Source organism: Streptomyces sp. NPDC107575, assembly GCF_055657265.1.
Genome location: NZ_JBVKBG010000001.1, coordinates 1,119,511 through 1,478,453 on the forward strand (window position 1 = coordinate 1,119,511; position 358,943 = coordinate 1,478,453).

A 358,943-nucleotide genomic window follows, 5' to 3' on the forward strand; every position below is an offset into this window, starting at 1 on the left:
TGGAGCTCCAAGCAGTGGCGCAGCGAGATCGAGCAGGCCCGCACCTTCGTCAAGTCCTGGCGCACCCACACCGGCTGGCACGACCAGCCGGCCCTGCCCTTCGACTACGACAAGGAACTCGTCGGCGGCCGCACGCCCTGTCTGCTCGGCCAGGAGAACCTGCTGCCCGTGGCCCGCGAGCTCGGCTGGCGCTACGACGCCTCCTCGCCGGGCGGACTGCAGCGCTGGCCCGACAAGCGGCACGGCATCTGGGACCTGCCGCTGCAGGGCATCCCGTTCCCCGGACACAGCTTCGAAGTCCTGTCGATGGACTACAACATCCTCGCCAACCAGTCGAAGAACTCCACCCGCGCCCCGTCCTACAACTATCCGGGCTGGCGCACCCAGGCCACGCAGGCTTATCTCACCGGATTCCAGCGCGCCTACGAGAGCAACCGGGCGCCGTTCTTCATCGGCAACCACTTCGAGGAGTGGAACGGCGGCATCTACATGGACGCCGTCGAGGACGCCCTCAAGCGGATCGCCGACAAGGCGGGGAGCGGCGACGTCCGACTGGTGTCCTTCCGGCAGTTCGTCGACTGGCTCGACGCGCAGGACCCGGCCGTCCTCGCCAAGCTGCGCGAGCTGCAGGTGGGGGAGCGCCCGGCGGGCGGCTGGAACCGGTATCTGCGACCGTCGAAGAACGCGGCGGTGCCCGGCGCGGCGAGCGGCGCCGGTACGAAGAGTAAAACCGGCGCACCCGGACAGACAGCTCACTAGACGAGACCGGACAGACCGAGACCGGACGGAAGAGGAGGCGGTGCGATGACCCGGCCCATCACCGCGGGAGTGGACGGATCCCCCGAGAGCGCGGCGGCGGCAGCCTGGGCGGCGCGCGAGGCGGTGCGGCGCGGACTGCCGCTGCGCCTGGTGCACGTGGGCGAGCCCGCCCCCGACAGTCTGGTGCTCGCCGCGGACGAGTCCGCGCTCACGCAGTGGGCGGGCGATCTGCTCTCCGACACCGAGCACGAGATCGCGGAGCACCATCCCGGGCTCGCGGTCACCACCGATGTGCTCGACGGGGACGGGGCCGCGGAGGCCCTCCTGGCGGCCGCCCGCGACGGGGACTCCCTGGTGCTCGGCTCGCGCGGGCACGGCGTGATCGTCGGGTTCATCGTCGGCTCGGTCGGCCAGCAGGTGATCGCCAAGGCGGAGCGGCCCATCGTGCTCGTCCGCGCCGACGACGCGGCCCCGGCCGAGGCGAGCGGGCGGGACGTGATCGTCGGACAGGAGGGCGAACCGGAGGACAGCGCCGCGGCGATGGAGTTCGCCTTCACCACGGCGCAGGCCCGCGGCGTCGCCGTGCGGGCGGTGCGCGCGTGGAGCCTGCCGCCGGTGTTCTCCTACAGCCCCAGCTCCTTCGCCCTGCTCGACGACGCCGGCGGCATGGAGCCGTACGAGCAGAAGGCACTCGGCGCCGCGCTCGCCCCCTGGCGCGAGCGCTTCCCTGACGTGCCGGTGCGCGAGCACGTCGAGATCGGCAGCGCGGGACAGGTACTGCTCTCGGTCGCGGCCGACGCCCAATTGCTCGTCGTCGGCCGCCGCGCGCGCCGCACCGCGATCGGCTCCCGCATCGGCTCGGTCGCCCACGCGGTGCTGCACCACGCGCCCTGCCCGGTGGCGGTGATCCCGAACCTCGGCTGACCGGTGCGCGGATATCCGGATGCATGATCGACGAGCGGCTTTGTAAGGTCCACGCTGTGGAACCACTCAGCGACAAACAGATCCGCTCGTCCTTCGTGAACTGCACCAAGGGCGAGGCGACCCGCATGCGGCTGCCCCTCGACTTCGCCGAGCTGCCCTGGCAGGACCTGGACTTCCTCGGCTGGGTGGACCCGGGCGCGCCGCTGCGCGCCCACCTCGTGCGCCCCACGGACGACGGTCCGGTCGGCATCACCCTGCGCGTGCCGCAGGCCGGGCGCACCAGCGCGATGAAGTCGAGCCTGTGCCAGATCTGCCTCACCGGACACGCCTCGTCGGGCGTCTCCCTGTTCGCCGCGCCGCTGGCCGGGGCCCGCGGCCGCGACGGCAACACGGTCGGCCTGTACGTCTGCGCCGACCTGGCCTGCTCCCTGTACCTGCGCGGCAAGAAGCAGCCGAAGCTGCGCGCGGGCCGCTACGAGGAGTCGCTCACGCTGGACGAGCGCGTGGACCGGGCGCTCGGCAACCTCGACGCGTTCGTCGCCAGGGTCACCGGCTGACCCGACCGGTCGTGATCAGGCCTTGAGCGCGACCACGGCCTCGTCCGTGTAGGGCAGGAACGTCAGGGTCTGGTGGAAGTACAGCTCGATGCCGCGCGCGTCGTGCGCGCTGTAGCCGATCGCCAGATCCTGCCCGAGCCGCAGCTCGAAGTCGCCGCCGCGCTTCGACAGCACGAACGCCCCGTTCAGCGCGGGCGCCCAGATCAGCTCGCCGTCGAGGATCCGGCCGAGGTGGTTGGCGATGGGATAGCCGTGGTCGGAGGTCTCGCTGACCGCCGTGTACGCGTCGGCCCCCAGCAGCAGCGCGTACGGGCCCGCCACACCGGCGAGCCGCAGCGCGGTGAGCGCCCGGCTGATCGTGTCCGGGTAGTCGCGGGCCTCGGCCGGCAGGCTCAGGACCGGGTTCGAGGTGCGCTCGCGCAGCCCCTCGATGCCCGCCGCCGCGTACCCGTCGAAGATCGCCTGGTCCTCGGCGTAGGCCATGGCGCGCGCCGCGTCCTTCACCGGCTGCCAGTCGGAGTCCTTGGAGCCGCGCTCCACGTCGTCCACGGCCTCCCGGCTCACCGTGAACGGCACTCGCAGTTCGACCAGCGGCTGCACGCCGCGCAGGCGCGCGGTGACGCCCGGAGCGGGCGGCGCGATCTCGGCGAGGTGCCCGGTCCCGACGGCCGAGAGGTCGGCGCCGTCCGGACCCGTGACGTCCACGACGCGGCGGCCCGCGACATGGCGCTGGAAGGTGCGCGACGCCTCCTCCTCGATCTCGGCCCAGGCGGCGGGCGTGATCGGGGCGAGCTCGCGGTGCAGATTGTTGCTCGGGGTGGGGTTCGGGTCGCTGCTCATGGTCTTCAGGCTCCTTTGAGGCTGCCGATGCCGAGTGATCCGACGGCGGGGTCGCTCGTGGTGGCGGCGTCGGCCGGCGGCTCGGGCAGGTCGTCGAGGAAGTCGGCGTTCGGCACGTGGAAGAGGCATCCGGTGACCGCGGTCGAGAAGTCGAGGATCCGGTCGTGGGTGCCCGGCGGGTCGCCGAGGAACATGTTGCGCAGCATCCGCTCGGTGACGTCCGGGGTGCGCGCGTAACCGATGAAGTACGTGCCGAACTCGCCCTGGCCGACGCTGCCGAACGGCATGTTCTCGCGCAGGATCTGCCGCTCCGTGCCGTCCTCGTCGACGATGGTGTTGAGCGCGACGTGCGAGTTCGCGGGCTTCACGTCGTCGTCCAGCTCGATGTTCGCGGTCTTCGTGCGGCCGATGACCTTCTCCTGCTCCGTGGCGGGCAGCGCCTCCCAGGCGGCCATGTCGTGCACGTACTTCTGGACCACGACGTAACTGCCGCCCTGGAAGTCCGGGTCCTCGTCGCCTACGAACACCGAGGCGGAGGCGGCCCGCCCGGTCGGGTTCTCGCTGCCGTCCACGAAGCCGAGCAGATCGCGGTCGTCGAAGTACTTGAAGCCGTGCACCTCGTCGACGACCGTGACGGCGGCGCCGAGCCGGCCGATGAGGACGCGGGCCAGCTCGAAGCAGAGGTCCATGCGGCGCGCACGCAGGTGGAAGAGGAGATCGCCGGGGGTCGCGGGGGCCAGATGCCTCGGTCCCGCGAGTGCCTGGAACGGGTGCAGCTCGCGCGGCCGCGGACCGCTGAACAGGCGGTCCCACGCGGTCGAGCCGATGCCGACGATGCAGCTGAGGGCGGCGTCGCGGTCGCGGAAGCCGACGGAGCGGCTCAGCCCCGACACCTCCTCGAGCGTGTCGCGGACGGCGCTCTCGCCGCCCGGGGCGATCGTGGCCACCAGAAAGACAGCGGCCTTCGCGGGCGGGGTGAGGAGGACGGGCTGGGGTTCGGCCACGAGTGCTCCGATGGCGAGGGAGGGCGTCAGTTGGCTGTTGTCACCATATGGGCTGCGGCGTCCCGTGGCACTCGCGTCCGAAATGCTCGATCTAAAACCCAGATGAACTGTTGTGTCCGACCTCACGTCCGGCCGGTGTCGATCCGGCGTCGTGCACCGGCCGAATGCTGTTAAACTTTGAACCAGGCCCCGACCGTTCTCCCCCGTACGGTCGGGGTCCTTTTTTGTGCGCGGGCGTGCGCGCGGTGGGTGCCTGGGGTTGCATGGGGTGGCGGGGGTCAGCCACGAAGGAGCCCGAACATGAAGGCACTCCAGTACCGGTCCGTGGGGGACGCCCCCGAGGTCGTCACCGTTCCCGATCCCGAGCCCGGCCCCGGACAGGTCCTGCTGAAGGTCACCGCCGCCGGTGTGTGCCACTCCGACATCGCCGTGATGAGCTGGCCGGCCGAGGGCTTCCCCTACGAGCTCCCGCTGACCCTCGGGCACGAGGGCGTCGGCACCGTCGCCGCCCTCGGCGCCGGGGTGACCGGCTTCGTGGAGGGCGACTCGGTCGCCGTGTACGGCCCCTGGGGCTGCGGTGCCTGCGCCAAGTGCGCGGAGGGCAAGGAGAACTACTGCCTGCGCGCCGAGGAGCTCGGCATCCGCCCGCCCGGGCTCGGCGCCCCCGGTTCGATGGCCGAGTACATGATCGTCGACGACGCCCGGCACCTCACGCCGATCGAGGGCCTCGACCCGGTCGCGGCGGTGCCGCTCACCGACGCGGGCCTCACGCCGTACCACGCCATCAAGCGCTCGCTGCCCAAGCTGGTGCCCGGCTCGACCGCCGTCGTCATCGGCACCGGAGGCCTCGGCCACGTCGCCATCCAGCTGCTTCGCGCGATGACCGCCTCCCGCGTCATCGCCCTCGACGTCTCCGAGGACAAGCTCGCCCTCGCCCGACAGGTCGGCGCCCATCAGGCGGTCCTGTCGGACGCGGCGGCGGCCGGGAAGGTCAAGGAGCTGACCGGCGGGCGCGGCGCCGAGGCCGTCTTCGACTTCGTCGGCGTCCAGCCCACCGTCGAGACCGCGGGCGCCGTCGCGGCCGTCGAGGGCGACGTCACGATCGTCGGCATCGGCGGTGGCACCCTGCCCGTCGGCTTCGGCGCCACCAACTTCGAGGTCAACGTCACCGCCCCGTACTGGGGCAGCCGCGCCGAACTCATCGAGGTCCTCGACCTGGCGCGGGCCGGAGCCGTCTCCGTGCACACCGAGACCTTCTCGCTCGACGATGCTCCGAAGGCGTACCAGCTGCTGCACGACGGCAAGATCAGTGGACGCGCGGTGATCCTGCCGAACGGCTGACCCGGGGTGGGGTGTACGGGCTGACGGGCGGTCAATAGTCTGAGGGCTACCGCCCGTTCCCCCCCCCCCCCCACACAGGGAGCCCCATGTCCACCGCGCAGGTCCCCGACATCCTCTCGCCGGAGTTTGCAGCGAACCCGTATCCCGCCTACCGTGCGATGCGCGAGAGCGCCCCGCTGCTGTGGCACGAGGCGACGCAGAGCTGGATCGTGTCGCGGTACGCCGACGTGGAGCGCGTCTTCAAGGACAAGGAGGCGACGTTCACCACCGACAACTACGACTGGCAGCTCGAACCCGTGCACGGCAGGACCATCCTGCAGATGAGCGGCCGCGAGCACGCCGTGCGCCGCGCGCTCGTCGCGCCCGCCTTCCGCGGCAGCGAACTGCAGGACAAGTTCCTGCCGGTCATCGAGCGCAACTCCCGTGAACTCATAGACAAGTTCAGGGACCGGGGCGAGGCGGACATCGTCGCCGACTACGCCACCCGGCTCCCGGTCAACGTCATCGCCGACATGCTCGGCCTCGACAAGGCCGACCACGCCCGCTTCCACGGCTGGTACACCGCCGTCATCGACTTCCTCGGCAACCTGGCGGGCGACCCGGACGTCGCCGCGGCGGGGGAGCGGACCCGCGTCGAGTTCGCCGAGTACATGATCCCGGTCATCCAGGAGCGCCGCGAGAACCCCGGCGAGGACCTGCTCTCCGCGCTGTGCGCCGCCGAGGTCGACGGGGTGCGGATGAGCGACGAGGACATCAAGGCGTTCTGCAGCCTGCTGCTCGCGGCGGGCGGCGAGACCACCGACAAGGCGATCGCCAGCATCTTCGCCAACCTGCTCGCGCACCCCGAGCAGCTGGCCGCCGTGCGCGCCGACCGGTCCCTGATCCCGCGGTCCTTCGCCGAGACGCTGCGCGTGACACCGCCGGTCCACATGATCATGCGCCAGTCCGCCGTCGACGTGGAACTGACCGGCGGCACCGTTCCGGCCGGGGCCACCGTCACCTGCCTCATCGGCGCGGCCAACCGCGACGGGAGCCGGTACAAGGACCCGGACCGCTTCGACCTGTTCCGCGAGGACCTGACCACCACGACCGCGTTCTCGGCCGCCGCGGACCACCTCGCCTTCGCGCTCGGCCGGCACTTCTGCGTCGGCGCGCTGCTCGCCAAGGCGGAGGTGGAGACCGGCGTGAACCAGCTCCTCGACGCGATGCCCGACGTGCGGCTCGCCGACGGCTTCGACCCGGTCGAGCAGGGCGTCTTCACCCGCGGTCCGCAGGCGCTTCCGGTGCGGTTCACGCCCGTGGGGGCCTGACCCGGACCGCCCGTCAGGTGTACGATTGCGTTATGCATCGATCTTCGTGCCTGAACTGGTGGCGCCTCACTTAGAGGCGGCCGCACACTCGAGCACGTACAAGGGCCGTCCCCGGACGGCCCTTTTCCCATGCCCTCCCACCGGAGGTCACGCCGTCCCGAGGACGCCCGTGACCCAGGGAGAGACACCATGAGCAGCACCACCGACGCCCTCGGCACCTCCGCCGCGCAGGACCGCAGCGCCGATCTTGAACAGCTGATCCGCAAGGATCCCGGGCAGTTCCGCATCCTCACCGGCGACCGACCCACCGGGCGCCTGCATCTCGGGCACTACTTCGGCACCCTGCACAACCGCGTCCGGCTCCAGGATCTCGGCGTCGAGACCTTCGTCCTGATCGCCGACTACCAGGTCCTCACCGACCGCGACATCGCCGAGAACCTCACGGAGCACGTCGAGGAACTGGTCCTCGACCACCTCGCCATCGGCATCGACCCCGAGCGCTCCACGATCTTCACGCACAGCGCCCTGCCCGCCCTGAACCAGCTGCTCCTGCCGTTCCTCAGCCTCGTCTCCGTCGCCGAGCTCCAGCGCAACCCCACCGTCAAGGACGAGATCGCCCACTCGCGGCAGTCCGCGGTCAGCGGCCTGATGTTCACCTATCCCGTGCACCAGGCCGCCGACATCCTCTTCTGCAGGGCGAACCTCGTCCCCGTCGGCCAGGACCAGCTGCCGCACCTGGAGGTCACCCGCACCGTCGCCCGCCGCTTCAACGACCGCTACGGCCACGGCACTCCGCTCTTCCCGCAGCCCGAGGCCCTGCTGTCCACGGCGCCGCTGCTGCTCGGCACCGACGGCACCAAGATGAGCAAGTCCCGCGGCAACGCCATCGCCCTGTCGGCGACGCCCGACGAGACCGCGCGCCTCATCCGCGGCGCCAAGACCGACGCCCAACGCCACATCACGTACGAGCCGCAGGCCCGCCCCGAGGTCTCCTCGCTCGTCCTGCTCGCCGCGCTGTGCGAGGGCGTGGACCCGACCACGGTGGCGCAGGAGATCGGGGACGGGGGAGGCGCGGCGCTCAAGCGCCGCGTCACGGAGTCCGTGAACGAGTACCTCGCGCCGATCCGGGCCCGCCGCGAGCGCTACGCGCAGGACCGCGGCCTGGTCAGGGACGTGCTGCGGGCCGGGAACGAGCGGGCCGGCGCGATCGCCGACGCGACGCTCAAGGAGGTGCGGGCGGCCATGAACGCCGACTACTGAAAGGGGCGCGGAAAGCCGCCGGACGATTCTGCCTACGGCATGCATGCCCGGCCCGATCCCGGGCAGCAGGAGAACAGACGCTCAAGCAGCCCACCCCCCCGGGCGCTCGAGCCTGTGGCCCTGTCGCCCCCTCTCCCCCCTGGGAGGCGACAGGGCCACCTTTTTGCTCCTGCCGCCGGCCCCCGGCGAACTAGCCCTGGTAGTGCTGCTGTTGCTGCTGGGGCGCCCCCGCCTGCTGCCCGGCGGCCTGCGCGAGCATCCCGTCGACGTGCTCCTTGGGAACCTGGTGCGCGGCGCCGCAGAACGTGCACTGTGCCTGGAACTTGGTCGAGACCGGGAACAGCGGGACGAAGAACAGCGTGAACTTCGTGACGAACTTGCGCAGCGTGTGCGCCGCGGGATTGCCGCAGTTGCCGCAGACGAAGGTGAGGATCGCGAGCTGGTACGCGTAGCCCCGCGTGCCGAAGATGATCATTGGTTCCCTCCCGTGGTGTGGCCGCCGCAGAGCGTTCGGCGTCCGGCCTCATCGTATGCGGCCCACCCCTGAGCGTCACAAGCCGTAGCGGCGCGTGGAGTGCTCCTCTTGGGCGAGGTGGCGCAGGGCGAGCAGCAAGGGGTCGTAGAGGACCGTCGACGCGACGGCCAGCTCGGCCTTCTCGGAGTCGTCGTAGGCGTCGACCTGGTCCAGGTCCAGCTGGGCCACCTCCTCCATGAGGCGCGCGTACTGCATGAGGGCATCGGGCCCGCGCGAGAAGCCGAGGCGGGTCATCGTGACGATCGTGCTGACCAGAGTGCGGTACGTGGGGGAGAGGGCGCCGATCTCGCGTGCGTTGTGCCAGCCCATGTCGCCGAGGAAGCGGTCGACCGCCGCGGTCACCTCCACCGTCAGCGGGTCGTCCGCGGGCGCCTCCGGCGGCTGCGGCATCGCCCACAGCGCGGCGCCGAGCCGGAAGGTCGTCCCGAGGGACTCGTCGTCGATGTGCGCGAGGACCTCCCGCACGGTGGCGACGGGGATCCGCCCGACCTGGATCATCGCCCTGATCAGGCCGAGCCGCCGTAGATGCGCCTCGTCGTACGCGGCCTGGGTGGCGCTGATCCGCTCGCCCTGCCGCAGCAGCCCCTCGCGCAGGTAGTACTTGATCGTGCCGACCGGCACCCCGCTGCGCTCGCTCAACTCTGCCAGTCGCATCCCTTGTGCCCCTTCTTGGAAAGTGCCACTATCCAAACACGAGTCAGGGGATCGGGGGACCCCTGACTCCCCACCAACGACCGACGAAACCGGGGGAGTTGTTGTGTTCACGAAGCTGGAGATGGGACGGGTGACCGCGGCCGCCGACGGCGACGTCGTGCTCTTCGTCATCGGCATGCGGATCAACCGGTTCTGGGCGGTCCACCGCTGGCTGCCGGTGATGTACGCGATGCCCATGATGCTGCGGGAACTCGGCAAGGATCGCACGGTCGGCCTGCTCCACCACGTGCTGGGCACCTCCGACCCGCGCAACTACTACGTCATCCAGTACTGGGAGTCGAAGGAGAAGCTGCTGGCCTACGCGGCCGCCCCCGACGGGCGGCACAAGCCCTGGTGGGCCCGCCTCAACCGCTACCTCCGCAAGGGCAAGGGGCACGTCGGGGTCTGGCACGAGACCTACATCGTGCCGGCGGGCGCGTACGAGACCATCTACGGCGACATGCCCGCGCACGGCCTCGGCCGGGCCCACGGGGTGCGGCCGCTGGGCGAAGGTGTGCAGGCGCGGGACCGGCTCGCGGCCTGAATGATCGCGCCCCGCAACGGATGTGTCACGCAGCGTGCGAATGGCGTACGAAAACGGCCATCCCGACGGGCCGAATCGGCAATCCGGGCTCCGTGATGAAAGGATTGCGTCCATGGCAATCAAGACCTACTTCGACATCACGATCAACGACGAGCCCGCCGGGCGGATCACGTTCAACCTCTTCGACGACGTCGTCCCGAAGACCGCGGAGAACTTCCGTGCTCTGTGCACGGGCGAGAAGGGCTTCGGCTACGCCGGCTCGTCCTTCCACCGCGTCATCCCGGAGTTCATGCTGCAGGGCGGCGACTTCACCGCCGGGAACGGCACCGGCGGCAAGAGCATCTACGGCGAGAAGTTCGCCGACGAGAACTTCCAGCTCAAGCACACCAAGCCGGGCCAGCTCTCGATGGCCAACGCCGGCCCGAACACCAACGGCTCGCAGTTCTTCATCACCACCATCGTCACCGGCTGGCTGGACGGCAAGCACGTCGTCTTCGGCGAGGTCGAGGACGGCATGGACCTCGTGAAGAAGATCGAGTCCCTCGGCTCGCGCAGCGGCGCCACCTCCGCCAAGATCACGATCGCCGAGTCCGGCCAGCTCTGATCCAGGCCGAAAACCGGCGCGAGGAGCCGGGACCCCGTCAACCGGGGTCCCGGCTCCTCGTATTTCGGCGCGAGCCCAACTCCCGGGCACACGGAGCGGGTTAAGGTCTCGGTCGGTGGATCACCGATCCGCCGCACCGTTTCCTCGACCCAGGGAGGCACCCGTGCGCCTGCGCGCCATACCCACGCTGCTGCTGTCCGCCACCCTCACGGCGGGCGCCCTCGCCGCCACCGCGGCACCGGCCACCGCCGCGCCCGCCTCGTTCGAAGACCAACTGCGGGCCCTGCCCGGGGTGCGCGTCACCGGCGTCACCGACAAGGAGGGCTTCCCGCTCTACTCCTTGTCGATCACGCAGCCGGTCGACCACGCAAGACCCGGCGCCGGCACCTTCGAGCAGCGCTTCACGCTCTGGCACAAGTCCACGGCCAAGCCCGTCGTCGTCTACACCGGCGGCTACGGCCTGTCCTCCTCGACCCGCGAGCCCACCACGCTGCTCGACGCCAACCAACTCAGCGTCGAGCACCGCTTCTTCGAGGCGTCCGTGCCGTCCGGCGGCACCCCCTGGAACAAGATGACGGTGCAGCAGGAGGCCGCCGACGAGCACGGCATCGTGCAGGCGGTGCGCCCGCTGTACGAGAAGACCTCCAAGTGGCTCGCGACCGGCGGCTCCAAGGGCGGCATGACGGCCACGTATCACTACCGCTTCTACCCCAAGGACTACGACGGCGTCGTCGCCTACGTCGCCCCGAACGACGCCAACAACGCCGACGACAGCGGCTACGAGGACTTCTTCAAGCGGGTCGGCACCCAGGAGTGCCGCGACGCGCTCGCGGCCGTGCAGCGGGAGATGCTCGCGCGCCGCGACACCCTGCTGCCCAAGTTCGAGCAGACCGCCAAGGACGAGGGCTACACCTTCACCAACACCCTCGGAACGACCGACCGGGCCTACGAGTTCGCGGTCCTCGACCAGGTGTGGAACTTCTGGCAGTCCGGCTCCGTCGACAACTGCCCGACCGTGCCCGACGCGAAGACCGTCTCCGACGACGACCTGTACAAGTGGTCCCTCGACCACGGCCTGTCCATCTACGAGGACTCCACCCTCGGCGCCAACAGCTCCGGCCCCTACTACCGGCAGGCCGCCGCCCAACTCGGCTGGGCCGACCTGAAGTTCAAGAACCTCAAGGGTGTCCGCCACTACCCGGACATCTACCAGCCGAACTCCGTGCTCCCCGCCGACATGCGCACCACCTACGACGGCACCGTCATCAAGGGCGTCGACAAGTGGGTGCGCACCAAGTCGCAGCGCATGCTGTTCGTCTACGGGCAGAACGACCCGTGGAGCGCCGAGCAGTTCACCCCCAGCAAGAACGACTCGTACAAGTACGTCGTGCCGAAGTCCAACCACGGCGCACGGATCTCCGCGCTGCCCGCGAACGAGCGGGACGCCGCCACCGCCACGATCAAGCGGTGGGCGGGAGTGCGCTAGCCGTCACCCGAAGCGTTCGATACGGATGCGGTCCACCGGCTGACCGAGGCCGACAAGCAGCTGCGAGGCGTGCTCGGCAAAGGAGTTGGAACCGCACACGTACGCCTCCCACTCGGGCGCCCCTTCGCCGAAGCACGGCGCCAGATGGTCCGCGGCCAGGCGCCGGCGCTCGCCCTCCCGGGTGAGCACCGGCGTCGTCTCGGCCCCGTACTCATCGGCGTAGATCAGGTCCGCACGCGTGCGTGCCGACACGAACAGCTTCAGCGGCAGGTCGAGTCGGTGTTGCCGGTGGTGGCGGATCATCGACATCAGCGGTACGACACCGGAACCGGCGCCGAGCAGCAGTGCAGGGCGGTCGCCCGGCCAGGCGAAGAAGCCGCTCAGCGGGCCCCGCACCTCCACCTCGTCGCCGACGCGCGCCCCGGTGTGCAGGAAGCCCGACACCTCACCGTCCACGACATGGTCGAGGGTCAGCTCGATGTGCCCCGAGTCGTCGGGCGCGGAGGCCAGCGAGTAGTGCCGCTGGGCAGTGTACCCGTCCTCGGCGGTCAGCCGCAGCATCAGGTGCTGGCCCGGCAGATGCCCCTGCCAGCCGGGCACCGCGAAGCGGAACGTCGACGCGTTCGCCGTCTCCCGGCGGATCTCCGCGATGATGGCACGCTGCCAGAGCGCGGCGCCCTGGCCCGCCGCGATGCGGCCGGGCACGGCGAACCGGGTCGGCGGCGTGAAGGCAGTGGTCTGCGGCACGGTCTCAGTCACCTGCGTATCGCTGTTCTTCCCAGGGGTTGCCCCGCGCGTGATACCCGTTCTGCTCCCAGAAACCGGGCTCGTCATGGTCGAGGAGCCGAAGGCCGGCCACCCACTTCACGCTCTTCCAGAAGTAGAGGTGCGGCACCAACAGGCGGGCGGGCCCGCCGTGTTCGGTCGGCAGCGGCTCGTCCTCGTAGGTGAACGCGAGCCACGCCCTGCCGCCCGTCACATCGGCGAGCGGAAGGTTCGCCGAGTAGCCGGTGTGCGAGTACGCCATGATGTGCGTCGCGGTGGGGGAGGGGCGCACGGCGTCGAGGAACGTGTCGAGGGAGACACCACCGAAGCGCACCCCGAACTTCGACCAGGTCGTCACGCAGTGGATGTCACCGCTGTACGACGCCGGGGGCAGCGCCCGCGCCTCGTCCCACGTCCAGGTGCGGTCCTCCGCGACCAGGCCGTCGATCGTGAACGTCCAGTCCTCGCGGGCGAGTTGCGGTGTCACCTCGGCGGACAGCACCGGCCAGTCGTCGCCCGCGTCGTACTGGCCCGGCGGCAGGCCGGGGTTGTGGACGCGGGGGCGGCCGACGAAGCCGCGGGTCGCGTGGCCGGTCATGCGAGGGCCTCCAGATCGGCGAGGACCGCGCCCTCGTCGAGGGTCGTGAGCGTACGGTCGCGCATCAACACCCTGCCGTCGACGACGGTGTCCCGCACGTCGGAGGCCTGCGCGGCGTACGCGAGCATCGCGTACGGGTCGTGGCGCGGCGTGAGGTGCGGACGGTTCAGGTCGAGGACGGCCAGGTCGGCGCGCTTGCCGACCTCGATCGAGCCCAGCTCGTCGCCGAGGCCCAGCGCGCGGGCGCCCTCGATGGTCGCCATCCGCACGGCCTGCTCGGCGCCGACGGCCGTCGGGTCCCCGTCCGCCTTGTGCACGAGCGCCGCCTGCCGCACGGCGCCGAGGACGTCGAGCGTGTTCGAGCTGACGGCGCCGTCCGTGCCGAGGCCGACGGTGACACCCGCGCTCAGCAGCCGGGGCACCGGCGCGATGCCGCAGCCCAGCTTCAGGTTCGACACCGGGCAGTGGGCCACCGAGGCGCCCGCGCGGGCGATCGCCGCGATCTCGCCGCCGGTCAGGTCGACGGCGTGCGCCAGCACCACGTCCGGGCCCAGCAGGCCGAGGGAGTCCAGGAGCTCGACGGGGCGACGGCCGTGCGCCACCTCCACGTTCGCCACCTCGGCGGCGTTCTCCGCCGCGTGCAGATGGATCAGCGCACCGAACTCACGGGCCAGCGCGAAGCACTCGACGAGCTGCTCGGGGGAGAGGGTGTACGTGGAGTGCGCGAAGACGACGGGGCGGCCGCTTCCGGCGCGCGCTTCGAGATCCCGGCGCGCCCACTCCATGCGCTCCTTGTACGGCCGTCCGTCCGGGGGCTCCGGGACGTCCATGAACAGCGGTCCGGTGTGCAGCCGCCAGCCCGCCGCGCGCGCGGCCTCCTCGGCGGCCTCGTGGAACCAGTACATGTCGAGCGCCGAGGTCACCCCGGCGCGCACGCTCTCCGCGACGGCCACGCGGACGGCGGAGGCGACGGTGCCCGGGTCGAGGAGACGCGCCTCGGCGGGGACGACACGGCCCAGGAACTCCTGGAGCGTCACGTCGTCGGCGGTGCCGCGCAGCAGCGTCATCGCGAGGTGGGTGTGCGTGTTGATCAGGCCGGGGACGACGAGTCCGCCGGAGGCGTCGAGGGTCTCGGCGGCGGTGTGCCGGGCGCGCAGCTCGTCGGCCGGGCCGACCGCCACGATCGCGCCGTCGCGCACGGCGACCGCGCCGTCGGCGAGCACCGTCGACGCGTCGTCGACGGTGAGGACGGTGCCGCCGTGCACCAGCAGGTCGACGGACTCGGTCACAGTTGCTCCTCGGTCAGAATGCGCAGGGCCTCCAGGGCCACGACGCTGCCGCGCCGCACGCCCTGCGCGACGACGTCACGGTGGGGGTCGTAGCCACCGGTGCTTTCCTGGTCCACCAGCTCGTCCGCGTTCACACCGTCGACGACGAGCACCGCACCCGCGACGAGGCCGCGCAGCGACGCCATGACGAACAGCGCGGACACCTCCATCTCGATGGCCGCGAGGCCCGCCCCGTCGTACTGGTTCAACGGGATAAGACCTGGTTGGAACGCCGCGCGCGTCCACACGATTCCCCGGTGGTGCGGCGCTTCCGCCTCGCGCGCCGCGCGCGTCAGGGCGAACACGGCCTCGGGAGAGGACACCGCCGGGTACTCGGCGGGCACCAGCTGGCCGGTCACGCCGTCGTCGCGCACCGCGGCCTCGGCCACGACCAGATCGCCGTCGCCGATCCCCGGCCGCATCGCACCCGCCGTACCGAACCGCACGAAGGTCCGCACGCCCGCTTCGGCCAGCTCCTGGAACAGCAGGATCGCCCCGGGCCCGCCGACGCCGTGCGAGGCGACGACGACCGGCACCCCGCGCCACGTACCGGTGAACGTCCGGTACTCGCGGCTGTGCGCCACCTCCACGGCGTCGTCGAGCAGCGCGGCGACGGCCGCCGCGCGGGCCGGGTCGCCCACGACGACGGCGCGCGGCGGCAGCCCCGTGCGCGGAACCCGGCTCAGCGGGAACAAGGCGTGGGGATCGGGTGCGGGGGCACTCACGAGGTGGCTCCAGTCATGGGGCGGCGCGACAACGGATTCGCAGGGGATCCTCGGATCGTATCCCCAGGTCAGAGTGGGTCGGAAGGCAGGACCGCGCTATGTGCGCGGTCCCACAGGGACACCGAGGGGACGGGCCAGACCGGAGATCCCCTCGTCGAGCCGCTGAAGGTGACGCAGCACACGGAACGTCACCGTGTTCGCGGCCGGCACGCCCAGGCCGTCCGTCTCCAGCATCGCCGCGATGCTCGCACCGGACTCGACGGCGCCGGTCAGGTCCTCGTCGTTCACCTGCGCCACCAGCACGTCGATGTTGTGCGCGATGCGCCGCGCCGCCCTGCCGAGCCGCGGATCGGCGGCCACATGCTTGCTGTACGGGACGAGCTCGGCCGTCGCCGCGAGGGAACGCGCGTGGTACGCGGACGTCTCCAGGAGCGCCACCAGATAGCGCACGGTCTGCCGCCGCTCGCGCTGCGGGGCGATCGCGTGGGTCAGCGGCTTGGTGGACGCGCGCAGGTCGTCCAGTGCGGTGTCCAGATCGCGCGCCCGGTCGAGCAGGTCCGCAGCCGGGCCGCCGCTGAGCTGCTCCACCGCGCCCGCCACGACATCGCCCAGCCGCTCCAGGACCGTGGCGAGCAGCTCGTCGGTGCGACTGTCGGTGCGCACCGGAAGCACCAGCATCGCGGCGATGATGCCGCAGGCCGCGCCGAGCGCGGTCTCCTCGATGCGCAGCACCAGCACGTCGAAGCTGTAGGTGTTCAAGAGCGTGTACAGCAGGCCCAGCATCGCCGTCACGAAGAAGGACATCAGCGCGTACGACAACGGGGCGGTGAAGAACGCGGCGAACACGCACAGCAGGACCAGCACGAACGCCACCCACGTGTGGTTCCCGACGGCCCCCGCGAGCAGCACACCGGCGAGCACACCGAGCACCGTGCCGAGCACGCGTCGGTAGCCCTTGATGACGATCTCGCCCGTGGAGCCGGTGTTGAGGAAGACGACCCAGCAGGTCAGGACGGCCCAGTACCAGCGCTGGCTGGACAGGAACTCGCCGCCGACGATCGCGAGGCCGGAGCCGACGGCGACCTGGAAGGCGGCGCGCGTGGTGGGCCGGTCCAGACCCGAGCGGTCGTCCTCCTCCGCGTCGGCCTCCTTGTCCGTGCCGGTCAGGGCGACGGTGCCGGTGATGGACATGTCCTCCGCCTCCAGCTCCTCGCGCGAACGCGTGGTGGCGGGGGAGTCGTCCGACTCGTCCTGCGGCCCGTCGAGCGCGATCCGCAGACCCATCACCGCGCGGGCCGCCTCACCGATGCCGCGGAACACGTCCTGCACGGCGAGCGTGGCGCCCGGAGGCATCCGCTCCTCGTCGCGGTAGCCGAGCAGACGGTTGCGGATCTGGGCGACGGCCGCGCCCCGGTTGGCCTCGGCGGGGCGCGTCACCATCAGGTGCAGGGCGCCCAGATCGCGGCGCAGGGTGGCCGTCGACTCGTCCTCGTGCCGCAGCAGCTTGCCCGCGGCGGGCGCGGGCGCGTGCGGAAGATGCAGGGTGAGCGTGTCGGCGCGCTCGGCGCTGCGCGCGTTCAGCAGCAGCATGCCGAGCCGCTCGGCGGAGACCTCCGCGTCGGCGATGCGGCGCTGGATCAGCGAGGCGGTCGCCGCGTCCCTGGCGCCGTCCTCGAGCCTGCCCTGGATCATCAGGGCCGTCTCGTGCAGCCGCGAGGTGTGGTGCCGCAGATCGTCCAGTACGTCGTCCAGGTCCTCCGGCGCGGCGTCGAGCAGCCGGGTCTGCGCGGTCACCAGCTGCGCGAGCCGGGCCCGGAACGCCCCGCGCAGCCGGTCCAGGACGCGCTGCGGCGTCTCCGGCACCAGCGCGAATCGGGCCACCGCGCTGCAGGCGAACGCCACCGCCAACGTGCCCGCGAGAACGGGAAGTTGATCGGTGGTCGCGTTCACGAACAGCGACACGAAGTAGACCTGGAAACCCATCAGGCCGAGGGCCGTGCCCCGGTCCCCGAACCGGCGGAAGTACACCGCGCCGAAGATCAGCGCGATGAAGAAGAGGTCCCCGGCGATGACCCTGCTGTGCAGCAGCGCGCCGAGGGACACGGCGGCGAGCGCCACGGGGAACCCCCACGCGAGCGTGATCGCCTGCCCCCGCAGGTTCTTCTCCCGGATCGCGAACGTGCTCACCATCGCGGCCATCGCGCCCGCGACCATGTGGGTCACGTCGGTGCCGAGGAGCGCGAGCACGGCGAGCGTCAGGCCGATGGCCGCGACGATCCGCAGCCCGGCCGTCAGGCGCAGCAGCCCCGGATCGGATGCCATGAAGCGGTCCCAGGTGTCCCTCGGCCGTCGCGCCACCAGTGCTCACTCCAAGATCAGTCCGTCGGCGTCGTCCCCGAGCATACGAGGAGGTGGGCGGGCTCTTGACACGAGTATCGACAGGTGGACGGCCACCGGGTTGGGCACAAGGTGACTTCTGGGGGATTTCCCCCAACGAGAGGTGGAGGGCAGCCGGATGGTGTGCCGGGCCCCGGCCCGCGAATCTTGAGCCATGGACGATCACGGCAGGATTTCGACGGTAAGGCCGGCCCGGCGGGGCGTACTCGCGGCCGGAGCGGCGCTGTTGGCCCTGGGCGCGGCGCCGGGGGTGGCGGACGCGCCGCGGCGGGTGCGGCTGCGGTTACCGGAGCCGAGCGGCCCGTACCCGGTGGGCAGAGTGGCACGGCGACTGGTGGACCGCTCCCGGCGTGATCCGTGGACGGCGGCTCCCGCGCGGGAGTTGATGGTGGACGTGCGCTACCCGGCGCGCACGGTGGCCGGGCACGGACGGGCGCCGCAGATGACGGCACGGGAGGCGGCGGGCTTCGACCGGCTCAACAACTTCGCGGGCCTGCCCCCGGGCCGTGTCGACTGGGCGGCCACGCGCACCTTCGCCCACACCGGGGCGCCGCTCGACCGCCGCGCGGCGCACCCCGTGGTGCTGTACTCGCCGGGAGTGGTGGACCCCCGCTCCCTGGGCACGACGCTCACGGACGACCTGGCGTCCCGCGGCTATGTCGTGATCGCCGTCGACCACACCTACGACGCGTCGGCGGTGGAGTTCCCCGGCGGGCGCGTGGCGGCCTCCCGGCTCCCTCAGGAGTTCGAGAAGGCGCAGCAGGCGGGTCCTGAGGCGATCACGGCGCTGCTGAAGAAGTCGGCGGCCGTGCGCGTCGCCGACGCCCGATTCGTTCTGGACGTGGTGCGGCGGGCCTTCGACACGGATCGGCTGCGCAGGGCGCCGATCGGCATGTTCGGGCAGTCCGCGGGCGGCTTCGCCGCACTGCAGACCCTGCACGACGACGAGGGGCTCGCCGCGGCCGCGAACCTCGACGGCGTGCTCGCGTACGTCCAGGACGACCACGACGAGGGCGGCCTGTCCACCGTCGCGGCGGAGGGCGTGGACCGGCCGGTGCTCCTGATGGGCAGCGAGGGCAACGACCGCAGAAGCGTCCCTTCGTGGCGGGAGCTGTGGCGGCACAGCAGCGGCTGGCGGCGGAACCTGACGCTGCGCGGCTCCCGGCACGCCACGTACACGGACGCGACGACCCTGCTGCCGCAGATCGCCGACCGCCTCGACGTGCCGCGCGAAACGCTGGAGGAGTGGGTGGGCACGGTGCCGACCCACCGGGCGGTCGCGGCGCAACGGGCGTATCTCGCGGCCTTCTTCGACCGCTGGCTGCGCGGCGGGGACGGCGCGCTCCTGGACGCGCCGTCCCCGCGATACCCGGAGATCGCATTCATATGAGGTGGGCTGCCCGGTTCAGGTGAAGGCGATCTCCGCGGCGAGGTGTCAGCGCATTCCGAGCGCGCCCATGGTGGCGTCGGCCATCGCCGTCTCGCCCAGCGCGTTCGGGTGCACGGGGACGAAGTTGGTGCCGAAGAGCGCCGGTTCGACCCAGCGGGTGCCGATCGGCTTGCAGGCGTCGTGGCCCTCGGAGGACTGCGAGAAGTCCACAAAGGTCGCGCCGGTCTCGCTCGCCGCGCGCTGCACCGCGTTGTTGAGGTGGGTCTGGATGTCGCGCACGTACGGCACGTCGCCGGACGCGATCGGCATCTTGACGAAGCAGCCCTTCTGCGCGGTGGGCGGCATGATCCACGGATAGCCGAGGACGGCGACCTTCGCGTTCGGTGCCTTGTTCTTGACGGCCTGGAGGGCGGACTTCACCGCCGGGTACGTCTTGGCGTCGATGTCGTCGCTGAACTTGTCGCCGTACAGGGTCTTGCACGGGTGGCCCTGGCCCGCGGAGGCGAGCCCGGCGGTGGCGCAGGACAGGATCGTGTTGATGAAGGTGCTGTTGTCGTTGCCGCCGATGGTGAGGGTCACCAGGTCGGTGTCCCGGGCGAGCGCGTCGAGCTGCGGCGCTACGCCCGGGTACTGGGATCCTGCGAAGTCCTTCGTCTGCGCGGCCCCGCACGTCACGTCCTTGAGGGCGGCGCCGGTGCGCTTCGCGATGACGTGCGGATAGTTGGCCGTGGAGCGGGCGCACAGCGGGCTGGCCTTCGGATCGAGCGGGAGCACGCCGGATGCGGCGCTGTAGCTGTCGCCCAGGGCGACGTAGGAGAGGGGCTCGGGGGCCGCGTGGGCCGGCGCGGCGAGGGTGACGAGGGTGGCGCCGGTCGTAGCCGCGAGGGCGGTGAGTCTGCCGCTGAACGCGCGTTTCGCCATCTGATGCTCCTTCGAAGCCTTGGGGACCGGTGGAACGGGGCCGTGGGCATGGCCAAGTTCCGGTTGAGGCAAGGGGGTTCAGCGCGCTGGTAGTTGAAGCTACCGACGAGTTTGAATTTGAGTCAATAGGCGTGCACAGGGTCGTGACCTGGGGAGAGTCGTGCAACACCGGGTTGTCAGTGGTGCTCGATAGCCTCACAGACGGATGGCAGAGCCGTCGGCAGGCCACCCCGGCGTGTTCACCGATTGCGGTGGCGGGGGCGGCGTGGACGGCGACAATCGAACACACCGATTCGAGACTGGCGACGCCGCGGATTCCCGGCGGCGGCCGCGGACACCCGATGGAGACATGATGAGCAAGGTCGCGAGGACGGGGACCCCGTCGTCAACGTCGCACCCCGCCGACAGCCACGACCTGATCCGCGTGCACGGCGCGCGGGAGAACAACCTCAAGGACGTCAGCATCGAGCTGCCCAAGCGGCGCCTGACGGTGTTCACCGGGGTCTCCGGGTCGGGCAAGAGCTCGCTGGTGTTCGACACGATCGCCGCCGAGTCGCAGCGGATGATCAACGAGACGTACAGCACCTTCGTCCAGGGCTTCATGCCGACGCTCGCGCGGCCCGAGGTCGACGTGCTGGACGGGCTGACCACCGCGATCACCGTCGATCAGCAGCGGATGGGCTCCGACCCGCGCTCCACGGTCGGCACCGCCACGGACGCGAGCGCGATGCTGCGCATCCTCTACAGCCGGCTCGCCAAGCCGCACATCGGCGGGCCGGGCGCCTACTCCTTCAACGTCGCGTCGGTCTCGGCGCAGGGCGGGCTCACGGTCGACCGGGGTGCCGACAAGACGAAGACGGAGAAGGTGTCCTTCAGTCGCACCGGCGGCATGTGCACCCACTGCGAGGGGCGGGGCACGGTCTCCGACATCGATCTGGCCCAGCTCTTCGACGACACCAAGTCGCTGAACGAGGACCCGTTCAGCATCCCCACGTACACCGGGGACGGCTGGGTGGTGCGGGTCATCCGTGACTCCGGCTTCTTCGACCCGGACAAGCCGATCCGCAAGTACACCAAGAAGGAGCGGCAGGACTTCCTCTACCGCGAACCCGTCAAGGTCAAGATCAACGGAGTGAACCTCACCTACGAGGGGCTCATCCCGAAGATCCAGAAGACCTTCCTGGCCAAGGACCGGGAGTCGATGCAGCCGCACATCCGGGCCTTCGTGGACCGCGCGGTCACCTTCCAGACCTGTCCCGACTGCGGGGGCACCCGGCTCAGCGAGCTGGCCCGCTCCTCGAAGATCAAGCGCAAGAGCATCGCCGACCTGTGCGCCATGGAGATCAGGGACCTCGCGGAGTGGGTGCGCGCTCTGAAGGAGCCCTCGGTCGCCCCGCTGCTCGCCAAGCTGCGGCACACCCTGGAGTCGTTCGAGGAGATTGGCCTCGGCTATCTCTCACTCGACCGGGCGGCGGGCACGCTCTCCGGCGGTGAGGCGCAGCGCGTCAAGATGATCCGCCACCTCGGCTCCTCGCTCACCGACGTCACGTACGTCTTCGACGAGCCCACGATCGGCCTGCATCCGCACGACATCCAGCGGATGAACAAGCTGCTCCTGCGCCTGCGCGACCAGGGCAACACCGTGCTGGTCGTGGAGCACAAGCCGGAGGCCATCGCCATCGCGGACCACGTCGTGGACCTCGGCCCCGGCGCGGGCACGGGCGGCGGCAGCGTCTGCTTCGAGGGCACCGTCGAGGAGCTGCGCGCCAGTGACACCATCACCGGGCGCCACCTCGACGACCGGGCCGCGGTCAAGGACACCGTGCGCGAATCCACCGGAAAGCTCGCGATCCGCGGGGCGAACGCGCACAACCTGAGGGACGTCGACGTGGACATCCCGCTCGGTGTGCTCACGGTCGTCACCGGCGTCGCCGGTTCCGGCAAGAGCTCGCTGGTGCACGCCTCCATCCCCGCCGACGACGCGGTGGTGGCGGTCGACCAGACCCCGATCCGCGGCTCGCGGCGCAGCAATCCGGCCACGTACACCGGGCTGCTCGAGCCGATCCGCAAGGCGTTCGCGAAGGCCAACGGCGTGAAGCCCGCGCTCTTCAGCGCCAACTCGGAGGGCGCCTGCCCGACGTGCAACGGCGCGGGGGTCGTCTACACCGACCTCGGGATCATGGCGAGCGCGGCCGCCACCTGCGAGGAGTGCGACGGCAAGCGGTTCGAGGCCTCGGTGCTCGACTACCACCTCGGGGGCAAGGACATCAGCGAGGTGCTCGAGATGCCCGTGACCGAGGCGGTGGAGTTCTTCGGCGCGGGGGAGGCGCGCACCCCGGCCGCGCACAAGATCCTGGAGCGGCTCGAGGACGTCGGGCTCGGCTATCTGACCCTGGGCCAGCCGCTGACCACGCTCTCCGGCGGCGAGCGGCAGCGGCTCAAGCTCGCCGTGCACATGGCCGACAAGGGCGGTGTCTACGTCCTGGACGAGCCGACCACGGGTCTGCATCTGGCGGACGTCGAGCAGCTTCTCGGGCTGCTGGACCGGCTCGTGGACTCCGGCAAGTCGGTCATCGTCATCGAGCACCACCAGGCCGTGATGGCGCACGCCGACTGGATCATCGACCTGGGCCCCGGCGCGGGGCACGAAGGCGGCAAGGTCGTCTTCGAGGGCACCCCCGCCGACCTCGTCGCCGACCGCTCCACCCTCACCGGGAAGCACCTGGCGCAGTACGTGGGCGCCTGAGCCCGACCGGTTGCCGTCGGCCCGTGGGGGAGGGCCGCGGCGGACGGAGCGGTGCGGGAGGGCCGGCCGCTGTCGCGGTCAGCCCTCCTGCGGGGGAGTGGAGTGCTGCGGGGCCTGAAGGGCCTGCGGGAAGTGCGGGGCCTGCTGGCCCTGCTGGTTCTGGGACGCCTGCTGGTCCTGGGGCGCGTGCTGACCCTGGGGAGCCTGCGGGATCTGCGGCGTCTGGTGGCCCTGCGGGGCCTGCGCCTGCATGGGGTCGGAGGCCTGGGGGGCCTGCGGGGTCTGCTGGTCCTGGAGGGACGCAGGGGCCTGGGGAGCCTGCGGTTCCTGAGCGGCTCCCCCGTGCCCGAAGTCGAGCACACCTTCCGCGGTGCGCTCGGCCTTGTGCGCGGCCTCGCGCGCGTCGGCGAGCACATCACCGTGCTCGTCGACGAGTCGGTCGTAGATGGGCGCCGGGGCAGTGGACGGTGCGGGCACGGGAAGAGCTCCTGGTCGTCGAGGTCTTGATGTCACCCTGCGGGTGAACAAAAGGGGACCCTACGTCGATCAGGTGACGTGGGTACATCCGGGGTGGGGTTGAGGAGCCCGAAACTGTAACTACTAGTATGTACGACAACGGTGTCGAGCCGCGCCGCGTTCCACGCCCACGACGGAGGGGTCCACCCGTGCCGCTTGTCCGCATAGATGCTCTGAAGGCCGACAGTGACCGCCTGCGTGCGCTGGGGCGCGCCGTGCACGACGCCCTCGGTGAGACGCTCGGCTTCCCGGCCGACGACCTGTTCCAGGTGCTCACCAGTCACGACGGAGTGAGCGGCACCCTCCGCTACGACGGCTACCTCGGAGTGCGGCGCGACGACGACGTGGTGTTCGTCGGGATCACCCTGCGGGCCGGGCGTCCCGACGAGCAGAAGCGGGCGCTGTACCGGCGGATCGCCGAGCTCGCGCACGAGTACGCGGGAACCGAGCCGCGCAATGTGCTCGTCACGATCACCGAGAACCAGTCGATCGACTGGTCCTTCGGGCACGGTGTCGCGCAGTACGCGCCGGCCGCCGTGGACGGCCGGCGCTGAGACGTCGTGTCCCGTGGTGTGCTCAGTACTGCTCGGACTGGCCGCCGTCGATCGCGACGACCGTGGCGTTGATGAACGACGCCTCGTCGGAGAGCAGGAAGGCCACCAGGTTCGCGACCTCCTCGGGGCGGCCGAAGCGCTTCATCGGGTTGCTGCTGACGAACTGGCGGCCGGCCTCCTCCCAGTTCACCGGGTCGAGCTGCTTGAGCGAGCCCTCGACCATCGGCGTCATGATCGCGCCGGGCGCGATGGCCTTCACCGTGATGCCGAAGCGGCCGTACTCCACACCCGAATTGCGGGTCAGGCCGACGACGCCGTGCTTGGCGGCGGCGTAACCGGACTGGTTGCCTACGCCGCGGATGCCGCCCACGGACGCGGTGTTCACGACGGTGCCGCTGCCCTGCTCGCGCATGACGGCGAGGACGTGCTTGAGGCCGAGGAAGACGCCCCGCAGGTTGATGTCGACGACGCGCTGGAACTCGTCGCTGCCGAACTCCTCCGTGAGGTTCTGCTTGCCCTCGATGCCCGCGTTGTTGAAGAAGGCGTCGATGCGGCCGTAGGCCCGCGTGGTCTCGGCCACGTAGCGCGCGACCTCCGCCTCGTCGCTGACGTCGGCGGTGAGCGTCAGCACCTCGGCGCCCGGCGTCGCCTTCTCGATCTCGGCGGCGCTCTGTGCGAGCCCCTCCGCGTTCACGTCGACGAGCGCCAGCTTCGCGCCCTCGGCCGCGACCCGCAGCGCGGCGGACCGGCCCAGACCGGAGCCGCCACCGGTGATGAGGACGACCTTGTCGTCGAACCTGTTGTTCATTGCGGACCTCCTGATTGATCTGTGTCGCGGTCCGCCGTCGCCCGACGGGCCTGTCACTATTCTTAGACGATACGTACTGTCTAGAAATTCCCGTACGCGGAGATCGGAGCGAGGCATGGAGGAGTCGAAGGCTCCCCGCCCCAGGCGCGGGCGCCACCGGGACCCGCAGGCGCACGCGGCGGTGCTGCGGGCCGCGCGGGAACTCGTCGCCGAGCTCGGCTATCACAAGGTCACGATGGAGCGGATCGCCGCCCGGGCCGGCGTCGCCAAGATGACCCTCTACCGCTGGTGGCCGAACAAGGCCGCAGTGATCACCGAGGCCGTCACCGACCAGCTGGCACCGGGCCCGCAGCCCGACACCGGCTCCGTGCGCGAGGACGCGCTGGCCCACGTCACCGATCTCGTCCGCACGCTGACGCTGCTCGGCGACCCGAGCGTCGTGGCCGGCGCGCTCGTCGAGCGCGGCGAGGCGGGCCGCGCGGAGCTGCGCGACCTCCTCGTCGCCTGGAGCGAACCGGGGGCCGCGCTGCTGCGGCGCGGCATCGAACGGGGCGAGCTGCCGGCGGGCCTCGACGTCGGGTCGGTGATCGACAGCTGGCTCGGCTACGCCCTGTACCGCGTGGTCTTCCTCGAGAGCGCGCCCGCCGAGGCGGATCTCGCAGGGCTGGTGGACGCGCTTCCGTACACGCACCGCGAGGCGTGACAACCCAACTGCATTGCATGATCGGTTAGTTGACCGGCAGCGGATACGCTCGCCGACGTATGGACCGGGCGTATACACCCGGCGTATACACCAAGACATGACCGTTCCTCTGGCGCTCCTCGGGCTCCTCGAACGCGAGTCGAGCCACGGCTACGACCTCAAGCGGAACTACGACACCTACTTCGGCCGCGGCAAGCCGCTGCCCTACGGACAGGTCTATTCGACGCTGCGCCGCCTCGCCCGGGACGGGAAGGTGGCGGTCGGCGACTCCGAGCCGGGGGAGGGCCCGGACCGCAAGCGATATGTGATCACCGACAGTGGTGTCACGCAGGTGGAGGCCTGGCTCACCGAGCCGGTGGCCCCCGAACAGCACCTGCAGACCACGCTGTTCACCAAGGTCGTCCTGGCGCTGCTCCTGGAGCGGGACGCCCAGGAGTACCTCGACACCCAGCGGGCCGCCCACATGCAGCGGATGCGCGAACTGACCGAGCTGCGCCGCACCGGGGAACTCGTCGACCGGATGCTCGCCGACCACGGTCTCTTCCACCTGGAGGCCGATCTGCGCTGGATCGACATGACCGTGGCGCGGCTCGGCGCGCTGGCGGCGGAGGTGCGTCCATGAGTCTGGTCGAGGCACGTGACGTGGTCCTCTCCTTCGGCAGCACCCCCGCGTTACGGGGCGCCGAACTGTCCGTGGCGCAGGGCGAGATCGTCGCCGTGACGGGCCCGAGCGGCTCCGGCAAGTCGACGCTGCTGCACTGCCTCGCGGGGATCCTGGTGCCCGACGAGGGCGAGATCCATTACGCGGGGCGGCGCATCGACGCCCTGCGGGAGGCCGAGCGCAGCGCGCTGCGCCGCGACCGCTTCGGCTTCGTCTTCCAGTTCGGCCAGCTCGTACCGGAGTTGACGGCGGAGGAGAACGTGGCGCTGCCGCTGCTCCTCGCGCGCGGTCGCCGGGCCTCCGCGCTGCGCGAGGCCCGGTCCTGGTTCGAGCGGCTCGGCCTGGCCGGCCTGGAGGGCCGCAGGTCAGGCGAGTTGTCGGGTGGGCAGGCCCAGCGGGTCGCGCTGGCGCGGGCGTTGGTCGCCCAACCGCGGGTGCTCTTCGCCGACGAGCCCACCGGGGCCCTCGACTCGCTCACCGGCGAGCAGGTGATGGACCTGCTGGTCGGTTCGGCCCGCGAGCAGGGCACGACCGTCGTCCTGGTCACCCATGAGCCGCGCGTCGCCGCGTTCGCCGACCGGGAGGTCATCGTCCGCGACGGCAGGGTGACCCCGCTCTCCGTCGAACGGGCCGCGTCGTGATCCGGCTCGCGCTCCGCCTCACCGTCGCGGGTGGCCGCGAGGCCCTGGTGCGCCTGACCGTGATCGCCGCCGCGGTCGCGGTGGGGGTCGCGCTGCTGCTGTCCACGCTCGCCGCCGTCCAGGCCACCCGCACCCAGAACGACCGCAACGCCTGGCTCAACACCGGCGCCGAGTTCACCCGGAGCAAGACCGCGCGGGACGCGGACGCCGACCCGTTGTGGTGGCTGCTGCGGGCCGATCACCACGACGGCGCGCTCATCGGCCGCGTCGACGTGGCGGCCACAGGACCGGACGCGCCGGTGCCCCCGGGCCTGCCACGCCTTCCGGGACCTGGCGAGTACTACGTCTCCCCGGCCCTCGCCGACCTGCTGCGCGCCACGCCCGCCGCTGAGTTGGGGGACCGCTACCCGGGTCGCCGGGCGGGCACGATCGGCAGTGCGGCGCTGCCGGGGCCCGACTCCCTGATCGTCGTGGTGGGGCACCGCCCCGGTGAACTGGCGGGGAAGGAGGGCGCCCGGCGCGTCACCACCATCGAGACGCACTCGCCCAGCAGCTGCAGCGGCCCGAACTGCGACGTCGCCGTCGGCATCAACGCCGAAGGGATGGCGCTCATCCTCTCCGTGGTCGCCGTGGCGCTGATCTTCCCCGTGTTGATCCTGACCGGCACGGCGAGCCGCCTCGCCGCCGCCCGCCGCGAGCAGCGCTTCGCCGCGATGCGGCTGGTCGGCGCGACACCGGCGCAGGTCTCACTGATCTCGACGATCGAGTCCGCGGTCGCCGCCGTCGCCGGCACGGCGGTGGGCTTCGCTCTCTGGTTCGCGCTGCGGCCCCTGGTGGCACGCGCCGACCTGACCGGCACCCCGTTCTTCACGGGAGACATGTCGCTCGGCGCCGCCGAAGTGCTGGGAACGGCCGTGGGCGTGCCGGTGGCCGCGGCGGTCGCGGCCCGCGTCGCGCTGCGCCGTGTACGGGTCTCACCGCTCGGCGTCACCCGCAGGACCACGCCCCGCCCGCCGCGCGCCTGGCGGCTGATCCCGCCGGCCCTCGGCATCGGGCAGTTGTGGTGGGTCATCGGGCGCGTCCCCGAGGGCAGTTCGGGCCAGATACTCGCCTTCGTCCCCGGCATCCTGCTGATCCTCGTCGGCGTCGTGCTCGCGGGACCGTGGCTGACCATGGCCGCGGCGCGGCTGCTCGTCCGCTTCACCCGCAGGCCGGCGCTGCTCGTCGCGGGGCGGCGCCTCGCCGACGACCCGAGGGCCGGATTCCGGGCGGTCAGCGGACTGGTGCTGGCACTCTGCGTCACCAGCACCGCGGTCGGCATCATCACCGCGGTCGTCGCGGAGAGCGGGGTGCCGAAGGACGACGCGTCGTTCGGCAGCTCGGTGGTCGCCGATTACGACCGGCAGTTCGCAGCCAAGAGCGCCGAGCCGCCGCCCACGCTGTCTGCCGAGACCCGCTCCGACCTGGAGTCCGTGCCCGGCGTCCGGGGCGTGCTGATCGTCCGTACGAACCCGCTGCGCATCCCCGACCCCGTCGAGCCCCGACCCCCGAAGGGAGAGCCGCCGATCCTGGCGGGCCTGGTCTCCTGCGCCGAACTGGCGCGGATGCCCGCGCACAACGACTGCCGCCCGGGAGCGGATGCGGCCGCCATCACGCCGGACTTCGCGCGCTTCGGCATGCAGGAGGACCGGGCCTGGCCGGCCGTGTGGCCCGCGGCGGACATCAGCCCACAACGCCTGCGCACGCTGCCGGTGAGCGAGATCGTGGTGACGACGGACGGCACCACCGCGGCCGTCGAGCGCGTCCGCACGCTCCTCGCCGCCGCGTACCCCTATGAACTGCCGCCGTACACCGTCGCGGAGGATTCCGCGCGGCGCTGGAGCGGCATCGAGGGCTACCAGCAGCTGGCCACCGTCGTCATCGTGATCAGCTTCCCGATCGCCGGATGCAGCCTCGCGGTCGCCCTGGCCGGCGGACTGAACGAGCGCAAGCGCCCCTTCGCCCTGCTGCGGCTGACCGGAGTGCCCCTGCGCACCCTGCGCCGCGTGGTCCTGCTGGAGAGCGCGGCGCCGCTGCTGATCGTCGCGGCGCTCGCCATCGGCATGGGCTTCCTGACCGCGCAGCTCTTCCTCCAGGCGCAGTACGGCTACTCGATCCGGCCCCCGGGCGTCGGCTACTACGCGCTGACCCTCGCCGGGATCGTCGTCTCGCTCGCGGTCATCGCCTCCACGCTGCCGCTGCTGCGCCGCATCACCGGACCGGAGACGGCGCGCAACGACTGACACCGCGGCGCCTGTCCCGGCGGGCGGGCGCCGCGTCTCACGTCTCCGTCGCGTCGACCAGCGTCTCCCGCATGAAGTCCACCAGCCAGTGCTGCGCGGGAGTGCGGGCGTGCGCGTGCCGGGCGTAGACCGCGACCTGCGCCGGTTCGATGTCGATCGGCAGCTCGAGCAGCCGCACCCGGTGGTCGGCGGCGAACATGCGGGCCACAAGGCGGGGCGCCACCGCCACGAGTTCGCTGTCCTGGATGAGATACGGCAGTCCGGCGAACCGGGTCACGTCCAGCAGGACGCGGTGCAGCAGCCCGTGCGCCTCCAGGGCGCGGCGCGGCCCCTCGTGCCCGGCGGGCCCCGACACCGTCACATGCTGTTCGGCGCCGAGCGCGGCCAGGTCCACGCGGGGGCCCCGCAGCCGCGGGTGGTCGCGGGCCACCACGGCGACGTACCTCTCGGAGAACAGCGGGATCCGCGCCACCCGCGGCGAGCCGAGCGGCGTCGAGGCGATGAAGGCGTCGATCTCCCCGCGGCCCAACTGGTCTGCGGCGCCACTGATGTCGAGCGGCCGCACCGTGAGCGTGGTGCCCGGCGCCGCGCGCGGCAGCGCGGCCATCAGCCGGGGCAGCAGCGCGACCTCGCCCAGGTCCGACAGGCACACCGTGAACGCGGCGCGGGCCGTGGCCGGGTCGAAGGTGTGCGCGCCGCTCACCGTCGTCTCGATCTCCGCCAGGGCGCCGTGCAGCGGCTCGTACAGGGCCCGAGCCGTGGTCGTCGGGGCGAGGCCCGCGCCCGTGCGGCGGAACAGCTCGTCGTCGAAGCGGCGGCGCAGCTTCTGCAGCCCGTAGCTGACCGTCGGCTGGGTGACGTGCAGGGCCTCGGCGGTCGCCGTCACGCTCCGGGTCTCGTAGAGCAGCACGAAGGTGCGCACGAGATTGAGGTCGAAGTCCCGCATGGTCCGTCCACTCTACGAGGGGTGTTATCGATGTTGCCTATGAAGCAGGTAGGCAACATTGATTGGAGCACGGTCGGCTTTATTTCTAGGCTCAACCACATCACCGCCGGTCAAGGAGGACTCTGCGCATGCCGACCGCACGCCGGATCGCCCACGCGTTCCTCGAGCGCCAGGGCCTGACCACGATCTTCGGGAACCCGGGATCGAACGAACTGCCCTTCCTCGCCGGACTTCCGGAGTCCTTCCGGTACGTCCTCGGCCTGCACGAGGGCGTCGTCGTCGGCATGGCCGACGGATACGCCCAGGTCACCGGCCGCCCCGCCCTCGTGAACCTGCACGCCGCCGCCGGTTCGGGCAACGCGATGGGCGCGCTCACGAACGCCGTGTACGCCCGCACGCCGCTGGTGCTCACGGCGGGCCAGCAGGTGCGCTCCGCCATCGGCCTGGAGGCGATGCTCGCCAACGTCGACGCGCCGCAGCTGATGCGCCCGCTCGTCGGCCACGCCGCCGAACCGGCCTGCGCCGCCGACGTCCCGCGCTCGCTGGCCCAGACCGTCTTCGAGGCCGAGCTGCAGCGCCGCCCGAGCTACCTCTCCGTGCCCTACGACGACTGGGACGCCGAACTCGACCCGCAGGCCGGCGAGGTCCTGGAGCGGCGGGTGCGGCGCGGGCTCGCCCCGGACGAGGAGCAACTCGACGAACTCGTACGGGAGGTGGGCGCTGCCCGCAATCCGGTGCTCGTCCTCGGCGGTGACATCGACGCCGCCGGACACTTCGAGCGGGCCGTGGCCTGCGCCGAACACCTCGACCTGCCGGTGTGGGTGGCACCGTCGCCGCACCGCCTCCCGTTCCCCAACCGGCATCCGCTGCTGCGCGGTGTGCTGCCCGCAGGCATCGGCGCCGTGTCCTCCGCGCTCGCCGGGCACGACTTGGTGCTCGTCGTCGGCGCCCCCGTCTTCCGCTACCACCAGCATGTGCCGGGCCCCTATCTGCCCGATGGCGCCCGGCTGATCCAGGTCACCGACGACGCGGGCGCCGCCGCCCGCGCGCCGATGGGGGAGGCGCTCGTCGCGGACCCGGGGCCGGTGCTGACCGCGCTGCTGACGCGACTGCCGCAACGCGCGAGCGGGCCAAGGGAGTTCACGCCCCCGCCCGAGCCCGCCACCGCCCCCGGCACCGCCCTCCACCCCGAGGAGGTATTCGCCGCCCTCCGCGACACCCAGCCACCCGACACCCGCTACGTCGTCGAGTCCACCTCCACCAACGGCGCCTGGTGGCGGCAGATGGATCTGCGCCGCCCCGGCTCCTACTTCTTCCCGGCCTCCGGCGGACTCGGCTTCGGCCTGCCCGCCGCCGTCGGCGCGGCGATGGGCGACCCGGACCGCCCGGTCGTCGCGGTCGTCGGCGACGGCTCCGCCAACTACGGGATCACCGCGCTGTGGAGCGCCGCCCACTACCGGGTCCCGGTCACCTTCCTCATCCTGCGCAACGGCACGTACGGCGCGCTGCGCTGGTTCGGGACGCTGCTCGACACCCCGGACGTGCCGGGCACCGAGATCCCCGGCCTCGACTTCACCGCGCTCGCCGCGGGCTACGGGGTGCCCGCCACCGCCGTGACCGAACTCGCCGAATTGCGCGAACAGTTGAAGAAGCCCCCGACCGATGGGCCCCGCCTCATCCAGGTCGACACCCACCCCACCTCACCGGAGTGACCATGACTCTCCTCGAAGATCCCGTATGGCACGAGCGCATCCACCTCGACGGCTGGACGGCGGGAAGCGGGGGCACGTCAGCCGTCGTCGAACCCGCCACCGGGCAGACGCTCGGTGCCATCGGCAGTGCCACCGCCGACGACGTCGCGCGCGCCGCGGCCCGCGCCGCGAAGGCGCAGCGGGAGTGGGCGCGCACCTCGCCCGCCGAGCGGGCCGCCGTGCTGCGCAGGGCCGGTGACCTGTTCGCCGAGCACGCCGAGGAGATCAAGGACTGGATCGTCCGCGAGGCCGGTTCGACCCGCGCCAAGGCGACCGTCGAGACCGACTTCGCCGCCGCCGAGTGCTACGAGGACGCGGCGCTGCCCGCGCACCCGCTCGGCGACGTGCTCAGCAGCGGCGAGCCCCGCTGGTCGTTCGCGCGCCGCGTGCCCGCGGGCGTCGTCTCGGTGATCGCGCCGTTCAACTTCCCGCTGATCCTCGGCATCCGCTCGGTGGCGCCCGCGCTCGCCCTCGGCAACGCCGTGCTCCTCAAGCCGGACCCGCGCACCGCGGTGTGCGGTGGTGTCACCATCGTCCGCGTCTTCGAGGAGGCCGGGCTGCCCGAGGGGCTCCTTCACCTGCTGCCCGGCGACGCGAGCGTCGGTGCCGCCGTCGTCGAGGCGCCCGAGGTGTCCGTCGTCTCCTTCACCGGCTCGACCGCCGCCGGGCGCAAGGTCGGTGAGGCCGCCGCCCGGAACCTGAAGAAGGTGCACCTCGAACTCGGCGGCAACAACGCCCTCGTCGTCCTCCCCGGCGCCGACATCCCGGCCGCCGCCTCGGCAGGAGCCTTCGGCTCGTACCTCCACCAGGGCCAGATCTGCATGGCCACCGGCCGCCACCTCGTGCACGAGTCACAGGCCGATGAGTACGTGGCGCTGCTCGCCGAGAAGGCCGCGAACCTGCCCGTCGGCGACCCCGCCCAGGGCGACGTCGCCCTCGGCCCGATCATCGACGGCCGGCAGCTCGCGCACATCGACAAGGTGGTGACCGACAGTGTCGCCGCGGGCGCGAAGCTCGCCGCGGGCGGCAAGGCCGACGCCCCGTACTACCCGGCGACCGTCCTCACCGGCCTCGACGACGACAGCCCCGCCTGGCGCGAGGAGATCTTCGGTCCCGTCGCGCCCGTGCGCACCTACCGCGACCTCGACGAGGCGGCCTGCATCGTCGACGCCTCGCCGTACGGACTGTCCGTCGGCATCCTCGGCGACGTCGGCACCGCGATGACCCTCGCCGACCGGATCCGCTCCGGCAAGGTGCACATCAACGAACAGACCGTCATGGACGAGCCCGCCGCGCCCTTCGGCGGCGTCGGCGACTCCGGCAACGGATCCCGGTTCGGCGGTGCGCAGGCCAACATCGAGGCGTTCACCGAGACGCAGTGGGTGACCGTGCGCCCGCAGATCGCGCCGTACCCCTTCTGATCCCCGCGGAGGGGCCGGCCCGATCCCCGTAAGAGGGCCGGCCCCATCCGAATCCCCCCGTCCCCCAGGAGCAGCGCGGCCCCGTCCCCATCCGCTCATCCGGCAAGGAGCACGCCAATGACGACGTCTCCCACGCGGGCAGCCAGCACGGCGGTGCTGTGCTGGCTGACCGTCCTGCTCGAGGGATACGACCTGGTGGCACTCGGCGCCACCATTCCCACCCTGCTCAAGACGCACCACCTCGGATTCACCGCAGCCGATGCCACCGCGGTCGCCACCGTGTCCCTCGTCGGGGTCGCGGTCGGCGCCGCGGGGCTCGGTCCGCTCACCGACCGGTTCGGGCGGCGTGGCATGCTCATCGGCTCGGTGCTGCTGTTCTCGGTGTTCACCCTGGTGACACCGCTCGCCCCGAACGTCGCCGTGTTCGGTGTGCTGCGCTTCCTCGCCGGGCTCGGCCTCGGCGCCTGCATGCCGGTCGCCCTGACCGTCATGTCGGAGAACCTGCCCGAACACCGCCGCGCGAGCGCCAGCACCTTCACCATGACCGGCTACCACGTCGGCGCGGTGCTCACCTCGCTGCTCGCGCTCGCGGTCGCCGGTGACTGGCACTGGCTGTTCTACGGTGGGGGAGTCGCGGGCCTGCTCGTCGTCCCGCTGATGTGGTGGAAGCTGCCGGAGTCCGCCGCCTACCTCGCCGCCAAGCAGCAGCCCGAGGCCGACCGCATCGGCATGCGCGACCTCCTCGGCCCGCGCATCCGCCGCACCACCCTCGCCGTGTGGGGCGGCTCGTTCATGGGCCTGCTGCTCGTCTACGGGCTCAACACCTGGCTGCCCCAACTGATGCGCAGCGCCGGTTACCCGATCTCCCGCTCCATCGCGCTGCTGCTCGTCCTCAACATCGGCGCCGTCATCGGGCTCGTCGTCGCGGGTGTCGTCGCCGACAAGTACGGCATCCGGCGCGTCGCCCGGATCTGGTTCGCGGCGGGCGCCGTACTGCTCGCCGTCCTGAGCCTGCGCATCGAGTCCAGCCTGCTCCTGAACGCGCTGGTCCTGCTCACCGGCGTCTTCGTGTTCTCCGCGCAGGTCCTCATCTACGGGTACGTGGCCCATGTCTTCCCGGCCCGCACCCGCGGCACCGCGCTCGGCCTCGCCTCCGCGGTCGGCCGGCTCGGCTCGATCACCGGACCCTTCGTCACCGGCGCCCTGGTCACGGCGGGCATCGCCCACCCCTGGGGCTTCTGGTTCTTCGCGGGCGTCGCGGCGCTCGGACTCGGCGCGATGCTGCTCCTGGCCGCGCCGACATCCGACGACCGGGCCAGGACACCGAGCGCGGCGTTCACCAGCTGAGCAGCCGCGACAGGACGGCCGGACCCCGTGCCAGACTCGCTCCCATGAAGATCAGAGACATCCGGGACGGTGACTGGGAGCGCATCTGGCCGTTCTGGCGGCGGATCGTGCGCGCGGGCGAGACCTACGCCTGGGCCCCCGACACCAGCGAGCCAGAGGCCCGCGCCCTGTGGACCGAGGGCGCGGGCAAGCGCGTCCTCGTCATGGAGGACGACGCGGGTGACATCGTCGCCACCGCGTACGTGAAGCCCAACTATGGCGGTCCCGCCCGGGACATCGCCAACGCCGGGTTCATGGTCGACCCCGACCAGGGCGGTCACGGCTACGGCCGCGCCCTCGCCGTACACGTCCTGGAGACGGCCAAGGCCGACGGCTACCGGGCGATGGTCTTCAACGCCGTCGTCGAGACCAACCCGGCCGTACGGCTGTGGACTTCGCTCGGATTCACGATCCTGGGCACGGTGCCCGAGGCGTACGAGCACCCGAGGGACGGCAGGGTCGGGCTCCACATCATGCATCGCGCCCTGTAGGTCCTGAAGGCCCTGGTGGGGTGGGGCGGACGCGGGCCATCCGTTGAGTTAGGGTTACCTAACCAGCGGGGTGGCCCCCGGTCCCCGTGTCCCTGCCTGCCTTCAAGGAGCCCGCATGACGGCGACGCCCGCCGCCGAGCAGCCGACCGCCCCCGCACCTGCCAGGACCCGGGACCCACGGCGCTGGCTCATCCTCGGCGTGATCTGCCTCGCCCAACTCGTCGTCATCCTCGACAACACGATCCTCAACGTCGCCGTCCCCACCCTCACCGACGATCTCGGCGCAGGCACCGCCGACGTCCAGTGGATCATCAACGCGTACGTCCTCGTGCAGGCCGGACTGCTGCTCGCGGCCGGGGCCGCCGCCGACCGCTACGGCCGCAAGAAGCTGCTCCTGACGGGACTCGTGCTGTTCGGCGCGGGCTCACTCGCCGCCGCGCTCGCCCACAGCACAGGACAGTTGATCGCCGCGCGCGCCGGCATGGGCGTCGGCGGAGCCCTGCTGCTGACCACCACCCTCGCGGTGGCCGTGCAGGTCTTCGACGACGACGAACGGGTCCGCGCCATCGGCGTCTGGGCCGCCGTCAACGCCCTCGGCTTCGCGGCGGGACCGCTGGTCGGCGGCGTTCTCCTCGCCCACTTCTGGTGGGGTTCCCTGTTCATCGTCAACGTCCCCGTCGTGCTGCTCGGCCTGTGCGCCGTGAGCATCCTGGTGCCGGAGAGCAGGGTCGAACAGAGCCACCGCCCCGACCTGCTCGGCGCGCTCCTGTCGACGGTCGCGATGGCATCCCTCGTCTACGCCGTCGTCTCGGGACCCGACCACGGCTGGTCCTCCCCGTACGTGCTCGCGGGCGCGGGGCTCGGGGTGTGTGCGCTGACCGGGTTCGTGCTGTGGGAGCGGCGCGTTGAGGACCCCATGCTCGACATGAGCTTCTTCCGCAACCGGACGTTCACCGGCGCCGTGATCGGGGCCGTGCTGATCACCTTCGGCAGCGGGGGAGCGCTCTTCCTGCTCACGCAGCAGCTCCAGTTCGTCCTCGGTTACGGGCCGTTGGAGGCCGGGCTGCGCACCGCGCCGTTCGCGCTCACCGTCGTGCTGCTCAACTTCACGGGAGTGTCAGCCCGGTTGAGCAAGCGGCTCGGCATCCCGGGCTCCGTGGCCGTCGGCATGACGCTGCTCGCCTCCGGGCTGGCCGCGGTCGCGCTCGCCGGGCGGGTCGTGGACGGGTACGGGGGACTGCTCGTCGGTCTCGTCCTCATGGGTGTCGGCTGCGCGTTCGCCAACCCGGCGATGGCCGTCGCCGTGATGGGCGCGATCCCCCGCGAGAAGGCGGGAGCGGGCGCCGGCATCCAGGGCACGGTCACCGAGTTCGGCAGCGGTCTCGGCGTCGCCGTCCTCGGCGCCGTGCTCAGCGCCCGCTTCTCCGCCCTCGTGCCGGTCGCCGCGGCCTCGCTGCCCGCGGCCCTCGCCGCGACCGACTCGGCGACCGAACGCCGCACGGTGACGCGGGCGTTCGGCTCCGCCCTGGAGACCGGCCAACTCGTCGGCGCGGCGGCCGTGTTGACGGGTGGGCTTGTGGCGGCCACGCTGCTGCGCCGCGCGGAACACGTGGCGCAGCCGGAGGCCGAGGCCGGTACGGGCGCGGCGGTCATAGATCCAGCGTGAGCCGCTCGCCCTTGGCCCGCGAGACACACACCATCATCGTCTCGTTGGTCTCCCGCTCCGCCGCCGTGAGCACGCTGTCGCGGTGGTCGACCTCCCCGGCGAGCACATCGGTCTCGCAGGTTCCGCACGTGCCCTCGGTGCAGGAGTAAAGCACCTGGATCCCGGCCTCCTGCAGCGTGGCAAGGATCGTCCGGTCGGCCGGGACCTTCAACGTCCGTCCGCAGGAGGCGAGTTCGACCTCGAAGGCCGTGTCGCCGCTGGTGTCGGTCTCGGCCGGGGTGAAGCGCTCCGTGCGCAGCGCCTCGGCCGGCACCAGCTCCTCGACCGCGGCGAGCAGCGGCTCGGGGCCGCAGGCGTAGACGAGTTCACCGGGCCGCAGCTCCGCGAGGACCTCGGGAAGGTCCAGCAGGCCCTCGACGAGCTCGATCCGACCGCCGGGGTGCCGGGCGGTCAGCTCCTCGGCGAACGCCATCGTCGACCGCGAGCGGCCCCCGTAGTGCAGGGACCACGCGGCGCCCTGCTCGGCCGCCGCGGACAGCATCGGCACGATCGGCGTGATGCCGATGCCGCCCGCGACGAACCGGTACGCGGGTGCCGGTTCGAGCCGGAAGTGGTTGCGCGGCCCGCGGGCCCGCACCGCCGCGCCTTCCTGCAGCTCTCCGTGCACATGCGCCGAACCGCCCCGCCCGTCCCGCTCGCGCAGCACCGCGATCCGCCAGGAGCGCGCGTCGCCGCCGCACAGCGAGTACTGCCGCTCCATGCCCTCGGCCTCGGACAGGATCAGGTCGATGTGGGCGCCCGCCTCCCACGCGGGCAGCGGCGCGCCGTCCGGGCGGCGCAGCAGCAGGGAGACGACGCCGTCGGTCTCCTGGCGGCGTTCGGCGACGACGAGGTCGTACGTGTCGAGAGGGTCGAGCGGCTCGCTCACGGGGTGCGGTCCTTCGGTTCGGGTGTCTGCGGATGGTCGGGGTGGGCGAGCATCCACTCCCACATGGCGACCGGGTCCTCGCTGGTGTGCCGCTCGCCGCAGTGGCAGTGGCCGTCGAGGAGGTCGGTGCCGGGGAGCCATTCGATGCGGAAGACGGGCCGAGTCATCCGGCGGCCAGCTTCGTGAGGATGCGGCGCGCGGCGAGGCCGCCCGTGTCGATGTTGATGCTGAGCTCCTGGTACCCCTCGGGCTCGGTGTCCAGGGTGCGCTGCAGCAGATTGAGCGCGTCCACGTCCTGCATGACGACGGTGTGGTTGAAGTCCCGCAGGAACGTGGTGACTTCCTCGTCCTCGGTCGCGAAGTTCCGCGACACCGCCCAGAAGTCGTACACCTTGCCCGGCGAGGACGGGGTGATCGCGTACGTGATCTCCGTGCGGAACGCGGGGGTCTCCTGCCCCGACGGGCTGATCGTGCTGTGCAGCAGATACAGGCACGGCGCGTGGTACTCGATGTCCTGGCGCCGGTCGATGCGGCCCTCGATGCCGGTGGAACGGGCGTAGAACGGCGGGCACTCGGCGTCCTTCATGTGCCGCGACACCCGCACGATCCCGGCGTCCTCGTCGACCTCCGTGGCGATGGGCGTCTCGGCCACCTCCGGTGTGCCGATGTAGCCGCCGTGCAGATATGTCTCGTGGGAGAGGTCCATGAGGTTGTCGACGAGCAGCATGAAGTCGGCGTCGATGGGTTCCATGCCCTCCACGGTCACGAAGCCGTCCGCGACCAGGTGCGGGGCGCGCGGAATCACACTCGTGTCGGCCAGTTCGGGGTCACCGACCCACACCCACACCATCCCGTCGACCTCCGCGACCGGGTACGAACTCACCCGCGCGGTCCGCGGCACCCGCTTCTGGCCCGGCACGAACACACAGGTGCCCGTGGTGTCGTAGGTGAACCCGTGGTATCCGCACACCACCCGGTCCCCGTCGAGCCCGCTCGCCGACAGCGGGTAGCGGCGGTGCACGCAGCGGTCCGCGAGGGCGACCGGCTCCCCGGCCTCGGTGCGGTAGAAGGCGATCGGCTCACCGAGGATCGTGCGGCCGAGCAGCTCCCTGCCGACCTCCTTCGACCACGCGGCGACGTACCACTGGTTGCGGGCGAAGGCCGAATAGGCGGTCATGACGGGCGTCCCTCCTGTCACGGCGCGGCTCCGTCGCCGCGCGTCACGGAACACCCTGGTGACCTGAGCCACACCCCCACAACGCCACTTCCGTCAGACGGAAGCCGGGGGCGCGGTCGAGACGGGTTGCCAGCCCAGAGCGCGCGATATGCCGCGTCCGGCCAGCTGTACCGCCGGAATCAGCGCAGGCGTCCGCGCGCCCTCGACCGGTACGACGACGGAGACCGCGGCGACGACATCGCCGCGCGGTCCGCGCACCGGGGCCGCCACCGACAGTGCGTCGTCGGTGATCTGACGGTCACTCACTGCGACGCCGCTGCGACGTACTTCGGCCAGCATGCGACGCAGCCGACCCGCGTCGGTGACGGTGTGCGGCGTGAACGCGTCGAGCCCGCCCTCGGGGTAGCGGTCCTGGAGATCGAGGCCGCCGTGCGCGAGCAGAACCAGCCCGACGCCCGTAGCGTGCAGCGGCCAGCGCGCGCCCACCCGCGAGTGCACGCCCACCGCCGATCGGCCCGAAAGACGCTCGATGTAGACGACCTCCCGGCCGTCGCGCACGGCGAGGTGCACGTTCTCGTGCGTCGACTCGTACAGGTCCTCGAGGAACGGCAGCGCCGCCTGCCGCAGGCCGAGACCGCGCGGGGCCAGCGCCGCGATCTCCCAGAGCCGCAGCCCCACGTGGTAGTTGCCCGCCTCGTCGCGCTCCAGGGCGCCCCAGCGTGAGAGCGCGCCGACGAGCCGGTGCGCGGTGGGCAGCGGAAGGTCGGCGCGGTGCGCGAGCTGGGTCAGGGTGAGCGAGGGATGGTCCTGGTCGAAGGCGCCGAGCGCGTCGAGCAGCCGGTCGCTCGCGGAACGGGTCACGACCGCGCCCCTACCCGGTCGGACAGCGGTCGCGGAGGAACTCCAGGAGCACGGCGTTGAACAGCTCGGGCTGCTCCACGCCCGGCAGGTGCCCGGCGCCGTCGATCACGCGCAGCACCGAGTCCGGTACCAGCTTCACGATCTCCTCGGCGTCCGAGACCGGTGTGTACGCGTCGTCCGCGCCGACCACGACGAGCGCAGGAACCCGCGCCGCCGCGAGGCTGTCGCGGTAGTCGGGGCGCTCGGCCCGCCCGCGCAGCGCCGCCGCGGCGCCGCGCGGGTCGGTGACCTGCATCATGCCGAGGACATGGGCGGCGACCTCCGGCAGCGCGGCCACGTTGTAGCGCGCGAGCATCTTGTCGATGACCTCGTCCGCGTACCCGCTCATGCCCTCGGCGAGGAGCCGCACCGCGAGCCGGTTGCGGTAGACCTTGCCCTCCGGCGACTCGGGCGGCGCCGAGGTGTCGGACAGGACGAGGGCGCGGGTGCGCTTCGGGTGCCGCAGCTGGAACTCCATGGCGATCTGGCCGCCCATCGACACACCACCGACCACGGCGGAGTCGATCCCCAGCTCGTCCAGGAGCGCGGCGGCATCGTCCGCGAACCGCGCGAGCAGCACCTGCCCCGGAGTGACATCGCTCTCCCCGTACCCGCGCAGATCGGGCGTGAGCACCCGGTACCCGGCCGCCGCGAGCGCCTCCGCCTGCGGGGCCCACAGGGTCCGGTTGAACGGATGCCCGTGGATCAGCACGACCACGACCCCGTCCGCCGGGCCGAACTCGTCGTACCGCAAAACGGTGCCATCCAGCGTGAATCGGGGCATTGCCTGCTCCTGGTTGGGTTGGTCCCGCGCGGGGTGTGCCGGAACCGTACGGCGCGGGCGTGGGCATGATCAAGAGTGGTGCCCGCCCGGAGCGGGGGCGGCGGGGGAGCCCCGGAGGGCGGGAAAGCCCTGGGTAAGCCCCCTCCATACACTGGTGCCATTACGCCGCGGGGCCGTGCCGCGGCGCCCGGCACACCCGCACCACCGAACCAGGAACCACCGTGAACGTCCAGCACCACCGGCCGACCGCCGCCACCCCGCCCGACATCCGCCTGGTCGTCACCGACATGGACGGCACGCTCCTGGACGGCGACGGAAACATCCCGGACTCGCTCTGGCCGCTCCTGTCCGAACTGGGCGACCGCGGCATCGCCTTCTGCCCCGCCAGCGGCCGGCAGTACGCCACCCTCGCCGCCCAGTTCGGCGCCGTGGACGACGGCGGCATGGTCTACGTCGCGGAGAACGGCGCGTACGTCGTGCGCGGCGGCGCCGAGCTCAGCTCCGACCCGCTGGAGCCGTCCGTCGTCGAGTGGATCGTGAAGTCGATGCGTGAGCTCGTCCACGAGGGCGGCGTCGACGCGGGCGTCGTCGTCTGCGGGAAGCGCTCCGCCTACGTGGAGCGCTCCGACGAGGCGTTCATGGCGCAGGTCCGCACGTACTACGCCGCCCACGAGATCGTCGAGGACGCCACCGCCGTCGAGGACGAGTTCGTCAAGGTCGCGCTCTTCGACTTCGGCAGCGCGCAGGACACCACCGCCCCGCTCCTGGCCCCGCTCGCGGACACGCACCAGGTGGTCGTCTCCAGCCACCACTGGATCGACGTCATGAACCCGGCCGCGAACAAGGGCGCCGCCGTCCGCAGGCTCCAGGACGCCCTCGGCATCACGCCCGCGCAGACCATGGTCTTCGGCGACTACCGCAACGACCTGGAGATGCTGGACACCGCCGACTGGTCCTACGCCATGGCCAACGCCCACCCCGACGTCCTCGCCCGGGCCCGCCTGCGCGCCCCGGCCAACACCGAGAACGGCGTCGTGCGCACGGTCCGCGACGTCCTGCGGCTCGGCGACGCGGCGGCGTGACCCGGCCGCCGCACGGCCGGCCGCCGCACGGGCGGCCTCATCTTCGAGCGGTCCGCGGCAGCTCCGCCCACAGGTCCGGCGGGCCGACGACGGCCCGGGCGTCGGTGAGGCGCAGCCCCGCGCAGGCGCAGGCGTGCGCGACGGGGTTGAGGTGGTACAGGTAGGCGCTGAGCACGTCCGCGTAGCTGTCGCAGACGTACGGGCCGCCACCGGGGTGCAGGTCCCAGGCCTCGCCCGCTCCGTCGCGGTAGACGGTGCCCTGGTCGCCGCTCTTCGGGTTCCCGTAGTACCCGTAGCCGAAGGTCCCCGCGGACAGCCGGGTCAGTACCTCGTCCATCTGCGGCTCATAGCCCCACGGCTGTGTGACGACGCAGCCGCCGGGCACGGTCGTCAGGCCCACGATCCGCGCGCTGTTGCCGAGGTCGTAGGCGCCGGGACCACCGTCGATCTCGTCGAGTCGGTCCCCGGTCAGCTCGGTCGCGCCCAGGCGGCGCAGCGCCTCCTCGGCGTCGATGTCCGCCACGCACGCCAGGCCCGTGCCGTCGGGGTTGAGGGGGCCGAGCGCGGCGATGAGCCGCCGGGCTTCGCGCCCGGCCGCTTCTTCGCTCTCGCTCAGCCCCGCCTCGCCCTCGGGCAGCGCAAACAGCTCCGGCGTCGGCCCGGCCAGCGCGAGGCGCCCCGCCGACCAGCCGCCCCACTGCACCCGCCACGGGTCGGCGCCCGCGGCAGCGAGGACCCGCGCGACCTCCGGGCGGTTCGCCAGCACGGCATCCCACAGCGCCGTGGTCCCCTCCTCCAGTGCGTCCACGTCCGCCACCCGCCGGGCCAGCTCGGCCACCACCTCCGGCGTCCCGAACTGCACCGCCCGGTGCAGGGGCCGCCCGTCCTCTCCCCACACATCCGGATCGGCGCCCGCGTCGAGGCACCGCACGATGGTGCCGAGATCCTGCCAGTCCCGCCAACCGATCCGCGCCCAGCCGCTGTTGCCCGCCATGCCGTCCCCCTCGGCTCGATCGGCCCGACGGATGCGCCGGACCCACGACCCACACTCAAGCAGACGGCACTGACAACGCCCGGAACGCGGATGCTCGGCGGCAGGTGGAGGCCGGTGCGGCGGTCGCTGCAGCAGGTGCAGGCTTAAATTACTGAAACGTAACCTTCCTGGTGCTACCCGCGGTAACTCCGATCTGGATACGGTCCGCCAAGGCGCGTGGTGGCGGTGGGACGACCGCCTCGAACGCGTCGTCGGCCTGCCCGAAGTTCCGGCCGACAGCCGCCCAGGCGGGGGTGAACCCCCGCCCGTAGACCGGAGGTTCGCCATGCCCGCCGCCCCCACCCGCCTGCTGGCCGCCGCCGTCACGGTCGCCGCGTGTGTCGGTGCCCAGGCCGTACCCGCAGCGGCCGCCACCGGGTCCGACGCCTCGGGCGACACGGTCTCGCGCGGTGTCACCATCCCCGCGTTCTACAACCCGCCCGCCGAACTGCCCGGCGACAACGGAACGTTGATCCGCAGCGAGGGCCTCCCGCTCGCCCTCAGCCTGCCCGGCCTCAACGGGCCGCTGCCCGGCAAGGCGACCCGCATCATGTACAAGACCACCGACTCCAACGGGAAGCCCGCCGCGTCCACGGGCGCGTACATCGAGCCCAGCGCGAAGTGGCGCGGCCCGGGCGCCCGCCCGCTCGTGGCGCTCGCCCCCGGCACGCAGGGGCAGGGCGACCAGTGCGCCGCGTCGATGGGTCTGGAGCACCCGATCGTGTTCAACGGGCAGACGCTGGTGGCCGGTTACGAGGACCTGGCGATCTACCGGCTCCTCGCCAAGGGCGTCGCCGTCGTCGTCACCGACTACATCGGCCTGGGCACCACCGACCGGCTGCACACCTACGTCAACCGGCTCGACGAGGCCCACGCGGTGCTCGACGCCGTGCGCGCGACCCGCGCCCTCAAGGACGCCAGTGTCACCACCGGTTCGCGCGTCGGCCTCTTCGGCTACAGCCAGGGCGGCGGCGCCACCGCCGCGGCCGCCGAACTCCAGCCCACCTACGCGCCCGACGTCACCCTCTCCGGTACCTACGCGGGTGCGCCGCCCGCCGACCTGACCGCGACGACCAAGGCCATCGACGGCACCGACCTCGTCGGCGCGCTCGGCTGGTCGCTCAACGGCTTCCTGCAGTCCGACCCGGAGCTTCGGGCGATCGCCGACAAGCACCTGAACGACAAGGGCAGGGCCGCCCTGAAGGACCTCTCCACGGCGTGCGTCGGCGACGCCATCCTCGGCTACTCGTCCAAGAAGAGCTCGACCTGGACGAAGGACGGCAAGAGCCTCGAGGACATCATCAAGGCCGAACCGCGCCTCCAGGAGTTCCTCGCCCAGCAGCGCATCGGCGCCATCGAGCCGCAGAGCCCGGTCCGCGTCGCCACGGGCGTGAGCGACAACCTCGTCCCGCACGGCCAGGCACGCCAGCTGGCCGTCGACTGGTGCGGCCGCGGCGCCCAGGTCACGTACAAGCCGGTGAACATCCCCAATGTCGGCCGCGCGCTGATCAACCACTTCGCGCCGCTGCTCACCGACCAGGGACCAGCGATCAACTGGCTCACCGACCGCCTGTCGGGCGAACCGGCAGGCTCCACGTGTGCCGAGCTCCCGTCGCAGAAATGACCGCGCGGGCGGGTGCGGGCCCGTGGCACGATGACGCACCACCGCACCCGTCCGAAGGGAACCCCGTGCCCCGCGCAGTCACCCTGATCCGTTCCGAGGCCCTCTCCGATGTCGCGGAGTACGCCTACGCGGCCACCGCGCCGGCCGAGGCGCGGCTTGTCTTCCTCGCCGGTTCCTGCCCGTTGGCGAAGGACGGGTCGACCGTCGCCGTTGGTGACTACGCGGGTCAGGCGGCGCAGTGTGTCGCGAACCTGCGCGTCGCCCTCGACGCGGCCGGCGCGGTCCTCGAGGACGTCATCAGCACCCGCGTCCTCGTGGCGTCGACGCGGCAGGAGGACCTGGTCACGGCCTGGCAGGTGGTGCGTGACGCCTTCGGCGACCACGACGTGCCGAGCACCTTGATGGGTGTCACCGTGCTCGGCTACACGGACCAGCTCGTCGAGGTCGAGGCGGTCGCCGCGGTGGTCGACTGACACACACGAAGGCCCCGACTCCCGTGCCGAACACGGGAGTCGGGGCCGATGCGTCTCGATCCGATCAGGCCGATGTCACCTTCACCGGCTCCGTCTCCGCCGAACTGTGCCGTTCCGCCCAGTTCTCCAGGGCCGTGCGGCACGCGTGGTCCAGGTGGTGGACTCCGGTCAGGTTCAGTTCCACGGGCCGGTTCTGCGGGAGTGCCTCCAGGCTGTCGAGGATCTTCGGCAGCTTCAGGAAGGTGGCATTGCCCGTCAGATGGGCCTGGATCGGGCCCGCGCCCTTGTCTATGACCTCCAGCTTCACGTGCGAGGCGTCCCAGGCGGTCTTGATCACCGACAGGGCGAGGCCGATGAGCACGCCCTCGAACATGCTGACCGCCACGATCGACACCGCGGTGACGACCAGGATCAGCGCCTCACCGCGATGCTCGCGCCACAGCCGCGCCAGTGCCCGTACGGGAACCAGCTTCGCCCCGGCGTGCACGAGCACACCCGCGAGCGCCGGGATCGGGATGTAGGCGAGCAGCGCGGGCAGTAGCGCCGCGAACAGCAGCAGCCACACGCCGTGCATGACGCGAGACGCCTTGGTCCTGGCGCCCGCCTGCACATTGGCCGAACTGCGCACGATCACCGCGGTCATCGGCAGCGCGCCGAGCACACCGCACACCGCGTTGCCCGCACCCTGCGCGAGCAGTTCCTTGTCGTACTGGGTGCGCGGACCGTCGTGCATCCGGTCCACGGCCGCCGCGCTGAACAGGGACTCGGCGGACGCGATGAGCGTGAACGCCACGATCGTGCCGAGCACACCGACGGCAGCGAGTTCACCGAACGCGTCGAGGGGCGGCGGCTGGATCGAGCCGAGCAGGCCGTTGACCTCGACCATGGCGACAGGCGCGTCGAACACGAACGCCGCCAGCATCGCGAGACCCACCGCGGTGAGCGGGCCAGGAACGACGCGGGCCTTGCGCGGCATGTACTTCCAGCACACCAGGATCGCGACGGTCCCGGCGCCCAGGGCGAGCGAGGCCAGCGCGCGGGTGCTGCCGAGGGCGTCGAAGAACGCCTCCGGAAGGCCCGCGATCTTGCCGAGCCCCGACTCCGGGGCCTTGGCGTCGAGCACCGAGTACATCTGACCGGCGATCAGGACCAGGCCGATGCCCGCGAGCATGCCCTCGACGACCGACACCGAGATGGCCCGGAAGTAGCGGCCCACCTTCAGCGCGCCCATGAGGATCTGCAGCAGGCCGGTGGCCAGCACGATGACACCGAGTATGGGAAGGCCGAACTCGCGCACCGCTTCGTACACGAGCACGGTGAGACCGGCGGCCGGTCCTGACACCTGGAGACTGCTGCCGCGCATCAGTCCCGTGACGATTCCGCCGACGATGCCGGTGATCAGGCCGAGTTCGGCGGGCACGCCGGAGGCGACGGCGACACCGACGCACAGCGGCAGTGCCACCAGGAACACGACGAGCGAGGCGGTGAAGTCCGCCTTGAGGTGGGGGAACTTGGAGGTGGACGGGGGTGTGGGGGTGTGGGGGGTGGTGTCGGTCATGGCGGCGCTCACAGAGTCTCGAACGCGTCGGTGTCGACGCGGTGTTCGCGGACGGCGCCGGTGTGCACCTCGTAGTACCAGCCGCGCAGGGTGAGGCGGCCGTCGGCGAGCCGGCGCTCCACGCACGGGTAGGAGCGCAGCCGCAGCAGCTGGGCGAGGACGTGCTGTTGGACGGCCGTGGAGACCGTGACATCGGCCGGGTCGCACGCTCCCGGTTCGTCCGCGGCGTGCGCGAGCCAGTCGCGGACGGCGGGCACGGCCGCGAGGTCGTCGCCGCGCACCAGCGCGCCGATCGCCCCGCAGTGCGAGTGACCGCACACGACGATGTCCTGGACGCCGAGGACTTCCACGGCGTACTCGATGGTGGCGGTCTCCCCGCTGGGGCTGCCGCTGGTGTACGGGGGCACGATGTTGCCCGCGGTGCGGAGCTCGAACAGCTCACCGGGGCGCGCGCCCGTGATCAGGGCCGGCACGACGCGAGAGTCGGAGCAGGTGATGAAGAGCACCTGCGGGGACTGGCCGTCGGCGTGACTGGCGAACTCCTCAGGGCGCGAGCCGAAGGTACGGGCGTTGTCGATGAGGGGCTGCATGTGTGGTGATTCCTCCTGGCGCGCCGGCATGGCGCGTCGGACGGGCAGGACAGGTCGGAACAGCTGGGCCTGTCAGCAGCGGAACACCTGGAGCGACGCCGCTGACAGTTCGTCGATGGATCTGTCCGGGCGGGTGTGGGAGGCGCGGGAGGAGGTGTGCGCGTGCGCGGAGGGGCCTTCGGGCGCCGGTGACTGGGCGCACAGGTACGGGAGTTGGCCCGTGCGTGCTGCCGCCCGGTGCCGGTCGCGGCCGCGGATCACCTCGGCCGGTCCCTGGGGCGCCGACACCTCGCCGTTGCACGCCCGCACCTCGGCCGGTGTCACGACCGGGGTGTGTGCGGGAGCGAACGCCTGTGCGGACGCGGGCAGGGGAAGCGCGAGCAGTAGGGCGACCAGAAGGGCCACCACTGCGCGCTTCTTCCCACCTCGGGACATGTTCCCCCCTCACGCCTCTCTCGCCAAGAACTCGTCAACGTCAGGTCAACTGATGGTCAATAGACAGGTTAACTCTGCAAAGGTGGCTCGTGGGTTAACTGGGTGTTTCGTCTCGAAGGATGGGTGAAAGATGAGGGTGTTATGGCGCGAATGACACCCCTACACTCGCGATCATGACTCACACGGCGACAGACACCGAGACACCCCAAATCCCTGACGACACAACCCTGTTCGGCACCATGTCCACGATGCGCGCCATGCGTCGGCTGCGCCCGGAACCGGTTCCCGACGAAATACTGGAAAGGCTGATTCAAGCGGCTGTGTGGGGGCCCAGTGGCGGCAATATGCAGCGCTACGAATACGTCGTGGTCACCGATCCGGCAGTCATGGCGGAATTGGAACCGTTGTGGAGGCGCTGTGTGGACGCCTACTTGGCGACCACCGGCAAGCACGCGCCCGAGGGCATGGACGAGGCCGCGTACGCGCGGATGGTCGCCGCCATCGAGTACCAGCGCGACCACTTCGCCGAGACACCGGCGCTCGTCATCCCCTGCTACCAGTTCCCGCCGCCGCGCGTCGACGAGGAGGGACTCCTCGCCTCCGTCACCGCGCTCGGCCCCGAGGCGGCCGCCACCATGGCGAGCACGCAGGAGCGCTTCGCCGCGCTCGCGGAGGGCTCCTGCGTCTACCCCGGCGTACAGAACCTGCTGCTCGCCGCACGCGGCCTCGGCCTCGCCGCCAACATCACCATCTGGCACCTGATGCTGGAGGACGAGTGGAAGGCCGCGCTCGGCATCCCCGACGACATGCGGACGTTCGCCGCCATCCCGATCGGATGGCCGCTGGGCCGGTTCGGCCCGGTGCGCCGCAGGCCCGTCGCGGACGTGGTGCACCGCAACCGCTGGTAGACCCGCGCGGTCACCCGTCGCCCGCGCCCGCTTCGAGGCGGATCTCGCGGCCCTTCCAGCGCTCGCGCAGCCAGCGGTCGTGGCAGGCGACGACGACGGCGCCGGGGCCCGCGCCCAACGCGTCCTCCAACTCGTCGCACAGCGTGGGGGACAGGTGGTTCGTCGGCTCGTCGAGCAGCAGCAGCTCCGGCGGGTTCGCCACGAGCAGCGCGAGCGCGAGCCGGCGCCGCTGGCCGACCGAAAGGCGCCCCACGGGTTTGCCGAGGTCGGCCGGGCCCAGCAGACCGAGGTCCGCCAGCGGCACCGCCTCGGCCCGCGCGAACCCGAGCTCCCGGGTGTACGTGTCCCGGGCCGTCAGCTCGGGCCGCTCGAACACGGAGTCCTGGGTGAGCATCCCCACCGACAGTCCGGTACGCCGCCGTGTCTCGCCCCGCGCGGGCAACCGCCCGGCCAGGACCGCCAACAGGGTCGACTTCCCACTGCCGTTGGCGCCGGTGACCAGGAGCCGGTCCTCGGGTGTCACGTCGAGCCGGTCCAGTGCCAGCCGTCCGGGTACCCGGACCGCCCGCAGGGACACGAGCGGCCCGTCGTCGGTGTCGTCGGAAGACATGTCGGCGAGCCGGTCGGGCCGGAAGCGCAGCGGCGGCGGGGGCGCCGCGACCTGGGTGCGCTCCAGCTCCTCCAGGCGCCGGGTGGCATTGCGGACCCGGCGGGAGATCTGGCTCTGCACCCGGTTGGCGCGGACGCCGTAGCCCATCTTCTCGTTGTCGCGCGGACCCCGGTCCGGGGCGACACGGCGCGCCGACACACCCGCCGCGTGCCGCAGCGCCACCAACTCCTCCTGCTCCTCGGCGAACCGCCGCTCCCACCGCTCCCGCTCGGCCCGCTTCTGCGCGAGGTAGCCGCTGTAGGTGCCGCCGAACCGCACGGGACCGTCCACCGCCGGATCGAGGTCGACGAGATCCGTGCAGACGGCCTCGAGGAACGCCCGGTCGTGGCTGGCGAGCACCACCACGCCGGGCAGCGCCCGCACCTGTTCCTCCACGAACAGCGCCGCGTCGTCGTCGAGATGGTTCGTCGGCTCGTCGAGCAGCAGTGCGGCGGGGCGGCGTACGAGAAGCGCGGCGAGCGCGAGGCGCCCGCGCTGGCCGCCGGAGAGCGAGCCGAGGGTCCGGGTGTGCGCGAGCGCCCCGAGGCCGAGACCGGCCAGCGTGATCTCGGCGCGCCGGTCCGCGTCCCATGCCTCGTGCTCCCGCGCGCTCTCCAGCAACTGGCCGTAGGCGTCGAGCAGTTCGGTGTGGGTGTCGGAGTCCTCCGGTGTGTCGGCGAGCCGTTCGCCGAGCCGGTCGAGCTCGGCGAGTTCGGCGCGGGTCTCGCGCAGCGCGTCGTCCAGCACGTCCGCGATCGTGGTCGCGGCGTCGTAGGGCGCCTCCTGTTGCAGGAAGCCGAGGTCGGGCGGCCGTACGACGCTGCCGGAGTCGGGGGTGTCGACCCCGGCGAGCAGGCGCAGCAGGGTCGATTTGCCGACCCCGTTCTCGCCGATCAGGCCGATGCGGCGGCCGGGCGCCGCGGTGAGCGACACACCGTCGAGGACGCGGCGGCTGTCGAGGGTGCGGGTCAGGTCGTGGGCGATGAGGGCGGGCTGGGGCATGAGGTGTGTTCCGTTCGACGTGAGGAGCCGTGGGGCCCGCCGGGCGTACGCCTCGGAGCGGGCCATGTCGTCACGCCGGGGGATCACATCTCGGGCGCCCCCACCTCGGTCAGCTCGCCGCCCGCGAGCCGCAGCCCGCGCTCCACCCCGATCCGTGCCAGGAACCGCTCGTCGTGGCTGACCACCATGAACGCGCCCTCGTACGAGGCGAGCGCGCTCTCCAGCTGGCCGACGCCGACCAGGTCGAGGTTGTTCGTCGGCTCGTCGAGGAGCAGCAGCTGCGGAGCCGGCTCCGCGCACAGCACGCAGGCCAGGGTGGCCCGCAGCAGTTCCCCGCCGGACAGGACGCCGACCGGCAGATGGGCGCGCGGGCCGCGGAACAGGAACCGGGCCAGCAGATTCATCCGCTCCGCCTCGGGGCGCGCCGGTGCGAACGCGGCGAAGTTCTCCGCGACGGTGCGCTCGGGGTCGAGCAGGTCCAGGCGCTGCGACAGATAGGCGATCCGTCCTTCGGCCCGCTTCACGCTGCCGCCGCTCGGCTGGAGATCACCGCTCACGAGCCGCAACAGGGTGGTCTTTCCCGCCCCGTTGGGACCCGTCAGCGCGATCCGCTCGGGGCCGCGCACCGCGAAGTCGATGCCGTCGGCGGCGAACAGATCCTGCTCGCCCCGGCGGACCTGGGCGTGCTCGGCGAGGACGAGGGTGCGTCCCGCGGGCACCTTGGTGTCGGGCAGGTCGAGGACGAGGCGCGGATCGTCGCGCACCGCGCGCTCCGCCTCGTCGAGCCGCGCCTTCGCGTCGCCGACACGGGCCGCGTGCGTCTGCCCGGCGCGGCCCGCGGACTCCTGGGCGCCCCGCTTCATGGTCCCGGCGAAAATCTTGGGCAGGCCGGCGCTCTTCAGGTTGCGCGCGGCGTTGCTCGCGCGGCGTTCGGCGCGCTCGCGGGCCTGCTGCATCTCCCGCTTCTCGCGCTTCACCTCCTGCTCGGCGTTGCGGACGTTCTTCTCGGCGACCTCCTGCTCCGCGCTCACCGCCTCCTCGTACGCGGTGAAGTTGCCTCCGTACCAGCGCAGTTCACCGTGGTGCAGCTCGGCGATCCGCTCCATGCGGTCCAGGAGCGCGCGGTCGTGGCTGACCAGGAGCAGGCAGCCGTTCCAGCGCTCCAGCACGTCGTACAGGTGGCGCCGGGCGTCGAGGTCGAGGTTGTTGGTGGGCTCGTCGAGGAGCAGTACGTCGGGGCGGCGCAGCAGCTGCGCGGCAAGGCCGAGCGAGACGATCTGGCCGCCGCTGAGCGTGTCGAGGCGGCGGTCGAGATCCAGGGCGCCGAGCCCCAGGGAGTCGAGCTCGGCGCGGGTGCGCTCCTCGATGTCCCAGTCGTCGCCGATGACGGTGAAGTGCTCCTCGCTCACGTCGCCCGACTCGACGGCGTCGAGGGCCCGGACGATCTCGGCGACGCCGAGCACCTCGGCCACGGTGAGCGAGCCGGCCAGCGGCAGGTTCTGGGGGAGATGGCCGAGCACACCGTGCACGGTCACCGAGCCGCCGGTGGGCCTCAGCTCACCGGCGATCAGCTTGAGCAGCGTGCTCTTGCCCGCGCCGTTAGGAGCCACGAGCCCGGTGCGGCCGGACGGCACGGAGAAGGACAGGCCGTCGAACACCGGGGTGTCGTCGGGCCAGGAGAAGGACAGGTTCGAGCAGACGACGGAAGCGTCGGACACGGAAGAGACCTCGCGTGGGATACGGGCACGCCGACACGGCAGCCCGGAACAGGAAAGGGGGACGACTGTGAGGCCACACCGGCGATGCATCCGCGCATCGGCCGCTGGCCTGTCAGAGCCGGGTGATCACCCGGAGATGTCGTCGTCCACCGCCATGTTCATTCTCCTCAAGACGCGAAAGGTCCAAGAACACTAACAGCTGCCGACGCCCGCTCACCAGCTCAATGGGTATCGGACCGGGTGTCCGCCGATCCTGGCCGGCAGCAGCCCGATCAGGACCAGCAGCGCGGTGCCGAGCGCGAGCAGGGAGAGGAAGGGCACCGGGTGCGGGGCCTGCAGCACGACGATCACGGCCGTGGCGGCCGCGGGGGAGTGGGAGAGATGGGTGAGCATCATCGCGCCCAGCGAGAGGCCCGCGGCGACCGCCGCACCCCATCCGTTGCTCCCCGTCACCGCGAGCGTCGCGAAGCCGATGGCCGCCGAGATCAGCTGGCCCCCGACGAGGTTGCGCGGCTGCGAGATCGGCAGCCCGGGCGCGCCGTGCACCAGGGCCGCGCTCGCGGCGAGCGGGGGTATCAGGAGCGGCTGCCGCAGCAGCACACCGACACCGACGAGCACGAGCAGGGCGCCGATCGCGAAGACGGTGGCCCGCAGCGCGTGCAGGGGGTGAGGGCGGGGGACGGCGGACGGGGGCGTGGACATGCGATCTCCGGGCAGGGGGAGCGGGGACCCGGTGATCATAAACAAAATGTTGAAGCCCTGGCATTTCGCTTGCCTCTCGGGCAAAGAGGCCCGGGCCCGCTACTGCCGCCGGTTGTCCTCCGCGATCCGTGTCGCCCGGGAGCGCACGTCGGCCTCGGACAGTCCCGCGTCGCACACGATCGTCATCACACTGCCGTCGTCCAGCGACACCTGTCGCATCTCGACGCCCAACTTCCGTGTGCGCTGCGGCTCTTCGTCGGACATGAGGGCTCCTCACGGCCGACGCGGCGCTGTGCCGCGTCGGCTCAACAATTGACGAACTCCCACGGTAGGCACACGCGGTGGCGCGCACGGCGCACCGGCGGGGCGCAGTCACACGATCGGGTCCGTGGACCTCACCGTACGGCCTGGTGTGCCGCCTCCGTCTCGGTGTCGGCGTCACCGGTGCGCAGGGCGCCGCCCGCCGTCTCCAGGTGGGCGCGGACGAACCACTGGAACTTCTCCAGCTCCCGCAGCTGTCCGATCAGCAGGTCCTGGGTGGCCAGGTCGATGGCGCCGGTCTGGTCGACCGCCTTGCGGACGTCCTCGACGAGGCCGGTGTAGACGACGTCCAGCGCGCCGAGGTGGGCGATGGCGTCCGCCCGGCCGACGCTGTAGTCCTCCCAGGTCCGCGCGGCGACGAGCACTCCGGGCGTGCCGTGGCTGACGCCGCCGAGCGCCGCCGCGCGCTCCGCGACCTCGTCCGCCATCGCACGGACCTTCTCGACCTGCGGGTCGATCATCTCGTGCACGGCGATGAAGTGCGGTCCCACGACGTTCCAGTGGATGTGCTTGAGCGTGAGGTGCAGATCGTTGAGGGCGTGCAGGCGCAGCTGCAGGATGTCGATGAGCTCGCCCGCCTCGGATACGTCGAGGCCGGGGACGGTGTACTTCGGGTTGCTCCGCAGAGCCATGGTGCGTGTCTCCCTTCGGGCTGCGAGCGGTTGAGCTGCACTGTCGGACTACCCCGCATGCGAGATCCATTCCTGATCGGCGCCGAGCAGGGGACGGCCCCGGGGTTCCCCGAAAGGTAAGGTTAGGCTAACCTTCGGCTCGTGAGATCTGGTGAACGCGCAGGTAGCGCCCCTCGTCCGCGCGGTCACGAACTGTCGGCGGAGCACGTGACCGTGTCGTACGACGGAGTCGACGTCGTGCACGACGCGGCCCTCGTCCTCAAGCCCGGCGAAGTGACCGCCCTCGTCGGTCCCAACGGCAGCGGCAAGTCGACGCTGCTGCGGACCGTCGCCCGGCTGCAGAAGCCCCGGCACGGCACGCTGAGCCTCGACGCGGGCACGGCCGACGCCGCCGACGGCTTCGACCTCACCGCCCGTCAGTTCGCCCGCCGGGTCGCGCTGTTGACCCAGAGCAGGCCCACCCCGGGCGGGCTCACTGTGCGCGACGTCGTCGAGTTCGGCCGCTATCCCTACCGGGGACGGTGGGGACAGGCCGATGCCGACGGCGCCGAGGTCGTCGCCCGGGTCCTGGCCATGACCGGCGTCGAGGCGCTCGCCGACCGCGGCGTCGACCAGCTCTCCGGCGGACAGCTGCAGCGCGTGTGGCTGGCGAGCTGCCTCGCCCAGCAGACCGGCGTGCTCCTCCTCGACGAGCCGACCACCTACCTCGACCTGCGCTACCAGATCGAACTCCTCGACCTCATGCGGGACCTGGCGGACGACGGCGGGATCGCCGTCGGCGTCGTCCTGCACGACCTCGACCAGGCCGCCGCCGTCGCCGACCGGATCGCGCTGCTCAGCGAGGGCCGCGTCATCGCCGACGGCGCCCCCGAGGACGTCCTGCGCTCCGAGCGCCTCACCGAGACGTACGGCATCCGCGTCGACGTCGACACCGACCCCTTCACCGGACGGCTGCGCACCCGCGCGATGGGCCGTCACCACAGCAGAAGCGAAAGGCTCCAGAGCACCTCATGAGACGCCCCATGATCATCGCGGCAGGCGCTGCCGCCGCGGCCCTCGTCCTGTCCGCCTGCGGCAGCTCCGAGCCCGCGCAGACCGACCCCGACCGCAAGGCCGCGCCGATCACCCTGACCGGCGCCAACGGCTCCAAGGTCACCCTCGACGGGCCGGCCACCAAGGTCGTCGGCACCGAGTGGAACGTCGTCGAGTCCCTCGTCACACTCGGCGTCGACCCCGCGGGCGTCGCCGACGTCAAGGGCTACAAGGCCTGGGACACCGCCGCGCCGCTCACCAACGCGCCCAAGGACATCGGCACCCGGGGCGAGCCCAGCATGGACAGCATCGCGGGCCTCACCCCCGACCTGATCGTCGCGACCACCGACCTGTCGGCGTCCGCGGTCAAGCAGATGAAGAAGATCGCCCCGGTCCTCCAGGTGAAGTCGGCCGACGGCGCCGACCAGGTCGGCACGATGTTCGACACCCTCGACACCCTCGCGAAGGCCACCGGCAAGGAGGACGAGGCGAAGGACGCCAAGAAGGCGTACGAGGCCAAGCTCGCCGAGGGCAAGAAGGCCCTGAAGGACGCGGGCGCGGACGGCTCGAAGATAGCGACCGCCGACGGCTACTCCGCCTCCAACCAGGTCTCCGTGCGCGCCTTCACCGGCAACTCCCTGCTCGGCGCCGTCAACGAGGACCTCGGCCTGAAGAACGCCTGGAAGGTCAAGGGCGACAAGGACTACGGCCTCGCCACCACCGACGTCGAGGGCCTCACCGGGCTCGGCGACGACGTGCGGTTCACGTACATCGGCAACAAGAAGGCCGGCGGCTCCGACGTCTTCACCAAGGACCTCGCCGACAACTCCGTGTGGAAGTCGCTGCCCTTCGTGAAGTCCGGCGACGTGCACCGACTGCCCGACGGCACCTGGCTGTTCGGCGGGCCGAAGTCGATGGAGCAGTACATCGACGGCGTCGTCGCCGCCCTGACGAAGAAGTAGGCACGTGGCCGTCACCGCACCTCCTCGCACCCTGGCGGCGCCGTCCGTCGGCGCCGTCGGGGTGACGGCCGGGCTCGCGCTGCTCGTCGCCGTGCTCGCCGTCGTCGACATCACCTACGGCACGGCCGACGTCGGCGCCCGCCAGGTGTGGCAGGCCCTCACCGGGCAGGCCGAGGCGGGCGACGCCTCCGTCGTCGTCGCCTCCCGGCTGCCGCGCATGGTGGCCGGGCTGCTCGTCGGCGTGGCGCTCGGCGCGGCGGGTGCCGTGCTGCAGGCGGTCAGCCGCAACGTGCTCGCCTCGCCCGACACCCTCGCCGTCAACGCCGGTTCGTACCTCGCGCTCGGGGTGCTCGCGGCCACCGGCGCGACCGCCTCCGTGTTCGCGTCCTCCGCGGTCGCCTTCGTCGGCGGACTCGCCGCGGCCGCCGTCGTGCTCGGGCTCGCCGGACGCGCCGCCACCACGGTCCGCCTGGTGCTCGCGGGCAGCGCCCTCGCCCTCGGCCTCAACGCCGTCACCGAGTCGCTGATCCTGCTCTTCCCCGAACAGACCGAGGGCCTCTACCAGTGGAACCAGGGCAGCATCGCCCACAACGGTTTCGCCGGAGTGGCCCGCATGGCGCCCGTCGTGGTCGCCGCGCTCATCGGCCTCGTGCTGCTCGCCCGCCGCGTCGACGGGCTGACCCTCGGGGACGACGCGGCGCGCGGCCTCGGCATCCCGGTGCGCGGCACCCGCGTCACCGCCGTCGTGCTCGCGGCGCTGCTCTCGGCGGCCGCGGTCACCCTGTGCGGGCCGATCGGCTTCGTCGGCCTGTGCGCCCCCGCGCTGGTCAGGCCGGTGGCCCGCCGCGTGCGTTCGCTCGTACGGCACCGGCTGCGCATCCCCGTCGCGGGCCTCGTCGGCGCCGCGCTCGTGCTCGGTTCCGACCTGTTGCTGCGCGCCGTGACCTCCGCCCAGGTGGCGGTCACGGTGCCGACGGGCGTGGTCACCAGCGTCGTCGGCGCGGTGTTCCTCGTCGTGATGGCGCTGCGGCTTCGGGACGGGGACGCCGCCGCGCCGCCTGACCGGATGCGCATCCCGAGCCGCAAGGTCTTCGCGGTCACCGTGGCGGCCCTGGCGGCGGTGCTGATCGGCACGGCCGTCGCGGGGGTCCTCCTCGGCGACAGCACGCTGCTCCTCGGCGACGTCGCCAACTGGGCGGGCGGGCAGGCCGGTCAGGCCATCACGTTCGTCCTGGACACCCGGGTGCCGCGCGTCCTCGCCGCTCTGTGCGCGGGCGCGGCGCTCGCCCTGTCCGGCACGCTCGTGCAGTCCGTGACCCGCAACCCGCTGGCCGAACCCGGTGTGCTCGGGGTCTCCGGCGGCGCCGCGCTCGGCGCCGTGCTGCTGGTCACCACGGTGCCCGGCGCGGGCTCGTGGAGCATCGCCGGCGCGGCGTTCGCGGGCGCCGCCGTCACCTCCGCCGTCGTGTTCGGACTCGCGGCCAAGGGCGGATTCCAGCAGAGCCGGCTCGTCCTGGTCGGCGTCGGCACCGCGTCGGGGACGGCGGCCCTGATCAGCCTCCTGATCGTGCTCACCGACCGGTTCAGCGCGACCAAGGCCCTGGTGTGGCTCTCCGGTTCGACCTACGGGCGCAGTTTCCCGGACGTGCTGCCGGTCGCGGCCGTGCTCGTCGTCGCCGCCGTCATCGCGGTCGCCCGGCGCAAGGAGCTCGACCTCGTCTCCCTCGACGCGGACACGCCCCGCCTCCTCGGCCTCGACCTGGCACGCGGACGCCTCGGCTTCCTGGTGCTCAGCGTGCTGCTCAGCGCCACGGCGGTCGCCGCCGCGGGCACGATCGGGTTCGTCGGTCTCGTGGCGCCGCACGCGGCCCGCGCCCTGGTGGGGCGCAAGCACGTGCGGGTCGTACCGGTCGCGATGCTCCTGGGCGCGGCCCTCGTCTGCGTCGCGGACCTGCTGGGCCGTGCCGTCATCGCCCCGGCCCAGCTGGGCGCGGGCCTGATGACGGCCGTCGTCGGCACGCCGTACTTCGTGTATCTGCTGGTGCGCGGACGGCGGTAGGGCGGCCTCAGCCCGCCTTCGTACGCAGCACCTCGAGGGCCCGGTCCGCATGCGCGCTCATCCTGAACTCGCTGCGGACCACCTCGAGCACCTGCCGGTCGGTGCCGATCACGAACGTGGCGCGCTTGGTATGCAGCGGCCCGAAACCGCGCGCCACCCCGAAGCGGCCGCGCACCTCGCCCTCCGGGTCCGAAAGCAGCGGAAACCCGAGGGTGTGCCGCTGAGTGAACTCCCGCTGGCGTTCGACGGCGTCGGAGCTGATCCCCACCGGGCGAGCGCCGACCGCCGCGAACTCGGCCGCCAGATCCCGGAAGTGGCAGGCCTCCGCGGTGCAGCCGGGGGTGAGCGCGGCCGGGTAGAAGAAGAGCACGACCGGCCCCTCGGCGAGCAGGGACGACAGCGTGGTGGGCGCCCCCGTCTCGTCGGGCAGCGTGAAGTCCTCGACGACGGATCCGGCTTGGATCCGGGCGGACGTGGGCATGGGGCCTCCCAGGGCTCGACAGTGGACGCGCGATCGTGGACGCGTGCGCCGTTCACGTATACCGGACGGTAAGTCGTACCGAACAGAATGTGCCCCAGGGATGTTGAGCCGTGACGGGCTGGGTAGGGGCGGCTCATGGACGTGTCGCATGACCAGAACGTGGAGACGGCAGTGGCCGCTGCCGCCTTCCTCTCCGGGCAGCAGGTCACCGAGAAGCAGTGCGGTGGCTGCGGGACCGTGGTGGCGGGCATCAACGGTCGTTACGCGTGCGGCGCATGTGGCTGGATCAACCACTGGTCGGACGGGGACACCCATCTGCCCGGGGCGGAGGACGACGTCTGAGCGGCGTCGCGGGGGAGCGGCGCAGTCGAACGTTTCTGCGATGTGAGCCCCTCGCGTCGAACTGGTTGTGAAGGCCGTTGGGCCATTCGCGCATATGCCACTCGGTGTATGCCCCTTGGCCTACGGTTTGGAATGTCGCCCTTGTCGGGCGATGGCATGACAGCACAGTCCGGCGGGAGTGGTGATGGGCCGGGCGACCCCACGTACCGGGCGGTGCCGCCGGGAGCGGGGCAAGGAGTGACGAGAACTCCCGCACAGGTGCGACAGCAGGGATGAGGTGGGTCAGGGTGAGCCCTGACGAACGGCACACGTACGGGCGCCTGGAGGCGCTGGCTGCGGGAGTTCTCGCCTACCCGGACGGCGAACGACTCGCGTGCGAGGTCGAGTTGCGGTACTGCGCGGACGACCCCCTGGTCGTCCGTGTCGTCCTGCCCGGAGGGCATGCGCGCGGCGGGAGTTGGGCGCTGTCCCGCGACCTGCTCTCGGCCGGGCTCACCGGCACGGCGGGCATCGGTGACGTCACGGTGCGGCCCGTGGCGCACGAGGGCGAGCCGCTGAGCGTGGAGATCGAGGTCCGCGGCGCGCGAGCCGGGGAACTGGTCCGCTTCGTGATGGGGCACCGTGCGCTGCTCACGTACCTGGAGCGCAGTCATGCCCTCGTGCCGTTCGGGACGGAGGCCGACCAGGGCGCGATGGACCGGGAGTTGGAGCTCTTCCTCGACGAGGGAGGCCCGGCGGAGGAGGCCGGAAATGCGTGATAAGCCGCGCATTGCGCCCTTCGTGTGATCCTGCGGTCCTTCCGCAACCGGCGCGCGGCCTCGATCGCTCTCTGCCTTCGAGACAACGGCGTACGCCACGAAGGAGGCCGGCATGCACACCATCGCGACCGGGCTGGACGAAGAGCAGATCCGCGCCATCGACTGGGCCGACGACTGGCTGCTGGCCCCGCCGAACCCGGCGGACCGCCTGCCCTCCCGGGTGGACCCCAAGGACATGCGGCGCCTCGAACTGCACGCGGTGCTCACCGCGTCGGGCGTCGCGCCCTCGCCGGGCGACACGGAGGCGATCGAGCAGCTCAGCTCGCTCCCGGACGCCGTGCACGCCACCCTGCGCCGCTGGCTGGGGTGTTGCGGGCAGTGCGGCTGCGCCGCCTGAGCCCCGACACCCTCGCGAAACCGGCCCCTCCGCACCTGGTGCGGAGGGGCTCTGGTGTGTCGTCACAGGCGGCGTGACACGTCCTGGGCCGCCTGCCGCACCGCCGGGGCGAACCCGGCCAGCTGCTCCTCGGTGACGAGGAAGGTCAGCGAGGAGACCGAGACGGCGCCGACCGGTGTGCCGTCCGCGTCGAGGACCGGGGCGGCGATCGAGCAGATCGACGCGTCCGCCTCCTCGTAGTCGGTGGCGTACCCGGCGTCCCGGATCGCGGCCAACTCCTTGACGAGGGCCGCCCGGTCGGTGTGCGTGTGCGGGGTGCGGGCGGGCAGACCGGTGCGGTCCAGGGTGGCGGCGGCCTCCTCGGCCGGCAGATGGGCCAGCAGCGCCTTGCCCGCGGCGGTCGCGTGCAGCGGCAACGGCGCCCCGACGTCCGTGGCGATCCGGTAGGCGTGGCCCGGGTCGACCTTGTGCGTGTACGTCGCGTGGTCCCCGCTCGGCACCGCCAGGTGCACCGCCTGCCCGAGCCGCTGTTGCAGCGCGCGCAGCACGGCGTCGATGCCCACCGCGTCGTCCGCGAGCACCTGCGCGGCCATCGCGCGCAGTTGATTGCCGCAGCCGTATCGGCCCTCGCCGTCGGCGGCCGCGTACCCCTCCTCGACGAGCGTGGCGAGGACCCGGTGCGTGCTGGCCTTGGAGACGCCGGAGCGCTCCGCGATGTCGCCGAGCCGGTGCGGCCCGTCCGCACGCGCCACCGCGTGCAGCACTCGAAGTGCCTTGACGACGGAATTCGCGGGCTTGCTCGCTTCCATTGACCCTCCGAGGAGACGCGGGCTATGTTTCCACTCGATCCGCCGAGCGGAACGCCATTCTACTCCACGGAACGTTCTCGGATCTTCAACTCGGGTGTCCAGCAGCGGCGGCGCGCCAGCCGCGCCCGTCGCCGTACGCACCACTTTCATGCCGGGGAAAGGTCGCCGTCCATGGCTGTGCACGCAGCTCCTTCCGCAGGTCCGCAACGATTCGATCTCGTCGTCTCGGGCGGGCTGTTGGCCGACCCGCTGAGCGCGGAGCCCTACGCCGGTGACCTCGCTGTACAGGGCGGCCGGATCGTCGCCGCGGGGGAGCCCGGCACGCTGGTCGCGGACGAGCGCGTCGACGCCACCGGCCTGCTCGTGGCGCCCGGCCTGATCGACCTGCACACCCACGTCTACGCGCCCCGCACCTCGCTCGGCGTACCGGCCGACAGGGTCGGTGTCGCGCAGGGTGTCACCACCGTGGTGGACGCGGGCAGCTGCGGCAGCGACCACTGGGACGACTTCGCGGGCAACGTTGTCAACGCCGCCGCGACCCGCGTCCTGAGCTGGCTCAACATCTCCCGGCACGGACTCGTCCACGGCCGCACCGAACTCGCGGGCGGCCCCGGCGACATCGACGAGGCCGCCACCGAGAAGCTGCTGCGCGAGCACCCCGACTGCGTGCGCGGCATCAAGGTGCGGATGAGCTCCTCGGTTCTCGGTGACAGCGGACTCGCACCCCTGAAGGCCGCCAAGCGGGTCGCCGCGCGGGTGGGGCGGCCGGTGATGGTGCACGTCGGCAACGAGCCGCCGCGCCTCGCCGACGTACTGGACCTGCTCGGCGAGGGCGATGTCGTCACACACGCCTTCCACGGCAAGCCCGGCGGCCTCTTCGGCAGCGAGGACGCCGCACGGCGGGCCGTCGCGCGCGGAGTGCGCCTCGACATCGGGCACGGCAGCGCCAGCCTGAGCCTCGCCACCGCCGAACGGGCCCTCGCGGCCGGGTTCACCCCGCACACCATCAGCACCGATGTGCACGTGGGCAATGTCGAGGGTCCGGTGCACTCCCTTGTCACCACCCTCAACAAGCTGCTCGCGCTCGGCCTCACGCCGCACGAGGTGATCCGGTGCGCGACCCTGCACCCCGCACAAGTCCTCGGACTGGAGGACGAGTTGGGGACCTTGCGCGTCGGCGGCGCCGCCGACCTGACACTGCTCAGGCTCGCCGAAGGACCGCTCGACCTGACCGACGCCGAGGGCCACACACGTACCACCCACACCCACCTGGAGGCGGTCGCGGCGGTGCGCGCCGGACGCCCGCACACCCTCAAGGCCGCCGGCGGCTGAGCCCCACCCACCGACCGCTCCACCGAACCACCGAGAGGCCCGTGAATGAGCACGCCCCTGATCGAACGGCTCGCGACGGCCGTCCAGGACACCTCGCAGCCCGTCACCGACGAGGACCGGGCCGACCTGGCGGAGTTCCTGCCGATCGCCCGGGCCCACGCGCAGATCGCCGGGATCGACTTCGACGAGACACGGGTGCTCGCCCTCGCCGTGCACGCCCTCGCCTTCGTCCGCCGGGTGCGCACCGCGGAACACCTCGACCCGCTCGACCCGGAGCTCGCCTCCGAACTGCCCGCCGGGCGCATGGAGTCGGCCCGCACCCTCATCGACACCTACTGCGCCCCGCGCGAGTTCCTCGCCGGGGACACCGAAGTCCTGCTGCTCGCCCTGCACTTCGAGGCGGCGGCACAGCTCCAGCACCAGACCACCCCTCAGGTTTGACCCACACACCAGGGAGCACCGCCATGACAGTCAAGATCGTGATCGGACACCGGCTCGGCAAGGGCCAGGCGGTCGCCGACGGCGTACGCGCCGCGGGCGGCGAGCCGGTCCTCATCCCCGGGCCCGGCGCCGACATGAAGGTCGGCGACGTGATGGACGCGGAGGGCGCCGCGCTCGGCATCTCCTTCTGCGGCAGCGGCGGCGCGGGAGCAGTCACCGCCAAGGCCAAGTACGGCCACGAGATCGAGTTCGGCATGCGCTCGGCGCAGGCCGGGGTGACCGCCGTCGAGCAGGGCCGCACCGTCCTCGGCTTCGGCTTCCTCGACAGCGAGGAACTGGGCTTCAAGGTCACCGAGGCGCTCCTCAAGAAGCTGGGGAAGGACGCCTCGTGAAGCAGCACCGCCACACCCTGCGGCTCACCGGCTCCGGGCCCACCAGGGACAAGGCGTTCGCCACCGCCATCGGGCAGGTCCAGTCGTCGGTCGACAAGCTCACCGACGGTGTGTGCTTCCGCGTCGAGCCCCTCGAGCTCGAGGTCGTCTCGGCCGTGGAGCACCGCTGGACGGAACGCTTCCTCGGCCTCCTCTTCCCCCGCACCCGACAGCGCTTCGAACTCACCCTGCGCGTCGAGGTGCAGGTGTCCTCCCTCGACCTCGAATCCGTCGACTTCACGGTGCGCGAGGAGCGGCTCTCGCCGGTCCAGCACGCCCTGCACATGAGGTGACCCGATGAACGAGACCCTCACCGTCCTGCTGGAGTCCCTCGTCATCGGCGGACTCATCGGCTTCGGTGCCTCCGCGGGCGTGGCCCGCATGTTCCACGCGCCGAAGGTCCAGGGCATGGGTGCCTTCCGCACCCTCGGCGAGCTGAACGCCTGTCAGAACGACCCGGTCGCGCACTTCTCGTTCGGCCTGGGATTCCTCTTCAACGCCTGGTCGAGCGCGGTCGGCACCGGTGCACTCACCTCCGACGTGGACCACCGCATCGTGCCGCACTGGACCGCATCGGTCGCGATGATCAAGAACCGCAGGCTCGCCGAGACCCTGCACAACCCCCGGCGCATGGCCATCACCGGCACCGGCGTCGGTATGGTCCTCGTCACCCTGCTCAACACCACCGCCGCCTCGATCCCGCACTCGCTGCAGGAGGTCGCCGCCAAGGTGCTCGGGCCCGCGTCCGAGTGGCTGATCAACCCCGTGATGCCGATCATCTTCTGGATGGCCGCCGTCGACGCGGGCCGGCGCGCCGGAGCCTGGGGCACCGTCCTCGGCGGCCTCGGCCACCTCGTGATGGGCAACGCCGTCCCCGGCATCGTGCTCGGCATCGTCATCGGCAAGGGCGTCGACGACCTCGGCTGGACCAAGGTCACCAAGTCCCTCGCGGGCGTGGTGATCGCGCTGTTCGCGGCCAGTACCGTCCTGCGCGGCGCCGACATCACCCTGCTCGAGCAGCTGAACGTGCACATCCCGCACTGGCTCGCGCACTTCCACGACGTGACCGGCACGAAGCCCGAGTGAGGCAGGCAGCGACATGACCGAGACATCCACCGCCGCCTCGGGCGGCATACCGGCGCAGAACTCCGGATCGGACGAGCAGCCCTCCAAGGGCGGCTTCCTGAGCAAGGTCCCGGGAGAGGGCAGCTTCTGGCTCGCCGAATGGGCCTTCCCCGTCTTCGTGGCCTGCCTGGCCGCCGGCATCTTCACCGGTACACACCTGTACTACGTCTACCACACCGGTGTGTTCAGCGACGTCGCCGTCGCCTCCATGCTCAAGGCCGGGATGGAGAACGGCAGTTACGGCGCCGCGGCCGCCTTCGGCGCGGGCTTCCTCTTCGCCCGTGTCATCGAGGGGCCCATGGTCGGCATCCTCGACATCGGCGGCTCCCTGCAGACCGGCGTCGGCATCGGCATCCCCGCCATGCTGCTCGGCGCCGGATTCACCGCGCCACTCGAACACTTCTGGCTCGCCATCCCGGTGGGCGCCCTCCTCGGCGCGCTGATCGGCGGCGCCATCCTCGCCATCCGGCGCGCCACCGTGAACTCGACGGGCGGCACCTCCACCTTCGGCGCCGACGTGATGATGGGCGCGGGCAACTCCGCAGGACGCTATCTGGGCCCGCTCGTCATCATCTCCGCCGCCACCGCGTCCCTGCCGGTCGGCATCGGCTCGACCATCGGCGCCGCCCTCTTCTACAAGTGGCAGAAGCCGCTGACCGGCGGAGCCATCATCGGCGCGATGATCGCGGGCCTCTTCTTCCCGATCCCCGGCAAGTGACAGCCTCCCCTTGGCCTTAGGACACACCGTGCACTCTCTCCACCACGACCTCGGCACACCGCCCGCCATCAACGCCAGCGGCAAGATGACGGCGCTGGGCGGCAGTGTCCTCAGCGACGGCGTCGTCGCCGCGATGGGCGAGGCCGCCAGGCACCACGTCGTCATGGACGACCTGATGGTTGCCGTCGGCCGCGAGATCGCCCGCGCCACCGGCACCGAGGACGGCTGCCCCACCACAGGCGCGGCGTCCGGCGTCGCCATCGCGGTCGCCGCCGTCATCGCGGGCTCCGATCTGTCCCGCATCGAGGCCCTGCCCGATGCGGGCGACGCCCCCTGCGAGGTGATCCTGCCGCGCGGCCACTCCGTCCACTTCGGCGCGCCCGTACGGCAGATGGTCGCGCTCGGCGGCGGTCGCCCCGTCGAGGTCGGCTCCGCGAACAAGGTGAGCGCGGACCACCTGGCGGGCGCGATCGGCCCGCGCACCGCGGCCCTGCTGTACGTCCAGTCCCACCACGCCGTGCAGAAGGGCATGGTGTCCCTCGCCGAGACCGTCGAGGTGGCCCGCGCCCACGGCCTCCCGGTCATCGTCGACGCCGCCGCCGAGGGCGAACTGCGCCGCTGGCCCGCCACCGGAGCCGACCTGGTCGTCTACAGCGGCGGCAAGGCCGTCGGCGGCCCCACCTCCGGGATGATCTGCGGCAGCGCCGCGCGCATGGCGGCGTGCCGGGCCCAGTACGGCGGCATCGCCCGCCCGATGAAGGTCGGCAAGGAGACCCTCTTCGGCCTCGTCCAGGCGCTGCGCGAGTACGGCACCACCCAGAGCGGCGGACACCGGCCCCGCATGGAGAAGCTCGCCGCGCGCCTCGCGGACCTGCCGGGCCTCACCACCCGGGTCGTCAGCGACGAGGCGGGCCGCGACATCCACCGCACCGAGCTCACCGTCGACCCTGACACGGCGGGCCGCGACGCGGCCGGTCTCGCCGCCGAACTCGCCGCGAGCGGCGTGTACCTGAGGGACCATCACGCCGTCACGGGACGCCTCGCCATCGACCCGCGCCCCATGAACCCCGACGAAGAGGACCAGCTGGTGGACCGGCTGACCGCACTGCTGGACGGAGAGAACAACCGATGACCGTCGTCGAACGCCGCCTCGTGGTGACCGAGGAGGCCGGCCTGCACGCCCGCCCCGCCACCGCCTTCGCCCAGATCGCCGCCCGCGCCGCGGCCGACGTCACCGTCGCACGGGACGACGGTCACGAGGTCCCCGCCCGCAGCGTCCTTTCCCTGATGACACTCAACATCCGCTGCGGCGACGCCATCGTGCTGCGCGCCCGCGGGGCCGACGCCGAGTCGACCCTGGACGCCCTCGCCGAGATCGCGGCCCCCGCGTGACCCAGGCCCGTACCCGACCGGAGACACCCATGCACGCCGAAGTCATCGACGCCCTGCGCGCCGCGCGCGTCACCCCGACCGTGCGCGAGGCCGACGCGGACACCGCCGACGCGGTGGCCCGCACCCTCGTCGAATGCGGCCTCACGGCCTTCGAGTTCACCGCCACCACCCCCGGGTGGGAGGGGCTCGTCGCCGCCTGGTCGAAGGAGTTCCCCGAGGTGACACTCGGCCTCGGCACCGTCACCTCGCCGGACATCGCCGAACGCGCCCTGGCGGCCGGTGCGAACTTCCTGGTGAGTCCGTTCCAGGTGCCCGAGGTACGTCCCGTCGCCGACGCCGCGGGCCGGCTCCTGGTCGAGGGCGGCCTCACCCCGAGCGAGCTGCGCATCGCGGCGGACCGGGGTGTCGCCAAGCTGTTCCCGGCCCATGTCGGAGGCGTCGCCTACCTGAAGTCGGTGCTGTCCGTGCTGCCCGGCGCCCGGATCATGGCGACCGGCGGTGTGAGCGCGGACGACGCCGCCACGTGGCTCGCCGCGGGAGCCTTCACGGTGAGCATCGGCAGCGACCTCACCCGAGGCGACGTGGCGGCCAATGCGGCGCGGCTGAAGGAACACATCGCGCGCTGACGAACGCTCCGAAGTGCGACGCCGATGTCGCATGGCTGTAACAGGGTGATCATGGCACTGGATACCGGGCAACGGCATCCGTTGTAGTGGCCCCATGACACGCGAGCCGGCCACACCACCCCGAGGCGGATCGCGGTGGCGACCGGGCATCGGTCTCCTCGCCACCGCGCTGCTCCTGGGCACCGCCACCGGCGCCCACCACCGGGAGGGATATCCGCCCCTCCCGGACAGCGCCTGCGAGGCGTCGGCGGAGACCGCGAAGAACTCGGGCAGACCCGCCCCCGACCTCGACGGCGACCGCCGCCCGGACCTGGCGCTCGGTGTCCCGGCAAGCAATGGCGACGTCTACCAGACCGGCAGGATCGCCCTGCTGCACGGCGCGCGGGCCGACGACCGCACGGTGTTCACACCCAAGGACCTCGACCTGCCCGAGCACGACGCCATGACCGACGGAGAGTCCCCTCCGGTCCTCGCCGACCTGGACGGCGACGGCCACCTGGACCTCGTGGCGGGCGGCAGCGCCCATGTCCAGTGGGGCGGCACACACGGCCCGGACCCCGGCCACAAAGCCGCCCGTATCGCGCTGCCGTACGTGGGGGAGGGGCAGCCCGTACGGATCAGCAAGGGCAACGACGTCTACGAGGACCCGCCGGTGGCCGGCGACTTCGACGGCGACGGCCACACCGACCTGGCCACCTACCGCAGCGGCCTGCACAAGCGTCACCTCGTGGTCCTGAACGGCCCGTTCGACCGGACGGGCAGGCCCGCGCGGATCACCGAACGCCCCGACCCGTACACGGACGCGGCCGACGCCGTCGTCGGCCTGCGGCTCCTCGCGGCGGACATGACCGGCGACCGGGCCACCGATCTCCTGGTGTACGACGTGGGGGAACCGGAACACCCCAAACTGCTGGCCGGGGGATCCGACACCGCGAGCGGCCTGGCCGCGCAGGCCGAGCGGCTGCCGACGGGCGAGAACGTGACCGTCGGCGACTTCGACGGCGACGGCAGGCCCGACATCGCGCTCGGCGACAGCGGCGTCCCGATGGACGACGAGTTCGCACCGCGCGACCGCAAGGGCAAGGTGACGATCCGTTACGGCAAGGCGCCCGAGGCCCCGGTCGTCTTCGACGGAGGGACCCGCAAGGGCGGCTTCGGCATCGGCCTGATGGCCGCGGACGTCAACGGCGACGGCTGCGACGACCTCGCCGTGCGCAGCGACGACGACCGGGTCGGCGGCCATGACCGCGTCGACGTGCTGCGCGGCGGATCGGCGGGTCTCGGCTCCCGGCCGTGGCACCGGCTGCCGGGGGCGGGCCGCCTGGAGACCGCGGCCGACCTCGACGGCGACGGCCGCGACGAACTGATCCTGGCGCAGGACGACATCTGGCGGGTCGTCGACGGCACGGGGAAGCGGGCGGTGTCGTTCGACGTCCGCGAAGTGGCGCGACGGCCCGGCTAGGCAGCCGGTGTGCACCCGTGGTGCTCGGGGCGGGGACCCGTCCTCGCGCTCCACTCGCGGCGCGTCGGGTACAGGCTGTACGCCGCGAGGGGACGTACCTCGACCGAACACACCACGTCGGCACCCGAGCCAGCGCCCACGCGCTCCAGGAGCAGCGCCAGGATCCGCTGCGAAAGGCGCGTCATGGTCCGCTCGCTGCGCCCCGGGAGCAGCGCCACCTCCACGTGCACGACCGGCACGTCGTCGTGCTCGCTGCCGACGACATACGTCTCCGTGGCGGCGCGGAAGAACGTCTTGCAGGTGCCGCGCGAGCCGGACCCCTCGACGACGAGGGCGTGCAACTCCGTGGCGAGGGCGCGCCGGTCGAGCGTGTCGGAGAGTCGGGGCGAGTAGTCGACGGTGATCTGAGGCACGGCGCCTCCGCGGCGGACAAGGTGAGTGGGTTTTACATCTACCTGAACGCCACTTTATCCCTTCGCCCGCCGTGCCTCGAACCCGCGGGTACGCGTGAGGACCTCGGGTACGTGTGAGGGCCCCGGCCGGGCTCGGCCGGGGCCCTCACACGTGATGTCACGCCTCGCTGGCGTCGAGCATCTCCTCGCGCTCCACGAGCTTCACGCGCTCGCGGCCCTGGGGCTCGCCGAGCGCCTTCTCGGCGGCGTCGAGCTTGTACCAGCCGTCCCAGGTCGTGTACCGGATGCCGCGCTCGCCGAGGAACTCCTCGACGGACTCCGGGGCGGGCGAGACCGGCGTCTGCAGGCGGCCCTCCGCGTGGTCGGCGAGCAGATTCGCGACCGTCTCGTTGGCGTCGCCCTTGGTGTGCCCGATGAGGCCCACGGGGCCGCGCCGGATCCAGCCGGTCACGTACGTCGACTGGAGGTGCTCGCCGTTCTCCTGGATGACCCGGCCGCCCTCGTCCGGGACGGTGCCGGACTTGATGTCCCAGGGGAGCTTCGGCAGTTCGTCGGAGAGGTAGCCGACCGCGCGGTAGACGGCGCCGAGGTCCCAGTCCGTGAAGTTGCCGGTGCCCTTGACGTTGCCGGTGCCGTCCAGCTCCGTGCGCTCGGTGCGCAGGCCGACGACCTTGCCGTCCTCGCCGAGGATCTCGGTCGGCGACTCGAAGAAGTGCAGGAACAGCTTGTGCGGGCGGTCGCCCTCGTCGCGGATCGCCCAGTTCTCCAGCGTCTTGGCGACCATGTCGGTCTGCTTCTCGCTGCGGCGGGCGGCGATGGAGCCCTCGTCGTAGTCGATGTCCTCGGGGTTCACGATGACCTCGATGGACGGGGAGTGGTCGAGCTCGCGCAGCTCCATCGGGCTGAACTTCGCCTGCGCGGGGCCGCGGCGGCCGAAGACGTGGACCTCGAGGGCCTTGTTCGCCTTCAGGCCCTCGTACACATTGGCCGGGATCTCGGTCGGCAGCAGCTCGTCCGCCGTCTTCGCGAGCACGCGCGCGACGTCGAGCGCCACGTTGCCGACGCCGAGGACGGCGACCTTCTCGGCCTCCAGCGGCCAGGTGCGCGGGACGTCGGGGTGGCCGTCGTACCAGGAGACGAAGTCCGCGGCGCCGTAGGAGCCCTCGAGCTCGATGCCCGGGATGTCGAGCGCCCGGTCCGCCGTGGCGCCGGTGGAGAAGACGATCGCGTCGTAGAAGGCACGCAGGTCGTCGAGGTCGATGTCGCGCGGGTAGTCGACGTTGCCGAACAGCCGGATCTGCGGCTTGTCGAGGACCTGGTGCAGGGCCTTCACGATGCCCTTGATGCGCGGGTGGTCGGGCGCGACGCCGTAGCGGATCAGGCCGAACGGGGCCGGCATGCGCTCGAAGAGGTCGATGGACACCCCCGGCTCGGAGGCCGCTTCGGACTTGAGCAGGGCGTCGGCGGCGTAGATGCCGGCGGGGCCGGCTCCGACGATGGCGACCCTCAGGGGGCGAGGCATGGTTCAGGTTCCCTTCGAGTGGTTCCCGTGGTCCGTACGTGCTGGTCGGGCCACGAGTGCTTGAGGGGAAGCCTAAAGTAAGGCAAGCCTTAGAAAGTAGGCGGGTCCGGTCTATGGGCACATAAGGCTGCCTTATGGGGGGCGATAGCTTCGCTTTAGGGGGTCGGCCTAAGCTGGAAGATCTGTGGGTCGCGGTCTGTTGGACCTGTTGGATCTGCTCGTCGTGTCATCAGGTAGCGCAGGGAGTGACGTATGTCGGAGGTAACAGAAAAGGCCGTGCTCGCGGGCGGCTGCTTCTGGGGAATGCAGGACTTGATCCGCAAGCGGCCGGGTGTGCTGTCGACGCGGGTGGGCTACTCCGGCGGCGACACCCCGAACGCCACGTACCGCAACCACGGCGACCACGCCGAGGCCATCGAGATCGTCTATGACCCCTCGGTGATCACGTACCGGGACCTGCTGGAGTTCTTCTTCCAGGTCCACGACCCGACCACGAAGGACCGCCAGGGCAACGACCTGGGGCGCAGCTACCGCTCCGCGATCTACTTCGCGGACGACGTGCAGCGCCAGGTCGCCGTCGACACCATCGCGGACGTCGAGGCGAGCGGCCTGTGGCCGGGCAAGGTCGTCACCGAGGTCGAGCCGGTCGGCGACTTCTGGGAGGCCGAGCCGGAGCACCAGGACTATCTGGAGCGCTACCCCGAGGGCTACACCTGCCACTTCCCGCGGCCGAACTGGAAGCTGCCGAAGCGGGCCGCCTGAGCTTCGCCGTGCGGGCGTCATTCCCCGCGGGGAGTGACGCCCGCAGGCATCTTGTTTCCGTGTACACGTAAATACATGATGGCTGCATGCATAAGCGGGAGTCGAAGACCACGAGCCCCTTCAAGCAGCCCAAGGCCGTCTGGGCCGTCGCGTTCGCCTGCGTCATCTCCTTCATGGGCATCGGCCTCGTGGACCCGATCCTGCCCGCCCTGGCCGACAGCCTGCACGCCACGCCCAGCCAGGTGTCCCTGCTGTTCAGCAGCTATCTCATCGTCACCGCGTGCGCGATGCTCGTCGTCGGCTGGTTCTCCAGCCGGTTCGGCGCCAAGCGCACCCTCGTCATCGGCCTGAGCGTCATCGTCGTCTTCTCGGCGCTCGCCGGGGCCACCGGCTCCATCAACGGCATCGTCGGCTTCCGCGCCGGCTGGGGTCTCGGCAACGCGCTGTTCATCGCCACGTCCCTCGCCGTCATCGTCGCCTCCGCGAGCGGCGGATTCGGCGGCGCGATCATCCTCTACGAGACCGCGCTCGGCCTCGGCATCGCCGTCGGGCCGCTGCTCGGCGGCGAGTTGGGCGCGATCAGCTGGCGCGGACCGTTCTTCGGCGTCGCCGTCCTGATGGCGATCGCGCTGGTCGCCACCATCGCCTTCGTCCCCGATCTGCCCAGGCCCAAGAGGATCACGTCACCGATCGCCCCGCTCAAGGCGCTGCGCCACCGCGGCCTTCTGACCATGGGCATCATGGCGCTGCTCTACAACTGGGGCTTCTTCACGATGCTCGGGTACGCGCCGTACCCCATGGAACTCGACGCCCACGAACTCGGCCTCGTCTTCACCGGCTGGGGACTCCTCGTCGCCCTCTTCAGCGTGTACTTCGCACCGCGCCTCCAGGCCCGCTACGGCACCGCGGCCGTCCTCTACGCGAATCTGTTCTGCCTCGGCGTCGTGATGGCGGTCATCGCGGCCGGGGTCTCGACGCCGACCGTGGTGATCGTCGCAGTCATCGTCAGCGGCGCCTTCATCGGCATCAACAACACGCTCACCACCCAGGCCGTCATGCTGGTCTCGCCGGTGGAACGTCCCGTCGCCTCGTCCGCGTACGGCTTCCTGCGCTTCATCGGCGGCGGCCTCGCACCGTACGTCGCGGGCAAGCTGGCCGACGCCATGGACCTGAGCGTGCCCTTCTACCTGGCCGCGCTCACCTTCCTCCTCGCCATCCCGGTCCTCGCCAGCGGACACCGGCTGCTCGGGCGGGCCGAGGCGGACCTGGGCGGCGGCGAGCCCGTGCAGCCCTCGCTCACGCCCGTGGGAGCCGTGGCCCCGAGCGGTGACCCGCGTGTCGTCGTCGCCGTCGGGGACCACGACCGGGCGCCCGCCATCGTCGACGCGGCCGCGCGCCTCGCCCGGGACACCGGCAGCCCGCTGGAGGTCGTGCACGTCCGGCAGACCGCCGTGGTCGACGACCAGGCCGCCGACGCCGAGGACCTGGCCCAGGCGCGCGCCGCTGTGCAGGACCACCTCGACCGGCTCGCGGGGCAGGGCGTGGTCGCGACCGGGCAGGTGCTGGACAGCGTCGGCGACCACGCCGCCGCCGGGCGCGCGCTGGCCCGGCACGCGGCGGAGGCCGGCGCGCGCGTCGTGGCCGTCGGGCACTCGCCGCGCGGCCCGCTCGCCCAGTTCGCCGACGGCAGCTTCACCACCGCGCTCACCCACGCCTGCGCCTGCACGGTCGTCCTCGTCGGCACCGGCACGGACGCCCCGCCGCGCCGGCTCAACGCGGCGGCACTGGCCGAACTTCGCGGCGCCGGGGCCTGAACCCCACGTTTGATCCGACGCGATTCGGTGAGGCGAGGGATCAGTTGACAACGGGGAGGTACGGGGATGTTCGGTCCCGCCAGCGGCCAATGGGTGCGCACACGCACCGAGGAAGACACGAAGGCCTTCATCAAGGAGAAGGAGCTCGAGCAGGAGCTGCGCAGGGAACCGGGGAGGGGCACCGCGATCCTCACCGGAATCGTGGCGCTGTTCCTCCTCGGCTGGCTCATCTACGCGCTCGTGCGCTGAGCCCGTCCTTCAGAGCCCGCGGATCGCGTGTACGCCGTCGATGAGGGCGCTCACCCCGCGCTCGACCTTCGAGCGCGGGCAGCCCACATTGAGCCGCACATGTCCGGCCGCGCCGTACGCCGTGCCCGGCATGATCGCCACCCGCTGCCGCTCGACCAGCTCGCGCTGGAGCGCCTCCTCGTCGATGCCGAGGGGGCTCAGGTCGATCCAGGCCAGATAGCCGGCCTCGGGCGGCGTCCAGGCGAGCTCGGGGAACGCCTCGGTCAGGCGCTCGGCCACGTAGGACAGGTTGCCGCGCAGGTACGCGCCCAGCGCGTCCAGCCAGGCGCCGCCCTCCCGGTAGGCCGCGATGTGTCCGACCACCGACAGCACGGCGGGGGACGACAGGCCGTCCGCCTCCTTGAGCCGGTGCAGGTACGCGTCCCGGGAGGCGGCGTCCCCCACGATGCCGTAACTGCCGGTCAGCGCGGGGATGTTGAAGGACTTCGACGCGGACGTGACGACCGCCCACCGCGTGCCGGGGCCCGCGTGCAGCGCCCACGGCCGGTGCACGGCCGGCGGGTGCGCGAAGTCCGAGTGGATCTCGTCGCTGATGACCGCCACATCGTGGCGCGCGCACAGCTGGGCCATGCGGTCCAGCTCCTCGGCCGTCCACACGTGACCGGTGGGATTGTGCGGCGAGCACAGCAGCAGGACCGAGGTGTCGGGCAGCGCCAGCAGCCGCTCCAGCTCCTCCCAGTCGCCCAGCGGGCAGGTGAGCAGTCGCCGCTCATGCGCGGCGACCGTCTTGGGGAAGGCGTCGTACGTCGGTGCGTGCGTCACGACACCGTCGCCGGGCCGCGACCACAGGCGCAGCAGCTGCCCGACCTGGTAGATGACGGACGGGCCGTAGACGATCGAGTCCGGGTTCACGGGGGTGTGGTGCCGGGTCTCGTACCAGTGGACGATCGCGGACAGGAAGTCCTCGTGGCGCCAGCGGGAGTAGCCGAGGACGCCGTGGTCGAGGCGGGCGCGCAGCGCCGCCAGGACCTCGGGGGCCGTCTCGAAGTCCATGTCGGAGATCGTGAACGGCAGCAGGTCCGGGACGCCGAAGCGGTCCTCGACGTAGTCCCACTGCGTGCACCAGGTGCCGTGCCGGTCGACGACGGTGTCGAAGTCGTAGTCGGGGGAGTCGGGGGAGGGGTCTCGCACGGCTCAGCCCACCGGGACCATCGTGGCGATGGCGTCCTTCACGGACTGCACCTGCGGGCCGATGACCACCTGCACGGTGTGCGCGTCGAGCTTCACGACGCCGACGGCGCCCAGCTTCTTCAGGCGCGGCTCGTCCACGCGCTCCGCGTCCTCGACGGTCAGCCGCAGCCGGGTGATGCAGTTGTCGAGCGAGGTGATGTTGTCCGCGCCGCCGATCGCGTCGAGGATCGCCACGGCGTCGTACTTCCCGGCGACCAGCTCACGGGGCGCCCCGGACGCGTCCGCGTCCTCCGCGGGCTCCTCCGCCGTCTCCTCCTCGCGGCCGGGCGTCTTGAGGTCGAAGCGCACGATCGCCCAGCGGAACAGGAAGTAGTAGACCGCGAACCACACCGCGGCGATCACCGGCACCAGGTACCACTTGGTGGTCGTCCCTTGCAGGACACCGAAGACGAGCCAGTCGATGACATTGCCGTCCGTGTTGCCGATGAACACCCCGAGGACGGCGGCGGCGAGGAAGCCGAGGCCGACGAGAACGGCGTGCAGGAAGTACAGCCACGGCGCGATGAACAGGAACAGGAACTCGAGCGGCTCGGTGATGCCGCCGACGACGCACGCCACGACACCGGAGACCAGGAGCGCCTTGATCTCGGGGCGCATGCTCTTGCGGGCGCAGTGGTACATCGCGAGCGCGGCGCCCGGCAGACCGCCGAGGTAGGCCGCCATCTTGCCCTGCGACAGGAAGTGCGTGGCGTCGGTGACCGCGGCCGTGGGCGGCTTGGAGCAGTTCAGCTGCGCGTAGAACATGTTCAGCGCGCCGGAGACCTGGTCCCCGCACACCGCGCCGGACCCGCCGACGTCCGTGAAGCGGAACATGGCGACGAGGATGTGGTGCAGGCCCACCGGGCGCAGCAGCACCTCGCCCATGCCGAAGAAGAACGGTCCGAAGACCCCGGCGTGACCGATCGCGCGGCCCAGATCGGTGATCCAGCCGTTGAACGTCGGCCACACCAGCGGGATGAGCAGGCCGAGCACGCTCAGCGTGAGCGCCGAGATGATCGGCACGAAGCGAAGACCGCCGAAGAAGGCCAGCGCGTCGGGCATCCGCTGCGTACGGAACCGCTGGTGAAGCAGGCTGACAACGATGCCAACGGCGACCGCGCCGAGGAGTCCCGTGTCGATGGACTGGATGCCGATGACATCGGCGATGCCGTAGTGGGCGATCGCCTTCGCGTCGTCGAGGTCGACGCCCTTGGCGGTGAGGAAGAAGTTCACCGCGAGGTTCATCGCGGCATAGCCGACGAAGCCGGAGAAGGCGGCCACGCCCTTGTCCTCGCGGGCGAGCCCGAGGGGAATGGCCATCGCGAACATCACGGGCAGGAACTGGAAGGCGACCTGGCCGGTGTTGGCCATCCACGTGAAGACCAGGTGGAAGCCCTGGCCCTGAAGGAAGGTCAGATTGCCGGTGACGGCGTCGCTGGAGAGCGAGGAGCCGATGCCCAGCATGATGCCGCAGAACGCGAGCAGTGCCACGGGGAGCATGAACGTCTTGCCGAGGCTCTGGAGGAACTCCCAGAGGGCGGCCTTGGTCTTCTGCATGGAGATGTGTTGTCTTTCGGACCTGTGCGGGAGGCGTGCGGGAGCCGGCCCACAGGGGTCACGAGCCGACGCGAGCGGTCGGTCACATGCCACACACAGGGATCGCCCGTCGAGCAGCGTCGAGGGTGTCCGATCCGCTGGAACGGATGAGATCACAGCAGGTCGGGCCCTGTCTATGGCATACGGCCCGGCCCCTTCGCCGATCCGTCACGAGGCCCCTGGTCCGTGAATGTCACCTCCGAGGCCGCCACGATGTGCGCGCTCATGTTGCGCCGCATCATCTCCAGCGCGGCGCTCGCGAGCTCGGGGTGGATGGCGGCCACCGCGTCGTGCGGCACCGTGGTCCGCAGATGACGGATGTGCGCGTCCAGCGCCGAGTACAGCACACACTGCTCGGTGACCTGGCCGCACAGCACGATGTGCCCGACGCCCAGCTCCCACAGCAGATACGCGAGCGGTGTCTCGTAGAAGATCGAGTGGCGGGCCTTGACGACGAACAGGGAATCGCCGTCCGGGCGCAGCGGCTCCACCAGCTCCGCGTGCGGGCCGGCAAGGGCGGCCTCCACCAGTTCGCCGTGGTGCGAGCGCCACTCGCCGAAGTTGTCGTTGACGTAGATGACGGGAACCCCGGCCGCGCGGGCCCGGTCGAGCAGGTCCACGACGGCCGGGACGACGGCGCGGGACGCGGGCAGCAGCAGCTCGGCGTCGTCGTGGTCGTAGGTGTTGATCATGTCGATCACGACGAGCGCCGAGCCCTCGGCCGGCGGGGCGGGCGTGCGCTCGGTCATCGCCGGCTCATCCGAAGGCCTCGCGCAGGGCCGGCAGCAGCCTCTCCTCGGACCACTGGAGGAAGCCGCGCTGCTGGTCGCCGCCGATCTGGACCAGCGCGAGACCGGTGAACCCGGCGTCGGCGAAGGGGCGCGCCGCCTTCACGAACTCCTCGACGTCGGCGCCGCAGGGGATCGACTCGGCCACGTCCTCGGGCCGCACGAACTGCGTCGCGCCCTCGAACGAATCGGGGTGCGGCAGCTCGGCGTTGACCTTCCAGCCGCCCGCGAACCAGCGGAACTGGTCGTGCGCGCGGGCGACCGCGGCCCCGCGATCGGGGTCGTAGCAGACGGGCAGCTGGCCGATGCGCGGCTTGCCCTCGCCGCCGTGCCGGTCGAAGGCGGCCAGGAGGTCCGCCTTGGGCTCGGTGGCGATGAGCAGGTCGGCGAGGCGGCCCGCCAGCGCGCAGGACTGCTCGCCCGACACGGCGATGCCGATCGGCGGGGCGGTCTCGGGCAGATCCCACAGCCGGGCCGAGTCGACGTCGTAGTGCCTGCCGTGGTGGGTGACATGGCCGCCCTCGAACAGGGCGCGGATGATCGTGACGGCCTCCTCGAACATCTCGTGCCGCACGTCCACCGCGGGCCAGCCGCGACCCACCACGTGTTCGTTGAGGTTCTCCCCGGAGCCGAGCCCGAGGCGGAAGCGGCCCTGCGACAGCAGCTGCAGCGTCGCCGCCTTCTGCGCCACCACCGCCGGGTGGTAGCGGAAGGTCGGGCAGGTCACGTACGTCATGAGCGGCAGCCGCGACGTCGCCTGCGCGACCGCCCCGAGCACACTCCAGGCGTACGGGGAGTGCCCCTGGGAACGCAGCCAGGGGAAGTAGTGGTCGCTGGTCACCGAGAAGTCGAACCCCGTCTCCTCGGCCCCGACCGCGTGGCCCACCAGCTCGCGCGGGCCCGCCTGCTCGGTCATCAAGGTGTATCCGATGTCCATGGAGATCGCGTTCCCGATCGGAGCGATATCTAACAGTTTGCGTATTTCTGTTCGGCGGCAGCGGCCACCGAACACGGCGCGTGACCGCCCGCGGCTCTCCTGTGCGGGCCGGGTCGCATGTGCGCCCCGGTGTCGGGTAGGCGCATCGGCGCCGGAACGGTTGTATCTGTCACCGAGTCGAACTCGCCGTGGGGGAGAGCGCGCATGCCGGACATCGGGATCGTGGGAACCGGGGTGGCGGGCCTGCATCTGGGGCTGCTCCTTCGCGCACAGGACATCGACGTCACCCTGTACACCGACCGGCCGCCCGAGGCCGCCGCGTCCGGGCGGCTCCCGGCCACCGTCGCCCACCACGCGCCGACCCTGCTGCGCGAGGCCGCGCTCGGCGTGCAGCGGTGGCCCGGTGACACCTACGGCTACGGCTGTCACCACCACTACGTGGGCGCGCCGAGTCCGCTGATCTTCCGCGGCGACTTCGTCGCGCCCTCGCGGGCGGTCGACCACCGGCTCTACCTTCCCGCGCTCGCCGCGGACCTCCAGGAGCGCGGTGGCGAGCTGGTGGTGAGGCAGGTGACGCCCGCCGATCTGGAGCAGGTGGCGGCCCGCCACGACCTGCTGGTCGTGGCCTCGGGGCGCGGCGCCCTCGCGGGCCTGTTCCCGACCGTCGCCGACCCGGCGACCGTGGACGCGCCCCGCCGCCTGCTGTGCGCGGGCCTCTACCACGGTGTGGCACCCACCGACCCGAAGGGCGTGACGCTGTCGATCGCGCCGGGCCGCGGCGAGGTCATCGAGATCCCGCTCTACTCCGCCGCAGGACACGTCACCGCCCTGCTCTTCGAATGCGTGCCGGGCGGCGGCGCCGACGCACTGTGCGCTGCGGATGCCGGGGAGGACGAGGGACGGTTCCTGCGCGCGGTGCTCGACGAGCTGGCGAACCACCACCCGACCGTCTTCGAGCGCATCGACCCCACCGCGTTCGCGCCGACCGGCCCCCTCGACGTGGTGCGCACCGCGATCGTGCCCACCGTGCGCGCCGACTGCACGCCGCTGCCCGGCGGGCGGTACGCGCTCGCGGTCGGCGACGCGCACACCACCGTCGACCCGATCGTCGGACAGGGCGCCAATACGGCCTCGCACTCGGCCCAGGTCGTCGCCGACGCGATCGCCGAGGACCTGGCCTTCGACGAGCTGTTCTGCCGACGCGTCGCCCGGCGCCGCGCCGAGGTCGTCCTCGGCGCCGCCCGCTGGTCCGAACTCATGACCAGGCCGCCCGCCGAGCACATCCTTCGGCTGCTCGGCGCGATGAGCACCCACAAGAGCGCGGCCGACGAGTTCACCGACAACTTCGGCCACCCGGACCGGCAGTGGCGCATCGTCGCGACCCCGGAGCGCACCCACGCGTTCCTGCGCGGGCACGGAGCCGCATAGCGGAACACGAGTAGCCGGGGCCGCCTCCCGGACGGCACGGGAAGTTTTCCATCACTGATTGAAAAGTGTGCCGCGCCGTGCTTTCCTGCGCGCATGCCCACCGACACCACGCGGGCGGCACTGCTCGATGCCGCCGAACGGCTCTTCCTCGCCAAGGGGTACGAGCAGGTGTCGGTCCGCGCGGTCAACGCGGAAGCGGGCATGAACCCGGCCGCCGTCCACTACCACTTCGGCACCAAGGAAGACCTGGTCGCCGCCCTGCTGCAGAGCCGGCTCGGCCCGCTGTGGGCGCGTCCGCTCGCGGACGTGGAGCGCAGGGCGGCCGACGGCAGGGCGCCGCGTGTCGCGGAGTTCGTCGAGGTCCTGGTCCGGCCGCTCGACGAGCTGACCCGGACCCCGCACGGCCGCATGCTGCTGCACCTGCTCGCCCGCGTCGTGCTGCGCCGCCGTGAACTCCCCTTCGACGAGCGGTGGTTCGGACACGGCCCGTGGCGCGAGCTGCTGTGCGCCGCACGGCCCGAGCTCTCCAAGGCGGAGGCCGGACACCGCCTGCGCATGACGTTCGACCTGCTGCTCCAGCTCTACGGGGAGCCGCAGCTGGCCACCGCCGAACTGGGCGGCACACCGCGCCCTCCGGCGGACACGGTCATCGCCTTCGTCACGGCGGGCCTCGACGCCCGCCCGTAAGCCGACAGCTGAGGAGTTGCACAGCCATGAGCACAGCCGACTCCACCCGCGACACCACAGGACCCGCCCCCGATCTGCTCGCCCCCGCGCGCCTCGGGCCCCTCACCCTGCGCAACCGCGTCATCAAGGCGGCCACCTTCGAAGGTGTCACGCGCGACGCCCTCGTCAGCGACGAACTCATCGAGTACCACCGGCGCCCCTCGGCCGGCGGCGTCGGCATGACCACGGTCGCGTACTGCGCCGTCGCCCCTGAGGGCCGCACCGAACGCGACCAGATCCACATGCGGCCCGAGGCCGTCCCGGGACTGCGCCGGCTCACCGAGGCCGTACACGCGGAGGGCGCCGCGATCTCGGCGCAGATCGGCCACGCGGGACCCGTCGCCGACCCCGTCTCCAACGGCCTGCCCGCGCTCGCGCCCAGCCGCTTCCTGAACCTGCAGTCCTTCCGCTTCGCCCGCCCGGCCACCCGCGACGACATCGCGCGCGTCACCCGTGCCCACGCCCGCGCGGCCCGCACCGCCGTCGAGGCCGGATTCGACGCGGTGGAGATCCACCTCGGCCACAACTACTTCGCCAGCTCCTTCCTCAGCCCGAGGCTCAACAAGCGGAAGGACGAGTACGGCGGCAGCCTCGCCAACCGGGCCAAGGTCGCCCGGGGTGTGGCCCGCGCCGTCCGCGACGAGGTCGGCGACGAGATCGCGATCACCGCCAAGCTCAACATGGACGACGGTGTCTCCGGCGGCATCTGGCTCGACGAGAGCCTGCGCACCGCCGCCTGGCTGGAGGCCGACGGCAGCGTCGACGCCCTCGAACTCACCGCCGGCAGCTCCCTGCTCAACCCCATGTACCTGTTCCGCGGGGGCGCGCCCGTGCGCCAGTTCGCGGCGACGTTCCCCCAGCCCCAGCGGTTCGGCATCGAGCGCGTCGGCAAGAGGTTCATCCGCGCCTACCCCTACGAGGAGGCGTTCCTGCTGCCCTCCGCGCGCCAGTTCCGGGCCGCGCTGAAACTGCCGCTGATCCTGCTCGGCGGCATCGCGGACCGCGAGACCGCCGAAGCCGCCATGACCGAGGGCTTCGAGTTCGTGGCGATGGGCCGCGCCCTGCTGCGCGAACCTGGCCTTATCAACCGCTTCGCCGAGGACCGTGCCGCGGACCGGCCCACGCACTCGCTGTGCATCCACTGCAACCGCTGCATGCCCACCATCTACACGGGCACGCGCTGCGTCCTGATCGAGCCGGAACCCTTCCACGCGCGGGGCCACTGACATGTGACCGGCCGCGCGCCGGGCGTCACTTCCGCCAGAACAGGTGGTGGCGCACCGCGCCCGACGGGCTCGGCACGACATCGAGGTGGAAGCGGTCCAGCAGGTCGTCCGGGGAGTCCCAGAGCTTGGAGCCGGAGCCCAGCGTGACACCGTCCGCGACCGCCACGTGCAGCGTGTCGACGAGGTCCGCCTCGAGGAACTCGCGGACGGTGGTGGCCCCGCCGCCGAGCCGGATGTCCTTGCCCTCGGCGGCGACCCTGGCCTGCTTGAGGACGGTGCCTGGGTCGGCGTCGACGAAGTGGAACGTGGTGTCCGACAGGGTGATCGACGGGCGCGTGTGGTGGGTCATGACGAACACCGGCGTGTGGAACGGCGGCTCCTCGCCCCACCACCCGCGCCACTCGTGGTCCTGCCAGGGCCCGCGCTGGGGCCCGAACTTTCCGCGCCCCATGATCTCGGCGCCGATGTTGTGGGAGAAGTCCCGCGTCAGATAGTCGTCGAGACCGCGGGAGCCTCCCGGATCCGTGCGATTGGGCCAGCTCGCCGTGGCCCCGGCCCAGGCGAACATCTGCCCAGGGTCGGCGTGGCCGAACGGCCGCTCCAGGCTCTGGCCCTGACCTGCGCCGAACCCGTCCGCGGACACGTTGAAATTCTGGACCTTCAGCAGTTGCTGTTTCACGGGGCTCCTCCTGCGTGATCGACAACTGTGAGACTGCCACGGCGAACGAAACTCATCGTGCAGGCGCAGGGCGGGGTGTCACGCGGCGCCGCCCTTCGCCCCGGCCTTGCTCTCCACCGCCTTGTCCGCTCCGGCCTTGGTGTCCGTACCGGTCTTGGTGTCGGCGGCGGCCTTCGCGGGCTTGCCGGCGCCGGGCGAGGCGACGTAGAACACCGAACGCTGCTGCCGGGTGCGCTCGGCACGGGCCTTGGCGACCAGGGCCTCCAGCGTGTTGCGGACGACCTTGGTGCTGAACTCCCGCTTGGGGTGCGCCTTCTGCAGCGTCGACGTGATCTCGGCGGCCGAGCGCGGGCTGGTCTCGGAGTCCAGCTGGGACACGATCAGCTCGACCAGCGTGGAACCCTGCGGCGCGGTCTTCTCGGCGGCGGGCGCGCTGGGCTTGGTGGCCGACGCCGCCTTGGCGGGCTTCGCGGGCTTGGCCGCCTTGGCGGGTGCCGCGGCCGCCTTCTTGGCCTGCGCGGGCTTCGGCGACGTCGTGTCCCGCGACTTCTGACGCGGCACCTTGGCCGCCGCCTTGCCTGCCGCCTTCTCGGGGGCGGGCACCGGCAGGGGCGGCAGTTCGCCGCTGCCGAGGGACTTCAGCATGCTCTCCAGGAGCGTGCGGTTCTCTTCGAGGGTGCCCAACTCGGCCTGCAGCGCGGTGATTTCCTCGCTGATCCGCTTCAACTCGCTCTCGTTGTGGGCGATGTCGTCGCGGATCCGGTCGGCGTAGCGGGACTTGAGCTCGGTCTGGGGCGTGGTGTCCGACATGGTGGCTCGCTTTCGTGGCAAGGAGTGATCTGTCGGTGTGTGTACGTGTGTGCTGTAGGGCCGGATGGTACTCACCCGGGTGCCCATCGCGTGGCACGTCAGCACAGATCGGTCACCTTTTACGGTAGGGGAGTTGGCGTGTTGACGCCCACTAGGGCTTGCGGCCGATGCCACCGAAGCTGCTGACGGGCTCCGGGAGTTCACCCGCGCCGCCCTCGGAACGCCACTGAGAAACCGAGGTCAGACCCGGTTCGACGAGCTCAAGTCCCGTGAAGAACCGGCCGATCTGCTCGGGTGTGCGATTGGTCCGCGGGTTGTCACTGGTGCTGTTCCACTGCTCGACCATCGCACGGGTGGCCTCGGGGTGGTACACCTCGGTGCTGTCGCACAGGACCAGGTGACTGCCGCCGGGCAGCGCGCTCTTGAGCTCCTCGACGATCGTGTAGGCGTGGTCGTCGGTGACATGGGCGACGACCCCGAGCAGCATCAGGGCGACCGGACGGCTGAAGTCCAGCGTGTCCGCGGCCTGCCGGAGGATGTCGGCCGGGTCGGTCAGATCGGCCTCGATGTAGTCGGTGGCTCCCTGCGGAGTGCTGGTCAGCAGGGCCTCCGCGTGCCGCAGCACCACCGGGTCGTGGTCGACGTAGACGATGCGCGCCGTCGGGTCGTGGCGCTGCGCCACGTCGTGGGTGTTGTCGATGGTGGGCAGCCCGGTGCCGATGTCGAGGAACTGGTCGATGCCCACGTCCCGTACGAGGTGGGAGACGGTCCGGGCGAGGAAGGCGCGCTGGGCGCGGGCCACGTGCACGATTTCCGCGTTGACCTGCTGAATGGCGTCGCCGACCTGGCGGTCGACCTCGTAGCAGTCCTTGCCGCCGAGCCAGTAGTTCCAGATGCGGGCCGAATGCGGTGCGTCACTGTCGATCAGCGGACGGTCCTGGGGCACGAGTCGCTCCGAAGTGTCGAGGGGTCGCCGTGAATCACGTGTCAACCAGGGTATTCCATGCGGCAGTTGAGGCCCCTGGGCGGTGTGGGGCGAAGAGGTGGGTGGGGCCGCGGGTGTGCGGGTGGGTGTCACCCGGGCGGACCGGCGTTGCCGCCCGTCGTCGCCGCTCCACCGCAGGTCAGACGTTTGTGCAGGTCGGAGGGGGTGGCGTAACACCCGCGAAACACGGAAGGGCGTACGGTCTGCCGTCACACGCACCACGAGGAAGGGACGGGCATGGAAGACCGTGACGGATCCCGGGCCGACCGGGCACGCCGCGTCGCCGACGTGCTGCGGCAGGGGATCGTCGACGGGGCGTACGAGGGTGTGCTGCCCGACGAGCGGAGCCTCGGCCACTCGCTCGGAGCCACCCGCAACGCCGTGCGCGAGGCGCTGAACATGCTGCGGGACGAGGGTGTCGTGACGCGGCGGCGCGGCATCGGCACGCTCGTGACCGGCCACAAGGCCGGACACGGCCTGTCCCGACTGGTGGGCCTCGCCGAGGAGTTGACCGCATACGGCACGGTCACCAACGAGGTGCGCGAGGCACGCGTCGTGCCGCACGCCCCGCCCGCGATCACACGGCGCCTCGGCCTCCCGGAGCGCTCCGAGGCGGTCTACATCGAGCGCCTGAGATCACTCGACGCGGAACCGCTCTCCCTGGACTCCACCTGGCTCGCCCCCGACATCGGCCGCCCGCTGCTCGACCGCCACCTGGCGGGGCGCGATCTGTTCGCGCTCATCGAGGAGACCAGCGGCACCCGGCTCGGCAGCGCCGAGGTGACCGTGCACGCCGTCACCGCCGACCCGGACACCGCGCGCCTCCTGGACGTGGCGGAGGGCGCCGCGCTCTTCACCATCGACCGGCTGACCAGGCTCGCGGACGGCCGCCCTGTCGACGCCGAGTCACTGCGGGTGCGCGCCGACCGGTTCGCCCTGCGAGCCGTCCTGCCGAGGGACTGAAGGAGCCGCACGTGCCCAGCGAACGACGAAGAGACCGGCAGCGCGGACGGGAGCGCACATGACCCTCGACACGACACACCTCGTTCTCCTGGCGGTGGCCGGTCTGGTCGGCGGCATCGGGATCACCGCCATCGGGCCCGGCGGAGTACTGCCCACCATCGGCCTCTTCCTGTTCTCCGGCCTCACGCCCTCCGGCGTGGCCGGCACCGCGATCGTCACCCATGTCGCCACGGGCCTGCTCGGCACGGCGGCGTACGCCCGCTCGGGACAGCTCCGCGACGCCGGAACCCGGCGCTGCGCCGCCGTGCTCGCCGGCGCCGCCCTCGTGGGGGCGCCGCTGGGCGTGCTGTGCAACACCATGGTCGAGGGGCGCGGCTTCGGGATCCTGCTGGCCTGCGCGGTCGTCGTCACCGGCATCCTCGTGTGGGTGCGCGACCGGCGGGCCCCCGAGGGCGCCGAGCGTGCGCACATCCCGCTGGGGCGCACGGCACTGATCGGTTTCGTGGTCGCGGTCGTCGCGGGCCTCTTCGGACTCGGCGGCCCCATGCTGAGCGTGCCGCTGCTCGTGGTGGCCGGACTGCCGGTCCTGTCGTCGCTGGCCGCAGCCCAGGCCCAGTCGATCGTGATCGCGAGCGTGGGCACGGTGGCGTACGTGGTGCACGGAGCCGTCGACTGGCGGCTCGCGGCCCTGGTGGGCGTGCCGGAGCTGGTCGGCGTGCTCATCGGCTGGCGCATCGCGCACGCCCTCCCGGCCCGCCGCCTCAAGTACGCGATGGTGGCCTTCCTCCTCGCGTCGGCGCCGTTCCTGGCCCTGCACTGAGCGTCGGTTCCACGGAGTTCTCGGCCAACTGCCCTGTTAACGTTGCCGCGTTGACCGAGGGGTGGAGGGGCGGATGACATCGAGCACGTTTCGCATCGGCGGGGACCTGGGCGTACGGCGGCTCGGGTTCGGGGCCATGCACCTGCCGACCGAGCCGGGGCCCGCCCGGGAGAACTCCGTTGCGGTCGCCCGGCGGGCCGTCGAACTGGGCGTGACGCTGATCGACACCGCGCACATGTACGGCGGGGGAGCCAACGAGGAACTCCTCGCCGAGGCACTGCATCCGTACCCGGAGGAGCTGCTCGTCACCACGAAGGTCGGCATCGCACGGACGAGCCCCGAGGAGGAATGGCGGCTCGACGCGCGCCCGGCCGTGCTGCGCGACCAGGTGGAGCAGGCGCTGCGCCGGCTGCGCGTCGAGCGGATCGAGCTGCTCCAACTGCACCGGATCGACCCGGAGACGCCGCTCGCCGACCAGCTCGGCACGCTGCGGGACCTGCGGAGCGAGGGAAAGATCGGCCGGATCGGGCTCTCCGAGGTCACCGTCGGCGAACTCGAAGAGGCCCGGCGGATCGTCGACATCGCGAGCGTCCAGAACCGCTACAACCTGCTCGACCGCGAACACGAACCCGTGCTCACCGCCTGCGAGGCGGCGGGCATCGCGTTCCTGCCGTGGCGCCCCGTCGCGTGGGGGAAGTCGGGAGCGCAGGCCGACATCGCCGCCGTCGCGAAGGCCCTCGACGCCACGTCCACACAGGTCGCGCTCGCCTGGCTGCTCGGGCACTCACCGGCCGTCCTCCCGATCCCCGGCACCGCCCGGATCGCGCACCTGGAGGAGAACCTCGCCGCCGAAGGCCTGCGGCTGGCCCCCGAGCACCGCGACCTCCTCGACCGGCTGGCCGTTCCGGGTGCGCCTCCCGCGTCCTGACGGCTCCTCAGAGTTCCCGGAGCGTCACCTCGCCGTCGCCCTCCTCGATCCTCGCCGAGCCGCTCGCACCGGCGCGCACCACGCGGTACGTCGCGGCGACACCACCGTGGAGGTCGGGCACCGTCACCGTGACATTCTCCGCGCCCGGGGCGACGAGCAGCGTGAGGCCGCTGAGCCAGTCGCCGTCCGGGCGTGAGGTGTCCGCGCCCATCGGGAGGACCGCGCCCGGCCGTACGTACAGCGGCAGGCTGTCGAAGCCGTGCCGTTCGCGCCGCCAGGCCGGGCCCTCGACCCGCTCGCCGCTGAGGAGATGGGTCCAGGTGCCCTCGGGCAGGTAGAACTCGACGTCGCCGTCCTCGGAGAACACCGGGGCCACCAGGAGGTCGGGGCCGAGCATGTACTGGCGGTCGAGGGCGCGCGCCGTGGGGTCGCCGGGGAACTCGAGCAGCATCGGGCGCATCAGCGGCACGCCCGTCGTGTGCGCCTCGGCCGCGGCCCCGTACAGGTACGGCATCAGACGGTGCTTGAGGCGCGTGAACCGCCGTGCCACGTCGACCGCTTCGTCGCCGAACTCCCACGGCACCCGGTACGAGGACGAGCCGTGCAGGCGGCTGTGCGAGGACAGGAGACCGAAGGCCAGCCAGCGCTTGAAGACCGCGGCGTCGGGGGTGCCCTCGAAGCCGCCGATGTCGTGCGACCAGAAGCCGAAGCCGGACAGGGACAGGGACAGGCCGCCGCGCAGCGACTCCGCCATCGCGCCGAACGAGGAGAAGCAGTCGCCGCCCCAGTGCACCGGGAACTGCTGTCCGCCGGCGGTGGCCGAGCGGGCGAACAGGACGGACTCGCCGCGGCCCCGCTCCTTCTCCAGGAGGTCGAAGACGACCTGGTTGTACAGGTGCGTGTAGTAGTTGTGCATGCGCTCCGGGTCGGAACCGTCGTGCCAGACGACATCCGTGGGGATGCGCTCGCCGAAGTCCGTCTTGAAGCAGTCGACGCCCTGGTCGAGCAGCACCTTGAGCTTGGCGCGGAACCAGGTGCGGGCCTCCGGGTTCGTGAAGTCCACGAGCGCCATGCCCGCCTGCCACAGGTCCCACTGCCAGATGTCGCCATTGGCCCGCTTCACCAGGTAGCCGTGCGCCGCGGCCTCCTCGAACAGGGCCGACTTCTGGGCGATGTACGGATTGATCCACACCGAGATGCGCAGGCCGCGCTCCTTGAGGCGGGCCAGCATGCCCTCCGGGTCGGGGAAGACCGCGGGGTCCCACTCGAAGTCCGACCACTGGTACTCGCGCATCCAGAAACAGTCGAAGTGGAAGACGCTCAGCGGGATGTCACGCTCCGCCATGCCGTCGACGAACGACGTCACCGTCTCCTCGTCGTACTGCGTGGTGAACGACGTCGTCAGCCAGAGGCCGAAGGACCACGCGGGCGGCAGCGCCGGGCGGCCGGTGAGCGCGGTGTAGCGGCGCAGCACGTCCTTCGGGGTGGGGCCCGCGACGACGTAGTACTCGAGCGACTGGTCCTCGACGCTGAACTGCATCTGGCCGACCGACTCCGAGCCGATCTCATAGCTGACCTGTCCGGGGTGCGCGACGAACACGCCGTAGGCGCCCGCGGGGGAGACGTGCAGGCTGAACGGGACGTTCTTGTACGCCTGTTCGCTGCTCGTGCCGCCGTCGGCCTGCCACATGTCGACGACCTGGCCGTTCCTGACGAACGGGGTGAAGCGCTCGCCGAGACCGTAGACCTGCTCGCCGACCCCGAGGGCCAGCTGCGCGGCCATGTGGTGCGCGCCGTCGCCGGTCCGGAAGAAGGCGGTGCCCTTGCGGCCCGACGAGGTGACCTCGCGGCCGTCGGCGTCGCGGAAGGACAGCTGCCAGGGGGCGGCCTCGTCGAGACACACGGACAGTGCGCCGCTGGACAGTTCGACCAGGGTGCCGTCCCGGCGCACCGCGCCCGTGCCGGCGTCCTCGCCGGGCAGCCGGAAGTCGGGCCCCGGTTGCCGCTTGCCCGCGTGGTGCGTGACGCGGACCCCGATGACGCCCTCGGCGGGAGTGAAGCAGTCGACGGTCAGCAAGGGGGAGTTGAGCGTGTCGCCGCGCCGCTCGATCCGCTTGACCGCGGCGAACGCCGTGAATCGGTCGGCGTCGACGCGGAGGTCGCGGACCTCGGTGGCGTACGAGGCCTGGACCCCGTCGCGCATCAGCCAGAAGCCGTCGGTGAACTTCATCATCTTCCTCGGGGTGGGCGGCGGGCGTGGACGGAGCGCCCGTAGTCCGCATTTGAGCCCATGCCCATCGAAAGATCAAGAGGTCCGACGGGAGAATCGTCGAAGCGCTTCGATTCGCTCCTCCACGGTGCGTAGCAGGACGTGTACGAGCCGGGAAAGTCGCACCCGAGGGGTGGTGTCGAAGCGCTTGATGGCGTATTAGTCATGGCGGAAAACAAATGCGCTGCGCGTGTGCGGCGCAGGCCGGAGCCGCAGCGAGCCACGCGAAGACCCCGCCGGGACACGGGAGTTCCGCCGGGGCCGGCCACACCCACCAGGCAAGGGCATCCACCGTGACAGCAGCACTTCCACCCGACGAGCCGCGCCCCCGCGCCGGCCGCCGCGGCCGAAGGACCACCGCGGCACTCGCCGCCTGTTCCGCGCTCGTCGCGGGCGCGGCACTCAGCGGCTGCGCCGCCCAGCGCGACCCCGCCGTGTTCACCGTCCTCAACTCCTCGACCGACGCCTCGTACCACGGCTGGGACGCCGCCACGCTGAAGCGGTGCAGCACAAAGCTGGGCCTCACCATCGAGCAGCAGAGCGTGCCCGCCGCGCAGGTCATGCAGAAGTCGCTGCGCATGGCGTCGTCGAAGTCGCTCCCGGACGTCATCCAGTTCGACGCCTCCGAGATGCCGACGTTCGCGGAGGCGGGCGGCCTCGTCGACCTGCGCTCCCTGGGCCTGTCCACGAAGGACATCCCGAAGGGCATCGTCGACTTCGGCTCGTACAAGGGGACGTACTACGGGGCCGCGCGCACAGTGAACACCCTCGCCCTCTTCTACAACAAGGACATCCTGAAGAAGGCCGGGCTCGACGTGCCCACCACCTGGGACGAGATGCGCGAGAGCGCCGAGAAGCTCACCCGGGGCGGCCAGTACGGCATCGCGCTGAGCGCGGGCGGCGCGGAGGACGGCGTCTTCCAGTTCGCACCGTTCATGTGGTCCAACGGCGGCGACGAGACGAACCTCGCCGGGCCGAAGGTCGCGGGCGCCCTCGACTACTGGAAGGGCCTCATCAAGGACGGCTCGCTGTCGAAGTCGACCGTGAACTGGACGCAGGCCGACGTCAACGACCAGTTCATGGCCGGCAACGCCGCGATGATGATCAACGGCCCGTGGCAGGTGGAGACGCTGAACACCAAGAAGAGCCTGCACTGGGGCATCGCGCAGATCCCGGTCCCGAACCGCGGCGCGAAGTCCGTCGGCCCGCTCGGCGGCGCCGTCCTCACCGTCCCGAAGACCGAGGACACCGCGCGCCAGAAGACCGCAGCGAAGATCATCCGCTGTATGGCCTCCGAGCGCGAGCAGATCACCTACGCCCGCAACAGCTGGATGGTCCCCGCCAACGAGAAGGCCGCCGCGACCTGGCGCAAGGAAGTGCCGGAACTCGACGCGCTCGCCGACCAGGTGGCCACCGCCCGCTCCCGCACCGCGAAGGTCGGGGCGCGCTGGTCGTCCGTGTCGCTTGCCCTGCAGAGCGCCTTCCAGTCGGCGCTGACCGGGCAGTCCAGCGAGGCCGCGCTGAAGAAGGCGCAGACCCGCGCCACGAGCGGGAACTGAGGGGGACTCACACCATGTCGACCACCACGGCCACCGCACCCGCCGTCCAGCGCCCGGCAGTTGAGAAGAAGACCGACCCGGCACGCGCCCGGCGCCGCCGCAGGCTGAGCCAGTGGGGGTTCATCGCCCCCGCCGTCGTCTTCATGCTGCTGTTCTTCGGCTACCCGCTCGTCCGCAACGTCGTGATGAGCTTCCAGGACTTCTCGCCGTCCACGTTCTTCGACGGCAAGTCCCCCTTCAACGGCGCCGACAACTGGAGCAAGGTCTTCCACGACGACCTCTTCGGCAAGGCGCTGTGGCACACCATCGTCTTCACGATCGGCTCGCTGATCGGCCAGTTCGGCATCGGCCTCGCGCTCGCCGTCTTCTTCACCAAGCGATTTCCGCTGAACGGGTTCCTGCGCTCCCTGATCCTGCTGCCCTGGCTCGTCCCGATGGTCGTCTCCGGGATCGTGTGGCGCCGCATCCTCGACCAGGACACCGGTGTGCTGAACTCCTTCGCCGAGCTCATCGGCCTCGGCGGACACACCCCCTGGCTGACCAGCCCCGGCATGGCCCTCTTCTCCGTGATCATGGTGAACATCTGGATCGGCATCCCGTTCAACATGGTCATCCTCTACGGCGGCCTCCAGGAGATCCCCAAGGAGCTGTACGAGGCCTCGTCCCTCGACGGCGCCTCCGCCTGGCGGACCTTCCGCTCGATCACGCTGCCGCTGCTCAAGCCCGTCATCACGGTCGTGCTCGTCCTGGGCTTCATGTCGACGGTCAAGATCCTCGACCTGATCCTCGCCCTCACCGACGGCGGCCCCGCCGACGCCACCCAGACGCTCGGCACCCTCACGTACCAGAACTCCTTCGTCCAGCTCGACTTCGGCGCGGGCGCCGTCGTCGGCAATGTCCTCATCCTCATCTCCGCCGTCTTCGCGGTGTTCTACCTGCGGGCCAACCGCTCCGAGGGGAAGTGACCGGCATGGCGAACGCCACCACCACGTCCGGGCGCCGCTGGGGTGCCACCGCCGCCGGGATCGTCATCCTCGGCGTGATGCTGTTCCCGCTGTACTGGATGATCAACACGGCGCTGCAGCCGGAGTCCGGACTGCTCGAAGTCTCTCCCGTTCCCGGATCGTTGGACCTGTCCGGCTTCACCTCCGCGATCACCGAGCAGGGCGGCCATCTGCTCACCTCGCTCGCCGTGGCGCTCGGCGCCGTCGCCATCTGTCTGGCCATCGCCGCGCCCGCCGCGTACGGACTGGCCCAGTTCCGGCTGCGCGGCAGCCGCACCATCGTCTTCGGCACCCTCATCACCCAGATGGTGCCGGGCATCGTCATCGCCAACGCCCTCTACAGCGCGTACGTCGATCTGGGCCTGGTCAACTCCTACTTCGGCCTGATGCTCGCCGACGCCTCGCTCGGCATCCCCTTCGCCATCGTCCTCATGCGCTCCTTCATGGTGGCGATCCCCAAGGAGGTCATCGAGGCGGCCGAGGCCGACGGCGCGGGCAGGCTGCGCACCTTCGTCCAGGTCGTCCTGCCGATGAGCCGCAACTCCCTGATCACGGCGGGCCTCTTCTCCTTCCTGTACGCGTGGAGCGACTTCATGTTCGCGCTCACGCTGAACACGACGGACGACGTCAAGCCGGTGACCCTGGGCATCTACCAGTACATCGGCGCGCACGTCGGCGACTGGGGCTCGGTCATGGCCGCGTCCGTCCTGTCGGCGATCCCGGCCGCCGTGCTGCTCGTCCTCGCCCAGAAGTACATCGCCGCCGGGATCACCGGCGGCTCCATCAAGTAAGGCTGTTCATGAACGACCTGCCCGTGTTCCCGGAAGGCTTCGTCTTCGGCGCGGCCACCGCCTCGTACCAGATCGAGGGCGCCGCGAAGGAGGACGGCCGCGGCCCCTCCATCTGGGACACCTACAGTCACACGCCCGGCCGCACGCACGAAGGCGACACCGGGGACGTGGCCTGCGACCACTACCACCGTTACCCCGAGGACGTGGCTCTCCTCCGCGACCTCGGCGTCGACTCGTACCGCTTCTCGATCGCCTGGCCGCGGATCCAGCCGACGGGGTCCGGGCCGGCCAACCAGAAGGGCCTCGACTTCTACTCACGGCTCGTCGACGAACTGCTGGCGGCGGGCATCGAGCCGGCCGCCACGCTCTACCACTGGGACCTCCCGCAGGCCCTGGAGGACCGGGGTGGCTGGCGGGTCCGCGAGACCGCCGAACGGTTCGGCGAGTACGCGGGGATCGTCGCCGAGCACCTCGCCGACCGCGTGCCGCGCTGGATCACCCTCAACGAGCCCTGGTGCAGCGCCTTCCTCGGCTACTCGGTGGGCCGCCACGCGCCCGGAGCCCAGGAAGGCACCGGAGCGCTGGCAGCAGCCCACCACCTTCTCGTCGGCCACGGCCTGGCGATGAAGGCGCTGCGGGCGGCGGGCGTACGCGAGGCGGGCATCACCCTCAACCTCGACCGCAACGTCCCGGCCACGGACACGCCCGCCGACCGTGCGGCCGTCGCCCGCGCCGACACCCAGCACAACCTCGTCTGGACGGAACCGCTCCTCGCCGGCCGCTACCCGACGACGGAGCAGGACACCTGGGGCGAACTGATCGCCGCCGAGGACTTCCGCCGCGAGGGCGACCTCGAACTCATCGGCGCGCCCCTCGACTTCCTCGGCGTCAACTACTACCGCCCCATCGTGGTCGCCGACGCCCCGCACCGCGAACCGGACCCGGCACACCGCGTCGCGACCGACAACCGGTACGAGGAGCGCCCCTACCCCGACGTGCGCCGCACGGCGATGGGCTGGCCGGTCGTCCCCGAGTCCTTCACCGACCTGCTGACCGCCCTGAAGGACCGCTACGGCGACGCCCTCCCGCCGATCCACATCACCGAGAACGGCACCGCCGAACACGACACACCGGCCGCCGACGGCGCGGTCCACGACCCCGACCGCATCGCCTACCTGCACAGCCACCTCACGGCGCTGCGCGCGGCGATGGACGCGGGCGTCGACGTGCGCGGCTACTACGTGTGGTCCCTGCTCGACAACTTCGAGTGGGCCCTCGGCTACGCGAAGCGGTTCGGTATCGTACGGGTCGACTACGACACCCAGGAACGGACGCCGAAGGACAGCTACCACTGGTACCGGAGGCTGATCGCGGCGCACCGGGGGCTGACCGGCTAGGCGGTGATGTCCTCCAGGCTCCGGTCCCGCGTCGAGGTACCGAAGACGGCGACCGCCACGACCGCGACCACGATCACGGCGCACAGCAGCAGGAAGACGCCGACGAACGTGAGCGAGGTGTAGGCGGCGCCGAGGATGATCGGGGCCAGGGCCGCGCCCACGCGGCTGAAGACCGCGGACGCGCCGACGCCCGTGCCGCGGATCCACGTCGGGTAGACCTCGGGCGTGTACGTGTACAGGGGTGCGTAGGCGCCGTTGAGGAAGAACGCGAGCGCCACGCTGCAGACGATCACCACCGCGTCGCTGTGGGCCGTCGCGGCACCGAGCGCGGCCAGCGCACCGGCCAGCAGGAAGATGACGATGCTCCACTTCCGGTCGAGGCGCTCGGACAGCACCGCCGCCGGGTAGTAGCCGACGACCTGGGCGACCTCGATGAGGATGGAGTAGCCGAAGCTCTCACTGATGGAGAAGCCCCGGTCGACCAGGAGCGTCGGCAGGAAGACCAGAAAGCCGTAGTAGACGAAGCTGAAGCAGAACCAGAGCACCCAGACGAGTCCGGTCTGGCGCAGCAGCGGCGGTCGCCACAGGGCCAGGAACCGTTGCAGGCCGCGCGGTTGATCCGCGGCCGGGGCGCCGGCCGCCGCCCCGGGGCCTGCGGGCGCGGGCTCGGGCAGCGGCGCGCCGGTGGCCTTGCGGACCTTGTCCTCCAGGCGCTCCACTTCGGCCAGCGCCTCGTCCACGCGACCTCGCGAGACCAGATAGCGCGGCGACTCGGGCAGGCTGCGCCGCCAGAACACCGCCAGGATGATCGGGAGACCGACCACGATCTGCGCGACGCGCCAGCCGCCGTCGAAGGCCTGGATGATGAAGTAGCCGATCAGCGCGGCCAGTACATAGCCGAACGCGAAGAACCCGGCGAGCGAGCCGACGAAGTGACCGCGCCGGGACGGCGGCGAGAACTCCGCCAGGTACGGCATCACGATGTTGGCGTTGATGCCGATGGCGACGCCGCCGACGATCCGGGTGGCGACGAGCACGAAGGCGTCGGGGGAGAACGCGCCGAGGATCATTGCCGCGCTGTAGCAGGTCATCGACCAGACGAGGAGATTGCGCCGGCCGGTGCGGTCGCCGATGAAACCGACGAGCAGCGCGCCGATCACGGCGCCGATCAGGGAGGAACTGCCGAGCAGCCCCTGTTCCAGGCCGGAGAGCGCGAAGACGCCGGCCACGATGGGCAGCAGGAACGACACGATCCCGTTGTCCATGCCGTCGAAGGTGGTGCTCAGGCCGCCCTTGAGGAGGATGCCGCGCTGGACGCGGGTGAACGGCAGCCGGTCGAGCCGGGCCGCCACCTCACGGGCGGCGCCGGTCAGTTGCTGGGGTGGGGTGGAGGTCTGTGGGGTCACGGTGACCGCCCTTCGGGACCGCGCCGGACATGTGCGGCACGGGATGGGGAGGAGTGGGGGCTGTCTCCTTGCGGTGGTGCGGGTAGTGCGGGTGGAGCTCGTGGTGCTTGTGGCGCACGGGGGATGTCAGGCCGGCTTGAGTACCTGGCGGTAGAAGCGGAGCCAGTTGCCGCCCATGATCTTGGCGACCTCGTCCTCGTCGAACCCGGCGTGCTCGGAGAGGCACTGGGCCAGGGCCGGGAAGTCGGCGGTGGACTCCATCCAGGTGATCGCGGGTGCCTTGCCGGGAGCGCCGGACAGGGCGGCGCCGCGCTGCTCGGTGCGCGTCCAGCGGCCCTTGCGCATCCACTGGAGCTCCGGCTCGCCGCTCTTGCGGCTGAGATCCGTGCCGATGCCGACGTGGTCGATGCCGATCAGGTCGACGGTGCGGCGCACCATGTCGCACCATTCCTCGCGGCTGTTCGCCCACGGCCCGCTGATGTTGCGGTACGTGGCGAGGCCGAGCATGCCGCCGCCTGCCGCGAGCGCCTTGAGCAGTTCGTCGCCCTTGTTGCGCGGGTGGTCGTACAGGGAGCGGGGGTTGGCATGGGTGACGGCGACCGGTCGCTCGGAGACCCGGACGGCGTCGAGCCCGGTGCGCTCGCCGACGTGGGAGAGGTCCACGACCATGCCGAGCCGGTTCATCTCCTGGACGACCTCGCGCCCGAACCGGGACAGGCCGCTGTCCTCGGGCTCGTAGCAGGAACCGCCGATGGCGTTCTGGTTGTTGTACGTGAGCTGCATGACCCGCAGGCCCATGTCGTGGAAGAGCTCCAGGAAGCGGATGCGGTCCTCGATCGGCGAGGAGTTCTGGGTGCCGAGGAGGACGGCGGTGCGGCCGTCGCGGTGGGCCTGTTCGATGTCGTCGGAGGTGCGGGCGATGCGGATCAGGTCGGCGTTCTCGCGCTCGAGGTCGCGCCAGCGGCCGATCTCGTCCATCGTCTCCGTCGCGTTCTCCCAGAACGCCAACGTGGGTGTCACGCAGGCCAGTTGGCCCGCTCGAAGTTCCTGGAAGACCTCGCGGTCGTAGCGGCTGCATTCGAGGCCGTCGATGTAGAGCACGTCGTCACCTTCCGTCGCTGGGTATGGGGGCCGTCGCCTCGTGCGCCGGCTCGTCGGCCCAGTCCTCGCCGACCTCGCCGACGATCCGGCCGCTCTCGTCGAACACCGAACGTCCGGTGTGCTGCCGTGACAGGTCCGAGTCCGGGGTCAGTGCCTCGTTGCCGAGGTGGAACAGGCTCCACCACAGGTCGGCGGAGACGTCGAGGCCGTGGCGCAGCACATGGTCCAGGGACGACTCGGAGACCGGCGCCGGGTCCTGCAGCGGGGCGCAGTCCAGCACTTGGCCGCCACGGCCGACCGAGAGCGCCACACCGAACTCGGCCGCCTGCACGGGCAGTACGTCCAGCAGCTCGGGCCGGGCGACGTCCGTCACGGTGATGCGGGCCTTCACATGGCGGTGGGTCAGTGCTGCGGCCAGGTCGAGGAGGTCGGGCGAGGCGACGAGCGCGTGGCGCCCGCGGGCGTCGACGACGGTGTCGGGGCCCTCGGTGCGGCGGCGGCTCCGCAGTCCCGCCGTCGCACGCAGGGTGTCCGCGTCGTCGTACAGCCGGCGGAGCGCGTCGAGGCCGAGGGACTCGGCGACGACGACCGTGTCGCGGGCGGCGGGAACCGCGCCGCGCGGCACACCCAGCGCCCGCAGCACACGTGCGGTCACCAGACGGCACTCGCGCAGGGAGACATTGACGGTCGAAGTGGCCGTACCGGCGGGGGGAGTTGAGGTCACGATCAGTCACGCTCCTCGGGGCGGCGGGGGTAGATCCAGTCGAAGGCGCGTCCCTCCGCCAGGTCCGCGCGGGTCGGAGCGCCGTGGAAGAGGAGGCCGAGCACGCTGCGGCCGAACGCGTCCACGGTCTTGTCCAGGCCGTGGAACGCGGCGTTCATCAGCCGCACGATGTGCACCGGGACGAAGTCCTTCGCCAGCATGTTCATGTGCGGCGAGTGGTGGTGGCGCCCCGCGAGACCCTGCGCGCGGGTCACCGTCCAGCGCTCCTCGGGGCGGTCGGCGAGGAACTCTCCGACGAGGGTGTCACCGGGCACCTCATCGAGGGCGGCGGCGAGCCGCTGGATGTCGCCGGGCAGGTCGAGCGCCCACTCGAAGCCGCCGGGCACCTCCTCGACCGGGCCGCGGCGCGGCTCCTCGGCGTCCCGCGACTTGTACCAGCGGAAGTACCGCTGGTCGGGGTCGGCCAGGTCGTGGGCGAGCGCCCAGGCGTATTCGCGGGCGAGCAGGTCCCGCAGTTGCGTGACGGTCTCCTGCGGACGGTGGCGCAGTGTCTCGTCCGCGGGCTGGTGGCGCAGCAGGGTGTCGGTGTGCTCCGGGCGCAGCTCCAGGAGGACGGCGTCGAACACCTCGACGGCCTCCTGGCACACCCGGTCGTCCGGAAGCCCGACGAGGAGATCGCCGAAGACGGCGTCGGGCCCGGCGCCCGCAAGCCGCTCCGTGAGCACGCGCAGCCCGTCGGCGACCACGGACGAGGCCGTGAAGTCGTGGTAGGTGAGCGGGTCCTGGTCGTGGAAGTCGACCGCGCGCGCCAGGAGTTCGGCGGCCCGGTCCGCCTCCGCCGAGCCCGGCACCACCGGGATGCGGCGGGCCTCCGCCACGGCCGTGCGGCGCAGGGTGAGCCAGCGGTCGAGCAGCACCGGATGGTTGTTCGCGAAGAACACGAGGCCGAGTGCGGAGCCGTTGCCGAGGCCCAGGAAGCGCCGCAGCTCCGGGTCGAGCCGCGCGGCGCGCGGGTCGCGGCAGCGCGCGAGGTGCTCGACCAGGTCCACGGAGAACTCGCGCATGAGATACGCGGCGAGCATCTGCGCGTGGTACGGCAGGCGCAACGGGTGGTCCTCCTCCAGCGCCCCGTACGAGCGGGTGCCGAAGGTGCCGTTGCCGTCCAGGCCCGTGTTGCGCATCAGATAGCCGACCGGCCACAGCTCGGAGACGCGCGGCTGGCGGCCTGCCGCGAGGTGCTCGATGACATGGTCGAACAGGCGCAGACTGCGGTTGGAGCGGCACCACACGAGGGAGCCGGGCGTGGCCCGCCCCGCGTACAGCTTCGGCATCTCCTCGCGGGTGACCCGCAGGTCCTCGTCGGACGTCTCGCCCTCGACGAGCGCGCCCATCATGTCCCAGTCGGTGCCGATGATGCGTCCGGTGCGGCCCTCGAGCTTCGGCTCGAAGGAGAACACCATGAAGTCGAAGACGGCACTGGGCGTGCGCACGCGGTACACCGCCTCGCCGCGGGCGCGCTCGTCGATGTCGAAGCGGACGAGGTCGACCGTCCAGCGCTCCCGCGTCATCAGGTGCATGAGCGAGCGGCTGGCGCTGAGCCTGCTCGGGGCGAGGGTGGCGAGCCGCTCGGGGCGCATGAAGGCAGTGGCGGGTTCGGGGTGGTCCTCGGAGGGCCGGAGTTCGCTCCGGGTGGTCATGTGACTCCCTTCGGAGAGGGGGCTGCGCGAGCGCAGTGGGGGTGGGTCAGGCCGTCCAGGAGGTGTGGCCCTCGCCGAGGCCGGCGGTGAGCCGGGCCAGGTCGGCGGCGGCCTCGGCGAGCACGTCCTTGGCGGACAGCGGGTCGAAGCGGGTCTGGGGGCCGACCGCGCAGAGTGTCACGGTCGGGCGGCCGGTGCGGCCGACCAGGGGGAAGGCGATGGCGGCGAGGCCCTCGTCGGCGTACTCGGGGATCAGCGCGTAACCCGCCTCCCGGATCTCGACGAGTTCCTCGTCGTCCGGCAGCGGGACGCCGCGTTCGCGCAGCGCCGCCAGCGTGGCGTCGTCGGCGTGGGCGATGAGTGCCCGCCCCGTCGCGCCGCCCCGCAGGGACATCCGGCGGCCGAGCGCGAGCGTGACGTGGGCCGTGGTGCCGGGCTCCGCGCGCTTGACCACGCGGGTCGCGTCGTCGTCGAGGACCGCGAGACACACCGACTGGCCGATGCGCTCGGCGAGGTCGGCGAGGACGCGGGAGACTCGCTCGCCGAATCCGGCGTGCTGCAGTGCGGCGTTGCCCAAGTGGGCTGCCTTCACGGTGAGTTGATAGGCGCCGTCGGGGAGCTGCTCCATCCAGCCGGCGGCCACCAGGGTGACCAGCTGGCGGTGCACCTCGGAACGCGTGGCACCGACGGCTCGGGCCAGCTCCGCCACTCGCACCGGATCGGTGGTCTCACCCACCACGTCGAGGAGACGCAGCAGCTTGAGGGCGGAGCTCATGGGCTTGGTCGTGTTGTTCGCTTCATTGGTCGTCATAAAATGTAGGACACCATCCCGTATTTCGTGACGCCAATTATGAAGACCACGGCCCGAGTTGAGTCAAGAGGCGAACAGCGGCCAAATGTTCAGCAGTGGTTGGCGCGTCGTCGCACGTCAACGCATGTGTGACACGAACGCCTTCATGAACGCGCCGGCCGACTGTCCGACCCCGCTGCACGTCGCCGCCGACGGGCCGCCCGGGCCGTCGGGGCAGGCGCGGTCGCGGGTCGCCGACCACAGGGAGATCCAGGCCATGCCCTTGGACTTGGCGAACGCGCCGAGTTCGGCGGCGTCGGACAGGGTGAAGACCTCGTCGTCGATGTCGTTGACGCCGATCATCGGGGTGACGGCGACGCGGTTCCAGACCGCGCGGTCGGAGCCGCCGAGGATGGCCTTGAGCTGGGCGTGCGTGGCCTCGGCCGTGTCGATGGCGTACGCGCCCATGCGGCCGCGCGGGTGCGGCGCGGGGGAGGAGCCGAAGTTCATGGCCATGGCGTTGACGGTGTCGATGTCGACGCCATGCTGCTTTGCGTTGCGCAGCAGGGTGAGACCGTCCGTCGTGATGCCGCGGGGGAGCGCCGGAAGGGTGAACGACACGTCGAGGGAGGGGTGTTGGCGCTGCAGTGCCGCGACGGCCCGGTTGCGGCGGTCCACGCTCGCGCGGTCGGTCAGCGCGTCGCCCTCGATGTCGAAGTCGACCTTGGCCAGCTTGTAGTGGTCGATCACCTCCTCGTACGCGGAGGTGAGACGGGACACCGAGGTGCAGGTGCGGGCGAGTTCGTTGCCGCTCTGGCCGCCGAAGGAGACGCGTGCGTCGCCGCCCGCGGAGCGCAGTGCGCCGAGCTTGGCGGCGACCGGGTTGCCGTCGAGCGTCGACCTGCCCCACTGCGGCGTGCAGTCGCCCTTGGGTTTCACGAAGGCGAGGGTGTAGGCCTTCACGCCCGTGTCACGGGCGGCCCGGGGCAGGTCGAAGGCGGGGGAGAGGGAGGTGTCGACGTACGGGGCGAACGAGACCGGCTCGGGCGGCGCGGTCGAGCGGCTCGGCTCGGGCTTCGGCCTGTGCTTCTTCGGCGGGGAGTGCGAGGGCTTCGGGGGCGGCGAGGTGCTCCTGGAGGGGACCGCGCCGATCGTGCACGGTGTGCCGTCGACGGAGCAGTGCGTGGGGTGCGCGCCGGACGTCGAGCGGGCCTTGAGGGTGAGGGTGACCGACTTCCCGGGCGCGAGCGGGGAGTCGCCCGGTCGGGCTTCGGCCGTGATGTGCCGGCCCTGCACCGCGTAGTGCGCCGGTGACAGCGACGAGAGCGTGGCGCCCTTCGGCAGCGTGAAGGACAGCTTCCAGTCGGGGGCCGCGGACCCGCCGCCGTTGTGGATCACGTAGCGGCCGGTGAAGGCGCCCTGCGAGGTGGCCGTGCCCTGGTAGCGCGCGGTCAGTGCCGCGGGGTCGTCGCCGCCGGTGGCCAGCAAGGTTCCGCCGACCGTGCCCGCGACCAGCACGGCGCCGCCCGCCACGAACGCGCCGGTGCGGCGGCCGACCAGCGCGGCCCCGGCGGACGCGCGCGCGGACAGCCACCCGGCCGGTGTGGTGCGCGGCTTGCGCCGCTTTCCGGCGGGGCCTCGGGACGGGGGCGCCATGCGGGTCCTTCACGATCGGGTGCGGGGCACGGCGGCACATCGTAGGCGCTGTGCCCGGTGTGTGTCCGCCCGGTGTGTGCCCGCACACAACTCCCCGCGTGTTACGGGGAGTTACCGCATCCCGTATGGGTGATGTGTCGGGTCACTCGGTGCGAACCGGAGCGTCTGCGCGCGACACGGGCATGTCCGGCGTTTCGATGCGCCAGGCGATGGGGCGCCGGTCCTGGACCAGACAGCGATACCCGTACAGACCCACGGAGATGAGGAGGATGGCGACACCGACCAGTGTGTCGCCGATCCCGCCGTATCCCGCGAGCGAGGGATGTGTCACACCGATGACGACCACGACGACGTTCAGGACGAGCAGCCCCCACGCCACCGGGATCCAGGCGCGCCCCCGGCGGATCGGCCGCGTCCAGTTCGGGCGGTCCCGGCGCAGCAGCAGGAACGCGGCGACGGCGAGCGTTACGGCCGTCAGGTAGCCGAAGTTGCTGGCCAGCAGGATGCTCAGGGGCTCGCCGAGCAGCAGCACGATCGCCGCGTTGACCACGGCGTCCAGGGTGAGCGCCCGCCCCGGCACACCCCAGCGGTTGAGCCGGTCGAGCTGGCGCAGCGTCATGCCCTCACGGGCGAGCCCGTACAGCGCGCGGCAGCCGTCCGCCGTGGTCGACACCATGCCGAGGAACATCGAGACGACGAGGACGGCCACGCCGAGCGGGGCCATGCCGCCGAGCGCCTTCTCGAAGGCGAGCGCGAAGGCACCCACCGCGTCGGCCGCGATGGCCTGCTCGCCGACCGAACCCGTCATCGCGAGCGGCACGACGAGGAACAGCCCCAGGGACACCAGCGACGTGGCGCGCAGCGCCTTGGCGGTGTCGCGCACCGTGTCGCGGTACTCCGGCGCGAAGGACGCGCAGATCTCCGTCCCGTACGTCGTCCAGCACGTCACGTAGTACCAGACGACGATGGTCATCCAGGACCCGCCGTGGAACCAGGTGAGCCGGTCGACGTCCCAGTCCGTCGAGCGCACGAGCGGCGCCGCGACCACCACGACGAGGCCGCACAGCACCACCGCGCTGACCACCTTGCTGGTGGCGGCGGTCAGGCGCGCCCCGAAGTAGTTGCAGGCCCAGCCCGCCGCGATGGCCAGGACCGCGATCATCTCGGTGCCGCCGATCTCGTGGCCGAGCAGCGGGAACGACGGCAGGCCGGGCAGCCACTGCGTGGTGACGAGGGTGCCGATCGCCGCGCCGTTCACGGCGATGCTGAACGACCAGCCGATCCAGTAGCCGAAGGAGGCCACGGCGCCCAGCGGCGCGAAGTAGCGCTTCCAGCCCTCGATCGCGTACCGGCTGACGCCGCCGGACATGCCGGGGAACATCGCGGCGGTCTCGGAGAACAGCATGTTCTGCAGCAGGCCGACGAGCGCGCCGCCCACCCAGATCGCGATCGCCGTCCAGGCGCCGATGGCCCCGATCGCGTAACCGACGGTCAGGAGCAGGCCGTTGGGGATGACGAGAGCGATCGCGAAACCGTCGCGCCAGGTCAGCGTCTTGCGCAGTGACTCGGGGCCGCCGGTCCCGGTGTCGTGTCCGTCGTTGCGTCCTGCGTTGTGCCCGTCCAAGAGGACCACCTCTGAGGGAAGTTGGGGAGGTGTGGACTGTGCGGCAGCTCACAATAATGCGTTATTATTCTCTGGCAAGGTGGAGGACGCAGAGACATTCGTCAATGCCGGGGAGGGTCTGTGGTCGACCGTGAGGATGTGCTGCGGGCAGCCGCGCTCGTGCTGGCCGAGCGCGGCCTGGACGCCGCCCGGCTGCGGGACGTGGCCCGTGCCGCCGGAGTCTCCATCGGCGCGCTGCAGCACCACTTCGACACACGTGACGAGCTGTTCCGCGAGGCCTTCGAGTGGTCCATCGAGCAGCTGATCGCCCGCTGGCGGGCCTCGGCGGCCGACGAGCCGGACCCCTGGCACCGCTTCGAACTGCTCGTCCAAGCCCTCACCGGAGACCCGGAGTTGGAGCGCCGGTGCGCGACCTGGACGGAGTTCTGCGCGAGCGCCGCCCGCCACCCCGGGCTGCGCGACGGGGTGCGGTCCGTGCACGAGGAGTGGCTCACGCTGCTGACCGGCATCGTCGAGGACGGCATCGCCCAGGGGGACTTCGTGCCCGTGATCCCCGTGGACACGGCCATCGCGTCCGTCGCCGTCCTGGTCGACGGCTGCGACATGGCGGTGGCGGCCAGGGGTGGGATGACATCGGAGCGGTATGCGGAACTGCTGCTCGGTACGGCCCGCGCGATGTTCGGGGTCCGGACGCGGTGACATGTGAACAGGGCTGACCCGCAAGTCGACGTGAACGGGGTCGACACGCAAGTGATCGCGAACAGGGCTGACACGCAAGGCAGTTGAAGCGCAGACCGCAGGCGCCGTCGTGCGCCGGGACGGAGAGGCCGCATGGAAGCACAGCCGCAGTCGCAGTTCCCGCATCTGTTCAGCCCGCTGCGGATCGGAGGTGTGAGCGTGAAGAACCGTGTCGTGTCGTCCGGGCACGACACGGTCCTGGTGCGCGACGGCCAGGTCACCGACGAGCTCGTCGCCTACCACGCGGCGCGCGCCGAGGGAGGCGTCGGCCTGATCGTCGTCCAGGTCGGTGGTGTGCACGCGAGCGCCCACTACACCTCGCACGTCCTCATGGCCGACGACGACTCCTGCGTCGAGGGCTACGCGCGCCTCGCCGAGGCCGCGCACCGGCACGGCGCCACCGTCTTCGGCCAGATCTTCCACCCCGGCCGCGAGATCCTGGAGTCACCCGACGGCAGCGCCCCCGTCGCCTGGGCGCCCTCCGCCGTGCCCAGCGAGCGCTTCCACGTGATGCCGCGCGCGATGACCGACGTAGAGATCGACGAGGTGATCGCGGGCTACGGAGAGGCGGCACGCCGGCTGCGCGCCGCCGGCCTCGACGGCGTCGAAGTGGTCGCGAGCCACGGCTACTTGCCCGCCCAGTTCCTCAACCCGCAGGTCAACCGGCGCACCGACGGCTACGGCGGCAGCGCGGACGCCCGGCTGCGCTTCCTGCGCGAATCCCTCGCGGCCGCACGCGAGCACGCCACCGACGACTTCGTCGTCGGCCTGCGCATCTCCGGCGACGAACTGGCCCACGACGGGCTGAGCCCGGAGCTGGTGTGCGACGTCGCCGCCCGACTCGACGCGGAAGGGCTCGTCGACTACGTGTCGGTGTGCGCCGGAAGCTCCGCCACCCTGTCCGCGGCCCAGCACATCGCACCCCCGATGGCCCACCCGGCCGGCTACACCGCGCCGATGGCCGCGCGCGTACGCGAGGTGGTGGGCGTCCCCGTCATGGTCGCGGGCCGCATCAACCAGCCCCAGGAAGCGGACACCATCATCGCCAAGGGGCAGGCCGACGCCTGTGCCATGACCCGCGCCCTGATCTGCGACCCCGACATGCCCGGCAAGGCCGAACGCGGCGACACCGAGGAGATCCGCGCCTGCATCGGCTGCAACCAGGCGTGCATCGGCCACTTCCAGTCGGGCCACCCCATCTCCTGCATCCAACACCCGCAGACCGGACGCGAGTTGCGCTTCGGCACCCTGCCGCTGATCACACGGCGCAAGCGCGTCGTGGTCGTCGGCGGCGGACCCGCGGGCCTGAAGGCCGCGGCCGTCGCGGCGGGCCGCGGACACGACGTGACCCTGTACGAGGCAGGCCGACGCCCCGGCGGCCAGGTCCTGCTCGCCCAGGAGCTGCCGGGCCGGGCGGAGTTCGGGGGAGCGGCCACCAACCTGGAGGGCGAGGCACGGCGCGCCGGCGTCCGCATCGTCACCGACACCCGCGTCGACCACGCGCTGCTCGTTGACGCCGCGCCCGACGCGGTGATCCTGGCGACCGGAGCGAAGCCGTTGCGCCCCGAACTGGAGCGCCTGGACGACCCGGTGGTCCTCGACGCCTGGCAGGTCATCCAGGGCGCGCGCACGCCGCGCGGCCGCATCCTCGTCGCGGACTGGCGTGGCGACTGGGTCGGACTGGGCGTCGCACTCCTCCTGGCCCAGCAGGGCCGTCGCGTCACCCTGGGCGTCACGGGGTTCGCCGCCGGGGAGCACCTGCAGCAGTACGTGCGCGCGGCCATGCTCACGGCCGCCGTGCGCGCGAAGATCGAGGTCCTGCCCAACGTCCGCCTCTACGGCGCCGACAACGACACGGCCTACCTCCAGCACACCCTCACGGAGGAGCCCGTGGTCCTCGACGACATCGCGGCGGTCGTCCTGGCCCAGGGCCACACCCCCGTCACCGACCTCACGGACCACCCGGGCGCCGTGGCGATCGGCGACTGCGTGAGCCCCCGGTCGGTGGAGGAGGCGGTGCTCGAAGGGCTGCGGGCGGGGGCTTCGGTGTGAGAGGCGCGCGGCTAGGCCCCGATCGTGGGTCAGATCGCCGTGTAGCCGCCGTCGACGACGAGTTCGGTGCCGGTGACGAAGCGGGACTCGTCGCCCGCCAGGAACACCACGGCGTTGGCGATGTCCGAGGGAGAGCCGCGGTGTCCCATCGGGGTGTTGTCGAGCATGCGCTGCGCGTACGCCGCCGCTTCCGGCGAGGGGTCCGCCGACAGCGACCTGCTCAACTCGGTCTCGATGGAACCCGGATGAACGGAATTCACGCGAATTCCGGACTTCGCGTATGTCGCGGCATCGGCCTTCGTCATCAGCCGAACCGCTCCCTTTGCCGCGTGATAGAGCGGAATACGCGCGCCGCCCACGAGGCCGTAGATCGACGACATGTTGACGATCGATCCGCCGCCGGTCTCCAGCATGTGGCGCACCGCGTGCTTCGTGGCGAGCCACACCCCTTTGACGTCGACGGAGAAGACGAGGTCGAACTCCTTTTCCTCGACCTCGTGCGACGGCTTGATCGGACCGGGCACGCCCGCGTTGTTGACCAGGACGTCGATGCGCCCGTAGGTCTCGGACACGCAGTCGAAGGCCGCGCGCACGGATTCCTCGTGCGTCACGTCGACCTGTCGATACGCGGCCTTGCCCCGGTAGGCGTCGGCCGGGGCCAGGTCCGCGACGACGACGGTGGCGCCCTGCGCGGCGAGCGCGTCGCCGACGGCGGCGCCGATACCGCGCGCGCCTCCCGTGACCACGGCGACCTTGCCCTGCACACGTCCCTCGCCCATCGTCACTTCTCCCGTTCCTTCAATTCGATCGACTCCGCCGAATTGGTCGAGCCGTGCGGGACGCTAAACGGGAGGGAATTCCTCGGTAACCCCGTTTTCCATTGAGTGGAATTCCGGTGGAGCCGGTCGGCAGCCTCTCCGAGACTCGGAGCGCCCCCTTTCGCCCCAAGCCTTCGGAGAGCCCATGCCCACGGTCGTGATCACCGGCGCCGCCTCGGGCCTCGGCAGGGCGCTCGCGGCCCGTGCCGCGGCCGACGGCTGGAGCGTCGCCCTGCTCGACCGCGACACGGACGCCGTGTCCGCCGCCGCACGGGACCTCGGCGCCTTCGCCGTCACCGCCGACGTGACCCGCCCCGACGAACTCGCCGCCGCCTTCGCCGCCGTGGCCCGGCGGCTCGGGCCCGTCCACGGCCTGGTCAACAGCGCAGGTCTCACCCGCCCCGGCTCCTCGCGCACCCTGCCCCCCGACGACTGGCGCACCGTCGTCGACGTCGACCTCGACGGCACCTTCTTCGCCTGTCAGGCCGCGTACGGGCACTTCGCCGCCGCCCCCGCCATCGTGAACGTCGCCTCCATCGCCGCCGCCCGCGGCCTGCCCGGACGCACCGCCTACAGCGCCGCGAAGGCCGGCGTCGTCGGACTCACCCGCGCCTTGGCCGCCGAGTGGGCAGGCGCGGGCGTGCGGGTCAACGCCGTCGGGCCCGCCTGGGTCGACACCCCGCTGATCCGCGACATGGTCGAACGCGGCGCCCTCGACCTCGACGCGATGGTCCGGCAGGTCCCGCTGGGCCGGCTGTGCACGGTCGAGGACGTGGCGCAGGCCGTCCTCTTCCTGCTGGACGGCGAACGCTCCGGCTTCATCACCGGCCAGACGCTGTACATCGACGGCGGGTACACCACTGCCGGATGATCGACCCTGCCCGCCCACCATCAAGGCCGTCCACCACGTACCGGAGACCATCTGATGCCTGTCTACGCAGTCACGTACACGTACACCGACGTCACCGCCGGCCGCGACACCCACCGCCCCGCCCACAAGGAGTTCCTCGGCGCCCTCGCCGATGAGGGGGTCAACCTCTGCTCCGGGCCCTTCGCTGCGGGCGAGGACCCCGGCGCGCTGCTGCTGATACGCGCCGCGGACAAGGCGGCCGCGCTCGCCGCCACCGCACAGGACCCCTTCCGCGTCCAGGGCCTCGTCTCGGCCGTCGAGGCACGCGAGTGGACGCCCGTGCTCGGACCGCTCGCCGCGCGGCTCGGCTGACACCTCTCGTCGTCCGGGCCTTGGCAGACCGGGCCCGGACACCGAGGATGACCCTCATGGCAAGATCGGATTCCGGCGAGTCGGTGCTGACCCGCGCGATGCGCATCCTGCGCCTGTTCACCGCCGCCACCCCCGTGCTCACCGTCTCGGAGATCTCCCGGCGCGCCGACCTGCCGGTGGCGACCGCGCACCGGCTCGTCGGGGAACTCGTCGACCTGGGCGCCCTGGACCGCACCGACGGGAAGGGTGTGCGCATGGGCGTCCAGATGTGGGAGCTGGCCTCCCGTTCCTCGCGCACCCTCGATCTGCGCCAGGCCGCCATGCCGTTCATGGAGGACCTGCACTCCGTCGTCCGCCACCACACACAGATCGGCGTCCTCGAAGGCACCGACGTCCTCGTCCTGGAACGCCTCTCCGCGCGCAGCTCCGTCTCCAACGTCGCCCGCATCGCCGGCCGCCTCCCCGTGCACGCGATCTCCACCGGCCTCGTCCTCCTCGCCCACAGCCCACCCGAGGTGTGGGAGCAGGCCCTCGCGGGCTCCCTGGAGCGACACACGCCCGGCACCGTCACCGACCCCGCGGAACTGCGCCGCCTGCTCGCACAGATCCGCCGCGAGGGACACGTGGTCGCGCCCGAAATGATCACCGTCGGCTCCACCGGCGTCGCCGCCCCCGTGCGGGACGAGAGCGGACATGTCATCGCGGCGCTCTCCGTCGTGCTCCCCAGCGACGAACCCCACCCGCGCGCCTGTGTGCCCGCGCTGCTCGCCGCCGCCCGCGGCATCTCCCGCACCCTCGGCGCCCCGACGCCGGGCGAACGCCCGGTGCGCACCCGCGGTGCCTCCCGGCTTTCCATTGAATGAAAGCGTCATTGTTCCCAACTCCCGTATGTCAGCAGGGTGTTCACGGCGCCTCAAGCGCCAGGGCCGCACCTCGGAGAGGGAACACCATGGGCAACACCACATTCACGTACGACGTGCTGATCATCGGCTCCGGAGCCGCAGGCATCTGCGCCGCGCTCAGGGCGCGGCGTGAGGGGCTCGACGTACTCGTCATCGACAAGGACCGCCATCTGGGCGGCACGTCGGCCATCTCCGGCGGCTGGGGCTGGCTGCCCGGCAACCGGCAGGGCATCGCCGAGGGGGACACCCGGGAGGAGGCGGAGACCTACATCAAGGCGCTCGCCGGGCCCTCCCACGCCCCCCGAGGCCGTCGCCGCGTTCCTCGACGAAGTGCCGCGCGCCATGGACTTCCTCGAGAACGAGGCCGGCATCGAGTTCCACTATCCGCAGATGGCCCCCGACTACCAGATGGACACCCCCGGTGCCCGCAAGTCGGGGCGCGCCGTCACCGTCGCCGCGACCAACGGCCGGATCCTGGGCCGCAACCGGCTGCGCGTGCAGCCCTATCTGTACCCGTACACCGTCTTCGGCTACATGCCGGAGATCGGCCCCGACATCGCCACCTTCATCAAGGCCAACCGATCCGTGAAGGCCTTCGCCCACGTCACCCGCAAACTGACCCGCACGTGGGCCGAAAGCCTGCTGTTCCGCCGCTCGTTGGTGCGCACCAACGGCAACGCCCTGATGACCCGGCTGATCGCCGCCGCCACCGACGCCGGAATCCCGATGTGGACCCGGACCCGGGCCACCCGCGTCCTCAAGGACGACAACGGGGTCGTCACCGGCGCCGAGATCGAGGGCGCCCGCACCGGCACGGTGCACGCCCGGCTCGGCGTCGTGATCGCCGCGGGCGGCTTCTCCGGCGACCGCGAACTGCGGCGCAGCCACTTCGCCCACGACCCGCGCGGCGACAATCACACCACGCCCACCGTCGGCCACGAGGGCGACGGCTACCGGCTGGCCCACGCCGTCGGCGGCGTCATGAACTCCCACCCCCACCAGCCCGCCTCCTGGGGACCGGTGACGGTCTGGAAGAACCTGCGCGGACAGGACCGCATCTTCCCCCACCTGCGCGCCTTCGGACTGCCCGGCCTGATCGCCGTCAACCGCCGCGGCGAGCGCTTCGCCAACGAGTCGTACTCGTACCACGACTTCGGCGTCGAAATGATCAAGGAGGACGCGGGGGAGCGCGACACCCACGGCTGGATCATCGCCGACCGCAAGGCCATGCACACCTACGGCATCGGCTACGCCAAGCCCTGGCCGCTGCCCACCTGGTACTTCAAGAAGGTCGGCTACCTGGTCCAGGGCCGCACGGTCGCCGAACTCGCCGCCCGCATCGGCGTCCCCGCCGACGCCCTCGCCCGCACCCTGGAGGAGTTCAACGAGGGCGCGGCGCGCGGCGAGGATCCCGCGTTCCGGCGCGGCTCCAACTGGTTCCACCACTTCAAGGGCGACATGGAGCACAAGCCCAACCCGAACCTCGCGCCCATCGACAAGGGCCCCTTCTACGCCGTGCGGATCCAGATGGGCGACCTCGGCACGTACGCGGGCCTGTCGGTCAACACCCGCAGCGAGGTCCTGACGGAGACCGGGCAGGCGGTTCCCGGCCTGTACGCGGTGGGCACCTCCGCCGTCTCCGTGTTCGGCGGCGGCTATCCCGGTTACGGCGCCAACATCGGCCCGGCGATGGTCTTCGGCCACCAGGTCGGCCGTGACATCGCGGACCACGCGCGGGAGCGGTCGCAGGGGCGCCAGGGGTGATCGCCTAGAGCCCCGGTTCGTGCGTGGCGCCCGCCCTGTACACCGAAGGCGGCACCCCGAACCGTTCCCGGAAGGCCCGGCTGAAGTGAAAGGGGCTCGCGAAGCCCGAGGCCCGGGCCACCTGGCCGATGTCCAGGTCGGTGGCGTCCAGGAGGCGTTGGGCGTGGCCGAGCCGCGCGGCACGCACGGCCTGCATCGGCGTACGGCCGGTCTCCTCGGCGTAGAGATGCGCGAACCGCGAGGGGGACAGGGCGACCTCGCGTGCCAGGGAGCGGACCGTGTGCGGGCCGCCCGGGTCCGCGGCGACGATCGCGTCGGCCCGCACCACGCGCGGATCGCGCAGCGCCGTGGCGGCCCGGCCCGCGGCGGCGGTGGACCCGGTGGCCAGCAGCAATACCTCCTCGATGGCGCCGAGCGCCAGTTCCCTGCCGGGCCCGGCGGAGGCGATCGCGATGCCAGTCGGGTCCTGCGCGGGCGGCGCCTCCCCGCCGGCCCAGCGCGCGTCGGCGTGCAGCCTGCGAAAGGCCGCGTCGACCCGGCCGCGCGCCGCGCCGGGCACCCCCGCGACGCAGTACACCCCGCCGTCCCGTGCGTGGTCGCGCAGCCATGCGGGCCAGGCCGCGCGCGGCTGGAAGTGCACCCACCAGCCGCCCCAGGAACGTACGGAAGGGTCGGTGCGGTAGGCGTGCCCGCGGTGGGCGGGGAGCACCGCGAGGTCACCCGGCCGCTGCGCGATCCAGGAGCCGCTTCCCCGCACCTGGCCACGCCCCTCGGCGGTCCACATGAGCAGCCAGTTGGCGGCGCCCGCGGCACGCGTCACCCGGTAGTCGGCGGGCTGCGAGAAGCGGGAGGCGACGAGCAGTCGGGCCGGCGGCGACGGTGTGTCCGCAGCAGTTTCAGGCATGTGCGCGCCGGTGCCCGTCATTCGGTGTCCACCGCCCCGGCCGTAGGTTCGGATCGGTCCGCCGGTGCGCGGACCACGAGTGCGCAGCAGTCCAGCACACGGTTCCCGCGTGCTCAAGAGACGTCCGACGGCCGAGAGGAACACCCCCGTGCAGACAGACGAGTTCGACGTCCGTGACACCGTCGCCTTCCAAGAGCGGTTCCGTACCCGGGGTTTCGCGATCGCCCGCGGCCTCCTCGATCCCGCCGAGACCCGTGAACTGACCGAGGAATTCATGGGGTTGCAGGCCTCCGGCCCCGTGCCCGGCCACTTCGAGCCCACGCCGCAACCGGCAGACGGCGAACCCGACCCCCTTCTCGCGTACCCCCGCGTGATGCAGCCGCACCGCTTCAACGACCTCGCGCGGCGCCGCCTCCTCGACCCGCGCCTCGCGGGCATCCTGGAGGGGCTCCTCGGCGAGGAAGCGCTCGCCGCGCAGAGCATGTTCTACTTCAAGCCGCCCGGTGCCCGAGGTCAGGCCCTGCACCAGGACAACTTCTACCTGCGGGTCGAACCCGGCACCTGCGTCGCCGCCTGGGTCGCCCTCGACCACATCGACCGGGACAACGGCGGGCTCGAAGTGGTCCCGGGCACGCACCTGATGGACCTGTTCTGCCCGGAGGAGGCGGACGCGAGCCTGTCCTTCGCCCGCGAGTACGTGCCGCCGCCCCCGGGCCTCGTCCCCGAGCCCGTCGACATGGCACCCGGCGACGTCCTGTTCTTCAACGGCACCCTGGTCCACGGCTCGGGACCCAACCGCACGGCGGACCGCTTCCGCCGCTCCTTCATCTGCCACTACGTCGGCCGCTCCACCGAACGCATCGCCGGTTATTACGGCTTGCTGACCATGGACGGGCAGGTGGTGGAGGCGCAGGAGAGCACCGGCGGCGGCCCCTGCGGAACGGAGTTCGCACCGGCACCGCACTGACGACCTCACACGCCTCACAGACCTGACCCACCTGACACCCCTCACGCCGTGTCAGGTCCCGACCTTCCGTTGATCTTGTCGATGGCCTGGCGTGCCTGCTCGCCCGGGGCGTGCCCGTTCGGTGCCAGGGCCGGCAGCGCCGCGGCACTCGCCTGGGGCGGCTTCGCATGGGAGGCGGTGGGCGGACGGGAGCGCAGCCGGTGGCTCACCGCCTCGTCCAGCGTCACGGCCCGCTGCGCCCGGGCGGCGAGCCTGCTGGCCTCCTGCCCGATCGCGGCGACGTCCTCCCACGTCAGCCGCAATACGACGGCGAGTTCCGCCTCACCGTCCGGCAGTGCGTTCAGCGATGGTTGGCCGGATTCCGACATCTCCACGGTCCTCCTCCACGCCTCGCGGCGCGTAGTGAGCAGTGCGTCGCACAGAGATACGCGCGTCCCGGCGGGCGCGTTCAGACTCGGCGGGCGCGGCGGTTGCCCGCCCGGGAAACGGAAGCGGGGCGGCAGAATGCTCTGCCGCCCCGCTCCGTATCGCTGCCGTCAGTCCCTCAGGACTGGGGACGGCTGCCGTGGTTGGCGCCGTTCTTGCGGCGGGCCTTCTTCTTACGGCGTCGCTTCGAGGACATCGATACCTCCCAGGGTGTGGTGTTTCTTGTGGTTCTCCCTGGATCTGTCCAGGCAGCGCCCGGGCTCATACCCGTGATCATGCATGCTTAATGTGTGTCCTGCGTCACACCCGTTTCAGGCTCCGGTGGGCGGAACGGACGGGCCTCGACGTGCGCGCGGACGAGCCCGGCGAAGGCGTCCGCCGCCGCGCTCCGGTAGCCGTCCTCGCGCCGCAGGAGCGCGGCCGTCCGCGTGGGCAGGGGAGGGTCGACCGGGAGCGGCGTCAGGTGGGGATGCCCGTGCGTGACCGGGTCCGGGAGCACGGTGGCAAGGCCGGTGCGCTGCACGATGTCGATCAGCGTCTGCAGGGAGTTGGCCTCCACCGCGATCAGGGGCCGCACCCGGTGCTCGGCGAAGTACGCGTCGATCCGGCCGCGGGTGGCGAAGTCCTGGCTGAGCAGCGCGAGACGCAGCCGGTCGAGGTCGGCCGCCGTCCACGGACCGTCCGCCGCGCGGTCGGCATCGGCCCCGTCGCCCACGACCAGGCTCAGGTTCTCCGTGAACAGCGGCTCCACCGCGATCCCCGGCAGTTCCCCGCCCTGAAACGCGATCCCCAGATCGCACGCGTCGGCGAGCAGTTCGGCCTCCAGCAGATCCTGCGTCAGTTCCCGCACGGTGATCGTGATGCCCGGATGGTGCTCCCGCAGCGCGGCGATCAGCGGCCCGACCAGGTACGCGGTGAACGTCGGCGTCACCCCCAGGCGCAGATGCCCGCGCGACAGGTCCCGTACGTCATGGAGGGCACGCTCCCCGGCGGCCAGGTCCCGCAGCGCCCGCCGCGCGTGATCCAGATACGCGCGCCCCGCGTCGGTCGGCCGCACGGTGCGCCCGCTGCGGTCGAGCAGTTGCACGCCCAGATTTCGCTCCAACTGTCTGACCTGCTGGGACAGGGTCGGCTGGGAGATCCGCAGCGCCTCGGCGGCACGGGTGAACCCCGCGTGCTCGACCACGGCCATGAAGTAGCGCACCTGACGCAGTTCGACGGACATCCCTCCAGCGTAGAAGCAGGTATAGAGAACACCAATACAACCCATGCCCAGCGAGTCTTTGACGCTATAGATCCAGTTGATGCACGGTGAATCCATCGGCCCGCTCCTCGGGGAGCGCCCGAGCAGGAACGGCACGAGAAGGAGCTCGCCATGGACGTCAAGGACTTCGCACAGCGCACCATCGACATCGCCCGCGCCAATGTCGCCGACGGAGGGCGCCCCTTCGCCACCGTCATCGTCCAGGGCGGCGAGATCATCGCGGAGAGCCCCAACCAGGTCGCGCAGACCAACGACCCGACCGCCCACGCCGAGATCCTCGCCATCCGCGAGGCCTGCACGAAGCTGGGCACCGAGCACCTCACCGACGCCACGATCTACGTCCTCGCCCACCCGTGCCCGATGTGCCTCGCCGCGCTCTACTACTGCAGCCCCGCGGAGGTCGTCTTCGTCACGACCCGCGACGCCTACGCCCCGCACTACGTGGACGACCGCAAGTACTTCGAACTCGACACCTTCTACGGCGAGTTCGCCAAGGACTGGGACGAGCGCCGGCTGCCCATGACCTACGAGCCGCACGCCGACGCCGTCGAGGTCTACCGCGAGTGGCAGCGGCGCAACGGCGGCGACCGCCGCGTCCCCGGCGCCCCCACCAGCGCCTGAAGCCCCGCCGGGGTGCGAAGATCACCCCGCCCTCTTCGGAACCGGACACCCACGGACCACCACACAACATGACACAGGACTGCGCCGCCGCCGCGGCCACCGCCGCACCGGCCCCGCCCGCCCCGCCCCGCCGCTGGTGGGGCCTGGCGGTGCTCGGGCTCGCCCAGCTGATGATCCTGCTGGACGCGACCATCGTGAACGTCGCGCTGCCCTCCATGCAGCGCGACCTCGGCATGAGCGACGCGGCCCGCCCCTGGGCCATCACCTCGTACACCCTCGCCTTCGGCGGGCTGCTCCTGCTGGCGGGCCGGATCGCCGACCTCGTCGGCCGCAAGCGGGTCTTCCTCACCGGCCTGGCCGGCTTCGCCGTCGCCTCCGCGGCCGGTGGCATGGCCCCGGGGTCCGGGACACTGTTCGCGGCGCGCGCCCTGCAAGGTGTGTTCGCGGCCCTGCTCGCCGCGAGCGCCCTCGCCCTCATCACGACGACCTTCCCGGACCTGCGCGAACGCCGCCGCGCCATCGCGATCTTCGGCGCGCTCGGCGGCGCGGGCGGCGCCCTCGGTGTCACCCTCGGCGGCGTCCTCACGGAGACCGCGGGCTGGCGCTGGTGCCTCTACGTCAATGTCCTGTTCGCCGGGGCGGCCCTCGCGGGCAGTGTGCTCATGCCGCCCGACACGGCGCCGCGCACCCGTGGCCGCCTCGACGTGCCCGGCGCGTTGCTGGCCTGCGGCGGACTGACCCTGCTGGTCTACGGGTTCAGCGCGGCGGAGAACAGCGGCTGGACGGGCCGGCCCGTGGTGGCGGCGCTGTCGGTGGGCCTGGTGCTGCTCCTCCTCTTCGCGCTCTGGCTGCGCAAGGCCCGCACCCCGCTGCTCCCGCCGCGGCTGCTGCGCGACCGGGCGCGGGTGGCGGCCCTCGTGGCGGGGGCCTGCCTGATGGCGGCGCAGTTGTCCCTGTCGCTCTTCCTCACCTTCCATCTGCAGACCGTCCTCGGCTGGTCGGCGGCCCGCACCGGTCTCGGCTTCCTGCCGCTGAGCGTGATCACCACGCTGACCGCGACGCAGCTCGGCACCCGCCTGCTGCCCCGGCTCGGCGCCCGCGTGATGATGGTGAGCGGCCTGTGCGTCGCCGCGTCGGGCCTGTGGTGGCTCAGCCGCCTGACGGTGCACGCCGACTACGCGACCGGCATCCTGCCCGGACTCGCCCTGTTCGGCATGGGCATGGGCGCCACCTTCCTCGCCCTGATGACGACCGCCACGGCGAACCTCCCGCCCGAGGACTCCGGCATCGCCTCGGCCGCCCTCAATTCGGCCCAGCAGGTCGGCGGCTCGATCGGCTCCGCGGTCTTCAACACCGTGGCGGCGGGCGCGGCCGCCGGTTTCGCGGCCCCGCACCGCACCGCGCTGCTGCACGGCTTCACCACGGCGGTCCGCTGGCCGCTGGTCGGTCTGCTGCTGGCCGCGTTCGGCGCGGCGGTGCTCGCCCGGCCCCGGGACTCGGCGAAATAGCGCGGGCAGAGGGACGGGCGGGTACCGCTCACGCGGGCCGTTGACGTGCGACCGGCCCGCGCCCCGGGCACAGTGGGGGAAAATCTCCTGGAACGGGGCGAACGATGTTCCGCAGCGAGTCCCTCGAGGACGGTCAGGAACTGCTGACCAAGCTGGGTGCGCTCACCGCCCGGGCGCGGGAGCTGGCGCAGTTGCAGCGCTCACGGGTCGAACTGGCGGTGGCGCTGCAGCGGGGCATGCTGCCCCGTGACTTACCCCGCCCCGACGGCGTCCGCCTCGCGGTGGGCTACATGCCCGCCAACCACGGCCTCAACGTCGGCGGAGACTGGTACGACGCCTTCACCATGGCCGACGGCTGCATCGGCCTGTCCATCGGCGACGTCCAGGGGCACAACATCCAGGCGGCCGCGTACATGGGGCAGGTCCGCGTCGTGCTGCGCGCGCTGGCGTCCGTCACCGGGGACCCGGGCGAACTGCTCGGCCGCACCAACGACCTCCTCGTCTCCCTGGACACCGACCTCTTCGCCACCTGCACCTTCCTCCGCCTCGACCCGGCGAGCGGCACCCTGGAGACCGCCAGGGCCGGTCACATCCCTCACATCTGGGCCACCGCCGACGGCCGGTCCGGCATCGACGACACGGAGGGCGGGCCCCCGCTCGGTGTGCTGGAGGGCGCCACGTTCCCCGTCGCGTGCCACCGCCTCACCACCGGTGGTGTCTTCGTCCTGCCCACCGACGGTGTGGTCGAGGGCCCCTCGCTCGACCTCGACGACGGCCTCGGCCAGGTCCGGCGGCTCGCGGAGGTGACCGCCGCGGCCGGTCTCGGCGTCGACACCCTCGCCGGAGGAGTGATGAAACTGGCGGACTCGGTGGGCCACGAGGACGACGCCGCCGTCCTCGTCGTGGGCCACGACGTCGGCTCCGCGGGGCGGCGCCCGCCGACCGGCTGAGCGGTGCGCGCGGCCACACGGCCGGAGGGCTTCGCGTGGCCGAGGAGACCCGGTCGGTGTCTGATGGCTGCTGTGGTGGTTTCTCGGCGGTTCCGACCGGCCATGGAGATGGCCCTGAAGGCACTTGCCGTGGCTGCCTGCTACTACGCGGCAGGGCGCCTCGGCCTGCTCGGGCAGGTCGGCGTCGAGGGCGTCGTGGTCACCCCGATCTGGCCGCCCACCGGCCTCGCGGTCGCCGCCCTGCTGGTGTTCGGCGTGTGGGTCTGGCCCGGCATCGCGCTGGGCTCCTTCCTCGTGATCACCTCCCTCACCACCCCGGACCTCATCTCGATCGTCACGGTCGCGGGCAACACCGCGGGGCCGCTGTGCGCCTTTCTGATGCTTCGGGGGGTCGGCTTCCGGCCCGACGTGTCACGGCTGCGGGACGGGACCAGCCTGGTCTTCCTCGGCGGGCTCGGCGCCATGCTGATCAGCGCGACGGCCGGCGTCGCGCCACAGGTGTGGACGGGGTCGCTGGCCCCGGGGGACTTCCTGCCGGTGTGGCTCGCCTGGTGGGTGGGCGACGCCATGGGGGTGCTGCTCGTGACCCCGATGCTGCTCGTGCTGGCCCGGGGCACACTCCTGCCCCGCCGCGAGAGGGTGGGGCGCATACCCGTCCGGCGCTGGGTGGAGGCCGGGTGTCTGGGGATCGCGACCCTGCTGATCGTCCCGTACGCCGTGTTCAGCTCGCCCAGCATGCTCTTCCTGATCTTTCCGCTGCTGATCTGGGCGGCGCTGCGGTTCGAGCTGGCCGGAAGCATGCTCTGCGCGCTGTTCGCGTCCGTGCTCACCACGTTCGCGGCGCACCAGGACCGCGGCACGTTCTTCGACCTGTCCAACATCGAGGTCATGACCAAGCTCCAGGCCTTCAACGGAGCCGCCGCGCTGACGGCGCTCCTGCTGTCCGCGCTCGTCACGGAACAGCGCGCCACCCGGCACTCGGTGCAGCACGCCTGCAACGAGCTCGCCGAACTCCTGGAGCACCTCGCCGCGGGCGAGGACCCGACGGAGTCCTCGGGCCGCCGCGCGCCCGAGACCCCCGACGGGTCCTCCGAGGTCAGGGACGACGGGCGGTGAGCAGCTCGAAGGGCGGATTGGCCGCGTAGTCGTCCCAGAACCCGGCGGGGAACGCGGCGCGGCCCTCGGCCGAGACGGCAAGCGGCGACCAGGCGACGTCGGTGAAACCGGCCCGGGTCAGGGCCTCGGCGTAGACCTCCCGGCGCGGCAGGCTGGCGACGAAGGAGACGGGCTGGGGGTCGAGGAACGCGGTGACACGCACCCGCGGACCCACCTCGACACGGCTGCCCTCCAGCTCGCAGTGGAAGCCGTACGGGCGGGGACTCGGCCCGTCGAAGTCGTAGTCGGGGCTCTGGTTGAGGGCGTAGAGGGTGCCGCCGGGACGCACCGCGGCGTGGATGGTGCGGCACATGGCCGTCATCGCGTCGACCGTCTCGGAGTAGTTGAGCAGGTTGACGGCGGTGGCGATGTCGTACTGGTCGCCGCCGAGCACGTCGGTCGCGGCGACGTCGCCGACGGCGTAGCGCACACCGAGCGGTTCCGCGGCCTCGATGCGGCGGGCCACGTCGACCATCTCGCCGGAGACGTCGACGCCGCACACGTCGGTGGCGCCGCGCCGCTTGAACAGGCGGCTGTAGAAGCCGGTGCCGCACGCGAGGTCGACGACGGACCTGCCGGTCACATCGCCGACCAGGTCCAGGAAACTGGGCACCTCCACGTAGCGGGCCAGATGGAGGGCCTTGAAGCCCTCGAAGGCCTCGCCGATTCTGTCGTACTGCTGCTCCGCGCTCGTGCTCACGCTGCCTCCCGTACGGGCTCGGTCATGTCAGCGAGCAGTCTTCTCGCGGAACACCGCCGGGGCCGACTGGCAGGATCAACAAAGATCGCGCCGCAGGATGGGGCGCGTGCACAAGGCCCGCGCGGCGCACGGGGTGGGTCAGGCGGGGTGTTCGGAGGCGCGGCGGCAGTCGGCGCACCGGCCCCACCAGGTGACCTCGGCCTCGTCCACCGTGAAGCCGCTGTCCTCGACCGGGTCGAGGCAGGGTGCCGCGCCCACGGCGCAGTCCACGTCCTCGATCCGGCCGCAGGAGCGGCAGACCAGATGGTGGTGGTTGTCGCCCACGCGCAGCTCGAAGCGGGCGGGGGAGCCCGCCGGCTCGATGCAGCGCACGAGGTGAACCCGGGTGAGGTCCTCCAGGACGTTGTACAGCCCCTGGCGCGACAGGCCACCGGCTGGTGTCCCGGGCCCGGCCGCCGTCCTGATCCGCTCCTCCAGGTCGGCCGCGGACGCGTGCGGCCGGCCCTGGAGCGCGGTCAGCACGGCGCGCCGCTGCGCCGTGCTGCGCAGGCCCCTGCGCCTGAGGAGCTCGCCCGCGTCCTGGCCGGGCACTACGCGGCCTCGGCGGCCAGGCAGGTGCGGCAGACGACGCGCCGCCCGGCGAGGCGGCTGGTCGAGCGGCTCATGCCGTTGGCCCGCTGGACGTGGGTGGCGACCACGCGCGCGTGGTCGTGACAGGTGGCCAGGCCGCAGCGGGTGCAGATGCCGATTCCGGTCGAGTCGGGACGCTGTTCCTGGATGCAGTCGTAGCAAGTCATGTGGGGGCCTCCGTGGTGGTGTGTTACCGGAGGTGGCAGACGTCACTGGCTGCGCTGATATGTACCTCGGTTTCCTTTACAGTACGTCCCAGTTTGGATCGAGTCCAATCTAGGTCCGCTTCACGTACAGGCGGTTGCCCTGCGGCCCTGTCCACTCCAGGCGTACGACACCGGCCACCGCGGCGTCGCCGGACCGGGACGGATCGGCCCAGTAGCCGAAGGCGGGATTGCGGAAGAACGTCGCCCACAGGCCGCCGCGGTGGTCCTCGAAGAAGTTGTTGTGCCCGGCGCCGACTCCCGCGGTCCAGCGCTCGGAGTACGGGCCCTCGAAACGGTCGGCGACGGCGACGACCGCGTCGTACTGGTACTGCGTGCGGCCGGTGCCCGGCGGGTCGTAGGCGTGGCGCGTGCTGCCGTCCGCGTTGGTGGACGCCCGGTCCCACGCGGCGTGCACCAGGAAGTACTTGCCGCCGTACTTGAAGACGTACGCGCCCTCCAGGTAGGGCTCGGGCGAGTAGGGGGTCTGCCGGAACGCCGGGAGGTTCGTCGTCGGGACGATGTCCTCCATGTCGTCGCGGAACTTCGCGTAGACGTGGTTGTGCAGCACCAGCCACGCGTCGTCGCCCTCGGTGTAGAGGCCGCCGTCGATGTGGTGGTACGCGCCGGGCCTGATGAACGCGGGCCCACCGGGCACCACGTCGCCGAACGGCTTGTCGAGGTTGCCGTCGACGAGCCGGTAGGGGCCCTCGACCCCGCCGTCGCTCACCAGCATGAACGAGCCGACCAGTTGGGAGTGGTCGCCCATGCACGCGACGATGTACCACTTGCCGCGGAAGCGGTGCAGCTCCGGGGCCCAGGCGTTGGCCCGCTTGCCGAACTGCTCGTCGTGCCAGTACTCCTGCCACGGCGCGACGACCGTGCGGCCCGGCCGGTTCTCGTCCACGAACTCCGGCGACCACACCTTCCCGCGCTCGGCGCCGGGCCGGATGCCGGTGGTGTCGGCGAGGCGCCACGGGCCGTGCAGCGACGGGGCGGTCCACACGAAGATGCCGTCGTTCCAGGGCCCCGCCGCCGCGAGGCCGGGCGCGCGGGTGGTGCCGGTGGCCACGTACAGCGGGCGGCCGTCGACGACGAAGCAGTTCACGTACGTGTCGCGCATCCAGACACGGCCCAACTCCTCGTCGCGCGGCCGCAGTTCCAGCGGCAGGACGAAGGAGTTGTCCTCGCGCGGCCAGAGGTCCTGGCGGGTGTCCGCGAGTCCGTACGGTTCGAGGGCCGGCCAGTTGGGCGGGTACGGCCTTCCCTTGGCGGGGTGGGCGGGGGCCGCGAGTGCTGAGCCCGCGGGGAGTGCCACCGCCCCCATGGTTCCGGCGATGCCGGCCAGCACTCCGCGGCGGCCGATGTGCGCAGCGTTCGAATCTTCCCGGGTCATCAGACGGGGCTCCTCGGCTGGTCGGTCCGGTGTGTGCGCAGCATGCTTCAGCGTGCCCATGAATTAAGTCAAGAGCACCTACATAAATGAACGCGGGAGTGGCGGCCGGGCGGCTGGGAGGGTGCTGGTCAGCGACGAATGTTGCAGTCGTATGGCGTTCTCCGAACGTGGCCCGGCACGGCCCTGTGCGGGGCGCCTCCACATCGCCGCAGGTCAAGTCCGGTTCGGCGGAGTGTTGTTGCGCAAGAAGGCGTCGCGAGTATTTCGGTCCGACTCATTGACGAAAATCGTCGGCCCTCACATGCTGTCCGGCATGCACGAACACGACGGCCCGCTGACGCGGCTCCGGCGCGGCCACGAGCAGTCCGTTCTCGAGCTGCTGCGCAAACAAGGCCCCTTGAGCCGAGCCGAGTTGGGCATCCGCAGCGGGCTCTCCCGCACCACGCTCCACGACATCGTCGCCGACCTGCTTGCCAGCGGCGCGGTGGTCGCCGCCCCCGCCCAGGTCGAGACACGCAAACGCGGCCGCCCGGTGGAGAAGCTCAGCCTCAACCCGGCCGCCGGCGAGGCGGTCGGCATCGACTTCGCGCGCCGCGCCGTGCACGTCGCCGCCGTCAACTTCGCCCATGAGGTGGTCGGTTCGGCGAGCGAGTCGCACGCCCCGGACCTCTCCTGGCCCGAACGCGTCGACCTCGCGGAACGGCTCCTCGACGCCCTGGCCACCGACCCGCCCGCTGCCGATCCGGGCGAGGCCGGTGGTCAGGGCCACTCCCGCGGCGTACACCTCGACGCGCTCACCGCCATCGGTGTCGGCGTGGTCGGGCCGATCGCCGACCCCGGCAGCGAACACGCCCACGCCCAGGGCATCGACGGCCTGCCCGACCTGCTGCGCAAACGGTTCGGGGTGCCGGTCCTGCTCGACAACAACACCCGGCTCGCCGCCCTCGCCGAAGCCGTCTGGGGCGCGGCGGCCGACAGCAGCGACGTCCTCTACCTGCGGCTCTCGCACGGCGTCGGCGGCGGCCTCGTCGTCGGCGGCGCGCTGCACCGCGGCCGGTACGGACTGTCCGGCGAGTTCGGACACATCACCGTGGACCCGATGGGCCGTACCTGCGAGTGCGGCGGAACCGGGTGCCTGGAGACCCGCGCCTCGCTCGACGCCGTGCTGTGCCGCTACCGCGAATCCGGCGGCCGCGCCCAGGACCTCACCGGATTCCTCGACGCGGTCACCGCCGCCGAGCCGACGGCCCTGGAGGTGCTGGAGCGCGTCGGCGGCGACGTCGGCACCGTGCTCGCCTCGGTCTGTCACGTCGTCGGCGCGGGCGTCATCGTCGTCGGCGGCGAACTCGCCGAGGCGGGAGCCGCCCTCCTCGAACCGGTCGAACGCACCCTGCGCCGGCACCTGATGCCGATGGCCCACCCCCATGTGGACCTGCGCCGCGCCACGCTCGGCGAGGCCGGCAGCGCACTCGGCGGCATCGCCCTGGTACTCCACGAATCCCCCCTGCTCACCCACTACCCGCCGCCCGTCTCCGAGGAGCACGCGTGAAGCCATCAGCGAGGACACCATGGCTGTGATCACCCCCGCTCAGAAGACCACCACCGAGGCCCGGCGGCAGCCACCGCGCCGGGGCCGCGGCCGACCCCTGATCCTGAACGTCGTCGCCGTGGTGGCCGGCATCGCCGTATGGGCCGTCGTCGCCGCCCTCGGCTGGGTCGAGAACCTGCCCACACCGGCCGCCGTCGCCGAGAAGGCCGGCACCATGATCTCCGACGGCACACTGGCCGACGACACCCTCGCCAGCCTGCGCCGCGTCCTGTTCGGCTACGCCCTCGGCGTGCTCGCCGCGGTACCGGTCGGCTTCCTCATGGGCTGGTACCCGACGGTCCGCGCCCTGGTCGAGCCGTACATCCAGTTCTTCCGCACCATCCCGCCGCTCGCCCTGATCCCGCTGGCCGTGGTGCTGCTCGGCATCGGCGAGGTGCCAAAGATCGCCGTCATCTTCCTGGCGTCGTTCATGGCCTGCGTCGTCTCCTCCTTCCAGGGAGTCGTCGACGTCGACAAGACACTCATCAACGCCGCCCGGGTGCTCGGGGCGTCCGACCGCACCATCTTCGCCAAGGTGGTCGTCCCCGCCTCCACCCCGTTCATCCTCGTCGGCATGCGCATCGGTCTCGGCGCGTCCTGGGCGACCGTGGTCGCGGCCGAACTCATCGGCGCCCAGGAAGGGTTGGGCTACCGGATGCAGAAGGCGTCCACCTGGTTCGAAATGGACACGATCTTCGTGTCCCTGATCTCCATCGGTGTGCTCGGGCTCGTCATGGACCGGCTGTTGCTGCTGGCCGAGCGGCGGCTCACCGGCTGGCAGGAGCGTCGATGAACAGCAAGACAGCGCAGGACGGGAAGACGATGACGGACAGCAAGATCAGCTTTCGGGACGTGGTGAAGACCTTCCCGCTGAAGGGGACCACCTTCACCGCACTGGACGGCATCCGTCTCGACATCGCCGACCAGGAGTTCGTCACGGTCGTCGGCCCCTCGGGCTGCGGCAAGTCCACCCTGATGAGCATGGCCGCCGGGCTCCAGGAACCCGACTCCGGCGCCGTCCTGGTCGACGGCACGCCCGTGTCGGGGCCGGGACCCGACCGGGGCGTGATCTTCCAGCAGTACGCGCTGTTCCCGTGGCTGACGGTTCGCCAGAACGTGGAGTTCGGGCTCAAGTTGGCCTCCGTACCCGCTGCGGAGCGCCGCCGCCGCGCCGAGGCCGCCATCGCCCTCGTCGGCCTCGACGAGTTCGCCGACGCCCTGCCCAAGACGCTGTCCGGCGGAATGAAACAGCGCTGCGCCATCGCCCGCGCCTACGCGGTGGACCCCCAAGTCCTGCTGATGGACGAGCCGTTCGGCGCCCTCGACGCCCTGACCCGGGTGCAGCTGCAGGACCAGCTGCTCGCGACCTGGAGCCAGGAGAAGCGCACCGTCCTGTTCATCACCCACGACGTGGACGAGGCCGTCTACCTCGCCAGCCGCGTCGTGGTGATGGCCGCGCGGCCCGGCCGCATCCACCGCATCGTCGAGGTCGACCTGCCCTACCCGCGCACCGAACAGATCCGCCTCTCACCGGAGTTCCGGCGCATCCGCAACGAGGTGTGGACCTCGGTCTATCACCAGGACGCGCCGCCCAACGCCGCCTGACCCCCGCTCGCACCTTCCCGCGAACCACCCCGAGAGGACCTCCAGCATGTCCAGAAGCAGGATCAGGCGCACCACCCTCACGGCGCTGCCCGCCGCCCTGATGCTCACGCTCTCCGTCACCGCCTGCTCCGGCGGCGGCTCGCAGGACGACAACTCCGTCCGCTTCGGCTACATCGCCGACTACAACGGCGCCAGCCTCCTCGCGATCGCCGAGAAGCAGGGCCTGTGGAAGAAGGCCGACCTCACCGCGAAGGTGAAGGCGTTCAACAACGGCCCGGTGCAGATCCAGGCCCTGAGCGCCGACAGCCTCGACTACGGCTACATCGGTCCCGGCGCCATGTGGCTGCCCGCCTCCGGCAAGTCGAAGGTCATCGCCATCGACACCCTCACGTACGCGGACCGTGTCATCGGGCAGCCCGGCATGAAGTCCATGAAGGACCTCAAGGGCAAGCGCGTCGGCGTCCCCGAAGGCACCTCCGGGGACATGATCCTCAACATCGCCCTGGCGAAGGCCGGGATGACGACGAAGGACATCACCAAGGTCAACATGGACCCGTCCACCATCGTCTCCGCCTTCTCCTCCGGGAAGATCGACGGCGCCGGCTTCTTCTACCCCGCCATCGACACCATCAAGAAGAAGGTCCCCGGCCTTCACGAGATAGCGAGCACCAAGGACACCAAGGACTCCTTCCCCACCGCCTTCGTCGCCGGCAACAAGGTGCCCGAGGCCAAGAACAAGAAGGTCATCAAGGTGCTCCAGCAGGCCAACGACTGGCGCCAGGAACACCCCGAGGAGACCATCGCGCTCACCGCCAAGATGCTCCAGGTCACCGAGGCCCAGGCCAAGGCCGATGCCTCCCACGTCGAGACGCTCTCCACCAAGGACCTCGTCACCAAGACCAAGAGCGGCGAGGTGGACACGTGGCTGAAGAAGCTCGGCGACTTCTTCGTCCGTAACAAGCAACTGGACGACAACACCGACCCGGGAAAGTATTACGTGGCCGATCTGTACTCGGAGACGTACGCCAAGTAGGGGAGCACAGGCCCATGACACCCGTTCAAGCACTCCAGGTCACCTCGCTGTCGACCACCGCCATCAAGGGACTCGGAGTCGTGCCGCGCGACGAGGTCGAGCTGACGCGAACGGGGGTTGCGGGCGACCGCGCCTTCCTCATGGTGGACGCGGAGGGCAACCTGCTGTCCATGACCCGCACGGGAGCCTGGGCCGGACACACCGCCCACTACGCGGCGGAGTCCGGGACCCTGACCGTGACAGGCCCGGACGGCTCCGAGGTCACCGACGAGGTGTGCCTCGGCGACGCGCTGGAGGTCGACTTCTTCCGGCACCACACGGTGCCCGGGCGCGTCGTCGAGGGACCGTGGGCCGAGCTCCTCTCGGACCGCGTGGGCCAACCGGTGCGGCTGGTGCGCCCCGACGCGGACAACGGCGGCGTGGACCTGCGACCCGTCACCCTCCTCGGCGACGCCTCCGTCGACGAACTGGCCCGCAGGTCCGACCTCGAAGCGGTCGACAAGCGCCGCTTCCGCATGACACTCGGCTTCGGCGGCGCCGAAGCCCACGCCGAGGACACCTGGGAGGGCCGGACGGTGCGCGTCGGCGGGGCGGAGCTGCGCGTCGAGGGGCCGGTGAAGCGGTGCGGCGCGGTGAACCGCGACCCGGTCGACGGCTCCGGGGGAGTGCGCGCGCTGTCCCTGATCAAGGGCTACCGGGGCCTGGGCCTGAGCACCTTGGGCCGCGGCGTCCTGTTCGGTGTGTACGCGGACGTGGTGACACCCGGCCGGATCAAGGTCGGCGACACGCTGGAACTGGACGCGGCACCGGCGGCGTCGAGCCACTGACCTCAAGGCACCCGCGGCGCAGCCGTCGACGCGCGGAGCACCGGCGCCGCGGGCACCCGCGACGTCACTGTGCGCCGCTGCCCGCCGACCAGTTCGTGGAGCCGGGTGACGGCGAGCGTGCCCACCTCCCGCAACGGCACGTCCAGCGCCGTCACCGGCGGAGTCGTCGCGCCCAGCGTGCTCAGGTCGTCGGCCGCCGCCAGGCTGATGTCCTCGGGCACGCGCCGCCCCGTCGTCCCCAGCCCGTGCAGCAGGCCAAGGGCGAGATAGCTGTTGTACGCGAGGACGGCCGTTGCGACGCCGGGCAGGGAGTGCGAGGCCTCGATGCCCGCGTCGAACGTGGGCGGCAGCGGGCCGAGCACATGGATGCGGGCGCCCGCCTCCGCGGCCTGCGCGGTGAGCGAGGCCCGCCGCTGCTCGTCCGCCCAGGAGCCCGCGGGCCCGGACACGTAGGCGATCTCGCGGTGGCCGAGGTCCAGCAGGTGGCCGAGGAGTTCGGCAAGCCCCGCCGCCGTGTCGGCGACGACGGCCGGGAGGCGGCCGACCTGGCGGTCGACGAGCACCAGCGGTTGGCGCTTGAAGCGCTCGCGCAGCGCCGCGTCCGTGCCCACCGGAGTCACCATGATCAGGCCGTCGGCCTGCTCGGACAGCCGGTCGGCGAGGGCGGCCTCGCGCTCCGCGTCGTACTCGGACACCGCGATCAGCAGATGGCTCTCGGTGTCCTCGGCGGCCTGCTGCGCGCCGATGACCAGGGGAGCGAAGAAGGGGTTCGAGAGCGTCGGCACGATCAGGCCGACCAGGCCCGTACGGCCCGTGGTCAGGGCGCGCGCCGCGGCGTTGAGCTGGAAGCCGAGCCGGTCCGCCGCCTCCCGCACCCGCAGCCGGGTGCCCTCCGCGACCATGTCGGGGCGGTGCAGCGCCCGCGAGGCGGTGGCCTTCGAGACCCCCGCCGCCTGCGCCACGTCCATGAGCGTCGCCACTGCTGCCCCCTGCTGCCCGTGCCGTGTCTGTGGTCCGGCCCGAGTCGCCGGCTGTTCCAAGGAACTGCCCGGGCCGCTGTTCACTTTCCCTTTATGCCGTGTCATGATACCTGCAACCGGTCTCTGCAACCGGTTGCAGAGACCGGTTGCAGAGACCGTACCCAAGCCGGGTGCCCGCACGCCCCGCGCCTCCTCGCGCCGACGTCGCCGCAGAGTTCCCTGCCCACCCCTCATCCCGCCGAGGTCCCCATGTCCACCACCGCTCCGCCCTCCGGCGAGCAGGCCGACGCCGCCGCCGAGCCCGCATCGCTCGTCGAGCGGCTCTTCCGCGTCCGCGGTCGCGGCAGCACGCCCCGCACGGAACTCGTCGCCGGCGCCTCGATGTTCATGGCCGCCGCCTACGCGGTCGTCGTGGTCCCCGGCCAACTGGCGGGCGCGGGCGTGCCGCACGGCGCAGCGACCACCGCCGTCATCATCGCCATCGCGCTGGCGACCCTGGCCATGGGCCTCATCGCCAACCTGCCGTTCGTCGTCGCCCCGGGCCTCGGCGGCGTGGCACTGATCGCCTTCACCATCGTCGGCCAGGACCACGTCCCCTGGGACACCGCGCTCGGCATGGTGTTTTGGTCCGGCGTCGCCTTCCTGGTCCTCACCCTGCTCGGCATCCGTGACCTCGTCACACGCCTGATGCCGATGAACCTCAAGTACGCCATCAGCGGCGGCCTCGGCCTCTACATCGCGCTCATCGGCTTCCGCGACGCCGACCTCGTCGTCGGCAACGCCGACAAGGCGGCCCTCGCCGTCGGCGACCTGTCGAAGCCCGCCGGGCTGCTCGCCCTGGGCGGCCTGCTGCTGCTCACGGCGCTCGCCGCGCGCAAGGTGCCCGGCGCGTTCCTCATCACCATCGCGGCCGTCACGGTCGTCGGCATCCCGCTCGGTGTCACGGACGTCCCCGACAGCCTCTTCTCCGCCCCCGACTCACCCGGGCCGCTGCTCTTCCACATCGACATCCTCGGCGCGCTCAAGCCGGAGTACTTCCCGTACATCTTCGCCTTCTTCGTGTCCGAGTTCTTCTCCATGACCGGCACCCTCCTCGCCGTCTCGGGGCGCGCCGGACTGCTCGACAAGGACGGCAACATCCCCGGCTCGCGGCGCCCCTTCCTCGTCGACTCGGTGTCCGTGATGGGCGGTTCGGCCGTCGGTGCCCCGTCGATGACGGCCTACCTGGAGTCGTCCGCCGCGGCCGACGCGGGCGGCAAGACCGGCCTCGCCTCCGTGTGGGCGGCGTGCGGCTTCGGACTGCTGCTGCTCGTCACCCCGTTCGCGACGCTGATCCCCTCCGCCGCCACCGCGCCCGTGCTGATCTACATCGGCCTGAACATGCTCGGCGCCCTCAAGAACGTCGACTTCAAGGACCCGACCAACGCGATCCCGGCGGCCCTCACCGTCGCGACCACGCTGTTCTTCGGCAACTTCGGCACCGGCATCGCGGTCGGGCTCGCCGCCCATGTCCTCGTCAAGACCGTCAGCGGCCGGATCCGCGAGGTGCCCTGGCCGCTGTGGATCGTCATGGTCCCGCTGGGCTACTACTTCTACACACTCGTCCCCTGACGGCGCCCCGCCCCGAGTGACGACCCCCCTTTCTGAAGGAGCACGACCCCATGAGTGAGCAGCACGACCTCCGGATCAGCGGCGGGCGCGTGGTGTCCACCTTCACCGGCGAGGAGTTCGCCGCCGACGTCCTCGTACGCGGGGAGACGATCAGCGGGGTGCTGCCCCCGGGCACCCCCGCCGACGCCCGCGAGGAGATCGACGCGAGGGGCATGCTGGTCGTCCCCGGCTTCGTCGACGCGCACATGCACATCGAGAGCGCGTTCCTGACGCCGCAGGAGTTCGCCGCGGTGACCCTCGCGCGCGGCACGACGTCCGTGCTCGCCGACCCGCACGAGATCGTCAACGTCGCCGGGCGCGACGCCATGCGCTGGATGATCGACGCCGGCCGGGAGACCGCCCAGACCCAGCTGTGGGGCGTCCCGTCGTGCGTGCCCGCCCTGGAGGGCCTGGAGCACGCCGGTGCCGCGCTGTCCGCCGACGACATCGCGGAGATGCTGCGCTGGCCCGGAGTGATCGCGCTCGGCGAGGTCATGGACTACCGGGCCGTCGTCGCGGGCGACCGCCGCATGCACGAGGTCACCGCCGCCGCCCGCGCGCAGGACGTCGTCCTCGACGGCCACTGCCCGAACCTGACCGGCGCCGAACTCAGCGCCTACCTCGCCACCGGTGTGGACTCCGACCACACCAAGAACCGCACCGAGGTGGTCCTGGAGAAGGCCCGCCTCGGCATGACGATGATGCTGCAGGAGAAGTGCCTGAACGAGGAGGTGGCCCAGGCCCTCCTCGCCCTGTCGCAGCTCCCGCCGCTGTGCCTGGTGACCGACGACCTCGCCGCCGACCACATCGTCGACAAGGGCCACCTCGACCACATCGCACGGGTGGCCGTGGCCGCGGGCTTCCCCGCGCACGTCGTCCTCAAGGCCCTGACCTGGACGCCGGCCCAGCGCCTTCGCCTGCACGACCGCGGCGTCGTCTCGCCGGGCAAGCGCGCCGACCTGGTGCTGCTGCGCGGCGAACTCGCCGCGTTCGACCCGGCGTTGGTGCTGTCCGGCGGCCGGGTGGTGGGCCGCGACGGCGCACCCGCGCGCTCGGACGCGGGCGCCGAGGCACCGGCCGTCGAGCCGCTCGGCAGTCGCCTCGACGTCGAACCGCAGGACGCCGACACGTTCCGCTGGACCGTCGACCTGCCCGACGGTGTGCACACCTTCCGCGCCATGCGGGTCAACGAGCGGGACACCTACACCGAGGCGGCGGAGATCCAACTCCCGGTCCAGGACGGCGAGGTGCAGTGGGAGGGGCGTGCCACCGTCGTCCGGGTCCGCAATCGCTACGGACGTGACGGCGCGGTCTTCGCCCCGCTGCTCGGCCGCGAACTGACCGACGGCGCGGTGGCCTCGACGTACGCCCACGACAGCCACAACCTCCTGACCATCGGCACCTCCCGGGCCGCGATGGCCGCGGCCGCGACGACCGTCGTCGGGGACGGGGGAGGCGTCGCGGTGGTCGCCGGACCCGAGGGCGAGTCGATCGCGGCCCGGATGCCGCTGCCCGTGGGCGGCGTGCTGTCCGCCCTCCCGGCCGGGGACGTCGCCGACCAGGCGGCCGCGGTGCGGGGCGCGTTGGAGCACTGGGGCTGGCGCCACCTCAACCCGTTCATGAGTGTGTCGACCCTGACCCTCGCCGTCTCACCCGCCCTCAAGATCACCGACCGGTCCCTCGTCGACGTCGTACGCCGCGAGGCCGTGGGCCCGACGATGGTGAATTAACACCCTTTCGAAGGCGCGCAACTGCCCGCAGTTGCGCGCCTTTTGTCCTTTTCGAAGTCGCAATTGACCATGTGTTCAGAGGGGGTGGGGTGCGCGAGCTGCACGTATGGCCTAAAGTGACGACTCGACTACGCTGAGAGGCGATACGGGAATGGGGGCGGAAGCAGTGCGTCACGACCAGGCTTCACGGTGGGACCGGGCGGCATGCCGCACGACGGACCCCGACGACTTGTTCGTCGAGGGGGCCGCGCAGAGCAGCGCCAAGCGCATCTGCGGGGGATGCGTGATCAAGACCGAATGCCTGGCCCACGCGCTGGATCAGCGTATCCAGCACGGGGTCTGGGGCGGCATGACCGAGCGCGAGCGGCGCGCGCTGCTGCGCCGTCGGCCCACCGTCACCTCCTGGCGGCGACTGCTCGAGGCCGCCCGCGCCGAGCACGAGCGGCCTGTCCGAGCGGACCACGCGGGGGTGTCGTGAGGGGCGCCCTCAGGGACTGACCCGAACGACGGGCTCTAGCCCCACGCCCCGAGCGTGAACTCGGCGATGACCACCGAGAGCAGGAACGACGCGGTGATGGCGACGAGCCCGACCGGGACGATCTTCCATCCGATGCGGCGCAGCAGCGGCAGATCCTTGCCGAGGGAGAGCCCCGCCAGCGTCAGCATGATGGTCGCGATGGACAGGAAGTCCACCGACGACACAAGGCGGTTCAGCGTGTCCGAGGCGAAGAACCACGGGCTGGACACGTACGCGCCGACGGTGGTGATCCATACGATCGCCGAGATCTTCCGGCTGGCCTTGGCCAGCACGAGCCCGACGAGGACCAGGCCGAGCAGCACGGCGTATCCGCCGACGATGTCCAGGCTCACGTGCCCCGCCGCGACCGAGGCGGTGCCGAGACCGAGGATCGTCAGCACGCCGAGCGACAGCCAGAGCGGAAGCTTGATCTCGCCCCCGGCCGCCGCCACCTGCTCACGGAAGGCGCGGTTCTCCGCCGCGCTCTGTTCCGTCACACCCGCTTCGGTGGGCGCGCTCTCCGCCGCCTCGGTGCGCCCACGGCGCGTCAGGAACCGGTAGAAGCGGTCCGCCAGCGGCAGCGCCACGTAGATCCCGACGTACACACCGAGGATCGTCGTGATCAGGTTGGAGACCGCCGCCATGCCCAGGATGGCCTGTTCGTCGCCCGGATAGGCGGCCACGATGCTGGCGGAGGACGCCGCCATCATCGACCCCGAACCGACACCGGCGCCCATCGCCAGGGCCAGCGGGTCGAAGATGTTCCAGTTCGACACCAGCGAGGTCAGGAGCGTGATGAAGACCGCTCCGAACATCGTGCCGAACACATACATGGCGAGCACGCCGCGGTACTGGTCCGAGTCGGGACCGTACTTCTCCGAGACCATCGCGAACGACGGCTCGCGGTCGAGCGAGAACGTCGCGCCCACCGTGGCCTTGCCCATTCGCAGCAGCACCGCGAGCGGCAGCGCGATGGCGACCGTGCCGAGCAGATGCCCGATCTCCTGGAGCAGCAGGGCGGGACCGGCGTCGGCGAGCGTCGGCAGGCTGGGGCCGATGTTGAACGCCAGTCGGGCCACCAGGATCATCACGGCGACGCCGACGAGCGCGGCCGCCACCTTCTGCAGATCGATGCCGAGCGGCCGGAACTTCTGGATCGACACCAGCAGGCCCAGCAACAGACCCCACACCATCGGGAAGATGATGATGGAGCCGATGCCCAGGTCGATGTCGAGCTCACCGATGAACTGCACGACCAGCGCGATCACCAGCGCGAGCCCGGCGATCGGCAGCGTCTGACGGGTCCGCGTACCGCGGTCGGCCGGCTTGAGGAGGGTGGACATGTCGTCACCCGGCCCTTCTGGTGTCACGGTGGAAGGCGGCCTCGACGAACCGGGCACGCTGCTCGGGATCGCCCGCCGCGTCGACGACGGTCCACGCGAGCGCGCGGGCCGCTTCGAGCATCAGCTCGTACGCCGCGTCGGTGTCGGCGACATCGGCGAATCCGTGGGAGTGGATGGGTACTTCGGCCCCGGGGATGCTCAGCCAGGGGTGCAGGCTCGGGATGATCTGGCTGACATTGCCCATGTCGGTCGAGCCGCCGCCGAGCCGGCCGCCGGACGTGGTGTCACGACCGAACGACTCCATCGCGGCCGTCCAGTACCCGGCCAGCGCGTCGTCCTGGACGAGCGGCTCGTACAGCGGCTCGGTCGCCTCGATGGTCACCTCGGTGCCGCTCGCCATGGCGGCCCCCTCGAAGCAGCGCCGTACGCGGGCGAGGAGTGCCTCGTACTCGGACAGGGTGAATGCCCGGCACTCGAAGTCGACGACCGCGCGCTCAGGAATGATGTTCGTGGCCACACCGGCCTCGGACACGAACAGGGCCACGCGATGGTCCCCGGGGATCTGCTGGCGCAGCAGACCGATGGCGACCTGGGCGATGGTGGCACCGTCGGCGGCGTTGACACCCTGGTGGGGCGCGGCCGCGGCGTGCGCGGCACGGCCGGTGAACACGGCACGGTAGCGGCCGACCGCCTGCGCGGTGGTCCCCGCCGGGTTGTACGAGACACCGTCCTGCACCGGATGCACCATGAGGGCCAGGCCCACCCCGTCGAACGCGCCGGCCTCCAGCATGAGTGTCTTGCCGCCGCCGTGCTCCTCGGCCGGAGTGCCGATGGCCTTGAGTGTGATGCCCAGTTCGTCGGCGTGCGGGGCCAGGGCGAGAGCCGCGGCGACCGACGCGCCCGCGATGAGGTTGTGTCCGCAGGCGTGCCCGACCTCGGGCAGCGCGTCGTACTCGACACACAGCGCCACCGTCAGCTCGCCGCTGCCGGCGGTCGCCGTGAACGCGGTGGGCAGGCCGCCGGTGCCGTGCTCGACGGTGAGCCCGCCCTCGGCGAGCAGCTCGGTGATCGCCGCCGCGGACGCGGTCTCCTCGAAGGAGAGCTCGGGACGGGCGTGCAGGCCGCGGGCGAGCGACAGCACCTTTCCTTCCCATGCGGTGACACCGGCCGAGGTGTCCTTCTTGAGTCGGTCGCCTTCGGCGACGGTGTGTGTCTGGCTCATCGAGGACTCCTCAGTAGCTCAGCGACGGGAACGGGGAACCGGCGGCGCGCGTGGGGGTCCACACGGCCTTGGTCTGGGTGTACTCGTCCAGCACGCCGGGGCCGGAGGACCGGCCGTGCCCGGAGTCGCCGAAGCCACCGAAGGGCACGGCCACGTGGATCGTCTTGTACGAGTTGATCCAGAAGGTACCTGCCTTCACCGCGCGGGCCACATGGTGGGCCCGTGCGACGTCCTGGGTCCACACCGCTCCGGCCAGGCCGAAGGTGGTGGCGTTGGCCCGCTCGATGGCCTCGGCCTCGGTGAAGAAGGAGTCGACGCCGACGACCGGCCCGAACACCTCGGTGGTCTCCAGCACATTGGCGGGGTTGACCCCGTCCAGGACGGTGGGCAGCACCCAACGCCCGTCCGCGAGCGGGGAGTTGGTGACCTGGGTGGGCAGGTCGGCCGCCGTCGCGCGGCGGGCGCCGCCCTCGATGCCGGCCGCGACGAGCGAGGTGACCGTGGCGTACTGCGCCTCGGTGATGATCGGGCCGACCTCGGTCCCGGGGTCGAGCGGGTCGCCGATCCGCAGCCGGGCCGCGCGCTCCGCGACCCGTGCCACGAACTCGGCGTGCACCGACCGCTCCACCAGCAGCCGGGACCCGGCGACACACGACTGCCCGGCGCCCGAGAAGATCGCGGACACGGCGCCGTCGGCCGCGCGGTCCAGGTCCGCGTCGGCGAACACGATGTTGGCGCTCTTGCCGCCGAGCTCCAGAACCGTCGGAATGCCCGCGCCCGCCGCGGCGACGGCCACCCGCCGCCCGGTGCCGACCGAGCCGATGAAGGACACCTTGCCCACACGGGCGTCGGTGGTGAGGGTGGCACCGACGGTCGAGCCGAGGCCCGTGGCGACGTTGAACACGCCGTCCGGCAGGCCCGCCCGGTGTGCCAGCTGCGCCAGGCGCACGGTCGACGCGGGCGTGAACTCACTGGGCTTGACGACGACCGCGTTGCCCGCGGCGAGCGGCGCCGCCGAGTTCCAGCCGCCGGTGAACAGCGGTGCGTTCCACGGCGTGATGGCGACGACGACACCCCACGGGACCCGCTCGGTGTACGTGTGCCAGTTGCCCGGCACCGGGATGGTGTGTCCGAGCAGCTTGTCCGCCCAGCCCGCGTAGTACCCGAACATCTCGGCGACCTTCGCGGCCTCGCCGCGGGTGTCACGGATCGGCTTGCCGGTGGTGGCGGACTCCAGGGCGGCGAGTTCCTCGACGTGCTCGGCGACGGTGCGGGAGACCTCGCGCAGGATCGCCGCGCGCTCGAAGGGATCGGTCGCGGCCCACACCTCGGCGCCGCGGGCGGCGCTCGCCAGGACGGCGTCGGCGCCCTCCGTGCCGGCGTCGGCGTAGTCGGCCACCCACTCCGAGGTGGCGGCGGAGGTGAGGCGGACGGCCTCGCCGCGGCCGGGGACGACATGTCCGTCGACGAACGAGCCGAGTCCCTGCGGGAAGTGGGCGTCCAGGGCGGCGCGGGCCGTGGCGGCACCGGAGGTCGCGGAGCCGATCGAGAAGGTCGTGCTGTTCATGGTGCGTCGGTCCTTAACGCGTGAGGGTCGGGGCGACGGTGCGGGCTATCTCGGAGAAGTCGGCGGCCGGGCCCAGTTCCGCCAGGGCCTCCTGCCACCGCTCGCTCGCGGCGGCCAGCAACTGCGGTGTCTCGCCGCGCTGCTTCGCGGTCTCGACGGCCAGGGCGGCGTCGCGCGCCATCAGGCCGAGCGAGAACCCGGAGTCGTACGTGCCGCTGAGCACCCAGTCCGGATACATCGCGGCGGACGCCCTGCTGGCGCCGGACGCGCCACTGATGCCGGCGGCGGAGGCGGCCGGGTCGACGCCGTAGGACTTCGCGACGGCGAGGGCCTCGCCGACCGCCACCAGGTTGACCGCGGCCAGCATGTTGTTGAGCAGCTTCACCACGTTGCCCGAGCCGGGACCGCCGAGGTGCCGGAACTGGCCGCCGGTGAGGGCGTCGAGCACGGGCCGCGCCGCGTCGAGCGCGTCCGGTTCCGCGCCGACGAACGCGGTCAGGCGACCGGCCACCGCGCCGGTGCGACCGCCGGACACGGGCGCGTCCACGAAGGACACACCATGACGCGCCGCGAGCACCGCGCACGCGGCCGAGGTGTCCGGCTGCGAGGTCGTGGTGTCGACGATGGCCACCGTGCCCGGGCGGTCCAGCAGGGCGGGCAGGCTCGCCTCGACGACCTGGGCCGACGGCAGGGACAACACCACGTACGGGGTGCCGGCGAGCTGCTCGAGCGTGTCGACGGCGTCCACACCGGCCTCCCGGGCGGCGGACCGCGCCGCCGCGGAGGGGTCGAACCCGCGCACCTGCCAGCCGGCGCCGACCAGCGCGGTGGCCATGGCGCCGCCCATCGACCCGAGGCCGACGACGGCGATGTGCTTGCTCATCTGTGCTCCTTGCGGGAGGGAGGCGGCGGGAGGCGCGGAGCCCCCGCCGCCCGGGGGTGTCAGTCGAGGTAGATGTCCAGGTCGCGCCAGAGCTGCTGGGTGCGGCGGATCGCGGCGCGGCTGCGCTCCGGCTGTGCCTCCTGCATGCCGGCGAGCAGCCCGTAGACGACCGACGTGGCGGCGGTGACGGACTGGAAGAACGAGATGCCTTCGGACGGCACGACGAGGAGGTGCTCGGCGATGGACGTGGCGAGCCGCCCACGGCGCATGTCGGTGATCGCGACGACGGTGGCCCCGGCCTCGTGCGCGGCCTCCGCCGCGGCGATGACCTGCTTCGTGGAGCGCCACATGTTGACGACCAGCAGCACATCGCCCGGCCCGACGCTGTTCACGGCCGAGGCCAGGTGCACGCCCGCCCGGTTCTCCAGCGTGATCGGATAGCCCATGGTGGAGCCGAGGTGTGCCATCACGGTGGCCGGTCCCGCGAAGGAACCGACGCCGACGACGAGGATCGACCGGGCCCCGGCCAGCGCCGCGATGGCCGCCTCGGCCTCCGCCGCGGAGTTGCTCTCCAGGGTCTGGCGCAGATTCTCCAGGTCGTGCGTGAGGGCGTCGTGCAGCGGGCTGCGGTGCTCGCCGTGCTCGGTGAGCGTGTCCTCGGTCGAGATCTGCACCAGGTACCGCGCCCGCAGCTCCCGCTGCAGGTCGGGCCAGCCCTGGTAGCCCAGGGTCTGCGCGGCGCGGACGACGGTGGAGCTGTTCACGTCCGCCCGCTCGGCGATCTGCGCGATTTCGGCGTACGAGGCGAGCTGCGGGTTGCGCACGATGACATCGACGACGCGGGCCTGGGCCTTGGACAGGGGCACGTCGGGCAGGGCGTCGCCCAGCCAGTCGGCCTGGCCGGGGTTGCTGGGGGTGCGAGGTGAAGGCACGGGCGTTGCTTTCTGGGAGAACGAGCAATCTGCAAGTGCGATTGCATAAACGTACCTCGCAATTTCAATTGCGGGAACCCCCGTGTTCGGCCCGTCGTACACGGCGTCACGGTCCGTGTCGTGGGTGATGTCGCGGGTGATAGAGATGGTCCTGCCGTGATCTTCACCGGAAGGAACCACCGTTGAGCTCCGACGCCGCCCCCGTGCTGCGGGACGTCGAGGGACGCGCCGCGCACCTCACCCTGAACCGGCCCCGGGCCCTGAACTCCCTCACCCACGCGATGCTGACGTCGATCGCCGATGCCCTCGACACCTGGGCGGACGACCCGGACGTCGGGACCGTCGTGCTCCGCGGCGCGGGGGAGCGGGCCCTGTGCGCCGGGGCCGACATCCGGCTCTTCCACGACGACGCACGCAGCGGCGACCACAGCGCGTCGCAGGCCTTCCTGCGCGACGAGTACCGCCTCAACTCCCGTATCGCGCACTACCCGAAGCCCTACGTCGCCGTCATGGACGGCATCGTCATGGGCGGCGGCGTCGGCCTGTCGGCGCACGGCGGCATCCGCATCGTCACCGAACGCTCGAAGGTCGCGATGCCCGAGGTCGGCATCGGCCTGGTCCCGGACGTCGGCGGCACCTACCTGTTCACGCGCGCGCCCGGACACCTCGGCACCCACCTCGCGCTCACGGGCACGGCGATCGGCGCGGCCGACGCCCTCCTGTGCGGCCTCGCCGACCACTACGTACCGTCCGAGGCGCTGCCCGGACTCCTGGGCGAGCTGGCCGGGGCCGAGGCGGACGAGGTCGTCGCACGGCACGCCCGGCAGGCGCCGCCCGGAGTCCTCGCCGGGCAGCGTGCCTGGATCGACGCGTGCTACGCCGCGGACACGGTCGAGGAGATCGTGGAACGCCTCTTCGCCACCGGCGACGTCGCGGCCAAGGAGGCTGCCGACCTCATCCTGTCCCGGTCACCCATGGCCGTGAAGGCGACGTTCGAGACCCTGCGCCGCGCGGCCCGCCTCGACACCCTGGAGCAGGCGCTCGACCAGGAGTACCGGGTGATCTGCGCGGCCCTGGACACCCACGACCTGCCCGAGGGCATCCGCGCCCAGATCATCGACAAGGACCGCGACCCCAAGTGGTCCCCGGCGACCCTGGCCGAGGTCGGGGCCGCCGACGTGGAGCGCTACTTCGCGCCGCTGGGGGAGCGGGAACTGGGCCTGGGCTGACCGGTGCGGCCAGGGGGGCCTCAGGCCCCCTGCGCCAGCCGCCGGTGCAGCTCCTTCACGGCCGGCACCAGCTCGTCCACCGGTCCCTCGACCTTCACCGACGGGGCGACCTCCTGGATGGGCAGGGCGTTCACCGGACCCTGGGGCCTGCCCCACGCGGCCAGCCACTCGGAGAGCTGCGCCGAGGACGCCACGTACACGATCCGGTCGAGGCCGACCCAGGCGTGCGCCGCCGAGCACATGGGGCAGTGCTCACCGGACGTGTACACCGTGGCGGTGGCCCGCTCCTCGGGTGTGAGGTGCTCGGCCGCCCAGCGGGCGAGCTCGAACTCCGGGTGCCGGGTCGAGTCACCATCGGCGATCCGATTGCGGTCCTCGGCCCGGACCTTCCCCGCGCCGTCCACCAGGACGGAGCCGAACGGCTCGTCACCGGCGTCCAACGCCTCGGCGGCCAGCTCCACACACCGGCGCAGATGGTCCAGTTCACGCTCTTCCACGACGGCCTCTTTCGCTTGCGGGTACCGGCCTTGCCGGGGCCATCCTGTCAGGGCGCCACGAGGTTCACGGAACGCGGGCGACACCCACGTAGAAGCCGCTCGGCTCCCCGGCGGGAGCGGGCCCGGACCGGTACCACCGGGTCGCGGTGACGAGTCCCGGTGACACCAGGTCGAGGCCCTCGAAGAACGGCTCGACCTCGGCCCGCGTACGCATCCGCAGCGGGATCTCGCCCTTGCGGTAGGTGGTGGTCACCGACCTCACCAGGTGCGGATGCTCATCGGTGGTGCCGTGCGAGAGCACCAGGAAGCTGCCGGAGGGCAGGGCGTCGACGAGGGTCCGCGTCAGGCCGTACGGATCCTCGTCGTCGCCGATGAAGTGCATCAGCGCGATCATCGACAGGGCGACGGGACGCGAGAAGTCCAGGAACGTGCGGGCGTGGTCGAGGATGCGCCTGGGCCGGCGGACATCCGCCTCGATGTAGTCGGTGGCCCCCGCCGGGTGGCTCACCAGCAGGGCCTCCGCGTGCCGCAGCACGATCGGATCGTTGTCGGCGTACGCGACCCGTGCGGACGGCAGGATGTCCTGCACGATCCGGTGGAGGTTGGGCTCGGTCGGGATGCCCGTGCCGATGTCGAGGTACTGGTCGACGCCGCTGTCGGCGAGCCATGCGGCGGCGCGGTGCATGAACGCCCGATTGCGCAGGGCGTTGTGGCGAGCCTCGGGCGGCAGCTGCTCGGCCACCGCCCGGTCGACGGGGTAGTGGTCCTTGCCGCCCAGCAGCCAGTCGTAGACACGGGCCGGGTGCGGTCTGCTCGTGTCGATGCGGTTCTCGGAGGCCCGTGCCGTCATGCCGTCAGTATGGCAGCGGGCGTGGCCGTACGAGGTGACGTCGCCTCAACTCACGTGCGGGCGCGATGCGTTGGTCGCCGTCGGAACCTCACCCGTGATCGGCGGGACCTCCGCCTGCGAGGCCCGCACGAGCCGCGGCCCGTCCGGCCCGTACACCGCGCGCGGCTCGGGGAACAGGAACAGCAGGGCGAGGTACACGACCGCCGCGAGGGCCAGGCCGACCGGGAGGGAAATGTCCGTGCCGCCCGCGAGATCGCCGAGCGGGCCGACGAACTGGCCCGGCAGATTCGTGAACAGCAGGGCAAGGCAGGCCGAGACCAGCCACGCCGACAGACCGCGCCAGTTCCAGCCGTGCGTGAACCAGTAACGCCCGCCCCGCTGGCGCCGGTTGAAGACCTGGAGGGCCTCCGGGTCGTACCAGCCGCGCCGGGTCACGTAGCCGAGGGCCATGACGACCATCCACGGCGCGGTGCACGTGATGATGAGCGTGGCGAACGTGGAGATCGACTGCGCGAGGTTCAGGACGAACCGGCCGACGAAGATGAACGCGATCGACAGCGACCCGATGAAGACGGTCGCCTGCACCCGGCCGAAGCGGGGAAACACCGACGAGAAGTCGAGCCCCGTCCCGTACAGCGCGGTCGTGCCCGTCGCCATTCCGCCGATCAGCGCGATCAGGCACAGCGGGAGGAAGTACCAGCCGGGGGAGATGGCGAGCAGCCCGCCCACGTAGTTCGGGGCCGCAGGATCGAGGTACTTCTCCGCCTTCGCGGCGATCACCGACGCCGTGCCGAGCCCGAACAGGAACGGCAGCAGCGTCGCGATCTGCGAGAGGAACGCCGCGCCCATCACCCGCCCGCGCGGCGTGGCCGCCGGAATGTACCGCGACCAGTCACCGAGGAACGCGCCGAAGGACACCGGGTTGGAGAGCACGATCAGCGCCGAGCCGATGAACGACGGCCAGAACATCGGCGTCGACGTGGACGCGAACGCGCCGGTGTACCCGGGGTCGAAGTCCCCGGCGAAGGCGAACACACCGAGCACGAACAGCGCCGACGCGGCCAGCACCGCGATCTTGTTCACGAACAGCATGAACCGGAAGCCGTACACGCACACCGTCAGGACGAGCCCCGCGAACACCGCGTACGCGACCCCGTACGAGACGTCCGACTCGGGCAGGCCCGCAAGCCGGTGCGCCGCGCCGATCAGCGCGTCGCCCGACGACCACACGGAGATCGAGAAGAACGCGATGGCCGTGAGCAGCGACAGGAACGAGCCGACGACCCGGCCGTGCACGCCCAGGTGTGCCGACGAGGACACCGCGTTGTTCGTCCCGTTGGCCGGGCCGAACACCGACATCGGCGCCAGCAGCAGCGCGCCCGCCACCAGACCGAGGACCGTCGCGGCGAGCCCCTGCCAGAAGGACAGACCGAACAGGATCGGGAACGCGCCGAGCACACACGTGGCGAAGGTATTGGCCCCACCGAAGGCGAGCCGGAACAGATCGAGGGGCCCCGCCGACCGGTCCGCGTCGGGAATCCGCTCGACACCGTGGGTCTCAACTTCGGTGACGCCGGGAGTGTTTGTGGCGCCGTGTGCCGCGTCGGCCATGCGTAACCGCCTTATTGATCTTGCGGGACTTCAACGGGGCGACGGTACCCGTGCCGGTTCCGCGGCGCGTGGCCCGGGCCCCGGGTCCGCGGTCCCCAGCACCAGGACCTGAATCGCCAGCACGGCGCCGCCGCGCGCCCAGTCGTGGAAGTCCGAGACCTTGGTCTCCAGGTTGACCGGGTCGGCCCGTGGGTGGCGGTTCGCGCGGATCGCCTCCTCGATCACGGGCGCGGCGACGTCGACGAGGCCGACCCCCTCGCCGGCGAGCAGGATCTTCTGCGGCATCGCGAAGTTGGCGATCTGCGCGACGAGTGTGCCGAGCGCGCGGGCCGCCTCGTCGACCACCCGGGCCGTGATCGGCTCGCCCTCGACGGCGCGGGCCAGGATCTCCTCGTACGTGGCGTCCTCGCCCGTGGCGGCCCGCACCTGGTAGCGGATGCTGGGGATGGTGAGGAGGGAGATCGCGCTGCCGCGCCGGCCGTCGGGGGTCAGCGGCCCGTACGGGTCGACGATCCAGAAGCGGCCCACGCCGAGCCCGTCCTCGGCGGTCTCCACCCGGCGGCCGCCGCTGACCAGGCCGTAGCCGAGCCCCGCGCCGATCGTGAGGACGGCGAACCGGTCCAGGCCCCGGCCCGCCCCGAACCAGCTCTCCGCCTCGACGAGCGCGCTCACGTCGTTCTCGACGACCGCGGGCAGACCGGTGCGCTCCCGCACGAGGTGCGCGAGCGGCACGTCCCGCCACCCCAGGAACGCCGACTCGTCGACGACCGCGCGGTCCTGCGAGCGCCCCCCGAGCCCGATCCCGATGCCGGACAGCGAGGGGAACTCCTGGGCGAAGATGTCGGTCAACTCGCCGATCGCCGTGACGACATCGTCCGGCTCGCGGCTCGCGAGCGGCGTGTCCCGGGAGGCCACGATGTCGCTCCTGAGCGTGGTGACGACCCCGTAGACCGTGTCTCCGGTGACCTTGAAACCCGCGAAGGTGCGGGACTCGGCGACGATGTCCAGGGGGCGTGAGGGCCTGCCCTGCCGCGTCTCCGCCCGCGCCGGGGTCTCCGGGGCCTCGACCAGCAGCCCCGACTCGATCAGCGGCTTGGTCAGCCGGGTCAGGCTGCCCGCGGACAGATCGAGGCGCCGCGCGAGTTCGCTGCGCGACATCGGCCCGCGGGTGAGCACCTCCAGAGCCACGGCGCGCTCGCCCGCACTGAGCGGCACCCAGGTGTCGGCCTCCGCAGTCATCGCCCACTCCTCTCCTCATTCCTTCTGGTGCGAAAGGAATGACGTCACCCTAAGTCGCAGCAACCCCTTTCAGGTAGTCGCTGCACGCATCTTGACGGTCCAAAAGTTCTGCCGCGAAAGTAACCACGCCGAGGACGAGGCCGAACCCCAGACGAGGGAGTCCGCGATGACCGTCGCCTCCACCAGCCCGCCGAGACACCTGCCGCTCGCCGGCAGCGCCCCGCGCCAGAAGCGCAAACGCCCCCTCTCCGACGGGGCGGTCGCCGCACTCTTCATCGCCCCGGCCATGCTCGGCTTCGCCGTCTTCCTGCTGTGGCCCACGCTGCGCGGCATCTGGCTGAGCTTCACCCGCTTCAACCTCCTCACCCCACCGGAGTGGGTCGGCCTCGCCAACTACGAGCGGATGCTCAACGACCCCGTCTTCTGGGACTCGTTGAAGGTCACCGTCGAGTACGTCGTCGTCAACATCGGCGTACAGACGGTGTCCGCACTTGCCATCGCCGTACTGCTCCACCGGCTCACCCAGTCCTCCCTCCTGCGCGGCATCGTCCTGACGCCGTATCTGATGTCCAACGTCGTCGCCGGCATCGTCTGGCTGTGGATGCTCGACACCCAACTCGGCATCGGCAACGAGATCATCGCCGCCGTCGGCCTCGACCGCATCCCGTTCCTCGCCGACGAGACCTGGGCCATCCCCACCATCGCGCTGATCAACGTGTGGCGGCACGTCGGCTACACCGCGCTGCTGCTGTTCGCCGGGCTCCAGGCGATACCCCACGACATGTACGAGGCCGCGCGCGTCGACGGCGCGAGCGAGTGGCGGATGTTCACCCGCATCACCATGCCGCTGCTGCGACCCGTCCTCGCGGTCGTCCTCATCATGACGGTGATCGGCTCCTTCCAGGTCTTCGACACCGTCGCCGTCACCACGGCCGGCGGGCCCGCCAACGCCACCAACGTCCTGCAGTTCTACATCTACGGCTCGGCGTTCGGCCGCTTCCAGTTCGGCTACGCCTCCGCGATGTCCGTCGCCCTGCTCCTCGTGCTCGGCGCGATCACCATCGTCCAGTACCGGATCACCCGGGCCGGACAGACCGACCTCGGCTGAAGGAAGGAGCACCGCCATGGCCACCACCGCACTCGCCCAGCCCGTACGGCCCACTAGGCGCCGGCTCTCCTTCGGGCGGGCCGCCGCCTGGACCGCGATGGGCGCGATCGTCCTCGTCACGCTGCTGCCGTTCTACTGGGTGCTGCGCACCGCGCTGTCCTCGAACGCGGGCGTCGCCGCCGACCCGACCTCCGTGCTCCCCGTCGACCCGACCGGCGGCGGCTTCGAGCGGGCGCTCGGGCTGCAGTCCACGAAGGAGGCCGTCGCCCAGGGCGGCGCGGGCGGCGGGCTCGACTTCTGGCGCTATCTGCTCAACTCGATCCTCGTCTCGACGCTGATCACCGTCTGCCAGATCCTGTTCTCCGCCATGGCCGCCTACGCCTTCGCGCGGCTCAACTGGCGCGGCCGGAACACCGTGTTCGCGCTGTTCCTCGGCGGACTCATGGTGCCGACCATCTTCACGCTGCTGCCCAACTTCGTCCTCGTGAAGGAACTCGGGCTCATCGACTCCCTCCTCGGGATCGCGCTGCCCACGATGTTCATGACGCCGTTCGCGGTCTTCTTCCTCCGCCAGTTCTTCATGAACATCCCGCGCGAGGTCGAGGAGGCGGCGCTCCTGGACGGCGCGGGGCGCGTCCGGATCTTCTTCCGGGTGCTGCTGCCCATGGCGTCCACCCCCGTCATCACCCTCGCCGTCCTCACCTACATCACCTCCTGGAACGACTACTTCTGGCCGCTGATGGTGTCGTACAGCGACAGCTCCCGCGTCCTCACCGTCGCCCTCGCGATGTTCCGCGCGCAGACCCCGCAGTCCGGCTTCGACTGGTCCGGGCTGATGGCGGCGACCCTCATCGCGGCGCTCCCGATGCTGCTGCTCTTCGGGGTGTTCGCCCGCCGCATCGTCAGCTCCATCAGCTTCACCGGACTCAAGTAGGAGGCACCGGATGCGATTTCGTACGCTCGTCGCGCTGACCGGGGCGCTGGCGCTGTCGCTCACCGGATGCGCGGGAGGCGACCCGGGAGCCCGCTCGTCGAGAACCGTCACGTACTGGCTGTGGGACGCCAACCAGCTGCCCGCCTACGAGGCCTGCGCCAAGGACTTCGAAAAGAAGAACCCGGGCCTGGACGTGCGCTTCACCCAGATCGGCTGGGAGGACTACTGGACCAAGCTCACGGCGAGCTTCATCTCCGGCACCGAACCGGACGTCTTCACCAACCACATCCAGAAGTTCGGCCAGTTCGCCGACCTGGAGGTCCTCGAACCCCTCGACGACCTCGGCATCAAGGACGCCGACTACCAGCCGGGCCTCGCCGCGAACTGGGTCGCGCAGGACGGCCACCGCTACGGCGCGCCGAAGGACTGGGACACCGTCTCGCTCTTCTACAACAAGAAGATGCTCGCCGACGCCGATCTCTCCGCGAAGGACCTCGACTCCCTGAACTGGAACCCCAAGGACGGCGGCACCTTCGAGAAGACCATCGCCCACCTCACCGTCGACAGGAACGGCAAGCGCGGCGACGAACCCGGCTTCGACAAACACCACGTCAAGACGTACGGGCTCGCCACCAACGGGGGAGGGGACGGCGACGGACAGACCACCTGGAGTCCGTTCACCGGCTCGGCCGGCTGGTCCTACACGGACAAGAAGCGCTGGGGCGAGACGTACCGGTACGGCGACAAGACCTTCCAGTCCGTCGTCGAGTGGTACTTCGGTCTCGCGAAGAAGGGGTATCTGGCGCCCTTCACCGACTGGAACGCCGGACTCAACCAGCCCAACGCCCAGTTCGCGGCCGGCCGCGCCGCCACCGCCTTCGACGGCGCCTGGATGCTCTCCACCTACGCCGGATTCAAGGGCACCGACTTCGGGACGGTCCGCAACCCCACCGGCCCGACCGGCAAGCGCGCCACCATGATGAACGGCCTCGCCGACTCCGTCACCAAGGGCGCACGCAACAAGGCCGGCGCCAAGAAGTGGGTGTCCTACCTGGCCTCCGCCGACTGCCAGAGGACGGTCGGCACGTACGGAATCGTCTTCCCCGCGACACGCTCCGGCACCGACACCGCAGTCGCCGCCTACAAGAAGAAGGGCATCGACACCTCGGCCTTCACCACCCCGGTCGACGACCGCGGGCACTACCGCACCTTCTCCTTCCCGATCACCAACTACGCCGCCGACGTGTACGGCCTCATGCACCCCGCCATGCAGGACATCTACGGCAACGGGGCCCCCGCGAGCGGCCTCGACGAGACCAACGACCAGATCAACCTCCTGCTCGACCAGTGAGACCTGTGACCCCGCAGCACGTACCGAAAGGCATGCGCACATGACGTTCACCCTCGGCATCGTCGGCGCCGGACAGTTCGCCGGCGGCTTCGCCAAACTGTTTCTCGCCCATCCCGGCGTCGACGCCGTCCATGTCACCGACCTGCTGCCGGAGCGGGCGGAGCAACTCGCCGCCAAGGAGGGCCTCGCCGGTACCTTCCCCTCGTACGAGGCGATGCTGGAGTCGCCCGACATCGACGCCGTCGCCGTCTTCACGCAGCGCTGGACCCACGGCCCGCTCGTCCTGCAGGGACTCGACGCCGGTAAGCACGTCTACTCGGCCGTCCCGATGGCCATCACGCGCGACGAGATCGCCGCCATCATCGACGCCGTTCGCCGCACCGGGCTCACCTACATGATGGGCGAGACCAGCGAGTACAACCCGGCCACCGTGCACGCCCGCAACCAGATCGCCGACGGGGCCTTCGGGCGGCTCTTCTACGCGGAGGGCGACTACGTCCACGACATGGACCTCGGCTTCTACGAGGCGTACCAGTACAGCGGAGGGGAGCGGTGGAAGGAGACCGCGAGCTACCCGCCGCTGCTCTACCCGACGCACGCCGTCGGCGGTGTGCTCGGCGCGTGGCGGACGCACGCCGTCAGTGTCTCGGCGATCGGTGTGAAGGACGAGCGCGGTGACGGTGTCTTCGACACCGAGGTCAGCCAGTTCGGCAATGACATCTCCAACGCCACCGCGCTGTTCGAGGTCGCCGGCGGCGGCTCGTTCCGTACGAACGAGTTCCGGCGGGTCGGCTACCCCTCGCACATCAGGGAGTCGCGCTTCCGGTTCTTCGGCACCGACGCCAGCATGGAGCAGCTCGCCACGGTCAGCTTCTGGCAGGACAAGAAGGGGGTGCGGGACATCACCGAACTCCTCGAACCCAAGCCCTCGTTGAGCCCGGACGACCCGTCGCTCGAGAAGATCGCGCCCGCCCTGCGCGCCGCGTTCACCTCGGGCTCGGCCCCCGTCCACGACCGCTCCCGGCTGCCGCGCGTCTACGACAACATGCCCAACGGGCACGAGGGCAGCCACCACTTCCTGGTGGACGACTTCGTGACCGCGGTCAACACCCGCACGCTGCCCTCGGTGAACGCGTGGGTGGCCGCGCGTTACACACTGCCGGGCATCGTCGCCCACGACTCGGCGCGCCAGGGCGGGACGCGCCTGGAGATCCCGGACTTCGGGGACGCGCCGGAGGTGTGAGGGCGGGACGGTCAGCCGCGCCCGAGGACGCAGAAGTCGTGGCCCTCGGGGTCGGTGAGACACGTCCACGGGACGTCGCCCTGACCCAGGTCGATGTCGGTGGCGCCAAGGGCCCTCAGGCGGTCGACCTCCGCCTCCTTGTCGTCACCGGCGTACGGCAGCAGATCGATGTGCACGCGGTCCTCCACGGTCTTGCCGTCGGCCGAACGCAGAAACTCGAGATACGGTCCGACGCCCGTGGAGGACCGCAACACCGCCTGCTCGTCGGTCACTTGGTGCACGGTCCAGTCCGTCGCCGCACCCCAGAACCGGGCCATGGCCCGCGGGTCGTCGCAGTCGACCACCACGGCCGCGATCGTCCCGGTGTCCCGGTAGACCTCCCGGGGCTCCAGCACACAGAACTCGTTGCCCTCGGGATCGGCGAGCACGGTCCACGGCACGTCGCCCTGGCCGATGTCGAGGGGCGTCGCCCCGAGCTCCGTCAGCCGTGCGACCGTCTCCGCCTGGTGAGCGACGGAGACGGTCGCCAGGTCGATGTGCACACGGTTCTTCGTCGCCGTCTTGGCGTGCGGGACGGTGACCACGTCGATGCACAAGGCACTCGCATCCGGCCACACGAAGCCGCCCCCGGGCTCCACATTGGTCACCCCGGGCGCCTCACTGGACACACCCCAGCCGAGCGCGTCCGCCCAGAACCGCCCCACGAGCGCGTCGTCGAGAGCCTTGATGTTCACCTGAACCGGTCGAAGAGCCATGGCGGAGACCCTACGCACAGTGGGGTCCCCATCGTTGTCGACGGCTCTGGCGGGGCTGGGCGCGGCGAAGGCGGCTGCGGCCCCGATCTCGGTTGGCCCAGGACGGGTATCCAGCTCGGCCGATCCTGGCCGCGGCACCTGGGCGGCACAAGGGTCTACACCAGTCGCGCCCCGCTCGAACCGCACCGCGGACGCCCTGATCAGCGGGAACGCGCCGGTGGCCGCGACCGCGGTGCGCGCGAAAGCGCGTCCGCGGGGGCATGATGGGGCCGGTGTGCCGGGGGAGCGGCGCAGGGCCGGACTTCGGTATGCGTGGAGTGACGGGGAGGGGGTAGGTGCGCCGCCGGGGCGCTGCGAGGGGAAAAGGCGCCTCGTCGGCTGAAGGGACGGTTATGGGGCAGGCTCGGGTTCGGTTCCCTGTGCGGTGGGAGGACGGAGGTGTCCTGGTCGTACAGGTCGTGGGCCGGTTCGATGCCGATGCCGCGGCGGAGCTGGGCGCGCTGATGGGACGCCTGGACGTCACGGGCCAGTCCGGCCTGGTGGTGGACTTCCAGGACGCCGAACACTGCGACGCCGACGGGGCGACGGAGTTCGTCGAGGCGGGCCTGGCCATGGCGGCGGGCGGCGGCGCGCTGGCGGTCGTCGCGGACGCCGCCGAACAGACCGTGCTGCGTGCGGCGGGGGCGGACCGGCTGCCGCTCGGCGTGCACGATGACGTCGCCGCCGCCCTCGAAGAGGTCGCACGCTGGTCGGCCGACACGTTGGGCGACCGGGACGCGGACGCGGGCTCGGGTTCCGCGCTGCGGTGACCGCCGCGACGCCCTCGCGCCTTGGAGGGCCCCGGGCCGCAGGGGCGTGCAGCACAGTGGTGCCATGACGAACTCCGACACCCGGTTCATCCCGGGCATCGAGCTGTCCAGGGCCCTGTACGAGGAGGCGGTGCGCCCGGGTCGGGACCCGTACAGGACCGGCGTGAACTCGTCCTGACGGAGGCGAGTGCGGCGGGGCACCATGGTGTCCTGGTCGGACCGGGAGGGCCGTCGTGGGCGCGAGGGTGCGTGACGTGGTGCGGGACGTGGTCGCCGAGGTGGCGCCGGACGAGGTCCTGTTGCTCGACAAACTGGCGAACCTGGACGAAGGCCGGGTGACCCGTCTGTTCGAGCGGCGCGTCGAGGACGGGGCGGCGCTCGAATGCGGCCACGTGGATGTCACCGCGCCCGTCACCCCGGTGGTGTGGCTGGCGCTGGACGAAGCGGCCCGCGGGACCACCGCCCGCCACAAGCCGCTCCTGAGCCAGTTGTTCCGCCGCCCGCCCCAGGCCCCTCCCGAGCTCCGCTGCCGCTCCGCGGCGCAACTCGACGCCGTACGTGACCTGGTGCGTGCCCACGCACACGCGGCGCGGCTCGGGGAGGATGCCGCGAAGGCGCTCGCGGACTCGGTGGCCTCGCGCCTGGCGCTGGAACTGACGGACGCCGGCTGAGACAAGGGCAGCGTCCTAGGTCGCTCTGTGTGTGTTCGACCTCATGTGCCCTGCCCCCGCTGGGTGCGTTGAGGACCGTCTCGCGGAGATCCCGTGAAGCCCAGGAATGCCCCCGCCGCTTCCGGGCACGTGCGTCCTACACATAACTGGGTGGCCGGGGCGACCCGGCGGCCGCACAGGGAAGGACGCACGCCGTCTTGTCGTCTCAAGCCGCGCACACAGCCGAGAAGTTGCCCCGCCCCCAAGGCGGCGGCCGAGACCACCGCCGCTTCCTGTGGCGGCTGACCGCGGCCACCGGCGGAGGCATGTTCATCGACGGGTTCGTGTTCGCCTCCGTCGCCTCCGCGCTGGCCGGCAGCGCGATGTCCCGCGAAATCGGTGTCACCCTCACCTGGGCCACGCTCATCTCGTCCTCGACGCTCGTCGGCACCTTCTTCGGCGGCCTCTTCCTCGGCTATCTGACCGACCGGGTCGGCCGCCGCCCGATGTTCACGATCGACCTGTCGGTGTTCCTCGCCAGCGCCGTGCTCATGTTCTTCGTGACCGCCCCCTGGCAGGTCATGGTCCTCGGCCTGGTGATGGGCCTCGCGGTGGGCGCCGACTACTCGATCGGCTCCCCGCTGCTCGCCGAATTCGCGCCACGCGCACGACGCGGCAACTACCTCGGCGTCCTCGAGATCCTGTGGAACGTCGGCTACGTCGTGGCGTACCTCATCGGCTACCTGATCAACACCCAGTGGCCTTCCGCCTGGAACATCACGCTCGCCGCCAGCGCCGTACCCGCGGTCATCTGTCTGATGCTGCGGCACGGACTGCCGGAGTCCCCGCGCTGGCTGATGTCGAAGGGGCGCCGCGAGGAGGCGCTCGCGGTCCTGAACCAGTCCTTCGGCGCACCGCGACCGCCAGCCGCGGAAGGCCCGCATGAACTCGACGCCGACACCGCCGACATCCACGCCGAACAGGCCGAGGACACCCGCTACTCGATGCTCTTCTCCCGGGACTACATCCTGCGCACCGTCTTCGTGTGCACGTTCTGGATATGCATCGTGCTGCCCTACTTCGCCCTGACGTTCTTCCAGCCGACCGTCCTCACCGCCATCGGCATGGGCGAGTCGGCGCTGGCCGGGGCACTGCTCGGCACGATCATCGCGCTCGTCGGCGCCGTCACCGGCTGGTACCTGGTCGACAAGGTGGGCCGGCGCAAGATCCTGATCTGGCCCATGTTCGGCTGTGCGCTCGCGCTCTTCCTGGTCGCCCTCGGCCACCGGCTGCCGCTGTGGGCGGGCACGGCCTGCTTCTTCGGGTACCTCTTCTCGTACGGGATCATGAGCATCCTGCCGGGCGTCTATCCCGAAGAGGTCTTCCCGACCGCGATCCGCACCTCGGGCGTGGGTCTCGCCTCCGCCGCGAGCCGGATCGGCGCGGCCATCGGCACCTTCCTCCTCCCGCTCGGCCTGGAACACCTCGGCCTCGGCTGGTGCATGGCCGCCATGGGCGTGGTCTCCCTCATCGGGGGTGTGACCGCGTACGCCTGGGCGCCGGAGACGAACGGCCGCCTGCTCACGGACACCGGGCACCGCGCCCAGCGCGGCCGCCACCTGGTCGCGCCCGCGCAGGGGTAGACGCTTCAGCGGGGTGTCAGGACCGGGTGAGGGTGTAGGACAGCTGGTAGTTGGCGCCGTCCTTCGTGAAGTTGAGGATGCCGCTGCCTTCCTCGGTCAGTGTGTGCGAGCCGAGGAGGTCGTCGCCGTCGCCCGGAAGGCCGTCGGCCTCGTGGAGCGTGATCGTGACCTCGCCGTCGAAGGCGTGGTACTCGTCGATGGCGTACTTCTGGCCCCCGCTCATGCTCGGGAGCAGGATGTTCTGGCCGTTCACGGCGAGTTGGGGGTCGTCGTGGCCGACCCAGTCCTCTGTCTCGACGCACTTGAGTGTCTTCAAGTGGAGGTTGGCCATGGTGTCGCTCCCCGTTCTCGCGTTCCGTCGTGCGCCGGCTGGTCGGCCGTACCTCGGCAGGTAAGCATCGTGAGCTGCGGGCCCTCGGGGCAGGCGCGGGTTCGATACGCAATCTTCACGGGTGGGACACGAGCCCTGGGGGTGGTGGACCGGTGCGGCAGCCTTGCTGCTGCCGGGACTTGGGCGTGGGCGCGGTCGTGTGTTCGTATGTGGCGGTGATTGAGAACGGCCCTCCCCAAGACACCACGGCCCACATCCCGGGCACCCGCTCCTCCGACGACCAGGCTGCACCTCCTGATGACTCAGGCGCCCCCTCGGACCGCAAGGCCCGCAGGGCCCGTCGGCGCGAGGCGCGCAGAGTGCTCCGTTCGCCCGCCCGTACGGCGGTGAAGGTGACGGCGTCCTTGGTCGTGGTGCTGGCGTTCCTCGCGCTGGGGGACCGCTGGGCGGTGCTCTACGCGGAGAACGTGGCGGCCAAGAAGGTGCAGGAATCGCTGAAGCTGCACGCCGAGCCCGAGGTGCACATCGACAGCTTCCCGTTCCTGGGTCAGGTCGTCATGGGCAATATCGACCACGTCGAGGTCAACGTGCCCCACGTGCCCGCGGGGCCCGTCTCGGTCGCGCAGGTGAAGGGTTCGGTCGACGACATCCGGATCGTCGGCAGCCTTCCCTCGTCCGTCAAGGGCGCGGTCCTGAGCAAGGTGCGCGGCGACGTGTTCCTGTCCTTCGACGACCTCAACCGCGAAGTCGGCGCGTCCCAGGTGACGTTGGCCCCGGGGAAGCGGCACAACACGGTGCAGGCCAAGGGCGACCTGCCGGTGGCCGGGAAGCAGGCCAAGATCCGGGGCCGCGCCCATCTGGTGCGGACCGGGGACCGGGGCCTGGCGCTGTCCGTCGAGGACACCCGGATCGTCGTGCCGGGCCTGCTCACCTACACCCCGGGCAAGGGCGGCGGCCTGCAACTGGCCGGGCCCACCGTCGACAAGATGGACGAGCGCGGGACCGAACAGGCCACGGGGCAGCGGCTCCTGCCCGGCAAGCTCATGAAGGGCGGCGCCCTGGACGCGCTGGCCGATCACCCCGAGCTGCTGAAGCCCGCGGGCATCGACCCGTCGCTGATCGAGGGCCTGCAGAAGCTGCAGGAGCCGAAGGTCGCACAGAAGATGGAGTTCTCGGCGCAGCTGCCCAAGGACATGCCCGGCGACCTGCGCCTGCGCGACATCACCGTCACGAACGACGGTATCCGCGCCCAACTGGCAGGCAAGGAAGTGCCCTTGGGGGTCTGATCCCTGGTGACGCCTCCGTCGCGGCACTGACGGTCAAGGGTGTGCGTTCCATCGGGGTGCGGTGCGGGCCCAGTCCGTGTCCCACTGCGCGAGGTTGTGGCGGTGGACGAGCCGGGTGACGGTGGCGTGGACCGCGAGGCCGGTGAGCGGGACGGTGAGGAAGGCGAGGAGTGCCCAGCCCATGGTGTGGTTGCGGATCTGGTCCGTGGTCAGCGGGGGCCGGGTGATCCTGCCCTCCGGGTCGGTCCAGACCAGGACGGTGCGGCCTGCCGGCAGCCCTGGTTGGACATCGGTGGTCCCGGTCCGTGCCTGCCCTCGCGGGTCGGTGTAACGGACGGGGACCGGGTAGCGGGCCTCCTTCGCTTCGTCCGATCCCGGTTCTGGATGGCGCGGGGCGTCGTGGGTGAGCGTGGCGGGGTGCTGGGTTCGGGTGAGTGCCTCGTGCTGGGCGGTGCTGCGGTAATGGCGCTGGGCGCTGTCACCCGCCGCGAACATGGCGGCGGGTGCGGTGGTCAGCACGGCGACTGCGAGGGCGAGCGTGACCCACGCCTGCAGCCGGTCGCTGGGCCGGCGCAGCGGATTGCGCCGCCACCGCCACAGGCGTACGGGACCGGGGTCGGGCGGTGGCTGGTCCTGAGGGACCTCGCCGGACATGATGCCTCCTTCCTGGTGGCGGGAGTCGAGACGCGTGCCGCGCTAGCGCGGCGGATCCCGTCGCTCTCGCCGGTCGGAGTGCGTCGCGCCGAGCTTGGTGTGCGCGGCCTCCAGGAGTTTCGCCGCGCCGCGGACGGCGGCGGTGTGCGGCGCGGGCACGGTACGGAGCGGCACGTGCAGCTGGTCGGCGAGGCGGTGGGTGATCTCGGGGTGCAGCGCACCGCCGCCCGCGAGCAGCGGGCCCCGGGTCAGTGCGTCGAGCGTGAGCGACGTGCTGTCCTGGCGGAGCATCGAGGCCGTCATGTCGGCGAGGGCCTCGCCGATGCGTGAGGCGGGCGCGGTCTGGTTGCGCATGTCCTCGGTGCCCAGCGCGGTGCGGCGCGCGTCGTGGACGGCGCCGTCGGACAGCAGGACCACCTCGGTGAGGTGCGCGCCGATGTCGATCACGAGCAGGGGCCGGGACGTGTCGGCGCCCGCCGCGTGCGCGATGGCGCGCGCCGTGGGGATCGTCGACACACCGCCCGGACGCAGTGCCTGGACGGCGGTGTGCGCCTGCGCGCGGTAGGCGAACCCGTCCAGGACCGGCGCGGCCACCATGACGAGCGGGCGGGCGAAGCGGGGCAGCCGGTGTGCGAGGAGCCGCTCCAGCATGCGGGCTGCGCCGGGGACGTCGACGATGGTGCCGCGCTGGACGGGATGGATGGCGCCCGTGCCGGGGAAGGTCACGGTCGGCACGTCGAGGACCAGCCCCCGCCCGGTGATCCACGCGCGCGTGCGGGCGCTGCCCATGTCGAGGGCGATGCCGCTGCGCTGCCGGAACCGGGCCCGGTGCCGCAGCGGTGTCATCGGCCGGCCTCCGGGGCCTGCTGGCAGCGGGCGCAGTAGCGGGCCTGCGGCACGATCACGAGGCGGTCGCGCTCGATGGGCCGCTCGCAGCGGTGGCAGTGGCCGTAGCGCCCCTCGGCGATGCGGTCGAGGGCCGCATCCACGTCGTTGAGGACCATCCGGGCACAGTCCGCGAGCGTGTCGTCGACCTGGGTGTGTGCGGGGGAGTGCCGCTGCGTCGGCCGCCCGTTGCGGGCAGTGGCCGCTGTGAGCCGGCGGAGCTGGTCCTCGCGGAAACGCCGCTGTTCGTGGAGGTCGTCCCGGAGGGCCGTGAGGTCCTGGAGCGACATACGTGTGCCGGGATCGCCGACGGTTTGGTGGTTCACCACTTCACCCCTTGGGGCAGGGCGGGAGGGACAGGAACTGATGGGGAGCGCGGCCGCGCTCAGGTGGCGGTGCGGCGCCGGCAGCCGACGCAGTACCGGGTGTAGGGAAGGATTTCGAGCCGCTCCTCGGGGACGGGGGTGCGGCAGTTCTGGCACGTGCCGTAGGTGCCGTCCTCGATGCGGGCGAAGGCGGCGTCGATCTCCTGGAGGGTCTGCTCGACCGCGGTCTTCTGCGCGGACGTCAGCTGCTCGTCCGTGTGGCCGTCGTCGGTCAGGGTCTGGAGTTGCGTGAGGCTGGTGCGGCGGGCGTGTTCGAGGCGCCGCCGGGACTCGTCGGCGGTGGGGTGCTCGGGGTGGGGTCGGGTGCTGGCGGCGTCGAGCGACACGGTGGTGGCCCCTCTTCTCTGGGTGGATGTGCCGGATGCCGGGCCGTCGCCGGTCCGGTCACCGTCCACCCTGGCCGGGGCGACGGGGGAAACCCATCGGGCGCGGGCCCCATTTCGCCGGGGCAGGGGATCCATGAGGCCGTGAGCCCGGGGCGGGGGCGAGCTGCATGTAAGGCTCATGTATATTCTTTCCATATGCATCTATCTCCGGGGTCCGTCGGCACCGCCGACGCCCAGCGCATCGAGGACGCCGCCCGAGGGCTCCTGCGGGGGATCGCCCAGCTCGGTCAATCCCTGTTCAGGGAAGGCGAGTTCGGGCTCACGCGGAGCCAGATCGCCCTGCTCGACGCGCTGGACGGCGGGCCGTGCCGGGTGACCGGACTCGCCGCCCGCACCGGTATGGCGCAGCCGCGCGTCACCGTGCTCCTCCAGAAGCTGGGGGAGGCCGGGCTCGTCGAGCGGCGGCGCTGCGAGGACGACCGGCGCGCCGTCGAGACCTCGCTGACCCCCGAGGGGCGCGCCTTGCTCGAGGCGGGACGGCAGCGGATGGCCGCCGCCCTGCTGAGCGCGCTCGAGGGCGGCGCCGTCGACGACCCGGAGCGCGCGGTGTCCACCGCGCGGGACGCACTGAACATCTTGTTGAACGCCATGGAATCGGAGGCCAGTTGACCACCCCGGGCACCCTGCCGGACCAGCACACCGCCACGAGCGACGCCCCACCGGGGGCCGACCTCGCACCCCATCGGGTCGCAGGACCCCGCAGATGGTGGGACTGGGTCCTCGCGGCCGACCCCGGACTCGGACAGCTGCAGACCGGCTGGCGCACCCTCGTCGCCATGGTCACCGCGCTCACCGTCGGCTACGCGATGGCCGAGGCGCTCGGCATCCCCGACATGATCGGCATGATGGTCGCCGGGATGATGGGCCTGATGAGCGCCTTCGCGGTCGCCGAGAACACCTGGGACCGCCTCGCCCGCGCCATCCTGTGGATGCCGTTCCCGTACACCGCCGCACTGTGGCTGTGCGCGACCATGAACGGCAAGCGCGTACCCCAGATGGTGCTGATGGTCGCGGCCCTCGCCGTCACCTTCCTGCTCGCCAGGTTCGGGGCGATTCCGCTGGTCACCGGCATGATGCTGTTCAACGGCATGATGGTCGGCATGCTCGCGGGCATCCCTGTCGCGCTCGTCGGCAAGGCGTTCGCCGTCGCGCTCGTGTCCGCCGCGGCCGTGCTCGTGACGCGGTTGATCCTCTGCTACCCGATGCCCCGCGAGGACCTGCTGCGCACCCAGCGCGCCTTCGTCGTCGAGGCGCGGCGCGTCGCCGACGCCGCCGTGGACGCCGTCGACCCCGACGCCGACCAGGAGCGGGCCGTGCGCCGCATGAGCCGCTCGCTGCGCCGTCTCAACATCACCACCGTGACCATCGACGGCCGCCTCGCCCAGCCCGAGGTCGCCGCCGACCCGGACGCCGCCGAACTCCTGCACCGGCACCTCTTCGACGCCGAGCTCGCGCTGCGCGGCATCGGCCAGGCCGTCCAGGAGCTGACCCGGCTGCCCGTCCCCGAGCAGCTGCGCGAGGCGCTCGCCGTCGGCCTCGTGCTGGCCCGCGACACCCCGATACGGGAGGCCGAGGGCCTGCAGCCGGCGGCCGCCCACATCCAGGAGCGGGCCGAGGCGGTCCTCGCCGACCCGGACGCCTCCACCGAGGACGTGGAGGCCGCGGTGCTCGCGCGCCGCGTCGGCCACCTCCTCGACTCCCTCGCCCGCGCCCTGCACAACTGGCTCACGCTCGGCGCGAGCGCCGTCGCGGGCAAGGCCGAGGTGCCGTTCAAGCCGACCGTCGCCCTGGAGAACAACAAGCTGCCCGGCTCGGCGGGCCCCACCCGCCGCGTCCTCGCCGGGGCCACCGAGTCCGGCTGGCGCCGCGCCATCCCGTACATCCGGGTCCCCGCGCACGCCGCGGTGGCCGCCGCGATCGTCGTCCCGATCTCCGACGCCATCGACCCGCACCGCTTCTACTGGGGCCTGGTCGGCGTGATGATCACGCTGTTCGGCACCAACACCACGCACGAGCGGCTGCGCAAGTTCGGCCACCGCATGGTCGGCACCGTCGTCGGCGCCGTCCTCGGCATCCTCCTGGTCCACCTCATCGGGCAGGGGCACGTCTACTGGACGCTCACGGTGATCGTCGCCGGGCTCACCTTCGGCGCCTGGGGCATGGCCCGCGCCTACGCCTGCTGGGTCGTCGGCCTCGTCGTCGCCCTGTGCCAGCTGTACGCCATGACCACGCCCGAGAGCGGCATGGACCACCTCCTCGGGGAACGGCTCCTGGACAACGGCATCGGCGTCCTCGTCGCCACCGCCTGCGCCGCCCTGATCTTCCCGCTGGCCCGCCGCACCGTCGTCCAGGAGGCCGAGCGCGGCTACGTCGACGTACTCGCCCAGGTCGTCGCGCAGGTCGAGCAGCGCTGGACGCAGCCCGACAACCCGGTCCGGCTGCGCGGCGCCGCCCGCGCCGTGGACGCCGCACTGCTCCAGGTCCAGGCCGTCGCCAAGCCGCTCGTCCGGATGCCGGTCGGCGTCAGCGGCCCGGCCGCCGAGCACCGCGTCGCCCTGCTGACCTCCGCGACGGGCCACGCCCGCGCCCTGGCCTCGGCCGCCGACATAGACGTGGACCTGCCGCCGCGGCTCGTCGAGCGCGCCCGCCTCGTCACCGCCACGGTCACCGCGTCGCTCAAGGAACTCGACCGGTTCTTCGCGACCGGCGAGCCCGAGGGCACGTACCGCAGGGTGAGCCCGCTGCTGCGGGAGCTGCGCGCCGAACTCGCCCCCGCCAGGTCGGGGCAGCGCGCCCAGCGCCTGCACACCGCGCTGCGCGAGCTCGACGCCCTCGACGAGACCCTGGCCGCGTACGCCGAGCAGGCGGGCCTGCCCGTCGCCACCGGCAACGGCGCCGCACAGCGGCCCGCCTCGCCCATGCAGCGCCGCACCCGTGCCGTGATGGCCGCCTGGGGCGAACCGCGTCCTGAGCCGCAGGCGCAACCCCGGACGGTTCCCGAGCCCCGGCCGAAGCCGCAGGCTCCCCGCGCGCCGCAGCAGCAGCGTCGCGAACCGGCTCCCGCGAGCCGGGCCCGCCTCACCGGCCGGGTGGAGTGCGCCGAGCACCCCGAGGGCTGCCCCGCCTGGATCACCGTGATCAGCGCCCGCGGCAAGCGGCTCGCCAAGGCCGCGGTGAACCAGGGGAGTTACACGGTGGAGGGGCTGCCCACGGGCACCCACACCCTCGTGATCTCCGCCTCCCGGCACACCCCGCGCGCCGAACTGATCAGCGTGGAGGACCCGTTGGGCGCCGTACAGCACGACATCCGACTGTCGCACTGACGGCTCGCTGCCGCGTTCGCTGCTGCATTCGAGGGAACCGGGGACGCGCGGGCGCGCGTGTCCCCGCTTCCCGCGCCGTCGTCCGCTAGTCGTGGTCGTGTCCTGTACACCGGCCAAGGAAGCGACTACCTGATGACGTCCCTGGAGAGCGCGGCGGCGAGCGCCGAGGCACCGGATTCGGAGACCGCGCACGCGCGGCAGCCCGGTGCGGTGGTGGTGAAGTGGCTCACCACCACCGACCACAAGACCATCGGCTCGCTGTATCTCATCACTTCGTTCGCGTTCTTCTGCGTCGGCGGCATCATGGCGCTCTTCATGCGCGCCGAACTGGCCCGCCCCGGCATGCAGATCCTGTCGAACGAACAGTTCAACCAGGCCTTCACCATGCACGGCCTGATCATGCTCCTGATGTTCGCGACGCCTCTCTTCTCCGGCTTCGCGAACTGGATCATGCCCCTGCAGATCGGCGCCCCCGACGTCGCGTTCCCGCGGCTGAACATGTTCGCCTACTGGCTGTACCTGTTCGGCTCGCTGATCGCGGCCGGCGCGCTGCTCACCCCGCAGGGCGGCCCGGACTTCGGCTGGTTCATGTACGCGCCGCTGTCGGACGCGATCCACACCACGAGCATCGGCGCCGACCTCGGCATCATGGGCCTGGCCTTCTCCGGCTTCGGCACCATCCTCGGCTCGGTCAACTTCATCACCACCATCATCTGCATGCGCATGCCCGGCATGACGATGTTCCGGATGCCGATCTTCACGTGGAACGTGCTGCTGACCGGTGTGCTGGTCCTGCTGGCCTTCCCGGTTCTGGCCGCCGCGCTGTTCGCCCTGGAGGCGGACCGCAAGTTCGGAGCGCACGTCTTCGACGCGGCCAACGGCGGCGCGCTGCTGTGGCAGCACCTCTTCTGGTTCTTCGGCCACCCGGAGGTGTACATCATCGCCCTGCCGTTCTTCGGCATCGTCTCCGAGGTCATCCCGGTCTTCTCGCGCAAGCCGATCTTCGGCTACTCGGGCCTGGTGGGCGCCACCATCGCGATCGCCGGTCTGTCCATCACGGTGTGGGCGCACCACATGTACGTCACCGGCGGGGTACTGCTCCCGTTCTTCTCCTTCATGACGTTCCTGATCGCCGTGCCAACGGGCGTGAAGTTCTTCAACTGGATCGGAACGATGTGGAAGGGGTCGCTGTCCTTCGAGACACCGATGCTGTGGTCGGTGGGCTTCCTCGTGACCTTCCTGTTCGGCGGCCTGACCGGTGTCATCCTGGCCGCGCCGCCGCTCGACTTCCACATCTCGGACTCGTACTTCGTGGTGGCGCACTTCCACTACGTGGTGTTCGGCACCGTGGTCTTCGCGATGTTCGCCGGCTTCCACTTCTGGTGGCCGAAGATGACCGGCAAGATGCTCGACGAACGGCTCGGCAAGATCACCTTCTGGACGCTGTTCGTGGGCTTCCACGGCACGTTCCTGGTGCAGCACTGGCTGGGCGTCGAGGGCATGCCGCGCCGCTACGCGGACTACCTCGCGGCCGACGGCTTCACCGCGCTCAACACCATCTCGTCGATCTCCGCGTTCCTGCTCGGCCTGTCGATGCTGCCGTTCTTCTACAACGTCTGGAAGACCGGCAAGTACGGCAAGAAGATCGAGGTCGACGACCCGTGGGGCTACGGCCGCTCCCTGGAGTGGGCCACCTCGTGCCCGCCGCCGCGGCACAACTTCCTCACGCTGCCCCGCGTCCGCTCCGAGTCCCCGGCGTTCGACCTGCACCACCCCGGCGTCGCCGCCCTCGACCACGCCGAGAACCGGCACGAGGACGCATCCGCATGAGCAGCACCGAGCACGACGTGAGCGCGGGAATCCAGCAGATGGAGGGCTATCTGCTGTGGAACTCGAAGGTCACCGAGGCCCATGCGCAGGCCGAGGCGTTCACCGACCGGCTCGACTGGCTCACCGGGGCGCAGCGCGAGGAGGTGCGGCGCGTCTTCGTCGAGGAGCGCCTCGTCTTCCACAAGGCCGCCCTCGGGCAGATCGTGGCGCGGGCCGCGGAGCTGCGCACCGAGTACGAGACGCGCTACGAACGCCTGAAGGCGCGCTGCGTCGGCCTGTGCGGCGGCGTCCTCGTCGGCCTGATGGGCCTGGCGTCGCTGGTCGCGCTCAAGTGACGTACGCGCATGTGCTCAGGTGACGCGGCCGCACGTGCTCACGTGAAGTACGTCGTCGGCCGCGTGCCCAGCGCGCGGCGGAACATCGCCGTGAACGCGCTGGGCGTCGCGTAGCCGACCGCGCCCGAGACCGTCGTGACGGGCACGCCCCGGGCGAGCAGCGTCACCGCGTGGATGAGCCTGGCCTGCTGAACCCAGCGGGCCAGGCTCATTCCCGTCGCGGCGGCGAACCGGCGCTGCAGACTGCGCCTGCTGAGGTGCGCGTACGCGGCCGCCTGCCCCGTCGTCCAGCGCTCGTCCGGGCGCTCCCGGATCGCCGCGCACAGCACGTCCAGGTGCGGGTCCTTCGGCGTCGGCAGATGCAGCGCGGGCACCGGGTGCGGGGCGAGTTCGTGCAGCAGCAGGTTCATCAGGACGCCGTCGCGGCCCGCGCGGTCGTACTCCACCGGGATCCGGGTCGCCTCGTCGATCAGCTCACGGAGCAGCGGGGAGACCGAGACGACGGTGGGCTCGCGGGGCAGGTTCACTGCGGCGTCGGTCGCGATGTAGAGCGTGCGCATCGCCACTGCTCCCGCGCAGGTCATCGCGTGCGTGAGCCCGCCCGGGATCCAAGCCCCGCGGGTGGCGGGCACGACCCAGGAGCCGTGCCCGGTGGTGACGGTGATGGCGCCCGTGGTGCCGTAGATCAACTGCGCGCGGCGGTGGTGGTGCGGCGGGATGTGGTGCCCGTCGGCCAGGTCACGGGCCATCGCCGCCAGGGGCCGCGGCACGTCCTGGTAGTCCTCGCGGTCCTCGCTCTTTCCGTACATGGCGCACTCTCGACAGATATTGGCTTGACCACGAAAGTGTGCCATCGACCGGCGGCCTAACGTCGCGGTATGTGAACGCCGTACCTCCCAGAACTCAAGCCCCGACGGCCCTTCTCGCGGTCACCTGCGCCGTCACCGCCGCGAACGTCTATCTCTGCCAGCCGATCCTCGGCCCGGTCGCCGACTCGCTCGGCACGTCCCCCGACGCGCTGGGCGCGGTGCCGACCGCCACCCAGCTCGGCTACGCGCTCGGCATCCTGCTGGTCGTCCCGGCCGGCGACAGCCACGACAGGCGCCGCATCGTCCTCGCCCTCGGCACGGCCTGCGCCGTCGCCCTCGCGGCCTGCGCGCTCGCCCCGTCGGCGGCCTTCCTCGTGGTGGCGAGCTTCGTCGTCGGGCTGTGCTCACCGGTGCCGCAACTGATCACGCCGCTCGCCGTCGCCCTCGCCGACGGCGGGCCGGGCCGCGGGCGCACCGTCGGCGCGGTGCAGGGCGGACTGCTCGTCGGGGTGCTCGCCTCGCGCGCGTACGCGGGCGCCCTCGCCGAGCCGGCCGGGTGGCGGACCGTGTACGTCGCGTCCTGCCTGCTCACGCTGGCGCTCATGGGCGTGCTCGCCCGCAGGCTGCCCAGGGTGCCGGGACGCGCCACCGGCTCGTACAGGGCGGTGCTCCGCTCGCTGCCCGGCCTCGCCCGGCAGCCGCTCGTGGCGCGCGTCGTGCTGTCCGGGGCGCTGGTCGGGATCGCGTTCGGCGCGTTCTGGACGACGCTGACCTTCCTGGTCACGGACACGTACGGGCTCGGCTCCACGGCCGCCGGGATGTTCGGCCTCGTCGCCGCCGTGAGCGCGCTCGCCTCGCCGTACGCGGGCCGGAGCGCGGAACGGCTCGGCAGGCGCGGGGCGATCGCCCTGCTGACCGCGCTCGTGCTGGTCGGCTGGCTGGTGCTGCTGCCCGCCGGGGGCGGCTCGCTGCCGGCGCTCGTCGTCGGCGTGATCGTCCTCGACGTCGGCGTGTGGGGCGGCCAGGCCGTCTGCCAGACCGTCCTGTTCACCCTCGACCCGGCCGTGCACAGCCGCCTCAACACCGTGTACTTCACGCTGCGCTTTCTCGGCATCGGCCTCGGCTCGCTGGTCGGCACCGTGGCGTGGAGTGCGGGCGGCTGGCCGGGTGTCGTCGCCACCGGCGCGCTCGCGGCGGCCGCCGGGCTCGTCGTCGGGGTGCTGCCGCTGCCCGCACGGGTGAAGGAGCCGGAGGCGGTCAGCCCACCGCGAACGAGGGGCTGAAGCCGCGTGCCGCGCCGTCGCGGCTCTGCAGCTCGATCGCGTAGCCGTCGCCGGACGGCACGTTCGGCAGGACGGTGGACGTCTCGCTGCGTGGCGCCGCGGTCAGCCTCGACGCGAGCTGCGCGACGCGGGAGGCGTCGCCCCGCACGAGCCACATGTCCAGCTTCTGGCCGGTGGGGTTGTTCCAGGTGACGAACATGCTGGCGCCCGCGCTGTGCACGGAGTCCGCCGCGGGCTCCGTGACGGTCAGTGCCTGGGCCGGCTGGGCCAGGGGCGCGAAGGCCAGGAGCGGGGCGGCGGCGAGAGAGAGGAATCCGGTGCGGCGCATGCGACGACCTCGTTCCGTCGGATCGGTGGGACAGGTGGTGGATGGACGCGGATGGTGACCATTCGCGGACCGAGAGTGATGAACCCGGACAAAGGGTCTCTTCCCGTCATTGCCGCCGGGCTCGAGCATTCGGCCGTCATCCCCGCCCCATGGGGGACGGTTCTGTCCCCGAACCGGTGGTGTCGGCGCGACAGCTCCGGCGTGCGGGCGCATCCTCGCGCACGCGCGCGTGGCTCCCCGAAGCGGCCGGGCGGCGCGGACTGGTGCACGCTGGAGGTGTGACACGGAGCACGGAGGCGAGGTGACGCGGCATGACCGAGCGCAGCGACGACTCGGCCATGGGCGACGAGGTGTATCAGCCCTCGGGCCCTGACGTGCGCGACGACGAGGGCATCCTCGAGGTCGAGGACACCCTCAACGATCGCGGCGTGGACCCGTACGACGAGGGATGGTCGCCGCCCGAGCGCCCACTGGCCGTCGAGCACAGCGGCAACACGGCGGCGGAGCGACTGGCGGGCGAGACGCTCGACGAGCGCCTCGCGGAGGAGCGCCCCGACCCCGTCGTCGACGCCTACGAGGCGCTGGAGTCCGGTGAGGAGGACGGCGACGGCGTGGGCGATCTGCGCGAGGGCGAGGGCGAACCACTGGACTCGGAGGTGGGAGCGCGACGCGCGGGCCGCCTGATCGCACCGGACGAGGGTGCCCACGAGGACGCCGAGAAGGACATGCTGGCCCGGGACGCGGGCTACGGCGGGGGAGCGGCATCGGCGGAGGAGGCCGCGATGCACGTGGTGGACGACGAGACCTGAGGTCCCCTACGGGCCCGGGCGCGGGCCCCGGTCACTGGCCGAGGGCCGTCGCCGTCAGCATCAGCGCGGCCGCGGCGAACGCCGTCACCAGCGCCAGGATCGGCGGGCCGAGGGCGACGTTCCCCGTCACCATCCGCCGCGCCGTGATGCCTATGCAGACCACGCCGATCCCGCCGAGGATCATCGCCACGTAGATCAGCACCGCAGACCCCTCCTCCTCACGAGCACCGCTTGTGTGTTCGGATCACATCCTCGCCCGGCGAGCCGCACGTCGCACGTGGGACAGGCTCTGGTCCGTACCCCGTAGCCTGGGACGTCTCGCACTTTCGCCCCAGGGGGACCGGTATGGACAGCACCGCGTGGATCGTTCTCGTCACGGTCGCGGCGGTCGCGATGCTGGTGGCCGCCGCGGTGCTCCTGGTCCGGGTGTTCAAGGCGCGCCGCCTGCTCGTCGACGCCGGCATCCCGCTGCACAACAAGGCGCTGTTCTGGGCCGCGGTCGCCTACACGATCTCCCCGGTCGACCTGCTGCCCGACCCGATCTACCTCGACGACATCGGGGTGCTCCTGGTGGCCCTCAAGATGCTGCACGGCGCCGCGCACAAGGCGGGCATCGGCACAGGAGAGCGCCGGACCCCCACTCCGTGAGGCCCGGCGCCGGCGGCGGACGCGGTCAGACCGCCGCGCCCGGAGCCTCCTTGAGCGGGGCGCTGTCGGTGCCGCGCTCGCCCAGCTGCGCGGTCGGCACCTTCGCCGTCTCGCGCGCCGTGAGGCCCACCACCACCGGCAGCACGCACAGCGCCGCCGTGAACAGGCCCACCGCGCCCCAGTTGTCGCCGCCCGGGCCCGCGATCTGTGCCGCGAACGTCACCGCGAAGCCGGAGATGGCGAAGCCGATCTGGGTGCCGATCGCCATGCCCGAGAGCCGCACGCGGGTCGGGAACATCTCGCCGTAGAAGGCGGGCCACACCGCGTTGGCCGCGCTGTAGACGACACCGAACGCCAGGATGCCGAGCACGAACGTCAGCACGTACGAGCCCGTGGAGATCGCCCACAGGTAGCCGAACATCAGCAGCGCGCTGCCCGCCGCACCCGTCAGGAACACGGGCCGCCGTCCGATGCGGTCGGCGAGGCGCGCCCACAGGGGGATCGCGGCGAGCGCCACGAGGTTGGCGAGTGCGCCGACCCACAGCATCGCGGAGCGGTCCATGCCGACCGAGTCGCTCGTCGCGTACGACAGGGCCCACACGGTGAAGATCGTGCTCACGGAGGCGACGAGAGCGCCGCCGATGACGCGCAGCACGTCCGCCCAGTGGTCGCGGAAGAGCACCGCGAGCGGCATCTTGGCGACCTCGCCGGACTCCGCCTTGCGGGCGAACTCGGGCGTCTCGTCGAGCGAGCGCCGGATGACGTAGCCCGCGACGGCGACGCCGAGGCTCAGCCAGAACGGGATGCGCCAGCCCCAGGAAAGGAGCTGGTCCTCGGGCAGCGCCGCGATCGGCAGGAAGACGATGGTGGCGAGGAGTTGCCCGGCCTGGGTTCCGTTGAGGGTGAAACTTGTGAAGTAGGCGCGCCGGTCCTCCGGCGCGTGTTCCAAGGTCATCGAGCCGGCGCTCGACTGCTCGCCGGCGGCCGAGATGCCCTGCAGGATGCGGCACAGCACGAGCAGCAACGGCGCGAATCCGCCGACCTGTTCGCGGGTGGGCAGACAGCCGATGAGGAACGTCGACAGGCCCATCAGGACGACCGTGAACACCATGATCTTGCGGCGGCCCAGGCGGTCGCCGATGTGGCCGAGGAAGAACGCGCCGACGGGCCGCGCGGCGTACGCGACACCGAACGTGGCGAGCGAGAGCAGGGTGGCGTCGGCCGGATCGGACTCGTCGAAGAACACCTTCGGGAAGACGAGTGCCGCGGCGCTGCCGTAGATGAAGAAGTCGTAGTACTCGAGGGCGCTGCCGCTCCAGGCGGCGAATGCCGCCTTGCGGGGCTGGCCCTGTGGTGCGCGCGGTGATGCTGCGGGGACGGACACGCGGGCTCCTTGAGGGCTGGGCGGACCAACCCGGCGGACCGGAGTCGGCCGGGTTAATTAACCCACTGGATAGTTAGTAGCTGATGGCCAGCGATGTTGCGCCCGTGTTTCCCGCCTGTCAAGAGGTTGCGACGAGGACGTATGTGCCGATCAGCGCTTGTCGCCGCTCCCCGTCAGGTACGCGATCACCATGTCGCCCAGCATCGTGCGGTAGTGCTCGCGGCGGTCCTGGGCCGTCAGGTCGCGGCCGAACAGGGCGCCGAACGTGGAGCGGTTGGAGACCCGGAAGAAGCAGAACGAGCTGATCATCGCGTGCAGATCCACCGCGTCCACGTCCGCCGTGAAGACGCCCTCCGCCCGGCCCGCTTCGAGAATCCGGGAGATCACGTCGATCGCCGGCGAGTTGAGCGAGCCGATCGTCTCCGACGCCGTGATGTGCTCGGCGTCGTGAATGTTCTCGATGCTCACCAGGCGGATGAAGTCCGGGTGCTGCTCGTGGTGGTCGAAGGTCAGCTCGGCGAGCCGGCGGATCGCGGCGACCGGGTCGAGGTCCTCGACGTCCAGGTCCCGCTCCGCGTGCCGGATCACCGCGTAGCTGCGCTCCAGGACGGCCGTGAAGAGCTGCTCCTTGCCGCCGAAGTAGTAGTAGATCATCCGCTTCGTGGTGCGGGTGCGGGCCGCGATCTCGTCGACGCGGGCGCCCGTGTACCCGGCGCGGGCGAACTCCTCCGTGGCGACCTTGAGGATCTCGGCCTTGGTGCGGGCCGCGTCGCGGATGCGTCCCTGGCGGGGGGCCGGCTCTTCGACAGTGGTCATCCGGCGATTGTAGGAGCCGCGCCGGAGCCGGTTCCGATCAGTCCCTTCCCAGGAGGGCCTCGGACTTGATATGAGTAACGAACCAGTTCGTACATTAGCTCGCCGCTCGGCCAGGAGGACCCCCGTGCCACAGGACCTTCCCCAGGACTCTTATCTCGTCGGTCTGATCGGCGAGGGCATCGGCCCCTCGCTCTCCCCGGCCCTGCACGAGCGGGAGGCCGACCGGCAGGGCCTGCGGTATCTGTACCGGCGGCTCGACATCGGCGAACTCGGCATCCGGCCCGAGAACGTGGGGGAGCTGCTGCGCGCCGCCCGCACCGTCGGATTCGACGGCCTGAACGTCACGCACCCCTGCAAGCAGCTCGTCATCGAGCACCTCGACGAACTGTCGCCGCAGGCCGCGGCGCTCGGCGCGGTCAACACCGTGGTCTTCGACGGCGGCCGTGCCATCGGCCACAACACCGACGTCACCGGCTTCGCCGCCTCCTTCGCCCGGGGGCTGCCCGAGGCCCGCATGGAGCGCGTCGTCCAGCTCGGCGCCGGGGGAGCGGGCGCAGCCGTCGCGCACGCGGTCCTCACCCTGGGCGCCGGCCGCATCGTGCTCGTCGACGCGCTGCCCGAGCGGGCCGCCGCCCTCGCCGCCGCCCTGAACCGGCACTTCGGCGAGGGCCGCGCGGTGCCCGCCGGGCCCGACGCGCTCGCCGCGCACCTCGCCGAGGCCGACGGCATCGTGCACGCCACCCCCACCGGCATGGCCGCCCACCCCGGCCTCCCGTTCCCCGCCGAGCTGCTGCACCCCGGCCTGTGGGTCGCCGAGGTCGTCTACCGGCCCCTGGAGACCGAACTCGTCCGCACCGCCCGCGACCTCGGCTGCGCCGTCCTCGACGGCGGCGGCATGGCCGTCTTCCAGGCCGTCGACGCGTTCCGCCTCTTCACCGGCCGCGAGCCGGACGCGCCCCGCATGCTCACCCACTTCGCCGAACTGGCGGGCGCGGAGGCGGCGCCGCGAGCAGCTGTATCAAGCCTCCGCGCCGATTGAGCAAATCAAGCCCCTGCGGCGATTGAGCAGCGGGGTACGGGGCAGAGCCCCGATCTTTTAAACCCCCCGCCGCCGCCCCACCCCGCCAACCCGCCCCCCCTCCGGAAGGAGCCCCGTGCGGAACTCCATCGCCACCGTCTCGCTCAGCGGATCGCTCACCGAGAAGCTCACCGCCGCCGCCCGCGCGGGCTTCGACGGCGTCGAGATCTTCGAGAACGACCTGCTTGCCAGCCCCCTCACCCCTGAGGACGTCCGCGACCGCTGCGCCGACCTCGGCCTGAGCATCGACCTGTACCAGCCGATGCGCGACATGGAGGCCGTGCCCGAGGACGTGTTCGCGCAGAACCTGCGGCGCGCCGAGCACAAGTTCCGGGTCATGCAGCGCCTCGGCACCGACACGGTCCTGGTGTGCTCCAGCGTCTCGCCGCTCTCCGTCGGTGACGACGCGCTCGCCGCCGACCAGCTGCGCCGGCTCGCCGAGCGGGCGGACGACTTCGGGGTCCGCGTCGCCTACGAGGCGCTCGCCTGGGGCCGCCACGTCAACACGTACGACCACGCCTGGCGCATCGTCGAGGCCGCCGACCACCCGGCGCTCGGCACCTGTCTCGACAGCTTCCACATCCTCGCCCGCGGCACCGAGGGCAAGGACCTCGAAGGCATCGAGGACATCCCCGGCGACAAGATCTTCTTCCTGCAGCTCGCCGACGCCCCGCTGCTCGACATGGACGTGCTGCGCTGGAGCCGCCACTACCGCTGCTTCCCCGGCCAGGGCGACCTCGACGTCGCGGGCCTGCTGCGGCACGTGCTGCGCGCCGGGTACCGGGGACCGCTGTCCCTGGAGATCTTCAACGATGTGTTCCGGCAGGCAGAGGCGGGGCCCGCCGCCGTGGACGCGCTGCGCTCGCTGCTCGCCCTCCAGGAAGCCGTGGGTGTGCAGGACGTCGTGGGACAGGGCGAGTTGCCCGCTCCGGTCGTGCCCACCGGCGTCGCCTTCACGGAGCTCGTCACCCCCGACGTCGCCCCGGCCGCCGACCTCCTCGCCGCCCTCGGCTTCACCCGCACCGGACGCCACCGCGGCAAGCCGGTCGATCTGTGGGAGCAGGGCGAGGCCCGCGTGCTGCTCAACACCGGGCCCGCCGCCCGCCGCGACGGTACCGTCCTCGCCGCCGTCGGCCTGGAGTCCCCCGACCCGGCCGCCGCCGCCCGCCGCGCCGAGGCGCTGCTCGCCCCTGTGCTGCCGCGCCGCCGCGGCACCGGCGACGTACTCCTCGACGCGGTCGCCGCGCCCGACGGCACCGAACTCTTCTTCTGCGCCACCGACCGCCCCGAACTGCCCAGCTGGATCCGGGACTTCGAGCCCACGGGCGAGCGGCCCGCCGAGACCGACGTCACCGGCGTCGACCACCTCCAGCTCACCCAGCCCTGGCACCAGTTCGACGAGGCCGCCCTGTTCCACCGCAGCGTGCTCGGCCTCGAACCACGGGCCAGCGTCGACGTCGCCGACCCGTACGGGCTGCTGCGCAGCCGCGCCGTCGCCACCGCCGACGGCGCCGTCCGCATCGCCCTCGGCGCGGGCCCGGGACCCGGCGAGGACCAGGACCGCGCCCAGCACATCGCCCTCGCCACCAGCGACGTCGTCGCGGCCGCCCGCCGCTTCCGCGAAGCGGGCGGGGACCTGCTGCCGATGCCGGGCAACTACTACGACGACCTGGCCGCGCGCTTCGAGTTCGCCCCCGGCGAGCTGGAGACCTACCAGGAACTCGGCATCCTCTACGACCGCGACGACCGTGGCACCTTCCGACACTGCTACACCCGCACGGTGGGCCGGGTCTTCTTCGAACTGGCCCAGCGCGAGGACGGCTACGAGGGCTACGGGGCGCAGAACGCACCGGTCCGGCTCGCGGCGCAGCACGCTAGCTCTTGAAGCGTGCCGCGATCTCCTCCAGGCGCGCGTGGTGCCGCTCCCAGTCCAGCGGGGGCAGGCTGTCGTTGTCCTGGCGGTAGCCGACCAGGCCGTCGAGGCCCTCGCGGAGGATGTCGGCCTGCCCCGCGTGGCGCTGCGTGTCGGACAGGACCCGGACGAGGGCGTGGTGGAGCGTGACCTGGCCCCGCTCCTTCGGCCACCACGGGACGGTGCCGACGGTGTCCAGGGACAGCTCCCGGACCGAGGCGTCCGCGAGCGCCCAGGCGCGCCGGTAGCGCTCGACGATCTCCTCGCGGGACTCGTCGGCGGTCGCGTACATGTCGGCGTTCTCGTCCGCGGCGTCCGTGAGGTCGGGCAGCGGCTCGTCGTGCGCCCGGCCGAAGGTGTCGCAGAGGTAGCCGAGCTCCACCCCGGCCAGATGCTTGAGCAGGCCCAGCAGATTCGTGCCCGTCGGGGTGAGCGGGCGCCGCACGTCGTACTCGGACAGGCCGTCGAGCTTCCACAGCAGGGCGTCGCGGGCGTCCTGGAGGTAGCGCAGGAGATCGTTCTTGCGATCGGTGTCGGTCATGCGCTCACTCTGCTGCCTCGGCCGGACGGGAAACAGCGGTTTTCGACAGGCAGCGCGGCACCTGATGGGCTTCGATGGACGGGATGGGACACGAGCCGGAAGCCTCCGTACACGATCCGCTGACCGCACTCCTCGACGGCGTGCGGCTGCGGCTGCGCGATCTGAACGACGGCGAGCCCGCCTCGTACATCCCGGAGCTGGGCCGCGTCGACCCGCGCCTGTTCGGCCTCAGCCTGTGCACCCTCGACGGGCGGGTCTACGGGAGCGGGGACACGGACGTCCGCTTCACCGCGCAGTCCGTGTCGAAGCCCTTCGTGTTCGCGCTCGCGCTCGCCGACCACGGCCTGGAGAACGTCCTGGCCCGGGTCGGCGCCGAGCCGAGCGGCGAGGCCTTCAACTCGATCCGCCTCGAACCCGGCACAGGACGGCCGCCGAACCCGATGGTCAACGCCGGTGCCATCGTGACCAGTTCGCTCGTCTCGGGCGACACCCCGAAGGCCCGCTTCGACCGCATCCTCGACGGGCTCAGCGCCTTCGCGGGGCGACCCCTCACCGTCGACGAGGCCGTGTACGCCTCCGAATGCGCCACCGGCGACCGCAACCGCGCCCTCGCCTACCTCATGCACAACGCCGGTTCGCTCACCGGCGACGTGGAGGCGGAGCTCGCCGTCTACTTCCGCCAGTGCTCCGTCCTCGTCACCTGCGACGACCTCGCCGTGATGCACGCGACGCTCGCGGGCGGCGGCATCAACCCGGTCACCGGTGAACGTGTCGTCGCGAGCCGGCACGCCCAGCACGTCCTCGCCGTCATGGCCACCTGCGGCATGTACGACGCGTCGGGCCAGTGGATGCTGCGCGTCGGCATGCCCGCCAAGAGCGGGGTGTCCGGCGGGATCGGGGTCGCGCTGCCGAGCCAGTTCGGCATCGGTGTGTTCAGTCCGCCGCTGGAGGAGAAGGGCAACAGCGTGCGCGGCATCGCCGCCTGCCACCTGATCTCCGACCAGTTCGGGCTGCACCTTATGCGGGCCACGGCCCCCGAGCGCAGGCCGCTGCCGCCCCGCTCCCTGCACCCCACCCCGCTGCGCTCCCTGCGGCACCGCACCCGCGCCCAGCGCGCCGCGCTCGACGCCCGCGCCGAGCGGATCCGCGTCCACGTCCTCCAGGGCGACCTCGACTTCGCCACCGCCGAACAGACCCTGCGGGCCGCCCTCGACCTCCCGGACGCGGTCGGCTGGTTCGTGCTCGACCTCACCCGCGTCGGCCGCATCGAACCGGTCGCCGCCGACCTGCTGCGCGGACTCGGCGAGGAGCTGCGCGCCCGCGACCTGCGGATGGTCCTCGCCGACCCGGACGAGCGGCAGGCCATGAGCCGGACCACGGACGAGTTCCCCGACCTCGGCCGGGCCCTGGAGGCCTGCGAGGACGAGCTGCTCACCGGGATCGGGCTCGACCCGGAGATCCCGGTGCCGCTCGCCGACTGCGACCTGTTCGGCGCGGCCGACACCGGCCTTCGCGCAGCCCTGGCGGAGGCCTTCGACACCCTCGATCTCGCGGCGGGCGAGTCCGTCGCGCCGCCGCAGGCCGCGCCGCTCGACCGGATCGTCCTCTGGTACGTCGAGTCCGGGCGCCTCGCCGTGTGCGCCGACGCCGCCGACACCGTGACGACGCGCCGCACCTGGTCGGCGGGTCCCGGCGCGGCCCTCACCCCCGCCGACTTCCCGCCCCGCCGCACCCGCAAGGTCCTCGCCGAACGCGACACCCGCTGCCGCACCCTCACCGCCGCCGGCTTCCGGCGCCTGCGCGAGCGCGAGCCCGACGCGGTGGCCTTCCTGGAGCGGGCGCCGCTGGAGGGCGCGGAGACGGTGGACCGCGGAGACGTCACCTGACCCCATAATGGGCCGCATGACCGACGCGGAGACCCGGCCCAACTCGACGCTGTCGCAACGGAGTTCGGTGGTGATCATCGGCGCGGGGCCCGCCGGACTCACCGTCGGGAACATCCTGCGGGCCGCGGGCGTCGACTGCGTGGTCCTGGAGTGCGAGACCCGTACCTTCATCGAGCGGCGGCCACGGGCCGGTGTCATCGAGGAGTGGGCGGTTCGCGCCCTCGACCGGCGCGGCCTCGCCACGCGGCTGCTCGAGCACGCGGAGCGGCACACGGCCTGCGAGTTCCGCTTCGCCGCTGAGCGGCACCGCTTCGGCTACACCGACCTGACCGGACACCACCACTTCGTGTACCCCCAGCCGCTGCTCGTGACCGACCTCGTGCGCGAGTACGCCGACGTGCGCGGCGGGGACATCCGCTTCGGCGTCCGCGACATCCGCCTGCACGACCTGGAGGGAGAGCGCCCCTCCGTCTCGTACACATGCGGCGACACCGGCCAACGGCGCGTACTGCACTGCGAGTTCGTCGCCGGGTGCGACGGTGCCCGCGGGGCGACGCGCGAGGCGATCCCCGCCGACCGGGTGCGTGTCGCGCGGCACGACTACGGCATCGGCTGGCTGGCGCTGCTCGCCCAGGCGCCGCCGTCCGCGGACCGCGTGCTGTTCGGCATGCACGCGGAGGGCTTCGCCGGCCAGATGCCGCGCAGTCCCGAGGTCACCCGCTACTACCTGCAGTGCTCGCCCGGCGACGACCCCGACGGCTGGTCGCACGAACGGGTGTGGACGCAGCTGCGCCGGCGCCTCGCCGCGGACGGCGCAAAGCCCTTGACCGAGGGCGAGTTGATCGAGAAGCGCGTCCTCGACATGCACGACTACGTCACCGAACCCATGACGTACGGGCGGCTCTTCCTGGCCGGGGACGCCGCCCACCTCGTCGCCCCCATCGCGGCCAAGGGCCTCAACCTCGCCCTGCACGACGCGTTCCTCCTCGCGGACGCGATCGTGGCGCACGCGTCGGGCGACGGCAGTGGCCTCGACGGATACAGCGAGGCATGTCTGCGGCGCGTCTGGGACTACCAGGAGTTCTCGCAGTGGCTGTCCGAGGTCTACCACGGCGCGTCGTTCGGCGACCCGTTCCGCACCGGCACGACGCTGGCCCGGCTGCGGCGCCTGTTCACCTCGCGGGCGGCGGCGACGGCGTTCGCGGAGCAGTACCTGGGATCGGCGGAGGGGTACTGACCCGGTGCGCGGGGTACGGGGGCGACGCCCGTACCCCGCGCAGTGCTCAGCCGGCCCGCAGCGCGCCGTCGAGGAGCGGCAGCAGCCGGTCCCAGTGACGCGCGAGGGCCTCCGCGGAGAAGGCGGAGGTGTCGGCCATGGTGAAGCCGTGCACACTGCCGGGGTAGAGCTCGATGGAGTGCTCGACACCGGCGGCCTCGAAGGCCTTGTTGAGCTCGTCGACCGCCTCGGGGCCCAGGTCGCCCTCGGCGAGGCCCAGGTGCACGCGGGCGGCGACCTTGTCGGCCGAGAGGTGCGCGCTGTCGGGGGCGTCGGTGACGAGCATGCCGGGGTGGAACCCGGCGACGGCGCCGACCTTGTCGGGGTGGGCCGCCGCGGTGCGCAGCGCGAGGGCGGCGCCCATGCAGTAGCCGGTGGTGCCGATGGGCCCTTCGGTGACCTCGGGCTGGGCCGAGAGGAACTCGACGTAGGCCTCGGCGTCGCGCAGGACGCGCTCGGCGGAGTGCTCCTGGAGCAGCGGCATCAGCTTGCCGAAGATCTCAGGCCGGTTCTCCTCGCTGATGTGCTCGGGAAGCTCGACGACGGGCGAGGCACCGTGCCGGTAGTAGACGTTGGGCACGAGCACGTAGTAGCCGTGCCCGGCCAGCTCGCGGGCCAGCTCCTCGATCACGGGCCGCACGCCGAAGGCGTCCATGTAGAGCAGGACGCCCGGGTGCCGCGCGCCGTCGTCGGGGAAGGCGACGAATGCGTCGGCCCGGCCGTCCGCGGTGGGAATCTGCACTGTCTTGCTGGTGGCGATGGCGGATCATCCTCCCTGGAACAACTGATATCTGTGCACAGTACAGTTGTCCGTCTCCGTGGCTCACCGCGCGGGTGCCCAGGGGCGGGTGCTCAGTGGCTGTGCCGCTTGCTCGCCCAGAAGACGGCGCGCGCCGCCCTTATCCGCTCGGCCTGCCGGCCGGGGTCGAGGGCGGACTTGAGGGCGGTGCGCAGGAGCTCGGGGTCGACCAGCCTGCCGCTGCCGTCCGGCGGGGTGCGCCACAGGAACGAGTGGTGGCGCACGCCCGTGATGCCGTCGGCGTCGGGGGAGGGCATCGACAGGTCCTCGCCCGCGGTGAGCATCCGGACGTCCTCCGTCTCGGGCCAGGCCGAAGCGCCCGCCTCGGGGTGCGTGAGGATGTAGAACACCGGCCGTGGCTTGGCGTGCTCCTCGAGCACCGGTACGGCGTCCGCCTCCTCGCCCAGCTCCCACAGCACCGTCAGTCCGAGCGGCTGCTGCACGCGCAGGGCGTCCCAGCCGTGTCCCGCCGGGAGCCTCGCCAGAAACGGCGACTGCTCCCACGCGGCATATGCCTCGCTCGGCTTCCGGTGACAGGAGGCCAACCACTGCGCTCCGTCCATTGGGTGACCATACGTCAACTGCCCTGTCTGGTCAGCGGATTCATCAATCCGGAGAACTCGCTCCGTGAAGATCTGGCCATGGCTGCCGCGCCGGGGACGGACCTCGCTGCTGGCACATGCCAGGACGCGTGGGCGGGAACGGTGGGCCGCACTCCACGTCAAGTGTGCTGTTTTATGTGGATAATTCCGCCATGCCGGAAACTCTCGACACAGTGGACGAACCCGTCCCCGAACGCCACGCCTCTTGGCTGGAACTGTTCTTCGACCTGATCGTCGTCGCGGGGGTGGGGCAGCTGGCCCATCTGCTGCACACCGGGCCGACGTGGTCGGAGCTCGGCGAGTACGGCCTGCTGTTCCTGGCGTTCTGGTTCACGTGGGTGATGTTCACGATGTACGGGAACGTGGCCCAGGACCGGGCGCGCACCCTCGTCGTCATCGTCGCCATGTTCGGGATGGCCGTGATGGCCGCGGCCGTGCCGGGGGTGCGGGAGTCGGACGAGAAGGCGTTCGCGTTCGCCCTCGCCTACGTGGTGGTGCGCCTCATCGCCTCGCGTGCGGCGAACCAGCCGGGGAAGGTCGTCGCCGATCTGCCGATCCTGCAGCTCGGCGCGGGCCTCGTGCCGTGGATCGTGTCGCTGTGGGTCGGCGGGGACGCCCGTCTGTGGCTGTGGGCGCTGGGCCTCGCCGTCGACGTGTTCGTGATGGTGCGGGTCTCGCGGAGTGTGATGCAGGAGGCGGTCGACGAGCGCTGGGCCCAGGGCAAGGAACGCGTGCGGCGCCGCCTTGAACAGGAGGAACGCAGGAGTGACGCCGGACGTCCCGCCCGCGGCATCGGCGAGCGCGGCCGTCGGGCCCTGATGAAGCCCGAGCTGGTGACCGCGGACCTCACGCATCTCTCGGAACGCCTCGGCCTGTTCGTGCTCATCGTTCTCGGCGAGGGGCTCGTCCAGTCGGTCGACGCGGCCGGGGAGGCGGAGTGGAACGGGTCGGTGCGGATCGTCGCCGTCGGCGCCTTCGCCATCCTGGTCCTCGTGTGGGCGCTGGCGCTGCTCGGCGGCGCGCACGGGCTGCCGCTGCTGGTCCCGGAGGCGCTCGCGGTGCATCTGGTGCTGCCACTGCACTGTCTGTTCGCGGGGTCAGTGGCGGCGCTCGCGGCCGTGCTCGGCAGGGCGGTGGCCGACGCGGACGGCGCCCTGCCGGGGCCGGCGCGGATGCTGCTCGGCGTCGTCGTCGCGCTGATCCTGCTCACCGCGGCGGTGTGCGCCCTGGCCTCCGGCCGGGGGTGGCGGTGGACGGCGGGAGCGGTGGCGCCGGCCCTCGTGGTGGCGGGCCTGCTGGTCGTGGGCCAGGGCCCGTCGGTGTCCGAGGGCCTCGGGACCGGGCAGGCGGTCGTGCTCGCGGTGGTCGCGGTCGGCTGGCCGGTGGTGTGGCGGGCCCGGGGCGGGGTCGCCGTGCCCGCCACGACCGGCTGAGTCAGGTCCGGTCGTGGCCGGGCACGGCGGCGCCGCAGGCGGTCAGGCCGGGGACACCAGCCACGCCGCGGTGTCCCGCGGCAGTGCGCCCGCCGAGAGCGGGCCGCTCGTGAGGAGCGGAGGGCCGGTCAGGCCGAGGGTGGAGAGGTGGAGCGGCTCCTCGGCAAGGTTCACCACGCACACCACGTTCCCGCGGCGGAACGCGAGGTGGGGTGACCCGGGCGCGGAGAGCCACTGCGGGGGCGCCGCGGGATCCGGTGCCGGATGGATACGGCGCAGCCGCAGCGCCCGCCGGTACAGGGCGAGCGTCGAGCCCGGGTCCGCCTGCTGCGCGGCCACCGTGAGCGGCGCCCAGTCGTCGGGCTGGGGCAGCCAGGTCGCCTCGGCGGTCGCGCCGCTGAATCCGTAGGGCGCCGCCGTGCCGGACCAGGGGAGCGGGACGCGCGCGCCGTCGCGGCCGCGCTCGGTGTGCCCGGAGCGTTCCCACAGCGGGTCGAGGATCCGGTCGTCCGGCACGAACGCCTGGGGGAGGCCCAGTTCCTCGCCCTGGTAGAGGTACGCGGATCCGGGCAGCGCCAGCATCAGGAGCGCGGCCGCCCGGGCGCGGGCCGAGGAGCCGTACCGCGTCACCGGCCGGGGTGCGTCATGGCTGGAGAGCAGCCAGGTCACCGCGGAGCCGGGCACCGCGAACGAACCGTCGATGACCTCGCGCAGTTCCTTCGCATCCCAGGCGGCCTCCAGGAAGGCGAAGTTGAAGGCCTGGTGCATCTCGTCGGGGCGGATGTAGCGGGCGAGCCGTGCCGGGTCGAAGACCGCCGACTCCGCGACCATCACCCGGTCCTCGGGCTCGACCGCGCCCGGCGGCGCGGGGTGGGTGTCGAGGAGGGTGCGCCACTCGCGGTAGAGCGGGTGCAGTTCCTCCTGGTCGTAATAGGGCATGAGGTGGTTGCGCAGCGGGTCGGCGTGCTGGCCCGGGCCCGCGTCGGGCAGGCCTTCCGCCTTGAACAGGGCGTGCGCCACGTCCACCCGGAAGCCGTCCACGCCCCGGTCCAGCCAGTGGCGCAGCACGTCCGCGAAGGCGTCGCGCACCTTCGGGTTGCGCCAGTCGAGGTCCGGCTGCTCGGCGGCGTGCAGGTGGCAGTACCACTCGCCGTCCGCGACCCGCGTCCAGGCGGGGCCGCCGAACGCCGACTGCCAGTCGTTGGGCGGCAGTTCACCGTCCGCGCCCCGGCCGTCCCTGAACAGGTACATCTCCCGCTCGACGGACCCAGGCCCTGCCGCCAGCGCGTCCAGGAACCAGGGGTGCCGGTCGGAGGTGTGGTTCGGGACGAGGTCCACGATGAACTTCAGGCCCAGCGCGTGAGCCCGGGCGGTCAGCTCGTCGACGTCGGCGGTCGTGCCCAGGTCCGGGGCGACCCCCATGTAGTCGGCGATGTCGTAGCCGCCGTCGGCCAGCGGCGACGGATAGAACGGCGTGCACCACACCGCGTCCGCGCCCAGATCCTTGATGTGTTCGAGGCGTTCGGTCAGTCCGGGCAGGTCCCCGATGCCGTCGCCGTTCGAGTCGGCGAAGGCCCGCGGGTACACCTCGTAGCAGACCATGTCCTGCCACCAGCTCATGCGAAGGACCCTTCCGAAGCCCACCGGGAGGTGGGGAGGACCGGCTGTTCGCGGCCCGTCGCGGCGGCGACCGTGGCCGCCTCGGCGACCGCCACCGCGCCGAAGCCACTGAGGGCGTCCGCCGCCGGCGGGGTGCCCTCGCGCACCGCCCGTACGAGGTCGGCCATCGCGGCGCGCACGCTCTGCGCGTACACGTACGGCTTGCGGGCCTCGCCGCCGAGGTCGACGACGGCGTGCACATGGTGCGGCGCGGTGCGCTCCTCGCCGCGCCCGCGGGCGGGTGCGCAGGGCCCCGCGTCGCGTTCGACGTGGACCGTGAGCTGCTCGTCGCCGTGCGGCACGAAACCGTCGACCGACAACAACGGCTCGATCTGGAGCGGCAGTTGCTCCCAGCGGCGGGCGCCCGCCTCGTCGGTCCACGCCGAGATCTCCGCGTACGCCGGGATCCAGCCGGTGATCCGCGTCTCCTCGAACCCGTGGTCCAGGCGCATGAGTTGCCGCTCCGCGCGGTGCGCGTGGGTGAAGGAGTGCAGGTGCGAGGCGAGGACGCCGCCGGGGTGCACGACATCCGCGCTCACCATGTCGACCGGTCCGCCGGGCCGCGCCACCGCCGTGGCCCGCACGCTCACCGGGTCCGAGCCGAGCAGCTCCCGCGCCGCGTCGAAGAAGTGCACGCCGTGCTCGACGAAGATGCCACCAGAGTGCGCCGAGTCCCAGAACCAGTGGTCGGGCCCGAGGTCCTCGTCGGCGGCGTCGTTCTCGAACAGGAACCGGCGGACCGGCGAGAGCAGGCCCCGGTCCGTCAGCCGCCGCACGGCCCGCAGCAGCGGGTTGTAGCGCAGCACGTGGTCCACGACCAGGACGCGGCCGGCGCGGCGCGCCTCGTCGGCGACGGACGCCGCGTCCTCGGTCGTGGTCGCGAGGGGCTTCTCGCAGAAGACATGGCGCCCCGCACGCAGCGCCTCGGTGGCCATCGCGGCATGGGTGGCGGGCGGCGTCGCGATCAGCACGGCCGCCACGTCGTCCCTCTCCAACAGCTCGTCCAGGGAGCCGAGCGCCGGGACACCGTGCCGCCCGGCGAGCGCGGCGGCGCGCTCGCGCGAGGGGTCGGCGACCGCCGCCAGGCGCAGGCCCGGCAGGCCGGCGACCGCGTCCAGGACGAACTCCGCGAAGCCGCCGCAGCCCACCAGACCGATACCGAGCGGGGCGCCGGCGGTCATGCGGTGCGCTCCAGGAGGGCCACGCCGATGTGCGCGTCGGCCATGCCGTAGAAGACGTACAGCTCGCCGTCGATCTCCTCGATCGCCGTCGGGAAGACGACGTTCGGCACCGTGCCGGAGATCTCCTCCTCGGTCTCGGGCGCCATCAGGGGGGTGTCGGAGCGGGCGAGGATCTTCGACGGGTCGGCCGGGTTGAGGATCATCGCGCCGGCCGCGTACGACACCTTCTGGTTCTGCGCCCACGGGTCCTCGATGGAGCCGGAGACACCGTGGTGGATGAGGAGCCAGCCCTCGGGCACCCGGATCGGCGCCGGACCGCCGCCGATCTTCAGCGACTCCCACTCGTACTCCGACAGGGCCACGAGCGTGTGCTGCCGGGGGCGGACGAGGGCGCGGATGTCGGCTTCGACCTCCTTCACCGGCACGTAGCTGATCCAGATGCCGGGCCGCTCGTCGGTGACACCGGCCGGCAGGTGCACGCCCTCGCCCTCGCGGAACCAGCCGAGGTCCCACATCGGGCGGTGCAGCATCGCGTACGACAGCTCGCCGTCGGGGGCCGGGACCGGCTCGGGGAAGTGGACGACGTCCTTGTTCGGGAAGAGGTTGAGGTCGGTGTCCAGGTCGGCCTGGTACGCGAACTGGATGGGGCCGAGGCGCGTCCAGTCGGTGAGGTTCTCGGAGACGGCGAGGGCGGGCTTCGGGCCGAGCGGGCCGTAGGCGACGTAGGACATGACGTGCTTGCCGAGCGAGGGGACCCAGGTGATGCGGGGGTCTTCGACGCCGGCGTTGTTCTTGCCGCGCTCCCAGCCCTCGTCGGGGGCCAGGACGACGCCGCGGCGCTCGACGCCGTTCGGGACGCCGCTGTCGTCGAAGGTGACCTCGGCGAGGCCGACGCGGGAGACGTTGCCCTCCGCGACGAGGCGCGGCAGGAGGTGCAGCTTGCCGTCGGGGGTGCGGCCGGCGGCCGGGTTCAGGACGCCCTCGACCTCGTTCACCTCTCCGGCCAGCGGGGACATGACGACGCCCTTGCGGACCATGCGGTACGGGATGGTGACGGTGTCGTTGGTGGTGCTCATGTGTCGGTTCAGCCCTTGGTAGCGGAGTCGATGTCGGTGGAGGTGAAGTGGCGCTGGAACACGAGGAACAGGACCACCGCGGGGACGGCCAGGACGCAGGCCCCGGCCAGCAGGGCGCCGGCCGGGTTGGCGACCGTGCCCTGAAGGTTGGAGAGGAAGCTCGCCAGGGAGACGGCGAGGGGCTGCATGTCGGCGTTCTTGGTGACGAGGAACGGCCACAGGAACTCGTTCCACGGCCCGATGAACGTCAGGAGCAGCGCGGTCAGGATGGCCGGCTTGGCCATCGGCAGCGCGATCCGCCACAGGATCCGCAGCTCGCTCGCGCCGTCGATGCGCGCCGCCTCGAAGAGCGACTGCGGCATCTGCGAGAAGAACTGCCGGAACAGGAAGACGGCCGTGGAGTTGATCGCGAACGGCAGGATCATGCCGAGGTAGTTGTCGCCGAGCCCGTAGTCGCGGACCACGAGTACGTACAGCGGCAGCGTGAGCAGCTGGAACGGGATCATCTGCACCAGCAGCAGCGCGCCGAACACCGCGCCCTTGCCGCGGAATCTCAGCACGGCGAGCGCGTACCCGGCGAGCACCCCGAACACCAGGGTGCAGACGAGGACGCCGATCGTCATGATCCCGGAGTTCAGCAGCGAACGGCCCAGCGAGATCGTGCTGTTGATGGCCGCGTAGTTGGCGCCGGTGAGGCCGGAGGGGACGGCCGCCGACAGATCGCCGGCCGTGACCTTCCGGAGCGAGCCGACGACCATGTAGTAGAAGGGGAAGAGGAAGACGACCGCGCCGAGCGACAGCAGTACGTAGCGCAGGGCCTTGCCACCGGTGAGCCTCATGTCAGTTGCCCCTCTCGGTGAGCTTGCGGGCGGCGAGCGAGACGACCATGACGAAGGCGATGAGGACCACGCCGAGCGCGGCCGCGACATCGGGATGCCCCTGCTCGATGCCCTTCTGGTACATCAGCAGCACCGGCGACGTGGACGCGTGGTCCGGGCCGCCGCCCCCGGTCAGCAGGTAGGGCTCGCTGAACATGTTGGCGCCGGTGATGATCGCGTAGATGACGACCAGAGTCGTGGCGGGCCGCACGCCCGGCACGGTCACCGAGAAGAACTGCCGCACCTTGCCCGCGCCGTCCATGGCGGACGCCTCGTACAGCTCCTTGCCGACGTTCTGCAGCGCGGCCAGGTAGAGCATCACGAAGAAGCCGAGCTGCTTCCAGGTCACGAAGACGGCGATCATCGGCATCGCGAGATGCGAGTTGACCAGCCACGACGGGTCCGGGGCGTGCGAGCCGAGCAGATGGTTGACGAAGCCGTCCTGGCCGAAGAGGAACTGCCACACGGCGACGAGCGCGACGCTCGCGGTCACGTACGGGAGGTAGAACGCGGCGCGGAAGAACGCCCGCCCGCGCATCTTCGCGTTGAGCGCGGAGGCCAGGACCAGCGAGAGGCCCACGGTCAGCGGCACGTTGATGACCAGGAAGATCAGGATGTTCAGGAACGCCTGGCCGACCACCGGGTCGGTGAACACGTCCTTGTAGTTGGACAGCCCCACCCACGGCGCGTCCACGTCCGTGCCGGGAGCCGTGAAGTAGAAGCGGTGGAAGGACATCCACACCGTGTAGACCAGCGGGATCGCGAAGACCACGAGCAGGAACAGCACGTACGGCGACACGAACAGCGCTCCGACGCGTGCCCGCAGGTGGGCCTTGGGGGCGCTCATGACCGGTCTCCGTACTCGTGCAGCAGGTCGGTGATCTCGGAGGAGGCGTTGCGCAGGCCGGTGTCCGTGGACTCGCGGCCGAAGACGACCGACTTCGTCCACTCGTCGCGGAAGGCCTGCCAGATGTCCACCGAACCGGGCACGTTCGGCACCTCGACGACACGCTCCGCCTGGTCGGCGAACGCCTTGTACGTGGGGTGCTTCGTGAAGTAGTCCGCGTAGCGCGTGGTCAGGTCCTCGCGCATCGGCATCTGGCCGGTCGTCTCCAGGAACTTCCCGTCCTGCGCGCTCGACGTCGCGAACCTCAGCAGGTCCCAGGCCGTGCCCCGGTTCTCGCACGCGCTGAACATCGACACCGACTTCTCGTCGCTGAACGAGTGCTTGCCCGAGCCGCCCTCGGCGGTCGGCACCGGCGCGACACCGATGTCCACGCTGTTCTTGTACGCGGAGATCGCCCACGGTCCGACGGTGGCCATCGCGGCCTTCCCGTCGTTGAGCGCGTCGCCCGGATACGCCTCCTGCGGGGCCAGCTTCTGCGCGTAGAGCTTGCGCCAGAACGCGGCGACCTGGCGGCCCGCCGCCGAGTCGAACGTCGGCCTGCCGTCCTCGATCAGCTGCTTGCCGCCGGTCTGCGCGGCGAACGCGGGATAGAAGTCGTACCAGGGCTGGAAGAAGTCACTGGACGGCGACGGCCAGATCGCCGCCTTCGCGGCGCCGCTGCGCACCAGCGTCCGGGAGGTCTCCAGGAACTCCTCGTACGTGGCGAGCTTCGGGTGCTCCGGGTCGAGGCCCGCCTTCTTGAACAGCTTCTTGTTGTAGAGGATCATCACCGGGTTGCTCTTCCAGGGCAGCTGGTAGAACTTCCCGTCCGGCGAGGCGTACTGCTCGGCGAGGCCGCCGCTGCGCTTGGTCACGTACGACCTGCCGCCGGGGAAGTCGTCGAGCGGCACGAGCCCGTTCTGCTTCTGGAAGGTCGGCACCGCGGCAGGCGAGGTGTTGAAGGCCAGACAGGCGCTCGTGCCCGCGATGATCGAGGCGCTGATCGCCTCCTCGGACGTCTTGCCCGCGGGGATCTGCTGGGCCGTGACGTGCTGATCGGGATGGCGTTCGTTCCACGCCGCCACCATCTGCCTGCCCCACCGCACCTCTTGGGCGTTGTTGGACAGCCAGACCGTGATGGGGCCGTGCGCGTCGGCGGCGACGGTCGCGTCGGGGGCGGCCCGGCCGCAGGCTGTCGCCGTACCCGCGAGAGCGAGCACGAGCAGCGCGGACGCCGTTCTCCTCAGCATGATGATCTCCGAACTGTTCACGCGCGGCCTCGTCGCCGTGCGCAATTGCCGGTCCGCGCCGGGCGCGGCCGAAGTCTGGTGGAGCCCCGGTGGCTCAGTCGCGCGGCGCGGGGCCGATGGACGCGCGCGGGACGAACTCGGCGGGCGGCAGTGCCACGTGCGCCGCCCCCTCGTCCCCGGCGAGCACCGCGTCCAGGGCACGGGCCGCGGCCTCGCCCCAGCCGCGGGCGTCGGCCCGGGCCGAGGAGAGCGGCGGATAGCTGTAGCGGGTCAGGGGCGCGTCGTCGTAACCGACCACCGAGAGGCGCTCGGGCACGGGGACGCCCAGCTCCTGGGCGACCGAGAGCCCGGCCATCGCGGCCAGGTCGTTGCCGTAGACGATCGCGGTCGGCGGGGTGTCGAGCGCGAGCAGCTCGCGGGTGGCCCGCGCGCCGCCCTCGGCGCTGAACCCGCCGGGCAGCACCGGTCCCTCGGGCAGGCCGAGGTCGCGCAGCGCCTGCTCCCAGGCGAGGCGGCGCCGGTGCGCGTGCCGGAACTCGTGGGGGCCCTCGACGTGCGCGATGCGACGGTGGCCGAGCTCGGCGAGGCGGCGGACCGCGGCGGAGTAGGCGGGCTCGTCGTCGAGGCTCACCGTGGGCAGGCCGCCGCCCCACTCGGGCTGGCCCACCACCACGGCGGGCAGTCCGAGCCGGCGCATCAGCGGGGGGCGCGGGTCGTCGTGCCGCAGGTCGGTCAGGAGCACCCCGTCCACCTGGCGTTCGGCCGCGAGCCGTTCGTACACGCCCTGCTCCTGCTCTGGCGTGGTCACGTGCACCATCAGGCCGTCGCCGCGCTGCCCGATGACGGCCTCGACGCCGGCGATGAACGCCGGGAAGAAGAGGTCCGCCCCGATCTGCTCCGGATCGCGGGTCAGAACGAGGCCGAACGCCCCCGCCTTGCCGAGCGAGAGGGCGCGGGCCTGGCGGCTCGGGGTCCACCCCAGGTCGGCGGCCGCCGCGAGCACGCGGGCCTTGGTGTCCTCCGCGATGCCCGGGCGGTCGTTGAGGGCGAAGGAGACCGTGGCGCGGGAGACCCCGGCGTGGCGTGCGACGTCCGCGATGGTGGGCTTGCGGGCCATGGCGTACAGGGCTCCTCGGGGGTGGCCTCCGGATGGATGTTCAAACCGGTTTGAACGGCCGAACGGCGTTGACTAAACCGGTTTGAACGTGGAGGCGTCAAGAGGTTGCCCGATGTGATCTGCGTCGCTGTGCCGCCGCGCGCCGGGGGTGTGTCGGCGGCTTCGCTCAACGCCCGCCGTGCGAGCGGCGGTTGAGAACGGCGACCGTCGCCAACAGGGCGAGGATCGCCACGGCGAACCAGGTCATCGCCGAGGTCGCCGTGAGCCGGAGCGTGGCGAGGCCGAGGGCGACGGCCGGTCCGCTCAGCCCCAGATAGGCGACCAGGAACAGGCCCGCGAGCGCCTCGCCGCGCCGGGCGGGCGCCGCCATCGCGACCACGGCCCCGACCGCCGCCTTGAACAGCAGCCCCGCCCCGACGCCCGCGACCGCGCCGCCCACCAGGAACGTCGCGAGGTCGGCCGTGTGCATCCCGGCCACGAGCGTGAGGAAGCCCGCGCCCTGCGCGACGAGCCCCAGCATCGACTTCGTGCGCGGCGCGAGGCGGTTGGTGAGGATCTGCGCGAGGGCCGCGCCCCCGAACACCAGGAACGAGATCGCCCCGGCCAGCAGGTGCGAGGGGCGGTGCAGGGAATGCGCCACGAACCCGGCGGCGATCGACGAGAACAGGCCGAACACCGCGAACGACGCGAACGCGGCGGCGGCCGCCGCCACATACCCGGCCCGGTCGCCGTGGTCGGCGCTCACCCGCTGCGGCCGGTACTTCGGCCTGACCGGCAGCTCGCGCACCGTCTCCGGGGTGCGGGACACGGCCACCGCCACGGCCACGAGGAGGACGGTGAACACGAGATACGGCAGCCGCAGCGGACCCGTCACGTACTGCGCGAGAAGGCCGGACACCAGCGGGCCGAGGCCGAGCCCGCCGATGTTGGCGGCCGTCGCCACCGTCTCGAAGCGCTGCGGGGACGCGCCGGGACGGTGCGCGGCGTGCAGTTCGGCGAGGTGGGCGGTGGCCGTCGCGCTGAGCATGCCGATGCCAAGCCCGCTCACGAACCGGGCGACGAGCAGCACCGGCAGCGCCGGGCTCGACAGGAACAGCAGGGCGGCGACGAACTCTAGGCCGAGCGCCGGCAGCAGGATCCTCTTGCGCCCCACCCAGTCCGACACGTGACCGGCCAGCATCAGGCTGACCATCACGCCCACCGCGTACACGGCGAAGACGACGGTCACCATGAAGGTCGAGAAGCCGTCCCGCTCCTGGTACAGCGGGTACAGCGGGGTGGGCACCGTCGAGAACGCCATCGACGTGAGGAAGGCGAGCGCCACGGTCCAGAAGCCGATGCCGTGGCGGCGACCCGGGGCGGGCCGGGTGGTGGGGGAGGGCGGCGAGGTGCGGACGCGCGTCGGCGTGGCCATGCGGCAGGGTCCGTTCGGCTGGAGGGGGTGCGGGCGGGCACGTCCCACTCTCCGCCCGCGCAGCCATCACGTCCAACGAATCTTCCAGCTCGCAACGATCGCGATCACAGATGATTGATGCGATGGTCGACGAGTGGAACTACGGCATCTCGAGTACTTCGTGGCGGTCGCCGAGGAGCAGAACTTCACCCGCGCGGCGGCCCGTTTGCACATCGTCCAGTCCGCGGTCTCCGCGGCGGTCAAAACGCTGGAGCGCGAACTGGACGCGCGCCTCCTCGACCGCAACTCCAAGCGGGTGCTGCTCACCGACGAGGGCCGGGCACTGCTGCCGCGCGCCCGGATCGTCCTCGACGCCGCGCGCGACGCCGCCGACGCCGTGGCCGAGGTGCGGGGCGCGCTGCGCGGCACCCTGCGGCTCGGCACGCTCACCTCGATCCGGCTCATCGACCTGCCGGGCCTGCTGGGCGAGTTCCACCGCAGGCACCCCGGCGTCCAGGTGCAGATCACCGTCGCGCCGACCGGCTCCCAGGGGCATCTCACGGCGCTCGCCGAGCGCCGCCTCGACCTGGCCCTCGTCTCCCTGCCCGGGGCAAGCCCCGCCGAGGTCGAGCTGACGCCCCTGGCCGGCTCGACGCTCGACCTCGTGGTGCCGGCCGGGCATCCGCTCGCCGGGCGGGACAGCGTGGCGATCCGGGAACTGGCCGGGCTGCGGTTCATCGACTGCCCGGTGGGGTACGGCAACCGGTCCGTCGCCGACCGTGCCTTCGCCGCGGCGGGCGTCCCGCGGCACGTCACCATCGAGATCACCGACCTCGCGACCAGCGCCGATTACGTCAGGGCGGGCCTGGGCGTGGCCCTGGTGCCGCGCTTCCTCGCCGACACCGCACACGGCCTGACCGTGCTTCCGGTGACGGACGCGGACCTCGGCTGGACGCTGTACCTCGCGACCCCGGCCGACCGTCCGCCGAGCGCCGCGGCCCGCGCGCTCACGGACCTGCTGCGGGTTTCGGCCGCCGGGTCCGGGTGACGACGCAAAGATGGTCTTGAGACGCCACTGGCATGTGCCATACGTTTGGATGCGCCGAAGGGGGTTACCCTCTTCAACGCCCCTGGTCCCCGGGCAACTTGACTGTAGACGCCACAGTCGCATCGCCGACAACGCGACTGTGGTACTCCGTCCGAAGTGTGCCGACCGGGGCTTCCTCCCGCGGTCCCGCGGCGTCGTCGGACGGAACGGGCGAGGAAGCGCGTGAAGGGGAGCCGTGCTTTCTCGTGGGTGACCCCCGCCGATGTTCGCACCCGATTTCCGGCGGGGGTCACCGTTGCCCTTATCGCGACGGCCGGGCGGGCGGTCAGTGGCCGAACGCCTCCTGCAGCCACCAAGCGCCCTCGTCACGCGTCGTCTTGGCGTCGATCACCATCGGCCGGTCAGGGGCGGCGAGCCAGTCGGCGAGCGGGGCCAGATCCTCGGGCGCCGTCACCGTCAGGGCCGCGCAGCCGTGTCCGCGGGCGAGCGCCGCGATGTCGGTGTCGGGGAACGTGACCGTGGACAGGTCCGCCGCCTCTCCGGGGTGGCCGAAGTGGTGGACCTCCGCCCCGTACATGGCGTCGTTGTAGACCACCACCAGGAGGGGCAGGCCGAGGCGCACGGCCGTCTCCAACTCCGAGACGCCCATGAGGAATCCGCCGTCGCCGCACGCCGCCACCGGAAGGCGATCGGGCCGGGCGAGCGCCGCCCCGATCGCCGTGGACAGGCCGAGGCCGATCGACTGGAACGCCTGCGTGAAGCACAGTCCGTACTGGTCGGGCACGTCGAGGTACATGCTCGGGTAGCCCATGAAGTTGCCCGAGTCGACGGCGACCGTGCGCTCGGCCGGAAGCATGCCGCCCAGCTCCAGCGTGAGCGTACGGGGATCGATGCGGCCGTCGCCCGAACCGTCCTCGAACGGGACCCGGGGCCAACTCCCCTCCACGGCCAGGCGCTTGGCGACGTCCGGCGTGCGGTAGCCGGTCGTGGCCGGACCGTCCGTAAGGAGCGCGGCGACGTCGAGCGCCGTCTCCGTGACACCGGCCCACAGGCCCAGGTCGATGTCGCGGGTGCGGCCGAGGGCGTCGCGGTCGACGTCCACCTGGACCACCGTGGCGGTGTCCGAGATGAGGCGCCCGTGCCGCATGGTCCACATGTTCAGCGCGCAGCCCCAGCCCACGATCAGGTCCGCGCCCGAGATGAGCTCGGCGGCCAGCGGCGTGGAGAAGCCGCCCGCAACATCCAGGCACCACTCCTCGCCCGGCTGCCCGTTGAACAGCCCGCGCGCCACCGCCGACGTCGCGAGCAGCGCGCCCGTACGGTCGGCCAGCGCCGCGATCGCCTCTCCGGCCTCGCCGGAACGGGCACCGCGACCGGCCACGAACACCGGGCGTTCGGCGCGCCGCAGCAGCTCGGCGAAGGCCTCCGTATCGGCGGCGGCCGGGCGCGGCAGGCCGGGCGCCGGGCGACGCCGAGGCGCCACCGCGTCCTCCGGCAGCACTTCGTCCTGTACGTCGATGGGAACGTTGAGGACCACCGTGCGGCGCTCCTCGGCGCACAGCCGGAACGCCCGGGTCACGTCGTCGAGCGCCGTGCGTGGGGAGCGGACCCGCGCCGACACCGCCCCGACCCCCTCGGCGACGGCCGGCTGGTCGACGTGGAAGTTCGAGGTCCGCTCCGTCGCCTCCGCCGTGACGACCAGCAGCGGAGTGCGGCTCTTCGCGGCCTCGGCCACCCCGGTCAGGGAGTTGGTGTAGCCGCAGCCCTGGTGCACCGTGAGGACGGTGACCTCGCCACTGGTGCGGGCATGGGCGTCCGCCATGACCGCCGCGCCGCCCTCGTGCCGCGCCGCGACGAAGCGCGCGCCCGCGGCCACGAGCGCGCCCGTGACATGAAAATTCCCGCTGCCCACCACGCCGAACGCGGTGCGCACACCGAGCCGGTGGAGCTCACGGCCGATGGCTTCCCGTACGAGCATGCTCACTTGCCTTCCGCGGCGGGCACGAGCGCCAGGACTCGCGTGGGGCTGCCGGAGCCGCCGACGATGCGCAGCGGAGCGACCACGAGCACCGCGCCGACCGGCGGCAGCTCCCCGACGCCCCGCAACTGCGTCACGCCGTACTTACCGTTGCCGAGCATGAAGTGGTGCACGGGGAAAGGTGGTTCGAAGCGGAACGCCTGACCCGCGTCCGTGCCGACGGTCTCCACGCCGATCCCCACGATGCCGGTCTCCTCGGCCAGGTAACGGGCGCACTCCGCGGTCAGGCCCGGCGTGTGCGGGCCGTTCTCGTCGGCGTTGAGGAAGGCGGCCTGGTCGTCGGAGCGGGTGTCCCAGCCGGTCCGGTACACCAGCCAGCCGCCCTCGGGCAGCGCGCCGTGCTCCCGCTCCCACGCCTTGAGCTCGTCGAGCCTGAGCAGATGGTCCGGGTCCTTGGCACACTCGGCCGACCTGTCCACGACCGCGGCGGGCCCGACGAGCCGCGCCGCCGGCACACTGCCCACGTCCTCCAGGTCACGGCCGGACGACCAGTGCACCGGGGCGTCGAAGTGGGTGCCCACGTGCTCGCCGGTGTGGATGTGGTTCTGGAAGGAGATCTCGCCCGGGTCGTCCCAGTCGTTGAGCTTCTCCAGCTCGAAGCGGGGTATCGGGTGCATCGGCTCGGGCAGCGGCAGGATCGGCGTCCCGGACGACAGCGGTGCGGTGAGATCGACCACCCGGAGCGAACCGTCGGCGAGCGAGGCGATCAGGTCGGTGGAGGCGGAGGTGTGCGGACGTGATGTCATGGCGGACATCATCGATCCTCCGGGTACCGGAGCGATACCTCCCCCACACGGAAGTACGGAGTGCAGGAATGAGCAACGAGCCCGCGAGCGCACAGGACTCAGCGGCCACCCCCGTCTCGCGGGCCCTGCTGCTCGAGGAGTTCGGTGTGCCGCCGCGGCTCGTGGAACGGCCCGTCCCCGCGCCGGCCCCCGGACACACCCTCGTCCGGATGAAGGCGGCGACCGTCGCACACCTGGACCTGAACGTGCTCGACGGGCAGTTCGGCATCCTGCCCGAGCTGCCCGCCGCCCCCGGCACCGAGGGCAGTGGCGTCGTCCTCGCCTCCGCCGTGCACCCCGAGGGCGCCCTCGTCCGGGTGCGCGGCGAAGGGCTCGGCCTCAGCCGCGAGGGCGCCTGGGCGCAGCACGTCCTCGTGCCCGACGGCGCCGTCGAGGTCATGCCCGAGGGCATCGACGCCACGCTCGCGTGCAGCTACTTCTCGCCCGTCGGCACCGCGTGGTCCGCCGTGCACCCCGTGGGCCGGATCGAGGCGGGCGAGCGGGTCCTCGTCACCGGGGCCTCCGGCGCCGTCGGCGCCATGGCGGTGCAGCTCGCCGAGCGCGCAGGGGCCGAGGTGATCGGCGTCGTCGGCCGGGAGGCCAAGCTCGCCCATGTCCCCGGCGCCGCGAAGGCGGTCCTCGCCGCCGACCTCTCGCCGGAGACCGTCGGCGGCACGGTCGACGTGCTGATCGACACCGTCGGCGGCGCCGTCCTGCGTGACGCCCTCGCCCTCGTCCGCCCCGGCGGACGCGCCGCCCTCATCGGCTACACGGCGGGCCGCGAACTCACCGTCGACCTCGCGGACTTCCTCCTCGCGGACGTCGCCCTGCTGCCCGTCAACATGATCCACCGCGGCCCCGAGGTGGCCGCCGAGGTCGACCGCCTCCTCCCGGACCTCGCGTCCGGCGCGCTGACCCTCCCGTACGAGCGGTACGGGATGGATCAACTCGCCGAGGCGGTACGACGGTTGCGCGCCGGAGAGGTCGTCGGGAGGGCGGTGCTCGACCTCGGCTGAGCCCGCGCTCAGCCCATGCTCTTCGAGCCGTCCAGGGACTCGCGGATGATGTCGGCGTGGCCCGCGTGCTGCGCGGTCTCCGCGACGATGTGCATCAGTACGCGACGCACGGACCACTCCGCGCCCGGCTCGTTCCAGGGAGCCTTGGGCAGCGGCCACCTGCGGTCCAGATCGGGCAGGGTCGTCACCAGCTCGTCGGTCCTGGCGGCGGCCTTCTCGTACTCGGCCAGCACACCGGCCAGCGTCTCGTCGGGCAGCAATTGGAAGTCGGCCTCCCGGGCGGCCCAGTCCTCCTCGGTCATCGCTGTGAAGTCCGGCATGGCGGAAGGGCCTTCGAGCATGAAGCCGACCCAGCCCCGCTCCACGCCGGTGACGTGCTTGATCAGACCTCCGAGACACAGCTCGCTCGCCGTCGTCCGCTGCCGCGCCTGGTCGTCCGTCAGGTCCCGCGTGGTGAAGGTCAGGAAGTACCGCTGCTTGGCCAGCGCCTCCAGAAGGTCGGCGCGCTCGCCGGTGACGGTGGGGGCGTTGCTGGTCGACTCGTTGCTGGTCATGGTGTCCGCCTCTCACGCGGGAGTGCCCGCTTGCTGTTCGGTGCCGTCACAGTAATCAGCAAATAGGTCGGATCGTGTCCTACTTGCTCCCGCTCGGCTCGACACGTTCGTCGACGGCCGTCCGGCACGCCAGATGCAGGGCCAGACGCTCGTCCGGATCCGCGAGATCCACGCTCAGGAGCTGCTGTACGCGGGCGATGCGGGCCGCGACCGTATTGCGGTGCACACCGAGGACCGCGGCCGTCTCGGCCGTGGAGGACTCCGCGTCGAGATACGCCGTGAGGGTGCGCACCAGGTCGCCGGGCTCGCCGGAGAGCGGTTCGAGCAGGGAGCGGGCCGCGGGCTGGAAGGTGTCCGTGCGGGTCCAGGCGAGGAGCAGCTGGGCGAGGCCGAGACGGTCGACGTGGAAGAAGCGTCCGCTGGTCTCCCGGCCCTGCGCCAGACGCGCCGCGTCGGCCGCCTCGCCCAGGCTGCGGGCGATGCCTGCCGGACCCGGATGGGCGCGGCCCACCCCCACGTACGCGTGCACCACCTCCGGCAGGCGGCGCTGCACGCGGCGCACGGCGGCGGCGTGCCGCTCGATGTCGCTGGTCGACGGCTCCTGGTCGGCGCTGGTCCAGGCGGACCAGCCGTCGCCCTGCTCGACGACCTGCGCGGCGAGCCGCTCCGCCGCGAACGCGTCGGTGACCTCGGTGCGCAGGCCCGCCACGTCCACGTCAGGCCCCGTGCCGATGCGGATGCCGGTGTGCCAGCCGTCGAGGCGCCAGCCGAACTCGACCGCGTGGCGGCGCACCGCGTCCGGGATCTCGCCGCCCGCCGGGCGCAGCAACTCGCCGAGCAGGGAGGTGCGGTGACGGGCGCTGCGCTCCAGGTCGAGCCGGCGCAGCGCAAGCCGTTCCCGCACGGCGCCCGACGCCACCTCCAGGGCGGCCGCCACCGCGTCCGCCTCGGGGGCCAGTCGGGCGGGCAGGCGCACGGCGAGCCGGGGCCGGGTGCGTCCGGTGCCGACGGGGTGGGTGAGGAGGCGGGCGCCGCCGGGGAGGTCGAGCGGGCGGGGGAGTGGCGGCCCGGTCAACTGGTGGGCCACGGTGTCCTGTTCGGCGGGGTCCACGGTCGCCGGGTCGCCCGCCAGATGTCGGGCGTCCGCGGTGAGCAGGGCGACCGGGCGGTGCAGCAGCGTGCCCAGGTCGGTGAGCAGCGCGTCCACCGACTCGTCCGCGCGGGCGCACACCTGCGCGGTGCGCAGCGCCGATTCGGCGCGCAGCAGCCCCGGTTCGGCGGTCATGCGCTCCAGGGCGAGGTACGCGGCGAGCGGGTCGGGCGAGCCGAGGACGGGCAGCCGCAGCCGCTCGGCGAGCAGCGCCGACGACATGCGCAGCGCCGACACTCCCGGCACAAGGAGCGCCGCGACACCCGCGCCGTGCGCACGCCGCAGCAGCGCGTCCAGCCGCCAGTCACCGCGGTCGGCCCCACCGAGCAGCACCAGCAGCCGGTCGGCGGACTCCTCGGGGAGCGGGTGCGCCAAGTCCTTTGCTGCTACGGGGTGGTGGACGACGCGGGCGTCCTCGGGGCCCGCGAGGAGGGCGACGTCGTGCCACGAGGGGTGGGCCAGCATCGCGGACAGGGGGACACCGGCGGAGGAGCCGCTTCGGCCGGTACCGGTCATGGCCTGGCCGCCTCGAAGCCGACGACCTCCGAGTCCAGGCCGAACGCGCGGGGCGACACATACGGCTCCGTGTCGGGCCGCCGCCAGAACCCCGGGCCCGGGAGCGTCGCCGCGACGACCTCCTGGCCGGGACGGACCCGGTCGATGGCGAGGGGCAGCGCCGTGCGGCGGTCCAGAAGGCAGATGACGTCGGGAACGGTCGCCGCGACCTCGCCGTCGCGCAGGGCCAGCAGGATCTCGTTCTCGGTCTCCAGGCGGACGACCGCGCCGGACGCGGCATCGGTGACCGTGACGCTGCCGCGGCCGAAGCCGGGGCCGCCCTCACTGCGCGCGACCTCCCGGATCCGGCCCGCCGCGAGCACCCTGCAGCCGAGCGCGGTCTCCACGGTGTCCGTGTCCGGGCGGTGCGGGAGTGCGGCGTGCGCGCGGCCCAGGGCGAGGGCGCGGGTGAGGGAGCCGTCCACGCAGGCATCGCGCACCTCGCTCAGCCGCACCGGGGCGAGCGCGAGCGCGGCCCAGCCGCCCGCCGCCGCCAGGAAGCCGCGGACCGTGCGTTCCAGGCCGCGGGCGTCCGTACGGTCCACCACCAGGATCTGGCCGCCCGGTTCGGCCAGCGCGCACGGGGTGACCGGGAGGCCGCGCACCGCCCAGCTGAGTTGGTCGAGCCGGGGCAGGGCGCGGCCCATCAGGTCGACGTCGACGACGGGGAGGCCGAGGTCGAGCGCGGCAAGCAGCACCGTGAGGGCGTTGGGGCCGCCGGCCTCCACGGCCATCAGGGCGTCGGGGGCGGGGCTGCCGGTCCAGCGGGTGACCGCGGTGATCGCCTCGCGGAACTCCTGGCCGTTCGGGAGCTTCTCGCTCAGGACGTTCACCGCGCCCACGACGCCGACCGGGACGGTCACGGGGTCGTGGGGGTCAGGTTCGTGCCAGGTCACCGTGCCGGTTTCGCCCAGGGCGCGGCGCAGCATCGACGCGAAGGCCGCGGCGTCGCCGCCTCCGCCGCAGCCGAGGACGTTCACGCCGGTGACCAGGGGGTCGACGTCGGCGGAGGTGATCGTTTGTGGCACGTCGACGATTGTCGCAGCGTGGGCCGGTCCCTGCGTCTCGGGGCTCTGCCCCGGACCCCGCTGCTCAATCGCCGCAGGGGCTTGTTATGCCCACTCGCCGCAGACGGCCATCAGCAGGACGCTGGCAGTATCTCCTCCACCGGGTGGAACTCGTACGGGAGGCCGAAGCAGGAGGGCCCGAAGACCTCCAGGGCCTCCGGTGTCCGCATGATGTCGGGGGCCGCGATGCCGATCACCGTGACCCGCTGGCCGTAGCGGAGCGCCTCCGTCGTGATGGGTTCGCCCGTGTCCGCCTCCAGGACGCACACCAGGTCCGGGACCACGCAGATCGGCTCGCCGTCGCGCAGCGCCGCCAAGTGCTCGTTCTGGAAACGGAGTTCGAGCGCCGAGTCGCCCTCGAACGCCGCGAACGTGGCGCGGCCCCGCGCGAAACCGCCCTCCGTGCGCCGCTCCACGTCGGTCACCTTGCCGCGGAACAGCACCCGCAGGTGACCGTAGATCGCGCCCTCCACCGCCTCGCCGAGCGCCTCCACCGGGTCGCGGTGCGCCTCGCGCGCCTCACGGACCGCCCGGCCGAGCGCCAGCGCGAGGGAGAGCGTGCGCGGGACCGCGGTGCGCTTGAGCTGCTCCCCGGTCATCGAGTACTCGGCGATCGCGGCGCCGCCGCCGAGCCCGACCGTGACGCGGCGCGCCAGGTCCTCCAGGCGCTTGGTGTCCTCGCCGGTGTCGAACACGCAGGTCTCGCCGTGTTCGCCGGCCATCGCGAGCGGCGAGGCCGGGATCCCGTAGACGTGGAAGGTCTCCATCTGGAGTTCGGGGAAGGCGCGGCCCATGCCGTCCGCGTCGACGACCGGGAGTCCGGTGCGGGCCGCGACGATCAGCGGGATCAGCGAGTTGCTGCCGCCGCACTCGATGGGCATCGTCGCGTCGGCCTTGCGTCCGGTGAACGTCTCCAGGGCGCGCAGCGCGGCCACCGGCTCGTCGGCGCCCGGCAGCTTCTCGACCATCACGGTCGGCGCGCCCATGTTCGCGACCGGGACGACGAACGCCTCGTCGGCGACCTCGTCCGGGTCGAGGACGGTCACGGGACCGTGCTCGCGCATCGCCTCGCGCACCAGCAGGCGGCCGATGGTGGGATCGCCGCCGCCTCCGGTGCCGAGGATGGCGGCGCCGCGCGCCAGGTCGTCCAGCTGCTCGGGGCCCAGGGTCCAGCTCATGTGCTCGTGCTCTCCTTACGTGGGTGGGGGCGGGGCTCAGCCGACCTGTTGCAGGTCGCCCACGGCCTTGCAGCGGATGCGGGTGGCGTTGCCGGGCAGGTAGGGGACGGGGACCTCGTCGAACTCGACGATCCGCACCCCGGAGGGGTTCGCACCGGCCGCCACGGCCCGGTCGACCGCCTCCTGGCGCGCCTCGTCGAGCACGCTCTCGCGGCGCCCCGCGTCGATCGCGTAGACCCGGTCGACCTCGCCGCCCACCTGCGCGATGGCCGCGCCGATCGCGTTCGCGACCGCGAAATGGTCGGGGCGGTGCACCGTGCCGGAGCCGGGGAGGGTGTCGGGGAGCAGGACGGAACCGCCGCCCACCGCGACCACCGGCAGCGGCTCGGGCGAGGTCCGCATCGACTCGACAGCGCGCGCCACGTCGGCGGCGATCGTGTCCAGCGCCTCCTTGACCATGCGCGCGTCCAGGTGGGCGACGGCCGAGCGGTCGCCGATGTCGGTGAGCCCCGCCGCGACCGCGACGTCGGTGGCGGTGAGCGTGGAGCCGCCGAACACCAGGGCGTCGTCGGTGAGCCGGTAGCCGACCGAACGCGGTCCCACCGTGACCCGGCCGCCGTCCTCGACGACCAGGGAACCGCCGCCGATGCCGATGCTGTGCACGTCGGGCATCCGGAAGTTGGTGCGCACCCCCGCCACGTCCACGGCCGTCCCCGCCTCGCGCGGGAAGCCCTGCGTGAGCACGCCGACATCGCTCGTCGTGCCGCCGACGTCGACGACCGCGCAGGTGTCGAGGCCGGACAGCACCGCGGCGCCGCGCATCGAGTTCGTCGGGCCCGAGGCGAAGGTGGCGACCGGGTAGCGGCGCGCGTACTCCAGGTCCATCAGCGTGCCGTCGTTCTGGCTCAGGTAGAGCGGAGCGGTGATGCCGAACCCGGCGACGGCACCGGCGAGGCCGTCGACGATCCCCGCGGCCAGCTCGCGCAGCGCCGCGTTCACGGCGGTCGCGTTCTCCCGCTCCAGGAGGCCGATGCGGCCGATCTCGTGGGACAGGGACAGGGCCACGTCCGGGCCCAGCTCGGCTTGCAGGATCTCCGCCGCACGCACCTCGAACTCGTCGCTGACCGGCGAGAACACCGAGGAGATCGCCACGGACCTGACGCCGTGCGCGGCCATGTCGGCGGCGTGCCGGCGCAGCTCGTCCTCGTCCAGGTCGGCGATCTTCCGCCCGTCGAACTCGTGCCCGCCGTGCGCCAGGTACGGCCGTCCGGCCACCGCCCGCGTCAGGCGCTCCGGCCAGTCCACGAACGGGGGCAGCGCGGACGTCGCGGGCAGGCCGAGACGGAGCGCCGCCGTCGGGGCGAGTCCCCGGGCCTCGACGAGCGCGTTCAGGAAGTGGGTGGTGCCGATCATCACGGCGCCGACCGCCGCCGGGTCGAAGGCGTGCTGCGCGCGCAGCGCCTCCAGCGCGGACACGATGCCCGACGTGACGTCCTGGCTGGTCGCGGACTTGGTGGTGGCGAGCACCCGCGGTCCTTCGAGCAAGACGGCGTCGGTGTTGGTGCCGCCGACATCGATTCCGATACGCACGGAACTGGCTCCTTAGCGGGAGGCGCCGCTGGAGGCGGCGGAGACGTGAGGGGTCTGGGAGGCGGGAGAGTCGTCCTCGGTCGCTTCGCCCCGCTCCCCATCGGACACCGGCGCACCGGCTCCCATGTCGCGGGACACACCGACACCGCGGACCAGGCCGAGCCGGCCCAGGACGACGTAGGCGACGAACGCGAAGACGACCGAGTTGATGCTGGGCAGGCCCCAGTCGACGAACTCGCCGACGCAGAAGGCGAGCACCCACACGACGATCGTCGCCGGGACCCAGGTCGGCGCCGTCGCGGGCAGCGTGCCCGCGGCCCGCGAGGCCTCCAGGTCGCCGCGCCACCGCTTGACCACGAAATACTCGGCGATCATCACGCCGGCGATGGGCGGGAAGGCGACGCCGAGCAGCGTCAGGAAGTCGGCGAACCGGTCGAGGATGCCGGCGGCCGCGAGCAGGCTGCCGACGACACCGAGGAGGACGGTGACGGTCGCGCGGTTCACCTTGCGGCCGAAGACGGACTCGATGAAGTTCACGACGCCGAGCCCCGAGCTGTACAGGTTCCAGTCGTTGATCTTCAGCGCGCCCATGATGACGACGAGCGTGCCGACCCAGCCGACCGAGGACACGGCGATGGCGGTCACGTCGGCGGAGCGGGTGGCGTGCGCGAGCAGCACACCGGCGAGCCCGACCACGTACTCACCGAGCGAGATACCCACCACGGTCTGCTTGACGACGTCGCCGGTGGTGCGGTTGAAGCGGGTCATGTCGGGCGTGATGATGGCGCCCGCGATGGCACCTCCCGCGACGAGCGTCGTGCCCTGGACCAGGGAGAGCTGCGGGCCGGGCGGCGCGGAGGCGACGAGGTGCCCGATGTCGTACCGCATCAGCTCGTGCACCGTGGACCAGCCGACGAGCAGCAGGAACGCGGGCACGGTGACGTACGCCGCCCAGTTCATGGAGCCGAAGCCCCACAGCACGACGGCCGTCACACCGAGCCCGAACAGGACCGACCACACGGGCGCGGGGAACACCCCGATCAGCCCGGCGAGCGCGTCGGCCGATATCGCGGACTGGATGCCGAACCAGCCGATGAGGCTGAGCGCGATGGCGAGCCCGATCAGCGAGGACCCGATGCGCCCGAACCCGGTCCAGCGCGCGAGCACGGACGTCGGAAGCCCTTCCCTTACGCCGATGATCCCCACGAAGATCGAGAGCACCTCGACGATCACCGAACCGAGCGTGAGCGCCCAGAACGCCGTCCAGAAGTCCATCCCGAAACCCAGCGTCGCGCCGAGCACGAACTGGCTGAGCCCGGAGATCTGCCCGAAACGCTGCAGGGCTACGGACCACCAGCTGTAGCGGGCGGTGCTGGGCACTCTGGTCAGGGCGTGATCGTCCACCCCGACGGCGCGTGCGGCGGCCATCGAACCTCCAAGCGACTGCGGTTGCCCGCACGCTACGGCGGCCGCCGCACGGGCGGGGTGGGCGCAGTGCCCGGTGGGACGCGGGTGGCTGTGCAGAGTGCACGGTGAGGTTTCGGGGTGTGCCAGAGGCGCATGCCTCGCGGCCCAGGGGGTGGTTCAGGGGCGGCGCCCCGTGCGGCCCACGATGCGGTCGATCAGCGGCGCGTCGGCGGGTGTCTCGACCGGCGCTCCCCACGCCGGCGGCGCCGCCTCGGTCAGGAACCCCGAGACGTGGTCGTGGCAGGCGCGCAGCGTCTCCTCGGGCAGGTCGAAGGCCTGGCCGGTGGCCCGGGCGAGGTCCCAGCCGTGCACCACCATCTCGGTGAGCGCGACCTTGCCCCACTCCTCGTTCGTCAGCGTGATCCCCGGTCCCTCCGACTCGCCGTGCCAGGCGGCCGGGTCGTCCCAGGCGTCGCCGAGCGCCCGCACGCTCTTCAGCGCGCTCTCCCGCCGGTCGCCCGGCTCCGCGGGCACGGGCGCCTCCTTGCGGGCGAAGCCGGTGAAGGCCCGCGCCGCGTCGTCGACGTGGGCGATCAGCTCACGCACCGTGTAATCGGGGCAGGGGGTGGACCCGGACAGCTGCTCGTCGGTCACGCCGGTCAGTACCTCGGTCATCCGGCCGCAGGCCGGCTTCAGGTCGATCACGGAAAGTCCTCCTCGGGTGGCACGCGGTGGCGATGCGGTGGTGATACTGATGCAGACCGCGCGCGGAGCCCGAACTCATCGGCGCACCCGGCGTGTTGTGTGTGAAGCTGAGGCCATGGATCACACGCATGGCGAACTCCGCGACAGGCTGCAGACCGACCGACCGCACTCCGCCCGGGTGTGGAACTACCTGCTGGGCGGCAAGGACAACTACCCCGTCGACAGCGAGGTCGGCGAGGCCATCCTCGCCACGTTCCCCGAGTTCGCCACCGTCGCGCGACTGCAGCGGCAGTTCCTCGTGCGCGCCGTGCGGTTCCTGGCGGGCGAGGCGGGCGTCCGGCAGTTCCTCGACATCGGCACAGGACTGCCCACGGCCGACAACACGCACGAGGTCGCACAGCGCATCGCCCCGGACAGCCGGATCGTGTACGTCGACAACGACCCGCTGGTGCTGACCCACGCGCGGGCCCTGCTCACCAGCACGCCCGAGGGGGCCTGCGCCTATCTGGACGCCGATGTGCGGGATCCGGAGCGGATCCTGGCCCAGGCGCGCGAGACCCTGGACTTCGACCGGCCGATCGGGCTGACCCTGCTCAGCATCATGGGGCAGCTGTCCGACGAGGACCGCCCCGCGGAGGTGGTGGCCGCGCTGCTCGACGCGCTTCCGTCCGGCAGCTACGTCGCCCTGACCGACGGCACGAACACCAACGACGCGCTGAACAGGGCCGTCGCCGGCTACAACGAGCAGTCGGTGCACACCTATCACCTGCGGTCACCGGAGCGGATCGCCGCGTTCTTCGACGGCCTCGACCTCGTGGAGCCGGGAGTCGTGCACACCTCGGCCTGGCGCCCGGACCCGGACGCGCCGCGGCCGGAGGACGCGGCGGTCGAGGCGGCGATGTGCGGGGTGGGACGCAAGGTGTGACCCCGCGGCGTTACTTCCGCTCGACCTCCACGAACGCCAGCGGGGCCTGCCCCGCGTTGACGACCTCGTGCTCGCTGCCCGCCGACCGCGCGTAGGAGCGCCCCGAGACCAGCTCGTTGCGCGTGACCGTGCCGTCCGGGGTGATGACATCGGTCTGGCCGTCCGTCACCGGGACCACCACGTAGTCGTACTCGTGGACGTGGCGGCCGGTGCTCTGCCCCGGCTCGAAGTCCCAGCGGGTGACCCGCGTGCGCTCGTCCTCGTGCTGCACGGTGGCGCGGGCGGTGGTGCTCATGTGTCACGGCTCTTTCGTCGGGCGGAAAGGGGGGGCGAAGGGTATCGCCGCAGGTGGCAGGCTAACCGCCTCACACAGCGAACAGCTGCTCAAGGTCGGCGAAGGCCTTGAACTCCAGGGCGTTGCCCGCCGGGTCGAGGAAGAACATTGTCCACTGCTCGCCCGGCTCGCCCTGGAACCGTACGTAGGGCTCGATCACGAAGTCCGTGCCGGCGGCGGTGAGCCGGTCCGCGAGGCGCTGGAACTCCGGCACCGGCAGCACCAGGCCGAAGTGCGGCACCGGTACCTCGTGCCCGTCGACCGGGTTGGTGCCCGCGCGCCGCTCGCGCGGTGTTCCGTCGCCGACCTGATGGGTGACCACTTGGTGGCCCCCGAAGTTCCAGTCGATCCACCGGGTGTCCGAGCGGCCCTCGGCGAAGCCGAGCACCTTGCCGTAGAAGTCGCGGGCGGCCGCGAGATCGTCGACCGGAATGGCGAGATGGAAGGGCGCGAGCGGCATCGGGAACTCCTTGTGCGGTCGAGGGGCAGGGGCCGAGGGATCCCTGTCCCGGTGGGCGCGCCGGTATGCCTCCCGCGAGAGGCCTGCGGGCGCCGCACCGGGAGATCCGCGGCTGTCAGCGCACGGCCGCCGCCTCCTCGTCCGGGGTGTCCGGCGCGCTCGGCCGGGGCGCGGGCACCGACACCAGCGGCGGCTCGGTGACACACGGCCGGGACGTGACGAGAGCGCTGAGGCCTAAGGTGAGGACCGCGTTCAACACCACCGTCAGCAGGCCCGCGTTGACCCCGCCGAGGTCGGGTTCCACCACGTACAGCACCAGGGACGCGGCGACACCCGCGATCATGCCGGTCGCCACCGCCCACGCCCGCACCCGACGGAAGAACAGCAGGGCGAACCAGCCGGGGATCAGCTGACCCAGCAGGTAGTACGTCAGGTTGAGCACGGTCAGCATCAGCGACGACGCGGTCAGCGTCAGCACGGCGGCCGCGACGAGGAACACCGCGACGGCCAGCGTCGTCCACCGGCGCTGGGCCTCCGGGCGCAGGTTCGGCGCCAGATTGCGGGAGACGATGCCGCCGATCGACAGCGCCGTCACCGCGAGCACCAGGACCCCGGACAGGCCCGCGCCGCCCGCGACCACACCCACCAGCCAGTTCGGCAGCACATCTCGGACGACGTCCATGAACACCGTGTTGGGATCGGCGACATGCTTGCCGGCCGTGTACGCGAAGTAGGCCGTGGCCACCAGGAACGGGTACATCAGCATGTACGACGGCATCCACACCGTCGAGGACTTGATGGCCCGCTCGGAGCGCGCGGTGAAGATGTAGCCCGCGGAGAAGCCCAGATAGAAGGTGACCGCCTGGAAGACGATGGTGGTCAGCGCGAACACCATCGGGCTGCCCGCCATCGTGACCTGCGCGCGCGGCACGGCCGCCGGATCGGTGACCGCCTCGACGCCGCCGCCCGCCACGAGCGCGGCGACCCCCGCCGCCACCACGCCCAGCACCATGAGCCCGTCCTTGAGGATGGACACGAACGCCGGGGACCGCACCCCGGACACGGCGACGTACAGGAACGCCATCACGCCCGCGAGGATCACCGCCTGCACCGGCGTGATCGGCAGCCCAAGTGCCGTCAGCACCACCTGCATGCCGATGAACTGGTACTGGCCCCACGGCACAAGCGCCACCAACAGGGCGAACGCCGTGATGAGTTCGAGGCCGCGGCTGCGGAAGTGGCGGCCGAAGACGTCCGGGATGGTCATCGCGTCGTAGCGGACACCGGCCCGCCAGATCAGCGGCGCCACGTAGTAGCCGAGCGGATAGGCCAGCAGGATGTAGCCGAGGAACCAGACGCCGTAGCTGGCGCCCTTGGCGTAGATGCCGGCCGGGAAGCCGATCATCGTGCCGATGCTGTAGACCTCGCCGACCGCGAGGAAGTACAGCAGCCACGGCGGGAACGAGCGGCCGCCGACCAGGTACTCGCTGATGGACACCTTGCGGATGCCACGCCGTGCGCTGAACGCCACGAGGACCGACAGCACCATGATGACGAAGAAGACGCCTGCGATCATCGGGACACCTCTTCCGAGGGGTTCGGTGTGTCCTCGGGGTAGTGCTTCTGATCCATCCGCCACGCCAGGTACAGGCACAGGCTGGTCAGAGGGAAGCAGGCGAACACCCACAGGAACAGCAGCGGGACGCCCGCCACGTACACGTCCGTGTTCGCGAGCAGCGGCATGACGACGAGGAGTGCGAACGAGGGGACGCCGAGGCCCAGCCACAGGCTGCGCGGCAGTCGGCGGGGTTCGGTCGGCGGTGAACTCATCGCGTGCCTCCGGGAGTTCGCTCCCAGACGACGTCGCCGCCGATGACCGTCGCCTCGACCGTCAGATCGCGCAGGCTGCGCTCGCCACCGGCCGTCGGGTCCTCGGACAGGACCGTGACATCGGCCAGCTTGCCCGGCTCCAGGGTGCCCTTGCGGTCCTCCTCGAAGGCCAGCTTCGCGGCCTCGCTGGTGTAGGCCCGCAGCGCCGTCTCCGCGTCGACCCGCTGCTCGGGCCCCAGTTGATGGCCATCGCGGGTCATCCGGTCGACCGCGCACCACATGCCCTCCAGCGGCGGCACCGGCACCACGGGCGTGTCCGAGTGCAGGCCGAAGGTGACACCGTGGCGGCGGGCCGAGGCCAACGGGTTGATACGGGAGGCCCGTTCGGCGCCGAGGAAGCGGTCGCGGTGCCGGTCGCCCCAGTAGTAGACGTGCTTGACGAAGAACGAGGCGTGCACCCCTGCCCGCGCCATGTCCGCCAACTGCCGCTCGCCCGCCATCTGGCAGTGCTCGATACGGTGACGCCGGTCCGCGGACTCCGGGTCCAGGCCCAACTTCTCGTACGCGTCCAGGATGGCCTGGATCGCGCCGTCGCCGTTGCCGTGCACGGCGACCTGCCAGCCCGCCTCGTGCAGCGTCGCGATCCGCCGGGACAGGTCGTCCGGCGGGAAGATCAGCAGCCCGTGCTTGTCCGGGGCGCACGCGTAGCCGTCCGAGACGCACCCGGTCAGGCCCTGGATCGAGCCGTCCGCCCACATCTTGACGCCGGCCACCCGGAACGCGTCGTCGCCGAGCCCCGCGACGGCGGACTCGACCGGACTGAGGCGGCCCTCGGCCAGCTCCGGGAACAGGTCCTGTACGAGGTACGCCTGGACGCGGTTGCGGAAGCGGCCGGTGAGCCGGGCCCTGCGGTAGGCGTCCAGTTCGCCGGGGCCGCCCATCAGACCGAGCCCGGTGTCGTGCACGGTGGTGACACCCGCCGCGAGGTACGCGTCGCCGGCCCGGCCGAGCGCGTCGGCGAGGTCGTCGATGCCCGGGTGTGGCATGCCCGCGTACGCGGCGAACGCGGCGGTCTCCGCGAGCACGCCGGTCGGCTCGCCCTTCGCGTCGCGCACGATGGCGCCGCCGACCGGGTCGGGGGTGTCCCGGCTGATGCCCAGGCGCCCGAGGGCCGCCGAGTTGAGCACGCAGAAGTGGCCCGAGATGTGCTGCAGACACACCGGATGATCCGGCGAGACCGGGTCCAGGTCGGTGCGGGTGGGATGCCGGTCGTCGGCCAGGAGCGTGTCGTCGTAGCGGTAGCCGCGGATCCACTCGCCCCGCTCGGTGTGCCCGGCGGCCTGCTCGACGCGGGCCACGATGTCGGCGATCCGGTCGTTCGGCGGACTGCCCGCGTCGACCTCGGCGGCGAGGGTCAGACCGAAGAACGTGGGGTGGTTGTGGGTCTCGATGAACCCGGGCACCGCGCACTGGCCCCGCAGATCGCGCAGCGCGGTCGCGGGCCCGGCGAGGGTCAGGATGTCGGCGTCCGAGCCGACGGCGAGCACCTTGCCGTCGCGGGCCGCGAGGGCCGTGCCGGTGTGCCCGGCGCGGTCCAGGGTGCGCACGGTGCCGCCGTACAGGATCGTGTCGGCGGCGTGCAGGGGATCGGCGGGGCGGGGGAGCGGGCTCGGCACGGATATCACCACCAGGGGAGAGGGACGGGGGACGGGGGACGGGGCGCCCGCACCGACCGCGGGCGCCCCGGACGTGCTCGTACAGCGATCGGACGTAGTCCTGCACCGGTCAGACATAGTCCTGGTACTTGTGCAGGTGCCTGACCGGCTTCGACAGGGCGTCGCGGCGGAACGGGTCGCCCAGCTCACGGGTGGTCATGACCTCGATGACCGTGGTGCGCCCCTCGTCCATCTGCGCCGCGACCGCCTTGCTCAGCGCGGGGCCGACGTCCTCGAGCCGGTCGACGATCACACCGTCGGCGCCCATCGCGCGGGCGATCCCGGCGAAGGACTCGCTCTCCAGCTCGCCCGCGACGAACCGGCGGTCGTAGAAGTCGACCTGGTTCTTCTTCTCGGCGCCCCACTGCCGGTTGTGGAACACCACGGCGGTGACCGGGATGTCGTGGCGCACCGCCGTCATGATCTCGCCCATGCTCATGCCCCACGCGCCGTCGCCCGCGTAGGCGACCGCCGGGCGCTCGGGCGCGGCCAGCTTGGCGCCGATGATCGTCGGCAGCGCGTAGCCGCAGTTGCCGAAGGACATCGGGGCGAAGAACGAGCGCGGTTCCTCGAAGCGGAGATAGCTGTGGGCGATCGAGTTGATGTTCCCGATGTCGGTCGAGACCATCACCCGCTCGGGCAGCGCCTTCTCCAGCTCGCGCAGCACCTGGCGCGGGTGCAGCCACGAACCGTCCTCGCCGTCCTGCTCGGCGATCATGTCGAGGCTGTACGGGTCCGTCTCGTGGATCCAGCCGTCCAGCTCCTTCTCCCAAGCGTCCTTCTCCGCCCGGATGGTCGCCGAACGCCGGGCGCGGGTCTGCTCGCAGACGAGGTCACGCCCGTCGAGCCGCTGCACGAGCGACTGCGCGGCGGCGCCCGCGTCGCCGCAGATCCCGACCTCGATCTTCTTGACGAGGCCCAGCATGCGGTGGTCCGCGTCGATCTGGATGATCTTGGCGTCCTTGGGCCAGTACTCCATCCCGTACTGCGGCAGCGTGCCGAACGGGCCGAGCCGGGTGCCGAGGGCGACCACCACATCGGCCTGCGCGAGCAGCTTCATGCCCGCCTTGGAACCCTGATAGCCGAGCGGCCCGCACCACAGCGGGTGGCTCGCGGGGAACGAGTCGTTGTGCTGGTACGAGTTGACGACCGGCGCACCGAGCCGCTCGGCCAGCGCCTTCGCCTGCTCGACCGCGTCGCCCATGACCACGCCGCCACCGGAGATGATGACCGGGAACTCGGCCTCGGCCAGCAGTCGCGCCGCCTCCTCCAGGCTGCGCTCGCCGCCGGGGCCCCGGTCGAGCCGTGACGGGCGCGGGATCTCGGCCTCGATGTCCCCGTAGAAGTGGTCGCGCGGGATGTTGAGCTGCGTCGGGCCCATCTCGCTCATCGCGCGGTCGAAGGCGCGGCCCGTCAGCTCCGCCATCCGGCGCGGATTGTTCACGTGCGCCTGGTACTTGGTGAACTCCTCGAACATCGGCAGCTGGTTGGTCTCCTGGAAGCCGCCGAGGCCCATGCCCATCGTGCCCGCCTCGGGCGTGACGATGACGACGGGGGAGTGCGCCCAGTAGGCGGCCGCGATGGCCGTGACGCAGTTCGAGATGCCCGGCCCGTTCTGGCCGATCACCACGCCGTGCCGGCCGCTGGCCCGCGCGTAGCCGTCCGCCATGTGGCCCGCGCCCTGCTCGTGCACGACCGGGATCAGCTGGATGCCGGCCGGCGCGAAGATGTCCATCGCGTCCATGAAGGCCGAGCCCATGATGCCGAAGATGTCCTTGACGCCGTGCGAGACCAGGGTCTCCACGAAGGACTCGGACGGGGTCATCCGTTGCACGCCGGCGGCCACCTGACGGCCGTCCTCGGTCGTGAACTGCGGTTGGGGCGCACTGCTGGTCATGGAGTTTCCACCCTTCGACGTGCTGTCGGTGCCTGTGCGGGGTGGCGCATGTTCGGTGGGGGAGAGCGGGTTCCGGGATCCGGTACGCGGTGTTCCCAAAAGCGGGACACGTCGAGGACCGTAGAGCGGGCGTCTCGGCAGCGTCAACCGTGCGTACCGAAATCCGGGACGTGCTGCTACGTTCAGGGGCTCAGCAACTCGCAGCCACCGCAGGAGAGTTGAGGATGGTGCACATGGAGGACGGAACCCCGGCCCTGCGCCTGTTCGCCCTGCTGGAACACATCGCCCGCACCGACCGCCTGGTCACCCTGACCGAACTGGTCGCCGAGACCGGCCTGCCCAAGCCGACCGTGCACCGGATGCTGCAGCAGCTGGAGGGCGCGGGCCTCCTCGACCGGCAGGGTGACGGCCGCCGCTACGGCGCGGGCGGCCGCCTTCGCGCGTTCGCCGAGGACCTGCTCACCCACGGCACCCACCACGCGGCGCGGCACGCGGTGCTGCGCCACCTCGTCGACGAGATCGGCGAGACCTGCAATCTGACCGCGCCGGCCGGTCCTGAGGTCGTCTACCTCGACCGCGTCGAGACCCCGGAACCGCTGCGGTTCGCCCTGCGGCCCGGCTCCCGCGTCCCGGTGCACTGCAGCGCCAGCGGCAAGCTGATCCTCGCGTTCCTGCCCGCCGCCCAGCGCCGCAAGATCCTCACCGCGGCCCCGCTCAAGGCGTTCACCGCGCGCACCCGCACCGACCCCGACGCCCTGGAGGCCGAGCTGGAGCAGGTGCGCAGGGACGGATTCGCCCTGGACGACGAGGAGTTCCTGCCCGGCCTGGTGTGTGCCGCCGTGCCCGTGCCCCGCCGCCCGGGCGACGACCCGTCCGTGTCCCGGGTGCGCCAGTGCGTGGCCCTCCAGGCGCCCGCGGTGCGGGTCGACGTGGAGCGGGCCGTGCAGCTGGTGCCGGTGCTGCGGCGGGCGGCCGAGCGGATCGCGCGCATCGAGGCGGAGTGAGGCGGGCGGGCCGGGTCCTACTGCGGCGGCAGCAACTCCCGGACCACATCGCCCAGGATCGCGATCCCCGGCTCGATGACATCGGCCCGCGGCGCCGCGAACCCGACCCGGAAGTGCCGCAGCGCATCCCGGTCCGGGCCCTGAAGGAAGAAGATGTCACCGCGCTCGATCAGCACACCCCGCTCGCGCGCACGCCGCACCAGCTCCCGGCAGTCGAGCCCCTCGGGCCCCGACATCCACAGGCTCACCCCGCCCGGCGCCGGTGAACTCGGCCACGGCAGCGACGCGTTCACCGCGTCCCGCATGAGCCGCCACTTCCTCCCGAGCCGCGCCCGGCTGCGCCGCACCGCCCACTGGTAGTCGCCCGACTCGATCATGAGGCCGAGCGCCCGCTGGAGATGCCCGGACGGGTGGCGCACCGAATAGCGGCGCAACTCCCGCAGGTGTGCGACGAGTTCGGCGGACCCGACGAGATAGCCCAGCCTGAGGCCGGGCGCCAGGAACTTGGAGAACGTGCCCAGGTACACCACCTGCCCCGTGGTGTCCTGCGACTTGAGCGCGGGCGTCGGACTGCCCGCGTAGCGGAACTCGCTGTCGTAGTCGTCCTCCACGACGACGGTGCCCGCCTCCCTGGCAGCCGCCAGCAGCGCACTCCGTCGCTTCGGGCCCAACGTCACATTCGTCGGGTGGTGGTGACTCGGTGTCACGTGAAGCAGGTCGACGCCGCGCAGGGTGCCCGGCGGGCGCAGCCCGTCCGCGTCGACCGGCAGCGGGTGCAGCCGCGCCCCGGCGCGCAGGAAGATGTGCCGCGCGTCCAGATACCCGGGGTCCTCCACGGCGGCCACCGAGTCGGGCCCGAGCAGCGCCCGCCCCAGCAGATCGAGGCCCTGCTGCGAGCCGATGGTGATCAGTACCTCGTCCGCCCCCACCGCCACACCGCGTGCGGGCAGCAGATGCGAACGGACCATCTCCACCAGCAAGGGATCGTCGTCCGCCACGCAGTCCTGCAACGACCAGGCGGCGTGCGGCCGGTCGAGCGCCCGGTTCAGGGCACGCGCCCAGGCACGCGCCGGGAAGGCCCGCGTGTCGACCTGCCCGGCCGGAAAGGGGTACGGGTAGCGCGCCCAGTCATGGTGCTTCTCGATGTGCGGAAGCCGGTCCCCTTCCCGCCCGCGCAGCCGCCCCGACCAGTCGAAGCCGTGCTCGTGCGGAGGTTCGGGGTCCGGCTCGGGGCGCTGCGGCATCCGCGGGTTGACGAAAAGGCCGGACCGGGCCCGGCTCTCCACGAACCCCTCGGCCACCAGCTCCTCGTACGCGGCGGTGACCGTGTTCCGGGACACCCCCAGCTCCTGGGCCAGCAGCCGCGAGGACGGCAGCCGGCCGCCCGCGTCGAGGCGCCCCGACGCGATGCCGTGCTCGATGGCCTGCCGCACCTGCCGGTACAGCGGCTCCCCGCGGCCCCGCTCGATCTCGATCAACGTACGTGGCATGTACCGCCTCCGTCTCGCCGTCGGCCTGGCACCCTCAGCGTGCACGCAACTGGACCTGTTGCGGTCGCCGCCTCGTTCGGCACGGTAGCCGTGGTGGCCCCGGCGCACGAGAGTGCCCGACAGGCGCCACCCACTCAGCAGGCTCTGCCCAGATGTCGCAGCCTCCACCCCAACTCGTGTCGAGCGCGCAAGATCACGCCTGTCGCACCGCGTCCGCGCCGCCGTCGGCGCCGGACCAGAGGGGAGTCGAACCGTGAGGATCGGTATTCCGCGGGAAGTCAAGAACAACGAGTTCCGCGTCGCCCTGACCCCGGCGGGGGTCCACGAACTGACCGCACACGGCCACACCGTCACCGTCGAAGCGGACGCGGGAGCCGGTTCCGCGCTGCCCGACGCCGACTACGCGGAGGCCGGCGCCCGCGTCCTGCCGCGGGCCGACGACGTATGGGCCGACGCCGACCTGGTCCTCAAGGTGAAGGAGCCGGTGGCCGAGGAGTACCACCGGCTCCGCCCCGACCAGGTCCTCTTCACCTACCTGCACCTCGCCGCGTCCCGTGCCTGCACCCGGGCGCTGCTCGACGCGGGCACCACGGGCGTCGCCTACGAGACGGTGCAGGCGGTGGACGGCTCGCTGCCGCTGCTCTTCCCGATGTCCGAGGTCGCGGGCCGGCTCGCGCCGCAGGTCGGTTCCTACCACCTGATGCGGGGCGGCGGCGGGCGCGGCGTCCTGACCGGTGGTGTCTCCGGCACCCGCCCGGCCCGCGTCGTCGTCATCGGCGCCGGCGTCGCGGGCATGAACGCGGTCGCCGTCGCCACCGGCATGTGGGCGGACGTCGTGCTGCTCGACACCGACCTGAACAAACTGCGCGCCGCCGACCGGATGTACCAGGGCCGCATCACGACCCTCGCCTCGAACCGGCTCGCCCTCGAACAGGCCGTGCTCGAGGCCGACCTGGTGATCGGCGCCGTCCTCGTCCCCGGCGCCAAGGCACCCCGCCTCGTGAGCAATGACCTCGTCGCCCGTATGAAGCCCGGCGCCGTGCTCGTCGACATCTCCGTCGACCAGGGCGGCTGCTTCGAGGACACCCGGCCCACCACCCACGCCGACCCCGTGTACCGCGTCCACGACACCCTCTTCTACTGCGTGGCGAACATGCCCGGCGCCGTGCCGCACACCTCGACCCACGCCCTCACCAACGCCACGCTGCCGTACGTCCAGGCCGTCGCCGACCACGGGCTGCGCGCCGCGGCGGCGACCGACCCCGCGCTGAAGCGGGGCATCAACACGCTCGGCGGACGGCTCACCTACCGGCCGGTGGCCGAGGCCCACGACATGAAGCACGTCGACGTAGATCAAGCCCTGCTGTGACCGCGAACGTGACTGCGAAGGAGCGCACCGTGCCCCAGGACCCCACCCTGCGTGCCAAGGCCCAGCGCCACCTCGGCCCGCACTTCACCCGCAAGGACAGCTGGTACGACACCCCGCCGCCGGTCTACGTCCGTGGCGAGGGCTGCCACCTCTACGACGACGAGGGCAGGCGCCACCTCGACGGCCTCTCCGGCCTGTTCTGCGTGAACATCGGCCACGGCCGCGGCGACGTGGTGGCCGCCGGTGCCAAGCAGATGGAGACCCTCGCGTACTCCACCAACTGGGGAGCGGCCCACCCGCCGGCCATCGAGGCGGCGAGCCTGATCGCCGAACTCGCCCCCGGGGACCTGGACGTGACGTACTTCGTCAACTCCGGTTCGGAGGCGGTCGAGACGGCGATCAAGTTCGCCCGCCAGTACCACCGCTCGCAGGGACAGCCGCAACGCACGAAGATCATCAGCCGCTCGATGGCGTACCACGGTGTCACCCTCGGCGCCCTGTCCGTGACCGGCCTGGCCAAGATCCGCGACCCCTTCGGCCCGCTGCTCCCGGGCATCCGGCATGTCCCCAACACCCTTGGATTCACCGGGGATTGCGGCCCGGCGGCGGAACTCGACTGCGTCCGCGCGATCGAGCAGGCCATCGCCGAGGAGGGCCCGGAGACGATCGCCGCGGTCTTCGCCGAACCCGTGCAGAACGGCCGCGGCGCCCTCGTCCCACCCGAGGGCTACTGGCGCGAACTGCGCCGCATCTGCGACGAGCACGGCATCCTGCTCGTCGCCGACGAGGTCATCTGCTCCTTCGGCCGGCTCGGCCACTGGTTCGGCAGCGCCGCCGAGGGCGTCGTCCCCGACCTGATCACCTTCGCCAAGGGGGCCACCTCGGGGTACGCCCCGCTCGGCGGCGCCATCGTCCGCGAACCCCTGGTGCGCGGCCTGTACGACTCGCCGCTCGGCGGCACCTTCACGCACGGCGCGACCTGGGGCGGACACCCGGTGTCCACGGCCGTCGCCGTCGCCAACATCGGCGCCATGCGCGACGAGGACATCCCCGGCAACGTACGGGACCTCGGCCCCACGCTCCGGGCCGGACTCGACGAGATCGCCGCGCGCCACCCGGTCGTCGCCGACGTCCGCGGCACCGGCTTCTTCTACGCGGTCGAGTTCACCGCCGACCGGGACAGCGGCCGTGAGCTGACCGAGGAGCAGTCGACGCGGATCCTGCGCGAGGTCCTCCCGGACGCGATGCGCCGCACCGGGGTGATCCTGCGGCCCGACGACCGCGGCGCCACGATGCTGATGGTCGCTCCGCCGCTGGTCGCGGACCGGGCGGTGCTCGACGAACTCCTCGAAGGCGTCGACGAGATGGTGGCCTCGGTCGCCCGTGCCGTGACCTGAGACGTTGTTCGTTTCGACCGTGTGAACGGTTCGTTGAACACACCCGACCGGGCCTTCGGGTGTGCCAAGACTGTCCGTCGGCGCCGCATGATCATCACGTCGCGGCGCCGCCGGGCGGGCCCACGCCAGACGTAGGAAAGAGGCGGACGTGACGGACACCAGCGACAGAACCCTGCGGGGCGACGACGGCACGACCGAGCCCTCCGGCGGCCCCGGACTGCGCAGCGCCCTCAAACAGCGCCACATGACCCTGATCGCGATCGGCGGTGTCATCGGCGCCGGACTCTTCGTCGGCAGCCGCGTCGTCATCCAGGACACCGGGCCCGCCGCTGTGATCTCCTTCGCGCTCGCCGGCGGCCTGGTCATCCTCGTGATGCGGATGCTCGGCGAGATGGCGGTGGCCCGCCCCGCCGTCGGCTCCTTCCACGCCTACGCCCGCCTGGCCCTCGGCCCCATGGGCAGCTTCACCATCGGCTGGCTGTACTGGTACTTCTGGGTCAACGTCGTGGCCCTCGAAGCGGTCGCGGGCGCCGAACTCGTCCGCGCCTGGCTCCCCGGCCTCCCGCTCTGGACGATCAGCCTCGCCCTGATGCTGATCCTGACCGCGGTCAACATGCTGTCGGTGAAGACCTTCGGCGAGTTCGAGTACTGGTTCTCGTCGATCAAGGTCGCCGCGATCACGGTGTTCCTGGTCGTGGGCCTCGTCTTCGTCGTCGGCCTGTGGCCCGGCGCGCACGACGCGGGCGGCGTCGACAACCTGACCGCGCACGGCGGCTTCCTGCCGATGGGCCTGGGACCGGTACTGACCTCGGTCATCCCGGCGGTCGGCTTCTTCACCGGAGCCGAGATCGCCGCCCTCGCCGCGGCCGAGTCCGCCGAACCCGGCCGCAACGTCGCCCGCGCCACCCGCTCCGTCGTCCTGCGCGTCCTGCTCTTCTACGTGGGCTCGATCTTCCTGGTCGTCGCGATCGTCCCGTGGAGCTCGGACAAGCTGAACGGCGGCCCGTACATCGCGGCCCTCCAGGAAATCGGTATCCCGGGCGCGGACACCCTGATGCGCATCCTGATCCTGATCGCGGTCCTCTCCTCGCTCAACGCCGGCCTGTACTCGGCGTCCCGGATCGTCTTCGCGCTCACCCGTGAGGGCGAGGCACCCCGCGGCCTCACCAAGCTGAGCCGCAGCGGGGTCCCGCGCCGCGCCATCCTCCTCGCCACGGTCCTCGGCTATGTGGCCGTGGTCTTCGCGTACGTCTCCCCGGACACGGTCTTCTCCTTCATCGTGCACTCGTACGGAGCGGTCGCCCTCTTCGTCTACCTCCTGGTCGCCCTCTCCCAACTCCGCCTCCGCAAGCGTTTGGAGCGCGAGGACCCCGATTCCCTGACCCTGAAGATGTGGGGCTACCCGTACCTGAGCTGGTTCACGATCGGCGCGATGGTCGTCGTCATCGCCGCGATGGCGATCCTCCCGGCGACCCGCGCGGACTTCGCCGCCAGCCTGCTGACGGTCGTGGTCGTCCTGGCGTCCTACGCGGCCCTGCGCAGGCGCCGCCGCGCACGGGCGGAATCGGGGCTTGACCTCAAGTCCGATTGAGCTTCTAGGTTCGCCCCATGAAGACACTCGTACTGGGAAGGACGCCCGCCAGGGTGACCGAGGTGCTGTCCACGCTGCACGCCGACGGCTTCGAGGCGGAGGGGGTGAGCACGGACGGCGAGGCGCGGGACCTCTTGGCGACCGGGGCCTTCGGCGTCCTGATCATCGGTGGGGGAGTGGAGCCCGAATCCCGCGTGGCGCTCAAGAAGTTCGCGGCGGAGCACGGTGTGGACCGGGTCATCGACGGCGCCCTGTCGGCGCCGTTCGACGCGTACGTGCGGCGGGTGTTCGAGCCGCTGATCCGGGAGGTCGCTGCCTCGTCGTGACGGTCGGCCCCCTCACCCGGTCCGCCGAGCAATCCTGCGCACGCGCTGGCGCGTTGCGAGTAAGCGTGCTCAACTATGCGCACGTTCTTGCAAGTTGGTGAGCGAGTCTGCGCGGACCGGGGGAGTGGCCCGGCCGGTGCGGCTCGTGGTGCGCTTCAAGGAGGCCGGGTGAGCAGCCGCCGTGTTCTGCGGGAGACCCGCACCATCGACCCCGCGTCGATCACGGAGCAGTATCTGGACCGTGTCCTCGCCCTCCCGGAGGGCGTCGGCACGCTCCGGGTCGAGTTGGACTTCGAGAAGGTCACCGACTGCTTCCAGCTCTACGCGGCCGCCCTCGACCCCGCCGGGTTCCTGCGCGGACACGTGCAGTGCCCCGGCGACCCCGGGCCCCGCCGGCTGTCCTTCGAAGTGGGGGAGCGGCACGCCGACCTCGGGTGCCATGAAGGGCCGCTGCCCGCCGGGGAGTGGACCATCCGCATCGACCTCGACCGGTTCACGCAGGGCGGGAGTTACGAGCTGCGGGTGTACGTGGGGGACGAGGGCTCTCCTGTCCCAGCACGCCCCAGCCGCCGACGGGTCGAGACGACGGCGCCGGTCCCGCAGGCGCCTCCCACCTGGCTCCGCGGCGAGCTCCACTCGCACTCCCTGCACAGCGACGGCTCCGCCGAGCTTCCCGCCCTCCTGGAGGCCGCCCGCGCCGCAGGGCTCGACTTCCTCGCCGTCAGCGACCACTTTACGTCGAGTCACTGGGCGGAACTCGCGCGCCTGGAGGAGCAAGGTGCCGCCGACGGCCTCGTCCTCCTCCGCTCCATCGAGCTGACCTCCCACTTCGGCCACGCCAACCTGCACGGCCTGTCCCGCTGGCCCGGTACCTACGTCGACGCCGACGGCTGGGACTTCGCCGACGCCGCCCGCGAGGTGCATGCCCAGGACGGGCTCGTGGGGGTCAACCACCCCTTCAGCGGCCGCCAGGCGTGGCGCAGGGACGACCACACCTGGGACGACGTCGACCTCCTGGAGATCGACAACTTCGGGCAGGGCGCCAACAACGACGCGGCCGTCGGCCTGTGGGACCGGCTCCTCGCCTCGGGGCACCGCATCACCGGCGTCGCAGGCACCGACTGCCACCACCCCCAGAAGCCCGAACATCGGCTCGGCCAGGTCACCACCGTCGTGCGGGCCGAGCGCAGCCGCGAGGGCATCCTCGGCGGGCTGCGGGCGGGGGAGGCGTACGTGTCGCGCGGGGCCGGGCTGCGGCTCTCCGCCCGGACCGACGCGGGGGAGTGCGGGATGGGCGGGACCGTGTCCGTACCCCCGGGCGGGGCCGTCCACCTCGACGTGGAGATCGACACACCTCGCCCCGCCGTGCTGTTCATCCTGCGCGGCGGACTGCTCTGGCACATGGAACCGGTGCCGGCCGAGGGGCCCGCGCGCATCCGCGTCAGCGACCCGCGCCCGCTGCCCGGCCCCTACCGCGCCGAACTGCACGCCTCCAGCGACGACCCGTACTTCTGGGCCTCGTGCAATCGCTCGCACGCTTCATCGCTCGCCGTCTCCAACCCGGTCTGGGTCAGCCCGGTTCCGGCGCAGGGCGCAGCTGCCGCAGCCACCGCTCCGTCCGGGTGAGGTGCGCGCCCGCCGCCGCTGCCGCCGCTGTGGGGTCGTGGGCGGCCAGTGCGTCGATGAGCGCCTCGTGGCCCTGGTCGCTGGCGGCGCGGACGGCGGCACCCTGCGCGGAGCCGTACACGTTGTAGTGTCGGCCCCGGGAGCGCAGGACGCCGGCGAGCGCGGCCAGGGTCTCGTTTCCTGAGGCCGCGCAGATCGTGGTGTGGAACTCGTGGTCCAGGTCGTGGAGTTCCTGCTCGTCCTCGGTCGCGCTCAGCCGCGCCTGCAGCTCGCGCAGCCGCGCGATCACCCGCCCGTCGGCGCGGGCCGCTGCCAGTGCGGCCGCCTGGCACTCCACCGCGCGGCGCGTGTCGAAGAGTTCCAGGATGCCGTCGAGGGGCAGGACGTCGACCATCGCGGCGAAGCCCGCCAGCATGTGCGCGGGACGGAGCGCGGAGACGAACGTGCCCGCGCCGTGCCGGGGTTCGAGCATCCCGAGCGCCGCGAGCGAGCGCACCGCCTCGCGCAACGAGCCGCGTGACACCCCGAGCCGGGCGCACAGGTCGGGCTCAGGCGGCAGCTGCGCGCCCGGCGCCAGCTCCCCGCTCGCGATCATCGCCCGCAGCCCGGCTGCGGCGGTGTCGGTGGCCGTCATCGTCCTGTCCCTTGTCCTTGCGTCGTCCGAGGATTCACGCAACGCGGAGTCATCGGATGAATCCGCCATCAGCTCACGCGGAAGATTTCCACGATTCACAACTGCCCCTGTTCAGCGAGCAATTTACCGCCTACGGTCCTGCGGGTACCACTCGATCGGACACAGTCATCGGATGACTCGCGGAGTGACATGTCTTCTCACCCCCTCGACGCCTGGGCGCTCGACCCCGACGTCCGCCACCTCAACCACGGCTCCTTCGGCGCCGTGCCCCGTGTCACCCTCGACGAGCTGCGGGCGCTGCGCACGGAGATGGAGACCAACCCGTGCCGGTGGTTCCGCGGACTCCCGGAGCGCGTGGCACGGGCCCGCACCGAGATCGCCCGGTACCTGCGCGTCGCCCCGGACACCGTGGCACTCGTGCCCAACGCGAGCGCCGGGATCAGCACGGTCCTGGGGTCCCTCGAACTCGCCGCGGGCAGCGAGGTGCTGCTGACGGACCACTCCTACGGCGCCGTCACCATGGGGGTGACACGGGCCGCCGAGCGGGCGGGCGCGCACGTACGCACCCTGCACATCCCGCTCGACGCGACACCCGCTCAGATCGCCGCGCTCTTCGCCGACGCCCTCGGGGGCACCGGCGCGCCGACCTCCCTCGTGGTCGTCGACCAGATCACCTCGGCCACCGCCCGCCTCTTCCCGGTCGCCGAGATTGCCGCGCACGCCCATGCGGCGGGTGCCCTGGTCCTGGTCGACGGGGCGCACGCGCCGGGCATGCTCGCCGACCCCCTCGCCGACGCGGGCGAGGCCGACTTCTGGGTGGGCAACCTGCACAAGTGGCCCTGCGCGCCCCGCGGCACGGCGGCCCTCGTGGCCCGCGGCGACCGGGCGCAACGGCTGCACCCGCTGACCGACTCCTGGGGCGCGCCCTACCCCTTCCCCGAGCGCTTCGACCAGCAGGGCACGGTGGACCTCGCCCCGTGGCTCGCGGCGCCACGCTCCCTGAACTTCATCGAGGAGGAGTTCGGCTGGGACGCGGCGCGCCACCACATGACCGAACTGTCATTGGAAGCCCAACACTTGCTCGCGGAGGCCCTGGACGTGGACACGGCCCCGGTCGGCGGCAGCCCGGCCCCCGCCATGCGACTCGTCCCGCTGCCCGAGGGTGTGGCGGCCGACCAGGACGGGGCCCACGCGCTGGGCCGCCACCTCGCCGACACGATCGGCTGCGAAACGGCGGTCACGACCTGGAACGGCCGAGGATTCCTCCGCCTGTCCGCCCACCTCTACAACGACCGCAAGGACTACGCCCACCTGGCCGACCACCTGCCACAGGCACTGGCGGCGGCTGCCGCGTAATCCACGTCCCGATCCCGAAGGGTCAGTCTGCGTGCGCACCAAATCCATCGAGGCGACCCTTCGGGACGCCGAACGACCCACCACCCGTCTCGCCCGTTCCCTGGGGCCGCTCCAGCTCACCATGATGGGCATCGGTGTCACCATCGGCGCGGGCATCTTCGTGCTCACCGGCACCGCGGCCGCCAACTACGCGGGTCCCGCCATCGCCCTGTCCTACCTGCTCGGAGCGCTCGCCTCCGCCCTGGTGGCGCTCTGCTACATGGAGTTCGCCTCCACCGTGCCGGTCGCCGCAGCGCGTACACCTTCGCGTACGTCTCGCTCGGCGAGCTGGTGGCGTGGCTGATCGGCTGGGACCTGATCCTCGACATGACGATGGGCGCGGGGGCGGTGGCGAGTGGATGGGCGCAGTATGTCGCCGACTTCCTTGCCACGTTCGGTGTGCATCTGCCGTCGTCGATCGTCGGGCCCGACGCGGTGGTCAACGTACCGGCCGTCCTGATCATCCTCGCGCTCACCGCGATCCTGGCCTCCGGCGTCCGCACGACCGCCCGCGTCAACACCGTCATGACGCTGGTCAAGCTGGCCGCGATCGTCGTATTCCTGTGCGTCGGCGTGTTCCACATCGACGTCGCCAACTGGTCGCCGTTCATCCCCGATTCGCGCCCGCCGGGCGGTGACGGCGACTTCTGGGAGCAGCCGCTGCTCGGCTGGGCCGGCATCAGCACCAACGCCACGTTCGGCTTCGCCGGCATCCTCACCGGCGGGGCGATCGTCTTCGGCGCGTACTCCGGATTCGACATCATGGCCAGCAACGCGGAAGAGGCCAAGCGGCCCCAACGCACGCTCCCCATCGCCCTGATGGCGACCGTGGCGGTGTGTGCCACCCTCTACGTCGCCGTGTCGCTCGTCATCACCGGTATGCGCGACTACCCGCACCTGAACACGGGCGCCCCCGTGACCGCGGCGCTCGCCTCCGTCGGCGCGGACTGGGCGGTGCGGGTTGTCGGCATCGGTGCCATCTGCGGGCTCACCACCGTCGTCATGATCATGCTGCTCGGGCAGAGCCGGGTCTTCCTCGCGATGAGCCGCGACCGGCTTCTGCCCGAGTGGTTCTCCCACGTCCATCCGGTCACGCGCAGCCCGCGCCGCATCACCTGGACGCTCGGCCTGCTGGTCGCGTTCATGACGGCGGTCCTGCCCATCCAGGACCTCGCCGAACTCGGCAACATCGGCATGCTGACGTCCTTCGTGGTCGTCTGTGTCGGCGTGATGTACCTGCGCCGCACCCGCCCCGACCTGCCGCGCGGCTTCCGCACACCGTGGGTCCCGGTCGTCCCCGTCGTCGCACTGCTGCTGTGTCTGCTCCTCGTCGGCAGCCTGCCGCTGATCACCTGGGTGCGGTTCCTGGCGTGGATGGCGGTGGGCCTGGTGATCTACGGAGTGTGGGGACGCCGCAACAGTCGCGTCGCCTCGGGGGAGTTGTCGGACGGCGCGGAGGTGCGGGCCGGGCCGCCCGCTCCCCGTGATTCCGCGCCGGAACCCCACGTCACACCCCCACCCAAAGATTCGCCCCGCCGCGCCCATTGACGCCCCCGACATCCAAGCGCCATGCTCCCGGCATCGCGTGTTATCGATAACACGATCTTGCCCGCCTGAGGGAGCCGCCCCATGACAGGCCGTCAAACGTTTTTCGGTCCCGACCGTCGTCCAGCCGCGCAGCCCGGTCGGCGTGCCGTGCTGCGGGCGGGGGCCGCCGGTGTCGTCGCCGCCGCGTCGGCGCCGTTGCTCACGGGGTGCGGGACCGCCGCCGGGCAGCCTCCCGGGAAGGTGGCGCTGCACGGGGACAACCCGACGTGGGCGCCGCCGATCAAGGCGGCGGGCGAGGCCATGCGCAAGGTCGACGGCATCCGGCTCGTGCCCGAGGTCATCCCGTCCCTGGAGTCCTTCGAGCAGGTCGTCAAGTCCTCGCTGCGCACCAACAAGACGCCGGACATGCTCAAGTACTGGTCCGGCTACCGGCTCCAGGACCTCGCCCGCACCGGAGGCATCGAGGACCTCTCCGACCACTGGGCGGGCGCCGTCCGCAGGGGCTGGGCCGACCCGGCGCTGCGGTCCGCGCTCAGCTACCGCGGCCGTGTCTACGGACTGCCGATGAACCTCGCGTACTACGTGTTCTTCTACAACCCGGAGGTCTTCCGGGCCAACGGCCTGAAGAAGCCGGAGACCTGGGACGAGTTCCTGCACGCCGCCGACCGCCTCAAGCGCGCGGGCATCACACCGCTGCACGCGACGACGGCCGGCCGCTGGCCCGCGTTCATCTGGTTCCAGGAGATCCTCACCCGGCAGAACCCGCGGTTCTACGAGGACCTGCTCAACGGCCGCGCCCGCTACACCGACGAGCCCGCCCAGCAGGCCATGCGCACCATCGGATCGTTCGCCGACAAGCACTGGTTCACGTCCCTGGACATGGAGCACTCCATGGCCGCCGCGCGCGTGGTGCACGGCAAGGTCGGCATGGTGGCCTGCGGCTCCTGGCTCCTCGGCACCTTCGCGGGCGTCGGCGGCAAGCCCGGCAAGAACGTCGACGCGTTCGTGCTGCCGATGCAGAACACCCGTGTCCGCCCCGCCGTCGTCTTCGAGACCAGCGCCCTCGTGTGCACCGTCCGCGGGCCCGACCGTGCGGAGGCGCTGCGTGCCGCGGGCGCCTGGACCCACCCCCAGGTCATGAAGGCCTTCTCGCACGCCCTCCAGGACGGCTGCCCCAACCCGGCCGTCCCGCCCGCGAACGTGACCATCGACGGTGTCACCCGCACCGTGCGCGAGACGAAGGCCCGCAAGCTCAACCGCTTCTGGGAGCTGGGCCCGCCCGAACTCGTCGAGTCCACCGTCGACGACCTCGCCGCAGCCCTCATCAACCCGTCCTCGTACCGGTCGGTGCTGCGCACCATGCAGGGCCGCGCCGACGAGGCATGGCCGGTGTGGCGGGAGGCGGAGGCGGCATGACCGAGACCGTGCGCACGACGACCGCACCCGTCGAAGCCACCAAGGTGGCACCGCCCCGCCGCCGGATCCCCATCCGCACACCCCATCAGGCGGGCGGCGGCCGGAAGCACACCGGCCGGCTCGGCGGGCCGCTCTCCGGGATCCCGTGGGCCCTGCCCGCCCTGCTGTTCGTGGGCGTGCTCCTCGTCTATCCGTTCCTGCGCAGCATCTACGGCAGCTTCTTCGAGGACAACGGCTTCACCAGCCACTTCACAGGCCTCGACAACTTCACGCGGCTCGCCGACGACCCCATCTTCGGCCGCTCGCTGCTCAACACCCTGATGTGGGTGGTGGGCACTCTGCTCCTCCCGGTGCTCGCCGGACTCGCCATCGCCGTGGCCACGCACCGGATGCGCTTCGGGCTGATCGCGCAGACCGTCGTCGTGCTGCCGTACGCGGTCTCCGGCGCCGCGACCGCCGTGCTGTGGAAGTTCATCCTCACCTCGGAGGGCTCCCTCAACCAGGTCCTCGATGCCATCGGCCTCGGTTCCCTCGCCCAGCCCTGGCTCCTGGAGTGGCCGCAGAACACCCTCTCCATGATCGTGGCCAGCACCTGGCAGGCCACGGGGCTCAACGTCGTCCTCTTCGCCATCGGCCTGCGCGCCATCCCGCGCGAGACCGTCGAGGCCGCCGAGCTCGACGGGGCGCGCGGCTGGCGGATGTTCCGGCACATCACCCTGCCCCAACTGCGGTCCGTGACCGTCGTGGTGGTCGGCATGGCCATCGTCAACAGTCTCAAGGCCTTCGACATGATCTGGGTCCTCACCCAGGGCGGCCCGGCCCGCTCCTCCGAGACCCTCGCGCTGACCATGTACCGCGAGGCCTTCCGGCTCTTCCACATCGGCTACGGCTCCGCGATCGCCCTCGTCCTGTCCGTCATCGTCGTCGCGTCCTCGTGGCTGTATCTGCGCCGCCAGATGCCCGAGACGTCCCCGCGCTGACCCGAGCCGTCCGACAAGGAGTGACACCCGTGGGAAAGACCTTCCGCAATCTCTTCGTCGCCGGCTGCGTCCTGCTCTGGCTGGTCCCGCTGTATCTGCTGGTCGTGAACGCGCTGACCCCCGTGGCCTCGTACACCGGCAACGCGCAGTGGACGCCGAACGGCTTCGCGCTGTGGGACAACCTCGTGACCGCCTGGAGCGAGGCCGGCATCGGCGCGAGCTTCGCGGGCTCCCTCATGTACGCGGTGGTGTGCGGCGCGGCCGCCGTCCTCGTCGCCGCCATGGCCGCCTTCGCCGTGGTGGTACTGCCCATCCCGAGGCCCGCGTTCTGGTTCTGGCTCATCTACTCGGGGACCCTCTTCCCGCTGCAGATGTTCCTCGCCCCGCTGTTCGGCATGTACGCCGACGGCAACCTCTACGACACCCGGCTCGGCCTCATGCTGATCTACGTGGCGTGGTCGATCCCCTTCGCCTTCTTCCTTATCCGCAACCAGATGACCACGATGCCGCCCGAGGTCACCGAGGCCGCGATGCTCGACGGCGCCTCGTTCCGGCGGATCTTCTGGCGCATCCATGTGCCGCTGATGGGCTCGAGCCTCGCGGCCGCGTTCATCTTCCAGTTCACCGCCGTCTGGAACGACCTGCTGTTCGGCATCACGCTGAGCCGCACCCCCGACGTCCAGCCGGTGATGGCCGCCCTCACCAGCCTCAACAACGCCTACGCCTCGTCCGGGCCGCCCGTCATCCTGGCCGGCGCGCTCATCGTCTCGCTGCCCACCCTCGTCGTCTTCCTGACGTTCCGCGGCCTGTTCCTGCGCGGTGTCACCGCCGCCACCCGCTGAACCCCCGCACCCGCACCCAGAGTTGGAGAAGTCCGCATGACCACACGGGCCCTCGTCCGCACCACCGACTGGGACAACGACCGCATCCGGGAGAGCCTGCGCGGCTCCGTCGTGAGCGCCGAAGGCAGCCTGTCCGGCAGCCCCTTGAGGCTCACTGTCGAGCCGCTGATGCGCCGCGCGGAGGGCGGCGGACTGCTGCAGTCGCTGCGCGTGGAGGCGGTGAACGGCGGCGCGATCCCGGCCGAACTGGCCGTACGCACCGAGACCGGGGCGGCCCTGCCCGCCGAGCGCATCGCGGGGCCCAACGGCTCCGTGCGCCTGCTGCTGCCCGCCGTCGACACCGCGCAGCGGATCACCGTGGTGTCGACGGGTGAGGACGGCATCGACGTCACCCTCACCCCGCAGCGCGAGTGGACCATCCACCTCGTCCACCACTCGCACCTCGACATCGGCTACACCGACCCGCAGGGCCGCGTCCTCGCCGAACACCTCTCGTTCCTCGACTCCTGCCTGGAACTGACGCAGGCCACCGACGACTGGGAACCCGAGTCCCGGTTCCGCTGGTGTGTCGAGTCGCTGCTCTCCTTCCAGCAGTGGGCCGAGGCCCGCCCCGCCGAGCAGGTCAAGGAGTTCGTGCGGCGGGTGCAGGAGGGCCGCATCGAGCTGACCGCCCTGCCGTTCAACCTGCACAGCGAGACCTGCTCCACCGACGAGCTGCACGAACTGCTGCGCCTCGCCCACCAGGTCCGCGACGAGCACGGCGTCGAGTTCACCTCGGCCATGCAGACCGATGTGCCCGGCCACGTCGTCGGCATGGTCGACGCGCTCAGCGCAGCAGGTGTCAAGTACCTGTCCGTGGCGCACAACTGGGCCGGCCGCTCAGTGCCCCACCTCGTCGGCGGCGAGAAGCTGCCGCGCCTGTTCCGCTGGCAGGCGCCCAGCGGCAACAGCGTGCTCGTCTGGATGACCGACACCCCGCACGGCCTCGCCTACATGGAGGGCCCGCTGCTCGGCTTCGACACCGACTACTCCTCGGTGGACGACCTGCTGCCCGCCTACCTCACCTCGCTCGCCTCCCACCCCTACCCGTACCGCGGTGGTGTCTTCGGCTGGGCCATGGACGAGAAGGAGATCAAGCGCGAGCCCTACCCGTGGGACGTCCTGCACCTGCGCGTGCAGGGCAAGTTCGGCGACAACGCGCCGCCCCGCCGCGTCATCGCCGACACCGTGCGCCGCTGGAACGAGACCTGGGCCTACCCGCAGCTGCGCCTGTCCCGCAACGAGGACTTCTTCACCGACGCGGAGGCCCGGCTCGGCGACGAGATCCAGACCTTCGAGGGCGACTGGACGGACTGGTGGGTCGACGGCGTCGGCTCCGGCGCCCACCCGCTGTCGATGGCCCGCACCGCCCAGTCCGTCGTCGCCGACGCGCAGACACTTGGCACCTTCGCGGGCGTCCTCGGCGCCCAGGGCGCGGCCGACGACACACGTGACTCGGCTGGTGTGTACGAGGCCGTGTCCCTCTTCGACGAGCACACCTGGGGCGCGGGCGACCCCTGGACCCACGGCCACGACCACGGACACTCCGGCGAGCAGCAGTGGCACTGGAAGTACGGCCAGGCCGTGCGCGCCCGCGACGACGGCCAGTCCCTCCTCAACCGCGCGAACGCCCGCCTCGGCCAGCGCCTCGCCCGGCCCGCCGGCACCCCGGCCGCGTACCACGTGGTGAACACCTGCTCCTGGCCGCGCACCGAGGTCGCCGAGATCTTCCTCCCGGAGTCCAGCGTCCCGCTCGAACAGGCCGTGACCGTCCACGACGCCCGCACCGGCGCCCAGTTGACGCACGAGGAGCGGGCGCAGGTCAACGAGGAGCACCGCGACGCGGGCCGCTTCCTGCTCGTCCGCGTCGACGACGTGCCCGCCGCCGGGTCCGTACGCGTCGACGTCCGCGCCGCCGACACCTCGGCGGACACCGGGCAGGAGGCGACCTCCGTGAAGGCCGCCACCGGCTGGAACCCCACCGGCGGCAGCGAGCGCGAGAATCCGGCCGACACCGCCGCCGCGGCCCACGCCCACCCGCACCCGCTGGTCCTGGAGAACGAGCACCTCGCCGTCCGCGTCGACCTGGCCCGCGCCTGCATCGCCTCCGTCGTCGAGAAGTCGACCGGCCGCGAACTCGTCCGCGCCGACGCCATCACCGGCTTCAACGCCTACATCCACGACAGCTACACCACGTCCGGAGGCTTCAACCACAACTCGAGCCGCACCACCGCCTCCGACCGCCTGGAACACCTCGGCAACCGCTCCGTGGCCCCACCCGCCGCGCTCATCGCCCGACGCACCACGGCCACCGCCGAGACCCTCACGTACGAGACCCGCCCGCCGGGCGCCAACCGGGTGCGCACCACGCTCACCCTGCCGCACGGCATCGGCCGCCTCGACATCGAGAACCAGGTCGACAAGGACGCCACCCTCGGCAAGGAGAGCGCCTACTTCGCGTTCCCCTTCGCCTTCGAGACACCCACCGTGCGGATGGAGGCCTCGGGCGGCGCCACCGGCACCGACCTCCCTGTGGTCCCCGGCTCCGCCCTGCACATGCGGGCCGTGCGCCGCTGGGTGACGCTCCAGGAGGACGATCTCGCCGTCGGCTGGGCCACGCAGGACGCGCCGCTCGTCCAGTTCGGCAACATCGCCCTGCCGTACGCACCGTTCCCGAAGACGATGGACCACGACGAACCCGCCACCATCCACTCGTGGATCCACAACAACCTGTGGGACACCAACTTCCCCAGCGAGCAGGCCTTCGAGTTCACCTTCCGGTACTCGCTGTCCTGCGCCACAGGCGCCGACGTCGCGGGGCTCGGCCCGCGCACCGCCGCGGGTACCGCGCGACCGCTGCACGCGGTGCGGGCCCGCGGCGCCGTCAGCGCGGACGCCGCCGACCAGCTCGCCTTCGCGACCGTCGGCGACCCGCGCGTACGACTCGTCGGCGCCACCACCCCGGACGCCGAAGGAGCCGTGCTGCTGCGCCTGCAGTCCTTCGCCGAGGAACCCGTCGCCTGCCCGGTGCGCGCACTGTTCCCCGTCACCTCGGCGCGGGTGGCCGACTACCACGGGCGGGCGGGGGAGGAGCTGGCGACGGCGGACGGCGAGGTGACGGTCGACATCCCCGCGTTCGGCACCGTCGCCGTGCTGTTCCGGCGCTGACGACGGCGACACCGCGCACCTCTGCGTAAAGGAGACTCTGTGTACCGGCACGACCCGCGTTACGCCCCCGCTCCCGACGCCGTCCTCGCCGCCGGCTGGGAGCGGGTGGCGGCTCAACTCCCGTCGGCACCCGCCGTATTGGCGATCGACGGAGCGCCGTCCGCCGACTGGGACGCGCTCGCCGCACACCTGTCGGGCGCCATCCTCGTCGACGTACGGAACCACTACGCGCCACCCGCGCGGATCCGCGCCCGCGTCGGCCACCCGGAAGGCGCGGACGACCCCTACTTCCGCAGGCTCGCCGAGAACCCGCTCGACGACCTCTTCGAGGCGCTGCCCACACTCCAAGTCCCCACCGAGGGAGTTCTCGTCGTCTACGGGCCGGGCGCCGCGCTCGTCGACCACGACCTGCTCTGGTACGCCGACGTGCCCAAGCGGTACGCGGAGGCGGCCGCGGTCGCGGGCACCCCCGGCACGAACCTCGGCCTCCCGCACGAGAAGCCGGACCTGCGGCGGCTGTTCTACACCGACTGGCCCATGCTCGACCGGCACCGCGACACCCTCGCCCCCCGCGTCGACGGCTGGCTCGACCTCCAGGACCCCGGCAACCCGACCTGGCTCGACGGCCCCGGCCTGCGCGCGACCTGCGCGGCACTCGCCCGACAGCCCGTGCGCACCCGCCCGTTCTTCAACTCGACGCCGTGGGGCGGTCATTGGGCGCAGCGTGAACTCGGTTTCAACCCCGAGGCCCGCAACACGGCGCTCGGCTACGAACTCATCGCACCCGAGGCGGGCATCCTCGTCGGAACGGGCCCGCAGGCACAGGTCGAGGTGCCGTTCCAGCTGATGTGCGCACTGGAGCCGGACCGTGTCCTCGGCGCGGGGGTCCACGCCCGCTTCGGCACCTCGTTCCCGATCCGCTTCGACTACCTCGACACCGTCGGCGGCGGCAATCTCTCCCTGCACTGCCACCCCCAAGAGACGTACATGCGGGAGAAGTTCGGCTGGCACTACACCCAGCACGAGACCTACTACATGACCCTCGGCAGCCCCGACACCAAGGTGTTCCTCGGTCTGCGCGAGGACATCGACATCGACGCCTTCCGCAAGCAGGTCGAGGCGGCGGTCGCCCAGGGCACACCCATGGACATCGAGGACCACGTCCACGCCTTCCCCGCCGAACAGGGCCAGCTGTTCCTCATCCCCGCCGGCACCCCGCACGCCAGCGGCGCAGGCAACCTCGTCCTGGAGATCAGCGCCACCCCGTACCTGTACAGCCTGCGCTTCTACGACTGGCTGAGGCCCGACTCGGACGGCAACCCCCGCCCCCTCCCGTACGAACACGGCTTCGCCAACCTCGACACCACCCGGCGCGGCGAGGCCGTGGCTCGCGACCTCGTGCAGCGGCCGCGCACCTTGCGCGAGGGCGACGGCTGGCGCGAGGAGGTGCTCGGCGCGCTCGACGAGATGTTCTACGAGGTCAGGAGGTACACGCTCGACCCGGCCGCCGAAGCCGATGACGACACCGCGGGGCGCTTCCACGTACTGAACGTGGTGGAGGGCGACGGCGTGACCCTGCACACCGAGGCCGGTGACACCCACGAACTGGCCCACGCGGAGACACTCACCGTGCCCGCCGCCGTCGGCCGCTACCGCCTCCGTGCGGCCGACGGAGGTCCCGTACGGGTCGTGAAGGCGCTCGTCCGGTGATCCCGGTCATCGAGGTCGGCGGCACCCATGTCACCGCCGGCCTCGTCGACCCGGCAGGCGGCGGGGTCGAGCGGCGCACCCACCGGCCGCTCGACCCGGGCGCCCGCGCCGAGGACATCCTCGGCGCGGTGTGCCGCTGCGCCGACGCACTGCACGCCCCTGCGGGAACCACCTGGGGCATGGCCCTGCCCGGCCCCTTCGACTACGCGCGCGGCATCGGACTCTTCGCGGGCGTCGGCAAGTTCGAGGCCCTGTACGGGGTGGACGTGCGGGCCGCGCTGCTCGACGGCATGGCACGGCGACCCGGCGGCATCGCCTTCCTCAACGACGCGCACGCGTTCCTGCTGGGGGAGTGCTCCGCGGGGGCCGCCGCTGGGCACTCCCGCGTCGTGGGCATCACCCTCGGCACCGGGGTCGGCTCGGCCTTCCTCGCGGACGGCCGCATCCTCGACCACGGCCCCGGAGTGCCGCCCGAGGGGCGCATGGACCTGACCACCGTCGACGGCGGACCGCTGGAGGAATCGGTGTCCCGCCGTGCCCTCGTCGCCCGGTACGGCGAACAGGGTGTCGACGTGCGCGACATCGCGGACCGGGCCCGCGCCGGGGAACGGCATGCCCGCCGCGTCCTGGACAAGGCGTTCGGGACCCTGGGCGCCGTCCTCGGCCCGCGCCTCGCCGCGTTCGATGCGACCGCCCTCGTCGTCGGCGGCTCCATGGCGGGCTCCTGGGACCTGGTCGCACCGGCGCTGCACACGGGTCTCGCCAAGGGCGGCTGGACGCCCGACGCGGCCGACGTGAGCGGGCGGCCTCCCACGCGGCATACTCGTGCGATGCGCCCCGCCGCCCTCGCCGGTGACGCGGCGCTGCTGGGCGCGGCGCGCGCGGTCGCGGCCCGGCACACGAACCGAACAGGGCCGGGGTGGTAGCGGCCACCCAGACGGGCAAGGGGGAGACATTGGGCACGTCCGGCGCCGCCAAGGATCCGCGTCCCACGGTGCGGGACGTCGCACAGCGGGCGCGGGTCAGCGCCATGACGGTCTCGCGTGTGCTGCGCGACGACCCCAAGGTGCTGCCCGCCACCGCCGAGCGGGTGCGCACGGCGGCCGCCGAACTCGGCTACCGGCGCAACGAGATGGCGCGCAGCCTGCGCCTGGGCAGCGGCACCGGACTCGTCGGACTCGTCGTCACCAACCTCGCCAACCCCTTCTACTCACGGCTCGCCCTCGGCGTCGACGCCGTCGTCGGCGGGCACGGCCTCAAGACCGTCATCGGCAACACGGGACACGACGTCGACAGCGAACGCGAGCTCGTCGAGGACCTCGTGGCCCGCCGCGTCGACGGCATCATTGTGGTGCCCGCCGACGACGACCAGCGCCATCTCGCCGCCGCCGCGGCCGGTGGCGTGCCCGTCGTCGTCGCGAGCCGCCCCCCGAACGGCTTCGACGCCGACTGCGTCCTCGTCGACGACCACGGCGGGGCACGTACCGTCACCCGGGAACTCCTCGGCGCGGGACACCGCCGCATCGGCTTCCTGGGCTCCCCGCCCGCCGTCTACACGGGCGGGGAACGACTGCGCGGCTTCACCGACGCGCTCGCCGAGGCGGGCATCGAGCCCGAGCCGCAGCACGTACGCCTCGGTCAGCAGCAGACCGCCGAGGCGACGCGCGCCGCCGCCGAGCTGCTGGCGCTTCCCGAGCCGCCGACCGCGCTGTTCTGCTCCAACAACCGCAACACGATCGGCGCCTTTCGCGCCATCAGAGCCGCCGGGGCCCCTACAGCGCTCGCGGGTTTCGACGACTTCGAACTCGCCGACGTCCTCGGCCTGCCGCTGACCATCGCCGCGTACGACAGCGACGAACTCGGCAAGGAGGCGGGCCGGTTGCTCGTCTCACGCCTCGGCGAGCGCGCCGAGGCAGGCGGCAAGCAGGGCGGCACACCCGCCGCCGCGCGACGCGCCGTGGTGCCGACGACCCTCGTGCACTACGGCTAGGGTCGAAGGCCCGCCCCACCACGCAGGAGCCCGCCACCCATGCCCGACACCCAGCCCGCCCCCGTCATCCACGGCAACGTGCCCGGCTCCTTCGCCCGCAGCGTCCTCGCCGAGCGGCACCCCGCGCTCATCGAGAAGGTGCGTGCCGCCTTCCCGTACGGACCCGAGCAGCACCGCGCCCTGGACGCGCTGCTGCGGAACACGGCGGGCGGCGTGATCGAGCCGCTGGGCGAGGGGGCGCACGACCGCGAGCGCTGGGACGCGTGGGGGAGCGAATGGTTCGGGGCGTCGTGGTTCGACGCGCCGTTCCTGTGGGCGGAGAGCTACTTCTACCGCCAACTCCTCGACGCCGTCGGCTACTTCGGGCAAGGGTCGTGGCGGGGCGTCGATCCCTTCCAGCCGTTCAAGCGGGCCGAGCTCGACAGCCCCGAGGCCGATGCCGAGCTGGGCGCCGTGGACTGGCTCGCCTCGGTGTCCCTGGCCGAGCAGGAGCGCGGGCTGCTGCTCGGGTCGCTCTGGGGCAACCGCGCCGACCTCGGCTTCCGCGTCACCGCCGACGGCGCCGAACCGGGCGCGGACACCCAGCTCGTCGCCGACGACTCCGAGGCGTTCTGGGCCGCGCTGCCGCGGGGCGGCGACGCCACGCTGAGCCTCGTCGCCGACAACGCGGGACGTGAACTCCTCGCCGACCTGCTGCTCGTCGACCACCTCCTCGCACACGGGCGCGTGGCGCGCGTGACCGTGCAGCTCAAGCCGTACCCGTACTACGTCTCGGACGCCATGACGGCCGATGTCGTCGACTGCGTGCGGCGGCTGTACCGGGCCGGCGGCGCGGCGGCCGAGGCCGGCGGGCGGATCTGGGCCGCGCTGGGGGACGGCCGGATCGCCCTGCGCGCACACCCCTTCTCCTGCGCGCCGCTGCCCTACGCGGACATGCCCGACGACCTGCGCGCCGAGTTCGCGGAGACGACGCTCACCGTGCTCAAGGGAGACCTCAACTACCGGCGCCTGGTGGGCGACCGCATGTGGGAGCCCACCACGCCGTTCGCCGACCGCACCACGTACTGGCCGACCCCCGTGGTCGCGCTGCGCACGCTCAAGTGCGACGTGATCACGGGCATCACAGCAGCCACCCAGGACGCGCTGGACGCCGCCGAACCGCACCAGAAGTGGCGGGTCAGCGGCGCCCACGCCCTCGTACAAGCCCGGATGTGAACGCTCAGGCGGCCGCGCGCTCCAGCGTCTCCAGGGACTGGCCCGCCGTCTCCCGGACGAACGCCGCCGTGAACGCGAACGCGAGGACGCAGATCCCCGCGAAGAGCGCGAAGGCGGCGCCCGCCCCGGCCGTGAGCAGCACGGGGAAGACCAGCGAGACGGCGAAGTTCGCGGCCCAGTTGGTGCCCGAGCCGACACTCACACCGACGCTGCGCACCCGCAGCGGGAACAGCTCCGGCAGCATCACCCACAGCAGCGGCGCCCAGCTCAGCGAGTAGGCCACCTTGAAGACGGCGAGGCTCGCGACGGCCGCGACCTGCCCGAGCGTCTGGTGCAGCAGCCCGAGCGAGAACACCGCGCACAGCGTGCTCATGCTGACGATCATCAGGACGAGCCCCGTGAGCAGCAGCGGCTTGCGGCCCACCCGGTCGACGAGACGTCCGGTCACGAACGTCGTGACGATCGAGAGGACGCCGAGCCCCACGCTGTTCAGCAGCGCGGCGGAGTCTCCGAAACCGGCCGCCTTCAGGATCGTCGGCGCGTAGAAGACGATCGTGTTGGAGCCGATGACCTGTTGGATCACCGCCATCGCGACGGCGATGCAGAGGCCGCGCCGCACCCGGCGGTCGGCGAACAACTCCCGCAGGCGGCCCCGGCGCTCGTGCGATCCGTGCGCGGCGGCGCGGATGTCCGCGAGCTCGGCGTCGGCCTCCTCCTCGGTGTGCAGGCGAAGGAGCACGGTGCGGGCCTCGTCCTCGCGGCCGTGCGCGACGAGCCAGCGCGGCGTCTCCGGCTGCGTCCACATCCCTGCGAACAGCACGGCGGCCGGGACGAGCGCGAGCCCCAGCATCCAGCGCCAGGCGCCCGCGTCGGACAGCAGATAGGAGATGAGGTACGACACGAAGATGCCGACCGCGATCATCATCTGGTTGAGCGTCGACACCCGGCCGCGGATGGCGGTCGGCGCCAGCTCGGAGAGATAGCTGGGGATCACGGACGAGGACAGCCCGACGGCCACACCCGTGACGACCCGAAAGGCGATGAGGATCCACGGACCCGTGGCCACTGCCATGCCCAGCGCGCCCGCGCCGAAGACCACGGCCGTGCCGAGCATGACCGGACGACGCCCCCAGCGGTCGGTCGCCGGGCCCGCCGCGAAGCACCCGGCGATGGCGCCGATCATCAGCGAGCTGACGAACGCCCCCTGCATCCAGGCGCTCAGCCCCAGGTCGCGGGTGAGGAACAGCTGGGCACCCGCCACGATCCCCATGTCGTACCCGGACAGCAGACCGCCGAAGGCGCCGCAGAGATAGAGCAGAAGCGTGCGGCGCGATCGGACGTCCGCGCTCGGTGCATCAGACACCGAGGTCCTGGTGACGGCAGGCATGACGAGCTCCCTTGCTGGTCGGCTCCGCATCATTAGCGTCAACACTCCGACGAAAATCAAGGGGTAACGACCAGCGGTTTTGATTTCTGTCGTGAGTCTTGACGTAAATGCGCGGGGCGGGGGAGTATCCGACCCATGGCAGTGGTCAAGAACCCCACCGTGCTGCGCCAGTTGCGGTACGGGAACGTGGAGCGCGTCCTCCAGGTGCTGCGCAGGCAGGGCCCCAGCAGCAGGGCCGACGTGGCCACCGCCACGGGGCTCTCGCGCACGACGCTCTCCGGCATCGTCGGGCAGCTGCTCGCCGACGGCGTCGTCACGGAGGAGCCCGCGGGCCCGCCCTCGGGCCGCGGCCGCCCGGTGCACCGGCTCACGCTCAACCCGCGCTCCGCCCAGGCGGTCGGCATCGAGGTGGGCCGCGAGCGCATCACGGTCGCGATCGCCAACGCGGCGCACGAGGTGACCGCCTTCGCCGGCACCCATCACGCGCAGCGCTCCGGAGCCCGCGACCAGGCGGCCGCCGCCCTCGACCTGCTGCGCGAGCTCGCCGCCCACGAGGGCATCGACCTCGCCGGACTCGGCGGCGTCGGCATCGGCACACCGGGCCCCGGAGACACCACGGACCGCCGGCAGACGGTCGCCGACGCGGTCTCCGATGCCCTTGAGGTGCCGGTCCTCGCCGACAACAACACGCGGCTCGCCGCACTCGGCGAGGCCATCTGGGGCGCGGCCCGCGGATCCGGCGACGCCCTGCACCTCACGCTGTCGTACGGCATCGGCGGCGGGCTCGTCGCCGGAGGCCTGCTGTTCCGGGGCGCGCAGGGCGCCGCCGGCGAGATCGGGCACATCAGCGTCGACGCCGAAGGGCCGCACTGCTGGTGCGGCGGACACGGCTGTCTGGAGCAGGTCGCCGCCGTGCCCGCGCTGCTGCGGGCGGCCGGGCGGCGCAGCTGGGAGCGGTTCACGGAGGCGTTCGCGGCCGGGTCCGACACCGAGCGCGCGGTCGTCGAACGCGCCGCGCTCGCCGTCGGACGCGCGCTCGCCGCCGCCTCCAGCACCGCCAACCCGCGCCGCATCGTGCTCGGCGGCGAGGTCGCCGACCTCGGCCCCGGCTTCCTCCGTCCCGTCGAGGACGCTTTCCGCCGCTACACCGCGACCCGCGTCCACCGTGGAGTGGAACTCGTGCAGGGCGTGCTCGGCGAGCGCTCCGGCGCCCTCGGCGCCCTCGCCCTGGTCTTCCACGAGTCACCGCTGCTCGCGGGGTACGCGACGGCGGACACGGCGGCCCCCGACGAGGCCGCCGCCACCCGCGCCTCGTAGCACCTGTCCTGACCCGAAACACCCCCTCGTACGATCCGAAAGGCACCGCCGTGCGCCACAACATGCTCTTCCTGATGACCGACCAGCACCGGGTCGACACCCTCGGTGCCTACGGCAACCCGCACGTGCGCACTCCGAACCTCGACCGGATCGCCGCCGAGGGCACCCGCTTCGACAGCTGCTACACACCCACCGCGATCTGCACCCCGGCCCGCGCCAGCCTCCTGACCGGCGCGGCACCCTTCCGGCACAAGCTGCTCGCCAACTACGAGCGCAATGTCGGGTACTTGGAGGATCTCTCCGACGGCCAGTTCACCTTCGCCGAGCAGCTCAAGGGAGACGGCTACAACCTCGGCCTGATGGGCAAGTGGCACGGCGGTGTGCAGCGCACCGCCGCCGACTACGGCTTCGAGGGGCCGAACCTGGAGGGCTGGCACAACCCGGTCGACCACCCCGACTACCTGGCGTACCTCAAGGAGCGCGGCCTTCCCGAGTACGCGATCAGCGACCGGATGCGCGGCACCACCCCCAACGGCAGCCCCGGCAACCTCCTCGCCGCCCGCCTCCACCAGCCCGTCGAGGCCACCTTCGAGTACTACCTCGCCACCCGCACCATCGAGATGCTGCGCCGGTTCGCCGAGGACGAGCGCGGCGGCGAGGGCAACCCGTTCTTCCTCGCCACCCACTTCTTCGGCCCGCACCTGCCGTACATCCTGCCGAACGAGTACTTCGACATGTACGACCCGGAACTCGTCGAACTGCCCGCGTCCATGGCCGAGACGTTCGCCAACAAGCCGCCGGTGCAGAGCAACTACAGCCAGCTGTGGGCCTTCGACACGATGCCCCTCGAGGACAGCCGCAAGCTGATAGCCGCCTATTGGGGCTATGTCACCCTCATCGACGAGCAGATCGGCCGCATCATGGCGGCCGTGCGCGACCTCGGCCTCGACGGGCGCACCGCCGTCTGCTTCACCGCCGACCACGGCGAGTTCACCGGCGCCCACCGCCTGCACGACAAGGGCCCCGCCATGTACGAGGACATCTACCGGATCCCCGGTCTGCTCCGCGTCCCCGGCGGCGCGGCGGGGCAGGTCCGCGACGAGTTCGTCTCCCTCACCGACTACACGGCGACCATCCTGGAACTGGCCGGCGCCGACGCCGCTCCGGCCGTCGACAGCCGCAGCCTGCTCCCGATCGCCCGCGGCGAGCACCCCGAATGGGACGAGCACCACCTCGCCGAGTACCACGGCCACCACTTCCCGTACCCTCAGCGCATGCTGCGCACCCGCCGCTACAAGCTCGTCGTGAACCCCGAGTCCCACAACGAGCTGTACGACCTCCAGGCCGACCCGGACGAGCTGCAGAACCGGTACGAGCACCCCGAACTGCGCGAGGTGCGCACGCAGTTGATGCACCGCCTTTACCACCTGCTGCGCGACCGCGGCGACAACTTCTACCACTGGATGACACCGATGTACGACGTGCCGACCGACTACGACACGACGCTGTCCGCGTTCGAGTCGGAGGGCGTGGCGTGAAGAGCTGCTGCTCGCCCTCGCGTGAAGGCGGCCCCGAGGTCACGGCCGGGGGGCCGGTCGCCCTCGCCCTCACGCCCCGCGACGAACCGGCCTACGACACCCGTATCGACCTGCCCGGCGGCACCTTCCGCATGGGCAGCGAGGACGCGGACGCCAACCCCGGGGACGCCGAAGGGCCGGTGCGTTCCGTGCGCGTGAAGGCCTTCGCCATCGACGCCTACGCCGTCACCACCGCCCGCTTCGCCGCGTTCGTCGAGGCCACCGGACACCGCACCGAGGCTGAACGCTTCGGCTGGAGCTACGTCTTCGCCAAGTTCCTGCCCGGCCACCTGCGCAAGATCTCGCCGCGCCCCGACGCCACCCCGTGGTGGTGCGGCGTGGAGGGCGCGACCTGGCGCACCCCGGAGGGCCCCGGCAGCGACCTCGAAGGCCGCTGGGACCACCCCGTCACACACGTCGGCTGGGCGGACGCCGTCGCCTTCGCGACGTGGGCGGGCGGCCGGCTGCCCACCGAGGCCGAGTGGGAGTACGCCGCGCGCGGCGGCCTCGACCAGGCCCGCTACGCCTGGGGCGACGAACTCACCCCGGGCGGCGAGCACATGTGCAACATCTGGCAGGGCACCTTCCCCACCAAGAACACCGCCGAGGACGGCTACCAGGGCACGGCCCCCGTCCACGCGTTCCAGGCGAACGGGTACGGCCTGTACAACGTCGCGGGCAATGTGTGGGAGTGGAACGCCGATCTGTGGGAGGCGGGCGGCGACCCGAACACCCGGGTCATGCGCGGCGGCTCGTACCTGTGCCACCACTCGTACTGCAACCGCTACCGCGTGGCCGCCCGCACCTCCAACACGGCGGACAGCACGTCGGGCAACACGGGGTTCCGTGTGGTCTATTCGGGCTGACCCACGTAGTCGACGGTGACCTGCTCCGCATGCGGCGCGAGCAGGTCGCGCAGCTCCTCGGCCGCCGCCTTCAACAAGTGTCCGTCGCGGTCCGCGCGCACGGTCTCCATCAGGAACGCCACCCGCGTCGAGTCCTCGGTGACACAGGTGCGCTGGGCGTCGCGGTGGTTCCAGTGCCGGGTCAGCACGCCGGTCGTGTCGGCGTAGATGACCTCGCCGGGCTTGGGGTGCTCGACGGTGTCGGGCTCGCCGAGTGGGGTGAACTCCTCGGTGCCGTCCGCGTAACGGATCTCCACCACGTCGCCGGTGACATGGTCGAGGTCGAAGGCTCCGGCGGGCAGACCGTGGCGCACGGAGACGGCGTTGTACGAGTCGACCGCCGGGTTGATGCGCGGCAGTGCGCCCTTCTTCGCCATGCGGCGGCCGAGGGCGTCGACGCTGGGCCGGATGCGGCGCGGGTTGGTGCCGAAGGAGCGGTACGCGGTGTGCCACGCCTCGATGCGGGGATCGGACTCGTCCGCGGGCTGCCAGGACCCGTCGGCCAGCTCGCGCTCCAGGTTCGTGACGGCCGTGACGGTCGCGGGCCATGGCTCGTGGCCGCGCAGGCCGGTGGCGGTCACCACGGCGATCCGGGTGCCGGGGAAGGCCTCGGCGACGGCGGGGGTGAGATGGAAGGCGGGCATCGGGACTCCGTATCTGTTCTTGCGTGAGAGGGGTCAGGTGAGGGCGAGGAGGCTGACGGCGACGGCGGCCGTGCCGAGACCCACCAGCTGCCCCCGGTGGATCCGTTCCGCCAGTACGCCGCGCGCGAGCAGCACCGTACCGGCCGGGTAGAGGGCGGTGATCACGGCGACGACCGCGAGGTCTCCGCTGCGCGCCGCCAGCAGGAACAGCAGATTGGCGATCGAGTCGAGCACCCCGGCCGCCGCCGAGATCCCGTACGCGGGCTTCTCCGCGCCGAGCCGCTTGTACAGGACGCCTGCCGCGCCCAGCGTGACGAGCGACGACACCGCCCTGCCGACGATCAGCGGTGCCACGCCACTGTCCGAAGGGGCCTGGTGCAGACAGACCAGCTGCAGCGCGATGGCCGCGCCCGCCCCGAAGGCGAGCAGCAGCGCCGTGCGCGAGGGGCGGGAGGCGCCGGTGCCGCTCCCGGCGCTGACCAGGACCACGGCGACGAGCGCGAGCGGCAGCCCGACGAGCCCCGCCGTGGCGAGGTGCTCGCCCTGCAGCAGCCCCACGGAGACCGGCAGCGCGGCGGACACCAGCGCCGTCACGGGGGACAGCACGTTCATCGGCCCGATGGCGAGGGTCTTGTACAGCAGCGCGAACGCGGCGGCCGAGGCGACACCGGAGGCCACGCCCCAGCCCACGGCGGCCGAGCTGAACGAGGCGCCGAGGAACGGCCACAGCAGCAGCTCGACGGCGAGGCTGGCGGGCGCCGCGACCATCACGGTGCGCAGCACATGGGCCTTCCGGGCGCCGAGGCCGCCGAGGAAGTCGGCGCACCCGTAGGCGAGAGAGCTGCCCAGGGCCAGCAGCAGAGCGATCACGAAATTCTTCCTTGCCCTCTTCATGCTTCAGTGGAACGACCAAACCGTACAGTGAACCGACCGTGATGTGTCAACCGAACGACCGCGCGGTACATTCCACTGGCCAGTCGGTGGTGAAGCGGAAGGTGGTCAGGTGACCGAGACAGAGGCAGCCCTGCGCACGCTCGCGCACAACGTCAGGACGGCCCGCTCGCGCGCGGGCCTCTCCCTGGACGAGCTCGGCCGCCGCGCCAAGGTCAGCAAGGGTGCCCTGGTCGGCCTGGAGAAGGCGCAGGGCAATCCGAATTTCGCCACCCTCGTCCGGCTCGCCGACACCCTTGGTGTCTCGGTGTCGGCCCTGCTTGAGGGGCCGGCCGAGGGGCGCGTGCGGGTCGTGTCGTCCGACGACGTCATGCCGCTGTGGGCGGGGGAGCGGGGCGGCGAGGCCCGGCTCATGCTGACGACCACGGGCGCCTCCCCGGTCGAGGTCTGGCGCTGGCGCCTCGAACCGGGCGAGGAGTATCCCAGCCACCCCCACCAGGCCGGCGTCATCGAGACGGTGAGTGTCACCGGCGGGTGCATGACCCTCGTCGTCGACGGCGCGGAGCACTCCGTGGCGGCCGGACAGACCGCCACCTTCGACGGGGACGCCGCGCACACCTACCGGGGCGCGGGCGAGGGAACCTGCCACCTGATCATGACGGTGCAGCTGCCACCGGGGTCATAGGCGCCACCTATCCGGGGCATCGATTTTTGGTCGTGGATCTCCGCGCACGCAAACCGCTTCACTGGCGCGGTAGTTGGGGCGGCGCCGGACGGGCCCGGCGCCGCGGATCCCAGCCGTGCCCGGATGGAGGTTGCAATGACGCATGCCCCGGACGCCGCCCAAGGCGCCACCCCAGTGGTGAAGGCCACACCGTGGTACCGGCAGCTCTATGTGCAGGTGCTGGCGGCGATCGTCGTCGGCATCGTGATCGGCTGGCGGTGGCCCGACCTGGGCACGGCGATGGAACCGGTCGGCACGACCTTCGTCGCGGCGATGAAGATGCTGATCGGGCCGATCGTCTTCCTGACCATCATCGGCGGCATCGCGGGCGTGGCCGACCTCAAGAAGGTGGGCCGCACGGGCGTCAAGGCGCTCGTCTACTTCCAGGTCGGCACGATCGTGGCGCTCGGCTTCGGCCTCCTCGCCATCAACCTGTTCCCGCTCGGTGAGGGCGTGCACGCGGATGTCGGCGGCCTGCACACCTCGGGCGACGCGAGCCAGTACGTCCAGCAGGGCGAGCAGCAGCACTGGTGGGAGTTCCTCACCAACCTGGTCCCCGACAGCTTCTTCGGCGCGTTCGTCGAAGGAGACATCCTCCAGGTCATCTTCCTCGCCGTGATCTTCGGGATCGCGCTGAAGATGGTCGGCCCGGTCGGCGAGCCGATCATCGCGTCCGTCAACCGTCTCACCGAGGTGGTCTTCAAGGTCCTGTCGTTCGTGATGAAGGCGGCCCCGGTGGGTGCCTTCGGCGCGATGGCCTTCGCGATCGGCAAGTTCGGCCTGTCCACGCTGACCAGCCTCGGCTCGCTGATCCTGCTGTTCTACGTCACGTCCATCGTGTTCGTCGTCGTGGTCCTCGGCGCCGTCCTGTCGCTGTACGTGAAGCTGAACCTCTTCCAACTCCTGCGCCACTTCAAGGAGGAGCTGCTCCTCGTCCTCGGCACCTCCACGGCCGAGCCCGCGCTGCCGGGGCTGATGCGCAAGCTGCAGTTCATGGGCGTCGACCGGCCGACGGTCGGCCTGGTGGTGCCGACCGGCTACAGCTTCAACCTCGACGGCGCCGCGGTCTATCTGTCCCTCGCCACCCTCTACATCGCCCAGGCCACCGACACCACGCTCTCCCTCGGCCAGCAACTCGGCCTGCTGGCCGTCATGCTGCTGACCTCCAAGGGTGCCGCCGGAGTCGCCGGTGGTGGGTTCATCGCGCTGACCGCGACCCTGTCGACCGTCGGGCATGTGCCCGCCGCGGGCATCATGCTGATCTTCGGCATCGACAAGTTCATGTCCGAGTGCCGGGCCCTGGTCAACTTCTGCGGAAACGCCGTGGCCACCCTCGTCGTCGCCCGCTGGGAGAACGCCCTCGACCTGGAGCGGGCCCGCCGCGTCCTCGCGGGGGAGCGGGTCGAGGCGCTGCCCGAGGCCGCCCCGGCCGAGGCGACGACGGTGCCCGTTCAGAAGCCGGTGCCCGCGCCCGCCCCACCGGCGGTCTGAGTCCCCGGCCGCGCGCACTCCCCGCGAGGGCGACCTGTCGACCTGTCGATAGGTTGCCCTTATGGCAGCAGGCGGAGGAGGCAGAATGGACGCGCGGCAACTGCAGTACTTTCTCGCCATCGTGGAGCACGGTGGCTTCAGCAGGGCCGCCGCCGCGCTCCACGTGGCGCAGCCGTCGTTGTCCCAGGCGATGGCCAACCTGGAGGCGGACCTCGGTGTCTCGCTCTTCCACCGGATGGGCCGCGGCGTCGTCCTCAGCGAGGCGGGCGCCGAACTCTTGGAACCGAGCCGCCGCGTGCTGCGCGACCTGGCCGCCGTACGCGAACGGGCCGCCGCCCTCACCGGCCTCGGCAGCGGCACCGTGGAAGTGGCCACCATGCCCTCACCGGGCATCGAACCGATGGCCACGCTGATCCACCGCTTCGCCCAACTGCACCCCGACGTCACCATCAGCACCCGCGCCGCCTTCACCCCGGAAGAGGCCGTCGAACTCGTCCGCAGCGGCGCCTGCGAGCTGGGGCTGCTCGGCGCCGACAAACCGGTGACCGCGCCCGGCATCGACATGCTGCCCGTGGAGGAGCAGCCCTTCGTCGTCGTGGGCGCGGCCGACGGGCCCTTCGCCGACGGCGCCGTGCTGCACCCCCAGGACCTCGCAGGCCACAAGCTGATCGCGTCCCGCCCCGGCAGCCTCATGCGCGGCATCGTCGACGACATCACCGCCCGCGGCGGGGACACCGAGATCGTCGCCGTCGTCGACCACCGCACCTCCATCCTCCCGCTCGTGCTCACCGGCGTGGGCGTCGCCGTGCTGCCCGCCGCCTGGACCCGCCTCGCCCGCCGCTGCGGCCTCGCGGTCGCCTCGCTCGTCCCGACCGCCCATCTGCACGTCGCGATGATCAGCCTGCCCGCGCATCTGACGCCCGGGGCACGCGCCTTCCTGGAACTGACCCGCTCGCTCGCGGAACGCCGGGCGCGGACCCCGTCGACGTAACAGCTCCTCGACCGGGCGCGGCACCCATCAGCCGCGCCTATGTGTCGCATCGGAAGCATGTCTTGGACGCCCCGCGAACCGGCCGGTTGACTCGGGAACACACCAACCGCCGCCCGGCCAGGCGCTCTTGAGCACGGGCGTTCCCGCACTTCCTGGAGGCCCTCGTGTCCGAGACCCGCACCTTCCGTATCGCCGCCATCCCCGCCGACGGTGTCGGCTCCGAGGTCGTGGCGGCGGGCCGCGCCGTCCTGGACGCCCTCGCCGCCGGCTCCGACGGGTCCTTCGCCTTCGACTGGCAGGAGTTCGACTGGGGCTGCGAGTACTACGCCCGCACCGGCAAGATGATGGCCGACGACGGCCTCGACCAGCTCAAGGACTTCGATGCCATCTACTTCGGCGCGGTCGGCTGGCCCTCCGTGCCCGACGACGTCAGCCTGTGGGGCCTGCGCCTGAAGATCTGCCAGAACTTCGACCAGTGGGCGAACGTCCGCCCCGTGCACTTCCTGCCCGGCGTGCTCAGTCCGCTGCGCAAGGCCGACGACACCGAGCTCGACTGGGTCGTCGTCCGCGAGAACAGCGAGGGCGAGTACGCGGGCCTCGGCGGCCGCAATCTGTCCGGGCGCGGCCCCGGCGGTGAAGTGGCCGTCCAGTCCTCGCTGTTCACCGAGGTGGGCTGCGAGCGCATCATCCGCTTCGCCTTCGACCTGGCCCGCACCCGCACGCGCCGCAAGGTCTCCTCGGTCACCAAGTCCAACGCCCAGCAGTACGGGATGGTGCTGTGGGACGACGTGTTCAAGCGGGTGGCCGCCGAGTACCCGGACGTGGAGACGGAGAGCGTGCTGGTCGACGCCATGTCGGCGAAGTTCGTGCTCAAGCCCGAGGACCTGTCCGTCGTCGTCGCCTCCAACCTCAACGCCGACATCCTCTCCGACTTGGGCAGCGCGCTCGCGGGCAGCCTCGGCCTCGCGGCCAGCGCCAACCTCAACCCCGAGCGGCGCTTCCCGAGCATGTTCGAGCCGGTCCACGGCTCGGCCCCGGACATCGCCGGGCAGGGCCTCGCCAACCCGATCGGCGCGGTCGGCAGCGCCGCGCTGATGCTGGAGCACTTCGGCCTGCCCGACCAGGCGGCCCGCCTCAACAAGGCCATCGAGACCGTCACCGGCGCCGGGACCCTCACCCGCGACGTCGGCGGCACCGCCACCACCGAGGACGTCACCAAGGCGCTGATCGACGCGCTGGCCAACTGACCCTCGTACGGGGGACACGAGCCTCCCGGCTGGTCCTCGGGTCGCGCCGACAGGCCGGGACGGCCGCTCCGAAGCGGCCACTTCAGTGCCGGGCCCTCCTCGTGGGGCCCGGCACTCGCCGTTGCCTACCAACTGAGCCCCGCCGCCACCGGCCGGTGGTCGCTGCCCGTCGCGGGCAGCACCCAGGAGCGGTCCGCCGTGACGCCCCGGACCAGGATCTGGTCGATGCGCACCACCGGGAAGTCCGCCGGATAACTGAAGCCGAAGCCGTCGCCCGCCTCCTCCTGGGCCGAGTGCAACCGCGAGGTGAGGCCGTCCAGGGCCCGGTCGTCCGTGGAGCCGTTGAGGTCGCCGAGCAGCACCACCCGCCTGCTGTCCTCGGCCGCGATCGCCTCGGCAAGAGCCCGCGCGTTGCGGTCCCGGCTGTCCGTCCAGAAGCCACCCCGCGGCATCACGCGCACCGAGCCAAGGTGGGCCACGTACACCGCCACCGGCCCGTCGTCCGTGGTCACGGTCGCCCGCAGCGCCCGGTTGGAGGGCAGCTTCTCGGCGGCCGACTTGGTGGCGCCCAGCGGCCCGACGTCCTGCTGGAGGTCGACCGGCCCGGTGTCCGACAGCGGCAGCCTGCTCCACAGCCCGACCGTCCCCTGCACCGTGTGGTGCGGATACGCCTCGGCCAACGCCTTCTCGTACGTGCCCCGGGCCTGCTCCGTGATCTCCTCGAGCGCGAGCACATCGGCCCCGGAGGCCGCCAGGTCGCGGGCCGTGCCCGCCGGATCGCGGTTGTCGGCCCCGACGTTGTGACTGACGACGGTGAGGTCACTGTCGGAGGCCTGCGCCTTGTCGCCGAGGACACCGCCGAAGAGGCCCGTCCACACCACGGCCGGCAGCACCACGGCCACCACCGCAGACGCCGACCGCCGCCACAGCGCTCCTATCAGCAGCACCGGCACCAACAGCCCGAACCACGGCAGGAAGGTGTCCACCAGACTGCCGAGGCCCCCGCGGTCCGTGATCCGCGCGTGCAGCAGCAGAAGCAGCCCGAGCAGCAGGGCGAGGGCGGCGAGCAGCCTCCCGCGCCTCCAGGGGCCGGGCCGGGAGAGGGCACGGAGCGACCGGGGCATTCGTACGCGCTTGTTGTCGGTCACTTCTGCATCCTCGGGTCCTCGGTGGGGTCGGCGTAGGGGGCCGGGCAGCCGTGATCGGCGGCCTGGGGCCGGAGTTCGTAGTGCCAGGGCTCGTTGCCGTAGATCTGGCAGAGCCCGTACGGGGCGCCGTGCTCGGACAGCCACGCCGTCGCCTCGGAGCGGCCGAGGTCGACCGCGTCGCCGGACACGTGCGGTGAGGTGTCGGCGGTGGCCACCCATTGGGCGGCCTCGGCCTCGGAGCCGTACTTCGACACCGCCTCGTCGAGCAGCCGGTTCTGGTACTCGGGGGAGCGCCAGCCGCTGTTGACGTAGAACGTGACGCCGTCGTCGGAGGCGTCCGTCGCCGCCCGGCGCAGGGTCTTGAGCAGGTCCGGGTCGAGCCTGCCGACGGCCGGGGTCGTGTCGTCGAAGACCGTCACGCCGTCGGGAACCACGCCGTCGGCCTCGCCCACCGCGTTCTGCCCGCCGCGCTCGCGCGATGCCATCGGTGAGGGCACCGAGGCGGACGAGGGCGTCGGGGGAGCCTTCGTCGGCGGCGAGGCCGACGAGATCCTGGGCGACCGAATACCGAGGACCGTGGCGATCACTGCCGCGGCGACGACGAGGCCGATGAGGAGGAGCAGCGGACGCGTCCGACGCGTCATGGGTGTGCGTGTCATGCCGCCAGTCAAGGCGGGGCGATGTTGCCACAACGTCTGCGTTTTTCGATATGCCGCCGATACACGCCGACTCGTAGCGTGAAGGGCATGCGAGTGCTGATTGTGGAGGACGAGCGGTATCTGGCGGAGGCCGTGCGCGACGGGCTGCGCCTGGAGGCGATCGCCGCCGACATCGCGGGGGACGGGGACACCGCCTGGGACCTGCTGAGCGTCAATACGTACGACATCGCCGTCCTCGACCGCGACATCCCCGGGCCGACCGGAGACGAGATCGCGGGCCGCATCGTGGCCTCGGGCAGTGGGATGCCGATCCTCATGCTGACCGCGGCCGACCGCATCGACGACAAAGCCTCGGGGTTCGAACTCGGCGCAGACGACTACCTGACGAAGCCGTTCGAGCTCCAGGAACTCGTGCTCAGGCTCCGGGCCCTCGACCGCAGACGCGGCCACAGCCGGCCGCCCGTGCGGGAGATCGCGGGCGTGCGCCTCGACCCGTTCCGCAGGGAGGTCTACCGCGACGGCCGGTTCGTCGCCCTGACCAGGAAGCAGTTCGCGGTACTCGAAGTCCTCGTGGCCGCGGAGGGCGGGGTGGTCAGCGCGGAGGAACTTCTGGAGCGCGCGTGGGACGCGCACGCCGACCCGTTCACCAACGCCGTCCGTATCACCGTCTCCGCGCTGCGCAAGCGGCTCGGCGAGCCGTGGATCATCGCCACCGTGCCGGGCGTGGGCTACCGCATCGATGTGCGCCCGCAGGACGAGGGCCAAGGCCGTGCCTAGGAAGCGCGGGCCGAGCGCCCGCCTCAAGCTCACCCTGAGCTACGCCGGATTCCTCATGCTCGCCGGTGGCCTGCTGCTCGCCGCCGTGGGGTTCTTCTTCGTCCGAGAGGGGTGGCTGCAGACCAATGAGCAGGGAGCCTGGCGAGCGACTCCGGGCACCACCTTCGTGCGCGGGTTCGCCCCGCTGGCCGCCGGGGTCATGGTGTTCCTCCTGGTGTTCGGCCTCCTGGGAGGATGGCTCCTCGCCGGCCGCATGCTCGCCCCCTTGAACCGCATCACCGACGCCACCCGCACGGCCGCGACCGGGGCGCTCTCCCACCGCATCCGGCTGCCCGGCCGTCAGGACGAGTTCCGTGAACTCGCCGACGCCTTCGACACCATGCTCACGCGGCTCGAAGCGCACGTCGCCGAGCAGCGCCGCTTCGCCGCCAACGCCTCCCACGAGCTGCGCACCCCGCTCGCCGTCTCGAAGTCGCTCCTCGACGTGGCCCGCGCAGACCCCGACCGCGACACCGAGGAACTCGTCGACCGGCTCAGCGCCGTCAACACCCGGGCGATCGACCTCACCGAGGCGCTGCTCCTGCTCAGCCGCGCCGAACAGCGCGCCTTCACCCGCGAGGACGTCGACCTCTCCCTCCTGGCGGAGGAGGCCGTCGAAACGCTCCTCCCGCTGGCGGAGAAGAGCGGCGTCACCCTCGAAACCCGCGGCGACATCGCCCGCGCGTCCGGATCACAGCCCCTCCTGCTGCAACTGGCCACGAACCTCGTGCACAACGCGATCGTCCACAACCTGCCCGAGCGGGGCACCGTGCGGATCACCACCGGCGTCCGCCCCGGCACGGCGGTGCTCACGGTCGAGAACACGGGCGACACGCTGTCCCCGGACCTGGTCGCCACCCTCACCGAACCCTTCCAGCGCGGCACCGAGCGGGTCCGCGCCGACCACCAGGGTGTCGGCCTGGGCCTCGCCATCGTCCAGTCCATCACCCGTGCCCACGACGGCACCCTCACCCTCTCTCCGCGCCCCTCCGGCGGGCTGCGCGTCACCGTGGAACTCCCGGTCACCGGCATGTGAGGTCGGCCACCGAAGGCCCTTCGAGGGCAGAGAAGTGCAGGTCACCGTGTCATCATGCGATGACATCGCTTGATGACATGAACGGGAAGACCTTGCAGCCCTCCGTATCAGTGCCCGCGCCCAGCACCGCTCCGCCGCTCCGCCACCCCCGCGCGCTCGTGCCGGTCCTGGTCAGCCTCGGGATGCTGGTGGCCGTCGTCAGCAGCCTCGGCGCGCCGCTGATCCCCACCATCGCCGCCGAGGACCATGTCGCCGTCTCCACCGCGCAGTGGGCACTGACGGTCACGATGCTGGTCGGCGCCATCGCGACCCCCGTCATGGGACGCCTCGGCGACGGTCCGCACCGAAAGCGCGTCATCCTCGGCGGGCTCGCCGCCGTCTTTGTCGGCAGCCTGCTCGCGGCGCTGCCGGTCGGATTCGCCTGCCTCCTGGTCGGCCGGGCGCTGCAGGGCGTCGGCATGGGCCTGGTCCCGCTGGCCATCGCCACCGCGCGCGACGCGCTGCCGCCCCACAAGGCACGCGGCGCGGTGACGACGCTGTCGCTGACCACCGCGGCGGGCATCGGCCTCGGCTACCCGATCACCGGGCTCTTCGCCGAGTACCTCGGCATGTACGCCGGATTCTGGTTCGCGCTCGGCACGGCGGCCGCCGCGTTCCTCGCCGCGCTGATCGTGGTGCCCAAGCCCCCGCACCGGCCGAGCACCCCGATGGACGTGCCCGGCGCGCTGCTGCTCGCGGGCGGCATGGCGGCCCTGCTCCTCGCGCTCGCCGAGGGGGAGCGGTGGGGCTGGCTCTCCGCACGCCTGCTGGCCCTCGCGGTCGCGGCGGTGGTGCTCCTCGCCGGATGGATCGCCCACTCGCTGCGCTCCACGCACCCCCTCGTACGCGTCCGCCTCGTCAAGGACCGCGGCGTCCTGGTCGCCAACCTGACCACCATGGTCGGCGGCGTCGGCACGTATCTGCTGATTTCCCTGGTGACCCGGTACGTGCAGACCCCCGAGTCCGGCGGCTACGGCTTCGGCGCCTCCATCGTCGTGACCGGCCTGCTGCTCGTGCCGTTCTCCGCGGCCAGCCTCGTCACAGGGCGCCTGGTACGGGCGATGGGCCGCGCCGCGACGCCCGCCCGGATGCTGCCGCTCGGCTGCCTGCTCTCGCTCGGCTCGCTCGTCTGCTTCCTGCTCGCCCGCTCCAGCCTGTGGGGCATCGGCGCGATGATGGCGCTCGCCGGACTCGGTGTCGGTGTCACGTTCGCCGTCACGCCCGGCCTCATCGTCGGCGGCGTGCCCGCGGCGGAGACCGGCAGCGCGATGAGTTTCAATCAGGTCGTGAAGTACATCGGCTACTCGACCGGCAGCGCGCTCAGCGCCGTCGTCCTCCAGGCCTCCACCCCGCTCGGCGCGGCCCTCCCCACCGACGACGGCTACCGCAACGCGGGACTCGTCGGCTGCGCCGCGTTCCTCGCGACGGGCGTCATCGCCGTCGCCCTCACCCGGGGCGGCGCCCGCCCGCGTCCCTCGCTCGTCGCGGCGGGCGGTCCCGCCGAGGCCCGCACCGAACCGAGCCGCACATGACCGGCGAGGCCCCCGACCGGCGCCGCAACAGCGCCCGCAGCCGCGAGGCGCTGCTGCGGGCGGCGACCGAACTGTTCTCCGAGCGCGGCTACGACCGCACCACCATCCGCGAGATCGGCGAACGCGCCGGCGTCGACGCCGCCCTCATCTCCCGCTACTTCGGCAGCAAGGCCCTGCTCTACGTGGAGGTGCTGCACGCCGAACACGGCGACACCGTGCCGGACGACCTCCTCACCGGGCCCCGCCTGCGCGAGGTCGCCGCACGCGCGGAGCGGCGCGGCCCCGTGCCACTGCTGCGTGTCGCCGTGCAGTCCTCCAGCGACCAGGCCGCGCAGGACGCCGCCCGCGCCGCCCTCCAGGCCCGGCTCGTCGAACCCCTGCGCGCCCGCTTCACCCGCGAGGGCCGCGACCGGCCCGGGCTGCGCGCCGACGTCCTGGTCGCCTCGGTCGCCGGCGTGCTCCTCGCCCGGCACTCCGGCGCCTTCGACGACCTGGCGGACGCCGACCTCGACGCCGTCGTCGACGTACTCCTGGAGGCGTGGGGCAGCGACTGACCCGCACCTTTCACCCGTACGGCGGTATTCAAACCGCCTCGCTCTGCGCCGACCGGCAAGGTACGTGAGCCTCGCAAGTAACTGACCGTACTTTCGAGGTGGTGGAGATGCAGGAGATGCAGACGAGAGCTCTCGTTTCGGAATTCCTCGGCACGTTGCTGCTGGTGTTCTTCGCCGTCGGATCAGCGGTCCTGGGAGCCCAGTTCATCGGCACCCTCGGCATCGCCCTCGCCTTCGGCTTCACGCTGCTCGCCCTGGCGTACGCCCTCGGCCCGATCTCCGGCTGCCACGTCAACCCGGCCGTGACGCTGGGCATGCTCTGCGCCCGCCGCATCGACGTGGCGACCGCCGTCCGCTACTGGATCGCCCAGTTCGTCGGCGGCATCGTCGGCGCCGCCCTGCTGTTCCTGCTCGCCAAGCAGGTGCCGGGTCTCCAGACGAAGGGGGCGTTCGGCTCCAACGGCTATGGCGACCGCTCCGACGTGCACATCAACGTCGGCGGCGCGTTCCTCGCCGAGGTCGTCCTCACCTTCCTTCTCGTGTTCGTGGTGCTCGCCGTGACCCACCGCGTGGCCGTGGTCGGCTTCGACGGACTGCCCATCGGCATCGCCCTCGCCGTGATCCACCTGGTCGGCATCCCGCTCACGGGCACGTCGGTCAACCCGGCGCGCAGCCTCGGCCCGGCGATCTTCGCCGGCGGCGACGCGCTGTCCCAGCTCTGGCTGTTCATCGTGGCGCCCCTGGTCGGCGGCGTCATCGCCGCACTGGTCCACCAGCTCACCCACCCCTCCGGCGAGGAGCGCACCATCGCCGACGAGGCGTCCGCGGCCTGAACGGCCACGGCGGCCGTGTGCCCGTGACGATCACGGGTACCCGGCCGCCCCGGAACAGGAACGGCCCCGACCGAAGGGAGCGGCCGTGAGCGGGAAGGACCGGCTGAGCACCTATCGCGGCAAACGGAACTTCGACGCGACCGAAGAGCCGTCCGGCGAACAGGGCACGGACAGGGACAACGACGAACCGGTGTTCGTGGTCCAGATCCACGACGCGAGCACCATGCACTTCGACTTCCGCCTCGAGGTCGACGGCGTCCTCAAGTCCTGGTCGATCCCGAAGGGGCCCTCCACCGATCCCCACGACAAACGGCTCGCCCTCCCCACCGAGGACCACCCCCTCGACTACCGCGACTTCGAGGGGGTGATCCCGCACGACGAGTACGGCGGCGGCACCGTCATCGTCTGGGACCAGGGCACCTACAGCCCGGCCGCTCACGACAGGAAGAAGCGGCCCGTGCCGTTCGACGAGGCGCTGGAGAACGGTCACGCCACGTTCGACCTGCACGGCGAGAAGCTGCGCGGCCGCTACGCGCTCACCCGCTTCAAGGGCCGCGAGGACAAACCCACCTGGCTCCTCGTCCGCGAGGGATCCGGCGGCAGCGGCGGCACCCCCGACCCCCGCCGCGCCCGCTCGGCCCGCAGCGGCCGCACCCTGCGCCAGGTCGCCGAGGAGGCCGAGGGCGGCGACGACACATGACAGGACTCCTCGACACCCTCCCGCCCGAACTGGAGAAACGCGTCCGCGACGCGGCGCCTGGCGTGGAACTCGCCGCCTCCCCGATGCTGGCGACGCTCAGCGACCGCCGCGAGTTCGCGAAGGGCTGGATCTTCGAACGGAAGCTGGACGGCATCCGCGTCCTCGCCGTCCGCGAGAACGGCCGCACCACGATCCGCTCCCGCTCCGGGCGCCGCCTCGACGCCACGTACCCCGAGATCGTCGAGGCCCTCGACGCGCAGGACGCCGCGGACTTCACCGTCGACGGCGAGATCGTCGCGTACGCGCACGGCCGCACCGACTTCTCCCGCCTCCAGCAGCGCATGGGACTGACCAGACCCCGGGACGTCGCGGCCAGCGACGTAGCGGTGAAGTACTACGTCTTCGACCTGCTGCGCGTCGACGGCACGGATGTCCGCCGCCTTCCCCTGCGCACCCGCAAGTCCCTGCTCCGCAAGGCGCTCACCTTCACCGACCCCCTCCGCTTCAGCACCCACCGCAACGAGGGCGGCGCCGAACTCCTCGCCGACGCCTGCAAGCGCGGCTGGGAGGGACTCATCGCCAAGCGGGCCGACAGCACGTACCAGCCGCGCCGCTCCGGCGACTGGCTGAAGCTGAAGTGCGCCCACGGCCAGGAGTTCGTCGTCGGCGGCTTCACCGAGCCCACCGGCAGCAGAGAGGGCATCGGGGCGCTACTGATCGGCTACTACGAGGGCGACCGGCTGCGCTACGCGGGCAAGGTCGGCACCGGCTTCGACCGCCGCACCCTCCTCGCCCTGCGCGAACAGCTCGACGAACTCCAGCAGCCCCGCTCGCCGTTCACCGACCGCGTCGCCGAACGCACCGCGCACTGGGCGCGGCCACGCCTCGTCGCACAGATCGAGTTCTCCGAATGGACCCGTGACGGCATGCTGCGCCACCCCCGCTACCAGGGACTGCGGGACGACAAGGACCCGACCGACGTCGTCAGGGAGCACACGTAACCATGGCAAGCGACCAGAAGGTGCTGCGCGAACTCCTCGCCACCGAGGGCAGGACCTACGCGGCCGAGGCGGGCATCCGCCTCAAGAACACCCCAAAACCCCTCTACCGCACACTCGTCCTCGCGAGCCTGCTCAGCGCCCGCATCCGCGCCTCGGTCGCGGTGGCCACGACCCGCGCCCTGTACGACGCGGGCCTGCGCGACCCGCGCCGCATGGCCGACGCGACCTGGCAGCAGCGCGTCGACGCACTGGGGGAGGGCGGCTACCGGCGCTACGACGAACGCACCGCCACCCAACTCGGCGAGGGCGCAGAACTGCTGCTGGACCGCTGGGGCGGAGACCTGCGCACGATGCGCGAGGAGGCCGACGGCGACGAGAAGAGGATCCGCGCCCTCCTGCGCGAAACCCCCGGCCTCGGCCCCACCGGAGCGAGCATCTTCCTGCGCGAGGTCCAGGACATCTGGCCGGAGTACGCCCCGGTGCTCGACGCCAAGACCCTCCAGGGCGCGGAACGCCTCGGCCTCCCGAAGAACCCCACCACCCTGACCCGCCTCGCGGGCGACACCCCGCGGGCCGAACTGTCGGCGGCGCTGGTGCGGGCGGCGCTCGACAAGCATGTGGTGGAGGACTGCCTGGAGCGGGCGGCCTGAATCAGGGGAGCGGGGGGCATAGATACAAGCTTGTATCTATGCCTGCTAGGGTCCAGGCATGCCCCGGACCCAGCCACACCAGACGAAACCGACGTCGGCGGCCACCACGGTCTACGCCGTCACCAAGGAGCTGATCCTCACCGGTGAGCTGCCCGGTGGCAGTCTCATCAGCGAGGGGGAGATCGCCGAGCGCGTGCAGGTGAGCCGGACCCCCGTGCGGGAGGCGTTCCTGCGGCTCGAGTCCGAGGAGCTGCTGACGCTGCATCCCAAGCGCGGCGCCGTCGTCGTGCCCGTACCGCCGGGGGAAGCGGCGGACGTGCTGGAGATGCGGCAGGCCGTCGAGCAGTCCGCCGCCGAACGCATCGCGCGCGCCGGGCTCGCCGCCGAGGACGAGGAGCGGCTGCGTGAACTGATCGGTCGGCAGCGGGAGTTGGCGACCGAAGGAGACGTACGTGCCTTCGCCGTCGCCGACGAGGCCTTTCACCGGGGCGTCGTCGAGGCCTCGGGGAACGCGATCGCCGCCCGCTTCTACGAGACCCTCGGCGACCGGCAGCGCCGCATGAGCGTCTCCGCGCTCGGCCACCGCCCCGAGCGGCTGCCCGGCCTCGCCGACGAGCACGAGGCGCTGCTCGACCACCTCGGAGCCCGGGACGGCGCCGCGTTCGCGGAAGCCCTGCGCGCCCACCTCGCCGCGACGCACGGCCCCCAGCACTGAACAACCCCCACCCCTGAAAGTGCCCTGCCCTCACGATGCTCGACACGCACACCACCAAGCAGCCCGCCGACCCGGCGGCCGCTCTCGTCCGGCCCGGCCAGTGGCGGACCGTCGCCGCGGCGATGTTCGTCTGCGGCTGGGGCGGCAACCAGTTCACGCCGCTCCTGCTCATGTACCGCGAGCTGGGCGGCTATTCGACGCTCAGCGTCGACGCCTTCCTCGGCGCCTACGTCGTCGGCCTGGTCCCCGGCCTGCTGCTCGCCGGGCCGATATCCGACCGGCGCGGACGACGACCGGTGATGATCGCCGGGACCGTCGCCTCCATCCTCGCGAGCCTCGTCCTGTGCTTCGGCGAACACAGCGCCTGGCCCATCTACGTGGGCCGTCTGATGACCGGCGTCGCCGTCGGCATCGCCATGGCGGTCGGCAGCAGCTGGGTCAAGGAACTCTCGACCGGGGCGGACGCCGGCGCCGCCGCACGCCGCGCCTCCCTGTGCCAGACCGCCGGCTTCGGCCTCGGTGCGGGCGTCGCCGGCGCCCTGGCCCAGTGGGGCCCCTGGCCGATGATCACGCCGTACGTCGTCCACATCGCGCTCACCGCCGCGGTCCCCGTGCTCCTGCTGCGCATCCCCGAGACACGGAGCGCGGTGCGCGGCGCGGCGGGCTCGCTCCGGGAGCTGCTCCGCGCACTCGCCGCGGACCTGCGGATCCCCGCGCCCGCCCGGCGCCGCTTCCGCTGGGTGGTCCTCCCGATGGCGCCGTGGGTGTTCGGCGCCGCCGGACTCGCCTACGCGGTCATGCCCCAACTCGTCGACAACAAGGTCGGGCACTGGGGCCTCGCCTACGCGACCGCGCTCACGGTGCTGACCCTGGGCACCGGCGCCGCCGTGCAGCCACTGGCCAAGTGGCTCGACGGCCGCAAGGGTTCGAGCGGCGGGCGGGCGCCGGTCGCGGCCATGTCCGTCATGCTGCTCGGCACGGTGCTGTGCGCCGTCAACGCCGCCGTCCTGTCGCCCTGGCTGGCGGGGGCCGCCGCCGTCGCGCTCGGCGCCGGATACGGCATCGCCGTCGTCTCCGGACTCCTGGAGATCCAGCGGATGGCGGGCCCCGACGACCTCGCGGGCCTGACCGGCATCTACTACACGCTCGCCTACGCCGGGTTCCTGCTGCCCACCGTCCTCGCGACGCTGTCGGCCTGGCTGCCCTACTCGGTGATGCTCGCCGGGATCGCCCTCGTCGCCCTCGGCTGCCTCGTGCTGGTCACCGTCGGCGGGCACACCACGCGGGAGGTCAGCGCCCCGGCTCGTACGTGAGCTGCTTGACCTGGCGCACGAACAGGGCGCTCTCCACGGACCGCACGCCGGAGAGCGCTCCGATGCCCTCGCTCACGTACGTGTACAGCTCGCGGGTGTCGCGGTGCACCGTCGCGGCGAACACCCCGGCCGTCCCGGTCACCGCCGCCGCGAACCGCACCTCCGGGTGCCCGGCGAGCGACTCGCCCACGGAGGCGAGCGCGGAGGGGGTGACGGTGAGCCACAGCGCCGCCATGACCGAGCGGCCGAGCAGTTCGTGGGTGTGCTGCACGTCGAAGTAGAGGACGCCGCTCGCCCGCAGCCGGTCCAGGCGGCGCTTGACGACCGACTCCGACTGGCCGGTGGCCGCCTGGAGCTCGGTGAGCGCCACCCGGCCGTCCCGGCGGAGCAGCGCGAGGAGCGTCTCGTCGACCTCGTCGGGGACCGGCGGGGGAGCCGACGGTTCGGCGGCCGGCGCCCGCAGCGCCGCCTCCTGCTCCGCGTCCAGCGCGTTGATCTTGTTGAGCCAGCCGACCGGACCGCCGTAGAAGGGGTGCAGCACGCACTGCGCGGTCGCGGAGGTGACGAGGGGCGTGCGCTGGAGCCGGGCCAGGAGCAGCTCGTCCTCCTGGCCGCCGCGCGGCTTGATCGAGCACAGCACTTCCGTGCCGCCGGAGAGCAGCCCCACGTACGACGTGTCGGGCCGCCGCGCGAGCGCCCCCGCCAGCTGCTCCGCGCCGTCCGGGGCGCAGCGCAGCCGGACCAGCCAGCTGCTGCGCCCGAGCAGCGCCTCGTCGGTGACACCGATGACCCGCAGGCCCACGCTCTGGCGCAGCCGGCGAAAGCGCCGGGCGACGGTCTGGTCGGAGACGCCGAGGACGGCCGCGATCCGGCTGAACGGGGCCCGCCCGTCGAGCTGCAGCGCCTGCAGCAACTGCAGGTCGAGTGCGTCGAGCACGTGCGGCTCCGGTGGGCGGTGTCGTGACGTATGGGCCTACGCGTGATCGTAAAGGAGCTGGGAGGGGAGGCGGGCGGCGGCACCTTCCCGAGATCCGCGACACCTGCGCGAACGCAGCCGCACCCTCGCGAAACGCGTGAGCCCGGGACCGCCTCCTGACGCGGTCCCGGGCTCGTCGCCCTTGCCTTCCCTCAGCCCTGCGGGTGTGCCAGGTCCAGGTCGAGGGCCTCCACCGCCCGGCCGTTCACGGACACCGTCCGCGTCGAGGCCGGGTAGCCGCTGGCGACCAGCGAGTACTCGCCCGCGTCCAGATCACCGAAGGCGTACGCGCCGTCCGAGCCGGTGGTCGAGGTACCCACCACGTTCCCGGCCGCGTCCAGGAGCGTCACGCGCGCGTCCGACAGCGGCCGCAGCTCCGCCTTCGTACGGATCCGGCCTTCGAGGCGGACGCCGGGCCGCAGCGCGATGTCCGGCTGGACGGTGGCGGACGCGGAGGCCCGCGCGGCGATCGCGGTGGGCCGGAACCCTTCGGCGGTCACGGAGATCGTGATCTCGCCCTCGGTGATGTCCCCGAAGACGTAGCTCCCCGAGGCGTCGGTGACGCCGGTGGCCAGGACGTCGCCGCGGGCGTCCGTCACCGTGACGACGGCGTGCGCGACGGGGAGGTCGTCGTCCGCGCCGACGACCTTGCCGGTCATGCTGCCCGCGCCGGAGAGCACGATGTCGTGCTCGGTCGGCCGGTCGGCGAGGACGAGGTTCGTCGCGTGCGGGTGGTGGCCGTCCGCCGTCGTGATCAGCACGTGGGCGCCGGGACCGGGAACGCCCAGGCGGTAGTGCCCTTCCGCTCCGGCGACGGCGCGCGCGAGCTGCCGGCCCGTGGGCGAGATGAGGGTGAGCACGGCACCCGCGAGGCCGGCGCCCGCGGCGTCGCGGACGGTGCCGGACAGGGCGGGCCCAGCGGTGTCCACCGCTTCGACCGGCTCAGGAGCGGGGGCCGCAGGCTTCGGGCGCCGCAGGAACACCGCGCCGACAAGGGCCGCGAGCACCGCCAGCGAACCGGCCACGATCAGGCACAGCTGCATCCCGTCGAGGAACGACTCGGACAGCGCGCCGAGCGCCCGCCCCCGCTGCGCCCCGAGGTCCAGCTGGGCGACCGCCCCGAGCCCCTGCGCCTCGGCCGCACCGACGATCCGCTCCGCCGCGGACCCGGTGACCCCGGCGTCGGCCAGGTGCTCGCCCAGCGCCCCCGTCGACTTCGACGTGAGGAGCGCGCCGAGGATCGCGGGACCGAGCGCGCCGCCCACCTGCCGCAGCGCGTTGTTGCCCGCCGCGGCCATGCCCGCCAGGTGGTGCGGCACGGACGACACGGCCGTCGCCGTCATCGGGGTGACGACGAGCCCCATGCCGAGCCCCAGCAGGGCGAGGCGCCAGGCCATCGGGCCGAACGAGGTGTCGGCGGTCAGCGACGTCAGCGAGAACAGCGCGCCCGCCGCGCACAGCAGACCGACGCTGATCAGCACGCGCGGAGAGATCCGGTGCATCACACGCCCGGCCAGCGGCCCGACGAAGAAGCACACCCCGGTCACCATCAGCAGCCGGTACCCGGCGTCGAGGGTGTCGAGCTGCTGCACCATCCCGAAGTAGAGGCTCAGCACGAAGAAGAAGCCGATGAGCCCCATGAAGGTGATCATCGCGATCAGGCTCGTCGCGCTGAACCCCGCGCTGCGGAAGAGCTTCAGGTCGAGCATCGGACTGGCGCTGCGCCGCTCGAAGACAACGAAGGCGATCAGGCCGACCACGGCGAGCCCGAGAGCCACCAGCACACGGGTGTCCGTGAAGGACCCGGCGCCGCCCTCGATCACCCCGTACACGAGCGCCGTGATCGCGACCGTGGCGGTGATCTGCCCCGGCCAGTCGAGCGCCCGGGCGTGCGGGGCGCGGGAGTCCGTCACCAGGCGGGCGGCGACCGCCATGGCGAGCAGCGCCACGGGTATGGACGGCAGATAGATCCAGCGCCACTCCTGGTGCGCCAGGATCACGCCCGAGATCAGCGGGCCGACCGCGAGCGCGCCCATCAGGGACGAGGCCCACAGGCCGACGAACTTGCCGCGTTCACGCGGGTCCGGCACCGCCTGGCTGATCATCGCCAGCGTCGTCGGCAGCAGGGCCGCCGCGCCGATCCCGGCCAGCGCCTGGCCGATCCACACCACCTCGACCGACTGCGCGCACAGCGCCGTCGCGGCGCCGACGGCGGTGAACGCCAGGCCCGCCTGGAACACCTTCTTGCGCCCGTGCACATCGCCGAACACGCCCGCCGTCAGGATGAGCGCCGCCATCGGCAGGACGAACGCGTCGGACACCCAGGACAGCTCGGACGTCGACGCGCCCAGCGCGCGCTGGATCGCCGGCAGACTCACCGACACGGAGGTCACCGGCAGATAGGCGACGAACACCCCGACACAGGCCATGACGAGGGTGACGGCCCGCCGCTCCTGTGTTCCGTTCGCCGTTGTCGCCACGTTCACGAAGACCCTCTCCTGCGACGCAGTGCGCCGCGCTCGACTTTCCGACCTGGAGCACCCTCCGTCCTCGGGCGGCATCGAGGCCAGCCAGGGTCGCCGAACCCCGGAAAACCGATGCGGGGGTGCCCGGATTCACGGATTTCCGACAGGCGGCCGGGCATGCACGCGTACACGAGGAGGGCCCCGGCGACACGTCGCCGGGGCCCTCCTCGCATGTGGTGCTGCGGTCAGCCCGCCACCGCGTCCGGCTCGGCCGCCGCCTGCACGGCCCCGCCGGTGAGCCGGTTGACGGCGTCCTGCATGTGCGCGTCGAGGAGCGTGAGGAGGCGCTCCTCGTCCTCCGCGCGCATCGCCTCGATCAGCTCCGCGTGCTCCTCGACCAGCGCGTCCGGGTCGGGGTGGTCGTCGGTGAGGACCGACAGGCACATCCGCGTCTCCACGAACAGGGTCTGCGCGATGCGCTGCAGGCGCGGGCTGCCGGACTCCGCGACGAGCACCTGGTGGAAGTCCATGTCGGCGGCGCTCAGCGCCGCGTCGTTGCCACGCCGCGCCGCCGACTCCATCCGCCGGTGCGCCTTCTCCAGATGGTCCGCCGTGGCCTGCGGGTCCTGCTGCAGCACGAGGCGGCAGGCCGCGGACTCCATGGCCGTGCGCGCCAGATAGATGTCGCGCACGTCGTCCTCGTCGAGCCGGGTCACGAAGACGCCGCGATGCGGTGCGCTGACGGCGATGCCCTGCTGCACGAGGCGTTGCAGCGCCTCGCGCAGCGGGCCCCGGCTCACGCCGAGCTGGCCGGCCAGCTCGGCCTCGCCCAGCTGGGTACCGGGCGCCAGGGTGCCGTCCATGATCGCTTCGGTGAGCTGGGCGGCGATGACGGTCGCCGCGGGTTCACGCTTGACCGGTCGCAGTGTCTTCGCAGTGGCCATATTCAGTTCGGTCCTCTGATCGGCGCGGCCGCCGCCTCAGGCGGTCGCGGGTGTCGGGGAATGGGGAGTACGGGAGAGCCGGAACAGCGAGCCGAGACCCTCGCGGGGCGTCTCGTCGCCCGCGAGCCGCAGGCCCTCCCAGGCGGTGACCTGGTTGGCCGTCAGGACGGGCTTGCCGACGGCCTCCTCCAGGTCGTCGAGCCAGGCGGCGCTGTGCAGCGCCGTGTCCGGCAGCAGGATCGCCTCGGCGTCCGGGTGGTCGTTCTCCCGCGCCAGCTCGATGACCTGCTCGCGGCCCAGCGTGCCGACCTCGGCGGCGGTGATGATGCCCTGCCCCGACACCGAGACGACCTCGGCGCCGTGGTGCTCGAGGAACCGGACGAAGTAGCCCGCCACGTCGTCCGGGTACGTCGCGGCGATCGCCAGGCGGCGCACCCCGAGCGCCTGGACGGCGTGCGCGAACGCGAAGGACGTCGAGGAGGCCCGCTCGACCGGAAGGCCCGCCGCCTCCGCGAGCTCGGCGACCTGCTTGCGGGCGCCCTCGGGGCCGAAGATGAAGCTGGCGCTGGTGCACGCCCAGATCACCACGTCCTGCGGCTGGGCGAGCAGCTCACCGAGCGCCGCCTTGAGACGGTGCGTGGACCCCATCTCGAGGAGGTCGTCCACCCGGTGCGCGTCCACGCCGATGTCCGTGTGGACGAGCGTGAGCCGGGCGCCGCCGCCGATCATCCGCTCGAGGCGCGGGTAGTCGTCCTCTGCGGAGTAACCGGGGTACAGGAACCCGACTCGGGTGGTCATCTCGCTCATACGTCTGACGTCCTTTCGTGCAGGCAGTGTACCGGGGATCCGGTCAAATGTAGATTGTTGACAGTGTGAAGAGCGGGAGCGCCACGGTGTGGCGCTGCTCAGGGGCCTGCTCAGCCGAGGTCGAGGTCCGCGGCCGGTTCGTCCGGGGGAGCGGCCGCGGTCGCCTCGGGCGCGGCGATCTGCTCCCAGTCGGCGGCCTCCCGCACGACGGCCGCCGCGGCGGCGGACGGCGGGGGAGCGATGCCCCGCCCTTGATAGGGCGCGAGCGCCGCGCGGGCCGCCGGGTCGATCAGCGACTGGTAGTCACCCGCCGCGCGGGCGCCCGCGTGCCGCAGCGCGGACCACATCGTGACCTGGTTCGCGGAGATCACCGGGATCCTCAGCTCCGCCTCCAGCTGCGGGATCACGTCGTACGTGGCCAGGTTGGTGCAGCTGATGAAGAGGCAGTCCGCGTGCGTCAGATCGGCCGAGCGGGCCAGTTCCACGACGTTGCGGTAGCCGACCTTCCAGATCTCCCCGGTCAGGCCCATGTACTGGCGCCCGACCACGTCCACGTCCGCCTCGCCCAGGAAGTCGGCGAGCGAGTCCGTCAGGGACGCCGTGTACGGCGTGATGACGCTGACCCGGCGCGCGCCCAGCTCGCCGAGGGCCTCGAGCAGCGCCCCGGACGTGGTCACGGACGGCACGCCGCGGCCGGCTCCGCTCATGGAGACGCACATCGCGCGTTCGTGCGCGGTGCCGCCGACGAAGCTGCCGGATGTGCAGGCGTACGCGAAGGACGCGGGGCGTACCGCGTCGAGCGCCATGACGGCGTTGTGCAGGGTCTCGTGCTCGCTGATCAAGCGAGCCATGTCCACGCTGACCTCCACGGGAACGTACGGGGTGCGGGTCAGGTGGAGGGAGATCTCCTCGGGGGTCCAGCGCCACAGCTCGCGATCGAGCGCGAAGTCGAACGGGGCGACTACGCCGATGCCGAGCTGCGGGACGGGTCCGCCGAAGGTCGTGATGTCCAATGCAGGGCCCCTTCGTGGCTGCACGCGTACGAGCCGCGGTCCGTACGCCTGAGGTGGACGTGTGATGGCAGGTGGTGCGGAGGGGAGTTGTTTTGCCGAGCGACCCTTGGGTAGCAGAGTAGGCCCGCGGTTCGCCTGTAGATTGTTGACAACGTAAAGATCGGCTGCTTAGCGTGTCAATCCCCTACGCGGGGCGGCTCGTTCGTCGTGGTGAAAGCCTCGGTAAAGAGCCGGGGAAATCAGCCCAGGGGATGGCCCTTCCCCAGCCCTCGCGGGGCTTCGTCCCTCCATGGTCAACCCTCGTACCGCACCTCGCATACCGTCCGCTCCAACCGTCGCCGAATTTCTCGCGCGACCCGAAGGACCGCCGTGCCGAAGACCGAGAAATCCCGCGTTCTGGTGCTCGCCGACCACCGGCCGAACGGCCTGGAGGAGGTGGCCGCCCACGCCGAGCTCGTCTGCATCCCCGAGGACCGGCTCGCCGCCGAACTCCCGCACGCCGACGCGCTGTTGGTGTGGGAGTTCGGCACCGAGGCGCTGCCCGGCGCCTGGCCCGAACGGGGCGGCCCGCGCTGGGTGCACACCGCGAGCGCCGGAGTCGACCGGCTGATGTTCCCCGCCCTGCGCGACTCCGAAGCGATCCTGACGAACTCGCGCGGCGTCTTCGAACAGCCCATCGCCGAGTACGTCGCGGGCCAGATCATCGCCCTCGCGAAGGACTTCGCCGGCACCTACGACCGCCAGCGCGACCACGTCTGGCGGCACCGCGTCACCCAGCGCGTCTGGGGAACGCGCGCCGTCGTGCTCGGCGGCGGACCCATCGGCCGCGCCGTCGTCCGCACCCTGCGCGCCCTCGGCATCGACACCGAGCTGGTCGGACGCACCCGCAGGGAGGGCGACCCCGAGGTCGGCACGGTGCACGCCTTCGACGAGCTCGACGCCCTGCTCGCCCGCGCCGACTGGGTGGTCTGCGCGGCGCCGCTCACCGAGCAGACGCAGGACCTGTTCGACGAGGCCACCTTCGCCCGCATGAAGCGCGGCGCCCGCTTCATCAACGTGGGGCGCGGCCCGATGGTCGTCGAGAAGGACCTCCTCGCCGCCCTGGAGGAGGGCCAACTGGGTGGCGCGGCGCTCGACGTGTTCCGCGAGGAGCCGCTGCCCGCCGACAACCCGCTGTGGGACGCCCCGAACCTGCTGGTCTCCCCGCACATGTCGGCCGACACCGACACCTGGCTCGACGACCTCGCCGAGGTCTTCGCCGACAACTTCGCGCGGTGGCGGGCGGGCCGCCCGTTGCGCAACGTCGTGGACAAGGAACTGGGTTACGTACCGGTCGCGGACGCCCCGCGGGCCGCAGCAGAGGAGGGCTCCCGATGACCAGCACCACCGACGCGACCGCCACGCCCGACGCGAGCACCCCGGCTCCCCAGGAGCCCTACGCGCTGACCGCCACCGAACTCCTCGCAGCCTACGAGAGCGGCGACCTGTCCCCGGTCGAGGCCACGCTCTCCGTGCTCGACCGCATCGAGGCCGTCGACGGCGGGCTCAACGCGTTCTGCCTGGTCGACCGGGACGAGGCGCTCTCGCAGGCGAGGGCGAGCGAGGAGCGGCGGCGGCGCGGCGAGCCCCTCGGCCTCCTCGACGGCGTGCCGACGTCCATCAAGGACCTGATGCTGACCAAGGGCCACCCCACGCTGCGCGGCTCACTGACCATCCCGGCCGACCGCGACTGGGACGAGGACGCGCCGTGCGTCGCCCGGATGCGGGAACACGGCGCCGTGTTCGTCGGCAAGACGACGACGCCGGAGTTCGGCTGGAAGGGCGTCACCGACAACCCGCTGACCGGTGTCACCCGCAACCCGTGGGACCCGTCGACCACCGCGGGCGGCTCGTCCGGCGGCAGCGCGTCGGCCGTCGCGGCGGGCATGGCCCCGCTGTCCATCGGCACGGACGGCGGCGGCTCGGTGCGGATCCCCGCCGCGTTCTGCGGCATCTTCGGCATGAAGCCCACGTACGGGCGGATCCCGCTCTACCCGGCCAGCCCCTTCGGCACGCTCGCCCACGCGGGCCCCATGACCCGCACCGTGGAGGACGCGGCCCTCCTCATGGACGCCGTCACCGGCTTCGACAGCCGCGACTGGTCGGCCCTCGACGCGCCGCTGCGCGGCTACCGCGGAGCCGTCACCGAGGCCCTCGCCGACGGCTCCCTGCGCGGACTGCGCATCGCCTACGCCCCGACCCTCGCGGGCGCCCCCGTGGACCCGCAGGTCGCCGAGCGCGTCGCCGCCGTCGCCCGGCTCCTGGCCGACCTCGGGGCGGACGTCGAGGAGGCCGACCCCGGTTTCAGCGACCCCGTGGAGGCGTACCACACGCTGTGGTTCTCCGGGGCCGCGAAGGTCGTCGAACACCTGGGCGCCGAGCAGTTCGCCCAGCTGGACGCCGGGCTCCAGGAGGCGTGCCGCGAGGGCGCCGCGAAGAGCGCGCTCGACTACCTGAGCGCCGTCGACACGCGCATGGCGCTCGGCGTGCGCATGGGGCGCTTCCACGAGACGTACGACCTGCTGCTGACGCCGGCGGTGCCCATCCCGGCGTTCGAGGCGGGCGTCGAGGTGCCGGCCGGCAGCGGCCACAAGCGCTGGACGGGCTGGACCCCGTTCACGTACCCCTTCAACCTCACGCAGCAGCCCGCCTCCACGGTGCCCTGTGGCGTCACCAGCGCGGGCCTGCCCGTGGGCGCGCAGCTGGTCGCCGCGCGCCACGGCGACGAGCTGGTGCTGCGCGCGTCGGCGGTCCTGCACGCCGCGCTGCGCGGCTCCGGGGTGGTGGGCACGGCGCCGGTCGGCTGAGGGGGAGCGCGACACCACCTGGCCGGCCTTTGTGTTCGTCACGACGGAGGCCGGGTCCGGGTGGGTGCCGGAGCGGTACCTGGACGAGAACCGCCCGACGGCGGCGGTTCTGCACGCCTACAACGCGCAAGAGCTGTCCGTGACCGCCGGCGACGAACTGGCCGTGGTCGAGGACGATCCCGCGTCGGGGTGGAGCTGGTGCGAGAACGCCGAGGGGCGTGCGGGGTGGGTGCCCCACAGGGCACTTGCCGGTCCTGCCGAGGGTCGCCGTAATGTTGCCCCGTGATCCCGCCCACGATCCGCGACCCCCGGTTCATCACGCTGCGCCGCGGCGGGACGCTCACCGACGACGACCATCACCTTCTGGCCCTGTGGGCGGCCGACTGCGCCGAGCACGTGCTGCCGCTGTTCGAGGCGGTGGAGCCGGCCGATCCGCGTCCCCGTGAGGCCATCGAGCAGGTCCGGGTGTGGACGCGCGGCGAGATCAGGATGTCCGACTCCCGTGCGGCGGGCGGCCACGCGATGGCGGCGGCGCGGGTGCTCACGGGACCGGCCCGGCACGCGGCGTTCGCGGCGGGGCAGGCCGCCGTGGTCGCGCACGTCGCCGCGCACGAGCTGGGCGCCGCGGCGTACGCGATCAGGGCGGTCCGGGAGGCGGCGCCGAAGGCCGAGGCAGAGGCCGCCGGCCGGGACGAGTGCCGCTGGCAGCGGGACCGGCTGCCCCGCGCCATTCGCGCACTCGTCCTGGACGATCAGCGGCTGCGCAACGACATCTGCTGGTCGGTCTTCGACTGCTGACGGCGCATCAGCAGCAGCCGTGCACCGCGTGCTCCGGCCGGTGCCACCAGTACCGCTCGAGAACGGGGCTCTGTGGCACGTCCTCGGCGGAGGCACTCCGCGGCGCCGCCGACGGGGTCGCCGAAGCCTCCGCCGCGACCAGGTCGGACACGTCGTGCACCACGCCCCCGGTGACCACCGAGCGGACCGCCGCCGCGGCCGTGACGTCCTTCAGCGGATCGCCCTCCACCAGCACCAGGTCGGCCAACTTGCCCGCCTCGATCGTGCCCAGATGCTCCGTCACCCCGAGCGTGCGGGCGCCCTCCGCGGTCGCCGAACGCAGCGCGTCGGCCGGGGAGACCCCGTACCGGACCATGGCCTGTACATTGAGGTGGTAGTAGACCGCCGGGGGCACCAGGGGACTGTCCGTGCCGACATGGACGTGCGCCCCGCCCTCGATCAGACGCCGCACGGTCTCACCGTGCCGGGCGACGAACCCGAGTTCGGCCGTGGGCTCCTCGGCCTGCGCGGCCCGTACGCCGTCGCGGAACTCGTCGTACGACGCCGAGGGCAGCAGCGCCTTCAGGCGCGGGTCGTCCAGGGCCCACCCCGCGAACCGGTACAGCGCCGCCCGCACGCTCGACAGGCCGAGCCCGGAGAGGCCGAGCGTCGGGGTGATCGGCATGCCGGACGCGATCAGCGGGGCCGTGACGTCGTCGTAGGAGTGTCCGAGGTGGGTCTCCTTCTGGCGGCGGCCGTAGCGGCTGGTGCCTCCCAAGTGCTCGACGCCGTCGGCCCCGAGCGCCAGCGGGCCGAACAGGTAGTGCGAGGTGGCGGGCAGGCCGATCCGGTGGGCGCCCGCGACGGCCTCCGCCTGCAGGGCGTAGGGCAGCCTGACGTACGTCTTCACCAGGTCGTGCCCGAGCACCTCGTGCTTGTCCAGCTCGCGCCGCAGCTGCTCGCGGTCGGTCACGGGCCGGGCGGAGGAGTAGTACACCCGCGATCCGTCGATCAGTTCACCGGCGGTGAAGACGCGCGGCCCCACCCGCCGCCCGGACTCCACGGCCTCCTTCGCCTCCACCAGGTGGTAGTGGCCGCTGCCCGGCGAGCGCAGCGAGGTGATGCCGAACGCCAGCCACAGCCGGGACGTCGCGTCGAGCTGCCACGGCCCGTGCTCGTGCGCGGCGATCATGCCGGGAATCGCGGTCAGCCCGCCGGCCTTCACGACCTTGTCCCCGGCGCGCACCGCCGTCGTGCCGGACTTCTCGATCGCGGCGATGCGGTCCCCGTCGAGGACGATCTCGACGTCGTGGCGGAGCCGGGAGCCGGTGCCGTCCCACAGCGCGCCGACGCGCACCACCGTGCGCCCGGTCGGCCTCGCCGGACGCCACGTCAGGTCCAGGGGCACCGCGGCGCCGCGTCCGCCGCGCGCGTCCGCGATCCGCAGTCGGCCCGCGGACAGGTACAGCAGCGCACGCGAATCGCCGCTGAAGGACGGGAAGTCGGCGCTCTCGCCGTTCACCGTGCGGGCCTTGCCCGCGGGCAGCCCGGCCGCGTCCACCGGCACCACGCGCAGCGTGCCGTCGACGACGCAGGCCAGGTGCTTTCCGTCCCGGGAGTACACCGGGCCCGCGTACTCCCGGTTGGCCAGCGAGGAACCGGGCACCGGGTCGCTGTACCGCGCCTCGCCGGTGGCCAGTTCGACGGTGAGGACCCGGTTGTAGCCCTCGCGGAAGCGCGCGGTGACCGGCGCGAGCGCCGCCACCGACACCCGGCTGCCGTCGGCGGTGAAGGAGGGGCGGCCGGGCGAGTTGAGCGGCCCGACGACCTTGCGGACGGCGCCGCTCTTCACGTCGAGGGTGTGCACGCTCGCGTCGGCGACGAAGGCGACGGCCGCACCGTCGTGGCTGACCGCAGGCAGGGTCGCGCCGCCCACGTCGGTCAGGCGGCGGGTGGCACCGTCGGCGAGGGTGCACCGCCACAGCTCCTGGGTACCGGAGCGGTCGCTGACGTACACGACGGAGTCGCCGTCGGGCGACCAGGTGGGCGAGGTGTTGTGGCGTCCGTCGGAGACCACGGCCTCGGGCCGGCCGCCGCGCCGCATCACCCAGATGTCGCCGAGCGCGGCGAACACCACGCGCTTGCCGTCCGGGGAGAGTTCGGGCCCCACGACACCGCGCACGGGCCGGGCGGCGGTGGAGTCGAAGTCCCTGGGCGCGGGGCGCTCCTCGACGGCGGGCACTTGCACGGAGGCCGTGAACGGGATGTCCTTCGGCCCCTTCGTGCCGAGCGCGCGGCGGCGGATCCTCCCGTCCGCGGTGTAGAGCAGCTCGTCCGCGCCGATCCAGCGGACCGGCAGCGGGAAGACGTCCTCGTCCGAGCGCGACACCACGTCGCCGTCCACGACCACGGCGGTTCCGTCGCTGGTCAGATGCACGTAGGCGAGCCGCTTGCCGTCGGGGGAGAGGGAAGGACCGGCGACGAAGCCGGAGTCCACCTTCGCGAGGACCTTGCGGGCGCCGTCGGACCCGACCCGCTCGATCGACTGCGGCGCGCTGCCGGTGCCGGAGGTGAACACGATGGCCTCGCCGTCGGGCGCCCACGCCGGCTGCGCCTCCTGCGCGTTGCTCTCCGTCCACACCCGGCGCTCGCCACCGTCGGCGGACAGTACGTGCACGGCGTAGCGGCTGCCGGTCTCGACGGCGCAGGCGATCCGCGTGCCGTCGGGGGACCAACGGGGTTCGCGGTGGTCGTCGTCGCCGTCGGTGAGTCGGCGCAGCCCGCGGCCGTCGGAGCCGACGACCCACAGCTGGAAGGTGCCGCCGGTGTAGGCGGAGAACACGATGTGCCGGCCATCGGGCGAGTAGTCCGGCTCGACGGCCTCCAGCGCGTCACTGATGAGCCGCTCGGCGTCACCGCCCTCGGCCGGCACCGTCCACAACGTATTGAGCAGGTCGAACACGACGGTGCGGCCGTCGGGCGAGAGCGCGGCGGAGCCATTGGTCATCCCGGTCACCGTGACCGCCGCGCGCCTCCCCGCGGCCGCCGCACCCGGCGCTGCCACGACCGAGCCGCCCGCCCCGGCGAACGCGGTCCCGGCGGCGACGAGGCCGCTCCGCTTGACGAAAGTACGGCGTGTGAGAGCCACGGTCGACCAACCTCCCGAAGATCAGCAACAGTTGACGGGAGGCTACGTACACCGCGCGTCACCGCATCCGCACAGGCAGTGGATGTGACGTGAAAGTAATGCGCTGGCACGCCGGACCGACCCACCGGCGGGCCCGGCCCCGAAAACCCTTCCGCCGGGCGGAAGTCCGGCTGCTCCGCCGGGACGACTGCGGCACAATACGGCGCCATGCACGAACGAGGGGCGGGCCGGAGAACCGGCCCGCCCCTCGTCGCTCAACCTACTGGTTCACTCCGCCCGCTTGAACTGCAGCGACTCGCCGACAGCCCCCGCCCGCCACAGGTCCTGGCAGGCCTCCGCGAGACGGTCGAGGCCCTCGGTGATCGTGCCCCAGACGATGCCGGGGACCCAGCCCTGGTCGCCGTTGATCAGAAGGTTGTTGCGCTCGTAGAAGAGGGCGAGGTCGACGACGATGTCGCGCTCCGCGTGCGCCGCCTGGTTGCCCTGCTGTTCGGCAGCGGCCTCGTAGCCGTAGGAGGCCGTGCTCATCTGGGTGTTGGAGAACGTGAAGTAGCACAGGTCGCCGGGGATCGGTGTGATCGTCGGATTCTCCAGCGGGGGCTCCTGCGGGGCGAAGGCGGGCACGAGCGTGTAGATCTCGTTGCGCGCGTACTTCGCGTGGTAGACGTCGCTGCCCAGCGGCAGGGCGTTCCAGATCGCCTCGCAGGTGATCGGGGCGCGGTCGTCGAGCAGCTTCGCGGTGGCGGTGACGCCGCGCTTGGGCAGGGAGACCTCGATGAAACGGTCCATGGGTGTCGTCGCTCCGGTCTGATCGGTGATCAACGTATGTGGACGGTAGGTCGGTTGGTGCCCGCCTGTCAGCCGAGCGGCATCGCCAGGTAGCGCGTCTCCAGGAATTCGTCGATGCCGACCCGGCCGCCCTCACGGCCGAGGCCCGAGGCCTTCACGCCGCCGAAGGGGGCCGCGGGGTTGGAGACGACGCCCTTGTTGAGGCCGACCATGCCGGTCTCCAGGCGCTCGGACAGCCGGAACGCGCGCTCCAGGTTCTCCGTGAACAGGTAGGAGACCAGGCCGTACTCCGTGTCGTTGGCCGCGGCGACGACCTCGTCCTCGTCCGTGAAGGTCAGGATCGGGGCGACCGGGCCGAAGATCTCCTGGCTCATCAGGGCGGAGTCGGGGGAGACGCCGGTGAGGACGGTCGGGGTGTAGAAGTAGCCCTCGCCCTCCGCGCGCTCGCCGCCGGTGAGGACCTTCGCTCCGCGCTCGACGGCGTCGGCGACCAGCTCCTCGACCTTGCCGCGGCCGTCCTCGTCGATCAGCGGGCCGACCGTGACGCCGTCCTCGGTGCCGCGGCCGACCGCGAGCGCGGCCATCCGGGCGGAGAGCTTCTCGGCGAACTCGGCGGCCACCGACTCGTGCACGTACAGGCGGTTCGCGGCCGTGCACGCCTCGCCGATGTTGCGCATCTTCGCGGCCATCGCGCCCTCGACGGCCTTGTCCAGGTCGGCGTCCTCGCACACGATGAACGGCGCGTTGCCACCCAGCTCCAGCGACACCCGCAGCACGTGCTGAGCGCTCTGCTCGATGAGCAGGCGGCCCACCGCCGTCGACCCCGTGAACGACAGCTTGCGGATGGTCCCGCCGCGCAGCAGCGGCTCGACGACCTCGCCGGGGCGGGACGTCGTGAGCACGTTCAGGACACCCGCGGGCACGCCCGCCTCGGTCATGATCTCGGCGAGCTTCAGCATCGTCAGCGGCGTCTGCTCGGCGGGCTTGATGATCATGGTGCAGCCGGCCGCGATCGCCGGGCCGATCTTGCGGGTGCCCATGGCGAGCGGGAAGTTCCACGGCGTGATCAGCAGGACCGGTCCCACCGGGCGCTTCATCACGACGAAGCGGTCCTTGCCGTCGGGGGAGGCCTGGTAGCCGCCCTCGATCCGGACGGCCTCCTCGGCGAACCAGCGGAAGAACTCGGCGGCGTACGCCACCTCGCCGCGCGCCTCCGCGAGCGGCTTGCCCATTTCGAGGGTCATCAGGAGGGCCAGCTCGTCCTGGCGCTGCATGATCAGCTCGAACGCGCGGCGCAGGATCTCACTGCGCTCACGGGGTGCGGTGGCCGCCCAGGACTCCTGCGCGGCGCCCGCCGCCTCGGCCGCGGCGCGCGCGTCCTCGGCGCCTGCGTCGGCCACGGTGCGCAGCTCACGGGCGACCGAGGGGTCCTCGACGCCGAAGGTCGCGCCGGAGGCCGCCGGGCGCCAGCTGCCGCCGATGAACAGTCCGTCGGGCACGGACGCGACGACGGCCCGCTCGCGGTCTGTCTGCTGTTCGGTCACTGCACTCACTTCGACTCCCGTGGTTTTGGAACTCCCGGCCCGGCTCACTCGTGGACAGCCGCGGAATTGCATGCTTGCATGAGTGTAGGTTGTTGACAATCCTACGACGCAGCCCGATGTTGATCTCCGTAGAAGATCCGTGAAGTACTACGGTCACCGAGCGAGGAGCCGTCCATGAGTGCCTTGTCCCCCGTCCTCAAGCAGGCCACCCCCGTCCTGGCCGAACGCGGCGAGGGTGTCCGTCTCTACGACGAGTCCGGCCGCGCCCACCTGGACTTCACCGCCGGCATCGGCGTCACGTCCACCGGGCACTGCCACCCGAAGGTCGTGGCCGCCGCGCAGGAGCAGGTCGGCAAGCTCATCCACGGCCAGTACACGACGGTGATGCACAAGCCGCTGCGCACGCTCAGCGCGCGCCTGGGCGAGGTGCTGCCGAACGGACTGGACTCGCTCTTCTTCGTCAACTCTGGTTCCGAGGCCGTCGAGGCCGCGATGCGCCTCGCCAAGCAGGCCACCGGTCGGCCCAACATCGTCGCCTTCCAGGGTGGCTTCCACGGCCGTACGCTCGCCGCCGCGTCGATGACCACGTCGGCCACCAAGTTCCGCTCCGGCTACGGCCCGCTGATGTCGGGCGTCGCGCTCGCGCCGTTCCCCAACTGCTTCTACTACGGCTGGGACGAGGAGACCGCGACCAAGTTCGCGCTGCGCGAGCTGGACCAGCTGCTCGCCACCGTCACCACGCCCGCCGACACCGCCGCGTTCATCGTGGAGCCGGTCCTCGGCGAGGGCGGCTACGTTCCCGCGAACACGGCCTTCCTGCGCGGCCTGCGCGAGCGCGCCGACCGGCACGGCATCCTGCTGATCATCGACGAGGTGCAGACCGGGTTCGGCCGCACCGGCAGGTTCTGGGGCCACGACCACTTCGACGGCAAGCCCGACATCATCGTCACCGCCAAGGGCCTGGCCAGCGGCTTCCCGCTGTCCGCGATCGCCGCGTCCAAGGACCTCATGGCCAAGGCCTGGCCCGGCTCGCAGGGCGGCACGTACGGCGGCAACGCCGTGGCGTGCGCCGCCGCCATCGCCACGCTCGACGTCATCCAGGAGGAGAAGCTCGTCGAGAACGCCGCGGAGCGCGGGGCGCAGCTCTTCGCCGGCCTGCGCGAGGTCGCCGAGTCCTACCCGGTGGGCGGCCAGGGAGGCATCGGCGACGTGCGGGGCCTCGGCCTGATGGCGGGCATCGAGTTCGTCACCGCCGACGGCGAGCCGGACGGCGCCACCGCCGCCCGCGTGCACGCCGCCGCGTCCGAGCGCGGACTGCTGCTGCTCACCTGCGGGACGCAGGGCCAGGTCGTCCGGATGATCCCGCCGCTCGTCGTGAACGGCGAGGACATCGACGAGGGCCTGCGGCTGTGGCGCGAGTCCGTCGCGGCGGTCCTCGGCTGACACCTCCGGTGGGAACCGGGGCGGCGTTCCGACGCGGCCCCGGGTGCCGTCGTCGCCCCGGCCGGCCCCGCCGCGCCGGGGCGACGTGCTTCCCCGGCGCGGCGGCCGGCCCGTGAGCGACCGGGCGGCCGCCGTCGCTGCGGGCACTTGGGCCGCCCACCTTGGCCGGAACGGGAGGGCAGAGGGCGGCACCCGGCGCGGGCAGCACCCGCCCCAAGGCCCGCATGGCCCCGCGATGCCGCAATTCCGCCACCCCGCCGCAGCGATCTTGAGACGCTCACCTCCAGCAGCAGCACCACCCCGCCCGCCCGAAGGAGCCACCATGTCCGCCCCCGTCGCCACCACCGGATCCGCCGCGCCCCGCCCCGACGCGCCCGACCCGGCGAAGCTGGAGCGCGCGCTGCGGGAGGCCGTGCCGCACGGCGAGGTCGCCTTCGGGAAGCGGCGGCGCGCCGAGTACGCACAGGACGCCTCCGTGTACCGGCAGGTGCCCGCGGCCGTCGTACTGCCCGCCGACACGGACGAGTTGGCGGCGGCGCTCGCCGCCTGCCACGGACTCGACGTCGCCGTCACCCTGCGCGGCGCGGGCACCTCCATCGCGGGACAGGCCGTCGGCGACGGAGTCGTCATCGACACGTCCCGGTCACTGAACCGCATCCTCGACATCGACGCCGAGGCACACACCGCCCGCGTCGAACCCGGCGTCGTCCTCGACCGCCTCCAGGACGCCTGCAAACCGCACGGCCTGCGCTTCGGCCCCGACCCCTCCACGCACGCCCGCTGCACCATCGGCGGCATGATCGGCAACAACGCCTGCGGCACCCACTCGGTGGCCTGGGGCCGCACCGCCGACAACATCGTCGAACTCGAGGTCCTCACCTACGACGGCGAACGCATCCGGCTGCGCTCCCTCGACGCCGACGAGTTGCAGCAGGTCATAGACGAGGGCGGGCGCACCGGCGAGATCCACGCCCGCCTGCGGGACCTGCGCGACCGGCATCTGGCCATGCTGCGCACGGAGTTCGGCCGCTTCCGCCGCCAGGTCTCCGGCTACAGCCTCGAACACCTCCTCCCGGAGAAGGGCTTCGACCTCGCGGCGGCGCTGGTCGGCACCGAAGGCACCTGCGCCGTCGTCGTGTCGGCGACCATCAAGCTCGTCGACCTCCCGGCCCGCCGCACCCTCGTGGCCCTCGGCTTCTCCGACCTGCCCGCCGCGGGCGACGCCGCACGCCACGTCCTGCGCCACGAACCCATCGCCTGCGAGGGCCTCGGCGGCGACCAGGTCGCGGCGCTGCGCCGCAACGTCCCCGACGCCCGCCCCGAGGAGATGCTCCCCGAGGGCGCGGGCTGGCTGCTGTGCGAGTTCGGCCACGCGGACACGACGCCCGACCCGGAGGCCGAACGGGCCCGCGCCGAGGCCCTGTTGAAGGACACCGGCGCCGTCGACGTACGCCTCGTCCAGGACCCCAAGGAACAGGCGGCCCTCTGGCGCATCCGCGAGGACAGCTCGGGCCTCGCCACCCGCGCCCCCGACGGCTCCGAGGCCTGGCCCGGCTGGGAGGACTCCGCCGTGCCCGTCGAACACCTCGGCGACTATCTGCGCGACCTGGCCGCTCTGCTGGAGTCGCACGGCCTCCAGGGCACCCCGTACGGCCACTTCGGCGAGGGCTGCGTGCACATCCGCATCGACTTCGACCACGCGACGGCCGAAGGAGTGCGGATCTTCCGTACGTTCATGAAGGACGCCGCCGAACTCGTCGCCCGCCACGGCGGCACGCTCTCCGGCGAACACGGCGACGGGCAGGCCCGCGCCGAGTTCCTGCCGCTGGTCTACAGCGAGGAGGCGATGGAGGCGTTCGGCGAGTTCAAGGCGGTCTGGGACCCGGAGAACCGGCTCAACCCCGGCATCCTCGTCCACCCGCGCCCCGCCGACGAACGCCTGCGCATCACCGCGGGCCACCGCCCCACGCTCCAGCTCACCACGACGCTCGCGCTCGCCGAGGACGACGGCGACCTCACCAAGGCGCTGCGCCGCTGCGTCGGCATCGCCAAGTGCCGTACGGCGTCCGGCGGCGTGATGTGTCCGAGCTACCGCGCCACCGGGGACGAGAAGGACTCCACGCGCGGGCGCGCACGCGTGCTCTACGAAATGGTCCAGGGCGACGTCATCACCGACGGCTGGCAGTCCGAGGAGGCCGCCGAGGCCCTCGACCTGTGCCTGTCCTGCAAGGGCTGCAAGAGCGACTGCCCGGTGGGCGTCGACATGGCCTCCTACAAGGCGGAGTTCCTGTACCACCACTACAAGGGCAAGCGCCGCCCCGCCTCCCACTACGCACTCGGCTGGCTGCCCGTCTGGTCCCACCTAGCGGGCCTCGCACCCGGCCTCGTCAACGCGGTGACCCGCAACAAGAAGGCGGTGTCCCTCCTCAAGAAGGCGGGCGGCATCGCTCCCGAGCGCCCGGTCCCGCCCTTCGCGGGACGCCGCTTCCGCACGAGCTACAAGAAGCGCCGGAACGTGCCGTCCCCCGGCAGCCGCGGCAAGGTCCTCCTCTGGCCCGACACCTTCACCGAGTTCATGTCGCCCGAGGTCGGCCGCGCGGCGGTCCTCGTCCTCGAACACGCGGGCTTCGAAGTGGTGCTGCCGCCCGACCGCCTGTGCTGCGGACTGACCTGGCACACCACGGGCCAGCTCGACATGGCCAAGAAGGTCCTGGAACGCACCCTCAAGGCCGTCGACCCGTACCTCCAGGAGGGCATGCCGCTCATCGGCCTGGAGCCCAGCTGCACGTCCCTGTTCCGTACGGACGCCACGGAGCTGTTCCCGGACGACCCGCGCGCGAAGCGGCTCGCCGACCAGACCATGACCCTCGCCGAACTCCTCGACCAGCGCGCCCCCGACGTCGACTTCGGCCGGCTCGACGACGTCACCGCCCTGACCCAGACCCACTGCCACCAGCACGCCACCCTCGGCAGCAAGGCGGACGACCGGGTGCTCGCCCGCGTCGGCGTGGACAGCGGGCGCCTCGACTCCGGCTGCTGCGGCCTGGCCGGCAACTTCGGGTTCGAGGAAGGCCACTACGACGTGTCGGTCGCGGTCGGCGAACAGGCGCTCCTCCCGGCCCTGCGCGAGGCCGCCGACGACACGGTGGTCCTCGCCGACGGCTACAGCTGCCGCACCCAGATCACCCAACTCTCCGACCGCCGCCCGCGCCATCTCGCGGAACTCCTGAGGGACGCGCTGAGGGCGCGCCGCGCCGACTGACCGGTCCCGGTCGGCGACATGACTGTGGGGCCGCCCTCGGCGGCCCCACAGCTTTCCCCCGTACGCCGGGGGCGGCGTTCACGACCGGACCGGGACCCCCGCCTCCGCAGGCACCTCGGCGCGCAGCGACCGGCCCGCCGTCTCCGGCATCCGGATCAGCGGCACCAGGACCAGCAGCGCGGCCGCCGCCATGTAGTAGCCCGGCACCAGATGGTCCCCGGTCGATGCGATCAGCGCCGTGATGGCCAGCGGCGCCGTGCCGCCGAACAGGGACGTGGCGCAGTTGTAGCCGATCGCGAAGGCGCTGTAGCGGACATGGGCCGGGAAGAGCGCGGGCAGCGTGGAGGCCACCGAGGCCTGCAGCATGACCAGGAGCAGCCCGAGCACCGCGACTCCCGCCACGGTGGCGGCGGTCGAGCCCTGGCCGATCAACCACACCGCAGGCACGGACAGGACGAGCGAGCCCACGCAGGACGTGAGCACGACCGGCTTGCGGCCGACCCGGTCGGTGAGCGCGCCGATCGGCAGGATGACCACCATCATCGCCACCATCACGGTCATCGGCACGACATCGCTCGCCAGGTCACCGATGCCGAGGACCGACTTCAAGTACGTGGGCATGTAGGTGAGAAGCGCGTAGTCGGTCACGTTCAGGAGCAGCGTGAAGGCCATCAGGATGCCGATCATGCGCCAGTGCCGCAGCGTCTCGCGGCGCGGCACCTTCGACGTCGCCTCGCGCTCGGCCATCTCCTGGAACACCGGGGTGTCCTCGAGCCGCATCCGCAGATACAGGCCGATCGCGCCCAGCGGCAACGCCACCAGGAACGGCACCCGCCAGGCCCACGCGTCGACCGTCGCCGGATCGACCGCGGTGGACACGAACGTGGCGAGCGCGGCGCCCGACGTCAGACCGATCAGCGTGCCGAACTCCAGGAACGCGCCGAAGAATCCGCGCCGCCGGTCGGGCGCGTACTCCGCCATGAACGTGGCGGCGCCCCCGTACTCGCCACCGGTGGAGAAGCCCTGCACCATCCGGCACAGCACGAGCAGGAGCGGCGCCGCCACCCCGGCTGTCGCGTACGTGGGCAGCACGCCGATCGCGAAGGTGGCCAGCGACATCAGGGACAGCGTCAGGACCAGCACCCGCTGCCGGCCGATGCGGTCGCCGAGCGGCCCGAACACCATCCCGCCGAAGGGCCGCACCGCGAACGACACCGCGAGCACACCGAACGTGGAGAGCATCTGCGACAGCGAGTCGCCGGAGGGGAAGAACGCGCGGCCGACGTGGACCGCGAGATAGCCGTAGATCCCGTAGTCGAACCACTCGATGGCGTTGCCCATGGCGGCGGCGGCCACGACGCGGCGAAGGGTCCTCGGCGGGACCGGCGGACGCCCGCCGCCGCCGTCGCCGTCGGACGGTTGGTGCGAGAGAGGAGCCATGGCGGTGCGCCTTCCGCTGATCGCAAGTTGTCTATTGTCAACAACTGGACTGTTGGCAATCGCTGAGCATGAGATCAGGTGCGCGGAATGTTTGGCAAGGGCTCAACGGAACTCAGTTGACGTGCGTTTCCTGCCGCTCGCCGAGCTCGGCCGTCGGCACCCGGAACGTCTCCCGCAGCCCCCACGCGCACAGCGCCAGGACGAGCGCGGCCGCCGCGGAGTAGAGCCCGACGCCGATGGGGTTCCCGTCGAAGGCGATCAGCAGCGCGGTCGCCGTCGTCGCGGCCGTGCCGCCGCCGAGCGCCGCGCCGACCTGGTACGTGGCGGAGATCGACGAGTAGCGGGTGGCGGCGGAGAACTGCTCGCCGAGGAATGCCGGGATGCAGCCCTGGGGCGCCGCCATCAGCACGTTCACCACCACGTACGCGAGCGTGGCCAGCAGCAGCACGTGCCCGTCCACCATCGGGAAGTACGCGAAGAAGAAGGCGCCGTACGCGAGGGTCCCGAGGATCACCACGGGCTTGCGGCCGAACCGGTCGGAGACCAGCGCCATGACGGGCACCGCGACCATGAAGGCGACGGACCCGGCGACCTGGAGAAGCAGCGACTGGGTGTGGCTGTAGCCGCGTTCCTCCGCGTACGTGACGGTGAAGATCGAGCCGATGTAGGCGAGGGTGTTGTAGCCGAAGGCGACGCCGATGGCGAGCAGCATCTGACGCGGGTGCCGCTTCACGGCGTCCAGGATCGGTACGCGCGGCGCGTGCTCGGTGCGGCGCTCCTCCTGCGGCATCCGGGAGCGGGCCACGACACCGACGAGGACCAGAAGACCGCCCAGCCAGAACGGCACCCGCCAGGCCCAACTCTCCAGCGCCTGCTGGGGGAGCAGGGTCACCAGCGTGAAGACACCGGTCCCGAAGAGGCTGCCGATGCCGATGCCCGCGCTGGTGAAACTGCCCCACAGCCCGCGGCGGTGTTCGGGCGCGTTCTCGATGCCGAACAGGGAGGCCCCGCCCCACTCGCCTCCTGCGGCGAAGCCCTGGACGAGGCGGAGGGCGACGAGTAGGACCGGCGCGGCGACGCCGAGGGTGCCGTACGTGGGCAGGCAGCCGATGAGGAACGTACTGGAACCCATCACCAGCAGGGTGAGCACGAGCATCGCCTTGCGGCCGATCCGGTCGCCGAAGTGCCCGATGACGATGCCCCCGAGCGGGCGCGCGACGAAGCCGCTGCCGAACGCCGCGAACGCGACGAGGGTGCCCACCGTGGGATCGAAGCTGGGGAAGAACACCTTGGGGAAGACGAGGGCTGCGGCGAGCCCGTAGATGATGAAGTCGTAGAACTCGAGCGCGGTGCCGAAGCCGGAGATGAAGAACGTACGGGTCACGCTCAGGGAGTCGGCCCGCTGTGGCGAGCGCGGTCTGACGGTCTGTGTCATCGCTGATCCTTGGAGGGCGGCGGGGGAGCGGGCGGTGTCAGAAGCGGCTGAAGCCCTGAGCGGCGGCGGTGGCCGGGGTGCCGACCGCGTAGTCGAGCGCGCCGCCCGCGACGTCGAGACCGACGGTGAAGAGGGTGCCCCACTGCTCGTGGAGGGGCTTCGCGGCGTCCGGCCGCATGCACACGACGGCGCCCGCGCCCTCGCTCCCGCACAGCGCCGAGGCCCGCTCGGCGGGCGTCAGGCCCGGCAGCGCGGCGCGGACCGCCCGCAGATGGGCGAACCGCTCGGCCGTCGACGAGTCACCGGGGCACACATCACCGTCCGCCAGTTCCGGGTCGAGGAAGTGGTTGGTGTGCAGCAGCCAGCCGTCCTCGCCCGGTCGCACCACGGCGAGGCCGCGCGGGGACAGTTCGAGGCTCGCGGCCCCCTCGGCGGTGACGACGGTGAGCGAGGTGGAGGCGGTCACCCGCGCCGAACGGGCGATCTCCACGGCCTGGTCGAGGGTGTCGGCCTCGTCGAGGATCCGGCGCGCGACCGCGTGCACGGGGACACCGCCGCCCTCGCCGTCGGCGCGGTGGAAGAGGATGTTGAAGTGCACGCCGAGGCCCGCGCCGTTCACCCCGATCTTGGCCGGGGCGCCGAACTCGGTGAACAGCTTCACCGTGCGGCCGGCCGCAGGCGTCAGCTCGTGCAACAGGGCGTCGGGGACGAGGAGTTCGTGCCAGTCCCACGTCTGCACGGTCTGCGGGGCCGTGCCCCCGGGCGCGTACACGGCCGTCGAGCACTCGCCCTCGCCGGCCGGCGGACACACCGCGAGGATCTCCGTGCGGGCACCGACGGCGGCGACCTGCCAGCGCTCGACGCCCGCCGCGTCGGCGCACGCGTCCGACTCCTCGGCGAGCCCCGGAGCCCACTGGCGCAGCGCCTCGTGGCTGCGCTCGGCGAGCTCGCGCACGCGCTCCGCGGGCAGGCCGAGCGCGGCGAAGTGGTCCAGGTACAGCGCGCTCACGCGGCGTGTCTCGTCGCCGAACCGGCCGCCGAGCAGCGCGCCGCGCTCGCGCGGGTCGACCGTGTCGGTGGTCAGGGTGTGCAGATCCACGGGTGTTCCTTCCGGGCCCACAGGGCCATGTGTCGGTGCGGCGCCGCTCACGGTAGGAAGGTAAAACGTTTTATACAATGCCTGGTCGGAACGATTGACCAGAGGGATACGGAGGGGCGGCGGAGTGGCGCGCACCCAGGGCATCACCATCAAGGACGTGGCGCGCAGGGCCGGTGTGTCCATCACCGCCGTCTCGCACGCCCTCAACGGCAAGGGCACGCTCAGCGCCGCCACCCGCGAGCACATCCGCGAGGTCGCCGACGAGATGGGCTACGCGGCGGACGCCCTCGCCCGCGGCATGCGCAGCTCCACGATGGGCGCGGTCGGCCTCGTGCTCCGCTCCCTCGACGCGCTCGGCGACTACAAGCCCGAGGGTGTCGACGTCTTCGAGAAGTTCGTCGGCGCCGCCGCCTCCCAGGCCCTGGCCCGCGGTCTGAGCCTGATGCTCGTACCCGACCTGACGCGGGCGCCGGTCCCACCGCTGACGTTCTCCATGGACGGCTACATCGTCACCAACCCGCACCGCGACGACCCGGTCATCGCCCTGCTCGACAGGCGCGGCATCCCCTACGTCACCTACGGCAGCGCGCCCGGACGCCCCGACTTCCCGTACTGGGCGTCGGAGGACGACGCGGCCTCGGCGCGCCTGGTCCTCGACCACCTGGCGGCCAGGGGCGCGCGCAGTATCGCCCTCGTCCGCGGCACCGACGCGAACGCCTGGAACGACGAGCACGAAGAGGCCTATGCGTCATGGTGTGCGGAGCGGAACACGCCCGCCCGCCTCTACGAACTCGCTGAGCGCGCGGGCGTCGAGGGCGGAGTCGAACTCGCCCGCCGGATCGCGGCAGACGGCCTGCCCGACGCCGTCTTCTGCCTGACGGGCCGGCACGCGGCGGGCGTCCAGGAGGGCCTCATCGCCCAGGGCGTCGAGGTCCCCGGCCGGGTGATGGTGGCCGCCGGTTCCGACTCCGAGCACTCCCGCAACGCGCGTCCCACCATCTCCGCGCTCGAACTGGACCCCGTCGGCAGCTCGGGCGCGCTTCTGGACATCCTTCAGGCCCTGATCGCGGGCGCGGAGCCGGTCGCCCCGCGCATCACACGGGCGCATTTGAGGGAGCGCGAGTCGACGCGGAGGTGACCGGCCGACCGATTCGTGTCAGCGACCCGCCGTATACCGATGAGTTCTGCCACATCCGCCGGTCCATGGGTGTTAGTTGGTGCAAGAGCCGACCGGTGACGAGTGAAGAACCAGGGAGATCCGACATGCGTACGCTGATCAGCACGGCCTTCGTGTCCCTCGACGGAGTCATGGAGGCGCCGGGCGGAGAGTCCGGGTACCGCAACTCCGGGTGGACGTTCAAGGGTGTCGACTTCGTGCCCGAGGCGTTCGAGATCAAGGGCCGGGAACAGACCGAGGCCACCGCGATGCTGCTCGGCCGGGTCAGCTACGAGGCGTTCAGCCCCGTGTGGCCGGGCATGGAGGAGTTCGCCGAGTACAAGCCGATGCCCAAGTACGTCGTGTCCACCACCCTCAAGTCCGGCGACCTGGTGTCCGACTGGGGCGAGACGACCATCCTGCGCTCGCTCGACGAGGTCGCCGCGCTGAAGGAGACCGAGGGCGGCCCGATCATCATGCACGGCAGCGCCACCCTCAATCAGAACCTGTCGGACGCGGGCCTCATCGACCGCTACCACCTGCTGGTCTTCCCGTTGCTGCTCGGGGCGGGCAAGCGACTGTTCAGCGCCACAGACAAGGACACCCAGCACCTGAAGCTCGTCGAGCACGAGGCGTACGCGAACGGGCTGCAGAAGAACGTCTTCGACGTCGTGCGCTGAGGTCCCGCGACGTAGGTCGTCAGGCGTCGAAGTCGGTGGACCGGGCGAGCTTCTCCCAGGTGGCCAACTCGGCGCGCGAACCGTCCAGTTGGGCGGTGATTCCGTCGACGGCGTCGTTGCCGAGCGGCAGGCGCAGCGGGGCCTCGTCGGCGTCCACGGCGGTCAGGATCGCGGCCGCGGCCTTCGCCGGATCGCCCGGCTCCCGGCCGCTGCCGCCCGGCAGCGCGGACAGGACGGGGCCCACGGTGTCCTGGTACGCGTCCAGCGTCGACACGGGCGTGAGATCGGCGGAACCGGCGAAGCCCGTGCGGAACGCGCCGGGTTCGACGATCAGCACCCGGATGCCGAGCGGCGCGACCTCGGCGGCCAGCGCCTCGGAGAGCCCCTCCAGGGCGAACTTGGTGGCGCAGTACGCGCCGACCCCGGCGAACGCGAACCGGCCGCCCATGCTGGTGAGTTGGACGATGGTTCCCGAGCCGCGACGGCGCATGTGCGGCAGTACGGCACGGGTGAGTGCGGCCGGCCCGAAGAAGTGCAGGTCCATCAGGTCCCGCAGCTCCGCGTCGGTGGCCTCCTCGACCGCCCCGACCATGCCGCGGCCCGCGTTGTTGACCAGCACGTCGATCCGGCCGTGCCGGGCGGCCACGCCGTCGACCGCGGCCTGCACGTCGTCGATCGCGGTGACATCGAGGGCCAGCGTCTCGACCTGGTCCGGGTGCGCGGCGACCAGATCGTCGAGCGGCGCGGTACGCCGGGCGGCGGCCACCACGACATCGCCCGCGGCCACCGCCGCCTCGGTGATCGCCCGGCCGAAACCGCTGCTCGCACCCGTGACCAGCCAAACCCTGTTCATGGTGTTCCCCTCCGCCCTGCGGGCCGCCGCTGTCGGCGGCCCGTTCGCGAACCACCTTGCTGGGCAATCCAGTTGCCCGTCCAAGATCTGCCGTGATAGCCGATGGTTATGGACGTTCATGGGCGGGACCTGAGGTACTTCACCGCGGTGGCCGAGGAGCTCCACTTCACGCGTGCGGCCGAGCGGCTGTACGTCTCGCAGCCCGCGCTGAGCAAGCAGATCAGGATGCTGGAGAAGCAGGTGGGGGCCGCGCTGTTCGAGCGCGACCGACGTGCCGTCCGGCTGACCGAGGTCGGTGCCGCGCTGCTGCCGCACGCCCGCCGGCTGGTCGCCGAGTGGGAGGCCGCCCGGGAGACGGTCGCCAAGGTGATGGCCGAGCGGGCGACGGCCCTCGTGGTGGGGATGAGCACGAGCCCGGGTCGTGGTGGAATGCTGCCCGCGATCCGCTCCCGGTTCACCGCCGAGCATCCCGGCACCCGGCTGAGGGTCCGGCAGGTGACCTGGGACGACTCGACCGCGGGTCTCGCCGACGGCACGAGCGACGTCGCGTTCGTCTGGCTGCCGCTGCCCGAGCAGGAGCGCTACCGGTGGGTGCCGGTCGCCGAGGAACCCCGCCTGGTCGCCATGGCCGAGACGCACCCGCTGGCCGCACGCGAGAGCGTCGACTTCGCCGACCTCCTCGACGAGCCGTTCCTCGCGCTGCCCGAAAGCGCCGGACCGCTGCGGGACTACTGGCTCGCCACCGAGGCCCGCGGCGGGAAACCCGCGGTCGTCGGCGCGGAGGTGGCCAGCACCGAGGAGACGTACGAGGCGCTCGCCGCGGAACTGGGTGTCGTGCTGCTCGCGGCGGGCAACGCGCCGCTGGTCACCCTCGGCGGCGTCGTCACCCGCCCCGTCCACGGCGTCTCGCCCAGCCGCTTCGTCCTGGCCCGGCGCGCCGACGACCGCCGCCCACTGGTGCACGCGTACGCGCGCGCCGCCGAGTCGCTCAGTTCCGGAAGCCGTACTCCGCCCACTTCTCGACGACACTCCGCCGCACATCCTCGGGGTACGAATTCCGGAACGACGCCGTGATCCCCGGTGCGGCACCCGCCAGTTGGGAGGGGAGCAGGCAACTGATGACGGCCTTGCCGCCGCGGCCCGCGCGGGCCTCCTCCGGGGTGAGGTACGGGACCATCGGAATGCCCGGTGCCTCCGGGTAGACGTACTCGCCGGTGCCGGGGTGGTAGCGCGTCGCCATCGCCCACACCAGCTGGTCGATGTCGGTGACGTCGATGTCGTCGGCGACCAGGATCACCTTCGGGACCAGCCAGCCGGTGTGCGAGCCGAACAGCACCTCGGCGACGGCGTCGGCCAGCCGGCGCTCGCTCATCGCCATTCCTGCCAGCCGCTCGATGTCGACCGCGACGGCGATCCAGCACGTCGCGGCCTCGTACGAGCACCAGGCCATGGAGACGGGAAGCCCGCTGGAGCGCAGCAGGTCCAGGCTGGTCGCCGAGATCATCGTGCCCCAGATGGTGTGGTTCTCCTCCGGCGGCAGACCCGCCACGCACACCGGCAGGATCGGGTCGTCGCGGTGGGTGACGGTCTCCACGTGGAAGACGGGCTGCTGCTTGCTCGCAGCGAACGAGTAGCCGTGGTACTCGCCCATCGGCCCCTCGGGGGCGGTCTCGTCCGGGCTGATCCAACCTTCGAGCACGATCTCGGAGTTGGCGGGCACGTGCAGGTCGTGCAGCTCGGTGCGGACGACGTCGACGGGGCTGCCGGCGAGGGCGCCCACGTATCCGTCCTCGTTCACCTCGGCGGGCAGCGGCATGCCCGCGGCCGCGAGCGCGGCGGGCGGCGCCCCGAGGACCATGGCCCAGGGGGTGGGCTCGCCCCGCTCGCGCCACATCTGGTGGATCATTCCGAGGTGCTGCTGCGGCATCGCGGGGCCGACGAGTGTGCGCGGACCGTGCAGCATGGTGCGGCTGACGGACCAACTGGTCCACCTCCCGTCCGGTGTGCGCACGACATGGAAGCCGTACGTCCCGAAGTACCGCCCGCCGTCCTCGGCGTGCAGGAGCGGGACGGGGAAGCGGGTGAGGTCGACGTCCTCGCCCGTCAGCAGGTTCTCCTTGCAGGGGCCGTCGGCCACGACGCGCGGGGCGAGGGGATCGGCGTGCATCGCGGAGATGAGCCGCTCCAGCAGTTCGCGCGGCGTCGTCTCGCGGGGCAGTCCGAAGTGCGCGGCGAGCCGGCCGTACGCACCGTCCGCACGGCCGGTGAGACCGGCCGGAGCGCCGAGGACGCGGTGCCCGGGCGCACCCTCGGTGAGGTTGCTGAACAAGGGGGCGGGGCCGCGCGTCTCGTACACGCGCCGCGTGATGGCGCCGACCTCAAGGGTGGGGCTGACCGGTTGACGGATGTCGACCGCGTCGCCCGTCTCGATCAACTCCTCCACGAAGTCACGGAAGTTGAGCGCGCTGCCGCGTTGCGTCATGACAGACCCCTTGCTTCATCACACACAGTTATTACGTACACGTCCTACCTTCCTCACGGTAAAGTACGTGTACGTCCTAATCAAGGGAGGGTCCCCACCGATGCCCCGTCCGTCGTCCCGCGAGAGCGCGCACGCCGAGGCCCTCGAAGCAGCACTCGACGGGCTCGGGCCGCTCGCCCGCCAGCTCAACCAGCTGCACACGCGGCTCTGGTACGAGCAGGTCCACCAGGACCTCACCGGACCGCAGTTCACCGTCCTGAGCCTGCTCGACCTGCACGGCGACATGGATCAGGGCACGCTCGGCACCCTGGCCCACCTCGACAAGTCGACGGCCGCCCCGCTCCTGGAGCGACTGCGCGGCAGGGGCCTGCTGGAGCTCGAGAAGGACGAACGCGACCGCCGCCGCAAACTCGTCCGCATCACGGAGAGCGGCCGTCGCCTGGTGACGCGCCTGGCGCCCGGCGTCACGGACGTGAGCGACCAGCTGCTCGACGTGCTCACGGCGGAGGAGCGGGAGGAGTTCCTGCGGATGCTGCGACGGGTGACGACGCGTCAGCTGCGGCCTTGAGGTGTGACACCGGCACGCGTCACTTGGACGCGGAGGAGTTCGCCGTCGAGGAGTTCGCCGGGTTCTCCCGCTGACCGTGCACGACCGAGGATGGGATGGGTCGGTCGTTCTTGAGCGCGTCCCAGACCTGGCCCGTGTCCGGCTCCTTGGGGGCGACACGGTTGGGGTCGCTGGGGGCGGTCTCGGTGGGCAGGGTCACCTGGGTGACGTCGTCGGCCCCGATACCGGTCAGGCTCTTGCCGAGGCCCAGGAGGGAGCTCACGGAGTCCAGACCGGTGTCCGTGGTCAGGGACTTCGTCAGATCGGACGCGAGGTCGTAGGCCTTCTTCGGGTGCGCGACCAGGTCGAGGCCCTTCACCTGGTCGATCACGGCGGTCGCCATCTGCTGTTCCAGGGTGATGCGGTCCAGGTCCGAGCCGTCGCCGACCCCGTGCCGGGTGCGCACGAAGGCGAGGGCCTCGTCGCCGTCGAGGTGATGGGTGCCGGCCGGCTCGTCGAAGCCGCTGTCCGGGTCGTCGATGTCCTCGGTCGTGGTGACGGTGACACCGCCGATGTCGTCGATGAACTGCACGAACCCGGAGAAGTCGAGCTCCACATAGTGGTTCAGCTCGAGACCCGACATGTGCTCCACGGTCTTCACCGTGCACTCCGGGCCGCCCTCGCTGTACGCCGAGTTGAACATGGCGTCCTGCCGCGCGGGCACCGCGTCCCCGTCGCCGTCGGTGCACGCGGGGATGTCGACGAGGGTGTCGCGCGGGATCCACACGGTCTCGGCCTCGGTGTGGTCCTCGTTGATGTGCACGACGGCCGTGGTGTCCGAGCGTGAGGTGCCACCGGTGTCACCACCGGCGTGGTCGCCGTTGTCGCCGGAGCGGGAGTCCGAACCGATGACGAGGATGTTCATCTCGCCGGAGTCGTCGGCGTCGGTCAGCACCTGGGACAGGTCGATGCCGGACACGTTGTGGTCCAGGCGCCAGTACGCGCAGCCGGCCGCGCCGAGGCAGACGACCAGGAGGAGCGCGACGGCCCAGAGGGCCCGGCGGCCGATGCGCTGCTTACGGGTGCGTTCGGCCCTGCGGCGAGGCTTGTCCGGGTTCCGTCCGGGCAGTGGGAGCCGTCGTCCTTCGCGCGTGGCCATCGGTGAGGAACCTTTCCGTGGAGGGGCCGGCCCGGACCGGTGGCGGTGCGTGCGGCGGGCTGCTGGGGGAGGCGGGTGCGCGCTGCGGTGCACACGGGCATTCCTCTCCCGACCTCATACCGTCGCCCAGGCGGCCGGGCCGCCGACAGGGGCGAAGGGCCCGACCCCGCCGGGGCTTGGGGCCCCATCGCGGCGCGGTGAGAGGATCGGGCCATGGCGACGACGACCGTGACCGGGGACTTCGACCTGACCATGGACGAGCTGCGCGCGGTCGCACGGTTCGCTGTGGAGAGCGCCGAGCAGGTGCTCCCCGTGTTCGAGGCGGCGGCGCCGGACGACCCGCGGCCCCGCGCGGCCGTCGACGCCGCGTGGGAGTTCGTGAACGGCGCGAACCGGTCCCGGTCGCAGCGGGTGACCGCGCTCGACGCGCACCGGGCCGCCGCGGAGGCGGAGACCGAAGCCGTGCGCCTCGCCGCGCGTGCCGCCGGTGACGCCGCCTCCGCCGCGTATCTGCACCCGATCGCGAAGGCCACGCAGGTCGGCCACATCCTGCGGGCCACCGCCTGCGCGGCCCGCGTGGCCGAGCTGGCCGAGGGCGGTGACCCGGACGTGGGGGAGCGGGCCATTGAGCAGGCCGGGCGGCGCGCCACCCCGGTCGTCATCGACGTGCTGAGCCGGTACCCCGAGGCGCCGCGAGGAAAGGCGCGCGTGGCACACCTGATGAGCACCCTCGACGCGGCCTTGCGCGGTACGCACCAGGTGTAGTGGGGGACCGGCCGGTGGCCGGACTCAGCCGCCGAACCGGGGGTCCGTCTCCACGAGCCGGGCGAGGTTCTCCAGCGCCATCCGCGTGCCCGTCTCGTTCTGGTCGGCGGGCACGACGTCGGGGATCCCCTCGTGCAGCATCCGCACCTCGGTCCCACCGTCCGCGTCAGTGAGCGTGGTGGTCATCGTCATCGTCGTGCGCAGCGCGGGGTCGGCGGACTCGAAGGCGAGCACCTCGACCACCTGCTCGTCGGGCACGAGCCGCGCGAAATGGCCGTGGTACGTGTCGGTGTGCGAGGCCGACTTGCCGGTCTCGGTCGGCGCGTCGTAGGTGAGCGAGACGCGGAACCTGCCGCCCTCGCGGGCGTCGAACTCGTGCACCTGGCTGGTCATGCCGACGGGCACCCGCCAGTGCGCGACGGCGTCCGCGTCGATGAGCGCCCGGTAGACGGCGGCACGGGGCGCGTTCACGTGCCGGGAGAGCTCGGTCGAGTACATCGGCCGAGCGTAGCGTCCGCGGCATTGCCCGGCCTGCGAGGACGTTTCGGCGGGTCCCGAAGCGTTCCGCGCCTAGCGTCGGTGGCATGAACCGAACCGTGCATGAGATCGCCCGCTACGAGGACGTGCGTGCGGCGCTGGCCGACCCGGACCTGGTACCGGAGCCGCCCGCGGCCCCCGAGGGGAAGGAGGGCGCGTCCATGGCCTGGCTGCGGGCCTCGGTGCCCCGGTTCGACTCGGGGGCGCGGCACGCGCGGCGCCGCGCGCTCGTGGAGACCGAACTGGCCCGCCTCGACGTGGCGCGGCTGCGGGCGGCGGCCGCCCGGTGGCCCGAGTCCGAGGCCGCGGCCCCGCACGTGGTGAGAACCCTCGCCGAGGCCCTGGGCTACCGCGAGCCCGACGCCGTGGCGAAGGCGGTCGGAGCGGTGGCGCCCGTCTACTTCGGCGGCGAGGACCCGGAGGCCGACGCGGCGGTGGCGCAGTTGGTGGAGCTGTTGACCCCGCCGGCGCATGAGCAGGAGGAGAGCCGAGGTCGCCCGCACCTCGAATGTGCCCCGGACACCGCAGAGTTCGCTGCCGCCCGCATCTGTCTCCTCGTCCAGGCGCGTGACGCGACCGCCGCCCTGGTGCGGCACGCCGACGCCGCCCCCGCCGACGCCCGTCCCGTCGAGCGGCTGCTCCGCGACACGCTGCGCGACGACCCGCCCGTCCGCGTCCTGCGCCGCGTCGCCGCCCGCGACACCCGCGTCGCCGGTCGGGACATCGCCGCCGGGGACCTCGTCCTCCTCGACGCCACGGCCGCCGCCCCCACGGACACCGACGAGCCGCTCGCCTTCGGGGCGCCGCCGCGCGTCTGTCCCGGCCGGGACCACGCCATGGCGCTGGCCGCGGGCGCCCTCGCGCACCGCCGCCCCACCCGCTTCGCCGACCTGCACCGGGGAGCCACCCCGCTGCTGCTGCCGAACGCCTGGGACCGCGCCTCCGCCGCCGCGCTCGCGGGCGAGGGCTTCGAGGCCGTCGGAACCACCAGCCTCGGCGTGGCCGCCGCGGCCGGGCTCCCGGACGGCGCGGGTGCCACCGCCGACGCGACCCTCGCCCTGGCCCGCGCCCTCGGACGCACCTCGCTCCTGTTCACCGTCGACATGGAGGGCGGGTTCAGCGACGATCCGGAGGAAGTCGCCGGCCTCGCACGCCAGTTGAGTGCCGCGGGCGCCGTCGGGATCAACCTGGAGGACGGGCGCGCGGACGGCACCCTCAGCCCGGTCGACCGGCATGCCGCGAAGATCGCGGCGGTCAAGGCGGCCGTCCCGGATCTGTTCGTCAACGCCCGCACCGACACGTACTGGCTGGGCGGGCACACCGGCGACGAGGAGACGGTGCGGCGCCTCACCGCGTACCAACAGGCAGGCGCCGACGGCCTGTTCGTGCCCGGCCTCGCCGAGCCCGACCGGATCCGCGCCCTCGCCTCCCGCTTCGAGCTGCCCCTCAACATCCTCTACTCGCCGACCGGGCCGACCCTCGACGAACTCGCCGCGCTCGGCGTCCGCCGCGTCAGCCTCGGCTCGCTGCTCTACCGGCGGGCGCTCGGCGAGGCCGTGGCCACCGCGCGGGCCGTTCGCGACGGACGGCGGCCCACCGGCGACACACTCTCGTACGCGCAAGTGCAGGGACTGTAGCGGCGGTCAGTGCTCCGGCGCGGGGTTCGCGAGCGCCGTCGTCGTGCAGTAGCCGATCGGGCCCGCCGCGTCGTACAGCGTGCAGTGCCCGACGGCGATGCCGTCCTCGGCCGTGTGCCCCGTGGCCTCCAGGCCGATCTCGTCGCTGAGCGGGAGCCGGCTCAGGGACAGGGTGTAGTCGGCGTTGATGTAGCGCAGACCGGCGTCGCCCGCGTGCGCGAGGGGGCTCGCCGTGTCGGCGGCCAGCGCGGCGCGGACCAGCGGCGACAGGGCCTCCCCGCCCACCAGCGGCCGGGCATCGCGCATCCAGGAGCGCCGCCGCTGATCGCCGCTCCACTCCCGTACGGGCCGCAGCTCCTCGTCGAACCGCAGGAACTGGGTGCGCCCGTGCGGCGCCAGCAGCTCCTGGGCCGGCGGCGCGTCCCACTGGCCGGTCGCGGGAATGTGCCCGGGCGGCGGTGCGGCGGTGCGCAGCAGGACGGCACTGGCCCGCGCCAGCGGCCTGCCGTCGGCGCCGTGCGCGATGGCGTCGGCGACGCGGATCCGCCGCCCGTCGCGGACCCGCTGCGTCGTGACACCGACCGGGGCGAACGGCGCGGTGCGGAACAGATCGACGGTGAGCCGCGCGAAGTGCAGCCCCTCCTCGGCGTGTTCGCGCTCGAGGGAGCGCGCGAGGAGTCCGCCCAGGAGCCGGCCGTGCACCGTGCCGGGCGCCCACCAGCCGCGCGCGTGCGACTCGGGCACGAAGGTCTCCGCGGAGCCCGCGGCATCGGCCGTGTCCTCGTTCCGCGTGAAGTAGGGCGCCTCGTCCTCGGTCTGTGCCACGTGTGTTCCTTTCAGTGCGTCGTACGTCGGTGCATACGGGGGTCGGCGATCCGGAGCGGATCGATGTGCAGCGGGTCCAGCCTGCGGATGAGGGCGAGCGTGGCGTGACAGATCGCGTCCGCGTCCCGCTTGCGCGCACACGTGCCGATCTCCCGGCCCGCCTCCCCGATGACGGACGTGAGGACGCCGACCACGAGCCGGTCCACCGGTTCGCTGCCCGCTTCGAGCAGCACCGAGTTCTGCCGGATCCACTCACGGCCCCGCGCCCGGCGCATCAACTCGAAGCCTGGCGGCCCGTCGCCGTCCATCCACAGCTCGATCAGGTCGCGCCGCCGCCAGCAGCCCTCCAGGAAGCTGCGGGTGCCGACGAGGAACAGCTCCAGCGGATCGCTCTCGCCCGCCGCCCGCGCCGCGGCCACCGCCTCGGCCGCCTCGCGCTCGCGCGAGTCCTCGTAGTCCTCCCACAGCGCCACGAACAGCTCCGTCTTGCCACCGAAGTGGTGGTAGAGACTGCCGACGCTGGAGCCGGCCCTGCGCACCACCGCGACGATCGCCGTATCGGTGAACCCCTGCTCGCAGAAGACCTCGCGGGCGGCGTCGAGGAGGTTCCGGCGGGTCTGCTCCGTGCGGCTCCACTGCCAGGCGTTGTCCTTGGCCGCGATCCGCTCCGCCTTGCGTGTCATCCGGTCGTCACCCCCTGCGCACCCGTTGTCGATCCCGCTCCCGTACCGAACCGAATTTTAGAATCAGCCAATTCTCCGCGCCAGAAGCCCGGTTGAACTCGTTCCGACCTCTTGACCGACCGGCGGGCCACGGGCAACTTGAACACATTCCTAGATTCCCGTTCCAGGATTCCCGGGCTTCCCGTTCACGGATTGAGGGGGCACTTCCATGGTCGACTTCTCGCTGTCCACCGAGGAACGTCAGATCAGGGACACCGTCCGCGCGTTCATCACCAAGGAGGTGATGCCGCTGGAGCAGGACGTGTTGCGCAACGAACGGGCCGGTCAGCGGGGTGTCGAACCCGAAGTCGTCGCCGAGCTCCGCGCCAAGGCCCGCAGGTCGGGCTTCTGGGGTGTGAACACCCCGGAGGAGTACGGCGGGATGAACCTCGGCGCCGTCATGTCCGCGATCATCGCGATGGAGATGGGCCGCACCTTTGTCCCGTTCAGCTTCGGCGGCAGCGCCGACAACATCCTCTACGCCTGCGACGAGGAGCAGAAGCGGCAGTACCTGCTGCCCACCATCGAGGGTGAGCGCCGCTCCTGCTTTGCCATCACCGAACCCGGCGCGGGCTCCGACGCCCGCAACATCCGCAGCCGCGCCGTCCGCGACGGCGACGACTGGCTGATCACCGGCGAGAAGACCTTCATCACCGGTGGCAACGAGGCCGACTTCGTGATGGTGTTCGCGGTCACCGACCCGGACAAGGGCGCCGACGGCGGGGTCACCTGCTTCCTCGTCGACCGTGACATGGGCTGGAAGTCCGAACCGATCGAGACCATGGGCGAGTGGGGCCCGGCCGCGCTCGTCTTCGACGAGGTGCGCGTCCCCGGCCGCAACGTCCTCGGCGAGGTCGGTAGGGGTTTCCAGCTCGCCATGCAGTGGATCGGCCAGGGCCGCTACCTCATCCCCGCCCGGGCCATCGGCTCCGCCGAGCGCATGCTCCAGATGGGCGTCGACTACGCCCGCCAGCGGCACTCGATGGGCCGGCCCATCGCCGACTACCAGGCCATTCAGTGGCACATCGCCGACTCCCAGGTCGAGATCGAGTCCGCGAAGTGGCTCACCCTGTACGCGGCCTGGCGCGCCCAGCAGGGCATGGACGCCCGGCACGCCTCCTCCATCGCCAAGCTCAACGGCGCGGTGATGGCCAACCAGGTCGTCGACCGCGTCCTGCAGATCCACGGCGGCATGGGCTACACCAAGGAACTGCCCATCGAGCGCTGGTACCGCGAGCTGCGCCTGCTGCGCATCTTCGAGGGCACCGACGAGATCCAGAAGCGCACCATCGCCCGCAACCTCATCAAGGGGCACGTACGACTCGGCGGGATCGGCGAGTGACCGGGCGGCGCCCGCGCATCCGGCTCTTCCAGGTGCGCGAGCTCGACGAGTACCCGGACTCCCGACAGCGGATGCGCATCCTGTCGATGGCGGTCCTCGCCGTCCTCATCGCCTCCTACGAGGGCCAGATCGCACCCGTGGTGCCCCTGCTCCTCGACGACCTGGACATCTCGCTGACCACCTACGGCGGTGTCTCCGCCCTCGCGCTCGTCGCCGGTGCCATCGCGTCGATGGTCGGCGGGCGGCTCACCGACACCGTGGGCCGGGTGCGGCTCATCGTGCCGCTGTTGATGCTCACCGCGGGCTGCTGCTTCCTGATGACGACGGTCCACTCGGCCGGACAGCTCCTCGCCGTCCGCGCCGTGTTGTCGGTCGTCGACGGCATGGCCATGGCGGGCACCGCGCCGCTCGTGCGGGACTTCTCGCCGCGGATGGGCCGCGCCCAGGCCTTCGGCTTCTGGACCTGGGGCCCGGTCGGGGCGAGCTTCCTGGCCGCGGCGGTCGCCAGCACCACGCTGCCGCTGTTCGACGACTCGTGGCGCTCCCAGTTCGTCATCATGGGCTCGGTGTCCCTCGTGCTGTCGGTGGTGATCGCCTTCAACATCGCGGACCTCTCGCCCGAACTGCGCGCCCGTATCGTGCAGTCCGAGCGCGAGACCCTCGGGCGGGCGGACCACACCAAGCCCGCCCGCGCCCGGGACCTGTTCGCGCACCGGAACATCTGGGCCCATGTCGTCGGCATCGCGTGCTGGCTGGTGCTGTACGTGACCCTTGTCGTGTACGGGCAGACCATGCTCGCCGAGAGCTTCCACCTCGACGCCGCGACCGCCTCGAAGATCATGGCGGCGTTCTGGACGCTGAACATCCTCACGCTCGTCGTCTCCGGACGGCTCTCCGACCGGCTGCAACTGCGCAAGCCGTTCTGCGTGGGAGGCACGGTGGTGAGCGTGCTCCTCACCGCGTACCTGGCGGGCCTCGTCGGCCGCGAGGACGTCTCGCACCTGCACATCGCCGTCACCGGGGCGCTCCTCGGCGGGGTGATGGGCTGCGCCTACGGGCCGTGGATGGCGAACTTCTCGGAGAACGCCGAGGACGTCGACCCGCGCCTGCAGGGCACCGCCTGGGGTGTGTTCACCTTCCTCACCAAGGCGATGGGAGTGGTGGTGCTCCTCGTCGTGCCCCGCGTCGTCGAATCCGACGGCTGGCGCGCCTGGCTGGTCGTCTGCGCGTGCTGCATGGCCGTGTTCGTCCCGGCGTCGCTGCTCTTCCGCGGCCCGTGGCGCCGGGCGAAGGCGGCACCGGCGGCGTCCCCGCGGGACACCCCGGCCGCCGCCCCCGCGAGCGACTGACCCGGGTCAGCCGCGGGCCACCGCGATCGCCCCGGCGAGCCGCTCCCCGGCCTCGTACACCATGTACGGCACCCCGCTCCGGGTGCCGAACGAGGGGGCGGCCGCCCGGCCGTTCTCCGGGGCGGCGGCCCCCGAGTCGTAGAAGACGCCGAGGTGCTTGCGGAGCGAGAAGTCGGCGCCGACCTCCGTGATCATGAGGTCGCCGCCGCTCTCCTTGTCCTTGTTGTAGACGACGAAGGCGGAGCCGCCGCGCGTGAGCAGGTGCGGGCCGCCCACATTGACCGCATCGACGTCCGAGTGCCGCACGAGCGGTGTCTGGTCGAACGTCCAGCCTCGGCCGTCGGCCGACCAACCCCAGCAGATGTCACGGTGGTTGGTCGTGTTGTTCAGCATGAACAGCATCACGTAGTGGGCGCCGCGCGCCGGAAGCTCATGTGCGAAGACCCGGGCGTACGAGGTCTCGGTCGTGCCCGTCGGCATCATCGACGTCGACAGGACCACCTTGTCGTACGTGAAGTGGATGCCGTCCTTCGAGCGGGCGAGCCGCGTCGTGGTGTTCTCGCCGTGGAAGTAGAGCCAGAACTCCCGGTGCTGGGGCATCCAGATCACGTGCGGCGAGGAGACATGGCTGACCGAGTAGTGCGGCGACCAGTCGTTCGACACGATCGGGTTGTCCGGGTACTCGGTGAACGGGCCCTCCAGCGAGTCCCCGTACGCGAGGCAGATCCCGCCGGGCGCGTCGTGCGGGGCGTAGTAGAGGTAGTAACGGCCGAGCGGCGAAGCCAACTTGTCGTACACGCCGCGCACGGTCGGGAAGATGATCTCGCCCGTCGGGTTGTACTTCAGATCGGCGGGGGAGAGCAGCGTGCGCACGTACGTGTAGTCGGGGAAGCCGCCCGGCGCGGCCGCGGCAGGAAGGGCCGGGAGCCCGCCGAGGGCCACGGCGGGGCCCGTGACGGCAGCGGCGCGCAGGAACGTACGACGGTGCATGGTCAGCTCCTCAAGTTGCGTTGATGTCAGAGGTAGGTCGCGGCCGTGACGCACAGTCCGCCGAGCGCCACCGCCCACACGTACGGCAGAGTGCGCACCATCACCTGCTGCGGTGAGACCCCCGCGTACTGGGCGCTCCACACCGTCTGGGTGCTGGTCGGGTCGGCGACGCCGAAGACCTGGTTGTACGAAGTGGTCATGCCGAGGACGGCGACGGCCGGGTAGACACCCGTGGCGATGAGGACGCCCGCGATGCCGGCGCCGAGGCCGAACACATTGAGCGGCCCGCGGTACAGGCACAGCGGCACGAGCACGGTGAAGACGAGCACGAACAGCACCGCGTTCTGCGGGCTGACGGCCTTCACCAGCGGTTCGAGCGCGTCGACCGCGCCGGGCAGATTCACCGCGGCGAGCAGGATGCCGATCGCCACGAACAGGGTGATCGGCGGGGCGGCCACCTCGAAGCCGCCGTACAGGGTGCGCAGCAGTCGGCGGTTCATCTCGCGCGGCCGTGTCGTCGTCACCAGCGCGTACAGCACACCCGCCAACAGCGAGGGAATGATGGCCAGTTCGAAGCCGAGGGCCAGGACCAGCGGCACGACCGGTGTTAGCAGTGCGTACCACGGGGCGTCGCCCAGCGGCTTGCGCGCGCGGGCCCGCGGCCGGTCCTGCAGCGAGCGCAGCGACCACGTGTGCTCCACGCCGCGCCGCCGCGACTCGATCAGTACGTAGGCGAGGGCCGCCACCAGCGCGAACGGGAACAGCTTCACCATGAAGCCGCGTACCGTCGGGATCGGCAGGTCGAGGGCGGTGGAGAAGAACTGCCACACCGGCAGCTCGAAGGGGATGCCCACGGCGATGCCCATGAGGATCGTCCCGGCGGCCGTCACCTTCGGGACACCCACCGCGATCATCGCCGGGATCCCGATGAGCCCGGCGAGCATCGCCGCGGGCGCGGACCCGGTCACGGTGCCCACGAGCGCTGACACGGCCAGCACACCGAGCGCCACGAACACCGGCCGGTCACCGCCGAATTCGACGATCTTGCGGACCAGTGTGCCCGCGATGCCGGTCTCCTCCAGGAGCTTGCCCAGCCACGAGCCGAGCAGGATCGCGATCATCGTCGAGGCGAGCGCCGGGGCACCTTCCTGGAGGACCGTGTCCAGAACGCTGTTCTTGCCGGTGAGCGGGGCGCCCGCGAGGAAGGCGATCACCACGGCGAGCAGTACGAGCGCGAACGCGGTGGGGAGCTTGCGGCTCAGCATGGCGGCGACTCCGGCCGCCATGACGAGCAGGATGACGACACCCATGTCACTTCTCGCTTCTGTCGGGGTGTACGGCTCTGTAGGGGTGTACGGCTCTGTCGGGAGGTGTCACGGCGACAGCCAGGGCCTCCGTGAGCAGCAGGGGGCTGCGGCCCAGGCCGCAGGCGACGCGGGCGTAGGCGTGCGCGGCCAGTTCGTCGGCGCCCGCGACGTGTGCGTACACGCGGCGTCGTCCGAGCCGCAGCGCCGTGTGGCCGAGCGCCCGCTTGAACTCGGCCCGCACGCGCGCGTGGTGGAGATGTTCGTGGGCCCGCTCGTGGGCGAGCGCCGCCGCCCGCACCGAGCCCTCGGGGAACCAGGAGCGCCAGCCCCGCTCGTCGACGAGTCGTTCGGCGCGCTCGATGGTGTCGATGTACAGCTCGATCTGAGCGGGCCGGGACCGGTAGCGGGCCAGGAGACCCTCGGCGAGTCCGCCGTCCTGGTGTTCGACGATCCGCGCGCTCATGACATCGGGCGCCAGACGCGCCCCGAACTCCTCGGCGGCGAGCGCCCATTGGCGTAGCAGGAGAAGGTCCCGGCCCTCGTGTGTCGGGGTGCCGGCGAGCAGCCGTACCGCCAGGTCCAGGTCGTGGTCCCGGTCGGCGCCGCCGCTCATGCGCGGGACTCCACGACCGCCACCACCGGCTCGTCGGCCGCGCGCGACCGCAACTCGCTGCGCGCGAGGGCGAGCAGCGCGCCCGGTTCGAGCACCCCCGACAGATCGGCGATCCGGCCGCCGACGAGCAGCCGCACTGCGGGCGCCCGCGTCCCGCCGTCCCCGTACGAGGTGGCGTCCCGCACCAGCGCCGCGAGCGTCTCGCCGGCCGCGCCCACGGTCGTCGTCTCCACCCGGGCGTCCGGCGCCCCGAGCCGCACGACACCGTCCGCGTCCACGACCCGCACCGGCCGCCGCGCGGGCCGGAGGCGGCGCTTCACCTCGGTGCCGTACACGGTGTACGCGTCGGTGCACGCCAGCACGTCGACCTGCGCCTGCTGCGCCTTGAGGCTGGTGGCGGCCGCGCGCAGCCGCTCCGTGTCGTCGGCCCGGTGCGCCCGGTCCTGCGTGCGCAGCTCGGTGGCGCCGGTGGCGACGGCCCGCACGGTGCTGGTCTGCGGGTCGACGGTGACCTCGACCTCGACACCATCGGCCGCGGCGCCCTGCGCGACCACCGCCCGCTCGGCCTCGGCGCGCACGGCGAGGATCTGCTCCTGCGTGGCGCCGGGCACGATCCGCTCGACCTGCTCACGCACCAGCGCGAGGGCCACGCCGATCGGGCTGATCACCTCGTTGTGCCGGGCGATGCGCCCCTCCATGTCGCAGGTTGCCGCGAGGTGCGGGGTGACGGACGCGGCGCCGCCGCCCCCGCCGACCAGGACGGCGGTGTCGCGGTCGAGCCGGTAGTCCTTGACCATCGCGTCCACGACGGCCCGCACCTGCGCCGCGCCCGCGTCGAGCACGGCACGCGCCGCGCCCGCCACGTCGGTGCCGAGCCGGGCGGCCAGCGGCGCCAGTGCCGCCCGTGCCACCTCCTGGTCGCAGCGCGCGAAGTCGCCCTCGGGCACACGGCCGAGCGCGTTCGCCGCGCACGTCATCGTGAGCGCGAACCGGCCGCCCGCAGCGTCCAGTACGACATGGTCGGCAGGATCGCCGTCCATCGGCGCCACCGTGGCGAGCTTCGCGTCCCGCAGCTCGTCCAATGTCGCGAAACACGCGTAGGGCAGGCCCGCGATGTGCGCGCTGCGCGGCCCGACACCCGCCACCTTCCCGTCTCCGAGCCGCACCATGGAGCCACCACCGACGCCGACGGTGCGCACATCGAGCGCGTTCAGATACGAGGTCTTGCCGAGGATCGTCGCGTGCCGCACCGCTACCTTGCCGCGCCGCACCACACTGATGTCGGTCGACGTGCCACCCGTCTCCAGGAACACGCCCTCGCTGATCCGCTCCTGCATCAGCGCGCCCGCGACCCCGGCCGCCGGACCCGACAGGACCGTGAGCAGCGGCCTGCGGCGCATCTCGGCGAGCGACATGACACCGCCGTCGCAGCGCATCACCATCAGCGGCGCGCTCACCCCCGCCTTGGTGATCGAGGAGTCGACGAGTTCCGCGGTCGCCAGCATCCGCGGCAGGATCGCCGCGTTCACCACTGCTGTCCGCGTCCGCTTGTGCAGCCCGTACAGCGACGTGATCTCGTGCGCCGCCGCCATCGGCAGACCGGACGGCCGTGCCGCGTCGAGCACGGCCTGCTCCCCGTCGGGCCGGTCGACGCCGAACGGCTCGGTGGCGACGAGGACTTCGGCGCCCTCCTCCAGTACGCGGGTCACCGCGGCCCGCACCGCGTCGGCGTCGAACGGGTCCGGGACGTGCGCGTACGCGAGCGGCAGCTTCTTGCCCGGTGTGAGGTCCAGCTTGCCGAGCGCGGCGAGCCGCCGGGTGAGCACCGCTCCCGCTCCGGTGCCGATGCCGACGAGCCCGACCGTCGCCACGTCGCCCTCCAGGAGCGCGTTCGTGGCCTGCGTCGTGCCGTGCGCCAGGAAGGTGACATCGGCGGGGGTGCGGTCGACCTGGGCGAGCAATCGGTCGAGGGCCTGCACGATGCCGTGCGCGACCCCGTCCTCGTGATGATGGCTCGTGGGCACCTTCACCTGGCCCACCAGGTCGAGCGTCGCGGCGTTGACGGCCACGGCGTCCGTGAACGTGCCGCCCACGTCGATCCCGACGCGTATCCGTGTGCTCATGTCGTACGCACCTCCTTGTGCGTTCGCCTGCTGGATGGAAGGTCAGTAGCCGCGCACGTCGGGCCAGTGCCGCTGCACGCCCGCCCGGTCGAGCAGCCGCCCGAACTCGTCGAACCGCTTGTCCTCCGCCTGCACCTGGTGCGGGGACACGTCCTCGGCCAGGCAGTGCGCGGCCAGCGCACCCGCGATCTCGCCGATGTTCCACTCCACCGGGTGCAGCCGGTAACAGCCGTTGGTGATGTGGGTGGTGCCGATGTTCTTGCCGGCGGGCAGCAGATTGCGCACCCGGCGGGGCACCAGCGCGCCCAGCGGGATCTCGAACGGCACCGAGCCGACGTCGATGTAGTTGTCACCGCCCGTCGAAGGGTGCAGGTCGATGCGGTAACCGCCGACACCGACCGAGTCCCGGTAGCGCGTCCTGCCGTACGGGCCGACGACATCGATGGAGACGTCCTGCTCCACGACCGTCGTCACCGCCTTGATGCGGCGGGACTCGCGCACGTACGGCGCCTTTGCGAGGCCGTCGGCCGTGCCGGTCACGTCGGGGCGGATGCGCAGACCCGGGAAGCCGGTGCCGCCGTCGGGACGGGGGGCCTCGGTCTGCAGCCAGTACAGGACGGACAGCGACAACTGCCGTGCCTCGCGCAGCGCTTCGGCCTCCTGTCCGATGTACGGCTTCAACCAGTAGTCGTTCAGCGGCCAGTTGACGAGCGTGATGTCCGAGTCGAAGGCGCCCGGCCGGTGCAGCTTGCGGGCGAGGATCCGGCGGAAGCCCCACAGCTCCTTGTCACCGGCGTCCGCGCTCTGGTCGGCGCTCACGGCGAGCGGATCGAGCTCCGGGTTCGGCACGAAGGTGCGGGGGACCGCCTCCAGGCTGCGCGGGTCGGGGGCATCGAAGCCGAGCAGCGGGCCCGGCCAGAAGTCCGGCCGGTACGAGCGCCAGAAATCGTAGTCCTCGGGCCGTTCGATGGTGTGGTCCTCGCCCCCGTGGTGCGAGAGCGCGAAGCACACCGTGATGCCCTGCTGGTTCTCCGGCTGCGCCTCGGCCGGCGCGTGCGGCTCCCCGAACTCCGCCTGCGCCTCGGCCCCGTTGGCGTGCTCGACGTCCGCGAGGGCGAGCAGCTCGCCGGTCTCGGTGGCGTCGATGACATACGGAGCGGTGAACCCGCGGACGACGCCGGTGCGCAGATCCCGTACGGAGACCGCGGTGATGACATCGTTGTCCGACTCGGCGGACACCGCCTTGTGCTCCGTCAGAACGGTCAGCAGACCGCTCGCCCGGTGCGGCGCGAGCATCCCCTCCAGGACGGCGAGCGCGATCCGCGGCTCATGGCACAGTTTGCTGACCCGGCCCGCGCCTGGATTGAACTCGGGCAGCGCGAGCGCCTCGCCGCGCAGCGGATACCACTGCCGGTAGTACGCGCGGATGCCCTCCCGCAGCGCCCGGTACGAGGCAGTCGTGCCGAACTGCTCCACCCACGGGTGCTCGTCCGGCGGCACGGCCTGCGCGGTGAGCTGCCCGCCGATCCAGTCGGTCTCCTCGGTGAGCACCACACGGCGCCCGGCGCGGCAGGCGGCAAGCGCCGCGGCGACACCACCGAGGCCGCCGCCGACGATGAGGATCTCCGGTTCGGGAAACACATGACTCCTTCGTGCTGTTCGTGTCGCTGTGTATGGGTGTGCTGATGCGTGTGTGCGGTTCAGGGGCGTGGCGCCGGTCCGGCCGTCGCCCCGGCCCGGAACTCGCAGGCCACCAACGGCTCGTCCGCCTGCTCGCCGGCCACCTGGGCGGACAGCAGGCGCACCGCCGCCGCGCCCAACTCGTGCCGTGGCACGTCGAAGCCTGTCGGGACGGGCCCCTCGGCCAGCTCCGGCGGCGGGCTGCCGAGCAGAGCGAGGGAGACATCACCGGGACACGAGAGTCCGGCCTCCGCCACCGCAGCCTTCAGGGCCTGCCACGCGGCCCCGGTGTCCGTCTCCTCCGCCACGAACGCGGTGACACCGCCGGCGACCAGTTCCCGGACCCGCTCGGCCGTCACCTCGGACGCCGGATCGGCGCACCGCAGCACGGCGTCGGGGCCGCCCGCGATCCCAGCCTCGTCGAGCCCGTCGAGGAAACCCTGCTGACGGTCCGTGGAGGCGGGGGCGTCGTCGTCCTCGCGCACGAGCACGATGCGGCGATGCCCCAAACCGGCGAGGTGTGCCACCACGTCACGGCTCGCGCTCACGTAGTCGGCGCCCACCCAGGCGAGCCCCTCCAACTCCTCCCGGCGGCCGAGGTGCACGACCGGGAACCCGTCGGCGACGAGCCGCTTCAGTTCGGCGCGCGGCACATGCCGGCCGAGGAAGAGACAGCCGTCGGCGAGTCGCACCCGGCTGAGCGCGTCAGGACCGCCACCGCTGGAGGCGGTGAACAGGACCAGGTCGTAGCCGCGCGCCGCGGCCTCCTGCTCCACGCCCACCAGGAACGGGTAGTACGAGTGCTGCACATCCGTCGGGAACGTCGACGTGAAGCTGAAGACGCCGAGCAGGTTGTTGCGGGCGGCCGCCAGACGGCGGGCGGCGGGGTCGGGGACGTAGCCGAGGCTGCGCGCCGCGTCGAGGACCCGCTGCCGCGTCTCCTCGGAGATCGTCGCGCCCTTGCCGTCGCGGCGGGCGTTCAGGACCAGCGAGACGGTCGCCTGCGAGACACCGGCTAGCCGCGCCACCTCGGCCTGCCGGGGACGGGACTTCCGGCCCGCCGGAGCGGGGGCACGTCCCGGCTTCGCCCGCTTCCTGGGTTGCTCCACGCCTGCCGCTCCTCGGGTGTCCGTGGTTGGTAATGCGTATTAGGTAATGCGCATTAACGGGTACTGTGCGGGCGCTGCCCGGGTGGGGTCAAGGGGTTGTGCGGAGATTTCCGAGGTGCAACGAGTCGGCTGGGCAGGCCCGTTGAGCCCGCCTTGAGTCCGTCTTGGCCCGCCTTCAGGTACGCCGAGGAACCCGGCCGCACGCGGGTGACCGGGTTCCTCAAGCGGCGGCGGTACGCAGGTCAGCGCACGGACAGCCGCACCAGCCGGGCGTCCGTGGCCCGTTCGCCGGTCACCTTGAACGCGACGTAGCGGGCCGTGGCCGAGTCGAGAGACAGCGTCCGGTCCGGGCGCTTGCCGTCGAGGCGGCCCGCGACCCGGTAGTCGATCCCGTCGGCACTGAGTTCCACCTCGGCGGCGGGCGCTCCGCCGACCGTCCACTCGGCCTCCACGCTGCGCAGCGCGACCGCTTCGCCGAGGTCGACGACCAGTCGCCCACCGGGCCCAGGACGCCACGATGTGCCGCGGTCGCCGTCCAACGCCGCGGCCGGGTCGGACATGCCCTCGGGCAGCGGGCTGGTCGGGAAGACGGTCCGGCCGAGCGCGCGGTCGTCCAATGGGAAGGCGGTGGCGCCGGGGAGGTGCAGCGTCGTCTCCCGCGCACGGGACACCGTGGCGACAGCACCGCGTCCCTGCGCCTCGACGCGGACCTGGCACGTGGCGCCGGAGAGCCGGAGGGTGGCGCCGTCGACCACACGGACGCGCAGACCGGCGGGCAGCCTCTGGCCCGGCAGCGGAGCCAGCGTGAACCGGGGAGCGAGCAGTGCCGCCTCCGCCGCGTCGAGGTCCGCCCGGTAGGTGACACCGTCGTCGGTGACGCTCTGGTCGCCTTGGAAGACCGTGCGACGGCCACCCGACTGCGGGACCTCGACCGTGGTGGTGACGCGCCCGCCCGACAGATTGAACAGGCTCAAGTGGCCGTCGGTGAGGGCTACTTGCACCTCATCGGACTCTGTCGTGGCGGAGGGCTTGCGGGCCAGCGCGCGCAGGGCGCTCGCCGACGAGTCCGCGAAGCCCTCGACCACCACGGGCGCCGCCGGGCCGTCCGCCGCCGTGATGGTGTCTCCGTACACCGCGATCGGGTGCTTGCCACCACGGACGACGAGCCCGGCCCTGCCGTCGATGTCGAGCCAGCCGCCCCGGCTGCTCACGTCCGGCTCCGGCCAGGTGGCGAGGTCGTCCCACGTCTCGCCGTCCGTCGAGCCCTGGATTCGGTAGGCGCGGCCCGCGGCGGCCTCCCAGCGCAATGTCACCCGGTCAACGTCGTGCGTCGCGCCGAGGTCCACCGCGAGCCAGCTGTCCGCGCGCGGACGGTCGGCCTTGGAGACGGCCCAGCGGGTCGTCGCGTCACCGTCGACGGCCAGGCCCGGCTCCTTGCCCGACTCGCTCGACGACGCGGTCGCCGTCCCGCCGCGCGCGAGATCCGCGCCGTCCGCGCCGTCGCGTACCTCCAGGGCGAACAGCGAGTACCCGTACGTCGGATCGGGCCGCACCCCGAGCATCCGGATGTGCCGCACCGCCGTGCGCGGCACATCGACCGTGTCGACGCGCGCCGTCGGGCCCCCGGACCCATCCCCGGCCCGCACGGTCGCGCTGCCCTCCTCGAAACGGTACGTGCGCGACCCGTCGAGGCCCGCCATGCCCGGCATCGTGAGGTTGTGGATCTCCAGGTGGCCCTCGCCCGCGCCGGTCCCGTTCGTCGCGTAGACCACCGAGCCTGTCGGGAGCGTGGCGAACCCCGCGTAGCCGCCGTCGAGTCGGAGGACGCTCGCGCTGCCGTCGAAGCCGTCGCGCAGGGACTCGTAGAGCCGCACCGAGCGGCGGGACACCTTGCCCTTGGAGGAGGGCAGGAACATCGGGGTCGCGCCGCTCAGCTTGAACAGCCAGTCGTCGTGCGCCGGCTGCCAGGCGAACTTGACGAAGCCGGGCTTGCTGACGGCGCCCGCCCACGCGGATCGTGTCTGGTGCGAGACGAGACCGGGCCCTGCGCCGAAGTCCGTGACCCCGGACGCGTGGGCGAACAACTCCTCCTGCGAGTACGGGCGGACCGGTTCGCGTCCCTCCGCCGCCGCCCACACATGCAATAGATAGCTGATGGCCAGCTCGGCGCGTGCCTCCGGCTCGTACTTCGGCTCCCCGGAGAACTTGGCGAGGCGGTGCTCCGGCGGATACTTCTGGTAGGCCTCGAGCCGCTCGGCCAGCGCCTGCTCGGCGCGCGCGGCGGCCCGGTCGCCCACCACCTGCGCGAAGAATGCCAGCGGGATGACATCCCGGCCGTACAGATGCTCGCGGTCGTTCACCATCGGCATCAACGGCTCACCGGCGTCGCTCATGACACCGAGGAGCGTGCGCCACAGCGGCTCGGCGTTCGGCTGCTTCGTCAGCACCTCGGGCAGCGGCCGGCCCGCCGCCAGGAAGTGCGCGGCGTTCCGCCCCGAGGTGCGCCACAGCTCCTCCTGGTAGTGCGGGCCGAAGGAGCCGTGGTTCTCGACGATGAACGTGTCGTACAGGTTCCGCGCGGTGTTGCGCGAGACACGCACCCCGTCCACGAGCGCGGGGTTGGCGAGGTCGGCGGGCGGAAGCCCGGCCTCGTTGCGCGACCATGTGCCGTAGCCGGAGTCCCAGTCGGAGTGGCGCGGGTCGTCGGTGGCCCAGGCCAGGGCGGGCGCGAGGGTCTGCGCGTACAGGCCCATCTCCTCCAGCTTGGTGTCACCGACGTGGCCGCCCTTGAGCCCGTTCGGCGTCCAGTCGCCCGAGTCGGGGTCGTCGCCGGTTCCCAAGGACGTGGTGTACGCGGCCTGTTCGCGCGTGATGGTGTCGATCCGGTCGCGCGTCGTGGCGTCGAGGTCGTCCCACAGGAGGCGCGCGGCGAGCACGAAGTACGACTGGAAGGTGGTGTCGAAGAACAGCTTGCGGCCCCACTCGGTGCCGCCCGTGAGCCGGTTCGACGCCGCGAAGTGCCGGAGGGTGGCGAGCGTGCGCGCCTTGAGGGTGTCCCGGTCGATGCCGGCCCGGTCGCCGTCGTACGTGCCCTGCGTCAGCAGGACCGCGTTGCCGAGCACGACGGCGAAACCGAAGTCCTTCGCCGTGTAGTGGCCGAGCGCGGCGTCCCACTGGGTCTCGGACCAGCGGGTGTGGTCGAGCAGCACCCGGTGGTAGATGGCCGCGATGTCGTCCGGGGGAGCGGACGAACGGCCCGCCGCCCGCGCCGGGTTCGCCCCGGTGAGGGCCGGGAGGGCGGCCATGGCGCCGGTGAGGCCGACGGCCTGCAGGAATCTGCGGCGGTGAAGGTGCGGCATGGGCGGGACCTCTTTCGCGAATCACGAGACAACGTTGTCAAGTAGCAGGGGGTCAGTATTCGATTCCTGGCCCGCAGGCGTCAACGGTCGGGCGAGGAGGGCGAGATGACCGGTGTGTGCCCGCCGACGACGTGGCGTCCGCGGGCACACACCGGCCGTCACCGAGGTCAGCGGCGGGTCCGGGTGAGGATCGCGCGGAGTTCCGGCACGGGGATCTTCGGTGTGCGGTCCGCCGTGAGCAGGCCGTTGACCTCCTGCTCGGTGTCGGTGAACTGGGTGTAGCAGAATCCGGCGAGCCCCGAGTCCACGGCGGCCCCCACCAGCGAGGACAGCCGCTCGGCGAAGTCCTTCTCGGTGGCGACGGTGTCGTAGCCGAACCACTCGGCGCCCTCGGCCGGTTCGAAGGTGGCGCCGCCGAACTCGCTGAGGACCACGGGCTGCCCCTCGTGGCGCACGCCGTCCAGCGTGAGGCGGCGGACACCGGGCCACCGCTCGGTGAACCCGCCCTGGCGCAGCGACGCGTGGCCGTAGCGTTCGCGGAGCACATCGGCGCGCTGCGTGTAGTCGTGCACGCCCCACATGTCGGCGGCGGAGATCTCCCAGCCGTCGTTGGAGACGGCGGGCCGGGAGGGGTCGAGGGCCTTGGTCAGGTGGTACAGGGCGTCCATGAAGTGGCGCTGTTCGGGGACGAGCGCCGGATTCGGCACGGACCAGGACTCGTTGAGGGGCACCCAGGCGACGATCGAGGGGTGACTCAGATCGCGCGAGACCGCCTCCGTCCACTCGGCGACCACCCGCTCGACGGTGGTCGCGCCGAACGCGTACGCCGACGGCATCTCGCCCCACAGCACGAGGCCGAGCCGGTCCGCCCAGTACAGGAAGCGCGGATCCTCGATCTTCTGGTGGATGCGCAGCCCGTTGAGGCCGATCTCCTTGGCGAGTTCGGCCTCCCGGCGCAGCTCGTCCGCCGACGCCGCGAGGTGCGAGCCCGGCCAGTAACCCTGCTGCAGCGCCAGCCGCAGGAAGTACGGCTTGTGGTTGAGGAGGAAGAGCCCGTCGTCCCAGCCGATGTCGCGCAGCCCGAGGTACGACGACACACGGTCGACGGCCGCGCCGTCCCGCGCCTCGGCCGCCTCGACCGTCGCGTCCACGAGGTGCGGGCGCTCGGGGCTCCACAGCACACCGTCCAGGTCCTGGCCGTTGCGCAGCGCGGGCACCGCGATGTCGAACGTCGTCTCCTGCCCGTCGGCGAGGGTCCGCTGGTCGGCGAGGACACGCTCGCCCAGCGTGAGACGCACCGACACTCGCACGGGCGACGCGGGCCACCGGCTCAGGCGCACCCGGCACCGTACGCGGGCGTTCGCGACGTCGGGAGTCCAGTGCAGCGTCGTCACATGCAGCTCGGGCACCTCCTCCAGCCACACGGGCTGCCAGATCCCGGAGGTGCGGTGGTACCAGATGACGTGCGGGTCGCGGTGCCAGTCCTGCTTGCCGCGCGGCTGCGTGACGTCGAGCGGCTGGTCCTCGGCGCGCACCACGACGACGTGGGCGCCGTCCCGGTCGAGGACGTCGGTGACATCGCAGGTGAAGCCGGTGTGACCGCCCTCGTGGCGGCCGACCAGGCGGCCGTCCACCCAGACCTCCGCCCGGTGGTCGACCGCGCCGAAGTGCACCAGCAGGCGGCGGCCCGCGGCGGGCCGGGTGACGTCGATCGTGCGCCGGTACCAGAGCACGGGGTGGAAGCCGGGGTCGCGCACCCCCGACGCCTCGGACTCGGGCGGGTAGGGCACGGTCACCACGTCGGTGTACGGCGCGGTGACGTCCGGATCCATCCAGCGCTCCGAGCGGCCGCGGTCGGCGTCGTCCCGGGCGAACCGCCACGGACCGCAGAGGTCGTGCCAGTCGGGGTCCCGGACGAGCTGCGGCCGGGGGTGTCCTGCGACGTCGAGGTGGGTGTGAGACAAGGAGAACTCCGGTGGTGGGGTGCGCTGTTCGGGGTGTCAGGGTGCGGGCCGGCCGGTGGGGGAGCGGAGGTCGACGGCCGTCGCGGCGAATGCCAGCGGTCCTGGCAGCAGCGGGACGAGCATCGGCATCGCCCACGCGAGGAGCGCGGCCAGGACGACGGCGCCCGCGAGGAGCAGGCTGCCGCGCGGATCGGCCAGGGAGCGGACGAGCCCTTCGCGCGCGGACAGCCGGTGCGGCTCCTCCAGCGCCGTGGCCCGCAGCCCCACCACGGCCGCGCCCAGAGCGAGCAGCAGCAGTGCGGGTGCCAGGACCCGGGCTCCCGGCAGTCCGCTGCCGACCAGCCGGCTGTCGAGGAACAGGAGCAGGGCGAAGAGCGGCGGGACGAACCCGGCCAGCAAGGCCCTCGCGCCGAGCCGAGCGCGCAGCTCGCCGACGTACCCGCGGACACTGATCTGGACGCCGCTGCGCGCTGTCCCCCGCAGGGTCGCCGACGCCGCGGAGAAGGCGGCCGGCGCCGTGACCACGGGCAGACAGGCGACGCTGGTCAGCAGGCCGACAAGCAGCATGTCCGCGAAGAGCGAGAAGCCGCCGCTGAACACCTCACCGGGCTCCCGGCGTTGCCGTCCCGCGCCCCGGGGCGCGACAGGTGTGTGCGTCATGGTGTCTCAGCCCTTCAGTCCGGAGGTCGCCATGCCCTGGACGAGATAGCGTTGGAAGACGAAGAAGAACAGCACGATCGGCAGCACGGAGATCACCGACATGGCGAACATCGGCCCGTACGCGGAGGTGCTGCCCTGGTCGACGAAGCTGCGCAGGGCGAGGGTGATCGTCGACTTCTCCGGCGAGAACAGATAGATCATCTGCGTGAAGAAGTCGTTCCACGTCCAGATGAACGTGAAGATGGCCGTGGTGATCAGCGCCGGACGGCTGAGCGGCAGCGTGATCGCCCAGTAGGTGCGGAAGGGACCGCAGCCGTCGATCCGCGCCGACTCCTCCAGATCCCGCGGAATGCCCCGCATGAACTGCACGATGAGGAACACGAAGAACGCCTCGGTGGCCAGGAACTTCGGCAGGATCAGCGGCCAGAACGTGTCCGTGAGGCCGAGCCGGTTGAAGATGATGTACTGCGGGATCAGCACGACGTGGTGCGGCAGCATCAGCGTCGCCACCATGAAGCCGAACATCGGCCTGCTCATCCGGAACCGCAGCCGCGCGAAGGCGTACGCGGCCAGCGAGCAGGACAGCACGTTGCCGAGGACGGAACCCCCGGCGATCAACAGGGAGTTGCCGAGCAGCCGGCTCACCGGAATGCCCGACACACCTTCGAGGGCGGTCGTGTAGTTGCCCCACTCCAGATGGCTCGGCCACAGGTCGAGGCTCGCGATGACCTCGTCGGCCGGCTTCAGCGACGTGGCGAGCAGCCAGGCCAGCGGGTACAGCAGCACCAGCAGGCACACGGCGGCGACGGTGTGCGGCACCCACCGCTTCGCGGCGATGTTCATCGGGCTGCCCCCTCGTTGTCATCGGCGTAGAAGACCCAGGACCGGGACGTCCGGAAGAGGATCAGGGTGACCACGCCGATCGCGATCAGCAGCAGCCAGGCCATCGCCGAGGCGTAGCCCATGTGCGAGGCCGTGAAACCGCGCTCGTACAGGTACAGCGTGTAGAACAGCGTCGAGTCCGCGGGCCCGCCCTCGCCGCCGCTGACGGCGAACGCGGGGGTGAACACCTGGAAGGAGTTGATGACTTCGAGGACCAGGTTGAAGAAGACGACCGGGGAGAGCATCGGCACGGTCACCGAGACGAACTGCCGCCAGCGGCCCGCCCCGTCCAGTGCCGCCGCCTCGTACAGATCGGGCGAGATCTGCTGAAGACCCGCCAGGAAGATGACCATGGGCGCGCCGAACTGCCACACCGTCAGTAGCACGATCACGTACACCGACAGATCGGCGTTGCCGACCCAGCCGCCCGTGTGGATGCCGATGGTGTCGAGGGCGCGGGAGATCGTCCCGCCGTCGTTGAACAGGGCCCGCCACACCAGGGCGATGGACATGCTCGCCCCGAGCAGCGACGGGGCGTAGAACGCCGAGCGGTAGAAGGCCCGGCCCCGGCTGAGGTTCTTCAGGAGCATGGCCACACCGAGGGCGAGGCCCAGCTTCAACGGGACGGCCACGACGACGTACAGCATCGTGGTGCCGACCGACCGCCAGTAGCGGGGGTCGTCGGTGAGCATGTCGGCGTAGTTGCGCAGCCCGATCCACTTCGGCGGGTCGAACAAGTTGTAGTCCGTGAACGACAGATACAGCGACACGGCCATCGGGACGAGCGTCAGGACGACCGCGCCGATCATCCACGGCGAGAGGAACACATAGGCGGGCCACTGCTTCTCGCGCACCCGACGGATCCGGCCGCCGGCCGCCGGCCCCTCGGAATTCGGGCGTGCGGGGGCGGGCGCCTTGGTGGTGAGTGCGCTCATGACCTCAGCTCCTTGTTGGCCTCGTCGATGAGTTCGCGTGCCGCCTGCCGGGGTGTGGCCCGGCCGTAGATCATGCGTTGGTGCACGCGCGTGAAGGTGGGCTGGATCGCCAGGTCGGCGGGCGGCGGCGCGGTCGGCGGCGCGTCGAGGCCGTACTTCTCCATGGTCTGCGCGTACCGGAAGATCTCCAGCTCGGCGCCCTCCAGTGTCCTGCCGACGCGGGCCGCGATCGTCCGGTTGGGCGGGGTGGACCGGGAGAACCCGAGGATGTCGCCCGCGCGTTTGTCGTTGAGCAGGAAGTCCACCAACTGCGCGGCCTCCTTGGGGTGGTGGGTGTGCGCGCCGATCCCGAGGAGCATGCTCGGCTTGAAGTACGCGCCCTGCCTGCCGTCGGTCGTGGGCACGGGCGCGTAGTGCACCTGGTCGCCGAGCAGGTCGACATAGCCGGGGAAGGGGGCGTCCCACGTGAAGTCGGACGCGGCGAGACGGCGGCCCATCGGGGACATTTCGGTGTTCGTGGCCTGCACGGTGTCACGGGGCTCGGCGATGGCGCCGTCCTTGCGGAGGCGGTCGTAGAGCGTCCAGAACTCGGTGAGGTCGTCCTCGGTGAAGGCGAGTTCCGTCTGGCTCTTGTAGAGCTTGCGGCCGCGGCTGCGCAGCCAGTCCTCGAAGATGTCCTCGTTGCCGCCGCCGTCGTTGGCGCCGCGCAGCGGACGGCCGTCGGGGGACTTCAGGCCGAGCGCGGTGACCTTCCTGTTGGCCTCGGCCCACTCCTGCCAGGTCCAGTCCGGGCGGGGCGTGCCGATCCCGGCCTGCTTGAAGATCTTCGAGTCGTAGGCGAATCCGGTGATGCCGCGGCCCATCGGCAGGGCGTACTGGCCGCCCCGGTACGTGCCGGTGCGCAGGAAGCTGTGGTCCATGTCGGACGTGTCGACGGTGCCGCGCTCGATGACGTCGTCCAGTGACATCAGCGCGTCGCCGCCGGCGTACTGGGACACCTGCCGGTAGTCGAGCTGCACCACGTCGGGGATGCCGCCGCCCGCGGCCTGCGTCGCCAACTTCTGCAGGTACGCGCCGAATTCGCCGTTGGACGTGCGGACGGTGACGCCGGGGTGCTCCTTCTCGAAGAGGCGCACCGCCTTCTCGGTGCGCGCGGCACGGTCGTCATTGCCCCACCAGGAGAACCTGAGGGTGACACCGCGCGACGTGCCGCCGCTCGCGGTGGAACAGCCGGACAACGTACCGGCCAGCGCGGCACCGACCCCGGCGGCCGCGGTGGTCAGGACGGCCCGGCGGCTGGGGCGGTGGCGCGGGCCGCTTCGGGGTTCGGGCATGGGGGGCCTTCCAGAAAGGGAGGGACGGGTGAGGGGCGGCGGGGCCAGGTGACCTCTCGGTGAGGCAGGCGTGTGGGGCACCGTGGGTGGCGCGCAGGTGCTGCGGTGCGCATCGACGGCGACGGATTCCAACGTTGTAACCAGTGGGTGTCACCGCGGTCAACCCTCTGACGCGAAGGAACTCGGGCCGGGTCCGGGGCTGTGAACGGTGGTCTGCCGCATGCATAATCGGGGAGAACCAGGTGAGGGGAGTCGGGTGGTGGCAGCAGTGACGCTCAAGGACGTCGCCGAGCGGGCGGGGGTGTCGATCAAAACTGTTTCCAACGTTGTAAGGGACGCGCCGCGGGTGTCGGAAGCGACGCGGACCCGCGTGATGCGCGCCGTGCGGGAGCTGGGATACCGGCCGAACCCCTCGGCCCGCCGGCTGCGGACCGGGCGCAGCGGCCTGATCGCGCTCGCCGTGCCGGACCTGGCGACGCCCTACTTCGCGGAACTCGCCCACCATGTGCGCACGGAGGCCGCCGCCCTCGGCTTCACCGTCCTCATCGAGGAGACCCTCGGTGACACCAAGGAGGAGCTCCGCCTCGCGACGGGCGTCGGGGCATCCCTCCTCGACGGTGTGATCCTCTCGCCGCTGCACGTCTCACCGGACGAACTGGCCCCCGTCACCGACCAGTTCCCCCTCGTCCTCCTCGGCGAGCGCAGCTACGAAGGCGACCGGGTGGTGGCGGACCATGTCCTCATCGACAACGTGGCGGCCGCCCGCGAGGCCACCGCACACCTCGTGGGCCTCGGCCGCACCCGCATCGCCGCGATCGGCGTCGACAAGGCCGGCTCCGCGACCAGCCGCCAGCGCCTGGAGGGCTTCCAGCGGGCGCTGCACGACGCGGGCCTGACCTACGACCCGCGCCTCGCCCCCCAGATCAAGGAATTCGACCGCCGCAACGGCCTCCAGGCGATGCGCGCCCTGACCGAACTCCCCGCGGATCGGCGCCCGGACGCCGTCTTCTGCTTCAGCGACCTCCTGGCCGTCGGCGCCCGCCGCGCCCTGCACGAGGCGGGCCTGACCACCCCGGACGACGTGGCCCTGGCCGGCGTCGACGGCTCGGAGGAGGCCCGCTACGGCACCCCGTCGCTGACCTCGGTGGTCCCCGACAAGTCGGCGATCGCCGCACTGGCGGTGAAGTGCCTGGTCAACCGGGTCCGCGCGGAGGAGCCCCCACCGTTCGAGGTGCATGTGGCACCGCACTGGCTGGAGGTGCGGGAGTCCAGCGGGGGCGAACCGGAGCCGTTGGAGCCCTGAGCGCGCCCCGCCGCTCACCCCTCGAAGGACGCCGCCAGGATTTCCTGCACCCGCGCCGCGTTCGACGCGATGTGATGCCGTGCCTCCCGCTGCGCGCGCTCCGCGTCGCCCGCGCGGATCGCCGCCATCAGCGGTTCGTGCTCGCCGAGCAGCCTGCGCGGGTTCTCGTTCTCCCGCTCGTGGGCCGACAACGCCATGAGGTAGAAGCGCAGTTCACGGGTGAGTCCGGCGTAGAACGCGTCGAGGCGCGCGTTGCCGAGCGTCGCCACGATCGCCCCGTGGAAGGCCAGGTCCGCGGCCACGATGTCGGCGCGCCGCAATGAGGCCGTGACCGTGACGAGGTCCTCGTACGCCGCCTCGACGGAGGCGAGTTGGGCCGTGTCGAGGGGCGCCGCGAGCGCCGCCGCCTCCAGGTGCTCGCGCGCCGTGTAGAGCTCGTCGACGCTGCGGGGCGTGGGGGAGATGACCACCGCCCCGCGGTTGGCCTGGAACCGGATCAGTCCGCCGTGCTCGAGGAGCCGGACGGCCTCGCGCACCGTGTTGCGGGCGATGCCGAGCTCGGCGGCGATGGCGCTCTCGCGCAGCCGCTCGCCCGGCCGGAAGGACCCGGCGAGGATCCGCTCCGACAGACCGTCAGCGATCTGCTGCGCGGTCGTGGTTCGCTGGGCCACCAGCCCTTCAAGTGCGGTCATGGGCGTCATCGTAGCCATCCCGCGACCCCTGGTGCCGGACAGTAGAACTGTTCTACAGTTGCGCACTGCTTCGGCCGATCACGGCCCGTCGCCTGCGTGACCCACTGAACCGATGCGGCAGGAGGGCCCTCAACAGTGCGGACAACTCGCGAGAACGACAGGATCGATCCGGGTGACGGCACGGCTCCGGAGCAGCGGCCGCCCTCCGACGCGCCCCGCACGCTCAGGCAGCGTCACGTCCGGATGATCGCCCTCGGCGGCATCGTCGGCGCCAGCCTCTTCGTCGGCAGCGGCGCCGTCATCCACACCGTGGGACCGGCCAGCATCCTGTCCTATGCCCTCGGCGGCGTCCTGGTCATCCTCGTCATGCGGATGCTGGGCGAGATGGCGACCGCCTCGCCGACCCTCGGCTCGTTCATGGAGTACGCCCGCACCTCGCTGGGCGGCTGGGCCGGATACACCATCGGCTGGCTGTACTGGTATTTCTGGGTCGGCGTCGTCGCCTTCGAGGCGGTCGCGGGCGCCAAGCTGCTGATGCTGTGGATACCCGGTGTCCCGCAGTGGACTCTCTCGCTCATCCTCATGACACTGCTGACGGCCACGAACCTGGTGTCGACCCGCTCCTTCGGCGAGACCGAGTTCTGGCTGGCCTCCATCAAGGTCGTCACCATCGTCGTGTTCCTCGTCGCGGGCACCCTCTTCGCCCTGGGGCTGTGGCCGGACGCCACCCTGTCCGTGGGCAATGTCGCGCTCGACGGCTTCGCCCCCAACGGCCTCTCGGCCATCCTGCACGGTGTCGTCCTCGTGATCTTCTCCTACGTCGGCACCGAGATCGTCACGATCGCCGCCGCCGAGTCCGACAACCCGGTGAAGTCCGTCGTGAAGGCGACCTCCTCCACGGTGTGGCGCGTCATCATCTTCTACGTCGGGTCCGTCACGCTGCTGGTGATGATGACGCCGTGGGACCGGATCCCGGTCGAGACCAGCCCGTACGCGGCGGCCTTCGGCAAGATGGGCGTCCCCGCGGCGACGACCGTCATCAACGTCGTGGTCCTCACCTCCGTCCTCTCCGTGCTCAACTCCGGTCTCTACACGGCCTCCCGCATGCTCTTCGCCCTCCAGCGCAACCGGTGGGCGCCGCGCTGGGTCGCCCACCGCAGCCGCAAGGGCACGCCATGGAAGGCCATCCTGGCCTGCACGTCCGTCGGGTACGTGGCCGTCGCCATGAGCTACGTCGCCCCGGACACGATCTTCAACTTCATCATCAACTCGGCGGGCGCCGTCGGCCTGTTCGTCTACGCGATCATCGCCGGCTCGCAGTTGCGCATGCGGCGGCAGCTGGAGCGCGAGGCTCCCGACCGGCTCAAGCTGCGCATGTGGGGCTACCCGTACCTGAGCTGGGCCACCCTCGCGGCCATCATCGTGGTCCTCAGCTCCATGCTCCTGGTCCCCGACGCCCGCTCGCAGCTCTACCTGAGCGTCCTGAGCCTGGCCGCGATCCTCGTCACCTACGTGCTCGTACGGTCCCGGCGACACGGCTCCACCACACACTGAACCGCCCCCCACCTCTCACGGAGAACCCCATGGCCCAGGAGAACCCGCCCGTCCTGCCCGGCCCTGCGCTGTGGAGCGCGCAGGCCCACCTCCCATCCGTCCTCGGACGCCAGCTGATCATCGAACGCGCCGAGGGCAGCTACCTGTTCAGCACCGACGGCCGCCGCCTCTTCGACGGCACCGCCGGACTGTGGCACGCCAATGTCGGCCATGCGCGCCCCGAACTCGCCGACGCCGCCCACGACCAGATGCGCCGCCTGGAGACGTACCACGTCTTCGGCCGCTACCTGAACGACCGCGCCGTCGCCCTCGGTGAACGCCTCGCCGCCCTGTCGCCCATCGACGACCCCAAGGTCATCCTCAACAGCGGCGGAAGCGACGCCATCGACGTCGCCTGCAAGCTCGCCCGCAGGCACTGGCAGCGCGAGGGCCGCGCGGACAAGACCATGATCCTCAGCCGCGAGTTCGCCTACCACGGCCTGCACGCCTACGGCACGAGCATCGCGGGCCTGGACTTCAACAGGACCGGCTACGGCACCGATTCCCTGGTCCCGGAGACCGCGCGCGTGTCCACGGACGACATCGACGCGGTCGAACGCACCGTCCGGGAGATCGGCCCGGAACGCATCGCGGCGATCGTCGCCGAACCCGTCCAGGGCACCGGTGGTGTCATCGTGCCCGCGCCCGGCTACCTCGAAGGCCTGCAACGCATCTGCCGCGAGCACGACATCCTGCTGATCATCGACGAGGTGATCACCGGCTTCGGGCGCACGGGCCACATGTTCGCGACACAGCGCTACGGCCTCACACCCGACCTGATCACCTTCGCCAAGGGCGTCACCTCCGGCTACGCACCACTCGGCGGTGTCCTCGTCGCCCCGCACATCTGGCAGCCGTTCTACCGGGACGCGGACGACACACCCATGTTCCGGCACGGCGCCACCTACTCCGGGCACGCCACCGCCTGCGCCGTGGCCCTGCGCAACCTCGACATCCTCGACGAGGAGAAGCTGGTGCCCCGGGTCGCAGAGCTCGAGCAGGTCCTCGCCGACGAACTGCGGGTCCTGAACACCCGGGAGTCCGTCGTCGAGACACGGGTCGCGGGCCTGCTCGGCGGTGTCGCCCTCGTCGACGACATCAACGCGGAGGCGGTCACCGACGAACTCGTCGAGCTCGGCTTCGTCACCCGCCCGCTGCGCGGCAACACCGTGCAGATCAGCCCGCCGTTCATCACCACTGACGAGGAACTGCGCGGGCTCGTCGCGGCCATCGGCACGGTGCTCGCGGCACACGAAGGCCGGTGACGCGATGCCGACAGCGCAGGAGCAACCCTCGGGCGGCCTGGTCGAGTCGCGCTCGATCGACGTGGTGCCCGACGAGGAACGCCACGGCACCGCGTTCAGCCAGTTCACCCTGTGGGTGGGCGCGAACCTGCAGATCACGGCCGTCGTCACCGGCGCCCTCGCGGTCGTCCTCGGTGCGACCGCGTTCTGGGCGGTCATCGGACTCCTCGTCGGCAACCTGCTCGGCGGCGCGGTGATGGCCCTGCACTCCGCGCAGGGCCCCCGGCTCGGCCTCCCGCAAATGATCTCCTCGCGGGCTCAGTTCGGGGTCCGCGGCGCCGTGGTGCCCCTGGTCCTCGCGGTGTTCATGTTCATCGGCTGCACCGCGAGCGGCACCGTCCTCGCGGGCGAGGCGGTCGGCGAACTGACCCACCTGGGGCCCGTCGCGGGCATCCTCATCTTCACGGTGGTCACCGCGGTGGCCGCCGCCGTCGGTTACCGTCTCATCCATTCCTGGGCCGTCTCGCCGGCGTGGTGTGCGGCGTGGCGTTCGTCTACCTCGGCGTGCGCCTCCTGCAGCACGACGACATGGGCACGGTCCTCGCCGACCACAGCTTCGCCCTGCCCGCCTTCCTGCTCGCCGTCTCACTCTCCGCGTCCTGGCAGCTGTCGTTCGGCCCGTACGTCGCCGACTACTCGCGCTACCTTCCGCGCTCGACCTCGGCCCGCGCGACGTTCGGCTGGACGCTGGCCGGGACCGCGCTCGGCGCCCAGTGGTCGATGGCCTTCGGAGCCCTTGCCGCGGCGGCCGCGGGGGAGGCCTTCGTCGGCCACGAGGTGACGTACGTGGTGTCACTCGGCGGGGCGGGCCTGATGGCGGCGCTGCTCTACTTCGTCATCGCCCTCGGCAAACTGACCGTCACCGTCCTCAACACGTACGGCGCGTTCATGTCGACCGTGACGAGTGTGACCGGGATGCGGCGTCGGGGCGCGGTGCCCCACCGGCTCTCGCCGCGCGGGCGGGTCGGCTACATCGCCGCGATCATCGTGGTGGGCGCCGCCCTGGCCCTCGCCGGGCGCGGCGACTTCCTCAACACGTTCTCGACGTTCCTGCTCATCGTGCTGGCCTTCTTCACCCCGTGGAGCGCGGTGAACCTCGCCGACTACTACCTGGTCGCGAAGGAGCGCTACGACATCCCGGCCCTCAACGACCCCGACGGCCGCTACGGTTCCTGGCGGGCGCCCGCCCTGGTGTCGTACGGAGTGGGCCTGGTCGTCCAACTCCCGTTCATGGCGACGGACCTGTTCACCGGCCCCTTCATCGCCCCGCTCGGCGGCGCGGACATCTCGTGGATCGTGGGTCTGACCCTGCCGGGAGTCCTCTACTGGTTCCTGTCCCGCCGCGAACGGCACCGGATCCCGGACCGCATGATCTACCCGCAGGACGTGGCGCAGCGCCCGGCGCCGGCCGAGCCGTCGGCCCAGCTCACCCCGTGATGTCCCGCAGCCGCCGGTAGATGCCGTCGGTGTGTCCCCGTACGTCCCGGTGCACCGCCGCGAGCCGCTGGTACAGCGCGTGGTGTGCCGGGTCCGGGGTGAACTCCTCGCCCGGCCGCACCATCGCCGCGACCGCGCTGTCGAAGTCGGGGTGCACGCCCAGACCGACCGCCGCGCAGACGGCCGCGCCGAGCCCCGCCGCGCTGTCCGCCTCCGAACGGCGGGCCGGGACACCGAAAACGTCCGCGAAGATCTGCATCAGCAGATCCGAGTGCGAGCCACCGCCCGACACGATCAACTGCCGGTACTCCGTGCCCAGTTCGCCCGCCATCCGCTCGCCCGCCTCGTGCACGGTCAGCGCGAGTGCCTCGAGGATCGAGCGGTAGATGTGGTACCTGCCCTGGCGGCCGTCGAAGCCGAGGATGCCGCCCTTGCGGTACGGGGCGTCGGTGGGCGCCAGCCAGTCGAGGACGGTGAGCAGCCCCTCGCTGCCCGCCGGTACCTTCGCGGCCTCCGCGTTGAGGTGGTCCTCCACCGGGACACCGGCTGCGCGCGCCTTGGTGACCGCCTCCTCGCCCAGCAGGTCGCGGTACCAGCTGACCGTCCACATGCCGCGCCGCACACCGTCGCTCTCGTACAGGTACGCGTGCGGCGTGGCGGCGTAGTTGGTCCAGAACCCGCTCGCGTCGGGGACGTTGCGCGGCCCCGTCGTCATGCCGGCGACGTACGTGCCGAGCGAGACCAGCAGCGTGTCCGCGCCGCGCAGCCCGCAGCCGAGCGCCTCCACGGCCTTGTCGTTGGCCGTCGCCACCACCGGGAGCCCGGCCGGGATGCCGGTGTGGGCGGCAGCCTCCGCGGTGAGCGCCCCGAGCACCTCGCCCGGCAGCACCAGGTCGAACAGCATCGTCCGCGGAATCCCGTACTTGGCGAGCTCCGCCTCGTCCTCCGTCCACCGCCAGGTGTCCGGGTCCAGAGGCCACATGCCCGCGTAGTTCGCCGCCGTGTCACGCAGCTCCCCGGTCATCCGGTGTGTGAGGTAGCCGGACGACGTGGTGACATGTGTGGCGGCCGGGTCCGTGTGCTCGTACGGGCGCGAGACCCGCTTGTCCATCCAGCTCATGACCGGCTGCGCGAGGCTGCCGTCGGCCTTCAGGACCGCCCGGCAGAACCGGATCGTGCACAGGCCCACGCCCACGATGTCCGCCGTGTCCCCGGGAAACGCGGCCAGTGCCCGGCGGCTCGCCGCGCCGATCGACGTCCACAGGTCGTCCTCGGGATGCTCGACCACGCCGGGGCGCGGCGTCGCGTAGGGGCGCAGGCTCTGGCGTCCCTCGCTCACGGCGCGGCCGTGCTGGTCGAAGACGGTGACCTTCGTCGACTGCGATCCGTTGTCGATCGCCACGAAGTAGCGCGGTCGGGTGCTGGGCATGCCCACTCCGTTGGGGGTTGCGGCCGGTCGGGGGAGATGAGGTGGGGGGGTGGGGGGCGGTCAGGAGCCCGCCCCCCACCGAGGGGGAGCGCTCAGGCGTCCAGCGGGAAGATGGTGCCCTTGTTCATGATCCCGTTCGGGTCGAAGGTCTCCTTGAGCTTGGCCAGGATCGGGTACGCGCTGCCGTGCTCCCGCGTCGTCCACGGGGCGCGGTACTTGCCGACACCATGGTGGTGGACCATCGAGCCGCCCACCTTCAGGGCCTCCTCCACGATGATGGCGTTGAGCGGGATGTGGTACTTCCCGATCTCCTCGCGCGGCTCGCAGTTGATCACGTAGTCGTAGACGAAGTACAGGTTCGTGCCCGTCTGGTAGCTGTGCGAGGAGTGCGCACCCAGCATCACCAGGTCGTCGGCGGCCGGGAACTCCTCCTGGATGCGCGCGATGACGTTCTCGTACAGCTCGACCGTGCGCGACCAGTCCACCGACACCTCGGTGGTGTAGCCGAGTTCGGCCTTCGCCAGCATCACCTGCTTCTCGGCCTCGATCTTGTCCGGGCCCCAGTTGAGGTTGTCGAACCAGGCCTCGATCAGCCGCGGGTCGACCTTGGTGTGCCGGTGCTGAGCCATCACGCGCTCGATCTCCTCGCTGGTGGCGCGCACCAGGCCGCGCGGGCCCTCGGCGACGAACACCACGACGACCTTGCCGTCGTAGAAGTGCGAGAAGTGCTGGCGGGCGTCCTCGGGGGAGTAGACACGGACCACGGACGGGCTGAAGCCGTTCGTGACGACCTCGCGGATCGCGGCGATGCCGGTCGCCATGTCGTCGACGAGGAAGCCGTGGAACTCGTTGTTCTCCGGCTGGTACTTGAAGACCTTGACGGTGACCTCGGTGATGTAGCACAGCGCGCCCTCGTTGCCGATGACGATGTGCCGGATGTCCGGGCCCGCCGCACGGCGTGGCACGTTCTTGATGCGCGTCACCGAACCGTCGGGGAACACCGCCTCCAGGCCGACGACCATGTCCTCGATGGCCCCGTACAGGGTCGAGAACTGGCCGATGGACCGCGTCGAGACGAGGCCGCCGTACTGGGCCAGCGGCTTCGACTGCGGCGAGTGCCCCGTGGTCAGGCCCCGCTCGCGCAGCGTGTCCTCGAGCACCTGCAGAGGCACCCCGCACTGGACGGTGGCCCGCATGTTCTCGGCGTCGATCGCGACGATGCCGTCGAGACCCGAACCGTCGAGCACGATGGTGTCCTCGACGGCCGTCTCCAGACCGCCCTCGGTGCCGGTGCGGCCGGTGCGGGCGACGATGTTGACGCGGTGCTCGTCGGCGAAGGCGAGCACCTTCGAGACGTCCTCGGTGGAGCGGGCGTTGACGATCGCGGCGGGGATCGGGCCGTCGTAGATGCCGTGGACGGACTGGTACTTCTTGAACCGGTCGACGCTCGCCTCCTTGAGCTGCTGCTCGTCGGTGACGATCTGTCCGGCGCCGAGGAGCGCGGTCAGCCGGTCGACGATGTCCTGACGGCTGAGCTTCGAGAGCGACTTGGCCATGGGAGATACCTCTGTCTCGGGTGGTGCGTGGAGCGATGTGCGGTGGGGGAGGGAGTGGTACGGGCGTCTGCTCAGCGGACCAAATAGCCTCCGTCGACGGGCAGCACATGGCCGTTCACGTAGTCCGACGCCCGGGACGCGAGGAAGACCGTCGTCCCCATCAGGTCGGCCACATCGCCCCAGCGGCCCGCCGGAATGTGGTCGAGGACCCGCTGGTTCGTCTCCGGGTTCGCCCGCGTCCGCTCGGTGATCTTCGTGGCGAAGTAGCCGGGTGCGATGGCGTTGACCTGGATGTTGTGCTGGGCCAGCTCGTCGCAGTACGCCTTGGTGAAGCCCGCGATGCCGTGCTTGGTGGCCGCGTACGCGGGGGACATCTGCCCGCCGAGGAAGGAGAACATCGACGCGATGTTGATGATCTTCCCCGAGCGCTGCGGGATCATGAAGCGGGTCGCCTCGCGGCTCAGTTCGAACGGGGCGGTGAGATTGACGCCGATCATCGGGTCCCACTCGTCGCGGCCGAACTCCTCGACGCCCGCGAGATGGCAGATGCCGGCCGAGTTCACCAGGATGTCGACCGAGCCGAAGGCCTCCGCACACCCCTCGATGACACGGCGCGGTACACCCGGCGCCGTCAGGTCGGCCTCCAGGAACTCCATCCGCCGGCCCTCGCCCTCGATGAGCTTGCGGGTCGTGCCGTCGTCGTCGGCGAAGGAGGGCACGAAGACATTGGCGCCCGCCTTGGCGAGGGCGAGCGAGAACGCCTGGCCGAGGCCGGTGTTGCCGCCGGTGACGATGGCGTTCTTGCCGTCGAGGGAGAAGAAGTCGCGGTGGAAGTCGGTGATGTCCATGAAGTCGAGGGCCTTCCTCAGAGCGCGGGAGCGGGGGAGTCGGTGGCCGCCTGCGTGGCGGCCGGCCACGCGGCGCGGGCGGCGAGCTCCCGGCGGCGGGTACGGGTGGTGAGGGTGGTGAACAGCAGGCCGAGCAGCGCCGCGGCCAGCAGGAAGCCGAACATCGTGGTGTAGCCGCCGCCACGCTCGGGCACCGCGGGGCTCGCGGCCGGGTCGCCGATCCACCAGGCGCACAGCGACGGCAGGAACGCGTCGGGCAGGAAGGCGATGCCGGAGACCAGGCCGATGACACCACCGCGCTCGTTCTCGGGGATCTCCACCTCGCCGACGGTCGCGAAGTACACACCACGGCTGGCGAACACGAACAGGCACAGCAGGAACATCAGGGCCACCGCGACCCACCCGAAGACGGCCTCGTGCGGCAGGACGAGGAACACGGCGGCGACGACCGCGCAGCCCGCGAACATCCAGCGCAGGAACCGCGGCGACGACTTGGTGACCTTGTCCACGACCACCCCGCCCGCGGGACCCGCCACGAACTGGAACACGTACGTGCGCACGACACCGATGACACCGATGAGACCGGCCGCGATCCCGAAACGGTATTCGAGCAACGGCGAGAAATAGCCGAGCGTCGTGTAGAAGCAGTACATCAGCATGACGGTGATGCCGATGAGCCACGTGTATTTGTTCTTCGCGGCCCGCCACAGCTGCTTCAACGTGACGGTGCTGGAGCCGAGAGCGGCCAGTTTCTCCTTGTCGTCCCGCACCAGGAACCAGACGAGCGCGGCGAACACGAAGGCGAGAATTCCATAGATCCGAATGACCCAGATGACGCCCGCCGCCTCGCTCACCGCGCCCGTCACGAGCGCGGTGCCGACGAATCCGACAATGGTCGACGTGACGCCGCGCATCCCCTCCAGGAATCCGAAGAGCCGCCCCTGCTCGGAGGTCTCGCCGAGCATCCCGATGGCCTTGACGAGAGCGGGCCAGTAGAGCCCCATCCCCATCACCGCCATGAGAACGTGCGCGACGAGCGTGCCGCCGTACCCCGGTGCCTGCGCCAGATACAGATCGAGCACGCCGGTCCCGGCGAGACCCACCGCGACCAGCAGCTTCGGTGAGAACTTGTCGGCGAACCAGCCGCCCACGAAGTACATCACCATCGCCACGAAACCGAACACGGAGATGATGTTGCCGTAGTCCTGCGACGAAAGGTGGAGCGCCTCGGCCGTCGCGCCGAGAAACACGAACCGAATGTAGGCGACTTGGAAGATGATGCCGCACGACATCGACAGGATCAGAAATCCCGTCCATTTACGCGCTCTGGTCACGGACCACCTCGTTGTGGGTGCGAAAAACGGCACAAAAAAAGAACAGCAACCCTCAATCGCTGAGGAGTTACTGTTCTCTGGTCTCTAGTAACTGCACCTGCCGTGGGGCGGGTGCCGATATGTGATTGTGGGAGCCCTTTCCGGGGCTCGGGAAGCAAACCTAGATCGACCCGGGCGAGAGTGTCAAGGGTTGTTCACCGCCGGTCCGTGCCGGCTACATCTCCCAGACCTCGGTATTGGACGAGGCGATGGCGGTGGCGCCCGCCTTCAGTGCCGCGAACACGTCGTCGCGGTCGCAGACGAGCCCGCCCGCGATGAGCGGCACCTCGATGTCGTTCACGACCCACTCGATGACCCGCGGCATGCAGCCGGGCAGGATCTCGACGCAGTCCGCCTTCGACGACCGCAGCTGCGGCACGAGATTGCGGTACGACATCGAGTCGATGAGGAAGAACCGGTGCACGGCGAAGAGCCCCGCCTCCCGGGCCGCCCGCACCATGAACGCCTTCGAGCTGAGGATCCCGTCCGCCGCCGTCCGCTCCTTCACGTACCGCACGACGACGTCTTTGCCGGAGAAGCCTTCCACCAGGTCGACATTGACCAGCACGGTCCGCCCGTCGTCCTTGAGCCGGGCGACGATCTCCGGCAGGTCGAGCAGCGAGCCGTACAGCAGGAAGACGACCTTGCAGTCCGAGCGCAGCACCGCCTTGAGCCCCGCCTCGTCCTTCACGCTCGCGACGACAGGCGCGTCTTCCAGCAGATCGGTGAGGGAAGCGGACAAGGGTGACTCCTGCGATGCCGTGCGGTCGAAGCGGGCCTCACCCTACGCTGTCCCGCCCCCGTGGGACCCGGCGGCAAGGACGACGGCATCCACGGCGAGCGCACCGTCCGGAGCGAGACGCACCGGGTTGAGCTCGACCTCGGTGATGTCCTCCCGGGAGGCGAGCACCTCGGACACGGCGACGACGATGTCCACCAGGGCCTCCAGGTCGGCGGGGCGGCCACCGCGCCAACCGTGCAGCAGGGGCGCCATCCGCAGGCCGCGCACCATGGCGTGTGCGGTGGCCCGTGAACAGGGCGCGAGTTCGAGGGCCAGGTCGCGGGAGAGCTCGGCGCGGACGCCGCCCGCCCCGACCACCACGACCGGGCCGAACGACGTGTCGCGGCGGGCGGCGACGAGCACCTCCACGACGTCCGGACGCCGGTCCATCTCCTCGACCACGTAGCGGTGCGGGCCGAGGCGCTCGACCATGTCGAGGTACGCGGCCCGCACCGCGCCGGGGTCCCACAGCCCGGTCGCCACACCTCCGTGCTCGGTCTTGTGCTCCAGCCAGTCGGCCTTGAGCACCACGGGGGCGGAGAGGGCGCCCGCCGCGGCCACCGGGTCACGCGTGTCCGGCGGGATTCCCGCCGCCCGGGGGAACGGCACACCTGCCTCGCCCAGCAGGCGGCGGGCCGCCAGGTATCCCGTGCCGACGGGGGCCACGCCCGGCGCCGGGCGTGGCGCTGTGCGCAGAGGCTGCCGGTGCAGCCGGTGCGCCGTGGCGACGGCCCGCAGCGCCCGCTCGACATCGGTGAACGTCGGCACACCCGATGCCTCCAACTTTCGCAGCGTCGAGGTGTGTTCGGCCATGGAGTGCACGACGACCGGTAGTCCTCTGTCCACGGCGAGGCGTCCGAGCGCACGTGCCACGTCCGACTCCGCCGACGCCTGCGCGGGGATGTCCCGCCCGTAGCTGCCGAAGTACCCACTGAGCACCACCGCGTCGGCGACCGACGCATCCGCCAGACAGGCCGGGACCGAGACATACGTCGACAGGTCGCGCTCGCCCGCGCCGTCGAGGTCGACGGGGTTCGCCCGCCCGGCGCCCGGCGGCAGATGACACCCGAGGTCCTGCCGCACGGAGGACGGAAACTCGGTGACCTCCAGGCCGAGCCGCGCGGCGGTGTCCGCGGCCACGGCGCCCTGCCCACCGCTGTCCGCCACGCCACACGCGGCCCGCGGACAGGGCCCGCCCGGAGCACCAGATGCGCGGTGTCGACGAGGTGGGCCGGGGTGTCGACGCGTACGGCCCCGACCGCACGGCAGGCCGCGTCCACCACGTCGAGCGAGGAGGTCATGGCGCCGGTGTGCGAGCGGGCGGCCTGGCGCGCCGCCGTGCTGGCACCGACGGTGAGCAGCAGCACCGGTTTGCCCGCCTCGCGCAGCGCGGCGAGCGCGTCGAGGAGCGGCCCACCGTCGCCGTAACTCTCCAGGTAAAGGGCGACGGCGCGGGTGGTGTCGTGGTCGACGAGATCGGCGAGCACCTCGGCGGCGCCGACGTCGAGCTGGCTGCCCACGGAGACGAACCGCGAGACTCCGACACCGGCCGCCGCGGCCAACTGGGCGATCTCGAGGCCGACCTGACCGCTCTGCGAGACGACCGCGAGCGAGCCCGCGGTGAACCGGCCCCAGGCCAGCTCCAGTTCGGCCGCCGCGTCGTACAGGCCCAGACAGTTCGGACCCACCAGACGGGAGCCGCCGGCCCTGACGGTGCGGGCGAGCGCGGCGGGGTCCTCGACGCCCGAGGTGACGGCGAGCAGCCCCGGGGCCCCGAGACCGACCGCGCGGTGGACTCCGGCGGCGAGCGAGGCCGCGGGCACGGCGAAGGCGACCAGCTCGGGCACCTCGGGCAGGGCGTCGAGGGACGGGTGGCTCGGCTGCCCGAGGACCCTCGCGCCCCGCGCGTTGACGAGGTGCACCCGGCGCCGATGCCGCCCGGCCAGTGCCCCGCGCGCGAGCCAGTGGCCCCACTTGGCGGGATTGTCGGTGGCGCCGACCACGGCGACGGAACGCGGTGCGCGGAACACGTCGAGCGTCCGACGGGTCGTCATGATGCCGCGAGCGCACGGGAGATGATGAGGCGCTGGATGTCGGAGGTGCCTTCCTCGATCTCCTCCAGTTTGGCGTCCCGCATCCACTTCTCGGCGAGGAACTCCTGCGAGTAGCCGTTGCCGCCGAGTGTCTGCACGGCGGCCCACGTGGCGAACATGGCGTTCTCCGAGCCGACCAGCTTCGCCGTCGCCGCCTCGGAGGTCACCTTGAGACCCCGGTCGTGCAGGCGCGCCGCGCGCATCGTCACCAGGTGTGCGGTGTCCGCGCGGGTCGACATGTCGGCGAGCCGGAAGGCCACCGACTGGTGCTCGATGATCGGCACGCCGAACTGCACCCGCTCGCGCGCGTAGCGCACCGCCAGGTCGAGCGCCGCCCGGCACAGTCCGGTGCAGGACGCGCCGATCAGGATCCGGGAGGCGTCGAAGGTCCGCATGAGCCCGGAGAAGCCCGCCCCTTCCTCGCCGAGCCGGTCGGCGACCGGGACCCGTACGCCGTCGAGGAACACCTCCGCGTTGACGACGGCCCGCTGCCCCATCTTGCGCATCGGCCGGCCGACGGAGAGCCCCGCCGCGTCCCGCTCGACGACGAACGCCGTGACACCGCGGGAACGGAGCCCCGGATCGACCGTCGCGAACACCACGAACCGGCTCGCGTACGGGGCGTTGGAGATCCATGTCTTCTGCCCGCTGAGCACGTAGTGGTCGCCCTCGCGCACCGCACGCGTGCGGATGCCCGCGGCGTCCGAGCCGTGGTCGGGCTCCGTGACGGCGAGCGCGGTCAACGGCGGGGTCGGCGAGGTCAGCGGGCGCAGCCACCGCTCCTTCTGCGCGGCGCTGCCGAGTTCGAGGACCGGGGCGGCGAAGAAGCCGTTCGACGTGAGCAGATTGCCGATGCCGATGTCACCGTGGCACAGCTCCTCCTGGACGAGTGCCTGGGTGGCCAGGTCGGTGACACCACCCCCGCCGTACTCGGCCGGGATCATGAAGTCCGTCAGTCCAGCCGCCGCGGCCTTCTTCCACAGGTCGAGCGGTGGCTCGACGGCGGCGTCGTCGACCGCGCGGGCACGCGGTCGGATCTCCGTGGCCGCGAAGTCGCGGGCGAGGCGGACGAACTCCTGCTGTTCTTCGGTCAGTCCCGACGGGTCGGGCACGGGGAGGGGCATGACGGGCTCCTCTGTCGACGGTCGATCGGTGGACGAAGGTGCGGCCGTTCGGGGTGTCAGCGCGGGACGGCCTCGTGCGGGGGAGCGGCGGGAGCCTGCTCGTCCCGGCGGGCCGTGGCCGTGCGGTCGAAGAACTCCGGGGCCACACGTGCGCGGACGAGCATCAGCAGCCAGCCCAGGAGCAGCGTGCCGACGCCGATGAGGAAGACACCACCGATGTGCCAGTGCGGCGCGAACGGCAGCGTCCACGAGGTGTAGCTGTTCGCCGGGTCCCAGTCGTTGCGCAGGCTCCACAGCCCGGCCGCCAGCAGCACCAGGCCGCCGATCGCGGGCAGCACGACCCGCAGCCACAGATCCCCGGCACTGCGCCGCCATTGACCCCGGTACGCCCAGGCCGAGGTAAGGCCGGTGAGCCCGTAGTAGAACGCGATCATCAAGCCGCAGGACGACACCGCGTCACCGATCACCTGGCCGTCGCTGAGGAAGTTCATGACGATGTAGCAGACCGCTCCCGCGAGCCCGGTGGCGATGGTGCCGTACTGCGGGATCGCGTACCGCGGATGCACCTTCGCGAGCGCCCGCGGGGCGGCGCCGCGCCGGCCCATCGCCAGCATCGTGCGGCCCAGCGTCAGGACCGTCGTCTCGGTCGAGGCCGCCGCCGACGACAGGACCATCAGGACCAGCAGATGCCACAGGAAGGACCCGAGGCCGCTGTCGCCGAAGACGGCACGGCCGATGGCGGAGAACACGTCGCCGAAGTTGTCGGGATTGCCGAGTCCGATGCCCGTCGTGCCGATGCCGGCGAAGGCCAGCGTTGCGATGGTGGCCACCAGGTACAGCCCGAGGAGTGTCAGCGTCGACCAGGCGGCGGCCCGGCCCGGTGTGCGGTGCCGGTCGGTGGTCTCCTCGTTGACGGTGAGCGCCGTCTCCCAGCCCCAGTAGATGAACAGCATCAGCACCAGCCCGCTGACGAACGCGCTCGGCGACGGGATCTCGAAGGGGTTCAGCCACGACAGCCGCGGATGGTGTGCGCCCGGCCCCGCGGCCCCGCCGTAGACACGCACCAGCGCGACCACGGAGAGGACGACCAGCATCCCGAACTCCAGGAACAGCAGGGCGCGTTGCACGGCCGCCGCCACCTCGATGCCGCGGTAGCAGACGGCGCTCATCAGGCCGATCCAGCCGAGCCCCACCAGGAGCACCCAGGGGCTCGACGGATCCGCGCCGATGCCCTCGGCGCCGCAGAGGATGAACACGTACTGGCCCGCGACCTGCGCCAGGCTGGCGAGGACCAGCACGAACGAGGCGATGATGGCCCAGCCGCCCATGAACCCGACACGCGGGCCGAGCACCCGGCTCGCCCAGGTGAAGATCGTGCCGCAGTCGGGCTCCTGACGGTTGAGGGCCGCGTAGCCGAAGGACACGAACAGGATCGGCACGAAGGCCAGCACGACGATCGACGGCGCCTGGAAGCCGACGAACGCCACGATGAACGCGAGCGTCGCCGCGAGGCTGTACGCGGGCGCGGCCGACGCGACCGACAGGATCAGGCTCGTCGTCATCCCGAGCGCGTTGGCGCGCAGGCCCGGGCGGGGTGCGTCGCCGGAAGATGCTTCGGCCGTGGTGCGTGGGACGTCCGGCATGGTCGAACTCCCTGTCGGGGTAGGAGGATCGCAATTCTGACGCGATGGTCAATGATGCGCTCGGCGCCCGGCATGTCAAGGGTTCGGGACGCCAGTCACCGCAACATTGACTGAGGGGTCAGTCTTGCGAGATGCTCTCCTGTCATGTGGGAACAGACCGAAATGAACCTGGTCGAGACCGAGGTCGTCATCGTCGGCGGCGGCTACGCGGGACTCGCCGCGGCCCTCCAACTCCACGACCACGACATCGACTTCGCCGTCGTCGAGGCGGCGGACCGGGTCGGCGGCCGGGTGCTCACCGAGTCCCGCGCCGGCGGCCTGCGCATCGACCACGGCGGACAGTGGATCGGCCCCACCCAGACCCGGCTGCACGCCCTCGCCACCCGCTTCGGCTGCGCCACCTTCCCGACCTGGGAGACCGGAAAGCACATCGAGGTGTGGCAGGACGGCACCACCGTCCCCTACCTCGGGGCGGCACCCGCCGACGGACCCGGCATCCCCGCGTACACACACATCACCGAGGCCCTCGACACCCTCGCCAAGACCGTGGACACCACCGCGCCCTGGCGCACCCCCGGCTTCGCCGAATGGGACGCGCAGACCGCGCAGTCCTACTTCCGCGCGCACACCGACGACCCGGACGCACTGCGCCGGCTCGCGCTCGCCGTCCAGGGAGTGTGGTGCGCGGAGCCGTACGAGATCTCACTGTTCCACGTGCTCTTCTACGTCGCCGCCGCCGGCGGCTGGGAGCAGCTCATGGAGACCGGCGGCTGCGCCCAGGACAGCCGCTTCGTCACCGGCGCCGCGGGACCGGCCCGCGCGGTCGCCGAACTCCTCGGCGACCGGATCCGCCTCGGCTCCCCGGTCCGCCGCATCGAGCACGACACGGACGGCGTGCGCGTCCACACCGCCGACACCGTGTACGAGGCCCGCCGGGCGGTCGTCGCGCTCCCGCCGCCCGCGGTCCGCGCCGTGTCCTTCGCCCCGGCGCTGCCGGTGAGCAGGGAGGGCTGGCTCTCGCACAGCCCGATGGGCCGTGTCGCCAAGGTCCACGCCGTGTACGACACCCCGTTCTGGCGCGCGGCGGGACTGTCCGGCATCGCCACGCTGTACGACGACGGGCCGCTCGGCGTCGTCTTCGACAACTCCCCGCCGGACGCCGCGCAGGGCGTGCTCGTCGGCTTCGTCTACGGCGACCGGCTCGGCGACTGGAGCCGCCTCGACGATGCCGCCCGCCGCGAGGCCGCCCTCGCGAGCCTCGCCCGCGTCGTCGGGGACGGAGCGGCCCGCCCCCTCGACTACACCGAGAAGAACTGGTCCCAGGACCCGTACGCACGCGGCGGATACGAGGCGTACGCGACGCCCGGGGCCTGGACCGGATACGCGCGGCGCGGCTGGCGCACACCCACCGGGACGCTGCACTGGGCCGGCACCGAGACGGCTAGTGTGTGGAACGGCTACATCGACGGCGCCCTCTCCTCGGGAGTGCGCGCCGCCGACGAAGTCATCACGTCACTCTCGGCGCAAGCGGAAGGCTGATCCGGCATGGGCCCCGACAGCGAGGGCGAGGAGACGCTCGTCGAGCGGGCCCGCCAGGTCGTGCTGTGCGCACCCATGAGCCAGCGGGAGTTCGCGGGCCGCGTCGGCATGGACCCCACCGCCCTGTCCAAGGCGCTGCGCGGCAACCGCCGGTTGCGGGACGTCGAGATCGCCGCCATCGCCCAGGTCGGGAAGGTGTCGCAGCGCTATCTGCGGACCGGTGTCGGACGGCCGCCCGCGCCCCGCAACGGAGCGAACGGCGCGCAGGTCACCCGCAGGCGCGCCGACGCCGTGGACGCCGAACTGCGCCGCACGCAGATCCTGGAGGCCACGGCCCGGCTCATCGCCCGCCGCGGCTTCCACAAGGTGCGGGTCGCGGACATCGCCGAGGCCTGCGGCACCAGCACCGGCACCGTGCACTACCACTTCCCGACGAAGGACGACGCCCTGCGCGCCGCGCTCGTCTTCTACGCCGACCGCTTCCACACGCGCCTGGACGCCGAGTTCGCGACCGCCGACACCACCGTCGAGAAGCTGCGCCGGCTGATCGAGGTGCAGCTGACGACCACCGAGGAGGACGCCGACGAGTGGTCGGTGTGGGTGCAGTCGTGGAACGAGGCGATCCTCGACCCGAGCCTGCGCGACGGCCAGCGCGGTGTGTACGCCCGCTGGCGCGGCGTCGTCCTCGACCTGGTGCGCACCTGCCAGCGCGAGGGCATGGCCGAGGGTGTCGACGCGCAGGCGCTGGCCGCGCGCTTCACCGGCCTCGTCGACGGCCTGGCCATCCAGGTCCTCGCGGGCACGGGCGACATGGACGCGGCGCGGATGCGCGAGCTGCTCCTGGACGCGTTCGAGCCCTACATCAGCCTGCGAAAGGGCAGTTGAGCGCCTGCCGAGCAGCCGTTGAACCTGCCGTTCGTGCGTGTGTTCGGGAGCAACCTCCAAGATCTGCAATCGGGCCGATCCGAGGTCTTCCGTGCCGGTAGGGCGTCAACGATAGTGATGCATCGCGGAATTGATCTTCCGCGATGCAGAATGTCCGCCCATGTAGGAGTGCCCCATGGCGCACGCCAACGGAAACATCGCACGCCGCGCAGGCCGTCTCCTGCGCACCAGTCTCTTCGCTCAAGTACTGCTCGCCCTGCTGCTCGGCGTCCTCGTGGGACGCCTGTGGCCGGACGCCGGATCGGCCCTGCAGCCCCTCGGCGACGGCTTCGTCCGGCTCATCAAGGCGATGATCGCGCCCCTGGTGTTCTGCGTCGTCGTCGCGGGCATCACCAAGGCCGGTGACCTCAAGGCCTTCGGCAGGATCGGCGTCAAGGCGCTCATCTGGTTCGAGGTCGCCACCACCGTCGCCCTCGTCATCGGGCTGCTCGCCGGCAATATCCTGGCGCCCGGCGCCGGCATGAACGTCGACCCCGCCACCCTCGACAAGGGCGCGGTCGACGAGCAGACCGGCGGCGGGCACCTCCCGTCCACCGCCCAGTTCATCCTGGAGTCGCTCCCCGACAGCGCCGTCGGCGCCTTCGCCGAGAACTCCCTGCTCCAAGTCCTCGTCCTGGCCTGCCTCGTGGGCGCCGCGCTGCTCCACCTCGGTCAGAGCAAGGTCCCGCAGATCCTGCCCTTCATCGAGCAGGCCCAGGACGTCGTGTTCACCATCGTCGGCTACATCATGAAGCTCGCCCCGCTCGCGGTCTTCGGTGCCACCGCCCACCTCGTCGGCGAGTACGGCGTGGGTGCGATGTCGACGTACGGAAAGCTCATCGCCGTCTGCTACGGCGTCGCCCTGCTCTTCCTGCTGCTGCTCGGCCTCGCCCTCAAGGCGGTCACCGGGCTCAGCCTGTGGAAGTTCGTCCGCTACACCCGCGAGGAACTGCTGCTCGCCCTCGGCACCGGATCCAGTGAGACCGTGATGCCGCGGATGATGCAGAAGCTGCGCGCGGCGGGCTGCCGGGACGACGCGGTCGGGCTCGTCCTGCCGACCGGGTACTCCTTCAACCTCGACGGCGCCTCGATCTACCTCTCCATCGGCACTCTCTTCATCGCCCAGGCCGTCGGCGTCGACCTCACCCTCGGACAGCAGGTCACGGTCGTCCTCGTGCTCATGCTGACCAGCAAGGGCATGGCAGGTGTGCCCGGTTCGGCGTTCCTCGCGCTGTCCGCGACCGCTTCCGCGCTCGGTGTCATCCCGGCCGCCGCCGTCGCGCTGCTGCTCGGCGTCGACCGGATCATGGACTCGATGCGCGTCGCCACCAACCTGCTGGGCAACTGCGTGGCGGTGTTCGCGGTGTCCCGCTGGGAGGGGGCCCTGGACCGGGTCACCGCGAAGCGGGTGATGAACGGCGAGGAACCCGGAGCGGCGCCCGTGAGCACGACGAAGGACGCGGCGCCCGTGAACATGTCCAAGGAGGCGGCGCCCGTCAAGGACAGCTGACGCCCGGGCCATCACCACATCAATCAACACCCTTGTCCCGCCCATCATTTGGCAAAACAAGATTCATGCTGCATGGATCTCGGCGGGCAGGGCAGACGGCCGCCCAGTAGCAGATCAAGCGAGCGACCTCGAAAGAGTGGGCCGCAGATCAGGGACGGATGTGGTGATGGCCACGCTGACTGAGTCTTCGGGGAAGTCCTCGGAGCAACGAACAGCGCTACGCAGAGACATGGGTCGCATCAGCCTGCTTTTCGCGGGCGTGGGATCCATCATCGGGTCCGGCTGGCTCTTCGGCGCGTTGAACGCCGCGAAGATTGCCGGGCCCGCCTCCATATTCTCGTGGGCGATAGCCGCCGTGATGATTCTCCTCATCGGGCTCTGCTTCGCCGAACTGGGAACCATGTTCCCGGTGTCCGGGGGAGTGGTGCGCTTTCCCCACCTCTCCTTCGGCTCCTTCGCCAGCTACACCATGGGCTGGATCACCTGGATCGCGGCCGCGACGGTGGCCCCCATCGAGGTCGAGGGCGCCCTCCAATACGCCACGAAATGGGCGCACTTCACCGATTTCCACGAGGCCAACGGCGCCTACACACTGACCACCCTCGGCTATGCCGTCGCGGTCGTCGCCATGGCCTTCTTCGTGCTCCTCAACTATTACGGCATCCGCTGGTTCGCCCGCGTCAACAACGTCCTCGTGTGGTGGAAACTGCTGGCCATCGCGCTGGTGGTCGTGGCGTTCTTCGTGACCGCGTTCCACGCGCACAACCTCGGGGCCACCGAATACGGCGGGTTCGCGCCCGGCGGCGCCAAGGGCATCTTCACGGCGATCTCCACCGCGGGCATCACCTTCTCCTTCCTGGGATTTCGCCAAGGAGTGGAACTCGCGGGCGAGACCGACAATCCGCGGCGCAACGTCCCGTTCGCCGTCATCGGCTCCGTCCTGCTCACCGGCCTGATCTACGTGCTCCTCGAAATCGCCTTCCTCGGCGCGGTCCCCGAGAGCGACCTGCAGCACTCGCACGGCTGGCTCAACCTGGCCTTCGCCAACGACTTCGGCCCGCTCGCCGCCATCTCCAGCGCCATCGGCCTCGGCTGGCTCGCGTACATCCTCTACGTCGACGCGGTGATCTCACCGGCCGACACCGGCCTCATCTACACCACCGTCACGGCCCGCATCTCCTACGCCATGGCCCGCAACCGCAACGCGCCCGCGGGCCTCGCCAAGACGACGCCCAAGGGGGCGCCGCTGGTCAGCCTGGCCGTGACGTTCGTCCTCGGGCTCATTGTCTTCCTGCCCTTCCCGAGCTGGCAGGAGCTGGTCGGCTTCATCACCTCGGCCACCGTCCTGTCCTTCGGCTCGGGGCCGCTCGTCCTCGCCGTGATGCGCCGTCAGATCCCGGAGCACGAGAGGCCATACCGGATTCCCGGTGGTGACATCATCCCGTTCCTCGGCCTCTACTCGGCGAACCTGATCGTGTACTGGGCGGGCTGGAACACCAACTACAAGCTGTTCCTCACGATCTGCATCGGCTTCGTCCTGCTGGCCGTCTTCCAGGTGCTCGACAAGGGGCACGCCCCGGGCATGGACTGGAGGTCGGGCGCCAGCTGGGTACTGCCGTGGCTGATTGGCCTCGCCGTGATCAGCTGGATCGGCGACTACGACGGCGGCCTCGGCTGGATCGGCCTCGGCTGGGGCTTCGTCGCCAACCTCGCGCTCACCGCGCTCGTCTACCTGCTGGCCCTTCGGGTGCAACTGCCGCGCGAGCGCGTGCTGGAGAACATCGAGGAGGCGCGAGAGGAGTCCCGCATGGAGGACGCGGAACTCGGCGCGACCCACTGACCGGCCCCCCGACCGAACTCCGGCCCACGCATCACATGCGGTGCGTGGGCCGGAGTGTGGGTCCACCCATCCCGGAAAATCGCCCAGATAGCGATATCAGCGGCAATCCATAGCGTTACGGAATCATCACATCATCGCGCTCATGGAGGTCCGTGCGCGGGGCAGGCGAAAAGTGAGAAGTCGAGGAAAGGAAGCCACCGATGCTGATCGTGGCTCTTTTGCTCCTGCCGGCCATGGGACTCCTCTTGCTCGGCATGGACCGCATAGAAGACCGGATGGGTGGTGTGTCCCGCCCAGGATCCGGTGACCATCGACTGAGTCACCTCCGTCTCGTCCGGGGCGACCGTCAGAGCGACCCGGAAGCGAACGCGACCAGAAGGACCGACCGCGAGGCCGCCTGAGGGTGCGAACCGCTCAGCCCGCTCGCCCGGGCCGCCACACCGCGACCCCCAGCACCGAGTCCGCCATGCCGTAGTACAGGAACCAGGCGTCGCGGAACCTCACCAAGCCCTCGGTGAACACCACATGATTGACCTGGCCGTCCTGCTCGTCCGCCGACGTCGGCACCAGGAACGGGCGCTCCAGCCTGGCCACCGCCTTGGTCGGGTCGGCCGGGTCGATGAGGAGCTGACCGGTGGAGTACTGGCCCTTGGTGTACCCGCCCTTGCCGTCCGAGCGGGCGTTGTAGACGAGCAGGATGTGTCCGTCGTCGGTGCGCAGCGGCGGCGGTCCCGGCTCGATCAGGGACCCCTCCCAGGCGTGCACGGGCTTCGCCACCGGGTCCTCGTTCCCGACGGTCTCCCAGTGGATCAGATCCTTCGAGCGCGCCCAGAACACATTGGACTCACCGAAGTACATCCAGTACGTGCCGTCGACGGGTGTGCTGAGGATGGCACCCGACTTGTTCCACGGCTTGTCACCATGGATCGGGTCGTGCAGCTCGGGGAAGAGCGGGCCGTGCTTCTCCCAGTGCACCAGGTCCTTCGACGTCGCCAGGCACAGCAGCGCGCTCGTCCCGTCGTACCCGGTGTACGTCATGTAGAAGGTGTCACCGACGTGCACCACCCGCGGATCCTCGCACCCGCCGGGCAGCTCGTACGGCTCGCTCGGTGTGAGCACCGGTTCGGCCCTGCGCTGGAACGTGATGCCGTCGTCGCTCCAGGCCAGCCCGATGCTGGACCTCTTCGCCTTGTTCTGCGCCCGGTACAGCAGGGCGATCCTGCCGCCCACCACGAGGGCGCACGGGTTGTACAGGTACAGCGACTCCCACTCGTGCGACGGCTCGGGCCGCAGAATCGGATTCGCCGCGCTCTTGGTGAACGGCCCCATCGGGAAGGTCGCCGGCCCGCGCGGGAACCGCTCGGGCGCGGGTGCGGCGGCGGCACTTCCCACGCCGGCGGCCGACCCGCCGAGCGCCGCGCCGACCACGGTCACCGAGGCCTTGAGCATGCCGCGACGGCTGTGGGCCTGACGGTCGTTGTCCTCCATGTCGAGTGACCTCCTGGTCGTCGAGTGTTCGTAAGGAAAGGGGCCCCGCGGACACTCCCGCGGGGCCCCGTCGCACATGGCGCGTCCTCAGTCCCGCCGGGCCGCCAACCGCACCGTCAGGATCTGGAACGGCCGCAGCCGCAGCCGGACCCCGTCGTCCGTGACCTCGCACGCGGGCTCGTCGGCGGCGCGCGGGCGCTCCAACAGGTCCGTGGCCGTCGCCGACGCGAGGCGGAAGCCGGGGGAGAGCAGCGCGGTGGCGCGGGCGCCCTGGGACTCGTACAGGCGGACCACGACATCGCCCGAGCGGTCGTCGGCGAGCTTGACCGTCTCGACCACCACCGCCGGGTTGTCGACGGCCACCAGCGGCGCCACCTCCGCCGAGCCGGACACCGTCCGCTCCGGCAGGTTGAGGTGGTAGCCCTCGCGGACCGCGTCGTCGACGTCCGCGCCGATCAGCAGGGCGTACCGCAGCCGGTGCGTGCCCTGGTCGGTGTCGGGGTCGGGAAAGCGCGGCGCGCGGGCCAGAGAGAGGCGGACCGTCGTGGTGGTGCCGCCGTCCTCGCGGACGTCACGCGTGACGTCGTGCCCGTACGTCGAGTCGTTGACCAGGGCCGCGCCCCAGTCCCGCTCGCCGACGTGCAGGAACCGGTGCGCGCACACCTCGAACTTCGCGGCGTCCCAGCTGGTGTTGGTGTGCGTGGGCCGCTCGACGTGCCCGAACGGCACCTGCGCCGTGGAGTGCCCGGCCCGCACGTCCAGCGGGAACGCCGCCTTGAGCAGCTTCTCCGTCTCGTGCCAGTCGAGGACCGTGTCGACGTCCAGGCGGCGGGCCCCCGGCGCCAGCGCGAGGGTCTGCTCGATGCGCGAGTCACCGAAGACACGCACCACGCGGACGCCGCCGTCCACGACGGTCACCGACTCCGCCGCCGTCAGATCCGTGACGGTGTTGCGGTAGAAGGCGTCCAGGTCCCAGGCGTCCCACTGGTTCGGGAAGTCCTGGTGCAGCTGCAGCAGGTTGGCCACCGCGCCCGGCGGCAGCGCCTCACGCCCGCCCTCGATGTCGTACGCCGAGGTGACCAGGCCGCGGTCGTCGATCACGATCCGGACCAGGCCGTTGTCCAGGACGTACCCGCCGTCGCGCGGCTGCGGGTCGACCGTGACCGCCACCGGTTCGCGGCGCACCGTCGCGCCCAGGGCGGCGGCGCCCGCGCGGGCGTGCGGAGCGGCGTTGAAGACGACCCGCGAGCCGTCCTCGGCGGCCGGCCCCGCCAGCGCGGTCTGAGCCGACTCGATCAACTCGCCGAGCTCGGCCGCGACCTGACGGTACGTCTCCTCGGCCTCCCGGTGCACCCAGGCGATCGACGTACCCGGCAGGATGTCGTGGAACTGGTGCAGCAGCACCGTCTTCCACAGCCGGTCGATCGCCTCGTACGGGTACGCCGCCCCCGTGCGCACCGCCGCCGTCGCCGCCCACAACTCGGCCTCGCGCAGCAGGTGTTCGCTGCGCCGGTTGCCCTGCTTGGTCGCGATCTGACTGGTCAGCGTGCCCCGGTGGAACTCCAGGTACAGCTCGCCCACCCACACCGGCGCGTCCGGGTACTCCTCGAGCGCCTTCGCGAAGAAGTCGCCCGGCTTCTCGATCTCGACCCGCGCCGAACCCTCAAGGTCCGCCAGCCGCTCGGCACGCGCCAGCATCTCCCGGGTGGGACCGCCACCACCGTCGCCGTAGCCGAACGGGGCGAGCGAACGGTTCGCCGCGCCCTTGTCCTGGAAGTTGCGCACACTGTGTGCCACCTCGGCGCCCGACAGATCGCTGTTGTACGTGTCGACCGGCGGGAAGTGACTGAAGATGCGGGTGCCGTCGATGCCCTCCCACCAGAACGTGTGGTGGGGGAACTTGTTCGTGGTGTTCCACGAGATCTTCTGCGTGAGGAACCAGCGCACCCCCGCCAGCTTCATCAGCTGCGGCATCGCCGCGTTGTAGCCGAAGGTGTCCGGCAGCCACATGTCCTCGGTCTCGACCCCGAACTCGTCGAGATAGAACCGCTTGCCGTGGATGAACTGCCGGGCCAGCGCCTCGCCGCCCGTGATGTTGGTGTCCGGCTCCACCCACAGGCTGCCCGTCGGCACGAACTGCCCCGTCTTCGCCTTCTCCTGGGCCCGCTCGTACACCTCGGGCCGGTGCTCCTTGAGCCAGGCCAGCTGCTGCGCCTGGGACATCACGAAGCGGAACTCCGGGTGCTCGTCCATCAGTTGGGTGACGTTGGACACGGTGCGCGCGACCTTGCGCACCGTCTCGCGCAGCGGCCACAGCCAGGCGGTGTCGATGTGGGCGTGCCCGATCGCCGAGATGCGGTGCTCACCCTCGGTGGCCGAGGCGGCGAGGGCCGGGGCGAGGACCTCGCGGGCGGCGGCCGCGGTGCCGCTGATGTCCTGGAGGTCCACGGCGTCGAGCGCCGAGGACAGGGCTCGCAGGATCTGCCAGCGGCGCGGCGACTGCTCGGGCAGCTCCCGCATCAGCTGGTCGAGGACCTCCATGTCATGGACGAGGTCGTACACCTCGGCGTCGAAGACGGCCAGCTCGAGGCGGCGCAGCCGGTAGATCGGCTCACCGTTCGAGGCACCCTCCTCGTCCAGCCACGGGGCACGGCCGCCCAGCGGTGTGATGGCGAAGGTGCGGTCCTCGGGCCCCGAGTGCATGACGAGCGGGTTCGCGGCCGCCTCGACGTAGCACACGAACTCCTCGCCACCGACGGCCGTTTCGGCCACCGGCAGCCACGTGTTGCGCGGGTTGAGGGCCTTCACGGCCGTGCCGTCGGGCCGGTACGCCAGGCCCTCGGCGGAGAAGCCCGGCTCGGTGGTGCCGAAGCCGAGGTCGACGACGGCCTCGACGCGGCGGCCGGCCCACTCCTCGGGGACGCGGCCGCTGACCTTGAACCAGCTGGTGGTCCAGGCGGGACCCCAGGAGGCCCCCACTTCCACGGGGCGGTAGTCGGCGGCCAGGCCCTCGGCCACCGGCACCGGCTCGCCGGGCACCTGCCAGATCCCGATCTCCAGGGGGACGGAGGTGGCGTGGACGGCGGGCCGGATGCGTTCGTCGAGGACGCGCCGCAGGCGGTGCTGGACGATGTCGCGGTCGGAGTGCACAGAACACCTTTCGAAGAGCGTTGAACAGGACTGCGCGAGGCGGGAGTTGTTCCGCCCCGAGGGTGCGGACTCAGCCCTTGAGGGCACCGCCGAGGGCGAACCCGCCGCCCAGCTTGCGGGTCAGCAGCAGGTACAGCATCACCACGGGCAGCGTGTACACGAGGGAGAACGCGGCCAGCTGCCCGTACTGCGTCTGGTCATGGGCGCTGAGGAACGTGAACACACTCACCGACGCCGGCAGCTTCTCCGGCGACAGGAGCAGCACGAACGGCACGAAGAAGTTGCCCCACATGCTGATGAAGGTGAACACGGTGACGACGGTGACACCCGGCCACATCAGCGGCAGCACCACACGGCCGAGCGACTGCATGGCGTTCGCGCCGTCGATCCGCGCCGCCTCCTCCAGGACGATGGGCACACCGTCCATGAAGTTCTTCATCAGCCAGATCCCGATCGGCAGCGCCGAGGCCGCCAGGAACAGCGTCGTCGCGAACATCGAGTCAATCAGCTCGACCTGCACGAACATGCTGTACACGGGGATCATCACGGCGGTGATGGGCAGCCCGGTGGTGAACAGCACGGTGTACAGGAACGGGCGGCGCAGCCGGGAGCGGTAGCGCGAGAGCGGGTACGCGGCCAGGATCGACGTGACCACGCACAGCAGGGTCGCCCCGCCGCACAGCAGCAGCCCGTTGAGCAGCGGCCGGTACGTCGTCTCGGCGTTCATGATCGCGTGGAAGTTGTCCAGCGTCGGCGGCGAGGGCACGCTCAGCTCGAAGCTGGCCGTCGAGCTGAACGACGCGAACACCATCCACACCAGCGGCAGCACGAACAGCAGGCTGATCACCAGCAGGACGACATTGACGGCGACACGTCCGGGACGGATCCGGCGGCGTGCCGTGCCCGTCTCGGCGGAGGGGCGGGCGCCGCCGTCGGCGCGGCCGGCCTCGGCGGCGGGCAGCAGATCGGTGGTGGCCATCAGTCCTCCTCCACCTTGAGCAGCTTCAGATACACGACGGAGAACAGCGCGCCCACGACCAGCAGCACCAGCGCGATCGCCGTGCCGTAGCCGATCATGCTGTTCTGGAACGCCTGCTGGTACATGAACACCGGCAGGGTCTGGCTCTTGTTGCCGGGGCCACCGCGGGTCATGGCGTAGATCAGCCCGAAGACGGAGAGGGTCTGCAGGGTGATCAGCATCAGGTTCGTCATGATGGTCCGGCGGATGACCGGCAGCGTCACGTGCCACAGCCGGTGCCACACACCGGCGCCATCCATCTCCGCGGCCTCGACCAGCTCGCGCGGCACCTCGTTGAGCGCGGCCGAGTAGACCATCATCGAGAACGCGGTGCCGCGCCACACATTGGCGAGACACACCGCGAGGATCGGCAGCGTGTACAGCCAGTTCTGCTGCGGCAGGCCCAGGAGGCCGAGGACGTCGTTGAGCGCGCCCTGCTTGTAGAAGAACGCGTACATCAGGTACCCGGCGACGACCTCGGGCAACACCCAGGCGGCGATCACGACACCGTTGGTGAGTGTGCGCAGCGGCTTGGTGGCCTTCTCGGCCAGCACCGCGAGGCTCAGCCCGAGGGTGTTCTGCCCGATGACGGCGGAGCCGACGACGAACACCAGGGTCAGCCACAGGGCGTTGAGGAAGTTCGGATCGTCGAGCGCCCGCGTGAAGTTGTCCAGGCCGACGAAGTTCGTCTCGGCGGCGCCGGTCAACTGGGCGTCGGTGAACGCGTCGTAGACGCAGTACAGGATCGGTCCGGCGAGGAACACGGCCAGCAGGACGATCGACGGCAGCATCGGCATGCCGCGCAGGAGAGACCGACTCGCGGCGGTGCGGCCGGCCGCGCGCCCACCGGGGGCGGCGGCACCGGCGGTGGCGACGGCGGACTTCATCGGGCGCCCTTGACGGTGGCGTCGGGGCCGACGGCCGTGGCCAGATCCTGGTCATAGGTCTTGGCGGCCTCGCTCACCGAGGCCTGCTTGGTGGTCACGGACTCCATGGCCTTGGTGATGGCGTTCGAGACCTGCGGGTACTTCGGCAGCGCGGGACGGAAGTGGGTGTACTTCACCAGGTCGGTGAAGAACTTGTTGGTCGGCGTGGCGCCCAGGTATTTCGGGTCGGCGGCGACGTCGGTGCGCACGGCGGTCGTGGACTCGATGATGTTCCACTTCACCGAGTTGTCCTTGTTCTTGATCGCCTTGACGAACTGCCAGGCCAGATCGGGGTTCTTGGCCTTCGACGGGATCGACCAGGCCCAGCCGCCCGACATGCTGACCTTGCCGGGCGCCTGGCCGTTCTGGGTCGGCATGGCGGCGGGCTTCATCGTCTTCGACCATTCGGGCCACGGACTCGGCCCGGTCTTCAGCCAGTTGTTGGCCATCCACGAACCGTCGATGTTCATGGCGATCTTGCTCTTCGGCAGCAGCTTGGTGCCGACCTCGGTCCCCGCGTTCGGGCCGAGTGCGGTGGACTTGTCGAGCCCCAGATCCTCGTCGTACACGGTGTGCACGAACTTCAGGGCGTCCTTGAAGCCCTGCGAGCCGACGATCCACTTCTTCTTCTTGGCGTCGTACAGGGAGTCGCCGGCGGCATCGGTCCCGTACAGCAGCATCTCGAAGCCCTGCATGGTGGACTGCTCGCCACCGGCCTGACCGGTGTACAGGTTCATCGGGATGACACCCGGCAGCTTCTTCTTCAGCGTGCGCGCGGTGTCGAGGAGGTCCTGCCAACTCTTCGGCTGCCAGGGCGTCTTGATGCCCGCCTTCTTCAGCAGCTTCTCGTTGTACCAGATGCCGCGGGTGTCGGTGTCGTCCGGAACGCCGTACGTCTTGCCGTCGGTGGGGGAGGAGACCGCGGCCTTCGCGGCCTTCGCGAACTTGCCCCAGTCGGCCCACTTCCCGACGTACTCGTCGAGTGGCTTGAGGTAGCCGCTGGCGATGTCGGAGTTGATGAGCGCGGTGTCCTCGTAGACCAGGTCGGGCGCGGTCGAGGGTGAGCGCATCATCAGTTGGATCTTCGTGTAGTAGTCGTTCTCCGAGGCTGTGACCGGAACGATCTGGACCTTCTTGCCCGGGTGGGCCTTCTCGAACGACTTCTTCATCGAGGCCAGGAATTTCTGCTGCTTGTGGTCGTTCTGGTCCAGGTGCTGCCAGTAGACGACCTTGATCGAGTCGCCTCCGGCGGAGGATCCGGAACCACCGCAAGCGGTTGCGGACAACGTTGTCGCGATGGTGACCGCGAGGGCGGCGAAGAGTTTCTTGCGCAAGGGGTTCCTCCAGGAGGTGGCGGCTCGGCGCCCGGCGTGGGGCGCTCAACTGCAGGCGGTACCAGAGGTGTTGCGGTGCTCCGGCCGGACGGCGATGCGGAAGCCTCCGGTGGTGCGGGCGTGGTGCGCGGTGGTGCGTGATGCGTTGGCGATTACCTAAATCCAATGGATGGACTAAGTCAACGCCTGCTGCATAATCTCGACGCCGGAACCCGGTGCGCCGGCCACGAGTTGGTGGGGCCGCCGCGACGGACTTGCCCGAAGGAGGGAGCGCCATGGCGCGCAGCGGCACCAACCTGCCCAGGGTCGGCGGCTACAACCAGGCCGTCGTCCTGGCCGCCATCCGCACCAAAGGGCCGGTGAGCCGCGTCGAGTTGGGCCCGCTGACCGGCCTCACCAACCAGACCGTCTCGAACGTCGTACGCCGCCTGCTCGACGAGGGCCTGATCGCCGAGTCGGGGCACGCCCCCTCCAGCGGAGGCAAGCGCCGCACCCTGCTCACCCCGCGCGCCGACGGCGCCTACGCCCTCGGGGTGCACCTCGACCCGGACGCCGCCGTGATCGTCCTGTGCGACCTCGCCGGATCCGTACTGCTCAGCCGCCGCTTCGCGCTGCCGCGCCCCAGCGACCCCGCACAGGTGGTCGACCGGGTGGCACGCGCGGCGCTGCGACTGCCCGGGCGCGCCGCGATCGACCGCAGCCGGCTGCTGGGCCTCGGGATCGCGGCGCCGGGCCCCATCGACGCGCAGGCGGGCGCGGTCGTCGACCCGCCGAACTTCGACGGTTGGCGACGCGTACCCCTGCTTGACATGTTCGCGCAAGAGACCGGCATGCCGGTGGCGATGGACAACGACGCGACGGCCGCGGCGATCGGCGAGCGCTGGATCGGCGGGGAGGAGCGCGCGGACGGGTTTCTGTATCTGTACATGGGGGCGGGGATCGGGGCGGGGGTCATGCTGGGGAGCCACGTCCTGCGCGGCGACTCGGGCAACGCGGGGGAGATCGGCCACGCCCAGTCCGAGCCCGGAGACCGCCGCTGCGACTGCGGAAGCAACGGCTGTCTCGGCCCCTACTGCAACCCCGCCGCCCTGGTCGAAGACCTGTACACGCGACACGGGGAGACCGCAGCCCGCCGCATGGGACTCAGCGGCACCCGCGACACGGTCCGCGCCGACTGGAAACTGCTACGGCGCGCGGCACGCGCCGGGGACGAAGCGGCCTGCGACGTGGTGCGCCTCGCGGGTCGCCGGATGGGGCAGGCGGTGCGCGGCGCCGTGGCGCTGCTCGACGTGAGCCGGGTCGTGCTGGGCGGCGAGGCGCTGGTCGGCGTGGAGCAGCTGCTCGGCGAGGAGATCGACAGGGTCGTCAACACGACGTCGGTGGCCCGCGCGCTGGGCGGGGTGACCGTCGAACCCAGCCTCATCGGCGAGACGGCAGGCGCGGTGGGCGCCGCGTCCCTCGTCCTGCACGGGCGCTACGCCCCTGGGTGGCGGATGCTGACGGAGATGTCGGGCTGAGGGACCCGCCCGCAGGAGGAGGGGGACGGTCGGATCCGTGTCACCGCCCGGCCGTCGCGACCGGCGCCGGGAAGGGGGCACGGAAGGTGAACGCCTCGGGCCCCGGCCCGTGTTGACGGATCAGCGCGACCCGCTCCATCGCCTCCGCGACGCTCGGACGGTGACCGGCCGGCACCCACCACAGCGCCTGGTGCGCCTCGGCCATGCGCTGGAACCACTCACGGCGGCGGCTCAGCACCCGCAGATGATCACTGTGGTACGTGAACGTCCGCAGCGCCTCGACCGACTCCCAGACCGAGCAGTTGATCAGGATCATGTCGTCGGCGTCGTCGGGACGGAACCCGGTCGCGTCCTCCCCGGCGTCGTCGACCATGCGCCACACGAATCCGGGGCTGTCGTCGGCGAGTGCGTTGATCTCGGGAAGCTGTGCGACGAAGTCGGCGAGTTCGGGTCCGGTGAGCGGGGCGACGAGGCGGCCGATGTTGACCTGTGCGAGCTGAAAGCCAGTCATGGGCCCAGCATGGCCGAGCCCGCTTCTATAGTCAACGTTCATTTGTTTTAGAAGCCGCCCAGGGTGTCCGCGGGCGGCTCAGTCGGAACTCCGGGAGAGCGCCACGCAGCATCCGCCCGGGCACGGGTCCATGGCCGGTTGCCACGTCGCGGGCGCAATCCCCTCCAGCAGTGCGAGGTTCATCCCGCAGATCAGGGCGGGGAACTCCTCGGCCAGCGCATGGAAGGGGCAGTTGCGAAGGCGCAGCGTCCCCTCGTCCCAATAGGGCTGGTAGCCGCGCTCCGCCAAGGCGTCGACCAGGTCGTCGGCGTCGATGTCCGGCTGCGCGGCGCCCGCGGCCCGGGCCGCCTCCTGCAACTCCCGGTCCAGGCCCGCGTTCTCCACGGTCGAGGCCAGCAGGTGGCCGACGGAGTCGTAGGACCGGGGCGGAACGGACACGGAGTGCTCACCCTCGGCGCGCCGGTACACCTTCGCCGGCCGACCGGCACCCGGCCCAGTGCGCCCGGACAGCCGCCGCGACGACGCGGTCAACAGCCCCGCCTCGACCAGCTTGTCCAGGTGGAACGCGGCCAGCGACCGGGACACCCCGACCGCCTCCGCGGCCGCGTCACGCCCTACGTCGTCCGGCTGGGCGGCGACGTGGCGATAGAGGCGGCGGCGTACGGGGTCACCCAGTGCGCCCAGTGCTGCGAATGCGGAATCGTCGTTCGTCACGCACCGAGTCTATGACCAACGGGAGTACCTCATAGAGGGCGTGCGCGCCGACGGGGGCTGGGCCGCTCAGCACACCGCAAGCCCCGGCACGGGCTGATCGTTCCGGCCGCCCTTGAGGTAGACATCGCTGACGAACACACCGGCGTTGCCGGAGTCGTCATCGGTCTTCGCCCACCAGACATTGGTCCACTCGCCGTACCTCTCCCGCTGCGTGAGCTTGGCCTGGCAGTAGAAGTAGTTGGTGCCCGGGTGGATGGTGCCGACGGGGCGGTGCCGGGAGTCGTACGAGGTGGCGGTCCGCCACACGCGGCAGTTGGACTTGCCGCCGCCGATGCGTGTGCAGGCGGGGGAGGAGGCGTCGCTCGCGGAGGCGCTGGGGGAGTCCTCGGCGGGACTCGAAGGAGAGGGACTGGCGGACGACGAAGGGGACGAGGAGTGCGTGGACGACGAGGCCGACGGGGTGTCGCCGGCGGCAGGCCCCGCCGCGCTTCCGCTCGCGTCGCCGCTGCCCTGACTGGTCACCAGGTACGTCACGCCGCCGCCTACGAGCAGCGCCGCAGCCACCACGGCGGCGACGGCCCCACGCCGGCGGGAGGTGCCACGCTGAGCGGTGACGGTCGGCGGCCCGGGAGGCGGCGGGGAGACGGGCGCGGGGAACGCCCCGGCGCCGAAGCCACCGGAACCGCCACCCGGAATCGGCCGCTCCCCCTCCCGGCGATGCAGCCGCACGGTGTCGGGCGACGGAGGCGGCAGCGGCTCGCCCGCGGCGGTGGCCCGCAACAACTGCGCGGCGCGCACGGCGTCGGCCCGCAGCGCGGGATCCTTGTCCAGCAGCTCGGTGAGCGCGGGCGCCAGCGGCCCGGCCTGCCGGGGCTCGGGCAACGGCTCGGTGACGATGGCGGTGATGGTCGACCAGGTGGAGGCGCGCCGGAACGGTGGCGCTCCCTCGACGGCCGAGTACAACGAGGCACCCAGCGCCCATACGTCCGCGGCGGGCCCCACCTCGCCGCCGCGAGCCTGCTCGGGCGCGAGGTAGTCGAGGGAACCGACGAGCTCGCCACTGCGCGTGATCCGGGTGGCGGCGCCGTCGCCCGGCTCCTGCAGCGCGGCGATCCCGAAGTCCGTGAGCACGACCCGGCCACCGTGCTCGAGCAGGATGTTGCTGGGCTTGACGTCCCGATGCCACACCCCGGCGCGATGCGCGGCCGCGAGCGCGTCCATCACCTGGGCGCCGATCCGGGCCGCCTCGAGCGGATCAAGCGGGCCACGCCGCTGCAACACCCCCTGCAGCGACTCTCCGTCGACGCACTCCATGACGATCACGGGACGACCCTCGTGCTCGGTGACATCGTGCACGGCGACGACCCCGTGATGCCGCACCCGCGCGGCGGCCCGCGCCTCGCGCTGCATCCGCAACCGCTGCTCGCCGGGGTCCGGCCCGTCGACACCGTCGAACGTCCGCAGCTCCTTGACGGCGACCTCGCGCCCCAGCCGCTCGTCGACGGCCCGCCACACCGTGCCCATCCCGCCACTGCCGAGCCGCCCGACGACGCGATACCGCCCGGCGATCACCCGCCCGCCCTCGACGCCGCCCGCCCGCTCGTCCCCCATGCCCCGCACTCCACCCGTCTCCTGTCGACCCTTCAGGCCCTGCGTCTCCCTGGGGTCTTACCAACCTCGGGACCACCGTAGACACCTGGAGGCTCGGTGGGTACACCGGGCCGGGGCGAGCAGAGAGAGGGAGGCGGGGGAGCCGTCGCCGTCCGTCGACCCAGGATGCAGATCAACTCGGCTGCGCCGCCTGATGGTTGGTTCATTGTGGTGGTGTGTCAGGTCGTCATTCGGTTTACTCGGCGCCATGAACGATCGAATATCTCCGGCGGACGGCGCCGGCCTGCTGACCGGCAGGACCGTCATGATCACCGGCGCGTCGAGCGGTATCGGAGCGGCCGCTGCACGCTTGTTCGCCGACGAGGGGGCGTCCGTCGTCCTCATGGCGCGCCGCGAAGACCGGCTCGCAGGTCTCGCCCAGGAGATCGAGGCGTCCGGCGGGCGGGCGGCCTGGAGCGTCGGTGACGTGGCACGGGCGGAGGACGTCGAGCGTGCGGTGGCCATGGCCGTCGAGCACTTCGGGGGCCTGGACGGCGCCTTCAACAATGCGGGATACGCCGGTTCCGTGTTCGGCCCGTTGCACGAACTGCCGGAAGAGGACTTCGAGCAGATCATGGAGGTCAATGTCCGGGGGACGTGGAACTGTCTGCGTCGCCAGATCCCCGTCATGCTCTCCGCGGGCCGCGGCTCGATCGTCAACACGGCCAGTTCGGCGGGCCTGATCGCCACCGGTGCGCCAACACCCTATGTCGCGGCCAAGCATGCCGTTCTCGGCCTGACGAAGGCTGCGGCCGCGGAATACGGAGCGCACGGCATCCGCGTGAATTCCCTTGTGGTGGGCACCACGAGAACGGAAATGATCACCGCGGCCGTGGAGGCCGAGCCGGCGCTGGAGGAGGCATTCGTGGCGCGCCAGATCCAGAAGCGGATGGCGGAGCCGAAGGAGGTGGCGGAGGCGGCACTGTGGCTGCTGAGCGACCGTTCGTCGTTCGCCACGGGGAGCCATGTGGCGGTGGACGGCGGCATCCTCGCGGTGTGACGGGGGCGGGCCGGTTCCGGCCCGGCCGATGTGCCGCCTCCGGCCTGCGTGCTGGAAGCGGCTGCGGGGTGTGACAGGTGTGCGGACGGGAATTCCCCGTCGTCCATTTCAGGAGCCGTCCCAGAGGCCTTCGTCGCTTTCCACGACGTCGGCGTCGCAGCCCGCGCACATCCCGGTCGGGCGCGCCTGACCGAGGGCGACGACGTCCATGACGTCCTCGTGCGGGCACGTGTCCTGGTCGACAGGCCGGGCCAGAGCGACGGCGTGCGCTCCCGGCGTTCCCGGTTCGGGTTCGATACCCAGAAGGTCGTGTTCGAGGACGGCGGCACGGCTCGGTTCGGTGTGATCCAGGTGCTGGGTGCCAGGGGGGTGAGGGCTGCGGTGTCTTCGGTACCAGAGGGGCATGGCTCCACGATCACGCCGTATGCCTGTCGCGGTCTCTCTGGTTAGCCGATCCAGGTGAACACGACTCCGTGAATCGAAAAACCCTATGTGGTCTAATGTGCGCATTTGTTCCTTGATGGACATATAGTCGCCCGACAGTAGACAGATAGGAGCCGCCGCCCATGCCGCGTTTCAGCATCGTGGTCCCCGTCTATCGCGTGCAGGGCTACCTGCGCGAATGCCTGGACTCGGTGGTGGCGCAGGAATGCGGGGACTTCGAGTTGATCGCCGTCGACGACTGCTCGCCCGACACCTGTGGCGCCATCATCGACGAATTCGCGACGACCGACCATCGCGTGCGGCCCGTACACCTCGAGCGGAACGTGGGCCTGGGGCGCGCACGCAATGCCGGCCTCGAACAGGCCGTCGGCGACTACGTCGTCTTTCTCGACGGCGACGACACCCTGGCCCCCGGCGCCCTGGCCGCGATGGCAGCTCGTCTGGACGCCACCGCCGACCCCGACCTCCTCGTCTTCGACTACACGCGCACCTACTGGGACGACAGCCGACGCCCGAGCAGCGTCGCCCATCTCCTCGGCGAGGAGGGGCCCGACGTCGTCCGGCTCGCGGACCGGCCCGGACTGCTCGACCTGCTGCAGGTCGTCTGGAACAAGGCCTACCGGCGCGCATTTATCGACCAGCACGGCTTCACCTTCGCCGCCGGCTACTACGAGGACGTCCCGTGGACGTTCACCGCGCTGATCACGGCCGAACGGATCGCCGTCCTCGACCGGGCCTGCATCGAGTACCGCCAGCGCCGCCAGGGCGGGAACATCCTGAGCACCACCAGCCGCAAGCACTTCGATGTCTTCGGTCAGTACGACCTGCTGTTCGCGCACCTCGACGCCCACCCGGCGCTCGAACCCTGGCGGGGGCGGCTGTTCGAGAAGATGGTCGACCACTACCTCACCATCTACACCAAGCCCGGCCGGCTGCCCGAGAAGGACAAGGCGGAGTTCTTCCACGAGGCCGCCCGCCACTACCGGACGCGCCGACCCGACGGCCACCGGCGGCCGGGCGGCAGGCGCGGCCACCGCTACGCGCTGCTCGAACAGGACCTCCACCTGGCCATGCGCGGACTGCACGAGACGGTCCGCGGAACACGAGCCGCGCGGCGCCGGGCCGCAGACGTGGTCCACGGCGTCAAGCGGGCCGCGATGGCCGCCCACTATCGGGCCGAACTGTGCCGACCCGTCGAGAACGACATCGCGGTCTTCTCCTCGTACTGGAGCCGCGGAGTCACCGGGAACCCTGCCGCGATCGCCGAACGGCTCACTCGGCTCGCCCCGCACATCCGCCGCGTCTGGCTGCTCCGGCCGGACTGCGTGGACCGGGTCCCGGACGGCACCGCGTACGTACGGGTCGGCTCGCGCGCCTACTGGTCGGTCATGGCCCGTGCCAAGTACTTCGTCAACGACGTCAACTTCGCCGGCTCCGTGGTGAAACGCGCGGAGCAGATCCACGTCCAGACGCACCACGGCACCCCACTGAAGACCATGGGCGTGGACCAGCGGCGCTACCCGGCCTCCACCGACATGGACTTCGACGCGATGCTCAGGCGCTGCGACCGCTGGGACTACGGCCTCTCCTCCAACGCCTTCTCCACGGCCGTCTGGGAACGGGCCTACCCCACGGCCCACACCACCCTCGAGACCGGCTACCCGCGCAATGACGTGCTCGCCCGCGCGAGCGCCACCGAAGTGGACTGGGCGCGACGGGAGTTGGGGATCGCCGAGGGGACGACCGCGTTGCTCTACATGCCGACGCACCGCGAGTACGAAGGCACCTTCGTGCCCCGGCTCGACCTCGCCCGACTCGCGGAAGTCCTCGGCCCCGACACCGTCCTGCTCGTGCGCGGCCACTACTTCTACAGCTCCGCCCCGGAGTACCGCACGCTGCGCGGCAGCGGCCGCATCAAGGACGTCAGCGCACACCCCACGGTGGAGACCCTGTACCTGGCCGCCGACGGAATGATCACCGACTACTCCTCCGCGATGTTCGACTACGCGGTCCTCGACCGGCCGATCGTGATCTACGCGGACGACTGGGAGACCTACTCCGCCGTCCGCGGCACCTACTTCGACCTGCTGCAGGACCCGCCCGGTGCCGTCGCCCGCACCCAGGACGACCTGGAGGGGCTGCTCACCGAAGGGGTCTGGAACAGCCCCGAGACCACCGCCCTGCGAGCCGAATTCCGCCGCCGCTTCTGCCCGTTCGACGACGGCCGCGCCGCCGAACGCGTCGTGCGCCGGGTGTTCCTCGACGACACCACCCCGGTGCCGGTGACCCCGCTCGACCAGCGCCCCGCCCCACCCGCTCCCACCCGGCCCGCAGGTGTGGGCTCCGGTACCCCGCACCCGTCGGCAGCGAAGGAAGAACGAGCCCGATGAACACCCGCCTCAGTGTCATCGTCCCCATCTACGACGTGGAGGAGTACCTGCCCGCCTGCCTGGACTCCTTGGCCGCGCAGAGCATGAAGGACCTCGAGGTCGTCATGGTCGACGACGGCTCACCGGACGGCTCGGCCGCCATCGCCGCCGAGTACGCGGCCCGCGACGGGCGCTTCCGCCTCGTACGCAAGGAGAACGCCGGGCTGGGCGCGGCGCGCAACACCGGCGTCGCGCACGTCTCCCCGTCGAGCGAGTACCTCGCCTTCGTCGACAGCGACGACGTCGTACCGCCCGACGCCTACCGGACGATGGTCGGCAGCCTCGACGAGTCCGGCTCCGACTTCGCCACGGGGAACGTGCACCACTTGCGGGGCGAGAAGATCTGGCAGGCGGGCCAGATGCGGATGCTCTCCGGCGAGGCCCGCCGCCGGGTGCACATCGCCGACGACCCGCGGCTGATCGCCGACCGGATCGCCTGCAACAAGGTCTACCGACGCAGCTTCTGGGACCGATACGGCTTCTCCTTCCCGGTGGGCGTGCTGTACGAGGACACGCCCGTCGTACTGCCCGCCTACTACCGCGCCGAGGCGGTCGACATCGTCGGCGACCCGGTCTACTACTGGCGGTTGCGCGAGAGCTGGGCCGCTCCCTCGATCACCCAGCGCCGTACGGAGCCGAAGTCCGTCCGCGACCGCGTCGCCGGAGTCCTCGCCGTCAGCTCCTTCCTCGCCACCCTGCAGGACCCCCGGGCCGAGGCGTTCAAGCGGGAGTACGACGGCCGGGCGCTGCGGGACGACCTCCGCATCTTCCTGCGCGTCCTGCCCGACGGCGACGCCGAGTACCGCGAGGCATTCCTGTGCGAGGCCAACCGGTTCCTCGACCAGATCGACCCGAAACTCATCCTCGCCCTGCCCACGGAACTGCGGGTGCAATGGATTCTGGTGCGCAAGCACGCCCTGGACGAACTGCTCGAACTGCTCGCCTCCCGGCAGCGCTGGGACCGGGTGCCCATCACCGGACGGCGCCGCAAGTACGCCGAGTTCACTCCGCTCACCGACCGGGGCTTCGCGCTGCCCAAGCCGGCACTGCGCATCGACAAGGAGCTGTCACTGCGCTCACCGCTGCGCACCGCGGAATGGGACGGCGGCAAGCTCGTCCTCGAGGGCGATGCCTGGATCAGCCGGATCGACCTGGCGACCCGCCGCAGCAGCGTCAAGGCGGTTCAGCTCAAGCGGGACGGCAGCCGACGCCGCACCCTGCTGCCCACCGCCAACGTCCACCATCCGCTCGCCACCACCGACTCGGGCCAGAAGTCGCACAACTACGACTGGGCCGGATGGCGCGTCGAGATCGACCCCGAGCGTTTCCGCAGACACGGTGTCTGGCAGGAGGGGCTGTGGCACGTCGGCATCCACGTCTACGCGGCCGGCCTGTTCCGCAGGGGCGCGGTGTGGACACGCGGCGGCGCAGCCGCCAACTACCCGCCTGTGCACTGGGTGGACGCCGACCACCGCATCGTGCCCCACAGCGTCCGCAGCGCCCTGAAGATCCGTGTCGAGCGGGTCCGCGCACTCATCACGGAGCGCCGGTTCGACGGCGGCACACTGCGAGTGGAGGGTGAACTCCGCACCGAGCTGCGCCCGGACGAGCGCATGTCACTGCGGCTGACCAATCGCGCCACCGGCGACCGCATGGACTACCCGGCCGAGGTGGCCGGCCGTAGACGGGGCGACGCGCTCGCCGTCACCGTCCCGCTCGCGGAGGTCGCCCTGTTCGTCGACACGGACGGAGGCGGCACCCGCCCCGGCAAGCGCCGCTGGAGCACCGAATGGGTCGCCACCGATGAGCAGGGTTCGGAACGCCGCTTCTCCACGGTGGTCCGCGAAGGTCTCGCGGACCTGACCACCGACCTGTCCGAGGAGTTCGGGGCGGCCGGCGAGGGCGCCGAGATCGCCGTCACGGCCGGGGCCAACGGCTACCTGAAGATCACCAGCAGGGCGCGGCGCGCAATCATCGACCGTGTCGCCGAACTCGACGGAAAGATGGTCTTCTCCGGCCGGGCGAGCCTGCTGGACATCGGCAGAGAGCTGGTACTGCGCGCCCGCGGCCGCTCCGACGAGCGTCCCGGCCGAATCGACTGGCGCCCCGACGGCACCTTCACCGCCTCCTTCGACCCGTCCGTCATGGGCGGGGCGGGAGGCGGCCTGCCCCTGAAGGCCGGCCGGTGGAACTTCTTCCTCGTGGGCGAGGCCGGCGAACCGCGGACCGCCTTCGTCATCGACCGCCTCGCCTTGTCCCAGTTCCCCCTGCACAGCGAACTGAGGGGCCGGCGGTACTGGCTGGAGAACCGGTGGGAGGACTTCCCGCAGCTCAACTGCCGCTCCGAACTGGGCGACGACGAGCGCGGCCCGTACCGCCAGCTCCAGTTGCGCGAACAGGTCTACGCAACGATGCGTCAGAACGAACCCCTGCGCGACCAGGTCTGCTACTTCAGTTACAACGGCAAGCAGTGTTCCGACAGCCCACGCGCCATGCACGAGGAACTGACCCGCCGTGGGACGCGGTTGCGGCACCTGTGGGTCGTCCGCGACGGGCAGGTCGAACTGCCCGACGGCCTGGAGAAGGTGCGCATGTGGGGCCGCGAGTGGTTCGAGGCCCTGGCCACCAGCCGCTACATCGTCACCAACGGACACCTGCCCGACTGGTTCGAGCGCCGCCGCGGCCAGGTCGTCGTCCAGACCTGGCACGGCACCATGCTGAAGCAGATCGGCCACGACATCGCGACCCCGCGCTTCGACCGCGAGTACCACAACCGGCTCGTGCGCGAAGTGGTCAACTGGAGCCTGCTGGTCTCCTCCAACCGCTTCTCCACCCCGATCCTGCGCCGCGCCTTCTCCTACCGCGGCGAGATCCTCGAGGCCGGATACCCCCGCAACGACCGGCTGCACGCCCCCGACCGGGACGCGAGGGCCACCCGTGTCCGCCGCCGACTCGGCCTGCCCGACGGCAAGAAGGTCGTGCTCTACGCCCCCACATGGCGGGACGACAGCGCCCACAGCGCCGGCCAGTTCAAGTTCGACCTGCGCATCGACCTGGCCGATGCCCGCGAACGGCTCGGCGAGGACCACGTCCTGCTGATCCGCCGCCATTCCAACATCGTCGACGTCGTCCCGCAGGCCGGCGACGGCTTCATGTGGGACGTCTCCGAGTACCCGGACATCGCCGACCTCTACCTGGTCGCCGACCTCCTGGTCACGGACTACTCCTCGGTGATGTTCGACTACGCGCACCTCGGGCGGCCGATGCTGTTCTTCACGTACGACCTGGATCACTACCGGGACACCCTGCGCGGCTTCTACTTCGACTTCGAGGCCGACTCCCCGGGGCCGCTGCTGCGCACCTCGGCGGAGTTGATCGACGCGATCCGTGACATCGAGAAGGTGCACATCGCGCACCAGGACCGGTTCGCGCGCTTCCAGCACCTGTTCTGCGACCTGGACGACGGAAAGGCCGCCGCCCGGGTCGTCGACCGAATGCTGGAGCAGGCCGGGGAGGTGTGACGCGCACCGCCACATGCGAATAGCCGGTACGGCGGTGCGGAGAAGTCGAGATGTCCGCCCGGATATATGCTGTCCGATCAGTCGAGCGGAATTCGCCGGGGCCTTTCGGTCCGGTGAGATTGGGTGCGCCGAGACGGTGCTCCGTGAACGGGAGTGGAAGATGGCGACCGAAGCCGTCGAACAAGCCAGTGCATTTCGCGCAGCGGATCCTGCCGACACCTTGCGGTCGGAGATCGCGGAACTCAAGCACCGGGTCGCCCAACTGGAGTCGGAGAACGGCCGCCCCTCCCGCAGGGCGGGTCCGTTCACGCTCGAGGAATTCCTCCAGCCGATTCGCCGGGCCCGGGAGTCGTGGGACCTGCGGCGTGCGGCCGGCGGGCCCCAGGAGAAGACCGTCAAGGTCGTACAGCCGACCGGAATGACCCTGCCGGCCGACGGCGCGCTCCGCCGTGAGCCGCCGCGCAAGCCCGAGGACCGGCAACCCGACTACCTGGAGAAGTACGACAGTCGAACCTTGCTCTACGACGCGTTCCGGCAGGGCGACGACGTCTGGCTCTCGGGGCCGCCGATGCACAATCTCCGGGCCGAACTCGAAAAGGCCGACTGGCGCGTGGATGGCGGTGACGTCGCCGGAAAGCTCTCCCTGAGCGACTGGGGCCGCACCCAACGGTCACGGATCGTCGACGCCCCTCCCGGCCGGCATCTGACACTCGATGTGGGCGGCACGAAGTTCAGTACGGTCATCGCGCCCGACGATTCCGAGCTGTTCGCCGGACAGCGGACGATCATTACGAAATCCAAGGACAACGATCTCGTCTGGATCAGGGATTTTCTGCAGTATTACCACATCGTGCACGGCGTGACCGGGGTCGTTTTCTACGACAACAATTCCACCCGGTACTCGCCCCGCGACGTCGCCGACGTCATCGCCTCGGTCGACGGGATCACGACCGCGGTCGTCGTGGACTGGAAATTCCCCTGGGGACCGAACGCCGGACCGAACAATGTCTGGGATTCCGACTACTGCCAGTACTCTCTGCTGGAGCACGGCAGGTTTCGCTATCTGACCAGGGCGGCCGGTGTCATCAATGCCGACATCGACGAACTGGTTCTCACCAACGACGCGCGTCCGGTCTTCGACCACGTGGCGGAGTCGGAGGTCGGCGCCGTGACCTACGAGGGGCACTGGATCGCCAAGGCGACACCCGAGCCCATGAACCCGCTGCGGCAGCGACGCTTCGTCGACTACCGGCATCGGGCGCGGGGCACGACGACCGTGAAGTGGACGGTCCTGCCGGACATGGTGGACTGGCAGACCACGCAGTGGCGCGTGCACAGCGTCGTCGGTGCGGGAATCGAGCGCAACGAACAGATCCACCATCGCCACTACCAGGGCGTGAACAACGGCTGGAAGTACGACCGCGCCGAAGGCGTGGCCAAGCCGGGGCACGTCTACGACATCCGGATGTCGCACGTCCTGGACATCGTCTTCGGGAAATGATCCGGCGAGACGACGCCGGTCCGGTGGCACGACGCCCCGCTCGTCGTGCCACCGGACCGTTCAGTGCGCTGCGGAGCGCACCGGCCGCCCGAGCTGCCACACCGTCCAACCCGCCGCGACCCAGTCGAGCGGGTCGACGCAGGTGCGGACATCCACCAGCCGGCGCCCGGCCACCGCAGGGGCGGCCGAGGCCGGGAGTTCGGGGTCCTCGCTGAACTGGGGCCACTCGGTTGCCAGGACGGTGACCTCGGCCCCGTCCAGGGCCTCGGCGAGGGTGTCGGCATAGGTGTGCTCGGGGTGCAGCCGCCGGGCCGTCTCCAACGCCTCGGGGTCGTGGACGACCGGGTGGGCACCGGCTTCCCGCAGTCGGCGGGCCAGTTCGAGGGCCGGGGAATTGCGGACGTCACTCGTTCCCGCCTTGAAGGCCGCGCCGAGGAACGCGATGCGCACACCGGCCAGCCCCCTGCTCCCGGCCGCCTCCGCCACGAGGTCGACCGCCGCCTCCACACGTCCCCGGTTGACGCCCTCGACGGCCCGCAGCAGCGCGACCGCGTTCGTGGCCCCGATTTCGTCGATGCGGTGCGTGAAGGCCCGCAGGTCCTTGGGCAGACAGCCACCGCCGTAACCGATGCCGGGTCGCATGCCAGCGTGCCCGATCCGGTGGTCGATCCCGATGCCGTGGGCGACGGTCTTCACGTCCGCTCCGGCGAGCGCGCACACCTCGGCCATCGCGTTGATGAACGAAATCTTCGTGGCGAGGAAGGAGTTGGCCGCCGACTTGATGATCTCGGCCGTCGCCGGTTCGGTCACGATCAGCTCCACGTCCCCGCGCGCCAGGATCGGCGCGTACACCGCCTCGATCGCCTTCTGGGCCTCGGCACTGGACACCCCGGCGACGATTCGGTCGGGGTGGAGCGTGTCCTCGACCGCGTGCCCCTCGCGCAGGAACTCCGGGTTCCACACCAGGTCGACGCCGTCCACGGCATGTTCCTCGATGATGTCCCGAACACGTGCGACGGTGCCGACCGTCACGGTGGACTTGCCGACGATGGTGCAGGGGCGGGTGAGCAGCGGGGCCAGCGCGCCGACCGCGCCGAAGACCTGCTCCATGTCGTAGCTGCGGCCGTCCTCGCTCAACGGGGTGCCGACCGCGATGAAGTGCAGGTCGGCGAAGTCCGCGGCCTCCATGAGGTCGTCCGTGAAACGGAGGCGGCCGGTGGGCACGTACTTTTCGAGCAGGTCGTCGAGGCCCTTCTCGAAGAAGGGGCCGCGCCCGCTCTGAAGGATCCGGCAGGTGGCCGGGTTGAGTTCGACGCCGATCACGTCGTGCCCGAGCTCCGCCATGGCGGCGGCGTGAGGGGCTCCGAGGTGGCCACAGCCGATCACCGAGATACGCATTGCTGTCCTGTCCTTGACGTTCGGGGCTCTGGGACGTTCGGGCGCCATGACGCGCCGGCGAGGTCCGCCCGTCCGGACCTCACGTCCGGTCAGTCGAGTTGGAGCACGGTGGAGCGGGCCACGTCCTTGACGAAGGTGACACGCCGGTCGAAGGTGCCCTCGGCCGCCCACATCTTGCTGATGTCCCGCTCGACCTTGCGGTTGGTGTCGTCCAGGACGACAAGGGCGCCCTTGGCCAGCCGCGGCAGCAGTTGCGGCAGTGCGGGGTAGCGGGCGAGCGGCGCCGTCGGGCGCGGCGGCCCGTCGATGAAGAGCAGGTCGACATCGGTCACGTCACCGAGGCCGGACAGGTCGTACCACGGCTGTGTGCCGAGGCCCGGCACCTCGGTGTCGACCAGGGGAGCGTCGACGACCGTCGCCCACGACTCCAGGCCGTGGTCCGCGAGCCGTTGCCGGGTCACCTCGGCGAAGGCCCGGTCGTGCTCGATGGAGGTCACGTGCCCCTCGCCGCACTTGCGCAGCGCCGCCGCCGTCCACAGGGTCGACGCACCGGAGCCGCACTCCAGCATGGTGCGCCGGGCCGGCCGGCCCATCACCTCGTCGACGATGAACAGGACCGTCGGGGCGATCGCGGCCCAGTTGGCGCCCAGCACCGGCATGGGCATGTCGCCGTCGATGAGGTGGTCGTAGCGGCGCATCAACTCGGCCACCACGTAAGGCTGGTGCTCGAGTTGCTTGCGGATGCCCGTGAGCGCGGCGGTCAGCGTCTTGGTCTGCTGCTGGAGCGAACGCAGGATCTGCTCGGTGTCGGCGGCGCTGAGCACCGGCTGCGTCGGTTGTGTCGGCTCGGCCGGCTTGGCAGCCTGCGGCTTTGCGGGGGCCTTGAAGAGTTTCATCAGTTCTTCCTCATGAGGATGCCGGTGGTGTTGCTGGGGACGGTCGGGAGCGGTCCGAGCGCTCGTCCGTGGTGGGGGAGTCGTATCGCGGTGCGTGCTGCACAGGGCTCGGTGGCGGCGGCTGCGAAGGCTCAGGCGTCTCTCCCAGGAACACCCTGCGCACCACCCGCTCCGTGGCATGTCCGTCGTGGTGCGGGCAGAAGCGTGCGCGGAAGGCGGTGCGGAGTTGGGCGGAGCGGGAGCCGTTCCAGTGCCCAGTGGCGAAGATGTCGATCAATCCGTCCTGGGTTCGGGCGACCGGACCCGGCGGGAAGGTGCGAATGTCGAAGTAGGTGCCGCGGGCGGCCTCGTAGGCCAGGTGGTCGTCCGTGATCAGGACGATCGGGCGGTCCAGGGCCGCGTAGTCGAACATCAGGGACGAGTAGTCGGTGACCAGCACGTCGGAGGCCAGGCAGAGTTCCTCGACCGCGGCGTGCTGCGACACGTCGATCACACGCGGGTGGGGTTCCGTGGCGTTCTCGGCCATGGTCGCCAGATAGTGGGTGCGGGAGAGCACGACGTACGACGGGCCCAGGGCGCGCGCGAGGCGGGCGAGGTCCAGGCGTGGTGTCTGGGTGCGCTGGTAGTCGCGGTGGGTGGGGGCGTACAGGAGGACCGTCGCGTCGCCGTCGACGCCGAGGAGCTCGCGGGTGCGGCCGCGGTCCGCCTCGGTCGCCGTCACGAAGACGTCGTTTCGCGGGTTGCCGTATTCAAGAGTGGTGTAACCGGCTGGATAGACCCGTTCCCAGGTGAGGGTCGAATGCCGGTTCGCCGAGATGCTGTAGTCCCATTTGTCGGCGTTCTCCATGAGGGCCGCGAAGTCCATGCCGCCGCCCGCCGCCGGGTGTTCCTGCAGATCGAGGCCCATCTTCTTCAGGGGTGTGCCGTGGTGTGTCTGCAGCAGGATCTGACCGGGGCGCTTGCGCAGCCTGCGGTCGAAGTTGACGTTGTTGACCAGGTACTTCGCGCGGGCAAGAGCCGACCAGTAGGAGAACGTGCCGGGGACCAGACGGTCCGTCCCGGTCGGCACGGTATGGGCGTAGGCGGGGTGCGCGACCCAGGCCGTACGCATCGAGGGGACCAGTTCGCGCACCTTGGACTCGATCGCCGCGGGGCTGCAGGAGTAACCGCGGTTCCAGTAGGCGGAGAAAACCGCGAGATCGTCCTTGACGGGCAGCCGGCACTGGATGCGGTAGTGGGTCTGCAGCGCCGCACCATGCACCGCTCGGGCGGCGCGTCTGAGATGGCGCAGGGCGTGCGCACGGGCCTTGCGCGTCCCTGAGATGACGAGATACACGCGATGCGAGCCCAGGCGTACGAGACCGTGCCGCAGCCGGGTGGGGGCCGGCACCGGGCCGCCCGGGGTGCGGTAGCGGACGTAGTGGCCGCGGGCACGGCGGAGGAACTTGGCACGGCTGCCGCGCGGCAGCCGGCCACGGGTGGTGAAGATCGTGCAGAAGTGGTCGATCATCCGGCGAAAGAGGACGCGCCGCCACTGCTCGTCCAGTTCGGGGTGCGCGTCGAGGAACGCGAAGACTCGGTCGTACTGGTCGAAGACGTCGAAGTGCCTCGTACTGACCGTCGACAGGATGTTGCCCTGGCGGCGCTGCCGGTAGTGGACGCAGACCCGGTCGAGGGTCGCGACGGAACCCGCGGCCATCAGTGCCGGATAGGTCCAGGGGGTGTCCTCGTAGTACCCGGGGTGGAAGGTCAGGCCACAGTCGGCGAGGAACTCGCGCCGGTATGCCTTGTTCCAGACGACCATCAGCAGGCGCATGAGCGCGGGACGGTCCGCCAGGGCGAAGGGCTGCGGGCCCGACTGGTCCAGCAGCTGCGCGTGCTGATTGCGCAGGAGGCTGCCGTCCCAGTGCGCACGGGCGTAGTCGTAGATCAGGACGTCCGGGTCGCCTGTCTCCTTGAGCCGGCCGGCGATGGCGGCGAGCGATCCGGGGGTGAGGGTGTCGTCACTGTCGAGGAAGACGACGTACTCGCCGCGCGCCCGCGCGAGCCCGGCGTTGCGGGCCGGACCGAGGCCGACGTTCTCCGGGAGGTGGACGACCGTGACACGCGGGTCACGCGCCGCGTACGAGTCGAGGATCTCGCCGCAGGCGTCCGGTGAGGCATCGTCGACGGCGATCAGTTCCAGGTCCGTGCAGGACTGGCCGAGCACCGAGTCGAGGCAGGCGTGGAGGTACGCCTGTACCAGATGTGCGGGGACGATCACGCTGAACCGGGGCGCGGGTGCATCCAGTAGCCGACTACGAGAACGGGGCATGCACATATGGAACGACAAAAAGTATATTTAGTGGTGTTTTGCCCGTTATTCGGCGGTTCGTGGCGACGGTGAACGACGCGGCCGCCCGGCGATGTGTGGGTGGGCGGAGGGGGGGCGGAAACGTACTCCTCGGTGTTGCATGGCTGCCCCGCTGCCCCTGGAACTGCACGCCCGCGGGAGGGACCGGTAGCCCGTCGGACACTGGTGCCCAAGCGAACCGAGTCCGTCCCGCTCTGCCGACACCCGGCCCGTTGGTCGGGGCCGGGTGTCGACGGTTTCGGGCCCAGGTCACCCGCTGTCGTCGCCGCCCACGGACGGCAGGTATCGCGGTGCGCGCCAGGCGGCGAGGCGGGACTCCATCGACGCGCCCAGCGACAGCAGCTCGCCGTCCTGGTGGTCCCCGGCCATCAGTAGGATGCCGACGGGCAACTCACCCACGAAACCTGCGGGCACCGAAAGGGACGGGTATCCGGAGACGGCCGCCGGGGTGGACGACGGGATCACGTCGTTGTCTCCTCGCGCGCAGTCGGTCGTCCACGCGGGCGGATTGGTGGGCGAGGCGATGGCGTCGAGGCGGTGGGCGGCCATGGTCTCGTCGATGGAACGCCGGGACAGGTCCTTCAACGCCGCCCGCATGGCCAGGTAATCAGGGTCGGTGGTCGACGGCGCGGTGAGGGCCTGCTCGAACAACTCCTGTCCGGCAAAGCACGTCTGCTCTTGGCGGTGGGTGCGGTTGAACTCGATGAGTTCAGCGAGATCCTGCGGCCCTTCGCGGGTGGAGAGGTAGGTGTCGATGTCCCGGTGGAATTCGCTGAGCAGTGCCGGGAATTCGAGCTCGGCGAGCCGCTTCTGATACGGCGGCGTGACCTCGACGACCTCGGCGCCGGCCGCGCGCAGCTTCTTCGCCGTACGGGTCATCAAGGCGTCGACGTCGGACCCGAGCGACGGCAGCCGCCACAGACCGATCCGCATGCCGCGAAGGCCGCCGTGCCGAGGCAGGACGTCGTCCGTGGGACCGGCCGAGCCACGGGAGTACTCGTCGACGTCACCTCGTATCACGGACAGGGTGAGCGCGGTGTCGGTGACGTTGCGGGCCATGGGGCCTGCGGTGTCCTGCTCGGCGGAGATCGGCACCACGCCGTCCTGGCTGACCAGTCCGAGACTGGGCTTGTGGCCGACGACCCCGTTCATGCCGGCGGGGCACACGATCGAGCCGTCCGTCTCGGTGCCGATCGCCACCTGGGCCAGCGATGCGGCGAGCGCCGCGGCCGAACCGGAGGAGGACCCGCACGGGTTGCGGTCCAGGACGTACGGGTTGTTGGTCTGCCCACCGACTGCCGACCACCCCGACGTCGGCTTGGCCGCACGGAAGTTGGCCCATTCGGAGAGGTTGGTCTTGCCGAGGACGACCGCCCCGGCCTTCCTGAGCCGGGCCACCAGGTCGGCGTCGGCACGGGGCGGCTTCCCGGCCAGCGCCAGCGATCCGGCCGTGGAGGACAGCCCCCGGGTGTTCACGTTGTCCTTGATCAGCACGGGGATGCCGTCGAGAGGGCCGCGGACGGCGCCGCGCCGATGTCGGTCGTCGCTGGCGGCGGCCTGCCGCAGCGCCGTCGGGTCGGTGCGCAGCACCGCGTGGATCTTGGGGTCGACGGTTCTGATCCGCTGCAGATAGGCGGTGGTCAGCGCCGACGAGGTCAGCGAGCCTTTCGCCATGCGCGCCTGCAGTTGCGGGATCGTCACGGTGTCGAGGTCGACACCCAGTGACCTGTCCGCGCCGGCCGCCGACGGTAACGGCGCGGCGACGAGAAGGGGCACCGCCAACAGCAGGGCGCCCAGCGTGGTAACGCCTTTCTTCCTCACATTCCTCATGAGGCGTAGCGCACTACAACCACACGCCGCACCGCAAGGCCACGGCACCGGCCACGCGTCTGCGATCGGGTCGGGGCGCAACACCGAACGACGCCGTGAGCAGGATCAGTTCTCGACCACGCGAAGCCTCCCGTCATGGCATGCCGTGGCGCCCTAGGGCATCGCTACGCGGACCTGAGGCCGCGCGGTACCGCAGCGGGGACCAGCGGCCGGCGAGCGAACGGTCCGTGACCGCTGTGAGGGCACCGTCCGCCCACGAGACGTCGAGCTCGATCCGCCATGGGCGCGGATGCCCGTGAAGGTGTTGGTCGGCCATAGCGGCGGGGAGTGCCTTGAGCAGATCGATGTGCTTTCACTAACCCGCGGCGATCTCCTGTGGGAGAGCGGCTCGGCGTGCGGCGCCCGGCCCCTCGTGGGGCGGGACCGGCGCATGGCTGGTGAGAGGCGGAGGGGACCCCCGTTTGGAGGCACCTGCGACACGCCCAGCGGTTCCGGAATGTGCGAGGTCAGGGGCCTGTTGCTGGGCTGGGTGGACGCGACCGAACGTGTTGTTCCGATTGCGTACGGTATGCGTCCCTCGCACGGTTGCCGAGGAGTACCACTCGACAACCGCGAAAAGGTAGACCATGCGTATTTCCCGGAAAGCCGGTCTTGTTGCTTCCACCACGCTGTGCGGTGCCCTCGCCCTCGGCGTGGCCGGCCCGGCCGGCCCGGCCTTCTCTGCCGTCACGGACTCGCCGGCCCACAGCGCATCCGCCGCCCCGCTCCCGGGCGCGGAGGCGCTGGCGAAGCAGAATGCGGCACTGGCCGGAGCGGGCGCCGTCCTGCAGCCGGTGACCGACCTCGTCGCGGGCGTGCTCAAGGCCCCGGACGGCAAGCTGCCCAAGGACGAGGCCACCAAGCACGTGGCCGACGTCAAGAAGGCGTTGGACGGCCTGACGGCGGACGCGAAGGCCGCGACTGACAAGGCGGCTGCACCGGGCGCCCGCGCGCAGGCCCCCGGCGCCGACCTCGTCGTGAAGGCGGCGGCGGACCTGCAGGCCAAGGTGGACGCCCTGGTGAAGGCCTCCGCGGCGGGGGATGCGAAGGCGACCGCCGCCGCGCTGCAGGCGACCCTTACCGGCACGGTCAATGTGGTGGTGGCGATCGTGCTCGGTGGCGACCTGCCGGCGCCCGACCTGAAGGGCCTGCCCAAGCTGCCGACGCTGCCGGGTGTGTCCCCGGCGGAGACGCTGCCGTCGCTGTAGGCACCCGAGACGACTCGAGGTGATCGGGGGGCCGGCCCGTTCGGGGCCGGCCCCCCTTCCGTACGTCCGCCCGAAACGATGCCCTCATCGGTGCCTGAGGGAGCACACCAGCAGGGGCTGCTGGACTGCGCCGGTGAGGGCACACGACTTCCAGCGGGTGTGGCATCCCGTTCCGGGGCGGCTCGACGCCGCATGCCGCTTCCGCTCCAGGGCAACCGCACCTTCCGCGGCAGTCGTGCTGCGTGGCCACCTGGCAGCAACCGGCGGGGCATGTCGGCGTGCCGTGTTCCGTGTCCGGCCGGGCGCGGACCTACTGGTCGTCGGTCTCGTCCTGGTCCGTGAGGAATCCGCGCATCGGCGAGGGTGCCTCGGAAAGCACCTCACCCACGCTGAGCGGCAGGCCCCCCGGGGCGGGCTCGGGCGCCGGGAGAACGGGCAGGCGCGTGGCCAACACCCCCTGGTCTCCTTGGACGTCGGTCTTGAGGCTGCCGTACCCGCGCAACACGACGGCGATGGCCTCATGCATGGTGCGCCGGCCGTCCCGGTGTAGAAGGGCCGCAGGGCCCTCGACGATGGCCTCACGCTGCTCGGTGGCCGCCGTCTCGCGCAGAGCGCGGGAGGTGAACCACTCCACGAACACGGCGCCGTCCTCCGCGTCGGTGATGACGACGCCATGGGCGCGGTCACGCTCGCTGGCATCCGATCCCGGCAGGCCGATGCTGGCCAGGGCGTGACGCACCTCCTCGGCCAGCGGCCTGGGGCGCGAGAACGCACCCTGATCGGCGACAGCCTGGAGGACTGGGCGCAGTGGCTCCTGGCCGACCCCGACGTGCACGGAACGTATGCCTTCGCCGCCCGCTGGCAGGACCAACACGGCCCCCTCCCGCACGACCAACGCCTGATCCCCCGGCACTTCTTCACCCTCGGGGGCGCCTATGAGGACCACAACCTCGTCGCCAAAGAAGCCGCCCAGTGCATGCGCATCCGCGGCCCACTGGCTCAGACCGTTCACTCACTGCCCGACGGAGCCCAAGTCCAGATGACCGCCACCCCGCCGCCCGGCGACCCCGGCCTGCTCTCCCGCCACGAACTCGCCGTCCTCGCCGATGACTCCACCCTGCTGATCCAGGACGACGACGCCCGCCTGGGCGAGCCCGAACTTGCCTGGTTCGACACGCTGGCCGAGCACTGGATCAACACGACGCCCGCCATCGTCGCCATCGGAGCCGCCCGCCCCTTCACCGTGCCCGTCACCGTCGACGTACGCCGCACACCCCCGGCCGACGACACCGAACTGCAGCAAGCCGATCACGTCACACAGGCCGGCCTCGCGCTCCCCTCCGGACGTCTGCTGGTCTCCATGCAGGACACCCGCGACACGATCCCCCGCATCCCCCTCACCCCCGGGAACTACGCCGTGCGCATCTACTCCCACGACCTGAACATCCTCTCCGAGGACGCCCTGGAAGGCGAGGACCGCTACCACGTGGTGCTCTGGCCCACCGACGAAGACCAACCGGCCCAGGTCCTCAAGCGCTACCCCGAACCCCTTCCCGGAGGCTAGCCCGGACCACCGGGCGGGTCACAGGAAGCCGCCCGTGACGAGGAGATCGTGGCCGTCTGCTTGTCACGGGTGGCGATGCCGCGCCACTGGCCACGAAGGCTGATGCCCCCCGGGACAAAGACGGTGGCCTGCCGCCGCGCCGCGTCCGGCGGCGCTGGCGGTGCTGGCTGGCCGGAACCGGTATTTGAGGGTGTGTGACTGCGTTCACGTCATGCGGCGGCGGAGCCCGCCCACCTCCTCGCGAGGGCCGGCCGGTGCTCTGCACCAGCACAGACGTTCACACGGCGGCGCGGGACCGTGTGGTTAGGGGTGTGGTTGGTCGAGGTATTGGTCGGTCCAGGCGCTGATGATGTGTGCGGCGCGTTGGGCCTGTCCGCGTGCGGTGAGGAGGTGGTCGGCGCCTTCGAGGGAGATGAAGCTGCGGGGGTGGCGGGCTTCTTGGAAGATTTCGGCGGCGTTGTCGATGCCGACGGTGGTGTCGGTGGGGGAGTGCGC

General features: G+C 71.6%; 320 protein-coding genes and 4 pseudogenes (1 of these 324 running past the window's edge). 161 read left to right on the forward strand and 163 right to left on the reverse strand.

The annotated features are described in order from the left end of the window. The 3 genes in view from ACZ7L4_RS05230 to ACZ7L4_RS05240 are tightly spaced (at most 56 nt apart) and all read left to right on the forward strand, a layout consistent with a single transcriptional unit that may run on beyond the window. On the forward strand, positions 1–759 hold the 3' portion of the coding sequence (locus ACZ7L4_RS05230) for a polysaccharide deacetylase family protein (protein ID WP_472099829.1). Its footprint begins 600 nt before the window's first position; only the last 759 of its 1,359 coding nucleotides appear in the window; the start codon falls outside the window, past its left edge; the stop codon is at positions 757–759. Between the two features lie 45 nt (positions 760–804). Beyond that, positions 805–1,683, forward strand: coding sequence for a universal stress protein (locus ACZ7L4_RS05235; RefSeq protein ID WP_472099831.1), 879 nt, complete (start codon positions 805–807; stop codon positions 1,681–1,683). Between the two features lie 56 nt (positions 1,684–1,739). Further along, entirely contained in the window at positions 1,740–2,240 is a 501-nt protein-coding gene (locus ACZ7L4_RS05240; RefSeq protein WP_472099833.1) for an FBP domain-containing protein, read from the forward strand. 15 nt (positions 2,241–2,255) lie between these two features. Here the strand turns inward: ACZ7L4_RS05240 and ACZ7L4_RS05245 are convergent, their stop codons facing one another. After that, positions 2,256–3,080: a family 1 encapsulin nanocompartment shell protein gene (locus ACZ7L4_RS05245; RefSeq protein ID WP_472099835.1), complete on the reverse strand. Its 825-nt coding sequence runs from the start codon at positions 3,078–3,080 to the stop codon at positions 2,256–2,258. Between the two features lie 5 nt (positions 3,081–3,085). After that, positions 3,086–4,084: a Dyp-type peroxidase gene (locus ACZ7L4_RS05250; RefSeq protein ID WP_472099837.1), complete on the reverse strand. Its 999-nt coding sequence runs from the start codon at positions 4,082–4,084 to the stop codon at positions 3,086–3,088. A 300-nt stretch (positions 4,085–4,384) separates the two neighbouring features. Here ACZ7L4_RS05250 and ACZ7L4_RS05255 point away from each other — a divergent pair, with 300 nt between their 5' ends. From ACZ7L4_RS05255 to trpS, 3 genes are all read left to right on the forward strand, one after another. Beyond that, entirely contained in the window at positions 4,385–5,425 is a 1,041-nt protein-coding gene (locus tag ACZ7L4_RS05255) for an NAD(P)-dependent alcohol dehydrogenase (protein WP_472099839.1), read from the forward strand. A gap of 86 nt (positions 5,426–5,511) precedes the next feature. Then, on the forward strand, positions 5,512–6,735 hold the full coding sequence (locus ACZ7L4_RS05260; RefSeq protein ID WP_472099841.1) for a cytochrome P450: 1,224 nt from the start codon (positions 5,512–5,514) through the stop codon (positions 6,733–6,735). A gap of 189 nt (positions 6,736–6,924) precedes the next feature. Beyond that, positions 6,925–7,995 (forward strand): tryptophan--tRNA ligase, encoded by a 1,071-nt coding sequence (gene trpS / locus ACZ7L4_RS05265; protein ID WP_472099843.1) that lies wholly within the window; start codon positions 6,925–6,927, stop codon positions 7,993–7,995. Positions 7,996–8,185: 190 nt separating this feature from the next. Here trpS and ACZ7L4_RS05270 read toward each other — a convergent pair whose 3' ends face one another. Both ACZ7L4_RS05270 and ACZ7L4_RS05275 read right to left on the reverse strand, forming a co-directional pair. After that, positions 8,186–8,470, reverse strand: coding sequence for a zinc ribbon domain-containing protein (locus tag ACZ7L4_RS05270; RefSeq protein ID WP_472099845.1), 285 nt, complete (start codon positions 8,468–8,470; stop codon positions 8,186–8,188). A gap of 75 nt (positions 8,471–8,545) precedes the next feature. Then, a complete protein-coding gene (locus tag ACZ7L4_RS05275) occupies positions 8,546–9,184 on the reverse strand; it encodes a MerR family transcriptional regulator (RefSeq protein WP_472099847.1) in 639 nt (212 codons plus the stop codon). A 121-nt stretch (positions 9,185–9,305) separates the two neighbouring features. Here ACZ7L4_RS05275 and ACZ7L4_RS05280 point away from each other — a divergent pair, with 121 nt between their 5' ends. From ACZ7L4_RS05280 to ACZ7L4_RS05290, 3 genes are all read left to right on the forward strand, one after another. Beyond that, positions 9,306–9,767, forward strand: a complete 462-nt coding sequence (locus ACZ7L4_RS05280; protein ID WP_472100401.1) for a DUF4188 domain-containing protein — start codon at positions 9,306–9,308, stop codon at positions 9,765–9,767. 112 nt (positions 9,768–9,879) lie between these two features. Next, positions 9,880–10,371, forward strand: a complete 492-nt coding sequence (locus tag ACZ7L4_RS05285; protein WP_450814131.1) for a peptidylprolyl isomerase — start codon at positions 9,880–9,882, stop codon at positions 10,369–10,371. 163 nt (positions 10,372–10,534) lie between these two features. After that, positions 10,535–11,857: a S28 family serine protease gene (locus tag ACZ7L4_RS05290; RefSeq protein ID WP_472099849.1), complete on the forward strand. Its 1,323-nt coding sequence runs from the start codon at positions 10,535–10,537 to the stop codon at positions 11,855–11,857. 3 nt (positions 11,858–11,860) lie between these two features. On the opposite strand, the gene ACZ7L4_RS05295 is transcribed toward ACZ7L4_RS05290, so the two are convergent. The 5 genes from ACZ7L4_RS05295 to ACZ7L4_RS05315 all read right to left on the reverse strand — a co-directional run bounded on the left by ACZ7L4_RS05295 (position 11,861) and on the right by ACZ7L4_RS05315 (position 17,595). Continuing rightward, positions 11,861–12,616, reverse strand: a complete 756-nt coding sequence (locus ACZ7L4_RS05295; protein ID WP_472099850.1) for a ferredoxin reductase — start codon at positions 12,614–12,616, stop codon at positions 11,861–11,863. Continuing rightward, positions 12,609–13,220 (reverse strand): sulfite oxidase-like oxidoreductase, encoded by a 612-nt coding sequence (locus tag ACZ7L4_RS05300; RefSeq protein ID WP_472099851.1) that lies wholly within the window; start codon positions 13,218–13,220, stop codon positions 12,609–12,611. Before ACZ7L4_RS05300 ends, ACZ7L4_RS05295 begins: the two co-directional genes overlap by 8 nt. Next, positions 13,217–14,509: an amidohydrolase gene (locus ACZ7L4_RS05305; RefSeq protein ID WP_472099853.1), complete on the reverse strand. Its 1,293-nt coding sequence runs from the start codon at positions 14,507–14,509 to the stop codon at positions 13,217–13,219. Before ACZ7L4_RS05305 ends, ACZ7L4_RS05300 begins: the two co-directional genes overlap by 4 nt. Beyond that, complete coding sequence (locus tag ACZ7L4_RS05310; protein WP_472099854.1) at positions 14,506–15,273, reverse strand: nucleoside phosphorylase; 768 nt, start codon at positions 15,271–15,273, stop codon at positions 14,506–14,508. The genes ACZ7L4_RS05305 and ACZ7L4_RS05310 overlap by 4 nt, the downstream gene beginning before the upstream one ends. A gap of 96 nt (positions 15,274–15,369) precedes the next feature. Next, positions 15,370–17,595 carry an FUSC family protein gene (locus ACZ7L4_RS05315; protein WP_472099855.1) on the reverse strand — a complete coding sequence of 742 codons (2,226 nt, stop codon included), beginning with the start codon at positions 17,593–17,595 and terminating at the stop codon, positions 15,370–15,372. A 394-nt stretch (positions 17,596–17,989) separates the two neighbouring features. Here ACZ7L4_RS05315 and ACZ7L4_RS05320 point away from each other — a divergent pair, with 394 nt between their 5' ends. After that, positions 17,990–19,060 (forward strand): alpha/beta hydrolase, encoded by a 1,071-nt coding sequence (locus tag ACZ7L4_RS05320; protein ID WP_472099857.1) that lies wholly within the window; start codon positions 17,990–17,992, stop codon positions 19,058–19,060. A gap of 45 nt (positions 19,061–19,105) precedes the next feature. Here ACZ7L4_RS05320 and ACZ7L4_RS05325 read toward each other — a convergent pair whose 3' ends face one another. Then, positions 19,106–19,981 (reverse strand): SGNH/GDSL hydrolase family protein, encoded by an 876-nt coding sequence (locus tag ACZ7L4_RS05325; protein WP_472099858.1) that lies wholly within the window; start codon positions 19,979–19,981, stop codon positions 19,106–19,108. Between the two features lie 352 nt (positions 19,982–20,333). Here ACZ7L4_RS05325 and ACZ7L4_RS05330 point away from each other — a divergent pair, with 352 nt between their 5' ends. Further along, the gene (locus ACZ7L4_RS05330) at positions 20,334–22,727 is read left to right on the forward strand and encodes an ATP-binding cassette domain-containing protein (protein WP_472099860.1); all 2,394 of its coding nucleotides are present in this window, start codon (positions 20,334–20,336) and stop codon (positions 22,725–22,727) included. A gap of 78 nt (positions 22,728–22,805) precedes the next feature. On the opposite strand, the gene ACZ7L4_RS05335 is transcribed toward ACZ7L4_RS05330, so the two are convergent. Beyond that, complete coding sequence (locus ACZ7L4_RS05335; RefSeq protein ID WP_472099862.1) at positions 22,806–23,204, reverse strand: hypothetical protein; 399 nt, start codon at positions 23,202–23,204, stop codon at positions 22,806–22,808. Positions 23,205–23,392: 188 nt separating this feature from the next. Between ACZ7L4_RS05335 and ACZ7L4_RS05340 the strand changes: the two genes are divergently transcribed. Beyond that, on the forward strand, positions 23,393–23,797 hold the full coding sequence (locus ACZ7L4_RS05340; RefSeq protein ID WP_472099864.1) for a tautomerase family protein: 405 nt from the start codon (positions 23,393–23,395) through the stop codon (positions 23,795–23,797). Between the two features lie 22 nt (positions 23,798–23,819). Here the strand turns inward: ACZ7L4_RS05340 and ACZ7L4_RS05345 are convergent, their stop codons facing one another. Then, the gene (locus tag ACZ7L4_RS05345) at positions 23,820–24,605 is read right to left on the reverse strand and encodes an SDR family oxidoreductase (RefSeq protein WP_472099866.1); all 786 of its coding nucleotides are present in this window, start codon (positions 24,603–24,605) and stop codon (positions 23,820–23,822) included. A 115-nt stretch (positions 24,606–24,720) separates the two neighbouring features. On the opposite strand from ACZ7L4_RS05345, the gene ACZ7L4_RS05350 reads away from it, so the two are divergent. The 4 genes from ACZ7L4_RS05350 to ACZ7L4_RS05365 all read left to right on the forward strand — a co-directional run bounded on the left by ACZ7L4_RS05350 (position 24,721) and on the right by ACZ7L4_RS05365 (position 28,892). Further along, positions 24,721–25,308: a TetR/AcrR family transcriptional regulator gene (locus ACZ7L4_RS05350; protein ID WP_472099868.1), complete on the forward strand. Its 588-nt coding sequence runs from the start codon at positions 24,721–24,723 to the stop codon at positions 25,306–25,308. A 97-nt stretch (positions 25,309–25,405) separates the two neighbouring features. Then, a complete protein-coding gene (locus ACZ7L4_RS05355) occupies positions 25,406–25,930 on the forward strand; it encodes a PadR family transcriptional regulator (RefSeq protein ID WP_472099869.1) in 525 nt (174 codons plus the stop codon). After that, entirely contained in the window at positions 25,927–26,610 is a 684-nt protein-coding gene (locus ACZ7L4_RS05360; protein WP_472099870.1) for an ABC transporter ATP-binding protein, read from the forward strand. The genes ACZ7L4_RS05355 and ACZ7L4_RS05360 overlap by 4 nt, the downstream gene beginning before the upstream one ends. Continuing rightward, positions 26,607–28,892 carry an FtsX-like permease family protein gene (locus ACZ7L4_RS05365; protein ID WP_472099872.1) on the forward strand — a complete coding sequence of 762 codons (2,286 nt, stop codon included), beginning with the start codon at positions 26,607–26,609 and terminating at the stop codon, positions 28,890–28,892. The genes ACZ7L4_RS05360 and ACZ7L4_RS05365 overlap by 4 nt, the downstream gene beginning before the upstream one ends. Before the next feature lie 37 nt (positions 28,893–28,929). Here the strand turns inward: ACZ7L4_RS05365 and ACZ7L4_RS05370 are convergent, their stop codons facing one another. Continuing rightward, entirely contained in the window at positions 28,930–29,838 is a 909-nt protein-coding gene (locus ACZ7L4_RS05370; RefSeq protein ID WP_472099873.1) for a LysR family transcriptional regulator, read from the reverse strand. Positions 29,839–29,966: 128 nt separating this feature from the next. Between ACZ7L4_RS05370 and mdlC the strand changes: the two genes are divergently transcribed. The 5 genes from mdlC (at position 29,967) to ACZ7L4_RS05395 (ending at position 36,553) form a co-directional block, all read left to right on the forward strand. Further along, positions 29,967–31,550, forward strand: coding sequence for a benzoylformate decarboxylase (mdlC, locus tag ACZ7L4_RS05375; RefSeq protein ID WP_472099874.1), 1,584 nt, complete (start codon positions 29,967–29,969; stop codon positions 31,548–31,550). Between the two features lie 2 nt (positions 31,551–31,552). Next, positions 31,553–33,010 carry an aldehyde dehydrogenase family protein gene (locus ACZ7L4_RS05380; protein ID WP_472099876.1) on the forward strand — a complete coding sequence of 486 codons (1,458 nt, stop codon included), beginning with the start codon at positions 31,553–31,555 and terminating at the stop codon, positions 33,008–33,010. Between the two features lie 117 nt (positions 33,011–33,127). After that, positions 33,128–34,357 carry an MFS transporter gene (locus tag ACZ7L4_RS05385; protein WP_472099878.1) on the forward strand — a complete coding sequence of 410 codons (1,230 nt, stop codon included), beginning with the start codon at positions 33,128–33,130 and terminating at the stop codon, positions 34,355–34,357. Positions 34,358–34,401: 44 nt separating this feature from the next. Further along, a complete protein-coding gene (locus ACZ7L4_RS05390; protein ID WP_472099880.1) occupies positions 34,402–34,887 on the forward strand; it encodes a GNAT family N-acetyltransferase in 486 nt (161 codons plus the stop codon). A 115-nt stretch (positions 34,888–35,002) separates the two neighbouring features. After that, positions 35,003–36,553: an MFS transporter gene (locus ACZ7L4_RS05395; protein WP_472099882.1), complete on the forward strand. Its 1,551-nt coding sequence runs from the start codon at positions 35,003–35,005 to the stop codon at positions 36,551–36,553. Here the strand turns inward: ACZ7L4_RS05395 and ACZ7L4_RS05400 are convergent. The 5 genes from ACZ7L4_RS05400 to ACZ7L4_RS05420 form a co-directional block, all read right to left on the reverse strand. After that, a complete protein-coding gene (locus tag ACZ7L4_RS05400) occupies positions 36,537–37,481 on the reverse strand; it encodes a PDR/VanB family oxidoreductase (RefSeq protein WP_472099884.1) in 945 nt (314 codons plus the stop codon). The two genes, ACZ7L4_RS05395 and ACZ7L4_RS05400, sit on opposite strands and share 17 nt — an antisense overlap. Continuing rightward, positions 37,478–37,648, reverse strand: coding sequence for a hypothetical protein (locus tag ACZ7L4_RS05405; protein WP_450814169.1), 171 nt, complete (start codon positions 37,646–37,648; stop codon positions 37,478–37,480). Before ACZ7L4_RS05405 ends, ACZ7L4_RS05400 begins: the two co-directional genes overlap by 4 nt. Beyond that, positions 37,645–38,658: an aromatic ring-hydroxylating dioxygenase subunit alpha gene (locus ACZ7L4_RS05410; protein ID WP_472099886.1), complete on the reverse strand. Its 1,014-nt coding sequence runs from the start codon at positions 38,656–38,658 to the stop codon at positions 37,645–37,647. The genes ACZ7L4_RS05405 and ACZ7L4_RS05410 overlap by 4 nt, the downstream gene beginning before the upstream one ends. Before the next feature lie 93 nt (positions 38,659–38,751). Next, on the reverse strand, positions 38,752–39,519 hold the full coding sequence (locus tag ACZ7L4_RS05415; protein WP_472099888.1) for an IclR family transcriptional regulator: 768 nt from the start codon (positions 39,517–39,519) through the stop codon (positions 38,752–38,754). A 10-nt stretch (positions 39,520–39,529) separates the two neighbouring features. Further along, a complete protein-coding gene (locus ACZ7L4_RS05420) occupies positions 39,530–40,342 on the reverse strand; it encodes an alpha/beta fold hydrolase (RefSeq protein ID WP_472099889.1) in 813 nt (270 codons plus the stop codon). Between the two features lie 221 nt (positions 40,343–40,563). Between ACZ7L4_RS05420 and ACZ7L4_RS05425 the strand changes: the two genes are divergently transcribed. Beyond that, the gene (locus ACZ7L4_RS05425) at positions 40,564–41,424 is read left to right on the forward strand and encodes a Cof-type HAD-IIB family hydrolase (protein ID WP_472099891.1); all 861 of its coding nucleotides are present in this window, start codon (positions 40,564–40,566) and stop codon (positions 41,422–41,424) included. A 37-nt stretch (positions 41,425–41,461) separates the two neighbouring features. On the opposite strand, the gene ACZ7L4_RS05430 is transcribed toward ACZ7L4_RS05425, so the two are convergent. Continuing rightward, positions 41,462–42,418 (reverse strand): ankyrin repeat domain-containing protein, encoded by a 957-nt coding sequence (locus tag ACZ7L4_RS05430; protein WP_472099892.1) that lies wholly within the window; start codon positions 42,416–42,418, stop codon positions 41,462–41,464. 325 nt (positions 42,419–42,743) lie between these two features. Here ACZ7L4_RS05430 and ACZ7L4_RS05435 point away from each other — a divergent pair, with 325 nt between their 5' ends. Both ACZ7L4_RS05435 and ACZ7L4_RS05440 read left to right on the forward strand, forming a co-directional pair. Next, on the forward strand, positions 42,744–44,081 hold the full coding sequence (locus ACZ7L4_RS05435; protein WP_472099894.1) for a lipase family protein: 1,338 nt from the start codon (positions 42,744–42,746) through the stop codon (positions 44,079–44,081). Positions 44,082–44,146: 65 nt separating this feature from the next. After that, entirely contained in the window at positions 44,147–44,554 is a 408-nt protein-coding gene (locus ACZ7L4_RS05440; protein ID WP_472099895.1) for a RidA family protein, read from the forward strand. Between the two features lie 64 nt (positions 44,555–44,618). Here ACZ7L4_RS05440 and ACZ7L4_RS05445 read toward each other — a convergent pair whose 3' ends face one another. The 3 genes from ACZ7L4_RS05445 to ACZ7L4_RS05455 form a co-directional block, all read right to left on the reverse strand. Continuing rightward, entirely contained in the window at positions 44,619–46,112 is a 1,494-nt protein-coding gene (locus ACZ7L4_RS05445; RefSeq protein WP_472099897.1) for a SulP family inorganic anion transporter, read from the reverse strand. A gap of 8 nt (positions 46,113–46,120) precedes the next feature. Further along, the gene (locus ACZ7L4_RS05450; RefSeq protein ID WP_472099899.1) at positions 46,121–46,702 is read right to left on the reverse strand and encodes a carbonic anhydrase; all 582 of its coding nucleotides are present in this window, start codon (positions 46,700–46,702) and stop codon (positions 46,121–46,123) included. Positions 46,703–46,774: 72 nt separating this feature from the next. Then, complete coding sequence (locus ACZ7L4_RS05455) at positions 46,775–47,137, reverse strand: hypothetical protein (protein ID WP_472099901.1); 363 nt, start codon at positions 47,135–47,137, stop codon at positions 46,775–46,777. A 173-nt stretch (positions 47,138–47,310) separates the two neighbouring features. On the opposite strand from ACZ7L4_RS05455, the gene ACZ7L4_RS05460 reads away from it, so the two are divergent. Next, positions 47,311–48,045 carry a nitroreductase family protein gene (locus ACZ7L4_RS05460; protein ID WP_472099903.1) on the forward strand — a complete coding sequence of 245 codons (735 nt, stop codon included), beginning with the start codon at positions 47,311–47,313 and terminating at the stop codon, positions 48,043–48,045. Positions 48,046–48,055: 10 nt separating this feature from the next. Here the strand turns inward: ACZ7L4_RS05460 and ACZ7L4_RS05465 are convergent, their stop codons facing one another. The 5 genes from ACZ7L4_RS05465 to ACZ7L4_RS05485 all read right to left on the reverse strand — a co-directional run bounded on the left by ACZ7L4_RS05465 (position 48,056) and on the right by ACZ7L4_RS05485 (position 53,069). Beyond that, a complete protein-coding gene (locus tag ACZ7L4_RS05465; RefSeq protein ID WP_472099905.1) occupies positions 48,056–49,696 on the reverse strand; it encodes an ABC-F family ATP-binding cassette domain-containing protein in 1,641 nt (546 codons plus the stop codon). An 83-nt stretch (positions 49,697–49,779) separates the two neighbouring features. Further along, positions 49,780–51,414 (reverse strand): ribosomal protection-like ABC-F family protein, encoded by a 1,635-nt coding sequence (gene abc-f / locus ACZ7L4_RS05470; protein WP_472099906.1) that lies wholly within the window; start codon positions 51,412–51,414, stop codon positions 49,780–49,782. 213 nt (positions 51,415–51,627) lie between these two features. Next, the gene (locus ACZ7L4_RS05475; protein WP_385761635.1) at positions 51,628–52,116 is read right to left on the reverse strand and encodes an HPP family protein; all 489 of its coding nucleotides are present in this window, start codon (positions 52,114–52,116) and stop codon (positions 51,628–51,630) included. A 99-nt stretch (positions 52,117–52,215) separates the two neighbouring features. Further along, on the reverse strand, positions 52,216–52,380 hold the full coding sequence (locus tag ACZ7L4_RS05480; protein ID WP_385761637.1) for a hypothetical protein: 165 nt from the start codon (positions 52,378–52,380) through the stop codon (positions 52,216–52,218). A gap of 131 nt (positions 52,381–52,511) precedes the next feature. Further along, a complete protein-coding gene (locus ACZ7L4_RS05485; RefSeq protein ID WP_472099908.1) occupies positions 52,512–53,069 on the reverse strand; it encodes a Dps family protein in 558 nt (185 codons plus the stop codon). Between the two features lie 141 nt (positions 53,070–53,210). On the opposite strand from ACZ7L4_RS05485, the gene ACZ7L4_RS05490 reads away from it, so the two are divergent. From ACZ7L4_RS05490 to ACZ7L4_RS05500, 3 genes are read left to right on the forward strand one after another with little or no spacing between them, the layout of a single operon-like run. Further along, positions 53,211–54,083 (forward strand): ABC transporter ATP-binding protein, encoded by an 873-nt coding sequence (locus ACZ7L4_RS05490; protein ID WP_472099910.1) that lies wholly within the window; start codon positions 53,211–53,213, stop codon positions 54,081–54,083. Further along, on the forward strand, positions 54,080–55,063 hold the full coding sequence (locus tag ACZ7L4_RS05495; RefSeq protein ID WP_472099912.1) for an ABC transporter substrate-binding protein: 984 nt from the start codon (positions 54,080–54,082) through the stop codon (positions 55,061–55,063). The genes ACZ7L4_RS05490 and ACZ7L4_RS05495 overlap by 4 nt, the downstream gene beginning before the upstream one ends. Positions 55,064–55,067: 4 nt before the next feature. Further along, positions 55,068–57,122, forward strand: coding sequence for an iron ABC transporter permease (locus ACZ7L4_RS05500; RefSeq protein WP_472099913.1), 2,055 nt, complete (start codon positions 55,068–55,070; stop codon positions 57,120–57,122). A 7-nt stretch (positions 57,123–57,129) separates the two neighbouring features. Here the strand turns inward: ACZ7L4_RS05500 and ACZ7L4_RS05505 are convergent, their stop codons facing one another. Next, positions 57,130–57,603, reverse strand: coding sequence for a peroxiredoxin (locus ACZ7L4_RS05505; protein WP_472099915.1), 474 nt, complete (start codon positions 57,601–57,603; stop codon positions 57,130–57,132). A 135-nt stretch (positions 57,604–57,738) separates the two neighbouring features. Between ACZ7L4_RS05505 and ACZ7L4_RS05510 the strand changes: the two genes are divergently transcribed. The 3 genes from ACZ7L4_RS05510 to ACZ7L4_RS05520 all read left to right on the forward strand — a co-directional run bounded on the left by ACZ7L4_RS05510 (position 57,739) and on the right by ACZ7L4_RS05520 (position 59,100). Next, the gene (locus tag ACZ7L4_RS05510) at positions 57,739–57,945 is read left to right on the forward strand and encodes a hypothetical protein (protein ID WP_306321985.1); all 207 of its coding nucleotides are present in this window, start codon (positions 57,739–57,741) and stop codon (positions 57,943–57,945) included. A 287-nt stretch (positions 57,946–58,232) separates the two neighbouring features. Continuing rightward, the gene (locus ACZ7L4_RS05515) at positions 58,233–58,703 is read left to right on the forward strand and encodes an SsgA family sporulation/cell division regulator (RefSeq protein ID WP_472099917.1); all 471 of its coding nucleotides are present in this window, start codon (positions 58,233–58,235) and stop codon (positions 58,701–58,703) included. 112 nt (positions 58,704–58,815) lie between these two features. Beyond that, entirely contained in the window at positions 58,816–59,100 is a 285-nt protein-coding gene (locus ACZ7L4_RS05520; RefSeq protein ID WP_472099919.1) for a hypothetical protein, read from the forward strand. A gap of 62 nt (positions 59,101–59,162) precedes the next feature. On the opposite strand, the gene ACZ7L4_RS05525 is transcribed toward ACZ7L4_RS05520, so the two are convergent. Further along, positions 59,163–59,909, reverse strand: coding sequence for an IclR family transcriptional regulator (locus tag ACZ7L4_RS05525; protein ID WP_472099921.1), 747 nt, complete (start codon positions 59,907–59,909; stop codon positions 59,163–59,165). Positions 59,910–60,080: 171 nt separating this feature from the next. Here ACZ7L4_RS05525 and ACZ7L4_RS05530 point away from each other — a divergent pair, with 171 nt between their 5' ends. The 10 genes from ACZ7L4_RS05530 (at position 60,081) to ACZ7L4_RS05575 (ending at position 67,436) form a co-directional block, all read left to right on the forward strand. After that, positions 60,081–61,241: an amidohydrolase/deacetylase family metallohydrolase gene (locus ACZ7L4_RS05530; RefSeq protein ID WP_472099922.1), complete on the forward strand. Its 1,161-nt coding sequence runs from the start codon at positions 60,081–60,083 to the stop codon at positions 61,239–61,241. Positions 61,242–61,286: 45 nt separating this feature from the next. Beyond that, positions 61,287–61,682, forward strand: a complete 396-nt coding sequence (locus tag ACZ7L4_RS05535; RefSeq protein WP_472099923.1) for a hypothetical protein — start codon at positions 61,287–61,289, stop codon at positions 61,680–61,682. A 23-nt stretch (positions 61,683–61,705) separates the two neighbouring features. Further along, positions 61,706–62,074 (forward strand): SFCGS family glycine-rich protein, encoded by a 369-nt coding sequence (locus ACZ7L4_RS05540; RefSeq protein WP_472099925.1) that lies wholly within the window; start codon positions 61,706–61,708, stop codon positions 62,072–62,074. After that, on the forward strand, positions 62,071–62,406 hold the full coding sequence (locus ACZ7L4_RS05545) for a DUF4312 family protein (RefSeq protein ID WP_472099927.1): 336 nt from the start codon (positions 62,071–62,073) through the stop codon (positions 62,404–62,406). Before ACZ7L4_RS05540 ends, ACZ7L4_RS05545 begins: the two co-directional genes overlap by 4 nt. Before the next feature lie 4 nt (positions 62,407–62,410). After that, on the forward strand, positions 62,411–63,199 hold the full coding sequence (locus ACZ7L4_RS05550; RefSeq protein ID WP_472099929.1) for a DUF4311 domain-containing protein: 789 nt from the start codon (positions 62,411–62,413) through the stop codon (positions 63,197–63,199). A 13-nt stretch (positions 63,200–63,212) separates the two neighbouring features. Next, positions 63,213–63,956 carry a DUF4310 family protein gene (locus tag ACZ7L4_RS05555; protein WP_472099931.1) on the forward strand — a complete coding sequence of 248 codons (744 nt, stop codon included), beginning with the start codon at positions 63,213–63,215 and terminating at the stop codon, positions 63,954–63,956. Positions 63,957–63,984: 28 nt separating this feature from the next. Further along, on the forward strand, positions 63,985–65,088 hold the full coding sequence (locus tag ACZ7L4_RS05560) for a DgaE family pyridoxal phosphate-dependent ammonia lyase (protein ID WP_472099933.1): 1,104 nt from the start codon (positions 63,985–63,987) through the stop codon (positions 65,086–65,088). Beyond that, positions 65,085–65,348, forward strand: a complete 264-nt coding sequence (locus ACZ7L4_RS05565) for an HPr family phosphocarrier protein (protein ID WP_356382578.1) — start codon at positions 65,085–65,087, stop codon at positions 65,346–65,348. Before ACZ7L4_RS05560 ends, ACZ7L4_RS05565 begins: the two co-directional genes overlap by 4 nt. Before the next feature lie 29 nt (positions 65,349–65,377). Continuing rightward, positions 65,378–65,974: a bifunctional 4-hydroxy-2-oxoglutarate aldolase/2-dehydro-3-deoxy-phosphogluconate aldolase gene (locus tag ACZ7L4_RS05570; RefSeq protein ID WP_472099935.1), complete on the forward strand. Its 597-nt coding sequence runs from the start codon at positions 65,378–65,380 to the stop codon at positions 65,972–65,974. Between the two features lie 94 nt (positions 65,975–66,068). Continuing rightward, the gene (locus ACZ7L4_RS05575) at positions 66,069–67,436 is read left to right on the forward strand and encodes an FG-GAP repeat domain-containing protein (RefSeq protein WP_472099937.1); all 1,368 of its coding nucleotides are present in this window, start codon (positions 66,069–66,071) and stop codon (positions 67,434–67,436) included. On the opposite strand, the gene ACZ7L4_RS05580 is transcribed toward ACZ7L4_RS05575, so the two are convergent. Together ACZ7L4_RS05580 and ACZ7L4_RS05585 are read right to left on the reverse strand one after the other, a co-directional pair. After that, positions 67,433–67,849, reverse strand: a complete 417-nt coding sequence (locus ACZ7L4_RS05580) for a 5-carboxymethyl-2-hydroxymuconate Delta-isomerase (RefSeq protein ID WP_472099938.1) — start codon at positions 67,847–67,849, stop codon at positions 67,433–67,435. The two genes, ACZ7L4_RS05575 and ACZ7L4_RS05580, sit on opposite strands and share 4 nt — an antisense overlap. 157 nt (positions 67,850–68,006) lie before the next feature. Further along, positions 68,007–69,371 (reverse strand): FAD-dependent oxidoreductase, encoded by a 1,365-nt coding sequence (locus tag ACZ7L4_RS05585; protein WP_472099939.1) that lies wholly within the window; start codon positions 69,369–69,371, stop codon positions 68,007–68,009. A gap of 252 nt (positions 69,372–69,623) precedes the next feature. Here ACZ7L4_RS05585 and msrA point away from each other — a divergent pair, with 252 nt between their 5' ends. The 3 genes from msrA to ACZ7L4_RS05600 all read left to right on the forward strand — a co-directional run bounded on the left by msrA (position 69,624) and on the right by ACZ7L4_RS05600 (position 72,196). Then, positions 69,624–70,133, forward strand: a complete 510-nt coding sequence (gene msrA / locus ACZ7L4_RS05590; protein WP_472099940.1) for a peptide-methionine (S)-S-oxide reductase MsrA — start codon at positions 69,624–69,626, stop codon at positions 70,131–70,133. A gap of 86 nt (positions 70,134–70,219) precedes the next feature. Next, complete coding sequence (locus tag ACZ7L4_RS05595; RefSeq protein ID WP_472099942.1) at positions 70,220–71,947, forward strand: MFS transporter; 1,728 nt, start codon at positions 70,220–70,222, stop codon at positions 71,945–71,947. Between the two features lie 66 nt (positions 71,948–72,013). Next, on the forward strand, positions 72,014–72,196 hold the full coding sequence (locus tag ACZ7L4_RS05600; protein WP_472099944.1) for a hypothetical protein: 183 nt from the start codon (positions 72,014–72,016) through the stop codon (positions 72,194–72,196). Positions 72,197–72,205: 9 nt separating this feature from the next. On the opposite strand, the gene ACZ7L4_RS05605 is transcribed toward ACZ7L4_RS05600, so the two are convergent. The 4 genes from ACZ7L4_RS05605 to ACZ7L4_RS05620 all read right to left on the reverse strand — a co-directional run bounded on the left by ACZ7L4_RS05605 (position 72,206) and on the right by ACZ7L4_RS05620 (position 76,747). Next, a complete protein-coding gene (locus ACZ7L4_RS05605; protein WP_472099945.1) occupies positions 72,206–73,387 on the reverse strand; it encodes a MalY/PatB family protein in 1,182 nt (393 codons plus the stop codon). Positions 73,388–73,390: 3 nt separating this feature from the next. Next, the gene (malX, locus tag ACZ7L4_RS05610; protein WP_472099947.1) at positions 73,391–74,983 is read right to left on the reverse strand and encodes a maltose/glucose-specific PTS transporter subunit IIBC; all 1,593 of its coding nucleotides are present in this window, start codon (positions 74,981–74,983) and stop codon (positions 73,391–73,393) included. 173 nt (positions 74,984–75,156) lie between these two features. Continuing rightward, positions 75,157–75,771, reverse strand: a complete 615-nt coding sequence (locus ACZ7L4_RS05615; RefSeq protein WP_472099949.1) for a cysteine hydrolase family protein — start codon at positions 75,769–75,771, stop codon at positions 75,157–75,159. A 7-nt stretch (positions 75,772–75,778) separates the two neighbouring features. Further along, a complete protein-coding gene (locus ACZ7L4_RS05620) occupies positions 75,779–76,747 on the reverse strand; it encodes an LLM class F420-dependent oxidoreductase (protein ID WP_472099950.1) in 969 nt (322 codons plus the stop codon). Positions 76,748–76,951: 204 nt separating this feature from the next. Between ACZ7L4_RS05620 and ACZ7L4_RS05625 the strand changes: the two genes are divergently transcribed. The 3 genes from ACZ7L4_RS05625 (at position 76,952) to ACZ7L4_RS05635 (ending at position 80,127) form a co-directional block, all read left to right on the forward strand. Then, positions 76,952–78,175 carry a styrene monooxygenase/indole monooxygenase family protein gene (locus tag ACZ7L4_RS05625; protein WP_472099952.1) on the forward strand — a complete coding sequence of 408 codons (1,224 nt, stop codon included), beginning with the start codon at positions 76,952–76,954 and terminating at the stop codon, positions 78,173–78,175. Between the two features lie 93 nt (positions 78,176–78,268). Further along, complete coding sequence (locus ACZ7L4_RS05630) at positions 78,269–78,862, forward strand: TetR/AcrR family transcriptional regulator (RefSeq protein ID WP_472099954.1); 594 nt, start codon at positions 78,269–78,271, stop codon at positions 78,860–78,862. Between the two features lie 26 nt (positions 78,863–78,888). Then, a complete protein-coding gene (locus ACZ7L4_RS05635; RefSeq protein ID WP_472099956.1) occupies positions 78,889–80,127 on the forward strand; it encodes an NADH:flavin oxidoreductase in 1,239 nt (412 codons plus the stop codon). 25 nt (positions 80,128–80,152) lie between these two features. On the opposite strand, the gene ACZ7L4_RS05640 is transcribed toward ACZ7L4_RS05635, so the two are convergent. From ACZ7L4_RS05640 to ACZ7L4_RS05650, 3 genes are all read right to left on the reverse strand, one after another. Beyond that, positions 80,153–80,806: a dihydrofolate reductase family protein gene (locus ACZ7L4_RS05640; protein ID WP_472099958.1), complete on the reverse strand. Its 654-nt coding sequence runs from the start codon at positions 80,804–80,806 to the stop codon at positions 80,153–80,155. 78 nt (positions 80,807–80,884) lie between these two features. Beyond that, positions 80,885–81,616 (reverse strand): hypothetical protein, encoded by a 732-nt coding sequence (locus ACZ7L4_RS05645; RefSeq protein WP_472099959.1) that lies wholly within the window; start codon positions 81,614–81,616, stop codon positions 80,885–80,887. A gap of 151 nt (positions 81,617–81,767) precedes the next feature. Continuing rightward, positions 81,768–82,562 (reverse strand): SAM-dependent methyltransferase, encoded by a 795-nt coding sequence (locus ACZ7L4_RS05650; protein ID WP_472099960.1) that lies wholly within the window; start codon positions 82,560–82,562, stop codon positions 81,768–81,770. A gap of 276 nt (positions 82,563–82,838) precedes the next feature. Between ACZ7L4_RS05650 and ACZ7L4_RS05655 the strand changes: the two genes are divergently transcribed. The 3 genes from ACZ7L4_RS05655 (at position 82,839) to ACZ7L4_RS05665 (ending at position 85,312) form a co-directional block, all read left to right on the forward strand. After that, positions 82,839–83,564: a GntR family transcriptional regulator gene (locus ACZ7L4_RS05655; RefSeq protein WP_472099961.1), complete on the forward strand. Its 726-nt coding sequence runs from the start codon at positions 82,839–82,841 to the stop codon at positions 83,562–83,564. A gap of 58 nt (positions 83,565–83,622) precedes the next feature. Continuing rightward, positions 83,623–84,384: a sulfite exporter TauE/SafE family protein gene (locus tag ACZ7L4_RS05660; protein WP_472099962.1), complete on the forward strand. Its 762-nt coding sequence runs from the start codon at positions 83,623–83,625 to the stop codon at positions 84,382–84,384. Between the two features lie 73 nt (positions 84,385–84,457). Further along, a complete protein-coding gene (locus ACZ7L4_RS05665) occupies positions 84,458–85,312 on the forward strand; it encodes an aldo/keto reductase (protein ID WP_472099963.1) in 855 nt (284 codons plus the stop codon). Between the two features lie 7 nt (positions 85,313–85,319). On the opposite strand, the gene yicI is transcribed toward ACZ7L4_RS05665, so the two are convergent. Further along, positions 85,320–87,542: an alpha-xylosidase gene (gene yicI, locus ACZ7L4_RS05670; protein WP_472099965.1), complete on the reverse strand. Its 2,223-nt coding sequence runs from the start codon at positions 87,540–87,542 to the stop codon at positions 85,320–85,322. Between the two features lie 332 nt (positions 87,543–87,874). Between yicI and ACZ7L4_RS05675 the strand changes: the two genes are divergently transcribed. From ACZ7L4_RS05675 to ACZ7L4_RS05690, 4 genes are read left to right on the forward strand one after another with little or no spacing between them, the layout of a single operon-like run. After that, a complete protein-coding gene (locus ACZ7L4_RS05675; protein WP_472099966.1) occupies positions 87,875–89,140 on the forward strand; it encodes an ABC transporter substrate-binding protein in 1,266 nt (421 codons plus the stop codon). Between the two features lie 14 nt (positions 89,141–89,154). Beyond that, the gene (locus ACZ7L4_RS05680; RefSeq protein WP_472099968.1) at positions 89,155–90,105 is read left to right on the forward strand and encodes a carbohydrate ABC transporter permease; all 951 of its coding nucleotides are present in this window, start codon (positions 89,155–89,157) and stop codon (positions 90,103–90,105) included. A 5-nt stretch (positions 90,106–90,110) separates the two neighbouring features. After that, a complete protein-coding gene (locus tag ACZ7L4_RS05685; RefSeq protein WP_472099970.1) occupies positions 90,111–90,935 on the forward strand; it encodes a carbohydrate ABC transporter permease in 825 nt (274 codons plus the stop codon). 8 nt (positions 90,936–90,943) lie between these two features. Further along, positions 90,944–92,332 carry a GH1 family beta-glucosidase gene (locus ACZ7L4_RS05690; protein WP_472099971.1) on the forward strand — a complete coding sequence of 463 codons (1,389 nt, stop codon included), beginning with the start codon at positions 90,944–90,946 and terminating at the stop codon, positions 92,330–92,332. Here ACZ7L4_RS05690 and ACZ7L4_RS05695 read toward each other — a convergent pair. The 7 genes from ACZ7L4_RS05695 to ACZ7L4_RS05725 form a co-directional block, all read right to left on the reverse strand. After that, positions 92,329–93,738, reverse strand: coding sequence for an MFS transporter (locus ACZ7L4_RS05695; RefSeq protein ID WP_472099972.1), 1,410 nt, complete (start codon positions 93,736–93,738; stop codon positions 92,329–92,331). The genes ACZ7L4_RS05690 and ACZ7L4_RS05695 overlap by 4 nt on opposite strands. Before the next feature lie 126 nt (positions 93,739–93,864). Further along, complete coding sequence (locus ACZ7L4_RS05700) at positions 93,865–94,839, reverse strand: dipeptidase (protein WP_472099976.1); 975 nt, start codon at positions 94,837–94,839, stop codon at positions 93,865–93,867. Between the two features lie 4 nt (positions 94,840–94,843). Further along, entirely contained in the window at positions 94,844–95,563 is a 720-nt protein-coding gene (locus tag ACZ7L4_RS05705; RefSeq protein WP_472099978.1) for a hypothetical protein, read from the reverse strand. Positions 95,564–95,565: 2 nt separating this feature from the next. Further along, a complete protein-coding gene (locus tag ACZ7L4_RS05710; protein ID WP_472099979.1) occupies positions 95,566–97,260 on the reverse strand; it encodes a hypothetical protein in 1,695 nt (564 codons plus the stop codon). A 46-nt stretch (positions 97,261–97,306) separates the two neighbouring features. Next, a complete protein-coding gene (locus tag ACZ7L4_RS05715; RefSeq protein ID WP_472099981.1) occupies positions 97,307–98,071 on the reverse strand; it encodes an IclR family transcriptional regulator in 765 nt (254 codons plus the stop codon). 117 nt (positions 98,072–98,188) lie between these two features. Beyond that, positions 98,189–99,706, reverse strand: coding sequence for a cellulose binding domain-containing protein (locus ACZ7L4_RS05720; protein ID WP_472099983.1), 1,518 nt, complete (start codon positions 99,704–99,706; stop codon positions 98,189–98,191). 142 nt (positions 99,707–99,848) lie between these two features. Then, on the reverse strand, positions 99,849–101,330 hold the full coding sequence (locus ACZ7L4_RS05725; RefSeq protein WP_472099984.1) for an APC family permease: 1,482 nt from the start codon (positions 101,328–101,330) through the stop codon (positions 99,849–99,851). Between the two features lie 120 nt (positions 101,331–101,450). Between ACZ7L4_RS05725 and ACZ7L4_RS05730 the strand changes: the two genes are divergently transcribed. Together ACZ7L4_RS05730 and ACZ7L4_RS05735 are read left to right on the forward strand one after the other, a co-directional pair. Next, a complete protein-coding gene (locus ACZ7L4_RS05730) occupies positions 101,451–102,029 on the forward strand; it encodes a TetR/AcrR family transcriptional regulator (protein ID WP_472099986.1) in 579 nt (192 codons plus the stop codon). 132 nt (positions 102,030–102,161) lie between these two features. Beyond that, positions 102,162–104,120 carry an oxidoreductase gene (locus tag ACZ7L4_RS05735; RefSeq protein WP_472099987.1) on the forward strand — a complete coding sequence of 653 codons (1,959 nt, stop codon included), beginning with the start codon at positions 102,162–102,164 and terminating at the stop codon, positions 104,118–104,120. Positions 104,121–104,149: 29 nt separating this feature from the next. On the opposite strand, the gene ACZ7L4_RS05740 is transcribed toward ACZ7L4_RS05735, so the two are convergent. Next, complete coding sequence (locus ACZ7L4_RS05740) at positions 104,150–104,899, reverse strand: SDR family NAD(P)-dependent oxidoreductase (RefSeq protein WP_472099988.1); 750 nt, start codon at positions 104,897–104,899, stop codon at positions 104,150–104,152. A 184-nt stretch (positions 104,900–105,083) separates the two neighbouring features. Between ACZ7L4_RS05740 and ACZ7L4_RS05745 the strand changes: the two genes are divergently transcribed. The 5 genes and pseudogenes from ACZ7L4_RS05745 to ACZ7L4_RS05765 all read left to right on the forward strand — a co-directional run bounded on the left by ACZ7L4_RS05745 (position 105,084) and on the right by ACZ7L4_RS05765 (position 108,826). Then, positions 105,084–105,809, forward strand: coding sequence for an SDR family NAD(P)-dependent oxidoreductase (locus ACZ7L4_RS05745; protein WP_472099990.1), 726 nt, complete (start codon positions 105,084–105,086; stop codon positions 105,807–105,809). Positions 105,810–105,863: 54 nt separating this feature from the next. Continuing rightward, entirely contained in the window at positions 105,864–106,160 is a 297-nt protein-coding gene (locus ACZ7L4_RS05750) for a YciI family protein (RefSeq protein ID WP_472099991.1), read from the forward strand. A gap of 56 nt (positions 106,161–106,216) precedes the next feature. Further along, positions 106,217–107,023, forward strand: a complete 807-nt coding sequence (locus ACZ7L4_RS05755; RefSeq protein WP_472099993.1) for an IclR family transcriptional regulator — start codon at positions 106,217–106,219, stop codon at positions 107,021–107,023. An 86-nt stretch (positions 107,024–107,109) separates the two neighbouring features. After that, positions 107,110–107,337, forward strand: a pseudogene (locus ACZ7L4_RS05760) (FAD-dependent oxidoreductase); the annotation flags it as partial. Continuing rightward, on the forward strand, positions 107,231–108,826 hold the full coding sequence (locus ACZ7L4_RS05765; protein ID WP_472100402.1) for an FAD-binding protein: 1,596 nt from the start codon (positions 107,231–107,233) through the stop codon (positions 108,824–108,826). The pseudogene ACZ7L4_RS05760 and the gene ACZ7L4_RS05765, both read left to right, overlap by 107 nt. A gap of 4 nt (positions 108,827–108,830) precedes the next feature. Here ACZ7L4_RS05765 and ACZ7L4_RS05770 read toward each other — a convergent pair whose 3' ends face one another. Beyond that, a complete protein-coding gene (locus tag ACZ7L4_RS05770) occupies positions 108,831–109,730 on the reverse strand; it encodes a helix-turn-helix domain-containing protein (RefSeq protein ID WP_472099994.1) in 900 nt (299 codons plus the stop codon). 148 nt (positions 109,731–109,878) lie between these two features. On the opposite strand from ACZ7L4_RS05770, the gene ACZ7L4_RS05775 reads away from it, so the two are divergent. Beyond that, a complete protein-coding gene (locus tag ACZ7L4_RS05775) occupies positions 109,879–110,697 on the forward strand; it encodes a phytanoyl-CoA dioxygenase family protein (RefSeq protein WP_472099996.1) in 819 nt (272 codons plus the stop codon). Positions 110,698–110,738: 41 nt separating this feature from the next. On the opposite strand, the gene ACZ7L4_RS05780 is transcribed toward ACZ7L4_RS05775, so the two are convergent. The 3 genes from ACZ7L4_RS05780 to cynR all read right to left on the reverse strand — a co-directional run bounded on the left by ACZ7L4_RS05780 (position 110,739) and on the right by cynR (position 112,348). Then, on the reverse strand, positions 110,739–111,065 hold the full coding sequence (locus ACZ7L4_RS05780; protein ID WP_472099998.1) for a hypothetical protein: 327 nt from the start codon (positions 111,063–111,065) through the stop codon (positions 110,739–110,741). Between the two features lie 176 nt (positions 111,066–111,241). After that, entirely contained in the window at positions 111,242–111,319 is a 78-nt protein-coding gene (locus ACZ7L4_RS05785; RefSeq protein ID WP_370443954.1) for a 50S ribosomal protein bL37, read from the reverse strand. Positions 111,320–111,406: 87 nt separating this feature from the next. Beyond that, entirely contained in the window at positions 111,407–112,348 is a 942-nt protein-coding gene (cynR, locus tag ACZ7L4_RS05790; protein ID WP_472100000.1) for a transcriptional regulator CynR, read from the reverse strand. A gap of 150 nt (positions 112,349–112,498) precedes the next feature. Between cynR and ACZ7L4_RS05795 the strand changes: the two genes are divergently transcribed. The 4 genes from ACZ7L4_RS05795 to ACZ7L4_RS05810 all read left to right on the forward strand — a co-directional run bounded on the left by ACZ7L4_RS05795 (position 112,499) and on the right by ACZ7L4_RS05810 (position 116,582). Continuing rightward, a complete protein-coding gene (locus ACZ7L4_RS05795; protein ID WP_472100002.1) occupies positions 112,499–113,008 on the forward strand; it encodes a nucleoside deaminase in 510 nt (169 codons plus the stop codon). 68 nt (positions 113,009–113,076) lie between these two features. Then, complete coding sequence (locus ACZ7L4_RS05800; protein ID WP_472100003.1) at positions 113,077–114,516, forward strand: MFS transporter; 1,440 nt, start codon at positions 113,077–113,079, stop codon at positions 114,514–114,516. 104 nt (positions 114,517–114,620) lie between these two features. Beyond that, positions 114,621–115,466, forward strand: coding sequence for a PP2C family protein-serine/threonine phosphatase (locus ACZ7L4_RS05805; protein WP_450809263.1), 846 nt, complete (start codon positions 114,621–114,623; stop codon positions 115,464–115,466). Positions 115,467–115,568: 102 nt separating this feature from the next. Beyond that, positions 115,569–116,582: an MASE1 domain-containing protein gene (locus ACZ7L4_RS05810; protein WP_472100004.1), complete on the forward strand. Its 1,014-nt coding sequence runs from the start codon at positions 115,569–115,571 to the stop codon at positions 116,580–116,582. On the opposite strand, the gene ACZ7L4_RS05815 is transcribed toward ACZ7L4_RS05810, so the two are convergent. The 4 genes from ACZ7L4_RS05815 to ACZ7L4_RS05830 form a co-directional block, all read right to left on the reverse strand. Further along, the gene (locus ACZ7L4_RS05815) at positions 116,563–117,321 is read right to left on the reverse strand and encodes a class I SAM-dependent methyltransferase (RefSeq protein ID WP_472100005.1); all 759 of its coding nucleotides are present in this window, start codon (positions 117,319–117,321) and stop codon (positions 116,563–116,565) included. The genes ACZ7L4_RS05810 and ACZ7L4_RS05815 overlap by 20 nt on opposite strands. 138 nt (positions 117,322–117,459) lie before the next feature. Next, positions 117,460–117,912 (reverse strand): Fur family transcriptional regulator, encoded by a 453-nt coding sequence (locus ACZ7L4_RS05820; protein ID WP_472100006.1) that lies wholly within the window; start codon positions 117,910–117,912, stop codon positions 117,460–117,462. Then, complete coding sequence (locus ACZ7L4_RS05825) at positions 117,912–118,118, reverse strand: DUF2180 family protein (RefSeq protein WP_472100007.1); 207 nt, start codon at positions 118,116–118,118, stop codon at positions 117,912–117,914. Before ACZ7L4_RS05825 ends, ACZ7L4_RS05820 begins: the two co-directional genes overlap by 1 nt. Positions 118,119–118,227: 109 nt before the next feature. After that, positions 118,228–119,550, reverse strand: a complete 1,323-nt coding sequence (locus tag ACZ7L4_RS05830) for a family 43 glycosylhydrolase (RefSeq protein ID WP_472100008.1) — start codon at positions 119,548–119,550, stop codon at positions 118,228–118,230. A 301-nt stretch (positions 119,551–119,851) separates the two neighbouring features. Between ACZ7L4_RS05830 and ACZ7L4_RS05835 the strand changes: the two genes are divergently transcribed. From ACZ7L4_RS05835 to ACZ7L4_RS05855, 5 genes are read left to right on the forward strand one after another with little or no spacing between them, the layout of a single operon-like run. Then, positions 119,852–121,099, forward strand: coding sequence for an ROK family transcriptional regulator (locus ACZ7L4_RS05835; protein ID WP_472100009.1), 1,248 nt, complete (start codon positions 119,852–119,854; stop codon positions 121,097–121,099). Between the two features lie 19 nt (positions 121,100–121,118). Continuing rightward, positions 121,119–121,931, forward strand: a complete 813-nt coding sequence (locus ACZ7L4_RS05840) for an ABC transporter permease (RefSeq protein WP_472100011.1) — start codon at positions 121,119–121,121, stop codon at positions 121,929–121,931. Positions 121,932–121,960: 29 nt separating this feature from the next. Further along, positions 121,961–122,743 carry an ABC transporter ATP-binding protein gene (locus ACZ7L4_RS05845; protein WP_472100404.1) on the forward strand — a complete coding sequence of 261 codons (783 nt, stop codon included), beginning with the start codon at positions 121,961–121,963 and terminating at the stop codon, positions 122,741–122,743. A gap of 46 nt (positions 122,744–122,789) precedes the next feature. Beyond that, complete coding sequence (locus ACZ7L4_RS05850; protein WP_472100012.1) at positions 122,790–123,776, forward strand: aliphatic sulfonate ABC transporter substrate-binding protein; 987 nt, start codon at positions 122,790–122,792, stop codon at positions 123,774–123,776. Positions 123,777–123,790: 14 nt separating this feature from the next. After that, positions 123,791–124,603 (forward strand): MOSC domain-containing protein, encoded by an 813-nt coding sequence (locus ACZ7L4_RS05855; protein WP_472100014.1) that lies wholly within the window; start codon positions 123,791–123,793, stop codon positions 124,601–124,603. A 2-nt stretch (positions 124,604–124,605) separates the two neighbouring features. Here ACZ7L4_RS05855 and ACZ7L4_RS05860 read toward each other — a convergent pair whose 3' ends face one another. Then, the gene (locus tag ACZ7L4_RS05860) at positions 124,606–125,583 is read right to left on the reverse strand and encodes a LacI family DNA-binding transcriptional regulator (RefSeq protein ID WP_472100016.1); all 978 of its coding nucleotides are present in this window, start codon (positions 125,581–125,583) and stop codon (positions 124,606–124,608) included. Positions 125,584–125,832: 249 nt separating this feature from the next. On the opposite strand from ACZ7L4_RS05860, the gene ACZ7L4_RS05865 reads away from it, so the two are divergent. From ACZ7L4_RS05865 to ACZ7L4_RS05875, 3 genes are all read left to right on the forward strand, one after another. After that, on the forward strand, positions 125,833–127,194 hold the full coding sequence (locus ACZ7L4_RS05865) for an NCS2 family permease (protein WP_472100018.1): 1,362 nt from the start codon (positions 125,833–125,835) through the stop codon (positions 127,192–127,194). A gap of 50 nt (positions 127,195–127,244) precedes the next feature. After that, positions 127,245–128,963 (forward strand): adenine deaminase C-terminal domain-containing protein, encoded by a 1,719-nt coding sequence (locus tag ACZ7L4_RS05870; protein WP_472100020.1) that lies wholly within the window; start codon positions 127,245–127,247, stop codon positions 128,961–128,963. Between the two features lie 166 nt (positions 128,964–129,129). Continuing rightward, positions 129,130–129,441, forward strand: a complete 312-nt coding sequence (locus ACZ7L4_RS05875) for a WhiB family transcriptional regulator (RefSeq protein WP_472100022.1) — start codon at positions 129,130–129,132, stop codon at positions 129,439–129,441. Between the two features lie 35 nt (positions 129,442–129,476). Here ACZ7L4_RS05875 and ACZ7L4_RS05880 read toward each other — a convergent pair whose 3' ends face one another. The 5 genes from ACZ7L4_RS05880 to ACZ7L4_RS05900 are packed head-to-tail and all read right to left on the reverse strand — an operon-like array spanning position 129,477 to position 135,427. Continuing rightward, positions 129,477–130,823, reverse strand: coding sequence for a DUF3100 domain-containing protein (locus ACZ7L4_RS05880; RefSeq protein WP_472100023.1), 1,347 nt, complete (start codon positions 130,821–130,823; stop codon positions 129,477–129,479). 4 nt (positions 130,824–130,827) lie between these two features. After that, entirely contained in the window at positions 130,828–132,045 is a 1,218-nt protein-coding gene (locus tag ACZ7L4_RS05885; RefSeq protein ID WP_472100024.1) for a M20 family metallopeptidase, read from the reverse strand. A 10-nt stretch (positions 132,046–132,055) separates the two neighbouring features. Beyond that, positions 132,056–133,612 (reverse strand): aldehyde dehydrogenase family protein, encoded by a 1,557-nt coding sequence (locus ACZ7L4_RS05890; protein ID WP_472100026.1) that lies wholly within the window; start codon positions 133,610–133,612, stop codon positions 132,056–132,058. A 13-nt stretch (positions 133,613–133,625) separates the two neighbouring features. Continuing rightward, positions 133,626–134,495, reverse strand: a complete 870-nt coding sequence (locus ACZ7L4_RS05895) for an NAD(P)-dependent oxidoreductase (RefSeq protein WP_472100028.1) — start codon at positions 134,493–134,495, stop codon at positions 133,626–133,628. Positions 134,496–134,554: 59 nt separating this feature from the next. After that, on the reverse strand, positions 134,555–135,427 hold the full coding sequence (locus tag ACZ7L4_RS05900) for a MurR/RpiR family transcriptional regulator (RefSeq protein ID WP_450809282.1): 873 nt from the start codon (positions 135,425–135,427) through the stop codon (positions 134,555–134,557). A 182-nt stretch (positions 135,428–135,609) separates the two neighbouring features. Here ACZ7L4_RS05900 and ACZ7L4_RS05905 point away from each other — a divergent pair, with 182 nt between their 5' ends. Further along, positions 135,610–136,656 carry an enoyl-CoA hydratase/isomerase family protein gene (locus ACZ7L4_RS05905; RefSeq protein WP_472100029.1) on the forward strand — a complete coding sequence of 349 codons (1,047 nt, stop codon included), beginning with the start codon at positions 135,610–135,612 and terminating at the stop codon, positions 136,654–136,656. Positions 136,657–136,676: 20 nt separating this feature from the next. Here ACZ7L4_RS05905 and ACZ7L4_RS05910 read toward each other — a convergent pair whose 3' ends face one another. From ACZ7L4_RS05910 to ACZ7L4_RS05925, 4 genes are all read right to left on the reverse strand, one after another. Beyond that, positions 136,677–137,153 (reverse strand): nucleoside deaminase, encoded by a 477-nt coding sequence (locus ACZ7L4_RS05910; protein WP_450809284.1) that lies wholly within the window; start codon positions 137,151–137,153, stop codon positions 136,677–136,679. A 64-nt stretch (positions 137,154–137,217) separates the two neighbouring features. Next, complete coding sequence (locus ACZ7L4_RS05915) at positions 137,218–138,003, reverse strand: SAM-dependent methyltransferase (protein ID WP_472100031.1); 786 nt, start codon at positions 138,001–138,003, stop codon at positions 137,218–137,220. A 45-nt stretch (positions 138,004–138,048) separates the two neighbouring features. Then, positions 138,049–139,614, reverse strand: a complete 1,566-nt coding sequence (locus ACZ7L4_RS05920; RefSeq protein WP_472100033.1) for a purine-cytosine permease family protein — start codon at positions 139,612–139,614, stop codon at positions 138,049–138,051. Between the two features lie 30 nt (positions 139,615–139,644). Then, entirely contained in the window at positions 139,645–140,853 is a 1,209-nt protein-coding gene (locus tag ACZ7L4_RS05925; RefSeq protein ID WP_472100035.1) for an ROK family protein, read from the reverse strand. Between the two features lie 166 nt (positions 140,854–141,019). On the opposite strand from ACZ7L4_RS05925, the gene ACZ7L4_RS05930 reads away from it, so the two are divergent. The 4 genes from ACZ7L4_RS05930 to ACZ7L4_RS05945 are packed head-to-tail and all read left to right on the forward strand — an operon-like array spanning position 141,020 to position 145,489. Beyond that, the gene (locus ACZ7L4_RS05930; protein ID WP_472100037.1) at positions 141,020–141,961 is read left to right on the forward strand and encodes a carbohydrate ABC transporter permease; all 942 of its coding nucleotides are present in this window, start codon (positions 141,020–141,022) and stop codon (positions 141,959–141,961) included. A gap of 16 nt (positions 141,962–141,977) precedes the next feature. Then, the gene (locus ACZ7L4_RS05935; protein ID WP_472100039.1) at positions 141,978–142,895 is read left to right on the forward strand and encodes a carbohydrate ABC transporter permease; all 918 of its coding nucleotides are present in this window, start codon (positions 141,978–141,980) and stop codon (positions 142,893–142,895) included. Between the two features lie 10 nt (positions 142,896–142,905). Then, a complete protein-coding gene (locus ACZ7L4_RS05940; protein WP_472100040.1) occupies positions 142,906–144,246 on the forward strand; it encodes an ABC transporter substrate-binding protein in 1,341 nt (446 codons plus the stop codon). A 40-nt stretch (positions 144,247–144,286) separates the two neighbouring features. Beyond that, complete coding sequence (locus ACZ7L4_RS05945; RefSeq protein ID WP_472100042.1) at positions 144,287–145,489, forward strand: Gfo/Idh/MocA family protein; 1,203 nt, start codon at positions 144,287–144,289, stop codon at positions 145,487–145,489. Positions 145,490–145,500: 11 nt separating this feature from the next. On the opposite strand, the gene ACZ7L4_RS05950 is transcribed toward ACZ7L4_RS05945, so the two are convergent. Further along, positions 145,501–146,244, reverse strand: coding sequence for a VOC family protein (locus tag ACZ7L4_RS05950; RefSeq protein ID WP_472100044.1), 744 nt, complete (start codon positions 146,242–146,244; stop codon positions 145,501–145,503). A 392-nt stretch (positions 146,245–146,636) separates the two neighbouring features. Here ACZ7L4_RS05950 and ACZ7L4_RS05955 point away from each other — a divergent pair, with 392 nt between their 5' ends. The 3 genes from ACZ7L4_RS05955 to ACZ7L4_RS05965 all read left to right on the forward strand — a co-directional run bounded on the left by ACZ7L4_RS05955 (position 146,637) and on the right by ACZ7L4_RS05965 (position 149,346). Next, positions 146,637–147,053 carry a hypothetical protein gene (locus ACZ7L4_RS05955; protein WP_472100046.1) on the forward strand — a complete coding sequence of 139 codons (417 nt, stop codon included), beginning with the start codon at positions 146,637–146,639 and terminating at the stop codon, positions 147,051–147,053. A gap of 233 nt (positions 147,054–147,286) precedes the next feature. Next, positions 147,287–147,724, forward strand: coding sequence for a hypothetical protein (locus tag ACZ7L4_RS05960; protein WP_472100048.1), 438 nt, complete (start codon positions 147,287–147,289; stop codon positions 147,722–147,724). Between the two features lie 230 nt (positions 147,725–147,954). Next, complete coding sequence (locus tag ACZ7L4_RS05965; RefSeq protein ID WP_472100050.1) at positions 147,955–149,346, forward strand: MFS transporter; 1,392 nt, start codon at positions 147,955–147,957, stop codon at positions 149,344–149,346. 16 nt (positions 149,347–149,362) lie between these two features. Here ACZ7L4_RS05965 and ACZ7L4_RS05970 read toward each other — a convergent pair whose 3' ends face one another. Then, positions 149,363–149,677 (reverse strand): hypothetical protein, encoded by a 315-nt coding sequence (locus tag ACZ7L4_RS05970; RefSeq protein ID WP_472100052.1) that lies wholly within the window; start codon positions 149,675–149,677, stop codon positions 149,363–149,365. A gap of 359 nt (positions 149,678–150,036) precedes the next feature. On the opposite strand from ACZ7L4_RS05970, the gene ACZ7L4_RS05975 reads away from it, so the two are divergent. Then, positions 150,037–150,963: an LmeA family phospholipid-binding protein gene (locus tag ACZ7L4_RS05975; protein WP_472100053.1), complete on the forward strand. Its 927-nt coding sequence runs from the start codon at positions 150,037–150,039 to the stop codon at positions 150,961–150,963. Positions 150,964–150,996: 33 nt separating this feature from the next. On the opposite strand, the gene ACZ7L4_RS05980 is transcribed toward ACZ7L4_RS05975, so the two are convergent. The 4 genes from ACZ7L4_RS05980 to ACZ7L4_RS05995 are packed head-to-tail and all read right to left on the reverse strand — an operon-like array spanning position 150,997 to position 153,214. Then, a complete protein-coding gene (locus ACZ7L4_RS05980) occupies positions 150,997–151,617 on the reverse strand; it encodes an Rv1733c family protein (protein ID WP_472100055.1) in 621 nt (206 codons plus the stop codon). A 42-nt stretch (positions 151,618–151,659) separates the two neighbouring features. Further along, complete coding sequence (locus ACZ7L4_RS05985; RefSeq protein WP_472100057.1) at positions 151,660–152,463, reverse strand: rod shape-determining protein; 804 nt, start codon at positions 152,461–152,463, stop codon at positions 151,660–151,662. Continuing rightward, positions 152,460–152,828, reverse strand: a complete 369-nt coding sequence (locus ACZ7L4_RS05990) for a TraR/DksA family transcriptional regulator (RefSeq protein WP_472100059.1) — start codon at positions 152,826–152,828, stop codon at positions 152,460–152,462. The genes ACZ7L4_RS05985 and ACZ7L4_RS05990 overlap by 4 nt, the downstream gene beginning before the upstream one ends. Before the next feature lie 59 nt (positions 152,829–152,887). Further along, positions 152,888–153,214 (reverse strand): TraR/DksA family transcriptional regulator, encoded by a 327-nt coding sequence (locus ACZ7L4_RS05995; RefSeq protein WP_472100061.1) that lies wholly within the window; start codon positions 153,212–153,214, stop codon positions 152,888–152,890. A gap of 195 nt (positions 153,215–153,409) precedes the next feature. On the opposite strand from ACZ7L4_RS05995, the gene ACZ7L4_RS06000 reads away from it, so the two are divergent. The 4 genes from ACZ7L4_RS06000 to ACZ7L4_RS06015 all read left to right on the forward strand — a co-directional run bounded on the left by ACZ7L4_RS06000 (position 153,410) and on the right by ACZ7L4_RS06015 (position 158,762). Further along, entirely contained in the window at positions 153,410–153,883 is a 474-nt protein-coding gene (locus ACZ7L4_RS06000) for a MarR family winged helix-turn-helix transcriptional regulator (RefSeq protein WP_472100063.1), read from the forward strand. Further along, positions 153,880–156,597, forward strand: coding sequence for an FUSC family protein (locus ACZ7L4_RS06005; RefSeq protein WP_472100064.1), 2,718 nt, complete (start codon positions 153,880–153,882; stop codon positions 156,595–156,597). The genes ACZ7L4_RS06000 and ACZ7L4_RS06005 overlap by 4 nt, the downstream gene beginning before the upstream one ends. Before the next feature lie 132 nt (positions 156,598–156,729). Further along, the gene (ctaD, locus tag ACZ7L4_RS06010; RefSeq protein ID WP_472100065.1) at positions 156,730–158,427 is read left to right on the forward strand and encodes an aa3-type cytochrome oxidase subunit I; all 1,698 of its coding nucleotides are present in this window, start codon (positions 156,730–156,732) and stop codon (positions 158,425–158,427) included. Beyond that, a complete protein-coding gene (locus ACZ7L4_RS06015) occupies positions 158,424–158,762 on the forward strand; it encodes a hypothetical protein (RefSeq protein WP_399229876.1) in 339 nt (112 codons plus the stop codon). The genes ctaD and ACZ7L4_RS06015 overlap by 4 nt, the downstream gene beginning before the upstream one ends. A gap of 38 nt (positions 158,763–158,800) precedes the next feature. Here the strand turns inward: ACZ7L4_RS06015 and ACZ7L4_RS06020 are convergent, their stop codons facing one another. After that, on the reverse strand, positions 158,801–159,571 hold the full coding sequence (locus ACZ7L4_RS06020; protein WP_472100067.1) for an AraC family transcriptional regulator: 771 nt from the start codon (positions 159,569–159,571) through the stop codon (positions 158,801–158,803). Positions 159,572–159,642: 71 nt separating this feature from the next. Here ACZ7L4_RS06020 and ACZ7L4_RS06025 point away from each other — a divergent pair, with 71 nt between their 5' ends. Next, positions 159,643–160,854: an MFS transporter gene (locus ACZ7L4_RS06025; RefSeq protein ID WP_472100068.1), complete on the forward strand. Its 1,212-nt coding sequence runs from the start codon at positions 159,643–159,645 to the stop codon at positions 160,852–160,854. Here ACZ7L4_RS06025 and ACZ7L4_RS06030 read toward each other — a convergent pair. After that, positions 160,829–161,182, reverse strand: a complete 354-nt coding sequence (locus tag ACZ7L4_RS06030; protein WP_472100070.1) for a Ser-Thr-rich GPI-anchored membrane family protein — start codon at positions 161,180–161,182, stop codon at positions 160,829–160,831. The genes ACZ7L4_RS06025 and ACZ7L4_RS06030 overlap by 26 nt on opposite strands. 311 nt (positions 161,183–161,493) lie before the next feature. Here ACZ7L4_RS06030 and ACZ7L4_RS06035 point away from each other — a divergent pair, with 311 nt between their 5' ends. Beyond that, positions 161,494–161,991: a DUF5709 domain-containing protein gene (locus tag ACZ7L4_RS06035; RefSeq protein WP_472100071.1), complete on the forward strand. Its 498-nt coding sequence runs from the start codon at positions 161,494–161,496 to the stop codon at positions 161,989–161,991. 31 nt (positions 161,992–162,022) lie between these two features. On the opposite strand, the gene ACZ7L4_RS06040 is transcribed toward ACZ7L4_RS06035, so the two are convergent. Beyond that, a complete protein-coding gene (locus tag ACZ7L4_RS06040; protein ID WP_472100073.1) occupies positions 162,023–162,193 on the reverse strand; it encodes a hypothetical protein in 171 nt (56 codons plus the stop codon). 143 nt (positions 162,194–162,336) lie between these two features. Between ACZ7L4_RS06040 and ACZ7L4_RS06045 the strand changes: the two genes are divergently transcribed. After that, the gene (locus ACZ7L4_RS06045; protein ID WP_472100075.1) at positions 162,337–162,639 is read left to right on the forward strand and encodes a YkvA family protein; all 303 of its coding nucleotides are present in this window, start codon (positions 162,337–162,339) and stop codon (positions 162,637–162,639) included. A gap of 25 nt (positions 162,640–162,664) precedes the next feature. Here ACZ7L4_RS06045 and ACZ7L4_RS06050 read toward each other — a convergent pair whose 3' ends face one another. Together ACZ7L4_RS06050 and ACZ7L4_RS06055 are read right to left on the reverse strand one after the other, a co-directional pair. Next, a complete protein-coding gene (locus ACZ7L4_RS06050) occupies positions 162,665–164,023 on the reverse strand; it encodes an MFS transporter (RefSeq protein ID WP_472100077.1) in 1,359 nt (452 codons plus the stop codon). A gap of 150 nt (positions 164,024–164,173) precedes the next feature. Continuing rightward, entirely contained in the window at positions 164,174–164,839 is a 666-nt protein-coding gene (locus ACZ7L4_RS06055; protein ID WP_472100078.1) for a TetR/AcrR family transcriptional regulator, read from the reverse strand. 124 nt (positions 164,840–164,963) lie between these two features. Here ACZ7L4_RS06055 and ACZ7L4_RS06060 point away from each other — a divergent pair, with 124 nt between their 5' ends. Beyond that, on the forward strand, positions 164,964–165,878 hold the full coding sequence (locus tag ACZ7L4_RS06060; RefSeq protein ID WP_472100080.1) for a shikimate dehydrogenase: 915 nt from the start codon (positions 164,964–164,966) through the stop codon (positions 165,876–165,878). Between the two features lie 115 nt (positions 165,879–165,993). Continuing rightward, entirely contained in the window at positions 165,994–167,802 is a 1,809-nt protein-coding gene (locus tag ACZ7L4_RS06065) for a bifunctional sugar phosphate isomerase/epimerase/4-hydroxyphenylpyruvate dioxygenase family protein (protein WP_472100081.1), read from the forward strand. Here the strand turns inward: ACZ7L4_RS06065 and ACZ7L4_RS06070 are convergent. After that, positions 167,792–168,370 (reverse strand): DinB family protein, encoded by a 579-nt coding sequence (locus ACZ7L4_RS06070; protein WP_472100083.1) that lies wholly within the window; start codon positions 168,368–168,370, stop codon positions 167,792–167,794. The two genes, ACZ7L4_RS06065 and ACZ7L4_RS06070, sit on opposite strands and share 11 nt — an antisense overlap. Before the next feature lie 83 nt (positions 168,371–168,453). Between ACZ7L4_RS06070 and glsA the strand changes: the two genes are divergently transcribed. Together glsA and ACZ7L4_RS06080 are read left to right on the forward strand one after the other, a co-directional pair. Continuing rightward, complete coding sequence (gene glsA / locus ACZ7L4_RS06075) at positions 168,454–170,256, forward strand: glutaminase A (RefSeq protein WP_472100084.1); 1,803 nt, start codon at positions 168,454–168,456, stop codon at positions 170,254–170,256. Positions 170,257–170,272: 16 nt separating this feature from the next. Continuing rightward, positions 170,273–171,493, forward strand: a complete 1,221-nt coding sequence (locus tag ACZ7L4_RS06080; RefSeq protein ID WP_472100085.1) for a 4-hydroxybenzoate 3-monooxygenase — start codon at positions 170,273–170,275, stop codon at positions 171,491–171,493. A gap of 46 nt (positions 171,494–171,539) precedes the next feature. Here the strand turns inward: ACZ7L4_RS06080 and ACZ7L4_RS06085 are convergent, their stop codons facing one another. Both ACZ7L4_RS06085 and ACZ7L4_RS06090 read right to left on the reverse strand, forming a co-directional pair. Next, on the reverse strand, positions 171,540–172,274 hold the full coding sequence (locus ACZ7L4_RS06085; RefSeq protein ID WP_472100086.1) for a dienelactone hydrolase family protein: 735 nt from the start codon (positions 172,272–172,274) through the stop codon (positions 171,540–171,542). Positions 172,275–172,384: 110 nt separating this feature from the next. Continuing rightward, positions 172,385–172,894, reverse strand: coding sequence for a hypothetical protein (locus ACZ7L4_RS06090; RefSeq protein ID WP_472100088.1), 510 nt, complete (start codon positions 172,892–172,894; stop codon positions 172,385–172,387). A 191-nt stretch (positions 172,895–173,085) separates the two neighbouring features. Between ACZ7L4_RS06090 and ACZ7L4_RS06095 the strand changes: the two genes are divergently transcribed. Then, the gene (locus ACZ7L4_RS06095; RefSeq protein ID WP_472100090.1) at positions 173,086–174,366 is read left to right on the forward strand and encodes a low temperature requirement protein A; all 1,281 of its coding nucleotides are present in this window, start codon (positions 173,086–173,088) and stop codon (positions 174,364–174,366) included. Between the two features lie 42 nt (positions 174,367–174,408). Here ACZ7L4_RS06095 and ACZ7L4_RS06100 read toward each other — a convergent pair whose 3' ends face one another. The 8 genes from ACZ7L4_RS06100 to ACZ7L4_RS06135 form a co-directional block, all read right to left on the reverse strand. After that, entirely contained in the window at positions 174,409–175,986 is a 1,578-nt protein-coding gene (locus ACZ7L4_RS06100; RefSeq protein ID WP_472100092.1) for a glycoside hydrolase family 13 protein, read from the reverse strand. Beyond that, positions 175,983–177,206, reverse strand: a complete 1,224-nt coding sequence (locus ACZ7L4_RS06105) for a Gfo/Idh/MocA family protein (RefSeq protein WP_472100094.1) — start codon at positions 177,204–177,206, stop codon at positions 175,983–175,985. The genes ACZ7L4_RS06100 and ACZ7L4_RS06105 overlap by 4 nt, the downstream gene beginning before the upstream one ends. Then, a complete protein-coding gene (locus ACZ7L4_RS06110) occupies positions 177,203–178,282 on the reverse strand; it encodes a glycoside hydrolase family 130 protein (RefSeq protein WP_472100095.1) in 1,080 nt (359 codons plus the stop codon). The genes ACZ7L4_RS06105 and ACZ7L4_RS06110 overlap by 4 nt, the downstream gene beginning before the upstream one ends. A gap of 8 nt (positions 178,283–178,290) precedes the next feature. Beyond that, positions 178,291–179,121, reverse strand: coding sequence for a carbohydrate ABC transporter permease (locus ACZ7L4_RS06115; protein ID WP_472100096.1), 831 nt, complete (start codon positions 179,119–179,121; stop codon positions 178,291–178,293). Position 179,122: 1 nt separating this feature from the next. Beyond that, complete coding sequence (locus ACZ7L4_RS06120; RefSeq protein ID WP_472100097.1) at positions 179,123–180,007, reverse strand: carbohydrate ABC transporter permease; 885 nt, start codon at positions 180,005–180,007, stop codon at positions 179,123–179,125. Beyond that, positions 180,004–181,296, reverse strand: coding sequence for an extracellular solute-binding protein (locus ACZ7L4_RS06125; RefSeq protein WP_472100098.1), 1,293 nt, complete (start codon positions 181,294–181,296; stop codon positions 180,004–180,006). The genes ACZ7L4_RS06120 and ACZ7L4_RS06125 overlap by 4 nt, the downstream gene beginning before the upstream one ends. A 94-nt stretch (positions 181,297–181,390) precedes the next feature. Further along, a complete protein-coding gene (locus ACZ7L4_RS06130) occupies positions 181,391–182,413 on the reverse strand; it encodes a LacI family DNA-binding transcriptional regulator (protein ID WP_472100100.1) in 1,023 nt (340 codons plus the stop codon). A 166-nt stretch (positions 182,414–182,579) separates the two neighbouring features. Next, positions 182,580–183,827: an MFS transporter gene (locus ACZ7L4_RS06135; RefSeq protein ID WP_472100102.1), complete on the reverse strand. Its 1,248-nt coding sequence runs from the start codon at positions 183,825–183,827 to the stop codon at positions 182,580–182,582. A gap of 133 nt (positions 183,828–183,960) precedes the next feature. Between ACZ7L4_RS06135 and ACZ7L4_RS06140 the strand changes: the two genes are divergently transcribed. Further along, positions 183,961–184,854, forward strand: a complete 894-nt coding sequence (locus ACZ7L4_RS06140; RefSeq protein ID WP_472100104.1) for a LysR family transcriptional regulator — start codon at positions 183,961–183,963, stop codon at positions 184,852–184,854. Between the two features lie 325 nt (positions 184,855–185,179). Here the strand turns inward: ACZ7L4_RS06140 and ACZ7L4_RS06145 are convergent, their stop codons facing one another. Both ACZ7L4_RS06145 and ACZ7L4_RS06150 read right to left on the reverse strand, forming a co-directional pair. Continuing rightward, on the reverse strand, positions 185,180–186,832 hold the full coding sequence (locus ACZ7L4_RS06145) for a thiamine pyrophosphate-binding protein (protein WP_472100106.1): 1,653 nt from the start codon (positions 186,830–186,832) through the stop codon (positions 185,180–185,182). A 2-nt stretch (positions 186,833–186,834) separates the two neighbouring features. Further along, positions 186,835–187,638: a cyclase family protein gene (locus ACZ7L4_RS06150; RefSeq protein WP_472100107.1), complete on the reverse strand. Its 804-nt coding sequence runs from the start codon at positions 187,636–187,638 to the stop codon at positions 186,835–186,837. 68 nt (positions 187,639–187,706) lie between these two features. Between ACZ7L4_RS06150 and ACZ7L4_RS06155 the strand changes: the two genes are divergently transcribed. Further along, entirely contained in the window at positions 187,707–188,693 is a 987-nt protein-coding gene (locus tag ACZ7L4_RS06155) for a quinone oxidoreductase family protein (RefSeq protein WP_472100108.1), read from the forward strand. 8 nt (positions 188,694–188,701) lie between these two features. Here the strand turns inward: ACZ7L4_RS06155 and ACZ7L4_RS06160 are convergent, their stop codons facing one another. The 7 genes from ACZ7L4_RS06160 to ACZ7L4_RS06190 all read right to left on the reverse strand — a co-directional run bounded on the left by ACZ7L4_RS06160 (position 188,702) and on the right by ACZ7L4_RS06190 (position 196,899). Next, on the reverse strand, positions 188,702–189,247 hold the full coding sequence (locus tag ACZ7L4_RS06160) for a DinB family protein (RefSeq protein WP_472100109.1): 546 nt from the start codon (positions 189,245–189,247) through the stop codon (positions 188,702–188,704). A gap of 79 nt (positions 189,248–189,326) precedes the next feature. After that, on the reverse strand, positions 189,327–190,913 hold the full coding sequence (locus ACZ7L4_RS06165) for a PucR family transcriptional regulator (protein ID WP_472100111.1): 1,587 nt from the start codon (positions 190,911–190,913) through the stop codon (positions 189,327–189,329). Beyond that, a complete protein-coding gene (locus ACZ7L4_RS06170) occupies positions 190,910–191,980 on the reverse strand; it encodes a DUF917 domain-containing protein (RefSeq protein ID WP_472100112.1) in 1,071 nt (356 codons plus the stop codon). Before ACZ7L4_RS06170 ends, ACZ7L4_RS06165 begins: the two co-directional genes overlap by 4 nt. 110 nt (positions 191,981–192,090) lie before the next feature. Beyond that, entirely contained in the window at positions 192,091–193,197 is a 1,107-nt protein-coding gene (locus ACZ7L4_RS06175) for a DUF917 domain-containing protein (protein ID WP_472100113.1), read from the reverse strand. A 36-nt stretch (positions 193,198–193,233) separates the two neighbouring features. Continuing rightward, on the reverse strand, positions 193,234–194,787 hold the full coding sequence (locus ACZ7L4_RS06180) for a hydantoinase/oxoprolinase N-terminal domain-containing protein (RefSeq protein ID WP_472100115.1): 1,554 nt from the start codon (positions 194,785–194,787) through the stop codon (positions 193,234–193,236). A gap of 12 nt (positions 194,788–194,799) precedes the next feature. After that, a complete protein-coding gene (locus tag ACZ7L4_RS06185; RefSeq protein WP_472100117.1) occupies positions 194,800–196,215 on the reverse strand; it encodes a purine-cytosine permease family protein in 1,416 nt (471 codons plus the stop codon). A 156-nt stretch (positions 196,216–196,371) separates the two neighbouring features. Further along, entirely contained in the window at positions 196,372–196,899 is a 528-nt protein-coding gene (locus ACZ7L4_RS06190; protein ID WP_472100118.1) for a TIGR03086 family metal-binding protein, read from the reverse strand. A gap of 115 nt (positions 196,900–197,014) precedes the next feature. Between ACZ7L4_RS06190 and ACZ7L4_RS06195 the strand changes: the two genes are divergently transcribed. Continuing rightward, entirely contained in the window at positions 197,015–197,824 is an 810-nt protein-coding gene (locus ACZ7L4_RS06195) for an SAM-dependent methyltransferase (protein WP_472100120.1), read from the forward strand. A 10-nt stretch (positions 197,825–197,834) separates the two neighbouring features. Here the strand turns inward: ACZ7L4_RS06195 and ACZ7L4_RS06200 are convergent, their stop codons facing one another. The 6 genes from ACZ7L4_RS06200 to xsc form a co-directional block, all read right to left on the reverse strand. After that, positions 197,835–198,119 (reverse strand): cupin domain-containing protein, encoded by a 285-nt coding sequence (locus tag ACZ7L4_RS06200; protein WP_450809342.1) that lies wholly within the window; start codon positions 198,117–198,119, stop codon positions 197,835–197,837. A 70-nt stretch (positions 198,120–198,189) separates the two neighbouring features. After that, positions 198,190–198,618 (reverse strand): VOC family protein, encoded by a 429-nt coding sequence (locus ACZ7L4_RS06205; protein WP_472100122.1) that lies wholly within the window; start codon positions 198,616–198,618, stop codon positions 198,190–198,192. Between the two features lie 115 nt (positions 198,619–198,733). Further along, positions 198,734–200,194, reverse strand: a complete 1,461-nt coding sequence (locus tag ACZ7L4_RS06210) for a sodium:solute symporter family protein (RefSeq protein WP_472100124.1) — start codon at positions 200,192–200,194, stop codon at positions 198,734–198,736. Further along, positions 200,191–200,448, reverse strand: coding sequence for a DUF3311 domain-containing protein (locus tag ACZ7L4_RS06215; RefSeq protein WP_472100126.1), 258 nt, complete (start codon positions 200,446–200,448; stop codon positions 200,191–200,193). Before ACZ7L4_RS06215 ends, ACZ7L4_RS06210 begins: the two co-directional genes overlap by 4 nt. Then, the gene (locus ACZ7L4_RS06220; protein ID WP_472100128.1) at positions 200,445–202,124 is read right to left on the reverse strand and encodes an amidohydrolase; all 1,680 of its coding nucleotides are present in this window, start codon (positions 202,122–202,124) and stop codon (positions 200,445–200,447) included. Before ACZ7L4_RS06220 ends, ACZ7L4_RS06215 begins: the two co-directional genes overlap by 4 nt. 109 nt (positions 202,125–202,233) lie before the next feature. Further along, on the reverse strand, positions 202,234–204,060 hold the full coding sequence (gene xsc / locus ACZ7L4_RS06225; RefSeq protein WP_472100130.1) for a sulfoacetaldehyde acetyltransferase: 1,827 nt from the start codon (positions 204,058–204,060) through the stop codon (positions 202,234–202,236). A 233-nt stretch (positions 204,061–204,293) separates the two neighbouring features. Between xsc and ACZ7L4_RS06230 the strand changes: the two genes are divergently transcribed. Next, positions 204,294–205,064: an IclR family transcriptional regulator gene (locus tag ACZ7L4_RS06230; RefSeq protein WP_472100132.1), complete on the forward strand. Its 771-nt coding sequence runs from the start codon at positions 204,294–204,296 to the stop codon at positions 205,062–205,064. 17 nt (positions 205,065–205,081) lie between these two features. Here the strand turns inward: ACZ7L4_RS06230 and pdxR are convergent, their stop codons facing one another. Next, on the reverse strand, positions 205,082–206,554 hold the full coding sequence (pdxR, locus tag ACZ7L4_RS06235) for a MocR-like pyridoxine biosynthesis transcription factor PdxR (RefSeq protein WP_472100133.1): 1,473 nt from the start codon (positions 206,552–206,554) through the stop codon (positions 205,082–205,084). Positions 206,555–206,807: 253 nt separating this feature from the next. On the opposite strand from pdxR, the gene ald reads away from it, so the two are divergent. The 5 genes from ald (at position 206,808) to ACZ7L4_RS06260 (ending at position 212,863) form a co-directional block, all read left to right on the forward strand. Beyond that, positions 206,808–207,923 (forward strand): alanine dehydrogenase, encoded by a 1,116-nt coding sequence (ald, locus tag ACZ7L4_RS06240; RefSeq protein ID WP_472100134.1) that lies wholly within the window; start codon positions 206,808–206,810, stop codon positions 207,921–207,923. 29 nt (positions 207,924–207,952) lie between these two features. Beyond that, positions 207,953–209,320, forward strand: a complete 1,368-nt coding sequence (locus ACZ7L4_RS06245) for an aspartate aminotransferase family protein (RefSeq protein WP_472100136.1) — start codon at positions 207,953–207,955, stop codon at positions 209,318–209,320. Between the two features lie 148 nt (positions 209,321–209,468). After that, complete coding sequence (locus ACZ7L4_RS06250) at positions 209,469–210,911, forward strand: amino acid permease (protein WP_472100138.1); 1,443 nt, start codon at positions 209,469–209,471, stop codon at positions 210,909–210,911. Positions 210,912–210,928: 17 nt separating this feature from the next. Then, a complete protein-coding gene (locus ACZ7L4_RS06255) occupies positions 210,929–211,237 on the forward strand; it encodes a hypothetical protein (RefSeq protein ID WP_472100140.1) in 309 nt (102 codons plus the stop codon). Between the two features lie 168 nt (positions 211,238–211,405). Beyond that, entirely contained in the window at positions 211,406–212,863 is a 1,458-nt protein-coding gene (locus ACZ7L4_RS06260) for a CehA/McbA family metallohydrolase (RefSeq protein WP_472100142.1), read from the forward strand. Here the strand turns inward: ACZ7L4_RS06260 and ACZ7L4_RS06265 are convergent. Next, positions 212,808–213,497, reverse strand: coding sequence for a FadR/GntR family transcriptional regulator (locus ACZ7L4_RS06265; protein WP_472100144.1), 690 nt, complete (start codon positions 213,495–213,497; stop codon positions 212,808–212,810). The two genes, ACZ7L4_RS06260 and ACZ7L4_RS06265, sit on opposite strands and share 56 nt — an antisense overlap. A gap of 189 nt (positions 213,498–213,686) precedes the next feature. On the opposite strand from ACZ7L4_RS06265, the gene ACZ7L4_RS06270 reads away from it, so the two are divergent. The 11 genes from ACZ7L4_RS06270 (at position 213,687) to ACZ7L4_RS06320 (ending at position 227,800) form a co-directional block, all read left to right on the forward strand. Next, positions 213,687–214,853: an aminotransferase class V-fold PLP-dependent enzyme gene (locus tag ACZ7L4_RS06270; RefSeq protein ID WP_472100146.1), complete on the forward strand. Its 1,167-nt coding sequence runs from the start codon at positions 213,687–213,689 to the stop codon at positions 214,851–214,853. 31 nt (positions 214,854–214,884) lie between these two features. Then, a complete protein-coding gene (locus ACZ7L4_RS06275) occupies positions 214,885–215,196 on the forward strand; it encodes an amino acid permease (protein ID WP_472100148.1) in 312 nt (103 codons plus the stop codon). Next, entirely contained in the window at positions 215,184–216,440 is a 1,257-nt protein-coding gene (locus tag ACZ7L4_RS06280; RefSeq protein WP_472100150.1) for an APC family permease, read from the forward strand. The genes ACZ7L4_RS06275 and ACZ7L4_RS06280 overlap by 13 nt, the downstream gene beginning before the upstream one ends. Positions 216,441–216,521: 81 nt before the next feature. Further along, positions 216,522–217,856 (forward strand): ABC transporter substrate-binding protein, encoded by a 1,335-nt coding sequence (locus ACZ7L4_RS06285; RefSeq protein ID WP_472100152.1) that lies wholly within the window; start codon positions 216,522–216,524, stop codon positions 217,854–217,856. Beyond that, positions 217,853–218,836: a carbohydrate ABC transporter permease gene (locus tag ACZ7L4_RS06290; protein ID WP_472100154.1), complete on the forward strand. Its 984-nt coding sequence runs from the start codon at positions 217,853–217,855 to the stop codon at positions 218,834–218,836. Before ACZ7L4_RS06285 ends, ACZ7L4_RS06290 begins: the two co-directional genes overlap by 4 nt. Positions 218,837–218,865: 29 nt before the next feature. Next, positions 218,866–219,678: a carbohydrate ABC transporter permease gene (locus ACZ7L4_RS06295; RefSeq protein WP_472100156.1), complete on the forward strand. Its 813-nt coding sequence runs from the start codon at positions 218,866–218,868 to the stop codon at positions 219,676–219,678. 36 nt (positions 219,679–219,714) lie between these two features. Beyond that, positions 219,715–222,885 carry a glycoside hydrolase family 38 N-terminal domain-containing protein gene (locus ACZ7L4_RS06300; RefSeq protein WP_472100158.1) on the forward strand — a complete coding sequence of 1,057 codons (3,171 nt, stop codon included), beginning with the start codon at positions 219,715–219,717 and terminating at the stop codon, positions 222,883–222,885. Positions 222,886–222,924: 39 nt separating this feature from the next. Then, on the forward strand, positions 222,925–224,595 hold the full coding sequence (locus ACZ7L4_RS06305) for a class I mannose-6-phosphate isomerase (protein WP_472100159.1): 1,671 nt from the start codon (positions 222,925–222,927) through the stop codon (positions 224,593–224,595). Further along, a complete protein-coding gene (locus ACZ7L4_RS06310; RefSeq protein WP_472100161.1) occupies positions 224,592–225,521 on the forward strand; it encodes an ROK family protein in 930 nt (309 codons plus the stop codon). Before ACZ7L4_RS06305 ends, ACZ7L4_RS06310 begins: the two co-directional genes overlap by 4 nt. Before the next feature lie 29 nt (positions 225,522–225,550). Continuing rightward, the gene (locus ACZ7L4_RS06315) at positions 225,551–226,585 is read left to right on the forward strand and encodes a LacI family DNA-binding transcriptional regulator (protein WP_472100162.1); all 1,035 of its coding nucleotides are present in this window, start codon (positions 225,551–225,553) and stop codon (positions 226,583–226,585) included. A gap of 39 nt (positions 226,586–226,624) precedes the next feature. Then, complete coding sequence (locus ACZ7L4_RS06320) at positions 226,625–227,800, forward strand: damage-control phosphatase ARMT1 family protein (protein ID WP_472100164.1); 1,176 nt, start codon at positions 226,625–226,627, stop codon at positions 227,798–227,800. Between the two features lie 4 nt (positions 227,801–227,804). On the opposite strand, the gene ACZ7L4_RS06325 is transcribed toward ACZ7L4_RS06320, so the two are convergent. Next, positions 227,805–229,187: a sugar porter family MFS transporter gene (locus ACZ7L4_RS06325; protein WP_472100166.1), complete on the reverse strand. Its 1,383-nt coding sequence runs from the start codon at positions 229,185–229,187 to the stop codon at positions 227,805–227,807. Positions 229,188–229,322: 135 nt separating this feature from the next. Between ACZ7L4_RS06325 and ACZ7L4_RS06330 the strand changes: the two genes are divergently transcribed. From ACZ7L4_RS06330 to ACZ7L4_RS06340, 3 genes are all read left to right on the forward strand, one after another. Beyond that, positions 229,323–230,504 carry an ROK family transcriptional regulator gene (locus ACZ7L4_RS06330; protein WP_472100168.1) on the forward strand — a complete coding sequence of 394 codons (1,182 nt, stop codon included), beginning with the start codon at positions 229,323–229,325 and terminating at the stop codon, positions 230,502–230,504. 62 nt (positions 230,505–230,566) lie between these two features. Then, a complete protein-coding gene (locus ACZ7L4_RS06335; protein ID WP_472100406.1) occupies positions 230,567–232,042 on the forward strand; it encodes a sulfatase-like hydrolase/transferase in 1,476 nt (491 codons plus the stop codon). Continuing rightward, positions 232,039–232,947: a formylglycine-generating enzyme family protein gene (locus tag ACZ7L4_RS06340; RefSeq protein WP_472100170.1), complete on the forward strand. Its 909-nt coding sequence runs from the start codon at positions 232,039–232,041 to the stop codon at positions 232,945–232,947. The genes ACZ7L4_RS06335 and ACZ7L4_RS06340 overlap by 4 nt, the downstream gene beginning before the upstream one ends. On the opposite strand, the gene ACZ7L4_RS06345 is transcribed toward ACZ7L4_RS06340, so the two are convergent. Next, positions 232,935–233,630, reverse strand: a complete 696-nt coding sequence (locus ACZ7L4_RS06345; RefSeq protein ID WP_472100172.1) for a B3/B4 domain-containing protein — start codon at positions 233,628–233,630, stop codon at positions 232,935–232,937. The two genes, ACZ7L4_RS06340 and ACZ7L4_RS06345, sit on opposite strands and share 13 nt — an antisense overlap. Before the next feature lie 33 nt (positions 233,631–233,663). After that, positions 233,664–234,500, reverse strand: coding sequence for an EamA family transporter (locus ACZ7L4_RS06350; protein ID WP_472100174.1), 837 nt, complete (start codon positions 234,498–234,500; stop codon positions 233,664–233,666). A gap of 133 nt (positions 234,501–234,633) precedes the next feature. Between ACZ7L4_RS06350 and ACZ7L4_RS06355 the strand changes: the two genes are divergently transcribed. From ACZ7L4_RS06355 to ACZ7L4_RS06370, 4 genes are all read left to right on the forward strand, one after another. Then, positions 234,634–235,206: a helix-turn-helix domain-containing protein gene (locus ACZ7L4_RS06355; protein WP_472100175.1), complete on the forward strand. Its 573-nt coding sequence runs from the start codon at positions 234,634–234,636 to the stop codon at positions 235,204–235,206. Between the two features lie 135 nt (positions 235,207–235,341). Continuing rightward, positions 235,342–236,736, forward strand: a complete 1,395-nt coding sequence (dctA, locus tag ACZ7L4_RS06360; protein WP_472100177.1) for a C4-dicarboxylate transporter DctA — start codon at positions 235,342–235,344, stop codon at positions 236,734–236,736. Between the two features lie 85 nt (positions 236,737–236,821). Next, complete coding sequence (locus tag ACZ7L4_RS06365; RefSeq protein WP_472100178.1) at positions 236,822–237,727, forward strand: LysR family transcriptional regulator; 906 nt, start codon at positions 236,822–236,824, stop codon at positions 237,725–237,727. A 164-nt stretch (positions 237,728–237,891) separates the two neighbouring features. After that, positions 237,892–238,974: a tartrate dehydrogenase gene (locus ACZ7L4_RS06370; RefSeq protein ID WP_472100179.1), complete on the forward strand. Its 1,083-nt coding sequence runs from the start codon at positions 237,892–237,894 to the stop codon at positions 238,972–238,974. A 125-nt stretch (positions 238,975–239,099) separates the two neighbouring features. Here ACZ7L4_RS06370 and ACZ7L4_RS06375 read toward each other — a convergent pair whose 3' ends face one another. Together ACZ7L4_RS06375 and ACZ7L4_RS06380 are read right to left on the reverse strand one after the other, a co-directional pair. Further along, a complete protein-coding gene (locus tag ACZ7L4_RS06375; RefSeq protein WP_472100408.1) occupies positions 239,100–240,098 on the reverse strand; it encodes an endonuclease/exonuclease/phosphatase family protein in 999 nt (332 codons plus the stop codon). Between the two features lie 20 nt (positions 240,099–240,118). After that, entirely contained in the window at positions 240,119–240,781 is a 663-nt protein-coding gene (locus tag ACZ7L4_RS06380) for a M15 family metallopeptidase (protein ID WP_472100180.1), read from the reverse strand. 87 nt (positions 240,782–240,868) lie between these two features. Between ACZ7L4_RS06380 and ACZ7L4_RS06385 the strand changes: the two genes are divergently transcribed. The 10 genes from ACZ7L4_RS06385 (at position 240,869) to ACZ7L4_RS06430 (ending at position 249,970) form a co-directional block, all read left to right on the forward strand. Continuing rightward, entirely contained in the window at positions 240,869–241,558 is a 690-nt protein-coding gene (locus ACZ7L4_RS06385; protein WP_472100182.1) for a response regulator transcription factor, read from the forward strand. A gap of 55 nt (positions 241,559–241,613) precedes the next feature. Further along, a complete protein-coding gene (locus ACZ7L4_RS06390) occupies positions 241,614–242,633 on the forward strand; it encodes a sensor histidine kinase (protein ID WP_472100410.1) in 1,020 nt (339 codons plus the stop codon). Between the two features lie 59 nt (positions 242,634–242,692). Further along, positions 242,693–244,204, forward strand: coding sequence for an MFS transporter (locus ACZ7L4_RS06395; protein ID WP_472100184.1), 1,512 nt, complete (start codon positions 242,693–242,695; stop codon positions 244,202–244,204). Continuing rightward, positions 244,201–244,758, forward strand: a complete 558-nt coding sequence (locus ACZ7L4_RS06400) for a TetR/AcrR family transcriptional regulator (RefSeq protein ID WP_450809380.1) — start codon at positions 244,201–244,203, stop codon at positions 244,756–244,758. Before ACZ7L4_RS06395 ends, ACZ7L4_RS06400 begins: the two co-directional genes overlap by 4 nt. Before the next feature lie 116 nt (positions 244,759–244,874). Next, positions 244,875–245,591 carry an MIP family channel protein gene (locus ACZ7L4_RS06405; protein ID WP_450809381.1) on the forward strand — a complete coding sequence of 239 codons (717 nt, stop codon included), beginning with the start codon at positions 244,875–244,877 and terminating at the stop codon, positions 245,589–245,591. 85 nt (positions 245,592–245,676) lie between these two features. Further along, positions 245,677–246,291: a DNA polymerase ligase N-terminal domain-containing protein gene (locus ACZ7L4_RS06410; RefSeq protein WP_472100186.1), complete on the forward strand. Its 615-nt coding sequence runs from the start codon at positions 245,677–245,679 to the stop codon at positions 246,289–246,291. Next, on the forward strand, positions 246,288–247,292 hold the full coding sequence (gene ligD / locus ACZ7L4_RS06415; RefSeq protein ID WP_472100188.1) for a non-homologous end-joining DNA ligase: 1,005 nt from the start codon (positions 246,288–246,290) through the stop codon (positions 247,290–247,292). Before ACZ7L4_RS06410 ends, ligD begins: the two co-directional genes overlap by 4 nt. Positions 247,293–247,294: 2 nt before the next feature. Further along, on the forward strand, positions 247,295–247,942 hold the full coding sequence (locus tag ACZ7L4_RS06420; protein ID WP_472100189.1) for an HhH-GDP family DNA glycosylase: 648 nt from the start codon (positions 247,295–247,297) through the stop codon (positions 247,940–247,942). 58 nt (positions 247,943–248,000) lie between these two features. Next, on the forward strand, positions 248,001–248,657 hold the full coding sequence (locus tag ACZ7L4_RS06425) for a GntR family transcriptional regulator (protein ID WP_472100190.1): 657 nt from the start codon (positions 248,001–248,003) through the stop codon (positions 248,655–248,657). Positions 248,658–248,692: 35 nt separating this feature from the next. Beyond that, the gene (locus ACZ7L4_RS06430) at positions 248,693–249,970 is read left to right on the forward strand and encodes an MFS transporter (protein WP_472100191.1); all 1,278 of its coding nucleotides are present in this window, start codon (positions 248,693–248,695) and stop codon (positions 249,968–249,970) included. Here ACZ7L4_RS06430 and ACZ7L4_RS06435 read toward each other — a convergent pair. From ACZ7L4_RS06435 to ACZ7L4_RS06455, 5 genes are all read right to left on the reverse strand, one after another. Further along, positions 249,948–250,907, reverse strand: a complete 960-nt coding sequence (locus ACZ7L4_RS06435; protein WP_472100192.1) for an Lrp/AsnC family transcriptional regulator — start codon at positions 250,905–250,907, stop codon at positions 249,948–249,950. The genes ACZ7L4_RS06430 and ACZ7L4_RS06435 overlap by 23 nt on opposite strands. A 191-nt stretch (positions 250,908–251,098) precedes the next feature. Further along, positions 251,099–253,375, reverse strand: a complete 2,277-nt coding sequence (locus tag ACZ7L4_RS06440; protein ID WP_472100411.1) for a DHA2 family efflux MFS transporter permease subunit — start codon at positions 253,373–253,375, stop codon at positions 251,099–251,101. A gap of 281 nt (positions 253,376–253,656) precedes the next feature. Continuing rightward, positions 253,657–254,355, reverse strand: coding sequence for a GntR family transcriptional regulator (locus ACZ7L4_RS06445; protein ID WP_472100193.1), 699 nt, complete (start codon positions 254,353–254,355; stop codon positions 253,657–253,659). 36 nt (positions 254,356–254,391) lie between these two features. After that, positions 254,392–255,153, reverse strand: coding sequence for a maleate cis-trans isomerase family protein (locus ACZ7L4_RS06450; protein WP_472100412.1), 762 nt, complete (start codon positions 255,151–255,153; stop codon positions 254,392–254,394). Between the two features lie 119 nt (positions 255,154–255,272). Beyond that, entirely contained in the window at positions 255,273–256,175 is a 903-nt protein-coding gene (locus ACZ7L4_RS06455) for a maleate cis-trans isomerase family protein (protein ID WP_472100194.1), read from the reverse strand. A 369-nt stretch (positions 256,176–256,544) separates the two neighbouring features. Here ACZ7L4_RS06455 and ACZ7L4_RS06460 point away from each other — a divergent pair, with 369 nt between their 5' ends. From ACZ7L4_RS06460 to ACZ7L4_RS06475, 4 genes are all read left to right on the forward strand, one after another. Then, positions 256,545–257,552, forward strand: a complete 1,008-nt coding sequence (locus ACZ7L4_RS06460) for a D-2-hydroxyacid dehydrogenase (protein ID WP_472100196.1) — start codon at positions 256,545–256,547, stop codon at positions 257,550–257,552. After that, positions 257,549–259,021, forward strand: coding sequence for an amidase (locus ACZ7L4_RS06465; protein WP_472100197.1), 1,473 nt, complete (start codon positions 257,549–257,551; stop codon positions 259,019–259,021). The genes ACZ7L4_RS06460 and ACZ7L4_RS06465 overlap by 4 nt, the downstream gene beginning before the upstream one ends. A gap of 64 nt (positions 259,022–259,085) precedes the next feature. Further along, positions 259,086–259,307, forward strand: coding sequence for an SH3 domain-containing protein (locus ACZ7L4_RS06470; RefSeq protein ID WP_472100413.1), 222 nt, complete (start codon positions 259,086–259,088; stop codon positions 259,305–259,307). Then, the gene (locus ACZ7L4_RS06475; RefSeq protein ID WP_472100198.1) at positions 259,304–259,819 is read left to right on the forward strand and encodes a putative immunity protein; all 516 of its coding nucleotides are present in this window, start codon (positions 259,304–259,306) and stop codon (positions 259,817–259,819) included. Before ACZ7L4_RS06470 ends, ACZ7L4_RS06475 begins: the two co-directional genes overlap by 4 nt. A 7-nt stretch (positions 259,820–259,826) precedes the next feature. On the opposite strand, the gene ACZ7L4_RS06480 is transcribed toward ACZ7L4_RS06475, so the two are convergent. The 3 genes from ACZ7L4_RS06480 to ACZ7L4_RS06490 all read right to left on the reverse strand — a co-directional run bounded on the left by ACZ7L4_RS06480 (position 259,827) and on the right by ACZ7L4_RS06490 (position 265,288). Then, positions 259,827–262,946: an amidohydrolase family protein gene (locus tag ACZ7L4_RS06480; protein WP_472100200.1), complete on the reverse strand. Its 3,120-nt coding sequence runs from the start codon at positions 262,944–262,946 to the stop codon at positions 259,827–259,829. Between the two features lie 267 nt (positions 262,947–263,213). After that, positions 263,214–263,735 carry a DUF3830 family protein gene (locus tag ACZ7L4_RS06485; protein WP_399230020.1) on the reverse strand — a complete coding sequence of 174 codons (522 nt, stop codon included), beginning with the start codon at positions 263,733–263,735 and terminating at the stop codon, positions 263,214–263,216. Positions 263,736–263,803: 68 nt separating this feature from the next. After that, a complete protein-coding gene (locus ACZ7L4_RS06490) occupies positions 263,804–265,288 on the reverse strand; it encodes an NAD-dependent succinate-semialdehyde dehydrogenase (protein ID WP_472100201.1) in 1,485 nt (494 codons plus the stop codon). Between the two features lie 165 nt (positions 265,289–265,453). Between ACZ7L4_RS06490 and ACZ7L4_RS06495 the strand changes: the two genes are divergently transcribed. Continuing rightward, a complete protein-coding gene (locus ACZ7L4_RS06495; RefSeq protein ID WP_472100202.1) occupies positions 265,454–266,722 on the forward strand; it encodes an aspartate aminotransferase family protein in 1,269 nt (422 codons plus the stop codon). A gap of 322 nt (positions 266,723–267,044) precedes the next feature. Continuing rightward, positions 267,045–269,984 (forward strand): FAD-binding and (Fe-S)-binding domain-containing protein, encoded by a 2,940-nt coding sequence (locus ACZ7L4_RS06500; protein ID WP_472100204.1) that lies wholly within the window; start codon positions 267,045–267,047, stop codon positions 269,982–269,984. Between the two features lie 78 nt (positions 269,985–270,062). Here ACZ7L4_RS06500 and ACZ7L4_RS06505 read toward each other — a convergent pair whose 3' ends face one another. The 3 genes from ACZ7L4_RS06505 to ACZ7L4_RS06515 form a co-directional block, all read right to left on the reverse strand. Continuing rightward, positions 270,063–271,424: an MFS transporter gene (locus ACZ7L4_RS06505; protein ID WP_472100205.1), complete on the reverse strand. Its 1,362-nt coding sequence runs from the start codon at positions 271,422–271,424 to the stop codon at positions 270,063–270,065. 112 nt (positions 271,425–271,536) lie between these two features. Then, complete coding sequence (locus ACZ7L4_RS06510) at positions 271,537–272,859, reverse strand: MFS transporter (protein WP_472100206.1); 1,323 nt, start codon at positions 272,857–272,859, stop codon at positions 271,537–271,539. 37 nt (positions 272,860–272,896) lie between these two features. Then, a complete protein-coding gene (locus ACZ7L4_RS06515) occupies positions 272,897–273,958 on the reverse strand; it encodes a C45 family autoproteolytic acyltransferase/hydolase (RefSeq protein ID WP_472100207.1) in 1,062 nt (353 codons plus the stop codon). 124 nt (positions 273,959–274,082) lie between these two features. Here ACZ7L4_RS06515 and ACZ7L4_RS06520 point away from each other — a divergent pair, with 124 nt between their 5' ends. Further along, positions 274,083–275,096, forward strand: a complete 1,014-nt coding sequence (locus tag ACZ7L4_RS06520) for a LacI family DNA-binding transcriptional regulator (protein ID WP_472100208.1) — start codon at positions 274,083–274,085, stop codon at positions 275,094–275,096. A gap of 125 nt (positions 275,097–275,221) precedes the next feature. Then, positions 275,222–275,794, forward strand: coding sequence for a dihydrofolate reductase family protein (locus ACZ7L4_RS06525; protein ID WP_472100210.1), 573 nt, complete (start codon positions 275,222–275,224; stop codon positions 275,792–275,794). 19 nt (positions 275,795–275,813) lie between these two features. Here the strand turns inward: ACZ7L4_RS06525 and ACZ7L4_RS06530 are convergent, their stop codons facing one another. Beyond that, positions 275,814–276,647, reverse strand: a complete 834-nt coding sequence (locus ACZ7L4_RS06530; protein WP_472100212.1) for an oxidoreductase — start codon at positions 276,645–276,647, stop codon at positions 275,814–275,816. A gap of 102 nt (positions 276,648–276,749) precedes the next feature. On the opposite strand from ACZ7L4_RS06530, the gene ACZ7L4_RS06535 reads away from it, so the two are divergent. Then, positions 276,750–277,721: a LysR family transcriptional regulator gene (locus tag ACZ7L4_RS06535; RefSeq protein WP_472100213.1), complete on the forward strand. Its 972-nt coding sequence runs from the start codon at positions 276,750–276,752 to the stop codon at positions 277,719–277,721. On the opposite strand, the gene ACZ7L4_RS06540 is transcribed toward ACZ7L4_RS06535, so the two are convergent. Further along, positions 277,636–279,129 (reverse strand): UbiD family decarboxylase, encoded by a 1,494-nt coding sequence (locus tag ACZ7L4_RS06540; protein WP_472100215.1) that lies wholly within the window; start codon positions 279,127–279,129, stop codon positions 277,636–277,638. The two genes, ACZ7L4_RS06535 and ACZ7L4_RS06540, sit on opposite strands and share 86 nt — an antisense overlap. 100 nt (positions 279,130–279,229) lie before the next feature. Between ACZ7L4_RS06540 and ACZ7L4_RS06545 the strand changes: the two genes are divergently transcribed. Then, entirely contained in the window at positions 279,230–279,697 is a 468-nt protein-coding gene (locus ACZ7L4_RS06545) for a MarR family winged helix-turn-helix transcriptional regulator (protein WP_472100216.1), read from the forward strand. Between the two features lie 19 nt (positions 279,698–279,716). Here the strand turns inward: ACZ7L4_RS06545 and ACZ7L4_RS06550 are convergent, their stop codons facing one another. Next, positions 279,717–280,835 (reverse strand): LCP family protein, encoded by a 1,119-nt coding sequence (locus tag ACZ7L4_RS06550; RefSeq protein ID WP_472100217.1) that lies wholly within the window; start codon positions 280,833–280,835, stop codon positions 279,717–279,719. Positions 280,836–281,048: 213 nt separating this feature from the next. Here ACZ7L4_RS06550 and ACZ7L4_RS06555 point away from each other — a divergent pair, with 213 nt between their 5' ends. Further along, positions 281,049–281,600: a putative immunity protein gene (locus tag ACZ7L4_RS06555; protein ID WP_472100219.1), complete on the forward strand. Its 552-nt coding sequence runs from the start codon at positions 281,049–281,051 to the stop codon at positions 281,598–281,600. 24 nt (positions 281,601–281,624) lie between these two features. Here ACZ7L4_RS06555 and ACZ7L4_RS06560 read toward each other — a convergent pair whose 3' ends face one another. After that, positions 281,625–282,098, reverse strand: coding sequence for an SRPBCC domain-containing protein (locus tag ACZ7L4_RS06560; RefSeq protein ID WP_472100220.1), 474 nt, complete (start codon positions 282,096–282,098; stop codon positions 281,625–281,627). Between the two features lie 86 nt (positions 282,099–282,184). On the opposite strand from ACZ7L4_RS06560, the gene ACZ7L4_RS06565 reads away from it, so the two are divergent. Further along, positions 282,185–283,774: an isocitrate lyase/phosphoenolpyruvate mutase family protein gene (locus tag ACZ7L4_RS06565; protein WP_472100221.1), complete on the forward strand. Its 1,590-nt coding sequence runs from the start codon at positions 282,185–282,187 to the stop codon at positions 283,772–283,774. A 6-nt stretch (positions 283,775–283,780) separates the two neighbouring features. Here ACZ7L4_RS06565 and ACZ7L4_RS06570 read toward each other — a convergent pair whose 3' ends face one another. Beyond that, on the reverse strand, positions 283,781–284,599 hold the full coding sequence (locus ACZ7L4_RS06570) for a thioesterase family protein (RefSeq protein ID WP_472100222.1): 819 nt from the start codon (positions 284,597–284,599) through the stop codon (positions 283,781–283,783). A gap of 11 nt (positions 284,600–284,610) precedes the next feature. Further along, entirely contained in the window at positions 284,611–285,282 is a 672-nt protein-coding gene (locus ACZ7L4_RS06575) for a TetR/AcrR family transcriptional regulator (protein ID WP_422411825.1), read from the reverse strand. Positions 285,283–285,490: 208 nt separating this feature from the next. On the opposite strand from ACZ7L4_RS06575, the gene ACZ7L4_RS06580 reads away from it, so the two are divergent. Then, positions 285,491–286,663, forward strand: coding sequence for an acyl-CoA dehydrogenase family protein (locus ACZ7L4_RS06580; protein ID WP_472100223.1), 1,173 nt, complete (start codon positions 285,491–285,493; stop codon positions 286,661–286,663). Then, on the forward strand, positions 286,660–288,012 hold the full coding sequence (locus ACZ7L4_RS06585) for an MFS transporter (RefSeq protein ID WP_472100225.1): 1,353 nt from the start codon (positions 286,660–286,662) through the stop codon (positions 288,010–288,012). Before ACZ7L4_RS06580 ends, ACZ7L4_RS06585 begins: the two co-directional genes overlap by 4 nt. A gap of 6 nt (positions 288,013–288,018) precedes the next feature. On the opposite strand, the gene ACZ7L4_RS06590 is transcribed toward ACZ7L4_RS06585, so the two are convergent. The 12 genes from ACZ7L4_RS06590 to ACZ7L4_RS06645 all read right to left on the reverse strand — a co-directional run bounded on the left by ACZ7L4_RS06590 (position 288,019) and on the right by ACZ7L4_RS06645 (position 304,968). After that, entirely contained in the window at positions 288,019–289,002 is a 984-nt protein-coding gene (locus tag ACZ7L4_RS06590) for a hypothetical protein (RefSeq protein WP_472100227.1), read from the reverse strand. 26 nt (positions 289,003–289,028) lie between these two features. Continuing rightward, positions 289,029–290,312: a TRAP transporter large permease gene (locus tag ACZ7L4_RS06595; RefSeq protein ID WP_472100229.1), complete on the reverse strand. Its 1,284-nt coding sequence runs from the start codon at positions 290,310–290,312 to the stop codon at positions 289,029–289,031. A gap of 1 nt (position 290,313) precedes the next feature. Continuing rightward, complete coding sequence (locus tag ACZ7L4_RS06600) at positions 290,314–290,922, reverse strand: hypothetical protein (protein ID WP_472100230.1); 609 nt, start codon at positions 290,920–290,922, stop codon at positions 290,314–290,316. Then, on the reverse strand, positions 290,919–293,045 hold the full coding sequence (locus tag ACZ7L4_RS06605) for a hydantoinase/oxoprolinase family protein (protein ID WP_472100231.1): 2,127 nt from the start codon (positions 293,043–293,045) through the stop codon (positions 290,919–290,921). Before ACZ7L4_RS06605 ends, ACZ7L4_RS06600 begins: the two co-directional genes overlap by 4 nt. Positions 293,046–293,087: 42 nt before the next feature. Next, a complete protein-coding gene (locus tag ACZ7L4_RS06610) occupies positions 293,088–294,686 on the reverse strand; it encodes an FAD-dependent oxidoreductase (protein WP_472100233.1) in 1,599 nt (532 codons plus the stop codon). 59 nt (positions 294,687–294,745) lie between these two features. Next, the gene (locus ACZ7L4_RS06615; RefSeq protein WP_472100235.1) at positions 294,746–295,834 is read right to left on the reverse strand and encodes a LacI family DNA-binding transcriptional regulator; all 1,089 of its coding nucleotides are present in this window, start codon (positions 295,832–295,834) and stop codon (positions 294,746–294,748) included. Between the two features lie 242 nt (positions 295,835–296,076). Continuing rightward, complete coding sequence (locus ACZ7L4_RS06620; RefSeq protein ID WP_472100237.1) at positions 296,077–299,193, reverse strand: discoidin domain-containing protein; 3,117 nt, start codon at positions 299,191–299,193, stop codon at positions 296,077–296,079. 167 nt (positions 299,194–299,360) lie between these two features. Next, positions 299,361–301,157, reverse strand: a complete 1,797-nt coding sequence (locus ACZ7L4_RS06625) for a glycoside hydrolase family 2 protein (RefSeq protein ID WP_472100238.1) — start codon at positions 301,155–301,157, stop codon at positions 299,361–299,363. 36 nt (positions 301,158–301,193) lie between these two features. After that, positions 301,194–301,817: a hypothetical protein gene (locus ACZ7L4_RS06630; RefSeq protein WP_472100240.1), complete on the reverse strand. Its 624-nt coding sequence runs from the start codon at positions 301,815–301,817 to the stop codon at positions 301,194–301,196. A 6-nt stretch (positions 301,818–301,823) separates the two neighbouring features. Further along, positions 301,824–302,660 carry a carbohydrate ABC transporter permease gene (locus ACZ7L4_RS06635; protein WP_472100241.1) on the reverse strand — a complete coding sequence of 279 codons (837 nt, stop codon included), beginning with the start codon at positions 302,658–302,660 and terminating at the stop codon, positions 301,824–301,826. Further along, positions 302,657–303,634: a carbohydrate ABC transporter permease gene (locus ACZ7L4_RS06640; protein ID WP_472100243.1), complete on the reverse strand. Its 978-nt coding sequence runs from the start codon at positions 303,632–303,634 to the stop codon at positions 302,657–302,659. Before ACZ7L4_RS06640 ends, ACZ7L4_RS06635 begins: the two co-directional genes overlap by 4 nt. Next, entirely contained in the window at positions 303,631–304,968 is a 1,338-nt protein-coding gene (locus ACZ7L4_RS06645; protein WP_472100245.1) for an ABC transporter substrate-binding protein, read from the reverse strand. The genes ACZ7L4_RS06640 and ACZ7L4_RS06645 overlap by 4 nt, the downstream gene beginning before the upstream one ends. 259 nt (positions 304,969–305,227) lie before the next feature. Here ACZ7L4_RS06645 and ACZ7L4_RS06650 point away from each other — a divergent pair, with 259 nt between their 5' ends. Further along, the gene (locus ACZ7L4_RS06650; RefSeq protein ID WP_472100246.1) at positions 305,228–306,271 is read left to right on the forward strand and encodes a LacI family DNA-binding transcriptional regulator; all 1,044 of its coding nucleotides are present in this window, start codon (positions 305,228–305,230) and stop codon (positions 306,269–306,271) included. A 14-nt stretch (positions 306,272–306,285) separates the two neighbouring features. On the opposite strand, the gene ACZ7L4_RS06655 is transcribed toward ACZ7L4_RS06650, so the two are convergent. After that, positions 306,286–306,963 (reverse strand): GntR family transcriptional regulator, encoded by a 678-nt coding sequence (locus ACZ7L4_RS06655; RefSeq protein ID WP_472100248.1) that lies wholly within the window; start codon positions 306,961–306,963, stop codon positions 306,286–306,288. A 135-nt stretch (positions 306,964–307,098) separates the two neighbouring features. Here ACZ7L4_RS06655 and ACZ7L4_RS06660 point away from each other — a divergent pair, with 135 nt between their 5' ends. The 3 genes and pseudogenes from ACZ7L4_RS06660 to ACZ7L4_RS06670 all read left to right on the forward strand — a co-directional run bounded on the left by ACZ7L4_RS06660 (position 307,099) and on the right by ACZ7L4_RS06670 (position 311,297). Continuing rightward, on the forward strand, positions 307,099–308,517 hold the full coding sequence (locus tag ACZ7L4_RS06660) for an amino acid permease (protein ID WP_472100249.1): 1,419 nt from the start codon (positions 307,099–307,101) through the stop codon (positions 308,515–308,517). Between the two features lie 29 nt (positions 308,518–308,546). After that, a complete protein-coding gene (locus ACZ7L4_RS06665) occupies positions 308,547–309,821 on the forward strand; it encodes an aminotransferase family protein (protein WP_472100251.1) in 1,275 nt (424 codons plus the stop codon). A gap of 4 nt (positions 309,822–309,825) precedes the next feature. Further along, positions 309,826–311,297, forward strand: a pseudogene (locus ACZ7L4_RS06670) (purine-cytosine permease family protein). Here the strand turns inward: ACZ7L4_RS06670 and ACZ7L4_RS06675 are convergent. The 9 genes and pseudogenes from ACZ7L4_RS06675 to ACZ7L4_RS06715 all read right to left on the reverse strand — a co-directional run bounded on the left by ACZ7L4_RS06675 (position 311,287) and on the right by ACZ7L4_RS06715 (position 322,144). Beyond that, on the reverse strand, positions 311,287–312,726 hold the full coding sequence (locus ACZ7L4_RS06675) for an FGGY-family carbohydrate kinase (RefSeq protein ID WP_472100252.1): 1,440 nt from the start codon (positions 312,724–312,726) through the stop codon (positions 311,287–311,289). The pseudogene ACZ7L4_RS06670 and the gene ACZ7L4_RS06675 sit on opposite strands and share 11 nt — an antisense overlap. Before the next feature lie 92 nt (positions 312,727–312,818). Next, a complete protein-coding gene (locus ACZ7L4_RS06680) occupies positions 312,819–314,282 on the reverse strand; it encodes an FAD-binding oxidoreductase (RefSeq protein ID WP_472100254.1) in 1,464 nt (487 codons plus the stop codon). A 71-nt stretch (positions 314,283–314,353) separates the two neighbouring features. After that, complete coding sequence (locus ACZ7L4_RS06685) at positions 314,354–315,130, reverse strand: SDR family NAD(P)-dependent oxidoreductase (protein WP_472100255.1); 777 nt, start codon at positions 315,128–315,130, stop codon at positions 314,354–314,356. Positions 315,131–315,147: 17 nt separating this feature from the next. Beyond that, complete coding sequence (locus tag ACZ7L4_RS06690; protein ID WP_472100257.1) at positions 315,148–316,464, reverse strand: MFS transporter; 1,317 nt, start codon at positions 316,462–316,464, stop codon at positions 315,148–315,150. 214 nt (positions 316,465–316,678) lie between these two features. Next, entirely contained in the window at positions 316,679–317,245 is a 567-nt protein-coding gene (locus ACZ7L4_RS06695) for a glycerol-3-phosphate responsive antiterminator (RefSeq protein WP_472100258.1), read from the reverse strand. Positions 317,246–317,287: 42 nt separating this feature from the next. Next, a complete protein-coding gene (locus ACZ7L4_RS06700; protein ID WP_472100260.1) occupies positions 317,288–318,451 on the reverse strand; it encodes an acetate--CoA ligase family protein in 1,164 nt (387 codons plus the stop codon). Positions 318,452–318,549: 98 nt separating this feature from the next. Next, positions 318,550–319,338 (reverse strand): annotated as a pseudogene (locus ACZ7L4_RS06705) (CoA-binding protein); the annotation flags it as partial. Further along, positions 319,335–320,501, reverse strand: a complete 1,167-nt coding sequence (locus ACZ7L4_RS06710; RefSeq protein WP_472100262.1) for an acyl-CoA dehydrogenase family protein — start codon at positions 320,499–320,501, stop codon at positions 319,335–319,337. The gene ACZ7L4_RS06710 and the pseudogene ACZ7L4_RS06705, both read right to left, overlap by 4 nt. Positions 320,502–320,557: 56 nt before the next feature. Further along, complete coding sequence (locus ACZ7L4_RS06715) at positions 320,558–322,144, reverse strand: APC family permease (protein ID WP_472100264.1); 1,587 nt, start codon at positions 322,142–322,144, stop codon at positions 320,558–320,560. Positions 322,145–322,288: 144 nt separating this feature from the next. Here ACZ7L4_RS06715 and ACZ7L4_RS06720 point away from each other — a divergent pair, with 144 nt between their 5' ends. The 4 genes from ACZ7L4_RS06720 (at position 322,289) to ACZ7L4_RS06735 (ending at position 327,957) form a co-directional block, all read left to right on the forward strand. Then, entirely contained in the window at positions 322,289–323,683 is a 1,395-nt protein-coding gene (locus tag ACZ7L4_RS06720; RefSeq protein ID WP_472100266.1) for a flavin monoamine oxidase family protein, read from the forward strand. 6 nt (positions 323,684–323,689) lie between these two features. Further along, complete coding sequence (locus ACZ7L4_RS06725; RefSeq protein WP_472100268.1) at positions 323,690–324,568, forward strand: TetR/AcrR family transcriptional regulator; 879 nt, start codon at positions 323,690–323,692, stop codon at positions 324,566–324,568. Positions 324,569–324,743: 175 nt separating this feature from the next. Further along, complete coding sequence (locus ACZ7L4_RS06730) at positions 324,744–326,117, forward strand: cation:dicarboxylate symporter family transporter (RefSeq protein WP_472100270.1); 1,374 nt, start codon at positions 324,744–324,746, stop codon at positions 326,115–326,117. A 229-nt stretch (positions 326,118–326,346) separates the two neighbouring features. Beyond that, positions 326,347–327,957 carry an APC family permease gene (locus ACZ7L4_RS06735; protein WP_472100272.1) on the forward strand — a complete coding sequence of 537 codons (1,611 nt, stop codon included), beginning with the start codon at positions 326,347–326,349 and terminating at the stop codon, positions 327,955–327,957. 414 nt (positions 327,958–328,371) lie between these two features. Here ACZ7L4_RS06735 and ACZ7L4_RS06740 read toward each other — a convergent pair whose 3' ends face one another. The 5 genes from ACZ7L4_RS06740 to ACZ7L4_RS06760 form a co-directional block, all read right to left on the reverse strand. Further along, entirely contained in the window at positions 328,372–329,445 is a 1,074-nt protein-coding gene (locus ACZ7L4_RS06740) for a glycoside hydrolase family 130 protein (RefSeq protein ID WP_472100274.1), read from the reverse strand. A gap of 87 nt (positions 329,446–329,532) precedes the next feature. Then, the gene (locus tag ACZ7L4_RS06745; protein WP_472100276.1) at positions 329,533–332,595 is read right to left on the reverse strand and encodes an alpha-mannosidase; all 3,063 of its coding nucleotides are present in this window, start codon (positions 332,593–332,595) and stop codon (positions 329,533–329,535) included. A gap of 70 nt (positions 332,596–332,665) precedes the next feature. Next, positions 332,666–333,574, reverse strand: coding sequence for a carbohydrate ABC transporter permease (locus tag ACZ7L4_RS06750; protein WP_450809447.1), 909 nt, complete (start codon positions 333,572–333,574; stop codon positions 332,666–332,668). Beyond that, entirely contained in the window at positions 333,574–334,500 is a 927-nt protein-coding gene (locus tag ACZ7L4_RS06755) for a carbohydrate ABC transporter permease (RefSeq protein ID WP_472100278.1), read from the reverse strand. The genes ACZ7L4_RS06750 and ACZ7L4_RS06755 overlap by 1 nt, the downstream gene beginning before the upstream one ends. Beyond that, the gene (locus ACZ7L4_RS06760) at positions 334,497–335,873 is read right to left on the reverse strand and encodes an extracellular solute-binding protein (RefSeq protein ID WP_472100280.1); all 1,377 of its coding nucleotides are present in this window, start codon (positions 335,871–335,873) and stop codon (positions 334,497–334,499) included. Before ACZ7L4_RS06760 ends, ACZ7L4_RS06755 begins: the two co-directional genes overlap by 4 nt. A 275-nt stretch (positions 335,874–336,148) precedes the next feature. On the opposite strand from ACZ7L4_RS06760, the gene ACZ7L4_RS06765 reads away from it, so the two are divergent. Next, positions 336,149–337,390, forward strand: a complete 1,242-nt coding sequence (locus ACZ7L4_RS06765; protein WP_472100282.1) for an ROK family transcriptional regulator — start codon at positions 336,149–336,151, stop codon at positions 337,388–337,390. 40 nt (positions 337,391–337,430) lie between these two features. Here the strand turns inward: ACZ7L4_RS06765 and ACZ7L4_RS06770 are convergent, their stop codons facing one another. The 3 genes from ACZ7L4_RS06770 to ACZ7L4_RS06780 all read right to left on the reverse strand — a co-directional run bounded on the left by ACZ7L4_RS06770 (position 337,431) and on the right by ACZ7L4_RS06780 (position 340,226). After that, complete coding sequence (locus ACZ7L4_RS06770; protein WP_472100284.1) at positions 337,431–337,901, reverse strand: DUF3291 domain-containing protein; 471 nt, start codon at positions 337,899–337,901, stop codon at positions 337,431–337,433. Positions 337,902–337,979: 78 nt separating this feature from the next. Continuing rightward, on the reverse strand, positions 337,980–338,615 hold the full coding sequence (locus tag ACZ7L4_RS06775; RefSeq protein WP_472100286.1) for a helix-turn-helix transcriptional regulator: 636 nt from the start codon (positions 338,613–338,615) through the stop codon (positions 337,980–337,982). A 66-nt stretch (positions 338,616–338,681) separates the two neighbouring features. After that, positions 338,682–340,226: a serine/threonine-protein kinase gene (locus ACZ7L4_RS06780; RefSeq protein WP_472100288.1), complete on the reverse strand. Its 1,545-nt coding sequence runs from the start codon at positions 340,224–340,226 to the stop codon at positions 338,682–338,684. 247 nt (positions 340,227–340,473) lie between these two features. Between ACZ7L4_RS06780 and ACZ7L4_RS06785 the strand changes: the two genes are divergently transcribed. After that, entirely contained in the window at positions 340,474–341,265 is a 792-nt protein-coding gene (locus ACZ7L4_RS06785) for an SDR family NAD(P)-dependent oxidoreductase (protein ID WP_472100290.1), read from the forward strand. Between the two features lie 108 nt (positions 341,266–341,373). Here the strand turns inward: ACZ7L4_RS06785 and ACZ7L4_RS06790 are convergent, their stop codons facing one another. Beyond that, positions 341,374–341,670, reverse strand: a complete 297-nt coding sequence (locus tag ACZ7L4_RS06790) for a hypothetical protein (protein ID WP_472100292.1) — start codon at positions 341,668–341,670, stop codon at positions 341,374–341,376. Positions 341,671–341,831: 161 nt separating this feature from the next. Between ACZ7L4_RS06790 and ACZ7L4_RS06795 the strand changes: the two genes are divergently transcribed. The 3 genes from ACZ7L4_RS06795 to ACZ7L4_RS06805 all read left to right on the forward strand — a co-directional run bounded on the left by ACZ7L4_RS06795 (position 341,832) and on the right by ACZ7L4_RS06805 (position 349,160). Further along, the gene (locus ACZ7L4_RS06795) at positions 341,832–344,099 is read left to right on the forward strand and encodes a bifunctional glycosyltransferase/CDP-glycerol:glycerophosphate glycerophosphotransferase (protein ID WP_472100294.1); all 2,268 of its coding nucleotides are present in this window, start codon (positions 341,832–341,834) and stop codon (positions 344,097–344,099) included. Further along, on the forward strand, positions 344,096–347,659 hold the full coding sequence (locus ACZ7L4_RS06800; RefSeq protein WP_472100296.1) for a bifunctional glycosyltransferase/CDP-glycerol:glycerophosphate glycerophosphotransferase: 3,564 nt from the start codon (positions 344,096–344,098) through the stop codon (positions 347,657–347,659). The genes ACZ7L4_RS06795 and ACZ7L4_RS06800 overlap by 4 nt, the downstream gene beginning before the upstream one ends. Positions 347,660–347,819: 160 nt before the next feature. Then, the gene (locus ACZ7L4_RS06805; protein WP_472100298.1) at positions 347,820–349,160 is read left to right on the forward strand and encodes a capsule biosynthesis protein CapZ; all 1,341 of its coding nucleotides are present in this window, start codon (positions 347,820–347,822) and stop codon (positions 349,158–349,160) included. Between the two features lie 60 nt (positions 349,161–349,220). Here the strand turns inward: ACZ7L4_RS06805 and ACZ7L4_RS06810 are convergent, their stop codons facing one another. From ACZ7L4_RS06810 to ACZ7L4_RS06825, 4 genes are all read right to left on the reverse strand, one after another. Beyond that, positions 349,221–350,558 carry a UDP-glucose dehydrogenase family protein gene (locus ACZ7L4_RS06810; protein ID WP_472100300.1) on the reverse strand — a complete coding sequence of 446 codons (1,338 nt, stop codon included), beginning with the start codon at positions 350,556–350,558 and terminating at the stop codon, positions 349,221–349,223. A gap of 89 nt (positions 350,559–350,647) precedes the next feature. Further along, a complete protein-coding gene (locus ACZ7L4_RS06815; protein WP_472100301.1) occupies positions 350,648–351,454 on the reverse strand; it encodes a class I SAM-dependent methyltransferase in 807 nt (268 codons plus the stop codon). Positions 351,455–351,464: 10 nt separating this feature from the next. Then, the gene (locus ACZ7L4_RS06820) at positions 351,465–353,768 is read right to left on the reverse strand and encodes a bifunctional glycosyltransferase/CDP-glycerol:glycerophosphate glycerophosphotransferase (RefSeq protein ID WP_472100302.1); all 2,304 of its coding nucleotides are present in this window, start codon (positions 353,766–353,768) and stop codon (positions 351,465–351,467) included. A gap of 288 nt (positions 353,769–354,056) precedes the next feature. Then, on the reverse strand, positions 354,057–355,637 hold the full coding sequence (locus ACZ7L4_RS06825; RefSeq protein WP_472100304.1) for an amidase family protein: 1,581 nt from the start codon (positions 355,635–355,637) through the stop codon (positions 354,057–354,059). A 626-nt stretch (positions 355,638–356,263) separates the two neighbouring features. Between ACZ7L4_RS06825 and ACZ7L4_RS06830 the strand changes: the two genes are divergently transcribed. Then, positions 356,264–356,884, forward strand: coding sequence for a hypothetical protein (locus ACZ7L4_RS06830; RefSeq protein ID WP_472100305.1), 621 nt, complete (start codon positions 356,264–356,266; stop codon positions 356,882–356,884). Between the two features lie 310 nt (positions 356,885–357,194). On the opposite strand, the gene ACZ7L4_RS06835 is transcribed toward ACZ7L4_RS06830, so the two are convergent. Next, the gene (locus ACZ7L4_RS06835; protein WP_472100307.1) at positions 357,195–357,623 is read right to left on the reverse strand and encodes a hypothetical protein; all 429 of its coding nucleotides are present in this window, start codon (positions 357,621–357,623) and stop codon (positions 357,195–357,197) included. Between ACZ7L4_RS06835 and ACZ7L4_RS06840 the strand changes: the two genes are divergently transcribed. Beyond that, the gene (locus ACZ7L4_RS06840) at positions 357,615–358,448 is read left to right on the forward strand and encodes a hypothetical protein (RefSeq protein ID WP_472100309.1); all 834 of its coding nucleotides are present in this window, start codon (positions 357,615–357,617) and stop codon (positions 358,446–358,448) included. The two genes, ACZ7L4_RS06835 and ACZ7L4_RS06840, sit on opposite strands and share 9 nt — an antisense overlap. Positions 358,449–358,751: 303 nt before the next feature. Here ACZ7L4_RS06840 and ACZ7L4_RS06845 read toward each other — a convergent pair. Then, a pseudogene (locus ACZ7L4_RS06845) lies at positions 358,752–358,943 on the reverse strand (alpha/beta hydrolase); the annotation flags it as partial.

Excerpts from the sequence above, each read along its gene's own strand:
- ACZ7L4_RS05235 (WP_472099831.1), top strand. The coding sequence starts at position 805 with ATGACCCGGCCCATCACCGCGGGAGTGGACGGATCCCCCGAGAGCGCG.
- ACZ7L4_RS05245 (WP_472099835.1), bottom strand. The coding sequence starts at position 3,080 with ATGAGCAGCGACCCGAACCCCACCCCGAGCAACAATCTGCACCGCGAG.
- ACZ7L4_RS05255 (WP_472099839.1), top strand. The coding sequence starts at position 4,385 with ATGAAGGCACTCCAGTACCGGTCCGTGGGGGACGCCCCCGAGGTCGTC.
- ACZ7L4_RS05260 (WP_472099841.1), top strand. The coding sequence starts at position 5,512 with ATGTCCACCGCGCAGGTCCCCGACATCCTCTCGCCGGAGTTTGCAGCG.
- trpS (WP_472099843.1), top strand. The coding sequence starts at position 6,925 with ATGAGCAGCACCACCGACGCCCTCGGCACCTCCGCCGCGCAGGACCGC.
- ACZ7L4_RS05270 (WP_472099845.1), bottom strand. The coding sequence starts at position 8,470 with ATGATCATCTTCGGCACGCGGGGCTACGCGTACCAGCTCGCGATCCTC.
- ACZ7L4_RS05275 (WP_472099847.1), bottom strand. The coding sequence starts at position 9,184 with ATGCGACTGGCAGAGTTGAGCGAGCGCAGCGGGGTGCCGGTCGGCACG.
- ACZ7L4_RS05280 (WP_472100401.1), top strand. The coding sequence starts at position 9,306 with ATGGGACGGGTGACCGCGGCCGCCGACGGCGACGTCGTGCTCTTCGTC.
- ACZ7L4_RS05285 (WP_450814131.1), top strand. The coding sequence starts at position 9,880 with ATGGCAATCAAGACCTACTTCGACATCACGATCAACGACGAGCCCGCC.
- ACZ7L4_RS05300 (WP_472099851.1), bottom strand. The coding sequence starts at position 13,220 with ATGACCGGCCACGCGACCCGCGGCTTCGTCGGCCGCCCCCGCGTCCAC.
- ACZ7L4_RS05315 (WP_472099855.1), bottom strand. The coding sequence starts at position 17,595 with ATGGCATCCGATCCGGGGCTGCTGCGCCTGACGGCCGGGCTGCGGATC.
- ACZ7L4_RS05325 (WP_472099858.1), bottom strand. The coding sequence starts at position 19,981 with ATGGCGAAACGCGCGTTCAGCGGCAGACTCACCGCCCTCGCGGCTACG.
- ACZ7L4_RS05330 (WP_472099860.1), top strand. The coding sequence starts at position 20,334 with ATGAGCAAGGTCGCGAGGACGGGGACCCCGTCGTCAACGTCGCACCCC.
- ACZ7L4_RS05345 (WP_472099866.1), bottom strand. The coding sequence starts at position 24,605 with ATGAACAACAGGTTCGACGACAAGGTCGTCCTCATCACCGGTGGCGGC.
- ACZ7L4_RS05350 (WP_472099868.1), top strand. The coding sequence starts at position 24,721 with ATGGAGGAGTCGAAGGCTCCCCGCCCCAGGCGCGGGCGCCACCGGGAC.
- ACZ7L4_RS05355 (WP_472099869.1), top strand. The coding sequence starts at position 25,406 with ATGACCGTTCCTCTGGCGCTCCTCGGGCTCCTCGAACGCGAGTCGAGC.
- ACZ7L4_RS05360 (WP_472099870.1), top strand. The coding sequence starts at position 25,927 with ATGAGTCTGGTCGAGGCACGTGACGTGGTCCTCTCCTTCGGCAGCACC.
- ACZ7L4_RS05370 (WP_472099873.1), bottom strand. The coding sequence starts at position 29,838 with ATGCGGGACTTCGACCTCAATCTCGTGCGCACCTTCGTGCTGCTCTAC.
- mdlC (WP_472099874.1), top strand. The coding sequence starts at position 29,967 with ATGCCGACCGCACGCCGGATCGCCCACGCGTTCCTCGAGCGCCAGGGC.
- ACZ7L4_RS05380 (WP_472099876.1), top strand. The coding sequence starts at position 31,553 with ATGACTCTCCTCGAAGATCCCGTATGGCACGAGCGCATCCACCTCGAC.
- ACZ7L4_RS05385 (WP_472099878.1), top strand. The coding sequence starts at position 33,128 with ATGACGACGTCTCCCACGCGGGCAGCCAGCACGGCGGTGCTGTGCTGG.
- ACZ7L4_RS05390 (WP_472099880.1), top strand. The coding sequence starts at position 34,402 with ATGAAGATCAGAGACATCCGGGACGGTGACTGGGAGCGCATCTGGCCG.
- ACZ7L4_RS05395 (WP_472099882.1), top strand. The coding sequence starts at position 35,003 with ATGACGGCGACGCCCGCCGCCGAGCAGCCGACCGCCCCCGCACCTGCC.
- ACZ7L4_RS05405 (WP_450814169.1), bottom strand. The coding sequence starts at position 37,648 with ATGACTCGGCCCGTCTTCCGCATCGAATGGCTCCCCGGCACCGACCTC.
- ACZ7L4_RS05410 (WP_472099886.1), bottom strand. The coding sequence starts at position 38,658 with ATGACCGCCTATTCGGCCTTCGCCCGCAACCAGTGGTACGTCGCCGCG.
- ACZ7L4_RS05420 (WP_472099889.1), bottom strand. The coding sequence starts at position 40,342 with ATGCCCCGATTCACGCTGGATGGCACCGTTTTGCGGTACGACGAGTTC.
- ACZ7L4_RS05430 (WP_472099892.1), bottom strand. The coding sequence starts at position 42,418 with ATGGCGGGCAACAGCGGCTGGGCGCGGATCGGTTGGCGGGACTGGCAG.
- ACZ7L4_RS05435 (WP_472099894.1), top strand. The coding sequence starts at position 42,744 with ATGCCCGCCGCCCCCACCCGCCTGCTGGCCGCCGCCGTCACGGTCGCC.
- ACZ7L4_RS05445 (WP_472099897.1), bottom strand. The coding sequence starts at position 46,112 with ATGACCGACACCACCCCCCACACCCCCACACCCCCGTCCACCTCCAAG.
- ACZ7L4_RS05450 (WP_472099899.1), bottom strand. The coding sequence starts at position 46,702 with ATGCAGCCCCTCATCGACAACGCCCGTACCTTCGGCTCGCGCCCTGAG.
- ACZ7L4_RS05455 (WP_472099901.1), bottom strand. The coding sequence starts at position 47,137 with ATGTCCCGAGGTGGGAAGAAGCGCGCAGTGGTGGCCCTTCTGGTCGCC.
- ACZ7L4_RS05460 (WP_472099903.1), top strand. The coding sequence starts at position 47,311 with ATGACTCACACGGCGACAGACACCGAGACACCCCAAATCCCTGACGAC.
- ACZ7L4_RS05465 (WP_472099905.1), bottom strand. The coding sequence starts at position 49,696 with ATGCCCCAGCCCGCCCTCATCGCCCACGACCTGACCCGCACCCTCGAC.
- ACZ7L4_RS05475 (WP_385761635.1), bottom strand. The coding sequence starts at position 52,116 with ATGTCCACGCCCCCGTCCGCCGTCCCCCGCCCTCACCCCCTGCACGCG.
- ACZ7L4_RS05480 (WP_385761637.1), bottom strand. The coding sequence starts at position 52,380 with ATGTCCGACGAAGAGCCGCAGCGCACACGGAAGTTGGGCGTCGAGATG.
- ACZ7L4_RS05485 (WP_472099908.1), bottom strand. The coding sequence starts at position 53,069 with ATGGCTCTGCGGAGCAACCCGAAGTACACCGTCCCCGGCCTCGACGTA.
- ACZ7L4_RS05495 (WP_472099912.1), top strand. The coding sequence starts at position 54,080 with ATGAGACGCCCCATGATCATCGCGGCAGGCGCTGCCGCCGCGGCCCTC.
- ACZ7L4_RS05505 (WP_472099915.1), bottom strand. The coding sequence starts at position 57,603 with ATGCCCACGTCCGCCCGGATCCAAGCCGGATCCGTCGTCGAGGACTTC.
- ACZ7L4_RS05510 (WP_306321985.1), top strand. The coding sequence starts at position 57,739 with ATGGACGTGTCGCATGACCAGAACGTGGAGACGGCAGTGGCCGCTGCC.
- ACZ7L4_RS05520 (WP_472099919.1), top strand. The coding sequence starts at position 58,816 with ATGCACACCATCGCGACCGGGCTGGACGAAGAGCAGATCCGCGCCATC.
- ACZ7L4_RS05525 (WP_472099921.1), bottom strand. The coding sequence starts at position 59,909 with ATGGAAGCGAGCAAGCCCGCGAATTCCGTCGTCAAGGCACTTCGAGTG.
- ACZ7L4_RS05530 (WP_472099922.1), top strand. The coding sequence starts at position 60,081 with ATGGCTGTGCACGCAGCTCCTTCCGCAGGTCCGCAACGATTCGATCTC.
- ACZ7L4_RS05535 (WP_472099923.1), top strand. The coding sequence starts at position 61,287 with ATGAGCACGCCCCTGATCGAACGGCTCGCGACGGCCGTCCAGGACACC.
- ACZ7L4_RS05540 (WP_472099925.1), top strand. The coding sequence starts at position 61,706 with ATGACAGTCAAGATCGTGATCGGACACCGGCTCGGCAAGGGCCAGGCG.
- ACZ7L4_RS05550 (WP_472099929.1), top strand. The coding sequence starts at position 62,411 with ATGAACGAGACCCTCACCGTCCTGCTGGAGTCCCTCGTCATCGGCGGA.
- ACZ7L4_RS05555 (WP_472099931.1), top strand. The coding sequence starts at position 63,213 with ATGACCGAGACATCCACCGCCGCCTCGGGCGGCATACCGGCGCAGAAC.
- ACZ7L4_RS05565 (WP_356382578.1), top strand. The coding sequence starts at position 65,085 with ATGACCGTCGTCGAACGCCGCCTCGTGGTGACCGAGGAGGCCGGCCTG.
- ACZ7L4_RS05570 (WP_472099935.1), top strand. The coding sequence starts at position 65,378 with ATGCACGCCGAAGTCATCGACGCCCTGCGCGCCGCGCGCGTCACCCCG.
- ACZ7L4_RS05575 (WP_472099937.1), top strand. The coding sequence starts at position 66,069 with ATGACACGCGAGCCGGCCACACCACCCCGAGGCGGATCGCGGTGGCGA.
- ACZ7L4_RS05585 (WP_472099939.1), bottom strand. The coding sequence starts at position 69,371 with ATGCCTCGCCCCCTGAGGGTCGCCATCGTCGGAGCCGGCCCCGCCGGC.
- msrA (WP_472099940.1), top strand. The coding sequence starts at position 69,624 with ATGTCGGAGGTAACAGAAAAGGCCGTGCTCGCGGGCGGCTGCTTCTGG.
- ACZ7L4_RS05595 (WP_472099942.1), top strand. The coding sequence starts at position 70,220 with ATGCATAAGCGGGAGTCGAAGACCACGAGCCCCTTCAAGCAGCCCAAG.
- ACZ7L4_RS05600 (WP_472099944.1), top strand. The coding sequence starts at position 72,014 with ATGTTCGGTCCCGCCAGCGGCCAATGGGTGCGCACACGCACCGAGGAA.
- malX (WP_472099947.1), bottom strand. The coding sequence starts at position 74,983 with ATGCAGAAGACCAAGGCCGCCCTCTGGGAGTTCCTCCAGAGCCTCGGC.
- ACZ7L4_RS05615 (WP_472099949.1), bottom strand. The coding sequence starts at position 75,771 with ATGACCGAGCGCACGCCCGCCCCGCCGGCCGAGGGCTCGGCGCTCGTC.
- ACZ7L4_RS05620 (WP_472099950.1), bottom strand. The coding sequence starts at position 76,747 with ATGGACATCGGATACACCTTGATGACCGAGCAGGCGGGCCCGCGCGAG.
- ACZ7L4_RS05625 (WP_472099952.1), top strand. The coding sequence starts at position 76,952 with ATGCCGGACATCGGGATCGTGGGAACCGGGGTGGCGGGCCTGCATCTG.
- ACZ7L4_RS05630 (WP_472099954.1), top strand. The coding sequence starts at position 78,269 with ATGCCCACCGACACCACGCGGGCGGCACTGCTCGATGCCGCCGAACGG.
- ACZ7L4_RS05635 (WP_472099956.1), top strand. The coding sequence starts at position 78,889 with ATGAGCACAGCCGACTCCACCCGCGACACCACAGGACCCGCCCCCGAT.
- ACZ7L4_RS05645 (WP_472099959.1), bottom strand. The coding sequence starts at position 81,616 with ATGTCGGACACCACGCCCCAGACCGAGCTCAAGTCCCGCTACGCCGAC.
- ACZ7L4_RS05655 (WP_472099961.1), top strand. The coding sequence starts at position 82,839 with ATGGAAGACCGTGACGGATCCCGGGCCGACCGGGCACGCCGCGTCGCC.
- ACZ7L4_RS05660 (WP_472099962.1), top strand. The coding sequence starts at position 83,623 with ATGACCCTCGACACGACACACCTCGTTCTCCTGGCGGTGGCCGGTCTG.
- ACZ7L4_RS05665 (WP_472099963.1), top strand. The coding sequence starts at position 84,458 with ATGACATCGAGCACGTTTCGCATCGGCGGGGACCTGGGCGTACGGCGG.
- yicI (WP_472099965.1), bottom strand. The coding sequence starts at position 87,542 with ATGAAGTTCACCGACGGCTTCTGGCTGATGCGCGACGGGGTCCAGGCC.
- ACZ7L4_RS05680 (WP_472099968.1), top strand. The coding sequence starts at position 89,155 with ATGTCGACCACCACGGCCACCGCACCCGCCGTCCAGCGCCCGGCAGTT.
- ACZ7L4_RS05685 (WP_472099970.1), top strand. The coding sequence starts at position 90,111 with ATGGCGAACGCCACCACCACGTCCGGGCGCCGCTGGGGTGCCACCGCC.
- ACZ7L4_RS05690 (WP_472099971.1), top strand. The coding sequence starts at position 90,944 with ATGAACGACCTGCCCGTGTTCCCGGAAGGCTTCGTCTTCGGCGCGGCC.
- ACZ7L4_RS05710 (WP_472099979.1), bottom strand. The coding sequence starts at position 97,260 with ATGACCACCCGGAGCGAACTCCGGCCCTCCGAGGACCACCCCGAACCC.
- ACZ7L4_RS05715 (WP_472099981.1), bottom strand. The coding sequence starts at position 98,071 with ATGACGACCAATGAAGCGAACAACACGACCAAGCCCATGAGCTCCGCC.
- ACZ7L4_RS05720 (WP_472099983.1), bottom strand. The coding sequence starts at position 99,706 with ATGGCGCCCCCGTCCCGAGGCCCCGCCGGAAAGCGGCGCAAGCCGCGC.
- ACZ7L4_RS05735 (WP_472099987.1), top strand. The coding sequence starts at position 102,162 with ATGGAAGCACAGCCGCAGTCGCAGTTCCCGCATCTGTTCAGCCCGCTG.
- ACZ7L4_RS05740 (WP_472099988.1), bottom strand. The coding sequence starts at position 104,899 with ATGGGCGAGGGACGTGTGCAGGGCAAGGTCGCCGTGGTCACGGGAGGC.
- ACZ7L4_RS05745 (WP_472099990.1), top strand. The coding sequence starts at position 105,084 with ATGCCCACGGTCGTGATCACCGGCGCCGCCTCGGGCCTCGGCAGGGCG.
- ACZ7L4_RS05750 (WP_472099991.1), top strand. The coding sequence starts at position 105,864 with ATGCCTGTCTACGCAGTCACGTACACGTACACCGACGTCACCGCCGGC.
- ACZ7L4_RS05755 (WP_472099993.1), top strand. The coding sequence starts at position 106,217 with ATGGCAAGATCGGATTCCGGCGAGTCGGTGCTGACCCGCGCGATGCGC.
- ACZ7L4_RS05770 (WP_472099994.1), bottom strand. The coding sequence starts at position 109,730 with ATGCCTGAAACTGCTGCGGACACACCGTCGCCGCCGGCCCGACTGCTC.
- ACZ7L4_RS05780 (WP_472099998.1), bottom strand. The coding sequence starts at position 111,065 with ATGTCGGAATCCGGCCAACCATCGCTGAACGCACTGCCGGACGGTGAG.
- ACZ7L4_RS05785 (WP_370443954.1), bottom strand. The coding sequence starts at position 111,319 with ATGTCCTCGAAGCGACGCCGTAAGAAGAAGGCCCGCCGCAAGAACGGC.
- cynR (WP_472100000.1), bottom strand. The coding sequence starts at position 112,348 with ATGTCCGTCGAACTGCGTCAGGTGCGCTACTTCATGGCCGTGGTCGAG.
- ACZ7L4_RS05795 (WP_472100002.1), top strand. The coding sequence starts at position 112,499 with ATGGACGTCAAGGACTTCGCACAGCGCACCATCGACATCGCCCGCGCC.
- ACZ7L4_RS05800 (WP_472100003.1), top strand. The coding sequence starts at position 113,077 with ATGACACAGGACTGCGCCGCCGCCGCGGCCACCGCCGCACCGGCCCCG.
- ACZ7L4_RS05805 (WP_450809263.1), top strand. The coding sequence starts at position 114,621 with ATGTTCCGCAGCGAGTCCCTCGAGGACGGTCAGGAACTGCTGACCAAG.
- ACZ7L4_RS05810 (WP_472100004.1), top strand. The coding sequence starts at position 115,569 with ATGGAGATGGCCCTGAAGGCACTTGCCGTGGCTGCCTGCTACTACGCG.
- ACZ7L4_RS05825 (WP_472100007.1), bottom strand. The coding sequence starts at position 118,118 with ATGACTTGCTACGACTGCATCCAGGAACAGCGTCCCGACTCGACCGGA.
- ACZ7L4_RS05830 (WP_472100008.1), bottom strand. The coding sequence starts at position 119,550 with ATGACCCGGGAAGATTCGAACGCTGCGCACATCGGCCGCCGCGGAGTG.
- ACZ7L4_RS05835 (WP_472100009.1), top strand. The coding sequence starts at position 119,852 with ATGCTGTCCGGCATGCACGAACACGACGGCCCGCTGACGCGGCTCCGG.
- ACZ7L4_RS05840 (WP_472100011.1), top strand. The coding sequence starts at position 121,119 with ATGGCTGTGATCACCCCCGCTCAGAAGACCACCACCGAGGCCCGGCGG.
- ACZ7L4_RS05845 (WP_472100404.1), top strand. The coding sequence starts at position 121,961 with ATGACGGACAGCAAGATCAGCTTTCGGGACGTGGTGAAGACCTTCCCG.
- ACZ7L4_RS05850 (WP_472100012.1), top strand. The coding sequence starts at position 122,790 with ATGTCCAGAAGCAGGATCAGGCGCACCACCCTCACGGCGCTGCCCGCC.
- ACZ7L4_RS05855 (WP_472100014.1), top strand. The coding sequence starts at position 123,791 with ATGACACCCGTTCAAGCACTCCAGGTCACCTCGCTGTCGACCACCGCC.
- ACZ7L4_RS05865 (WP_472100018.1), top strand. The coding sequence starts at position 125,833 with ATGTCCACCACCGCTCCGCCCTCCGGCGAGCAGGCCGACGCCGCCGCC.
- ACZ7L4_RS05870 (WP_472100020.1), top strand. The coding sequence starts at position 127,245 with ATGAGTGAGCAGCACGACCTCCGGATCAGCGGCGGGCGCGTGGTGTCC.
- ACZ7L4_RS05880 (WP_472100023.1), bottom strand. The coding sequence starts at position 130,823 with ATGTCCACCCTCCTCAAGCCGGCCGACCGCGGTACGCGGACCCGTCAG.
- ACZ7L4_RS05885 (WP_472100024.1), bottom strand. The coding sequence starts at position 132,045 with ATGAGCCAGACACACACCGTCGCCGAAGGCGACCGACTCAAGAAGGAC.
- ACZ7L4_RS05890 (WP_472100026.1), bottom strand. The coding sequence starts at position 133,612 with ATGAACAGCACGACCTTCTCGATCGGCTCCGCGACCTCCGGTGCCGCC.
- ACZ7L4_RS05895 (WP_472100028.1), bottom strand. The coding sequence starts at position 134,495 with ATGAGCAAGCACATCGCCGTCGTCGGCCTCGGGTCGATGGGCGGCGCC.
- ACZ7L4_RS05915 (WP_472100031.1), bottom strand. The coding sequence starts at position 138,003 with ATGACGGCACGGGCCTCCGAGAACCGCATCGACACGAGCAGACCGCAC.
- ACZ7L4_RS05920 (WP_472100033.1), bottom strand. The coding sequence starts at position 139,614 with ATGGCCGACGCGGCACACGGCGCCACAAACACTCCCGGCGTCACCGAA.
- ACZ7L4_RS05925 (WP_472100035.1), bottom strand. The coding sequence starts at position 140,853 with ATGACTGCGGAGGCCGACACCTGGGTGCCGCTCAGTGCGGGCGAGCGC.
- ACZ7L4_RS05930 (WP_472100037.1), top strand. The coding sequence starts at position 141,020 with ATGACCGTCGCCTCCACCAGCCCGCCGAGACACCTGCCGCTCGCCGGC.
- ACZ7L4_RS05935 (WP_472100039.1), top strand. The coding sequence starts at position 141,978 with ATGGCCACCACCGCACTCGCCCAGCCCGTACGGCCCACTAGGCGCCGG.
- ACZ7L4_RS05940 (WP_472100040.1), top strand. The coding sequence starts at position 142,906 with ATGCGATTTCGTACGCTCGTCGCGCTGACCGGGGCGCTGGCGCTGTCG.
- ACZ7L4_RS05945 (WP_472100042.1), top strand. The coding sequence starts at position 144,287 with ATGACGTTCACCCTCGGCATCGTCGGCGCCGGACAGTTCGCCGGCGGC.
- ACZ7L4_RS05950 (WP_472100044.1), bottom strand. The coding sequence starts at position 146,244 with ATGGCTCTTCGACCGGTTCAGGTGAACATCAAGGCTCTCGACGACGCG.
- ACZ7L4_RS05955 (WP_472100046.1), top strand. The coding sequence starts at position 146,637 with ATGGGGCAGGCTCGGGTTCGGTTCCCTGTGCGGTGGGAGGACGGAGGT.
- ACZ7L4_RS05970 (WP_472100052.1), bottom strand. The coding sequence starts at position 149,677 with ATGGCCAACCTCCACTTGAAGACACTCAAGTGCGTCGAGACAGAGGAC.
- ACZ7L4_RS05980 (WP_472100055.1), bottom strand. The coding sequence starts at position 151,617 with ATGTCCGGCGAGGTCCCTCAGGACCAGCCACCGCCCGACCCCGGTCCC.
- ACZ7L4_RS05985 (WP_472100057.1), bottom strand. The coding sequence starts at position 152,463 with ATGACACCGCTGCGGCACCGGGCCCGGTTCCGGCAGCGCAGCGGCATC.
- ACZ7L4_RS06000 (WP_472100063.1), top strand. The coding sequence starts at position 153,410 with ATGCATCTATCTCCGGGGTCCGTCGGCACCGCCGACGCCCAGCGCATC.
- ctaD (WP_472100065.1), top strand. The coding sequence starts at position 156,730 with ATGACGTCCCTGGAGAGCGCGGCGGCGAGCGCCGAGGCACCGGATTCG.
- ACZ7L4_RS06015 (WP_399229876.1), top strand. The coding sequence starts at position 158,424 with ATGAGCAGCACCGAGCACGACGTGAGCGCGGGAATCCAGCAGATGGAG.
- ACZ7L4_RS06020 (WP_472100067.1), bottom strand. The coding sequence starts at position 159,571 with ATGTACGGAAAGAGCGAGGACCGCGAGGACTACCAGGACGTGCCGCGG.
- ACZ7L4_RS06030 (WP_472100070.1), bottom strand. The coding sequence starts at position 161,182 with ATGCGCCGCACCGGATTCCTCTCTCTCGCCGCCGCCCCGCTCCTGGCC.
- ACZ7L4_RS06035 (WP_472100071.1), top strand. The coding sequence starts at position 161,494 with ATGACCGAGCGCAGCGACGACTCGGCCATGGGCGACGAGGTGTATCAG.
- ACZ7L4_RS06045 (WP_472100075.1), top strand. The coding sequence starts at position 162,337 with ATGGACAGCACCGCGTGGATCGTTCTCGTCACGGTCGCGGCGGTCGCG.
- ACZ7L4_RS06055 (WP_472100078.1), bottom strand. The coding sequence starts at position 164,839 with ATGACCACTGTCGAAGAGCCGGCCCCCCGCCAGGGACGCATCCGCGAC.
- ACZ7L4_RS06070 (WP_472100083.1), bottom strand. The coding sequence starts at position 168,370 with ATGACCGACACCGATCGCAAGAACGATCTCCTGCGCTACCTCCAGGAC.
- glsA (WP_472100084.1), top strand. The coding sequence starts at position 168,454 with ATGGGACACGAGCCGGAAGCCTCCGTACACGATCCGCTGACCGCACTC.
- ACZ7L4_RS06080 (WP_472100085.1), top strand. The coding sequence starts at position 170,273 with ATGACCGACGCGGAGACCCGGCCCAACTCGACGCTGTCGCAACGGAGT.
- ACZ7L4_RS06090 (WP_472100088.1), bottom strand. The coding sequence starts at position 172,894 with ATGGACGGAGCGCAGTGGTTGGCCTCCTGTCACCGGAAGCCGAGCGAG.
- ACZ7L4_RS06095 (WP_472100090.1), top strand. The coding sequence starts at position 173,086 with ATGCCGGAAACTCTCGACACAGTGGACGAACCCGTCCCCGAACGCCAC.
- ACZ7L4_RS06100 (WP_472100092.1), bottom strand. The coding sequence starts at position 175,986 with ATGAGCTGGTGGCAGGACATGGTCTGCTACGAGGTGTACCCGCGGGCC.
- ACZ7L4_RS06105 (WP_472100094.1), bottom strand. The coding sequence starts at position 177,206 with ATGACCGCCGGCGCCCCGCTCGGTATCGGTCTGGTGGGCTGCGGCGGC.
- ACZ7L4_RS06110 (WP_472100095.1), bottom strand. The coding sequence starts at position 178,282 with ATGAGCACCACCAACGACACCGTCACCATCCCGTACCGCATGGTCCGC.
- ACZ7L4_RS06115 (WP_472100096.1), bottom strand. The coding sequence starts at position 179,121 with ATGAGGCTCACCGGTGGCAAGGCCCTGCGCTACGTACTGCTGTCGCTC.
- ACZ7L4_RS06120 (WP_472100097.1), bottom strand. The coding sequence starts at position 180,007 with ATGAGCGCCCCCAAGGCCCACCTGCGGGCACGCGTCGGAGCGCTGTTC.
- ACZ7L4_RS06125 (WP_472100098.1), bottom strand. The coding sequence starts at position 181,296 with ATGCTGAGGAGAACGGCGTCCGCGCTGCTCGTGCTCGCTCTCGCGGGT.
- ACZ7L4_RS06130 (WP_472100100.1), bottom strand. The coding sequence starts at position 182,413 with ATGGCCCGCAAGCCCACCATCGCGGACGTCGCACGCCACGCCGGGGTC.
- ACZ7L4_RS06135 (WP_472100102.1), bottom strand. The coding sequence starts at position 183,827 with ATGGCCACGCCGACGCGCGTCCGCACCTCGCCGCCCTCCCCCACCACC.
- ACZ7L4_RS06145 (WP_472100106.1), bottom strand. The coding sequence starts at position 186,832 with ATGCTCGTACGGGAAGCCATCGGCCGTGAGCTCCACCGGCTCGGTGTG.
- ACZ7L4_RS06150 (WP_472100107.1), bottom strand. The coding sequence starts at position 187,638 with ATGACATCACGTCCGCACACCTCCGCCTCCACCGACCTGATCGCCTCG.
- ACZ7L4_RS06155 (WP_472100108.1), top strand. The coding sequence starts at position 187,707 with ATGAGCAACGAGCCCGCGAGCGCACAGGACTCAGCGGCCACCCCCGTC.
- ACZ7L4_RS06160 (WP_472100109.1), bottom strand. The coding sequence starts at position 189,247 with ATGACCAGCAACGAGTCGACCAGCAACGCCCCCACCGTCACCGGCGAG.
- ACZ7L4_RS06165 (WP_472100111.1), bottom strand. The coding sequence starts at position 190,913 with ATGACCGGTACCGGCCGAAGCGGCTCCTCCGCCGGTGTCCCCCTGTCC.
- ACZ7L4_RS06175 (WP_472100113.1), bottom strand. The coding sequence starts at position 193,197 with ATGAGCTGGACCCTGGGCCCCGAGCAGCTGGACGACCTGGCGCGCGGC.
- ACZ7L4_RS06185 (WP_472100117.1), bottom strand. The coding sequence starts at position 196,215 with ATGGCCGCCGCACGCGCCGTCGGGGTGGACGATCACGCCCTGACCAGA.
- ACZ7L4_RS06195 (WP_472100120.1), top strand. The coding sequence starts at position 197,015 with ATGGATCACACGCATGGCGAACTCCGCGACAGGCTGCAGACCGACCGA.
- ACZ7L4_RS06200 (WP_450809342.1), bottom strand. The coding sequence starts at position 198,119 with ATGAGCACCACCGCCCGCGCCACCGTGCAGCACGAGGACGAGCGCACG.
- ACZ7L4_RS06205 (WP_472100122.1), bottom strand. The coding sequence starts at position 198,618 with ATGCCGCTCGCGCCCTTCCATCTCGCCATTCCGGTCGACGATCTCGCG.
- ACZ7L4_RS06210 (WP_472100124.1), bottom strand. The coding sequence starts at position 200,194 with ATGATCGCAGGCGTCTTCTTCGTCATCATGGTGCTGTCGGTCCTCGTG.
- ACZ7L4_RS06215 (WP_472100126.1), bottom strand. The coding sequence starts at position 200,448 with ATGAGTTCACCGCCGACCGAACCCCGCCGACTGCCGCGCAGCCTGTGG.
- xsc (WP_472100130.1), bottom strand. The coding sequence starts at position 204,060 with ATGACCAGCAGTGCGCCCCAACCGCAGTTCACGACCGAGGACGGCCGT.
- ACZ7L4_RS06230 (WP_472100132.1), top strand. The coding sequence starts at position 204,294 with ATGGAGGACGGAACCCCGGCCCTGCGCCTGTTCGCCCTGCTGGAACAC.
- pdxR (WP_472100133.1), bottom strand. The coding sequence starts at position 206,554 with ATGCCACGTACGTTGATCGAGATCGAGCGGGGCCGCGGGGAGCCGCTG.
- ACZ7L4_RS06255 (WP_472100140.1), top strand. The coding sequence starts at position 210,929 with ATGAAGACACTCGTACTGGGAAGGACGCCCGCCAGGGTGACCGAGGTG.
- ACZ7L4_RS06265 (WP_472100144.1), bottom strand. The coding sequence starts at position 213,497 with ATGACGGCCACCGACACCGCCGCAGCCGGGCTGCGGGCGATGATCGCG.
- ACZ7L4_RS06270 (WP_472100146.1), top strand. The coding sequence starts at position 213,687 with ATGTCTTCTCACCCCCTCGACGCCTGGGCGCTCGACCCCGACGTCCGC.
- ACZ7L4_RS06285 (WP_472100152.1), top strand. The coding sequence starts at position 216,522 with ATGACAGGCCGTCAAACGTTTTTCGGTCCCGACCGTCGTCCAGCCGCG.
- ACZ7L4_RS06290 (WP_472100154.1), top strand. The coding sequence starts at position 217,853 with ATGACCGAGACCGTGCGCACGACGACCGCACCCGTCGAAGCCACCAAG.
- ACZ7L4_RS06300 (WP_472100158.1), top strand. The coding sequence starts at position 219,715 with ATGACCACACGGGCCCTCGTCCGCACCACCGACTGGGACAACGACCGC.
- ACZ7L4_RS06320 (WP_472100164.1), top strand. The coding sequence starts at position 226,625 with ATGCCCGACACCCAGCCCGCCCCCGTCATCCACGGCAACGTGCCCGGC.
- ACZ7L4_RS06325 (WP_472100166.1), bottom strand. The coding sequence starts at position 229,187 with ATGCCTGCCGTCACCAGGACCTCGGTGTCTGATGCACCGAGCGCGGAC.
- ACZ7L4_RS06330 (WP_472100168.1), top strand. The coding sequence starts at position 229,323 with ATGGCAGTGGTCAAGAACCCCACCGTGCTGCGCCAGTTGCGGTACGGG.
- ACZ7L4_RS06335 (WP_472100406.1), top strand. The coding sequence starts at position 230,567 with ATGCTCTTCCTGATGACCGACCAGCACCGGGTCGACACCCTCGGTGCC.
- ACZ7L4_RS06345 (WP_472100172.1), bottom strand. The coding sequence starts at position 233,630 with ATGCCCGCCTTCCATCTCACCCCCGCCGTCGCCGAGGCCTTCCCCGGC.
- dctA (WP_472100177.1), top strand. The coding sequence starts at position 235,342 with ATGACGCATGCCCCGGACGCCGCCCAAGGCGCCACCCCAGTGGTGAAG.
- ACZ7L4_RS06365 (WP_472100178.1), top strand. The coding sequence starts at position 236,822 with ATGGACGCGCGGCAACTGCAGTACTTTCTCGCCATCGTGGAGCACGGT.
- ACZ7L4_RS06375 (WP_472100408.1), bottom strand. The coding sequence starts at position 240,098 with ATGCCCCGGTCGCTCCGTGCCCTCTCCCGGCCCGGCCCCTGGAGGCGC.
- ACZ7L4_RS06380 (WP_472100180.1), bottom strand. The coding sequence starts at position 240,781 with ATGACACGCACACCCATGACGCGTCGGACGCGTCCGCTGCTCCTCCTC.
- ACZ7L4_RS06385 (WP_472100182.1), top strand. The coding sequence starts at position 240,869 with ATGCGAGTGCTGATTGTGGAGGACGAGCGGTATCTGGCGGAGGCCGTG.
- ACZ7L4_RS06390 (WP_472100410.1), top strand. The coding sequence starts at position 241,614 with ATGCTCGCCGGTGGCCTGCTGCTCGCCGCCGTGGGGTTCTTCTTCGTC.
- ACZ7L4_RS06395 (WP_472100184.1), top strand. The coding sequence starts at position 242,693 with ATGACATCGCTTGATGACATGAACGGGAAGACCTTGCAGCCCTCCGTA.
- ACZ7L4_RS06400 (WP_450809380.1), top strand. The coding sequence starts at position 244,201 with ATGACCGGCGAGGCCCCCGACCGGCGCCGCAACAGCGCCCGCAGCCGC.
- ACZ7L4_RS06405 (WP_450809381.1), top strand. The coding sequence starts at position 244,875 with ATGCAGACGAGAGCTCTCGTTTCGGAATTCCTCGGCACGTTGCTGCTG.
- ligD (WP_472100188.1), top strand. The coding sequence starts at position 246,288 with ATGACAGGACTCCTCGACACCCTCCCGCCCGAACTGGAGAAACGCGTC.
- ACZ7L4_RS06420 (WP_472100189.1), top strand. The coding sequence starts at position 247,295 with ATGGCAAGCGACCAGAAGGTGCTGCGCGAACTCCTCGCCACCGAGGGC.
- ACZ7L4_RS06425 (WP_472100190.1), top strand. The coding sequence starts at position 248,001 with ATGCCCCGGACCCAGCCACACCAGACGAAACCGACGTCGGCGGCCACC.
- ACZ7L4_RS06430 (WP_472100191.1), top strand. The coding sequence starts at position 248,693 with ATGCTCGACACGCACACCACCAAGCAGCCCGCCGACCCGGCGGCCGCT.
- ACZ7L4_RS06440 (WP_472100411.1), bottom strand. The coding sequence starts at position 253,375 with ATGGCCTGTGTCGGGGTGTTCGTCGCCTATCTGCCGGTGACCTCCGTG.
- ACZ7L4_RS06445 (WP_472100193.1), bottom strand. The coding sequence starts at position 254,355 with ATGGCCACTGCGAAGACACTGCGACCGGTCAAGCGTGAACCCGCGGCG.
- ACZ7L4_RS06450 (WP_472100412.1), bottom strand. The coding sequence starts at position 255,153 with ATGACCACCCGAGTCGGGTTCCTGTACCCCGGTTACTCCGCAGAGGAC.
- ACZ7L4_RS06465 (WP_472100197.1), top strand. The coding sequence starts at position 257,549 with ATGACCAGCACCACCGACGCGACCGCCACGCCCGACGCGAGCACCCCG.
- ACZ7L4_RS06485 (WP_399230020.1), bottom strand. The coding sequence starts at position 263,735 with ATGGACCGTTTCATCGAGGTCTCCCTGCCCAAGCGCGGCGTCACCGCC.
- ACZ7L4_RS06495 (WP_472100202.1), top strand. The coding sequence starts at position 265,454 with ATGAGTGCCTTGTCCCCCGTCCTCAAGCAGGCCACCCCCGTCCTGGCC.
- ACZ7L4_RS06500 (WP_472100204.1), top strand. The coding sequence starts at position 267,045 with ATGTCCGCCCCCGTCGCCACCACCGGATCCGCCGCGCCCCGCCCCGAC.
- ACZ7L4_RS06505 (WP_472100205.1), bottom strand. The coding sequence starts at position 271,424 with ATGGCTCCTCTCTCGCACCAACCGTCCGACGGCGACGGCGGCGGCGGG.
- ACZ7L4_RS06510 (WP_472100206.1), bottom strand. The coding sequence starts at position 272,859 with ATGACACAGACCGTCAGACCGCGCTCGCCACAGCGGGCCGACTCCCTG.
- ACZ7L4_RS06525 (WP_472100210.1), top strand. The coding sequence starts at position 275,222 with ATGCGTACGCTGATCAGCACGGCCTTCGTGTCCCTCGACGGAGTCATG.
- ACZ7L4_RS06530 (WP_472100212.1), bottom strand. The coding sequence starts at position 276,647 with ATGAACAGGGTTTGGCTGGTCACGGGTGCGAGCAGCGGTTTCGGCCGG.
- ACZ7L4_RS06535 (WP_472100213.1), top strand. The coding sequence starts at position 276,750 with ATGGTTATGGACGTTCATGGGCGGGACCTGAGGTACTTCACCGCGGTG.
- ACZ7L4_RS06540 (WP_472100215.1), bottom strand. The coding sequence starts at position 279,129 with ATGACGCAACGCGGCAGCGCGCTCAACTTCCGTGACTTCGTGGAGGAG.
- ACZ7L4_RS06545 (WP_472100216.1), top strand. The coding sequence starts at position 279,230 with ATGCCCCGTCCGTCGTCCCGCGAGAGCGCGCACGCCGAGGCCCTCGAA.
- ACZ7L4_RS06550 (WP_472100217.1), bottom strand. The coding sequence starts at position 280,835 with ATGGCCACGCGCGAAGGACGACGGCTCCCACTGCCCGGACGGAACCCG.
- ACZ7L4_RS06555 (WP_472100219.1), top strand. The coding sequence starts at position 281,049 with ATGGCGACGACGACCGTGACCGGGGACTTCGACCTGACCATGGACGAG.
- ACZ7L4_RS06560 (WP_472100220.1), bottom strand. The coding sequence starts at position 282,098 with ATGTACTCGACCGAGCTCTCCCGGCACGTGAACGCGCCCCGTGCCGCC.
- ACZ7L4_RS06565 (WP_472100221.1), top strand. The coding sequence starts at position 282,185 with ATGAACCGAACCGTGCATGAGATCGCCCGCTACGAGGACGTGCGTGCG.
- ACZ7L4_RS06575 (WP_422411825.1), bottom strand. The coding sequence starts at position 285,282 with ATGACACGCAAGGCGGAGCGGATCGCGGCCAAGGACAACGCCTGGCAG.
- ACZ7L4_RS06580 (WP_472100223.1), top strand. The coding sequence starts at position 285,491 with ATGGTCGACTTCTCGCTGTCCACCGAGGAACGTCAGATCAGGGACACC.
- ACZ7L4_RS06590 (WP_472100227.1), bottom strand. The coding sequence starts at position 289,002 with ATGCACCGTCGTACGTTCCTGCGCGCCGCTGCCGTCACGGGCCCCGCC.
- ACZ7L4_RS06595 (WP_472100229.1), bottom strand. The coding sequence starts at position 290,312 with ATGGGTGTCGTCATCCTGCTCGTCATGGCGGCCGGAGTCGCCGCCATG.
- ACZ7L4_RS06600 (WP_472100230.1), bottom strand. The coding sequence starts at position 290,922 with ATGAGCGGCGGCGCCGACCGGGACCACGACCTGGACCTGGCGGTACGG.
- ACZ7L4_RS06605 (WP_472100231.1), bottom strand. The coding sequence starts at position 293,045 with ATGAGCACACGGATACGCGTCGGGATCGACGTGGGCGGCACGTTCACG.
- ACZ7L4_RS06620 (WP_472100237.1), bottom strand. The coding sequence starts at position 299,193 with ATGCCGCACCTTCACCGCCGCAGATTCCTGCAGGCCGTCGGCCTCACC.
- ACZ7L4_RS06630 (WP_472100240.1), bottom strand. The coding sequence starts at position 301,817 with ATGACGCACACACCTGTCGCGCCCCGGGGCGCGGGACGGCAACGCCGG.
- ACZ7L4_RS06635 (WP_472100241.1), bottom strand. The coding sequence starts at position 302,660 with ATGAACATCGCCGCGAAGCGGTGGGTGCCGCACACCGTCGCCGCCGTG.
- ACZ7L4_RS06640 (WP_472100243.1), bottom strand. The coding sequence starts at position 303,634 with ATGAGCGCACTCACCACCAAGGCGCCCGCCCCCGCACGCCCGAATTCC.
- ACZ7L4_RS06645 (WP_472100245.1), bottom strand. The coding sequence starts at position 304,968 with ATGCCCGAACCCCGAAGCGGCCCGCGCCACCGCCCCAGCCGCCGGGCC.
- ACZ7L4_RS06655 (WP_472100248.1), bottom strand. The coding sequence starts at position 306,963 with ATGACCGCACTTGAAGGGCTGGTGGCCCAGCGAACCACGACCGCGCAG.
- ACZ7L4_RS06665 (WP_472100251.1), top strand. The coding sequence starts at position 308,547 with ATGGCCCAGGAGAACCCGCCCGTCCTGCCCGGCCCTGCGCTGTGGAGC.
- ACZ7L4_RS06675 (WP_472100252.1), bottom strand. The coding sequence starts at position 312,726 with ATGCCCAGCACCCGACCGCGCTACTTCGTGGCGATCGACAACGGATCG.
- ACZ7L4_RS06680 (WP_472100254.1), bottom strand. The coding sequence starts at position 314,282 with ATGGCCAAGTCGCTCTCGAAGCTCAGCCGTCAGGACATCGTCGACCGG.
- ACZ7L4_RS06685 (WP_472100255.1), bottom strand. The coding sequence starts at position 315,130 with ATGGACATCACCGACTTCCACCGCGACTTCTTCTCCCTCGACGGCAAG.
- ACZ7L4_RS06710 (WP_472100262.1), bottom strand. The coding sequence starts at position 320,501 with ATGCCCCTCCCCGTGCCCGACCCGTCGGGACTGACCGAAGAACAGCAG.
- ACZ7L4_RS06715 (WP_472100264.1), bottom strand. The coding sequence starts at position 322,144 with ATGCCGGACGTCCCACGCACCACGGCCGAAGCATCTTCCGGCGACGCA.
- ACZ7L4_RS06720 (WP_472100266.1), top strand. The coding sequence starts at position 322,289 with ATGTGGGAACAGACCGAAATGAACCTGGTCGAGACCGAGGTCGTCATC.
- ACZ7L4_RS06725 (WP_472100268.1), top strand. The coding sequence starts at position 323,690 with ATGGGCCCCGACAGCGAGGGCGAGGAGACGCTCGTCGAGCGGGCCCGC.
- ACZ7L4_RS06730 (WP_472100270.1), top strand. The coding sequence starts at position 324,744 with ATGGCGCACGCCAACGGAAACATCGCACGCCGCGCAGGCCGTCTCCTG.
- ACZ7L4_RS06735 (WP_472100272.1), top strand. The coding sequence starts at position 326,347 with ATGGGTCGCATCAGCCTGCTTTTCGCGGGCGTGGGATCCATCATCGGG.
- ACZ7L4_RS06740 (WP_472100274.1), bottom strand. The coding sequence starts at position 329,445 with ATGGAGGACAACGACCGTCAGGCCCACAGCCGTCGCGGCATGCTCAAG.
- ACZ7L4_RS06750 (WP_450809447.1), bottom strand. The coding sequence starts at position 333,574 with ATGGCCACCACCGATCTGCTGCCCGCCGCCGAGGCCGGCCGCGCCGAC.
- ACZ7L4_RS06755 (WP_472100278.1), bottom strand. The coding sequence starts at position 334,500 with ATGAAGTCCGCCGTCGCCACCGCCGGTGCCGCCGCCCCCGGTGGGCGC.
- ACZ7L4_RS06765 (WP_472100282.1), top strand. The coding sequence starts at position 336,149 with ATGGCGCGCAGCGGCACCAACCTGCCCAGGGTCGGCGGCTACAACCAG.
- ACZ7L4_RS06770 (WP_472100284.1), bottom strand. The coding sequence starts at position 337,901 with ATGACTGGCTTTCAGCTCGCACAGGTCAACATCGGCCGCCTCGTCGCC.
- ACZ7L4_RS06780 (WP_472100288.1), bottom strand. The coding sequence starts at position 340,226 with ATGGGGGACGAGCGGGCGGGCGGCGTCGAGGGCGGGCGGGTGATCGCC.
- ACZ7L4_RS06785 (WP_472100290.1), top strand. The coding sequence starts at position 340,474 with ATGAACGATCGAATATCTCCGGCGGACGGCGCCGGCCTGCTGACCGGC.
- ACZ7L4_RS06790 (WP_472100292.1), bottom strand. The coding sequence starts at position 341,670 with ATGCCCCTCTGGTACCGAAGACACCGCAGCCCTCACCCCCCTGGCACC.
- ACZ7L4_RS06795 (WP_472100294.1), top strand. The coding sequence starts at position 341,832 with ATGCCGCGTTTCAGCATCGTGGTCCCCGTCTATCGCGTGCAGGGCTAC.
- ACZ7L4_RS06800 (WP_472100296.1), top strand. The coding sequence starts at position 344,096 with ATGAACACCCGCCTCAGTGTCATCGTCCCCATCTACGACGTGGAGGAG.
- ACZ7L4_RS06805 (WP_472100298.1), top strand. The coding sequence starts at position 347,820 with ATGGCGACCGAAGCCGTCGAACAAGCCAGTGCATTTCGCGCAGCGGAT.
- ACZ7L4_RS06810 (WP_472100300.1), bottom strand. The coding sequence starts at position 350,558 with ATGCGTATCTCGGTGATCGGCTGTGGCCACCTCGGAGCCCCTCACGCC.
- ACZ7L4_RS06815 (WP_472100301.1), bottom strand. The coding sequence starts at position 351,454 with ATGAAACTCTTCAAGGCCCCCGCAAAGCCGCAGGCTGCCAAGCCGGCC.
- ACZ7L4_RS06820 (WP_472100302.1), bottom strand. The coding sequence starts at position 353,768 with ATGCCCCGTTCTCGTAGTCGGCTACTGGATGCACCCGCGCCCCGGTTC.
- ACZ7L4_RS06825 (WP_472100304.1), bottom strand. The coding sequence starts at position 355,637 with ATGAGGAATGTGAGGAAGAAAGGCGTTACCACGCTGGGCGCCCTGCTG.
- ACZ7L4_RS06830 (WP_472100305.1), top strand. The coding sequence starts at position 356,264 with ATGCGTATTTCCCGGAAAGCCGGTCTTGTTGCTTCCACCACGCTGTGC.